The organism is Burkholderia sp. NLJ2, assembly GCF_049487195.1.
Classification (GTDB): domain Bacteria; phylum Pseudomonadota; class Gammaproteobacteria; order Burkholderiales; family Burkholderiaceae; genus Burkholderia; species Burkholderia pyrrocinia.
The window spans coordinates 229,938-686,683 of the sequence record NZ_CP137810.1 but is presented as its reverse complement, the minus strand read 5'-3'; the positions used below and the strand labels follow the sequence as shown (position 1 = coordinate 686,683).

The following is a 456,746-nucleotide window of genomic DNA, read 5'->3' as shown; positions in this document are numbered from 1 at the left end:
CAGAACTGTTCGTACAGCACGCCCATCACCGCGATCGCGGCCGGGCTGTCGAGCGAATAGTGGATGTTCTTGCCTTCGCGGCGCGTGCGGACCAGCGCGTTATCCCGCAACACGCCGAGTTGCTGCGACAGCGTCGGCTGGCGGATGTCCAGCCTGCTCTCGAGATCGCTCACGCAGCGCTCGCCCTGCGACAGTTCGCAGAGCAGCAGCAGCCGGTCGGGGTTCGACAGCACCTTGAGGAGCGCGCAGGCCGATTCGGCGGCTGCGCGCATCTGGCCGGGCTCGGGCAGCCCGGCGGGAAGATCGTCGTTCATCGCGGCAGGACAACACAATTAAAGAATCAATATTATATCAATTTATATAGTATTGATTCACGCTGCCGCAAAACCGATAGTCTTGCGCGTTCCTGCGCTCAGGCTTGCTCGCCCGCGATCCCGTCGGCACTCGACGCACGCGACGCATCGGCGCGAACCACGCCGAGCGCCAGCACTGCAATCCCCGCGATCACGCACGGCGCCGCGACGACGGCAAACGCGGTCGACAGCGGCACGCCCATCGCCAGCATCGCGCCACCCGCCATCGACCCGACCACCGACCCGCCGCGGCCGATCCCGTTCGCCCAGCTCACGCCCGTGGTCCGGCACTCGGTTGGATAGAAGGCAGCCGACAGCGCGAATCGCGCGGCCGTGGCCGCGACGATCGAGTGCCTGCGCGCCTGTGCGGCGCCTCAGGTCGGCGGATGGGAAAAGGTAAACGTGGAGTGAATGGCGCGGCCCGGTGTCGACCGGGCCGCTTCACCGCGACGCGTCACGCGCCGTCGCAGGATGCCGTGCCGTCCAGCATCAGCGTGCCGACCCGCGCGGGTACGAGCGGCGTGCGCGGCACGGGTGGCGTCCAGCCGAACAGCGCCTGCGCGGCCGCGCCGCATACGCGGCCCTGGCACGCGCCCATCCCGCAGCGCGACTGCAGCTTCGCGGCCGTCCAGCCCGGCTCGCGTGCGACCGCATCGAAACGCACATCCTCGCAGCGGCACAGCAGCGTATCGGGCCGCGCAAGGCGGCGGATCGGCTCGCGGATCGCGAAACGCTCGCGTACCGCATCTGCAAACGCCTGCCAGTGCGCGCGCCGCGCGACGAGCGCAGCCAACGGCGCCGTCTGCCCGGTCGCCGCATAACCGGCGATTTCGCCTTCGACCATCGCCAGCTCGCTGCCGCCGACGCCCGTGCACTCGCCGGCCGCGAAGTACCCGTCGCGGCTCGTACGCTGGTGCGCATCGACCGCCACCGCGCCGTTCCCGATCCGGCAGCCGAGATGGCTCGGCAGCACGGTGTTCGGCACGAGGCCGAAACCGCACGCGAGCCGGTCGCAGTCGACGTCGAACTCGCGATCGCCTTGGCGGATCCGCACGCGTTCGAGCCGCTTGTCGCCGAACGCCTCGACGACGTGCGCATCGGGCCGATAAGCGGCCGTGACGAGCTTCGCGGCCTGCGCGAGCTTCGACGGCCAGCGCCACAGCCCTGCGCCGAAGCCGGCCACGTCGCCCCATGCGGCCTGTTCGAGCACGTGCGACACGCGCGCGCCGGCCTGACGGGCCGTCGCCGCGCTCGCCAGCAGCAGCGGCCCGCTGCCCGCGATCACCGTGCGCTGCCCGCGCACGTCGAGGCCGTACTTGATCAGCGCCTGCAAGCCGCCCGCCCCCGTGACGCCCGTCAGCGTCCAGCCCGGAAACGGCAGCAGCAGCTCGCGTGCGCCGCAGCAGAGAATCAGCGTCCGGAAATCGAGCAGCAGCCCGCGTTCGTCGTCCTCGAGCAGCAGCGTGCCCGGCTGCGTTTCGGCGACGATGCGCGTCGCTGCAAGGTGCGTGACGTTCGGCTGCCGCAGCACGGCGAGGCGTTCGGCGGCAGCCGAAACCGGCGTGGCCGCTGCGCTTTGCCGCCAGATCTGCCCGCCCGCGCGCGGGTTGTCGTCGACGATCGCAACCGTCGCACCGCTTTGCGCGGCGGCCCGCGCGGCCGACAACCCGGCCGGGCCGGCGCCGACGATCGCGACGTCGACGCTCAGTCGTTCCTGTTTCATCTGGTGCGCTCCACCTGCATCCCGTCGCGGCACAACGTCTGGCAAGCCAGCCGACGCCGGCCGTCGATCGTCATCCGGCACTCCTGGCAAATGCCCATTCCGCAAAACGGCGCGCGCGCCGCACCCGTGCACGACACGCGCGTCGTGTCGTCGCCGCTCGCCGCGACGGCGGCCGCGACGGTCGCGCCGTCGGCCACCGTCAGCGCGCGGCCGTCCAGATGAATGATCATGTCAGCCTCCGCCGGGCCGCCCCAAGGAGGCTGACGGCCCCCTCGGGGGGCGCCTTGCATGGGACCGGCGTAAGCGCTGAAGCGCCAACGCCGGTCGACAGCGAACGAAGTGAGCGTGGGGGTCGTTTCATGTCAGCGCTCCGGCTACGGGGGACGCGGTCAGGAAGCGTCCCGGCAAATACGGTTCGATATCGATGGGTGGCCGTTCGCCGGCCATCTGCGCGGCGACGAGCCTCGCGCTGCCCGGCGCGGTCGTCACGCCGAGCCCTTCGTGCCCGACCGCGAGCCACACGCCCGGCCGCGCCGGGTGCTCGCCGAGCAGCGGCAGGCCGTCGGGGCTCGCGGAACGGAACCCTGTCCATGAACGGATCCCGTTCAGGTCGGCCAGATCCGGCAGGTAGCCGACCGCGCGACGCAGCATCCGCGCGAGCACCAGCGGCTCGACGCGCGCGTCCTCGGTATCGAACTGGCGCGACGAGCCGATCAGCAACTGGCCGGTCGGCCGCGGCTGCACGTTGAACGCGACCGACGTGCCGTCGCTCGCATGCGCACTCGCCGCATAACCAAGCTCGACGAGCTGGTGCGACACCTGGCCCGGATAGCGGTCGGTAATCAGCAGGTGGCCCTTTTTCGGGCGCAGCGGCAGCTCGGGCAGCAGCGTGCGCGCCGCGACGCCGTTCGCGACGACCACGCGTTCCGCACGCAATGTGTCGCCGCTCGCGAGCGTCACGCTCGGGCCGTCGACCGCAACGGCCCGATCGCTGCGCAACGTGATGCGCGGAGCGCGCTGCAGCAGCCAGTTCGCGGTGACGGGCGCATAGAGGATCGCGTCGCCGGGAATCTTCAGCGCGCCGCCGAGCCCTGCGCGCAGCATCGGCTCCAGTTGCGCGAGCGTCGCCGCGTCGATCAGCTCGCCGGCCACGCCGTGCGCGGCAAGCGTCGCCTGCTTCGCGCGCGCGAGATCCATTTCGTGCGCATCGGCCGCGAGCCACAGCGTGCCGCAGTTGCGGTATGCGCAGCCTTCCGGCATCTCGCCGCTCAACGCGCGCCACAGTTCGATCGAGTAATGGCTCAGCGCGAGTTCGGCCGCGTTGTCGTCCATCGCGACGAGGTGGCCCATCCCCGCGCCGGTTGCACCGCCGCTCGCGTCGTCGACGACGAGCACGCGCAGCCCGCGCTGCGCGAGTTCGTGCGCGCACGCCGCGCCGACGATGCCGGCGCCGATCACGACGACGTCGCTACTTGCGTCGCTCACGGCGCGATGCCCCAGCCGAACGGATCGTCTTCCTCGATCAGCAGCGTCGCTTCCGCGCTCAGGTGCGCGCTGCCGCGGATCGTCGGCACGATGCCGCCGTCGGCCTGCTCGTAGCTCGCGTGGAACACGCTGCCGATCACGCTCGCCTGCCGCCACACGGCGCCCGGCGCGAGCTTGCCGTCGGCCGCGAGGCACGCGAGCTTCGCGCTCGTGCCGGTGCCGCACGGCGAACGGTCGTATGCCAGGCCCGGGCACAGCACGAAGCTGCGGCTGTCGTGCTCGGGATCGTCGGCGAACAGCTCGATATGGTCGATCTCGCCGCCGTTCGCGCCGGCGATGCCCGCGCGTTCGAGCCCTTCGCGCACAGCCGACGCATACGCGGTGAGCACCGCGACGTTGTCGCCGGCGACGCGCTGCCCGTGGTCGCTGATCAGGAAGAACCAGTTGCCGCCCCACGCGATGTCGCCCTTCACGGGGCCGTAACCCGGCACGTCGACCGCGACGCCCGTCGCGTGGCGATACGCGGGCACGTTGCGCACGCTGACCGACAGGTCGTCGTGCAGCGTCGCCTCGACAGTGCCGACGGGCGTTTCGATCAGATGAATGCCGGGCCGGATGCGCCCCATGTGATGCAGCGTGCGCACGACACCGATCGTGCCGTGCCCGCACATCCCGAGATAGCCGCTATTGTTGAAGAAGATCACGCCGGCCGCCGCGTCGGGCGACACGGGTTCGCACAGCAGCGCGCCGACCAGCACGTCGCTGCCCCGCGGCTCGAGGATGCACGCGGTGCGGTAACGGTCGTGCTCGCGCGCGAGCACGTCGCGGCGCTCGGCCATCGTGCCGCTGCCAAGCGACGGGAATCCGGACACGACGAGCCGAGTGGGTTCGCCGCCCGTGTGCGAATCGATGATCTGGATGCGCTTCATCATGAGCCGTCCGAAGTGGGGAAAGGAGCATAGCTTCCTCTGTCGCGCGTCCGTCCGCTTGTGGCTTTTCGATGAGGACGACGACGAAATCGGCATAGTGCGAGGCGCCCTTCGCGCCCCTGCCGGCCGCTGTGCCGATTTCGTCATTTTGCTCCGCGATACGACTCAAGCGTGATGGGCATTTGCGCGGCGATACTGGTTGCCACACCGACACACCTGTCGGCCGACCGATACGAACGTAGGAGATTTCAGTGAGCCGCAAAGCCATTCAGTGGACCGGGGTTTTCCCGGCCGTCAGCACCCAGTTCAAGCCGGACTTTTCCCTCGACATCGACGCCACGCACCGCGTGGTGAAGAACCTGGTGAACGACGGCGTGTCGGGCCTCGTGGTCTGCGGCACGGTCGGCGAAAACACGTCGCTGTCGACGAGCGAGAAGCTGCAGGTGATCGAGGCTGCACGCGACGCGGCCGGCGGCAAGATTCCGGTGATCGCCGGCATCGCCGAATTCACGACCGAATTCGCACGCAACACGGTGCGCGAAGCGCAGCGCGTCGGCGTCGACGGCGTGATGGTCATGCCCGCGCTGGTCTACTCGGCGAAGCCGCATGAAACCGCCGCGCACTTCCGCGCGGTCGCGACGAGCACCGACCTGCCGGTGATGGTCTACAACAACCCGCCGATCTACAAGAACGACGTGACGCCCGACGTGCTGATCGCGCTGCAGGACTGCGAGAACATCGTCTGCTTCAAGGATTCGTCGGGCGACACGCGCCGCTTCATCGACCTGCGCAATGCCGTCGGCGATCGCTTCGTGCTGTTCGCGGGCCTCGACGACGTCGTGGTCGAAAGCATCGCGGTCGGTGCCGAAGGCTGGGTGTCGGGCATGTCGAACGCGTTCCCGAAGGAAGGCGAGACGCTGTTCCGCCTCGCGAAGCAAAAGCGCTTCGACGAAGCGCTCGCGCTGTACCGCTGGTTCATGCCGCTGCTGCACCTCGACGCACGCCCCGACCTCGTGCAGTGCATCAAGCTGTGCGAAGAGCTGGTCGGCCGCGGCAGCGCGATCACGCGCCCGCCGCGCCTCGCGCTGCAGGGCGACACGCTCGCGGAAGTGAAGGCAATCGTCGCGAAGGCGCTCGAAACGCGCCCGGCGCTGCCCGACGTCGGTCTCTGATCGACTCCCCCTGCGGCGGCGCGCAGGCTTCCCCCTGCGCGCCGCCGTCTCCGGTCCGGCGTGGCCCGCGGGCCCGTTCGCCTAGGCGCCAACCCGCGCCGCGCGTGACCGGGCCGCGGCCCGCCCCGGTCGTTCGAACCGGGCGACGCCGGCCGGCAGGCGTGCGCCGCTGCTCCGTCGGAGCGCGGCGCACTCACGCCTGCACCGCCATTCCCCCAGGAGACAAGCCCATGCCAGGCCAAGGCAACGCTCACCCGTCTGTCCCGCTTTCCCGTACCGCGCACCCCGACGCGGGTCACGGCAAGTTCAAGAAACAGTTGTCGCTGACCGATCTCACGTTCATCGGTCTCGGCGCCATTTTCGGTTCGGGGTGGCTGTTCGCCGCGAGTCACGTGTCGACGATCGCCGGCCCGGCCGGCATCTTCTCGTGGCTGCTCGGCGGCTTCGCGGTGCTGCTGCTCGGCATCGTCTACTGCGAACTCGGCGCCGCGCTGCCGCGCGCGGGCGGCGTGGTCCGCTACCCGGTGTTCTCGCACGGCCCGCTGCTCGGCTACCTGATGGGCTTCATCACGCTGATCGCCTTTTCGAGCCTGATCGCGATCGAAGTCGTCGCCGCGCGCCAATATGCAGCCGCGTGGTTTCCGGGCCTGACGGTCGAAGGGTCGAGCGACCCGACGACGATCGGCTGGCTCGTGCAGGCCGCGCTGCTCTGCTTCTTCTTTTACCTGAACTATTCGAGCGTGAAGACGTTCGCGAAGGCGAACAACATCATCAGCATCTTCAAGTTCATCGTGCCGCTCGCGGTGATCGGCGTGCTGTTCACGTTCTTCAAGCCCGCGAACCTGACCGTGCACGGCTTCGCGCCGTTCGGGATGCCGGGCATCGAGATGGCCGTGTCCGCGGGCGGCATCATCTTCGCGTATCTCGGGCTCACGCCGATCGTGTCGGTCGCGAGCGAGGTGCGCAATCCGCAGCGCACGATCCCGATCGCGCTGATCCTGTCGATCCTGCTGTCGACGCTGATCTACGTGCTGCTGCAGCTCGCGTTCATCGGCAGCATCCCGACCGCGATGCTCGCCGGCGGCTGGCACGACATCAGCAAGGCGTTCACGCTGCCGTACCGCGACATCGCGCTCGCGCTCGGCGTCGGCTGGCTCGCGGTGATGGTCGTCGCCGACGCGATGATCTCGCCGAGCGGCTGCGGCAACATCTACATGAACGCGACGCCGCGCGTGGTCTACGGCTGGGCGAAGACGGGCACCTTCTTCAAGGTGTTCACGCGCGTCGACGAAGCGTCGGGCATCCCGCGCGCGGGCCTGTGGCTCACGTTCGGCCTCGCGATCTTCTGGACGATGCCGTTCCCGTCGTGGGAAGCGCTGATCAACATCGTGTCGGCCGCGCTGGTGCTGAGCTACGCGGTCGCACCGGTATCGGTCGCCGCGCTGCGCCGCACCGCGCCCGACCTGCCGCGGCCGTTCCGCGCGAGCGCATTCGGCATCACCGGCCCCGCTTCGTTCGTGATCGCCGCGCTGATCGTCTACTGGTCGGGCTGGAGCACGGTGTCCTGGCTGCTCGGCCTGCAGATCGTGATGTTCGTCATCTATCTCGCGTGCCGCCGCTGGGTGCCGACCGCGCACCTGAGCCTCGCCGAACAGGTGCGCTCGTCCGCGTGGCTGATCGCGTTTTATGCCGCGATGATCGTGCTGTCGTATCTCGGCGGTTTCGGCGGCACGGGCCAGCTCGCGCATCCGTACGACACGGTCGTCGTCGCGGCCGTCGCGCTCGTCATCTACTACTGGGGCGCGAATACCGGCGTCCGCTCCGACAAGCTGCAGCTCGACGACGACGAGGACTGACGCACCCACTCCCTTTCCCACCGTCACTCCGGCCGGGCGCACCACGCCCGGCCCCTGTTTTTTCCGAGGAAAACCATGCAACTCACAGGTCAGCTCCTGATCGGCCAGTCCGCCGTCGCCGGACAGAACGGCACCCTCCACGCGATCGCCGCCGCGACCGGCGAGCCACTCGAACCTGCTTTCGGCGGCGCGAGCCTGCACGACCTGGAGACGGCCTGCGCGCTCGCCGACGCCGCGTTCGACACGTATCGCGAAACGACGCTCGACGCGCGCGCCGCCTTCCTCGACGCGATCGGCCGGCACATCATGGCGCTCGGCGACGACCTGATCGAGCGCTGCGTCGCCGAGACGGGCCTGCCGCGCGCGCGCGTCGAGGGCGAACGCGGCCGCACGGTCGGCCAGCTCGCGCTGTTCGCATCGCTGGTGCGCGACGGCGGCTTTCTCGATGCGCGGATCGATCCGGCGCGCCCCGAGCGCACGCCGCTGCCGCGCGTCGACCTGCGCCTGCGCAACGTCGCGGTCGGGCCCGTCGCCGTGTTCGGCGCGTCGAATTTCCCGCTCGCGTTCTCGGTCGCCGGCGGCGATACGGCGTCGGCACTCGCGGCCGGCTGCCCGGTGATCGTCAAGGCGCATTCCGCGCACCCGGGCACGTCGGAACTGGTCGGCCGCGCGATCCAGCAGGCCGCGCGCGAATGCGGGATGCCGGCCGGCGTATTCTCGCTGCTGTTCGACGCGTCGCGCGAGATCGGCCAGGCGCTCGTCGCCGATCCGCGCATCAAGGCCGTCGGCTTCACCGGCTCGCGCCGCGGCGGCGTCGCGCTGATGCATATCGCGGCCGCGCGCCCCGAGCCGATTCCCGTCTATGCGGAAATGAGCTCGATCAATCCCGTGCTGCTGTTTCCCGCCGCGCTCGATGCGCGCCACGACACCATCGCACCGCAGTTCGTCGCATCGCTCACGCTCGGCGCCGGCCAGTTCTGCACGAACCCGGGCCTCGTGCTCGCGGTCGACGGCCCGGCACTGCGCGCGTTCGAAGCCGCTGCGGCCGATGCCGTGCGCGCGGCGGCCGCGCAGACGATGCTGACGCCGCACATCCACGCGAGCTATGCGGAAGGCGTCGCGGCGCTGCGCGGGCATGATGCGGTCGAATTGCTCGCGGAAGGCGTCGAGGGCAGTCGCTACCAGGCACGCGCGGCGCTGTTCGCGACGTCGGCCGACGCGTTCATCGCGCGCCCCGAACTGCGCGAAGAAGTGTTCGGCCCCGCTTCGCTGATCGTGCGTTGCCCGGACGCCGACACGCTGCATCGCGTACTGAAGTCGCTCGAAGGCCAGTTGACGATCGCCGCGCATCTCGCCGACGGCGACGCGTCGCTGTTCGCCGCGCTGCGCCCGACGCTCGAGCGCAAGGCCGGCCGCATTCTCGTCAACGGTTTCGGCACGGGTGTCGAGGTCGGCCATGCGATGGTGCACGGCGGCCCGTTCCCGGCGACGTCCGACACGCGCACGACGTCCGTCGGCGCACGCGCGATCGAGCGCTTCCTGCGCCCCGTGTCGTACCAGGACCTGCCGGACGCGCTGTTGCCGGAAGCGATCCGCAACGGCAATCCGTTGAACGTGCCGCAGCGCATCGACGGCGTGCCCGCGCCGCGGGAGGTGAACCATGTCTGAGCACACCGCCGAAGTCGTCCTGTCGCTCGATGAAGTTCATGCGCTCGCGCTGCGCGTGCTGACGCACCACGGAATGTCCGACGCGCATGCGCGGGCCATCGCCAACGTAATCACGCAGGGTCAGCGCGACGAATGCCATTCGCATGGCGTGTACCGGCTGCTCGTCTGCGTGCGTTCGCTGCGCAAGGGCAAGGTCGATCCGCAAGCGGTGCCGACGCTGCGCCGGCTGTCGTCGTCGATCGTCGCGGTCGACGCGCATCGCGGCTTCTCGCTGCTGAGCTTCGAAACCGGGCTGCCCGTGCTCGTCGAGATGGCGAAGGAGCACGGGATCGCCGCGATGGCGATCAACCATTGCTACCACTTCTCCGCGCTGTGGCCCGAGGTCGAGGCGATCGCGGCCGAGGGGCTGGTCGGCATCGCGATGAACCCGAGCCATAGCTGGGTCGCGCCGGAAGGCGGCCGCGAGCCCGTGTTCGGCACGAACCCGATCGCGTTCGCGTGGCCGCGCCCGGGCGGCGAGCCGTTCGTGTTCGATTTCGCGACGAGCGCGATCGCGCGCGGCGACATCGAGCTGCACGCAAAACAAGGCAAGGCGATTCCGCCGCACTGGGCGATCGACGCCGACGGCCAGCCGACCACCGACCCGAAGGCCGCGCTGCAGGGCGCGATGCGCACGTTCGGCGGCCACAAGGGCTCGGCGCTCGCGGCGATGGTCGAATTGCTCGGCGGCGCGCTGATCGGCGACATGACGAGCCGGGAATCGATGGACTTCGACGAAGGCGTCGGCGCGACGCCGTGCCACGGCGAGCTTGTGATCGCGTTCGATCCGAAGGTGTTCCTCGGCGACGATCTCGACGCGGGGCTCGCGCGCGGCGAGCGGATGTTCGGGGCGATCGTCGCGCAGGGTGCGCGGCTGCCGTCGCAACGGCGCTTCGACGCCCGCGCGCGCAGCATCGCGAACGGCGTGCGGATCCCGAAGGCGCTTTACGACGAGATCCTGACGCTGCTCGACTGACGCCGGAACGCGGTGGCGGCGCGCATGCATCGTCGATAAAGCGCCATCCGGCCGCCTCCCTGACCCGCCGCGCGGGCGTCCCGCAACCGCCCGCGCGTTCCGCGCCGCGCACACCGCACGCGCCGGCCGCCGGCCCCGCGGGCGCCACGCCCGCGGCGGCTGTGGGATAATCGCCCGGTTTGCCCAGGGCGCAGCTCAAGAGGTTGTTCGCACGGGCGCGAGAGAGGCCTTTATTCCCGTGCCTCCACCCTTTTCCGCGATATTTCTTCAGCAACCACAATGCCCACTTACCGTTCCAAAACCTCCACCGCCGGCCGCAACATGGCAGGTGCGCGCTCGCTGTGGCGCGCCACCGGCATGAAAGACGACGATTTCTCGAAGCCGATCATCGCGGTCGTCAACTCGTTCACCCAGTTCGTGCCGGGGCACGTGCACCTGAAGGATCTCGGCCAGCTCGTCGCGCGCGAGATCGAGGCTGCCGGCGGCGTCGCGAAGGAATTCAACACGATCGCGGTCGACGACGGCATTGCGATGGGCCACGACGGCATGCTCTATTCGCTGCCGAGCCGCGACATCATCGCCGACTCGGTCGAGTACATGGTGAACGCGCACTGCGCGGACGCGATGGTGTGCATCTCGAACTGCGACAAGATCACGCCGGGGATGCTGATGGCCGCAATGCGCCTCAACATTCCGGTGATCTTCGTGTCGGGCGGCCCGATGGAAGCCGGCAAGACGCGCCTCGCGAACCCGGTCACCAAGACCGTCGAACTGAAGAAGCTCGACCTCGTCGACGCGATGGTGATCGCGGTCGACCCGTCGTATTCCGACGCCGAAGTCGCCGAAGTCGAACGCTCGGCCTGCCCGACCTGCGGCTCGTGCTCGGGCATGTTCACCGCGAACTCGATGAACTGCCTGACCGAAGCGCTCGGCCTGTCGCTGCCGGGCAACGGCACGGTAGTCGCGACGCACGCCGATCGCGAGCAACTGTTCAAGCGCGCCGGCCGCCGCATCGTCGAACTGACCCGCCAGCACTACGAGCAGGACGACGAACGCGTGCTGCCGCGCTCGGTCGGCTTCAAGGCGTTCGAGAATGCAATGACGCTCGACATCGCGATGGGCGGTTCGACCAACACGATCCTGCACCTGCTGGCGATCGCGCAGGAAGCCGGCATCGACTTCACGATGAAGGACATCGACCGCCTGTCGCGCGTCGTGCCGCAGTTGTGCAAGGTCGCGCCGAACACGAACAAGTACCACATCGAGGACGTGCACCGCGCCGGCGGCATCATGGCGATCCTCGGCGAGCTCGAGCGCGCCGGCAAGCTGCACACCAACGTGCCGACCGTGCACGCACCGACGCTGAAGGACGCGCTCGACCAGTGGGACATCGTCCGCACGCAGGACGACGCAGTCCGCACGTTCTACCTCGCCGGCCCGGCCGGCATCCCGACGCAGGTCGCGTTCAACCAGGACACGCGCTGGCCGAGCCTCGACCTCGACCGCGCCGAAGGCTGCATCCGCTCGTACGAGCATGCGTTCTCGAAGGAAGGCGGCCTCGCCGTGCTGACGGGCAACATCGCGCTCGACGGCTGCGTGGTGAAGACGGCCGGCGTCGACGAGAGCATCCTCGTGTTCGAAGGCTCGGCTCACGTGACCGAATCGCAGGATGAAGCGGTCGAGAACATCCTGAACGACAAGGTCAAGGCCGGCGACGTGGTGATCGTGCGCTACGAAGGCCCGAAGGGCGGCCCCGGCATGCAGGAAATGCTCTACCCGACCAGCTACATCAAGTCGAAGGGGCTCGGCAAGGCATGCGCGCTGCTGACCGACGGCCGCTTCTCGGGCGGCACGTCGGGCCTGTCGATCGGTCACTGCTCGCCGGAAGCGGCAGCGGGCGGCGCGATCGGCCTCGTGCGCGACGGCGACAAGATCCGCATCGACATCCCGAACCGCACGATCGACGTGCTGGTATCGGACGAGGAACTGGCGCGCCGCCGCGAAGAGCAGAACGCGAAGGGCTGGAAGCCCGCGCAGCCGCGCCCACGCAAGGTGTCCGCGGCGCTGAAGGCCTACGCGAAGCTGGTCATGTCGGCCGACAAGGGTGCGGTGCGCGACCTGTCGCTGCTCGACGACTGACGAGTCGGCCTACCGGCGACGGTCGGCCGGCGACGGGTACCGGCAACGGGCATCCCATCCGGTCGGGCTGCGGGCCATACAACCGCCCGCTCGCCCGATCCAGAAGCCGCTCTCCGGAGCGGCTTTTTTTCGTCCGGCGCCCGGAGAACCCGCCGCGCTGGCGGCGTCAGTGACGGAATTCGTCGGATCCGACGCCTCCGCTACCACCACCGCCACCGTGGCTACCGCCGCCGTTTCCGCCGCCTTGCGGCCGCGCGTAACCGCCGCCGCCGCCACCGCCACCACCACCTCCCTGATGCATCGGCGGCGGCATCGCACGGACTTCACCGCCCGGTGCGGGTGATGGATGCATGACGGCCGGCGGCGGGCTTGCCGGACGGGCATTGCCCGCCGCGCCCGGCATCGGCGCAGGTGCCGGCGGCGGCGGCGTGCGGTTCGCTCCGTTCCAGCCGCCACGCGTAGCCGACGGCCGCGCGTCATGCGGCCCAGGTGACGGGCCGCCCGGCGCGGCCTGGATCGGCCCGCCCGGCTGCGGACGGCCCCGTCCCGGCGGGAACCCGCCGGGGCCGAGCCGCGGTTCCGCGCGATGCTCCCAGCGATCGCGGTCGTGGAACCACGGGCGGTGCCGGTAATAACGATCCCAGTACGCGCCAATTGCGAATCCGGTCACCGGGACTCCGATGATCGCGCCGTATTCGAGCACCGGCACGTAGCTACCCTGGTACGGATACGCGAGCAACTGCGCATCGATCCAGCCGCGCACGCCCGGCAGCGCGACGTCGCACCACGAGTAGTCGCTCAGGCAGCCGAATACGTCCAGCGCCGTGTCGGGCGGGAGCTCCGCGACCACCGGATAATCAGGCGCCGGCCCGGCGAACAACTCGGCCGGCGAGTTCGTGTAAGCGCTGCTCTGCGCATCGGCGACGCCCGGCGCGGCCGCAAGGCCAAGCAGGACGACGCACAGACTTCGGACAATCGTGTTGCTCATGATGCTCTCCCGCGCGGCCCCGCCGCGCGTCGGTCAATGCCGATGGCCGCCGCCCCTGTGGCCGCCGCCCCAATGCCCACCACCCCACGGACGATGCCAGTACCCGCCGCGCCCGCCCCAGTATCCGCCGCCCCAACGGCCCCAGAAGCCGATCGTGACGGGCGGCCCGTACCAGCCCGGGTAGTACGCGGGGTAGTAGTACGGATACGGCGGCGGCACATAGGCCGGCACGACATACACTGGCGCCGGCGTGCCGACGTCGGCCGACGTGTCCGGCGCGGTGGGCGCCGGCGAAAGCGCCGGACCGGGCGCGGCCGGTGCAACCGGAATCTCGCGCTGCGTCACCGTGGCGGGCACCGGTGCGTAATAAGGCGCATAGCCGTACGGGCTCGTGTAGTAGCAGCCGCCGAGCGTCAGCGCGGACAGCGCGATGACGGCGGGTCTCGCGGCGGGAATCGGGTTCATCTCGTGCTCCGGCAAAATCCGCGCGCCGCCGCCGGGCGCGCGCCTGACTCTAGCTTACGTCCCCTGCAGATTTCAGCGGGTATGATCGGTTACTTTTTGTTTCCTGCGCCGGCGGTGGTGCGGGTATGCTGCGTGCTGGCCCGTCTGCCGCGCCCGCGTTGAAGTTGGCGCAAATGCCCTCAACTTGAACGATGTCAGGCTGACCGGCGCGGACGAGCGTTCGCGGACACCCGGCGGCCGGAAACCGGCGGACCTCGGTCCGCCCCCGACAGGAGCGCGGCTCACGCCGCCATCGACATGACTACGCCACGCCCCACTCCCCGGGCGGACACGCCGCTCGATCCGATCATCCAGTTGCTGGCGCTCGCCGGCGAACAGGGTTATCTGACGCACGCCGACCTCGTCGACGCGCTGCCGCCCGAAAGCGACAGCCCCGACGCGCTCGACGTCGTGCGCGCCGCGCTCGCCGACATCGGCATCGCCGTGCTCGACGAGCCGGCCGCACCTGCGCCGTTCGCCGGCCCGGCGCCTGTCGATGTCGATCGCGACACGCTCGACGAAGGCCGGGCCGTGCTCGGCGACCTCGCACGCGGCACGAGCGCGTCGACCGATCCGCTCGCGCTCTACATGCGGCGCATGCAGGCGGTGCCGCTGCTCACGCGCGAAGGTGAAATCGTACTCGCCCGCGAAATCGAGACGGGCCGCCACCAGGTGCTGCACGCGCTCGCCGGCTGTCCGGCGGCGGTCGACGCGCTGCTTGCGCGTCACCGTGCAACAGGTGCCGCCAGCGTAACCGGATCGCCCGATGACGACGACGGCGGCACGCCCGTGCCCGCCAGCGACGACGCGCTGCAGGCAGCCGCGTCGGCGCTGCGCGGCGCATTGCATGCGCATGGCTGCCGTTCGGACGAATACCGCGACGCGCGCAACCGCATGGCTGCCCTGCTCGGTTCGATCGCGTGGGTCGCGCCGGCCGTCGATGACGCAAGCCGCGTCGTGCGCGCGCTCGCGGCAGCGCCGCACGACGCCGCCGCGGGCGAAGCCCGCTGCTTCGACGCAGTCGCCCGGCGTGCCCTCGCGGCAGCGCTGACCGACGGCCAGCAGAAGGTGCACGACGCGACGCGCGCGATGCTCGAGGCGAACCTGCGGCTCGTGCTGTCGATCGCGCGCAAGTACATGAACCGCGGCATCGACCTGCCCGACCTCGTGCAGGACGGCTGTCTCGGCCTGATGCGCGCGATCGAGAAATTCGAATACCGGCGCGGGTTCAAGTTCTCGACCTATGCGACCTGGTGGATTCGCCAGGCGGTCGCGCGCGCGGTCGCGGATCGCTCGCGCACGATCCGCGTGCCCGTGCACGTCGGCGACCAGTACCAGCGTGTACAGCGGCATGCGCTGCGCTTTCGCCAGCGCACGGGCCGCCATGCGACGCCTGCCGAGCTCGCGGCCGAAACCGGGTTCGACGAGGACAAGCTGCGTGCGGTGCTCGCGCTGCCCTCCGAGCCCGTCTCGCTCGACACGCCGCTGCCCGACGCGGACACCGGCCTCGTGGACCTGATCGAGGATCGTGCGTCGGCCAGCCCGTTCGAGCAACTGGCCGACACGCGCATGCGCGAATGCGTGACGTCGCTGCTGCAGTCGGTCACGCCGGCCGAGGCCGACGTGCTGCGCCGGCGGTTCGGCCTCGGCGGCACCGAGCCCGATACCTACGACGCGATCGCGCAGGACGCGGGCATGTCGCGCGAACGCGTGCGGCAGATCGAGAAGCGCGCGCTCGCCGCGCTGCGCACGGCCGCCGAGGCCGAGAACGCGCAGTCGTTTCTCGACGCGTAATCGCGTCACGCGACGCACGGTCGTGCCGGCATGCGGCATGACCGTGCGCTTCGCGCCTGTGTTACGTTTGCGATTTGATGTGCGTCAAGTTTTGCACGTCGTGCGTCGCGACAATGGTGAAAAGCCGACCGGCGCATCGCTCGCCGCGTCCATTCCGTTTGTGCTTCCCCGGGTCCCTCGCCATGCAGTCGACCGCCAGCCAAACGTACGAGGAAAACCGGCACATCGCGGCACGCCTGCGCGAGGCCGCGCAGTGGCTTGCCGACCAAGGCGCGAATCCGTACCGCGTCGCTGCGTACCGCGCGTCGGCCGATACGGTCGATGCACTCGACCGCAACCTCCGCCCGGTGTTCGAGGCCGGCGGCGTCGATGCGCTGGGCGCGCTGCCCGGCATCGGCACGGGCGTCGCGCAGGCGATCGCCGAGTTGCTGGTGACGGGGCGCTGGCGCCAGCTCGACCGGCTGCGCGGCGATGCCGAACGGACATCCGCATTCGAGGCCGTGCCGGGTATCGGCCACGCGCTCGCGCTGCGCATTCACGACACGCTGCACATCGACACGCTCGAGGAGCTCGAACGCGCGGCCCGCAACGGCCAGCTCGAAACGATCGCGGGCGTCGGCCCGCGGCGCGCGGTCGGCATCCGCACCGCGCTCGACGACGTGCTGAGCCGCCGCCGGCGCTGGCAGGGTCACGTGGAAAACGCCGGCCCCGGCACGGAGCCGCCCGTCGAGCTGCTGCTCTACATCGATCGCCAGTACCGCAACAAGGCCGCCGCCGGCATGCTGCCGATGCTCACGCACCGACGCATGAACGCGGACGACTACGTGCCGCCGCCCGTGATGCACATGACGAAAGGCGGTTGGCATTTCACGGCGCTGTGCCTGCACGCCGCCGCGCGCACGCCGGAATCCGGTCACACGATGGACTGGGTTTCGCTCTATTTCTACGACGCGGTGCAGTGCGAACACCAGCGCACCGTCTTCACCGAAACGTTCGGCTCGCTTGTCGGCAAGCGCATCGTGCGCGGGCGCGAGATGGAATGCCGCGTGTATTACGCGGGATGAGTCACGCGCCGGATGCTTCGCTGACGTCGAATGCCGTAAAGCGCAGGCCGACGACTTACGCGCGTTCCGCCTTCGTGCGGCGCGCCGGATGACGATGCGCGGCGATGCGCAGCAGCTTCTGGAACGACGGGCATTCGAGATGGTTCGGCGCCGGACACACGGCCGCATGCCGCAGCGCATCGCGCACGGCGCCGAGACGGCGAATCGTGCGGTCGAGTTCGTCGGCCTTGCCGTCGAGCTTCGCGCGATCGATCGCGGGCCGGCCGTCCGCGCCGACCATCGCGAGGATGTCGTCGAGCGAAAAACCTGCCTCGCGGCCGAGCGCAATCAACGCCAGGCGCTCCAGCACCGATTCGTCGTATTGCCGCCGCAGCCCGTGCCGGCCGGTCGGGACGATCAGCCCCTTTTCCTCGTAGTAGCGCAGCGTCGACGCGGGCAATCCCGTGCGCCGCGCGACGTCCGCAATGTCCAGACGGCTCATGCTTGACCTCAAGTGAACTTGAAGTTGCAAGATAGTCGCCCGACTCCGTAAAGACAAGCCTGGGCCGACATGAAACCGCTGAAACCGACTCGTATTCCGCTGCGTCGCGCAGCCGTCGCCGTTCGCCGCGGAGGTGCGCGATGAGCCCGCCCGACGTCCTGCTCAACCTGCTGCCGATCGGCGCAGGCGCCACGCTCGTGATGGATCTGTGGACGCTGTTCCGGCAGCGTGCGTTCGGCATTCCGTCGCTCGACTATGCACTGGTCGGCCGCTGGGTCGGCCACATGATGCGCGGCCGGTTCCGGCATGCGTCGATCGTCGCCGCGCCGCCCGTGCCGGGAGAGCGCACGCTCGGCTGGATCGCGCATTACGCGATCGGCATCGCGTTCGCGGTGCTGCCCGTCGCAATCGCGGGCACGGACTGGATCGGCACGCCAACGCCGCTCCCCGCGCTCGTGGCCGGTCTCGTCAGCGTGGTCGCACCGTTCTTCGTGATGCAGCCTGCGTTCGGCTTCGGCATCGCGGCGTCGCGCACGCCGCATCCGGGCGTCGCACGCCGGCGCAGTCTCGTCACGCATCTGTCGTACGGCGTGGGGCTCTATCTGGCGGCGTTCACGCTCGCGGCGCTGGCCCGTTGAGCCTGCGGTTTTACGGGAGCCATGCCGGGTGGATCCGGGTCCGGCTCCGCCGGCCGTCGCCGAAACCGGCGATGCGTCGTGCCCGTGCCATGTCTCCCGGCGTTCCCGTTGTTTTCGCTCCCGCCATCCGGCGCGCCCGGATGGCGACACGCATCACTCGCCGCCGCAGTCGATCAGGTTGTGGCGCACGCGCCCGAGCAGCCGCACCAGCGTATCGCGCTCGTCGGGCGTGAAGCCGCGCAGCCCGTCGTCGGCGACGGTATCGCCGACTTCGAGCATCTGCGGAAAGATCTCGCGCGACTTGTCGGTCAGCCGGATCACGAACGCGCGGCGGTCGTCGTCGTTCGCGATGCGTTCGATCCAGCCATAACTTTCCATCCGGTCGAGCAGCCGCGTGAGCGAGATCGGCGTGATCTCGAGCCATTCGGCGAGCCGCGCCTGGTTCATCTCGCCCTTCCAAGTCAGGTACGCGAGCACGCGGCTTTGCGCGCGCGTCAGCCCGATGCGCTTCGCGCGCCGGTCGAACAGGCGTCCTTGAAGGCGGGCTACGTCTGAAATCAGGTAGCCGATCCGGTTCTCGTAGGTCTTGTCCATCCGGCGATTATAGGGTCAAGCCGTCACCGGCCCTCGGCTCGAGACCTGGCGATAAGCAGATATATAATAAGCGTGCTTATCATTCGAGCCATGCCGGATCGCCGCCCACGGCGACCGCCCCACGGAGACACCGCTTGAACCCCGCCGCCGACGCCCCCGCCTCGCCCGCCCTGAACCGGCCGATGCTGACCCTGTCGATCATGCTCGCCACGCTGATCCAGACCCTCGACAGCACGATCGCGAACGTCGCGCTGCCGCACATGCAGGGCACCCTGTCCGCGTCGCAGGACGAGATCACGTGGGTGCTGACCTCCTATATCGTCGCCGCGGCGATCGCGACGCCGCTCACCGGCTGGCTGTCCGACCGGCTGAGCGTCAAGCGGCTGCTGATCGTGTCGATCGCGGGCTTCACGGTCGCCTCGGCGCTGTGCGGGCTGTCCGAAACGCTCGTGCAGATCGTCGGCGCGCGGCTGCTGCAGGGCGTGTTCGGCGCTTCGCTGGTGCCGCTGTCGCAGTCGATCCTGCTCGACATCAACCCGCGCGAGAAACAGGGCCAGGCGATGGCGATCTGGGGGATGGGCGTGATGGTCGGCCCGATTCTCGGCCCGACGCTCGGCGGCTGGCTCACCGACAGCTACAACTGGCGCTGGGTGTTCTTCATCAACGTGCCGATCGGCGCGTTCGCGCTGGCCGGCGTGATGACCTTCCTGCCCGCGCGCGCACCGCGCCCGCACGTGAAATTCGACGCGTTCGGCTTCGCGACGCTGGCGCTCGCGATCGGCGCGTTCCAGGCGATGCTCGACCGCGGCGAACAGCTCGACTGGTTCGGCTCATACGAAATCCGCATCGAGGCGCTCGTCGCGGCGCTCGGCTTCGCGTTCTTCCTCGTGCATACGGCGACCGTCGGCAACGCGTCGTTCTTCAAGTCTGAACTGCTGCGCGACCCGAACTTCGCAACCGGCACGCTGTTCATCTTCGTCGTCGGCGCGGTGCTGTACGCAACGCGCGCGCTGCTGCCGCCGATGCTGCAGAACCTGATGGGCTACCCGGTCGCGACGACGGGCCTCGTCACCGCGCCGAGCGGCGCGGGCACGATGATCGCGATGCTGTTTGCCGGGAGGCTGCTGAAATACATGGATGCGCGGCTGCTGCTGCTCGCGGGGCTGTCGATTTCCGCGCTCGCGCTGTGGCAGATGATGCAGTACACGGTCGTGCTGTCCGAATCGGACATCGTGTGGCCGGGCGTCATCCAGGGCTTCGGGCTGGGGCTCGTGTTCGTGCCGCTGAGCGCGCTGTCGTTCTCGACGCTGCCGCCCGCACTGCGCGCGGACGGCACGGCCACCTACAGCCTGATGCGCAACATCGGCAGCAGTATCGGCATCTCGATCGTGCAGACGCTGATGACGCGCAACACGCAGGTCGCGCATGCCGACCTCGCGACCCACATCACGCCGTTCAATCCGGCCGTGCAAGCAATGGCCGGCAGCCAGCTCGACTTCGCACTGCTCGACCGCACGATCAACCAGCAGGCGACGATGATCGCGTACCTGAACGACTTCAAGCTGATGTTCGTCGCGACGCTGCTGATGATTCCGCTGTTGCTGCTGATCCGCCCGCCGCAGAAAACAGCGAGCGTCGATGTCGCGCACGCGGCGATGGATTGACGATCGCGGCAGGCGCACGCGCGGCGCGCGCCCGCTTCGCGCCGCGCCTCGTCAGATCTTCATCGTCCCGGTCCGCACGTAGCGCTCGTGCCACGACAGCGCTTCGGCGAGCAGATGCGGCGTGTGCTTGCCGAAGCTGTCGCGCGACGCACGCTCGAAGTAGTCCTCGAGCATCGGCCGGTAATCCGGGTGCGCGCAGGTCGCGATGACCTTGCGCGCGCGCTGCTTCGGCGACAGGCCGCGCAAGTCCGCGAGGCCCTGCTCGGTGACGACCACCGCGACGTCGTGCTCGGTATGGTCGACGTGGCTCGCCATCGGCACGATCCGCGAGATCGCGCCGCCCTTCGCGGTACTCGCCGACATGAAGCACGACAGGTAGCCGTTGCGCGCGAAGTCGCCCGAGCCGCCGATGCCGTTCTGGATCTTCGTGCCCATCACATGCGTCGAGTTCACGTTGCCGTAGAGGTCGGCCTCGATCATCCCGTTCATCGCGATGCAGCCGAGGCGGCGCACGAGTTCCGGATGGTTGCTGATCTCCTGCGGGCGCAGCACGATCTTCTCGCGGAACGTCGCGATCTCGTCGGCAAAGCGCTGCACGGCGGCCGGGCTCAGCGACAGCGCGGTGGCCGACGCGAAGCTCAGCGTGCCGTCGTCGAGCAGGTCGAGCATGGCGTCCTGGATCACTTCGGTGTACGCGGTCAGGTTCGAGAAGCCGGCCGAGCTGAGTTCCGCGAGCACTGCGTTCGTGATGTTGCCGACGCCCGACTGCAGCGGCAGCAGGTTGTCAGGCAGGCGGCCGCGCTTCACTTCGTGGCGCAGGAAGTCGATCAGTTGCAGCGCGATCTGCTTCGACGTTTCGTCCGGTGCGGAGAACGCATTGCTGCGATCGGGCGCGTCGGTCTCGACGATCGCGACGATCTTGTCGGCCGGACAGCGCAGGTACGGCTCGCCGATCCGGTCGTCGCTTTTCGTCAGCGGAATCGGCTTGCGATGCGGCGGCAGCGCGGTGCCGTAATAGATGTCGTGCATCCCGTCGAGGCCGAGCGGCTGGCGCGCGTTCACTTCGAGGATCACGTGCTTCGCGCGTTCGAGCCACGTCTTGTTGTTGCCGATCGACGCGGACGGAATCAGCAGCCCGTCCTCGCGGATGCCCGCGACTTCGACGATCGCGACGTCGAGATCGCCGTACAGCCCGAACCATGCGTATTGCGCGACGTGGCTCAGGTGGACGTCCTGGTAGTCGACTTCGCCGCTGTTGATCTTGTCGCGCAGCGTCGGGTCGGACTGGTACGGCAGCCGCATCGAGATGCCGTTGGTGCGGGCGAGCGCGCCGTCGAGTTCCGGCGCGGTCGACGCGCCCGTCAGCACGTTGATCCGGAAGTCCTCGCCGCGCGCGTGTGCCGCGTCGATGTGGGCGGCAAGCGCGGCCGGCACGGCCTTCGGATAGCCGGAACCGGTGAAGCCGCTCATGGCGACGGTCATGCCGGGACGGATCAGCGCGGCGGCTTCGTCGGCGGTGCGGACGAGCGAACGCAGGGCGGGAGCGAGGATGCGTGATGAAGACATGGCTGGTTTCTGACGCTTTGGTCTGTCGTTGACGTCGCGGGGGGTGTCTCCGGAGCGACATGAAGCCCTTGGGGCCGCGCGGGGCGGCCGGCACCACAGGCACGGTCGGAGTATCGCAGAGGCGATCGCCGCGAAATGTCCGCTGGATGCAAAAGATCCTTGCCGGATTTGCCGGGTATCGAACGACCGTTCTGTGACAGGCGCTCCGCATGAACAGGATGCGCATGAAAGGTGTGCGAAAGCGTCGGGACGAATGACCGGTCGCCGATCGCCAACCTTTGCGACTCAATCGGCGGATTTCCATTGCAATTTGCCGCCCGTCGATCGGCAATTGTCGATCCGTATGCGGCGCGGCCGATTGTCGCCCGATGCACCTGTTCCGGGCCTGACGCATGTCAAGGTTGCATGCGCCGCGCGCCGTCCGCCGGCAGGTACGAAAAGCACCGCCGCGCCGGCCTTCGAGGCCCGTCCGTCCTTGACAGCCGCGCGATGCGAACCACACTGGAATACGGGCCCGGCCGCCGCGTTTGCGCGCCCTTTCGCACGCCCGGTTTTCGACCGGCCGCGCCCCGCAAGACGCGGTAACACTCCTGTATGTCAGGACATTGATCGAATAAAAAGCAACAAATTACAATTCCGTATATATTTCGCCGATGGACCAAAGAAAAACCGCCACACGCTCCGAGCCCCCCCTGCCACGCACCTGGGATGCGCGGCTCGCGCGCTCGCTTGTCCGACCGCTTGTCGATACGCCGGTCACCCCGAATCACCTCACTACGCTTCGTCTGCTGATTGGCCTCGCCGGCGCCTGGTGCCTCGCGCACGGCGGCTTCGGCTGGAGCAACGCGGGCGCGTTCCTGATCGTGCTGTCGAACTTCGTCGACCACACCGACGGCGAACTCGCGCGCATCAGCGGCAAGTCCAGCAAGATCGGTCACTTTTACGACCTCGCGGCCGATGCGCTCGTGACGATCGCGCTGTTCGTCAGCATGGGCCTCGGCATCGTCGCCCAGGGCGGCCAGATGGCCGCGTCGCCGGTGCTGCTCGGCGCGCTGGCCGGCGCGGCCGTCGCGCTGATCTTCTTCCTGCGCATGCGGATCGAATCGATCGCCGGCAAGGCCGGCACCAAGCAGGCATTCGCCGGCGGCTTCGAGACCGAAGACGTGCTGTACCTGCTGCCGATCGTGACGCTCGTCGACGGCGTCGAGCCGTTCCTGCTCGCGGCGTCGATCGGCGCCCCGCTGTTCGCCGCGTGGGTCGTGATCGACTGGTGGCGCATCGTCCGGCGCGGCAACCTCCCGCAAGAAAACGCCGTGCCGCCCCAGGTCTTCTTGTCCCCCTCGGGGGGCCTGGCGCGCAGCGACAGGTCCGGAGGCGCTCAAAACCCAACCGAAATCCAGGCTTCCAAATGACTCCGAGCACGCGCGACGACTCCGTGCTGAGCCCGGCACGCCCCGCGCCTGCGCGCGCGGCCGCGTCCGCCCCCGATCGCACGGTGGCCGACTGCGTCGGCCATCTCGACCTCGACCGCCTGCGCAGCGACTACACGCGCCAGGGGTCGTTCCTGTACCTCGACGCCTTCCTGCCGGCCGACGCGCACGCGAAGCTCGCGGCCGCCGCCCGCGCGATGCGGGCCGGCCTGAACCGCAATTACCTGCCCGGCCACAAGCAGGGCGGCAGCGTGAGCCGCCATACGATCGACGAACAGGCGCCGTACATCGCCGAGCTGTATCGGTCGAAGGCATTGATCGGCTTTCTCGAGAAGGTCACGGGCGACAAGCTGATGCTGTCGCCGGACGACGATCCGCACGCGTATGCGCTGTATTACTACACGAAGCCCGGCGACCACATCGGCTGGCACTACGACACGTCGTACTACGACGGCCGCCGCTACACGCTGCTGATCGGCGTGATCGACGAATCGTCGTGCCGGCTCGACTACGAGCTGCACACGCGCAACCCGGACGTGCCCGACGAACCGGGCTCCGTGCAGATCGCCGACGGCGGCATCGTGCTGTTCGACGGCGACAAGCTGCGCCACCGCATCACGCCGCTCGGCCAGAACGAGATGCGCGTGTCGCTGACTTTCGAATACGTGACGAACCCCGGCATGCGGCCGTGGAAGCGCTTCATCTCGAACATGAAGGACGCGATCGCGTATTTCGGTTTCCGCCAGGTGTTTAAGCAACTGGCCACGCGACGCACGACCGGATCATGACACGCGCCGGCCTGATCCTGCTGTCCCTCGGGACGGCACTCTTCATCGCACTCCTGGCATGGCAGGGCGTCGGCGCGGTCGCGTCCACGTTCCTCGCGGCCGGCTGGGGCCTCGCGCTCGTCGCGGCGTTCCACGTCGTGCCGCTCGTGATCGACGCGATCGCGATCTCCGTGATGTTCCGCCGCGGCCAGCCGGGCGCCGAACTCGGCAACGCGCTGCGCGCGCGCTGGGTCGGCGAATCGGTCAACAGCCTGCTGCCCGCCGGGCAGATCGGCGGCCCCGTGCTGATGGTGCGCCACCTCGCGCAGCGCGGCACGCGAATGGCCGACGCGGCCGCCGCCGTGACCGTCAGCACGACGATGCAGGCGCTCGCGCAGATGGCGTTCGCGCTGATCGGCATCGCCGCGTTCAGCCTGTATGCCACGCACGAGTCGGTCGCGCACCTGCGTACGCCCGCGCTGATCGCCACCGGCGTGCTCGGCGCGCTCGCCGCGCTGTTCTACGTGGCGCAGCGGCGCGGGTTGTTCGGCCGCGGCCTGCGCCTCGCGTCGAAGCTGCTCGGCCCGCGCGACTGGTCGTCGCTCGCGACCCGCGCCGACGCGATCGACGACGCGGTCGGTGCGCTGTACCGCGATCGTGCGAAGGTCGCGAAGACTTTCGCATTGAGCCTCGTCGGCTGGATCGTCGGCACCGCGGAAGTGTGGCTCGCGCTGCACTTCCTCGGGCACCCGGTGAGCTGGCTCGACGCGCTGCTGCTCGAAAGCGTCGGCCAGGCGATCCGCGGCGCGGCCTTCGCGATCCCGGGCTCGCTCGGCGCGCAGGAAGGCGGTTACCTGCTGCTCGCGCCGCTGGTCGGCCTGCCGCCCGACGCGGCGCTCGCGCTGTCGCTCGCGAAGCGCGCGCGCGAACTCGCGCTCGGCCTGCCCGGCCTGCTCTATCTGCATTTCAGTGAAAGAAACTGGCAGCGGCGCCGTGCGCCGCAGCCGCTCGCCGACTGATCGTTCAGATCCGCCGGCTTTTTGGTTGGAGAACCCATGCGAGCCATCATTCTTGCGGCAGGCCTCGGCTTGCGCCTGCAACAACCGCCCGAGGCGCAGTTCCCGAAGTGCTTGCTGCGCTTCGACGACGTTTCGCTGCTCGAGCGCCATCTGCGCGTGCTCGACGCCGCGGGCATCGACGAGATCGTGCTCGGGCTCGGCTTCCAGGCCGGGAAGGTCGAGCAGGAATTGAAGCGCCTCGGCCGCCAGGCCGAGATCGTGCTGAACGAGCGCTACGACCTCGGCAGCGTGCTGACCGTGCATACCGTCGCCGATGCGATGACGCGCGGCGGCGACGTGCTGCTGATGGACGCCGACGTGCTGTATGACGAGAACATCCTGCACGCGCTGGTGGCCGATCCGGACAAGTCGGTCGATCGCCTCCTGATCGATCGCGACTTCGAGGCCGGCGACGAGCCCGTCAAGCTGTGCGTGAAGAACGGCGTGCCGGTCGAGCTGCGCAAGCAGCTCGCGGTCGACCTCGACTACGACACGATCGGCGAATCGGTCGGCTTCTTCCGCTTCACCGAAGGCACCGCGCGCCGCCTCGCGACGATCGTCGCGGGCTACGTCGACAGCGGCCGCGCGAACATGCCGCACGAAGAAGCCGTGCGCGACCTGCTGCTCGAAGGCGGCCATTCGTTCGACGTCGCCGACGTCACCGGCTCGCCGTGGATCGAGATCGACTTCCCGAACGACGTCGCACGCGCGACGCAAGAAATCCTCCCCCTGATTCAACGTACTACCGCCGGAGCCGCACGATGAACGCACGCGAACCCAATTTCACCGAATCGCGCAGCGCGCGCCTGCGCCGCATGCTCGTCAGCAGCGACCTCGAATTCCTGATGGAAGCGCACAACGGCCTGTCCGCGCGGATCGTCCGCGAGGCCGGTTTCAAGGGGATCTGGGCATCGGGCCTCGCGATCTCCGCACAATTCGGCGTGCGCGACAACAACGAGGCCAGCTGGACGCAGGTCGTCGACGTGCTCGAATTCATGGCCGACGCGAGCGACCTGCCGATCCTGCTCGACGGCGACACCGGCTACGGCAACTTCAACAACGTGCGCCGCCTCGTGAAGAAGCTCGAACAGCGCGGCATCGCCGGCGTCTGCATCGAGGACAAGCAGTTCCCGAAAACGAACAGCTTCATCGACGGCGAGCGCCAGCCGCTCGCCGAGATCGACGAGTTCTGCGGCAAGATCAAGGCCGGCAAGGATTCGCAGACCGATCCCGACTTCTCGATCGTCGCGCGCGTCGAGGCGCTGATCGCGGGCTGGGGGATGGACGAGGCGCTGCGCCGCGCGAACGCGTATGCGGAAGCCGGCGCCGACGCGATCCTGATCCACAGCAAGCTGTCGCGCCCGGACGAGATCCTGCAGTTCGCGCGCGAATGGAGCGGCAAGGCGCCGCTCGTGATCGTGCCGACCAAGTACTACAGCACGCCGACCGACGTGTTCCGCCAGGCCGGCATCAGCACCGTGATCTGGGCGAACCACCTGATCCGCGCATCGGCGTCGGCGATGCAGGCCGTCGCGCGCGAGATCCACGAGAACGAAACGCTGATCAACGTCGAAGACCGCGTCGCATCGGTCAACGAGATCTTCCGCCTGCAGGACGCCGACGAATACTCGGCGGCCGAGCGCATCTACCTGTCGTCGTCGTCGCGCGCGTCGAACGCGGCGGTCGTGCTCGCCGCGAGCCGCGGCAAGGGCCTCGAAGCCGTCACCGAAGACAAGCCCAAGGTCATGCTGCCGGTCGCCGGCAAGCCGCTGCTGCGCTGGCTCGTCGACGGCTTCAAGAAGCAAGGCGTGAACGACATCACCGTGGTCGGCGGCTATCGCGCCGATGCGATCGACACGTCGGGCATCAAGCTCGTCGTCAACGAGCGCCATGCGCAGACCGGCGAACTCGCGTCGCTCGCGTGCGCGGCGGAACGCCTGACCGGCGACACCGTGATCTCGTACGGCGACCTGCTGTTCCGCAGCTACATCCTGCGCGACCTCGCGGAGAGCGAGGCCGAATTCAGCGTCGTCGTCGATTCGTCGCTGACGCAGCCGACCAACCAGAGCGTGCGCGACTTCGCACTCTGCTCAGCTGCGGACGATCGCGGCCTGTTCGGCCAGAAGACGTATCTGCAACGTGTATCGAGCGACGTCGCCGCCGGCACGCCGCACGGCCGCTGGATCGGCCTTCTGAACGTGCGCGGCGCCGGCGTCGACCGCCTGAAGGCGATGCTCGCGACGCTGCAGGCGCGCGACGATTTCGACACGCTCGACATCCCGTCGCTGCTCAACGAACTGATCGCCGCCGGCGAGAAGATCGAGGTGCAGTACGTGCACGGCCACTGGCGCGGCGTCAACGATCTCGAAGACTTCCGCCGCGCGGGCGACTTCGCGCACGGCCAGACGCCGCTGTCCGAACCGGGTGCCGGCAACGGGGGCGCGCAATGATCGAAGCGGCCCAGTTCGTCGAGGCTGCGCGCGAACGCGGCTTCGACTGGTACGCGGGCGTGCCCTGCTCGTACCTGACGCCGTTCATCAACTACGTGCTGCAGGACCCGACGCTGCACTACGTGTCGGCCGCGAACGAAGGCGACGCGGTCGCGCTGATCGCGGGCGCGACGCTCGGCGGCAAGCGCGGGATCGCGATGATGCAGAACTCGGGGCTCGGCAACGCGGTGAGCCCGCTGACGTCGCTGACCTGGACGTTCCGCCTGCCGCAACTGCTGATCGTCACGTGGCGCGGCCAGCCCGGCGTCGCCGACGAGCCGCAGCACGCGCTGATGGGCCCGATCACGCCCGCGATGCTCGACACGATGGAGATCCCGTGGGAGACGTTCCCGACCGACCCCGAACAGGTCGGCCCGGCGCTCGACCGCGCGATCGCGCACATGGACGCGACGGGCCGCCCCTACGCGCTCGTGATGCAGAAAGGCAGCGTCGCGCCGTATGAACTGAAGGCGAACCCGGCGGCGCAGCCGCGCGCGCATGTCGCCGCGCAAGCGTCGTCGCGCGCCGCGTCGGCCGATGCATGGCCGACCCGTCACGACGCGCTGCAGCGCGTGATCGCTCACACGCCGGTCGACTCGACCGTCGTGCTCGCGTCGACCGGCTTCTGCGGCCGCGAACTCTATGCAATCGACGATCGCCCGAACCAGTTGTACATGGTCGGCTCGATGGGCTGCGTGACGCCGCTCGCGCTCGGCCTCGCGCTCGCGCGCCCCGACCTGCGCGTGGTGGCCGTCGACGGCGACGGCGCCGCGCTGATGCGCATGGGCGTGTTCGCGACGCTCGGCACCTACGGCCCGGCCAACCTCACGCACGTGCTGCTCGACAACGGCGCGCACGAATCGACGGGCGGCCAGGCAACCGTGTCGCAGCATGTGTCGTTCGCGGGCGTCGCGGCTGCGTGCGGCTATGCGTCGGCGGTCGAAGGCGACACGCTCGACGTGCTCGATGCGACGCTGGCTGCGTCAGGTGACGGGGTTCAGTTCGTGCGCGTTGCGATCCGCACGGGCGTGCCCGACGGCCTGCCCCGCCCGACCGTCACGCCGGTCGAGGTCAAGACCCGTCTGATGCGGCACATCGGCGCCGCGCAGACCGAAGCCCACGCTGAAGGAGCCCTTTGATGCTGCTGCTGAATCCCGGCCCGGTCACGCTCACCGAACGCGTGCGCCGCAGCCTGCTGCAACCCGACCTGTGCCATCGCGAAAGCGAATTCTTCGATCTGCAGGACGAAGCGCGCGCGCGCCTCGTCGCCGCATACGAACTCGATCCGGCCGAATGGGCCGCCGTGCTGATGACGGGCTCGGGCACCGCCGCCGTCGAGAGCATGATCGCGGCGCTCGTGCCGCAGGACGGCAAGCTGCTCGTGATCGAGAACGGCGTGTACGGCGAGCGGATCGCGCAGATCGCGACGCAGTACGGGATCGCGCACGACGTGCTGAAGCACGAATGGATGCAGGCGCCCGACCTCGCGCAGATCGCCGCGCGCCTCGACGCTGGCGGCTATTCGCACGTCGCGGTGATTCATCACGAAACGACGACGGGCCGCCTGAACGACCTCAATGCGATCGCCGAAGTCTGCCGTTCGCGTGGCGTGAAGCTGCTCGTCGACGGCGTCAGCAGCTTCGGCGCGGAAGCGATCGACTTCGCCGGCGGCGACATCGACGCGGTTGCCGCGACCGCGAACAAGTGCCTGCACGGCGTGCCGGGCGCGGCATTCGTGATCGTGCGCCGCAGCGCGCTCGCGAAGGCCGCGAGCCGCACGTACTACCTCGACCTCGGCCGTCTCGCGAAGCTGCAGGACCAGCGCAACACGCCGTTCACGCCGTCGGTGCACGCGTACTACGCGCTCGTCGAGGCGCTGCGCGAATTCGACGAAGCCGGCGGCTGGCGTGCGCGCCATGCGCATTACAAGGCGCTCGCCGACCAGGCGCAGGCCGGCCTCGCCGCGCGCGGGATGCCGCTGGTGCTGCCGGAAGGCGCGTCGTCGGTCGTGCTGCGCGCGTACCGGCTGCCGCAGGGCGTCACGTACGAGACGCTGCACGACGGCCTGAAGGCACGCGGCTTCGTGATCTACGCGGGGCAAGGCGGGTTGTCGAAGGAACTGTTCCGGATCTCGACGATGGGCGCGATCGAAGCGGCTGACGTCGACCGGTTGCTGGATGGGTTTACCGAGTTGACGCGGTAAGCGGTTGCCCTTTCTCGTCGACCCAAGGCCCGCAAGGGCCTTTTTTGTTTTTCGCGGATTTCGGTGGGCGTCGCTTGTCGACCCAAGTCGGCCTGTCGAATATCTACAAACCGGCCGTTCGTTCGTCGTGGCGTGCAACAGGCTACCGCCCCGTCGCGAGAACGAACCGAAGCGAGAAAGGGCAAACTCCTACGCCAATCGCAGATCCCACAACGCATCGAGTACATGTTGCGTCGAACGCTCGACGTGCCCCGCACGATGCGCGACGCCGAGCCGACGCCACAACGCCGGGCGCAGCGGACGCATGACAATGCGCGTGTCGGGTAATGGCGTAGTGGCCTCATGAGGCAACAGCGTCGCGCCATAACCTGCCGCTACCAGACTCTTGATCGCATCGTTGTAATTGAGCTGAATGCGTGGCGCGGGATGGTGACCTCCGGTCGCAAACCACTCCGCAGTCAGGCGCGAGAGACGCGTGGTCGCATCATTGAGAATGAGTGGTTGAGCGGCGAGCCATTCAGGCGTAATGCGAGCCGGACACCGCCAATGCGCCGGCACGAAGGCCATCACGGGGTCGCGCCGCCACGGCTTTATCACGAGTCCGGCCACCGGAGGCTGAGGCAGTGCGACCAGCCCGATATCCAGCGTCCCGTCCGCCAATCGGGTTAACGTTTCATGCGAGGTGAGTACCGCGATCTGAATATCGATAGCGGGATGGTGCTGACGCAGCACTTCAAGCGCTTGCGGCAAAAGATGCGCAATCGCGCCGGTCGACGCTCCGAGCCGAACACGCCCGACAAGCCCTTGAACCTGGCGGTGAACATCGTCTAACGCCTGTTCCGCGTCGGCCAACAGTCGACGTGCGCGCTCGACCAACAACTCGCCCGTTGCCGACGGTCGAACATGCCCGCGCTTGCGCGACAGGAGCGGAGCCCCGATGCGCTCTTCCAGTTCAGCGATATGGAGGCTGACCGTTGGCGGCGCCAGATGCAACGCACGCGCCGCGTCGGCGAATGAGCCACGGTCGGCAATCGCGACCAGGGTGCGCAAGCGGTCCAGGCTGATCTCTCGCATGTCGGCGTCCCGATTCAGAAAAACTGAATGTCCAGGTTATGAAATTCAACTTTCGCTATTCTAGCGGTGCGCGGAAGATAACAGGCTCGTTCCACTTGTTACCAGTCACCGGAGTACCGCGCGCATGAGCTCTCCCCTTGTTTTCATCGACGGCGACCAAGGCACCACCGGGTTGCAAATTCACGAACGGCTTCGCGGCCGGACCGATCTGAAACTGGTCACGCTTCCCGCGGCGGAACGCAAGGATTCCAGGCGTCGCGCCGAAGCCATCAACGCCTGCGACATCGCCATCCTCTGCCTGCCCGATGACGCCGCGCGCGAGGCGGTGGGCGCCATTGTCAACCCTGCCGTCAGGGTAATCGACGCAAGTTCCGCCCATCGCACCCAGCCGGACTGGACATACGGCTTTCCGGAAATGACTCCGGGACAGGCCGAGCGCATTGCGTCCGCGCGTCGGGTCACCAATCCAGGTTGCTATCCGACCGGTGCAATTGGCCTGCTGCGTCCCCTGCTGCACGCCGGGCTCATTCCAGGGAACCACCCGATCAGCATTTACGCGGTGTCTGGTTACTCCGGACGCGGGCGTGCCGGGGTGGAAGAACACGAGGGGCCGGGTGCTGTCAACGCACCGTCGTACCAGGTGTATGGTCTGGAGCTCGCGCACAAGCACACGCCGGAGATCCAGCAGCACGCCGGACTCGCGCGGCGTCCGATCTTCGTCCCTGCGTATGGTGCGTTCCGCCAGGGCATCGTGCTGACGGTGCCCCTGGATGTGCAGCTGCTGGCACCCGACGTAGATGGCGCCACGTTACACGCGTGCCTCGCACGCCACTATGCCGGGGCGGCCCACGTACAAGTGTTGCCGCTGCACGAATCGTGCGTTTTGAAGCAGCTGGATCCGCAGGTGCTGAACGGTACCGACGATATGCGCTTGAGCGTGTTTCCCAACATGGAACACGGGCACGTTCTCCTATCCGCGGTTTTCGATAATCTTGGCAAAGGCGCCGCCGGCGCTGCGGTTCAGAACCTGAACCTGATGCTCGCGCAGTAATGGTGGCCGATGGCTTGCCCTGATGTTCGGCTGCGCCTGTATGCCAACGCTTGTTGGCAATCTGGTCGTCGCAGTCGAGTGACTTAAACTGGCCGGACACCGACGCTCTGCCCCGCGTTCCCGGGAAATTTGCGAAGAACCCGTTTTCCCATCGAGACCATGAAAATCCGTCGCTTCGTTCCTTTTCTGGCGCTCGCCGCCGCTCCCGCCGTGCACGCCGCCGACAGCCAGCCTTGCGGCGACGATACCGTCACGGCCGTCGCCCGCTGGGCCGGCATCGCAAGCGCACGCATTGCCACGCGCGACGCGGACCGGCTCGTCATCGCGTCGGCGTGCAAGGTCATGCCGAACGCGCCGGGCACGACGATCGCGGCCGTCGCGTTCGATTCGCTGCCAAAGAGCAAGAATCCGAACGAGAGCAACAAGCTGCAGATCGTCGCGCTCGTCGAAGGCGGCAAGGTCGTTGCGGCCGATCGTGCGGTGGTGCAGGAAGATGCGGCGACGGAGATCGGCGAGAACAGCTATCGCATCGACACCGCGCCATATCGGCTGTCGCCCGACGTGCGTGCATTCGGCGTCGTGTTCACGAGCAGCGCGCGCGGGCCGAGTTGCCCCGATGCTTACGCCGAGAACGAAATGACGCTGTGGGTTCGCGAAGGGAATCGCATCCGTCCCGTGTTCGGTACCAACCTGGACGGCTGGGTCGGCGTCGAGGGCGAGGCCTGTGGCCCCGGCGTCGGCGACGCGAGCAGCGAGTCGGCGCACATGACGATCGCGGTCGAGAACACCTCGAGCCACGGCTTCGCAGACCTGTCGATCACGGCCCGCATCACCAAGACGCAGCGTAAGAACGGCGACTATTCGGACAGCGGCAAGCGAACCTCCCGCACCGTCGTCCACTACGACGGCAAGTCGTACGGGATCGATATGTTCCGGAACTTCTGGTATTCGCCTGGGGCAATGAAGCGCTTCAAGTAACGCAGTGGCGGGCCGGGCCGAGCCCGCCTACTCCACCACCTTCGGCCCGATCGCATCGGTCGGCGCCGGCATCCGCAGTGAGTCGTCGCGCACGCGTCGCGCCTCGCGCGCCGTATAGCGATCCTTCAGCCGCAGGAACGGCTGCTCGACGAGGAAATAACTGGCGGTCGCGGCCAGCAGCGCCCACACGATGCCGAGCGGAAACGCATGCGCGATCGGCAGATCCGGGTTCGCGAACGGCTGCTGCCACAGATAAAGGCTGAACGAGATCGTGCCGATGAACACGACCGGCCGCGCGCGCAGCCAGCGCGCGCACCAGAACTCGCCGCGGAAATTCAGCACGACGATCACGATCGCGATCAGCGCGGCTTCGAGCGTCACGCCGTACGTCGCGTTCCAGAAGCCGCCGAGCCGATGTTCGGCGAGCGGCATGCCGAACAGCACGATGAAGACGATCGCCGTCACGATCCGAGTCTCGCCGCGCCACGAGCGGATCCACGCTTCGAGCCGTTCGCGGTTGAGCGCCGCATAGCAGCCGATCAGGATCGGATCGACGCCTGTATGGAGCATCATCCCGAGCTGCCCGCGCAGCGCCGGTGCAACAAAATACGTGACGGCGCGCACCAGCGGCACGATCAGGATCAACGCGGCCAGCCAGCGCGTGCCGCCGCGGCGGGTGCCGTACACGAACAGCAGCGGCCAGAACCAATAGAACTGCTCCTCGAGCGCGAGCGACCAGAAGTGGCCGAGATACCACGCGCCGTCCGGATGCAGCGCGTTGTCGGCGGTCAGCCCGAACCACGCCGAGTAATTCCACAGGTGCAGCGCGGCATACAGCCACTGCCGGCGATCGACGTCGAACCAACCGGCAAAGGCCACGATCGCGACTGCCGCGAGATAGACATAGCAGGCCGGCCAGATCCGCAACGCGCGCCGCACGTAGAACGACGTCAGCGCGATGCCGCCCGTGCGCACGAACTCGGCGCGCAGCACGTTGGTGATCAGGAAACCGCTGAGGACGAAGAAGATCAGCACGCCGAGCCGGCCGTCGGCGATCAGCCGCAACGGCGCGTACCAGCCCGTGTAGCCGCCGGGCAACACGTGCTCGGCGTGTCCGATAACAACCATCGACACCGCGACGGCGCGCAACCCGGTCAACTGCGTGACGCGATGGTTCATCGGCTGGTTCCCGTTGGCACGGTAAAGAAGCAGGAGATTGGCAGGCGCCCCGGTCGGCACGCCGATATGCCGCCGGGATTTTGTATGAAAAATATCGGAATGAAATTACGTCAAAAATCCGGGGCGGACACCGGCGACGGCGCACGCCCTGGCGAGCCGACGTCCGCGGCGGCGAATTGGCATAATGACAAGCCTTGTCCGGCGGCGGCCGGTCCGATGCCCACGCAACGAATTTTTGCGGCGCCGCACTACCCGCAGTACCGTGCCCCGCCCGCACACCGGCCCACTCGTCCGCCTCCTGTCACCCCTCACCCGGAGCCTGCCTGTGTACCCACCGATCGAACCCTACGCCCACGGCCACCTCGACACCGGCGACGGCCATCGCATCTACTGGGAGCGCTGCGGCAACCCGGCCGGCAAGCCCGCCGTGTTCCTGCACGGCGGCCCCGGCGCGGGCTGCAGCCCCGACCATCGCCGCCTGTTCGACCCGGAGCGCTACGACATCCTGCTGTTCGACCAGCGCGGCTGCGGGCGCTCGACGCCGCATGCGAGCCTCGAGAACAACACGACGTGGCATCTGGTCGCCGACATCGAACGCCTGCGCGAAATGGTCGGCGCCGAGCAATGGCTCGTATTCGGCGGCTCGTGGGGTAGCGCGCTGTCGCTCGCGTATGCGGAAACGCACCCCGAACGCGTGAGCGCGCTGATCGTGCGCGGCATCTTCACGATGCGTCGCGCGGAATTGCTGTGGTACTACCAGGAAGGCGCGTCGTGGCTGTTCCCCGACCTGTGGGAAGCGTTCCTTGCACCGATTCCGGAGGCCGAGCGCGACGACCTGATGGCCGCCTACCATCGCCGGCTGACGGGCGACGACGAAGCCGCGAAGCTCGAAGCCGCGCGCGCATGGAGCATCTGGGAAGGCCGCACGATCACGCTGCTGCCCGATCCGGCGCTCGCCGCGCACTTCGCAGACGGCCACTACGCACTCGCGTTCGCGCGGATCGAAAACCACTACTTCGTCAACAATGGCTTCGTCGAAGAAGGCCAGTTGCTGCGCGACGCGCATCGCCTCGCCGGCATTCCGGGCGTGATCGTGCAAGGCCGCTACGACGTCGCGACGCCCGCGCGCACCGCATGGGACCTGTCGAAGGCGTGGCCGGACGCGACGTTCGAGATCGTGCCCGGCGCCGGGCACGCATACAACGAGCCGGGGATCCTGCAAGCGCTGCTCGCGGCAACGGACCGGTTCGCCGCGTAATCGACGCAACGCAACGCGGCGCGTGCGGCCATGCCTGCCGGCATGCGCCGCGCCGCCCGATCACAGTGCGGTTTCGACGATCGTCCTGCCGCTGATCGCCCGCTCGACGAGCTGTTCGTCGCCGACCTTGCGGATCGCGTCGTCGAGCAGCCCTTCCGGTTCTTCGGTCGCCACCTTCAGCAGGCCCGTCAGGCCGCGCGCGTCGAGCACCACCAGCGTTTCCATCGAATCCGCACGGCTCACGAGCACGCGCCGCAACGCCGGCCCCGCGCCGAAGCTCGCGCAGAGCGCAATCGTCTCGCTGCCGAGCGTGTAGTCGAAGTGCTTGATCATGATCTGTCGCCGTTGCAAGGGAATGGCGAGGCGCGACGGCGCGGCGCCGTGACGTCGACGCACCCGCGCGTGCCGCCGGCGCCGGATCGGGCCTCGATCCGTTCGCCTGCACGACCATGCTAGGCGTGCAGTATTAACGAAGACTTAAAGCGGCTCCAGGCATCATGCAGTTTCTCGTTGCCACCGGATAAGCATGATGGCTGCCCGAACTGGGCGACTCCTCGCGCTATCGAAATTCACCACGAAAAGCCCTGTATCCCGTAGTTGGTGTCGTGTCGACGGCCCCACCACGGTAGATAGGCGTTGTTTTCGCCGCGTGCACGGAACCAATCCGTGTCCGGATCTATCCGAGTGAGCTTCGACGGCGGCGTCACCACGACGGCGACAGGATGACGCGGGTCGGTCGTACCGGCAACGAGTGCGTTTCCTCCGAAGTGGTTGATACGACCGATTGCCAACGCGACGTCGGTTAGCGCACTGCCCGTGCCCATGTCGCCGAGCAATGCTGCCGTGTTGAATGCCTGCTTACCATGGTCGTATTCCGGCAGGGTTTCGGTCAGGGTCTGCGACAGCGCAACAAGGCGCGTGGACGCAACATCGCTGCCGTTGCCCGCATCGTGGACGATGTACTTGATGTCCGGAACGGCTATGCCGGCGTTGCGCGCAGCCTGATCGATGGTTGCCTTCCAGGCTTGCACGGTACGCGTCGTGCCGACTTTCGGCGAAAAAGCCTCCGTATCGCCAGTCGCAGCGTTGCCGATCCATGCGAGCGGCTCACGCTCCGTGTTGAAGGTCGGACCGGCGAGGAACAGCACGACGAGGTTCTCGTTGATTTGCGCGTCCGTCGGCGGGAAGTTCGGCGCATCCCAGTTCATCACCCACACGCTCTTGTCGGGGTTCGCCTGCAAGTAGTCGAGTGCCTTGTTCAGCGACGTAAATCCGGCGTTCGCGTCACCCTGGGTGATCTGCACGTCGGGAAGTTCGCTGCGGCGCCAGAGTGTCTTCGGGAACGGCTCGCCAAATCTGTAGAAACTCTTCATGCGCTTGCGCAACCAGTCGTGCGCGTCCTGTGGCTCGAGTCGATTCGGAATCGCAAGTTCGATACGCTGGCCGGCAACCTCGCGCCAATCCTTCGAATTTTCGGGCGCCGCCGTATAGAAGTATTTCGCGTTTGTTCCATAACGCGTGTTCATCAGCAAGAGAAACTTATCGACATACTTGGCATAGAAGCCGTTGAAAGTTTCTGTTCCACGATTGCCATATACCAAAGCCCCGATTGACCGAAGCGACGAGTATTTCTCCGCGTTCGTTCGCACCATGTCATCGTTCTTGTTCGGTTTAACAAGTCCTTGCGTCCACAACAATTGCCACTCCGTCGGGTAGTCCCGACGCTGCAACGGATTCAACCAGATCAGACCGACTACCTGTGCCACGAATGGCTTTGGGGATTCGTCCGCCGGTGAAGTGGCAATAGCCGCTGATTCCGGGTTCAGCGCGGCTTGAGTGGGGCGCACCAATGCAGTAGTCGACAAGAGCACCATCAGAGCCATCAGGCCGGGAGCAATCACGAGTCGCTTCATCCAATCTCCTGTTTCGAGTAATGACGGGAGGGGGTGATCCAGATGTTCCATCAGGGCGAGCATCATCAGGGTCGAGACAATCCACGCCACGACTGCCAACGCGATGCGTCGTGGCCACGTAGCAATCACTGCCTTCATACGACGCCTCCGACGCTCAGATAGAATTGCCCTTCGCGTTCGTCGACGATCTTGCCCGGCATGTTGCCCTCGCTACCATCCGCGTGTACCCATTCGTGTATCGCCAGGTCGGCGATACGTCCGGATGCAAAATAGTCAGCGTACTTTTTGTTCGGGTGGTCTCGTCCAAGCCCTTCGCCCATTCTCCAATCCGCCTCGATCCGCAAGCCAACCATCTGAATGGGTGTGAGATAACACGGACCGATGGCCACGTCATACGCAAGCGCCTTTTCTGCGTGCTCCGGGTTGGTCATCGTCGTCGAATGGTTCGTCGGGCTATTGGTCATACCGCGATCGAGCAAGTCGGTAATTTTCCTGTCGCGCCATTCCTTGTAGCCTTCGGGCGCCACGCTATTGGCGTTCTCGCCGATTGCGCGGCCGGCTTCATCGAGCCATGCGGCATTCCGCTCGCGGCGTGCCTCCATGCGCATCACGGCCCGATCCTCGTAACGCTGTCCGGCCTCGGTCATCGCGGTTCCCTGGGCATTGCCGTCCTTGTTCTTCGCCTTGTACCGGTCGTACGGATCGTCCGCCTGTTTGTCCGCGTCGGTCTTGCCTGCATCTCGCCACGCAGCGGGCGGATCGTTGTCTTCGTTGAAATCGCTGACCGCGTCGCCGTCCCGCGTCTCGATCGGATTGCCGAAGCGCAACGCCTTCGGCGTGAACGGCTCGTCCAGCGCCGGGGCATCGGCGGCCACCGCCCAATCCTCCGGCGGATCTGCATTCACGCGAAACATGTCCAATGTCGAACTCACCCGGGTCAACACAAACATGACCGGTGATGTCACCAATGTGACCATCATTCCCAGCACGCTTTCGTTGCCATTGAGTGCACCGATCAGATTGAATCGGGCGGACGGCGAAGGCGGATACCAGAAGCCCGGTTTTGTCTCTCGCTTGCGATGTCGCCAGTCGTCTTGCCAATACCGATACGATTTCTGAACGCCAACCGGGAAGCCTGACGCAAATACGCGTTGCGTCAGGATGCCGGACGCGCCGATGTCGGTCAGCTCGTCTTTGCTGATGCCCCGCCAGCCAATGCCCTGAACCGTCAACGCTGAAATGACCTGGTCATGCGGGCAGCAATACACCGTGACGCGCCCGGACGTCGATGCATTCAGGCCGAATCGCTCACGATCCGCCTGCGCCGCGTAGGATCGCCAACTGGTCGGAGACACTCGGCTGTTTGCCATGTCTTCGTCGACCTTGTCGGGCGGCGGCTCGCAGGCGGCGCGCGCACCGACGATCGACAGAAATTTGCCGAAGGTCTGCACACGCGCCGCATATGTCTGGCGCCCCCGGTTTCCCTTCGCGTCCTTCATCCCGCGCTGCGACCAAGTATCCATGAACGTATCGGATTTTTTCGGGCCGCTCCCGTTCGCGAGGCTGTATGGCGCATTTGCCAGCACGTAGGCGTCCGCCACGCAGCGCCCCTTGCGTCCCCACGGATCCTCCACGTCCGGCAGCGCATCGCCGAAGAACGCCGCCATGAGGCCGACGATGTTGCCTTGACTGTGGCACACGACGGTGATCGGCACGTCGGCCTGCATTCGACGGATCGATTCGATCAGTTTCGCGAGTCGCAATGCAGCGAGCGCGCCATAAGCGCGCGGCGGCGCGCGATATAGCGGTCGATTGATCGGGTTGATGCCCTGCACGGTCGTCCATCCGAACGCGCGGTCGTCGAGACCGGCTTGCCAAAGATCGGGCAGGCTCGAGCAGCCGTTGACGAACGGGCCGCCGCCCCAATAGTCTTTCTCGTTCAAGAAAATCTTGTCGCCGTACTCTTTGAGTTCCTCGATGGTTGCCTTATAGCCCCAGCGAAAGTGGATGACAGGCGAAAACGACGGATCGGGCTTGACGTAATTGTCCGGCAGCAGATCCGGATTCAGAAACCCATCCGGCGTCACGCTTTCGGTGTACGTAGCCGGCAACATCTGCCCCGCGTCGATACCGAGATACATCATCTGATCGTTCAAGCGCCCGAGCCGGCGATTCAAGCCATCGCACAGGCCCTGTTCAGCCGCGTCGAACCACTCCCCCTCCGAATTCACGCCGTGCACGAAGATAACGACACCCGGCAATGGCAGTTGCTTCACGCAGATCAATCGTGTGTCCGCGGCGAACATCGTTACCCCTTCAACGCGACCGACGACGATCTCCGGCGGTTCGCCCGATGACGCGGGGCCACCTGACGCGGCTGCATTGACTGACGACACGCCGAATTCGTCTGTCGTCGATTCAAGACCGGGGTAAGGCTGAGTCATCCTGGCTCCTGCGCGTGGTTGGGCATCCTTCGCCAATCCATGCCGCCAGCCATTCAAACGGGCCGGGACACGAACGGGCATCCGGATCATCGAAAATCAGCCCACCAGCGCGCAAGCGCTGTTTCTTGCTCTGGAGAAAAATCGAACCCGTCTGATCAAATCACGTGAAAAATGCGTCTGTCTGCCGCTATGTCTCACGGTCAAGTACGAAACCGCACACGTGCCATGAATGGCCGAACGGCAACTTCATGCCGCCCGTCATGGGCGTGCATTTCTACGATCATGTGGAAGTGAACAGACGAGAGACAGGGTCGGCCGGCACGGGCGTGCCGCCAACCGAGAGAAGACGGGAGCACTACAAACGCGCAGGATCAACGCATCATCGAAGGGCGAATACGTGCCGCCACTCGTCATCAAGCCGCATCGAGCGGCTCGACCGTCACGCCGACCTTCAGCTCCTGATCCGCGCCGCCGCCGCGAATCACGCCGCGCAGCGGCGTCACGTCCGCGTAGTCGCGGCCGATCGACAGCATCACGTAGTCATCGCCCGGCGCGCGGTCGTTGGTCGGATCGAGCTGCAGCCAGCCGTTGTCCTCTGGCCAAGCCGGGTCGTACACCTCGACCCACGCATGCGATGCGTCGGCGCCGATCAGCCGCGGCTGTCCGGGCGGCGGCTGCGTGAGCAGATAACCGCTCACGTAACGCGCGGCCAGCCCGAGCGAGCGCAGCGCGCCGATCATCACGTGCGCGAAATCCTGGCAGACACCCTTGCGCAACCGCAGCGCATCGAGTGCCGACGTCGTGATGTCGGTGCTGTTCGGCGTGTACGCAAAATCGGCGTGCACGCGCCGCATCAGGTCCCAGGCGGCCTGCACGAGCGGCCGTTGCGGCGTGAAGCTCGCGGCCGCATACGCGGCGAGTTCGGGATCGCACGCGACGTGCGGCGAAGCAAACACGAATTCGCTCGCCGCGTCGTAAGGCTGCCCCGCGCGGAACCGCAAGCGGTCGCGCACGGCTTCCCATGCGGTCGCCTGTTTTCCGTCGGGATGCGCGATCGCGGGCGGCGGCTCGCCGCGCGCACCGCGCGAGCACACGGGCGGCGTCACGCGCACCGTGCTGCGGCTGCGCACGAGCAGCGCGTCGTGCGGCTGGTTCAGCGCGAACGATGCGCGCGCGTTGCCGAACGCGTCGATCTCCGTGCAGATCGATTCCGGCGCGGGCTCGATGTCGAGCGCAAACGACAGCACCTGCTGGCGCGGCGTCGCGAGCGGTTGCAGGCGCGCCTGGTGCTGTGCCGATTCGACGCGTGCCGCGTAACGGTATTCGGTGTCGTGCGTGACGCGCAGCAATCGGCCGGGCGCAACGGAAGACGGCGCGGACGGTGCCGGTGCCGCTGCCTGTCGTCCGTTGCCGGAACCGGACGGCGTTTTCGCCGTGCCTTTCGTCGTCACCATAGCGTCCTGCCCGCCTCGCGCACGTGGCTGAAATAGCGTTCGCCGATCCGGTTCGACAACACCCAGACCGCCTTCACCGTCGCGTCGAGCGCGGCGAGCAGCGTGTCGTGCCGGCCGCCGTCGGCGGTTTCGCACAGCTCGTGCAGCGACCACGCCGGCACGTCCGGGATCGTCTCGGCCAGCTCGGACAGTGCATAACCTTCGCTGCGCTCGACCTTCGCCAGCCGGCCGCGCAGCGCCTGCACGACCCAGCCGAGCGAGCGCGGGTTGTCGGTATCGAGCACGACGAGCGACAGCAGCGGCGCGACGTCGAAGCCGCGCTGGAACCGCGAGCGGAACGTGATCGTGCTGTCGAACAGCTCCAGCACGAGCTCGAAGCCGTCCTGCCGGTACACGGCGCCTTCGTCGAACGCGAACTTCAGCACGCTGCACAGGAAGTCCAGCCGGTCGATCTGCCGGCCGATCGACAGCAGCCGCCAGCCGTCGTCGCGCGTCATGTGGTCGGTCTGCGCGCCCGTGATCGCGCCAAGCAGCAGGCCGAGGCGCTCCAGCAGTTGCAGCGCCTCGTTGCCGATCTGTTCATCGGCTTCCGGATGGTCGGCGCTGTCCGCGAACAGTTGTGTCGCGTCGTCGATCAGCCGCCACTGCTCGCTCGACAGCCGTTCGCGGATCGCGGCGGCAGCGCCGCGCATCCCGAACAGGCACGACGCGATGCCCGACGTGCGGTCCGCGCCGCGCGTCAGCGACGTCGCGAGCGCGTGCTGGAACGCGCGCGGCGCATCGACGGCGTTCGGCGTATCGGCCGCGATCAGGCCCGTGTCGCGGCACAGCGTGTCGATCAGCTCCAGATGCGCGGGGCTGTCGACGTCGTCCTCGCCGCGCAGCCGTTCGAGCGCGGCGCGCGCCAGGCGCATCAGGTTGGTCGCGCGTTCGGTGTAGCGGCCGAGCCAGAACAGGTTCTCGGCCGCGCGGCTCGCGATCGCGCGCGGCCGCTCGACGAGGTCGTCGGGGCCGAGGTGCGTCTGCAGCAGCGTCGTCGAATCGACGATGCCCTCGGTCATCACCCATGTATCGACGGTGCTGCCGCCGTGCGGCATCGGCGCGTTGAACAGCGTGTCGCGCGTGCCGACCCGCGACAGCCCGCCGGGCAGGAGCCGCCAGCGCTGCGCGCCGTCGGCGAGCGCGAACACGCGCAGCAGCAGCGGTTTCGGCACAATGCGCGCGCCGCCGTTGCCTTCGGGCGTGCCGTGCCCCGGCCAGGTCGGCGCCTGCGACAGCGGCAGATCGGCCTGCACCGTGTAGTGTTCGGGCTGCGCGAGTATCCGCGCGCGCCAGCCGGCAAGCTGCGCCTGCGTGAGCCGCGCGCCGATCACCGGGTCGAACGGGCCGCCCGCCTGCACCTCGGCCGGATACGACGCCTTCACGATGCCGCGCGCGAGTTGCGGCAACGCGTCGTCGCACGCGGCGGCCTCGCCGCACCACCACGAATGCACGGCCGGCAGCGTCAGCGTTTCGCCGAGCAAGCCTTCCGCGAGACGCGGCATGAAGCCGAGCATGGCCGGCGATTCGAGGAAGCCCGAGCCCGGCGCATTCGCGAGCAGCACGTTGCCCGCGCGCACGGCCTGCAGCAGCCCCGGCACGCCGAGCATCGAATCGGGCCGCAGTTCGAGCGGATCGAGCCATGCATCGTCGACGCGCCGCAGGATGCCGTGCACCGGTTCGAGCCCGCGCAGCGTCTTCAGGAACACGTGGTTGTCGCGCGCGGTCAGGTCGCCGCCCTCGACGAGCGTGAGGCCGAGGTAGCGCGCGAGATACGCATGCTCGAAATACGTCGCGCTGTGCGGCCCCGGCGTCAGCAGCACGATCCGCGAATTCTTGCGGGCCGGGCTGAGCGCCTGCATGCTCTGCAGCAGCGCGCGGTATGCGGATGCGAGCCGCTGCACGCGCAGCCCGCGAAACCCGCGCGGAAAGAGCCGCGACACGATCAGCCGGTTTTCGAGCAGGTAGCCGAGCCCGGCCGCGCCCTGCGTGTGCTGCGCGACGATCCGCCACTGCCCGTCCGGGCCGCGCGCGAGATCGAACGCGACGACGTGCAGCCACGTGTCGCCCGGCACGCGCGCGCCGCGCATCGCGCGCAGGTAGCCGGGATGCCCGGTGACGAGCGCGGGCGGCAGCAGCCCGCGCTGCAGAATCGTCTGCGGCCCGTACAGGTCGGCCATCGTCGCGTTGAGCAGCCGCACGCGCTGCAGCACGCCGCGTTCGATCGCGACCCAATCCTCCGGCGTGACGATCAACGGCAGCAGGTCGAGCGACCACGGGCCGGCCGCGCCGTCGCCGGCGCGCTGCTCGTGCAACTGGTAGAACAGGCCGTTCTCGCGCATGCGCCGGTGCAGCGCGTCGGCGCGGCGATCGAGGTCGGCCACGCCGTCGCTGCCGATCGATGTGAAGAAACTGCGCCATGCGGGCGCGAGCGCGGGCGCGTTCAGGCCGGCCGCGCTGCCGCGCAGTTCGTCGTAACGACCGGCAGCCGCCGGCGCCGCGAGCGCGGCGGCCAGTTCGGCGGCGTCCGGCTGCGCGCCGGTATCGAATAGCGTGGGCATCGCGTCGGGATCGGCGAGATGGTCGGAGTGAATGGGCTGCACAGTGTCGTTTCGTCGTCAGGGCGCGGGCGCGCATGCACGCCGCCGCACGGGCGGCAGGCCGCGGCGCGCGGCCGCAATCTGCCCGCATCCTAGCATTCCGGCGGGGCCGCCAGCGGCCGGCGCGCCAGGAGGTCGCGAACCGCGCATCGTCGTCCGCCCCTTCATCGGCCCGTCACGGCCGCCGCAGGTCGAGCGTGAACGGGAATTCGCGGCTCGGCGCGGCAGCCGACACGTCCATCCGCCCCGGCGTATGCCCCATCTCGACGAAGCGCGCGAGCCGGCGGCTCTCGGCCTCGTACGCATTGACGGGGAACGTCGCGTAGTTGCGCCCGCCCGGATGCGCGACGTGATAGCGGCAGCCGCCGAGCGAGCGCTGCAGCCACGTATCGACGATGTCGAACGTGAGCGGCGCATGCACGCCGATGGTCGGATGCAGCGCCGACGGCGGCGACCACGCCTTGTAGCGCACGCCCGCGACGTATTCGCCGACGGTGCCGGTCGGCTGCAGCGGCAGCGCACGGCCGTTGACCGTCACGACGTGCCGGTTGTCGTTGAGCCCCGTCACGCGCACTTCGAGCCGTTCGACCGACGAATCGACGTAGCGCACCGTGCCGCCGGGCGCGCCCTCCTCGCCCATCACGTGCCACGGCTCCAGCGCGCCGCGCAGCGACAGCTGCATCCCGTTCACCGCGATCTGGCCGAACAGCGGGAAACGGAATTCGAAGTGCGGCGCGAACCACGCCGGATCGAACGCGAAACCGGCGTCGCGCAGTTCGGCCAGCACGTCGTCGAAATCCATCTGAAGAAATGCGGGCAGCATGAAGCGGTCGTGCAGCGCGGTGCCCCAGCGCGTGAGCGGCGTCGTGTACGGCGCGGCCCAGAAGCGCGCGACCAGCGCGCGCAGCAGCAATTGCTGCACGATGCTCATCCGCGCATGCGGCGGCATCTCGAACGCGCGCAGTTCGAGCAGGCCGAGCCGGCCGGTCGACGAATCGGGCGAATACAGCTTGTCGATGCAGAATTCGCTGCGGTGCGTGTTGCCCGTCACGTCGATCAGCAGGTTGCGCAGCACGCGGTCGACGAGCCACGGCGGCATGTCCTGCCCGTAGAGCAGCTTGTTGCGCTGGATCTCGGCGAACGCGATGTCGAGTTCGTAGAGCTGATCGTTGCGCGCCTCGTCGACGCGCGGCGCCTGGCTCGTCGGCCCGATGAACAGCCCGGAGAACAGGTACGACAGCGACGGATGGTTGTGCCAGTACGCGATCAGGCTCGCGAGCAGGTCGGGGCGGCGCAGGAACGGGCTGTCGGCCGGCGTCGCGCCGCCGAGCACGAAGTGGTTGCCGCCGCCCGTGCCGACGTGGTGGCCGTCGACCATGAACTTCTCGCTGCACAGCCGCGACTGCCACGCGGCGTCGTACAGGAATTCGGTGTGATCGACGAGCGCGTCGAAGCTCGCGGCCGGATGGATGTTCACCTCGATCACGCCGGGATCGGGCGTCACCTGCAGCATCTTCAGCCGCGCATCGCGCGGCGGCGGGTAGCCTTCGAGCACGAGCTTCACGCCGAGCGCGTGCGCGGTCAGCTCGATCGCGCCGAGCAGTTCGAGATAGTCCTCGAGCGCGGCGAGCGGCGGCATGAACAGGTACAGGATGCCGTTGCGCACTTCGACGCACAGCGCGGTGCGCGTGATCCACGCGGCCGATTCAAAGCGCTCGGGCCGGCGCTGCGGATCGTGCGCGGCGGGCCGCCCGTCCGCGGCCGTGCCGTCGTTGCGCCACTGCATCACAGTCTGCGCGGATGCTTCGCGATGCACGCCGGACAGGTAGCGCGGCGCGTCGGCCGGCCCCGCATGGCGCGCACGGATGGCGGCGGCTTCCGGCAGCGCGTCGCGCGGCGCGAACGGATCGCGCTCGACCAGGTACGGATGGTCGGCGCGGGCAGCCCACGGCAGCGAATCGAGCGGGAGCCGATAGCCCATCGGCGAATCGCCGGGCACGAGGTACATCCGCTCGTCGCGGAAGAACCACGGGCCCGTCTGCCAGCGCGGGCCGTCGAGGCCCGGCGCGTCATCTGTACGCTGGACCGGCAGCACGTAGCCGACCACGCTGTCGAGCTGCTGCTCGAACACCTTGCGCAGCCGCGCGCGTTCGAGCTCGTCGTCGAGGCGCGAGTCGAACGGGTCGACGTTGACCGGCAGCCGGCGTTCGCGCCACAGGTAGTACCACACGTCCTCGTAGCCGGGCAGGATGAAGTCGCCGGTCAGGTTCAGCCGCGCGGCCAGCGCGTCGATGAAGCGCTTCGCGTCATCGGTCGTATAGGCGGACGGCTCGCGCTCGTCGGCGAACAGCGACGGATCGTGCCACACGGGCTGACCGTCCGCGCGCCAGAAGATCGACAGCGCCCAGCGCGGCAGCTGCTCGCCCGGATACCACTTGCCCTGCCCGAAATGCAGGAAGCCGCCGTCGCCGTATTCGGCGCGCAGCCGCTGCACGAGCTCGGTCGCATAGCCGCGCTTGGTCGGGCCGAGCGCATCGGTGTTCCATTCGGCGCCGTCGCGATCGTCGATCGACACGAAAGTCGGCTCGCCGCCCTGCGTGAGCCGCACGTCGCCGGCCGCCAGCGCGCCGTCGACCTGCGTGCCGAGCGTGCGCACGGCATCCCATTGCGATTCCGTATACGGCTTCGTCACGCGCGGCGATTCGTACACGCGCGTTACCGCCATCTCGTGTTCGAACGACACCTCGCACTCGTCGATCAGCCCTTCGACCGGCGCGGCGCTGGTCGGCTGCGGCGTGCACGCGAGCGGAATATGCCCTTCGCCGGCGAGCAGGCCCGACGTCGGATCGAAGCCGATCCAGCCGGCACCGGGCAGGTAGACCTCGCACCACGCATGCAGGTCGGTGAAGTCGACCGACGTGCCGCTCGGGCCGTCGAGCGACTTCACGTCGGGTGTGAGCTGGATCAGGTAGCCCGACACGAAGCGCGCGGCGATGCCGAGATGGCGGCAAAGCTGCACGAGCAGCCACGCGCTGTCGCGGCACGAGCCGGATGCGAGCTCCAGCGTCTGTACGGGCGTCTGCACGCCCGGCTCCATCCGCACCAGATAGCCGATGTCGCGCTGCAGCTGCTGGTTCAGCGCGACGAGGAAATTCACGGTGCCGGCCGGCGTGCGGTCGACGCCGTCGACATACGCGCGGAACAGCGGCGACGCACTCGTTTGCGGATCGCATGCGAGATACGGCGCAAGCTCGGTCTTCAGTGCGTCGTCATAGCTGAACGGGTATTGGTCCGCGCTCGCTTCCAGGAAGAAGTCGAACGGGTTGTACACCGACATCTCGGCGACGAGATCGATCGTGACCTCGAAGTACTCCGTGCGCTCCGGAAACACGAGCCGCGCGAGATAGTTCGAGAACGGGTCCTGCTGCCAGTTGATGAAGTGCTGCGCGGGTTCGACCGTCATCGAATACGCGAGGATCGGCGTCCGGCAGTGCGGCGCGGGCCGCAGCCGCACGACCTGCGGGCCGAGGTTGACGAGCCGGTCGTAGCGATAGCGGGTGGTGTGATGCAGCGCGACGTGAATGGACATGGGAGCTCGATTCGGGTTGAGCCGGCCGCACGCGCCGCGTCGCCCTCGACGCGGCGGCCCGGCATGGCGGATTCGGCGAAAGCGCGCGTCGGGTCAGACGAGTTCGGGTGTCGGCACGACGCTGATCTCGACGCCGACGGCCGTCGCGCCGAGCCCCGTCACCGGTTGCGCGTCGCGATAGTCGAGGCCGACCGCGATACGCACGTAGCGCTCGTCCGGGCAGCGGTTCATGAACGGATCGAACCCGACCCAGCCGAGCCCTTCGACATAGGCCTCGGCCCACGCATGGCCGGCCGGCTGCTGCATCAGTGCGGCGGCTTGCGGCTGCGCGCCGAGCGCCGCCTGCGACTGTCCCTGAGACTGCGACTGCGATTGCGACTGTGAGGCACGCGACACGCCGAGCGCCTGCTGCATGCCCTCGCCGCTCTGCAACGCGACCGCTTCCTCTTCTTCTTCGTCGCCCGCGTTCTGCTTCGCATCGGCGATGCGCTGCATCGCGCTGTCGGCGAGCACGTAGCCCGAGATATAGCGCGCGGGAATCTTCAGCACACGCGCGGCCGCGATGAACGCGTGCGCATGGTCGCGGCTCGTGCCCTCGCCGCTTTGCAGCGCGGTTTCCGCATCGACGGGCGCGTCGGCGGCCAGGTTCGGCGCGTACGCGATGCGGCCGTGCACTTCCGTCATCAGCCAGTGCAATGCGTCGAGGCCGCGCGGCTCGATCGGCAGCGCTTCGCTGAGCGCGCGCACGGTGTCGCCGGCCTTCGTGAGCGCGGTCTCGCGCTCGAAGATCCACGGCGGCGCATAACCCTCGGGATTGCCGATAACGCCCGCGCGGTCCTGCGTCTCGACGACGCCGGCCGCGACGACGACGATCTCGGCCTTCGTGCCGCGGTCGTGACGCACGAGGTCGATCCGGTTACCGAACCCGTCGGCGTACGACAACGTCGGCTCGACGCCGTCGATCGTGACCTGCCACGCGCGCACCGTCTGCCCGGGCCCGGACTGCGGGCGCAGCCGCAGCCGTTGCAGCGCGTGGGTGGCTTGATCGTCGAACTGATAACGCGAGATGTGTCGGATGGCGAGTCGCATGGCAAGTTCTCAGTCGAAGTTGTAGGCCTGGGCGATTTCGAGCCCGAGGCTGTTGTTGCGGCCGATGAAGTCGGTCAGGAATTCGTGCAGGCCGCTCTTGAAGATCCGCTCGACCGAGGTATCGGACAGCATCTGCAGAATCTTCGTGGCCGTGTCGTGACACGGGTGTGTCACGCCGTAATCCTTCGCGAGCAGGTTCAGGCTCGACACGACGCGCCCGTAGCAATAACGCAGCGAACGCGGCATGCGACCGTTCAGGATCAGGTAGTCGGCGATGTTCATCGGCTTGTACTGCACGTCGTACACCCAGCGGTACGAACGGTGCGCGGCCACGCAGCGCAGGATCGTCTCCCACTGGTAGTTGTCGAGGATCGTGCCGACGTGCGACACCGACGGCAGCAGCAGGTGGTATTTCACGTCGATGATCCGCGCGGTGTTGTCCGCGCGCTCGATGTACGCGCCGATCTGCGCGAAATCGAAGATCTCGTTGCGCAGCATGGTGCTGTAGAAGCTGCCGAGGATCAGCGCGGTTTCGCGCTTCACCTCGTCGAGCACGGCCGGCAGCTCGCTCTCCGGCACCGGCTCCGCAAGCGCGCGGCGCAGCGCGAGCCACGCACCGTTCACGCTCTCCCACGCCTCGCGCGTCAATGCCGTGCGCACCATCCGCGCGTTCGAGCGCGCGGCCTCGATGCACGCCAGCACGCTCGACGGGTTGTCGCGGTCGCGCAGCAGGTAGTCGGTCACGGTATCGGCCGCATACGCGTCGTATTTCTGCCGGTAGCCTTCGTCGGCGCCCGAGCTGACGAGCACCGACGACCATTCGGCCGGCGCGTCGGCCGTGCGCGTGAGCGCCATCCGCAGCCCGGCATCGACGATGCGCGCGATGTTCTCCGCGCGCTCGATATAGCGGTACATCCAGTAGAGACCGCTTGCAGTTCGTCCCAGAAGCATCTCGTGTCCACTCCGTCTTCGTTCGGTTCGCGCGCCGGCTCCGGCGCGCGCGGTCGTGCCCGGCTCAGTCGGCCAGCACCCACGTGTCCTTGGTGCCGCCGCCCTGGCTCGAGTTGACGACGAGCGAGCCCTCCTTCAGCGCGACGCGCGTGAGCCCGCCCGGCGTGATGCGGATCCGGTCCGACACCAGCACGAACGGCCGCAGGTCGACGTGGCGCGGCGCGAGGCCGGCTTCGGTCAGGATCGGCGTCGTGGACAACGCCAGCGTGGGTTGCGCGATGTAGTTCGCGGGCCGCGCACGCAGCTTCGCGGAGAACGCCTCGATCTCGGCCTTCGACGCGCACGGCCCGACGAGCATCCCGTAGCCGCCCGAGCCGTGCACTTCCTTCACGACCAGTTCGTCCAGATGCTCGAGCACGTATTTCAGGCTGTCGGCCTCGCCGCAGCGCCAGGTCGGCACGTTCTCCAGCAGCGCCTTGCGGCCCGTGTAGAACTCGACGATCTCCGGCATGTACGAATAGATGGCCTTGTCGTCGGCGATGCCCGTGCCGGGTGCGTTCGTGATCGTGATGTTGCCCGCGCGGTACACGTCCATGATCCCCGCGACGCCGAGCACCGAATCGGGGCGAAACGTGAGCGGATCGAGGAATGCGTCGTCGACGCGCCGGTACAGCACGTCGATCGGCTGGAAGCCTTCGGTCGTGCGCATCGCGACGCGGCCGTCGATCACCTGCAGGTCGCTGCCCTCGACGAGGTGCACGCCCATCTGGTCGGCAAGGAACGAATGTTCGTAGTAAGCGGAATTGTGGATGCCGGGCGTCAGCACGGCGATGGTCGGGTTGTCCGCGTTGCCGCCCGGCGGGCACACGGCCGCGAGCGACTGGCGCAGCATCTGCGGATAGGTCTCGACCGGGCGCACCTTCACCTGCTGGAACAGCTCGGGGAAGAGCTGCATCATCGTCTCGCGGTTTTCCAGCATGTACGACACGCCGGACGGCGTGCGCGCGTTGTCCTCCAGCACGTAGAACTCGTTCTCGCCGGTGCGCACGATGTCGACGCCGATGATGTGCGTGTAAACGTTGCCGGGCGGCCGGAAATCGATCATCTCCGGAATGAACGCTTCGTTGTGCGCGATCAGGTGCTTCGGCACGATGCCCGCGCGCACGATCTCCTGGCGGTGATAGATGTCGTCGAGGAACGCGTTGAGCGCCATCACGCGCTGCTCGATGCCGAGCGACAGCCGGCTCCATTCCGAACCCGAGATGATGCGCGGGACGATATCGAACGGAATCAGCCGCTCGGCGGCCTCCGCGTCGCCGTAGACGGCGAACGTGATGCCCGTCTTGCGGAACACGCCCTCCGCGTCGTGGGCTTTCTGGGCGAGGCTCGCGGGATTCTGCGTGTCGAGCCATTGCTTCAGGCGCGCGTAAGGCGCCCTTACCATGTCGCCGGATTGCAGCATTTCATCGAATGGCTTCATCGATCTTTTCTCCATCGATCGTTTTCCCCGGCATTGCGCATGCCGGACCGGCGTAACGACTACTCTGCAAGGACCGTGCCTTGCAATATCCCCCTTTTTGCGCCGCGCCGGGCATGCCCGCGCGGCATGCCGCACCAATACGGTGCGGCGCGCGACGCCGACGGCGGCATCGATGCGCCGCGATCGCGCACGACCGATGCTGCGCCGCGTCTGACGAACATAGTTCTCCCGCGTGTCACGAATGCGCAATCTGCACTGCACAAAAAACGGCCCGCCTGACGCGCCGGACCGCCGGAGCGGAGGGAGGAAAAGGCGGGCCGGCACGCACACCGCGCGTGCCGGACCCTGGGGAAGTACCGTCTGCGGCGCCCCGGCAGTTCGACGCGATGAACTAACCGGTTAGCCGGGTCCGGCACCTCAACGCTATGTAGCCGTAATCCCGCCGACAATGCCCATGCATATTTCGACTGACACCCATCGAAAAAAAACATCGGGACGACCGACGCGAGGCGCGGTACGCTACAAAATTGTTGCAGCGAAGCGGCGCCACCGCCCTTCCGGCGCCCGACTATAAAAGCGAAGATCGAAATGGAAGCAAAGTGGCTGGAAGATTTCCTGAGCCTTGCGGATACCAAGAGCTTTTCCCGCGCCGCGCGTAACCGGCACCTGACGCAGTCGGCATTCAGCAGACGAATCGCCGCGCTCGAAACCTGGATGGACGCGAAGCTGGTCGACCGGAGCATCAACCCGATCACGCTGACGCCGGCCGGCCAGATGTTCCGCGGCCTTGCCGCGGACATCCTGCGCAGCATGTATGCGGCGCGCAATCTCGTGAACGGCTACGACCAGTTCGCGGCCAGCGATCAGGTCGTGCGTTTCGCCGTCGCGCATACGCTCGTCTTTACGCTGTTCCCCGAATGGCTCAAGCAGCTCAACGGCGAGGTCGGCCACGTGACCGCGCGCGTCAACGCGGTGAACGTGCCGGAAGGCGTGCAGCAGCTCGTCGAAGGCGAATGCGACCTGCTGCTCGGCTATCACCATCCGCAGTTGCCGATCGTGCTCGACCCGAACCACTTCCCGTTCGTCAACCTCGGCGTCGAGCGGATCCTGCCGGTGTCGACGCCCGACGCGCGCGGCAAGCCCGTATTCCAGCTGCCGGGCACGCCCGATGCCCCACTGCCGCTGCTCGCGTATTCGTCGGGCGCGTTTCTCGGGAACATCGTCGAGATGCTGCTGCTGAATGCGACCGAGCCGTATGCGGTGCACCGGTGCTTCGAGACGCATATGTCCGAGGCACTGAAGGGCATGGTCGTGGCCGGGCACGGGATCGGCTGGCTGCCGGAAAGCTGCGTCGCGAAAGAGCTTGCGGAAGGCACGCTCGTGTGCGCCGGTTCCGGAGACTGGGTCACCGAACTCGAAATCCGCCTGTATCGATCGGCACGCAAGCGCGGGCTCGCGGCCGAGCAGTTGTGGACCTACATCATGAACCGGCCGCGCACCGCGGTCGAAGGCGCGCTCGGCACCGAGCCGTCGGCCGCACCGGCCATGCGCATCGCGCGGCGAAGCGCGGGCGGCAGCCACTGACAGTCGCGCTCGCGTCGTGTTCGTCCACGGCGCGGGTGCGGGTGCGGGTGCCACGCGATCCCGGGCAAGCAGGCGTCCGCAGGCGTCCGCGTCGCACGGCTTCGGATCGAACTCGCCCCCGCCTCGATATCAAGCTGCGCCCCGCCGTCGGCAGGTGAAATCACCGCAACCACGCCCGTAATCGACATCAAGGGAAAAAGCAAACGTTTGCTTTTCAAAATCGTATTCCCACTGCCGCTACGCAATACCCAGATAATCCGTCTTATTTTCCGGCCAGAAATACCCCGTTACAGAACAAATTAAAAGTTTCGATTTACTTGTAACAATCAAAAATATCAGGGCACCGCACCCTCATTTTAAATCACACGACCTGTATCCTTACCTTCATTGATTCGAATCGAACACAGGCGCAATAATTCCTTTTATCAGTCGTTATTTTTCGGCACAAATGTCGATACCTCCGACGAAATTGAATGCGCGCACGATCATCGCTACCGACACCTATAATCATATTTGGCAATATCGACTTTCTTCAGCAGCAAGCCGGCCTGACAAATCCGGCGATATCCTATTTAAATAGGATATTTCACCCTTGTCCCATTTCGACCACACGCGGTTGTTGGCTCAAAATCCGTCGTGTATTAATAGCGTGTCGCAAAAAGAACGCCGGAAAATTTGACTCGGAATAAATGCGTCGCCATGGATTCCGAACCGGAGGTTGCAATGTCTTCCTCGTTTCGACAGCATGCTCGCCCTTTCCTGAGCGTTGTCATTTCTACGCTCTGCCTCCATGCCATGGCCCAGGCCCCCGCATCCGGTCCGGGCGCAGGCCGCTACGTGATTTCGTATATCTGCGGCGACTCGCGGATCGACGGGACGGCACCGCTTCCCCCCGACGGCCGTCCGTACAACCTGGGCGTGTCGTTTGCTTCCGCCCAGACAGGGCAACCGCTGGCCAACGTGCAGGTGCGCCTGCGGCGACATGGCCGCGTGCTCGTCGAATTCAATGCAACGGGGTCGCGCTGCCTGTTCAGCGTGCCCGATGCGAGCTACCGGGTTGAAGGGACCTATCAGGGAGCCACGCAGTTCGCGATTGTCGAAACGGGCGTGCTCACCACGCAGTTGCGATGGTGAGCACCGCCTGAACCCGCCCCGATTGCGTCATTCACCGCAGCGTATCGAATCGAGGAGCTTCGAATGACTCGTGCAGAACGAACGGACGACTCGCCAGCCCGCCCGCCGACACCCTCCTGGGGGCCTGGCAAGAACGCCGCGCTCAGCTTCGTCGCGTTCGCCACGATCTTCGGCCTCTTCGCGTATACCGAGCGGGACACGGTGATCGGCCATGCCAGCGTGACGCACGATATCTCCGGCGTGATCACGACCGCCGTCGGGAAGTACCGCAACGCGATCATGGCCGCGACGTCCCGCGCAACGGGCGCGTCCGGCGCGTCCGGCGCGTCCGGCGTGTCAGGCGTGTCAGGCGTGTCAGGCGTGTCAGGCGTGTCAGGCGCGTCCGGAACATCGGCCGCCCCCTGGCCGGCGCCGATGATCGCACAGGCCGTACCGCCGGTGCCGGTTCCGGTGCCGCCCGAGCCGTCCGCGTCGGCAGCGCACGAGGCGCCGACGGCGCCATCCGTCACGCTCGCGGCCGAACCTGCAGCCGCGCCACGGACAGCGCACCGCACTACCGCGAAACACCGGCAACCGTCGCACGCGCCGCCCGTGACACTCGCGGCCAATACGCATACGGGGTCGGGCCACGATCGTGTCGCTACGCGGTCCGTCGCTGCGCATCGCGCATCGCGAACCGAGACGCTGGCGGGCACGAGGAAGCGCATGGATCTCGCGCCGAAGCCGCACTCGTACGGCAACGATCCGGCGCACATGCAGACGGCCAGCGTCACGCACGCGGAACTGGAAGGCGCCCGCGCGCTGGCAAAGGCGCGCTGGTGCGCACGAATCGACGAATGGAACTGTGTGGAGCAAAACGCGAGCCGGGCGCTCGCGATCGACCCGAAGAACAGCGAATCGCGCGCGTTGCTCGGGCAAGCGGTCCGCAATCGCCTGTGAGCCGGTTCCGCGCGGCCGGGCCCCGCTGCCCGGCCGCGCGACGAGCGGCGGCGGCCAGCGTCGGGTGTGCAACCGATGCGATCGTTTCATAGTGAGGACACACCGTGGACAACAATCGGAAACAACACTGCACCACCGTCGCTCCGTCCAACCGGCGGATCCTCCTGCATGCGCCGCTGGTGTTGCTGCTCGTCGCGTCCGGCCCCTGCTTCTCCGCCAACGGCGATACGGAATCGGGCGGTGCCGGTGAAATCGCCGGGACCCGCAATGCACCGGATCCGAAGCCGCCGGACGTGCCGATACGGGGTTCGCTGGCGCCGGACGCGCAACCGCCGACTGCGCCGACGCTGATCGCGCAGGCGTCGAGCGCCCCGATGCCGAATGCCGCGGCTCCCGCTGCCCAAACGCAGAGCCCGCCGCCGGGTACACCGACGCCCGCTGCCCAAACGCAGAGCCCGCAGATGCCGGGGGCGCAGGCGCCCGGTGCCCAAACGCCAGGCGCCCCGATGCCCAATGCCGCGGCACCCGCCGCTCAAACGCAGAGCCCGCAGATGCCGGGCAAACCGACGCCGGATGCGCAGGCGCCCGGTACCCAGCCGCCAGGCGCCCAGATACCCGACGCGGAAACGCCGAACGCGCAGATGCCCGACCTCCGTACCGCCGATCCGGCCACCGTCCGTAACGACGTGTTCGGGCTCGCATCGAGCGGCGGCGCGGTCAAGGCGCTGGAGGAAGCGAAGGCGCGCCCCGACGTCTTTTCCGCGGTCGATCTCGCGCAGCTCGAGGAACTGTCGATTCGCCAGCAGGTGCGCGGCGGACGCGACAAGTCGCGCTCGATGACGAGCGCCGACCGCTTCGACGGGCTCGACAACGCATTGCGCGCGGCGGACGACCTCGACAAGCGGATGCCGATCACGCCCGAGTATTCGCAGGTCAGGACGGCGCTCGCTGGCGACCGGACGGTCGCCTACGCGGCGCGCGGCGACATGAAGAAGGCCGTCGCGACGTTCGAGACGATTCCGCCTGACGCGGAGATCTCGATCGACGCGCTGGCCGCCGTCGGCGACGCATACCTGTACCTGAGCGAACCGGGCAAGGCCAACGCCGTCTACCAGCGCGCGCTGAAGCAGGCGACCGCATCGACGACGGACCGTGCGACGCGCGGCTTCCAGTACGGCCCGCGCACGCGCCCGATCGAGTTGCGCGAGGGCCTGTTCTGGTCGTACGTCGACCAGGGACGCGCGGCCGACGCGAAGCAGGCGCTCGACGACATGGGCAAATCGCTGCCGCCGGCCGACCAGGTGCGGACGTGGGGGCCGGAAAGCGACGACTACCTGCGCTACTACCGGCTGCAGGCGCAATACCTGATCTACACGGGCCGGGTGGAGGAAGGGATCGCCGCGCTGGAAAAACTCGAGAAGGAAGTGCCGTTCAATGCGGAAGTCCGCGCCGCGCACGCCGACGCCGTATCGGGCCAGTCGCATCCGCGCCAGGCGATCGCGATGTATCGCGCGTCGCTGACCGACCACCCGGACAGCGTGGAAATGCTCGCCGGGCTCGGCCGCGCATCGCTGACGGCCGACGACTACGCGACCGCGAAGAGCGTCGACCAGACCGTCGACAACACGTTCCCGGACAGCGGCGCGGTGCGCGCGTTCAAGCGCGATTACAACGCATACCGCAGCCCCGTGTTCACGACCGACCTGAGCTTCGAGCACGGCAACAGCGCACTGGCCGACAACAGCTTCTCGTCGGACAGCTATGTGTATTCGCAACCGTTCAGCGACAACTGGCGCGTGTTTTCCCACACGTTCTTCGGCCATGCGCAAACCGACGCCGGCAGCGTCAGCCGCACGCGCACGGGTGTCGGCGGCGACTACCGGCACGGGCCGCTCACGATCCAGGGCGAAGTCACGCGCTCGTTCGGCAGCGACGGGCGAACCGGCGGCCGCGGCTCGATCACGTACAACCTCAACGATTACTGGACGGTCAGCGGCGCGCTCGACTCCAACGACAACACGCTGCCGTGGAAGGCGTATCTCGCGCACGTCTGGGGCCGCTCCGCGAACGTCGAGGTCGTGTATCGCCAGAACGACCGCCGCGAAGTCAAGCTGAGCTACGGCGTGAGCCGCTACAGCGATTCGAACCTGCACCAGGAAATTTCCGCGACCGGCACGCAACGCGTGTACACGTCCGCGAACCAGCTCGTCAACGTGTCGCTGAATCTCGGCACCGACAGCAACACGCGGCAGAACGCGCCCTACTTCAGCCCGGGCCGCGACTATGCGGCCGCGGCGACCGTCATGCACCAGTTGACGCTGTGGAAGAAGGGCGACATGTCGCTGCAGCAGCGCCTGTCGGCGTCCGGCGGCGTGTACAACGAGCGCGGTTTCGGCACCAGTCCGCTGTGGAGCGCCCGCCTCGCGCATGCGTGGACGTTCAAGCACGACATCACGCTGACCTACGGCGTCGAGGTCAGCAGCCATGCGTACGACGGCCAGCGCGAGCGTTCCGAAACCGGCTTCCTGTCGCTCAACCTGCCGTTTTAGAAAGGAGCTCGAACAATGCAATCCAGACGGACCTTCATGTGCGGATGCCTCGGCTCGTTTGCGGCCTGTTCGTTGTTCCCCGGCGTGACGAACGCGCGGATGATCGACCTGCTGCCGCCGTCCGATCCGGTCGACGGCAAGACGTTCCGCGTGATCTGCCTGCACGACGTGCGCGACAACCTGCTGTCGTCGTTCGCCACGTCGAAGATGGTCGATCCGTTCGCGGTCGATACCGGCACGCTGACGGCCATCTTCTCGTGGCTGCAGACCAACAACTACCACACCGTCACGGTCAGGCAGATCGAGGCGTCGCGGCACGGCGGCAAGCCGCTGCCGCCGCGCGCGGTGCTGCTCACGTTCGACGACGGCTACCGCAGCCACTACACGAAAGTCCTGCCGCTGCTCGAACGCTTCAAGTATCCGGCCGTGATGGGCATCGTCACCGCGTGGATCGACGCGCCGCCGGATGCGCCGATCAGGATCAGCGACAGGATCGAGATGCCGCGCGACTACTTCATGTCGTGGGACGAGGTGCAGAAGGTCGGCCGGTCGGATCTCGTCGAGCTCGCGTGCCACACGCACAACCTCCATCACGGCGCGGTCGCGAATCCGCAGGGCAACGAGTTGCCGGCCACCACGTCGCACCTGTACCTCCAGAACGAGAAGCGCTATGAAACCGACGCGGAGTTCGAAGCCCGCGTGCACAACGACCTGCAGACATGCGTGCGGCAGATTCGCGAACGCACCGGCGTCGTCGCACGCTCGATGGTGTGGCCGTACGGCGCGGAAAACCAGCCCGTACGCAAGATCTCGACGTCGCTCGGCATGGACATCCAGTTCAGCCTCGACGCCGGCCCGAATACGCCGGACGTGCCGCTCGACCGGCTGCGGCGGATCCTGATGATGTACGACGTCGACATCGGCGGGTTCGAGCGGTCGATGCGCGAGCCGGCGACCAACCGCGGCGACGTCGATGTCCCCGAGCGCGTCGTGCAGGTCGATCTCGACCAGGTCTACGATCCCGATCCGGCGCGGCAGGAAACGAATCTCGGCAAGCTCGTCGAGCGCATCTACCGGATGCAGCCGAAATCGGTATACCTGCAGGCGTTCGCCGATCCGAAGGGCACGGGCGTCGCGGAATCGCTGTACTTCCCGAACCGGCACCTGCCGATGCGCGCCGACCTGTTCTCGCGCGCCGCGTGGCAGCTCAACACGCGCTCGAACGTTCAGGTCTACGCATGGATGCCGGTGCTCGCGTTCCGCCCGCCGCCCGACAAGCATCGCGGGCTCGAGGCCGTCAGCGCATATGGCGGCGCGCCCGCGCGCGAAAACGGCTCGCGCCTGTACCGCCTGAGCCCGTTCGATCCGCAGGCGCGGCTGATGATCCAGCAGATCTACGAGGATCTCGGCAAGTACGCGTCGTTCGGCGGCATCCTGTTCAGCGACGACGCCGTGCTCGACGATTACGAGGATGCCGGCCGGCACGCGCTGAGCACGTATTCGCAGTGGGGGCTGCCGGCCGACATCGGCAAGATTCGCGCGACGCCTGACCTGATGAGCCGCTGGACGCGGCAGAAGACGCGCTACCTGATCGACCTGACGCGCCAGCTCGAACAGATCGTGCTCGCGAACCAGAACGCGGGCGACGTGCTGACCTCGCGCAACATCTTCGCGCTGCCGGTGCTGAAGCCCGAGTCCGAAGCGTGGTACGCGCAGAATTACGACGACTTCCTCGCCACCTACGACTTTGTCGCGCTGATGGCGATGCCGTACATGGAACAGGCGCCGGACCCCGAGCGCTGGATGGACCGGCTCGTCGACGCCGTGCGCGCGAAACAGCGCGGCCTCGCGCGCACCGTGTTCGAACTGCAGTCGTACGACTGGCGCGCGCGCAAGGACATCGGCGGCAACGCGCTGCTCGCGCAGATGCGGCGGCTGCGCAGCAAGGGCGCGGTGAACTTCGGCTACTACCCGGACAACTTCCTGAACAACCAGCCGGATCTCGACACGATGCGCGACGTGATGTCGCTGAAGTCGCGTCTCGATCCGACGTCGATCAATGCGTTGATGCACGGACAGCAATCGCAGGGGACGAAGACACCATGACGAACCACGGCATCATCCAGCGCTTGCAGGATTTCGTCTTCTACTACCCGTTCTTCATGTCGTATCTGTGGATGATCGGTGGCGTCGTGCATTACTTCCTGCTGGAGGAAGGTCGCGAGCTGTCGACGCGGACGATCGCGTCGAGCGGCATCCCGAAGATCTCGATCGTCGTGCCCTGCTTCAACGAAGCCGCGAACGCGCGCAGCGTGATCAGCCACCTGAACGCGATGCAGTACCCGAACTACGACATCATCGCGGTCAACGACGGCAGCCAGGATCGCACCGGCGAGATCCTCAACGAGCTGGCCGTGGAGATTCCTCGGCTGCTCGTGATCCATCACGCGCGCAACGAAGGCAAGGCGGTCGGGCTCACGACCGCGGCGGCCGTATCGAACGCGGAATACCTGCTGTGCATCGACGGCGATTCGCTGCTCGCGCACGACGCGATCAGCTGGATGCTCGAGCACTTCCTGACCGACCCGGGCGTCGGCGCCGTGACCGGCAACCCGCGCATCCGCACGCGCACGTCGCTGCTCGGCCGCATGCAGGTGGGCGAATTCTCGTCGATCGTCGGACTGATCAAGCGCACGCAGCAGGTGTACGGCCGCATCTTCACGGTGTCGGGCGTCATCACGATGTTCCGCAAGACCGCGCTCGCCGACGTCGGCTACTGGAGCTCGGACATGCTGACCGAGGACATCGACATCAGTTGGAAACTGCAGTGCCGCGACTGGCGCGTCGTGTACGAGCCGCACGCGCTGAGCTGGATCCTGATGCCCGAAACGGTGAAGGGGCTGTACCGGCAGCGGCTGCGCTGGGCGAAAGGCGGCATCCAGGTGCTGATGAAGTATGCGGGCACGCTCGCACGGCCGACGCAGATGATGATGTGGCCGCTGTTCATCGAATACCTGATCGGCATCGCGTGGGCCTACTCGATGTCGTTCATCCTGCTGCTCGCGCTCGTCGACGTCTTCCATCCTTTGCCGCAGAGCTGGCATGTATCGGTCGTGCCGCACTGGCACGGCATGCTGCTGGTCGCAACCTGCATCCTGCAACTGATCATCGGCAGCATGATCGATCGTCGTTACGACGAAAAACTGCTGATGTACTTCCTGGACACCGTCTGGTATCCCGTGGCCTTCTGGCTGATCAGCATGATCACCACCGTCGTCGCCCTGCCCGCCATCCTGTTGCGGGGCCGCGGCAAGCGGGCCATATGGGTCAGCCCCGACCGAGGCATTCAACATGAAGAACGCACCGATTATTGACCTTTCCCTGCGCACGCCGCGCGAAATGATCGCCGAGCGCGGCCGCATCGTCGGGCTCGTGCTGGTCGTCTGGTTCCGCCTCGTGCGGCCTGCGCTGGTGGGTGCCGTGTGGGCATCGATCTGCATCTACACGTACCGCTACCTGCTGCCGTTCAACCAGGCCGAGATGCCGATCGAGCAGATGGTGTTCTACGCGACCTGCATCGCGATCATCGCGGGCACGACGGTCACGTGGCTGATCGCGGGGCGCGTCGTGCATCCGCTCGCGTACCGGCTGCGCGTGTCGAAGATGCTGCGGCGCTCGGCCAGCGCGAAGGTGCGCTCGGTGCCGGCGCCCGTGCTGACCGGCGCGCGACGGCGCGGCGCGCGGCGCACGACGCGCATTCTCGTCGCGTCGCACGACGCGAACGGATCGATTTCCGGCATCGAATGGATTGCCCATGCGGGGCCTCAGCCCCGCGAGTAGATCAATGCAGACGCGCCGCCGCGCACGGGACGGCTTCCGTGCGGTGCGGTGCGGCGCCGCTCCTGACGCCGCGCTGCCGCACATCGCCGGCAAGCCGACAACTTCTAGTGAACGAGGTGAATCATGTGCGGAATCGTCGGAGCAAGCGGCCTGAACAATCAGGTGCCGCAACTGGTCAATGCACTGAGCCGGCTCGAGTATCGCGGCTACGATTCGTGCGGCATCGCCGTGCAGGACGGCGGACGCCTGCTCAGCGAACGCACGCTGCGGCGCGTGACGGACCTGCAGGATCGTGTGCTGACGCTCGGTCTCGAAGCGCGGACCTGCATCGCGCATACACGCTGGGCGACGCACGGCGCGCCGTCGGAAATGAACGCGCATCCGATCATGTCGGGCGACACGATCGCGGTCGTGCACAACGGCATCATCGAGAACCACGACGCGCTGCGCGCCGAGCTGCGCCAGCACGGCTACGCGTTTCGCGGCGAAACCGACACCGAGGTGATCGCACACCTGATCCACAGCCTCTATCGCGACGACCTGTTCGACGCCGTCATGCGTGCCGTCAAGCGGCTGCACGGCGCGTACGCGATCGCGGTGCTGAGCGCGCGCGAGCCGCAGCGCCTCGTCGCCGCGCGCGCCGGCTCGCCGCTCGTGATCGGCATCGGCGCCGAACAGAACTACCTCGCGTCGGACTGCGCGGCGCTCGGCGACCTGACCGACCGTTTCGTCTACCTGGAGGACGGCGACGTCGCGCTGATCACGCCGGAACGCATCGCCGTGGTCGACTCGGGCGGGCACGAGGCGCAGCGCCCGCTGTGCCAGGTGAAGGCGCGCGACGACGACGCCGCGCTCGGCCCGTACCAGCACTTCATGCAGAAGGAGATCTTCGAGCAGCCGAAGGCGATCGCCAGCACGCTCGACGGCATCGACACGATCTCGCCGGCGCTGTTCGACGCGAGCGAAAGCACGCGTGCGCTGCTGTCGAGGGTGAGGAGCGTGCTGCTGCTCGGCTGCGGTACCAGCTACTACGCGGGCCTGACCGCGAAGTACTGGCTCGAAAGCATCGCGGGCGTGCCGGCGCAGGTCGAGATCGCCAGCGAATACCGCTACCGCGACACCGTGGCGGATCCGCGCACGCTCGTCGTCGGCATCTCGCAGTCGGGCGAGACGGCCGACACGATCGGCGCGATCGAGCGTGCGCGCGAGATGGGCCAGGAACTGTCGATGGCGATCTGCAACGTCGCGACCAGCACGATCGCGCGCAACGCGCCGCTGCGGTTCCTGACGCGGGCCGGCATCGAGCTCGGCGTCGCGTCGACCAAGGCATTCACGACGCAGCTCGTCGCGCTGTTCGTGCTGACGCTGACGCTCGCGCAGTTGCGTGGCCGGCTCGACGCCGCACAGGTCGCGATGCACCTGAAGCAGCTGCATGCGCTGCCCGAGCGCATCGGCCACGCGCTCGCGCTGGAAACGCAGATCATGGGCTGGGCCGCGAAGTTCGCGCGCACCGAGAACGCGCTGTTCCTCGGGCGCGGCATCCATTTCCCGATCGCGATGGAAGGCGCGCTGAAGCTCAAGGAGGTGTCGTACATCCACGCGGAAGGCTATCCGGCCGGCGAGCTGAAGCACGGGCCGCTCGCGCTCGTTACGAGTGCGATGCCGGTCGTCACGATCGCGCCGGACGACCGCCTGTTCCAGAAGCTGAAGTCCAACATGGCCGAGGTGCGCGCGCGCGGCGGGCGGCTCTACGTGCTCGCCGGCAACCAGCTCGAGATCGACGCCGACCGCGATACGCACCTGATCCGCGTGCGCGAATCGGGCGACCTGCTGTCGCCGATCGTCAACGTGATCCCGCTGCAGTTGCTCGCGTATCACGTCGGCTGCGCACGCGGCGCCGACGTCGACAAGCCGCGCAACCTCGCGAAATCGGTGACCGTCGAATGACGGAGCGAAGGCGCCTGGCGCGGCCCGTGGCACGGCGCGTCGCGGCTGCCCTCTGTGGCGCGTGTTGCATCGTCGCGGCGCCGCCGTCGGCCCGCGCCGTCGAACCGGCTGTGCATACGGTCGCCGTTCGGGCTTCGGCAGCGCCGCAGGACACCGGCGACCCGCGGCGCTTCATGCACGGCATCGGCGTGGCCGACGCGGGCAACGGCAAACGCTGGGTCTTCTTCAGCAGCTCCGGCATCGTGCCGCGCGGCGCGATGCGCAACGGCAACTGGCCGCACGACGTGTACGTCGGCGAATGGCAACCCGGCAAGCCGCACCTGCTGCACGTCCGACCGTTCATCAGCCGCCCCGAGGCGCAGGAGCCCGTGTCGATCGCGCAGAACGCGCGCGGCGATATCTTCGTCACGTTCGAGGACGGCTGGAACGCGCCGCAGGAAGTCAGCCAGCGCTACGGCGTCTACCGCCGCGACCTGAAGCCCATCAAGCCCTACCCGAACGACGTCGAGTCGGGCGGCCACTCGGGGCATGTCGCGACGGTCGGCGAACGCTTCGTCGTGTTCTATTCCGCCGACTGGATCGACGGCGGCGGCGTCGACAACCTCGGCACCGGCAACGGCGTCTACCTGAAAACCTACGACGCGGCCGGGCGCGTGCTGAACCACGTCGCGGTCGCGCCGCACCGCCGCGAGTGGTGGCCCGTGATCGCAGGCTCGCCGCGCAACGCGCTGCTCGTCTGGCAGAAATTCATCGAAGGCAGTACGGACGCAACGCTCGAATACGCGATGTTCGATCCGGTCACGGCGAAACTGGATACGCTCGGGGCGCTGAACGACGCGATCCGGTACTACGTGTACGCGTCGGCCTACGTGCCGGCGATCGACCGCTTCATCGTCGTCACGACGACCGCAAGCGATCGCGGCGTCGCGATGCTGATCGCCCCGGACGGCCGCCGCACGGCGACGCTCGACTGCCTGCCGGCGTCGGTGCGCGAATCCGGCATCGGCGTTTCCGGCACGCATGCGTATGTGCCGACCCACGACGGGCGGCTGCTGACGCTGGCGCTTGCGTCGGCGGACATTTCGGTGAGCGGCGTGCAGCGTTCGCCGATTCCGTGGGGCACGACGGGCATTGCCGGTTTCCCGGCGCAAGGCGCGGCGATGCATTTCGTGTCGCTGACGCCGGCGGGTACGCGCGAAGCCGATTTCGACCCGCAGCGGGACGCGCCGCTGCCGAAGAACGAAATGCCGTGTACGAGTCGTTGACGACGGTCCGGTAACGGGGATGTCGTGAACGCCGGCAGTCCGCGTGTTCGACACGCGGCCCTTCGTTTTCTCCCTGCCCGAACCGCGCTACGACAGCGCCACACCAATCTGGCGGCCTGGTAGCCTGACACGCTGTCGCGCGCCTGTCCTATCGTGCCCGCCCCACCTTCCCCGCGCCGAAGTCGCCAGCGCCGCGCGTACCGGATAGACTGTCGCCCGATTCCTTCCATCGGCCGCGGCTTGCGTCCTGCCGCCGCAACGCCCTTTCCCGGAGAACGAATGCTGAAGCGCCAGTGGTTTTCGCTTGTGCTGCTGACGGTTTGCCTGATCGGACAACGCGCGTCGGCCCAGTCCACGCTCGAACTCGAGACCGACGGCACGGCCCGCGCCCTCACGCGGCAGACGCTGCTCGCGCGCCCCGATGCGACGGAGATCCACGTGCCGCGCGACATCGCATACGGCCGGCCGATGACGTTCCGCGCCGTGCCGTTCGCCGCGCTGCTCGGCGACACGCCGCTGCCGGCCGACGGCGTGCTCGAAACGCGCGCGGCGGACGGCTTCGCCGCGCAACTGCCGCTGGATCTCGTGCGCCGCCGCGCGCCGGCCGGCGCCGTCGCGTGGCTCGCGATCGAGGATTCGGCCCATCCGTGGCCGAAGCTGCCCGGCAAGCAGGTCAGCGCCGGGCCGTTCTATCTCGTGTGGCTCGGGCCGGATGCGTCGTCGGTGCGCGGCGAGCAGTGGCCGTACCAGATCGTGCGCGTCACGATCGAGTCGTCGCCGGTCGCGCGCTGGCCGTCGCTCGCCGTCGATCCCGCGCTGCCCGAAAACGATCCGGCCCGCGCGGGCCAGCAGCTGTTCGTCACGCAATGCCTCGCGTGCCACCGCGTCGACGGCGCGGGCAGCAGCCATGCCGGCCCCGACCTGAACGCACCGATGAATCCGGTCGACTACTTCCAGCCCGCCGCGCTGCGCCGCTACATCCGCAACCCGGCGTCGGTACGCGACTGGCCGGGCCGGAGCATGCCGGCGTTTCCGCCCGATCAGTTGAGCGACCGGGAACTCGACCAGATCGTCGCGTATCTCGCGTATATGGCGCGGCGCAAGGCGGGCAAGTCACGCGCGGACGCACAATAAGAGGAACGCAGATGACGTCAGGCGACCCGCTGTTCACCATCGCATCGATCGAAGCCGCGCAGACGCACGCGCTCCGGGCGACGATCCTGCTGAACGGCGATCTGAATGCATGCGAACTGCCCGGCGACCATGCACCGACGACGCTGCACGTCGGCGTACGCGATCGAACCGGCATCGTTGCCGTCGCGTCGCTGTGCGAAGAACCGCGCGACGACGACCCTGCGCTGCCGGCATGGCGGCTTCGCGGGATGGCCGTCCACCCTGCCGTGCGCGAGATGGGTTTCGGACGGGTGCTGGTGCAGGTGTGCGTGCGGCACGCGGAGGAACGCGGTGCCGCGCTCGTGTGGTGTACCGCACGCGAAGCGGCGTACCGGTTCTATGAAAAGCTCGGTTTTGCGGCCGATGGTGCGCCCGTGACGATGCCGGGGCGCACCGATACCGCGTTCCATGTGATGCGGCGATACATCGATCGGCACGCGCCGTCTGCGTGAAGCGAACCGCGCATTTGCGTCGTCAGCAGAGAATCGATGCGGCCCGGCGAACACCTGCCCGCCGGGCCGCCTTCGTCAGGCTCAGGCTTCCTGCGCGCTCTGCAGCACCGCCCGCAACAACACGTCGGCACCGGCCGCCGCCCATTCCGGCGTAATCGCCTCGGCCTCGTTGTGGCTCAGCCCGTCGACGCACGGCACGAAGATCATTCCCGTCGGCGCGACACGCGCGACATAACATGCGTCATGGCCCGCACCGGACACGATATCCATGTGCGACAGCCCGAGCGCCCGGGCCGCGTCACGCACGGCGTCGATGCAGCGCGGCGCGAACGGGATCGGCGGGTACTTGAAGATCTGCTCGATCTGCGCGCCGAGGCCGGACGCTTCCGCCACACGCGCGAGTTCCACACGCAGCGCCGCGTCCAGTTCGTCGAGCACCGCATCGTCGGGGTGACGGAATTCGACCGTGAAGAAGCAGCCGCCCGGCACCGTGTTGCGCGAATTCGGCCGCGCGTCGATCATCCCGACCGTCGCGCGCGCGTACGGCGCGTAACGACGGCCGAGCACGTCGATGAACGAGATCATCCGCGCGGTGCCGACCAGCGCATCGCGACGGAATTCCATCGGCGTCGTGCCCGCATGCGCATCGACACCGGTGAGCGTCACCTCGTACCAGCGCTGCCCCTGTCCGGCCGTCACGACGCCGATCGTCTTGCCGGCCCGTTCGAGAATCGCGCCCTGTTCGATATGCAGTTCGTACGCCGCGTGCACCGGATAACCGCCGACGGGCTCCGCACCTGCGTAGCCGATCCGCGCCAGTTCCTCGCCGATCGTCCTGCCCGCGCTATCTGTGCGCGACAGCCCGTATTCGAGCGTATAAACGCCCGAGAACACGCCGGCCGAGATCATCGCCGGCGCGAAACGCGAACCTTCCTCGTTGGTCCAGATCACCACGTCGATCGGGCGTTCGGTCTCGATGCCCGCGTCGTTCAGCGCGCGCACGACCTCGAGCCCGCCGAGCACGCCGTAGATGCCATCGTAGCGGCCGCCCGTCGGCTGCGAATCGGCATGCGAGCCCGTCAGCACCGGCGCGGCGGCGGGATTGCGGCCCGCGCGGCGCGCGAACACGTTGCCCATCCGGTCCACGCGCACCGTGCAACCGGCGTCGCGCGCCCACAGCACGAACAGGTCGCGCGACTCGCGATCGAGATCGGTCAGCGCGAGACGGCAGACGCCCCCCTTCGGCGTCGCGCCGATCTGCGCCATCCGGTCGAGCGACGCCCACAGGCGGTCGCTGTCGACGCGCGGCGCACTCACGTTGTCGTCACGCATCGCCGTTCTCCGGCGCGCTCTGCAGTGCGTAGCGGAAATCGCAGCGCTTGCCGCCCTGCATGATCGTGCTGGTGCGCGTAAGCGCGATGCCCGGTGCATAACCCTGGATGAAATAGCTGTCGCGCGCGCAGCTCAGCAGGTGGCCGATCTCGCCAAGCCCCATCGCGTGATACATCTCCGCATAGCTGCAGCGATGCACGTCGTAGTCGTAGTGCGCGTCATCCGCGCGTCGCACCTCGACGTCGAGCGCATCGTCCTTCTCCCACAGCACCTGCAGCGCGATGAACGACTTCACGCTCGTGCCGTCCGGCTCCTGCGCGGCGAACGTGCGGCCCGCGTCGACGGCCGCGCCGCGCACGGCTTCCGCGATCACGGCCTGCGCGCGCTCGGCGCCGAACTCGCGCTTCATGATCTCGTAGATCGGCTTGATGATTTCCGCTTCGATGCGGCGCCGCGCGAGGATCCCGAGGCGCGAGTCCTCGGGTGCGGCGGCGGATGTCCGGGTGGGTTCGGTCATGGGGATCGTCCGTGTCGTTTATTGGGTCGCGGTGCGCGTGCCGCCGAGCACGTCGACGACGGTCCACTTGCCGCCGCGCACCTGGTAGATCGTGAAGGCCGGGGCCTTCAGGTTGCCTTCGCCGTCGAACGCGATCCGCCCCGTCACGCCGGGCCGGTCGATCGCGCGGACCGCCGCGACCAGCTTCGCCGGCTGCGTCGTGCCGGCCTTCTGCGCGGCCGCGATCAGCGTGGCCGCCGCGTCGTACGCGAACGGCGCGTGCAGTTCGATCGGTGCGCGGAAACGCGCCTGGTATTGCGTGTCGAACGCCTTGCCGCCCGGCATCCGCTCGAGCGGCAGGCCCGGTTCGAGCGCCGTGACGCCGTCGCCGTCCTTGCCCGCGAGCGACAGGAAGGTCTGGCTCACGAAGCCGCCCGCGCCGAGCAGCGGCGCGTTCACGCCGAGCTGGCGCATCCGGCGCGCGATCGGCGCGGCCTGCGCATCGAGGCCGCCGAAGAACACGAGATCCGCGCGCTTGCCCTTGATCGCGGTCAGCACGCCGCTGAAGTCGGTCGTCTTGTCGTTCACGTACTGGCGATCGACGATCGCGCCGCCGTTCGCCTGCACGCCCTTGACGAACTGGTCGGCCAGCCCCGCACCGAACGACGTGCGATCGTCGATCACCGCGATGCGCTTCGCCTTCAGCGTCTTCACCGCATACGCGCCGGTGAAGTTGCCGCCCGCATCGTCGTGACCCATGATGCGGAACGCCGTTGCGTAGCCCTGCTGCGTGTATTGATGGCCGGTGGACGCCGGTGCGATCTGCGGAATGCCCGCATCGCGGTAGACGCGCGACGCCGGCACGCTGCAGCCCGTGTTCCAGTGACCGACGACGCCGATCACGTGCTGGTCGACGAGCTGCTGCGCGACCGCGACGGCCGTGCGCGGATCGGACTGGTCGTCGGCCGCGACGAGCTTGTAGACGACCGGCTTGCCGCCGATGGTCGGATGCTTGGCATTCGCGTCGTCGATCGCGAGTTGCGCGCCGTTCTGCAGGTCCTTGCCGATACGCGCGGACGGGCCGGTGAGCGGCGCGGCGAGGCCGATCAGGATCGGCTGCGGCGCGGACTGCGCGAACGCGGGAACGGAGGCGACCAGGGCGGCCGCCGAGAAAACGAGGCTGGCGTGAAGGAAAGGGATTTTCATGTGCGGGGATCGGTGAATCGGATCAAAACATGAAAAATATTAAATATTCCGCATCCGCACCCCAAATACTCAATTGTTGGATGCTTATTCCGTTCTCGACACATTAACCCAACACACTGTAAACACAAGATATTTTTATGTTGTCGCTTACCCCGACTTTTCGATAAAATTCGATACATGAAAAATATCGAACAATTGCCGCACGATCCGCCGTTGCGCGCGGTGCGTGCGTTCGAAGCGTTTGCGCGTCTCGGGTCGGTCACCGCGGCGGCGGGCGAGCTCGACATCACGCCGTCGGCGGTCAGCCATCAGCTGCAACTGCTCGAAGCGTTCATCCAGACGCCGCTGACGGTGCGCGAGGGCCGGCTGCTCGCGCTCACCGACGAAGGACGCGACTACTACCGCTCGATCAGCGCCGCGTTCTCGGTGCTGCGCAGCGCGACGCGCTTCGTGCGCGACCGGTCGTCGCTGCGGCAGATCACCGTCAGCCTGATCCCGCTGCTCGGCATCGGCTGGTTCATTCCGCGGTTGCATGCGTTCCTGGCCGACAACACGGATGTCGACGTGACCGTGCTGTACGCGCATCACCGCAACTACCGAAGCGATGCGTCGGACCTGTCGATCCGCTTCGGCACCGGCGACTGGCCCGGCTACCGCTGCGAGCGGCTGCTGCCGGGCGCGATGGTGCCGATGTGCAGCCCGTCGTTCCTGAAGCGCCACGGGCCGTTCCGCACGCCGGCCGATCTCGCGCATGCGCCGCTCGTGCACGACGAGGATCGCAGCACGTGGGTCAACTGGCTGCAGGGCGCCGGCGTGCGGCATGTGTCGCACGCGGTGGGGCCGATGTTCGAAGATGGCCAGTTGACGCTGAGCGCGGCACGCGCGGATCTCGGCGCCGCGCTGCTGCGCGCGCCGCTGGTCGAGCGCGAACTGGCGAACGTCGAGCTCGTGAAGCTGTTCGATCACGCGCTCGACGACGGGCGCGATTACTACCTGTGCACGCGCGAGGACGCGGACATGCCGGACGGGGCACGGCGGCTGGCGGAATGGTTGAGGAAGATGGCGGGGATATGAGCGGAGCACGCCGCCGCTGCGCCGCCGGTCGGCTGATCCGGAACGCAACACGCGTATCGGGCTTGCCGCGACCTTGCACTGGCGCGGCCGGATCGTCATGATGGGCGTTTCACGTGACGGAAGTCGAAATGCGCAGAATTCCGGTCGATCTGTCGGATGACCAGCTTGCCGCGTTAGCCACCATCGCGGCGATCAAGGACAGCTCCCGAGCCGAGATCATTCGCGACGCAATCGATGCCTATATCGCGCAGCACGCAAGGACATATGCCGACGACGTGTTTGGTCTATGGAAGGGCCGTCCGGTCGTCAGTCAAGAGAGCTTGCGAACCGAGTGGTAAAGCAGCGCGCCGACAGTCAGATCGGCGATCTGCGGGCCCGGACTCGATCCGCCATCGCACGGTGTCGTTTGATGCCTTCCCGCCCGCATCGTCGCGGCAAACGAGCCCTTCACCCCGAAGGACACATTCCCTCACGTTCTCACCGAACGGGCGCCCGACTCGCGACCGCCCGCCCGCACGCAGTGCGTCAAACGTCCCTCCCCGCCCACCCCGCCCAATCAAGGGCCGGAAGCAGATAGAAATTCCCGATGCCCTGGATTGAAACAAGCAATTTCCCTAAATCAGGGTGAACCCGGATACTGGCAACACTCCACTCACCACTGACGCAAAGGAAACCACCAGATGCCGATCATCAACACCCAAATCAAGCCGTTCAAGGCAACCGCATACCACAACGGCGATTTCGTGTCCGTGTCGGAAGAGAACCTCAAGGGCAAGTGGTCCGTCGTCGTGTTCTACCCGGCCGACTTCACGTTCGTCTGCCCGACCGAGCTGGGCGACCTCGCCGACCGTTACGCGGAATTCCAGAAGCTGGGTGTCGAAATCTACGGCGTGTCGACCGACACGCACTTCACGCACAAGGCATGGCACGACACGTCGGACACGATCGGCAAGATCAAGTACCCGATGATCGGCGACCCGACGCTCACGCTGTCGCGCAACTTCGACGTGCTGATCGAGGAAGAAGGGATGGCACTGCGCGGCACGTTCGTGATCAACCCGGAAGGCGAGATCAAGCTGTGCGAAATCCACGACAACGGCATCGGCCGCGACGCAGGCGAACTGCTGCGCAAGGTGCAGGCTGCGCAATACATCGCGGCGCACCCGGGTGAAGTGTGCCCGGCCAAGTGGACGCCGGGTGCGGAAACGCTGACCCCGTCGCTCGACCTGATCGGCAAGATCTGACGATCGCTCCGCGCGCCTCGCACGAGGCGCGCGACGTCTGGCCGCCGCCGCTCGCGGCCAGCCCCTGCTCCGGCACGACGTGCCCGACCATAATCATTAATACGGAATCCGAAACGCCATGCTCGACGCCAATCTCAAGAACCAACTGAAAGCGTACCTCGAAAAGATCACGCGCCCGATCGAACTCGTCGCCTCGCTCGACGACAGCGCGAAATCGCAGGAACTGCTGGCGCTGCTGAACGAGATTGCGTCGCTGACGGATCGCGTGACCGTGACCGAACGCCGCGACGACGCCGAGCGCAAGCCGTCGTTCTCGATCGGCGAGCCCGGCAAGCCGGCCGGCATCCGCTTCGCCGGCATTCCGATGGGCCATGAATTCACGTCGCTCGTGCTCGCGCTGCTGCAGACGGGCGGCCACCCGATCAAGCTCGACGACGACGTGATCGAACAGATCCGCGCGCTCGACGGCGACTACGCATTCGAAACGTATTTCTCGCTGTCGTGCCAGAACTGCCCGGAAGTCGTGCAGGCGCTGAACGTGATGTCGCTGATCAACCCGCGCATCCGCCACGTCGCGATCGACGGCGCGCTGTTCCAGAATGAAGTCGAGTCGCGCCAGATCATGGCCGTGCCGACGATGTTCCTGAACGGCGCATCGTTCGGCCAGGGCCGCAGCAGCGTGAAGGAAATCCTCGCGAAGCTCGATACGGGTGCGAGCGCCCGTGCCGCGAAGTCGCTCGAGAACAAGCCGGTGTTCGATACGCTGATCGTCGGCGGCGGCCCGGCAGGCGCGGCCGCGGCAATCTACTCGGCGCGCAAGGGCATCGCGACGGGCGTTGTCGCCGAGCGTTTCGGCGGCCAGGTGCTCGACACGATGGCGATCGAGAACTTCGTGTCGGTGCAGGAAACCGAAGGGCCGAAGTTCGCGACCGCGCTCGAGCAGCACGTGAAGCAGTACGACGTCGACATCATGGACGTGCAGCGCGCCGACGCGCTGATCCCGGGCGACGTGCACCAGATCCGCCTCGCGAACGGCGCGGTGCTGAAGGCGAAGACGATCATCCTCGCAACCGGCGCGCGCTGGCGTGAAATCAACGTGCCGGGCGAGCGCGAATACCGCAATCGCGGTGTCGCGTACTGCCCGCATTGCGACGGCCCGCTGTTCAAGGGCAAGCGCGTCGCGGTGGTCGGCGGCGGCAACTCGGGCGTCGAGGCCGCGATCGACCTCGCCGGCATCGTGAAGGCAGTCACGCTGATCGAATACGGCGCGCAACTGCGTGCGGACGAAGTGCTGCAGCGCAAGCTGCGCAGCCTGCCGAACGTGACGATCGTCACGCAGGCGCAGACGATCGAGCTGACCGGCGACGGCAGCAAGCTGAACGGGCTCGTCTACAAGGACCTGCGCTCGGGCGAAACTCAGCGCATCGATCTCGAAGGCGTGTTCGTGCAGATCGGCCTCGTGCCGAACACCGAATGGCTGAAAGGCACGGTCGAACTGTCGAAGCACGGCGAGATCGTCGTCGATGCGCGCGGCGCGACGTCGGTGCCCGGCGTGTTCGCGGCTGGCGACGTGACGACGGTGCCGTTCAAGCAGATCGTGATCGCGGTGGGTGAAGGCGCGAAGGCATCGCTCGGCGCGTTCGACCACCTGATCCGGCAGGACGTGACGCCGGCAGCAGCGGTTCAGCCGCAGGCCGAAGAAGCGGTCGCCGCGTAACGCACAACAGTTTGTCTCTCTTGGCCCCGCATGCCTTGGTCGGCGTGCGGGGTCCTTTTTTTGTGTCGACGCTTGGAGGCGCAGAAAAATAGCGAATTGTCCTTAACTGACGAGTCGCATCCCGGCAACCTTGGCCGCTTTCGCGTCAAACGTCATCGTGTATTGGCATTGCGCCTCATGGCACGTCCGTTCGATCAGACAATCGGAGAAATCCGCGGACGAGCCGGAATACACGCGCAATGCCTTCCAGACCGTTTCCGCGGCTTCGACGACCAGTTCCTTTGTCCGCAATAGCGCCTCGATCACCTGCGAGATCTCGTCGCGGTCCGAACCGTAGGCCCGCGCAAGCACCCAAACAACCTCGACCAACGCAACCTGCGTGATATAGCCGGGGTGCTCGGCAGTCAGCGATTCGACCAGCCGGGTCGCCTTCTTCGATTACGCCTGGTCATCCTGCACGAGATAGCTCACAAGCACATTCGTGTCGAGACCGATCGTCGCACCGGCGCTACCGCTCCGCGATCGCGGCATTCATGTCCTCGATCGACACGGGTCTTGCCGGCTTGCGAATGATGCCTTTGAGAGCGGTAATCGAACTCGTGGCGTGAACGACTTCGTACCGCCCGGTCTGTGCGTTGAGAATGAACTCGATTCGATCCCCGGTCGCAAGACCCAGGCGGGTTCTCACGTCCACGGGTATGGTGACCCGCCTCTTCGATGTCACGGTTGCCGATGCAATTGCGCCTCCGATTCAGATTTCCTTACGTTAAGGCAAGGAATCGGAGGCCGCAAGAACGCGTGCCTCCGCCGGACAGATCGAACCACCCGCGACTGCCCTGCAACGGGCGCATCAGTCAAATGCCGGATACCCGATCATCTGCGCGCAAAATTCACGCTCGAATCGCGCGGCTTACTTGGTGGCAGACGGATCGCCATTCGCCGAAGGCGACGCCTTGAAACTGCTCGACTGCCTGACCAGTTGCTCGGTCATCGCGGCGGCAACCGGATTCGCGCCGGACGACGAACCACCCTGCCGAGTCGAACCGGAACCCGCCGGCATCGATGACATCGGCGGCGGCGGCAACGACGGATCGAGCTTCGCCGACTCCCTCACGAGCGCGGCCGTCTCCGCCGTTTCGGATTTCGTTGCTGAAGGTGCTGCGGCTGCATGGCGTTCGAGGCCGTCGCGCTTGCGCGGTGCGCGTTGCGTGACCTGCGATGGCGCGGCCGGCTGTGCAGGCTGTGCAGGCTGTGCCGGTTGTGCAGCCGGCGGGGTCGAATCCTGCGCATCGACCGTCACGACGTTGACCTTCGGCGGCGGTGCGCTCGGCTTCGTCACCGGCTGTGCTTTCTCGCTGACAACCGGAACGGCGGGGACAGATGCAGGTGCGGCGCTGACGCGCGGGGGTGCTGCCGGCGCCGGTGCCGGTGTGGGTGGCGGCGGAACAGCTGCCTGTTTCTGCGCCGGTACGGATGGTGGCGGCGGAACAGCCACCTGTTTCTGCGCCGTATCGGCGTGGGCTGCCGTCGCGGCAGCCGGTACCGGCGGCGCGATAGCGCCCTGCACCGCGTGATCGTTGTTCACGGGCGCCGTGGCAACCGGCGCGGACGAATCGCCAATGCCGGCGTCTTCGATCGCACGATGGTCCGCGCGCAGGAGCATTACGTATGCAGTGCCGGCTGCGGCTACCAGGAGCCCTCCGGCGATCATCAAGGTCTTGCGGGTACTCGTCATGCTTGTTCACCGATCATGTCGACGTGAACAAGCCATCATACGCGGCGATCGGCCGTTGATCCCGCATGAATACATTTGGTTGCATTGATGCCGGCGGCGCGATCGTCAGACGTATCGCGCCGCCGTTCCGGCACGATCAATGCACGGCGCTTACTCCGGAAACGGCAGATCGGTTTGCCCGTCCGCGCGCATGCCGAACGTGTTCAGCGTCATCGCGACGAGCGCGTAATAGCCGAGCAGCGCAACGAGATTCACGACGGTTTCGTGGCCGAAGCGCGCTTGTGCACGCGCGAACGTTGCATCGCTGACGCGCCGCGTGTCGTACAGCTCGCTCGCGAACGCATGGATCAACGCATCGTCGTCCGACTCGAATGCAGGTTCGGCGCCGCGCCGGATCGCGTCGGCGGTCGCGGCCGGTACACCCGCGTCGAGCGCGATCGGATGGTGGATGTGCCACTCGGCCTGCGAGCGCCAGCGCGCGGCCGTCACGAGAATCGCGAGCTCCGACAGCCGCAGCGGCAGGCCCGTGCGATAGCGGCAGAACGCGCCGAGCTTCTGCGCGTGCTGAGCAAGCTCGGGGCTTGCGATCCAGCCGAGAAACGGGCCGTTCAAATTGCCGCGCGGGCCGCTGAGAATATCGGCCAGCACGGCCTTCTGGGCGTCGGTGGCCGATGCGGGATCGAACGGTGGCAGTCTGTCTGTCATGGTGATTCCCATAAGGGTTCGGTGCATCGATGCCGTCACGCGCCGGCCGCGGCGAGCGCCGCGCCGATCGCGCCCGACAGCCGCTCGACGATCGTATCGATCTGCTGCGCGGTGCAAACGAAAGGCGGTGCGATCAGGATGTGATCGCCGTGGACACCATCGATCGTCCCGCCCATCGGATACACCATCAGGCCGCGCTGCATCGCTTCGCGCTTGACTGCCGCGTGCAGCTTCAGCGCGGGATCGAACGTCGCCTTGCTGTCGCGATCGCGCACGAGCTCGACGCCGACGAACAGCCCGCGGCCGCGCACGTCGCCGATATGCGGATGCGCGCCGTAGTGCTCGCGCAACGACGCGCGCAACTGCTCGCCGCGCGCCTTCACGTTGTCGAGCAGCTTCTCTTCGGCGATCACGCGCTGCACTTCGAGCGCGGCTGCGCATGCGGTCGCGTGGCCGAGGTACGTATGGCCGTGCTGGAAGAAGCCCGACCCGTCGACGATCGTCCTGTAGATGCGGTCGCTGACGAGCGTCGCGCCGATCGGCTGGTAGCCCGCGCCGAGCCCTTTCGCGATCGTCAGCAGGTCGGGCGCGACGCCGTCTTCATCGCACGCGTACAGGTAGCCCGTGCGCCCCATCCCCGACATGATCTCGTCGAGAATCAGCAGTACACCGTACTTGTCGCACACCGAGCGAATCTTCTTCAGGTACGTGCGCACCGGCGGCACCGCGCCGGCCGTCGCGCCCACCACCGTTTCCGCGACGAACGCCGCGACGTTTTCCGCACCGAGTTCGACGATCTTCCGTTCGAGCTCGTCCGCCAGGCGCTGCGCATACGCTTCGTCGGTTTCTCCCGCCTGCTGGTCGCGATACGCATAACACGGGCTCACGTGATGCGCTTCGATCAGCAGCGGCAGGAACGGCTCGCGCCGCCAAGCGTTGCCGCCGATCGCGAGCGCGCCGAGCGTGTTGCCGTGATAGCTCTGGCGCCGTGCGATGAAATGGCGGCGCTGCGGCTCGCCCTTCTCGACGAAATACTGGCGCGCGAGCTTCAGCGCGGCCTCGATCGCCTCGGAGCCGCCCGACACGAAATACACGTGTTCGAGGCCGGCCGGCGCGGCTGCGACGAGCCGGTCGGCCAGTTCCTCGGCCACGTCGGTCGTGAAGAACGACGTATGCGCGTACGGCAGTTGCTGCGCCTGCCGCTTGATCGCGTCGATCACGCGCTGGTTGCTGTGGCCGAGACACGAGACGGCCGCGCCGCCGCATGCGTCGAGATAGCGTTTGCCGGTCGAGTCGATGATCTCGATGCCGTCGCCTGCGACGGCGACGGGCAAGGTGGTGCGCGGAGCGCGATGGAAAACGGTCGTCATGCGTTGCCTCATGGATCAGGACGCGTCGTGCGCGTGCCCGGACGGCACGATGCGCGTCGCGAAGCGCTGCGTGCCGTGCTGGTGAATGGTGAAATCGATCGACGCCGCGCCGATCGCGAACACCGCGGTTGCGAGCGTGTTCTCGTCGTCGGGGTCGGCCGGGTCGTCGCGGTAGATCGGCAGCCCTTCCGGCGCGCGATCGCCGAGCACGCGCAGCAGCGCGGCTTCGTCGATCGCGTCGATGCCCGGCGTCAGCGCGTCGACGCGTCGCTGGCGATCGGCCGACGATTGCGTGACGATCTGCGCTTCTGCTTCGCAGCCGGGATGCACGAGATGGTTCGCATGGCCCGCGAGCCGCGCGACGTCGATCGCCGAACAGCGCGCGGCGCTCGCTTCGATGCTCAGCAGCCGTGCATCGCCGGTCGCGCCGAGCGTGTGATGAAAGCCGCTCGCGCGTGCATGCAGGCGCAGCACGTCGGCTGCCGCGTCGAGCGACGTCGCGTCGAGCACGGCGCGCGCGAGGATCATTCGCGGCACGCCCGGTGCCGGCGTGCGGATCCGCAGGTTGTTGATCGCCTGCGCGATGCCCGCGCGGTTCACGGCAAACGTATGGCCCGGCAGCGAACCGGGGTAGTAGAAACTGACGAAGCCCGGCTTGCCCTCCGGCTGCACGTCGACGAGCAGGCAGCGCTCGCGCAGGAACGGATCGCCGTCCTCGTTGTGCGCGATCCAGCGCGTGCCGTCCGCGCCGCGCGCGGCGAGCGTCGTGCAGCCGTCCGGCGCGTTGTGGATCAGTTCGCCGCGGCAATTCCACAAAAAGATGTCCTCGGCCGGCCAGCCGATGCCCGCCGCGATCCCGTCCAGTTCCGCGACGAGATCGGGGTACGCGGCCAGCGCCGCCTGCCGAAGCGCATCGACGAACGGATGGCCGCGCCAGCGGCGCACGGCCTGCCACGCGCTGCTCTGCTGCATGTACGCATCGAACACGGGACGGGCGAGCTCGCCGAGGCGCACGCCGATGTCGAACGGCGCGCCGGCGATGACGGGAGAAAGGGAAAGCGGCATGTCAAATGATTCGGTTTCGTTCAGGACACGTGTTTCAAGAATTCCTTCAGGCGCGGCGTCGGCGGCCGGTCGATCAAGTCGACCGGATGACCGTCCTCGGCGATGCCACCCTGATCCATGAACAGCAGGCGCGTGCCGACCCGCTTCGCGAAGCCGATCTCGTGCGTGACGACGATCATCGTCATCCCTTCGTTAGCCAGATCCTGCATCACTTTCAGCACTTCGTGGCGCAATTCCGGATCGAGCGCCGACGTCGGCTCGTCGAACAGCATCAGCCGCGGCCGGATCGCGAGCGCGCGCGCGATCGCGACACGCTGCTGCTGGCCGCCCGACAGCTCGGACGGGTAATGATTCGCGCGCGATTCGAGGCCGACCTTGTCGAGCAGCGCCATCGCCTGGTCGCGTGCTTCGGCGCGCGATGCACCGCGCACCTGGGTCGGCCCGAACATCACGTTCTCGAGCGCGGTCATTTGCGGAAACAGGTTGAACTGCTGGAACACCATGCCGGCTTCGAGCCGAATGTTGCGGATCGTCGTCGCATTGCCGCGCACGCTCTGGCCGTCGACGAGCAGTTCGCCGCCGGTGATTTTCTCGAGCGCATTGATACAGCGCAGCATCGTCGATTTGCCCGACCCCGACGGGCCGATCACGACGACCACCTCGCCCGCGTCGATCTTCAGGTCGATGTGCTTCAGCACCGGCACGTGGCCGAAGCTCTTCGACACGTTCTGGAATTCGATCATGCTCATAGGATCCTCATCCGCTTTTCAACGAGCCGCAGCGTCAGCGTCATTGCGCCGGTCAGCAACAGGTAGATGACAGCCACCGCGCTCCAGATCTCGACCGCCTGGAAATTGCCCGCGATGATTTCCTGCCCCTTGCGCGTCAGTTCGCCGACCCCGATCACGATGAACAGCGACGTGTCCTTCAGGCTCACGATGCACTGGTTGCCGAGCGGCGGAATCAGCCGCCGGAACGCCAGCGGCCCGACCACCTTCAGCAGCACGCGCGGCATCGACAAGCCCATCGCGAGCCCCGCTTCCGTCAGCCCCTTCGGGATCGACAGCAGCGCGCCGCGCACCACTTCCGCGAGATACGCGCCGGAATTCACCGTGATCGCAATGATCGCGGCCGTCAGGCCGTCGATGCGGATGTGCGCGAGCAACGGCAGCGCGAAATACAGGAACATCACCTGCACGACGATCGGCGTGCCGCGAATCAGTTCAATGTAGACCTGTGCGAGCACGTTCATCGCCTTCGGTCCGTATGCGCGGAACATGCCCGCGACCATCCCGACGATGAAACCGCCCACCAGCCCGAAAAATGCGATGAACACCGTCAACCGGACCCCGTCCATCAGGTCCGGCAACGCCGCCCAGATCGCCGACCAATCGAAATTCACTTGTCGCTCCCCATTCGATTCAAGACCGGCGCGGCCGCATGGCCGCGCGCTGTTGCGGCGTCACGCTCACATCTTCGGCGGCTCGGCGCCGAACCACTTCTTGTAGATCTGCGCGTAGCGGCCGTCGGCCTTGATCTTCACGAGCGACGCGTTGACCTGCGGCACGAGCGGGCTGCCCTTCGGGAAACCGATCCCGTACTTGTCGCCGCTGACCGGCTGGCCCGCGACCTTCACCTTGCCCTTGCCTTCGTTGTTCACGAAGAACAGCACGTTCGGCGTGTCGTGCATCGCCGCGTCGACGCGGCCGGCTTCAAGCGCGAGGTAGGCCTGGTCGATGTTCGGGAACTGGCGGATCTCCTTCGGCTTCAGGTGCGCCTTGATCCAGTCGATCGTCGCGGTGCCCGTCTTCGCGGCGATCACCTTGCCGTTCAGGTCGTCGATCGACTTGACCGTCGTGTTGCCGGTCTGCACCATCGCCGCGAGGCCGCTGTCGTAGTACGGCGCGGAGAAGTCGATCGCCTTCTTGCGCTCCTCCTTGATCGTCATCCCCGACAGCGCGACGTCGATGTTCTGCGTCTGCAGCGCCGGGATCAGGCCCGCGAAATCCATCGGCTGGATCGTGTATTTCCAGCCCTGGTCCTTCGCGATCTCCGCCCACAGGTCGAGATCGAAGCCGACGTACTTGTCGCCCTGCTTGAACTCGAACGGCATGAACGACGTATCGGTGCCGACGACGAGCGTCTTGGTATCCGCGTGTGCGAGGCTTGCGCCGAGCGCGGCAACGACCACGACGGCTTTCAGGAAGGAACGGCGACTCATGGTTTCTCTCCGCATGATTGAGCGATGTAGCCGGCCAGCCGGCCGGCGGAAACGACGACATCAAGCAGCACCGCAACATGCGATGTCGAATTAGACATTAGTGCAACATGTGTTGTCAATCGCGATACTACGACAACAAAAAAGTCCGCAAGGGGGAATTTCATCGAGACAAACCCGAGCCGCGCGGGCCGGATAGATCGGAGGAAACGGGCTGGGGGAGATGGCCGGGCGGCATGCGCGGGCCGGAGCGCGCCGCGCTGGCTGGCTGGCGGCTGGCGGCTGGCGGAAGGCGGAAGGCGGAAAGGCGGAAAGGCGGAAGCTTGAAGGGAGGATCGCGGCGGCTGGCGCGGGCCGGCACGACGAATGTCCCGTGCAACGCGTGCGGCAGGATGACGATGGCGCCATCGCCGCCACCCACGCATCGGTTTGCGCGGACGGCCGGCGATTCAACCAGGCGCCGTGTCGGGATGGCCGTGCGCGCCAGGCCGGCAACCGCCGACGCGGTTCAACGAACGTTGCGGGATTCGCGCGTCAATGCCGTCCGGCGACGCGCCGATGCAGCATCGGTCACGCCGCCACCCCGCTCGCCTGATGCGACACGAGCCGCGCATACGCGCCCTGCCGCGCCAGCAGTTCCGCATGGCGCCCGGCCTCGATGACGCTGCCCTGCTCGATCACGAGGATCAGGTCGGCATTGCGCACGGTCGACAGCCGGTGCGCAATGATGATCGACGTCCGTTGCGTCATCAGGTCTTCGAGCGCCGCACGGATCTGCTGCTCGCTGATCGTGTCCAGGTGGGACGTCGCCTCGTCGAGGATCAGCACCGGCGCATCCTTCAGGAACGCGCGTGCGATCGCGACGCGCTGGCGCTGGCCGCCCGACAGCTGCACGCCGCGCTCGCCGACGCGCGTCGCGAGCCCGTCCGGCAGCCGCGCGACGAATTCGCCGAGCGCCGCATGATCGATCGCACGCTGCACGTCCGCGTCGGACGCGTCGCTCGCGGCGAGCCGGATGTTCGCTTCGAGCGTGTCGTTGAACAGGTAGGTATCCTGCGCAACGAGCGCGATGTGCTGCCGCAGATCGTCGAGCCGAAGATCGCGCAAGTCGACGCCACCGAGCGTCACGCGGCCCTGCTGCGGATCCCAGAAGCGCAGCAGCAGGCTCGCGACCGTCGACTTGCCGGCGCCCGACGCGCCGACCAGCGCGACCGTGCTGCCGGGCGGCACCTCGAAGCTCACGCGGTCGATCGCGGGCACACCGCGCCCCGGATACGTGAAGCGTGTTTCCTCGAACCGCACCGCCGGGTTGCCGGGCATCGGCTGCGTGCCGTCCGTCACGGTCACGGGCTCCTTCTCGAGCGCGCGCAACCGGCGCGTCGACGCGATCGTGTCGGCAAGCTGGCGCGCGACCTGGCCGATCTCGGCAACCGGCATGAACGCGGCCACCGCGACCAGCACCAGCAGCGGCAACGACTCGCGCGGAAACCAGCCGCGCGCACACAGCAGCACACCGAGCGCCGCAACGGCCAGCCCGCCGAGCCCGCTCGCGATTTCCAGCGCGGCGCTTTGCGTCGACAGATCGTCGAGCAGCTTCGCGCGCTGCTTCCGGTACGCATCGACTTCGGCCACGAACGCTTCGCGCCGACGCGCGATCGCCTGGAACGCGGTCAGCTCCGCGAGCCCCTGGATCGTCTCGGTCAGGTGCGCGCCGAGCTGGCCGAGCGCTTCGCGCGCGCCAGTGCCGAGCCGGTCGACGTCGCGGCGGGCCAGCACGGGCGCCAGCCCGGCCCACAGCAGGAACGGCAGCAGCACGAGCGCGAGCGGCCACGCGACCGACGCGAGCAGCACCAGCACGCCGGCCGGCACGAGCACCGCGACGAACGCGGGCGCCAGCGTGTGCGCATAGAAATACTCGACCGTCTCCACGTCCTGCGTCGCGAGCGACACGAGATCGCCGGAGCGGCGGCGCAGCAGCCCGGCCGGCGCGAGGCGCTCGAGCGTCGCGAACAGCGCGATGCGCATTTCCGCGAGCAGCCGGTACGCCATGTCGTGCGCGAGCCACGATTCGAGCCAGTGCAGCACGGCCGCCACCGGCGCGATCACGAGCAGCGCCGCGACGAGCGCCGTGCTCGCGTGACCGGCCGACACGGCGCCCACCACCAGCGCGCCGATCACGCCGACGCCGATGAACGCGAGCACGCGGCCGATCCCGAACAGCACGGTCAGCGCGACCTTGCCCTTCCACGGCCGCACGAAGCGCAGCAGCGTCCGCAACGTTTCCGGCCAGCCGATCGTCGCCGCGTCGTCGTTCAGCGGCCTGACCTGCGGGCCCGACGACGCGCGTGCGGTGGCCCCGGCCGTCGTCGCCGCGCCGACCGATTCCGCGACCGCTTCCAGTTGCGGCCCCATCAGCCGGCGATACGGGCCGTCGCGCGCGATCAGCGCCGCGTGCGTCCCTTCGTCGACCACCTGCCCCTGGTCGAGCACGAGGATGCGGTCGGCACCGATCACGCTGGACAACCGGTGCGCGAGCACGAGTGTCGTCCGCCCGCGCGTGAGCCGGTCGAGCGCCTGCTGGATCAACGCTTCGTTCTCCGCGTCGACCGACGAAAGCGCTTCGTCGAGCAGCAGGATCGGCGCATCGCGCAGCAGCGCGCGGGCAATCGCGATGCGCTGGCGCTGGCCGCCCGACAGCATGAGCCCGCGTTCGCCGATGTGCGTCGCGTAACCGTCGGGCAGCGCCGAGATGAAATCGTGCGCGTTGGCGGCGCGCGCGGCCGCGATCATGTCCGCGTCGCTCGCGTCGGGGCGGCCGAGCCGCAGGTTGTCGGCGACGCTGCCGTCGAACAGCGTCGCATCCTGCGCGACGACCGCGATCATCTCGCGCACCTGGCCGGCGTCGAGCGCGCGCACGTCGTGGCCGCCGATGCGGATCGCGCCGCCCTGCGCGTCGTGCTGGCGCAGCAGCAGGCGCACGATGGTCGACTTGCCCGCGCCGCTCGGGCCGACGATCGCCACCGTCTCGCCTTCGCGAACCGAGAAGCTCAGCGCCGCGTGCGCATCCGCACGACGCCCCGGATACGCAAAGCTGACGCCGTCGAACGCGATCTCCGGCCGCAGGCTCGTCACGCGCGGCGCGGCGGCGGCCGGCGCGTGGCTGCCCGCGTCGAGCAGCGCGTGGATCGCATTCGCCGCCGACTGGCCGATCATCCCCTGGTGCAGCACCGCGCGCAGGTCGCGCAGCGGCCGGAAGATCTCGCTGCCGGCCATCAGCACGATCAGCAGCGCCTCGAGGCTCATGTCGCCGTGCCGCACGCGCCACGCGCCGACCGCGATCGCCGCGGCCGCGCCGAGGCCGGTGCCGAGATCGGTGAAGAGCCGCGTCAGCAGGCCGAGCGCGAGCACCCAGAACGTGCTGTCCGACAGCGCGCGCGCCTTCGCGGCCAGCTTCGCGCCGAACGCGGTGCTCTGCCCGAACGCCTTCAGCGTCGGCAGGCCCTGCACCGCGTCGAGAAACTCCTCGCCGAATGCCTTGAAGGCGGCCGAGCGGGCGAGCGCCGCGCGCCGGTCGGCACGATGCACGAGCTGCGGCAGCGCGAGCGTGACGAGTGCAGCAACCAGCAGGATCGCGGCCGTCGGCACGTCCCACCACGCGAGCACCGCGAAGATCATCACCGGTGCGCACGCGGCGATCACGAGTTGCGGCAGGTAGACGCCGAAGAAGGTCTGCAGTTGCCCGACGCCGTCGACGACGGCCAGCATCACGCCGCCGGTGCGTTCGCCGCTGAACCATGCGGGGCCGAGCGCCGCGATCCGGTCGAACAGCCGCGCGCGCAACGTGGCCTGCACGCAGCCCGCCGTATGCTGCGCGAGCACCGTGCGACGATGGTCGAGCCACGCGCGCAGCAGCACGCAGGCCGCCGTTGCAACGACGGCTTCGGCGATGCTGCGCACGGGCGCGCCGGAAAAGACCAGCGCCAGCACGCGGCCGAGGAACACGAAACGGAGGATGCCGACACCCATCGCGAGCAGCCCGAGCGCGACGGCCGCGGCCACCCGCCCGCGTAGTCCCGCCATCATTGCCCATAGTCGTCGGTCGAAATACATGAAGCCCTCCAGTCGGTGTTTTGGTGCGGTTTTTCTTGACCGGATCGAGGCTACCCGCGCGGCCCGCGCGCGGCAAAAGATGATTTCTCAACGGGTGTTGAGTCAACTACAATACCCCGCATGTCGCACCTTCCTCCCCTTAGCGCACTGCGTGCTTTCGAGGCGGCTGTCCGCCTCGGCGGGTTCGCGCGCGCGGCGGCCGAGCTGAACGTATCGACGAGCGCGGTCAGCCATCAGATTCGCGCGCTCGAGGAATCGCTCGGCGCGCGGCTGCTCGAACGCAGCACGGGGCTCGGCGGCATCGGCCTCACGCCGCCAGGCGCGCGCCTGCTGCCGGCCGTCAGCGACGCGCTGTCGCGCCTGACCGACGCCTGCGCCGAGATTCGCGGCACCGCGCAACGGCTCACCGTTTCCGCCAACGCGCCGTTTTCGTCAATGTGGCTCGCGCGCCGTCTCGCGGAATTCTCGTCGCTTCATCCCGAAACGCCCGTGCATGCCGTCGTGCTCGAAGACGAACCCGATTTCGCGCGCAGCGGCATCGACCTGGCGATCGTGCACGTGCCTGCGCACCGGCTGCGGGCCGACGACGACGTGCTGATGCGGGAAACGGTGTTCCCGGTGTGCAGCCCCGAATTGCATCCGTATGCGTCCGTGAACGTGTGCCGCTCGCGGCTGCTGCAGGAGATGCACGAAAACAGCCCCGAGATCGACTGGCGCAACTGGGCATCGGAGTTCGGCTTGCCGGACGATTTCGAAACGAAGATCGTCCGTTACAGCAGTTTCAGCCAGGTGATCGGCGCGGCGGTGGGCGGTGCGGGCATCGCGCTCGGACGCGTGCCGCTCATCGAGCCCGAACTGCGCAGCGGGCGGCTCGTGCCGCTGAGGCCGAGCCTCGAGCGCGACGCGTCGTGGCGCTTCGTGCTGCGCCGCCATCCGTCGACGCGGCACCGGCTGCTCGATCCGTTGATCGCGTTCCTGCGCCGCGAAGCGGATGCGCCGCCGTTCGTTGCCAAGATCGTTGCGCCCGCATCCAACGACAGTCACGCGCGGGGCGCGGGCGGCGCGTAGGGCCGGTTCCCGCCAATCACGGGCTTGCGCTGGCCCCACGAATGATTTTTCCAAACAGGGGAACCTGCGTTGCCGGCCCGTTACGGCGCGGCAAAGAACAGCGCGACGACGCACACCATCCCGGCGAACCACACGAGCGAACGCAGCGACGCCCAGTTCAGCAGGTACATCAGCATATAGACGACGCGGGTCGCGACGAAACCCATCGCGAGCTGGTCGACGTGGTGCGCATTCGCGCCGTTGTGCCACGCGACGACCAATGCGGCCGTGAACAGCGCAAGCGCTTCCCACGCGTTCTGGTGCGCGGCCTGCGCCCGTGCGCGCCAGCCTTCGAGTTTCGCCAGGTACTCGCGCGGCGTACGGTTGTCGTAGCCCTTGCGGGCCTTGGCCAGGAACGTCAGCGGGAACGGCAACAGCGCCACGATGAACAGACACAGCTGGGACGTCGTCATCAAAGTCTCCTCCTTTATGATTACATTATTCAATGACAAGATCGCCGAGAGCTTAGCATTGCGCGGCGCTATCGCGCACCGGTTTTCTAGACGGGAGACTCGGCTGCACGTGCCGCCGACGGCCGCGGCGAGCACGGGTCCGCCACCAAAAATTCCACCAAATCATCGACAAATACGTTAATTAAAACTGGTCGAACACCAATAAGATAGCGCTCGACACTGGCTTGGCGCGTTACCGCGCCAGCCTGCCGATCCGGGCGCGCCGCCGCGCGCCGAACGACATCCGACCCGAGCCATCACCATGCCCCGTCCCATCGTCGCCCATATCCGCCCCGACGCCGTCCGCCACAACCTCGACTTCATCCGTCGCACCGCCGCGTTATCGCGCGTGTGGGCCGTGATCAAGGCCAACGCATACGGCCACGGCATCGAGCGGATCTACCCGGGCCTCGCGGCCGCCGACGGCATCGCGCTGCTCGACCTCGACGAAGCCGTGCGCGTGCGCGAACTCGGCTGGGACAAGCCCGTGCTGCTGCTCGAAGGGATCTTCGAGCCGGCCGACGTCGAGCTGGCCGATCGCCACCGGCTGACCGTGGCCGTGCACTGCGACGAGCAGCTCGACCTGCTGATTGCCGCGAAGCCGCAACAGCCGATCGACATCCAGCTCAAGATGAATTCCGGGATGAACCGGCTCGGCTACCGGCCCGCCGCGTTCCGCGCCGCATGGGAACGCGCGGCGAGCGCACCGTCGATCGGCAAGATCACGCTGATGATGCATTTCGCGAACGCGGACGAAGGCGAGGTCGACTGGCAACTCGATCAGTTCGACGCGACCACGGCCGGGATTCCGGGCGAACGCTCGGTATCGAATTCGGCGGCGGTGCTGTGGCATCCGCGCGCGCACCGCGACTGGGTGCGGCCCGGCACGATCCTGTACGGCGCGTCGCCGACCGGTGCGTCGCGGCATATCGCCGACACGCCGCTGATGGCCGCGATGACGCTGACGAGCAGGATCATCGGCGTGCAGACGCTGTCGCCGGACGAAACCGTCGGCTACGGCCGCCGCTTCACGGCCGACCGGCCGATGCGGATCGGCGTCGTCGCGTGCGGCTACGCGGACGGCTATCCGCGCCACGCGCCGACCGGCACGCCGATCGCGGTGGACGGCGTGATGACCCGCGTCGTCGGCCGTGTGTCGATGGACATGCTGACCGTCGACCTGACGCCGTGCCCGAACGCCGGCATCGGGTCGAGCGTCGAGCTGTGGGGCGACCAGGTGAAGGTGGACGACGTCGCGGAAGCCAGCGGCACGATCGGCTACGAGCTGATGTGCGCACTCGCGCGCCGCGTGCCGGTCGTGATCGTGCCGCCGGGCGCGTCGACCGCACAGCCGGAGCCGGCGCTGCGGACCGGGAGCTACGGGCGCTGACCGACGTCGATGCTGCGGCGCGCCACCGCGCCGCCGCGCATGCCGCTTCACTTGCGGGCCGCCCTCGGCCGCCAGGCTTCAGCTGTCCAACTTCGTGGGGTCAGTTCACCGCGGGCGGCCCGTTTGCGTTCTGGCGGACAGGAAACCCGAGTTGACGAAAACGCGTTGGCTGCGGCCCTTCCGCCCCACTCAACGCTACCATCCGGCGTGTATTACGAACGCCACGTCGGCTTCCGCTTCTCGAGGAACGCGTCGATCCCTTCGCCCGCATCCTCTTCCATCATGTTGCGCGCCATCACGTCGCCCGCATACGCATAGGCTTCGTCGAGCGGCAACTCGCGCTGGCGGTAGAACATCTGCTTGCCGTAGCGCACCGCGGCCGGGCTCTTCGCGACGATCTCCGCGACCTTGCGCGCGACGGCCGCATCGAGCGCGTCCTCGGGCACGGCCTCGTTGACGAGCCCCCACGCGGCGGCTGTCGCCGCATCGACGAAGCGCCCGGATACCAGCATGTCGAACGCGCGCTTCGCCGTGACGTTGCGGCTCAGCGCGACGGCCGGCGTCGAACAGAACAGCCCGACGTTGATGCCCGATACCGCGAAACGCGCGGTATCCGCCGCGATCGCGAGATCGCACGCGGCGACGAGCTGGCAGCCCGCCGCGGTCGCGATGCCGTGCACGCGCGCGATCACCGGCACCGGCAACGCGCGCATCGCGAGCATCACGCGGCTGCACTGCGCGAACAGCGTGCGGTAGTAGTCGAGTTCCGGCTTGCCGCGCATCTGCCGCAGGTCGTGGCCCGCGCAGAACGCCTTGCCTTGCGCGGCCAGCACGACACAGCGCACGTGCGGATCGGCCGCCAGCGTTTCGAACGCGTCGTGCAGGCTCGCGAGCATTGCTTCGGACAACGCGTTGAACTGCTGCGGCCGGTTCAGCCGCAGCGTGACGACGCCGTCGCGCACCTCGCGCAACAGGATCGGCTCGGCAGTCTCTTGATCGGGTTCCATGATGTTCCGCTCGACGGGGTTCGGCAGGATTCGGTACGGCACGAACGGGCAGCGACGGCGCACGCCCGTTCGCGGCGTACCGATGAAATGGTCCTCCACATTCCGTGCGGCGTCCAGTCGCGCGGCGTCGGCGCTCAAGCGCGCGTGCGCCCGCTGCGCCACGCGCGCACGCCCGACCCAAGGTGCCCGATGCCGCCCAGGAAAAAGACGGCGCCCATGACGCCAAAGGTCACCACACCGCCCCAGATCGCGCCGAACGTATTCATCCGCGCGGTCATCGCGGGCGCCTCCGGCGCGTAGCGCACCTCGACCGTTGCGCCGTCCTGCACGCTGACGTCGCCGCCCTGCGGGTATTCGACCTGCTCGCCCGCGAGCGTCGTGAACGCGATCTCCGGATGATGCGGGCCCGCGTTCAGCCTGACGACGCGGCCCGGCACGACGACCGACGTCCGCAGGAACTCGTGCGTCGATTGCGCATACATGACGACGCCGATCAGCAGGCACGCGCCTGCCACGGTGAACACCACGCCCTTCGCGATCAGCGTCTGTGTGCGCTGCGCGGCCGCGCGGGCCGATTCGGGCGCCATCTCGCCAGCCCTACGGGCGTGACTGATAGAACGACACGTCGATCTTCGACGGCGTCTTGCAGCGGTACATCACGCCGCGCCCCGTTTCGTCGGTCACACCTTCGTACGGGCCGTTGCAGCCCGTGACCTTGTAAGCCGCGAACGGGATGCGCTGGCCGTCCGTCGGCCGTACCAGCACCGGAATACGCCCGGTCGGGCCGGCGCCGATCATGCGGACGAGCACCATGCGCGCCGCGTCGATCGGTGCGGCGGAGCGCACATACGCGGTGCGCCCCTTCTCGTCGGTCGTGCCTTCGACTTCGAGTTCCTTACTGTTCTGGGCCGCGCTCGTGTAAAGCGCAAATGCATAGCGCGTATTCGGCAGCGGCTGTTTCGTCGCGGGATCGTGGAGTACGAAATAGCAACCGTTGGCCCCTTTCCCGGCCGAGACCTGCCCGTCGGCTTGCGTGCGATTGCACGTGTATGACGAACCGCTGTCGGCGGCGGCCTGCTGCGCAGCCTGCGGCCCGGTGCTTGCGCATCCGCCCGTCAGCGCGGCCACCAGCGCCACGCACGCGCCGCGCGCAAGCGCTGCCCGATCGATTCTGATTTTCATTGGATTTTCCGTTCCTGATTGTTATGGATGCCGGGCGTGATGCGCATGACGCGCAGGCACGCCGCCCTCGGCATCCGGCAGGATACGGACATCGCGGTGCGCTGTAAATTGCGCACGCCATTTGCCGCTATCAGGCACTACCCGCCGCTCGCGACACGCGCGACCGTCTCCGCAGCCGGATGTCCGCGGCGTCGTGCCGTGGCGGCCGCACAACCCGAGGCGCAGCGTCGAACGCGGAACCGGAATCGGGCCCTCGCCAGCTCGAAGCGCGTCAGCCCGCGAGCTTCTTCAGCGCATCGAGCACCGCGTCGCCCTTGAACGGCTTCACGATCCAGCCCTTCACGCCGGCCGCCTTGCCGCGCTCCTTCATCGCCGGGCTGCTTTCGGTCGTCAGCATCACGACGTTGACCGCCGTGTTCGCCAGTTCGCCGCGGATCTTCTCGACCATCGTCAGGCCGTCCATGTTCGGCATGTTCACGTCGCTGATCACGAGGCGCACGCCGGGCGTCGCCTTGAGCTTCGCGAGCCCGTCCTTGCCGTCGACGGCCGTCGCGACGTCGAGCCCGTGATTGCGCAGGAAGCCCGCGACCTCGTCGCGCACCGTACCCGAATCGTCGACCACCAGAATCTTTGCCATGTCGTATTCCCCTTCCTTTATTTCGGACTTCAAATTTCAAAACAGTTCGAGTTCACCCGATTCGACCATCGGCCCCACGTCCTGCACCGATTCGCGGAAATCCTCCGGCGACCAGCTCAGGCTGAACACGAAACGCTGATCGAGACGGACGGAGCGCCCCGATTCGGGGTCGGTCATCCGGTACTTGAAACAGAGCTGCGGACAGTCGCCGCCGAACGAGATGAATTTCTGCTTGTGATTGACGACGAGCGGCACCTGCACCGGATGGCGCGCCAGCGCTTCGGCGTCGCCGAGATAGCGGTTCTTGAACGCACCCCATACGAGGTTGGTCAGCTCGCCGAGCACGCTGTTCACGTCGCGGAAATCCGGCGCGCGGCCGTCGTCGCGCGTGCCGCCGAGCATGTCGAGCAGCGGCTGCTCGCTCGTCTGCAGCAGCATGTAGCCGCGGCACCACGCGCTTTCGAGCGCAATCAGGCTGAACACTTCGCCGAAGATGATCTGGTCGCGAACGATGCACGGCGTGTCGTGCTCGATCGTCATGCCCGGAAACAGGCTGTCGATCCGCGCCTCGGTAATCTCCGAGATGCCGCGCACGAGCGCGTTCGGGTAGTCGCGGCCGAACAGGTATTCGTCGATCGCGCGCTTGAGCGGCGTCATGTCGTCCGCGACGTAGGCCGCGCATGCCACCCGCGCAAGCGCGTCGGGCAGCCCGTCGCGCGACGCCAGCGATTCGCGGCGCAGGATGATCGGCAGCTCGGGCCGCAGCGCATCGATCTGCGTCGCGATGATCGCGCTCTCGACCGGCGAGCCGCCGTAATCCTCGGCGAGCAGGATCGCGCCGAGATCGATGTTCGAGCGCAGCACCTTCAGCAGCCGGCTGCGCCGCACGGTCAGGCCGACCAGGTTGTGCTCGTCGCAGAAACGCTTGATCGCATCCGCGTGCGCGCGGCTGTCGTCGAGCACGAGCACCTTGCTGACGGGTTGGTCTTCGGTCATCTCAAGGGTTCCTGATGGTCGGTCAAAACAGTTCGAGTTCGCCGCCGGTGTCCACCATGGCCGTTTCCGGCACATGGAAATCGACCGGCGCATTCGCGCACACGCACAGCGTCGCGCCGACCCGCACGTCGCCGTCGAGCGTCAGGTCGTAGGCGGCCACGTGATCGGGTGCGAGCGCGGGCAGCCAGTCGATGCTCGCGCCGCTCAGCAGGCTAGGCGTCGACATCCCGAGATCCGGAAACGGCGCGGTCAGCGCCTGGTTGATCGCGCCGCAGCACAGGTTCGCGACTTCCATGAACGCTTCGGGCAGCGGCCGCTGGCCGCTCGCGCCCGTCGTCGCACCGGCGAAATGGCGGCGCGTCGCATCGTCGTCGCTGAAGCGCAGCGCGAGCAGCAGGCGGAAATGCAGCGCCGAGATCGTCAGCACCGCGACATGCTCGAGCACCTTCGGTTTCGATCGCGAGGTCGCACGAGCAGGATCGAGCGCATCGCCGGCCGACGGCCGGATGTCGCACGCGCCGCCGGACGCGAGCCGCGTGCGCGCCGCATCGAAAAAAATCCGCTCGAAGCCGGCTTTCGCCTGCGCGCTGATCACGCCGCCTCTCCTTCGATCCGCGCGTGCAGTTGCCCGGCGAGCGTCTCGACGGTCGCGAGCGCGGCCGTGATCATCTTGCCGCCGGCCTGGATGTCCTGGAACGTCGCGGCCGTCACGAGATCGTTGCGGTTCAGGCTGTCGCGATAACTGTTCGACAGTTGCTGCGAGCGCGCGGCCAGCCCGCGCACCTCGCTCGCGACGATCGAGAAGCCGCGCCCGGCCGTGCCCGCACGTGCCGCCTCGATCGACGCGTTCAGCGACACGATCGACACATGCGCGACGATCGCCGACAGTTCCTGGTTCTTCGAGCGCATGTCCTGGTTCTGCGTGGTCAGCGAGATCATCTGCTCGTGCCAGCGCTCGAACGTGCCGGCGAGCCCGCGCAGGCGCGCGGCTTCGTCGGCGATCTTCATCGCATGCTGCGCGAGTGCGGCGCGGTCGGCCGACAGCGCTTGCAGCGCGTCGCGCTGCGTGCCGGCCGCGGACGCCTCGCGCGCCAGCGCTTCCCCGAGCTGCGCGTCGCGTTGCGCCCATGCGTCGGCGGCTTCGGCATGTGCCGACGCCGCTTCTGTCGCCCTCGCGTCGGCCGCGTCGAGCGCGCTGCGCAACGCATGCGCGTCGCGTTCCATCGCCGCGACGAGCCGCTTGCGCGTCACGCGAAACACGACCGCCGCCGCCACCGCGACGCCGAAGCCGCCCGCCAGCGCGGCGGCAATCTGGATCATCCATGCGTGCACGATCACGCCATCACTCCGCTGCGCCGACGTCCGCGATGCGCGCGCGCTCGTGCGCGGCACCGTGACCGGCACCGTCCGCAGCGAAACGCGCCGGCAGCGACACGATCGTCTCGAACGCACGATACGGCGCACCGACGCGATCGTCGGTGAAGCGCAGCGCGATGTCGCCGCCGTCGCGCTTCAGGAAGTTGCGCACTGCGTCCATGCCGACGCCGCGCCCCGACACTTCGGTTACCGCATGCGCGGTCGAGAAACCCGGCCGGAAGATCAGCTCGGCCACATCTTCGTCGGTCAGCGCCGCTGCGTTGTCGGCATCGATCCAGCCGCGCTCGCGCGCGATGCCGCGAATCCGGTCGAGCGCGAGGCCGCGGCCGTCGTCGCTCAGCACGAACCACAGCTCGCCGCCGCCCACGCCGACCGCGATGTCGATCGTGCCGGACGCCGCCTTGCCGGCCGCGCGCCGCTCTTCGGACGACTCGATCCCGTGGTCGATCGAATTGCGCAGAAGGTGCATGAACACGTTCTTCAGCGTCGCGCCGATCTCGCTGCGCACGCGATGGCCGTGGCTGTCGATATGCACGACGGGCGCCGGCTTGCCGAGTTCGGCCGCGAGCGACGGCAGCGACTCGATCACGCCGCCGAGCGCATCGCCGATGCCCTGCGTGCCGAGCTGGCTCAGCATGCGGCGCACGGCATCGCGTGCCGCGTGCCAGTCGGACGCGTTCGCCGGATCGGCGCCGTCGAGCACGCGCAGGCTCTCGCTGATGTGCGCGCGCTCGACCATCAGGTAGTCCGCGCCACCCTGCGCCGGTTCGCCGCTGCGGCCGAGCGTGACCGCGTTGATCGTCGCGTAGCGGTCGACGGCCTCGCGCACGCGCGCCAGGTCGTCCATCAGCGCATCGCGGTTCCACTCGGGGCCGCCGTCCGCGCGGCGCAGCGATTCGTACGCCTGTTCCGCTTCGTGGACGATGTTCGTCAGGTGCTGCAGGCTGTACGTGCGCGCATTGCCCTTGATCGTGTGCATGTTGCGGAACAGCGCCGCGACGATCGAGTGATCGACGCGCTCGTGCTGGCGGATCATCCGCTCGTTCTCGCTGAGGAAGCCCTTCGCGCTGTGCACGAAGTCGTGGAACTTGTCCTGGCTGATCGACAGGATCTCGCCGATCATTTCGAGGCGGCGCTGCTGCTCGCCGGCCTGCGCGGTCAGCTCGCGAATCTCCGTCACGTCGCGCACGCACAGCATCAGGCGCACGACCGTATCGGTCTCGTCGGTAATCGCCGACCAGCTCAGGTCGAGCCATTTCTCGCGGCCGTCCGGCATCCGCTTCGCGACTTCGTTGACGAGCAGGTGCGCGTTGAATTCGAAGTTCATGCTGTCTTCGCCGAGGCACGCGTGCACGGCCGCATCGACCTGCGAACGCGCGTCGGCGCCGATCGCCGAATCGTCGAACACGAGCGCCATCAGGTCGCGGCCGGCGATGTCGTTCGTCTCGAAGATGGTTTCGAGGTACGCCGAATACTCCGCATGCACGACGCCGCCTTCGACGACGGTCAGGATCCCCTGCTGCATGTTCTGCAGCATCGCCTGGATGTCGGCCGTCTTCTGCTTGAGCTGCGCGGCGTTCTCCTGGATCTTCTCGATCATCCCGTTGAACGCGACGATCGAATGACCGATCTCGTCCATCCGGCCCACCGGCACGCGGCGCGTGAAATCCTGGCTCGTCGCGATCTCGCTCATCATCGTCTGCATCCCGATCAGCGGACGCGTGATCTGGCGATACAGCACGAAGCCGAGCGCGGTCAGCAGCACGATCACCGTGCCGGCAACGCCCGCGATCGCGGTTGCCGTCGTCGCGAGCATCCCGTTCAGTGCGCTGATCGCGTCGTCCTTCTGGCGGTTTTTCTCGACGCGCAGCGTGTCGACGATGCTTTCGAGCTCGTCGCGATACTGCGCGACGTTCGCGAACAGGTAGGCCTGTGCCATCTCGGGCTTGCCTTCGGCCTTCATCTTCACGGTGTCGTCGATCGCCGCGAAATAGTTCGCTGCGCTGTCCTTCGCCTGCGTGACGAGGCCCTCCTGCGCGCGGCCGACCGCCGATTGCGCCTGCCCGTCGAGTGCGGCGCGCAGCGCGGCCTGCTTCGCCTTCAGCTCGTCGCGCGCCTGCGCGGCGGTATTCGCGTCCGGCGCGTAGACGAGCGTCATCGTCGCGATCTGGATGTTCTTCACATCGGCGACGAGATCCGCCGACGCGAGTGCGCTCGGCACGATTCCCTGGGTGACCTGGCGCACCTCGGACGCACTCTTGCGCGTCTGGTACACGGCATAGATGCCGATCGCGGACAGCGCGAAGAACGTCAGGACGACTAGCAGCGTAATGCGATGACGGATGGTCATGAGTCCAGCTCCCCGCAGCGATCCGGATTCGATCGCCCATTGGTCTATTGAAAGAATATGAGCGGCAAATTATCGGGGATGGTGCATGACTGTCCGATGACCGTTAATCAATCGATCATTGAGGAAATCGGAATGATTAATTGCAGCGGGAAAAGGCTAAAGTTTTGCGCGGATTTGCCGTTAACCTCTGGCACCCGCGTGCCCGTGTGGCTGCAGGATTTGTCGAATCGGCGGAATGGTGGATATTCATTGTTTTATTCATGCTCCGCCGGCTCGATAATATCGATTATCGGTAAAACGTTTGCGCACTATCGCGCGAGTCGCTTCGTTTCCGCCTTTTAATACTGAAAAAATACCGGATGCAATGCACGGGCCCGCGTCGTCGTTCACGGATCGAGCGCACCGCCCGACCAGCCGGCCGACGGCCGCGAACCCGTCAGCTTCAATGCGACATCGCCCTGCGCGACCAGCCGCTCGCGGTTGCGCGTGACGATGCGCCCGGCCTGCGGCGCAACCAGCACATGCTCGCTGCCGGGCACGCCCGGGTGCGCGACGATCCGCGCAACGCGCTCGCCGGCCTCGACCGTCGCACCGAGTTCGCGTTCGTAGACGAGCACGCCCGACACGGGCGCGATCACCGTCTCCATGTGTGCGATCGGTACGGCTTCGCCGTGCCAGTCCGGCAAGCCGGGTGATTCCGCGATGACGCCGCGGCCGCGCAGGAACGTGAGTACGCCGTCGGCGTCGCGCTCGGCGAACGCGTCCGACACGTCGGACTGCCCGCGCAGCTCGACGGTCGCGACGAGCCGGTCGCGCAGTCCGCCGTCGCGCGTCCAGTGCGCGGCGACGGCACCTTCGAACGCGCCGTCGTCGTCCTCGTCCCACAGGATCGCGATATCGGCGCCGAGCGCTGCGGCGAGGTCGCGTCCGGCCGGCCACAGGTTGCGATGCAGGTATATGTACGGCAGCGCCTCGGAATCGGTATGGAGGTCGAGCACGATATCGGCGTCGCACGCGGCGGCAAGCAGCGTGCGCTGCCACGCGGCGAACGTCGTCGCAGGCCGGCGCGTCGCCGCGGACTCGTGGAAATGCCGATTGAAATTGCGGTGCGTCGCTTCGTGGAAACGACCCAGCAGCCGCCCCTGCCGGAACTGCGCGAGCCCGAGCGGGTTGGCCTGCGGCACGACCGTCACCGTGCCGCGCAGCACGCCGCGATCGTGCGCCGCGCAAAGTTGCGGCAGCAGCCGGTGCAGCACGAGCATGCCCGCGATCTCGTCCGCATGCACGCCAGCCTGCACGTGCACACGCGGCCCGTCGCCGGCCGACAGCCGCCACGCGCGGATCGCGAGCGGCTGCCCATGGTCGCCCGGCACCTGCCAGGTCAGCGTTTCGATCATCGTCTGCTCTCCTTCAGGACCGGTGCGTCATTCACGACGATTCACGACGACGAACGCGAACCGGCGCCGAGGCTTGCGACGAACGCGGCAATGCGCTCGCACGCGTCGGTCAGCCGCGCATCGTCGACGACGAAGCCGAAGCGCACGAAGCCCGACGCGGTGTCGCCGAACGCGCTTGCGTCGAGCAGCGCGACCTGCTCCGCGCGGAACAGCCCCCACGTGAACGCATGCGCGTCCAGCCCGGTGCCGCGCACGTCGACCATCATGAACATGCCGGCCTCCGGCAGCAGGCAGCGCAGCCCCGGCACGTCGCGCAGGCGCGCGTACGCGAGATCGCGGCGGCGCCGGTAGAGTTCGCGCATGTCCGCGACGATCGCGGCCCGGTTGTCGAGCGCGGTGACGGCCGCCTGCTGGATGAAGCCCGGCAGCCCGTACAGCATGCACAGCGCGAGCCGCTCCGCATGCTCGATCAGCTCGGTCGGACCGATCGCCCAGCCGACCCGCCAGCCCGGCATCGCATGCGATTTCGACAGGCTGCCGAGCGTCACCGTGCGCTCGGCCATCCCCGGCAGCGACGCGATGCTGACCATGTCGCGCTCGAACGTCAGCGCCGCATACACCTCGTCGGACACGACCCACAGATCGCGCTCGCATGCGAGCCGTGCGATCCGTTCGAGATCCGCGCGCGGCATCACGACGCCGGTCGGGTTGCATGGCGTGGCAAAGAAGATCGCTTTCGTGCGCGGCGTCACCGCCGCTTCGAGCGCGTCGAAGTCGAGATGGAAACCGCGCGATGCATCGACCGGCACCGGCACGAGCGTCGCACCCGACGCGCGCACGCTCGCCTCGTAGGTGAGGTACATCGGCTCCGGCACGAGCACCTCGTCGCCCGCCTCGCACAGGCACATCGCCATCGCGAACAGCGCATTCTGCGCACCGGCCGTCACGATCACGTGCTCCGGGCCGACCGCCTGCCCCGATGCTTTCGCGTGCTCGCGCGCGATCGCCGCGCGCAGTTCGGCACGGCCGCGCACTTCGCTGTAGTGCGTGTCGCCGCCGCGCAGCGCGGCGACCGCGCGCTCGACGATCACGTCGGGCGTCGCGAAATCGGGATCGCCGACGCTCAGGATGATCGCCGGCTCGCCGGCCGCGACCGCCTGCTGCGCCGCGTAGTGAATGTCCCATGCGCTCGTGCGCTTGCCTTGCAGGCGATCGACCAGCTTCGAATAGTTCATGCGTCCTCCAGCGCGCGGCGCCCGCCCGGCTGCCGCGCCGTCAGTAGTGTCATTCAGCGCGGCATGCGCACCGGCACACGCCGCTCGAGCCGGCCGAACGCGCGCTCGATCACGAACGCGAGCGCGACATAAATTACCGCGATCGCCAGCAGCGGCTCGTAAGTCCGCAGCGTCTGCGCGCGGATGTAGTTCGCGGCGCCGAGCACGTCCATCACCGCGACCGTCGATGCGAGCGCGGTCGATTTCAGCAGCATCACGGTCTCGCCGGCCAGCGTCGGCAGCAGGATCTGGATCGCGCGCGGCAGCCATACTCGGCGCGCGATCATCGACGGGCGCATCCCCATCGCACGCGCGGCCTCGATCTCGCCCTTCGGCACGCCGCGCAGGCCCGCGCGCAGTACCTCGCCGACATACGCGCCGACGCTGATCACGAGCGCGAACGCGACATACCAGAAGCCGTCGCGCAAGAACGGCCACAGCACGCTGTCGCGCAGCGCGGGCCAGCCCGCGAACAGCGAGCCGACGCCATAGTAGATCAGGTAGATCTGCACGAGCAGCGGCGTGCCGCGTATCACCTCGGTGAAACCCTTGCTGACACGCGCGACGAGCGGGTTCGGCGACAGGCGCGCGAATGCGACGGCGATCGCGAGCCCGAAGCCGAACACGGCCGAGATGACGAGCAGCTTGACGGTGGTCAGCACGCCGAGCAGCAGCAGCGATCCGTAGGAAGACAGTACGCTCAGATCCATGACGTTGATCCGGTTCGATGGGAAAGCATGCGGGAAAGCGCGGCGTGGTTTACGATGCCGGCATCCAGCGGCCGAAGCGGCGCTCGATTTCGCGGAACAGCACACCCGACAGCGACGTGATCGCGAAATACACGGCCGCCACCATCAGGTAGTAGTGCATGTATTCGCGGGTCGAGCCGGCCGCCTGCTTCGCGGTGTAGAGCAGCTCGCTGTAGCCGACCACGCTGATCAGCGCGCTGTCCTTCACGAGGATCAGCCACAGGTTCGCGAAGCCTGCCAGCGCGTACGGCGCCATCGCCGGCAGCGTCACGCGCCGGAACACGAGCGTCGGCGGCGCACCGAACGCACGGCCGGCCTCTATCTGCCCGTAAGGGATCGCGAGGATCGCGCCGCGGATGATCTCCGCCGCGTACGCGCCCTGCACGATGCCGAGCACGATCACCGCCGCCGCGAAACCGTTGACCGCGACCGGCCCGACACCGATCGCCGTCATCAGCAGGTTGATCGCGTCGGTGCCCGCGTAATAGAGCAGCAGGATCAGCAGCAGTTCGGGCACCGCGCGGCACAGCGTCGTGTAGCCCTGTGCGATCCGTTCGAGCGTGCGCACGCCGGACAGCTTCGCGGCCGCTCCCAGCAAGCCGAGCACGATGCCGACGACGAACGCGCCGAGAGAAATCTCGAGCGTCACGCCCGCACCCTGCAGCAGCGCGACGCCCCAGCCGTCCGGGTCCATGCCCAGGTAGCTCACCCATCCCCAACCGTCCATGCCGCCTCCTCGTCCGTGCGTGCGCCGGTGTGTCCGTATGCCGGTAGCGGCGCGATCAGTGCGGCCAGAGGTCGATCGGGAAATACTTCTTCGCGATCTGCGCGTACTTGCCCGACGCATGCAGCTGTTCGAGCGCCTGGTCCATCTGCTGCTTCAGCGGCGCATCGGCCTTGCGCATCCCCGCGCCGACGCCGTAGCCGAAGATCGCCGGATCCATCTTCACGCTGCCGGGGCCCTTCAGCTCGAACGTCGAACCGTCCTTCGACTTCAGAAAATCGAGGATGCCGAGCTGGTCGAGATACATCGTGTCGATCCGGCCCGCGACGAGATCCGCGTTGCAGTCGTCCTGCGTGTTGTACAGGCGCACCGTCGCGCTCTTGCCGTACGCCGTCTTGATGAACTCGGCATTCGCAGTCGAACCCTGCACGCCGATCACCTTGCCCTTCAGCCCGTCGGGCGTCAGCGTGAGCTTCGCGTTCTTCGCGCCGACAAAGGTGCCCGGCGTCTCGTAGTACGGCCGCGAGAACGCGATCACCTTCTGGCGGTCCGGCGTGATCGACATCGAGTTGAAGATCACGTCGATCTTGTCGCTGAGCAGCGCCGGGATGATGCCGTCCCACGCGACTTCCTTGATCTCGCATTTCGCCTTCATCTGGTCGCACAACGCACGGATCAGGTCGGCCTCGAAGCCGCTCCACTGCCCGGTCGGACTCTTCATCAGGAACGGCGGATACGGTTCGGCGGCGACACCGAAGCGCAGCACGCCTGACGACGCATGCGCGGAACCGAGCGGCGCGAGCGCCGCGACGACGACACTGAACAGGCACAGCAGACTGCGGACGACACGTTTCATGGTCGGACTCCTTGCAGGAAAGATACGGATCGGGCGGGCCGGCCCGCATGCTCGCGGGCGGCTCCCGTGATTCAGTGGTGCTGCCGGTGCGCGTTGACGAACTGGCGGCAGCGTTCGCTCTGCGGCGCGTCGAAGATTTCCGCCGGCGTGCCGCTCTCCTCGACGCGCCCCTGGTGCAGGAACAGCACCTTGCTCGACACGTCGCGTGCGAACGCCATCTCGTGCGTGACGAGAATCATCGTGCGGCCTTCGCACGCGAGATCGCGGATCACCTTCAGCACTTCGCCGACGCGCTCGGGGTCGAGCGCGGAGGTCGGCTCGTCGAACAGCATGACTTTCGGCCGCATCGCCAGCGCGCGCGCGATCGCGACGCGCTGCTGCTGGCCGCCCGACAGGAAGGCCGGATAGACGTTGCGCTTGTCGGCCAGGCCGACGCGTTCCAGCAACTGCTCGGCGCGCGCGATCGCTTCGGCGCGCGGCTCGCGCAGCACGTGCACGGGCATCTCGATCACGTTCTCGAGCACCGTGCGGTGCGCCCACAGGTTGAAGCTCTGGAACACCATGCCGAGCCGCGTGCGGATCCGCTCGACCTGACGCGCATCGGTCGGCACCGTGCGCCCCTTGCGGTCGACTTTCAGCCCGATCTCCTCGCCGTCGACGACGATGCGCCCCCGGGTCGGCGTCTCGAGCAGGTTGATGCAGCGTAGCAGCGTGCTCTTGCCCGATCCGCTCGCACCGATCAGCGAGATCACCTCGCCTTCGCGTGCGCTCAGCGACACGCCCTTCAACACTTCCAGGTCGCCGAACCGCTTGTGCAGATCTTCCACCTGCACGCGTTCCTCGACGTCCGTTTTCACGCTCTCCACCCGCGCCAACATGCTGTCTCCTGTGTCGAATTCTCACGCCCGTCCCGCGCGGGATCGCGGCGTCTTGTTGAATGGCCGACCAACCTCATGCGGAGTCGAGTATAGGCGCTGTTGAACAGTGGTTCAACAGTTTTAAAATAATCCGGAGCAAGGGTTTTCGCGGGTTTCGCGTCGCTTTCAGCGTCGTAATTGAACAAGCGTCCGGCACTCCCCTATAATCGGTGCCATGACGAATCCGTAAGGTCACCACGTGAAAAAGACTCCTGGCACGGCACCGGTTCAGACGCGCAGCCGCGGCATCCGAGAAACACCCGCGGTGCGTCAGCAATCGATCATCGACGCGACGATGCGCTGCATTGCGCGCTACAGCTATTCCGAGACCACGATCGACCGCATCTGCGCGGAAGCGAAGGTATCGCGCGGGCTAATCAACCATCACTTCCAGTCGAAAGACGAACTGATGGCGCAAACCTACAAGCGGCTCGCGACCGACCTGCTCGACGTATCGCGCGCGGCGGCCGCGAACGCGACGGGCCCCGAGGAAAAACTCGATGCGATCATCAAGGTCTGTTTCGCCGCGCCGGTGTTCGCACCGAAGAACGTGAAGGTGTGGCTCGGCTTCTGGAGCGTCGCGCACAGCGATCCGGTGATCCGCAAGGCGCACAAGGAGCTGTACAGCGGCTACCGGCAGGCGCTGAAGAAGCTGTTCGACCAGATCGCGGAAGTGCGCGGCGGCACCGTCGACAGCGATCTCGCCGCGCTGACGCTGACGGCCGTGATCGACGGCTTCTGGCTGGAGCTGGCGCGCGACCCGACGTCGTTCACCGCGGAAGACGCGCTGACGAGCTGCCTGCGCGTCGTCGATACGTTCCTCCCGCCGCCGAAGACAACCCGCAAGCGGGCGTAACGCGCAACACGCGCACGCGCCGCCTCGGGCAACCGGCGCAAACGACGGCCTCGCTGTGCGAGGCCGTCTGTGCTTTCAGGCCGTGCGGATCTCGATCAGGTACGGCGCGTCGTGCGCGGCCGCTTCGCTCAGCGCACCGGCCAGCGATGTGCCCTCCTCGACTCGCTGCGCCCCCCATCCGTACGCACGCGCGATCGCAACGAAATCCGGCGTGTGCAGATCCACGCCGACCGGCGCGACGCCGACGTCGACCATCGCGCGCTTGATCTCCCCGTACCCGCCGTTGTTCAGCAGCACGACGATCACACGCGCGCGATGCTGCACCGCGGTGCCGAGCTCCGCGAGCGTGTACTGGAGCCCGCCGTCGCCGGCCACGCAGACGACCGGCCGCGACGCGTCGCCGAGGCTCGCGCCCACGGCAGCCGGCAGCCCGTAGCCGAGCGAGCCGAAGCCCACCGATGCGTTGAACCAGCTGCGCGGGCGCGGCGCCGCGAAACCGACGTTGCCGGCATAGACGATGCGCGTCGAATCGCCGACGATCGCCGCATCGGGCAACGCGTCGCGCACGCTGTCGAGCAGCGCGAGGTCGCGCCGCATCTCGTCGTTCAGTTCCTGCCGCGCGGCCGCGCGGCACGTCGCCGCGCGTTCGATTCCGTCGCCGTCCGCGCGCGCGTGCGCATCGGCCGACCAGCCGCGCCGGAGTGCGCGAACGGTTTCGCCGACGTCGCCGAGCAGCGGCAGCGCGGGCACCGCGTTGCGGCACAGCTGCTGCGGGTCGATGTCGATCCGCACGAGCGGCGCGGGCATCGCGAAACTGCGCGTCGCGTACAGATCGTAGTCGGTCGGCCCCAGCTCGGTGCCGAGCGCAATGATCAGGTCGCTGTCGCGCATCAGCGCGCGCACCGCGTCGCTCGACGCCGACCACGCAATGCCGAGCGGATGCGCGGGCGGCAGCACGCCGCGCCCGTTGATCGTCATCACGACCGGTGCGTCGAGCGTTTCCGCGAGCCAGCGTACGTCGTCGGCCGCGTCGAGCGCGCCGCCGCCCGCGAGGATCAGCGGCGCGCGCGCGGCGGCAGCCTTCGCGCGGAATGCATCGATGCCCCGCGCCGATGCGGGCCCAGGCGCGATGCGCGGCGCCTCGGCCGGCACGGGCGGCAATGCATCGGCAGGCGCCGCGAGCACGTCGAGCGGAATCTGGATGTGCACGGGGCGCGGGCGGCCGCCCGAAAACACCGCGAATGCACGCGCGATCGCCTGCGGCAGCGCATCGGCGCGCGGCACCGTGTAGCTGAACGCGGCGACGTTCTCGGCCAACGCATGCTGGTCCGGCAATTCGTGCAGATGGCCGTTGCCCGAGCCGATGTCGCCGGACGCATTGACGCTCGAAATGACCAGCATCGGAATCGAATCCGCATAGGCCTGCGCCATCGACGTCGCGATGTTCGTCATGCCGGGCCCGGTGATGACGAAACACACGCCGGGCTTGCCGGTCGCACGCGCATAACCGTCGGCCATGAAGCCGAGACCCTGCTCGTGGCGCGCGCTCACGTGACGCAGCGCGCTGCCGGCCAGACCGCGGTACAGCTCGATCGTGTGCACGCCGGGAATGCCAAACACCGTGTCGACGCCATACGCAGCGAGCAGGTCGACGAGGTACATGCCTACTGTTTTCATGAGGTTTCCGTTATTCAGGACAGGTTTCAGGATCGTAAGTCCGCCGATGCCGTCAGTGCGCGAGCCCCGGCAGCAGTTCGCGGATGCCTTGCGCGAGCATCTGGAACGCGATCGCGGTCAGCACGATCCCGGACAGCCGCTCGACCAGCGTCCGGCCGATCTCGCCGAGCCGGCGGCACCACGACGCCGAGCACGCATACGTGAGCCCGATCACGCCGGCATGCAGCACGCACGCGGCGCTCAATGCGAGCAGATCGGCCGGTGCATGAAAGCGCGTCGCGGTCGTGATCACGAGCGACATTACCGCGCTGCCGATCGACAGCGGAAAGATCAGCGGCACCGCGATGTAGTTGCGCCAGTGCGCATACTCGAGCCGCGTGTCGCTGCCGCTGCGCTCGTCGTTCGCGGTCCCGCGCATCATCGGGATCGACCACAGGCACAGCACGAGGCCGCCGGTCAGCGTCAGCGCGCCAAGCGTCAGGCCGAGCATGCGCAGCAGGAACTGCCCGCCCCATACCGCGCCGACCATCAACGTCGCGATCCACGCGAACAGCCGGAACGCGATCTGCCGCTGCGCCGCGTCCGGGAAATGCCCGGTGACTGCCGCATACATCGGGATCGCGACGGGCGGACAGAACAGCGTCAGCAGGCCCGTCAGGAACAGCAGCACGTCGCTCGACGTCAGGGTCATCGTTCGCGCTCGGATGCGGTCGGGTGAAGGAGAAGCGCAATGGCATTGCGGCCGGGGGCGCCGTCAGCCGAGTTCGGCGCGGAGTTCGGGGACCGTCGAAAACAGGTCGCCGACGAGGCCGTAGTCGGCCACGCTGAAGATCGGTGCTTCCGGATCCTTGTTGATCGCGACGATCACCTTCGAATCCTTCATGCCGGCCAGATGCTGGATCGCACCCGAGATGCCGACTGCGATGTAAAGCTGCGGCGCAACGATCTTGCCGGTCTGGCCGACCTGATAGTCGTTCGGCACGTAGCCTGCGTCGACTGCCGCGCGCGAGGCGCCGAGCGCAGCCGACAGCTTGTCGGCCAGCGGCTCCAGCACCTTCGCGTAGTTCTCGCCGCTGCCCAGACCGCGGCCGCCCGACACGATGATGCTCGCGCTCGTGAGTTCCGGACGGTCCAGCTTCGTCACTTCACGGCTCACGAACTGCGACTTGCCTGCGTCGGCTGCCGCTTCGATCTTCTCGACCGCTGCACTGCCGCCAACGGCCGCCACCGGATCGAAACCCGTCGCACGCACCGTGATGACCTTGATCGGGTCGCTCGACTGCACCGTCGCGATCGCGTTGCCCGCGTAGATCGGGCGCTCGAACGTGTCGGCCGAATCGACCGCCGTAATGTCCGAGATCTGCGCGACGTCCAGCTTCGCGGCGATGCGCGGCGCGATGTTCTTGCCGTAGGCCGTCGCCGGCGCGAGGATGTGCGAGTAGTCCTTCGCGATGTTCAGCGCGGTCGCTTCGACGTTTTCCGCGAGGCCCGCTTCGAGCTGCGGCGCGTCGGCCAGCAGCACCTTCGAAACACCTGCGATCTTCGCTGCTGCGTCTGCAGCCGCTTGCGCGTTGTGGCCCGCGACCAGCACGTGAACGTCGCCGCCGATCTTCGCAGCCGCCGCCACCGTGTTCAGCGTCGCGGCCTTGATCGACGCGTTGTCGTGTTCTGCAATCACCAGAATCGTCATTTCTTTCCGCTCCCTCTTACAGCACCTTGGCTTCGGTCTTCAGCTTCTCGACCAGCGTCTTCACGTCCGGCACCTTCACGCCGGCTGCGCGCTTCGGCGGCTCGACCACCTTCAGCGTCTTCAGACGCGGCGCGACGTCCACGCCCAGGTCTTCCGGCTTCACGGTTTCCAGCGGCTTCTTCTTCGCCTTCATGATGTTCGGCAGCGTCACGTAGCGCGGCTCGTTCAGGCGCAGGTCGGTCGTGATCACCGCCGGCAGCGTCAGCGACAGCGTTTCCGCGCCACCGTCGACTTCACGTGCGACCGTCGCCTTGCCGTCGGCGACCGTCACCTTCGACGCGAACGTCGCCTGCGGCAGGCCGGCCAGCGCGGCCAGCATCTGGCCCGTCTGGTTCGAATCGTCGTCGATCGCCTGCTTGCCGAGGATCACCAGCTGCGGCTGTTCCTTGTCGACCAGCGCCTTCAGGATCTTCGCGACGGCCAGCGGCTCGACGCTGTCGGTCGACTCGACGAGGATCGCGCGATCCGCACCGATCGCCAGCGCCGTGCGCAGCGTTTCCTGCGCCTGCGTGACGCCTACCGACACCGCAATCACTTCGGTCGCGACGCCGGCTTCCCTCAGGCGCACGGCTTCTTCAACGGCGATTTCGTCGAACGGGTTCATCGACATCTTCACGTTTGCGATGTCGACGCCCGTGTTGTCCGACTTCACGCGGACCTTCACGTTGTAATCGACCACCCGCTTCACTGCCACCAGTACCTTGATGCTCATTCATTCCCCCGTCATTGAATCGTTCAGTCCTGTGCGGCTTCCTGCGGCGCGCGTTCGCGCGGCCGCATGTCGCCATCGAAATCGTCGAGCGTCGGGAACGCCATCGGCGCGAGCCCGTCGAGCTGCGTCAGGTACGCGTCGTACCGGTCGAGCACGGCCGCGCGCTCGGCATCGCCGATATACGGCACGTGATAACCGACGAACGACGGCAGCACGTCGAAGCCCGCATAACCGAGCGTGCCGCGCAGCACGTGGCGCAGCATCAGGTCCATCTCGCCGTGCACGCCGTCCGCGCCGAACATATAGTCGCGGCCGCCGCACGTATAGGCGAGCAGCGCACGCTTGCCGCGCATCCCGCCGCGATCGTAGAAACGCACGCCGCCGTACACCTTGCCCGACACGAGCACGCGGTCGATCCAGCCCTTCATGATCGCCGGCATCGAGCACCAGAACAGCGGGAAGCTCAGGATCAGCAGATCGCAGGCGACCAGTTTGTCGAGTTCGGCGGCGATGTCGGGCGCGATCGCATGCGCGGCGACGTTTTCGCGCTGCTCCAGCGCATAGACGAGATAGTCCGGGTTCTTCCGCACGCCGAAATCGGCCGCGCTCGCGACCGGGTTCCACTGCATCGCGTACAGGTCGGACACCGTCACGGTATGCCCCTGCGCTTCGAGCGTGCTCACCGCGCGATGCAGCATCGACGTCGTGAACGACTGCGGTTCGGGATGGGCGTGAACGATCAGGACTTTCATGGTGCTGTTTTTCTCCGCAACGTAACGTTGATTCGGTTGATATCAGACGGACCCGGCCGCACGCTTGCGCAGCAGCGACAGGCCGATCGCGACACAGGTAGCCGCCAGCAGCAGCGTGGAGACCGACGCGATCGCCGGATCGACGTTCTCGCGCATCCCGTCCCACATGCGGCGCGGCAGCGTGTAGACGCCCCGGCTCGAAATGAACAGCGTGACGATCAGTTCGTCCCACGACAGGATGAACGCGAACACGGCCGCCGACAGCACGCCGGGCCGGATCGACGGCAGGATCACGTAGCGCAGCGTCTGCGACAGGTTGGCCCCGAGGCTGCGCGACGCCTGCTCGATCCGCAGGCCGACCGTCGCGAGCGACGCGGATACCGCGACGACCACGTAAGGCACCGACAGCACGACATGCGACAGGATCACCGCCGGATAGCTGTCGAGCATCCCGAGCTCGCCCCACAGCCGGTAGAACGCGAGCGCCGACACGATCGGCGGCACGATCAGCGGAAACAGGATCACGCCGCGCACGAGCTCGCCGCGCCGCGATGCGACCTTCCACAAGCCGATCGCACACAAGGTGCCGAGCGTCACCGAGAGCGCCGACGAAACGAGCGCGATCAGCCCGCTCTGCAGGAAGCTCGATACCCAGCCGTCGTCGTCGAGCAGCACGCGGTAGTGCCGCAGCGACAGCGCGCCGTCCGGCATCGACAAGTAGTCGATCGGCGTCAGCGACACGGGTACCGACACGAGCAGCGGCAGCATCAGGAACAGGATCGCGGCCCATGCGATGCCGATCACCAGCGCGCGGCCGGCCGTCAGTCTGGTCTTCATCTTCGATTCCTCCGATCGGATTCAGCGTGCGCCGAACAGTTCGCGCAGGTCGACGAAACGCGCGAGCAGCGCGAGCGCCGCCAGGATCGACGCCAGCAGCAACGACGCGAGCGCCGCCCCGCTGCCCCAGTTCACGAGCTGCAGGATCTGCGTGCTGATGTATTCAGCGATCATCACCGTGCGGCCGCCGCCGAGAATCACCGGCGTCACGTAGAAGCCGAGCGAGAAGATGAACACGAGGATCGCCGCGCCGACGATGCCCGGCCGCGTCTGCGGGAAATACACCTTGCGGAACGTGACGAGCGCGCCCGCGCCGAGCCCCTGCGACGCGCGCACCAGCTGCGGGTCGATGCCCTTCATGTTCGCGTACAGCGGCAGCACCGCGTACGGGATCATGAAGTGGATCATCCCGATCACGACGCCGATCTCGTTGCGCATCAGCGGCAGCGGCGCGTCGATCAGCCCGATGCGCATCAGCAGCGTGTTGACGAGCCCCTGCTCGCCGAGCAGGAACAGCCACGAGAACGCGCGCACCAGCACCGACGCCCAGAACGGCACGAGCAGCCCGAACATCAGCGCCATCCGCTGGCGCGGCCCGACGTGCGCCATCGCATATGCGATCGCATAGCCGAGCGCGACGGAGCACACGGTCGTGACCGCACACACGCGCAGCGTCGTCCACAGCACGCGGTGCACGCCGCGGTTGTCCAGCAGCCGCGCGTAGTTGTGCAGGCCGGGTTCGGGCACCGCAAAGCCGAGCCACAGCACGCGCACGAGCGGATACACGTACAGCACGATCAGCACCGCGAGCAGCGGCACGACCAGCAGCCAGTAGCGGTCGGCTTTCGCGCGGCCGAGCGGGGCGGCGCCCGCGACAGGGGGAGACAGGGTATTCATCGCGTCACGCTCACGAGGCGGCGGCTCAGGACGACATCAGGTCGGTGTACTGCGCGAGCGTCGCTTCGTAATGCTGCGCCCACCACTCGGGATTCACCTTGCACTGTTTGGCCCAGTTCTCCGGCGTGCCGGGATTGTCCGCACGCAGCGCCTGCGGTACGGCGGCCGTCGCGGCCGGCGTCACCGGCCCGTTGCCGAGCAGCGACAGCAGGCGCACCTGCGGCTCGACGCCCTGCACGAACTTGATGAACTGCCAGACCGCGTCGCCCGACGGATTGTTCTTCGGCACGCCCCACACGTCGCACGACGCGAGCCCTTGCTCCCACGTATAGCGGAACCGCCCGCTGCTCTCGCGCTGCAGCACGTTCGCGCGCGTATGCCAGATGCACGCCATGCTGACTTCGCCGTTGCGCAGCAGTTGCAGGCTGTCCGCGCCGGAATCCCACAGCAGCACGTTCGAGCGCAGCGCCTTGAGCTTCTTCATCGCGCGCGGCACGTCGATCGGGTAGACCTTGTCCTTGTCGACGCCGTCGGCCATCAACGCGGCCTCGAGCGCGCCGCCCATCCACTTCCACAACCCGCGCTTGCCCGGAAACTTGCCGACGTTCCAGAAATCGGCCCAGTTCTTCGGCGGATTCGCGCCGAACTTGCGCGCGTCGTAGACGAGCACATAGCTCAGCAGGTACGACGGCACACCGAAATCCGATGCGAGCCCCGGCAACGCGTTACGGCCGACGACCGAATAATCGATCGGCCGCAGGAACCCCTGCTTGCCGAGCTTGATCGCCGCGAAGCCGTCGAGATCCATCACGTCCCAGATCACGTTCCGGTTCTCGACCATCGCCTTGATCTTGCCGTCCTCCGGCGACGAGTCGTAGCCCATCCGGATCCCGCTCGCCTTCGTGAACGGGTCCATGTAGGCGGAGCGAAACGCGGAACGCGCCTCGCCGCCCCACGCGCTGAGCACGATTTCCTTCGGGTTCGCGGCCAGCGCATCCTTCACGCCCGTCGCCAGCAGCGTCGGTGCGAGGCCGGCAGCCGCGCACAACCGCAGGAAGTCGCGGCGGCGCTGCGATGGCGCGGTTTGAAGCTCGCGTGCTTGGTCGAGCAGGTCCTGCAGATAGCGGTTCGTCATGGTGTCTCCTCCAGGCTGGGCAGCGCCCGCACGCATCTCGTCGTTTCCGGGCACCGTTGAATCGGCCGGCGACGACGGCGCTCGCCGCGTCGCGCGGGATGCATCGTTCGTCGCGTCAGTCCGACGCGATCCGGCAAGTGGCGTCGCGCTCCCACTGCACGAACACGTCCATGCCGGTGCGCGGCGACGCGAGTCCGCGCCATGCGGGCACATCGGCAGTCACGCAGCCGAGCACCGCGGTCTCGATCTCGAAACGGTACGACGAACCGAAATAGCTCCAGTGGCGAATCCGGCCGGCCACTTCGTTGTGTGCGCCGCCGCACGATGCCGCCGAGACGGCGACCTTCTCCGGCCGCAGCGCGAACAGCAGCGCGTCGTCCGGCCGCGCGCCGCAGGCTGGCGCGACGAAATGCGCATCGCCGACGCGATAGTGCGTCGCCGCGGCATCGCCGCCGAGCGCGACACCTTCGATGAAGTTGCTCTTGCCGAGGAAATCGGCGACGAAGCGGTTGGTCGGCTGTTCGTACAGCCCGTCCGGCGTACCGATCTGTTCGAGCCGGCCGTCGCGCATGATCGCGATGCGGTCCGACATCGACAGCGCCTCCTCCTGGTCGTGCGTGACGAACAGGAACGTCGCGCCGAGCCGTTCGTGCAGCGCCTTCAGTTCGACCTGCACCTCGCCGCGCAGCTTGCGGTCGAGCGCGCCGAGCGGCTCGTCGAGCAGCACGAGATCGGGATCGAACACCAGTGCGCGCGCGATCGCGACGCGCTGCTGCTGGCCGCCCGACAACTGGCGCGGCAAACGATCCGCGAGATGGCCGAGCCGCACGAGATCGAGTGCGGCCTTCACGCGCTTCACCGCGTCGGGCCCCTTCTGCTTGCGCACCATCAGCGGATACGCGACGTTCTGCTCGACCGTCATGTGCGGAAACAGCGCATAACCCTGGAACACCATCCCGAAGTTGCGCTTCTCGGGCGGCAACGCGACGATGCTGCGGCCGCCGACACGCAGGTCGCCGGTAGTCGGATGCTCGAAACCCGCGACGATCGTCAGCAACGTCGTCTTGCCGGAGCCCGACGGCCCGAGGATCGTCAGGAATTCGCCGCGCGGAATGTCGATCGTCGTTTCCCGCAGCGCATGCACATTGCCGTAGCGTTTCGACACGCGGTCGATCTGCAGACCCGCGCCGCACGCCGTACGCCCCGCCGGTTCCGCGCGAACCGCGTGCGCACCGGGCCCACCCTGCTCCACACCTGCCGTCGTCTCCATCACCGCGCTCATCGCGTGTCTCCTGGCCAACTCACATTTGGGTTGAACGTTCATTTAACAGAACTTATACTATGCCGAAATGCGGTTCGCAAGTAGCGGCGTCCCTTGCCGGCTCTGACACAACACGACACCCAACACCAAGGAGACAGTGGCAACATGAGCAACGAGGACATCCGAATCGAACGGCACGACGGCGTCGTGACGCTTCGCCTGAACCGCCCGGCGAAGCGCAATTCGCTCGCGCGGCCGCATCTCGACTTTCTTCGCGACACGCTCGACGCACTCGCGAACGACCCGGCCGTCCGCTGCCTCGTGCTGACCGGCACGGGCAGTGCGTTCTGTGCGGGCGCGGACGTCGACGAGTGGGCCGAGGCCGAGCGCAACGGCGAACTCGACACCTACGGCTGGAGCGAGCGCGCGCACCGCTTCGTCGAGGCGCTGGCGGCGTTTCCGCGCCCCACCGTCGCGGCGCTGAACGGCTCGACGGTCGGCGCGGGCACCGACATCGGCTTCGCGTGCGACTTCCGCATCGCCAGCACGGCCGCGACACTACGCTGCGGTTATACGGGCATGGGCTACAGCCCCGACATGGGCGGCAGCTGGTTCCTGCCGCGTCTCGCGCGGCCCGACGTCGTGCGCCGCTTCATCTTCCTGAATGAACGCTGGAACGCGCAGGACGCGCTCGCGGCCGGCTTCGTGTCCGAAGTCGTCGATGCCGACGCGTTCGCACAACACGTCGCCGCCTTCGCCGCGCGTCTCGCACAAGGGCCGAGCGTCGCGTTCGGCCATGCGAAGGCGCTGCTCGCGCAGTCGCTCACACACACCCTCGCCGAGCAATTGCGCGGCGAGTTGGCGGCCTGCGTCGCTTGCGGCCACAGCGAGGACGGCCAGGAAGCGCTTCGCGCGTCGGTCGAGGGGCGCGCACCTCATTTTGTCGGGAGATGATTCATGGATTTTTCGCTGACTCAAGAGCAGGAAATGCTGGTGTCGTCGCTGCGTCAGTTCGTCGAGAAGGAACTGCAGCCCCATGAATTCGCGGTTGACCGTGCGGACGACGTGCCGCCCGAACTCGCCGATTCGATCCGCCGCAAGGCGCTCGAACTGGGTTTCTACGCGTTCAACATGCCCGAAAGCGCCGGCGGCCCGGGCCTCGACTACGTGACGCAGGCGCTCGTCGAGCGCGAGCTCGGCCGCACGAGCTGGGCGCTGCACGTGTTCGTCGCGCGGCCGAGCAAGATCCTGATGGCGTGCAAGGGCGACCAGATCGAGCGCTATTTGAAGCCGGCCGTGCGCGGCGAGCGCGTGGATTGCTTCGCGCTGACCGAGCCGGGCGCCGGTTCCGACGCGATGGGCATCCGCACGCGCGCGGTGCGCGACGGCGACGACTACGTGATCAACGGCAGCAAGCACTTCATCAGCCATGCGGATACGGCCGATTTCGTGATCCTGTTCGCCGTCACCGGCGAGGAGGAAGTGCGCGGCCAGAAACGCAAGCGCGTGACCTGCTTCCTGATCGACAAGGACACGCCGGGCATGACCGTGCGGCGCGGCCCGCACTGCACGAGCCTGCGCGGCTATCACCAGTCGGAAATCTTCCTGTCCGACTGCCGCGTCAGCACCGCGCAGATCCTCGGAGAAGAACATCGCGGCTTCGATCTCGCGAACGACTGGCTCACCGCCGGCCGTGTGATGGTCGCGGCAAACAACATCGGCCGTGCGCAGCGCGCGTTCGAGATGGCCGCCGAATGGGCGGCGACACGCCACCAGTTCGGCAAGCGCATCGGCGAATTCCAGGGCACATCGTTCAAGCTCGCCGACATGCAGACCGAGATCCGCGCGGCGGAACTCGTCACGCTCTACACCGCGCAGAAGCTCGACCTGGGCACGATGACCGATGGCGATGCCGCGCTCGCGAAGCTGCTGGCGACCGAAACGCTCGGCCGCGTGACCGATCATGCGGTGCAGATCTACGGCGGCATGGGGCTGATGGACGAACTGCCGATCGAGCGCTTCTGGCGCGATGCGCGCATCGAGCGCATCTGGGAAGGCACGTCCGAGATCCAGCGGCACATCCTGTCCAAGGAAATCCTCCGACGCTACAGCTGACGCGAACCGTCGCGCCGGCCCGTCCGGCGCGACTTCCGAAAGGACTTTTCATGACCTCCTCTCCCGCAGTCAGGGATCGCCGCGCCACTGCCGCGGCCAACCTGCGCCGGCTGCTCGAGCCGGCCAGCATCGCGTTCGTCGGCGGACGCGGCATCGCGGGCGCCGTGCAGCGCTGCCGCGACTACGGCTATGCCGGCGATATCCGGCTCGTCAACCCGAATCATGCCGAGATCGACGGCGTGCGCTGCCACGCGAGCGTCGCCGACCTGCCCGCCGCGCCCGACGCCGTGTTCGTCGCGGTGCCCGCGCGGCAGGCGATCGACGTCGTGCGCGCGCTCGCCGAACGCGGCGCGGGCGGCGCGATCGTCTACGCATCGGGCTTCTCCGAGACCGGCACCGACGGCGCCGCGCTGCAGCAGGCGCTCGTCGACGCGGCCGGCGACCTGGCCGTGCTCGGGCCGAACTGCTACGGGCTGATCAACGGCCTGAACGGCAGCGCGCTGTGGCCCGTCGCGCACGGCGCGCCGCGCGTCGAATCGGGTGTCGCCGTGATCACGCAGAGCGGCAACCTCGCGTACAACCTGTCGATGAGCGCCCGCTCGGTGCCGTTCGCGTACCTCGCGAGCGTCGGCAACCAGGCCTCGGTCGACATCGCGCGCCTCGTCGACGCGTTCGTCGACGATCCGCGTATCCGCGCGATCGGCGTGCATCTCGAAGGCCTGAAGGACGTGCGCGCGTTCAGCGAGGCCGCCGCACGCGCGCTCGCGCGCGGCGTGCCGATCGTCGCGCTGAAGAGCGGCACGTCGACGCTCGGCGCGCAGCTCGCGATGAGCCACACGAGTTCGCTCGCGGGCTCGGACGCGCTGTACGACGCGCTGTTCCGGCGGCTCGGCGTGATCCGCGTGAAGGATCCGGTCGGCCTCGTCGAGACACTCAAGCTGCTCGCGATCGCCGGCGTGCCCGAACGCCGCACGCTGGCCGCGCTCGCGACGTCCGGCGGCGACGCGGGGCTCGTCGCCGACCTCGGCGAAGCGCGCGGCATCGCGTTCCCGCCGGTGGGCGACGCGGGCCGCAACGCACTCGGCAACGTGCTGCCGGCCTACGCGACGATCGCGAACCCGCTCGACTTCACGACGACGCCGTGGGGCGACCCCGACAAGATGCGCGCATGCTGCGACGCGCTGCTGGCCGATCGCCCGGGCGCGGCCGCGATGATCCTCGACTATCCGCAGGAAGCGACCGGCGAGCGGCCGCTGTGCGACATCGCGGCCGGCGCGTTCGCGGCGTCCGCACGCGAGCACGGCGTGGTCGGCGCGGTCATCTCGGTGTTTCCCGACCTGACGCCGCCCGATCACGCGGCGCGCATGGCCGCGGCCGGCATCGCGCCGCTGCAGGGCCTCGCCGACGGGATCGACGCGATCGGCGCGGCCATGACCTACGGCGACACGCGCCGCCGCATCCTCGATGCCGATGCGCTGAACGCGCTGCCCGTCTTGCGGGCCGGCCAGCGCGACGACGGTGCCGCCACGCTGCACGACGAATGGGCAAGCAAGCGGATGCTGGCCGCGCACGGGCTCGACGTGCCGCCCGCCGAATGCGTCGCGCCCGCCGATGCGCCGGCCGCCGCCGTGCGGCTCGGCTTTCCGGTCTGCGTGAAAGTCGTCAGCGATCGCCTGCCGCACAAGACCGAGGCCGGTGCGGTCGCACTGAAGCTCGCGTCGCCCGAGGCCGTCGCCGCCGCGGTCGAGCGGATGACCGCGCAAGTCGCGCGTCATGCGCCCGACGTGCGCGTCGAGCGCATCCTCGTCGAGAAGATGGCCGACGCGCCGCTGCTCGAACTGATCGTCGGCGTGAAGCGCGAGCCGAACTTCGGTCTCGCGCTGGTGCTCGGCGCCGGCGGCGTGCTGGTCGAGCTGATTCGCGACACCGCGACGCTGCTGCTGCCGGTCCGCGAAAGCGACGTGCGCGACGCGCTGCTCGGGCTGAAGCTCGGGCCGCTGCTGACCGGCTATCGCGGGCGGCCGAAGGCCGATCTCGACGCGATCGTCGCGAACGTAATGGCGATCGCGCGCTTCGCGCAAGCGCATGCGGACACGCTCGTCGAGCTGGACGTCAATCCGTTGCTGGCGATGGAACACGGCGCGGTGGCTGTCGATGCGCTGGTGAGGCTTGACACCTGACGTCGTGCATGAAGCGCACCGGCCCGCTCGCGCGATGCGTGAGCGGGCCGGATGCCGCTGCGCGGCGCAACGCTCAGATCACCTTGCCGGGATTGAGCAGCCCAAGGGGATCAAACGCCAGTTTGAGCCGGCGCATCGCCGCGATCTCGGCCTCGCTGCGCGAACAGCCGAGCCAGTCGCACTTGTAGCGCCCGATCCCGTGTTCGGCCGACACCGATCCGCCCGCGTCGCGCACCAGCGGATACAGCACCGCGTCGACGTCGTGCGCGCTTTCGCCCGGCGCATACGGCGCCGACACGCACACGTGCAGGTTGCTGTCGCCGAGATGACCGAAAAAGAACACGTGCGCGCCGGGCCAGCGCATCTTCAGCGCGCGATCGCACGCGTCGATGAACGCCGCCTTCTCGCACAGCGGAATCCCCACGTCGAAATTCACCAGGCCGGGCAAAGCGTCGATCGCGAGCCCTTCCCGCAGCGTCCAGAACGCCTGCGCGTCCGCCTCGCTCTGCGCGAGCGCCGCGTCGTCAATCAACCCGCGTTCGAGCCAGTCGGCCAGCACGGCTTCGAACCGCTCGGCGGTCCGCGCGGCATCCCCGCTCGCGCATTCGACCAGCACCTTGACACCGCCGTCCGCCGGCAACGGCGCGCGCATGCCCGGCGTATGTTCCGCGACGTAACCGTAGAACGCCGGCCACATCGTCTCGAAACTCAGCAAGTCCGCGCACGACGCCCGCGCGTCGCGCAGCAGCGCGAGCGCCGCGGCCGTGTCACGCACCGCGCATAGCGCGGTCGACGGCGCGGCGAGCTTCTGATGCAATCGCAGCACCACGCGCGTGACGATGCCGAGCGTGCCTTCGCTGCCGACGAAGAGCTGTCGCAGGTCGTATCCCGCGTTGTTCTTCAGCATCTTGTTCAGCGAGCTCAGCACGGTGCCGTCGGCCAGCACGACTTCCAGGCCGAGCACCTGCTCGCGCGTCGTGCCGTAGCGGATCACGCGGTTGCCGCCCGCGTTGGTCGCGACATTCCCGCCGATCTGGCAGGACCCGCGCGCACCGAGATCGATGCCGAGCGCGAACCCCGCTTCGTCCACCGCTTGCTGCAGGTCCTGCAGCGTCGTGCCGGCCCAGGCTGTGACGGTGGCCGCGTCCGCATCGATCTCGACGATACCTTTCAACCGTTCGACCGACAGCACGACGTCGCTCGCGCGTGGCGCCGCGCCGGCCGCGAGCCCCGTCATGCCGCCCTGCGGCACGACTGCCTGCCGGTAAGCGGAGCAGATCGCGAGCGCCCGGCTCACGTCGTCGACGCCGCGCGGGCGCAGCAGCGCGCGCGGCCGCACGCCCGGCGCCTCGCCGTAGTTCGTGAAATGGCGCTCGCCGATCGCGTCGTCCACGCTCACGCAATCGGCACCCAGCGCGTCGCGCAGCGCGGCGACGACATTGTCTTTCGAGAAGGAATCGGACATGGTCGACGGGGCCGGCCATGCCCGGCCCGGGAACGAGAAAGGATCAGAAGTTGTGCCGCATGCCGATGCGCGCGGCGGCCTGCGTGCGGCTCGTCGACGGCGCGAAGCTGTAGCCGATCACCGCGCCGACGCCGTTCGACGCGCGCATCCAGTCGACGGCCGCATACACGTCGGTGCGTTTCGACAGCGCGTAATGCGTCCCCAACGCCACCTCGTGCCAGTGATGGCCCTCGAACGTCGTGTACTGGTAGCCCGCGACGAGCGACAGCGGCGCGGTCGCCTGGTACACGCCGCCCGCCTCGTACACGCGCATCGTCGACGATTGCCCGTAGCCCTTGAACGTCGTGTTGCTGAAGTCCGCGCTGAGCGTCAGCTTGCCGAACACGTACGACGCGCCGATCCCGAAGATCGACTGCGAATCGACCGCAAACGGGGTCGAGTCGTGCAGGTCGGTGACGGCGCCCGTCGCCGGATCGATCGTCGCGACCGTCTGCCCGAGCATCGACGTCACGCCGATCTGCGCATACGGATCGAGTGCCGCGAGCCCGCGCGGCGCATTGAGCCGCGTATAGTTGCCGCCCGCCGAGAAATCGCCGTGCGTATAGGTCGCGCCGACGCTCCATGCGCTGCCGTCGTGGAAGCTGCCCGCGTCGTTGCTGAACGAATACATGCCGCCGACCACGAGCCCGTGGAAGCTGTTGCTGACGAACTTCACCGCATTCTGCAGCCGGTCGCCGCTCTGGCGGTCGAAATCGCCGAGGTGCACGCCATAGCCGCTGCCGAACGCGCTGACGTTGAACGCAGCCGTGAAGTCGAATGCAAAATCGTACTGGTTGCCGAACGTCAGCGTGCCCCAGTCGTTGCCGAGCCCCACGTAGGCCTGGCGCCCGAACATCGCGCCGCCCTGATTCAGCTTGCCCGTGCCGAGCCGGAAGCCGTTCTCGAGCTTGAACACGGCCTTGTTGCCGCCACCGAGATCCTCGCTGCCGGTCAGGCCGACGCGGTTGCCGTACGACACGCCGTCGTCGAACAGGGTCGCATGCGCGCCGCCCGCATTGTTCACATAGGTGATGCCGCCGTCGATGATCCCGTACAGCGAGACGCTGCTCTGCGCGTGCGCATAGCCGTGGACCATTACCGACATCATGCCGGCCAGCAGGAAGCGTTTCTTCATTTCCGGTGTCTCCAGTTTCCGCGCGACGCGGATCGATTGTCGTTGTTCGTGAAAGACCGCCCGCCTGCTTCGTTTCGGCATCGCGGCGCTGGCGAGTATAGGTTTTGCTGAATGAATGTTCAACCGATTGAGGTGTCGGCCAGCACCGGTGTTTACACGCATCGGCGATATCTTTATTGAAAAAACGTTCAACCCGTCATAACATCGTCCGGCAGCCCCGCGGACGACGTGCGGGCCCGTTCCGAACCTCGGAGTGCACTGGATGACGACCCATCTCAACCCCGCCGCCGAGCTTCGCCTGCGCTCGGCCTACGAAGGACAGAAGTCTCGCCCGTACGACCCCGGCGTGCCGATTGCGACACCGCTCGAACTGCACCGCTGCGCGGTGCAGCCCGAGTGGGTCGATTACAACGGCCACATGAGCGAGTCGTGCTACCTGCTCGTGTTCGGCGACAGCAGCGACGCGTTCTTCCGCTACTTCGGCATCGACGACGACTATCGCGGAGCCGGCCGCTCGATCTATTCGGCGGAGACGCACATCCGCCACCTGGGCGAAGCGATGCTCGGCGATCCGCTCAGGCTCACGCTGCGGCTGCTCGATGTCGACGACCGGCGCCTGCATGTGTTCCATTCGATGCATCACGCGACGACCGGCGCGCAACTCGCAACCGGCGAACAGTTGCTGACTCACGTCGACATGCACATGAAGCGCTCGACGCCGTTCCCCGATGCGATCCGCCGCCATCTCGACGCGATTCATGCCGAACATGCGCGCGCGCCGCGCGAGCCTCATGCGGGCCGCGCGATCGCAATCCGCCGCCCCGCCCCTGCTTCACGCTGAACCAAGATGGAGCCTTCCATGCAGACGAACGATGCCTGGCGCACGCGCGCCGGCCAACTCGACATCGAATCCCGCGCTTTCGTGGACGGTGCGTTCCGCGACGCGCACGACGGCGCGACCTTCACGAGCACGAGCCCGATCGACGGCCGCGTGCTCGCACAGGTCGCGCATTGCCGGCAGGCCGACGCCGACCTCGCGGTTGCGGCCGCGCGGCGTGCGTTCGAGCATGGTGCATGGCGCGATGCGACGCCGCGCGAACGCAAGCGCGTGCTGCTGCGCTGGGCCGCGCTGATCCGCGAGCATGCGGACGATCTCGCGCTGCTCGAAACGCTCGACACCGGCAAGCCGATCGGCGATACGACCACGGTCGACATCCCGTCCACCGCGTACTGCGCCGAGTGGTTCGCCGAAGCGATCGACAAGACGGGCGGCGAAGTCGTGCCGGCCGATGCGCATCTCGTCGGGCTCGTCACGCGCGAGCCGATCGGTGTGGTCGCGGCGGTCGTGCCATGGAATTTCCCCGCGATGATCGCGATGTGGAAGTGCGCGCCCGCGCTCGCAGCCGGCAACAGCGTCGTGCTGAAGCCGTCGGAAAAATCGCCGCTGAGTGCGCTGCGGCTCGCCGCGCTCGCGGCGCAGGCCGGGCTGCCAGCCGGCGTGCTCAACGTGCTGCCGGGTTTCGGCGACGCGGGCGAGGCGCTCGCGCGCCATCCGGAGGTGGACTGCATCGCGTTTACGGGCTCGACCGCGGTCGGCCACAAGGTCGCTCGTTGCGCGGCCGATTCGAACCTGAAGCGGGTGTGGCTCGAACTCGGCGGCAAGTCGCCGCAGATCGTGCTGCCCGACTGCCCCGACCTCGACCGTGCGGCGCGCACCGTCGCGCATGCGGTGTTCTACAACACCGGGCAGATGTGCACGGCCGGCTCGCGCCTGCTGGTCCACCGGGCGATCCGCGACGCGCTGGTCGCGCGCGTGCTCGAGATCGCGCCCGAATACGCACCGGGCGACCCGCTATCGCCCGACACGCGGATGGGCAGCCTGATCGACGCGGCGCAGGTCGAGCGCGTGCTCGGCTATGTCGAGACCGGCCGCGACGAGGCGACGCTGCTGGCGGGCGGCAAGCGCGCGCGCACCGCGAGCGGCGGCCAGTACGTTGAGCCGACCGTGTTCGATTGCCCGCGCGCCGACGCGCGAATTGTGCGCGAGGAGATCTTCGGGCCCGTGCTCGCGGTCACCCCATTCGACGATCTCGATACGGCCGTCGCGCTCGCGAACGACACACGCTACGGACTGGCGGCATCGGTGTGGACGGCAAACCTGACGGCCGCGCACGAAACCGCGCGCCGACTGCGCGCCGGCACGGTATGGGTGAACGGCTACGAGGAAACCGACGACATGAACTTCCCGTTCGGCGGCTTCAAGGAGTCGGGCAACGGACGCGACAACTCGTTGCACGCGCTGGAGAAATACACGGAACTGAAGTCGACGATCATCCGGCTGCGGTAATGCGAAACGGGCGGCGCTCGCAGGCCGGATCGCGAGCGCTTGGCGAGCCGGATACGGCGAGCAGGATTCCGTTCCGGTCGCCGCATGACCGCAATGCGGTCAGCCTTCACGCGGCACAGCGAGCCAGTCTTCGACTTGCAGCCCGGGGACGCGCTCGAATTCCCGGACGTTATGCGTGACAAGCACCAGTTGCCGGGCGCGCGCCTGCCCTGCGATCAAGGCGTCATAAGGGCCGATCGGCGTACCGGCCGCGATTAGATGGGCCCGAATCTCGCCGGCATGCTGCGCATCCTCGACATCGAGCGATACGACCTCGAACTGAAGCGCCTCGACACGCGCCACGTTCGCAGCCACTCGCTGGCTTTTGTAGGCACCGTAATAGAGTTCATGCGCGACGATCGCGGGTATCCCGAAATCGGCCGGCTGGTGCGGTCGCAGACGGGACAGCATCGCCGGCCCGCCTTTGAGAATGGCGATCACCGCGTGGGTATCCAGCAGGAACTTCATTCAAATACGTCCAGACCCGACCGCTCCCGAGTGGATGGCTGCGTGGTCGCGGCAGCCTCGAAATCGGCGTCGACCGGCCCGATCAGCGGCGTCAGCCATGCCCAGTCTTGCGGCACCGGCTCGAGAACGATGGACGACCCGTGGCGACGAATCCGGACCTCGGTCGTCTCGAAGCGGAAATCCTTCGGCAGCCGGACGGCCTGCGATCCGCCATGCTTGAAGATTTTGGCACGATCCATCTTCACGCCCTCACGTATCTACAAAATGTATCTACTTTATCAACTGCGCGTGAGGACGACGAGTCGTCCGATTGGCCTGTCGTCAGCGGATATTTCGGCCTGTGGCAGGCGCTAAGCGTCGCGATATCGGCAATCTGTCCCCGACACGTACCGCGACCGAATTCATTCCTCCCAGGAAATAATCAATCGCCATCCGGCGATTCACCTCCCCGGCCGCACGATCTAGACTGTCGCATCGTTCCCCTTTCCGGACCCACGCGATGACCGACGTCCTGCCGCTGACCACCGATCCCGATTCGGGCCTCCCGTACCGGCTGCGCCCGGCCGCCAGCCGTCCCGTCGCCCGCCTGTTGCTGCTGCATGGCGTCGGCGGCAACGAAACCAACCTGCTGAACGTGGCCGAAATGATCGATCCGCGCATCGAGATCGCGTTCGTGCGCGGCCCGCTCACGTTCGGGCCCAATCAGCACGCGTGGTTTCCGGTGCGTTTCGGCCCGAACGGCCCCGAAATCGATGCGGCCCGCGCTGACGCCAGCCGCCTCCAGTTGATCGCGCTGCTGCGCGCCTTCCGCGCGCAGGACGGCGCGGGCCCCGCGTTGCCCGCCGTGATCGCCGGCTTCAGCCAGGGCGGCATCATGAGCGCGGGCGTCGGCCTCACGTCGCCGGCCGACGTTACCGCATTCGCCGTGCTGTGCGGGCGCATCCTGCCGGAAATCGATCCGCTGATCGCGCCACGCGATGCGCTTCGCCCGTTGCACGCGCTGATCGTGCACGGCCGCTTCGACGACAAGCTGCCCGTCGCGTGGGCCGACACCGCCGATGCAAAACTCACGGCGCTCGGCGTCGCGCACGACACGCGGCTGTACGCGGCCGGGCACGAACTGACTCCGGAGATGGCCGCCGATTTCGGCAAATGGGTCAGCGAACGTGCCGGGTTGAACTGACCTCGACCGGAAGCCGGCCCGCGAACGGACCGGCGCCCCCGGCGGGTACCGTCACGCGTTCTGCGCAGGATCTGCGACGCCACGCGCGGGCGTGCGCGTCGCAATCGCCCGCTCACGCTCGGCACCGCGCTTCGCCAGCTTCCAGCCGATCACCAACGCGAGCACGACAAGCGGAATCGTCGCGACGGTCCACGTACCGCCCGGGTAATCGAACGCCATCAGCACCAGCACGCCGGCGAGGAATGCGAGCGTGAGCCACGACGTGAACGGCGCGCCGGGCATCCGGAACGACACGGCCTTCAGTTCGCCGCGATTGACCGCGCGGCGGAACAGGATCTGGCACATCACGATGAAGCCCCACGTCGTGATGATCCCGAGCGATGCCATGTTCAGCACGATCTCGAACGCCTGGGCCGGCACGATGTAGTTCAGCGGCACGCCGATCGCATTGATCGCGACCGTGATCAGGATCCCGCCGTACGGCACGCCGCGCGCATTCATCCGCGACACGAAGCGCGGCGCCGACCCGCCCATCGCCATCGAGCGCAACACGCGCCCGGTCGAATAGAGGCCCGAGTTCAGGCTCGACAGCGCGGCGGTCAGCACCACGACGTTCATCACCGTCCCGACATACGGCACGCCGAGCTTGCTGAAGAACGTCACGAACGGGCTTTCGTGCGAGCTGTACGCGGTCCACGGCAGCAGCATCGTCAACAGCACGACCGAGCCGACGTAGAACAGCGCGATGCGCCACATCACGCTGTTGATGGCCTTCGGCAGCACCTTGCGCGCGTCGGCAGTCTCGCCCGCCGCGACGCCGACGAGCTCGATGCTCGCATACGCGAACACGACGCCCTGCACGATCAGCACGGCCGGCAGGATGCCGTGCGGAAAGATGCCGCCGTGGTCCGCGACGATATGCAGCCCCGGCATCTGGCCGGCGACCGGATGGCCGCTCGCGAGGAACACGGCGCCGACCGCGAGGAACACCGCGAGCGTGCCGACCTTGACGAGCGAGAACCAGAACTCCATCTCGCCGAACACCTTCACGCCGATCATGTTCATCACCGACACGATCCCGAGCGCGCCGAGCGCGAACACCCACTGCGGCACGTCCGTGAACACGGCCCAGTACTTCATGTAGATCGCGACCGCGGTAATGTCGACGATGCCGGTCGTCGCCCAGTTCAGGTAGTACATCCAGCCCGCGACGAACGACGCGCGCTCGCCCATGAACTCGCGCGCATACGACACGAAGCTGCCGCTGGTCGGCCGGTGCATCACGAGCTCGCCGAGTGCGCGCATGATCAGGAACGCGAATACGCCGCACACGAGATACACGAGCGCCAGTGCGGGCCCCGCGCTTTGCAGGCGGCCGCCCGCGCCGAGAAAGAGGCCGGTGCCGATCGCACCGCCCATCGCGATCATCTGCACGTGCCGCGGCTTCAACTGCTTCGCATAACCGGCTTCGTGCGACGCGAACATCGCGTCGGGATCGGCATGACGGGAATCCGCGCCGCCGGCCTGATCGGCCGGGCGCTCGCTGGTGTGTTTCATCGTTAGTCTCCGTTTATTGATGTGTCGCGCCCCTCTCCAGGGCGCGTTTGAACGGTCGCGCGCAGGCCGCCGGCGGCAGGCGCCGGCGCCGCGCGACCGGTGTCAAAGCGCGCGCGGCCGGATCAGCGCTTCGGGCTGCAGCGCCTCGTCCAGTTGCACGTCGGTCATCAGCTCGCGCTCCAGCACGACCTCGCGGATCGATTTGCCGGTCGCGTGCGCTTCGGCGGCCACGGCGGTCGCGCGCTTGTAGCCGATGTACGGGTTCAGCGCGGTCGCAAGTGCAACGGAGCGCTCCATCGTTTCGCGCAGCCGCTCGGGATTCGCGGTGATCCCGCTCACGCAGCGCTCCGCGAGCGTCGTGCAGGCGGCCGTCAGGTGGCTGAAGCTGCGGAACAGCGCGCTGGCGATCACCGGCTCGAACGCGTTGAGCTGAAGCTGTCCGGCCTCGGCAGCGAAAGTCACCGTCAGGTCGTTGCCGAACACCTCGAACGCGACCTGGTTGACGACTTCCGGGATCACCGGATTGACCTTGCCGGGCATGATCGACGAGCCGGCCTGCACGGGCGGCAGGTTGATCTCGCCGAACCCCGCGCGCGGGCCGCTAGACAGCAGCCGCAGGTCGTTGCAGATCTTCGACAGCTTCACGGCGATCCGCTTGAGCACGCCCGAGACCTGCACGAACGCGCCGCAATCCTGCGTCGCCTCGATCAGGTTCGGCGCGGTGCTCAGGTCGAGCCCGGTGATGCGCCGCAACGCCGCCAGCGCCTTCTCGGCGTACTGCGGATGCGCGGTGATCCCCGTGCCGATCGCGGTCGCGCCGAGATTGATCTCGCGGATCAGCCAGCCGGCTTCCTGCAGCCGCGCGATGTCTTCGGTCAGCATCACCGCGTACGTCGAGAATTCCTGGCCGAGCGTCATCGGCACGGCGTCCTGCAACTGCGTGCGGCCGAGCTTCAGCAGGCCCGCGAACGCGTCGGCTTTCTCCGCGAACGCATCGCGCAGCCGCCCCATCGCTTCGAGCAGGTGCTCGACCGCGAAACACGTCGCGACCCGGATCGCGGTCGGATAGACGTCGTTGGTGCTCTGCGCGAGATTGACGTGCTCGTTCGGATGCAGGTATTCGTACTGCCCGCGCGCGTACCCCATGATTTCGAGCGCGCGGTTGCAGATCACCTCGTTCGCGTTCATGTTGGTCGACGTGCCGGCCCCGCCCTGGATGACGTCGACGACGAACTGGTCGTGCAGGCGCCCTTCGCGGATCTCGACGCACGCGGCGGCGATCGCGTCGCGATACGGCTGCGGCAGCAGGCCGAGCTCGCAGTTGGCGTCGGCCGCGGCTTCCTTCACGGCCGCGAGCGCCATCACGAGGTAAGGCAGCGACGCAATGGTGCGGCCCGAAATGTCGAAATTCTCTTTCGCGCGCAGCGTATGAACGCCGTAGTAGGCCGCATCCGGAATACTTCGTTTACCTAAAAGATCCGCTTCGACGCGGAAGCCGTTTTCTGCCATCGTGCCCTCCTGAATGTCTCGTGCCGCTTGTCGTGTGCCGCTTCCCGACGCGACGGGTTCGCATTCTATGCCTTTGCAAAAACAAGCTCGCCTCTGTATTATCGAAAGCGGTTTTGCGTGGGACGCAACAGCGAGAATCGAATGAAAAAAGGCGTGAGAGAGACAGGCATCGATCACCTCGGCGCGATGCGCGCGTTCGTGAGAGTGGTCGAAACGGGGAGTTTTTCGGCGGTTGCAAAGGAGATGCACGTGTCGACGTCGACCGTCGCACGCAAGGTGACGGCGATCGAGGACGCGCTCGGCGTCGCGCTGCTGCACCGTTCGACGCACAGCGTGACGCTGACCGAGGCCGGCCACATCTATCTGGAGCGCGCGGTCACGCTGATCTCCGATCTGGACGACACGCTGCGCGTCGTCGCCGAGCTGAATGCGCAGCCGAGCGGCCCGCTGAAGCTCACCGCGCCGGTCGCGTTCGGCCGCCGCCATCTCGCGCCGCTGGTCGCGCCGTTTCTCGCGCGCTACCCGACGATCCAGCTCGACGTGCGGCTCACCGACAACCACAACGACCTCGTGGCCGGCGGCTTCGATCTCGACATACACGAAGGCGAGAACTACCTGGACAACCTGGTCGTCCACCGGCTGTCGCGCAACGACAGCATCCTGTGCGCGACGCCCGGTTATCTCGATCGCTGCGGGCGCCCGTCGACACCGGACGACCTGAAGCACCACAACTGCCTGCGCTACGTGCACCCGGAAGGCGATCCGCGCTGGATTCTCGCGAACGGCGACGCGCAGCACAGCGTATTGCCGGCCGGCAATCTCGTCACCGACCATTCGGAGCTGCTGCTCGAAGCGACCTGCGCGGGGCTCGGCATCGCGGAATTCGAGATCTGGCTGGTGCGCGACCTGCTCGCGAACGGCCAGCTCGAGGCCGTGCTGCCGCGCTACCGGCTGCAGAACCGGCTGACGGGCGAATTCATCTACATCGCGTATCTGGCGAACCGGCGCAGCTCGGCGAAGCTGCGCGTGCTGAAGGACTTTCTCGCGGAACATCTCGCGCAGATCGGCGAGCTGTCGGACGTCGAACTGGCGAAGATTCGCGGCGCTCGCGGGTAGCGCGGGCGTTCGTGTTCGCGTTCATGTCGATCGGCCGGCGGGCGCCGATGCGCGCGGCCGTCCCGGTTCAAGGGCCGGCGGCATCGGCGCGGTTACGGCCTTCAGGCCGGCTGCAGTTCGAACGGGAACGTGGCGTGCCCGATCACGACGCCCTGCGTGTTGAGCATCCGCGGCCGGTGGAAGCCGGCCAGTTGCGCGCGCTGCACGAACGTACCGATCTGCAGCCGATCGAGAATCTCGCTGACGACCATGTAGAGCACGTCGAGGTTGCCGTCCTCGATCTTCACCGAGATGCCGAGCGCACCGTCGGCGCCGAGTCGCCGCGTGTTTTCCGAGGCACGCACGCCGAGCCCGTAGCACGCATCGGCGCCCAGCTTGCCGACCACCTGCCCGTCGAACGCGTTCATCAGCACCGTGCAATAACGCCCGTCGCCGGCGACCAGTTCCGGATGCGCCGTCATCGCACGATGAATGCGCGCCAGCGCGCGAACGCGATCGCTGATCTCGCCGCCCGCTTCCACCGTGTCCGCGCCGTCGGCCAGCGACGCGTAGAGGCGCGCCAGCCGATCCAGCGAAAACGCCGGCGTCGGCAGGTTGCACCCGTCGATCGCCCAGTCGACTTCGTCGTCGCGCAAGCCGCACGCATCGGCCACGACATGCTTCACGCGCACCTGCATCGGGTGGTCGGGCAGATGGTAATCGGCCATCGCGGCGCCGATCGCCTGTGCGCCGGCCAGCATCCCGACATGCTTGCCCGAACAATTGCTGCACACGCCGGTCGGCGTGTAGTCGCGCTTGATCCACGACCGGTACACCGCATCGGACAACGGCGGATGGCCGCCGCAACGCAAATCCGATTCGTGCGCGGCGACCTTGGCGAGCATCGCCCGCGTGCGGTCGATGTGGCGGTCCTCGCTGCTGTGCGACGCGCACATCAGCGCGATGTCCGCGTCGTCGAAGCCGAACCGCTCGGGCGCGCCCGTCTCGATCACCGACAGCGCCTGGGCCGGCTTGGCCGCCGAGCGCGCCAGCGTCATCCGGAACGGATCGCCGAACCGGGCCAGCAACCGGCCGCTTGCATCCACCACCGCCACATGGGCAACGTGCCTGTTCTCGATCGCATTGCCGCGGTACGTGACGACCGCTGCGCGTTGGGTGTCCATCGTGTCCTGTCTCCTTGCTCGGGGCCTGGTTGCCGGGGCCCGTCCAACCGGTACGGAAGTGTATCGAGTCGCCGCCGCCGCGCGCCGGCCGGGCAATGGAAAGCGGTGTTGCATACGACGCAAAGGCAGCCGCGCGGCCCACAAAAGTCGGACCGAATCAGCACAAGAAGCATTTGATTTTTTTGCGAGATTGTCGCCAATTCGCGCAATTACGTTCGAAAACGCAAAAAAATCAGCCGCATTTACATCGATGTTTTCCGATGTGGTGGCCTTGCAGCCGAGCCCCGAATCGTTCACGTCGCCGAACGGCGTCGGTTCGAGTCGATAACCCGGCACCTCACGCCCGTTCACGCGAGGTGGTAGCGCAGCCAGAAGGTTTCGCGGCATGCGTTGTCGAACGTCAGCCGCGACGGGCTGACCGGCTGCGCATCGGGATGGCGGAGCACGTCGTAATCGATCCAGCATTCGGCGCACAGCAGATCGGACGGCGCGCGATCCTGCTCGACCGAGCGGCGCACGATCGCGCCGTTGTCGAAGCGGTATTCGGTTTCGTCGCGCGTGACCTCGACATCGTCGTCGGTCCAGCGGTCGTGCGACGTCGCGTGCGACACGATCGACACGGGGCCGGCGAGCCCGTGGATCGCGGCGACGTAGAAAATGAGCTTGTCCATGAAGAGGCGGCGAACTGGCGGATGGCCGCTTCGCGCGATGGTTGCTGCGCGAAACGGCCCGAGCGGCGAGTATAGCCGCGCGCCGATGACCTTGCCGCCGGCAGGGTTTCGCGCGCTCGCTCGCGCGCTACGCTTCCAGCGCGAGCAACGCGAACGTCGCGAGCCAGTGCTCGCCCATGTAATCGCCGGCCACGTGCGCAAGCGCGCTCGCGAGATGCCGGTCGGCCGCGTCGAGCAGCTTCGCGCGCCGCGCATCGCCTTCCGGCAGCGCGCCGGCGAGCGCACGCTGACACCACGCGCGGCTCAGGTTCAGCCCGTCGAGGTGCGCGATCTTGCCGTCGCTGCGGTCGCTGACCGTCACGGGCTCGAACAGCGTCGCCGGCTCACCGCGCGCGAGATCGGGCAAAAAGCGCGCAAACCAGCCGTCGAATTCGGCCGCCGGCAGCACGCGCCGCATCAGCTCGGCCTCCATCAGCGCAGGCGACAGGAATTCGTCGCCCGACGGCTCCCACGCCTGGCACGCGACGTCGTTCAGGTGCCAGCGCTTCGCGGTATCGACGATCAGCGCCGCGAGCCCGTCGCGCTGCGTGTCGCGCGCGAAGTCGAGCGTAAGAGCCAGCGCGAACGCGGTGTTGAAGTGCGTGCCGACGCGCAGCGGATAGGTCGCCTTCGGCAGGAAGGTCTCGAAGCGCGCCACGAACAGGTCGGTGAGCGGCGCCAGCGTCTTCGCCCAGCGCGCGGCCTGCGGCAGCGCGCCCTTCAGCGCGAGCCGTTCGAGTTGCGCGGACAGCGCCAGCAGCCACGCCCAGCCGTACGGCCGTTCGAAGCCGCTGTTGTGCGGCAGCGCGAGGTACGCGCGCTCGCCGGCGACGTTCGCGTCGGTGAAGTGCGCGTCGACGATCGCGACGATGCGCTCGGCTTCCGGCAGCGCCGGATAGCGTTCGAGCACGCGCAGCACGAGCCAGTAGCCGTGCACGCACGAGTGCCAGTCGTAGCTGCCGTAGAAGATCGGATGCAGCGCGCGCGGCCCCTGCACGTCGCGCGGGCCTTCGAGCGAATGCGTGAGCTTGTTCGGATATTCGCGGGTCAGGTGCGCGAGCGCGAGCGACGCGAATTTCGACGCGAGTTCGGGTGTGAGTCGGTCGGTCATGAGGATCTCGTCCATCGAGTCAGAAGCGGAAGGCGAACGCAACCATCAGCAGCGTGTTCACGGCCAGCAGCAGCACGGCCGTCGGCCATTGCGCCTTGATTACGCCGTTCTTGTCCTTCAGTTCGAGCAGCGCCGCCGGCACGATATTGAAGTTCGCGGCCATCGGCGTCATCAACGTACCGCAGAAGCCGCTCAGCATCCCGATCGCGCCGACGATCGCCGGGTTGCCGTGGAACTGGTGGACGATCAGCGGCAGACCGATGCCGGCCGTCATCACCGGAAATGCGGCGAAGCCGTTGCCCATGATCATCGTGAACAGCGCCATGCCGACCGTATAGGCCGCGACGACCGCGAACGGCGAATCGATCGGCACCCAGTCCTTCACGAGCCCCGACACCACGCCGCCGACGCCGGCGACCGCGAACAGCGCGCCGAGCGCCGCGAGCATCTGCGGCAGGATCGCGGCCCAGCCGACCGCGTCCATCGTGTGGCGCGCTTCCTTCAGCGCATGCACGGGCGAATCGCGCAGCATCGCGAGCGCGACGACGAACGCGACGATCGTGCCGAGCACGAGCGAGATCAGCGTCACGCTCTTCGGATCGACGAACGGCACGCGCTTCAGCGCGAACGTGCCGATCAGCGTGACCGCCGGAATCAGCAGCGCGGGCAGGAACAGCCGGTTGCCGAAGCGTTGCGCGAGCGACTCGCGCCGTGTTGCCGCCGCGTCTCCTGCTTCGTCGGACTTGCCGCGGCCGAGCTTGCCCGAGCCGGCGATCACCGCGAGCGCGATCGCGAGGCAGCCCGTCACGAAATGCGGCAGCAGCGCGCCGAACAGGAACGTGACCGCGTAGACCGCCCAGAACGCGAAATTGACGACGCGGCGCGGGTTCGTGCGGTCCGTCAGGTTGAAGCACGCGAACGCGGCGAACATCAGCCCCGCGAGCGTATACAGCGATTCGAGGCGGATCATCGCGCACCCTCCTGTGCCAGCAGGCCGAATCCACGCGCGAGCCGGCGATCGAGCAGCGCGAGGCGCGTGCAGTGGATCAGCAGCGCGGCGATCGCGGTCGGGATCGCCCACACCGACAGGTGCAGCGGCTCGATGGCGATCCCGTTCTGTTCGAGAAAGCCCTTGATCAGCAGGATCGACTGGATCGCGATGAAGATGTCCTCGCCGAAAAACACGGCGACGTTGTCGGCGCCCGACGCATGCGCGCGGATCTGCTGGCGGACCGACTCGGGCAGCTCGCCATATCGGTTGACGGCGGCGGCTTCGGCCATCGGCGCGATCAGCGGCCGCACCATCTGCGCATGGCCGCCGAGCGACGTGAGGCCGAGCGCGGCCGTCGCCTGGCGCAGCACGAAGTACAGCATCAGCACGCGGCCCGTGGTCGCCGCCTGCACGCGCGAGATCATCCGCTTCGCCTGCTCCTTGAGCCCGTTGCGTTCGAGCAGCGCGATCACCGGCAGCGTCAGCCAGATGAGCCCCATGTAGCGGTTTTCGGTGAACGCCTTGCCGAACGCGCTGACGATGTCGACGAGATTCAGCCCGCCCGCGAGCCCCGTTGCGAGCCCCGCGATCGTGACCACCAGCAGCGCATTGAAGCGCAGCGCGAAACCGATCACGACGATCGGCACCCCAATCAGCACCAGCATTGCTCCTCCTTGTGTTGGACGCGCGGCGCCTTCGCGGCGCGCCGCCTGCCCGGTTTGGACCGGGTTCGGACGGCAAAATCTAACACGAGACTTTATCGATAAAAAGTCGACGATTTACCGATTCGGGTAAACGTTGAAGCATGCGGATACCGTGCACGGGACGTGTGTCAGCGGTGTTTCGTCGGACGAATCGATCGCCGGTCGGCCGGCGCGGGCGCGCGCTCGGCGACGCGCGCTTCCCTGCATTCGCACCGGCCGGCGGCCGCCGGCACGGGCCGCCGCGCGTGGCGGAGCCCCGGTGCGCCGACTACACTGGAAAGCATCTGCAACGTACGGGAGAGCCGCCATGATTGACGTATTCCAGACCATCGGCAGCCGCGCGTTCTCCGCTCATCTGGCGAAGGACGGGATGGTGACGCTGATGGAACAGCGCCATGAAGTCGACCGCGTGACGCTCGCGACCGCCTATGCCGCGCTCGTCGAGGAAGCCGAGCAGGAAGCCGACCTGCTCGACGCGACGGTCGAAGGAATGATGCGCGCGCTGATCCAGGGGTACGCGCGCAGCCATTGACGGCGCGGCCGCGCATGCGGTGCGCGGCCGGTTGCCCGTCCGGGTGCCGCTACGCGGCCGGCGTGCCGGCGCCCGCGCCGAACCACCGGCCCGCGCGCAGTTGCCCGTAGTCGGCCTGCGTGAAGATCCTCAACAGGTTAGCCACGGCGCCGTTGCTGTCGCGGTCGAGTTGCGTCAGGAACGCTTCGACGTCGTCGCGGCCCGCAAACAGGATCGTGCTGAAGTAGCGTTCGCGCTCGGCGTCGGACAGGTTCGTCGCGCGCAACTGGTACGGATGGTGAAGCGCCGCGAACAGGAAGTAGTAGCGCTCTGGGTCGTCGCGCAGCACCCGTACCGCGTCGGGCTCGACCGGAAACTCGCGGTAGAACGATGCGTGCCCGCTCTCGATGTCGATCTGGTACAGCAACCGGCCGTCGCGTTCGATCACGACCGGCGCGTGCGGGTCGCGGCTGACGAGCGTGGTGTCGGGCGCGGTCATCCGAATCTCCTCGTCCTTTTTGTCGAAGCCGGCACGGTAACATGCGTGCTTCGGCGGCCTGCCGTGGCGAGCTCACATGGCCGTGGCATCCACGCGTGCGCCGGCCCGGTTCCGTTACCGGCCGGAAACGCCGCATCGTCATAGAGGAAACGCACTGAAACGGCGCAATGCGCAAATTTTTCGATTGCCGCCGCCCGCGCCGCATGACAGCATTCGGGGCGTCGCCAACCAAAAAGAATGCCGTGCCGTCCGGCCGCCGATGCCGTCCGGCGGCGCCGAACAGGCAGCCCCTTCCATGAACCCGGCCTACCTCCAACACTACGAACCGACCGGAGAATTCCGCTTGTGAACATCGGCATCGTCAACGACCTCCCGCTTGCCGTCGAGGCGATGCGCCGCGCGATCGCGCGTCGGCCCGAGCACCGCGTGCTGTGGGTCGCGACCGACGGCGCGCAAGCCGTCGAACTGTGCGCCGCGCAGCCGCCCGACGTCGTGCTGATGGACCTGATCATGCCGAAATTCGACGGAATCGAAGCGACGCGGCGGATCACGCGATCCGAACGACCGTGCGCGATCCTGATCGTGACAAGCTGTATCGGCGCGAACGCGTGGCGCGTGTACGAGGCAATGGGCGCCGGCGCGCTCGACGCGGTCGACACGCCGCGGCTCGGCGACGGCGCGGCCGGCGACACGACCAGGTTGCTGCTCGCGAAGATCGACCAGATCGGCCGCCTGCTCGATGCGCCGGGCGGCTCGCGCGTCGCCGACACGGCCCCCCGCGGCAGCGGCGGCCCGTTGATTGCGATCGGCGCATCGGCCGGCGGCCCCGGCGCGCTCGCGTCCGTCCTCGGCGGCCTGCCGGCCGATTTCAACGCGCCGATCGTGATCGTGCAGCACGTCGACCGCGCGTTCGCCGAAGGCATGGCGCAATGGCTCGACGGCCAGACGCCGCTCGCCGTGCGCGTCGCGCGCGAAGGCGACCGCCCGCAGCCGGGCGTCGCACTGCTCGCCGCGACCGACGATCACCTGCGCATCACCCGCGCCGGCACGCTCGAATACACGCGCGAGCCGGCCGCCACGCCGTATCGGCCGTCGGTCGACGTGTTCTTCAACAGCCTGACCGAGCACTGGCCCGGCCGCGCGATCGGCGTGCTGCTCACGGGGATGGGACGCGACGGCGCGATCGGCCTGAAGGCGCTGCGGATGAAGGGCTGCCATACGATCGCGCAGGACGAGGCGACGAGCGCCGTGTACGGCATGCCGAAAGCGGCCGCAACGCTCGGCGCGGCGCGCGCGATCCTGCCGCTCGGACGCATCGCGGGCGAGCTGGCGGCACTCGCGCGGATCTGATCCCGACGATGAACACGCGCAACACCCATGCCTGCCCTTGCAACGACCCGCATCGATCATGACTAGCGACCTGACCCGCCCGCCGGGCGGCCCGTACACGCCGCCCGCCGATGTGCCGGCAATGGTGCTGCTGGTCGACGACCAGACGATCGTCGCGGAAGCCGTACGGCGCGCGCTCGTCGACGAGGAAGGCATCGACTTCCACTACTGCCCGCGCTCGGACGACGCGATGGCCACCGCGATCGAAACGCGGCCGACCGTGATCCTGCAGGACCTCGTGATGCCCGGCACCGACGGGCTGAGCCTCGTGAAGGCGTACCGCTCGAATCCGGCGACGCGCGACGTGCCGATCATCGTGCTGTCGACGCAGGAAGAGCCCGTGATCAAGAGCGCCGCGTTCGCGACCGGCGCGAACGACTACCTCGTGAAGCTGCCCGACCGCATCGAGCTCGTCGCGCGCATTCGCTATCACTCGCGCTCGTACATGAACCTGCTGCAGCGCGACGAGGCCTATCGCGCGCTGCGGCAATCGCAGCAGCAACTGCTCGAGGCCAATCTCGAACTGCGGCGCCTCACGCACTCGGACGGGCTGACCGGGCTGTCGAACCGCCGTTATCTCGACGAATACCTGGCCGCCGAATGGCGGCGCGGCACGCGCGAACGCAGCGAGCTGTCGCTGCTGATGATCGACGTCGACAATTTCAAGCTGTACAACGACACGTACGGGCACGTGTCCGGCGACAGCGTGCTCAAGCAGATCGCGTCGACCATCGAGCGCTGTCTCGGGCAGTCCGGCGATCTCGCCGCGCGCTTCGGCGGCGAGGAATTCGCGGTCGTGATGCCGGCCTCGTCGCCGGGCGCCGCACGGCTGCTCGGCGAGAAGATCCGTCTCGCGGTCGAGGCGCTCCGGCTGCGGCACGCGCATTCGTCGACGGGCAATACCGTGACGATCAGCATCGGCGGCGCGAGCATCGTGCCGGCGCCCGGCCTGCCGACGACCGTGCTGATCGAGGCGGCCGACCGCGCGCTCTATCGCGCGAAGCACGAAGGCAAGAACCGCGTCGAGATCGATGCGACGCCGCCGCCAGGCGCCGCAGGGTTCGGCGCGCCGCGCGACGACTAGCGCCGGTTCCCGCCGATAACGGGCCCTGGCCCGCGCGCCGCGCTCACGCGGCGCCGAGCCGGCGCGCGTAGTCGTTCGGGTCGAGCGGCCGGCTGAACAGGTAGCCCTGCTGCATGTCGCAGCCGATCTGCTGCAGGAACCGCGATTGCGCCTGCGTCTCGACGCCTTCGGCCGTGACCTTCATCCCGAGCGAATGCGCCATCGCGACGACGGCCTGCGTGATCGCGACCGAGTCGTGATGATCGGGCACGCCCGACACGAACGAACGGTCGACCTTCAGGTTGTGCAGCGGAAAGCGCTTCAGGTACGCGAGCGACGAATAGCCGGTGCCGAAATCGTCGACCGAGATCCGCACGTTCATGTCCGTGAGCGCTTCGAGCATCGGCAGCACGGTGTCCGTGTCGTTCATCAGCAGTCCTTCGGTAATCTCGAGTTCGAGCGCGGACGGGTCGAGCCGCGTTTGCGCGAGACAGCGGGCGACCGATTCGACGAGCCCTTCGTGGAACTGCCGCGGCGACAGGTTGACGGCCACCATCAGGTCGGGCGCGATCGTGCGGCGCCATTCGGCCGCCTGGCGGCATGCGGTTTCGAGCACCCACTGGCCGATCGCGACGATCAGCCCCGTATCTTCGGCAATCGGAATGAATTCCGACGGCGACATCGGCCCGAGTTCGGGGCTCGTCCAGCGCAGCAGCGCCTCGGCACCGACCGTGCGGCCGCTGCGCGCATCGACGACGGGCTGGTACGCGAGCCGCAGCATGTCCGACGCGAGCGCGCGCCGCAGCGACTGCTCGACCGCGAAGCGACGCTGCAGCCGCAGATTGAGCTGCGCGGTAAAGAACGTGAAGTGATTGCGGCCGCGCTGCTTCGCGTCGTACATCGCCGAATCGGCATTGCGCATCAGCGTGACCGCGTCGTCGCCGTCGCGCGGCGCGACGCTGATGCCGATCGACACGCCGAGCCAGTACTCGTTGTTCGCGACCGCGAACGGCTTCGCGATCGCATCGATCACCTCGCGCGCGAGCACCGCGAGACGGTCGGGATCGTCACAGTCGTCGACGAGGATCACGAACTCGTCGCCGCCGACGCGCGTGAGCGCATGCCGGCTGCCTACGCAGCCCGCGAGCCGCGACGCGACGCTGCGCAGCAGCGCGTCGCCGGCGTCGTGGCCGGCCGTGTCGTTGACCTTCTTGAAGCCGACGAGATCGATGAACAGGATCGCGACGCGCGCGGGCCCGGCCGCCGCATCCTGCCTGCCGAACAGCTCGCGCATCCGGTCGGCGAGCCAGCGGCGGTTATAGAGGCCCGTCAGCGCATCGCGTGTCGCCAGGTAGCGCAACTGCTGCTGCGCTTCGCGCACCGGGCCGATGTCGTTGAACGACACGAGCACCGAGTCGGCCTGCGTCTCGCCCGGCCTCACGATCGGCACTGCGTTGCCGCGCACCCAGATGATGTCGCCGTCCGCCAGGCCGAAGCCGACCGTGTAACCGAGCATCGGCGTGGCCGTCTCGAGCGCGAGCCGGCTCGGCCAGTCGTCCGGCGCGATCGGCGTGCCGTCCTCGCGCAGCTTGCGCAGGATCACCGTCGACAGCCGGCGGCCGACGAGGTCGCCCTTCACGCGCATCATCCGGTCCGCGCTCGGGTTGCTCGCGACCACGACGCCGTCGCGCGACACGACGAGAATCCCTTCGTTCAGGCTGTTGACGACGAGCCGGTGATGTTCCTCGCTGCGCGCGAGCTGCCGCACCATCCGGTCCTGGTGAACCGCGAGGCCGACGCTGTTGCCGATATCGCGCAACAGGGCGGTTTCCTCGTCGCTCGGCCGGCGCGGCGTGCGGTGATAGACGGCGAACGCGCCGAGCACGGCGCCTGCCTCGTCGAGGAACGGCACCGACCAGCACGCGCGCAGGCCCAGCGGCAACGCGACAGAACGGTAGTCGGCCCACAGCGGATCGGTTTCGATGTCCTCGACGGCAATCATCCGGCGCTCGTACATCGCCGTGCCGCACGAGCCCGCGGCGGGCCCGATCGACGCGCCGTCGATCGCGGCGCTGTACTGCGCGGGCAACGACGGCGCCGCGCCGACACGCACGTGCACGCCGTCCGTATCGAGCAGCAGGATCGTGCACGATGCGCCGTCGCCGAGCAAAGTCTCGGCGCGCCGGCAGACTTCGATCAACAGCTCCGGCAGCGGTGTGTTGCGCGTGATCAGCCTCAGCACGCTCTGCTCGGACGCGAGCACTTCCGCCGCGAGCCCGAGGCTGTAACGAGAACTTTGCGGTTCGGTATTCAAGTTGAATCCTGCCGTCTGTCCGATCGGGTCTGATGCGCCCGATTCGTTTTCGATCCTTCGTGCCGTTTTCGCCCCGGGTTTACGCTGATACCCGATGCGCCCCGTTTTCGCGCCGAGCCAAGGCGCGCCGAAATGTATTTAACACCAATCCGTGACAACCCGCGAATCCGCATGCATCAGGGCTTACGCGCGGTTGCCGTGCCGCTCTCGTGCGCCGGTCAGCTTGCCGAAAGACTTGCGCGCCGCGCGACGGCCTCGGGCACCGCCATGCGCGCTGTCGAAACCGGTTCGTCGGCGTGTGGCGGCGCCCTGCTTTGCGCCCGCTTCAATCCCGCTTCAACCGTCCGCGCCACGGCCCTCGGTGCATCGATCGCGGCCGCGACCGACACGCTGCGACGCGCCGAACGCGGCGCGCCGCCCGTCAATCCTTGCGGATGTGTTCGGCCAGGAAGTCGATCAGCAGGCGCACGCGCGGCAGCAGCCCGCGCCGCGACGGAAACACCGCGTGCACCACACCGCCCTTCGGCGCCCATCCGGGCAACACGTCGACCAGCGTGCCGTTGCGCAGGTCGCCCTCGACGACCATGCACGGCAACTGCACGATGCCGACGCCGTGAATCGCCGCGTCGCGCAGCGCGTGCATGTCGTCGGTGATGAAGCGCGGATGGTGGCGCAACTGCGCGTGCTCGCCGTTCGGTCCGACCAGTTGCCACACGTGATGCCGCGCCGGCCCCCAGTCGAGGCTCGGCGCGCCGGCCAGCTCGGCCGGGTCCGACAGCGCAGCGCGCCCGTCCAGCCATTGCGGCGCGGCCACCAGCCGCTGCGGGCTGTCGGCGAGGATGCGCATCACGAGATCGCTGTCCTCCAGCGGCGGGAAGCGCACGCGCAGCGCAAGGTCGAACCCTTCGCTCAGCAGGTCGACGCGGCGGTTCGTCGCCTCGAGATGCACGTGCACCTGCGGATGAATGGCCATGAAGCGCGCGACCAGTTCGCTCACGCGATATTCGAGCAGCGCGGTCGGGCAGCTCACGCGGACGATGCCGCGCGGCTCCGCGTGCCGGCGCTCGATCACCTCGCGCGCGGCGTCGGCTTCGACCAGCACGGCGTGACAGCGCTCGTAGAATTCGCGCCCGATGTCCGTGACCGTGAAATGACGTGTCGTGCGCTGCAGCAGCCGCACGTCGTACTTCGCCTCCAGCGCCGCGATACGCCGGCTCAGCGTCGATTTCGGGACATCCAGCGCGCGCCCGGCCTGCGTGAACCCGCCATGCTCGACCACCTTCACGAAATAGTAGAGGTCGTTCAGGTCATCCATGATTGTTCCACTCATAGAACACTGACGGCATTTTAAGGGACTGGAACGCCGGTTGTTGCGCGAATAGCATTGTTTTTCGACGTGGATCGATGTTGTCGCGGTGGCCGGGATCGTTTCATCCGGCTCCGCCGGCAGCCCGCCCGATTCACCGAGCGTGGCACTCCCCCCTCACTTCCTGCACTGTCTCTGGAGGCAACCATGGCAAGCGAACCGATTCGCGACCCCGCGAACGACCACCTGCTCACCCCGCAGAATGCGGCGTTCATCGTCATCGATTACCAGCCGGTCCAGGTGAACTCCATCGCATCGATGGATCGCCAACTGCTGATCAACAACATCGTCGGCGCGTCGAAGGCGGCCGTCGCGTACGGCCTGCCGATCGTCCATTCGACCGTCAACGTGAAGACAGGCCTGAACAAGCCGCCGATCCCGCCACTGCGCGCGGCGCTCGAAGGCTATCCGACCTACGACCGCACGAGCATCAACTCGTGGGAAGACGTCGAATTCCGCAAGGCCGTCGAGGCGACCGGCCGCAAGAAACTGATCATGACCGCGCTGTGGACCGAAGCGTGCCTGACGTTCCCGGCCCTCGACGCGCTGAAGGCCGGCTACGAGGTGTACGTGGTCGTCGATGCCGTCGGCGGCACGTCGGTCGCCGCGCACGAGGCGGCGCTGCGCCGCATCGAGCAGGCCGGCGGGCAGATGATCAGCGTCGCGCAACTGTTCTGCGAACTGCAGCGCGACTGGGCGCGCAGCGCCACCGTGCCGGCGTTCATCAACCTGTTCATCGAAACCGGCGGCACGGCCGGCATCCAGTTCTCGTACGACAGGAGCTGACCGGGGCCCGGCGCGCGCGACCGCGGGATTTCCCTCCGGCGGCGCGCGCCCACGCTGTCTTTGTATCCGTTCCAGCGGCACCCGGACAACATCGCGGCCCCGCCAAGCCGCGTTTTCGTATCCGTGATTCAATGTCGATCGAACCGGCGTCGCGCATTCCGGCGGCACGGCGACGTGTGTCCTCATCGAACGACCTTCACTGGATCACCATGACGAACCCCACCGAAATCAAGGCGCTCGTTTTCGATGTCTTCGGAACGATCGTCGACTGGAGAAGCGGCGTCGCACGCGGTGCCGCCACCTTCCTGGATCGCCACGCGCCGGCGCTCGATCCGGTCGAGTTCGCCGATGCGTGGCGGGCCGAATATTCGCCGTCGATGGAGCAAATCCGCAGCGGGCGCCGCCGCTACGTGCGGCTCGACGTGCTGCATCGCGAGAACCTCGTCCGCACGCTCGACCGCTACGGGATCGTCGACGTGCCCGACGCGGACATCGATGCGCTCAACCTCGCGTGGCACAGCCTCGACCCGTGGCCCGACGCCGTCGCCGCGCTGCACCGGCTGAAGCAACGCTTCATCATCGCGCCGCTGTCGAACGGCAACATCCGGCTGATGGTCGACGTCGCCAAGCGCGCAGGGCTGCCGTGGGACGCGATTCTCGGCGCGGAAGTCGTCCGCGCGTACAAACCTTCGCCGCAGGTGTACAGCGACACGGTCGAGATTCTCGGCGTCGCGCCGGCCGAGCTGTGCCTGGTCGCGGCGCACAACGGCGATCTCGCCGCCGCACGCCGGCTCGGGCTGTCGACCGCATTCGTGCTGCGGCCGACCGAACACGGGCCCGGCCAGACGACCGACCTGCAAGCAGAAGACGCGTGGGACTTCGACGTCAGGGACCTGAACGAACTCGCTGATCGGCTCGACTGCCCGGCTTGAGCGCCGCATCGGCCGATGATTGCGCGAACCACGCAATCGGGCCGGCCGCAAGCCGTATGCACGCGTCACACGGTTGCACAACGGCCGGTGCCGGCGGCACGGACGCACGGGCGCACGGGCCACTGGTAGACTCTGCGTCCATCGTCATTCCGTTTCGCCTGCCCGCATGTCATCTCCCCTACATCTGGTCGAAGGCAAACTGACCGCGTTGCGCTTTCTCGAACGCCCGGATCAAGACAGTTCCGAAGCCCACCTGTTGCAGCCAGTCGACCCGGAAGCCAGGAAGCGCTCGCTCGGCTACTGGTTCACGCACAACGTGGTGCCGATCATGGCCGCGCTGACCGGCAACGGCGCCGCGGCCAATGCGCTGGTTTTTCAGCAAGGCAACGAAGACAGCATCCTTGCCAAACTGAACGCCGACGCCGACAAGGTCGAGCATCCGGCAACGTGGTCGTATGCGAATATCCGCGACAGCAAGACCTTCGCATCGCAGAACGCCTACGTGACCGTCGGCAAGAACGGCAGGATTCTCCTGGCCAAACTCCCGGTGGAAATCGAAATCGGCGGGAAAACGTATCGTGGATTTCTGGGCGGGCAATGCTTCGAGGTCGGCGATGAAGTCGTCGCCGTCATCGATCGACAGGGTCGCCTGTTTGCGCTGTCGTCTCCCGACAGGCGCTATCTGGTCATGGATTACGCCTGCGGAGAGACCGGGCTGGCCGGCATGACGCACAGCCTCTGGCTGGCGTGGAAATGGTTGTTCATCGGCATGAACTGTCTGCTGATCCCGATGATGCTCCTGGTGCTCTGGACCGGGGACGGCGGGTTTTCCGACCTCGAACTCGATCTGGCCATGCTGCTGGGCGGGCCACTGATGGTGGGTACGCTGCTGGCGCTGATCATCGGCGTGCGGCTCTCGTGGTCCGACTGGCTGCCGGCGTGGCGCACGTCGAGCATCCTGAATGCGCTCGGCCGCCCGGATCTGTGCACGCGCGATTTCAGCGTCGCGCGCGAGGAAGCCGAACGCACGGGGCAAATGCGCGACACCGATATCGGGCGAATCTATTACGCGTAGGCGCTAGGCCCCGGGCGCCCGTTCCGTCGCGGCGGAACGCCCCTTCGCCGCAATCGCGAGGCGCCGCCAGTTGCGCGCCGCATACCGGTGGGCCTGCTGCAATGCGAGCCATAAGCCGATCTGCCTGACCGGCTTGAAGATTCCGCGCGCGCTGAACACGGTGCGCCGCTCGACACGCGTCCTGCCCCCTTCGATCGGCGCAAGCGTGAATTCGTCTTCGAGCAGCTCGACCCAAGCCCGGCACCAGACCGTCGACGACACCATCCGGTAACGCAGCCGGCGATTCTCGTCGAGCACGAGTATCCGCTGGTCGATCGTGCCGCGATCGGTCGTGCATTGCCGCGTATTACCGACGGCCGGCGTGCCTTCGAGCACGCGGCAACTGACCGGCTTCGGCACGCCGAGGCGAAACAGCAGCGGCCGCGTATCGTCCATCCGCGCATGGAGGAAATGCGGCCATACATGCTCGGGCCGGCAATCGAACGTCCATTGCGAATGAATTTCCACGACACTCTCCTGGCGGCTGCCGGTGCGGACATGACGCGATGATAGCCCTCGCGCCCGCCTTGTGCCGCGCGAGCACCGCTGCCGCGATCGCCGCGCGAATCGCCGCCGCTTCAGTCACCGGCTAACCAGCCTCGCCGACGAATTTCAACGTCCCCGACTCCCCCATCAGCAATTCCCGGTTCGCATCCGCCGCCGCGCGCAGGTAATCCCACAGCGCGGTCACGCGCCGCAGCTTGCGCAGATCCTCGCGGCAGGTCAGCCAGAAGCACCGCGTGACGACCACGTCGTCCGGCAGCACGGGCACCAGCGCCGGCTGCGTGGCCGCCATGAAGCACGGCAGGATCGCGAGCCCGCCGCCCTGCAGCGCCGCGAAATATTGCGCGATCACGCTCGTCGTGCGCAGCCCGGCCGTCGCGCCCGGCACCGCGCGGTCCAGGTACAGCAGTTCGTTGCTGAACGCGAGATCGTCGACATAACTGATGAACGCGTGCCGCGCGAGATCGTCCGTGCACGCGATCGGCGCGTGGTTCGCGAGATAGTCGCGCGTCGCGTAGAGCCGCAACTGGTAGTCGCACAGCTTCGTGAACACGTAAGGCCCGCGCTCCGGCCGCTCGAGCGTGATCGCCAGATCGGCCTCGCGCTTCGGCAGGTTGACGAAATGCGGGACCGGCAGCAGGTCGACCGTCACATGCGGATGCGCGGCGCGAAACTGCGCGAGCTGCGGCGCCAGGAAAAAGCAGCCGAACCCTTCGGTCGACCCGATCCGCACGTGGCCCGACAGCGCCTCGCCGGTGTTCGCGACCTGGTCGCATGCGGACTGCACGGTCGTCTCCATCGCGTCGGCATACGCGACGAGCCGCTGCCCTTCGGCCGTCAGCGTGAAGCCGCCGGAGCGCGACTTGTCGAACAGCAGCGTGCCCATCGCGGCCTCGAGCGCGCGAACGCGCCGCGCGACGGTCGTGTAGTCGACCCCGAGCCGCTTCGCGGCGCCGCTCGCGCGCTGCGTGCGCGCGACTTCGAGGAAGAAACGCAGGTCGTCCCAGTTCAGGTTGCCGGAAACCGGCTCGGTGGCATGTCGCATCGGCGAGGAAAAAGGGCTGGAGTCTCCGGGCCGGCCGTCGATATGCATAAATGCACATCCAACCGGTTTCTTTATCGGTACATGATGAATCTGCGCATAACTATACTCGACCGTGACCTGCGGACCACGAGCCGCGGCACCCACCACGGAGACACCATGCGGACGCGATCCACCCTCGATGAGCATGCGACAGTCGCGACGCCGGCACCCGCCCGCACCGCGAAGCACTACCTGTTGGCCGGCTGGGCCAGCATGGCCGGCACCACGATCGAGTGGTACGACTTCTTCCTCTACGGCACGGCCGCCGCGCTCGTGTTCAACCGCATCTTCTTCCCGTCGCTGGACCCCGTCGTCGGCACGCTCGCCGCATTCGGCACGTTCGCGGTCGGCTTCATCGGGCGGCCGATGGGCGGCATCGTGTTCGGCCACTTCGGCGATCGGATCGGCCGCAAGTCGATGCTGATGATCACGCTGCTGCTGATGGGCGTGCCGAGCATGATCATCGGGCTGATCCCGTCGTACGACAGCATCGGCTACTGGGGCGCCGCGCTGCTGATCGCGATGCGCTTCCTGCAGGGGATGGCCGTCGGCGGCGAATGGGGCGGCGCGGTGCTGATGGCCGTCGAACACGCGCCGAAGGGCCGCAAGGGGCTGTTCGGCAGCCTGCCGCAAACGGGCGTCGGGCTCGGCCTGATCCTGTCGTCGCTCGCGATGGCCGCGGTGGCCGCGCTGCCGGAAGCCGACATGCTGTCGTGGGGCTGGCGCGTGCCGTTCCTCGCGAGCATCGCGCTCGTCGGCCTCGGCTGGTTCATCCGCGCGAAGGTGCCCGAGTCGCCCGACTTCGAGAAGATGCAGCGCCAGGGCAAGGCCGAGAAGTCGCCGGTGACGGCCGCGCTGCGCCGCCATCCGCGCGAGGTGCTGACGATCGTCGGCGCGCGCGCCGCCGAGAACACGTGGTTCTACATGGTCGTCACGTTCGCGCTCGCTTACGCGACCCAGCAGCTCCATCTGCCGAAGGCCGGGATGCTGCACGCGATCACGGCCGGCGCCGCGCTGTCGCTCGTCACGATGCCGCTGTGCGGCCACCTGAGCGACAAGATCGGCCAGCGCCGGATGTTCGCGATCGGCCTCGTGCTGATGTGCGCGTTCGCCGCGCCGTTCTTCATGATGCTCGGCACGCAGCAGACGTCGTATGCGTGGTGGGCGATCGTGCTCGGCCTCGGCGTCGTGTTCCCGATCCTCTATGCGCCGGAAGCGCTGCTGTTCGCGCAGCAGTTCCCGGCGGAAATCCGCTACAGCGGCATCTCGCTGTCCGTGCAGCTGGCCGGCGTGATCGGCGGCGGCTTCGCGCCGATGATCGCGACGTCGCTGCTCAAGGTCGGCGGCGGCCAGCCGCACTACGTGATCGCGTACCTCGTCGGCTTCGGCGTGTTCGCGCTCGGGTGTACTGCACTGATGCGGCCGCCGCGCGCCTGAGCGCGCCAGCCGGTAGCCGACCGGATCCAGTTCGTCCTGCTTGTCCGCCGTGCCTGCACGTGCGGCGGATACGGGCGGCCTTTTTCATCGCAACACCGCTTCCATCCCGGAGAGTTCCATGAACGCCGCAGTTCCCCAGACCACCCTCGCCCTGCCCACCGCCAAGCTGCTGATCGACGGCGCATTCGTCGAATCGCAAAGCACCGAATGGGGCGACATCGTCAACCCCGCGACGCAGGAAACGATCGGCCGCGTGCCGTATGCGACGCTCGACGAGGTCGACGCCGCGATCGCGTCCGCGCAGCGCGCATTCCAGACGTGGAAAACGACGCCGATCGGCGCGCGGCTGCGCATCATGCTGAAGTTCCAGGATCTCGTGCGCCGCAATCTCGAGCGGATCGCGCACACGCTGACGGCCGAGCAAGGCAAGACGCTGCCCGACGCGCAGGGCGATATCTTCCGCGGCCTCGAAGTGGTCGAGCACGCGTGCTCGATCGGCACGCTGCAGCAGGGCGAATTCGCGGAGAACGTCGCGGGCGGCGTCGATACCTACACGCTGCGCCAGCCGATCGGCGTGTGCGCCGGCATCACGCCGTTCAACTTCCCCGGGATGATTCCGCTGTGGATGTTCCCGATGGCGATCGTCTGCGGCAACACGTTCGTGCTGAAGCCGTCGGAACAGGATCCGCTGTCGACGATGCAGCTCGTCGAACTCGCGATCGAGGCCGGCGTGCCGCCCGGCGTGCTGAACGTCGTGCACGGCGGCAAGACGGCGGTCGACCGCCTGTGCACGCATCCTGACATCAAGGCGATCTCGTTCGTCGGCTCGACGCGCGTCGGCACGCACGTGTACAACCTCGGCAGCCAGCACGGCAAGCGCGTGCAGTCGATGATGGGCGCGAAGAACCACGCGGTCGTGTTGCCCGATGCGCATCGCGAGCAGTCGATCAACGCGCTTGTCGGCGCGGGCTTCGGTGCGGCCGGCCAGCGTTGCATGGCGACGTCGGTCGTCGTGCTCGTCGGCCAGGCGCGCGACTGGCTGCCCGAACTCGTCGAGAAGGCGAAGGCGCTGAAGATCAACGCGGGCCACGAGCCGGGCACGGATGTCGGGCCGGTCGTGTCGAAGGCCGCGCATGCGCGCATCACCGCGCTGATCGACGAAGGCGTGAAGGCCGGCGCGAAGCTCGAACTCGACGGCCGCAACGTGAAGGTGCCCGGCTACGAGCACGGCAACTTCGTCGGCCCGACGATCTTCTCGGGCGTGACGACCGACATGTCGATCTACACGGAAGAAATCTTCGGGCCGGTGGTCGTCGTGCTCGAAGCCGACACGCTCGACGAAGCGATCGCGCTCGTCAACCGCAACCCGATGGGCAACGGCGTCGGGCTGTTCACGCAGAGCGGCGCGGCCGCACGCAAGTTCCAGAGCGAGATCGACATCGGCCAGGTCGGCATCAACATCCCGATTCCGGTGCCGGTGCCCTACTTCAGCTTCACGGGCTCGCGCGGCTCGAAGCTCGGCGATCTCGGCCCGTACGGCAAGCAGGTCGTGCAGTTCTACACGCAGACGAAGACGGTCACCGCGCGCTGGTTCGACGACGACGCGACGGCCGGCGGCGTGAACACGACGATCGCGTTGCGCTAATCGAGGGGCTCGCACATGGAAATCGCATTCATCGGGCTCGGCAACATGGGCGGCCCCATGGCCGCCAACCTGCTCAAGGCCGGCCACGCGCTGACGGTGTTCGACCTCGACGCGAACGCAGTCGACGCCGCGGTACGCGCAGGCGCGACGGCGGCCGGCTCGCCGCGCGACGCGGCCGCGCGCGGCACGATCGTGATCACGATGCTGCCGGCCGCGCAGCACGTGCGCGCCGTCTACCTCGGCGACGACGGCGTGCTGGCCGGCGCGCGCGCCGGCGCAACGCTGATCGACTGCAGCACGATCGACCCCGGCACCGTGCGCGCGGTGGCCGAAGCGGCCGCACAGCGCGACTTCCCGCTCGCCGACGCGCCCGTGTCGGGCGGCACCGGCGGCGCGCAGGCCGGCACGCTGACCTTCATGGTCGGCGCGGATGCCGAGCTGTTCGAGCGCATCCGCCCCGTGCTGCTCGACATGGGCAAGAACGTGGTGCATTGCGGCGGCACCGGCACCGGGCAGATCGCGAAGATCTGCAACAACCTGCTGCTCGGGATCTCGATGATGGGCGTGTCGGAAGCGATGGCGCTCGGCGCCGCGCTCGGCATCGAGCCAGCCGTGCTGGCCGGCATCATCAACACGTCGACCGGCCGCTGCTGGAGCGCGGACACCTACAACCCGTATCCGGGCGTGAGCGACACGGCGCCGGCCGCGCGCGGTTATGCGGGCGGCTTCGCGGCGAACCTGATGCTGAAGGATCTCGGGCTCGCGACCGAAGCCGCACGAAGCGCGCATCAGCCGGTGTGGATGGGCGCACTCGCGCAACAGCTTTATCAGTCGATGAGCCAGCAGGGGCTCGGCACGCTCGATTTCTCCGCGTGCGTGAAGCTGTACGAGGCGCAGCCGGCATAACCTGCGCAGCCGACGCCGGACGTGCGCCGACCCGCGATGCGCTTGCGCGTATCGCGGGTCGGATTGCATGCGGGGGAGGAAAACGCAGGTGCCGCTTCAGGCGCCGGCGACGCAACGCCGCCGGTCGTTCACCCGCGCGGGTTCGACGCCGTCTCGAAGGTCGGGTGGCACTCGAATGCGAGTTCGGAGCGTGCGTCGACGCGGCGGCCGCCGGTCAGCGATTCCTGCTTCAGGCTCGCGCGCATCCCGCGCTGCGTGCAGTAGTTGGTGGCTTCGTCGACGGCCTTCGCATGGGCATCGGCCCACGTCGTCGCCACGCCGACCGTGCGCGTCGTCACGGTGAATACGTTCGGGCTCGACGTCGCGGTCACGTCGGAAGCGGTCGAACACGCGGCGAGCAAGCATGCGGCAGCCGCGACGGTCAACCATCGCAGGGTTCGAAAAGAAACTGGAATGAACATGAGGGGCAAGCGCACGCCGTTCGACGTGTATTGAGCAACATAGGCGACAGTATGCCTGCTCGATCGCCGGAGATCATGCCCCTTTCAGTGAACACATTGTTTCGAATGGTTAAACGATCGCAAGCGCAGGCAAGATTTACAGCCCGGCGCCGCGCCCGCTTTCACCCCGTAGGTAGTTTTTTCCCGGCCGGTGCGCCGTTTCGGGCGCTCACGCCCGCAAGCCGGTCGAGGCGTGCGCTTCCTGCGTTGATTCGTCGTCCGCCGCGCAGGTACATCGCTTGCACCATCCACGCGCCCGCCTCCCCGGCGGACAGCATTCTTCCCGCAACCGGCGCTGCGCCCCGCGCGATCCAGCGCGCGGCGGTCCCGCATCGCCAGCAGGCTCCCTGAACGAGAGGACAACATGAAATCAATACGAACACTGATGGCCTTGTGCTCCGTCATTTCCGTGCTCGCGGCATGCGGCGGCGGCAACGACGTCGGCACCGAACTCGGCATCTCGAAGCCGCAGGCGCGCTTCATCAACGCGGTGCCGGCCGGGCCGAATCTCGACTACTACCTGAACGCGAAAATCGACCAGGCCGGCGTCGCGTACAAGGGCGTGACGCGCTATCACGACATCGATTCGGGCACGCAGAACGCGAGCTACGACGTGTCGGGCACGACGGCGACCGTCGCCGCGCAATCGTTCAGCGCGGCAAACGGCCATCACTACACGACGATCGCGCTGCCGAGCACGTCGTCGCCGATCTCCGTGATCGACGATCCGTACAACAAGGGGCTGCTGTCGGACAAGGCGCGCGTGCGCAGCTTCAACGCGTCGCCGAACGCGCAGAACGTCGACGTCTATGTCGTTCCGCCCGGCACCGACATCACGGCGCAAAGCCCGACGCTGGCGGGCGCGGCCTACCAGAACGCGGTGCCGGCATCGACGCAGGATTCGATCTACCTGAACGGCGGCAGCTATCAGGTGATCGTCACGATGGCCGGCAGCAAAACGCCGATCCTCAAGACCGCGCCGGTCACCATCAACAACAACGCCGACTGGCTGCTCGTGACGATTCCGTCGGGCGGGATCGGCGACGTGACGCCGAACGATATTCACGTGCTCGTCGCGCAGGGCAACGACGCCGATACGTCGGCACAGGAACTGGGCCCGCAGTAAGCGCTCCGACGGTCGCGGCGGCCGGTGCGGCAGTGCCGGCCGCCGGGGACCTCGAGCCTCGGCTTCAGTCGACCCGCTCGAGGCGAATCACATGCTCGACGCGCGTACCGTCGCCATGCTCGATATCGACATCGCCGACATGGCGCACGCGCCAGCCCGGCAGCGTCGCGATCTGCGGCAGGTTACCGGACGGTCGGCTCTCGATCCCGCCGAGCCCTTCGTCGGGCGTGTCGACGGCGTCGTCGAGCGACGCGTTCGAATAGATCACGTTGTCGTGCCACTCCGATGCGCCCGTGGCGGCTTCCATGCCCTTGCCGTCGACGTCGACCGTGTTGTCGGTCATCGCCATGTTCGCGTTGTCGAGCGTGACGATCCGGCCGGCGGCCCGGCGCACCGGATCGCCGCTGTCGACCGCGTGCACGCCGACGTCGATCGGCGGCAGGCCGGTCGGCATTTTCGCCGCGATCGCCTCCGGCGTCAGCGGGCGCCGCGCCACCCGGGCGGCGTGGGGTGCCGCGTCGGGCATGTCGCCGGCCGCCGGCGTCTTTCCCGGGTTCTCCTCGATCTGTTCCCGCTGCTTTTGCGGGTCAGGGTTCGATTCCGCGTTCTGCATCGCACCTCCTGTCCGGCCGGCATGCGCTGACTCAAGCCGACGCCGCCGGTCCTGGAATCGCTACAACGGTTCTTGCAAATCTTTCATGAGCACGACCGCGCGCACGCGCGCCACCCGGCGCACGTGCGAAGCCCGCACGGCACTCGACCAGCGAACGGCGCACCCGCGCCGTCCGCCCGACCGGTCAGCCGCCCGGCGCGGAAGCAGGCGCGGAGGCCGCGCCCGGCATGGCCGCGCCGCTTCCGGCCGAGCCGCTGCCCGGCATGCCCGACGGTGCGGTGGACGGTGCGGCCGACATGCCGCTCGCTGCGCCCGAATCGCCGCTGTCGCTCTTCTTCTGGCAGCCTGCGCCTGCCGCCAAGCCCGCAATCAGGATGCCGGCGAAGACAGCTCGCGATATATGACGAAATGAATATCGCTGCATGACACCTCCGCTGATGTCGAAAGGAATGGAGCCCATCGGCGCGCAATTCGCGTGCCGAGCCCGGCCACCGCCGCCGATCGCGTTCCATTCATTTTTCAAATGCCGCCCAGCCGAATATTTAATTTCCCATCACCGGGCCGGCCACCCATACTCGCGAACAAATCCGAGACATAACGTCCACGGCGGCCGGGCCCGCGCTGCGTGCACACGCTGCCGGTTTCGCGCCCCGCACATGGAAGGAGACAACGGCGTGCAACTGGAAGCCACTCACCGCCCGGGCCTCGTGCTCGGCGCGGACGACGCATCGCATCGAACCGACCCGGCCACGCGCGACCCCGCGCTGAGCCCGCGGCTGCACAACCCCGACCTCGCGCCGACCAAGGCCGAGGGCCGGACCTGGGGCCGCTACAGCATCTTTGCGCTGTGGACCAACGACGTGCACAACATCGCGAACTACTCGTTCGCGATCGGGCTGTTCGCGCTCGGCCTGTCGGGCTGGCAGATGCTCGCGTCGCTCGCGATCGGCGCGGTGCTCGTGTACTGCTTCATGAACCTCACCGGCTACATGGGCCAGAAGACCGGCGTGCCGTTCCCGGTGATCAGCCGGATGAGCTTCGGCATCTACGGCGCGCTGCTGCCCGCGATGATCCGCGCGGTGATCGCGATCGCATGGTTCGGCATCCAGACCTATCTCGCGTCCGTCGTGCTGCGCGTGCTGCTCACCGCGATCTGGCCGGGCCTCGCCGCATTCGATCAGAACGCGATCTTCGGGCTGTCGACGCTCGGCTGGATCACGTTCGTCGCGATCTGGCTCGTGCAGATCGGCATCCTCACGTACGGGATGGAAATGGTCCGCAAGTACGAGGGGCTCGCCGGCCCGGTGATCCTCGTCACGACGCTGTCGCTCGCCGCATGGATGTTCAGCCGCACGGGCGGCCATCTCGCGATGTCGATCGGCAAGCCGATGACCGGCCTGAAGATGTGGACGGAGGTCTTCGCGGGCGGTTCGCTGTGGCTCGCGATCTACGGCACGCTGGTGCTCAACTTCTGCGATTTCGCCCGCTCGTCGCCGAGCGCGAAGACGGTGCGGGTCGGCAACTTCTGGGGCCTGCCGGTGAACATCCTGGTGTTCGCGACGGTCAGCTTCGTGCTCGCCGGCGCGCAGTTCAAGCTGAACGGCCACATCATCCACAGCCCGACGGAAATCATCGCGACGGTGCCGAACAAGCTGTTCCTCGTGCTCGGTTGCCTCGCATTCCTGATCGTGACGGTCGCCGTGAACATCATGGCGAACTTCGTCGCGCCGGCCTTCGTGCTGACGAGCCTCGCGCCGCACCGCCTGTCGTTCCGCCGCGCGGGCCTGATCAGCGCGACGATCGCCGTGCTGATCCTGCCGTGGAACCTGTACAACAGCCCGATCGTGATCGTCTATTTCCTGTCCGGCCTCGGCGCGCTGCTCGGCCCGCTGTACGGGATCATCACGGTCGACTACTGGCTCGTGCGCAAGCAGCGCGTGAACGTGCCCGATCTCTATACCGAAGCGCCGACCGGTGCCTATTTCTACACGCGCGGCGTGAACCGCAAGGCACTCGCGGCGCTCGTGCCGTCCGCGCTGATCTCGATCACGCTCGCCGTCGTGCCGGCCTTCAGCGCGATGACGCCGTTCTCCTGGCTGCTCGGCGCGGCCATCGCGGGCAGCGTGTACTGGCTGCTGGCCGATCGCAAACGGCAATACGACGAGCGCTCGGGCGAACCCATCGCGGTCGCCTGCGCGCAACACTGAACACACGCATAGGAGTCACGATGAGGATCCTGGTAGTCAACGTCAACACGACCGAGTCGATCACCGACGCGATCGCCGCGCAGGCGCAGGCCGCCGCGTCGCCCGGCACCGAGATCGTCGGGCTGACGCCGCGCTTCGGCGCGGAGTCGGTCGAAGGCAACTTCGAGAGCTATCTCGCGGCGATCGCCGTGATGGATCGCGTGTTGAGCTACGACGAGCCGTACGACGCGGTGATCCAGGCCGGCTACGGCGAACATGGCCGCGAAGGCCTGCAGGAACTGCTGACGGTGCCGGTCGTCGACATCACCGAAGCGGCCGCGAGCATCGCGATGCTGCTCGGCCATCGCTACTCGGTCGTCACGACGCTCGACCGCACGGTGCCGCTGATCGAGGATCGCCTGAAGCTCGCCGGGCTCGACGCACGCTGCGCGTCGGTGCGCGCGAGCGGCCTCGCGGTGCTCGAACTCGAAGAGAACCCGGCCCGCGCGATCGAGTCGATCGTCGGCCAGGCGCAGCGCGCGGTGAAGGACGATCACGCGGAAGTGATCTGCCTCGGCTGCGGCGGGATGGCCGGCCTCGACCGGCAGATCGAGGAATGCACGGGCGTGCCGGTGGTCGACGGCGTGTCGGCCGCGGTCGCGCTCGCCGAGTCGCTGGTGCGCCTGAAGCTGAAGACGTCGAAGGTTCGCACGTACGCGCCGCCGCGTCCGAAGCGGATCGTCGGCTGGCCGGGAACCTTCGCAAAATGACGGGCCGCCGTCCGGCTGGCGCGTCGCGCTCGGGCATTGCGTCGCCGGGAGGCGTATCGGCATGCGGGATCCACTAGACCCGAACGCCCTGCCCCGCAACGCGTCCGTTACGACGGACGTGCTCGACGTGCTGGATGCGCGGCTGATGCGCATCCTGCTCGTGCTGCTGACCGAGCGCACCGTGTCGCGTGCGGCCGTGCGGCTGAACATGTCGCAGCCGGCGACGAGCGCCGCGCTCAAGCGGCTGCGCACGCTGCTCGGCGATCCGCTGCTGGTGCGCAGCCGCTACGGGATGGTGCCGACCGAATTCGGCGCGCGGCTGATCGAACCGCTGCGCAACGCGCTGCGCGTGATCGACTTCATCCGCATCCAGCAGCCGACGTTCGACGCGCGCACGTCGGTGCGCACCTACCGGATCGGCTGCCCCGACTACCTGAACGTGCTGTTCGTGCCGAAGCTCGTCGCGCTGTTCCGCGAACGTGCGCCGAACGCTCAGCTCGTGTTCCATCCGCTCGGCGACGGTTTCGATGACGAGCGCGCACTCGCCGACGGCGAGCTCGACGTCGTGATCGACAATCGCCCTGCCCGTTCGTCGCGGTTCCGGCAGGACGACCTGTTCGACGACCGCGTCGTGTGCCTGATGCGCGCGACGCATTCGCTCGCACGGCGCGGCGCGATGACAGCCGCCGATTTCGCGGCAGCGCCGCAGCTGTGTCCGACGCCGTCGTGGCTCGAAGCGTCCGGCGCGATCGACCGGCAGCTCGATCGTGTCGGGCTGCTGCGGCGAATCGTCGTGACGCTGCCGCACTTCGAACTCGCCGCGCATGCGCTCGTGCGCTCCGACATGATCCTGACCACCACGTACCGGCTCGCACGGCACTACGCGAAACTGCTGCCGCTCGCCGCCGTCGTGCTGCCGGTCGAACCGCCCGACATCGTGTACCGGATGACGTGGAACGAATCGGGGTCGTGCGTCGACGGCGTGCGCTGGCTGCGCGGGCTGATCGCCGAAGCGACGCGCGGCTGGCTCGATGCCGAGGCCGCGCTGCCGGCGGTTGCGGCGGTTGCGGCGGTTGCGGACGCAACCGTATCGGCAACGCCCGCGTCCGAACCGCTGCGCCCGCCGCGAGCACGCAAGGCAACGCACTGCCGCGCTTCGCGCCGTCCGCTTGTCGCGCGCGCCGCGCGTCGTCTGCGCCCCACGACGAAGTCGCACTGAACCGCCAGCGAACCGCCGCGAACGCACGTCGTGTCGTGTCGCCGCACGCGCATCGCACCAGTTGTCATCGCATCGATCGCTCCGGCACTCCGCGTAGCCTGCTCATGGCCGACACATCGGCTATCCAGCGCGATACGCAAGCCCGATCGGGCCTTTCCTCTGCCGTCCTCTGCACGTCACCGACCGCATGTCAGACTGATCCTATTTACCCGTGCCGGTCCGCCCTTGCACAACGGCGACGCTTCGTCATGCACTTCTCCAACAACAAACCCTGCCACCGGCAGCACACCGAGGAATCCCCGATGAAACACCCGCTGATTGCCATCACGCTCCCGATCGCATTGCTTGCCAGCTCCGCCGCAATGGCCGACACGCAGGATTGCGCCACGCGCATCCGCGCGCTGCAGACACAAATCGACTACGCGAAGCTGCACGGCAATACGCAACAGGCAATGCACCGTATGCGATCCACGACCGACGTCCTTCAGAGTAAATTGGTGGAGCGCCTTGAGGTCGGTGACCCGGTTTCTTGGTAGGCTTCATTTCGGCGGTTCTCCTATCTGCGAGCGTGGTCTTGGAATCCGATTTTCTCGGATTCCTGCGGGAACCGCCGCCTCCAACCTTCAACTATTTTGGGACTTCGCCCAATGTCAGACGACGAATCGATACACGCGTATCCAGGGGAAGAATCCATTTTCAATTGCACGTGCTGTGGTCACGAGACGAGGAGAATCACGGGCGAACTACATCAAGACAATTCAGTTGTTGGTGTCTACTTCGTCCAATGGGCGATCGGAAGGCCGGACCATCCACCGACCATTGACCTTGTGTTAGGCGACTGGGGGGAAAGCGCCGGGCCTGCCGACCGCGTCTTGGTTTCATTGATCTATATGCCGCGCAAGAGAGGCGGTGCTGTCTCCATCGTGAACGCCGCGGAACGCGGTGTTGATATTTCCACCTTATTTGAATTCGCGCTTGCCCGAGAGCAGGTCATCGGTACGCCGCTGGCCCCGTTGGTGTTTCAGATTATCGATGCGCTCTGGATCACCGAGCCACGAATCGCAGAGGTCAAAGCACTAGACAACGTCGTGTAGATCAACCTCCTGGTGCTTCATCAACAACCAGACGCCGTTCCCATCCCAGGCGAGGATCTTGACTCGATCGCGACGTCGAGAAGGCGCAGCGCAAGCTGCGCGACGCGACCCGATCTGCGCGCCGCGCGCGGCATCAGCCGTGGCGCGCGATCATCATGCATGCCCCGGACGCCCCGCTACGCGTCGCGCATCGGTTGCGCAAGCAACTTGTATGAAACGACGGACGCAACGAGCGCAAGCACGCCGCTCACCATGAGCGCATCGGCGAACCCACTCGCGAACGCGACGGGTGCCGCCTTTGCGAGCATGCCGGCGGCCGACGGCGGCACGCGGTCGAGCGCCTGCGCCAGATCGCCGGCCAGCAGGCTCGACATGAACGGCGCGTCGGCGAACGCGCGCAGGCCTGACGCGGCCGACAGCAAACTGTCGAGCCGCGCATGCGTGCTCGCCGCCAGCACCGCGCCGAGCACGCCGACGGCCGTCACGATCGCCGAGAAGCGCGTCGTCGTGCTGATGCCCGACGCCATGCCCGTGCGATCCGGCGGCACGCACGCCATGATCGCCTTCTGCGTATCGCCGTTCATGATCCCGGCACCGCAGCCCGTCACGAACATGCCGATCGCGACGAGCCGGTAGTCGCCGCTGGCCGTCAGCGCCGCGGTCGCGAGATTGCCCGCGCCGATCAGCGCGAGCCCGCCCGCCAGCACGCCGCCGGACGACACGCGCGCGGCGAGCGACGCGCCGAGCGACGGCCCGGCGATCATCGCGAACGCGAACGGCAGCATCCCGAGCCCCGCGTCGATCGCCGACATCCCGAATGCGTTCTGCAGGTACAGCGGCAGGAACGTCATCATCACCTGTGCGCACGCCGCATAGCCGAACATCGCGAGCACGGCGCCGACGAAACGCGGCTGGCGGAACAGCGCGAGATCGATCATCGGCCGTGCCTGCCAGCGCTCGGCGCCGATGAACGCGGCAAACAGCGCGACGGCCAGCGCGAGGCGGCCGAGCGTCGCGGCCGACAGCCAGCCGTGCGACGGCGCGCCGATCAGCGCCGCGATCGCGCAGGCGAGCGCCGCGCCGAACAGCAGGCTGCCGGCCGCGTCCACGCGTTTCGCGTGCGGATCGCGCGATTCGTCGATCGCCACGCGCGCGCCAATCGCCAGCAGCGCGCAGACGGGCAGGTTCAGCAGGAACACCCAGCGCCAGCCGATCCATTGCGTGATCGCGCCGCCGACGAGCGGCGCGATTGACGTCGCGATCCCCATGCACATTCCCCAGATCGCCCATGCGCGCGCCCGTTCGCGCCCGTCCGGAAAGCGGTTTGCGATCACGGCAAGCGCGGCCGTCAGCAGCAGCGCGGCGCCGCCGCCCTTCACCGCGCGTGCGGCGATCAACCAGCCGGCCGACGGCGCGACGCCGCAGCCGAGCGACGCGACGAAAAAGAGCGCGAGCCCGGCACCGAGCATCCGCTTGCGGCCGAAGCGGTCGGCGAGCCCGCCGGCCGGCAGCAGGCACGCGGCGAACGCGGTCATGTACGCGCTGACGACCCATTCGATATCGGCGAAGCTCGCATGAAAACTGCGCGCGATGCTCGGCAGCGACACGGCCACGACGTTGGTGTCGAGCACGATCAGCGAACAGGTCGCCGACGCGACGGCGAGCGTCGCGGCGGCCGGCATGCGGGCGCCCGCATGCGGGGCGGCGGCCGCGCCCGCGCGCGACGCCGGTGAGGACTGGGACATCGGCAACTCCGGAACAGGATGAACGAGCCGTATGCTAGGCTTGTCCGGTATTGCGTGTCATTGACACTCCGATGCTGTTTTATTGACGAAAATTGCAATCATGGACCGGCTCGAATTCCGTCACGTGCGTGCGTTCCTGAGCGTCGCGCAGCACCTGCATTTCGCCCGCGCGGCCGATGCGCTCGACATGGCGCCGCCCGCGCTCACGCGGCAGATCCAGGAAGCCGAACGCGTGCTCGGCGTGCGGCTCTTTCACCGGTCGCGCCGCGCGGTCACGCTGAGCGCGGCCGGCGAGGCCTATCTCGCCGAGGCCAGTGCCGCGTTCGAGCACCTGCAGCGCGGCCGCGAACTCGCCGCGCTGGCCGAGCGCGGCGAACTGGGCCGGATCGAGATCGGCTACGTATCGTCCGCCGTCTATTCGGGCACGCTGCAGCGCACGGTCGGCGCGTTCCGCGCCGCGCACCCGCGCATCGAACTGAACCTGCGCGAAGTGCCGATGGACGACGTCGCGAAGCAGCTCGACGCGGGCCGGCTCGATCTCGCGTACGTGCGCCCGCCGCTGCCGCTGCCCGGCGGCCTGCGGATCGTCACGCTGCAGCGCGACGTGTTCGTCGCGGCCGTGCCGGCCGATTCGCGCTACGCGTCGATGGCGGCCGTGCGCGCGGCCGACCTCGCCGACGCGCGCTTCGCGGTGCCCGAACAGGAGCTCGGCACGCTCGAAGTCGCGCGCCGCGGCCGCTTCGCGCCGGTGATCGCCGCGCGGCCTGGCGGCTTGCTCGCGGTGCTCGCGTGCGTGTCCGTGAACGGCTGGGTCGCCGTGATTCCCGATGCGCTGGCCGGTTGCGTGTCGTTGCCGGGCGTCGTGTACCGGCCGATCGCCGGCAAGCCGATCATGTCGGAACTCGCGCTCGCACACCGGCGGTTCGAAAAGGCGCCGGCGGTGCGGGCGTTCCTGCGCACGGTTTCGCCGGCCGCATAAGCCGCCCACGCGCGCCCGGCCGTCGCCGCGCGAATATGCATTTCACGATTCGATGTTTGTCGGCCGGAAACCGATTCCGTAACCTGCCCGGCAGCCGCGCCGCTCGCGCGCGGATCACCGAGGACACGCATCCGATGAACCCCTCTTCCGCCACAGCACGCCGCCGCGTGCTGCAGCGTCTTGCCGCCCTCGCCGCCGCGCCGCTCGCCGGCGGCATCGCACTGCCCGCCGATGCGGCCGACGCCGACCTGTCGGGCGTCACGCTCGTGCTCGGCGACCAGGCCGGCGGCCTGCGCGCACTGGCCGAAGCCGCGCACGTGCTCGACGGCACGCCATACCGGTTCCGCTGGGCCAACTTCCAGGGTGCCGCGCCGCTGTTCGAGGCACAGCGCGCGGGCGCGATCGATCTCGCACCGGCCGGCGACCTGCCCGTGCTGACGGCCGCGCTCGGCGATCCGTCGTTGCGGATCGTCGCGACCCGCGTCGGCTCGCCGACGTCGCTCGGCATCGTCGTGCAGCCCGACTCGCCGGTCCGCACCGTTGCCGACCTGAAAGGGCAAACCGTCGTCGTGTCGTCCGCGCGCGGCAGCATTTCCCAATACCAGCTGTACGGTGCGCTGCGCGAGCACGGCCTGGCACCGCGCGACGTCGACGTGCGTTTCGTGCTGCCCGTCGATGCGTTCGCCGCGTTCGAGGCCCGGCGGATCGCCATCTGGGCGACGTTCGACCCGTACTACGGTCATGCGGTCCGACGCGGCGCGCGCATCGTGCGCGACGGCAGCGGCATCAATTCGGGGCTCGCGTTCCTCACGTCGCCGGTCGACACGCTCGACGACCGCGCGAAACGCGCGGCGCTCGCGGACGTGCTCGCCCGGCTCACCCGCGCGGGCCAATGGGCGCTCGCGCACCCGGCCGACTATGCGAACGTCTATGCGTCGCTGACGCGCCTGCCGCCCGACGCCGCTGCGGACATCGCTCGCCGGGCTGCGCTTGCGCAACGCAGCCTCAGCAGCGCCGACATCGACGTGCTGCAACGCGTCGCCGATCGCGCGGCGGCCGATGCAATCCTGCCGCGGCGCGTCGACGTCGCGTCGATCGCGATCCGGAATCTGTCCGCGGGATAGAGACGGCGTGCGCGGGCGGCACCGCAACGCGACGGACTACGCTCAGCGCGGCTTCGACATGTCGAGATCCGGCACGTCGTCGCCGAAGGTCGAAGCGACGAGCGTACGCATCGCGGCGATCAGCAGCGTCGGCCCCGACTGATTGAACGTGCAGCGCTCGCCGGCGGCCGGCACCGCACGGTGCAGCACGGCCCGCCACGCGCCGCGCCCGCCGTCGCGCTCGAACGCGGCGAACGGCAGGCGCTCGACGATCGGGCCGCCGTCTACCCACGACGACGACGGCTCGAACGACACGCTCGCGCCGCCCGCCTCGCGGATCGCCCGGCATGCGCCGTCGGCGACGCACGGCGCGCCGAGACCTTCGGCCATCGCCACCCAGTAGTCCAGCGCTGCGCCGGTCAGGTCCTGAACTTGCATCGCGCCCTCCGTCGACATCGAAAACCTCGCCCTGGCGCCTGCGCGCCCGCCGTCGACGAACCACGTCCCGACGGTGAAACAGGCGGCCGCGCGCCCCGCGCATCGGTATTACGAATCGTCGATTTCTGCATACAATGATCGTAACGCCTGTCGTCCGGCCTGCGGTGGACGACAACCGGATCAATACGGTGCAGCGCAGGCCGGATCTCTCGGGGGACGCATGCCCACGCACGCCAGAAAGCCGCTGGTCTCGCTCGTCGTGCCGTTTCACGACGAAGACGAAACGATCGACGCGTTCTTTGCCGAAACGCTGCCCGTCCTCGAGTCGGTCGACACGGTCCGCTTCGAGATCGTCTGCATCAACGACGGCAGCCGCGATCGCACGCTCGACCGGCTGCGTGCGGTCATGGCCGGCGACCCGCGCGTGCGCGTCGTCGATCTCACGCGCCGCTTCGGCAAGGAGGCCGCGCTCACCGCCGGCCTCGACGAAGCGGCCGGCGCCGCGGCGATCCTGATCGACGCCGACCTGCAGGACCCGCCCGCGTTGATCCCCGCCATGGTCGAGCGCTGGCTCGCGGGCGCCGAGGTCGTTGCCGCGAAGCGCACCGACCGCAGGTGCGATCCGTTGATGCAGCGCGTGGCCGCCGCGCTCTACTACCGCGTGCACAACCGGCTCTCCGAAGTCGAGATGCCGGAGAACGTCGGCGATTTCCGGCTGATGGACCGTCAGGTCGTCGACACGCTGCGCGCGCTGCCCGAGCGGCGACGTTTCATGAAAGGCCTGTTCGCGTGGGTCGGCTTTCGCATCGAGATCATCGAGTACACGCGCGCGCCGCGCAGCGGCGGCCGGTCGAAGTTCTCCGGATGGAAGCGCTGGAACTTCGCGCTCGAAGGCATCACGAGCTTCAGCACGGTGCCGCTGCGCGTGTGGACCTATGTCGGCCTCACGTTCGCGATGCTCGCGCTCGTATACGGCGCGTTCATCGTCGTGCACACGCTGCTGCTGGGCAACCCGGTGCATGGCTACGCGTCGCTGATTTCCGTCGTGCTGTTCATCGGCGGCATCCAGCTGATCGGCATCGGCGTGATCGGCGAATACCTCGGCCGCATCTATCACGAATCGAAGCAGCGCCCGGTCTATCTGGTGCGATCGCGCTACCGCGCCGAGCGGGATGCCGCCGCGCTTCCGGCGTCGAAGCTGCTGCAGTTCCCGCTCAAGCGCACGCACGCGGCCCGTCGCCGGCCGGCCACGCCCGCGGCCGCCGGCCACGGCGCCAGGAAAATCTCCGTCAAGTAACCGGCACGCGGCGCATGGACATTCCCCGGCAATCGATGCGCTCGGCGGAGCGCCCCGTCCGCGCGTGGCTGACGCCCCGGCGCGTCGTCACGTACAGCGCGTTCGTGCTCGTGTTCCACGCGCTGTTCCTGGCGATCTGGGCGTACGTCATCCGTTACACGCCTGGCACCACCATCGCGAGCCCGGGTGCGGACTACTCGGTGTTCTGGTCGGCGTCGTACGTGATGCTGCACGGCGCGCCATGGCAGGCGTACGATTTGCCGACCTTCTCGCGGCTGGCCGCCGCGTTGTTCCCGTATTTCCGCAGCGAAGGCCTCGTCGCGTGGCTGTACCCGCCCACCTACCTGCTGCTCGTGACGCCGTTCGCGCTACTGCCCTTTGCGATCGGTTATCCGCTGTTCGTCGCGTTCGGCATCGTCGTGTTCGGGTTCGCCGCGTGGCGCGTCTCGGGCCTCGGCGCGACGCCCGGCGTGCGGCGCGTCGGCGCGTTCGCGCTGGTCGCCGCCCCGTGCGTGTTCGTCACCGCGATGCTCGGGCAGAACGCGTTCCTGACTGCTTCGTGCGCGGCGCTGGCCGTCTACTGGGCCGACCGCCGGCCGATCTGGGCCGGCCTCTGCATCGGCCTGCTGTCGGTCAAGCCGCAGATGGCGCTGCTGTTCCCGTTCGTGCTGGTCGCCGCGCGCGCGTGGCGCACGATCGCGTGGGCCGCGCTCGCCACCGCCGCGTTCGGCGCGTTGAGCGTGCTGGTGTGCGGCGTCGAATCGCTGCGCCTGTTCGCCGCCAGCGCGGGGCTCGCGCGGGCGCTCATTCTCGAGCATGGCGTGATGTTCTGGTTCGCGTCGCCGACGCCGTTCGCGTCGTTCCGCCTCGCCGGCCTGCCGCTCGGCGCCGCGTATGCCGCGCACGCCTGCGTCGCGGCGATCGCGATCGCCGCCGCGTGCATCGTGTGGGCGCGCACGCGCGACACCCGCGTGCGCGTGGCGGTGCTGGCGGTCGCAACGCTCGCGGCGAATCCGTACGTGTGGCACTACGAACTCGCGTGGCTCGGCGTCGCGATCGCCTGCATGCTGGCGATCGGCTGGCGCGATGGCTGGCTGCGCGGCGAGCAGGCCACGATCGCGCTTATGTGGGCACTGCCGCTCTACGAATACCTGAACCCGTGGCTGCTGCTGCCGCAGATCGGCCCGGCCGTGACGCTCGCCGCCCTCCTCGTGCTGCTGCGCCGCGCGCGGTCCGGCGCTCACAACGCGAGCCGCGGCGGCACGTACACGCCGTAGTACGGCCCGACGCCGGTCGCGACGCCGGTCATCTTCACGCCGGCGACGAAGTGGCCCTGGATGTACTTGTACGTGCCGCCGAGCGACACGTCGATGTGGAACGCCGCGAACGCGACGATCGGCACGTAGGTGCTGCTCGACGTTTGCGTGACGACCGGCAGCACCACCGTCGTGCCGGCCGGCACCGACGTGTACAGCGTCGCCTTCACGCCGGTCGCGAGGTAGATGCTGTCGCCGATATTGAGCGTCGTCGGGTTGCCGGTCACCATCAGCCCGCCCATCGTCGTCGTGTCGGTCGCCGTCGACAGGAACGACGTCCACTGCCCGCCCATGCACAGCGAGCCATAGGTCTGGCCGTTCGTGATCGAGAACTCGTACGGCAAGCCCGTCAGCGGATTGATCAGCGGCTGGTTGGTCACGGCGTTCCAGTACTGGTTGTACACGCACTGATCGATCGCGACCGGGAACAGTCCGCCGGCCGCGACCCCGCCCGGCGCGGCCAGCACCGCCACCGCGGTCGCGCTGCCGGACGCGCCGGGAATCCCCAGCAGCCCGCCGAGCAGCAGCGGAATCGAGCCGCCGTTCACGCCCGGCGCACGCGACACGGTAACCTGCACGGCCGGCACGTCGTACGCGCCGGGCGTGATGGTCGTCGCCTGCATGGATGCGGGGCTGCGCGTCACGTTCCAGTAGCCGGCGGTCACCGTGCCGGTCGACAACGCGGCGCCGGCCGCCGAGTTCTGCGCGATCACGCCGTTCGCCGCCGGCGCGGCCTGCGACCAGTTCAGCGCGCCGCCGCTCGGCGACATCATCGCGTCGGCCCCCGCGAGCGCGGCCGCGTCGGCGGCGTTCTGCAACTGGTTGCGCACCGTGGCCACCCATGCGATGTCGATCGCCAGCGCGCCGAACGACAGCAGCGGAATCAGGAACAGCAGGAAGAACAGCGCGACCGAGCCGCGCTGCCGCGCGGGGCCGAGCGCTCGCGTGTCGCCCGCGTCATTCATAAAGCATCACCGACGTGGCCGAGACCGTCACCGGGCCGGTCAGCGCGCTGAACGCGGAACCGAGCACCATCCCCGAATACGTGTAGGTCACCGTCACCGTCAGCGCGGTGCCCGCCGTCGTGCCGTTCGCCTGGGTCACGGTCACGGCCGGCGTCGTCGCGGTGCCGCCGGTGATCAGGCTGTTCTGCATATAGGTCTGCGCGACGCTGGCGATCTGCGTCGTGGTCAGCATCGGCACGCGCAGCACGACCCCGGCGCGCGCGGCCTCGCGGCTCGCGTTCGTGATGACGGCCTTGTCGCACAGGATCAGGCTCGTGTCGATGATGCCGATCAGCACCATCAGCAGGAACGGCAGCATCAGCACGAACTCGAGGGACACGACGCCGCGCGCGCGGCGGGCGCCCGTCGCCCCGCGTGTCATTTTGCGGCCCCCGCTCCCGGCGGCGCGACGCCCGACTCCAGCGCCGCGCCCGACAGCGGCGGCGCGCCGCCTGCTGCCCCGCGCGACGCGAGCCGCGCGCGCACCGCCTGGTAGAAGCGCAGGTTGTCGGCCACCGCCGACGCAGGCAGATCCGCGGACAGCAGCTTCTTCGCCGAATCGGTGTTGCCGAGCACGCCATACGCGAACGCGAGGTTCTGGCGCGCCTGCCACGGCGCATCGGGCAGCCCCGCGACGTCGAGCAGCACGTTCACGCCCTCGCGCGGCCGGTTGCTCAGCACGAGCGACAGCCCGAGGTCGATGCGCAGCCCCTGCGCGTCCGGGTGCGCGCGCAGCGCGTCGCGATACACGGCCTGCGCATCCGCATGGCGCCCCTGCAGGTCGAGCACGGTGCCGAGCCCTTCCGCCGCGAGCGGATGGTTCGGCTGCGCGGCCAGCAGGTCGCGATAGCGCTGCGCGGCCTCGTCGAGCCGGCGCTGCCGCAACGCGACGCGCGCGAGCCCGAGCCGCGGGCCGAGCTCCGCGGGCGACTGCCGCTGCGCTTCCTCATAAAGGATCCGCGCGCGCTCCAGGTTGCCGGTGCGATAGTTGACGTCGCCGAGCCCCAGCTGCGCTGCGAGCGAATCGGGATGCGCGGCGAGCACCTTCTCGTACAGCGTCGACGCGAGATCGACGTTGCCGCCGGCAAGCGCGCTGTCCGCGATGCGCAGTTCGGCCTGCGGGTCGTCGCTCTTGTGCGACAGCACCGGCCGCGTCTGGACGCCCTGCGCGCCGCAGCCGGCCAGCACCGGCAGCACGGCCGCGAGCGCGAGCGCGCGTACGACGGATCGTGTCATTTGAACACCTCGAGGAGACGGATCGCCGCCGGGCCCGCCGCGATCAGGCAGACCGTCGGCAGGATGAACAGCATCATCGGCAGCGTGATCTTCGGCGCGAGCTTCGCGGCCTTTTCCTCGAGCGCGACGATCTGCTCGGTGCGCTCGGTGCGCGACAGGGTTCGCAGCGCCTGCGTGATCGGCGTGCCGAACCGCTGCGACTGCGTGAGCGTCGTCGCGAGCGAGCGCGCCGACGCGAAATCGACGCGCATCGCGAAATGCGTGAGCGTCGCGGACACGTTGCCGCTCAGCGTAAGTTCGTCCGCGCACACCGTCAGCTCGTCGGCGAGCGGCGGGCAGATGCGCGCCAGTTCGTGCGCGACGCGCCGGATGCCCGAAGCGAGACTGTTGCCGGCCATCGTGCAGATCACGAGCAGGTCGAGCGCGTCCGGAAAGCACGCGGCGATGATCCGCCGCCGCCGCCGGATCATCACGCCGAGCACATACTCGGGCACGATCACGCCGATCACGAACGCGGCGACCATCGCCAGCGCACGGATCACGAAGTATTCGCCGAAGCGCGGAATGAACGGGCTGAACACGATCGCGACGCCCGCGAACAGCACGCCGCAGCTCAGCTTGATGCCGATCATCGACGACACCGCGCGGCGCTCGCGAAAGCCGGCACGCGTCAATTGCAGGCCGAGCTTCACGCGCTGCATCGGGTCGAGCACCGGCAGCCGTTCGCCGAGCTGCGCGAGCCGCCGCGTCAGGCCCTGGCGGACCTCGTCCGGCTGCAGCCGCCCCGCCGATAGCGACGGCGCACGCTGCCCGGCCGCCTGCTGCACGCGCTCGGCGATGCGCCGGCGCGTGCTGCCGCCGGGCGTGGCGAGCGCCACGCCGACGCAGGCGAGCAACAGCAGCAGTTCGAGGCCGCGGGCGGCCAGTATCGACATCGTCATCGCGCGGTATCCAGTCTCGAGATCTTGCGGATCGTCAGCAGCCCGACCGTCAGCAGCCCGGCGGCGATCGTCAGCATCATGTTGCCGGCGGGTGTCGTGAACAGCAGCATCACGTAGGCGCGGTTCACGAGGAACAGCGCGCCGATCATCACGAACGGCACCGCCGAAATGATCTTCGTCGTGATCCGCCCTTCGGCGGTCAGCGCGCGGGTCTTCAGGCGGATGTCGCGGCGCGAGCGGATGATGCTCGACAGTTCGTCGAGCGTCTCGCCGAGGCTGCCGCCGGTTTCGCGCTGCAGCAGCAGGTAGACGGTGAAGAACGAGAAGTCCGCGATCATCAGCCGGTCCGCCGCCTGGGTCAGCACATCCTTGAGATCTGCGCCCACCCGCAGGCTGTCGCCCATCGTGCGGAACGTCGAGCGCACCGGCTCGGCCGCGCCGTCGCCGACCGTGCTGATCGCCTGCGTAACCGGAATACCTGCGCGCACGGCCCGCACGATCAGGTCGATCGCGTCCGGGAACGCTTCGAGAAAACGGATCCGGAAGCGCTCGACCAGCGAGCGGTAGCTGGCGCGCATCGCGAGCAGCGGCACCCCGACGCAGATCAGCGGACGCAGCACGCCCGGCGGCCCGATCAGCTTCACCGCGACGAGCGCCGCGATCGCGCCGGCGATCGTGCTGGCGACGACGATCCGCATGCCGCCCTTGCCGCCCACCGCGTGCACGCGCGTCACGTAGCGCTGCAGCCACGTTCGCACACGGCTTTGCCGGCGTTCGAGGTTGAACAGCGCGACGCCGGCCCCGTCGGCCGCGCCCGCGTCGCGGCCTGCGCGCAACGGCGACAGGCGCCGCAACCGCTCGCGAATGCGCTGCGCCGGCGTGTGGCGCGCGCGATCGAGCGCCGACGACAGCGCGAGCCCGATCCCGAGGATCACGACGAACGCGCCCGCCGCGAACAGGTCGGCGGCCTTCATTGCCGGAACACCTCGGTGAGCGCGTCCTCGACGCCGTAATACGCGGCGCGCGCCGCGAACGCCGGCCGCAGCGACGACGCGTCGAACACGCCCTTGACCGCGTCGCGCGTCGTGTCGCCTTCCTGGCGGAACGAGAACAGGTCCTGCGTGATGACCACCTCGCCTTCCATCCCGACGATCTCGGTGATGCGCGTGACGCGCCGCACGCCGTCGCGCATCCGCTCGACCTGCACGAACAGGTGAACGGCGCTCGCGATCTGGCGCCGGATCGACAGCAGTTGCAGGTTCGCGTTCGCCATCATGACCATGCTTTCGAGCCGGCTGATCGCGTCGCGCGGCGAGTTCGCATGGATCGTCGTCATCGAGCCGTCGTGGCCGGTGTTCATCGCCTGCAGCACGTCGAACGCCTCCGGGCCGCGAATCTCGCCGAGGATGATGCGGTCGGGGCGCATCCGCAGCGCGTTGCGCACGAGGTCGCGCTGCGAGATGCCGCCGAGCCCCTCGGTATTCTCCGGCCGCGTCTCGAGGCTGACGACGTGCGGCTGCAGCAGTTGCAGCTCGGCCGCGTCCTCGATCGTCACGATCCGTTCGTGCTGCTCGATGTGCTGCGACAGCGCGTTGAGCAGCGTCGTCTTGCCCGAGCCGGTGCCGCCGGAGATCACGATGTTCAGCCGGCACGAACACGCCACCTTCAGCACCTGCAGCATCGGATGCGAGATGTTGCCCTGATGCGCCATCCGCGCGAGCGTGATGTCGCGCTTCGCGAACTTGCGGATCGAGATCGACGGGCCGCGCATCGCGATCGGCGGCAGCACGACGTTCACGCGGCTGCCGTCGGCGAGACGCGCGTCGACCATCGGGCTGCTCTCGTCGACGCGCCGGCCCACCGCCGCCGCGATCCGCTGCGCGACGCTCGTCACGTGCGCGTCGTCGCGAAACTTCAGCGACGTGAGTTCGAGCCGGCCCGCGCGCTCGACGTAGACCTGGTCAGGCCCGTTGACGAGGATGTCGGTGACGGTATCGTCGGCGAGCAGCGGCTCGATCGGCCCGACGCCGAACATGTCGTTCAGGATCGCGTCGACGATCAGCACCTGCTCGCCGGCCGTGATCTTCAGGCGCTCGCGCTCGACCGTGTGCGCCGCCACCTGCTCGATGCCCGCGCGCACTTCGTCGCGGGTCTTCATCAGCGCCGCCGACATGTTCATCGACGCGAACACCGCGGTGCGGATCGCGTCGAACTTGCCGGAGCGGATCAGCGCCTCATGGGTGTCGGCGGCCGCGGGCGCGCGGGTCGGCGGCGGCGCGGGCGCAGCCGCCGGGGTCGGCGCGTGCGGCGCCGCGGGCGAGGTGGCCGGCGCCGGGTCCGGCGGCGGCCGGTTGCGGTTACCGAACGTCACGGTCCTTTCCTCCACTTGACGAAGCGCGCATACCACGGTTCGGCGACGGCCATCGGTTCGCCGGTGATGCCGTTCGCGAGCGCCCGGATCCCGTCCAGGAAGCCGCGGCGCTTCGCGCCTTCGATCGGCTCGCCGAGGTTTTCGGCGACCGCGAGCGTCTGCGGCTCGTGCGGCAGCTCGCGCAGCGTCGCGCCGCTGAACGCGTCCGCGAAATCGGCCGGCTCGACGCGGCCCGCGACCGGCGCGAGCGGATTGTTCAGCACCATCGACAACAGCCGCTCGCCCGGCAGCTCCTGCATGAAGCGTCCGAGCCGCGCGGATTCGTACGCCGCGTGCACCGAGCGGTCGGCGACGACGTAGACGAGATCGGACGTTTCGAGCGCATCCTCGAACAGCTTGCCGGCGCCGCTGCCGACGTCGAACAGCACGTAGTGGAAGCGGTCCTTCAGCATGTCGACCAGCCGCGCGACCGCCCCGTCGCTCAGCGGCAGGTCGGCGCCGTACGCGAGCTCGGCCGACAGCACGTGCAGGCGGTCGCCCTGCGTGACGAACATGCGGTCGAACAGCGCGTCGTCGGGACGCTGCTCCATGTTCAGCAACTCGACCAGCCCGTTGTTGCTGGACAGCCCGAGCATCGAGTTCGCGCCGCCGCCATGCAGGTTCAGGTCGACGTACGCGACACGGCGGCGCTTCTCGCCCGCCAGGCATCGCGCGAGACTCACCGCGATGGTCGTCGTGCCGACGCCGCCGCGTGCGCCGACGAAGCTGACGATCTTGCCGGTGCGCACCTGCACGACCGATTCCGTCGCCGTCAGCGCGCGCCGCATCAATTCGACGGTCAGCGGCTTGACGATGTAGTCCTGCACGCCGATGCCGAGCAGGTTGCGAAACAGCCCGACGTCGTTCTGCGTGCCGATCGCGACGACCCGCACCGACGGATCGCACACGTCGGCGAGCCGCATCAGGTCCGACACCGGCAGCACTGAATCCGACACGTCGATGACCAGCTGGCGCGGCGAACGCTCGTGCTGCTGCAGCAGCCGGATCGCGTCGTCGCAGGTGCCGATCTGCAGGTGCGCGCGCGCGATCGACAAATCGTGCGCGACGCGCCGGATCACGTCCTCGCTGCCGGGATCGGACACGACCGCGACGAGATCCGTCGCGCCGGCGGACGCGGCGCGCTTGGCATTCTGGCGGTCGAGGACGTTCATGGGCGGCATCGCGATGGCATCCGGAATCGGTTCAATGGCCGGGCGAGCCGGTCGTCGTCAGCGTCTTGCCGGGCGTCGGCAACTTCACGCGATCCTCGACGTAGCGGCGCACCGCGCCGGCCGCGACTTCCGCGTCGGCGCCGCCGTACGGCACGGGCGCGACGAGATCCTGCGGCCGCGCGAGCATGGTCGCGAGGTTCGTGTAGGTCGCGCAGCCGAACGGCACGCCCGGCCGCCCGAAGCCCGCGTCGACGAGATGCGACGGCTGCATCAGCTTCGCGCAGTCGGGCGGCACCGCCTGCACGCCGTCGAAGCCGATCGACCGCGCGTCGGGCAGGTTCAGCGGCGGCTGCGCCGACATGCAGCCCGCCAGCGCCAGCGGCAGCAGGGCCAGGACGGTGGTTCGAACTCGCATGGGCGATCCTCCGGTTCAGTACACGAAGCCCGCGGCGCCGACGAGGCGCGGCGTGTCGCCCGACAGCAGGTCGAGCCCGAGGTTGCGCTGCACCGCGAACTCCAGATCGCTGCTCGGCCGCGCGACGGTGTCGATCGCCTGCTCGAGCTGGCCGGGCCCGGCCGGCTGCACGATGTACGGCGTGACGATCACGACCACCTCGGTCTTGTTGTCCTGGAAGTTCTTCGACGAAAACAGCCGGCCGATGATCGGCAGCCGGCCGAGCCCCGGGATCTGCGACACGGTGTCGGCCGTCTGGCTCTGCAGCAGCCCGCCGATCGCGAAGCTCTGCCCGCTCGACAGCTCGACCGTCGTCTCGACGCGCCGCACGGTGAGCGCCGGCACCTTGATGCTGCCCGTCGTCACGCTGTTGCTCGAATCGACCTCACTGACCTCCGGCCGCACCTTGAGGCTGATGCGGTTGTCGGCGAGCACGGTCGGCGTGAAGTCGAGCGACACGCCGAACGGCTTGTACTCGACCGTGATCGCACCCGTGTTGCCACTCTGCGCAACGGGGATCGGAATCTCGCCGCCCGCGAGGAAGCTCGCCGTCTCGCCGGACATCGCGGTCAGGTTCGGCTCCGCGAGCATCGTGATCAGCCCTTCCTGATCGAGCGCATCGAGCACGACGTCGATCGACCAGCGCCCCGCGCGAAACCCGCCGAGCACCGAGAATGCGCCGGTCGGCGACAGGTTGAACAGGCCGTTCGTCGGGTCGAACAGCGTGCGCCCGTTGAACAGCCCGCCGACGAAGTTGCCGGCGCCGCCGAGCGCGCTCCAGTTGATGCCGAGCTGCTGCGTGACGTTGCGGCTCACCTCGGTCACCCGCACGCGCAGGTTCACCTGGATCGGGCGCGACAGCGTGAGCCGGTTGACGATGCTTTCCTTGTCGTGCAGGTACGGCGCGAGCGACTGCATCACGGCGTCCGCATCGGCCGCGCCCGGCACCTTGCCCGACACCATCAGCGAGCCCGGTGCGCCTGACACCGACAGCTTCAGCTGCGGAAAGCGGCTGTCGAGCACCGCCTGCAGCGATGCCGTGTCGACCTGCACGATCACCGTCCTGCGCAGGATCGGCCGATGGTTCGCGCCGAGCGCGATCAGCGTGGTCGTGCCGGCCTTCTTGCCGAATACGAACACGGTGCGCGGCGACGGCACCTGGATGTCGGCGATGGTCGGATCCGCGACGAACATCGCGACCGCGGGCTCGGGCAGCGACAGCATCTCGCCCTTGCCGGTCGCGATCGACAGCGCCGCGCCGGCGTCCGGCGCGCGCGCGCCCTGCGCGAACGCGACGCCGGGCGCGGCGAGGCTGGCCAGGCACCAGAGAGCGATCCAACGAACCATGCGCACCATGCGTGTTCCCGTCATCCCGTCAAATGCCGGCCGGCGGCCGGCCCGATCCGTCAACCCGTCATTGCGGCGCGGCCACCCTCGGCAGTTGCGCTGTCGCATCCGTCGCGACATTGCCGCCGCCCGGCAGCGCCGCCAGCCCCGGCAAGCCGGACGGCAGCGGCGGCAGGCCCGGCGTGCCGGCGCCGCCGCCGCGCGACCCGTCGTCGATCGATGAACCGCGATAGATCACGACCGTGTTGCCCTGTCCCGTCGGCCGCGCGCCGCCGGCTTCCGGCCCGGCGGACGGCGCACGCGCGGCCTCGCGGGCCGCGCGCGACACGTCGCCCGCCCACACCGGCTGCGTATCCGGCTCCGGCTCGTCGCCGCCCGCCGGTTGCCGCCGGTCGCTGGTCGCGAAGCTGCGCAGCACGAGCGACAGCGAGCCGAGGCGCGTCGCGACCAGCACGACCTGCGCGGTGCGCGGCGCGACCTCGAGCGTGACCGTGCGCGCGCGCGCCGTCGCGTCCGGCGCGCTCGCCGGCGTCTTCGCGCGCTGGAATTCCGAGCCGACCGCGAGCACGCGCGCGCGCCGCACGACCGTCTCCGCTTCGAAGGTGCCCGGCGACGTCGCCGAGCCGCCGATCTGCTGCGTGAGCACCACGTCGACGAAGTCGCCCGGCTGGATCAGCCCCGCGTTGCCCGACACGTCGTCGACCGGCACCGAGATCGCGCGCATGCCGGGCTGCAGCGCGGCCGCGAGAAAATCCGGCGCGCCGCCCGGAATCACGTTGTCCGTGCGGATCGGCGTGCCGGCGCCGACGCGGTTGCGCAGCAGTGCGCCCTTCAGATCGGCGCCCGGCTGCGACTCGACGAACGCGCCCGGCGGCACCTGTGCGCGCGGCATGCGCTTCCACGCGAGATCGTTGTCGCGCAGCAGCAGCCCTTCCGGCAGATCGGCGGCCGCGACGCGCACGCGCGCCTGGTCCGCTTCGCCGGGGGCCGACGGTGTCGACGCGGCGACGTACAGTTCGCGCAGGATGAACGCGCCGATGCCGGCAGCGACGATCAGCACGGCCATTCTCAGAGGTTTGGGCATGGCGGCGTGCGTCCCCCGGCTAGGTAAGCGAAACCGCGTGCGGAAACGGCGCCCAGACGGCCAGCGCACCGCCGAGCGCGAGCGCGACGCCGTACGGCACGCCGCGCGCGGCGACCGCGCGGGCGGGCGCGGTGCGCCGCTGCCACGCGACGGCCGCGAGCGCAGCGAGGCCGCACAGGGCGCCGCCCGCGCCGACGATCGTCAACACCGGGAACGCCAGCGCCGGGCCGGCCCACAGGAATACCGCCGCCGCCAGCTTGACGTCGCCACCGCCGATCCAGCCCGCGTGGCGCAAGCCGCCGAACAGCAGCAGCATCGCCGCGGCAGTCGCGACGTGGCCGGCCAGCGGCGCGAGCCCTTCGCGCGCGAGCGCCGCCGCGACGAAATACAGCATCGCGAACGCCAGCACCGCGCGATTGGACAGGCGCCGGTCGCGCAGGTCCTGCGCCGCGAGCGACGCCAGCACGACCGTGGCCACCGACTGCACGAGAGTGAGCATGGGAGAGCCGTCCGTCGGCGCACCCCCGGCTGGATACGTTCTACCGCTGCGGATCCGTGTGTTCGTCGGCGGCGCGCGCGTTCAGGGAATCAGATCAGGCTCGTCACCTTCGTGATCAGCGCCGTGAACACGCTCGGCAAGCCACCGGAAGTGCTGCTGAGAATCACGCCGACCGCCGCCAGCGCGACCACGACGATGCCGGCCAGCACCGCATATTCGAGCGAACTGACGCCACGTTCATCACGCAGCAGGGACTTGACGTATTGCAGCATGGCAACCTCCGTGTGACGGGGTCGATGATCGACCGTTGAACGTAAAGACGCTACATGGTCCGGCGGTTGCCCGGGGCGTTCGCCCATTCGCGACTCACGCGAACGACCCTGGCATCAGGCCGTTCGCCTCCCCGAAGTCCGCTCGATCACTGCGGCGCGCGGCATGCAACGACGGCATCGATCGTTGCATTCGCGCACCTGCTTGTGCGGCCGTGCCGACATGACGCCGACCGCGCTGATTCGTCTAGGGTATAGACAATTTTTCGGACGATTTCAAATTATTTAGCGTCGGAATGTATTTATGGATGGCACCCTGAAACGATGCAATTCATACGCGTCGTCTTCCGAAATTCTTTCTCGCGACATTCCGTATGGTTCAGATGCAGACGTAAGTATGTTAACTGTCGCGATACGTCATTTCCCGGCGGGCGGATAACCCGTTTCCATTCGATTTTTCGGTATGTCGGATGCGGCCGTGCGCACCGTTTCGCGCGGCCAGCCAGGAAAAGATGACCGTTCGGGATCGGTTTCAATCAACCGCCCGATACTCGTCCATACTCAATTCACCGTCTGAATTCGCCCGCCGATCGACATGCGAATCCGCGATTTCGCCATTTCAGGGATTTCCCGATCGTAGCTTGCCGATCAGGCAATCTACGTGAATCGACATGATCGGAATCCTGAACGATTCCCCGATACATGCGAATCCGCTTTCCGTCCGCGCAACACGGCGCGCCCGGCCCGGCAACCCGCCAAGCGGCGATAAGCATAGTTCAAATCGTTGCTTGTCCCACGCCGGAAGCGTCCACCAGAATGGCGTGACGCCTCGCTGCCCGACTTCATTTTCTCCCGACCCGACGCACCATGACCGATCGATTTCCGTTTCCGCTGCGCCTGCTGCGATCGCTGCTGGCAGCCACGCTGATGACGCTGGCGGCCACCGCCGCGCACGCCGACAAGCCCGCCACCATCCGCATCGGCGTCGCCCAGCAAGGCGCCGGCGATCCGCCGACCTTCGGCGGATCGAGCGCCGCCACTGCGCAGTTGCAGCAACTGGTCGAAAAGGAGTTCGCGGCCGACGGCATCAAGGTGCAGTGGCTGTTCTTCAAGGGCGCGGGGCCGGCCGTCAACGAGGCGATCGCCAACAAGGCGCTCGACTTCGCGTACCAGGGCGACCTGCCGGCCGTGCTCGCACGCTCGAACGGGATCAAGACACGCCTGCTGCTCGCCGCGAGCGTGCGCTCGGGCGTGAAGATCGCGGTCCCGCCCGACTCCGGCATCCGTTCGATCACGGACCTGAAAGACCGCCGCGTGTCGATCTTCCGCGGCACGAACCTGCAACTCGTCGCCGACAACGCGCTCGCGAAGAACGGCCTCAGCGAACGCGACCTGCGCGTGATCAATCTCGATGCCGCAAGCTCGCTCGCCGCGCTCGCGTCGAAAGGCATCGACGCGTCGGTGAGCGACTACGCGCTATACAAGCTGCGCGACGCGGGTCTCGCGAAGATCATCTACGAATCGCAGAACGATGGCCCGCAGTACACGCGCCAGACCCACCTGCTCGTGCTCGACGATTTCGAGCGCGCGCATCCGGACATCGTGCAGCGCGTCGTCAACGCGATCGTAAAGGGCGCGCAATGGTCGTCCGACGAAGCGAACCGCGATGCGCTGTTCAAGCTGTGGGCGAAAAGCGGCGTGCCGTATTCGTCGTGGCAGGCCGATTATGCGAACCAGCGCCTGAAGGACCGCCTGTCGCCGCTGATCGATCCGTTCCTCGTCGCGCGCTACAAGGCCGTCGCGCAGGATGCGCTGAAGCTGAAGCTGATCCGCCAGCCGGTCGACGTCGACGGCTGGTTCGAGCCGAAGTATCTCGACAATGCCCTGCGCACGCTGAAGCTCGACAACTACTGGCCACGCTACGACGCAGCCGGCAAGCCCCTCTCCTGACCCGGACCGGCCCCGATGAGCGACACCGCGATCCCGATTCCGTCGTCCGAGCCGCATGTGCTCGCCGCGCAGCCGCGCCGCGCGACGAGCGCGAAGCGGCTGGCGTGGCAGCTCGCGCCGTGGGTACTGCCCGCGCTGCTGTTCGCGCTGTGGACCGTCGGCAGTGCGCGCGGCTGGATCGCTCCGCAAATCCTGCCGCCGCCCGAACGCGTGTACGACGCGCTCGCCGAGCTGGCGACGAGCGGTGATCTCGCGCGCCACACGCTGATCAGCCTGCAGCGCGTGCTGGTCGGCTTCGCGGCCGGCTCGCTGCTCGGTTTCGCGATCGGTGTCGCGCTCGGTGTGTCGCGCACGCTGGAAGCCTACGTGCTGCCGAGCTTCAACGCGCTCGTGCAGATCCCGGTGCTCGGCTGGCTGCCGTTCCTGCTGCTGCTCGTCGGCGTCGGCGAACCGCTCAAGACCCTGCTGATCGCGCATGCCGCGCTCGTCCCCGTCACGATGAGCACGCTGCAAGGGTTTCGCCAGACGCCGCCCGCGCTCGACGAAGTCGCGCGCGGGTTCGGCTACACGCGCCGGCAACGCATCGTCCACGTCGTGCTGCCGGCCGCGATCCCGACGCTCGCGACCGGCGTGCGGCTCGCGTTCACCAAGTCGTGGCTCGCGCTCGTCGTCGTCGAGCTCGTCGCGTCTTCCGAAGGGCTCGGCTACCTGATCGTGTACGGGCGGCAACTGTTCCAGCTCGATCTCGTGATGGCGGCCGTGGTCGTGGTCGGCGCGGTCGGCCTGCTGATCAACCGGCTGCTCGACGCACTCGAAGCACGCCTGCGCCGCGGCGTGCCGTCCGCGTTCCGCGGCTGAACCAGCCTGCCCGCGCAACCGAAGGAGATCACCCGATGCCGCACTCCGTCACGCCGACGCTCGCGCTGGACGCCACGCCATCGCCCGTCGCAGCCGCCCGCCGCCTGCATGCGCCCGACTGGCGCGGCGTCGTGCTGCCGCTCGTCGCGTTCGCGCTCTGGTGGGCGATCGCCTCCGCGCACCTCGTGAACAGCGGGCTGCTCGTCGGCCCGGCCGATGTCCTGCGTACCGCGTGGTCGCAAGTCACGAGCGGCGCACTCGGCCGCGCGCTGTCCGCGTCGCTCGCGCGCGAAGCCTGCGGTTTCGCCATCGGCGCGACGGGCGGTCTGCTGCTCGGCACCGCGCTCGGGCTGTCGCGCATCGCCGCGCGCATGGTCGGCCCGAGCTTCGACACGTTCAAGCAGATCTCGCTGTTCGCGTGGATTCCGCTGATTTCCGTGTGGTTCGGCCTCGGCGACGTCGCCAAGGTCGTGTTCCTGTCGCTCGCCGCGCTGCTGCCCGTCGCCGCACATACGTGCGACGGCATTCACGCGGTGCCGCGCGCGTATGTCGACGTCGCCCGCGCGCTGCGCTACTCGCGGCTCCAGCTCGTCCGCTACGTGATCCTGCCGGCCGCACTGCCGTCGATCTTCACCGGGCTGTATCTCGGCCTGATCTATTCGTGGCTCGCGACGCTCGGCGCCGAATACCTGCTCGTCGCCGGCAGCGGGATCGGCAACACGCTGATCGACGGCAGCGAGCAGTTCCGGATGGATCTCGTGCTGTTCGGGATCATCGTCGTCGGCGTGACCGGCTGGGCGCTGAACGCGATCGCGCGCGCGATCGAACGCAAGGTGCTGGCCCGGCGCGGCGACCTGCCGCGGTGATCGCCCTCTCCTTTCCTGTCGCGTCCTTACTCGCTCCGCCATGACGACCCTCGCTTCCGACTCGCTCGACATCCTCCACGTAAGCAAGCACTACGCGCAACGCGGCGCGTCGCTCGCCGTGCTCGACGACGTGTCGCTGCACGTGCGTGCCGGCGAATTCGTCACGATCGTCGGCGCAAGCGGCTGCGGCAAGTCGACGCTGCTGCGGCTGATCGCGGGGCTCGACACCGACTACTCGGGCGAGATCCGCGCCGGCGACGAACGCGTGCGCGACACGTCGCTGCAACGCGGGATCGTGTTCCAGGATCACCGGCTGTTCCCGTGGCTCACCGTCGAACAGAACATCGGCGCCGCGCTGCGCAACGCACCGCTCGACGCGGCCGCGAAACGGCGCGCGGTCGCGGACCACATCGCGCTCGTCGGGCTGAACGGCTTCGAGCACGCGTTTCCGAACCAGTTGTCGGGCGGGATGGCGCAGCGCGTCGCGATCGCGCGCGGCCTCGTGAACCGGCCGCGCATGCTGCTGCTCGACGAGCCGTTCGGCGCGCTCGATGCGCAGACGCGCGCGCGGATGCAGAACGAACTGCTGCGCATCTGGCAACAGGAACGCATCACGACGATCCTCGTCACACACGACGTCGACGAAGCCGTCTATCTCGGCGATCGCGTCGTCACGATGGCGCCGCGTCCGGGCCGCATCGAACGGATCGTCGACGTCGCGCTGCCGCGGCCGCGCCGGCGCGATTCGGCGGAATTCACGCGGTTGCGCGACACGGTGCTCGCCGATTTCGACGATCACGAACCGCCGCACGACGATGGCTCGGGCGGCAAGCGCATCGACACGCCGAGCACGCACCGGATCGGCGAATGGCGGCTTGCGTGGTAGGCACGTGTCGCGACCGCATTGCTCAGCAAAACGACACATATCGATCATCGCAGCGCGCACGCTAAGGTTGTGACGATTCATCGGTTCCGGTTCCGCGCGGTCCCTGCTTGAATGGAGACTCGACCGACCCGACTCCAGGAGATTCCCGATGTCCGACGTCCAGCACGCCGCTCACCCGTCTTCGCATGCTTCGCACCCCGCGCCGCGCACGGCCGCCGCTCCGCTCCAGCTTCGCCAGGTGGCCGGCCGGATCGGCGCCGAGATCGCCGGCGTCCGGCTGTCGGCCACGCTCGACGACGCGACGTTCGATGCGATCCAGGCCGCGCTGCTGCGCCACAAGGTGCTGTTCTTCCGTGGCCAGCACCAACTCGACGACACCGCGCAGGAAGCGTTCGCGCGCCGCTTCGGCGACACGGTCGCGCACCCGACCGTGCCGTCCGTCGACGGCAGCGCGCATCTGCTCGAACTCGATTCCGCGCACGGCGCCCGTGCGAATTCGTGGCACACCGACGTCACGTTCGTCGATGCATACCCGAAGATCTCGATCCTGCGCGCGGTCGTGATCCCGCCGTTCGGCGGCGATACGGTGTGGGCCAACACGGCCGCTGCGTACACGCATCTTCCCGACCCGCTGCGCGCGCTCGCCGACACGCTGTGGGCGATCCATACGAACGCATACGACTACGCGTCGACGCACGTGCACGCCGACGACACGCAACTGAAGCGCTACCGCGAAGTGTTCACGTCGACCGTCTACGAAACCGAGCACCCGGTCGTGCGCGTGCATCCGGAAACCGGCGAACGCACGCTCGTGCTCGGGCACTTCGTGCAGCGGCTCAAGGGGCTGTCGGCGCAGGATTCCGCGCACCTGCTGCAGGTCTTCCACGAGCACGTGACGCGTCTCGAGAACACCGTGCGCTGGAACTGGGAGGAAGGCGACGTCGCGATCTGGGACAACCGCGCGACGCAGCACTACGCGATCAACGACTACGGCGATGCGCGCCGCGTCGTTCGACGCGCGACGGTTCACGGTGATGTACCGGTCGGGATCGACGGCCGCCAGAGCGTCGTGCTGAAGGGGCCGGGCGCGACGCTGCAATAACGTCCGCGTACCGCGGCGGCGGCACCGTTCCGTGCGCGCCGCCGCACGTTCCCAGCCATTCGCCACCCACTGGACACTCGAGCATGAACCTCCCTCCGCCGCACCGACGCTTGCACACGCAACGATGTCGGCCATCCGCCCCGTTCACTTCCGCCAGGAGCGTCGCATGAGCGCCCTACCCGAACCGGCCGCCCAGCCGGTCGACGTGATCCCGCTGTCGGCCCATATCGGCGCGGAAATCCGCGGCGTCGACCTCACGCAACCGTTGACCACGCCGCAGATCGCGGCCATCCGCACCGCGCTGCTGAAATGGCGCGTCATCTTCTTCCGCGAACAATTCCTCACGCACGACCAGCACGTCGCGTTCTCCGCGCAGTTCGGCGAGCCGACGGTCGGCCACCCGGTGTTCGGGCACGTCGACGGTCATCCGGCCGTCTATTCGATCGCGAAGCACCGCAAGGCGACGCGCTTCGAAGGCGAACCGGTGCGCCGGCCGTGGACGGGCTGGCACACCGACGTGACGGCCGCCGTGAACCCGCCGTGGGCATCGATCCTGCGCGGCGTGACGATCCCGCCGTACGGCGGCGACACGCACTGGACCAACCTGGTACGCGCGTATGAAACGCTGTCCGCGCCGCTGCGCGGTTTCGTCGACGGCTTGCGCGGCATCCACCGCTTCACGCCGCCGGCCGGTGCGCGCGCCACCGGCGCGTTCGACGACGCGGTCGAGCGCCGCCCGCTCGTGACCGAGCATCCGCTCGTGCGCGTGCATCCGGAGACCGGCGAACGCGCGCTGTACGTGAGCCCGAGCTTCCTGAAATCGATCGTCGGGCTGACGCCGCGCGAGAGCCAGGCGTTGCTCGAACTGCTGTGGGAACATGTGACGCGGCCGGAATTCACGATCCGCTTCAAATGGGAACCGCGCAGCATCGCGTTCTGGGACAACCGCGCGACCGCGCATCTCGCGCCCGTCGACATCTTCGATCTCGACTTCGACCGCCAGCTCTACCGTACGACGCTCACCGGCGACGTGCCGGTCGGCCCCGACGGCCGGCCCTCGGTCGCGCTCGAAGGCACGCCGGTCGAAACGGCAGCGGCCGTCGCGCTCAACTGACCGCAACCGGCGCCGGCGCACGCGAGCGCGCCGGCCCTTCCTCTGTCAATCCAGCCACACGCCGTCGAACCGGTGCCCGCCGAGCGGCGAGAACGTCAGCCCGTGTACGCGCTTGGACACCGGCAGCGACACGATCGACGTCGCAATCGGCGTGAACGGCACCTGATCCTTGAACACCACCTGCGCCTGTTCGTACAGCGCCGTGCGCTTCGCGACGTCCGCATTCGAGCGCGCCGCGCTCACCAGCTTTTCGAAATCCTGGTTGCACCACTTCGCGAGGTTGCTGCCGTGCACCGCGTCGCAGCCGAGCAGCGTGCCGAGCCAGTTGTCGGGATCGCCGTTGTCGCCGGACCAGCCGTACAGGATCGCGTCGTGCTGCCCGTCGTGCTTCGCGCGGCGGTTATATTCGCCCCATTCGTAGCTGACGATCTTCGCGCGCACGCCGATCTTTGCCCAGTCCTGCTGAATCAGTTGCGCCATCAACTGCGCATTCGGGTTGTACGGCCGCTGAACGGGCATCGCCCACAGCGTCAGGTCGAAGCCGTTCGGGAAACCGGCCTGCGCAAGCAGCGCCTTCGCGGCGGCCGGATCGCGCGGCGCATCCTTCAGGCGCGGGTTGTACGACCATTGCGCAGGCGGCATCGGGTTCGCCGCGATCTTCGCGTCGCCGTTGAAGACGGTCTTCACGATCGCCGTCTTGTCGATCGCGATGTCGAGCGCGCGCCGCACGTCGACGCGATCGAGCGGCGCATGCTGCGTGTTGTATGCGACGAAACCGACGTTGAAGCCCATCCCCGAGAACAGCGCCAGCTTCGGGTCGCGCCGCACCGTGTCGAGATCGGCCGGCCGCGGGAACACCGACACCTGGCACTCGCCGGCCACGAGCTTCTGCAGGCGCGCGGCCGGATCGGGCGTGATCGCGAACACGAGGCGCGCGAGCTTCACGTCGTCCGGTTTCCAGTAGTCGGGGTTTGCTTCGTAGCGGATCAGCGCATCCTTCTGGTACGTACGCAGCAGGAACGGCCCGGTGCCGACCGGGAACTGGTTGATGTCGGCCTCGCGATGGCGCGCCGCGAGCTGCGACGCATATTCGGCCGACAGGACCGACGCGAACGCCATCGCGAGGTTGCGCACGAACACGACGTCGGGTGTCTTCAGCACGAAGCGCACCGTGTAGTCGTCGACCTTCTCGATCCGCTCGACGTTGCGGTCGAAGCCGAGATCGCTGAAGTACGGGAAGCTGACCGGGTAGGCCTTGCGGAACGGATCGTCAGGATCGAGCATGCGGCGGAACGTGAACACGACATCGTCGGCCTGGAACGGCCGCGTCGGCTTGAACCACGCGGTCGTCTGGAATTTCACGCCGCGCCGCAGGTGGAACGTGATCGTGCGCTGGTCGGGCGACACGTCCCAGCTCGTCGCGAGCGACGGTTCGAGATCGAGCGTGCCGCGCTTGAACTGCACGAGCCCGTTGTAGATCGTGTACGTGCTCGCGTCGAAATCGGTGCTCGTCGTGTGCTGGCCCGGATCGAAACCGGCCGGGCTGCCTTCGGTGCAGTACACGAGCGTTTTGCCGGCCGGCGCGGCGAGCGCCTGCGTGGCCGCGCCGGCGAGCAGCAGCGACGCGGCCATGCAACGAAGTGCCGCAACGGCATGCGGTGCGCGACGCATGTGACGCGCGGCTGACGAAACGAAAGAATTCTTCATGGTGGCGGAGAGAAGGAAGGGCTGTCATGCAAATGACGACGGCCGATCTTCGCGCGCCTCCCGCCGATCGCTTACCAATTAATTCGGCGTTGCTTATCGCCGCAGGTGCATCCCGCTGCCCGTGCATGAATATGTCCACGCTAGCGCCGGGAGATCGCCCGCAAGACCCTTCGCGCCACATCGCAGCGTGCCGCCGCCTTCCGGCCCCCTGCAGACTCTCCGGAATTGGCGCATCGTATCGGCTGGCAAACGCCGGCCAAGGGCGCGCCGGGATCCGCCCGACGCCGCCGCGCCGCCGGTTCCTGGAGGACCCACGATGTCGATCAACTCCGATACGCCCTCTCGTCCCGTCAAATCGCCGGGCCCCGATCATCCGATCACGATCGAACCGCATCCGTCGCGCGTGGTGGTCAAGGTGGCCGGCAAAGTCGTCGTCGATACGCGTCGCGCGCTGGCGTTGCGCGAAGCCAGCTACCCGGCCGTACTCTACGTCCCGCGTGAAGACGCCGAAATGTCGCTGCTGCAGCGCACGGACCATTCGACCTACTGCCCGTACAAGGGTGACTGCGCGTATTACTCGATCCCGGCCGGCGGCGAACGCGCGACCAATGCCGTGTGGACGTACGAGCATCCGTATCCGGCCGTCGAAGCGATTCGCGGGCACCTCGCGTTCTATCCGGACCGCGTCGACTCGATCGAGGAAAGCGCCACCGGCACCGATTGAGCGCCGCTGATTTGCATATGCGCATTCATTGGTTGGCCGCCGGCACGTGCGGCCGTATCGTCCTGAATCCGGCGCGGGCCGGCCCGGTGCGAGCATCGCCCGCATCGGGCCCCGTCCTGCGCCGGCCGCGCCGCCTTGGCGCGCGACCCGTGAACCCGCACGCAGGACACCCGATGAGCGACACACCGCACGCAGACGTTGAAACGCCCCCGGCGAACCCGCGCCGCCGCCAATGGCTGCACGGCGCGGCCGCCGGGCTTGCCGGGCTCGCGCTCGGGCCGCTCGCGACCCTGCCCGCACTGGCCCAGGGCAATGGCACGCGGCTGCGCATCGGGTTCCAGAAATACGGCAACTTCGTCGTGCTGAAGGCACACGGCACGCTCGAGAAGCGCCTGGCGAGCCAGGGCGTCGCGGTGCAATGGCTCGAATTCCCGGCCGGCCCGCAACTGCTCGAAGGGTTGAACGCCGGCGCGATCGACGTCGGCACGGTCGGCGAAACGCCGCCGATCTTCGCGCAGGCGGCCGGCGTCGATTTCGTCTATATCGGCAACGAGCCGCCCGCGCCGCAGGGCGAAGCGATCGTCGTGCTGCCCGATTCGCCGATTCGCAACGTCGCGCAGTTGCGCGGCAAGAAGGTCGCATTCAACAAGGGCTCGAACGTCCACTACCTGCTCGTGAAGGCGCTCGAACGCGCGGGCCTCGCGTATGCGGACATCCAGCCGATCTACCTGACGCCCGCCGACGCGCGCGCCGCGTTCGTGCAGCGCAGCGTCGATGCGTGGGTGATCTGGGATCCGTATCTGGCGGCCGCCGAGCGGCAACTCGGCGCGCGCGTGATCGCGAACGGCGACGGGCTCGTGCGCAACACGCAGTACTACCTCGCCGCGCGCAAGTACGCGGCCGCTTATCCGCAGGTGCTGCGCGCGCTGCTCGACGAAGTCGACGCGGTCGATCGCTGGGCGCGCGACCACACGCCCGACGTCGCCGCGCAACTGTCGCCGCTCGTCGGCCTCGACGCGCCGACGCTCGAAGTCGCGCTCAAGCGCGCCGGCTACGGCGTGCAGCCTGTCACCGACGCGACGGTCGCGTATCAGCAGAACATCGCCGACACGTTCAGCACGCTGAAGCTGATTCCCGGCAAGCTGACGGTCGCCAGCGCGCGCTGATGCGCCGCCGAAACGCGATGCGACACGTTACGACGCAGGCGTCGCGCCGATGCGCCGCCATTCGTCGTAGTCGGTGACGAGGCCGGCTTCGTCGATCGCGATGTCGGCCGCATAGGTGCCGCTCTCGTAGCGATATACGAGCGGCCCCGTACGCGTATAGCGCTGCTCGCCGCGCACGATGGCGAAATCCGGAAAGCGTAGCCAGGCGGTATGGATCGTCGCCGAATCGCCGACGGCCAGCGCCAGCCGCCGGATCGGCAGCGTATTGGTCGACGGGCTGAAACCGAGGTCGATGTCGGTCGCGCCCGCGAGCATCGGCGCGTCGACGCCGTCGATCGTCCAGCGCTCTGCGTCGCATGCGATGTCCAGTTGTTGCGGCGGCAACGCGCCGATCCAGCGTGTCACGCGCGCCGAGCGCGTGCGCCAGTCGGCGCCGCAGGCGATCGCATAGTCGATGCGAAACGGCGTGCCGTCGATCGCGCCCGATACCGAACCCGACAGATCGATTCGCGTGCGCGTCTCCGCGAGCCGGCACCATTCGGCCGCCTGCCACGTCTGCACGATCTGCCATGCGACGCATCGCGTGCGCACCGCTTCATCCTGTTGCGTCATGTCGCCGTCTCCTGTCGGTCGTGCGAAGGCCGATTTTCGCTCATCGCGCCGATGAACACACGCGGCTTCGGCGGTCGGCACGTTCGCCGGCACCCATCGGTTTTTGACCGATAGTCAGTATCGGATCAACCCGCACCGCCGGGCCGGCGACGCTTTGGTACCATCCGTCGAGCGGAACACGCTCCGGCACGCACCGTCGTTCGTCGACGACACTGGGCATCGGCCGGGAATCGGACAAGCAGACAACAGGCGCAACTACATGGATTTGTTGGCGACGATGCGCATCTACGTCAGGGTCGTGGAGCGCGGCACGATGTCCGGCGCGGCGCGGGATCTCGACATGGGCCAGCCGGCCGTCAGCGAGCGCATCGAACGACTCGAAAAACATCTCGGCACGCGGCTGCTGCTGCGCAGTGCGCGCACCCTGACCTGCACGGAAGAAGGCCGCATCTTCTACGAGCACAGCAAGGCGCTGCTCGACGCGGCCGAAGTGGCGGTCGCATCGGTATCGAAGACGGAACACGCGCTCGACGGCACGATCCGGCTCGCGGCGCCGCAATGCTTCGGCGAGGTCGTGATGCCGCGCGTGCTGATGCAGGTCCGCACCGCGTATCCGGAATTGCACATCGACCTGGTGCTGAACGACGACATCGTCGATCCGGTCACCGAAGGCGTCGACATTTCGATCCGGGTCGGCCAACTCGGCAACGGCGGGTTCGTCGCGCACGCGCTCGGCGAGGTCGGCCGCGTGCTCGTCGCCGCGCCGTCGTATCTCGACCGGCACGGCCCGCTCGACACGCAGGCCGATCTCGCGGCCCATCCGTTCATTCGCGTGAAAGGTGTCTTCGCCAACGAGCAGTTGCCGCTGCAACGAGACGGCGGCGCAGTCCAGCACGCGCGGATCCGGACGGTCATGACCACGAGCCACTGGCGCCCGATGTTCGACACGATCGTGGCCGGCGGCGGCATCGGCGTGGTGCAGCACCCGGCCTGCGCCGACGCGCTCGCGCGCGGCGAACTCGTCCGGCTCCTGCCGCAGTACGCGATCCCCGATTTCGCGCTCAATGCGCTCGTGCACGCGCAGCGGCCGCTGCCGCCGCGCGTGCGGGCCGTCGTCGATCTGCTGAAGCAGGAAATCCCGCCGCTGCTGACGAAGCGCCACCGGTGACGACGACAGCCACCGGCAGTCACCGATGGCCGCCCGCTGTCACGCCTGCAGCGACTTCCCCGGCTCCTTCACGTGCGCGTCGACTTCCATCTGGTAGAAGCGCGCGCTGACGAAGCCGAACAGTGTCCAGCCCAGGAACACGCACAGGCCGCCGAGCATCAGCGCCTGCTCGCCCGAGCTGTACAGCGCATAGAAGCTGTACGCGGTGGCCACCATCGCGATCGCGTTCGTCAGCAGTGCCTTGGCCGGCGGCACCTTCGCGACCTTCTGGATCGTGATCAGCGCGGCCATCGACATCACGTACGGCACGAGGTTCGTGACGACCGCGAGATCGACGATCTTCTGGAACTGGCTGCTCAGTTCCGGGCTGATCGTCATCAGCGCCAGCGCGACCTGCGCGACGAGCAGGAGCACCATGCCGACGATCGGCGTGCCCGTGCGAGTCGCACGTGCGAACACCGGCAGGAAGTAGCCGACGTCCGCCGAGCTCTTGAACACCTGCGCAACCGTGAACTGCCAGCCGAGCAGCGAGCCGATGCACGCGATCACCATCAGCGCGGTGACGATCGTACCGACCGTCGGCGTGAACATCGTCGCGAACGCGATGCCGAACGGCGCGTTCGATTGCGCGAGGATCGCGTTGGGCACGATCCCCGCGATCACGTTGGTCGACACGATGTAGAAGATCGCCGACGCGACCGTGCCGCCGAGCACGGCGATCGGCACGTTGCGCTCCGGATTCTCCACCGCGTCCGAGTTCGCGCATGCCGATTCGAGCCCGAGGAACGCCCACAGCGTCACCGCGATCGAGCTGCCGACGGCAGGCCCGAACGGCAGGTTGTGCGGATTCCACGCGGCGCCCCAGGTCGCGCCGCTGAACCAGAACCAGCCGATCAACGACACGATGACGACCGGAATGATCACGCCCCACACGGTGACCGCGCCGATCCGGCCGGTGATGCGCGAGCCGCCGAAGTTCGCGATCGTCGTGAGCACGAGCAGGAAGATGGTCCACAGGCACGTTTGCAACGGCGACAGCGTCGCGTCGAACAACACGGTGCCGTAGCCGACCGCCGTGACGCCGATCGCGACGTTGGCGATCACGAGCGACAGCCCGTACGTGTAGTTCGCCATGTAGTTGCCGGCCTTGCCGAACGCGTATTCCGCGTAGCCGCCCATCCCGCCCGGCTTGCGGCTCAACATCCCGCAGCGCGCGAACGCATAGGCCAGCGCGAGCGAGCCGCCGGCCGTGACGATCCACGACAGCAGCGAGATCGTGCCGACCTGCGCGAGCTTCGACGGCAGCAGGATGATGCCGGAGCCCATCATGTTGACCGCCGTGAGGATGGTGAGCTGCCAGACATTCATCCGGTTCTTCGCCGCGGCCGCCGGGGCCGCGGCGGATAGGTGCGCTGCGTTTTCCATGATGTCGATCCTTCGATGTGAGGCCGCCGCGCGGCCGGTCGCTCGTTCGTCCGGCCGCCCGCTCAGGCCGCCAGGCAGTACACGCGGTACGTGCCGTCCTCGACTTCCACGCCGTGCGTGTCGTGCGCGAAGCCCGGAAAGCGCCGGTCGTACGCTTCGAGCGCCTTCAGGTAACCGAGCACCGGGCCGCCTGCCGGCCCCGCGTTCTCGCCCGGCATCAGCAGCGGAATGCCCGGCGGATACGGCACGACACCGGTGGCGACCGTGCGCCCGGCGAGCTCGTCGAGCGTGACCTGCTCGACGCGGCCTTGCACGAGATGCTCGTATGCGCGCACCGGGCTCATCTCCGGCTTCGGCAGGATCGAGAATGCCTCCGACATCAGCCGCGTCGTGCCGAGCTGCTCCATCGCCGCGAACATCGTGTCGGCCAGGTCCTTCAGCCCCATGCCCGCATAGCGCGCGCCATGCGCCTTCGCGAGCGACGGAATCGCCATGTCGAGCGGCAGGTTCGCGTCGTAGTCGCGCTTGAAGTCGCACAGCGCGCTGACGAGCGAGCCCCACTTGCCCTTCGTGATGCCGATCGAGAACAGGAACAGGATCGTGAAGTCGGTCGTCTTCTCGACGACGATCCCGCGCGCATCGAGATAGGCCGTGACGACGCTCGCCGGGATGCCGACCGGCATCAGGCCGCCGGCCGGTGCGACGCCCGGCGTGACGATCGACACCTTGATCGGATCGAGCATGCAGTAGCCGTCCTCGATATTGCCGAAGCCGTGCCATTGCGCGCCGGGTTTCAGCATCCAGCACCACGGGTCGGTGGCGAGCAGGTCCGGCGGCGCCTCGTGGAACGGCAGCGACCGGCCCGTGCGCGTGTCGAGCACCGTATCGGGCTGCCAGCATTCGACGAACCAGTCGCCCTTCGCCGCGTACTCGGCATTCATCCGCGCGATCATCTGCCGGAACGCGACGGCCTCCTCGATCGACTCGCGCGTCAGCGCTTCGCCGCCGGGGCCGTCCATCATCGCGGCCGCGACGTCGTTCGACGCGATGATCGCGTAGTTCGGCGACGTCGACGCGTGCATCATGAACGTTTCGTTAAACTGACCATGCGGAATCGGGCTGCGGCCGTCGCGCACGTGGATGTACGACGCCTGCGACAGCGCGGTCAGCAGCTTGTGCGTCGACTGCGTCGCGAACACCGTGGGGCGGTCCGCATGATGGTCGCGCGGGTCGCCGTGCATCGCATGGCGGTCGCGGTAGATCGGATTGAAGCGCGCGTAGCCATACCACGCTTCGTCGAAGTGCAGCCGGTCGACGCTCGCACCGAGCAGTTCCTCGACGCGCGTGACGTTGTAGCAGAGGCCGTCGTAAGTCGAGTTCGTGACGATCGCGTGCTTCGGCTGGCGATCGGCCAGCCCGGCCGCGAGCGGGTTCGATGCGATCGCCTCACGGATCGCCGCCTGCGTGAGGCGCTCGGACGCGATCGGCCCGATGATCCCGTAGCGGTTGCGCGTCGGCACGAGGTAGGTCGGGATCGCACCCGACATCGTCATCGCGTGCTCGGCCGACTTGTGGCAGTTGCGGTCGCACAGCGCGATCTGGTCGCGGCTCACGCTCGCCATCAGAATGATGCGGTTCGACGTCGACGAGCCGTTCGTCACGTGATACGTGCGATGCGCGCCGAACACGCGCGCCGCGTAGCGCTCGCTTTCGCCGATCGGGCCCGAGTGGTCGAGCAGCGAGCCGAGTTCGCCGACCGAGATCGACAGGTCGGAGCGGAACAGCGATTCGCCGAAGTATTCGAAGAACGCGCGGCCGACCGGCGACTTCAGGAAGCCCGTGCCGCCCGTGTGGCCGGGCGTATGCCACGAGTATTCGTAAACACGCGAGAACTTCGCGAGCGCACCGAACATCGGCGGCAGCACGGTCGAGCGATAGCGTTCGATCGCCGCGTGGATGCGCCCGCCGATAAAGTCGGCCGTATCCTCGAGCAGCCAGACGAAATCGTCGACCTGCCCCATGACCGCGGACGGCACCGTCGACGCGACGCTGCGGTCGGCCAGCAGGAAGATCGGCACGTTGGCATTGCGCTGCCGGATCGCGTCGACCACGGCCTCGGACGGCCCGTGGCCGTCCACGCCGAGATCCCAGTCGAGCAGCACGCACTGGATCGACGGATCGGAACGGATCAGCACGATCGCATCGTCGGCGGAGGTTGCCGTGAGCACGTCGATGTCGCGTTGCGCGAGCTCCGCGCTCAGTGTGCGGACCGCGCGCCCGGTTGCCGTTTCCTGCGTGATTTCGTCGTCGACCAGCAGCGCACGCATGCCGAGACGACGAATGCCACCGACGGGTGTACTCATGATGTTGCCCTCGCTGTTCCGTTGCTTCGTTGGTGTTGTACGTCTCACGAGCACGCGGACAGCAGGCCACGGTCGGCGACATGAGACGCTCGCAATTCCGGTTTGATTCGCCATCCAATTCGGAGCCGACTATGCCATAGTTGCCTTTCGATGAAAAGCCGACGAATCAGTAAAACCGTCGATCCCTTTTCAAATCGGATTTCATAATTGGATCATTTTTATGTGCGCTGCAGCATATCAATTTGAGATAATTTGATCATCCTCATGCCGCAATGTCATTGTCATTTCCGGTCGATTGAATTCGCCGGATTTTGTTGCTAGGATCGGCTGCGCCGCGCATTGACCGGCGGCGGCTGCCCCCGCCGCGTAAGGCTGCCTGGCGCGGTGCGCATTCGGCATTCAGCATTCGCGGGAGCATTTCAATCGGCTGCGGCGCGTGTCGGATTACCCGACGGCACGAATGCAGCGCCCGCTTCCGCACATTTTCGGGAGAATTCGCGTGAGCCTGTTGAAAATCGCAGTCGAGCCGGCGCTGATTGGCGCCTTCCTCACCACGCACGAACAGGTCGACGTATTCCAGACCGATTTCACGAATATCGCGGCAATCGTCGTCGGAATCGATTCGGCACAAAAGGTTCTGAAAGCCGTCGAAAGAACCGGCTTCGCGATTCCGTTCTTCGTCGCGGTCGAACCCGACCAGGAAGTGCCGCCGTCGGTCCTGCCGAACGCGAGCGGCGTGATCCAGCTCGGGCACGGCGGCCGCCACTATTACGGCCGGCAGATTTCGTCCGCCGCCGATATCTACAGCGAGAACCTGCTGCCGCCGTTCTTCAAGGTCATGCGCGACTACGTGCAGCGCGGCTACGTCGAGTTCGACTGCCCTGGCCACCAGGGCGGCCAGTTCTTCTCGAGTCATCCGCTCGGCCGGATGTTCTTCGACTTCTTCGGCGAAACGCTGTTTCGCTCCGACCTCTGCAACGCGGACGTCCGGCTCGGCGACCTGCTGATCCACGAAGGCCCCGCGCTCGAAGCGCAGCGCAACGCCGCGCGGATCTACAACGCGGACAAGACCTGGTTCGTGCTGAACGGCACGTCGACGTCGAACAAGGTCGTCACGAGCGCGCTGCTCGCGCCCGACGATCTCGTGCTGTTCGACCGCAACAACCATAAATCGGTGCACCTCGGCGCGCTCGTGCTGTCCGGCGCGCGACCGGTCTACCTCGAGACCGCGCGCAACGCGTGGGGCCTCATCGGCGGTGTCGACAACGCGGCGCTCGATGAAGCGCGCATTCGCGACGCGATCCGCGACGTCGCCCCCGAGCGCGCCGACCGGCCGCGCCCGTTCCGGCTCGCGGTGATCCAGCTCGGCACCTATGACGGCACGATCTACAACGCGCGGGAAATCGTCGACCGGATCGGGCATCTGTGCGACTACATCCTGTTCGATTCGGCGTGGGTCGGCTACGAGCAGTTCATCCCGATGATGCAGGACTGCTCGCCGCTGATGCTGACGCTCGGCCCCGACGACCCCGGCATCCTCGTCACGCAGTCGGTACACAAGCAGCAGGCCGGCTTCTCGCAGACGTCGCAGATCCACAAGAAAGACAGCCACATCGAAGGCCAGAAGCGCTTCTGCGATCACCGGCGCTTCAACAACGCGTACATGATCCATGCGTCGACGAGCCCGTTCTACCCGATGTTCGCAGCGCTCGACGTCAATGCGCAGATGCACGCGGGGCCGGCCGGCAAGCGCCTGTGGCGCGACTGCGTCGCGCACGGCGTCGAAGCACGCAAGCTGCTGCTGAAGACCTGCCGCCAGATCCGCCCGTTCGTTCCGCAGCATGTCGACGGCCGCCCGTGGGCCGACTACCCGACCGAGCAGATCGTCGACGACCTGCGCTTCTTCCGCTTCCATCCGGCCGACACGTGGCACGGCTTCGAAGGTTATGCGGACAACCAGTACTTCGTCGATCCGTGCAAGCTGTTGCTGACGACGCCCGGCATCGATCGCGACACGCACGAGTACGCGCCGTTCGGCGCGCCGGCGCCGATCCTCGCGCGCTACCTGCGCGAGCACGGCGTCGTGCCCGAGAAAGCCGACCTGTACACGATCCTGTTCCTGCTCACGCCGTCGGAAAGCTTCGGCAAGCTGCAGCATCTGGTCGCGCACCTCGCGCAGTTCGAACGCCATCTCGACCAGGACACGCCGCTGCGCGAAGCGATCCCGTCGTTGTGCGAAGCATATCCGGAGCTGTACGGCAACATGCGCCTGCGGCAGTTGTGCCAGCGTATGCACGACTTCTACCGCAGCCACGACATGAAGCATTTGCAGAAGCAGATGTTCCGCCGCGCGCAGTTCCCGAAGCAGGCGATGCTGCCACAGGCCGCGAATGCCGAATTGATCCGCAACAACGTCGAGCTCGTCACGCTCGACCGCATCGAAGGCCGGGTCGCGACCGAAGGCGCGCTGCCCTATCCGCCCGGCATCTTCTGCGTGGTGCCCGGCGAAACGTGGGGCGGCCCGGCGCTCGACTACTTCCGCGCGCTCGAAGCCGGGATCAACGCACTGCCGGGTTTCGAACCGGAAATCCAGGGCGTCTACCTGCAGACGAAGCCGGACGGCACGAAGCAGGCATCGGCGTACGTGGTGGTCGAGCACGCGCGCGCGGCGCTGGCCTGAGCGCGTCGGTGGCCGGCCCGCGCGGCACCCGCGCACGGGCCGGGCCCTGCGGTCGCGTCCTGCATTCCGCGACAACCGAAGCGTCGCGTCGAACCCATCCGTCGATTCGATCCGATGCGGCCCCGCCCCTGCCCCGCGCCGTCGCGTCGTGCGTAAAGGACGGGGTTGCGTTGGAGATTCGCGTATCTCTGCTGGCCGGCGTCGCCGAAAACATCTGTGTCGGCATCCTGCCGGCCAGCTCACCGCGATTCACGCCCGCCGCGTCACCACGCCTGCCGATAGATCGCCAGCGCGTCGGCCTCCGTCACCTCGCGCGGATTGTTCACGAGCAGGCGCGTCTGCAGCATCGCGTCCGACGCCATCCTCGGCAGGTCGCCCTCGCCGATGCCGACTTCGCGCAGCGTGCGCGGGATGCCCGTCGCGACGATCAGCCGGTCGATCTCCGCGATCAGCGCATGCGTCCTCGCTTCGTCGCTGCCCGTCGCCGACGGCGCGACGATCGCCGCGAGTTCCGCATACCGCGGCGCGGCGGCCGGCGCGTTGAAGCGCAGCACGTGCGGCAGCACGAGCGCATTCGACAGCCCGTGCGGCACGTGGAAGATCCCGCCGACCGGATAGGCCAGCGCATGCACGGCCGCAACCGGCGCGTTCGCGAATGCCTGCCCGGCGAACATCGCGCCGACCAGCATCGCCTCGCGCGCGTGCCGGTCGTGGCCGTCGTCGCAGGCCGCGAGCAGGTTGCGCGACAGCAGCGTCAGCGCGTGCACGGCCAGCATGTCGGACACCGGATTCTTCAGCCGTGCGGACGTATAGGCTTCGATCGCATGCACCATTGCGTCGATGCCCGTCGCGGCGGTCGCCGCGCGCGGCAGGCCGAGCGTCAGCTCGGCGTCGAGGATCGCGACGTCCGCGAACAGGTGCGGCGACACGACGCCCATCTTGCGCGCCTCGCCGACCGTGACGATCGACACGGCCGTCACCTCGGAGCCCGTGCCGGCCGTCGTCGGCATCTGTACGAGCGGCAACCTTGGGCTCGCGACCTTGTCGACGCCGTACATGTCGGCCAGCGCCTGGTGCCCCGGCGCGAGCACCGCGATCAGCTTCGCGACGTCCATCGACGAACCGCCGCCCAGGCCAAGCACGATCTCGGCATCGGCCGCGACGGCCCGTTCGGTCGCTTCGAGCACCACGTGCTCGGGCGGATCGGCGATCACGTCGTCGATCACGGTGACCTGCCAGCCGTGCGCGGCGAGGCTCTCCAGCGCGGGCGCGAGCACGCCGCTGCGATGCAGGAACGCATCGGTGACGACGCACAGCCGCACGAGCGCCGGAAAGCGTTCGCGCAACAACGCGCCGAGCCGGCGCGCGGCGCCGAATTCGACGATCTGCGTCGGAACGGTACGGAATTGAAACGGGTTCATCGGGTGCCTCCCGGTGGCGTCGCCGTGCCGGTGTCGGGCTGCACCATGTAGCGCGACACGTCGCGGCGATCGAGCAGCGGAAAGATCGCCCCGATCCCGATGCGCTGGAAATGCGGCGTTTCCCGATGCACGTCGAGGCCGTCCGCGTGGCTGTAACGTTCGAGGATCACGATGTGGTCGGGGTCCGTCGCCGACCGGAAATACGCGTAGTCGAGATTCTTCGGCTCGGTGCGCGTCGCGGGCGCGAGTTCCGCGAGCAGCTCGATCACGCGGTCGCCGTTGCCGGGCTTCGCGTAGAAATGCGCGATGACCTGCAGGTAAGGTTCGTTCATGCGGTGCTCCGTGTTTGGCAAGTGCCCGTCACGACGGGGACGCACGCAATGTACTGGGCCCCGGACGGATTCGAACGCGATGCCGCGATACCGGTATCGCAGGCGCGTCGTCGCATTGTATTGAATCGGCGCTACGTTCGCAGTGCCCCGTAGTGCCGCCTGGCGCCGCGGCCGGACTGCGAACGACATGTCGAATCCCGCAGCGCACTCACGGCGAACCGTTTCGTCACCGGCCGCCCGCTCCGCCCGCCGATACACCGGCGACTACCACGGCACCGTCCGCCCCAGATAGTCGAGATATTCGAGCCCGGGCCGCGCCCGCTTCGCGATCAGCACGTCGACCAGGCTCGGCACGCTCTCGTCGATGGTCAGGCGCGCATCGGGGCCGCCGAGCTCCGTGCGAACCCAGCCGGGCGCCATCAGCGCCATCGCACGCCGCGTATCGGCCTGCCGAGCCGCGAAGCTGCGCATGAACTGGTTCAGCGCGGCCTTGCTGCCGCGATAGACCTCGCGCATCCCGCTGACGTTGTTCGCGACGCTGCCCTGCCCCGACGACATCGCACCGATCAGGCCGTCCTGGGTCACGAGATCCTGCAGCGCCTCGATCACGCGCATCGGCGCAAGCGCATTCGTGATCATCACGCGCACGAACTCGTCGGTCGTCACTTCGCCGATCGTTTCGTTCGGGTCGTTCGTCGTCCCTGCATTCACGAACAGCATGTCGAAGCGCCTGCCCGACAAGCGCTCGTGCAGCGCGGCCAGTTGCGCCGGCTCGCAGATATCGAGCGTCTCGATCCCGAGCCGGCCGTCGAACCGCTCAGCGAGATCGTGCAGCTTCGTGCGCCCCGCCCCTTCACGCACGGTGCCCGTTACGTTCCAGCCCTTGTTCAGGAATTGCTCCGCCATGGCAAGGCCGAGGCCGCGCGACGCGGCGACGAGCAGGAGCGTGGGTGCGTTCGGGGTCGATACAGTCGATTGCATGGTTTCTGCCTTTGCCGAGTTTCATGATGCGCCCACTATAGGCACGCACCGGACCATGCACCAGACGCACCGGATGCAATCGATAGTTGCATCGAACGCCATATCAGACCGCGCAGTGGCGTATCCTGTCCGCATGGAAGACATCGACCTGAATCTCGTTACCGCACTCGACACGCTGCTGTCGGAAGGCAGCGTGACGGGCGCCGCACGCCGGCTTGGCCTGAGCACGTCCGCCATGAGCCGCACGCTCACGCGGTTGCGGCTTTCCACCGGCGATCAATTGCTCGTGCGCGCCGGGCGCAAGCTCGTGCCCACGCCGCACGCGGCCGCATTGCGCGACCGCGTGCATGCGATCGCGAACGACGCGCGCGCCGTGCTGCGGCCGTCTACGGCCGACGTGGACATGGCGACGCTCGCATCGACGTTCACCATTCGCGCGTCAGCGTCGTTCATGGAAATGCTGTCCGGCCCGGTGGTCGCCGCGATCGGCGAAGTCGCGCCGCACGTGCGCATCCGCTTCGTGCCCAAGCCCGACCGCGATCCGCAAGCGCTGCGCGACGGCACCGTCGATCTGGAAATCGGCAAGCGCGGCGACGACGCGCCCGAGCTGCACACACGCATGCTCGGTCACGACTGGTACGTCGCGGTGGCGCGCGCAGGACATCCGCTGTTCGCGTCGGCCAGGATCACGCTCGCGCGCTACGCGGCCTGCCGTCACGTGATCGCATCGCAGCTCGGCGATTTCAGCGGACCGGCCGGCGACTCGGCCGACCGGTCCGGTCCGGGCCAGACCGTGCACGTCGTCGTCCCCGGCTACCCCGATGCAATGCGCGTCGCGGCCAGCACCGACCTGATCGCGCTGGTGCCGCGCTCGAGCCTCGGCAACGCGTTTTCGCCGGGGCTCGCAGAAGCCCTCGGGCTGCGCAGCTTCGAGATCCCGGCCCGCCTGCCCGCGATCCTCGTCTCCGCGCTGTGGCATCCGCGCATGCACGGCGACCCCGTCCACCGCCGCCTGCGCGACGCGGTCATTGCGGTCTGCCAGCGCGCGTATCCGGATTCCCGCGCGCCACGCACCCCGGCGCGCCGCACGGCCGGCTGACGCCGCGCGCGTACCCGAAGCCGGCCCGCACAACGCGCACGGCTCAGACCAGCCGGCCGCCGCCGTCGATGTGCAGGATTTCGGCGTTCATGAAGCCGTTGCCCAGCAGGAACGCGATCGCATCCCCGACTTCGTCGGCGCGACCGACACGGCCGCCCGGCAGCGCCGATGCGGCTCCCGCGAGGATCGCAGCGCGCGCTTCCGGGCCGAACGCGTCGTACAGCGGCGTCTCGACGAAACCGGGCGCGACGACGTTGACGCGAATCGGCTTCAGCTCCAGCGCGAGCGATTGCGCCAGCGCTTCGACGCCACGCACGGCGGCAGCAATGACGGACGTGCCTTGCGCGGACGGACGATCCGACAGTTGCCCGCCGGTCAGCACGATCGAGCCGGTCGCAGGCATCAACGGCAACGCGGCCCGGATCGCGTAGACCGGCCCGGCAATGCGCTCCTGTATCGCCGCGAGCAGATGATCGGGATCGGTGTCGCTCAGCTTGCCGGCGATGAACCGGCCGGACGTGACGACCAGGTGATCGACGCGCGTCATCGCGTCGAATACGGCCTGCACCGCGTGCCGGTCCGCGATATCGGCCACCGCGATGCGCGCGCCGCCGATCACGTGCGCGGCCGCCTCGAGCTTCGCGCGGGTCCGGCCGACCAGCGTGACGGTGGCGCCCTTCGCCTTCGCAGCCGCCGCGGCCGCGAGGCCGATTCCGGAGCTCCCGCCGAATATCACGACGTGCGCGCCGTCCAGTGTCGAAGATTGCAGTGCCTCGTTCATGTCGATTCCTCATCAGGGATTGAAGGTTTGCGAACGTTAGGTCATTCTCTATTGCGCCGGAACGTGGGAGACTTGCATAGGGTTCATTCCATAAGAGAATAATATGGATTCGCTGCGATCCATGCGCGTGTTTGTCCGCGCCATCGAGCTGGGCAATTTTTCGGCGGTCGCTCGCGAGGAAGGCACCGGCCAGCCGACGATCAGCAAGATCGTCGCCGCGTTCGAACAGGAACTGGGCGTTCGCCTGCTCGAACGCTCGACGACGAGCCTCGCGCCGACCGACGAAGGCCGGCGATTCTACGACCGCTGCAAGCGCGTGCTCGACGAATACGAAAGCGCGGTGGCCGACGTGCGCGGGCAAACGCTGCGGCCGGTCGGCAAGCTGGTCGTCAACGCGCCGCTGGGGCTGGGCGAGTTGAGGCTGAACGCGCTCGTGCTCGAATTCCTCGCCGCGTGGCCGGAGATCGACGTCGAACTTCATTTGACCGATCGCGTGATCGATCTGGTCGAGGAAGGCGTCGACGTCGCCATTCGCCTGGGCCACATGCTGCCGCCGGATGTCGTCGCACGAAACATCGCGTCGTCGCCGCGCCTGCTGGTGGCCGCGCCGGCCTATCTGTCGCAGGCGCCGAGGGTCCGCCGGCCGGAAGACCTGGCGAAGCACGAGTATGTCGGATACGCGCGCGCGGACATCATCGGCAGCGGACTGGAATTTGTGCGGGGCGACGAGAAAATCGCCGTTCCGGTGCACGGCCGGTATCGCGTGAACAGCTCGATCGCGCTGCGGGAATGCTTCCTGGCCGGGAACGCGGTGGGCAGCGCGCCGGCGTGGCTCGTTCAGGACCTGATCGACACCGGCCAGCTCGTCCGGCTGCTGCCGAAGTGGGACATGATTCCGCCGCATGCGCTGCACCTCGTGTATGCGTCGCGCCGGTATCTGCCGCTCAGAACCCGCACGTTCCTGCAGTTCATGGCGCAGCGGATTCCCGAATTGCCCGGATTCAGCGCGACGACGATGAAAGCCGCAGCCGCATCGCGGCAAACCCGCTGACCGACTGCCGCCACGGTCACGGCCGGCCGGGCGCCGATCCGTCACCGTTTCCCCGCCCCGTCGCGTCATCGCTATTGCAGCGCGCCGTGGCGGCGCCGGCGGGCCCTTCGGCTAAAATGCCGCACTTTCCACCTTGTCCGGCCCGCTCGCCATGCAACCCGCCTCCCACGCCCAACCCGCCTCCCACGGCGCCGACGCCGCAGAATCGTCTCGCGACCTCGTCTACGGCCCGAACGACCGGCCGGCGCCGATGGTCGCCTTCGTCGCCGCGCTGCAGCACCTGCTGGCGATCATCGTGCCGATCGTCACGCCAGGCCTGCTGATCTGCCAGGCGCTCGGCGTGTCCAGCCGCGATACGACCCTGATCGTGTCGATGTCGCTGGTGATTTCCGGCATCGCCACCTTCGTCCAGTGCAAGCGCTTCGGCCCGCTGGGCGCGGGCCTGCTGATCGTCCAGGGCACCAGCTTCAACTTCGTCGGCCCGCTGATCGCGGGCGGCAGCCTGATGGTCAAGCAGGGCACGCCGGTCGAGACCGTGATGGCCGCGATCTTCGGCGTCGTGATGGCCGGTTCGTTCGTCGAGATGAGCGTGTCGCGCATCCTGCCGTTCGTGAAGCGCCTGATCACGCCGCTCGTCACCGGCATCGTCGTGCTGCTGATCGGCCTCACGCTGATCAAGGTCGGCCTCATCAGCATGGGCGGCGGCTTTGGCGCGATGGCCAAGGGTACGTTCGCGAGCGCGGAGAACCTGACGTTGTCGGGCCTCGTGCTCGGCACGATCATCCTGCTGAACCGCGTGCCCATCGTCTGGGTGCGCAGCACCGCGCTCGTCATCGCGCTCGTGATCGGCTACCTCGCGGCCGCGTTCCTCGGCCGCCTCGACTTCACCGGCATGCACCAGGCCGCGCTGTTCCAGGTTCCGACGCCGCTGCACTTCGGCATCGGCTTCTCGTGGTCGCTGTTCGTGCCGATGCTGATCATCTACCTCGTGACGTCGCTCGAAGCGATCGGCGACGTCACCGCCACCAGCAAGATCTCGAACGAGCCGGTCGAAGGGCCGGTGTGGATGCAACGAATCAAGGGCGGCGTGCTCGTCAACGGCGCGAACTCGCTGCTGGCCGGCGTGTTCAATACGTTCCCGAGCTCGGTGTTCGCGCAGAACAACGGCGTGATCCAGATCACCGGCGTCGCGAGCCGCCATGTCGGCATCTGGATCGCGGGCATGCTCGTGGTGCTCGGCCTGTTCCCGGTCGTCGCCGGCGTGCTGCAGGCCGTGCCGGAGCCGGTGCTCGGCGGTGCGGCGATGGTGATGTTCGGCGCGGTGGCCGCATCGGGCATCAACATCCTCGCGGGCGTCCAGCTCGATCGCCGCGCGCTGCTGATCATCGCGGTGTCGCTGGCGCTCGGCCTCGGCGTGTCGCAGGTGCCGGACATTCTGAACAGCCTGCCGCACGCGCTGAAGAACGTGCTGGAATCGGGCGTCGCAACGGGCGGCATCTGCGCGCTCGTGATGAACTGGTTCCTGCCGGAAAAGAAGTAAGGATGGGCACGCGGCAACCGCGCGGTGCGTCAGGCACCGCGCGGTTGCCATGAACACCGGTTCGACCCGACCGCGCCTGACAGCCTCGTACCAGCGGCAATCCGCATCGCCCGAAATAAGATGCGCACCCGACGAACGACGCGCGTATGATGAACTCATCCGAGCATTCGCGACCCGTTCGACTGCTCGCCCTCCATCCCCTCTCTTGCTGCATCGCGCTCACTTTCGCGCGCAGCGTTACGCCTTTCGCCCCACCCGGTCGCGCCACACATTGGCGATACTGGCCGGACGCGTTCGTCCTGCGCTTCGTCGCAACCGAACGTTCAGCAGCTCGTCATGAGCGTGCATCTCTATCGCGGCTTCGACTATCGCCCGCTCATTTGCCCCATGTGACGGCGCAGAACGACCGCCCGCATGACGACGGCGCCGGCTTCGACACAATGGTCGGGATTTTGCCGGCGGGGCACGGACGACAACATCGCTCGACATTGGCCCGTGCGGCGGCTTTCGCGCGAAATCGAACGCTCTCGCCGCGCAGCAAACCAAGAATTGAACCATAACCGGGAGTCGATAAAAATGAGCTGGTACTGCGATGTGGAGCGCGAACTGGCTCATATCAGGGGAGCGATCGGACTGCTCGAGCAGTCGCACGACGCCTTTACCAACCGATCGCTGGTGAGCGATCCGGCGTATTGGCGAGTCAAGCTCGACACACTCCGGACACGATGTGAGCGCAATAAGGTACTCGAATACCAAATCAATGAACTGTTCGCTCGCCTCGATCGAATCCGGGATCCGAACATTCACCAATAAGAATCTGCCACGCACGTCCGGGAATTCGATTGCGCATCGATCCGGGACCCAACACGTGTTGAATGCCGAATTGCAAGCTGCAGCATCGGCTCGACGAACGCGGCATCCGCGGCACCGGCCGTCGCGCGAGTCGCTTTGAACCGGCCTCACTCGCGAGTCGGTCCGTCATCCTTAACGTTTTTCTGGCATGTACGCATACCGGGAAGCAGCCAACCCGGGACCCTGCCGGACTTCGGAGCAACATCATGATTGATGCCAACCCAAACAGCACCTTTCGGCACCTTCCACTGACACCCGAACAGGATGCGGAAATCCGCCACTACATCAAGAAAAAGGAACACCGGGGCGAACCATGGGATACCCCGGAACTGGCGACGATGCTCAGAGACATGCTCGATCCCCCTCCCAACGACGACGACGAGCCTGACGCCGACATTGAGGAAACGAAGCTGGCCTGCGAGTGTGCATTGGCCTCGATCGACGATGCCATGGAACCTGTTTCCGCGAGTGAGGAACGAAACGCGGCAATGGAAGCCGAGGAGATGAAGCACCCCAGGGGGTAGCGCGCCTACAGGCCCGACACGCGAGCCTGCGAATTTCGTGGAAGTCCGGTCGTGCGTTCAGTTGCGTAACGGCGGCAACGGCCGCGATCGCGCCGGCGTTCGATCGCAAATATCCACGGCACGATCGTCCACAACGCATCGCCACATCGCGACTCACACCTCGTTCGACAGGCTGATGCGATCGCTGATTGCTTCCGATCCGATCGCAGGCATTGCACCTGCGTCGAGTGCGTTTCGCCATCCTGACCGAATCCCCTTTCGAGCAAATCGCGGCAGCGCACGCCCTGTGCAGACGACCGCTCGGAAGAAGTTCAGTGCGCCCATAGCTGGCCACGCCGCTCGATCGAGGCCACAACGATATTCAGCACATGGCGGACGACGTCCTCATCCGTCATACCCGCATCGAGGTACTGCCGGACCTTCATGATCTGTGGCTGATGGGAACCGTCGCCATTGTCCATCACGAAAATCCTGGCCGTTCCGGCATCGGTCATCAGCGCTACCTGAATGGTCTTGCCGCAAGCGATCGTCTGCATGCTTAGGGTAGTCATCGCCGTGTCCGGTCTGGTTATTGGGGCCTTAAGTATGCGCCCCGAGAGCCGGACGAATCCGCCTGTAAACGCTCCTTTTCCAGCCGATTCGTCGGCAATTCGCAGGTTGCGAGCAGCTTTGACTTATCGACCGGTGCAATTGCGGCGCCGGTCGCACAAGTTTGTTTTGCATCCGTTCCCGACGGTTCCAGGTGCTCGCATACGTCACCCTGGACATAACCGGCTTCCATACGCGAGCGGTTCCGGCCAATGCCGCCTTGGCACCGTGATAAGCGCTGGCTAGAATCACGCCAGTGTCCACGCCCCCGAGCCCATGAGTTCCCTACAATCGACCGAAGTAGTCATCAAAGAACGGGCGACGATCGTCTGCTACCGCGACGGCCAGGTGTTGCTCGTCGCGCGCGCGTCGTCGCGCTGGGCCCTTCCCGGCGGCACGATCAAGCGCGCGGAAACGCCGCTCGAAGCCGCGCATCGCGAGTTGTGCGAAGAAACCGGCCTGGTCGGCCAGCATCTCGTTTACTCGATGCAATTCACCGGGCTCGCGAAGGCACATCACGTGTTCTTCGCGGAAGTCGGCCCGGACCAGACGCCGCAAGCGAACAACGAGATCGAGCATTGCAGGTGGTTTCCCATCGACGGCGTCGGCGAATTGCGCGCGAGCATCCCGACGAAGCGAATCGTCGAACTCGTCCACAACCACGAAATCCGCAAGTCGTAGCCCGCACGAAATCCCGTGCCGCTCGTGCACATCGACGACGAGCGCACGCCCGAGCCGGCGACGGCTCGAGTCGTTGTTCGTGGATCGGCGACGCGCGACCGCTCAGTGCGCGCGCCTTCTTCGTAACTCGTGCGCGGAATAGACGACGAGGAAGATGCCCAGCATCGCGGCACCGGACGCCATGAAGTCGTTTGCGGTTCCCGAGCCGTGCAGGGACGTCGGGAAGATGCCGAGACTCAGTCCTGCGGCAGCGAGAAGCAATCCTGCAGCCACACCCCAGACCGGTCCGGCGGTCTTTTCGATTTTATTTTTCATGCAGCACCCGTCTACAGTGATTACCTGATCGGTATCGGCAATTAACGCCGCGTCTACCCCCAGTGGCTCCACTATAGCCCGGAAAAAATTCGCAAACGTTCAGTGCTTTTCCCGATCAAGTTTGCCCGGTCACGGCCGGTGTGCTGCGTCGGTCCGCACGGTCATTGTCCCGAGAAAGGGCGCGCGCCGCCGGCACCGATCAACTCAACAGCCGCTCGACCTCCCGGATGAGCGTGCGGCGCCGTTGCGCATCCTGCTCGTAAGCGCGCGCAGCAGCCTCGATGTCCGCGCCGCAGTGCGGACACTCGCATTCGTGCCGGTGAACGTAGCCGTTGCAGGCACGACACAGACCGAGCGTGGGCGGAATTCTTCCGACGTCCGGCGCACGCTTGCCCTTGTGTTTCCACGCGAGTTCGACGGTCTGCCCCGACCGGGAAATGCTCGACACGGGCGCGCCGTCCGCAATGCGTTCGGTGACGAGATCGAAGCGCCCCACCGCGAACGACGCCGGCGCCGCATCCTCGATCTTCTCGATGCGCTCGCGCAAACCCTGTTTCTTCAGTTCGAGCACGCGATAGTGGCAGTAAGGGTTGTTGCCCGGCTTGCCGAGCAGCGAATGCGATGTCCACGTGCAGCCGCCGCGGCACACGTCGGCGTAGTAGCACGTGCGACAGAATCCCCACAGGTCGTCCACGGAGCGCAGTCGGCCGAAATGAATCGCGTCGCTGGTCCGCCATATCTGTTCGAGCGACAAATCGCGGACATTGCCGCCCGCGAAGCCGACCGTCGCCAGCGACGGGCAACCCTTCACGGTGCCGTCCGCTTCGAGCGCAATGACGGTCTGCCCCGCCGCGCATCCGGTCCAGTGCACCCGCTCGTCCCCGAAACCGCGCCAAAGATGCTCGTACGGACCGAAGTAGCCGATATTGTTGCCGACGTTCATCAGCAGGCCGCGATCGAGACCCCGCTTGTAGAGATCGGCAAGCAGCGGCATCAGCTCCTCGAGCTGGTACGGCTGGAGCAGCAATTCGTCGTGATCGACCGCGTTGCCCATCGCGACCGTCAGCTGAATCTGCCAATGCGTGACCCCGATCTCGATGATCGTGTCCATCAGCGCCGGAAGATCGCGCATCGTCGCCGAGCCGATCTGCGTATTCACGCTGATCGAAAGACCGTGCGCGCGGGCGCGCTTGAGCGTATCCACGGCCCGGTCGAACGAACCCGGGACGTTGCGCACCTTGTCGTGCAGCGGCGCCAGGCCGTCCAGCGACACGCCCAGACCGTTCAGGCCCGCTTCGACGGCTTGAGCAAGCCGCGCCGGCGTCAGGTTGCGGCCCCCCGTCTGGACCGCGCAGTACATCCCGTGCGAACGGATTGCCTTGATGAGCTGCGTCCAGTCCTTGCGCAGGTAGGCCTCTCCGCCGATCATCGACACTTCGCGCGTGCCGAGCCTGGCCAGCGACTCGATTACCTCGAGGCACTCGTCCGTCGACAGTTCGTTGGTCCGCCGCCGGCCTGCGCGGGATCCGCAATGCAGGCACTTCAGATCGCAAGCCAGCGTGATCTCCCATACGACATGAACCGGGATGAAACGCTTGTAGTCCTCATCGCCCAGGAATCGAACCGGGCGTACTTGGGTCTCGTCCATGCCGATGTCCTTCCAGTGTCGTTTCGCCCGCGTCGGCTGCATGTCGATCGGGCTTTCCGCGGCCGTTGCTGCCCGCTGCCCGCAACGCGTGCCGCGGACGGCGGCACGCGTTCCCTGCGCCGCACATGCTCAGCGTCGCGCTTCCAGGCGCGCGATCTCGGCATTCAGGCCGGCGAGCGCTTCCTCGATGCGGCCGGCGTCAGCCAGCTGCTGTTCGGCCACGCGTGCCAGCGCCTTCATACGACCGAGGTCGCCCGATTGCCGCGCCTGCTGCAAGCCGACACCGTACAGTGGCGTCACAGGCTGTTGTCGTGGCTCGAGCGGCTGCAGCGCGCCGGTCGCGGTCATGATCGCGTGTTCGACTTCGTGCCAGCGTTCCCCGTCGAAGAACCGGTAACTGGCGACACCCGACTTCCAGTCCGCCTCGACGATGCCCTGGAGGTGGAACGTTTCGGCCAGGCTGCTGGTCGGCCCCGACGGATTGCCTTGCAGGCTGAGGACGAGTTGCGATTTGGCGCCGGGCGCCAGCACCATCTGGTTGTATTGGCCCCATACCTGCGCACGAAATTCGAGCGGCGGCCAGGTCGACTGAGTGATGCGGGCAACGCCGCTGACCTTCTTGGCCGGCGGATTGACGAGCAGCGCCAGCGTGAGGACAGGTGCGCCGATTGCGGGCGTGGCGACGCGGAAATTTACGGGAAAAAGAGCGGCGGACATTACGTAGCTCCTGTAGCGAATAGTGATCGACAAGACCCGGCCGGGCTCAATGCCCGGCTTCCAGACGGGCGATTTCCGCCTTCAGCGCAGCCAGCGCCGCTGCGATTTCGTCGCGGCTTTGCAACTGATGATTCGCGGCAGCGGCAACCGTCTTCATGTGCGCGAGATCGCCGGAGGCCGTCGCCTGTTGAATGGGCGCCCCGTACAAGGGTCGCGGCCCTCCGTACGGCTCCAGGATCACCGGGCCCGGCTCGAGCGGCACGAATTCCCGATCGATCTTTGCCGGTACGTTCTCGATTGCGTGCCAGCTGCCGTTGTCGAAGTAGCTGTAGGAAGCCACGCCGCTTTGCCAGTCGTTTTCCAGCACGAGATGGAGCCGGAACGTCACGATGGAATTCGCGGTCGGCCCGCCGTCATTGCCCTGCAGCGTCACCAGAATTCGCGTGTTGACGGGCGGCATCAGCGCCATGTACGTGTAGTTGCCCCAGACGTCGGCATGAAACTCGACGGGCGGGTTCACTGCCTGCGTGACGGTCGCGGTGCCGACCACACTGCGCTCGGGCGTGTCGACGAGCAACGCGAGCCTGAGCGTCGGAGCGCCCGGCAACCCCGTGCCGATGAGGTAGCCGGCCGGGAAAAGCCCTGTACGTGTGTTCTCGGACATCTGGTCCTCCTGGGTGGTGAACGAAACGGTGCTGCGCGCGACGACCGGTCAGGCCCGTTCGCGCTTCACGATTTCCTGCTTGAGCTTGCCGACCGCAGCGGCAAGGTCCCCGTGCTGCTTCAGGACCTCTTCGGCCTGGCTCAGCAAAGCCTTCATTTTTGTCAGATCCCCTTCCGATATGGCCTGGTGGATCGCTACGCCGTAAGGCGGAATGACATGCCCGGTTTCCCTGTTCATACCGTTCTCGCTGAAAAGATGGTCGCCCCGATTCGCGGAGTCTCCGCGAGCACCAGACAAAGCAACGCACGTGCCAGTTGCCGCACGTCCGGCATGCGCCCGCAGGATCCACTTCGGCTCGCCGATCAACGGACGATTTCGTCCGGTCGATTGCTGCGCGATGGACGAATGCGTCCATGTGCGGCTGCGTGGTTCGGCTTCCCGGATGCAATGACAGTCAAGACCGGGGACTCGACGGAAAACGGTATGGATGGACCGCCGCTGGCGCGGCGGCAAGAGAAGGTCGATCGGCGAAGGAGGAATGCACGACGCCAGGGCCAGGGGACCCAACCCGTCGTGCTGCGCATTCAGGACACTCGCGTCGACGCAATCGCTACAGCAGCCCGGGCGCCTGGATCAGGCCCGGCAGCGCAGCCGCAGGCACGTGCAACGGTCGCTCGAGCGCTTCGACGGCCGGCGTCGTCCGCGCGAACTGTTGCAGCAGATCCGCGAGATACGTCGTCGCGGCAAGCCGCGCGGGTACCGAGCCGAGCGCCTGCGCTGTCGAGATCGCGATGCGCAGCCCTTGCTCGGCCGCGCCGGTGTCGCCGAGCATCCATTGCGCACGTGCCTTGACGATGAGCAACTCGCCGAGATAAGCACGCTCCTGTCTGCGGATCACTTCGTCGATCGCCTCGGAAACGAGCGCTTCGCATTGCCGCGCACGCCCTGTGCTCAACAGGATCTCGCCGTGCTTCCAGGTCTTGATCGAATAGAACAGCGCGCCGCCATGCTTCGCGATGTCGTTGTCATAGCCGTCAAGCAGCATCGCCTCGGCTTCGCCGTGCTTGCCGACCGCGCTCAGATAACAGGCTCTGAATATTCGGGCCGCCCCGCTACAACAAGCCGGACCGCCGGCTGACGATGCAGCGTCGAGCGCGGTCGTCAGACCGCCGAGCCGCTCGGTGTCGTTGAACAGCATCGCCAGCCACGCAGCGCCTTGCAGATCGACCGTGCGACCGGGCGAACGCGGATGTTCCTCCTCCGTTCGCGCGATCAAACCGTCCATCGCACGGCGCGCGTCGTCGACCGCCCCGGTCTGGTATGCGGCGAGCCCCTCGAACGTCAATGCGAGTCCCGCGACATCGACGCCCTGGACCCCGAGCCGGCGGTCGGCGCCACCCATGCTGCACAGTCCGCCGCGAGACAGCGATGCCAGCGCTTCCTCGCTGTCGCCGAGCCAGAACAGCGTAGTGGCCAGCGCGACGTGGGCCTCGTCGAGCGCGGCCCGATCCCCCATCGCGTGCGCTCGCTGAAGGAGCTCCTGAGCCGTGGCGCGCGCCTTGCTGAGCTGAAGCGTCACCAGTTGCGTCGTCCAGATGCCGAATTGAACCGCCGCGAGTTCACGCGCGTCGCATACGCCGTCGCCGATCGACAAAGCTGCGTTGTAACAGGCCAATGCCTCGGGAAACTGCCAGCCATGGACGCTGCGCAGGCTGACGGCAAGCAGGCGATACGCGCCGAGCTGCAGTCGGCGGTTGTCTTCGGTCGTACTGGCCTTTTGCAGCAGATCGAGGCAGCGACGCAGCAGCGCAACGGCTTCGCGAAACCGGGCGGTGCTGACCAGCGCTTCCGCGCGCTCCAGACACTGCCTCGCTTCCCCGTGTTGCGCTTCGCGTGCCTTGAGCCGGCGTTCGATGACCTTGCGGCCGACACCGAGCAACGCGGCCGCGGCGCTCTTGTTATGCGACGTCCTCTCCAGCGCGCGATCGATCAACAGATGTTCGGCTGCGGCCAGCTTGTCGTCGCCGTCGAGCTCCAGCAGGCGATCCGCGAGATGGGCGCGCTCGGCGTCGTCGTGCGCCTCCGTCGCCAGAAACGGCGCCAGAGTCTCGGCGTCGATCCGCGCATGTGGCGCAAACACGCTCAGCTGACTGACGAGGTTGCGCAACTGGCGAACATTGCCTGGCCACGGCTGTTCGCACAGCCGCTTGGTTGCCGCCGGCGTGAACGCGATCGTGCGCGCTTGCTGGGCCGCAAAATGGGCTGCAAGGAGCGGGATGTCCTCACTTCGCTGCGCGAGCCCCGGCACGTTGAGGATGAATACCGCGAGCCGGTAGAACAGGTCTTCGCGGAACTGGCCGGCGCGCGCTTCTTCCAGCAGGTTTCGATGCGTCGCCGCAACGACGCGCCCGTCGAACCGCTGGCTGACAGATGCCCCAATCGGCCGGAACGTGCGCGTTTCGAGCACGCGGAGCAATTTGGGCTGCAGCGCCAGGGGGAGCTCGCCGATCTCGTCGAGAAAGAGCGTGCCCGACCCTACCTGCTCGAACAGGCCGCGGTGGTGTTCGACGGCGCCGGTGAAGGCGCCTCGCGCATGACCGAAGAACTCCGCTTCGATCAGGTCGTAGGGGATGGCGCCGCAATTCACGTCGATGAACGGCATGTCGCGACGCGGCCCGTTTGCGTGAAGACGCCGCGCGACCAGTTCCTTTCCGGAACCGGTCGGCCCGACGATGAGCAGCGTGTGCTCGGTTGGCGCGACGCGGTCGATCATCCCGACCAGTTGGCGAAACGCGGACGACACGCCGATCAGCGCCTGCGACTCAGGTGCGCCCGTGTCGCGTGCGCACACGCCAGGGCCGGAGGCGGCCCTGCTCCGTATCGGATTCATCACGCGTTACGCGGAAATCGCGATGCACGCCAGTGCAGGACGACGTCGGCCCGCCGAACAGCGGTGCCGGCGCGCGCCGTCGCTTCAGGATCGGGCAGCCTGCCCGCACTGCGGATTTCTGTCCCCGGTTTTGGCATGCTCTTTCCTATTCGGTCGAATTCGAGAGCGATTTTTTTCAATCTTCTTTCGACAAAGCACGACGGCTGCGCTTGTCGAATCAACCTGCAGCACGTTTCTCGTTTCTGATTCCCGATTTCAAAATCGTCACGACTGGATGTTGGCTGAGGTTTAAAAGAGTGTAGCGTGAATTCGTAAGACAAGGATTAAAATAAATGGGGCTGGAATATTATTAAAAACGGACGCATGGCCCGGGTAATAATTATCGTGATTGTTGACGATGTGCCGCAGTCTGCATCGCATGGTTGATCAGGGGACAAATCTCCGGTGCTGACGATACAAGCTGCCGGGTGCGTTCGTCCGGGGTTCGAGTCGGCCCACGCATTGGAGCAGAGATCGATCGCTACCGAATCAGCAGGATGTCGAATCACGACGCCCGACCATCGAAACGATTTGGTATGACGAATATGTATCGTGGTTATATGAACGCCGATACAGATTCTTGTGTGACGAAATAATTAAAATATCCCTACAATCAAATAATGTTGGTTATGAAATATTTTAAACTCACCCAATACCACGCCTCCATTCACCTATAAATAAAATTTCAATAACCTCGTGCTGTACGAATTTCTCTGGCACGCGCTGCAATCAGCACTGCTTCATCAAAATAACACTCGAAACACTTATGTCAATTTTTCTCCAGCGCCAATTGATGCAAACGGGTATTTCGCCGTCGATGAGTTCGCCGCGCAGACATCATGGTGCTCGCCAACCTGGATGCTTTGAATCGCGCCTGTCGCGACACACGACTGCGCAATGAAAGCCGACCTGCCAGCTGCCATGAAATTTGCCCGACACACCGGCGAATCTGGCGCTATCATCCAATTCACTTGGGAAACGTAGTCATACACACCAATGAAGCTCGATGCGATCGACAAACGCATTCTGCGTGCGTTGCAACAGAATTCGAACCAGACGAATGCGGAACTCGCGCAGCAGGCGGGGCTCTCCGCCACGCCTTGCTTGCGCCGCGTCCACCTCCTCGAGGAGCACGGAGTCATCAACGGATACGTCGCGCTGCTCGATCCTGCGGCGATCGAACTGAAGTTTTCGACTTTTGTGCGAATTACACTGGATCGCCAGGACAAAACCACGGTGGAGCGCTTCGCGCGTGAAATAGAAAAAGCGCCGGAAGTGCTCGAGTGCCATTTGATGGCGGGCAGCTACGACTACCTCCTGCGCGTCATCGCGAAGGACCTCGACGATTACCAGCGCTTCCAGATGGAGACGCTCACGAAAATCGACGGTGTGCGGAACGTCCAAACCGAGATTCCGCTCAGGCAAATCAAGCATACGACGAGCCTGCCGATTTGGTGACAATCAGGAACCCATCGACGCACATAAGACAATCAGACTGTTTCGAGTCGATAGCCGACCGTATAGACGGATTTCAGCGAAATGCCGTTCTCGGCACGGAGTGCGAGTTTGCTCCTGATTCGATAGACATGGGCATCCAGCGACCGTGAGTATCTGCCCTCGTTCTTTCCCCAAAGAATTTTAAAAATATGATCGCGCGGGACTGCCCGCCCAAGATTCTTGAACAGAATGGCAGCGAGTCCGAATTCCTTGTCGGTCAACGGAATCTCGGCGCCCTTCAAGGAAACAGTTTTTATTTTCTCGTCGAGCATATAATTCCCGACCTCAATCAGGCCGGGCATTTCGCGACCGTGCCTGGCTCGGCGCGTGTTCGATCTCACCCGCGCCAGCAGGACCGCCGGACCGATCGGCTCGAGGATGTAGTCGTCGGCCCCGGCGTTCAATGCCCCGGCGACACATTGCTCGAATGTCCGGTTGGTCAGGAACAAAACCGGCAGGTTGTCGCCGATGTTGCGGCGAATCCACTTGAGAACGTCCATCCCCGACATCAGTGGAGCCACCCAGTCGAGAATAACCAGGTCGAATATCGATTTTTCGAGCTTCCGGACCGCAGATGCACCGTCCCGGCGAACTTCGACGTGATATCCGTGCTGGCGCAATGTCAGGTCGACAAAATCCGACATCGCGGCGTCGTCTTCGAGTAGCAGTATCTTCATTGGAATCAATCAATTTCAATGGCATCCGCACGCACCCCGACGGGTGCGCACTTCGAGAATCCAGATAAGTCTCGATTACATGCTTGCCGTTAATCACGCTCACGATCGCCCGCGCGCTATTCCGCGGCGCGAATAAGATTATTCGTCCGCAATAAAGCGAAAATGGGCGTGAATCAATTAAGCGATTCGAGAGCCCGCTTGATTTAAATCAGCCTCGTGTAATTTCAACTGGCCGATCGGTAGCGAGATTATTCCTCTTACCCGGTAGAAATTGGATGCAAATATGGTCAACCCATGCACCCTGGTTGGAGTCAGTCGCCAACAAACCCCGAATCGGTAGTGAAATGCTCCAACACGCCTCGGTAGCGGCCGACGGAGGCACTTTCGTGCGATTGGCGGAGTTTTAATCAGACGAATAGATGCGGCGCCAGCCGGCCGCTGTTGGCCGGTTGGGCCTGTGCAGGCACCTTGTCGCAGGGAAGCTTGCCGTGGTGCGCATACCGTTGTCGGGCGACCCATGGGCGCTGGATGCTCGGGATCGCATTGGATCAAATTTCATCCATATGCCCCTGCAATAGCCAAATCGTCCAAAGTTCACAATAGTTGTAGTGAAATACGCATCCAATCTCTACAGGAAGGTCGCGATAATCCACTGGTCCACCCGCCTGCAACATGCAGCCCGCAGCGCGGTCCTCGTCAGGCCATCTTCTCCAGGAGATATCCCATGTTGCACCTGTCATGGTTGCCGTTCATCGCCACCTCCCTTCTGATCATTCTTACCCCCGGCCAGGACATGGTTCTGGTGATGTCGCGGACACTATCGAGCGGAACCCGCGCGGGCATCGTTACCGCAGCAGGCGTCAGCGTCGGACTGATCGTGCACACGATGCTCGCGACGCTCGGCGTGGGCGCCCTTCTTCAGGCATCCGCATGGCTGTATACGTTGCTGAAGCTGGCCGGTGCGCTGTACCTGCTGTACCTCGGCGTGATGCTTCTGCGCTCGTCGGGCGAGCTGACGTTGTCGGGTAGTAAAGGCGCGCCGGCATCGGCGCTGCGTACCTTCATGCAAGGCGCGCTGTCCAACGTATCGAATCCCAAGATCGTGCTGTTCTACCTTGCCTTTCTGCCGCAATTTGTCCCTGCTGATTCGACGCGGCCGATGCTGTCTCTTTTCATACTGGGCGTGACGTTCGCCGGCCTGACGTTCCTGGTCAAGGGGCCGGTCGCACTGTTCGCCGGTCTGCTGTCGGCCTCGATCCGACGCAATCCGCGCATCCTCACCCGCATACATCGGACAAGCGGCGTCGTCCTGCTGGCGCTGGGCGTCAAGCTCGCATTCGAGCGCCAATGAGTTCAGGTCGTTACTCCGTGCGTTTGCCGGTGTACGACCGGTTCGAAATGCGCCGCAGTGCGCGCGATCGCGTTTCTCATGCGCTCGCCGATACGAGCCGCTCGCCCTCCACCGGGAAGACGTGCGGCGGCACCCACGCGCGAATCAAACAATGAGCGCCGGCGCGGGACGAGGCTGCAGCGCCCACCGAATCGGACGCTCGCCTATCGATCAATCTTCTCGCGCAAGTCGTAGCAAGATGTCGGCGAGGGCTCGAATTTTCGGTTGTTCCGCACGTTGGGGCGGATAGACGAGGAAGTACGAAAGGTCGTCCGGGACCACATCCTCAAACGGTGTCACCAGAGATCCGGCACGAAGTCGGTCTCTTGCCATTCGTGGGTCGCCGATTGCAACTCCGTGTCCTTCCATCGATGCCGTGAGCGTCAATTCGAGGGTATCGAATACCAGTCCACGTCCTGCATCGATTTGGCGTGCCCCAACGTGATCGAGCCAGCATCTCCACTCTGCGTGGCTGGGCCCGGGATGGAGCAAATCGACATGCGCAAGGTCGGCAACGGTTCGCAGTGATGTCGCCAATGCGGGCGCGCACATCGGCGTAAGCATCTCGGAAAACAGCGGTACCGCTTCCATACCGGTCCACTGTCCCGTGCCTCGCACAACGATGGCATCGACGTCGGACGTCGTGAAATCCGGCGTATCGTCCGCGGATGTCGAAATACGAAGCTCCGTCCCGCTCATGGCGCGATGAATGTCCGGCAGCCGCGGGAGCAACCAGCGAATGGCGAACGTGGACGGCAACTTCAACGTGAGCACCGAGGTCGCCCGTGCATGGGAATCCGCGTGCTGAACCAATTGCGTGAGCACGTTGATCGCGACCGTCAGCAGTGCATTTCCTTCAGCCGTCAACGTCAGACCCGATACATGGCGCACAAACAGTGCGCATCGATAATGCGTTTCCAACTGCTGTATCTGGCGGCTCACTGCGCCTTGCGTCCTGCATAGATGATCCGCAGCCTTGCTGACGCTGCCGAGCTGCGCCGCAGCAACGAATGACTGAATCGCTGCCAACGGCGGGAGGGGCCGCGTCAAGTCAGCCAGCGGATATGCATGCGCCGCATACCCGGATTGCAAATTTTTCGATTGTTCGGTCATCGGTGCGTCGCTATCGTGCGTCTACCGGATGCCCCGTTCTTACGCATGAACGGGGTTGTCAACGAACGATCGGAGGATAATTTTGGGCTCAACGTCGAAATCACTATATACGGAACAGGTTCGCGCGTACCTTCGGGAACTGGAGCGAGGCGATGTCGGTGCCATCTGCGCGCTGTTTACGCCGGACGCGCAGATTTTCTCGCCATTTCTCGGCTGGATGCACCCAGAGCCCTTCTTTTCGAAGGTTGCTGCCGCATCGGGAGAGAGCAAGATTACACCGATCGATATCTGCGTCAGCACAAGTGGAGCTCGACGTGCGACAGGTTACTTCATCTACGACTGGGCCCTGAAAGACGGTTCGGTGGCGCGCTTCGAGTGCGTCGACGTGTTCGAGTTCGATATCGCGGGTCTCATCGAACGGATGATCATCGTCTACGACACCCATCCGATTCGCAGTACGGTCGGCGACAAGTACTCTTAACTGATTCGATGTCGCTCGATACCGAAGGCCGGCGTTTGCGAAGGGCTGCTCTGCCGACGAGCGATGTCGATCAAGGTCGCGCCATTCCGGTCACCGACGTGGCATCGTGGATCAATGCAAACCTTGCTTCGGGCCGCAGCGAGTCATCGCAAGTCTGACCGACCATCCAGGCAAACGGCATCGACGGCAGTTTCCCCGAACAGCTTCAGTACCCACGGCGGAAAGGCGCTCTTCGGAACGCGGGCGAGTCTTCGGCGCGGAAAGGGCTTCCCTTCTTGCTCATATCGCGACTCTTTCAGGAATTCCAATCAACGCTTGTGGACGGCTGAATCGAGCACGAAGCTGGTCGTCATATTCTGCACGCCCGCTTTGCTCGGCCTCGGCGACTCCAGCCCCGTGCTCGTTGCCGACAGAATTTCGACGCTGATCCGATAACGCGCGCGACTCGCCCCAACCCGTTGCCAAACGCCTCCTCGAAAATCAGCCACGGCACTAGCCACAGGCTTCGAACCCGGCGTGCTGCCCAACACGGATAGATCCGAGCAACGCGGAACAAGCGCACACCCCTACGCTGTGGACGGATGCGATGCACCGAACAGTTGAATCACGACGCCGCGCAGCCACCGGTTGCCGGCCTCATGGTGATAGCGCGCATGCCAATGCTGCCGTACCGCGAAGCCTTCGACCGGGATCGGGCACGCATGAACCGCCAGATCGCTCGCCTGAGCCAGTGTCTGGCCGATATGACGGGGTAGCGTCGTGATCAGGTCGGTCGTCTGGACGATCGCACCCAGACCCAGAAAACCCGGCAACTCCAGCACCACGTCTCGCTCGATGCGTGCCTGCCGCAGCGCCTGTTCGAGGAGTTGCGCCCCGGTTCCCGCGGTAATGGCGACATGTCCTTCGGAACGATACTGCTTCGCCCCGAGGCGACCGCGAATCCTCGGGTGATGCCGGTTGGCCAGGCATACCCAGTCCTGGTCGTACAGCTTCTGCTGATAAATGCCACCGCCTAGCCACGGTACATAGCCGATCGCGAGATCGGCTTCGCCTGATTCGAGCGCGCGCTCCGTATTGCCGTCGATCCGTGCGGCCTCCAGCCGGACGCCGGGCGCCTGCGCGCGGACGTGGGCCAGCAGCCGCGGAAGCAGCGTGATGTGGCTCGCGTCGGTCATGCAGATGCGAAACCGTCGCTGGGCCGTCGCAGGATCGAACGCGATCTCCCACGCAGTGAAGCGCCGCATAGATTCGAGAATCTCCCGGCATGGCCCGATCAGCGCGTCGGCTTGCGGTGTCGGCGCCATGCCGCCGGGTGTCCGGATGAAGAGCGGATCGTGCAGATGTTCCCGCAAGTGCCCGAGCCAGATGCTGACCGTCGGCTGGCTCTGGCCCAGTTGCTCGGCAACGCGCGTGACGCTGCGCACGTCGTACAGGAGATCGAAAAGCTGAAGCAGCTTCAGGTCGGGCAGGTCGGCTGGCATCGCGGCGTTATTGTCCATGGCAATGACGCCATTGTATCCATTGCATTGTCGGCATGAGCGGCGACTCCTATCGTGGTGCCATACGTCAGCTTTGCATGGGACCAGAGTAAGGCGCCAAAGCGCCAACTCTGATCGACAAAGGAGAAGCCATTGAAAATAGCGATTCTGGGGGCTGGTGCGCTGGGCTGCGCGATCGGCGCCACCCTTACCCAAGGCGGCCACGAGACCTGGCTGATCGACCGCTCGCCCGCGCACGTCGATGCGATGCGCGGTGACGGCCTGCGCGTCGACGACGCCGGCGGCACCCGCCACGTACGCGTTCACGCGACGACTCGGGTTGCCGATGTCGGCGTGGCCGACCTGGTGGTGGTGCTGGTCAAGTCGTTCCAGACCGATGCGGCCATCCGCGGCGCCCAATCGCTGGTGGGGCCGGATACCGCCGTGCTGTCGCTGCAGAACGGCCTCGGACACGAGGACATCCTGATCGACGTCGTCGGCCACGAGCGTGTCCTCGCGGGCAAGACCTACGTCGGCGGCGTGCTGCGCGGCGCGGGTCACATCGAATCCGGCGTGATCGGCAAAACCACCTATATCGGCGAACTCGACGGCCGCGTCACACCGCGCGTGCAGGCGATCGCCGCCGCATTCAATGCCGCCGGCCTCGCCACGACGATCAGCGACAACATCGTCGGCACGATGTGGGACAAGCTGCTGGTGAATGTCGCGACGGGCGCGCTGACGGGGCTGACCGGCCTCACCTACGGGCAGCTTTACGACGAGGCGCTGCTGAAGGCGACGTCGCTCGCGGCCGTGGCCGAGGCGATCGCGGCGGCGCAGGCAGCCGGCGTGAAGCTGTCGATGACCGATCCCGAACAGGCCTGGACGCTCGCCGCCGAGGGGCTGCCCGCGTCCTTCAAGACGTCGATGCTGCAAAGCCTGGAGAAGGGCTCGATCACCGAGATCGACTTCATCAACGGTTCGGTCGTGCGCTGCGGGCAGCGCTACGGCGTGCCGACCCCGGTGAATGCCACGCTCGTCGCCTGCATCAAGGGGCTCGAGCGCGCGATGGCCGATCGCCAGCGCGAGGAGGCTGCAGCATGAGTGCCCCGAAAGCCTATCTGGAACACGTAGCGATCTGGGTGAAGGACATCCGCTGGCACATCCGCTTCTTCGAGGACGTGCTCGGCATGACCCTGCGCGAAGTGGACGGCACGCTCGACGCACCGCGGCAGTACTGGACGCTCGGCGGCCTGCAGTTCATCCACGCGCCGGAACACGATGGCCCGGAAGGCCGGCTCGCCCATCTCGGCGTGATGTGCGAGGACCTGGAGGCCGCACTGGCCGCGGCACAACGATTCGGCGTGACGGAGATGCCGCAGGGGCGCAACTGGCTTCGCCTGCCCGACGGGCTCGCCGTCGAACTGATCCAGGCGAGGCCGGCTTCCTGCGTCGCGCAGGCGCTGGCGATCAACCCGCGCGCGGAGGCGTGACCATGACGATCGTCGAAAAATACTGGGACGACGCCCGCGAGGGTGACACGTGCACGAGCCCGAGCTACATCGTGACCAAGGAGCGCATTCTCGCGTACGCCGACCTCACCGGCGACCATACGCCCGTCCACGTGGACGAGGAATACGCAAACGCGAGCCATTTCGGCTGCCTCGTCGCGCACGGGCTGTTTGGCCTGTCCATCGCCGACGGCCTGAAGACGCAGAGCGACTATCGCTTTCTGCCGGGCATGTCGCTCGGCTGGAGCTGGGATTTCCTGCTGCCGATCAAGGTCGGCGACGTGCTGCACGTGAAGTTCCGCGTCGGCTCGATGCGGGCCAGCAAGAGTCGCCCGGATTGGGGCATCGTCGTGCTGCCGTCGGAGCTGATCAATCAGGACGGTCAGGTCGTTCAACGCGGCGAGCATCGCCTGATGGTGCCGCGCCGCCCGGAGGCACTGTAATGCAGGCTCGCCCACTCGAAGGCATTCGCGTCATCGACTACAGCCACTTCCTTGCCGGGCCGTATGTCGGGCGCTGTCTGGCGGCGCTCGGCGCCGAAGTCATCAAGGTCGAGCGCCCCGGGTCAGGCGACGCCGGACGCCAGCACGCGACCGTGCTCGACGACCAGCAAAGCGGCTATTTCCTGCAGCTCAACATGGGCAAGCGCGGCGTGAGCGTCAACATGAAGGACGCGCGCGGCAAGGCGTTCATGCAGCGGCTGTGCGACTCCGCCGACGTGTTCATCGAGAACTATCGGCCGGGCGCACTGGACAAGCTCGGGCTCGGCTATGCCGAATTGTCGGCGCGCAATCCGGGCCTCGTCTACTGTTCGATTTCTGCGTACGGGCATACCGGTCCCGATGCGCATCGCGCAGGCTTCGGGCTGATCGCGGAAGCCAAGAGCGGAATCATGCAGATGGTGGGCACGCCGGGCGAGCGGCCGCCGCTGCTGCGCATCTCGCTCGGCGACATGTACACCGGCATTCATGCGGTCGCGGCCATCAACGCCGCGCTGCTGGGGCGCGTGAAGAGCGGCCGCGGGCAACACATCGACATGGCGCTGTACGACACGCTGGTATCGATGCACGAATATGCGGTGCAGTGCTACACGCTGCAGGGCGTGCTGCCCGAGCAGACCGGGCACGACATGCCGACCTCGACGCTCTACGGCGTATTCCGCGCCGCGGACGGCGATCTCGTGATCGCCGCGCAAGTCGACGACGCGTGGAAACGCTTCGCCGATCTGATCGCGACGCACGGCGGCCCGGCGGACTTCGGCGCCGACACACGGTTTCACGACAGCACCGGCCGCAACGCGCACCGCTCGGAGATTCTGTCGGTGGTCGAGCCGTGGGTGGCCGCACGTTCCGTCGCGTCGGTGCTCGAACTGCTGGACGGCATCGACGTTCCGTGCGCGAAAGTGCAGCGCATCGACGAGGTATTGAACGATCCGCAGATCCAGGCAAGAGGCATGGTCGTCGAGCAACAGCATCCGCGCTACGGAACGCTGCGCCTGCCCAACCTGCCGTTCCGGTTTTCCGATTGCGATACGACGATTCGCGACGTCGCGCCCGATCTCGGGCAGCACAACGCGGAAGTCGCGCGCTCCCTCGGGTTCGATCCGGCCGAAATCGACGCGATGCAGGCCGACGGCGTCCTCTATTCAAAAGCGAGCCAATGATGACCGACCAATACGCGGTGATCGGCAATCCGATCGGACACACGAAGTCCCCGTTGATTCACGGCCTCTTCGCGCAGGAGTCGCGGCAGGACCTCCGCTATACGGCGATCGAGGGGCCCGTCGAGCCGGCAGGCGCTTTCGCAGCCGCGGTTCGTGCGTTTTTCGAGGGTGGCGGCAAAGGCATCAACGTCACTGCGCCGTTCAAGCTCGACGCGTTCGCGATGTCGGACGAACGCAGCGAGCGTGCGCAGCTCGCGGGCGCGGCCAACGCGCTCAAGTTCGACCGTGGCCGCATCCTGGCAGACAACTTCGACGGCATCGGCCTGGTTCGCGATATCGAGGCGAACCTCAATCTGCCGATGGCCGGCAAGCGTGTCCTGGTGCTCGGTGCGGGCGGCGCGGCACGCGGCGCGCTTTTGCCGTTCCTCGAAGCCGGACCGGCTGAACTGGTCATCGCGAATCGCGACGTCGACAAGGTGCGCGCATTGGTCGCGCAGGTTGCCGAACGCGGTCCGCTCGTTGCCAGCGGCTATGCTGACCTCGCACGGATGGGGCGTTTCGACCTGGTCGTCAATGCGACGTCGGCCAGCCTGACCGGCGACCTGCCGCCGGTCCCGCCGAGCGTGTTCAGTCCGGCCGGCACGGCCTACGAACTTGCATACGGCAAGCGTCTGACGCCGTTCCTCCGGCTCGCGAAAAACGCAGGCGTGCACGGAATTGCGGATGGCGTCGGCATGCTCGTCGAGCAGGCGGCCGAAGCATTCGCGTGGTGGCGCGGCGTACGCCCCGAGACCAGTTCGGTGATCGATCGGCTGGCCGTGCCGTTTGACTGAACCCGCAATGGAAACTCCCATGAAGAAGATCCTGATGCTGCACGGCATCAATCACAACATGTTCGGCAAGCGCGACCCGGCACAGTACGGGACGATCACGCTCGCGCAGATCGATGCACGGCTGCACGGGCTGGCGGAGGAACTGGGTGTACAGGTGGACTCGTTCCAGACAAACAGCGAAGGCGCGATGTGCGAGCGCATTCATCGCGCCTTCGAGGAACGCCAGGATGCGGTGCTGATCAACGCGGGCGCATGGACGCATTACAGCTACGGCATTCGCGATGCCCTTGCCATCCTCACGTGCCCGATCGTCGAACTGCACATGTCCAACATTCATGCACGCGAGCCGTTCCGGCATCACTCCGTCCTGGCCGAGATCGTCAGCGGGCAGATTTGCGGCTTCGGTGTTCAAAGCTATCTGCTGGCGCTGAGGGCCGCGGTCTCGGCGCTCGGCGAGGAATAGGCCGATTCCCGCATCGGCTGCCGATGCGGGACCGACGCACATGCGCAACCGCTGCCGGGTGCACGGCGTTGCGCACTCGGTTGTTCGCCGTGCGTCGTATCGATGGGCCTCGGTCAGGTCACACAACGGAGTCGATACATCGGGCAGTGACGGCTCCCCGCACCACCTGCGTTGCCCGGCACACATATCAATATCTGGAGACGACGATGACCATGACCTTGCGAGACGGGCCCCGGGGCAGGCACCAATCGAGAAAAGCCGCCGTCAGCGGCTGGATCGGCTCGGTGCTCGAATACTACGATTTCTTCATCTACGCCACGGCATCGGCGCTGATCTTCCCGCAGATATTCTTTCCGCACGGCAGCCCCACGACAGCCATCATCGCGTCGCTGGCCACTTACGGTGTCGGCTATGTGTCCCGCCCGATCGGCGCGTTCGTGCTGGGCCATCTCGGCGACACGCGCGGACGGAAAACCGTCCTGCTTTTCTGCATGTTTCTGATGGGAATCTCGACCGTCGGAGTCGGCCTCCTGCCGACCTATCAGCAAGCCGGGCTGATCGCGCCTGCATTGCTGGTGACGCTTCGCCTGCTTCAAGGTTTCGCGGTGGCCGGCGAGATTACCGGCGCGAGCTCGATGATCCTGGAGCACGCGCCGTTCGGTCGACGCGGATACTTCGTCAGCTTCACGCTACAGGGCGTGCAGGCCGGGCAAGTGCTGGCCGCCGCCGTGTTCCTGCCGCTCGCCTACTACATGCCGTCCGCGCAATTCGATAGGTGGGGCTGGCGCATTCCGTTCCTGCTGAGTGCGCTGGTCATCGTTGCGGGCTTGATCATTCGCCGCAAGGTCGACGAGTCGCCGGCCTTCGACGAAGCGGTACGCAACCGGTCGCAAGCCGGCTCGCCCGTGGCCGACGCTTTCAGGCATCACTTTCCCGACATGGTGCGCGTTGCCTGCATGTCGATGATGAACGTGATTCCGGTCGTCGCCACGATCTTCGGCGCAGCCTATGCAGTCCAGCCGGCATATGGAATCGGATTCCAGAAAGATATCTATCTCTGGATCACGGTGGTGGGCAATATCGTTGCGATGATCGTGATTCCGTTCGTCGGCAACCTGTCCGACAAGGTCGGACGCCGGCCGCCGATCATCGTCGGCTCGCTGGCCGCCGGGCTGCTCGCGTTCGCCTACCTGTATGCGATCAGCATCCGCAACGTGCCGCTCGCATTCGCGATGTCGATGCTCATGTGGGGTGTCGTGTATCAGGGCTACAACGCGGTATTTCCCGCCTTTTACCCGGAACTCTTCCCGACCCGCACCCGCGTCTCGGCGATGGCCATCGCGCAGAACCTCGGTACCGCGGCCACGGCGATGCTGCCCGCTCTGTTCACGGCAGTCGCGCCGCCCGGAGCACATCACGTCTGGCTGATCGTCGGTGCGATCGCGTTCGGCATCACCGTGATTGCGTCGCTCGCAGCCTTGAGCGCACGCGAGACCCATCGTGTCCATATGAACGACCTGGGACGAGCGAACGCTCAACCGGTCGACCAGGCAGAATACGACCGGCTGCGCGTCGCGGCGACGTCGCGCAATCGCATCGTGCGCGAACACGTGCCAGGATCCGTCGGCAGCTAGCCAGCGCTCGCCGGGGCGTCGTGTTCGGCGCCCCTTCCGCCAATCATTGCCAGCTTGCTGCTGCGCCCTCACTGACTGAGCCAACTTGCGTGACCGATGCCTGATACCGTGCCGAAAACCGTCATGCCCGACACCACGCGCCCTGCTCGCCTGAACTTCGCGCTCATGTTGCCGCTTCTGCTGGCGGCCCAGCCGGTGGCGACCGACAGTTACCTGCCGGCGCTGCCTGAAATCGCCGCAACGCTGGGGTCCGCCAGCGTCAGCCTCACGGTTTTCGCATTGATATTCGGTATCGGGCAATTGCCGATGGGCAGTCTTTCCGACCGATACGGCCGCCGCCCCGTGTTGCTGAGCGGCCTTGCGCTCTATGCGCTGGCAGCGCTCGCGGCTGCGCTCGCTTCGACCGCGGCGATGCTGGTGGCCGCGCGCGCGATGCAGGGCTTTGCCATGGCCGCGATACTGGTATGCGCGCGCGCGACGGTGCGCGACCGGCATTCGGCGGCCGACGGCCCGTACGTGATGGCGCGCGGTTTCATGGGAATGGGGATGATGGCGTTCCTCGCGCCGATTCTCGGTGCGTATGTCACGCAGCAGGCCGGATGGCGATGGGTGCTCGCGGGGATGAGCCTGTATGCGTTCGGACTGCTCGTCATGTGCTGGTACGGCTTCGAGGAAAGCTTCGCCAGAATCGCTTCGAGCCGAAGCTCGATCCGGGACGTGCGCGAGATATTCGGCAATGCCACGTTCAGGGTATGGGCGTTGCTGGCCGCGTCGACGTACACCGGCATGTTCTGCTTTCTATTGCTGTCTCCCGCAATCTACATCCGGCATCTCGGCCTGTCGCCCCAGCGATATGGCTGGATACCGGCGAGCGGTACGTTCGTCTATGTCCTGAGTACGTATGGCTGCCGCCTGTTGTTGCGACGTCAGAGCATGCTGCGAACGGTGCGACAAGGTGCAACGTTGAGCCTCTCCGGCGCGGTGATTCAGGCGGTGGGCTGCGCGTTGTTTCCCGGGAGCATCTGGCCGCTGCTCGCGGGGCATGGCGTGTATTGCCTCGGCCACGGGATCCATCAGCCATGCGGGCAGGCGGGGGCAGTCAGCAGCCTGCCTCATCTTGCGGGTCGCGCGGTATCCTGGTCCGGCTTCATCATGATGTTCTTCGCTTTCAGCGTGGGACAGACGGCAGCGGCTTTCACCGATCCGCGCTATCAACTGGGCGCGTGGCCAATGGTGGTGCCGATGCTCGTGGTGGGCGTGACACTGGTAACGATTGCGTTTGCGTGGCTGCCCAAAATCAACCACGCGACTGCGTGACACGTGGCGGCATTCTGTCGCCGGTCAGACGCTGAGTCTCGCGTCGATATTATCGGAACCCAGCCAGGCCGGACGGTGGCGGGAAGTTGTTAGCGATGTGTGGCATGAGGCCGGCGCCGTCAGCGTAGTGACCAGGGGCTACTTCCTTTGCGACCCGCAAGGCACTGAGCTGTGAAACTGTCGGCCTGCCATGTTGCGCTCCTTCTTACCCACAAAGCCCACACTGCTACCCATACTTGGTGCGGAAATTTTGCGGGACGGCCACGGAAGCGGCAAGCATATCGTTACCCATGAATCGCTTTGAACTCAGCGCGCTACAGGACGTCTGCGGAAGAAATCGGAATGCCCGCGAACCCTTGAATGGCGGAAGGCAGCCGGAGTCGAACCGACCCGGGAGTGTCTGACACCCCCAACCGGGTTTGAAGCCCGGCCGTACCACCGGATACGAATGCCTTCCGTGGGAAAACAACCAAAAGAACAACGAGCGCCTACGCCTGAATACCCACCCAACCGCTGTCAGGCCGCAGGAAGTGAAGATCGCGGTGGAAGCGAGTATACCCAACCCGATCGAAGAACTCGAGAATCTGGATCGCGCGCTTGCGGCCGAGCCCCGTCGCGTCGCGAAACGTCGCGGCATCGAGCCCGCCGCCGCGCGAAGGCGCGAGATGCGCGACCAGTTCCGCCAGCTCGCGGACGACATCCGCGTGATAGAACAGGTCGCGCACGACCTGGTGCACGTCGCCGCGCCGTGCAAGCTTGCGCAGCAGCGTACGCACCGCGTCCTCGGCCGCGCCTGTGTCGCGGGCCAGGTCGCGCACCCACGGCGGATCGAAGCGCCCCGCATGAATCAGCGGCAGCAGTTGCTGCGCCAGCGCTTCCTCGCGCGCATCGAGGCTCACCGAATGCGACGGCAGATGCAGCCACGGCCCGCTTCGCGCGACTTCGCCGCCGGACACCAGCGCATCGACGAGCGCACGCCACAACGCATCGCCGGCGAGCGGCGCCGCCATCCGCCGCAGGCGCGCGGCGTCCAGCCCCTGCTCGTCCGGCATGCGCTCGTGATACGCATGCAGCGTATCGATCGCGCGCGTCTGCAGCGCGCGCCAGTGCGCATGCGAAATCACCGCACCGTCGTTCGACGCGGCATCGCGCTGCCCGATCGCCAGCGCGTCGTCGGGCAACGCGAGTGCGTCCGGCGCGAAACCGGTGAGATGCGTGAGCATCGCGCGCGGGATGCCGAGCGGCGCCTGCGCGAGCAGCGCATCGAGGCGCCCCGCGTCGAGCCACGCGGCGAGCGCATCGAGCCACGCACGGCGCGCGGGCGTGCGGCGCTTGCGCGCCGGCCCGAACGGATCGAGCACGCGACCGCCGCCGACAGTACGCGTCGCCTGCGGATTGCGGACGATGAACCGGTCGCCCGGCAGCGCAAACACCGGTTCGTCGAATACCAGTTGCACGCGCATCCGTTGGCCGGCCGCGAGCGTATCGCCGTCGAGCAGCGCGACATGCGTAACGCGATGCAGCGTGCCGAGATGCACGTGCAGCGGCGCCCAGTGCGTCAGCGTCAACCCGGCGTCCGCGAGCAGCGTCAACTCGACGTCCACGCGCGGCGACGTCGCAGCAAGCCGTGCATCGGCGACGGTATCGCCGCGCTCGACGTCGGCCTTGTCGACGCCGGCCAGGTTCAGTGCGCAACGCTCGCCCGCGCGGCCGGCCTCGACCGGCCGGTTCTGCGCATGGATGCTGCGCACACGCGCCGCGCCGCCCGTGCGCACGATCGCGAGCGTGTCGCCCGTCGCGACGCGGCCCGCGAACGCGGTGCCGGTCACGACGGTCCCCTGCCCCGCAAGCGTGAACACGCGATCGACCGCGAGCCGGAACAGGCCATCGTCGCGGCGCGCGCGCCACGCGATCGCCGCGTCGGCCAGGTGACGCTTCAACGCGGCGACGCCCGCGTCATCCACAGCCGTCGCACGGGTTTCGAAGATCGGCGCACCGGCCAGCGTCGAGTCGTGCAGCCATGCGGCGATCTCGTCGCGCACCTGCGCGACGCGCGCGGCGTCGACACGATCGCACTTCGTCAGTGCGACCGCGCCATGCGTGACGCCGAGCAGTTGCAGGATCGCGAGATGCTCGCGCGTCTGCGGCATCACGCCATCGTCGGCGGCGATCACGAGCAGCGCGAAGTCGATCCCGCACGCGCCGGCCGCCATCGTGTGAATCAGCTTCTCGTGGCCCGGCACGTCGATCAGGCCGAGCACGTCGCCGTTCTCGAGCGGCGTATACGCGTAGCCGAGCTCGATCGAGATGCCGCGCGCCTTCTCTTCCTTCAAGCGATCGGTATCGACGCCCGTCAGCGCGCGCGCAAGCGTCGTCTTGCCGTGGTCGATGTGCCCCGCGGTACCGACGATCATGCAGCGGGCCCCGCGGATGGCACGCATTGCGCGACGAATGCCGCTTCGTCGGCGGCTTCGAGGCAGCGCAAGTCGAGCCGCAGTGCGTTATCGGCGATGCGGCCGATCACCGGGCGCGGCCATTCGCGCAGCCGTTTCTCGAGCTGCGCAAGCGCGCGGCCGCCGCGTTTGCCGTCCGGCGTGCGCACGACGAGCCCGGCGCTCGGCAATTGGTCGACCGGCAGCGCGCCGCTGCCGATCTGGCTGAACATCGGTTCGACCGTCACGTCGAAACCGCTGCCGAGCGCAGCTTGCAGCACCGGGCGCACGCGTTCGGCGGCCTCGGCGATCTCACGCTGCGGACGCGTCAGCAGGCGCAGTGTCGTGAGTCGCTCCCGCAGGAATTCGGGTGCCTGATAGAGCCGCAGCACGGGTTCGAGCGCCGCGAGCGTCAGCTTGCCGACGCGCAGCGCGCGCTTGAGCGGATGTTTCTTGATCTTCGCGATCAGCGCGCGATCGCCGACGATCAGGCCGGCCTGCGGCCCGCCGAGCAGCTTGTCGCCGCTGAATGTGACAACGTTTGCGCCGGCGGCGACGGTTTCCTGCACGGTCGTCTCGTGCGGCAGCCCCCATAACGACAGGTCGGCGAGCGTGCCGCTGCCGAGATCGACGGCGACTGGCAGCCCGTGCTCGCGCGCGAGCGGTGCGAGTTCGGCGAGCGTCGCCTCCTTCGTGAAGCCGCTGATCGCGTAGTTGCTGCAGTGCACCTTCATCAACAGCGCGGTGCGCGGGCCGATCGCGTCCGCGTAGTCGCGCAGATGGGTACGGTTGGTCGTGCCGACCTCGCGCAACCTGGCGCCGGCGCGACTCATGATGTCGGGAATGCGGAATGCGCCGCCGATCTCGACCAGTTCGCCGCGCGACACGACAACTTCGCGCTTCGACGCGAGCGCCGACAGCGTCAGCAGCACAGCCGCCGCATTGTTGTTGACGACGGTCGCCGCTTCCGCGCCCGTCAGTTCGCACAGCAGATCGTCGATCAGGTCGTCGCGATCGCCGCGGCGGCCCGTGGCGAGATCGAATTCGAGATTGACGGGCTGCGTGAGCGCGTCGACCACCGCGCGCACCGCGTCGTCGGGCAACAACGCGCGCCCGAGGTTCGTATGCAGCACGGTGCCGGTCAGGTTGAACACCGCGCGTACGGTGCCCGCGCTCTGCGCGGCCAGCGTGCGCGCGACGGCCACGGCGATGCGCGGCTCGTCGAGCGGCTCGGCCGCCGCCGGATCGTGCTGCGCGGCGGTACGCCAGCGTTCGAGTTCGGCGCGCACGGCGTTCAGCACGCGCGTACGGCCATAGTCGGCAAGCAGCGGTTGCAGCGGTGCCGACGACAGCACCCGCTCGACCGACGGCACGCGCGCCAGCACCGCATTCAGTTCATTCACACCCGGTTCGGTCACGTAGTAGTGGCTCCAGTCTCATGCTTCGCAGTCGGCCGAGGCCAATGCTCGCGCACCGCCCCCGGCTCCGTGCCTTCAATCCGCTTCGCGCGAGACATCCGGCCACAGCAGCGGGTTCGGCGAACTGCGCTGGTACCCGGCCTCGTTCATCAGCAGATCGAGCGTGAGACTCGCGAGATCGTCCGCCAGCGGCTCGAACTCGTAGTCCTTCTCCTGATAGCCGATCTTGCGATAGGTCTTGCACTCGTCACACGATTCGGCCTTGACGGCTTCGCTGCCGCCCTCGATCCCGTGGTACGCGATACCCTTCGTCGAATCGCAGTGCGAACACTTCGTGCGCACCATGTGCCACTCGGTCGTGCACAGCCCGCACTGCAGGAAACGGTAGCCCTGGAACTGGCCGCCGACCCGCACGACGCTCGCGACCGGTTGCGTGCCGCACACGGGGCACAGCCCCGGCTGGTCGAGATACGGGACGTCGGCCGGCGTCACGCGGCTGGCGAAATCCGTCCACACGACCTGCAGCGCGGCCATCAGGAACGGCGCGGTGGCCGGATCGACCTCGGCGAAGCGCAGCGCGAGGATCGCGTCGGCCTGCGCGTCGAGTTCGGCGGGCGCCGTCAGGCGCAGCCGGTCGAGCAACTTCGCCAGCGACGGATTGACGAGCCCGGCGCCTTCGACGCGGTCGAGCAGCTCGTGCAGCACGGCGCGCCAGCGCGGATCGCGCTCGCCGTCGAGCGCCGGCACGAGCGGCATCGAATGCTGCTGCGCGCGTGCGATCGCCTCCTGCGACGGCAGCGGCAGCTCCAGCGTCTGCAGCGTCGCGTGCTGCGCGTCGGCGACGGTGGCCATCAGCCGCAGGTAGCCGCTGATCGGGTTCAGGTCGGCAAGCTTGCGCAGCCGCGCGGCGCGCGCCGAGAACGCGGTGGCGCGCTCCGGCAGGCGAAAGCGCGGAATGGCCGAATGATCGAGTGCCGAGATCTCGGTCGGTTCGAGAATGCGTTGTGTCACAAATATGTCTTCCAAATGAACAAGCGCCGACGGATCGGCGCTTCACAGGCAGTTCCGACGGCTGACGGGGCGGCCCGCCGCGATCGGCGAACTACCCCGCTCCGGTGCGTTATTTCACGCTTTCACGGAACCACTTCGGGTGATGCTTGCGGGCCCAGCCCAGCGTGACGGTGCCACGCACCATCGCGCCGATCGAGCCCTTCACCCACAACGCCGCGTAAATGTGCACGATGATGCTCGCGATCAGCACGAAGGCCGCCACGGCATGCACGACAGCGGCCGCGCGGATCACCCCGATCGGGAAGTAGAACGAGAAGTAGCGCCGCCAGATCACGACCCCCGACAGCAGGAGCAACAGCAGGCACGCCACCAACGTAAAGAATAGCAGCTTCTGCCCGGCGTTATAGCGGCCGACGGGCGGCAGCTTGTCTTCCTGGTTGGTCAGCACGTCGCCGATCTGCTTCAGCCACTGCCGGTCGTCCGCATCGAGCGCGTTGTGGTGCCAGAAGCGCACGACCAGGATCGCGAACGACACGAACATCACGAGGCCGACGAACGGATGCAGGATCCGCGTCCACTGGCCGCCGCCGAACAGCGCGGTCAGCCAGAACATCGACGGATGAAACAGCGCGAGCCCGGACAGCGCGAGCAGCACGAACGTGATCGCGGTGATCCAGTGGTTCGTGCGCTCGTTCGCCGAGTAGCGGACGATCAGGTTGGGGTCGTCGTGCTTCATTTCGCGTCCTCCTTGATGCGTCGCGCCTCGTCGCGCGCGGCCGATTCCTCGTCGTCGCTCACCTCGTTCGGACCGACCCGGACGTAGTGGAAGAACCCGGCAAGCGCCGTCAGCGCGATGCCGGCGACCGCGAGCGGCTTCGCGATGCCCTTCCACAGCTTCACCATCGGGCTGATCGACGGGTTGTCGGGCAGCCCGTGGTACAGCGACGGTTTATCGGCATGGTGCAGCACGTACATCACGTGCGTGCCGCCGACGCCCTGCGGGTCGTACAGCCCCGCATGCTCGAAGCCCCGCTCCTTCAGGTCCTCGATCCGCTCGGCCGCGTGCTGCTTCATGTCCTCCTTGGTGCCGAACACGATCGCGCCCGTCGGGCAGGTCTTCACGCAGGCCGGTTCCTGGCCGACCGCGACGCGGTCGGAACAGAGCGTGCACTTGTACGCGCGATGATCCTTCTTCGAGATCCGCGGAACGTTGAACGGGCAGCCGGTCACGCAATAGCCGCAACCGATGCAGTTCTCCTCGTGGAAATCGACGATCCCGTTGTTGTACTGCACGATCGCGCCCGGCGACGGACACGCCTTCAGGCAGCCCGGATCCTCGCAGTGCATGCAGCCGTCCTTGCGGATCAGCCATTCGAGGTCGCCGGCCGGGTTCTCGTATTCGGAGAACCGCATCACCGTCCACGAGTGCTCGGTCAGGTCGGCCGGGTTGTCGTATACGCCGACGTTGGTGCCGACTTCGTCGCGCAGGTCGTTCCACTCCATGCACGCCGTCTGGCATGCCTTGCAGCCGATGCACTTCGATACGTCGATCAGCTTCGCGACGCTCCCGGTCACCGGTTCGCGCACCGTGGACGGTGGCGTCGTGGTGGCCGAGACGCGCTTGATATCCAGCGATTGCAATGCCATCTCTTTCCCCTTACGCCTTTTCGACCTTCACCAGGAACGACTTGAATTCCGGTGTGTACGAGTTGCCGTCACCCACGGACGGAGTCAGGGTATTGGCGAGATAGCCGGGCTTCGTCAGACCCTTGAAGCCCCAATGCAACGGGATGCCGACCGTCTGGACCTTCTTGCCGTCGACCGTCAGCGGCTTGATCCGCTTCGTGACGAGCGCGACCGCGATGATGTAGCCGCGCTTGGACGACACCTTCACGCGCTCGCCATGCGCGACGCCGACTTCCTTCGCGAGGTCTTCGCCGATCTCGACGAATTGCTCGGGCTGGATGATCGAGTTCAGCCGCGCATGCTTGGTCCAGTAGTGGAAGTGCTCGGTCAGGCGGTAAGTCGTCGCGGCGTGCGGGAACTCCGGCGCCTTGCCGAACGACGCGCGGTCGTCCGGGAACACGCGGGCGGCCGGGTTGTTCAGCGCCTGCGGGTTGTTCGGGTGCAGCGGGTTCGTGCCGATCGGAGTCTCGAACGGCTCGTAGTGCTCGGGGAACGGACCTTCGTTCATCCCCGCCCGCGCGAAGAAGCGCGCGACGCCTTCCGGGTTCATGATGAACGGCCCCATCCCGTTCTCGGGCGGTTCGTCTGCCTTGAAGTCCGGGATATCGGGGCCCGCCCACGCCTTGCCGTTCCAGCCGATCAGCTTGCGGGTCGAGTCGAACGGCTTGCCGTTCACGTCGCACGATGCGCGGTTGTACAGGATCCGCCGGTTCGCCGGCCACGCCCACGCCCAGTTCAGCGTCTGGCCGATGCCGGTCGGATCCGAGTTGTCGCGCCGCCCCATCTGGTTGCCGGCCTGCGTCCAGGCGCCGCAGAAGATCCAGCAGCCGCTCGCGGTCGTGCCGTCGTCCTTCAATTGCGCGAACGCGGCGAGCTGCTCGCCCTTCTTCACGAGCGTCTTGGTCGGGTCCTTCGGATCGGGCAGATCGGCGAGCGCCTTTCCGTTGAACTCCATCGCGAGCTCTTCGGGGGTCGGGCTTTCCGGGTTCGCGTACGACCAGGTGAGGTTCACGATCGGGTCCGGATACTTGCCGCTGTCCGTCTGGTACATCTTGCGCATGCGCAGGAACAACCCGGACATGATCTCGAGATCGCTCTTCGCGTCGCCCGGCGGCTCCGCGCCCTTCCAGTGCCATTGCAGCACGCGGCTCGAACTCACGAGCGAGCCGTTTTCCTCCGCAAAACACGTGGTCGGCAGACGGAACACCTCGGTCTGGATCTTCGACGCATCGACGTCGTTGTAGTCGCCGTGATGCTTCCAGAACTCGGACGTCTCGGTCGCGAGCGGATCCATGATGACGAGCCACTTCAGCTTCGCGAGCCCCGCAGCCGTCTTCACCTTCGACGGCGCCGCCGCGAGCGGGTTGAAGCCCTGGCAGATGTAGCCGTTCATCTTGCCGGCATTCATCAGCTCGATCGCCTGCAGCAGGTCGTACTGCTTGTCCAGCTTCGGCAGGTAGTCGTAGCCCCAGTTGTTCTCGGCGGTGGCCGCATCGCCCCACCACGACTTCATGAAGCTGACGTGGAACGCCTTGTAGTTCTTCCAGTAGCTCAACTGGTTCGGCCGCAGCGGCAGTTGCGTGCGCTTCTTGATGTAGCCGTCGAAATCCTGCTCGGCCTGCATCGGCAGCGTCATGTAGCCCGGCAGCAGGTTCGACATCAGCCCGAGGTCGGTCAACCCCTGGATGTTCGAGTGGCCGCGCAGCGCGTTCATCCCGCCGCCGGCGATGCCGATGTTGCCGAGCAGCAGCTGCACCATCGCGCCGGTGCGGATCATCTGCGCGCCGATCGAGTGGTGGGTCCAGCCGAGCGCGTACAGGATCGTGCCGGCGCGGCCGGGCACGGCCGTGGTCGCGAGCATCTCGCACACCTTCAGGAACTTCTCCTTCGGCGTGCCGCAGGTCTGCTCGACCATGTCCGGCGTATAGCGCGCGTAGTGCTGCTTCAGCATGTTGTACACGCAGCGCGGATGCTGCAGCGTCGGGTCGACCTTCGCGAAACCGTCGTCGCCGCGCTCGTAGTCCCAGCTCGATTTGTCCGGGTACGCGTGCTTCTCCGCGTCATAGCCGGAATAGATGCCGTCGTTGAACGCGAAATCCTCGCGCACGATGAACGTGAAGTCCGTGTAGTTCTTCACATACTCATGCTGGATCTTGTCGTTCGTCAGCAGATAGTTGATGACGCCGCCCAGGAAGACGATGTCGGTGCCGGTGCGAATCGGCGCGTAGTAGTCGGCCACCGAGGCCGTACGCGTAAAGCGCGGGTCGACGACGATCAGCCGCGCCTTGCGGTGCGCCTTCGCCTCCGTTACCCACTTGAAACCGCACGGATGGGCCTCGGCTGCATTGCCGCCCATCACGAGAATCACGTCCGCGTTCTTGATGTCGACCCAATGGTTCGTCATCGCTCCACGGCCAAACGTCGGGGCAAGACCTGCCACCGTCGGGCCATGTCAGACACGCGCCTGATTGTCGAATACGAGCATCCCCAGACTGCGGACAGCCTTGTGCGTCAGGTAGCCGACCTCGTTGCTGCCCGCCGATGCGGCCAGCATGCCGGTCGTGAGCCAGCGGTTGACCTTCGCGCCGTCTTCCGCCGTCTCGACGAAGTTCGCGTCGCGGTCGGCCTTCATCAGCTTCGCGATGCGGTCGAGCGCGTCATTCCACGAGATGGGTTCCCACTTGTCCGAGCCGGGCGCCCGGTATTCGGGGTGCGTCAGGCGGTTCGGGCTGTGGATGAAGTCGATCAGGCTCGCGCCCTTCGGGCACAGCGTGCCGCGATTGACGGGATGGTCGGGATCGCCCTCGATGTGGATGATGCTCGGCTTCGCATTCTTCGCGCCGTCTCCGAGGCTGTACATGAGGATGCCGCAACCCACTGAACAGTAAGGACAGGTGTTGCGCGTTTCGACTGTGCGCGCCAGCTTGTACTGTCGGACTTCGGCAAGCGCTTCGGATGGAGAAAAGCCCATCAGGGCAAGACTCGATCCGGCAAGCGACGTGGCCGTCACCTTCAGGAACTGGCGCCGGGACATTTGTAGCATGGCGGTCTCGGCGTTATTGTGGGGGTGAGGAAACTGTAAGGAATTATAGACAGTCCACGCAACTATGTTCGAATCTTCGGATCAATGCTGAATTGTCCGATTACCAACGGTGACCGCCGCACGGCATCTCGACCGATACTTCATGAAACGACAGATCACCACCGAGGCGACCCGCCTCGCCCAACGACAGGCCAACTGGGCCCTCACCGCATTCAAGCGCTTCTCGTCCGACCGCTGCTCCGCGATGGCCGCGGGCATCGCGTTTTTCTCCGCGTTCTCGCTTGCGCCGACGCTCGTGATGGTGATCGCGGTGGCCGGCTGGTTCTATGGCGACGACGCCGCGCGCGGCCAGGTGTTCGAACAGGCGCACCAGTTGATCGGCAACGACGCGGCGGCCAGCATCCAGTCGATCGTGCAGAACGCACACCGCGCTGGCGAGCGCGGCGGCCTCGCGACGCTGATCTCGTTCGCCGCGCTCGCGATCGGCGCGTCGGCCACGTTCGCGTCGCTCAGCGCCGCGCTCAGCGTGATCTGGCCGGCTACCGAAAACCGCTGGTCGAGCATGCTCGGGCTCGTGCGCGTGCGGCTGATCTCGTTCGGGCTCGTGCTCGGCGTCGCGTTCCTGCTGATCGTGTCGCTCGTGCTCGACACCGCGATCACGTTCGTCGGCACCTGGCTGCTCGGCAATTCGCCGTATGTCGTCGTCACGAACCTCGTGCAGTTTTTCGTCGGCATCGCGGTGCTCGCGGCCGCATTCGCCGCGTTGATGAAGTTCCTGCCCGATGCGCGTGTCGCGTGGCGCGACGCCGCGGTCGGCGGCATCGTGTCCGCGATCCTGTTCTCCGGCGGCAAGAAACTGTTCGCGCTGTACCTCGCGCATGCGGGCACGGCCAGTGCGTTCGGCGCGGCCGGATCGTTCGCGGTCCTGCTGATGTGGCTGTACTTCTCTGCGATCGTGCTGCTGCTCGGCGCGGAATTCGCGGCGGCCCGCGGCAACGCGCATCGGCCCGCCGGCACCGCGCCGGCCGTCCCCGCTCAAACCGATCGCATGCGCGGCGACTGATTCGCCCGCCTCCTCCACAAAGCGGCTGCGCACCGCCATCGCGCGCGCCGCGAAGTTGCCTCCCCCACGCCCGCCGGACTCCCGTCAACCACGCAGCCCGCCGCGCATTTGCGCGGCGTCGATGCGTTCTTGGCACATCGTCGCGCTCGAAGCCGCAACGGCAAACGTTTGCAAGCGCTCATTTCGCTGCTCCAACCGGCCGAAACGGGGCGTCTGCCGCGATGCGCACCAAACATTGAAACAATCGCACCGCAGCAACTGTCAACTATTTCAAAAATAGGAACGGTCGTTGATGTGCTTGATATATATAGACTTTTTGACGCTGTTACCTTTTCGAGACACTTTATTTTTTAAGCTTTCTTGCGTCTATGGCACTGAGCTATTCTCCAATCCGCAACAAATAACGATGAATCACTTGCGTGGAGAAACTCAACGATGAAGAAACTCGCTCTCTCGACCCTCTCGCTCGCCCTGCTGGGCGCCGCTGGCGCTGCCCAGGCTCAGTCGAGCGTGACGCTGTACGGCGTGATCGATACGTCGATCGCATTTGTCCATGGCAACAGCGGTCAGGCCATCAACTCGTGGCAAATGCTGTCGGGTAACCTGCAAGGTCCGCGCTGGGGCTTGAAGGGTACGGAAGATCTGGGTGGCGGCCTGAAGGCAATCTTCCAGTTGGAAAACGGTTTTGACGTCGGCACGGGCAAGCTCAACCAAGGTGGCCGCATGTTCGGCCGTCAGTCGTATGTCGGTTTGGACCACGCCCAGTACGGTACGCTGACGTTGGGTCGCCAGTACGACCCGACGGTCGACATGGTTCAGGCCGTGACGGGTGACAACTATTTCGGCAGCATCATGGCCACGCCGGGCGACGTCGACAACAACGACAACAGCATCCGCGTCAACAACGCGATCAAGTATGTGTCGCCGGTCTTCGCAGGCTTCCAGGTCGAAGGCATGTATGCGCTGGGCGGCGTTGCCGGCCATCCGGGCCAAGGCCAGACGTGGAGTGCAGCGGCAGCCTACAACAATGGCCCGATCGGCGTCGCAGCAGGCTTCCTGCGCGTGCAGAACGGCAACAATCGCACGATCGCCACGGACGGCACGGGCGGCTGGACGAGCCCGACGGCTACCGGCCTCGACGTCTCGAACAACCCGATCGTCGGCGCATACGCAACGGCGAAGGCGATCAATATCGCGCAAGTTGCCGGCCAGTACGCAATCGGCCCGGTGACGTTCGGCCTCGGCTACAGCAACTCGCAGTACAAGGCGGACGGCCTGTCGGCATTCACGACCACCGAGAAGTTCAACACCGGCCGCGCATTCGTGAACTACCAGGCAACGCCGGCGCTGCTGCTGGGCCTCGGCTACGCATACACGAAGGCGAGCGGCGATACGGACGCGAAGTACCACCAGGTTTCGCTGGGCGCGGACTACTCGCTGTCGAAGCGCACGGACGTCTACCTGATCGGCGGCTACCAGCACGCCAGCGGCACGCAACGCGTCAACGGCACGACGACGCAAACCGCACAAGCCTCGATCGGCTCGTACGGCTACGGCGGCACGAAGTCGCAAGAACTGGTCGCTCTCGGCCTGCGCCACAAGTTCTAAAAACGATGTATCCGGCGTGCATGGCGTCTCCGACGCCTTGCCGCCGAACTGGAAAGCCAGCCCCGGTTTCGGCCTTGGCTGGCTTTTTTTTCGTCCGTCTCCCGCGCGCCCGCAGCGCCTGCACGGGCCGGCGTACGAAGCCGGTGCCAACGCACGTCGGCGCACCCGCAGCGGCGCCTGGCGGCTGCAAAGCGTCGCAAACGCCGCTTCCGGATCTCCGGGCAGGTCGCCATCTTTCCCCCAGGCGACTACCATCCGCACTGTCGGCGCCGCTCACCCGGCGCGACGCCCATTCCCCCCGCGTGTCGATTTCGGCGGCCGTCGTCCTTCGTATCGATGGCGGCGCGCGGTTTACACCCCGGCCAATACGGACAGGAGATTCGCCATGACGATTCAGAAGATCACGCCTTTTCTCTGGTACTCGACGGAAGCCGAAGAAGCAGCGGCCTTCTATGCAGGCATCTTTCCGGATTCGCGCGTCGTGCGCGTCACGTCGGTGTCCGGCACCGACGGTACGCGGATGGTCGAGTTCGAACTGTTCGGGCAGCCGTTCATCGCGATGAGCCACCCGCGCACGGAGACGTTCAATCACGCGATCTCGCTGCTGGTCAGTTGCGCCGACCAGGCGGAACTCGACCGCTACTGGAGCGCCCTGCTCGACAACGGCGGCACGGCCGACGGCTGCGGCTGGCTCAGAGACCGCTACGGCGTATCGTGGCAGATCGTGCCGGAAGCGCTCATCCCGATGATGGCCGATCGCGACGCGGTCAAGGCGGCACGCGTGGCCGCAGCGATGATGCAGATGACCAAGTTCGACGACGCCGCGCTGAAGGCTGCCTATGCGGGCACGGCGGGTTGACGAAGCACGTCGCGCTGCGGATGCGTGACGGCACGCCGGTCAAGCGCGTCGCGAGTCGCCGGCGAGCGCCCGGATCGGCCGCTTGCGCGTGCGGTGGCTGCGAAAACGCTCATGATCCGCGGTGTGCCGGCCTGCAAGTCGATCGCGCGCACCGAGGCATCCGCCGCTATGCCGACAGCATCGATTCGACGGTCCGCCGCGCGTAGCCGATGAACGCGGCGAGGGGTTCGCCCGAGAGGATCGCCGCGCCCGCTTCGCCACCGAGATAGGCGGCGCGCGCGGCCGCCACAACGGGCCGGTACGCATCCGGCAGGCGCTCCAGCACCCACGCCGCGGCGACGTCCTTGGGCACGATCCTGCCGGTTTCCGCGCTGTACCAGATGCGCGCGAGCGCGAGCACCACGTTGCACTCGTCGCCGTGCCAGTCCGGTTCGGCATTCCACTGCGCAACGGTAGCGAGAAGCGCGGCGACGAAGTCGCGCTCGGGCACCGGCTCGAACAACTCGGTCGCAGGCGCCCCGACCAGCACGACGCTGTGCTGCCGCGCCTTCGTCAACAGGATCGCCAGATCGTGATCGGCGAGCGCCGGTTCGACGATGCCGGCTTCGAGGTCGCGGCGCAGCCACTCGCCGAACTGCAGTTCGCGCCGCGCCGGATGACGCCACGGCACCACGTCGCCGTGCGCGACGACGTGACCTCCAGCGGGCGCATGCCACCTGCGCAACCGGGCGGCGCCGACGCAGCGAGCAGGTCGAGCATCAGCGCGCGCCGCGTCGTTTCGTCGGGCCGTGTCGCCACCGTCACCAGCAGGTCGATGTCGCTGCGCGGTTTCAAGCCGCCGTCGAGCGACGAGCCGAACAGGTGGATTGCATCCAGCGTCGCACCGAGATGCCGCTCGATCGCGGCACGCGCGGCGGCAACCTGTCCGGCGATCTCGGGCGGGACGAATTCAGTCACGATGCGTGGGCCTCACGATGCGCACTCGTCGGGTGCAATGTGCGCAATGTCCGCAATGTCCGCAACGGGCGCAACGGGCGCAGCGGAAGCGACGAGCGCGACGGGCGGCGACGGAACAACGGCCCGCGCGAATGAGGATTCGCCGTTCGGCATTGCGCATGCGCGGCACGCCATTCGCCGCGCGTCACGCGTCACGCGTCACGCGTCACGCGTCACGCATCGAACCGCACATCGCCGCCGCTTCGCGCATTCGCTGCCGCACGATTTGCGCAGCGCAATAAAAATCCCCGCACGCTTTCGCGTACGGGGATCGCAGGACATCGCAACGGCTGCCGACATGCATCGGCAGCCGTTGCGCGGCATTACGCTGCCGCGTCCTTCAGCTTCTTCAGCGCACGTGCCTTCACGCGCACGCTGGCCGGCTTCGCCGGGAACCAACGCTCTTCGCCCGTGAACGGATCCTTGCCGAAGCGCTTCTTCTTCGCCGGCACGACTTGTGCCGTGATCTTCAGCAGACCCGGCAGCGTGAACTCGCCTGCGCCCTTCTTGTGGACCGAGCCCAGCACGACGTTCTCGAGTGCGGTGAGCACTGCCTTGACCGCCTTCACTTCCACGGCCGCGCGCTCAGCGATGTGCGTTGCGAGCGATGCCTTCGTGAACTTGTCCTTCAGCGGCGTCGGAGCAGCGGGCGCCTTCGCGACGGCGGCCTTCTTGGCCACTACTTTCTTCGCGGGCGCTACTTTCTTAGCAGCCACTTTCTTGGCCGGTGCGGCGGCAGCCTTCTTGGCCACCTTTTTTGCGGAAGTCGCCATGTTTCTCCTACCAGGTGTGGTCGTTCGTTGGATACACGAAGCGTGCAATGCGCGCGCTTCAACGCCGGATTCTACAAGCGCCTTGACGCTTCGTGCAGTACTTTTATGCGTTTTCGCGGGGTTTCCCGCAGGTTTTGTTGCGCGCGACCGACTTCAACGACGCTCGAGCGTCGAAAAACGCCTTCACGTATGCGCCCGAACGTGAATTACGTTCGATATTTGCGCACCTATACTGGGCTCGCTCAATGCCCGGATGCCTCCATGCGCGAATCCAGATATATCAAAGGACTCGACGGCCTGCGAGCCATCGCCGTCATCCTCGTTTTCCTGTCCCACAAAGGCCACGTGCTTGCCGTCGACGTGGGCAAGCTTGGCGTGTGGACGTTTTTCCTCATCAGCGGATTCCTGATCGTCGGCGAACTGCATCGCAACCGCCAGGCGCTCGAGTGCGCCACCATGACGCGCCGCCACGCGCTCGCGCTGTTCCTCGCGAAGCGCGCGCTGCGGATCTTCCCCGTGTACTACCTGCTGCTCGCCGCGCTCGCGATCGCGCACGCGCTCTTCTACCAGCGCGGCGTCAACCTCGGGCTCGCGTGGCACGCGGTATTCCTGTCGAATTACTGGATCGGCGTCGTCAAGGACGGCTGGCCGGGCTCCACGTCGCACTTCTGGAGCCTCGCGGTTGAACAGCAGTTCTATCTGATCGCGCCGCTCGCGCTGCTCGCGGTGCCCGCCGCGCGGCACGTCGCGCTCGGCGTCGCGGCCGTCGCGCTGTGCGCGCTCGCGCATCTCGCGCTCTACCTGTCCGACGCGTCGCCGGTGCTGATCTACGCGTTTTCCCCGTGGAATTTCGCGCTGATCGCGCTCGGCGGCGTCGGCGCGATCGCGCTTGCCGATCACGGCCCGGCCGCCATGCGCCGCATTCCGCCCGGCTGGCTCGGTGCGGCAGGCGTCGTGTTTTTCCTCGCACTGCCCGCGTGCACGGCGCTGCCCGACGCGGTCGCGGGGCTCGCGGATCTCGGCCTGTCCGCGTCGCTCGGCGCGCTGATGCTGTGGATCGTCAGCGAACCCGAGCATCCCGTCGTGGCGCTGCTCGACTGGGCGCCGCTCGCCTATCTCGGCACGATCAGCTACGGCTTCTACCTGTTCCACAACCTGATTCCGACGCGCTTCGGCGTGATGCCCACGCTCGTCGCGCACGTGCCGATGCCGGAAATCGTCCGCGAAGCGCTGCCCGAGATGCTGCAATTCGCGCTCGCCGTGCTGCTCGCGCACCTGTCCTGGCGCTATCTCGAAAAAAGGCTGCTCGACTTCAAGAAGCCGATCGCCGCGATGCTGGCCCGGCACTTCGACGCGCGGCCGAGCACGTCGGCGCGTTGAGCGCCACGCGGAAGCGGAAGCGGAAGCGGAAGCGGAAGCGGAAGCGGAAGCGGAAGCGGAAGCGGAAGCGGAAGCGGAAGCGGAAGCGGAAGCGGAAGCGGAAGCGGAAGCGGAAGCGGAAGCGGAAGCGGAAGCGGAAGCGGAAGCGGAAGCGGAAGCGGAAGCGGAAGCGGAAGCGGAAGCGGAAGCGGAAGCGGAAGCGGAAGCGGAAGCGGAAGCGGAATATACCGAACTGGAAATGCGCGGGAAAGCCTCGATACAGGCAGCGTCGAAAAACTGACGCGCCGCGGCGCTGCTTCATTGCCCCACCCCGGCGAAACCGGTGCCCGCGCGAACCTCGACATGCACCGTGCAACGACACCGCCGGAGCGTTCACCCGGGCGAGCACTTCGGCACCGGGTTCAAGCATGACGCCGGACCGCGCGGGGGCGCTTCGCTCCATACACGACACGCGGAACAACACGACAAACCGGCCGCACGCACCACGATCGCGCACCGGCACATGCAAAAAAGCCCCGGCGCCTGAGCGGCCGGGGCCAACGGAACAACCACCACCTGAAACAACGGAGCGCGCGGCTGCTTACGCGACAGCAGCCAGCGCGGGCAAGCAGGTACGCAGGTACGCCTCGAATTCGCGGCTCACTTCCGGATGCTGGAGCGCGAGCTCGACGGTCGCCTTGAGATAGCCGATCTTGCTGCCGCAGTCGAAACGCGTGCCGTAGTAGCGGTACGCGAGCACCTGCTCGTTCGCGAGCAGCGTCTGGACCGCGTCGGTCAGTTGCAGTTCGCCGCCTGCGCCCGGCTTGAGCTTGCGCAGGTGATCGAAGATCGTCGGCATGAACACATAACGGCCGACCACGCCGAGATTCGACGGCGCATCCTCGGGCGCGGGCTTCTCGATGATGCCCGACAGCTTGATGATGTCCTCTTCCCATTCGCGGCCTTCGACGACGCCGTACGAGCGGCTGTCCTCGCGCGGGATCGTCTCGACCCCGATCACCGAGCTGTGATAATGGTCGAACACGTCGACGAGCTGCTTGAGCACCGGCTGCTCGCCGTGCAGCAGGTCGTCGGCGAGAATCACCGCGAACGGCTCGCCGTGCACGAGCTTTTCCGCGCACAGCACCGCATGGCCGAGGCCGAGCGCTTCCGGCTGGCGCACGTAGAAGCAGTTGACGTTGCTCGGCTTGATGCCGCGCACGAGTTCGAGCAGCTTTTCCTTGCCGCGCGCCTCGAGTTCGGCCTCGATCTCGTACGACTTGTCGAAGTGATCCTCGATCGCGCGCTTGCTGCGCCCGGTGACGAAGATCATCTCGGTGATACCGGCGTTGATCGCTTCCTCGACCGCGTACTGAATCAGCGGCTTGTCGACGACGGGCAACATTTCCTTCGGGCTCGCCTTCGTTGCCGGGAGGAACCGCGTGCCGAGACCGGCAACGGGGAACACGGCCTTGGTGACTTTCAACATGTTCGCATCCTGATTGCGTTGACTGCGCCGCGTCGACCTGCGACCCGGCGCGATTGTGTTCCGAACGGCATATCGAGAATCGACGGCACTGCCAATTCCGCTCCGCTCATTTTCGATATGGACTGATTGCCCAATGATTCCGAAAAAAATATAATCCTTTCAACCCGGTCGATATTGCCGGACCGCGTGCCGAAGCAGAAACAAATTACCGATTTTCCGGATACAAATTCTTACGATTCGAATTCCTCGATATAGGGCACGCCGCCCCGTTCGAGGCCCGGGCGAATCGGCTCGTTCTTCAGCGCCTCGCGGTACGCCGACAGCACGGCCATGACCAGCAGTACTGCCGCGCTCGCGATCCAATGCATGTCCATCTTGCCGCTCCTTGCATCAATCAACTGGAGCTTCAAACTATCAGAAAAAAATCGGCAAATAATTGACGCGCCCGCGGAACCGCTTTCAGAACGCCGATAAAACCATCATGCGGGATTCCGTTATTTCCGGGCGAGATTTTTTTATTCATTGATCGAATTCTTGCGCATTACGATGAGACTTCCCGTTCATCCGTCTTCCCCTCCATCCGTCGCAAGGAATCGAATCGCATGCAAGCTTTTAGCGGATCGTCTCTGACCGCGCCGCCCGTCGCCGATCACAAGGAACACGTCATCGACGCGATGCGCGGCTTCGCGGCGCTGCTCGTCGCCTATTTCCACTGCCGCCAGGTCGTGTGGGTCGGCATGCAGACCTTCCATCACGCTTACGGTCGCGCACTCGACCCGAGCGTGATCGTCGGCTACCTGACCTTCCCGTTCGCGTGGGGGTCCGCCGGCGTACCGATCTTCTTCGTGATCAGCGGCTACTGCATCCACCGCAACGCGGCGCTCAAGCTCGCGGCCGATCCCACGTACCGGCTCGACGCGCCCAACTTCTGGGCACGCCGGTTCGCGCGCATCTACCCGGTGCTGCTCGCCGCGCTGCTGTTCACGCTCGCGCTCGACGCGGTCAGCCTGCAGATCGAGCCGGTCAGCCACAAGATCCGCGACGTCGGCATCACGGCATTCCTCGTGAACCTGTTCTCGCTGCAGGGCGTCGCCGGCTATACGTACGGGTCGAACGGCGCGCTGTGGACGCTGTCGCTCGAAGTGCAGTTCTACGCGATCTATCCGCTGCTGTTCGCGCTGCGCCGGCGCATCGGCATGCCGGCCGTCGTGGCCGCGGTCGCGCTCGTCAACGTCGCGTCGGCATGGCTGCTCGAACGGCACGACCTGCAGTTCTTCACGTCGTACTGGCTGTCCTGGACGATCGGCGCATGGATCGCCGACGTGCGCGCGCAGCAGGCGCGCGGCGCGGCCGGCGTGCCGTCGCGCGCGTGGTACGTCGCGGCCGCCGTGCTGCTGGCCGGCGGCTGCGGCGCGTTCCATTTCGGCCAGTACGGTGCATTTCAGCTTTGGTCGGCCGGCTTCGCGTGCTTCCTGTACCGCGCGCTCGCGCGCCCGCCGCGCCCGACGCCGCCGCTGCGCATGCTCGGCTGGTTCGGCGACTTCAGCTACTCGCTGTACCTGATCCACCTGCCGCTGTTCGTCTGCCTCGGCTCGGTGCTGTTCCACTCCGAACTGCAACTGTCGATCTGGCCGTCGATGGCGTTCATGGCCGCCGCGATCCCGGTCGCGTACCTGTTCTACCGGATGTTCGAACGGCCGGCGATGATGTGGTCGGCCAGCTTCAAGCCGTCGCGCCCCGCCCGCGTCGTTGCGCCGGCGCCCGAACGGGCTGTCTGATCCGGCCGGACCGGTTCCGGAGCCCCCGCGCGGCGTTTCGCTGCGCGGGGGCTTTTTCATGGTGGGCACGGTTTCATGGCCGGTCGGGCGGGTATGCAACCAACCCTGCATGCCGGCGCGCGTGACGGCCGCCTGTCCGGTTGCAATGCGCCTGCCCTGGGGCACCCCTTATCGGATTCGTCCCGGCGCCGCCTGACCGCCTTGCAGCGCCGTCAGCAGCACGATCCCGATCGAAGCGGCAACCGGTCGATCCCGCGCGCGACACGGCACGCAACTGCCCACCCGCCACTCGCCCGACCCAACCATGCCCGCTGAAAAACGAAGCCCCCACGCAGCGCAACGCCGCATGAGGGCTCGTTTCCCGCCGGCTGGCGCCGTCGGCTACGATGTCTTCTTCGCTTTCGCGGCCTTCGCCGTATCCGCGAGGATCTTCTCGACCCGCTCCACGTAGGTCTCGGTGCCGAACCGGCGCACCGCCGTCGCGCGCCCGCTCGCGACGAGCCGCTCGCGCAGCGCGCCGTCGCGCTTCAGCGTATCCAGCGCGTCGGCCAGCGCGGTCGCATCGCCCGGCTCGCAGAGCAGCCCGTTGTCGCCGTCCTCGATGATCTCGACGACGCCGCCCGCGCGGGCCGCGACGACCGGCCGGCGCGCGAGCATCCCTTCGACGATCACGCGCCCGAACGGCTCCGGCGTGATCGACGTGTGCGCAACGACGTCGACCGCCGTCATGCACGCGGCCACGTCGCGCTGGAACCCGAGGAAATGCACGCGCTCGTCCATCCCGTGCCGCACGACGGTTTCGTGCAGCTGCGCCGCGTATTCGTCCTCGCCGAACAGCGGCGCGCCGACCAGCACCACGTGCATGTCCGGATGCCGCGCGGCGGCCTCCAGCAGCACGTGCTGCCCCTTCCAGCGCGCGAGACGGCTGAACGAGCCGACGAGCCACGCATCCTGCGGCAGCCCGAGGCGCGCGCGCAGCGCAGCCTGGCTGACGCCTTCCAGCGCATCGAACGGCTCGGCCGAAATGCCGTTGAACACGACGTCGACGTGCTGCGGCGTGAAGCCCGTCAGCGTGCGGAACGCCTGCGCGGACGCGTCGGAGTTTGCGATCACGCGCGTGACGCCCAGCCGCGCGCAGTACTTGATCGCCAGCAACTGCTTGCCGCCGAAATGGTCAGTGCTGACGATGTCGCGCAGATGCCAGACCACCGGCTTGCGCGCGAGCCGCCCGGCCAGCGCGGCGACCACCATCGCGCGCTGCGTGTTCGCGTAGATCACCTCGGCGCGTCGCGCGCGCCGTGCGACGTCGCGCACGAGCCGCACGAGCTGTTTCAATGCGCCGACCGACACGCCGCCCTGCTTGCGCACGCCCGCGAGCTCGCCCTGGTCGACCACGTCGACGCGTGCGCCGATCTCGTCGAGCGCCGCGCGGAACGGGCCGTCGTCGAACAGCAGCACGTCTGCGTTCGCGCGCATGTGCTTCATGATCTCGAGCAGCGACAGCTCGGCGCCGCCGAGCACGCCGCTCTGGTCGAGCACGAGCGTCGCCGGGCCGCGCGCGGCCGGCATCGGCGCGACGGCCGTGCCGCGCTGCGCGGTCGAGCCGGGCAGCGTGGCCTCGACATAGTCGAGAAAGCGCCGCCGGAACGTGTCGGCGGAAAACCGCTCCGCGTTCGCGCGGCATGCGTTCGGCGTGAAGCGCTGCGGCGCACGCTCGAAATCGTCGACGGCCGCGACGATCGCGTGCGGCGTCTGCTCGTCGAAGAACAGCCCGGTCGGGTTCGCGTTCGATTGCGGGTCGAGCACGGTTTCGAGCGCACCGCCCTTGCCGTACGCGATCACCGGCGTGCCGCAGGCCTGCGCCTCGACGACCGAGATCCCGAAATCCTCCTCGGCCGCGAACACGAACGCCTTCGCGCGCCGCATCCGGTCGTGCAGCACCGCGAACGGCTGGTAGCCCATGATCTCGACGTTCGGGCCGGCCTTCGCGCGGATCTTCTGCATCTCGGGGCCGTCGCCGATCACGACCAACTTGCGCTCGGGCGTCTTCGAGAACGCCTCGACGATCAGGTCGATCTTCTTGTACGGCACCATCCGCGACGCGGTCAGGTAGAAATCGTCCTTGACCGCGTTCAGCGAGAAACCGTCGACGTCGACCGGCGGGAAGATCACCGCCGCATCGCGGTGATAAACCTTCTTGATGCGCCGCGCGATGAACGCGGAGTTCGCGACGAAACCGTCCACCGCGTTCGCCGTGCGCGTGTCCCAGTTGCGGATGTAGTGCAGGATCATCCGCGCGAGCAGCGATTTCGGCCCGTGCGTGAGGTTCGACTGCTCCAGGTACTGGTGCTGCAGGTCCCACGCATAGCGGATCGGCGAATGCACGTAGCTGATGTGCACCTGGTCCGGTCCCGTCAGCACGCCCTTCGCGACCGCGTGGCTGCTCGAGATCACCAGGTCGTACTCGGACACGTCGAGCTGCTCGATCGCGAGCGGCATCAGCGGCAGGTAGCTGCGGTACTTGGTGCGCGCGAACGGCAGCTTCTGGATGAACGACGTCGTCACCGGCTTGCCGCGCACGAACGCGCGGTCGTCGAGGAAATCGACGAGGCTGAACAGGTCCGCGTCGGGAAAGCACGCGACGATGTGTTCGAGCACGCGTTCGGCGCCCGCATAGGTGACGAGCCAGTCGTGGACGATCGCCACGCGCAGCGCGCGCGCCGGCTGGCGCGCGCTGGCCCGCTCGGCCGGCATGGACCGGCGCAGCGCGGCGGCATCGCCCGCTTCGGCCACGGCCGCATCGGCGGTGGCGAGATTCAAAACGGCGTGTTCCGCCAGATCGCGATTCATATCGTTTTCCTCGCATTGAGACGGACAAACAGGTCGCGCACGAGCGCGCGCAACCCCGGCGTCATCGTGAGCGACCACGCGACGTTCAGCACCAGCACGATCGCGCACATGCCGATCGATTCGCCGAGCCCCGGCCACGCCTGCGCGAGAAACAGGCTCGCGAGCAGGAAGGTCAGGTGCGCCAGCATGTCGAGCACGATCGCGCGCATCCGGATCGCCGACAGGTACAGCAGCACGCCGTAGTCGACGAACGCACGCGCCGCGACGACCACCGCCGCGCCGATCAGCCCGAAGTGGTGAATGCCGAACCACAGGCCGCCGACGAAGAACGGCATCTGGACGAGCCCGGCGAATGCCGCGCGGGACGGGTTGACCTGCGACTGGATCAGGATGCGCGTCACGCTCGCCTGGCCGACGAGCCACACGCTGATCACCAGCACGCGGCCGACCGGCGCCGAGTGCGCGGCGAGATCGGCGCCGACCCACAGCGTGAGGAACGGCGCGAGCGCGAAGATCGCGACGATGCCGACCGGCGTGAACACGCCGTTCAGGAATTCGAGCGACTGGCGCGCGAGCGTGTCCGCGCGGTCGCGGCCGACCGCCGACAGGCGCGGGAACAGCGTGCGCACGAGCGCGTTCGGCAGCATGTTCAGGCGCGTGACGAGGTTCTGCGGCACCGTGTAGTAGGTGACGAACTTCGCGCCCATGCCGGCGCCGAGCATCACGCGATCGAGCGTGTCCGCGATCATGCTCGTCGTGCTCGCGATCAGCATCCAGCCGCCGAAGTTGAACAGCCCTTTCGCGGTGCCCCATTGCGGCGGATCGATGCGCCGGATCCCGAGCACCTTGATGCTCGCGTGGCCGAGCATCACCGCCGCGATCAGGCGCGCGACGACGGCCGCGGCGAGCACGGTCTGCAGGTTCGGCGCGATCCACCATGCGGCGCCGAGCGGCAGCAACTGGAACAGGAACGTGCCGATCGTCTGGTTGGTGTTGAACACGCCGAACCGTTCGGCGCCGTTGATCGCGCCGGCGAATACCCACGACACGTTCGCCAGCGGAATCGCGAGCGCGAGCCACGGCAGCGCGAGATACACCTCGTGCTGCATCGCGGCCGTCACCTTCGTGAAATACGCGGTGTAGACGAACGCGCCGAAATAGATCAGCAGCCCGCCCACGATGCCGGTGCCGAGATTCAGCCAGAACGCGCTCCAGAACACGCGCGCGCTTTCGTCGTCGTTGCCGCTCGCAAGCGCCTTCGAAATGTGGTTCTGCGCGGCCATGCTCATCCCGAGATCGAGGATCCCGAAATAGCCGATCAGCGTCCATACGAGGCTGACGACGCCGTAGCGCTCGACGCCGAGCGCGTGGATATACGCGGGCACCGTCACCAGCGACACGAAGGTCGGCAGGATCAGCCCGATGAAATTGATCGAAACGTTCTTGAGTATGCCTTTGTCCATGCTTCTGCCTTGTGTGACGCCGACGTCGTCGTTAACGGCGCGCCGCCCGTCACGGTTTCCAGCGATACATCAGCACCTTGCCGCGCGCGTCTTCCTCGACGAACACGAGGTACTCGCCGTTCTCGCGCCGGAACGCGCTGATGCCGAACGGCACGTCGACCCAGCCGGATGCCTTGCCGACCTCGGCGCCCGGGCTCATCACGCCCACTTCCTTGCCGGTGTCCTTGTCGTACACGTGAATCTTGCCGACCGGCTCCACCCCGAAGAGGTAGCGGCCCTCGGCCGTGATCCCGATCAGGTCGAAGATCGGCTTCGCGTCGAGCTGCCACGGCAGCGCGACCTGGTAGCGCACGACCGGCGAGCCCGTCGACCACTTGTCGAAGCGGATCAACACACGGCCCACTTCCTTGTTGATGCCCGGCTGCGGCGGCGCGTCGGCCGTATAGCCGGTCACGTACAGCGTGTCCGTCTGCGCGTCGTAGATCGAGCGGCGCAGTTGCGTGAACGGCTGCGGCATCGGGTAGGTCGTGACCTTGTCGTACGAGTAGATCGGGTTGCCGGCCTTGTCGACGCCGCCATACCCGAACCGGTGGATGCCGCGCACGTCGCTCGTGCGCCAGATGTCGCCCTTCGTGTCGACCCACCAGCCCCAGCCGCCCGCCTTTGCCTTGCCGGTCGTGTTGATCTCGAACTCGTCGGCGTCGAGCCGGCCGTTGCCGTTCGCATCGCGCCACAGCCAGTCGCCGCCGGGCGGCTTGTTCGGCACCTTGTCGACCGGCCGCGCACGGCCCGCGATCAGGCCCGACGGAATCGCGACCTCGCCGTCGCGCTTCGCATCGAAGCGGTAGATCTTCAGGTGATCGGCGTACATGTCGGTCAGGTACAGGAACGTGCGGCCGTCGACGCGACGCGCGATCGGCATGCCCGGCCACTGGTCCGTGTGGAACACGGGGTCGTCCGGATACTTGAAGCGGTTCGACAGGAAGCCGACGTATTTCCAGTCCTGGCCCGGCGGCTTCGACAGGTCGAGCTCGAAGCGCTTGTTGCCCGTGTACACGCTGTTCGGCCGCGCCGGGTCGAGCCACGCGCCGTCGACGAACAGCAGCCCCTGCACCTGCCAGCGCGGCTTGCCGTCCGGCGTATAGCTTTCGAGCACCGCGCCGAGTCCCGCGCCGATCGTGTCGTGGCGCGGCCCGATGCCGTTCATCGCCACATACACATTGCCCGCGCGGTCGACGCCGACACCCGTCAGCCCGTTGAAGCGCTGCGGCCCCGGCCGCCCCGGCACCGGGCCGGCGAAGATGCCGCCGCGCTCGCCGAGCGTGCCGGCCTGCGCATAACCCTTGCCGCCTTTCGAGAAGATCAGGATCTGCTGGCGCGGCCCGTTGTCCGCGACGAGCACGCGCCCTTTCGCGTCGACCGCCACGTCCACCGCGTCGGTGCCTTCCGGCAGCGCGGGCGCGTCATCGAGCTTGCGGCCGTCCGCGCGCACGTGCACGAGGTGTGCGGGGCCGTTGAGCGTGTCCGTGAGCAGCCACAGCGTGCCGTCGCCCGCGAGCGCGATGCGGCCCGGCTCGTGCGCGCTCCACGTGCCCTTCTGCTGCATCGTTTCCGCGTCGTACACGCCCACCGCGTCGTGCGACGGATTCGTCGCGAACAGCGTCTTGTCGTCGGCCGCGAGGCCGCCCACTTCCGCCTTCACCTCGCCCACTTCCGAGCGCGCGGGGGCCGGCACCTCGTTCATCATCATGAAGCTCGCGGCCATGCGCGCGCGGCCGGCATCGGCGCGTCCGCCCGGCGCGACCTGCGGCGCCGCGCGAAACGGCGCGGGCTGCTTCATGTCGCCGATCGTGCGCCGCGAGATGCCGAACCACTGCTTGCCCTTGTCCGGCCAGATGCCGGGCGACTGCAGGTGGCCGCGCTCGTTGCCGACGCCGATCGCGACATACGCGTACTTGCTGTTCACGGCGATCGCGTTGCCGCCGAGATTGCCCCAGCCGTGCGTGCCGCCGGCGAAGCCGAGCATCTTCCCGTCCTGGTAGACGCTCGCCTCGGCGCCGCTTTCGTCCCACGGTGCATTCGTATACACCTTGCCTTCAGGCGTCACCGCAATCGCGCGGATGTCGATCTGCGTCCAGCTGCCGTCGCCATAGCCGGACGTGTTGCCGATCCACGACGTCGTCGCGGGCAACACCGTTTCGGCCGGCGCGGCGCTCGTCAGCAGCGTCGCGCATACCGTCATGCCTACCAGAATCAGACGTCGCAATGCGCTTCTCCAGACTCGATGCAAAAGCGACCGCCGCCGCCGCGGACTGCACCGGCGCGCCCTGTCGCTAAATAGGTTTCAAACGTCGCGATGCAGGTTACAAGCAAAAATAATCACAAGAAATTTGGAAATATTTGGGGATGTTTCCGCCTGAAATATCGAACCGGAACAGGCGCGAAATAGCGCCTGAAAACGGCAATAACGACCGCCTTTCATGCGCCGCCCTGTAGAAAATGCCGCTCTGTGCTGCCTGTCGCGGCTGCCCGGGCGCCAACCTTTCATTTCGCGACCGGAATAATCGGCATTTAAATGTTTGTCGCCAGATAAATGGCGCGCGTTTTTTTTGCCGATTTCTTTTCCCTAGAATCGGTTTCGATTCGATATTCCATTTAAAGGCATGCATTACGCTCACGCATCGGATGTGCGACACGCCGCGGCCCCCGCCGCGCGTCGCGAAGGAGCGGCGCGATGACGGGCATCTCGCGATCCGCCGACCTGACCCCGCCGCAACACGGCCGCATCGTGCAGCTCGACGGCCTGCGCGCGATCGCGGTCGGCGCCGTGTTCCTGCAGCACGCGCTGAAGGCGCCGCTCTGGATGGGTGTCGACCTGTTCTTCGTGCTGAGCGGCCTGCTGATCACCGGCATCCTGCTCGAGCGCAAGGCGCGCGGGCAGTCGTACTTCAGCCACTTCTACGCGCGCCGCGTGCGCCGCATCCTGCCGCCGTACGTGCTGCTGCTGGTGGTGTCGACGCTTCTGTTCGGCGCGAGCTGGCTGCCGCACTGGCCGTGGTTCGCGTTCTTCTCGACCAATATCGGGCTGTCGCTCGGCAGCATCGGGCATGACAGCCTGAACGTGCTGTGGTCGCTCGCGGTCGAGGAGCAGTTCTATATCTTCTGGCCGTTCGTCGTGCTGTGGTGCTCGGAGCGCGCGCTGCTGTGGGTCGCCGCCGCGCTGATCGTCGCAGCGCCGGTGCTGCGCGCGATCGCGACGCCGTGGTTCGACTCGTTCTGGCCGATCTACTACCTGACGCCGTTCCGGATGGACCTGCTCGCCGCAGGCGCGCTGCTCGCGATCGTGCTGCGCCGCGACCGGCGCGCGCTGGAACCGTTCTACCCGCTCGCGATCGTCGGCGCACTCGTGTCGCTCGCGATCCTCGGCTGGCTGCACCTGTCGTTCCCGCGCTTTCGCGCTGCGAACACGCCGCTGTCGAATGCGGCGCTCTACAGCATCTCGTTGCTGTTGTGCACGTCGATCGTCGTGATCGCGCTGCGCGGCCGCGGCATCGTGCAACGCGTGCTGACGAACCCGATGCTCGTCTACGTGGGCACCGTCAGCTACACCGTGTACCTGATCCACCTGAGCGTGCTGTATGCGCTCTGGCCGCTGCACCTGAACCGCTTCGCCACGGCCGCGCTCGCGCTGGCGATCACGCTCGCCTACGCGACCCTGAGCTGGTACGGCTTCGAACGGCGCCTGACGCGCGGCCCCGCACACCGCGCGCTGCCGGCTGCCGCCGGGACGACCGCCTGATTTTCTCTATTCATCGTTTCGACTAGGACAACGCCATGAGCCAAACTCGCAAGAAAGCCATCATCACGGGGATCACGGGGCAGGATGGCGCCTACCTGACCAAGCTGCTGCTGGACAAGGGCTACGACGTCACGGGTACTTACCGCCGCACCAGCTCGGTCAACCTCTGGCGCATCGCCGAGCTCGGCGTCAACACGCACCCGAACCTCACGCTCGTGGAGCACGACCTGACGGACGCCGGCTCGAGCATGCGGCTGCTGGAACGCACGCAGCCCGACGAGCTGTACAACCTGGCCGCGCAGAGCTTCGTCGGCGTGTCGTTCGAGCAGCCGTCCACGACCGCCGACGTCACGGGCCTCGGCCCGCTGCACTTGCTCGAGGCGATCCGCGTCGTGAGCCGGAAGACACGCTTCTACCAGGCGTCGACATCCGAGATGTTCGGCAAGGTGCAATCGATTCCGCAGACGGAAGTGACCTCGTTCTATCCGCGCAGCCCGTACGGCGTCGCGAAGCTGTTCGCGCACTGGATGACCGTGAACTACCGCGAGTCGTACGGCCTGTTCGGCAGTAGCGGCATCCTGTTCAACCACGAGTCGCCGCTGCGCGGCCGCGAGTTCGTCACGCGCAAGATCACCGACACCGTCGCGAAGATCAAGCTCGGCAAGGCGACCCGCCTCGAGCTCGGCAACCTCGACGCGAAACGCGACTGGGGCTTCGCGCTCGAATACGTCGAAGGGATGTGGCGGATGCTGCAGGCCGACGAGCCCGACACCTACGTGCTCGCGACCAACCGCACCGAGACCGTGCGCGACTTCGTGCGGATGGCGTTCGCGGCCGCCGGCTACCAGATCGAGTGGACCGGCAAGGGCGAACAGGAACGCGGCCTCGACGCGTCGACCGGCAACGTGCTCGTCGAAGTGAATCCCAAGTTCTACCGCCCCGCGGAAGTCGACCTGTTGATCGGCTGCGCGGACAAGGCCAAAAGCAAGCTCGGATGGGCACCGGAGACGACGCTCGAGCAGCTTTGCCAGATGATGGTCGAGGCGGATCTGACGCGGAACCAACACCATGACACATTCTGATATCGAGCAAGCACCGCGCCGTGCGTTCGTCACGGGCCTGACGGGTTTCACCGGCCGCTACATGGCGCAACACCTCGAAGCGGCCGGCTACGAAGTCTGGGGCACGGTAGCGCCCGGCTCGCCGCCGCCCGACGACCCGGTGTTCGCGAGCTGCACGCTCGTGCCCGTCGACCTGCTCGATGTGGATTCGATACGCGCGGCCGTAGCCGATGCGCGACCCGATGCGGTCGTGCATCTCGCCGCGCGCGCGCATGTCGCGCAGGACGAACCGTCGCAAACCTACGCGGTCAACGTCGTCGGCACGCGCAACCTGCTGGCCGCGCTCGCGGGTCTCGACCGCCGCCCGTCGGCCGTGCTGCTCGCGAGCAGCGCGAACATCTACGGCAACTCGACCGCTGGCGTGCTCGACGAAAACGTCCCGCCCGACCCCGCGAACGACTACGCGATCAGCAAGCTCGCGATGGAATATGCGGCAAAGCTGTGGGCCGACCGGCTGCCGATCGTGATCGCGCGGCCCTTCAACTACACGGGTGTTGGCCAGAGCGACGCCTATCTGCTACCGAAGCTCGTCGCGCACTACGCGCGCAACGAACCGCGGATCTCGCTCGGCAATCTCGACGTGCGCCGCGATTTCTCCGACGTGCGCGACGTGACGGCCGCCTATCTGAAGTTGATCGAAACCGCGCCGGCCGGCGAGATACTCAACGTCTGCTCGGAGCGCGCGTATTCGCTGAAGGAAGTGCTGGCGATACTGTCCCGCATCGCCGGCTACGTGATCGACGTGACGATCGATCCGCGTTTCGTGCGGCACAACGAGGTGAAGAGCCTGAGCGGGTCGCGCGACAAGCTGCGACGCGCGGTGGGCGAACTGCCCGTCACGCCGCTCGACGAAACGCTGCGGTGGATGGTGAACGCGGTGCGTGACGACGTGCCGTCGCCCGCATGCGTGCCGACCGGATCGCGCACGCGCGAAGGCGTGCGCCGCAACCACGTCGCCGATGACGACAGGTCGCCCGCACAGACGCGCCCTGTCGCATCGCTATGACGGCTCCCGCCGTCTCGCTCAGCCGTCGAGACCGCGGGCGAGATCCGCGCGAATATCGCTCGCGTGCTCAAGGCCGACCGCGAGGCGGATCAGCCCTTCGGTGATCCCCGCCGCCGCGCGCGCTTCCGGCGTGATGCGGCCGTGCGTCGTGGTCGCCGGATGCGTGATCGTCGTGCGCGTGTCGCCGAGGTTGCCGGTGATCGAGATCAGCTTCGTGCTGTCGATCACGCGCCATGCGTTCGCGCGCTGCTGCTCGGGCGTGTCGCCCTTCAGCTCGAACGACAGGATCGCGCCGCCCGCCTTCTGCTGACGCTTCGCGAGTTCGTGCTGCGGGTGCGACTCGAGGCCCGGATGAAACACGCGTGCCACCGCCGGATGCGAATCGAGCCAGCGCGCGATTTCCAGCGCGTTCGCCGATTGCTTCTCGACGCGCAGCGACAGCGTCTCCATCCCCTTCAGCAGCACCCATGCGTTGAAGGCCGACAGCGTCGGGCCCGCGCTGCGCACGAACGGGAACACCTTGCCCATGATGAATTCCTTCGAGCCGACCAGCGCGCCGCCGAGCACGCGGCCCTGCCCGTCGAGGAATTTCGTCGCCGAGTGCATCACGACGTCCGCGCCGAGCTTCAGCGGCTGCTGCAGCACCGGGCTGCAGAAACAGTTGTCGACGACGAACAGCGCGTTCGCGGCCTTCGCGATCTTGCCGATCGCTTCGATATCGGCGAGTTCGGTCAGCGGGTTCGACGGCGTCTCGAGGAAGAACATCTTCGTTTCGGGTCGTACGGCTTCCTGCCATGCGTTCAGGTCGGTCGGATCGACGAAGGTCGTCGTGATCCCGAACTTGCTGAAGATCTGCGCGAACATCCCGAGCGTCGAGCCGAACAGGCTGCGCGAGCTGACGAGGTGATCGCCCGCCTGCAGCGCGGACATCACGACCGACATGATCGCGGCCATTCCCGACGCGGTGGCGATGCACGCCTCGCCGCCCTCGAGCGCCGCGAGACGCTCCTGGAACATGGTGACGGTCGGGTTCGTGAAGCGCGAATAGGTGAAGTAGTCTTCCGAATTCGCAAAGCGCTCGGCCGCGTCGGCCGCGCTCTGGAAGCAGAAGCTCGACGTGAGGAACAGCGCTTCCGAATGCTCGTTGAAGTCGCTGCGCAGCGTGCCCGCGCGCACGGCAAGCGTGTCGAAGTTGAGGGAGTCGTCCATGTTCCGTTTTCCGTATTCGATGGCCGCGCATGTCGCGCAGGCCAAGTCAAAACCAGGCCAAAACAAAAAGCCCGCTATGCATCGGCATCAGCGGGCTTCGGGGTACGACAGCGATCGACTCGGGCCGACTGCCGCCGGCCTTCGCTTTAGCTGTTTTGGGAAGTCGCCCCGCGTCCGCAAGCTGATATCAAATCGACGCAAGGCCACATCCTATCACGCTTCGTCAAAAGCGTACGCCGGTGTCACTCGACCGACAACTGCAGGTTCATCTGCGAGCGCTCGGTCTCGCCGGCCGTATCGCGATCGGCCTGCGACGCCGGCGTGAGGCGCGCGCGCTCGATCGTATCGAGATACTCGGGCGTCACGTCGCCGGTGATGTAGTTGCCGTCGAAGCACGACGCCTCGAAGCGTTCGAGCTTCGGGTTGATGTCGCGCACCGCGCGGCGCAGGTCGTCGACGTCCTGGTAGATCAGGTGGTCGGCGCCGATGATCTTCGCGACTTCGTCGTCGGTGCGGCCGTGCGCGACGAGCTCGCCGCGCGTCGGCATGTCGATGCCGTACACGTTCGGGAACTTCACGGGCGGCGCCGCCGACGCGAAGATCACCGACTTCGCGCCCGCATCGCGCGCCATCTGCACGATTTCATGCGAGGTCGTGCCGCGCACGATCGAATCGTCGACGATCAGCACGTTCTTGTCCTTGAACTCGATGCTCATCGCGTTGAGCTTCTGGCGCACCGACTTCTTGCGCACGGCCTGCCCCGGCATGATGAACGTACGGCCGACATAGCGGTTCTTGAAGAAGCCTTCGCGATACTCGACGCCGAGCTTCGCGGCAACCTGCATCGCGGCCGGGCGCGACGAATCGGGAATCGGCATCACGACGTCGATCGGCACGTTCGGCAGCTCGCGCTTGATCTTCTCGGCGAGATAGTCGCCCATGCGAAGGCGAACGTTGTAGACGGGCACGCCGTCGAGGCACGAATCCGGACGCGCGAGGTACACGTATTCGAACATGCACGGATTCAGCGTCGGCTGCTCCGCGCATTGCTGGCTGTGGAAATTGCCGGCCGGATCGATGAAGACCGCCTCGCCCGGCTTCACGTCGCGCACGAATTCGAAACCGATGCCTTCGACCGCGACCGACTCCGACGCGACCATCCACTCGGTGCCGTGCTCGGTTTCGAGCTTGCCGATGCAGAGCGGGCGGATGCCGAACGGATCGCGGAACGCGAGCAGGCCGTAGCCGGCGATCAGCGACACGATTGCATACGAGCCCTGCAGGCGGCGATGGACGCCCGAAACCGCCTTGAACACCGAGGCCGGATCGAGCTCGAGGCCCGTCGTCGACAGTTGCAGCTCGTGCGCGAACACGTTGAGCAGCACTTCGCTGTCGGAATTGGTGTTGATGTGCCGGCGGTCGATCCGGAACATCTCGTCCTTCAGTTGCTGCCAGTTCGTCAGGTTGCCGTTGTGCGCGAGGATGATCCCGAACGGCGCGTTCACGTAGAACGGCTGCGCCTCGGCTTCGCTCGTCGCCGAACCGGCCGTCGGGTAGCGCACCTGGCCGATGCCGTAGGTGCCGGGCAGGCTGCGCATGTTGCGCGTGCGGAACACGTCGCGCACCATGCCGTTCGCCTTGTACATGTGGAAATTGCTGCCGTCCGCCGTCGCGATGCCCGCTGCGTCCTGACCGCGATGCTGCAGCAGCAGCAAGCTGTCATAGATCAGCTGGTTGACCGGGGATTGGGAGATAACGCCTACGATGCCGCACATGGCATGTCCTTCAGAATGACAAAATCGGTTACGTCCTGCCCGGCCGCGTCGTCACACGCGTACGTACTGGGCCATGCCGTCGGGCAGGAGCTGCTTCAGCTCGTGCACGCCCTGTTCGGCGAAAGGACGCAATAGCGCATTGCGCCAGAAATCCTGTTTGGGCAGTTCGGTCAGCCCGGCCGCCGCGACCAGCAGCACCACCAGCACGCAGCCGCGGACGAGCCCGAACATCATGCCCAGCGAGCGATCGACACCGCCCAGGCCGCTCGCCTGCGCGATCCGCGACAGCAGCGCGTTCGCCACACCGGCGACCAGCACGACGCCGATCACGACCAACGCGAAGGCGATCACCCACTGCGTCAGCGCGCCGCCCGGCCAGTTCGCCGGGATATACGGCACGACCAGCCCGACGTAGCGGCCCGCGATCACGATCGCCGCAATCCAGCCGATCAGCCCGAAAATCTCGGACACGAAGCCGCGCCACGCACCGCGCAGCGCCGACAACACGATCACCGCCAATACAGCGTAGTCGAAAGCCGTCAGCATCGTGCGTTATTGCGTCAGACCGGCTTCGCGCACCTTCGCGATCGCGGCGGAAGCCGCCGCGCGATCCGCGAACGGGCCCGCACGCAGCAGTGTAGCCGTGCTGCCGTCCGCCTGCTTGCGATGCTCGACATATGCGGGCACACCCGCAGATTTCAACTTGGTGGCCCACGAACGGGCCGTCGCGTCTTCCTTGAACGAACCGAGCTGCACCGCGAAGCGCGCACCGGCCGGCGATGACGGCGACGACGCGTCGCCGCTGTCCGGGCTCGCGGCGTCGGCATTCGCGACGGTCGCCGGAACCGGCTTCGGCGCCGCCGGTTTCGCCGCGGGGGCGGCCGGCTTCGGTGCGGGCTTCGGCGGCGTCACGCTCGCCGTGGTCGTCGTATCGGGCTTCTCGGCCGGCTTGGCGGCATCCTTCGGCGTAGGCGCCGGGGCCGCCGCAACGGCGGTGTCGGATGCCGGCGGCTCGTCGTGTGCGACACCTGCCTGCACGTCGGACGCATCGTCGTCACGCGGCGCGACCGCCTGGTGCGCGGGCCGGTTCGGGATGTCGATCGCGATGTCGTCCGTCACCGGCTTCGGGTGCGAATCGAGCACCATCGGCAGCACGATCACGGCGGCCACGACGAGCGCGATCGCGCCGACGAGGCGACGGCGCGCGCGTTGCTTTTCTGGAAGGGTCGGATCGAGGAGCAGCGCGTCCGATTCCGGACGCTCGGTGCGGCGCGGGCGCCGCTCGACGCGTTCAGTGCGCTCCGTGCGCACGTTCCGGGAGGTCCCGGTGCGACCGCCGCGCCGCGTGGGCGCGTCGTCGTCTTTTTTGCCGAACGAGAAAATTCCCATGAATGGCTGAGTCCGAAACTGCCCGTCAGTCAGTGTTGCTGCGATTTACGGTAGGCCAGCACGCCGGCAACCGTATGGAAACTGCCGAAAACCACGATTCTATCATTCTCGGATGCTCTTTTTAGTGCATCGCGAAACGCTTCGGCGGGCGACGCGTAACGCGTCACGCTCGAATCGGGCCCCTCCTCCACGCCAGCCTTGCGCAGCGCGGCTTCGAGCTGCTCCGCGGAGGCCGCGCGCGGCAGCGGCAGATCGGTCACGCACCAGTGGTCGATCTCGCCTTTGAGGTGCTTCAGCACGCCGTCGATGTCCTTGTCGTGCATCGCGCCAAACACCGCGTACGTGTACGGGAAGAAGCCCATGTTGCCGAGATTCTGCTCGAGCACGGCCGCCGCATGCGGGTTATGCGCGACGTCGAGCACGATCGCCGGCTTGCCGGGCAGCACCTGGAAACGCCCTGGCAGCTCGACGTTCGCGAGCCCGAGCCGGATGTCCTGCGCGGACACCGGCAGCACCGGGCGCAGCGCCTCGAGCGCGGCGAGCGCGGCCGATGCATTGATCAGCTGATTCGCGCCGCGCAGCGCCGGATACGCAAGCGCCGGATAGCGCTTCTCGCGGCCGAGGTAGCTCCACTGCTGGCGCTCCGCACCCGCCTGCGCCTCGTAGCGGAAATCGCGGCCGACGAGCCACAGGTCGGCACCGATCGCTTCGGCATGGTCGATCAACGTTTGCGGCGCGGCCGGATCGCCGCAGATCGCCGGCTTGCCCGCGCGGAAGATCCCGGCCTTCTCGAACGCGATCTTCTCGCGCGTGTCGCCGAGGTATTCGGTGTGGTCGATGTCGATGCTCGTGACGATCGCGCAATCGGTATCGATGATGTTGACCGCGTCGAGCCGGCCGCCGAGACCGACTTCGAGGATCACCGCATCGAGCCCGCGCGACGCGAACAGATGCAGGATCGCGAGCGTCGTGAATTCGAAGTACGTGAGCGACACGGGTTCGGGCAGCGACGTGCGCGCGGCTTCGACGGCCTCGAAGTGCGGCAGCAGTTCGTCATCGGTGACGTTCTGCCCGTTCACGCGCGCGCGCTCGTTGAATTCGAGCAGGTGCGGCGACGTGTGGCAGCCGACCTTGTAGCCCGCGCGCACGAGGATCGTCTCGAGGAACGCGCAGGTCGAGCCCTTGCCGTTCGTGCCGCCGACGGTGATGACGGGGCACGCGAATTCGAGCTGCAGCGCCGCCTTGACCTGCCCAATGCGGGTCAGGCCCATGTCGATGCCGACCGGGTGCGCGCGTTCGAGATGCGAAAGCCACGCGTCGAGAGTGGGAAAAGTGCTCATCGGATCAAATCTGGATCGGTACCGCCACTACGCCAAAAAACGAAGCGCGCCGCCTGACGCTGAAGCCAGGCGACGCGCAGAGTTCACAACCTCGCGCCGGTCAGGCCAGCGCGTCGGCCGGCTGTCGCTGCAGCAGCGCGAGCAGTTGCGCGATCTCGTCGCGCATCTTGCGGCGGTCGACGATCATGTCGATCGCGCCCGTCGTCAGCAGGAATTCGGCGCGCTGGAAACCTTCCGGCAGCTTCTCGCGGACCGTCTGCTCGATCACGCGCGGGCCGGCGAAGCCGATCAGCGCCTTCGGCTCGGCGATCACGACGTCGCCGAGGAACGCGAAGCTCGCCGACACGCCGCCCATCGTCGGGTCGGTCAGCACCGAGATGAACGGCAGCTTCGCTTCGGCCAGCTTGGTCAGCATCGCGGTGGTTTTGGCCATCTGCATCAGCGACAGCAGGCTTTCCTGCATCCGTGCGCCACCCGACGCCGTGAAGCAGATGAACGGCACGTGCTGTTCCAGCGCGTTCTGCGCGCCGCGCGCAAAGCGCTCGCCGACGACCGAGCCCATCGAGCCGCCCATGAACGAGAACTCGAAGCAGGCCGCGACGACGGGCAGCGTGTGGATCGCACCGCCCATCACGACCATCGCGTCGGTCTCGCCCGTCTCGTCCATCGCTTCCTTCAGACGATCGGGGTACTTGCGGCTGTCCTTGAACTTCAGCGAGTCGACCGGCACGATTTCCTGGCCGATTTCATAGCGGCCTTCCGGATCGAGCAGCCCGTCGAGACGCTCGCGCGCGCCGATGCGCATGTGGTGATCGCACTTCGGGCACACGTGCAGGTTCGCGTCCACGTCGTTGCGGTACAGCACGGCCTCGCAGGACGGGCACTTGACCCACAGGCCTTCCGGAATGCCCTTGCGGCTTTTCGGGTCGGTCTGCTTGATCTTCGGCGGCAACAGTTTGTCGAGCCAGCTCATCGTATGGTTTCCTGTTCCGTGGCGGGCCGGGCCGCGTGGCCCGTTCCCGCCTTCCTATGTTGGTGTTATCGCGCCGTCTTGCCCGCGCCGTCCAGCGCGGCACGCAGCTCGGCGATGAACGCCTTCAGCGCGGCGGCGGCGCCTTCCGGCGCGGCGCTTTCGAGCAGTTGCACGAGGCGGCTGCCGATCACGACGGCGTCGGACACTTCGGCCACCGCGCGCGCCGTTTCGGCGTCGCGGATACCGAAGCCGACGCCCACCGGAACCGGCACGCGCGACTTGATGGCCGGGATTTTACCCGCAATGCTCGAAACATCCAGATTTCCCGCGCCGGTCACGCCCTTGAGCGACACGTAATACACGTAGCCGCTCGCGATCTTGCCGACGTCGGCGATGCGTTCGTCGGTCGACGTGGGCGCGAGCAGGAAGATCGGATCGATCTGCGCGGCACGCATCTTTTCGGCGAATACACCCGCCTCTTCCGGCGGATAGTCGACGACGAGCACGCCGTCGACGCCGGCTGCCTGCGCTTCGGCCGCGAACGCGTCGACCCCCATCCGCTCAATTGGGTTCGCATAGCCCATCAGCACGACGGGAGTTTTGGGGTCGGTTTCGCGGAAGCGCTTCACGTCGGCGAGCACGCTCTTCAGCGTGACGCCGCGCGCGAGCGCGCGTTCCGACGAGCGCTGGATCACGGGGCCGTCGGCCATCGGGTCCGAGAACGGCACGCCGAGCTCGATCACGTCCGCGCCGCCTTCGGCGAGCGCGTGCATGAATTCGACGGTCTTTGCGGGATCGGGGTCGCCGGCCGTGATGAACGGGATCAGGCCCTTTCGGCCTTGTTCGGCGAGTGCGGCAAAGGTCTGCTGGATACGGGACATGGCAATTTTCCTGTGTCGATCGGAGTTAGCGCTTCAGCGCTTACTCCGATCCCATGCCGCAGTTGGCCAGAGTTGGCGCTTCAGCGCTTACTCTGGCCCCGCGGCGGTCGATCCGGAGTTGGCGCTTCAGCGCTTGCTCCGGTTCCATACAAAGCAAGAGTTCGGCGATACGGCGGCGCGATTCACGCGCATGCCGGCGCGGCGAGCGCGTTCACGCGCTCGTGCGCGATCGCACAATAACTTTCGTTGATCTCGTAGCCGACGAAGTCGCGCCCCTGCCGTGCGCAGGCCACCGCGGTCGTGCCGCTGCCCATGAACGGATCGAGCACGCGGCCGCCCGGCGGGCAGCTTGCGAGCACCATCCGCTCGATGATTTCCAGCGGCTTCTGGGTCGGATGATCGACGCGCTCTGCGTGCTGCCGGTGCAGGCGCGAGACCGACCAGACGTCCTTCGGGTTGTAGCCCATCTCCAGCCACTTGCTGCCTTCGAACAGCTTGCGCGAGCGGGCCTTCTTCGTGTCGGCGTCGTACGGGATGCGGACCGGATCGAGATCGAAGTAATACGCCTTGGAAACCGCGAAAAAGCCGATGTTGTCGTGCACCGACGTGAAACGGCGCGTCGTGCCGCCCATGCTCGGCACGCGTCGGTCCCAGATGATCTCGTTGACCATCGTGAGCTGCGTCTTCAGAAAACTGAAGATTTCCGGCGCGTACTGCCATGTGCAGAAGATGTACATCGACCCGCTCGGCTTGAGCTTCGGAATCGCCAGTTCGAGCCACTCGCGCGTCCACGCGAGAAACACGTCGCCCGACAGCTTGTCCGAGTCGTTGCCGTAGTCCTTGCCGAGCCCGTACGGCGGATCGGCGACGATCAGGTCGATCGACGCATCCGGCAGGTACGCGGCATCGGTCAGGAAATCGCGGTTATGCAGTTCGATACCGGACGGCAGCGCGCGCGGCACGACGGCGGCAGGCTGAACCGCCTCCGCCTCGCTCGCGGCACCGCCGCCCGGCTCTTCGATCAGGTCACGCATCGGTCGGGGTCAGAGCTCGATGCCCGATCGCTCGGCCACCGTGTGCATGTCCTTGTCGCCGCGGCCCGACAGGTTGACGAGCAGGATCTTGTCCTTCGGCAACGTCGGCGCGAGTTTCACGCCATATGCGATCGCGTGGCTCGACTCGAGTGCGGGAATGATCCCCTCGATCCGGCAGCAGTCGTGAAACGCCTTCAGCGCTTCCTCGTCGGTGATCGGGACATACTGCGCGCGGCCGCTGTCCTTCAGCCATGCGTGCTCGGGGCCGACGCCCGGATAGTCGAGGCCCGCCGACACCGAATGCGTCTCGATGATCTGGCCGTTGTCGTCCTGCAGCAGGTAGGTGCGGTTGCCGTGCAGCACGCCCGGGCTGCCGGCGATCAGCGACGCCGCGTGATGGCCCGTATCGAGGCCGTCGCCGGCCGCTTCGACGCCGATCAACTGCACGGATTGGTCGTCGATGTACGGATAGAAGATGCCCATCGCGTTCGAGCCGCCGCCGACGCAGGCGATCACCGCGTCCGGCTGCCGGCCGGTCATCTCCGGCATCTGCACCTTGCACTCGTCGCCGATCACGCGCTGGAAGTCGCGCACCATCATCGGGTAAGGATGCGGGCCCGCGACCGTGCCGATGATGTAGAACGTGCTTTCGATGTTGGTGACCCAGTCGCGCATCGCTTCGTTCAGCGCATCCTTCAGCGTGCGCGAACCCGACTCGACCGGCACGACCGTCGCGCCGAGCAGCTTCATCCGGTAGACGTTGGCGGCCTGCCGGCGCACGTCCTCGGAACCCATGTAGACGACGCACTCCATCCCGAAGCGCGCGCAGATCGTCGCGGTCGCGACGCCGTGCTGGCCGGCGCCGGTTTCGGCGATCACGCGCTTCTTGCCCATGCGCTTCGCGAGCAGCGCCTGGCCGATCACGTTGTTGATCTTGTGTGCGCCCGTGTGGTTCAGGTCCTCGCGCTTCAGGTAGATCTGCGCGCCGCCGAGCGTCTCGCTCCAGCGTTGTGCGTGGTAGATCGGCGACGGACGGCCGACGAAATGCTTCAGCTCGCGCTCGAATTCGGCGACGAAGTCGGGATCGTTCTGGAATTTTTCATACGCCGCGCGCAGTTCGTCCAGCGCGTGAATCAGCGTCTCGGCGACAAACACGCCGCCGTACGGGCCGAAGTGGCCGCGAGCATCAGGAAGGTTGTACATGGTGTCTCTCTCGATCGGTCGATGCGCCCCGCTTGTCAGGCCGCACCGGCTTGCATCACCCGGCGTCCGCTTCGCGCACCGCGCGTACGAACGCCGCCATCCGGGCGTGATCCTTCACGCCCTTCGCGCCCTCCACTTCGATGCCACTCGAGACATCGACAGCAAACGGGCGCAACTGGCGGATCGCATCACCGACGTTTTGCGCGCTCAAGCCACCACTCAAAACGGCCCGATGCGCGAGCTCTGCGGGAATAAGAGACCAATCGAAGACCTTGCCGCTACCGCCGTAATCCGGCACCAGGGTGTCGAACAGGAGGCCGCGCGCTTTCGAATAATGAAGTGTCGATTCTACCAAATCGGACGGCTGCGTCGAGGGGCCGACGCGCACCGCGCGCAACCACGGCAGGCGTGCCGCGCGGCCGAGCGCGTCGCATTGCTCGGGCGTCTCGTCACCATGAAGCTGCAGCAGCGTGAGCGGCACATCGCGCACGACGGCTTCGATCTCGGCTTCGGTCGCATTCACGAACAGCCCGACCACCGACACGAACGGCGGCGCCAGGCGCGCAAGTTCGGCCGCCTGCGCGATCGTCACCGCGCGCGGGCTCTTCGGGTAGAACACGAGGCCGATCGCATCGGCGCCGAGCGCCGCCGCGTGCAGCACGTCCTCGGGACGCGACAGCCCGCACAGCTTGATGCGCGTGCGCGGCGGCAGGCCGGCCGCGGTGGAAGTCGAAGGAGACACGGCGTGATCCGTCATGATAGTGGGTCCAGATCGGCCCAGACGCTGCTCCACGGCACGCTGCCGAGCTGCGCGGGCGGGACGGCGAATTCCGCCGGGTAGCCGACGTGGGCGAGGTACAGCCCGTCGGCCATGAACGTGGGCGCCGCGAGGTTGCGGTCGCGCCCGGCCAGCACGTCGGCGACCCAGTCGGCCGGATAGCGGCCGCGCCCGACCGCGACGAGGCAGCCCATCAGGTTGCGCACCATGTGATGCAGGAACGCGTTGGCGCGGAAGCGGAAATGGATGAAATGGCCTGCGCGCCGCACATCGATCTGGTACAGGTGTTTGACCGGTGTCTTCGACTGGCATTCCGACGACCGGAACGACGAGAAGTCGTGCTCGCCGATCAGGTGCCCGGCGGCGGCACGCATCGCGTCGTCGTCGAGCGGCGTATGGATCCAGCCCGCGCGCCCGGCCAGCATCGGCGAACGCACGGGATGCACGTACAGCGTGTAGTAGTAGGTGCGCTCGAACGCCGAGAAACGCGCGTGGAACGTCTCCGGCATCTGCTTCGCCCATTGCACCGACACGGTCGACGGCAGGAATGCATTGGTGCCGCGCACCCACGAGAATTCCTCGCGATCGAGGTCCGTATCGAAGTGCACGACTTGCCCGAGCCCGTGCACACCGGTGTCGGTCCGACCGGCCACCGTCGTGTGCAACGGCACCCGCGCGAACTCGGCCAGCGCATGCTGGAGGGCGTCCTGCACGGTCTTGCCGTGCGGCTGCGCCTGCCAGCCGCAGAACGCCGCACCGTCGTACTGAACGCCCAGCGCGATCCGCATCACGCCTCGTCCGCCAGTTTCGCGAGCAGTGCGCGCGCATCGTCGCGCGTCGCGGCGTCGTTCGCGTCGACCACTTCCTGCAGCAGCGTCCGTGCGCCGGACAGGTCGCCCAGTTCGATATACTCGGCCGCGAGGTCGAGCTTGTTGCGTGCAATGCGTGCGAGCTCGTCCGGTGTCAGCGCAGGCAGCGCGGCGCCCGGCGTGGACGGCAGGTCGAGATCAAAATCGAGCTTCAGCGCGCCGAACTGCGCGCCACCAAGCGGCGGCAGCGACGACAGCGCCGGGCTGCCCGCGTGGCCGGCCGGCGGCGTCGCGTCCGGATCCCAGTCGAATTCGTCGTCCTGGTCGGCAGGATGCTCCGGGGCCGGATCGATCGCGCCAATCGACGGGCGCGGCGCGGATTGACCGTTAGTTGCGATTTCATCGGTATCGGACTGCCCTGCCTCGGCAGCCGACTCATCCGCCGCCAGCGACGACTCGTCCTGCGTGCGCGGCGGCAGCGGCATGTCGAGGCTGTTGAGCGCGCTGATCGCGTTCTGCATCAGCGCCGCGTGCTGCGATTCAGTCGCCGATGGCGCGGCGGTTGGCTCGACCGGCGTGTCGGCAGTAGCCAGTTCTAACGGTTCCGCAGCGTGCGGAGCAGGAGCCGGGGTCGGAGCCGCGTCGCTCGCCGGCGGTACTGCGGCGTGGGTGGGCGGGACTTCAGGCTGGCCGTCATGCGGCATCGTCACTTCGTGTACCGACGACGCATCCGCTTCGGGCGGCTCGATCGTCTCCGCCGCTGCGGCAGTCGCCGCGGCCAGGTTCATGTCGGCGGCCGCGTCGCGGGCAACCGGCATCTCGGGCCGGATCTGCAATTCGCGTTCGACGGACTGCGCCGCTTCAGCTTCGGCAGCCACGGCACCGCCCGCTGCGGGGGCTGCAGCCATCGTGCCCGCATCGTCCGTTTGCCGGCCCTTCCGGCGCCTGCGCCACGCGAACCCTGCCGCGAGGACAATCGCGGCCGCGCCCGCTGCTGCGGCCGGGCGCCAGTCCATCTGATCCGCAGAACGCGCAGGCGCCGTCACGGGTGCGGCAGGCTGCGCGGGCGCCGATGCCGGCTGCGCAGCGCTGGCGGCCACACCGGACGACGCTTCGGCTGCCGGCGACGCGGCAGACGGCGCGCCTGCATCGTTCGCGGCCGGACGCGGTGCGGCAGGCGCCTGAGTCGGCGCAGGCGCGACGTCGTTCGTCGTGGCCGGCTTGCCGATACCGTGCTTCTGCAACTCCATCAGCACGCGGTTCTTCAATGCCAGCAGTTGCTGCAGACTCGACGGCCGCGGCTGCGATGCACCCGTGGCGGGTGCCGCACCGGCCGGCTCGTTCGCGCCCGAAACCTGACTGCCCGGCGCAGGCTGGACAGCGGCCTCGCTCGCGGACGACGGCACCGACTGGATCGCGCCGCTCCACACATGCGGGCCGCTGGCGCCGGCAGCAGGCGCCGCCGGTTGCATGTTTTCGACAGCCGACGCGCCGTGCGCAGCCGAAGCGCCTGCCGAAGCCGACGCCCCCGCCGCCGTCGCGACGCTCGCCCCGCTCACCGGAGCCGCATGTACAGCCGGCGCCACCGGTGCGGATTGCACGGCCGACCCCGGATGCGGCGCGGACGCACCGGGCTGTGCGACAGCCGCTCCACCCGATGCAGCGGCGGGCGCTGAGGCAGCCGTCGCCCCCGACGCACCGGATGCGCCAGACGCACCGGCCGGCGCGAGCGCCGCACCCGTTGCGTCGAGCGCGGGCACGGTCAGCGTCGCGCCGACTTTCAGGCGGCTCGCATCGCGCTTCATGAACGCCTGCGGATTGGCATCGAACAGCGCGCGGCCGGCGCGCGCGAGCACGCCGGGATCGTGCGATTGCGTGGCCGCTTTCGCGATGTCGTTCAGCGACTGGCCCGGCTGGACCGTCACGGTAAGCGGCGCGGCGCCGCCGGCAGCAGATGCCGGCAGTTCGCCGGTGCCGGCCGCCCAGGCCGAAGCGGCTGCGCCGAGCGCCAGGATCGCCAGCGCGCCACGCACGGCGCGCGACAGACGGGACTGACGCGGAAACAAGGAAATTCGGGACATCGTTGGCTCTATCGCCGCGCGCGGGCGCGGCTCGGATTCGCGGTTGGAAGCGTCAATAAAGTTGCCGCAGAAATGCAAAAGCGTCGCGCGGAACGCGACGCTTTCGGCGGGTCTGTGCGTCGTAACCGCGTAGTTTACTTCACGTGATCGCGTTCGGGCCGAATTCGTCGCCGGCGGGGGCAACCGGCTGCCCTCGCGCGGCGGCACGCCCGGCGATCGCATCAAGCTGCGCACGGGTCCGCACACTGCAGCCGGCGCACCGGATTGATCGAACGGATAGGTATCAATGGATGAAAAACGTTGCGACAACATCGCATCCGGAACGAATGACAAGGCTTGACGCTGCGTCGCTTCCTCTCCTCGCACCCAAGAATTGCAGGATCGGCCGCGCCAGCGGTTCGGCGCTTTGCATTTCCGCCGGGCGGTTCGCGCATCCGGAGGCCCGGCGCCGAACCACAACCGGGGAATCGGGTGCATCCGCTCAACAATTCGCGTCGCCTGCCGTTAATGGATTAACAGCCGCCATTCCAAATAAATCTCGCCGGCCTGCCAATTCCATTCAAATGAATTTCAATTCAACGATAAGAAGGCAATTCCCACCTCTTATCGTCAAATTGAACATTATTCCCGCCAAATCCCCGCCCCACAAGGCTCTCCAGCCTGACAGCACGATCAACTACTCATACAAAAACAGTCATTTCGACAGCAATTCAATTTCATTACACAAAATTACACAGATCGAACAATTGCGGTCGCTACGATCGCCATCTAACAGGAATCGGCGCAATTCGACCATCGCGTTCGCGCATGCCGGAAAGGCAGGGGCGCGATCGGCCGGGCTGACGCCGTGAAGTGCCAGAGGGTCAGCGCGCAGTTGCAAGACTGCATTCACTCACCAGCTCGTTACGGGGATCGAACATGGGCTATCAGCAGGGTTTGAGCGGGTTGGCCGGCGCGTCGAGCAATCTCGACGTGATCGGCAACAACATCGCGAACGCAAACACGACCGGCTTCAAGCAGGGCCGCGCGAACTTCTCCGACATGTATGCGAATTCGGTCGCGACATCGGTCAACACGCAGATCGGCATCGGCACGCAGCTCGCGTCGGTGCAACAGCAATTCGGCCAGGGGACGATCAATACGACCCACTCGTCGCTGGACATCGCGATCAACGGCAACGGCTTCTTCCAGATGTCGAGCAACGGCGCGACGACGTACTCGCGCGACGGCACGTTCCACCGCGACAAGGCCGGCGCCATCGTCGACTCGCAAGGCCGCAACCTGATGGGCTATGCGGCAGGCGCGGGCGGCGTGATCAACACCGCGCAGACCGTGCCGCTGCAGGCGCCGACCAACAACATCGCGCCGCAGGCGACGAGCAAGATCACCGGCCAGTTCAACCTGAGCTCGCAGGACAAGGTGCCGACCAAGACACCGTTCAACGCGAGCGACAACACGACGTACAACTACAATTCGTCGATCCAGGTCTACGACACGCTCGGCGGCTCGCAGCAGGTCACGATGTATTTCGCGAAAAGCGCGGCCGGCACCTGGCAGGCCTACGCGGGCGTGCAGGGCCAGACGCCGACGAATCTCGGCACCGTCACGTTCGATGCGTCGGGCCGGATCAGCTCGACGACGTCGGCCGCCACCGGCCAGCCGACGCCGAGCCTCGGTCAGTTCGCGTTCTCGATCCCCAACACGACAGGCGGCGCCACCCCGCAGAACCTGGCGCTCGACCTGAGCGGCACGACGCAATACGGCGGCAAGGACGGCGTGAACAACCTCGCGCAGGACGGCTTCGCGAGCGGCACGCTGACGACGTTTTCGATCGGCACCGACGGCAAGCTGACCGGCAACTACTCGAACGGCCAGAGCGCGGTGCTCGGCCTGATCGCGCTCGCGAACTTCAACAACCCGAACGGGCTCGTGAACATCGGCGGCAACCAGTATGCGGAGACCTCTGCGTCGGGCGTGCCGCAGATCTCCGCGCCGGGCAGCACGAACCACGGCACGCTGCAGGGTAGCGCGCTGGAAAACTCGAACGTCAACCTGACGACCGAGCTCGTGAGCCTGATTACCGCGCAGCGCAATTACCAGGCCAACGCGCAGACGATCAAGACCCAGCAGGCGGTCGACCAGACGCTGATGAACCTGCGCTGATCCGCGCATGAAAAACGCGCCGCGCCAGCCTTGACATCGTCAAGGCCGACGCGGCGCGTCATCTTGTGCAGCCCGGCCCGGAGACCGGGCAGGCAGCGCGCTTACTTGTCGAGCAGGATGCGCAGCATGCGGCGCAGCGGCTCGGCCGCGCCCCACAGCAGCTGGTCGCCGACCGTGAATGCCGACAGGTATTCGCCGCCCATCGCGAGCTTGCGCAGGCGGCCGACCGGCACCGTCAGCGTGCCCGTGACATTCGCCGGCGACAGGTCGCGCATCGACGCTTCACGCTCGTTCGGCACGACCTTCACCCAATCGTTCGCCGATGCGAGGATGCCGTTGATCTCGTCGAGCGGCACGTCCTTGTTCAGCTTGATCGTCAGTGCCTGCGAATGGCAGCGCATCGCGCCGATCCGCACGCACAGGCCGTCGACCGGGATCGAGCCCGGCTCGCCCATCGCCGGCTTGCCGAGGATCTTGTTGGTTTCCGCGCCGCCCTTCCACTCTTCCTTCGACATCCCGTTGCCGAGATCCTTGTCGATCCACGGAATCAGGGAGCCCGCGAGCGGCACGCCGAAGTTGCTGGTCGGCATCGCATCGCTGTTCATCGCGGCCAGCACGCGGCGGTCGATGTCGAGGATGGCCGACGCCGGATCGGCGAGCTGCTCCTTCACCGCGCCGTTCAGCGTGCCCATCTGCGACAGCAGTTCGCGCATGTTCTGCGCGCCCGCGCCCGATGCAGCCTGGTAGGTCATCGCCGTCATCCAGTCGACGAGGTTCTCGCGGAACAGGCCGCCGAGCGCCATCAGCATCAGGCTGACCGTGCAGTTGCCGCCGATGAAGTTCTTCGTGCCCTTGACGAGCGCGTCCTTGATCACGTCGAGGTTGACCGGATCGAGGATGATGACCGCGTCGTCCTTCATCCGCAGCGACGACGCCGCGTCGATCCAGTAGCCGTTCCAGCCGGCCGCGCGCAGCTTCGGGAACACGTCGTTCGTGTAATCGCCGCCCTGGCACGTGATGATCACGTCGCACTTCTTCAGCTCGTCGACGCTGGTCGCGTCCTTGAGCGTAGTCTCGTTTTTCGCGAACGACGGCGCTTTGCCGCCCGTGTTGCTGGTGCTGAAAAACACCGGTTCGATCAGGTCGAAATCGCCCTCTTCCTGCATGCGCTGCATCAGGACGCTGCCGACCATGCCGCGCCAACCTACGAGACCTACGTTCATGACTAACCCTTTGATGGAGCTTCCCCGCCATTTCCGTCCCCGCTGTGACCGCGCGGGGAAAAAGGCGGGCACGACGGACGATCAGCGTTTAATGATCGTTTTCGTGGTAATGGTTTTCGTGATGACGATGGCGCGCGCACCCGCACGGGCAATGTTGCCGTGGAGTTTCAAGACCGGGGAGATCAGGGAAATCAGCGCCATCGTTCGAGTCTACACAAACCTATCCGGCCGCACAACGGCCAACCCGGCGCGAACGCGCCGTTTTTACCGGCCGCGTTCGCACCCTTTACTGTCTGCTTACAGCGCCGCGACCACCGCATCGCCCATCGCCGCCGTGCCGACCTGCTGGCAGCCCGGCGTCGCGATGTCGCCCGTGCGGTAACCCTGTTCGAGCACCGTTTTCACCGCGCGCTCGATGCGATCGGCCTGCTCTGCGCGATTCAGCGAGTAGCGCAGCAGCATCGCGGCCGACAGGATCGTCGCGAGCGGATTCGCGATGCCCTTGCCCGCGATGTCCGGCGCCGAACCGTGCGACGGTTCGTACAGGCCCTTGTTGTTCTTGTCGAGCGACGCCGACGGCAGCATGCCGATCGAGCCCGTCAGCATCGATGCTTCATCCGACAGGATGTCGCCGAACATGTTGCCCGTAACGATCACGTCGAACTGCTTCGGCGCCTTCGCGAGCTGCATCGCCGCGTTGTCGACGTACATGTGCGACAGCTCGACGTCCGCGTATTCCTTCGACACGTCGATCATGATGTCGCGCCAGAACTGCGACGTTTCGAGCACGTTCGACTTGTCGACCGACAGCAGCTTCTTCGCGCGCTTGCGTGCCGCCTGGAACGCGACGTGCGCGATGCGGCGCACTTCCGGTTCCGAATAGCGCATCGTGTCGAAGCCTTCGCGCTCGCCGGCGAACGGGCCGTCCGGTGCGGCGCGCACGCCGCGCGGCTGGCCGAAGTAGATGTCGCCGTTCAGTTCGCGCACGATCAGGATGTCGAGGCCCGCGACGAGCTCGGGCTTGAGCGGCGACGCATCGACGAGCTGCGGATAGCAGATCGCCGGGCGGAAGTTCGCGAACAGCTCCAGATGCTTGCGCAGGCCGAGGATCGCCTGCTCGGGGCGCAGCGCGCGCTCGAGCGAATCGTATTTCCAGTCGCCGACCGCGCCGAACAGGATCGCGTCGGCTTCCTTCGCGAGCTTCAGCGTCGCGTCGGGCAGCGGATGGCCGCTGGCCTCGTAGCCTGCGCCGCCGACCGGCGCCTGTTCGAGTTCGAACTTCTCGTCGAGTGCGTTCAGCACCTTCACCGCTTCGGTGACGATTTCCGGACCGATGCCGTCGCCGGGCAACACTGCAATCTTCATGCGTTATTCCTGACTGGGTAGGTAATGGAGGCAGGCCGGCGAACGCGCGGCAAGCGCGCCCGCCTCGAAGGCGATATCAGCCGACCAGCTTGGTATTGAGCCACGGCTGCTTCACGAGCCGCTCGGCTTCGAACTGGCGGATCTTGTCCGCATGGCGCAGCGTGAGGCCGATGTCGTCGAAGCCGTTCAGCAGGCAGTACTTGCGGAACGCGGCGATCTCGAACGGATACTCGCGGCCGTCGCCCGTGCGCACGACCTGCGCGTCGAGGTCGATTGTCAGCTGGTAGCCGTTGAACGCGTACGTGTCGTTGAACACGTGATCGACCTGCTGCTCGGTCAGCACGATCGGCAGCAGACCGTTCTTGTAGCAGTTGTTGAAGAAGATGTCCGCGAAGCTCGGCGCGATGATCGCGCGGAAGCCGTACTGCTGCAGCGCCCACGGGGCGTGCTCGCGCGAGCTGCCGCAGCCGAAGTTCTTGCGCGCGACCAGCACCGATGCGCCCTGGTAGCGCGGCTGGTTCAGCACGAAGTCGGGATTCAGCGGACGCTTCGAGTTGTCCTGACCCGGCTCGCCGTGATCGAGGTAACGCCACTCGTCGAACGCGTTCGGACCGAAGCCCGTGCGCTTGATCGACTTCAGGAACTGTTTCGGGATGATCGCGTCGGTGTCGACGTTCTCGCGATCGAGCGGCGCCACGACGCCGGTATGTACTGTGAATTTTTCCATGATCCGTCTATCCGGTTGGAGGGCCGGCCTTCAGCCGGCGCACATCGACAAATTCTCGGCGGGAAACGTCACTCCGCGGCGCGCTTCAGCGCGTTGCCGGCGGCGTTGACGTCCTGCCCGAAGCCCTGGACGGTATTGCAGCCCGCAAGGCCGAAGCCCAGCCCCGCGAGCGCCAGCGCGGCAACCAGCCGCGTAATGACCTTCGATGCCGTCACGCGTTACCCCAGCTTGCGAATGTCGACGAAGTGACCTTCGATCGCCGCCGCCGCCGCCATCGCGGGGCTCACGAGATGCGTGCGACCGCCCGCGCCCTGCCGGCCTTCGAAGTTGCGGTTCGACGTCGACGCGCAGCGCTCGCCCGGATCGAGCCGGTCGGCGTTCATCGCGAGGCACATCGAACAGCCCGGCTCGCGCCATTCGAAGCCCGCATCCGTGAACACCTTGTCGAGCCCTTCGCGTTCGGCCTGCGCCTTCACGAGGCCCGAGCCCGGCACGACCATCGCGAGCCGAACGTTCGACGCGATGCGACGGTTCAGCTTCTTCACGACATACGCGGCCGCGCGGATATCCTCGATCCGCGCGTTCGTGCACGAGCCGATGAAGATCTTGTCGACCTTGATCGATTCGATCGGCGTGTTCGGCTCGAGCGCCATGTAGGCCAGCGCGCGCTCCATCGCGTCGCGCTTGACCGGATCCTTCTCGCGCTCGGGATCGGGCACGCGACCGTCGATCGACGTGACCATTTCCGGCGACGTGCCCCACGTGACCTGCGGAACGATCTCGGCCGCGTTCAGCTCGACGACGCGATCGAACTGCGCGCCTTCGTCCGACTTGAACTGGCGCCAGTATTCGACGGCCTGGTCCCATTCGGCGCCGGTCGGCACGAACGGACGGCCCAACAGGTAATCGATCGTCGTATCGTCCACCGCGACCATGCCCGCGCGCGCGCCGGCCTCGATCGCCATGTTGCAGACTGTCATGCGGCCTTCCATCGTCAGCGCGCGGATCGTCGAGCCGCCGAATTCGATCGCATAACCCGTGCCGCCTGCGGTGCCGATCTTGCCGATGATCGCGAGCACGATGTCCTTCGCGGTACAGCCGCGCGGCAGTGCGCCCTCGACCTTCACGAGCATGTTCTTGCTCTTTTTCTGCAGGAGCGTTTGCGTCGCGAGCACGTGCTCGACTTCCGACGTGCCGATGCCGTGCGCGAGTGCGCCGAACGCGCCGTGCGTCGACGTATGCGAATCGCCGCACACGATCGTCATGCCCGGCAGCGTCGCGCCCTGCTCCGGCCCGATGATGTGGACGATGCCCTGGCGCACGTCGTTCATCTTGAACTGCGTGATGCCGAACGCATCGCAGTTCGAGTCGAGCGTGTCGACCTGCAGCTTCGAGACGGGATCGGCGATGCCGTGGCTGCGATCCGTCGTCGGCACGTTGTGGTCCGACACGGCCAGGTTCGCGCTGATGCGCCAAACCGGACGGTGTGCGATCTTCAGCCCTTCGAACGCCTGCGGGCTCGTGACTTCATGCAGCAGCTGACGGTCGATGTACAGCAAGGTCGTGCCGTCATCCTCGGTGTGGACCACGTGGGTATTCCACAGTTTGTCGTAGAGAGTCTGTGCCATGGGTATGCGGGGTCGTTGTGACTACAAGCCTTACGGATGCGGTCGATTATGCCACGCAGAACGCGTCGCGGCGCAGGCTGGACGCGAAAAAACCCATTAAAAACAGTGGTTTGGCTGGTAGCCCCAATACCTGTATCGGCATTACCCGGCAAAATGGGGCGCGCCGGGTCCGGATGACCGCGATCGCGGATCGCGTCGCCCGGACCAGGCGCGACGAGCCGGAACCCCGCGGCCTCAGCCGTTCGGATATTCGCGGTTGATCAGAGCGAGCCGCAGCATCGCGAGCTGCATGCCGGCGTTGCTCATCAGGTAGAGATCGCGGCGCCGCATCGCGGGCGGCTGCGCGGACGTGTCGTAGGCGACCGGCAGCGCCAGCCCGGCCGGCACTGCCGCCTGCATCCCCGCCGCATTCGACACGCGCACGGCGATCGACGCCTGATCCGCATGCGTGACGATCGCGACCTTGCCGAGCGCCGCGGCCGAGCCGGCCTGCTTGACGATCGCGGCGGCGACGCCGTCGGGCGTCGGTATCGGGCTGCCGGCGCTCATGGCCGGCGTCGCGATCGTCGTCACGCCGGCCGTCAGCCCGTATTTCGACGCGAGCACGCTCGCGACTTCCTGCTGCGCGTAGACCGGCACGGCGACCTTCTGCCGGAGCGCGAACACGGCGTCGGCAATCGCCTCGTTCACCGGGCCCGGCACCGGCGCGGCACCGGACGCCGCGGCGCGGCTGCCGAAGCTGAACGCTGCGATCGTATTGATGCCGGCCGCCTCGACGGTGGGCGGCGCCCACGAGAAAAACGTGTCGAACAGGTAACCCGTCTCATCGGCGGCGGTCGCGCGATCGTTCAGTTCGTTCGTCAGCTTGCCGAGCATCTGGCGCTTGAGCTCGGCATCGGACACCGGCGCGTCGCTCGCGAACACGGGCGCGGCGGCCGCACATGATGCGGCGAGTACGGAAGTGGAAGCCAGGAAATGGCGGCGGGTCTTCATGGTCATGAGAATCGAGTGGAGAGCGGAAGGCGTCAGCCCTTCGGGAACGCCTGCATCGTCGCGGTCATCGCACGCGAAAGCATCTGCGCATACATGTCGTGCACGAGGTAGAGGCTGCGGTTGCGCGTCCACGGTTGGCCCGATTGCGGGTCGTACAGGGTCGGGAGCGGCACCTCGGCAACCGCTGCCGCCTTCATGCCCGCCTGCTGCGAGGTCTGGATGCAGCGCTTCGCGTGATCGCGATGGCCGACCACCGCGACAGTGCCCATCGCGGCCGCGCCGCCCGCGCGCGACACGGCCACGGCCGCGACGCCTGCCGTGCTCAGGTACACGATCGAGCCGTTGCTCGCGATCACCGGTTCGATCGACGACAGCACGTCGGCGCCCATTCCGTATTTCGATACGAGAAAGCGCGCGATTTCCCACTGCGCGTAGACCTTGACGGGCTTCAACTGACGGATGCGGTAGACCGCGTCCGCGAGCGCTTCGTTGACCGGCCCCGGATCGGGCAGCGCGGACTGGTTGCCGCCCGTGCTCGACGTGTTGCCGCTCGCCGCGTTCGGGCGGTTGCCGAAGCTGTATGCGACGATCGCACCGATCTGCGCGGCGGGGACCGTCGGCAGATCCCAGGTAAAGCCGATATCGGTCATCGCCGGCACGATCGCATTGACCGTCGCCGCATCGCCGAGCTGCGCGTTCAGCTTCGCGGACATCTGCGCGGCAAGTGCGCTATCGGCGATGGGCGCAGACGTGACGTCGTCGCCGCCGCATGCGCTCAGCAGCGGCGCCGCTGCAACGGCGGGTGCGGCAGCAAGAAATTTTCTGCGTGAAGAAGCCGACAGATTCAGATTCATAAGAATGACGAAACAATGCGAATAACGCCGGCGGCAGGTCGAGGCGTTGCAGATCGCGGGGTCTTGGGAAATGGCAATCGGGCGAGTCGCGCGGTTCAGCGGCGGTCCGCGGAGTCGACGCGTGGATCGGATCGCTGCATTTTGTCGATCGACGATGCAGGATCGTAGTGGGCGTTTATTAAATTGCGGTGAACCTGTCGCTCGAATGCAGGCGATCGTCACGCCGTTTCACCGATGGACGAATGCGTTTCATCCGTGGCGTGCGAACGCAGCCGCCGTTTCACCGGTGGCGAGCATGCGATTCGCGGGCATCGTCGCGTACCGCACGATCATCTCCGGATTTCGCGTTACGATGGCGCAACGCACGTTCCCACGACCGGATCCGGAGCACACCACGATGAAGCTCGGCCTGAACGAATCGCTTGCTCGCCTCGACGAAGAAGGCACGCTGTTCACGACGCTGTTTCAGCACGGCACACTCGACGTCGAGCTGTACCGGCCGCACATCGAGGACACGCAGAAGCCGCATACGCGCGACGAGGTCTACGTGATCGCCACCGGCACGTCGCGCTTCATCGTCGACGGACGCGCATGCGACGTCGCGGCCGGCGACGCGCTGTTCGTCCCTGCGCATGCGGTACATCGCTTCGTCGATTTCTCCAGCGACTTCTCGACATGGGTGTTCTTCTACGGCCCCGAAGGCGGCGAGCGCCGTGCGTGACGCGCACTGCACTTTTCTTGCGATTGCCTAGACTGTCTATTCGCGGCGGACGGCGCACGGCCGCTCGGTTATCACGATAGCTCGAGCATCCGGTTCAACTGGATGGGGGGGAACAGCATGCGATATGAACTCTATTACTGGCCGGAGATCCAGGGCCGCGGAGAATTCGTGCGGCTCGCGCTCGAGGCGGCCGAGGCCGACTATGTGGACGTCGCACGCGAATCGGGGCGCGGGATGGGCGTGCCGGCGATGATGCGCATGATGGACAGCACGAAAGCGGAATGCCTGCCGTTCGCGCCGCCGTTCCTGAAGGCCGGCGACGTCGTCATCGGGCAGACCGCGAACATCCTGCTGTTCCTCGGCGCGCGGCTCGGGCTCGCGCCCGGGGACGAGGCCGGGCGGCTGTGGGTGCATCAGTTGCAGTTGACCGTCGCCGATTTCGTCACGGAGATCCACGACACGCACCATCCGATCGCAAGCGGCCTGTACTACGAGGACCAGCAAGCGGAAGCGGCCGAGCGCGCAGCCGATTTCCTCGAGAATCGGCTGCCGAAATTCCTCGGCTATTTCGATCGCGTGCTCGAACAGAATCCGCACAAGGGCGGCTATATCGCCGGCACCGTGCTCAGCTATGCGGATCTGTCGATGTTCCAACTGATCGAAGGGCTGCGCTACGCGTTCCCGAAGGCGATGAAGCGCGCGGAGCGGAAAGTCGCGGGGCTCGTCGGCCTGCACGACCGCGTGGCGCAGCATCCTCCCGTCGCACGTTATCTCGCGTCCGAACGCCGCATTCCGTTCAACGACATGGGGATCTTCCGGCACTATCCGGAGCTCGACAAGTAACGGCTGCCGACACCCGTGCGTCGTCGCGCGTGGCGGCACCGTTCCCGCTCACGCAGCGACCGGCGTCTCGTAAAGGTGTCGCCGCACGATCAGGCCATCCGCCTCGCGCCGGAACACGGCCGTCGAGCGCCGCACCGTGCGCCGCCCTTCTCCGTCGGTCTGCGTCTCGCGATAGCCGATCGCCGCGCCGTTCGACCGCACCGCCAATCCGCGCAATTCGTCGATGCCGGTCATCAGCCCCGGGCGCGCGCCGTGGCCGCGCGAGAACAGCGCGTCGATCCGGCACGCGCACTACGCGCCGCGCGATCGCTCGCGCGGGTCCGCCACCGCGTCGACGGCGTCGACCGAGCGCGTCAGCCACGGCCCGATGTCCATCTCCTCATAGCGCACGAGCCGGCTCTTGCGCGCGCGGCGATACGCCCACCAGATCGCGACGAACAGCGGAATCCACACATAGATCGACAGCACTTCCATCCAGTCGATGCGGGCCGCGAAGAATGCCTGGTAATCCTGCCCGAGCGAGATCACGATGCAGATCGCGATCGCGAACAGCGGCCCGAACGGAAACCATTTCGCGCGATACGGCAACTGATCGAGCCGGTAGCCCTGCTTCAGGAAGCCCTTGCGGAACCGGTAATGGCAGACCGCGATGCCGAGCCACGCGATGAAGCCCGTGATGCCAACCGTATTCAGCAGCCACAGATAGATGCTCTGATTGTTGGTCAGCGACGTGAGGAAACACAGCCCGCCGACGGCCATCGTCGCGTACAGCGCGTTGCGCGGCACGCCGCCCGGCGACAGCGTCGCGAACATCGCCGGCGCGCGCCCTTCCGATGCGAGGTTGTAGAGCATCCGCGTCGCCGCGTAAGTGCCGGAATTGCCGGCCGACAGCACGGCCGTCAGGATCACGAGGTTCATCGCGCCGGCCGCGAGCGGAAAGCCCGCATGGCTGAACACCAGCGTGAACGGGCTCACGCCGACGTCGGTCACATCGCTCTTCAGCAGGTTCGGATCCGTGTACGGCACCAGCAGGCCGATCACGAAGATCGCGAGCACATAGAACAGCATGATCCGCCAGAAGATCTGCTTCACCGCGCGCGGGATCGTCTTGCGCGGATTCTCCGATTCGCCGGCCGTGATCCCGACCAGTTCCGTGCCGAGAAACGAGAAGCCCGCGATCAGCGCGACGCTCATCATCGCGTGCACGCCGCCGACGAACGGCGCGTCGCCCGTCGTGAAGTTGCGCCAGCCGACCGGATGCCCGCTGCCGGTATGCCCGCTGCCGGTATGCCCGGTGCCCAGCACGCCGGCCGCGATCAGCAGCCCGGCCGCGATGAACGCGATCACGGTGACGACCTTGATCAGCGAGAACCAGTATTCCGATTCGCCGAAGCCGCGCACCGACAGCGTATTCAGCAGGAAGATCAGCACGAGGAAGGCCGCGCCCCACCACACGCCCGGCACGGACGGAAACCAGTAGCGCATCACGATCTGCGCGGCGACCAGCTCGATCGCGATCGTCACGGCCCAGCTATACCAGTAGGTCCAGCCGAGCGCGACGCCGAAGCCTTCGTCGACGTACTTCTCGCCGTAGATCGCGAACGAGCCCGACACGGGCATCAGCGCCGCCATCTCGCCGAGCCCCGTGACGACGAAGTAGACCATGATCCCGATCGCGAGATACGCGGCGATTGCACCGCCCGGCCCCGCTTGCGCGACCGACGCGCCCGACGCGACGAACAGCCCCGTGCCGATCGAGCCGCCGATCGCGATCATCGCGATGTGGCGGCCCTGCAGACGGCGCTTCAGCGTCGTCCCGGACGGCGCGGCCGTCTGCGCTGCCGCTTGCAAAGCATCCATAGTGTTCACCTTGATTTTGTTCGGAATGCAAATCGATTGGCCCGGTCATTCGCATCGAAACCGGACCTTTCGCGGTCGCGTCAAACGATGCTGCGCTTGATCGCCTGCAGTTCGGCCGTCGTCACGATCTTTTCGATCCGGAACCGCGGGCTTTCCAGCCACACGTTCGCGATTCGCCGGTACTCGTCGAGATCCTCGCACGCGAGCCGCACGAGAAAATCGAACGTGCCGCTGACGAGCCAGCAATCGAGCACGGCCGGATTCGCCCGCATTTCGTCCTCGAACGGCGCCTGCGAACGCCCGTGATCGGCCAGCACGATCTGCGCGATCACGACGATCGGCTTGGTCGCGCGCGGCGCCTTGATCACCGCGCGGTAGCCTTCGATCACGCCGAGCGCCTCGAGCCGTTCCACGCGCGCCTGGCAGGGCCGCGGCGTGAGGTTCACGAGCTCCGACAGCTTCCGGTAGGAAATCCGCCCGTCGGTGCGCAGGATGTCGAGGATCCGGAGATCGATCTTGTCGAGCTGCATCTTCTTGTCGGTCATCCGCGTTCGCTCCGGTCGGGTCGTGGCTGGTGCGCGGAACGTCTCCTTTGCCGCGCGGGGGCCACATTATCCGGCCGAAGCGGCCGCGCGCCAATCGGCTAGAACCGCAGCGACAGGCAGGTCAGGCCGCCATCCATCTTGCGGAACTCGCTCGTGTCGATCACGTGCAGCGGCAACCCGAGCGACGCGATCGCGTCGTGTACGCGCGGATAACCGGCCGGCGTGATCAGCGTGCCGTTCACGCGCAGCGTGTTGCCCGCGTATTCGTCGGCTGCCGAAATAGCGATCCGGCGATAGTCGGCGAACGCCGGGTGCGCGGCCAGCGCTTCGGTCACGAGCAGCGTGTCGTCGCCGAGCGCATTGACGACCGACTTCAGGTGCAGGCCGGCGCCGACCGGGACCGCGACGACCGAATAACCGTAGCGGGCCACGAGCGATTCGAACGCGGCAATGCCTTCGGCGTCGGTGCGCCCCGTCAGGCCGATGTAGAAGCGCTTGCCGACCAGCATCACGTCGCCGCCGTCGAGACGGCCGTCCTGCATCGGCAGCAGGTCGCGATGCGCGGCGAGCGCGGCTTCGATATGCGCCGTCTCGCCGCGCCGCGCGGGCGCGCCGGGGCGCGTGATCACCGCGAATTCCGGCGTCACGACGGCCACGTCCTCGACGAAATGCGAATCGGGGAATGCGTCCAGCGGCGGCAGCTCGGTCAGCTCGACGCCGAGCGTGCGCAGCGCGTCGCAATACGCGTGGAACTGCGTGAGCGTCTTGTCGTAGTCGGGTGCGCCGAGTTCGGCGGTGGTCAGGCCCGCGCCACAGGACGGCGCGGGACGGCGAACGATCGCTTGCGTGAATTGCATCGACTCCTCCTTGGTCATCGCCACACCCGTGCGGCGCACGGGGCAGCGGCGTTGTGTCCGGACCATTATCGGAAGCCAAATTGCGCAATTCGCGTCGATTTCGGCTGCGCCGACAGCCGATTGCGTCGAATTGTGCGCAGCACGCAGCGGATTCGGCAGACGGCCGTTCGCCGTGTCGCGGACGGCCGCGTTCGTATGCGGCGCGCCCGTTACGCGCCGGGCCCGAACCCCATCTGCGAGCGGCCGAGCGCCGTAAGATCGCCGTCCCCGCCACGCCCGTCGAATTCGACCTCGAAATGATCGGCCGGGAAATCGGGCGGGCTCTCGCCGTGCACGAACGCAGGCAACTGGCGCCGCAGGTACGCGTCGTTCTTCGCGCAGCCGGGCGCGGCCGCGATGTACATCACGTTGCTGTCGCCGCGGCCGCGATGCGCATCCTCGACCGCATGCACGACGTCGCCGTGCCAGAACACCGCGTCGCCCGGCTCCATGTGCGGAATCGGCACCAGCCCATCGAGCAGCAGCGCGTGCCATTCGGGCCGGATCGACAGCGCACGGCCGGGACGCGCGCCGCACAGGTCGTCGTCGGCGACATCGTCCTGCAACGCGCGCAGCACCACATAGGCCATCGCATTCGCGACCGGGATCAGTTGCAGCGTGCCGTCGCCGGGCCCCTGCGGCGTCAGCGCGGTCCAGCCCTGGAACGTGCGGAACATCGAACACACGGCCGGCGACGGAATTTCCTCGACATCGGGACGGAACGCGGCGTCGAACGGGTCGTAATCGCGCCAGCGACCGGCCAGCACGTGGCGATAGACCTGGCGGAAGTTCGCACCGAGCCAGCGTTCGACGGAGCCGCCGTCGACATGCGGAGACAGCCCGAGCGACGTCGAGCCCGGCGGCCGGCGGCGAATCCGGTCCGCATAGGCGGGCACCTGGTCGGGATCGAAATGCGTGTGCGCGCCGTCCGTATGCCGCCACAGGCGGTTCAGGAACACGCGCGCCTGCGTGAGCGCCGGCGACTGCCGCGCGGCCACCTGCGGCTTCGACCAGTAGACGCCGTAGATCTGCGGCTTGCCCGACGCGAGGTTGCCGAAATAGCGATCCTCGGCGCGCGCATGCAGCCGGTCGGTGAAACGGTTCGAATCCAGATACGCGCCGATCTCGTCGTTCCAGTCGCGTGCCTGCTGCGCATCGAACACGCCGCGAATCACGACCGCGCCATGCGTGCGGATCGCGGCAATCGCGTGCGGATCGACGGTGCCGCCCTCGATATCCGCGAACGGCACCACCGGAATCACGTCGCGGCCATGCGCATGCGCGCGGCGGATCGCGTCGACCTGCCGCGCGATGTCGCCTTCCAGCTCGCGAAACGAGGCCGCGTAACCGGGCAGGTCGGCGCGCAACGCCTGTTTCGCCGCTCGAATTGCGGCCGGCAGATCGTCAATTGTCAGTTGCATCGTGGTCTCCTCGCTGAAGCGTGTCGTGATGTGCTGTCAGCGTACGGCCGGCGCACGGCCACCATCACCGCTATCCGGCCAACTATCGATACAATTCTGACAACTGCGCATTACTCGGGACGATGGCAGACCACGCAGAGCTTGTTGCCGTCCGGGTCGCGGAAATAGGCGCCGTAGTAGTCGGGGTGGTAATGCGGCCTCAGGCCCGGCGGCCCTTCGCAGGTGCCGCCATGCCGCAGCGCGAGCGCGTGGCAGCGGTCGACGTGCGCGCGTGTCGGCGCGTTGAACGCGATCGTATGGCCATTGCCCGGTTCGGGTGCGCGGCCGTCGAGCGGCTGGCCGAAGAAGAACAGCGGCCGGTCGGCGTCGGCCGGCATCCAGCCCGACCAGCCGTCCGGCTCGCGGAACTTCAGGCGCAACCCGAGTTCCGCGAACAGCGGCGCATAGAAATCGTAGGCGCGCGTCGTATCGCTGACGCCCACGCAAACATGTGAAAACATGGCAACGCTCCGTGGTGACGATCGCTCACGATCATGCCACGGCGCGCAGCCCGCCCCACCCGGAGGCCGCGATGAAACCGCAGTACGAACACGTGACGTTCGCTCCCGGCTGTTCGATCCGCGTGTACCACCGCCGGCTCGCGCGCATCCCGTTCGAATGGCACCGCCATCCCGAATACGAGCTGACGCTCACGCTCAACAGCCGCGGCCAGCGCTTCATCGGCGATCACGTCGCACGCTATGGGGACGACGACCTGGTGCTCGTGCCGCCCAACCTGCCGCACACCTGGTCGTCGAACGCGCGCATCGATCGCGACGCGCCCGAGGTCGCGCTCGTCGTCTGGTTCGACGGCGACTGGGCGCGGCGGCTCGCCGACTGCTGCTCCGAATATGCACCGCTGCGCTCGCTGCTGCGGCGCGCGGCGCCGGGCCTGCGCTTCGACGCCGACACGGCCCGCGCGATGCGCGCACGGCTGCCGCAGTTGCTCGACCCTGCTCCGCGCGTACGACTCGCAGCCGCGCTCGACACGCTCGCCGATCTCGCGGAAGCCGGTGGCGAGCCGCTCGCCACCGCGCACGCGTACGACCGGCCCGACGGCACGACACCGCGCGCCGACGCGGCCGCGCCCGAAGCCGAGCGCCTCGATCGCGTGCTCGACGCGATCGACCGGCACTTCCACGAACCGCTGCGCATCGATGCCCTCGCGGCTGCCGCGCATATGTCCGAGCGCACGCTGCAGCGCCTGTTCGTCCGGCATCTCGGCGAAAGCGTCGGCCGCTATGTGCAGCGGCTGCGGCTCGCGCACGCGTGCCGTCATCTCGTCGGCACCGACTGGCCAATCGCGACGGTCGCCGCGCGCTGCGGCATTCCGAATGCCGCGAACTTCAACCGCCAGTTCCTCGCCGCGCGCGGGATGACGCCGGGCGCGTACCGGCAGTTCTTCCTGCAGCACGGCCACGCCCCCGACGAAGAAGCACCGGCGCTCGACACCCGGCCGCCGTCGCTGGAGCGCCGCACAAATCCGGCGCGCAAATGAAAACACCCCGACGGGATGACCCGTCGGGGTGTCGTGGCGTAGCGATTGCCCGACGCGAACGGCCTGCCGGCCGTCGCGCCGCACACGACTTAACGTGCGTCGATCGGCTTCGCTTCGCGCGGCGTATCGCCGATGAACAGCTGGCGCGGACGGCCGATCTTCTGTTCGGGATCGCCAATCATTTCGTTCCACTGTGCGATCCAGCCGACCGTACGTGCCATCGCGAAGATACACGTGAACATCGACGTCGGAATGCCCAGCGCGCGCTGGACGATGCCCGAGTAGAAGTCGACGTTCGGGTACAGCTTGCGCGACACGAAGTATTCGTCTTCCAGCGCGATCTTCTCGAGCTGCATCGCGAGCTTGAACAGCGGGTCGTCGTGCAGGCCCAGTTCGTTCAGCACTTCGTAGCACGTCTCGCGCATCAGCTTCGCACGCGGGTCGTAGTTCTTGTACACACGGTGGCCGAAGCCCATCAGCTTCACGCCCGAATTCTTGTCCTTCACCTGCTTGATGAATTCGGGGATGTTGTCCGGCGAACCGATCTGCTCGAGCATGTTCAGCGCGGCTTCGTTCGCACCACCGTGCGCCGGGCCCCACAGACAGGCGATACCGGCCGCGATACATGCGAACGGGTTCGCGCCCGACGAGCCGGCCAGGCGGACCGTCGACGTCGATGCGTTCTGCTCGTGGTCGGCGTGCAGGATCAGGATGCGGTCGAGTGCGCGGACGAGCACGTCGTTGACCTCGTACTCTTCGCACGGGTTCGAGAACATCATGTGCATGAAGTTCGCGCTGTACGACAGCGAGTTCTTCGGATACACGAACGGCTGGCCGATGCTGTACTTGTACGCCATCGCGACGAGCGTCGGCAGCTTCGCGATCATGCGGATCGCCGACACTTCACGGTGACGCGGATCGTTGATGTCGAGCGAGTCGTGGTAGAACGCGGACAGCGCGCCGACCGCGGCGACCAGGATCGCCATCGGGTGCGCGTCGCGGCGGAAGCCACGGAAGAAGAAGTGCATCTGCTCGTGCACCATCGTGTGCTTCGTGACGGTGTCGACGAATTCCTTCTTCTGCGCTGCGTTCGGCAGCTCGCCCTTCAGCAGCAGGTAGCAGCTTTCGAGGAAGTCCGCGTTTTGCGCGAGGTTGTCGATCGGGTAGCCGCGATACAGCAGCTCGCCCTTGTCGCCGTCGATGTACGTGATCGCCGAATTACAAGCTGCCGTTGACATGAAGCCCGGGTCGTACGTGAACTTGCCGGTCTGGCCGTACAGCTTGCGGATGTCGATCACGTCCGGGCCCATCGTGCCCTTGTAGATCGGCAGTTCGACGCTCGGCGAGTTGTCGCTGAACGATAGCGTGGCTTTAACATCAGACGGAGTCATGGCACATCCTCAATCGAAATAAAGAAACGGGATTCGATAACGGGCGTAACGCGTTACACGTTGCGCAGCATCTCCAACAGCCGGTGAATATCCGGGCTGTCTAGGTCGCCTTCTGGTTCCTTGCGCGCGAGGAGCAAGTCCATCAGGTCGTTGTCGCTCAGATCGAGCAGGCGCGACAACGCGCCTACGTCTGCATCGGTGAGGTCATGCTCGTATCTGCCGAAGAAACGCTCGAAGATGATGTCGTTTTCCAGCAGACCCCGCCGCGCGCGCCAGCGAAGGCGCGCGCGGCGGTGCGGGTCGGATTGATGCGAATCGTCGCTCATTGCAACCTTAAACCGCGCGGCGAACCATCAGTTCCTTGATCTTGCCGATCGCCTTCGTCGGGTTCAGGCCCTTCGGGCAGACGTCGACGCAGTTCATGATCGTGTGGCAACGGAACAGACGGTACGGATCTTCCAGATTGTCGAGACGCTCGCCGGTGGCCGTGTCGCGGCTGTCCGCGATGAAGCGGTAAGCCTGCAGCAGGCCGGCCGGGCCGACGAACTTGTCCGGGTTCCACCAGAAGCTCGGGCACGACGTCGAGCAGCTCGCGCACAGAATGCACTCGTACACGCCGTCGAGCTCGTCGCGCTCTTCCGGCGACTGGAGGCGTTCCTTCTCCGGCGGCGGCGCGTCGTTGATCAGGTACGGCTTGATCGAGTGATACTGGTTGAAGAAGTGCGTCATGTCGACGATCAGGTCGCGCACGACGGGCAGGCCCGGCAGCGGACGCAGCACGATCTTCTGCGGCAGGTCGTTCAGGTTCGTCAGGCACGCGAGACCGTTCTTGCCGTTGATGTTCATCGCGTCCGAACCGCACACGCCTTCGCGGCACGAACGGCGGAACGACAGCGTTTCGTCGAGTGCCTTCAGCTTGACCAGTGCGTCGAGCAGCATGCGCTCGTGCTGGATGTCGAGCTCATACGTCTGCATGCGCGGCGCTGCGTCCTTGTCCGGATCGTAGCGGTAGACTTCAAAAATGCGTTTTGCCATTTCGGATTCCTTTGACTCGGCTTAGAACGTGCGCGGCTTCGGCGGCACGGATTCGACCGTCAGCGGCTTCATTTGAACCGGCTTGTAGTCGAGGCGATCGCCTTCGCTGTACCACAGCGTGTGGCGCAGCCAGTTTTCGTCGTCGCGGTGTTCGTAGTCGCTGTGTGCATGCGCGCCACGGCTTTCCTTGCGCGCTTCCGCCGACACCATCGTCGCGCGGGCGACTTCGATGAGGTTCTCCAGCTCGAGCGCTTCGACGCGCGCGGTGTTGAACACCTTCGACTTGTCCTTCATGTGGATGTTTTCCACGCGTGCCGCCAGGCCGGCCATCTGATCGACGCCTTCCTTCAGCAGCGCCGACGTGCGGAACACGCCTGCGTGCTTCTGCATCGTCGCGCGGATGTCGTTCGCGACGTCCTGCGTGTATTCGCCCGACGACGACTTGTCGAGCTTGTTCAGGCGCGCCAGCGAGTACTCGCCTGCATCGGCCGGCAGCGGCTTGTGTTCCTTCTGGCTCTTCACGTGCTCGACGATGTGGTTGCCGGCCGCGCGGCCGAACACCACGAGGTCCAGCAGCGAGTTCGTGCCGAGGCGGTTCGCGCCGTGCACGGACACGCACGAGCACTCGCCCACTGCGTAGAAGCCGTTGACCGGTTCCTTGTGATCGCGCGACGTGCCGACGACCTGACCGTGGATGTTGGTCGGGATGCCGCCCATCTGGTAGTGGATCGTCGGGACGACCGGGATCGGTTCCTTGATCGCATCGACGTTCGCGAACTTCAGCGCGATTTCGCGGATCGACGGCAGACGCTTCATGATCGTCTCGGCGCCGATGTGCGACAGGTCGAGCAGCACGTGATCCTTGTTCGGACCGACGCCGCGACCTTCCTTGATTTCCTGGTCCATCGAGCGGGACACGAAGTCACGCGGCGCCAGATCCTTCAGCGTCGGTGCGTAGCGCTCCATGAAGCGCTCGCCGTTCGCGTTGCGCAGGATACCGCCTTCGCCGCGCACGCCTTCGGTGATCAGCACGCCCGCGCCGGCCACGCCGGTCGGGTGGAACTGCCAGAATTCCATGTCCTGCAGCGCGATGCCCGAACGCGCGGCCATGCCGAGGCCGTCGCCGGTGTTGATGAACGCGTTGGTCGATGCCGCGAAGATCCGGCCTGCGCCGCCCGTCGCGAACAGCGTCGTCTTGCCTTCCATGATGTAGACGTCGCCCGTCTCCATCTCGAGGGCCGTCACGCCGAGCACGTCGCCGTCCGCGTCGCGGATCAGGTCGAGCGCCATCCATTCGACGAAGAACTGCGTCTTCGCCTCGACGTTCTGCTGGTACAGCGTGTGCAGCAGCGCGTGACCGGTACGGTCGGCGGCCGCGCACGCGCGCTGGACCGGCTTCTCGCCGTAGTTCGCGGTGTGGCCGCCGAACGGGCGCTGGTAGATCGTGCCGTCCGCGTTGCGGTCGAACGGCATGCCGAAATGCTCGAGTTCGTACACGACGTTCGGCGCTTCACGGCACATGAATTCGATCGCGTCCTGGTCGCCGAGCCAGTCGGAGCCCTTGATCGTGTCGTAGAAGTGGAAGTGCCAGTTGTCTTCGCTCATGTTGCCGAGCGACGCGCCGATGCCGCCCTGCGCGGCCACCGTGTGCGAACGCGTCGGGAACACCTTCGACAGCACGCCGACCGACAGGCCCGCGCGCGACAGTTGCAGCGCAGCACGCAAGCCGGAGCCGCCCGCGCCGACGATCACGACGTCGAACTTGCGACGCGGGAGGGAAGTTTTGATTGCAGCCATTCTTTACACTCTCCAGAGAATCTGCGCGGCGTAGCCCGCACATGCGAGCAGCCAGACGATGGTCAGCGATTGCAGCAGCAGGCGCACACCGACGGGCTTCACGTAGTCCATCCAGATGTCGCGCACGCCGACCCACGCGTGGTAGAAGAGGGAAAGCAGCATCACGAAGGTCGCGAGCTTCATCCATTGCGCGGAGAAGATCGACGCCCAGCCTTCGTACGAGAAGTCGTGCGCGCCGAAGAACAGGACGAGCAGGATGACCGTGTAGACCGCCATGATCGTGGCGGTGATACGCTGCGCGAGCCAGTCGCGCAGGCCGTAGTGCGCGCCGACGACGAGGCGCTTCGAGCCGATTCGGTTATTGGCTGCCATTTTCTTAGAATGCTCCGAACAGTTTGAGTGCCATGGCGATCGTCAGCGCGATCGAGACGACAAAGACGACGACTGCCGTCCGCTTGCCGCTTTCCTTCGTGACGGCGTCGTGGTTGACGTCCATCAGCAGGTGGCGAATGCCGGCGCAGAAATGGTGGAAGAAGGCCCAGGACAACGCGAGGACGATCAGCTTGACGACGATGTTGGAGAGGAAGGCCTTGAAGACTTCGAAGCTGAGCTCGGACGTCAGGCTCTGGTCGAAGAGGAACAGCAGGAAAGGCAGGAACAAGAACAGCAGCGCGCCGCTGACTCGATGGAGGATCGACAAAGTCGCTGCCAGCGGCATGCGATATTTCATCGTGATATCGCTGAATCCGATGTTCCGGTATTCCGGTCTCGGTTTTCTTACTGCATCAGTCATGCTAGACCCCTACTATGTTGTCACACTAATCCGCGATTTTAGCGCCTTTTTATATCGCGCTGCAGCGAAAGTCTGCTCTGGATAGTTGCGCGAACACGAACAAAGGCGGCCCGAAACGTGCTTCGCGAGCGTGGGAAACGCGAAGGCACTCGGCCTGAACCGAACCGTCGTCAGCTCAAGTCATTCTGATAGTAGTACCCGGTTGTGACATACCAGCCGCGACGCACTTCCACCGGCCGGTCTCCATAGGTATAGGACACGCGCTCGACCGACAGCAACGGAAAACCCGCCGGCACGTGCAGCAGGTCGGCCACCGCCGGCTCCGCCGCAACCGCGCGGATCTTCTCCGTCGCGCGGATCATCCGCGTGCCGAACTCCGTCTCGAACATCGCGTAGAGCGGCCCCTTGTACTCGCTCAGCCGCTCGAACGTGAGCCCGCGAAACATCGCGCCCGGCAGCCAGATCTCGTCGAGCACCGTCGCTTCGTTCTCGAACTCCAGCAGGCGGCGCACCTGCACGACGGGATCGGCCGGCTTCAGGTCGAGCTGCCGCGCGATCTCGGCCGGCGCACGCAGGCGCCGGCATTCGAGCAGGCGGCTCACGTGCGGATGCTCGGCACCGTCGTCGGCGAGCAGGCGCAGGAAGCGGAACTGCGCGCGATCCTCGTTGTGCGTTGCAACAAAAGTACCCTTGCCCTGCCGCCGGACCACAAGGTTTTCGGCGGCCAGTTCGTCGATCGCCTTGCGAACGGTGCCCTGGCTGACCTTGTAACGGGCCGCGAGCTCCACTTCGCTCGGGATGATCTCGCCCGGCTTCCATTCGCCGGTTTCGAGACTTTGCGTGATCAATGACTTAATCTGCTGGTATAACGGGCTGAACGTCGGCGACGGAGACGCCGCAGGCGAAGGTGCGGGATCGCTCGCGCCCGGCTGCCCTGGGCCGCCTGCGCCGGTCTGATTCGCGGTATTCGCCTGGTTCGATGTCATGGCGCGCATTTCATCACAAACCGCACTTTTTCGTCCACTCAATTTCCGCAAAACATCTGTCTTATATAAGACATATGATACCGTTTGACATTGCGCGTGACGGCTCCTACACTCCCGGTCGAGCAAGGGTTCGCGGGTGCCAAAGCGCGTCCCCGGCTACGTGCCACGGCCGTCTCCAGGTTCACCGCGTCTGCCATCGCGAGTCCTCCGCCCTGCTTCAATGCAACGTTACGCACAACGCGCATAGAATGGCGTTTTCGCTAGCGTCCAACGCTTCACCCGTCCTGGAGATTTTCAATGGCTAAGCCCGCAAAGCGCGTTGCCGTCACCGGCGCCGCAGGTCAAATCGCTTACTCCCTGCTGTTCCGCATCGCGAACGGCGACCTGCTCGGCAAGGACCAGCCGGTCATCCTGCAACTGCTCGACCTCCCGCAAGCCCAAGCCGCCGTCAAAGGCGTCGTGATGGAACTCGACGATTGCGCGTTCCCGCTGCTCGCGGGCGTCGTGATCACCGACGATCCGAAGGTTGCATTCAAGGATGCAGACGTCGCGCTGCTGGTCGGTGCACGTCCGCGCTCGAAGGGCATGGAGCGCAAGGACCTGCTGTCGGCGAACGCCGAGATCTTCACGGTTCAGGGCGCTGCGCTGAACGAAGTCGCGAGCCGCGACGTGAAGGTGCTGGTCGTCGGCAACCCGGCGAACACGAACGCGTACATCGCGATGAAGTCGGCACCGGACCTGCCGAAGAAGAACTTCACGGCCATGCTGCGCCTCGACCACAACCGCGCGCTGTCGCAGCTCGCCGCCAAGTCGGGCAAGCCGGTCGCGTCGATCGAGAAGCTCGCCGTGTGGGGCAACCACTCGCCGACGATGTACCCGGACTTCCGCTTCGCGACCGCCGAAGGCGAATCGATGCTGAAGCTGATCAACGACGACGTGTGGAACCGCGACACGTTCATCCCGACCGTCGGCAAGCGCGGCGCGGCGATCATCGAAGCGCGCGGCCTGTCGTCGGCAGCGTCGGCAGCCAATGCGGCGATCGACCACGTCCGTGACTGGGTGCTCGGCACGAACGGCAAGTGGGTCACGATGGGCATCCCGTCGGACGGCTCGTACGGCATCCCCGAAGACATCATCTACGGCGTGCCGGTCGTTTGCGAAAACGGCGAGTACAAGCGCGTCGAAGGCCTGGAAATCGACGCGTTCTCGCGCGAGAAGATGGACGGCACGCTGAACGAGCTACTCGAAGAGCGCGATGGCGTCGCCCACCTGCTGAAGAACTAAATTCAGCACCGTGGCGGGCAGCCTCCGGGCAGCCCGTCACCGCAGGGCCGGCACGCCGCCGGCCCTGCCGCCCGATCCGATCCGGGCACGTTTTGCCGCCTCGTGCGCACCGCGCACCGGCCCAGAACGCGCCCGAATCCGATTTTCGCCACGTTGACCCGCTTCCCTGACGTAGAAGAGATGGCCGCGCTCACTCCTGCACAAGTGCTGTACGACGGGGCGTCCCCGCCCGCGATCCTGCCATGCTGCGATCACTACGCGGGCAGCGAGAAGCTGATGCGCAAGTCGCTCGCGCTGCAGGCCGAAACGGGCCCCGTGTTCGACATCACGTTCGATTGCGAGGACGGCGCGGCCGTCGGCCAGGAAGCCGCGCACGCGGAACTCGTCGCCGAACTGCTCGGCAGCGCCGAGAACCGCTTCGGGCGCGTCGGCGTCCGGATCCACGACTTTTCCCACCCGCACTGGCGCGACGACGTCCGCATCGTGCTGCGCGCCGCACGCGCACCCGCCTACATCACGCTCCCGAAGATCGCGAACGCCACCGACGCAGCCGAAATGGCCGCGTTCATCGAAGGCGCGCGCCGCGAGCTCGGCATCGCGCAGCCGATCCCGGTCGACGTGCTGGTCGAGACGCACGGCGCGCTCGCGCAGGCGTCCGCCCTCGCCGCGCTGCCGATGGTCGGCACGCTGAGCTTCGGGCTGATGGATTTCGTCTCCGCGCACCACGGCGCGATTCCCGATTCCGCGATGCGCTCGCCCGGCCAGTTCGAACACCCGCTCGTGCGCCGCGCGAAGCTGGAAATCGCCGCGGCCTGCCACGCGCACGGCAAGACGCCGTCGCACAACGTGACGACCGAGGTGCGCGACATGAGCGTCGTCGCCGGCGATGCGCGCCGCGCGCGCGACGAATTCGCGTTCACGCGGATGTGGAGCATCCACCCCGCACAGATCCGCCCGATCGTCGACGCCTTCGCGCCGCGCACCGACGAGGTTGCGCTGGCCGCCGAGATCCTGCTGGCCGCGCAGGCCGCCGATTGGGGTCCGACTCGCCACGGTGATACGCTGCACGATCGCGCGAGCTATCGCTATTACTGGTCGGTGCTGCGCCGTGCGCGGGCCACCGGCCAGCCCGTACCGGCCGAGGCCGCGCCGCTGTTCGGCCCGGCCGCCGCGGGCGACGCGCAGTGAGCGCGCGCCGCCGGCCGATACACGAGTTTCATGCATTCACCGAGGCGCGAACCGGGCAAAGGTTTGCGAAACGACAAAAAACGTAACGGAGCCCGAAAACCTGATGTATGCGCGACCAAATAGGCGAAAATAGCGGCCGCTGCGCGCTTTCGGGGCGCGTGCAGTTTCAAACCGGCCGGCAGCTTCGATTGCCGGCCCTTGTCAACTGATTATCGAAAGGTTCTGACTCCATGAAGAAACTCCTGATCGCTACCGCTATCGGCGCCTTGTCCGCCACGATGCTGGTGTCGGCTCCGAGCGCGTTTGCCCAGGGTACGGCCACCACGACCGCGAAGAAGGCTACGGCCAAGCGCCCGGCGCCGGCCAAGCGCATCATCCCGCGCAGCAAGAAGGCACAGGCACGTGCCGCCGCCAAGGTCGATACGGTACCGGAAGGCGCGGTCAAGTGGGCCTGTAAGGAAGGCCTGTCGTTCGACCTCGCCGGCGACATGAAGCGCGACCAGGTCGTCACGGTTCACTGGGCGAAGAAGAACTACAAGCTGCCGCGTCAGGCCACGACGACGGGCGCCGACACGTTCTACGATCCGGCAGCAGGCTTCAAGCTGGTCGTGATCCCGACCAAGGCGATGCTGTTCTCCGACGCGAACGGCGGCGAGCGCCTCGCGGACGAATGCGTGACGCCGGAAATGGCGCAAGGCACGCCGGCACCGACGCAGTCGAACGAGCTGAAGCCGGCAACGAACTAAGCACGTTCCCACCGGCCCCTCGATGTCCGCCCCGGTCTCCAACGTCCGCCCTGCTCCGGATACGGTACTCGTCGATATCGTCGACTACGTGCTGAACACCGGCATCGACAGCGCGCTCGCGCTGGAGACGGCTCGTCATTGCCTGATCGACACGCTCGGATGCGGACTCGAGGCGCTGTCCTACCCTGCCTGCACCAAGCTGCTCGGCCCCGTCGTGCCCGGCACGATCGTGCCGAACGGCGCAAAGGTGCCCGGCACGTCCTTCCAGCTCGATCCCGTCCAGGCCGCGTTCGGCATCGGCGCGATGATCCGCTGGCTGGACTTCAACGACACCTGGCTCGCCGCCGAATGGGGCCATCCGTCCGACAATCTCGGCGGAATCCTGGCGACGGCCGACTGGCTCTCCCGCACGGCCGTCGCGGCCGGCAGGAAGCCGCTCCTGATGCGCGACGTGCTGGTCGCGATGATCCAGGCCCACGAGATCCAGGGCTGCCTCGCACTCGAGAACTCGTTCAACGCAGTCGGGCTCGACCACGTATTGCTCGTGAAGGTCGCGTCGACGGCCGTCGTCGGCCGGCTGCTCGGGCTCACGCGCGACGAGCTGATCAACGCGGTGTCCAACGCGTTCGTCGACGGCCACGCGCTGCGCACCTACCGCCACGCGCCGAACACCGGCTCGCGCAAGTCGTGGGCGGCCGGCGATGCCACGTCCCGCGCGGTGCGCCTCGCGCTGATCGCGAAAACGGGCGAAATGGGCTACCCGTCGGCGCTCACCGCGAAGACCTGGGGCTTCTACGACGTACTGTTCAACGGGCAGCCGTTCCGCTTCCAGCGCCCGTACGGCACGTACGTGATGGAAAACGTGCTGTTCAAGATCGCGTTCCCCGCCGAATTCCATGCGCAGACGGCCGCCGAGGCCGCGCTGCAGTTGCACGCGCAGCTCGCCGCGGCGGGCCGCACGACCGACGAGATCGGCCGGATCACGATCCGCACACATGCGGCCGCGATCCGCATCATCGACAAGCAGGGCCCGCTCGCCAATCCGGCCGACCGCGACCACTGCATCCAGTACATGGTCGCCGTGCCGCTGCTGTTCGGCCAGCTGACCGCGGCCGACTATGAAGATTCGGCCGCCGCCGATCCACGCATCGACGCGCTGCGCGCGAAAACCGTGTGTGTCGAGGATCCGCAGTTCACGAAGGATTACCACGATCCGGACAAGCGATCGATCGCGAATGCGCTGACGATCGAATTCACGGACGGATCGAAGCTTGCCGAAGTGGTGGTCGAGTATCCGCTCGGCCACAAGCGACGCCGCACGGACGGCATCCCGCTGCTGGTCGAGAAGTTCAGGACCAATCTCGCCCGCCGCTTCCCGGCAAAGCAGCAACAAGCGATTCTCGACGTGTCGCTGGACCAGGCAAAGCTCGAAGCGATGCCGGTCGATGAGTACGTCGACTTGTATGTGATATAGGGGGCTGTTTGCGGATGAAACGTACATGCGAATGCCCCAAATCGGTCGCAGGACAAGAAGTGAGGAGCGCCGTTTGGCCGTGCCAAACAAGTGACGAACGACGCCGTCATGCGGCCGATTTGGGGCATTCCCGTGGAATAAAAATTAAATTTGGGGTTGCCCCGAGAAAGGCCGCTCGCTGCGTCACGCTCCTTGCGAATACGTCCAGTATTCGCTGCGTCGCAGTCCTTGCGAGCGGCCTTTCTCGGGGCAACGCATGCACGTTTCATCCGCAAACAGCCCCCTGGTCATCTACAGGACTCTTTGTTTCCTAGCCTTAAACCCAGGAAAATCACCATGGCCCACAATCTCCACAAGACCCTCAAGGAATTCGACAGCGGTTCCGGCAAAGGCAAGTTCTACTCGCTGCCGCAACTCGGCAAGGAGCTGAAGACGAAGATCGAACGCCTGCCGGTGTCGATCCGTATCGTGCTCGAGTCCGTGCTGCGCAACTACGACGGCAAGAAAATCACCGAAGAGCACATCGCGCAGCTCGCGAACTGGAAGCCGACCGCGAAGCGCGTCGACGAGATTCCGTTCGTGGTGTCGCGGGTCGTGCTGCAGGACTTCACGGGCGTGCCGCTGCTCGCCGACATCGCGGCCATGCGCGGCGTCGCGGAGCGCACGGGCAAGAACCCGAAGAAGATCGAGCCGCTGGTCCCGGTCGATCTCGTCGTCGACCACTCGGTCCAGATCGACTACTTCCGCCAGAAGGACGCGCTCGACCTGAACATGAAGCTGGAATTCCAGCGCAACAACGAGCGCTACCAGTTCATGAAGTGGGGCATGCAGGCCTTCGACACGTTCAAGGTCGTGCCGCCGGGCGTCGGCATCGTCCACCAGGTGAACCTCGAATACCTCGCGCGCGGCGTCCACAAGAAGGCGGACGACGGCGACACCGTGTACTACCCGGATACCCTCGTCGGCACGGACAGCCACACGACGATGATCAACGGCATCGGCGTGGTCGGCTGGGGCGTGGGCGGCATCGAAGCCGAAGCCGGCATGCTCGGCCAGCCGGTGTACTTCCTGACGCCGGACGTCGTCGGCGTCGAGCTGAAGGGCAAGCTGCGCGAAGGCGTGACGGCCACCGACCTCGTGCTGACGATCACCGAAATGCTGCGCAAGGAGAAGGTCGTCGGCAAGTTCGTCGAATTCTTCGGCGAAGGCACGAAGTCGCTGTCGCTGCCGGACCGCGCAACGATCGGCAACATGGCGCCGGAATACGGCGCAACGATGGGCTTCTTCCCGGTCGACGAAAAGACGATCGACTACTTCGAAGGCACCGGCCGCACGAAGGCGGAAATCGCTGCGTTCGAAAGCTACTTCAAGGCGCAGAAGCTGTTCGGCATCCCGAAGGCCGGCGACATCGACTACACGAAGACGGTGACGCTGGATCTCGCGACGGTCGCACCGTCGCTGGCCGGCCCGAAGCGCCCGCAGGACCGCATCGAGATCGGCAACGTCAAGTCGACGTTCACCGACCTGTTCTCGAAGCCGGTCGCGGAGAACGGCTTCGCGAAGAAGGCGGACGACCTGAACACGCAGTACACGACGAGCAACGGCGTCGACGTGAAGAACGGCGACGTGCTGATCGCCGCGATCACGTCGTGCACGAACACGTCGAACCCCAGCGTGCTGCTGGCTGCCGGCCTGCTCGCGAAGAAGGCCGTCGAAGCCGGCCTGACTGTCGCGCCGCACATCAAGACGTCGCTCGCGCCGGGATCGCGCATCGTCACCGAGTACCTGACGAAGACGGGCCTGCTGCCCTACCTCTCGAAGCTCGGCTTCGAAGTCGCGGCCTACGGCTGCACGACCTGTATCGGCAACGCGGGCGACCTGACGCCGGAACTGAACGAAGCGATCACGAAGAACGACATCGTCGCGGCAGCCGTGCTGTCGGGCAACCGTAACTTCGAAGCGCGTATCCACCCGAACATCCGCGCGAACTTCCTCGCGTCGCCGCCGCTCGTCGTCGCGTACGCGATCGCCGGCAACATCACGCGCGACCTGATGACCGAGCCGGTCGGCAAGGGCAAGGGCGGCCGCGACATCTACCTCGGCGACATCTGGCCGACGAGCGATGAAATCCACGCGCTGCTCAAGTTCGCGCTCGATCCGAAGAAGTTCGAGGACAACTACGCGAAGCTGACCAAGAAGGGCGACCTCTGGAGCAAGATCGAGGGCGAATCGGGCCAGGTCTACGACTGGCCGAAGTCGACGTACATCGCGGAGCCGCCGTTCTTCGGCAGCGACTTCTCGATGGAACCGGCCGCCTCGATCCCGACGGTCAAGGGCGCGCGCGCACTGGGCATCTTCGGCGACTCGGTCACGACCGACCACATCAGCCCGGCAGGCTCGATCAAGGAAGACTCGCCGGCAGGCAAGTGGCTGAAGGAAAACGGCGTGCAGAAGGCCGACTTCAACAGCTACGGCTCGCGCCGCGGCAACCATGACGTGATGATGCGCGGCACGTTCGCGAACGTCCGGATCAAGAACCTGATGATCCCGGTGAAGGCAGACGGCACGCGCGTCGAAGGCGGCCTGACGATCCACCAGCCGAGCGGCGAACAGCAGTCGATCTACGACGCGGCGATGGAGTACATCGCCGCCGACACGCCGACCGTCGTGTTCGCGGGCGAAGAGTACGGCACGGGCTCGTCGCGCGACTGGGCCGCGAAGGGCACGCAACTGCTCGGCGTGAAGGCCGTGATCGCACGCAGCTTCGAACGCATCCACCGTTCGAACCTGGTCGGCATGGGCGTGCTGCCGCTGCAGTTCAAGGGCTCGGACAGCGTCCAGTCGCTCGGCATCACCGGCGAAGAGACGTACGACATCGAAGGCCTCGGCGACGATTTCAAGCCGCAGCAGGACGTCACGCTCGTGATCAACCACAAGGACGGCGAAACGCAGCGCGTGCAGGTGCTGCTGCGCATCGATACGCCGATCGAAGTCGACTACTACAAGCACGGCGGTATCCTGCCGTTCGTGCTGCGCTCGCTGCTCGCAGCGTAAGCGCCCTGCTTTTGCAGGTGCCGCAGCCGCCTCGCGGCGGTTGCGGCCGATTTGGATGCCCGACCTCGTGTCGGGCTTTTTTTTGCCTGCGCGCGTGACGCGATGTTGCCGATTGTCGGGCGCGTCACGCCGCCTTGTCGCCGCGCGCCTTCGCGCCCGAGCCCGCTCCTCGTGCGTTCTTCTTCAGGTGGGTGCGGTTGTATTCGATCGCCGCGCGCACGAGGGTCTTCAGCGCCCGCTTGTCGATCCGGTCGCCTTCGAAGAAGTCGATCGCGCGCCGCGCATTGCCGTCGAGGCCGTCATTGAACAGCCCGCCGGGATCGGGCAGATGCGCGCCGTGCATGAAGGTCAGCTTCACCTTGCCCTTGTGCGCATTCGCGACCGCGATCATCCCGTCGCACGACCACACGGGGCTGCCCATCCATTTCCAGTCCTCGACGATGCCGTCGTCGGCCGCGAGGATCGTCTGACGGAGGTCGGCGAACAGCGGGCCGCGCCAGTCGGCGATGCCGGCGATCAGCGCGTCGATGCGCGCCGACGGTTGCAGGTCCGTTGTACTCATGCGCGAGCCTCCGTGCCTTCGTCGGGGCGCGCCAGCACCTGTTCGAGCGATTCGAAGAACCGTATCCAGCCGTGCTGCGCGCCGCGGTATGCCTGCTCCTGATCCGCGCGGAAGCCGACCTGCTCCATGCGCAGGTGCGTGCCGGCCGGCGTCGGCGTCAGCGTCCACGTGACGACGCTTTCGAGGCCGTACGCGGCCCACGTGTAGGACAGCGCCCGCGGCGGCTCGATCGTCAGGACCGTGCAGTCGACCGAGCCCCAGTCCGCGCGGAAGCTGAACGCGCGGCCCGCGACGGGCTCGAAGTCGCTCTTCATCAGCCACGCCTCGATCAGGTGCGGTTGCGTGAGCGCGCGCCAGATCTTCTCCGGCGGATGGGGCAGTTCCCGTTCGACGACGACGGAGCGCGTTTCGGTAGTGGCTTGGTTCATTGATCCATCCTATTCAGCAGATCTTCGAGGGCGTCGAACCGGTTCTGCCAGAAGCCTGCCATCTGGCTCGTCCAGTCGATCAGCGGGGCCAGCGCCTGCGGCTGTGCGCTGTAGTGCGTCTGCCGGCCTTCGTGACGGTCATTCACGAGCCCGGCCTGCTTCAGTACGCCGAGATGCTTCGACACGGCCGGCTGCGAGACGCCCGCATGGGCCGTCAGCGCGGCAACCGTCAGCTCGCCCTCCTCGCACAGCCGCTCGAAAAGCGCGCGGCGCGTCGGATCGGCAAGCGTCCTGAAAAGCATGTCGTGAGCGTTCTGCATGTCCAAATTCATAACCCGTTGGTTATGGATTGAAGCATATCTGCTGAACGGCAAGAGTCAAGAAGGAATTTCGCGGATGCCGATGCGCGCCGCTGCCGCATGCGACGCGCTTCGCGTCGGGCGCAATCGCGCCGGAAGCGGGCAAACCGAAGGCTTCGCATGTCACCGGATCACGTCTGCTTCGCCCGTCCGGATTCGAGAGTTTGCTCTAATTCACGGCGGCGGCCTCGCGGCCGAAAGCCGCCTGCAAGACTGGGCCTCGCGCTGTTCCACAGTTCGGGAAACGTTTGCGATCGGCCGGCCCTGTTTTTGTGCATGCGCGAGGCGGCTCGGCCCGCATCGCATCGTTTGACCACATAGTGCGACTCGGACTGCATCCACGCCCGGTCGCGAAGCACGCATGCGCATGCCGGTCCGCGACGTCATCGCGCACGTTCCGGCGCGGCGACGAACGACTCGTGCGCGCGAACGTCGCGCGTCGTCGTGCCGTCGTGTCGCGAACCGGTTCCCTCGTCGGCGACCGCCGCTCGCCGCGTTCACCGCGCATCACGCGAGATTCCGCACGCCGATGTCAGAACTGACAGCTATGGAAACTGGCAGCTACCTGAACGGCACCGACACCCTACGCTCGTCACCGCTCGCGGCCCCACAAGGGCTGAGGGCTCCAGCAACGTCGTCTCTCCTAAAAAGGACTCCCGATGAAAAGGAATGCCCGGTTTGCCCTGCCCCTTCCTTCGCCCCGCCACCTTGCGTGCGCATGGCCGCTCGTGCTCGCCGCCGGCGCAGCGCACGCGACGACGGACTGGGTCGATACCCACACGAAGGCCTTTCTGACCGGCCCGCAGTTGATGGCGCGCAGCGCGGCGCCGTCGCTCGAACTCGCGGCCGGCGAGACAACGGACGTCGTCGTCAGCCTGAAGCTGCGCAACGCCGCGCAGCTCAAGCAACTGGCGCGCGACGTGAACCGGCCCGGCAGCGCGCATTACCGCCAGTACCTGACGCACGAGCAGTTCCTCGCCAGCTATGCGCCGACCGACGCGCAGGTGAAGTCGATCGTCGACTATCTGCGCAAGAGCGGCTTCGTGAACATCGAGGTCGCGCCGAACCGGCTGCTGGTGTCCGCGCGCGGCACGGCCGGCACCGTGAAGACCGCGTTCAACACGTCGCTCGTGCACTTCGAGTACGCGGGCCGCTCGGGCTTCGCGAACGCATCGACCGCACAGGTGCCGAGCGCGCTCGGCAACGTCGTCGGTTCGGTGCTCGGACTGCAGAGCGTCGCGCGTGCACATCCGATGCTGCGCGTCGGCAACGTGGCGAAGCCGCAGGCGCTCGCGGCCGGCACGGCGACGGGCCACTATCCGAAGGAATTCCCGGGCCTCTACAACGCGACCGGCGTGCCGACCGCGGCCGGCGTGACCGTCGGCATCATCACGATCGGCGGCGTGTCGCAGACGCTGCAGGACCTGAAGCAGTTCACGTCGAGCAACGGTTACGGCACAGTCTCGACGCAGACCGTCAAGACCAACGGCACGAGCGGCAGCTACAGCGACGACCAGGACGGCCAGGGCGAATGGGATCTCGACAGCCAGTCGATCGTCGGCTCGGCCGGCGGCCAGGTCGGCAAGCTCGTGTTCTACATGGCCGACCTCAACGCCTCGGGCAACACGGGCCTCACGCAGGCGTTCAACCGCGCGGTGTCGGACAACACCGCGAAGGTGATCAACGTGTCGCTCGGCTGGTGCGAAACCGACGCGAACGCGGACGGCACGATCGACGCCGAAGAGCAGATCTTCACGACGGCCGCCGCGCAAGGCCAGACGTTCTCGGTGTCGTCGGGCGACGAAGGCGTGTACGAGTGCAACAACCGCGGCTATCCGGACGGCTCGAACTACACAGTGTCGTGGCCGGCTTCGTCGCCGCACGTGCTCGCGATCGGCGGCACGACGCTCTACACGACATCGTCGGGCGCCTTCTCGAACGAAACGGTGTGGAACGAAGGCCTCGACGGCAACGGCAAGCTGTGGGCGACAGGCGGCGGCGTCAGCACGATCCTGCCGGCGCCGTCGTGGCAGTCGGGCAGCAACCGCCAGTTGCCGGACGTATCGTTCGACGCCGCGCAAAGCACGGGCGCGTACATCTACAACTACGGCCAGTTGCAGCAGATCGGCGGCACGAGTCTCGCCGCGCCGATCTTCACGGGCTTCTGGGCGCGCCTGCTCGCGGCGAACGGCACCGGCCTCGGTTTCCCGGCCGGCAACCTGTATAGCGCGATTCCGTCGAACCCGTCGCTCGTGCGTTATGACGTCGTGTCCGGGAACAACGGCTATCAGGGGTATGGCTACACCGCCGGCACCGGCTGGGATCTGACGACCGGCTTCGGCAGCCTCAACATCGCGAACCTCAACAAGTTGATCAAGTCGGGCGGGTTCTGAGCGATATGTGAAAGCCGGCGCGCGGCAGTCGTTTGCCGCGCGCCGGCTTTGTTGCGTTCAGGTCGCGCGGTATTCGCGCATCACCCTATTCCGTTGCCGGCTCCTTCACACGCTCCGGCGCGGCCGGCACACCGTTCCGATGCGACGGCGCAAACAGCCGCAACCCGCTCGCGACGCTCGCGGCCCCGGCGAAACCCGCACCGAGCATCAACGCGAGCGTCGGCCCGTGGCGCCCCGCGATCCCGAACGACAGCGCGACGAGCGCCGCACCGGTCGCCTGCCCGATCAGCCGCGCGGTCGCGATGATTCCGCTCGCGCCGCCGCTGCGCTCGGGCGGCGCGCTCGACATCAGCGCCTTCAGGTTCGGCGACTGGAAGAAGCCGAAACCCGCGCCGCACAGCATCATTCGCCAGCCGATGTCGAATACGCTCGGCGCCGCCGGCAGCGCGGCGAGCGACACCATGCCCGCGCTCAGCAACGCAAGCCCGATCGCGCCGAGCAGGCCGGGCGCGTATCGATCCGAGAGCCGGCCCGCGATCGGCGCGGCAAGCGCGACGATCGCCGACCACGGCGTCATCAGGAACCCCGTCTCGACCGCGTTGCGATGCAGGACAGTTTCGAAATAGAACGGCAGCGACACGAACGCGAGCCCCTGCGCGGCGAATGCACACACGGCGGTCAGCGCGGACAGCGTGAATACGGGCCGGCGAAACAGGTCGACCGGCAGCATCGGCGCCGGGTGCCCGGCCTGGCGGCGGATCAGCAGCCAGCCGAACATCAGCGCGACCGCCGCTGCCGCGAGCACGATACGCAGCGGCCCGCGCTGTGCGAATTCGCCGAGCGCGAAGATCAGCGAGGCGAACGTGATCACGTTGAACAGCGCGGCGACCGGATCGAACGCATGCTTGCCGCGCGCCGTCTGCGGCAGCGATGGAATCGCCACTGCAAGCGCGAACACGCCGAGCGGCACGTTCACCGCGAACAGCCACGGCCATGCGGCAACCGACAGGATCAGCGACGCGATCGTCGGCCCCACCGCGAACGACACGCCGACGACGAGCGCGTTGAAGCCGACGCCGCGCCCGAGCCGGTGCGCGGGAAACAGGCCGCGGATCAGCGCGACGTTGACGCTCATGATCGCGCTCGCGCCGAAGCCCTGCACGATCCGTGCGGCCGTCAGCATCGGCAGCGTCGATGCGAGCGAACAACCGAGCGATGCGAGCGTGAACACCGCGAGCCCGGCGATATACACGCGCTTGTGGCCGACGATATCGCCGAGCGACGCGAACGGCAGCAGCGTCGCGACCATCGCGAGCTGGTACGCATTGATGATCCACACGGACGCGGCCGGCGACGCATGCAGGTCGGCGGCGATCGCCGGCAGCGCGGTGTTCGCGATCGCGGTGTCGAGCGTCGCGAGCGCGACGGCCAGCAGCACGGCGGACATCGCGCGCCAGTTGACGGCCGGCTCGCGGGTGCCGGCGGAGGATGCGAATTCGGACAAGATGAGGCTCGGCTGACGGGCGACGCGCGGCGTCGCGGATTGAGCGGCGCGGCGGCGTGCGTTCCGGACGGCAAGACCGGCGCGCGCGCTGCCGCGATCCGTATTGTTGCAGAGCCGCATCGAACGTGCAGGCGGCCGCGTCGTCAGTCAGCGAAACGAAAGCTTCGTGCGATGCCGTGCCATGCGCGCGGCATCGTTGAGCGCACAACGATCGACGCTCCGGCGAGCGCCGGGCGGCCTTCCGGGCTCGTGCCCGTTTTCGTCGCGCCGGCGCTGGCGGCAGACCCGGTCGCGTCTGCCGGCGGCACCTCGCATCGGAATCGCACCGATGCGCCGATGCTCGGCGTGCGTGCGCCGCCGTCGCGCCAGATCAGATCAGATCAGGTCACCGCGCGCCGCGCATTGCGTCCGCGCAGCCATTCGAGCGCGAGCAGCAGGCTCGTCGAGAAAATGATCAGGATCGTCGCGAGCGCGGCGATCGTCGGGCTGATGTTCTCGCGAATGCCGGTGAACATCTGGCGCGGCAGCGTCGTCTGGTCCGCACCCGCGAGAAACAGCGTGACGACCACTTCATCGAACGACGTCGCGAACGCAAACAGCGCGCCCGACATCACGCCCGGCGCGATCACCGGCAGCGTCACGCGGAAAAAGGTCGACACGGGATTCGCGCCGAGCGACAGGCTCGCGCGCACGAGGTTCTGGTTGAAACCCTGCAGCGTCGCGGCGACCGTCGTCACGACGAACGGCACGCCGAGCGCCGCATGCGCGGCGATCAGCCCCGTATAGGTATTCGCGAGCCCGAGCGGCGCGAAGAACAGGTACATGCCGACGCCGACCACGACGACCGGCACGATCATCGGCGACAGCAGCACGGCCATCAGCAGCCCCTTGCCGCGAAAGTCGGCCTTCGTGAGACCGATCGCGGCGAGCGTGCCGAGCACGGTCGCGACGACGGTGGCCGACGGCGCGACGATGAAGCTGTTCTTCGCGGCCATCCGCCACTCGTCCGACGCGATCAGGTTCTCGTACCAGCGCATCGAGAAACCCGGGATCGGATAGACGAGGAACGTGCTCGACGAAAACGACAGCGGCACGATCGCGAGCACCGGCAGGATCAGGTACAGCAGCGTCAGCACGACGAGCACGCGCAATGCGACGTACCACGCGCGCTCGACGAACGACATGTGCGGCGCGAACAGCGGCCTGGCGAGTTTCATGGTCGGATTCCCTTTCCCGTTTCCTGGTGCGCGGCGCTCAACCGAGGCTCACGTTGGTGCGCGTGAAGCGCCCATATACCGCGTACAGCACAAGCGTCGCCGCGAGCAGCAGCCCGCCGAGCGCACACGCCATGCCCCAGTTGATCGTCACGTTCGTGAAGTACGCGACGTAGTAGCTGACCATCTGGTCGTTCGGCCCGCCGAGCAACGCGGGCGTGATGTAGTAGCCGATCGCGAGGATGAATACGAGCAGCGCACCCGCGCCGACGCCCGGATAGGTCTGCGGCACGTACACGCGCCAGAACGCGGCGAACGGATGGCTGCCGAGCGACACGGCCGCGCGCTGGTAGGTCGGCGGGATCGACTTCATCACGCTGTACAGCGGCAGGATCATGAACGGCAGCAGGATGTGCGTCATCGAGATGTACACGCCGATGCGATTGAACAGCAGCGTCAGCGGATGCGAGATCAGCCCGCTGCCGATCAGCGCCGTGTTGATGAGCCCTTCGCTCTGCAGCAGCACGATCCACGCGGCGACGCGCACGAGCACCGACGTCCAGAACGGAATCAGCACGAGGATCATCACGAGGTTCGCGCGCCGCTCCGACAGCGTCGAGATCCAGTACGCGAGCGGGTAGCCGAGCAGCAGCGCGAACAGCGTGACGGCGATGCCGATCACGAACGTGCGGCCGAAGATCGCGACATAGATCGACTGGTCGGGATCGGCTTGCACGATGTGACCGAACCCGTCCTGTTTGTGGTCGAGCGCGGCGAGCAGGTAGAACGGCGACACCTGGCTGCCGTTCTTCGCGATCGACTGCCAGTACGCGACGTCGCCCCAGCGCGAGTCGAGCTCGATGAATTTCGCGCGCGTCTGCGCGGGCGTGAGCGTCGCGGCGGCAGCATCGTTGTCGCCCTTCAGCGGCATCGCGCGCGCCGTCTTCGCGACGAGCGAGCGATAACCGGGAATCTCGGTGTTCAGGCGCCGCGCGAGCGCGCCCATCGCCTCGCTGTCGGCCACCTTCGTCATGTCGGCCGCGAGCGCGACGTACGCGGCGTCGGCCGGCGGCGTCTTGCGGTCCCAGCCGGACAGCGCGGCGACCGTGTTCGGCAACGCGGTCGCGATCTCGGGGTTCTGCACCGCACGCGTGAGCAGCGTGCCGATCGGAACGACGAAGATCAGCAGCAGGAAAATCGCGAGCGGCGCGACCAGCATCAGCGCCATCGTGCGCTTGCGGGCCTCGGCGGCCTTCAGCTCGCGCTTGAGCGCGGCTGTCGACGGCGAGGAAGGCGCGATCGTCATCGTATTCAACGGTTCTCTCCGGCCGGGCACGCTCCGGCGGAATGCCGCGCGACGCGAACGACGCGCCGCGCGGCAGGTTGCATCAGGATGCCTGAACGGTTACTTCGTCGCCCACGCGGCGAAGCGCTGCTCGAGCTCGTCGCTGTGGTCGGTCCAGAAGCCGATGTCCTCCAGCACCGCGTTCTTGCCGTTGGCCGGCGAGTTCGGCAGGTTCGCGAGCGTCTTCGCGTCGAGCGACTTGATCGCGGCAATGTTCGCGGGACCGTACGCGATGTGCTGCGCATACGCCTGCTGCGGCTTCGGCGTCAGCGAATACGCGATGTACTGCTCGGCCAGCGCCTTGTTCGGCGAGCCCTTCGGAATCGCCCAGTAGTCGAGGTCGTAGATGCTGCCGTTCCACACGACCTTCAGGTTCTTGCCTTCCTTCTGCGCGGCGTCGATGCGGCCGTTGTACGCGGTCGACATCACGACGTCGCCGGCGACGAGGAACTGCGGCGGCTGCGCGCCCGCTTCCCACCACTGGATGTACGGCTTCAGCTCGTCGAGCTTCTTGAACGCGCGGTCCTGGCCGGCCTTCGTGCCGAGCACCTTGTACACGTCCTTCGTCGCGACGCCGTCGGCCATCAGCGCGAATTCGAGGTTGTAGCGCGCGCCCTTGCGCATCCCGCGCTTGCCGGGGAATTTCTTCACGTTCCAGAAATCGGCCCAGCCGGTCGGTGCCGACTTCAGCTTGTCCGCGTTGTACGACAGCGCCGTCGACCACACGAAGAAACCGACGCCGCACACTTGCGGCGATTCCGGAATCAGGTCGGACTTCTTCCCGATCTTCGACCAGTCGAGCTTCTCGTACAGCCCTTCGTCGCAACCGCGGTTCAGGTCGCCCGACTCGACTTCAACCACGTCCCAGTTGACGTGCTTCGCCTCGACCATCGCCTTCACTTTCGCCTGCTCGCCGTTGTATTCGACGGCGGTGACCTTGTTGCCCGTCGCCTTCTCGAACGGCTGGTTGAACGCGGCCTTCTGCGCGTCGCCGTTCGCGCCGCCGAAGTTGACGACCGTGAGTTCGGCGGCCGTTGCCGATGCGCCGACGACGGCGAGCGCCAGTGCCAGCGCGGTGCGGCGCGCGGTAAAGCTTGCTCGTTTCATGATGGTTCCTCTCCTCTCGTGGTGGAAGTGGGCAGTTGTTGTTGACGACGTGCTGCGGTAAATCGGGGAAACCCTGCTCACGCGAACACGCGCAGGTGTTCGGGTGCAAATGCGAGCGAGACCGGCGCGCCGGGCGAGAACGCGTCGAGCGCGCCGGTGCCGAGCGGCACCTTCACGAAGCATTCGTCCTGGCCCGGCAGCGCGCAGCGCATGCGCACGTGATCGCCGAAATAGATGAGGCTGCGTGCCTCGCCGGTCAGCCGGTTCGCGGCTGCGCCGTTCGCGTGCCCGTTCGCGCCGTGCGCGGCAAGGCTCATGCGTTCGGGGCGAATGCACGCGACGGCCGACGCGCCCTCGGCGGCTTCGCCGATATGGCGGCCGACCAGTTGCGTGCCGTCGTCGAGCCGGAACTCGCAGAATTCGCCGTCGACGCGCGCGATGGTGCCGCGCAGCCGGTTGCTGTCGCCGATGAAGTTCGCGACGAATTCGTTGCACGGCGATTCGTACAGGCGGTCGACGGTGTCGAGTTGCTGCACGATGCCCTTGTCGAACACGGCGACACGATCGGACATCGTCAGCGCCTCGCCCTGGTCGTGCGTCACGTACACGAAGGTCACGCCGAGCTTTTCGTGCAGCGCCTTCAGTTCGTACTGCATGTGTTCGCGCAGTTGCTTGTCGAGCGCGCCGAGCGGCTCGTCCATCAGCACGAGCTTCGGCTCGAACACGAGCGCACGCGCCAGCGCGATGCGCTGCTGCTGGCCGCCCGACAACTGCGCCGGATAACGTTTCGCGAAGCGCTCCATCTGCACCATCTTCAGCGCATGCGCGACGCGCTCCGCGCGCTCGGCGGCCGGCAGCTTGCGCACGGTCAGCGGATACCCGACGTTCTGCTCGACCGTCAGGTGCGGAAACAGCGCGTAGTTCTGGAACACCATGCCGATGTTGCGCTTGTGCGGCGGCACGTTGTTCAGGAGTTCGCCGTCGAGCCGGATCTCGCCGCCGGTCGGAAACTCGAAACCGGCGAGCATCATCAGGCAGGTCGTCTTGCCCGAACCCGACGGCCCGAGCAGCGTCAGGAATTCCCCGCGGTGGATATCGAGGTCGAGCGATTTGACGACCAGCGTTTCGCCGTCATAAGTCTTCCGCACACCGCGAAAACTGACGATCACATCATCGGACTTCATCGTGGCTGTCCCCTTGCTGCGCGACAATTGTTTTCAAGATGCGAGCCACTATACGGCGCCCACGGTTCTACAATAGGGAACCATTTCAATATTACTAGTAGGACCACTTTGGATACCGTGATCCTTGCCGACTGGCTCTCCGCCCGCCTCGACCGCGGCTCGACCGAGCCGATGTACCGGCAGTTGCTGCAGCAGATGCAGCAGGCGATCCTGACCGGGGAATTGGGGCCAGGGACGAAACTGCCCAGCTCCCGGACGCTCGCGGCGGACCTGTCGATCGCGCGCAATACCGTGCTGCACGTATACGACCAGTTGACGGCCGAAGGCTACGTGCTGACGACGACCGGCAGCGGCACCTACGTGGCCGACACGCGGCCGGACGCCGCCGCGATTCACGCACCGGGCGCCGCGCCGCCGCCGTTCGACGCCGGTACGCTGCCGCTGCCGGACGCGCAGGGCAGCCTGTCGATGCGCGGCCGGCAACTGATCGAGCACGCGGGCGTGTCGCGGCGCCAGTGGGGCGCGTTCATGCCGGGCGTGCCGGACGTGTCGGAGTTTCCGAGCCGCACGTGGAGCCGCCTGCAGGCGCGGTTATGGAAGGAGGCCAACCCCGAGCTGCTGACCTATGCGCCGGGCGGCGGCTACCGGCCATTGCGGCGCGCGCTCGCCGATTACCTGCGCGTCGCGCGCTCGGTCAAATGCTCGCCGGACCAGGTGATCATCACGACCGGCATTCATCAGTCGATCGATCTCGCGGTGCGGCTGCTGTCCGACATCGGCGATCGCGCATGGGTCGAGGAACCGTGCTACTGGGGCGTGCGCAGCGTATTGCAGGCGGCCGGCCTCACGCTCGCGCCGGTGCCGGTCGACCAGGAAGGGCTCGCGCCGCGTGCGAGCGACATGCAGCATCCGCCGCGGCTCGTGCTCGTCACGCCGTCGCATCAGTACCCGCTCGGGATGGTGATGAGCCTCGCGCGCCGCCGGATGCTGCTCGAATACGCGCGCCAGCACCGCTGCTGGATCATCGAGGACGACTACGACAGCGAATTCCGCTACGGCAGCCGGCCGCTCGCGTCGCTGCAGGGGCTCGACGACGGCGGCCGCGTGATTTACGTCGGCAGCCTCGGCAAGATGCTGTTCCCGGGCCTGCGGATGGGCTACATGGTCGTGCCCGAGCATCTGGTCGATACCTTCCGTACCGGGCTGTCGGAGCTGTACCGCGAAGGCCAGTTGATGCAGCAGGCCGTGCTCGCCGAATTCATCATGGACGGCCACCTGACCTCGCACGTGAGGCGGATGCGCACGCTGTACGGCGAGCGCCGGCAACTGATGATCGACGCGATCCGCGCGCGCTTCGGCGACGCGCTGCCCGTGATGGGCGACGAGGCCGGCCTGCACCTGGTGCTCGGACTGCCCGACACGTGCGACGATCGCGCGGTCACGCAGAGCGCGTTCGACGCGGGCGTGATCGTGCGCCCGCTCACCAGCTACTACAGCAACCGCGACACCGCGCAGCGCGGCCTGCTGCTCGGCTATGCGTGCGTCCCGCACGAAAGCATCGGGCCCGCGTTCGACACGCTCGCGAATACCATCGAGCAGCATCTGCCGCGGCACATCACGCGCGCGGCATAGGGGCGGTCACACGCGGCGCCGCCCGCGTTACTGCACGCTGCCCGCCCCGCGATCGAGCGACGCCGCGCGCACGGCTTCGCCGGGTTTCGTGAACACGCGCTGCCGCAATGCGGCGATCTGCGCGTCGCGGCCCTGCGGCGACAGGCCGGCCGATTCGATCTGCGCGCGCTGCGCCGCATAGTCTGCGTAGCGGCTCTGCCACGCTGCGTCGTCCTGCTGCATCTGCGCGACGCGCGCGGCGGCCTCGGGCCCGAGCGTCTGCGTCAGTTGCGCGCGCATCGCATCGGGCGTCGCCCCACTCTTTTGCAGTTGCGCGATCTGGTCGATCGCGGCCCGCTGCCGGTCGACCCGCTGCTGCGCCGCGCGTTCGTCGGCCGGCATCTGCTGCTCCAGCGCCGCGAGTCGTTCGGCCTTCTGCGCATCGGTCAGCGTGCGATCCTGCGCGATCTTCAGCCGCGCGAGATCGTAGCGCTGCCGCCACTGCTCCGCGCCGAAAAACGGCTGGCTCCAGTCGCCGAGCGTGCGATACGCGATCGATGCGCGCTGGTCGAGCGCGAGCTGCAGCGCGCCCAGGTCGGACTTGTCGACCGCGCCGGCATCGCGCAGTTTCGCGAGCGCGTCGAGATACGCACGATAGCGATGCCACACGTCGAGCGCCTCGGCCTGCGCCGCCGTACCGTCGAGCTGCGCGGCAATCTCGCGCACGACGAGTGCATCGAGCGCGGCCGCGCTGAGGTCGCTCTGCGCGGTCAGGCAGTAGTCGAAGAAATCGCGCACCGCGCGCACCTTCGCGAGATGGCCGCCCGCATCGAGCGGCAGCCGCGGCGCACTGGAGCCGGCCAGCGACGACGGCAGGCCCGCACTCGCCGGCACGGCGGCCTGCGGCGGTGCCGCAGCCACGCCGCCCACCGCCGCCGCATCGGGCGATTCGCCGGCGCTACCCGTACCGCGATGCCATCCCGCCCCGCTCCACATCGCGATGCCTGCGATCGCCGCCAGCCCCACGACACCGTAGACCGCGGCGCGCCGCGCCAGCGGCGCGCGCCCTTCACGTGCCGCCATCGATTACACGCCCGCCAGCTTCAGACGGTTCGCATGCGTGCGGATCACCGCGACCGGATCTTCCGCGAACGCGCCACGCACGCCGAGCAACTGGTTGATCTCGTCGATATGGTTCCACTTGTAGCGCGTGCTCAGCACCTGGCCGTACAGCGCGCTGCACTTCGACACGAGCCCGTCGTTCTGGCCCGAGCCGCGGTTGATCATCACCGTGCCCGTGCCGAACAGCGCGAGCGTCGACGGGTCCAGCACGTTCGCCGGATCGACGAGCGGAATGGTGCTCGTGTCCGTCGCGCCCGTGACACCGAACACGGAGAGCGTCGGCTGGATCGCCGTGCCGGCCCACGAATACAGCAGATGCGTGTTGCCGCCGACGGTTTCCGTCGGCGCACCGGTCTGGCAACTGCCCGGCGCGCCAAGGCCCGCGCTCGGATAGTTCTGGTTGTACGTGGCGGCCTGGGCGGTCGTCAGCGTCTTCAGCGACGCGAGTGCGTCCTGGTTCGTGTTGTGGCTGCTGCTCGTCAGGATTCCGAACACATTGACGAACGCCGCGATCACCGATGACGAAAGCCCGGTCGGATCGTATGCGAGCACGCCCTGCACGAAGTCGGCGAACTCGGAACCGCGATGCGGCGTGCCGATCGTCGTCACCGACGCGACGAGATCGGGCGCGACGGCCGCGACGTAACGCGACGTGAGCCCGCCCTGGCTGTGGCCGACGAGATTGACCTTGGTCGCGCCCGTCGCGGCAAGCACCGTCTTCACGTACGCGAGCAACTGTTCACCGCGCCCGTTCGGCCCGTCGTCGCTCTGGAAGCCCGACAGGTTCGCGACGTAGACGGTCGCGCCATGCTGCTGCAGGTCTTCCTGGATGCCGTACCAGTACTCGAGCACGCCTGCGTACTTGTCGGTACCCGTGAGCCCGTGCACGAGGATGACCGGATAACGCGTCGTCGCGTAGTCGTCGGCGGGCACGGTCGCCGCCATTGCCGCGTGCGTCGTCGCAAGCGTCATCACCGCGGTCGTCCCCGCGAACGGCGCGACGCTCATCGCGCATGCCACTGCCCCTGCCACCACCCTGGAACGCATCGATCTGGCCATGCATGTTCTCCTGATTATTGTGCTGCCGGTGCGAATGAAATCGAATCGACGCACGCAGCGCCCTCGCGTACGCCGTGACCGTCGAATGCCGGAGTGAAACACGAGTGGCCAACGTTTGCGCCCCGACTAGACACGGTTCTCTAATCGGTTGACGCGCCCCGCCCGTTCGGGCGGGGCCGCGTCCATGCGCGCGCATGCTGCAACGCACACGCGCAACGCACTACAGCTTCGCGCTCACGCGTACCCATGCGGTACGGCCCGGTTCCATCACCGGTGCGTTCGCCGGATAGCCGAAGCCCGCGTTGCCGGCGAGGTTCAGATGCTCGACGTAGGCCTTGTTCAGCACGTTGTCGACGCCGACCGACACCTGCACGGTCTTGCTGACGTTGTATTGCGTATGCAGCGACAGCACGCCGAATCCGGCGCTCGGGCCGAAGTCCTTGCCGACCACGTTGCCCTCATTCAGTGCGTAACGATGCTGCGGCGCAACGATCCGCCACAGGCCGCCGGCCGACCACGCACCGCGCGTGTATTCGAGCCCGATGCGCGCCTCGAGCGGCGGCATCTGCGGCAGCGGATCGCCGCTCGCCACGTTGCGCCCCCACGCATACGCGAGCGACGTCTCGACGCGCAGCGGCGCAACCGGCCACCACGACACGCCCGCTTCGCCACCCATGATCTGTGCGTTGACGTTGGTCGCCTGCGTGGTCGGGCCCATCATGCCGGCCGCGTAGTTGAACAGGATGAAGTCCTGCACATAGCCTGCGTAGGCCGACACCCACGCATCGAACCGGTCGCTCTTGTATTGCGCGCCGATGTCGAGCTGCGTGGTCTTCTCCGGCTGTACCGCCGAGAACGCGTTGACCGAACCGGCCGGCCCGCGCTTCGCCGAGAACAACTCCCAGTAGTCGGGATAGCGCTCCGCATGACCGATCCCCGCGTACCACGTGACGGGCAGCGACGCGAGATCGCGCTCGTAGCGCACGAAGCCGCTCGGCAGCACGCGTGCGCGCTCGTCGTCGAAGGTCGGGTTCGGCTTGCTCATCATCATCCCGCTCGTCGTCGCGCGCTTGTCGCGTGCGCTCGCGTAGTCGACGCGCGCGCCGCCGATCACGCGCGACACGTCGCTCGCGTACCACGTCAGCTCGCCGAACGCGCCCGCGTTCCACATCGTCGCCTGCGCATCCCACGGCTGGTCGCCGTAGTTCTGCCGCCCCATCGCCGAGCGCGAATCGAGCCGGTTCGATTGCGCGTCGACACCGGTCACGAGCTTGAAGTCGTCGCCGAACCGGAACGTCGCGGCCGCGCGTGCGCCGAACGTGCGGCGCCGCACCTCCGCCGCCATCCGCATCGGCATGCTGCTGGTCGGGTCCGGCTGCCGCAACGTATAGTTGTCCATCACGTGGTCGGCTTCGTTGTAATACACGCGTGCCTCGATCCGGTCGAGCACGTCGCCGAGATGCCGCTTGTCGAACGACAGGCCGAACGTCTCGCGGCGGAAATGCGCGCCGTCCATCGCGCGGCCCGCATACTTCGCGTAGCCGTCGCCCGTACCGGCCGTCAATTCGACCCGCGTGTGGTCGTCGGGCGTCCAGCCGAGCGCCGCATCGGCGTTCCACTTGTCCCATTGCGACGGCACGGTGTTGCCGTTGCCGTCCTTGTAGTCCTGCGAATGCGCGTGGTTCGCGGTCACGCGGCCGTAGACGTCCGGCGTGCCGGCCGTCACGTCGATGTTCTGGTCATTGCGGCCGAACGAGCCGCCGACGAGGCTGCCCTCGAAACGCATGCCCGGCTTGTCGAAACGCGGCGTCACGCGCTCGAACAGCACGGTACCGGCCGACGCGCCCGGGCCGTACAGCACGGTCTGCGGCCCCTTCACGACGGTGACCTTGTCATAGCTTTCCGGCGCGATATACGACGTTGGCGCATCCATCCGGTTCGGGCAGGCGCCGAGCGTCGGCATCCCGTTCGCCAGGATGTTCAGCCGCGAACCGAACATCCCCCGCAGCACCGGATCGCCGTTCGTGCCGCCGCTGCGAATCGATGTGAAGCCGGGAATCGTCTTCAGGTAGTCCGCGCCGTCGCTGGCAGGCAGCGGCTGGCGCGGCGCCTTCGGATCCGTGACGACGACGAGCGGCGTCGTCAGCGGCGACGCAACGACCTCGACGGGCGGCAGCAGCATGGCCGCGTCGTCCGCAGGCATGCCGGCCGCGCGAGTCGTTTCGGCTGCGGCAGCAGTCGCGGCCAGCGCGCCGACGGCGAGCGCGGGAACGGTAAGTTTCAACATGCGCGGCACGCGCCGCGCACCGGCATTGCGTGATGCCCGCGGCGCACGCAACTGGAAAATGGTCATGATCGAAAGCCCGAGTGACGCCCTCCACGCGGCCTCGACGGGCCGCACGGATATCGGCGGTAGATAAAACGGAAGAAAGCGCGTCAGGCGCGCTCGGGCGGTGCGCGTGGATACGCGCGCGGATAGCGGTCGGCGCGCGCCGCGACGGCAGGCGGCGCGGCGGCGGAAACGGAAGCGACGGAAACGGAAGCGAACGATGCAGCGGCAGGCGTGTCGATCGCGGGGCTGTGCGCGAAGAAGCCGCAGTAGCCGCACGCATCGAGATGCAACGCGTGATCGTGCATGCGGCCCGCATCGGGCGACCGATGCGCGCCATGCTCTGCACTGCAGACGATTGCGTCAGGCGTCGCCGCCTGCGCGATGCGCCACTGCGACACCAGCGGCGCCGCGATCGCGAACCAGATCGCGAGCACGCCAAGCCAGGCGGTCAGGTGACGATGTCGGTGCAGCATGCGCGGCGGCGAGTAAGCGGAACGAAAAAACAGCCGAGATGTTACAGAATGTTCGCTGCGATGACCAGCCGGGGATGACGGTAAACGGACCGGGGGCGCATGGTTGTCAACACAACCATGCGCCCCCACTTGCTGCGTGCGTCCGACGTGCGACGTGCAACGCTCAGGGCGCCATGCGGCGCAACACCTCGTCGCGCCGGATGAAATGGTGATACAGCGCGGCCAGCGCATGCAGGCCGATCACGAAGTAGAACGCGTTGCCGATCAGCTCGTGCGCTTCCTTGATCGTCGGCCGCAGCGCCTTGTCCGGGCCGAACAGCGTGAACGACACGCCGAGCCAGTCGAGCGACACCGGCTTGCCGCCCAGGTTGATCATCATGATGCCGAGCAGCGGCTGCGCGATGATGAACACGTAGAGCGCGACATGCGAGAGCGTCGAGAGCCAGCGAAGCAGCGCGGCCTGCGGAATGGCTTCCGGCACGCGGCTGACGACCCGCCACAGCACGCGCAGCACCGACAGCACGAGCACGAACGTGCCCGCGGTGAGGTGCACGTTCATCCAGAACACCCGGCTGTCGCTGCCTTTCGGCCCGCGGATCTCGATGGCCAGGTAGGCCAGCGCCACCAGCAGGAAGATGGCCCAGTGGAAGAAGATCGCGGGCGAACTGTAGCGCGTCTGTTTCGCGAGGATGTTTTTCATGCGTCGTCTCGTGTTGTATTCGGGGAGGGGCGGATGCCGCAACCCGCCTGCGCCCGGCAGAGTTGCCACGATTGTAGCCGCGTGGGCGTCCGGGTTTGCGCGACGCGGTCAAATATCCGACGAATCGTCGACGCACGCCGCACGGGGCTGCCATATGGAAAATCCGCATCGCGCACGGGAACGGCTGTGGCACGATGAAGCTTTGGTGTCGACGTTGCGCGCGCATCATGAGCAAGGCGTTCTTCGTTGCGGCCTATCGGCTGACCGCCGCGTTGCTCGCGGTGTCCACGACGTTGCACGGCATCGCCGGCTACTGGGGCATGCCCGCGGTCCATCTCGGCAACTACCTCAGCTACTTCACGCAACTGAGCAGCCTCTATGCGGCCGCGATATTGGCCGTGGGGCTCTGGCGCATCGCGCGCCCCGGCTCGGCCCGCTACGAATCGATGCGCGGCGCGGCCGTGCTGTACGTGCTGATCACCGCGATCGTCTACGAACTGCTGCTCGCGCACCCCGATGCGCTGCGCCACATCACGCCGGCGTTCAACAACTGGGTGCTGCACCGGATCGTGCCGCTCGTCATGCTGTGCGACTGGCTGTACGTGGAGCCGCGCTCGCCGATCGCGCGGCGCAGCGCGTTCGCGTGGCTCGGTTTTCCGGTCGTCTACCTCGGCTATACGCTCGTGCGCGGCGCGCTGCAGAACTGGTATCCCTACCCGTTCGTCGATCCGCGGCCGCACGGCTACCTGCCGGTCGCGATCCAGTGCTCGCTGATCGCGCTCGGTGCGGCGGCACTCGCACTGGGCATCCGCTGGCTCGGCAATCGCGCGAGACAGTCCGGTACCGCGACGCTAAAGGAAGGATGAACGCGGAAGAAGGCGGGAGCGTGTGCGCCGCCCGGCGCACACGTGGCGATGCGGCTCTTCAGCCGCCGCTGCGCGGCAGGAAGTTCATCGGATCGACGACCTTGCCGTTCTGGCGAACTTCGAACTCGAACGTCGAACGGCCGCTCGCGTCGGTACCCATCTCGGCGACCGGCTGGCCCTGGCGCACCGCATCGCCCTCGTTGACGAGCAGCTTGCCGTTGTGACCGTAGGCCGTGATGAGCCCGTTGTCGTGCTTCAGGATCACGAGCGGGCCGTACGCCTTGACGCCGGATCCGGCGTAGACCACCCGCCCGCTCGCCGCGGCCCGCACCGAATGGTCGGGCCCGGATGCGGCGATCACGATGCCGCGTGTCTTGCCGGCCGCAAACTGCGTCGCGACGACACCCGTGGCCGGCCACGCGAGCGAGCCCGGCTGTGCGGCCGCCGAGGGCGGCTGCCCGAACGACGTCGCGGCAACCGGCGGCGCGACGCGCAGCACCTGGCCGGGAAACACGGCGTCGGTGGGCGCCATGTGATTCCAGCTCGCCACGTCCTGCACGCGTTGCCCGTAGGCGTTCGCGATGCCCGCGAGTGTGTCGCCCGGGTTCACGCGGTAATAACCGGCGATCACGCCCGGCGTCGCGGCCGACGTCGACGCCGACGAACGCGCCGGCTGCCAGTTGTCGGTCCACGGCGTCAGCGTACAGCCCGACAGCGCGACGGCTGCAGCGACGAGCGCCGCCTGCGGCAGCCAGCGCGCCAGCGAATCGTGGATGGGAATAGTTTCTCTCAAGGGTCCTCCCGGATTTGCGTCGTTGCGCCGCCCACCGCCCTCCGGCGCGCGACGCACGATGTCCGGCCGGACGGCCGGACCAACCAGTATCCGACCGCTCTCGCGGCCGTCAGTTTCCACAGCGGAACGTCGGCGCGAACGGGCTCACCGGCCCCTTTTTCGCGTCGCTCCGACCGGCAAAGATACCATTTGTCGCGGTCAGGACCGCGACAGTTGCAGGTTCCGGCAACAATCTTGCGGCCCCGCCCCTGCGTGCCGACGGCCCACGGGCCGCGCCGCGCACCCCATCCGGCGGGCCTGCCGCCGGTCTTCCGCCTGCCTCGCCGCCGCCGTCTGCCGTCTCGGCTCCGTCACATTCTCCCCTTCGATCGCCGCCTATACTCGGTGATGCGCAGCGCGATCCAACGACAACGAGGAGCATGACAATGAACAATGCGACGTTTCTTTCGGTGCAGCTCAACGCGGACGATTTCGGCGGTTCCAGCGGTCTGGTCGAATTGCTCAACCGGCACCTGCTGTTCGCGACCGACGTCGCGGAAGCGGCCGATGCGCTCGTCCAGCTGGCGAGCGTCGCGCACCTGACGGGCGCCACGCGCCACAGCGTCGAGCTGCCGGTCCTCGCGATCGAGCGGCTGCGCGAGGCGCTCGACACGCTGAGCGGCTACGACGAAACGTGGCTGCAGGTACTGGAGCCGGCCGAAGCGCTGTTCCGGGATATCGGACGCGGCCGGCGCCCGCTGCACTGACTGCCGGCGCAGCACGCGCCACCAATGAAAACAGCCTGTCGTTCCGCAAAGCGGAACCGGCGCCGCAGGCGCCACAAATGAAAACAGCCTGTCGTTCCGCAAAGCGGAACGACAGGCTGTTTGTACTACATGGGGTCAGGTCAGGCCGCCGAGGCGGCCGCGCCATTAACGACCCTTGTAGACCGGTGCGCCGTCAGCGATACGCTTGACTTGCCAGCCGGTCTTTGCCGCGGCCGGTGCGCCGGATTCCTGCGCGGCGGCCGGTTGCGCGCCATAGCCGGTCGTGTCGGCGGCGGCGACGTTCTGTTGCGGGTTCACACGGGCTTCAGCAGCCAGGATGCCTTCCGGGTAGTTCGTCCGGTCGCTGCCCAGCTTGTAGCCGGCCTGTTGCAGTTGGACCAGTTCGGCCTTCACCTGCGAACGGGTGACGGGCGCGTTCTGTTGGGCGAACGAGACGGCGGGAACGGCGAGGACAGCAGCTGCAGCGAACGTTGCGATCAGCGATTTCATGATTACCTCCGGGATTTTTTTGCTCCGCCGCACACACCATGTCTGCAGCGATGGAACAGAGTTTAGTCCCGACGTCCCCTAGGGAAAACCATGAAAGAGCGAAAACACTGTTTCCCCGGAGCCAACAATGTCGGCATCCGGGATAGAAAAACCCTATTCAGAGTATAGATTTTCGCAACAATGCCGCCCCGCGGGCCGGTTACGACCAGTTCGCGTGGAAGCTGCCCGGCTTGTCGGTACGCTCGAACGTGTGCGCGCCGAAGAAGTCGCGCTGCGCCTGCACGAGGTTCGCCGGCAGCCGCTCGGAACGGTAGCTGTCGAAGTACGCGACCGCCGACGCGAACGCCGGCACCGGCACGCCGGCCTTCACCGCGGCGACCACGACGTCGCGCAACGATGCCTGGTAGTTCGCGGCGATGTCCTTGAAGTACGGATCGAGCAGCAGGTTCGCGAGCGCCGGATCCTTCGCATACGCGTCCGTGATCTTCTGCAGGAAGCGCGCGCGGATGATGCAGCCGGCACGGAAGATCTTCGCGATCGTCCCGAGATCGAGGTTCCAGCCGTACTCTCCGGACGCCGTGCGCAGTTGCGCGAAGCCCTGCGCGTACGAGATCACCTTGCTCAGGTACAGCGCGCGGCGCACCGCTTCGACGAACGCGGCGCGATCGCCGTCGAACGGCGCGGCGGCCGGGCCCGACAGGATCTTGCTGGCCGCGACGCGCTCGGTCTTCAGCGACGACAGCACGCGCGCGAACACCGATTCGGTGATGAGCGGCAGCGGCACGCCGAGATCCAGCGCGTTCTGGCTCGTCCACTTGCCGGTGCCCTTCTGCGCGGCGCGATCGAGGATCACGTCGACGAGGTGCTTGCCGGTCTCTTCGTCCTTCTTGCCGAAGATCTTCGACGTGATCTCGATCAGGTAGCTGTCGAGCTCGCCCTGGTTCCACTCGGTGTACACCGCGCCGAGTTCGTCGTTGGTCAGGCCCGCGACGTTCTTCAGCACCGAGTAGCTTTCGGCGATCAGCTGCATGTCGCCGTATTCGATGCCGTTGTGGACCATCTTCACGTAGTGGCCGGCGCCGTCCGGGCCCATGTACGCGACGCACGGCTCGTCGTCCGACGGTGCCTTCGCGGCGATCTGCTTGAGGATCGGCTCGACGAGATCGTACGCGTCGCGCTGGCCGCCGGGCATGATCGACGGGCCGCGCAGCGCGCCCTCTTCGCCGCCCGACACGCCGGTGCCGATGAAATGCAGGCCCGATTGCGCGAGTTCCTGGTTGCGGCGGATCGTGTCGGTAAAGTGCGTATTGCCGCCGTCGATCAGCACGTCGCCCTTCTCGAGCAGCGGCTTGAGCGACGCGATCGTCGCATCGGTCGCCTCGCCGGCCTTCACCATCATCAGGATCCGGCGCGGCGTTTCGAGCGACGCGACGAATTCCTCGAGCGTGGAGGTCGGCACCAGATTGCGGCCGGGGAATTCGGCGATCAGTTCGTCGGTTTTCTCGCGGCTGCGGTTGTACACCGACACCGCGTAACCGCGGCTCTCGATATTGAGTGCGAGATTGCGGCCCATCACCGCGAGTCCGATCACACCGATTGCTTGTTTGCCCATTAGTCAATTCTCCGGAAAAAACAGGGCGCGACCCGACCCGGGCCGCGCGCACAGGCGAAAGGATAGTGGAAACCCGGCGGCGATGCGCGCTTGCGTGTCATTGCTCCGCGTGCGGAAGCCGCCGGAACACGACGCTCAGGTTGTTCGCCGGCATGTCGACGACCTCGATGCAGTCGAGCCCGCGATCGAGGCCGAGCGCGACGACAGTCTCGAGATCACGCACGCCCCACGACGGGTCGCGGCTTCGCAACTGCAGGTCGAATGCTTCGTTCGACGGCGCCGTATGCCGGCCTTCGCGACGATACGGGCCGTACAGGAACAGCACGCCGCCCGGCCGCAGCAGGCGCGACGCGCCCGCGAACAACGCGTCGGTGCACGCCCACGGCGAGATGTGAATCATGTTGATGCAGACGATCGCGTCGAGCGCGTCGACCGGCCACGATGCGTCGCGCACGTCGAACGCGAGCGGCCCGGCGACGTTCGCGAGGCCCGCATGCGCGATCCACGCGGCGATCGAGCGCCGCGCGTGCGCGTCGGGATCGCTCGGCTGCCAGCGCAGGCCCGGCAGCGCCTGCGCGAAATGGACGACGTGCTGCCCCGTGCCGCTCGCGATTTCGAGCACGCTGCCGGTCGCCGGCAGCACGCGACGCAAGACGTCGAGGATCGGCCCGCGATTGCGTTCGGCCGCCGGCGCCGACAGCCGCGCGGACGGATCGGGTGCAGGTGTCGGGCCGGTCACGATGCGTGCTCCGTTGCGTTGCCCGCGAGGCCCAGCCGCGCGGTGAGTGCGTCGAGCGCGGGTGCGCACTGCGCTTCGACCTTCAGCGTCAGCATCGGATCGGCGCGCGTATGGCCGAGATTGAGCGCGGCCACCGGCTTGTGCTGCGCCTGCGCCCATACGCAGAATCGATAACCGGAATACACCATCAGCGACGACCCGACGACGAGCAGCGCATCGGCCGCCTCGAGCGCCTGCGCGGCCAGCGCCACGCGCTCGCGCGGCACGTTCTCGCCGAAGAACACGACCGCCGGCTTCAGCAGGCCGCCGCATGCGGGGCACGCCGGGATCCGGAACGTGTCGAGCGCGGCCCATTCGAGGTGTGCGTCGCCGTCCGCGGCCGGCTCGGCCTGCGCGCCCAGCAGTTCGGGATTGTCGGCTTCGAGCGCGGCCTGGATCGTCGCGCGCGCATGATGCGCGCCGCATTCGAGGCACGTCACGCCGTTGATCCCGCCGTGCAATTCGATCACGTCGTCGCTGCCCGCGCGCTGGTGCAGGCCGTCGACGTTCTGCGTGACGAGGCGCTCGATCCGGCCCGCGCCGCCGAGCCGCGCCAGCGCGATGTGCGACCGGTTCGGCTGCGCGCGGCCGACGACGGGCCAGCCGATCATGCTGCGCGCCCAGTAGCGTCGCCGCGCGGCATCGGAGCCGAGGAATTCGTGGAGCTGGATCGGCGGCGAGCGCATCCATTGGCCGTTGCGGTCGCGATAGCCGGGAATGCCGGAATCGGTGCTGATGCCCGCGCCGGTCAGCACGAGCAGGCGCGGATGCCGCTCGACGAACGTATGCAGCGCGTCGAGCGCGGCCGGCTCGACAGTGGCAGATGAGGGGTCGTGCAAGGCTTTATCGTTCATGTTGGCGACACGTGATCGGGCGCGCCGGCAAGCCGTGCGACCGCACGAGCGGCCCGCGCGCCAGCACATGATACAGAACGCCGCGCGATCCGGCCGGCGGCCTGCACGGCAAACCGGCGCGCAAAAAAAGACGCCCATCAGCCACTCGGCGATGGGCGCTTCAACAATTGATCCATCGGGGTAGTGGATCAACTGACAGCACAATATTGCGACGTCCGCCGCGCTGCGGCCGGCAAACGCTTCCCCTGGACTACGCGTGTTCCGCAATGCCGCGCGCATCGTTGCGCGGCCGGCTTTCCGGTGCGATCCGGTTCTTCGGGCCCGTCACGCCGAAGCCATGCGCGGCGCGCGAACGGAGCCGCCGCGCGACGACTCGCGTTGCGCTACGGAATGACAATCCGGGATCCAGGCCGGAGCCATCCGCATGCATTCACGGTTCATCCCCGACGGCCGACCGGCACCGGTCGGCCTCGTGCGTCACGCATGCACGTCGTCGTTCAGAACGAACCCGATTGCTCGGATGGAACAGAAAGCCGCGCGCTCACGTCGCCGCAATCAACGGCGAAGCGAATACCCGGGCAGGTCGGCGATTCATGTTTGCAACATGACACGTTGCGATTCGGTCTGTTTTCATTCTCTTGTCCCCGTCTTTGATATGTCCGACCCACTGAAGCGATCGGCGGGCCGACTGCGCCGGCGACTGCACTCACGGCACGTACAGATATGCAAGGAGCGCACCATGCTTCATTCCGCAAGGCCCCGCGGGCCGACACAAGGCCGTCGACGGGGATCGCGCACCGGCAAAAAGCGCGAATGTTTCGGAACTGAAACACGGAACATGACTCGTCCGGGGGCAGCCCGGGCGGGCATCGGGGGCGGTGCATCTGCGCTGCCGCCAATCGACTTACAATCGCCCGACGGTGGCGGCGCCCACATGACCGGACGCGTGCGCCTGGCCTTGCACGCTTCGCGCGGCCCCTCGCCGCATCACCGGAGATCCATACCCGGCGCATGCCTGACGCAAAAGACTGGCTGGATATCGACTACCGCACGCTGTTCTACAGCACCGGCAGCGACAACCGCGCCGCAACGCGTGGCGTCCCGCCTCGGCCTCACGCTGCGCGGCATGACGCTGCGAATCGCGTAGCGCCGTGTTCGGCGCAGGCCGCCCCGCTCCCGCCCGGCGCAAACACGTTAGCATTCGGACACGGAACGCCCCGTTAGCACGAACCGGCGAGCGTTCGCTTTGCACCGCCCCCAGGGATTCGACATGACCACGCCCGCCCTCGCCTGCGCCGACGTCGCACACCGCGTCTTTTCGGCCGGACGGTTGTCGATCGGCCTCACGCTGCCGCTGCTTCGCGGCGGCAATATCGTCGCCGACTTCAACGAACAGCTCGAACTCGCGGCGCTTGCCGATACGCTCGGCTTTCGCGCGCTGTGGATTCGCGACGTGCCGCTGAACAGTGCCGACTATCCCGACCCGGTGGGCCACCTCGATCCGTGGGTGCTGCTCGGTGCCCTGGTGTCACGCACGCGCGAGATCGCGCTCGCCAGCGGCGCGATCGTGCTGCCGCTGCGTCATCCGCTGCATATCGCGAAAGGTGCGCTGTCGGTTGCAACGCTGTCGGGTGGACGCTTCATCCTCGGGCTCGGCTCCGGCGACCGGCCGCCTGAATACGCGGCGTTCGGCGTCGACGCGGAAACGCGGCGCGATCGCTACCGCAATCACTGGGAAATCGTCGCGGCCGCGCTCGGCGTGCCGTCGCGCGTGCTGCCCGACGAAGCGCCGCCCGACGCACCCGAATTCACGTTGCTGCCGCGCGGCGGCGACGCGGTGCCGATGCTCGCGGTCGGCTCGGGCGGACAAAGCGTCGACTGGATCGCGCGGCACGCGATCGGCTGGATGACGTATCACCGCGATCCGGACACGCAGCGCGCCCGCTATTCGATGTGGCGCGCGGCGGTCGACCGGCTCGCATCGCCGGGCTTTCGCGCGTTCGGCGTGTCGATGCGGCTCGACCTCGCCACGCATCCCGATGCACCCGCCACCGCGCTGTCGCTCGGTTATGCCACCGGGCGCCGTGCATTGATCGACATCCTGCAGGACATGCGCGCGGCAGGCACGCATCACGTCACGCTGAATCCGGGATCCGACCGGCCCGTGCGCGAGGTCATCGAAGAACTCGCCGAGCATGTGCTGCCGGTTTTTCACGACGAGCACGCGTGATTCTTCAGGAATACGAAGCCATCAAATGCGACGTGCGTGTTGCGATGATTGTCCTTTGTTCGTGATCGGGCGAACGCTCGTATAACGACGCGCCATTCGCGTTCAACAACCGTTCCCGGTTCACATCTGCACACCGGGTCGCCAACAGGTGTGCATTACAGGGCGCTTACGATTCGACAAGAAGGACGTGTCCACATATCGGATCGTTACAGTCTTGTGTCGGGCACTTGCCCGTCCGCCCCCTGCCGACAAGATCGCGATGCGACGCAAATGCCGCCCGCAAACGCCCGCGCTGCCTCGCGTATGCCCGATTCGAATGTTCGTCGATGGAACTATTCGGTTTCGATCGCAATCATGTTAACTTCCGTCCATCGTTCTGCCCGGCGGGCCGCGCGCCGATGCGCGCCCGCATGCCTACTCATGCGACAACTTCTCCTCGGCTGGCTGCTCGCCGCCGTCGTCTCGGCTGCGCACGCGGCCGCTCCCGCACCGGCCGCCGCGTCGGCCGCCTCCGGCACCGCGCCCGCGCTGACGCCGCAGCAGGCCCAGCAGGCACTCACCGTGCTCGAAAACCCGCGCCAGCGCGCCCAGGTCGAAACGACGCTGCGCGCGATCGCGGCCGTCGGCGCATTGAGCGCACCCGCGGTCGCGGCAAGCGAAGCGGACGCGGCAAGCGGCGCGTCGGCCGCCGCCGCGCCGACCGCGCTGACGTCGAACGGGCTCGCGTCGATGCTCGTCCGGCAAGGGTCGCGCTGGACCACCGAAATCGGCAGCGCGCTGAAGGAATCGCTGCGCTCGCTGCTCGATGTCGGCTCGGTCGGAAGCTGGTGGCATGACAGGCTGGTGCGCGCCGACGAGCGCGCGGATCTCACGCACGCAGTCTGGATCATCATCGCCGTGCTCGTGCCCGCGTTCCTGTTCGAATGGTTCGCGAAACGGCTGCTGCGGCGTGCGCTGGCCGCGCTGGCGGTACGGCGCGCCGACTCGTCGCGCGGCACCGCTCCCGACGACGACAACGCGCCGCCACCGGAATCGTCAGACCGGCCCGACGCCCCTGACACTGCCGACGCATACGACGCCATACCCGCGTCATCGCAAGGCCGCGGCCACGCGCGGCGTCACACCACACTGTTGCACCGGATGCCGCGCGCGCTCGTCAGCCTCGCGCTGCGCGCGGTGCCGCTGCTCGTGTTCGTCGGTGTCGCAAGCCTGACGATGTCGATGATCGGCGATGCAGGCACGCCGATCGAATCCGCGCTCGAATCGCTGATCGACATCTACGTGATCTGCCGGCTGGCCACGATCGTCAGCCGGCTGTCGTTCCAGCCCGATGCAAGGCAATTGCGGCTGCTGCATATCAGCGACGCATGGGCCGACTTCGCGCAACGCTCGATCGCGCGGATCGTGATCGTGGTCGGCGTCAGCACGGCCGCGATCGAGATCGCCGCGAACTTCGGGCTCAGCGAGGCCGGTCACATCGCGCTGCTGAAAGCCGTCGCGCTCGTCGGGCACGTGATGATCTCGGCGCTGATCCTGCAGTGCCGCCGGCCGGTCGCCGCGCGGATCCGCGCAGCCGGCGCGGACCATCCGGCCTTCGCGGTGGTCGGCAACGCGCTCGCGGACGCATGGGCGCCCGTGGCGGTATTCATCGTGATGGCACTGTGGTTCGTGTGGGCGCTCGACGTCCATCACGGCTACCGTGTGCTGATCACGCTCGGCGGCCGTTCGATCGCCGCGATGATCGGCATGCGGATCGTGTCGATCATCGTGTTCGGCGCGCTCGCGCGGCTGTTCCAGCGCCGCGACGAAGACCGCACGCTGGTCCACCTGCACGCGTATCGCTACTACCCGCTGCTGCGCCAGATCGTATCGGTTGCGATCGGCATCGTGACGGTCGCGCTGCTGCTGCAGATCTGGGGCGTGCCGATCTTCCGCGCGTTCGAAACCGGCACGATCGGCCACCGGCTCGCGTCGGCGCTGCTGACGATCGCGATCGCGGCCATCGTCGCGCTCGTCGTATGGGAAGCCGCGAACATCGCGATCGAACGCCGTCTGCAGCGATGGACCCGCGAAGGCAATCTCGTGCGCGCGGCGCGGCTGCGCACGCTGCTGCCGATGCTGCGCTCGCTGCTGTTCGTGATGATCGCGCTGGTCGTCGTGCTGACGGGCCTCAGCGAACTCGGCGTGAACGTCGGCCCGCTGCTGGCCGGCGCCAGCATCTTCGGCGTCGCGCTCGGCTTCGGCTCGCAGAAGCTCGTGCAGGATTTCATCACCGGGATTTTCCTGCTGATGGAAAACGCGATGCAGGTCGGCGACTGGGTCACGCTCGCCGGCGTGTCGGGCACGGTCGAATACCTGTCGATTCGTACCGTGCGATTGCGCGCGGGCGACGGGTCGTTGTACACGATCCCGTTCAGCTCGGTGACGACCGTCAACAACACGAATCGCGGGCTCGGCAACGCGGCCGTCAAGGTCAGCATCGCTTATGGCGAGGACATCGACCGCGCGATCGCGACGCTGAAGGAAATCGGCGCCGCATTGCGCGACGATCCGAAGTACCACGACGGCATCCTGTCGGACTTCAGCTACTGGGGCATCGACCAGGTCGACGGCGCGGCGCTCGCGCTGGCCGGGCAGATGCAGTGCACCGACTCGACGCGCTGGAGCGTGCAGCGTGAATTCAACCGGCGGATCGCGGAAACGTTCCGCGAACGCGGCATCCGGATCGCCAATCCGCAACGCAGCCTCGTCGCGTATGCGGATGGATCTCGGCCGGCAGGCAACGGCGAAGGCGAAAGCAACGGCGACGGCAGCAGCAACACCCACAACGGCAACGCCACCGAAACGGCGGCCCGGCCGCCGGCGCCCGGCGAACCGGAGCGCAAGCCGGGCTGACCGGCCAGGGCAAACGGCGCGCCGCGCTCAACGCGCGGTGGGCTTCCTCGCACGCCGTGTGCTTGCCGCCGCGGGCGTTGACGTACCCGGCTTCGCCGTGCGCTTCGCCGCGGCACGCTGCCCCCGCTTCGCACCGGCTTCAGGCGCGGCGGCACTCGCGTCGCGCTGCGCATGCCATTGCTCGAGCAGCACGCGCGTCTGGTCGGCGATCGTCTCGATCAGCAGCGCCGCGCGCTCGCCCTCGAACGCTTCCCATTCGAGCAGTTGAAGCGCCGAACGCTGCGCGATGTGAAACACCGTGATCTGCCCGAACAGGCTCAGCGCGCGCAAGCGCGTGACGGGATCGTCGGCCGGCCGCCCGGAGATGCGGCCGATCAGCTCGGCGCTCACGTCGTTGAGCGGCTTGCGCATGCGCTTCATCAGGATTTCGCTCGCGCTCGCCGGCTCCTGGCCGCCCTGCTCGCGTGCGAAGAACATCCGCTGGTTCATCGTCTTCGGCGCCGTGAACATCCGGTCCGACAGCGCGCGCAGCAGCCCGACGAACGCGTCGATCAGCACGTCGACGTCCGCGTCCGCATCGAGCATCGCCCATGCATGGCCGACCGACGGCGCGAACACCTCCCAGCCATGCTCGGCGATCGTCTCCACGCACGCGCGATAAACGCCTTCCTTGTTCTCGAAGTAGTACTGGAGCGCCGGCGCGTTCACGCCGGCCATCGCGGCGATCTCGCGCGTCGATGCCCCAGCGAACCCGCGTTCGCCGAACAGTTCGATCGCCGCCTCGATGATCCGCTGGCGCGTTTCGTCGCCGCGCGCGTAGCCGCCCGCCGACGTGCGGCGCAGCTTCTTCGCTTCGTTCATGCCTTCCTCGTCATTCGATCGACCGACATTCTACTTGACACAATTTTAGCAACTGGAATAATTCTTCCACCTGGAATAAATTGGATGCCAGCATGTCGACGCTGCAAGACCCGCCACAGAAAGTCAATCGTCAGGAAACCGGAACAACGCCGCGTAACGGAAAGGTCGGATCGAAGCGGCGCATCCTGCTCGTCGCCGCCGTGCTCGCGACCCTCGGCGCCGCCGTCTGGCTCGGCCGCTGGTGGACGGTCGGCCGCTTCATCGAAAGCACCAACGACGCGTACCTGCAGGCGGACAGCATGACGGCCGCGCCGAAGGTGGCCGGCTACGTGACCGACGTCTATGTGCGCGACAACCAGGCCGTGAAGGCCGGCGATCCGCTCGTGCGGCTCGACGTCCGCCAGTACCAGGTCGCGCTCGCGCAATCGCTGGCCACCGTCGACGCGCGCCGTGCCGATATCGCGCGCGCCGAAGCCGACATCAGCCAGCAGCACGCGAATCTCGAACAGGCCGATGCACAGGCGAAGGTGTCGCAAATCAACGCGCGGCACGCGAGCGACGAATACGCGCGTTATGCGCCGCTCGCGGCGACCGGCGCCGAAACGCACGAACGCGTCGCCGACCTGAAGAGCACGCGCGATCAGGCGGCCGCGACGCTCGCCGCGAACAATGCGTCGATCGCCGCCGCACGCACGCAGATCGTGTCGTTCACCGCGCAGCTCCAGCAGGCGCGCGCGCAGCTCGAGGCCGCGCAGGCCAGCGCCGCGCAGGCGCAGCTCGACCTCGACAACACGATCGTGCGCAGCACGCTCGACGGCCGCGTCGGCGATCGCACGGCGCGCGTCGGTCAATATGTGCAGCCCGGCACGCGCCTGCTGACCGTGGTTCCCGTCAATTCGATCTACCTCGTCGCAAATTTCAAGGAAACGCAGATCCGCCAGATGCGCATCGGCCAGCCCGTCGAACTGCATGTCGACGCACTGCCGGACGGCGCGCTGTCCGGCGTCGTCGACAGCTTCGCGCCCGGCACCGGCGCGCAGTTCGCGCTGCTGCCGCCCGAGAACGCGACCGGCAACTTCACGAAGATCGTCCAGCGCGTGCCGGTGCGTATCCGCCTCGCCACGGACGCCCGCGCGCAGCACATGCTGCTGCCGGGGCTGTCGGTGACGGTCGACGTCGATACGCGCTCGGCCCGCGACGAGCAGCGCCATGGCTGACACGCCCGCGACGACACCCGCGCCGCCGCACGAAGGCCGCGCTAGCGTGACCGACTGGATCGCGGTCGCGGCCGGCGCGCTCGGCGCGCTGATGGCGACGCTCGACATCTCGATCACGAACTCCGCGCTGCCGCAGATCCAGGGCGAAATCGGCGCCACCGGCACCGAAGGCACGTGGATCTCGACCGGCTACCTGATGTCGGAGATCGTGATGATCCCGCTCGCCGCGTGGCTCACGCGCGTGTTCGGGCTGCGCAATTTCCTGCTGACGAATTCCGCGCTCTTCATCGCGTTCTCGATGATGTGCGGCTGGTCGCATTCGCTGCCGATGATGATCGCCGGCCGGATCGGCCAGGGCTTCACCGGCGGCGCGCTGATCCCGACCGCGCAGACCATCATCCGCACACGGCTGCCGCTGTCGCAGCTACCGGTCGGGATGACGCTGTTCGGCCTGATCGTGCTGCTCGGGCCGCTGTTCGGCCCGGTGCTCGGCGGCTGGCTCGCGGAGAACGTGAACTGGAGCTGGTGCTTTTTCCTGAACCTGCCCGTGTGCCTGCTGCTGATGGCGCTGCTGGTGTTCGGGCTGCCGTCGGATCGTCCGCAATGGGGCGCGTTCTTCAACGCGGACTGGCTCGGGATCGCCGGCCTCGCGATCGGGCTGAGCTCGCTCACCGTCGTGCTCGAGGAAGGTCAGCGCGAGCGCTGGTTCGAATCGCAGACGATCGTCACGCTGAGCGTCGTGTCGTTCGTCGGGATGATCCTGATCGCGCTGTCGCAGCGCTTCGCGAAGCGGCCGATCATGCGGCTGTCGCTGATGCGCAACCCGCGCTACGCGAGCGTGATCGTGATCGTGTCCGCGGTCGGCGCCGGGCTGTACGGCGTGTCCTACCTGCTGCCGCAGTTCCTCGCGATCGTCGCCGGCTACAACGCGGAACAGGCCGGCGCGATCATGCTGCTGTCGGGGTTGCCGGCCTTTCTCGTGATGCCGATCCTGCCGCGCCTGCTCGGCAAGGTCGATTTCCGCATCCTCGTGATCTCGGGGCTGCTGCTGTTCTGCCTGAGCTGCATGCTCGACATCAGCCTGACCGCGCAGAGCGTCGGCCACGACTTCGTGTGGTCGCAACTGATCCGCGGCGTCGCGCAGATGCTCGCGATGATGCCGCTCAACCAGGCGTCGATGGCGGCCGTCGCGCGCGAAGACTCGGGCGACGCGGCCGGGCTCTACAACATGGCGCGCAATCTCGGCGGCTCGATCGGGCTCGCGATCATCGGCACCGTGATCGACCGGCGCACGACCTTCCATACGGCCGCGCTCCGCGAATCGGTCACCGCGAACTCGCCGATCGGGCAGGACAGGTTGTCGGCCTACGCGGCCAACTGGTTCGCACACACCGGCGATCTCGCGTATTCGAACCTGCGTGCGCTCGGACAGCTTGCGCAGCAGATCCAGATCCAGGCGGTCGTGATGACCTATTCCGAAACCTTTTATCTGCTGGGCCTCGCGCTGCTCGCGTGCGTGCCGCTCGCGCTGCTGCTGAGAACGCCGCGCGGGCCGCAGCCGATGTCGTCCGGCCATTGAACCGTCTTCCGCAATGAAACCCTTCTCCCTGCCCCGCCGCCCTGCGCTCACGCTGTGCGCGGCCGCGTGCCTGCTCGCCGGCTGCACGGTCGGCCCCGACTACCATGGCGCGCCCGCCGCGCCGGATGCGCCGACCTTCGTGCGCGCGCCGGCATCCGGCGTCGACACCGCCGCGCCCGCACCGAGCGCGTGGTGGCACGCGCTGAACGATCGCCAGCTCGACGAGCTGATCACCGCGGCGCTCGTATACAACCCCGATCTGCACGCCGCACAGGCGCGCTTGCGCGCTGCGCGCGCGCAGCTCTCGCAACAGCGCGCGGCCCAGTTGCCGAAATCGTCGGCCACCGTCGCGGCCATCCGCATGCGCGAACCGGACGTCAGCGCGCTCGGCTCATTACTGCCGTCGAACGGCTCGAACCAGTCGGGTGGTACGTCGCCGTCGCTGGGCGGCTCGGGGCCGCTGCAACTCTATTCGGCAGGCTTCGACGCGACCTGGGAAATCGACCTGTTCGGCGGCACGCGCCGTGCGGTCGAAGCCGCGTCCGCGCAGGCCGAGGCCGTCGACGCCGATCTCTCGGACACCCAGGTGTCGATCGCCGCCGAAGTCGCGACCGCCTACGTCGACCTGCGCGACCAGCAGCAGCGGCTGGCGCTGTCGCAGCGCACGGCCGAACTGCAACAGACGATGCTCGAACTGACGCAGCAGCGCCGCGCACGCGGCATCGCGGCCGACGTGGACATCGAACGCCTGACGACGCAGGTCGAGAGCACGCGTGCGTCGCTGATCCCGCTCGACGCGCAGGTGACGGAGTCGCTCGACCGGCTCGCGATCCTGACGGGCCGCGCGCCGGGTGCGCTCGACGCCGCGCTGTCGACACCGGACGCTCCGCTGCCGACGCTGCCCGGCAGCGTCGCAATCGGCGATCCGGCCGCCTTGCTGAAGCAGCGCCCCGACATTCGCGCGGCCGAGCGCCGGCTCGCGTCGAGCCAGGCGCAGATCGGCGAGCATGTCGCCGACTATTTCCCGAAGGTGACGCTGCTCGGCGATCTCGGCTTCAGCGCGACGGACCCCGGCCATCTGTTCCGCAAGCAGAACTTCACGTGGATCGGCGCGCCGTATCTGCAATGGAACATTCTCGACTTCGGCCGCACACGCGGCGCGGTGCGCGCGGCCGAAGCATCGCGCGACGAAGCGGAAGCGAACTATCAGAAGGCGGTGCTCGGCGCGCTGCAGGACGCAAATTCGGCACTGCAGCGCTACGGGCACCAGCGCGAGCACGTCGTTGCGCTCACCAAGGTCCAAACGTCGGCCGTGCATTCCCGATCGCTGATGGACGAGCGCTATCGCGCGGGCGTCGCATCGATGATCGATCTGCTCGACACGCAACGCGAAGCGCTGTCCGCGCAGCAGAACGTGATCGCCGGGCAAGCCGAACTGATCAAGGATTATGTGTCGCTGCAGAAGAGCCTCGGGCTCGGATGGCAGGCAGGCGCGGGTTGACGGTGCCCGCGCAATACATGCACGACTGCGGCATCATTCGCAACGCAACGACTCATTGCGCGCGCAACAATATGTTCTCTCCTCCCGCATCGACCGGGCCCGCCCCGCACCGACGCCGCGGCTATCGAAAACATATCCAATATCAATTAGCCATTCGTCTGACGATCTCTTCTAATTCAGTCGGCTTCCCCACCACCGATCGGATTCAAGGAGTTCCATCGTCATGTCCTCATCCTCCCATCGCGTGCTGCGGCACGCAGTCGCCGCGATCTGCGTTGCACTCTCCGCTTCTCCCCATGCCGCCGAACTCACCCGCGACAGCGGCGCGCCCGTCGGCGACAACCAGAATTCGCAGACGGCCGGCCCTGCCGGCCCCGTGCTCCTGCAGGACTCCGCGCTCATCGAGAAACTGCAGCGCTTCGATCGCGAGCGCATTCCCGAACGTGTCGTGCATGCGCGCGGCACCGGCGCATTCGGCGAGTTCGTGCCGACCGCAGACATCTCGGACCTGACGAAAGCGAAGGTCTTCACGCCGGGCACCCGCACGCCGGTGTTCGTGCGGTTCTCCACCGTGATGGGCTCGCGCGGCTCGCCCGAACAGGCGCGCGATCCGCGCGGCTTCGCGGTGAAGTTCTATACGCAGCAGGGCAACTGGGACATGGTCGGCATCAACTGGCCCGTGTTCTTCATTCGCGACGGCATCAAGTTCCCCGACTTCGTGCACGCGAACAAGCCGAGCGCCGTAACCGGCGTGCAGGACCCGAACCTCGCATTCGACTTCTTCGCGAACACGCCCGAAGCGACGCACATGCTGACGATGCTGTACACGAATGCCGGCATGCCCGATTCGTATCGCCGCATGGACGGCTTCGCGGTGCATGCATTCAAGTTCGTCAATGCGCACGGCGACGTGCACTACGTGAAGTTCCACTGGAAAAGCCAGCAAGGCGTGCACGGCCTGCGTCCGCAGGACATTGCCGCGTCGATCGGGCGCGACTGGAACATGATGACGAACGACCTGTACGGCGCGCTGAAGCAAGGCGACTACCCGAAGTGGGATCTGTACGTGCAGGTGCTCACGCCGAAGGACTTGAACCGTTTCGACTTCGATGCACTGGACGACACGAAGGTCTGGACCGGTGTCCCCGAACGCAAGATCGGCACGATGACGCTGAATCGCGTGCCCGACAACTACTTCCAGTCGACCGAGGAATCGGCGTTCGCGCCGTCGCGGCTCGTGCCGGGCATCGAACCGTCCGAAGACCGGATGCTGCAGGATCGCCTGTTCGCGTATGCCGACACGCAGCTGTACCGGCTCGGCTCGAACTACATGGACCTGCCGATCAACCGGCCCGTCGTGCCGGTGGTCAACAACAACCAGGACGGCAAGATGAATGCCGGCGACCGCAAGGGCGAGGTGAACTACGAGCCGTCGACGCTGCACGAGCTCGCGCCGGATCCGCAGTACAAGTCCGTCCGCACGGCGCTCGCCGGAACGACGCAACAGGAAGCGATCCGCAAGAAGCTGCTGTTCCGTCAGGCGGGCGAGTACTACCGCGGCCTGTCGCAGCAGGACAAGGATGACCTGATCACCGCGCTGTCCGGCGATCTCGGCAAGGTGACGAACGCGCGCAACCAGTACGCGATGCTGTCGTACTTCTACAAGGCCGACGCCGACTACGGTACGCGTCTCGCGCAAGCCGTCCACGCGAACGTTCAGCAGGTGCAGTCGCTCGCGGCGAAGCTGAACGAGAACTGATCCCGCGACTCCGGTCGCCGTCGACGTGCGGGGTTGCGCCGCGCACGTCGGCCTTATCTCCACATCAGGACATCCCCATGCGATCAGAACGCCTGACACGCACGATCCGCGCGACCGCAACGGCCCTGGCGCTGGCCGCGATCGCCGGCTGCGCGCACCTTCCCGACCAACCGGCGTATTCCAGGGCCGATCCCGCCGCGCTGCGCCGCTATGACGGCGACTGGTTCGACGCCGCCCGCGTCGGACGCGTCGATATCCTGCGTGGATTGCACGATGCCGGCTATCCGCTCGACGCCACCAACGGCCGCGGCTATACGGCCGTGATACTCGCGTCCTACGACGGCCAGCCCGCCGCGCTCGACTACCTGCTGTCGGCCGGCGCCAATGCATGCGCCGGCGATCGCCACGGCAACACGGCGCTGATGGGCGCCCTCTTCAAGAACGAACCCGACATCGCGCGGCGCCTGATCGATACGCGTTGCCCGATCGACCAGACGAACGGCGCCGGCGAAACCGCGCTGGGGTTCGCGACGCTGTTCAATCGCTTCGAGCTGATTCCGCTGCTCGTTGCGCATGGCGCGAATCCGAACCATGTCGATCGGCGCGGCCAGTCGCTGCTGCGGCTCGCGCTGACGCACGACAACACGGAAGCCGCGGATGCGTTGCGACATGCCGGCGCAGAACAGTAGCGCGGCTACGATCGAACCTCCCGTACCGCGCGAACAATGGCGCGCCATTCGCTGCCGGGATCCGCTTCGATATCGCGCGCCGCCAGAGCCAGATCCTGATAGCGATCGGCCACGCCCAGACGACCGCAATCGATGAAGCCGGAGTAGCGGCCGCCGTCGACCATGAAATTGGGCAGGCACGCGTCGCCGCGCGTGACCACCCTGTCTTCGGTTAACGGCCGGCGCGCCTGAAGCCTCGCGAACAGGTCACCCAACGGCACACCCGTACTCGAGTCGTCGAGGTTGTCTTCGTCGACGAGCCCCGCGTTCATCCGCGCGCGGGCACTTCATTGCCGAGCTTGTCGTTGTCGATCACATCGAGCTCGATCCTCGTTGACGGGGCCTGCACACGCAATGTTGGCGGCACCGCGCGAAACAGCCGGGAACAATACAGCGCCGCGCCCACTCATCGGAGCATGGCAAGGCCTGCCGACATCTTCTTTTCCGCGCCTTTCTCCCGCTCCATCGAATCTCCATCTTTCCGCATCAAAGACGCCAACTATTCGACGCAAACTCCACCCCGTCAAAGCAGGCAGTGGGCTGCCTGCGCTTCCTGGAGTCGCTATGAAGAATCAGAAACGATGCTGCTACGGCGCCGTATGCGCGCTGGTGGCGGCGATGCTGGCGGGTTGCGGGCCCGCCGGGCAGCAGGCCGCCGCACCGGCCACCCCGGTTGCGGCGATGACCCTGGCAGCCTCGCGCCTCGACGTGACCGAAGACCTGCCGGGCCGCGTCGCGGCCGTGCGGACCGCCGAGATCCGGCCGCAGGTCAGCGGCATCGTGCAACGGCGGCTGTTCGAGCAAGGCAGCGAAGTGCGCGCGGGCCAGCCGCTGTTCCAGATCAATCCGGCGCCGTTCAAGGCGGACATGGATACGGCCGCGGCGTCGCTGCAGCGCGCGCAGGCCGCGCTCGAGCGCGCGAAGGTGCAGACGGCGCGCTTCAAGCCGCTCGTCGAAGCCGATGCGATCAGCCGCCAGGTGTACGACGACGCCGTGTCGCAGCGCGACCAGGCGGCCGCCGACGTGGCCCAGGCCCGCGCGACGCTCGCGCGCCGCCAGCTCGACCTGAAATTCGCGACGGTGGAAGCCCCGATCGCCGGCCGCATCGACCAGGCGCTCGTGACCGAAGGGGCGCTGGTCGCCAGCACCGACAGCCAGCCGATGGCGCGCATCCAGCAGATCGATCAGGTCTACGTGGACGTGCGCCAGCCGGCCGCGTCGCTCGAATCGCTGCGCGGCGCGCTCGCGTCGCAGCCGGGCGCAACGGGCAACGGCCTGCCGGTCGACGTGCTGCGCGGAGACGATACGCGCTACGACGTGAAGGGCCGCATGCTGTTCTCGGGCGTCAACGTCGACCCGGGCACCGGCGACGTGCTGGTGCGCGTGCTGGTCGACAACCCGAAGCGCCAGCTGCTGCCGGGCATGTACGTGCGCGCCCGCATTCCGCGCGCCCACTATGCGAACGCGCTGACGGTGCCGCAGCAGGCAGTCGTGCGCGCTGGCGGCAAACCGCAGGTCTGGGTGCTCGACGCGAAGGGCACCGCGCATCTGAAGGCCGTCGAAGTCGGCGAGCTGACGAACCGCAGCTATCGCATCAAGTCGGGCCTGCAGGCCGGGCAGAAGATCGTCGTCGAAGGCATGGAACGCCTGATCGACGGCGCACCGACCGCCGCGACCGACTGGAAGTCGCCTGACGCGGCCACCACCGCGTCCGCGCACTGAGTCACAGGGAGCCTTCAGTCATGGCTGAATTCTTTATCCGCCGCCCGGTCTTTGCGTGGGTGATCGCCCTCTTCATCATCCTGATGGGGCTGATCGCGATCCCGCAACTGCCGATCGCGCGCTATCCGTCGGTCGCGCCGCCGACCGTCACGATTACCGCAAGCTACCCCGGCTCCACGCCGCAGACGATGAACGACGGCGTGCTGAGCCTCATCGAACGCGAACTGTCCGGCGTCAAGAACCTGCTTTACTTCGAATCGTCGGCCGACACGTCCGGCAGCGCGCAGATCACGGTGACGTTCAAGCCCGGCACCGATCCGGCGATGGCGCAGGTCGACGTGCAGAACAAGCTCAAGACCGTCGAGCCGCGTCTGCCGTCGGTCGTGCGCCAGAACGGCGTGATCGTGGAATCCGCGTCGTCGGGCTTCCTGATGCTCGTTGGCCTGCGTTCCGACAACGGCCGCTTCGACGAAGGCGCGCTCAGCGATTACATGTCGCGCAGCGTGGCCGAGGAACTGCGCCGGATCGACGGCGTGGGCCGCGTGCAGCTGTTCGGCTCCGAACGCGCGATGCGCGTCTGGGTAAATCCGCAGAAGCTGATCAACTACGGCCTGTCGATGAGCGACCTGACGACCGCGATCGGTCAGCAGAACGTACAGATCGCGCCGGGCAGCCTCGGCGCGTCGCCCGCGCTGCCGGGCCAGCGCGTGAGCGTGCCGCTCACCGTCCAGGGCCAGCTCACGACGCCGGAAGAGTTCGCGGCCGTCGTGCTGCGCGCGAACGCGGACGGCTCCAGGGTCGTGCTCGGCGACGTCGCCCGCGTCGAGCTCGGCTCGCAGGGTTACGGCTTCGTGAACCGCGAGAACGGCAAGCCGGCCACCCTCGCCGGCGTGCTGCTCTCGCCGGGCGCGAATGCGGTGAAGACCGCCGATGCCGTGCGTACGCGGATGGCCGAGCTGAGCAAGGCGATGCCGTCGGGCATGACCTACTCGATTCCGTTCGATACGTCGCCGTTCGTGAAGATCTCGATCGAGAAAGTGCTGAACACGCTGATCGAGGCGATGGTGCTCGTGTTCCTCGTGATGTACCTGTTCCTGCAAAACGTGCGCTACACGCTGATTCCGGCCATCGTCGCGCCGGTCGCGATGCTCGGCACGTTCACGATCATGGCGATGACAGGCTTCTCGATCAACGTGCTGACGATGTTCGGCATGGTGCTCGCAATCGGCATCATCGTCGACGACGCGATCGTCGTCGTCGAGAACGTCGAGCGCCTGATGGCGGAGGAAGGCCTGTCGCCGAAGGACGCGACGTCGAAGGCGATGAAGGAAATCACGGGCGCCATCGTCGGCATCACGCTCGTCCTGACCGCCGTGTTCATCCCGATGGCCATGTCGAGCGGCTCGGTCGGCGTGATCTACAAGCAGTTCACGCTGTCGATGGCCGTGTCGATCCTGTTCTCGGCGCTGCTCGCGCTGACGCTCACGCCGGCCCTGTGCGCGACGATGCTCAAGCCGGTCGAACCGGGCCATCACGAGAAGCGCGGCTTCTTCGGCTGGTTCAACCGCCGCTTCGACCGCCTGACGAAATGGTACGAGACGCGTGTCGGCCGCCTGGTCGGCCGCACGGGTCGCGTGATGCTGCTGTTTGTCGCGATCGCGGGCGCGCTGGTGTTCGGCTTCAGGAACCTGCCGTCGTCGTTCCTGCCCGACGAGGACCAGGGCTACTTCATGACCAGCTTCCTGCTGCCTGCGGACGCAACCACCGAGCGCACGCATGACGTGGTCAGGAAGCTGGAGAAGCATCTTGCTTCGCGCGCGGCGATCCAGTCGAACATTTCCGTGATGGGCTACGGCTTCTCCGGCCAGGGCTCGAACGCCGCGCTGAGCTGGGCGGTGCTCAAGGACTGGAAGAACCGCGGCGGCTCGTCGACGCTCGAGGAAAGCATGCTCGCCCAGCGGGCGATGGCCGGCGTGACCGAAGGCGCGGTGATGAGCCTGCTGCCGCCGGCGATCGACGAAATGGGCAACAGCTCGGGCTTCACGATGCGCCTCGAAGACCGCGCCAACCAGGGCGAGGCCGCGCTCAAGGCGGCTGAAGCGAAGCTGCTCGGACTGGCCGCGCAAAGCAGGATCGTGACGGGCGTGTATCCGGACAGCCTGCCGGCCGGCACGAGCGTGCGCCTGGAGATCGACCGTGCGAAGGCGCAAGCGCTCGGCGTGTCGTTCACGACGCTCAGCGACACGCTGTCGACCGCGATGGGCTCGACCTACGTGAACGACTTTCCGAACGCGGGCCGCATGCAGCAGGTGATCATCCAGGCCGATGCGCCCGCGCGCATGCAGATCGACAACGTGATGAAGCTCTATGTGCGCAACGCGGCCGGCGGTATGGTCCCGCTGTCCGAAATGGTCCGCCCGGTCTGGACCGAGACGCCGCTGCAGATGGTGCGCTTCCAGGGCTACCCGTCCGCGCGTATTTCGGGCGGCGCCGCACCCGGCCAGTCGAGCGGCGCGGCCATGGCCGAGATGGAGCGTCTCGCCGCGCAATTGCCGCCCGGCTTCGCGGTCGAATGGACCGGGCAGTCGCTGCAGGAACGCCAGTCGGCGTCGGAGGCGCCGATGCTGATGGTGCTGTCGATGATCGTCGTGTTCCTGGTGCTGGCCGCGCTGTACGAGAGCTGGTCGATTCCGCTGTCGGTGATGCTGGTGGTGCCGCTCGGCCTGATCGGTGCGATCGGCGCGGTGCTGCTGCGCGGATTGCCGAACGACGTGTTCTTCAAGGTCGGGATGATCACCGTGATCGGCCTGTCCGCCAAGAACGCAATCCTGATCGTCGAATTCGCGAAGCAGTTGCGCGAGGAAGGCAAGGGGTTGATCGAAGCAGCCGTGCAAGCGTCGAAGCTGCGCCTGCGCCCGATCCTGATGACCTCGCTCGCGTTCGGCCTCGGCGTCGTACCGCTGATGATCGCGACCGGCGCAAGCGCCGAGACGCAGCACGCGATCGGTACCGGTGTGTTCGGCGGCATGGTGACCGCCACCGTGCTGGCCGTTTTCTTCGTCCCTGTTTTCTTTGTGTTCGTGATGAGTATCCAGGAGCGCGTCTCCGCGTGGCGGGCCTCCCGCCGGAAACCTGCCGCTGCACACCACGAACAAGAAGGTTGATGCCATGCGATTGCTTGTTCTCCCCCTCGTCCTTGCCCTGTCGGCATGCTCGCTGGCGCCGACGCTGGTCAAGCCTGACATGCCGGTGCCGACGGCCTACACGGCTGCCGCTGCCGCCGACCGGCAAGCCAATGCGGCCGATCTCGGCTGGCGCACGATGTTCGGCGACCGCCGCCTGCAGCGCCTGATCGAGATCGCACTCGACAACAATCGCGACCTGCGCCTCGCGGCGCTGAATGTCGACGCCGCCGAAGCGCAGTACGGCATCCAGCGCTCGGCGCGCCTGCCGTCCATCGGCGCGGGCGCGAACTTCACGCGCCAGCGCACGGCGGCCGACCCGCAGTCGAACCCGCCAGTGTTCGAAACGACGCAGAACCAGTACGGCGTGAACGTCGGCATCAGCGCGTTCGAGATCGACCTGTTCGGCCGCGTGAAGTCGCAGTCGGATGCGGCATTCGCACGCTACGTCGCAACCGATCACGGCCGCCGCGCGGTGCAGATTTCGCTCGTCGGCGCGGTGGCGGACGCGTATTTCGCGGAACGCCTCGCGCAGGAGCAGCGTCGCTTGTCCGAACGCACGCTCGGCGACTGGCAACAGTCGCTCGATCTCGCGCGCCGCCTCAAGGAAGCGCATCAGGCGAGCGGTGTCGACATCGCGCAGGCCGAAGGCCAGGTCGCGAGCGCCACCGCCGATCTGGAGGCGCGCACGCGCGCCGTCGAGCAGGCGCGCAACGCGCTGCGCCTGCTGCTCGGCACCGAGCCGCCGAAGGATCTGCCCGACGCGCTGCCGCTGCAGCAGCAGCCGGTGATGACGCAACTGCCGGCCGGGCTGCCGTCCGAGCTGCTGTTCCGCCGCCCGGACATCCAGCAGGCCGAACAGAACCTCGTCGCCGCGAATGCGGACATCGGCGCCGCCCGCGCCGCGTTCTTCCCGCGCCTGTCGCTGACGTCGTCGATCGGCTTCCTCAGCCCGGCGATGGGCAGCCTGTTCGCCGGCGGCCAGAACGTGTGGAGCTTCGCGCCGCAGGTCACGGTGCCGATCTTCCAGGGCGGCCGGCTGCGCTCCGAGCTGCGCCTCGCGGAAGTGCGCAAGTCCAGCGCGGTGGCCGAATACGAACGCGCGATCCAGACCGCGTTCCGCGAAGTGGCCGATGGTCTCGCCGGGCGCGAAACCTTCGGCCGCCAGATCGAAGCGCAGACGCGCGTGGTCAGCTCGGCCGAACGCCGCACCGACCTGTCGAACCTGCGTTATCGCGCGGGCGTCGAGGGTCGGCTCGAGTTGCTGGATTCGCAGCGGCAGCTCTATTCGGCACGGCAGGCGCTGCTCGACCTGCGTCGCAGCGAGCTCGGCAATGCCGTCGCGCTGTACAAGGCGCTCGGCGGCGGCCTGACGGAACAGGACGTCGCGCCTTCGACGAGCGTGGTGCAGAACTGAACGACGGGCGCTGCGCCCTCCGCGGCAGCACGCGGAATGGCGCAGCGCGATTCAGCCCGGCAACGGGCTGCTCCGATGGTTCGACATCGCACGGCAAACCCAATGACGAACTCCCTGATACTGATTGCAGAAGACGAACCCGAGATCTCCGACATCCTCGACGCGTACCTGAAGCACGACGGTTTTCGCACCTGCCGCGTCGCGGACGGGCAAGCGGTGCTCGACGTTCAATCGCACCTGAAGCCCGACCTGATCCTGCTCGACGTGAAGATGCCGCAAAAGAACGGCTGGGACGTGCTCGCCGAGCTTCGGCGGCGCTGCGATACGCCGGTCGTCGTCATTACCGCGCTCGACCGCGACCTCGACCGGCTGCAGGCACTGCATGGCGGCGCGGACGACTACGTCGTCAAGCCGTTCAACCCGGCCGAGGTCGTCGCGCGGCTTCGCGCGATCCTGCGCCGCGCGGGCCCGCCGCCGACCGCGCGTATGCTTCGCGTCGGCGATCTGGAGATCGACACCGAAAGCTATCTGGTGCGCGTGCGGACGGAATCGGCCGAGGTGCCGATTGCGCTGACGCTGACCGAATTCCGGCTGCTCGCGCACATGGCGAGATCGCCGAGCCGCGTCTTCACGCGAAGCGAACTGCTCGATGCGTGCATGGCCGATGTGAGTGCACTGGAGCGCACGGTCGACAGCCACGTCAGCAGGCTGCGCAGGAAGCTCGAACAGGCCGGCGCGCCGGGCATGCCCGAAGTGATGCGCGGTGTCGGCTACCGGCTGCGGGGCGCGCAGTGACCGTGCCGTCGAAGCCGAGCCGGCAGATCGGGCTGGCGCTCGGCTTGCTCGCGATCGCCGTCGTGCTGATTGCCTGCACCGTTGCCTTCTTCATTTGCGCATGGCGCGAGCCGGTTGCGTTGCAGCACGACGCAACGGCCGGCGCGACGATCCGCAACGCGTCCACTTTCCTGTTGTTCGCGACGGCGCTGTTCGCCTGCCTGCTCGCAGCCGTGTTCGACCTGCTCACGCTGATTCGCCGCACGCTCGCGTCGCTCGACTCGGCGGCGGACAGCGCCGGCCGCGTCGTGACCGGCGATTTTTCCGCGCCCGCAGTCTCCCGCGACGGCTGCCTGACCGACATGTCACGATTCATTGAGGACTTCAATGCGATGACCATTCATCTGAAACACTTGACTTCGTTCGATGCGGCAACCGCGGCCGCCGGCAGTGGCAACGCAATGCGCGCACCACTCGCGGAACTCGAGACCCGGCTCGAAGAGATCCGGGGGCTCGCCACCGAAGCGGACGCATCGTCGCGCGAAGCCCTGCTTCACTGTGTGGACGGGCTGTTCCGGTTTGTCGACGACCTTCGGGTTGCCGAGCAACCGGAAGCGCCGCCCATTCGAGCACTTCCTCGATAACGGTCGGCCCATTACATGACAAATCGGAAAGGATCGGCGAATCTCATTCAGCATTACCTGCGAAAGCGATTTTGAAAATTACAAAATACTGCCGATCTTTTCAAAAACATTTCGCTTTATTCGATTTAATTTTGTTTCATATAATCAAAAAAAGTTTGACACTCCGCTTTCGTTCTTGATACCGTCAGCTTCAAGCAATCGGACGAATTGTTCACCACGCAATCGATTCCGCATCACGTTTTTTTCGCTTCCGTCGCACCGAAGTGCTCGCCGCCGACCGTGTCGTTCGCGCACCGGCGCATGCAACATCCCGATGCAACTCATTGGACGGCTGCCATCCGGCAGCGGGCCGAAGGATCGAATCAAATGAGCAGGACAACGAAGCTGTTGCTCTAGCAATCCCGCCCGCGCCATGTCCGCGCGGCTGCCCCGCATCGCGGCGCAGCCCTTCCACTACCGCATTTTCCGTATTTCGCCCCCGGAGAGAAACCACCTTTCCGGATCGGGTGAAAGGCCCTGTCGCGTCCGCGCCAACCGCACGAGCGCGACAGAAAGCGGCGGTGCACGACCCGCACCGCTGTCGACCGTTGTTGTTCGTGCCGTTCGATGTTCAACCGGAGGGGTAATTCAAATGAATCAGGTTGCAGACAAGAAACAAAAGCACATTCGCATCGTCAAGCTCGCATTCGCCGCCGCCGCGGCCGCTTCGTTCGGCATGGCGACCGCCCACGCCGCGCCGGCGGCCGGCTGGACGGAAACGCGCACCAAGGGGTTCCTGCCGCTCGTGCAGCAGAGCGAAGCCGGCGCGGCCGGTGCACCTGCCGCGAGCACGGCTGCCGCCGCGGCCGCGGCCATCGAACTGGCGCCCGGCGAATCGGTGGACATCGTGCTCGGGCTGAACCTGCGCAACGAGGCGCAACTCGACCAGACCCTGCGCGACCTGCATACGCCCGGCTCGCCGCACTACCGGCAGTTCCTCACGCCGGCGCAGTTCGCCGCGCAATATGCGCCGACCGACCAGCAGGTCGCGTCCGTCGTCGCGCACCTGCGCAAGGAAGGTTTCGTGAACATCGTGGTCGCGCCGAACCGCCTGCTGGTGTCCGCGTCCGGCACCGCGGCGACCATCAAGTCCGCGTTCCGCACGACGCTCAAGCGCTTCACGCGCAACGGCCGCAGCGTCTATGCGAATACCGACGCCGCGCAAGTGCCGAACGCGATCGGCGGCATCGTGGGTGCCGTGCTCGGCCTGCAGAACGTCGAGCTGATGCATACCGGCGCGGTCGGCAAGCCGCAAGGCAACACCAGCAACCTGACGATCCCGGCCGGCGCGTCGGCGGTGCCGCACAACCCGACCGAATTCTCGTCGATCTACGGCGGCGACGGCACGCCGACGGCCTCGCAAACCACGGTCGGCATCATCTCCGAAGGCGACCTGTCGCAGACGGTGAGCGACCTCAATACGTTCGCCGCGAACAACGGCCTGGGCACGATCAGCAGCAGCATCGTGCAGACCGGCCCGGCCGGCAGTTCGTACACCGATACGTCCGGCACCGTCGAGTGGAACCTCGACAGCCAGTCGATCGTCGGCGCCGCCGGCGGCAGCGTTAAGCAGGTCGTGTTCTACGCGGCGCCGTCGATGACGCTCACGGCGATCACGGCCGCGTACAACAAGGTGGTGACGGACAACGTCGCGAAAGTGATCAACGTGTCGCTCGGCGTGTGCGAATCGTCCGCAAACAGCACCGGCTCGCAAGCGACCGACGACACCATCTTCAAGCAGGCGGTCGCGCAGGGGCAGACCTTCTCCGTCTCCGCGGGCGACCACGGCGCGTACGAATGCGCGAGCGGCACGCCGTCGCGCTCGACCTACACGGTGAGCGAACCGGCGACGTCGCCGTACGTGATCGCGGTGGGCGGCACGACGCTGTTCACCAACACGTCGACCAACGCGTACAACAGCGAGATCGTCTGGAACGATCCGAGCTGGCAGCCGGGCACCGTGTGGTCGACGGGCGGCGGATACAGCAAGTACGAGGCCGCGCCGTCGTGGCAATCGTCGAGCCTCACCGGGTCGACCAAGCGCGCGCTGCCCGACGTCGGCTTCGACGCCGACCTGCGCACCGGCGCGATTCTGGTGGTGAACGGCCAGACGTCCGACACGCTGTGGGGCTCGGGCTACCTGAACAACGAAGGCGGCACGAGCCTCGCCGCACCGATCTTCACGGGCATCTGGGCGCGGCTGCAGTCGGCGAACAACAATGCGCTCGGGTTCCCCGCGTCGAGCATCTACAAGTACTTCCCGTCCAACGCGGCACTGCTGCACGACGTCACGTCCGGCAACAACGGCAGCGGCACCTACGGCTACAAGGCGAAGGCCGGCTGGGACGCAACGACGGGCTTCGGCAGCGTGAACATCTCGAAGCTGAACGCGTTCATCCAGAGCACGTCGGATTTCGCGCGCTGATGGATCAATGACCGACGCGGTTACAGGGCGCGCCGTTCGTGCGCCCGGAATCGCATGCAACTGCGTAAAGAACCCGCGAAGGCCTCGACGCCCTCGCGGGTTTTCTGCATTCCGCGTACGGCGCGACGATGCGACCGCGCCGCATCCAGACCCCGCGGAGTCGCATCCGCCGCACGAGTCGCTCGAACACCGCACGGCCTGCAAGGCCGCAGGTACCGGTATCGCGCGCGCGGCCGTATTCGTCGAAACCTTCAGGTCTTGCCGCCGAACTCAATCGGCCCAGTTCCGGACGTAGTCCGGCACGGGCACGCCGCCGTTTCCGTCGGCATGAACCGGCGTACCGCGCGTCGTCTTCAGCGGCAGGATCCCCGCCCATACGGCGAGCGCGAGATCTTCCTCCTTGTCTGAAGGCAGCGAATCGCTGACTTTCACGGCCGCCTCCGCAAGAGACATCCGCAGCACGCTGGTTGCGTTGATTTCCTTCGAATTACCCGGTCGGGCTTCATGTTTTCGGCCCGCGGCGATCTTGTCCATGAAGGCATCCATCGCTGCGAGTTTTGCCGCGCTGCCATCCACCACGTCGAACTGCCCGTAGATCACCGCCGATCGATAATTCATCGAATGACTGAAGGCCGACTTGGCCAGCACGAGCCCATCCAGCAGCGTAATCGCCACGGACGCCTGCGCACCCGCAGACAACGCCTTGATCATCCGGCTCCCGTTGGACCCGTGAATATAGAGATCATCGTCCCTTCTCCAGTGCGCAGTCGGGATGCAGTGCGTGTCCCGTCCGTCGCCGAACGCGATGTGACAGACGTACGCATCGTCCACGATGCGGTGGAGCATCGTGCGATCGCGATTCGCCAGTTCGGGCAGGCGGCGAATGGTGGTACGGGATGTGGGAGCGCTCAGGGTCTGGTCGTTCATGTTTCGTTTTCCTGTTCGCGCGCCGCCTGGCGCGCATCGATCGGCCCGCGTTTTCGCAAGACGCGGATATCCGGTCGAATATATCTATGCACTACGAAATGAATCAAATCGGAATCGAACGATATCGATGCGTGAGCAGCCGATCGATCGACTCATCGACAGCCGCTCGCCAAATCGATCAAAATACGCGATTGCAACGATCGTCCGACGTACCGGCAATCCGCTGCGAATCGCCCGGCACGGGCCTGCGCCACGAGAACGTGAACAATACGATGTGCGTTGATTCTTAAAAAGAACCAGCCCAAGGAAAATTTCTGGAACCAGCCTATGGATCTCGCGCTGCTCATCTCGTCGCTTTCCAGACAGGACGGCACGACAAGGCACAGCCAGCAGGAAGCCCTGTACCGGAGCCTGCGCAACATGCTGCTGGACGGGCAGATTCCGCCCCGCACGCGGCTCGTGTCGACGCGCGTGCTCGCGGCAGAGCTGGGGATTGCGCGCAACTCCGCGGTCTATGCGTACGAGCGTCTTGCCGAGGAGGGCTTCGTGGCGGCCACGCGCAACGGCACGATCACGCTGTGGGACGGATGCGGCCGATCGAGCGCCGGTAATGACGACAGCCCGGCCCCGGTTCACCTGTCCGAGCGCGTGCACGGCCTGGAGAACGCCCATCCCGAACCCGAGCGCATGCTGCCGTTCGTCCCCGGTCTCCCGTCGCTCGACGAATTCCCCGTCGCCCAGTGGCGCCGTTGCATCGAGCGCGCGTGGAAAGCCGTCAAACCCGCCCAGCTCGCGTATGGCCCGGTCGAAGGGCTGCCCGAATTGCGGCGCGCCGTGGCCGCCTACATCCGCGTCTCGCGAGGCGTGCGCTGCGAGACCGGCCAGGTATTCATCACCGACGGCACGCAGAGCAGCCTCGAGCTGTGTGCGCGCATGCTTGCGAATCCCGGCGAATTCGGCTGGCTCGAGAACCCCTGCTATAACGGCGCCCGGACGGCATTCCGCTCGACCGGCCTGAATATCGTGCCGATCGAGGTCGACCACGAAGGCATGGCGCCGACCGACGAACAGTGGCGCAACAAGCCGCCCCGGCTGATCTATACGACGCCGTCGCACCAATACCCGCTCGGCGCGCTGATGAGCCCGCGGCGACGGGCGGCGCTCGTCGAGCACGCACGTGCATGCGGTGCGTGGATCATCGAGGACGACTACGACAGCGAATTCCGCCATGGCGGCCAGCCGCTCCCGGCGATCCAGGGCCTGGACGCCGACGCGCCGGTCTGCTATCTCGGCACGTTCAGCAAGACGATGTTTCCCGCCCTCCGGCTCGGCTTCATGGTGGTACCGCCGGTCCTGGTCGACCGCTTCACCCGAACGCTGCGCGAACTCGTCCATCGCGGCCATTCGGCCGATCAACTGGCGATGGCCGAATTCATCGACACCGGCCTCTTTGCGCGGCACCTGCGCCGCATGAGGACGCTGTACGCCGAGCGGCGCAGCAGCCTCGAAGCGGCCCTCGCCCGCCACCTCGGCACCGCGTTGAGCGTTCGGGAGAGCCCGGGCGGCATGCATCTGTCGGCGGATCTCGCGCTGCCGCTGCACGACACCGAAGTCGCGCGCGCCGCGTCCGCGCACGGCCTGCTGCTTCAGCCGCTGAGCAGCTACGCCGTCGGCGACGGCCGCCGGTACAACGGCTTCGTGCTCGGATATTCCGGCTTGAGCGACGCGACGGTCGCGACAGCGACGATGCAGTTCGCGGACGTCATCGAAAAACTCAGCCGCTCGCGGAGCTGAGCGCCGCACGCCGCATCGTCGCTCACAGTTGCGATTCGATTGGAAACAGCCCAAGAAACCAGACTTCCATCCGGCGCGCAACCGAAACTTCCGGTTCGTGGTCGAGCTCGGTGACCGTCCCGTCCGAATCCGTCTGAACCCACTTGAGCTGCCCTTTCCCCGCCGGATCGGTCCTCGGCTCGACACGCCACGCGATCCGATCGAGTCGGGATTCCAGATCGTTTGCAACCTGCGCCGCAATCGCCGGACTCTCGCAGTAAACGCCGATCTCCGTATTGAGGTTCAGCGAGCGCGGATCGAGGTTCATCGACCCGATGAAAATGCTCTTGTGGTCGAACACATAGGTCTTCGCATGCAGCGACGCACGCGACGATCCGATGATGACCTGCTTCGAAATGCTCTTGTCGCCCGACGGCCGCCGTTCGTAAAGCCGCACGCCGGCCGCCACGAGATCGCTTCGGTCGCGACGGTAGCCCGCATGCACGGCCGCCACGTCGGTCGACGCGAGCGAATTGGTCAGCACGGTCACGCGCACGCCGCGCGCCGAGAGCGCGCGCAGCCGCTCGACGACGGCCTTGCCCGGCACGAAGTACGGCGACACGATCAGCAGGTCATGTTCGGGCTGCAATGCGAGCGCGCGCAACTGCGGCATCAGGTGCCCGTCGCTGTCCTTCGGCGAATGCGCGATCTTCGACGGATCGTCGTACAGCACCGTCGCGCGCCCCCACGACAATTCCGTGCCCTGCCCATGAACGATCCGGTCGAGCCGTTGCCTCGCTTCGAGCACGTACGGATTGTCCTCCATCGCCCTCAGGTAGTCGCGCAACCGTTCGCGCTCGCGGCCCAGCCCGCCCGGCGCCGCTTCGTGCCCCACCAGTGCGTCGATCGAATACGCATACGGGGAATTCCAGAACGTATCGAATTCCGTCGAGATGTCCTTCACGACCGGACCGTGGACGACGACATCGAGATCGCCGAACTCCAGCATCGACGAGGCGCCGAAGTATTCGTCGCCGATATTGCGGCCGCCGACGATCGCCGCCTGGTTGTCCGCGATCATCGCCTTGTTGTGCATGCGCCGGTTGACGCGCGAGAACTCGAACACCGTGCCGATCTTCTTGAACGTGCGCGTGGCAACCGGATTGAACAGCCGGATCTCGATGTTCGGATGCGAGCTGATCTCGAGCAGCTTGCGGTCGTCGGCGTTCGTGCCGAGATCGTCGAGCAGCGCGCGGACACGCACGCCGCGATCGGCCGCGCGAATGATCGCGTCGGCCAGTTCATGCCCAGTCAGGTCGTCGTGCCAGATGTAGTACTGAAGATCCAGCGAGCGGTCCGCACGGTCGGCAAGCAGCACGCGCGCATCCAGCGCATCGACCGGATCGGTCAGCAGATGAAACGCGTCCTGCCCCGGATGCATGCCGGCCTGCTGGCGAAACGCAACGCCCAGCCGCGTGTTTTCCGTGTCGGCGAACGCATGCGTCGGCGCGCGGTCGGCCTGCGGCGGCAGGCTCGCGCACGCGACGAGCGCCAGCAACGAAAGAATCGCACCCCACGAACGCAGCATGATCATGATGGCCGCCCCCACTCCCGGGCGAAGGTTGTTTGTTCTTGCCGCACGGTGGTCCGCCCGGGGCTTGCCGGTTATCGGCCGCGCTACAGCATACTTCGATTGCCCGCGGCGCGGCGCCGTCGCCGTATTTTACCGATCAGCACGCACGACCACGCAGAGAAGCCTCCGCGACGCATGCAACCGTCGCAGGCTTTCGGACATGACGGACGCTCGATAAATAAAATTTCGCAACCGGGCCTTCCGCCCGACAATATTCGCCTTCCTGAAACGTCATCACGGGTATGGAACCGCCGCCCACCCCGAGCCAGCTGACCGAGCAGGACCGTGACATCGCCGACGCCGTCGCCCGCGAGCGCCCGAGGCTGCGCAATTTCATCCGACGCCGCGTCATCAATCCGGACGAAGCCGAAGACATCCTCCAGGACGTATTCGAGGAACTGGTCGAGACCTGGCGACTGCCGGCCCCCGTCGAGCAGGTCGGTGCGTGGCTGTTCCGCGTCGCGCGAAACCGGATCGTCGACCGCTTCCGCAAGAAAAAGGAAGTGCCGCTGCCCGAAGCGCTCGATACGGACGACGGCGAAGGCGCGTACCGCCTGGATCTTGCGCTGCCCTCGCCCGATTCCGGACCCGACGCCGCTTATGCTCGCACGACGCTGCTCGACACACTGCGCGCCGCACTCGACGAGCTGCCCGAGAACCAGCGTGAGGTGTTCATCGCGCACGAACTGGACGGGGTCAGCTTCAAGGAGATGGCGACCGCTACCGGGGTCAGCGTCAACACGCTGCTGGCGCGCAAGCGTTACGCCGTGCTGCATCTGCGCAAGCGGCTGCAATCGTCTTATGACGACCTCGAGATTTGAACCGAAGGAGAACTGAAATGTCGTTTCGCTGGAAACTATTGAGCAAAGCGTTGCTGCTCGTGCTGATCATCGCGCTGCTGGGCTGGATCGTCATGAGTCTGTGGAACTGGATCCTGCCCGCACTCGTTGTCGGCGCGCATACGATCGACTATCCGCGCGCGATCGGTCTGCTGGTGCTTTGCCGGATCCTGTTCGGCGGATTCCGTGGACATGGCGGTTGGCACAAGCGCAAACAATGGGAGCAGTGGCAACACTGGCAACGGATGACGCCACAGGAGCGCGAGCAGCTTCGCAACGCACCCACGTCTGCGTCACGCCCGAACGAGGGGACCGGTGTATGAACCCGCGCGCAACTGCCGCCTGCAAACAGCCGCCCGGCGCCATCGTGCCGTCCGTCGACTTCGCCCGTTGCGAAGGCAAGGCGGATTGCACGGTCATCTGCCCCGAGAACGTATTCGACATCCGTCGCATCGAGGCTGCCGATTACCAGAAACTCCGGCCATTGCAGCGATTCAAGCTGCGCGTGCATGGCATGAAGGTGGCCTACGCGCCGCGCGCGGATGCTTGCCGTGCTTGCGGTCTGTGCGTGTCGGCGTGCCCCGAGCACGCCATCACGCTCGTCAAGTCGCGCTAGACAGCCGTTCCATATGGAGTCCCGTCAATGACCATGCTGAGCCCGCACGAACTGGCGACGCTGATGCTGATCCACAGCGTGCCCGACCAGATCGACATGACCCGTATCGAGCTCGATACCCTGCTGGATTGCGAACTCATCTCGCTGGAGCCGCTCGCCGGAGAGCGCCGGCGACCGATGCTGACACCCGCCGGCGCGCATCTGCTGGAAGCCGCTGCGCGGCTGGACGGCAAGCGGCTGATATAACGCCCCAGGCAATAAAAAAACCCGCGACGCCTTGCGGCTATCGCGGGTTTCGTGACTTCCTCGGATAACCCTGGAAGCGAATCTGGTGGGCCCGGCGGGGTTCGAACCCGCGACCAATCGATTATGAGTCGACTGCTCTAACCGCTGAGCTACAAGCCCTGATGAGATACGAAGCGTGCTACACGCAGCCCCGGCAAAGAAGCCGGGTCGGCATTGTAACAACAAAGGGGACAAACGCCACCGGCATCACACGGATGCCGGTGGCGTTCGCAGGAGAGACGCTGGAAATCAGTTCCCTTCGAGGAACGACTTCAGCTTGTCGGAACGGCTCGGGTGACGCAGCTTGCGCAGCGCCTTGGCCTCGATCTGACGGATCCGCTCGCGCGTGACGTCGAACTGCTTGCCGACTTCCTCGAGCGTGTGGTCCGTGCTCATCTCGATACCGAAACGCATCCGCAGCACCTTCGCCTCGCGCGGCGTCAGCGAATCGAGCACGTCCTTCACGACGTCGCGCATGCTGGCATGCAGCGCGGCATCCGCCGGCGCGACCGTGTTGTTGTCCTCGATGAAGTCGCCGAGATGGGAATCGTCGTCGTCACCGATCGGCGTTTCCATCGAGATCGGCTCCTTCGCGATCTTCATGATCTTGCGGATCTTGTCTTCCGGCATTTCCATCTTCTCGGCGAGCGTTGCCGGATCCGGCTCGAGACCGGTTTCCTGCAGGATCTGCCGCGAGATGCGGTTCATCTTGTTGATCGTCTCGATCATGTGAACCGGAATACGGATCGTGCGCGCCTGGTCGGCGATCGAGCGTGTGATGGCCTGACGGATCCACCACGTCGCATAGGTCGAGAACTTGTAGCCGCGACGGTATTCGAACTTGTCCACCGCCTTCATCAGGCCGATGTTGCCTTCCTGGATCAGGTCGAGGAACTGCAGGCCGCGGTTCGTGTACTTCTTCGCGATCGAGATCACGAGACGCAGGTTCGCCTCGGTCATTTCTCGCTTCGCCTGGCGTGCCTTCAGTTCGCCGGCCGCCATCTGGCGGTTGGTTTCCTTCAGGTCCTTCAGCGGCAGCACGACGCGCGCCTGCAGGTCGAGCAGGCGCTGCTGCTGTTCGCGGATCGCCGGAACGTTACGTGACAGCACCGCGCTGTACGAATGGCCTTCGGCCATGATCTTCTCGGACCAGTCGAGGTCGGTTTCGCTGCCCGGGAAGCGCGCGATGAATTCCGAACGCGGCATGCCGCACTTGTCGACGACGATGTGCAGGATCTGACGTTCGACCTGACGCACTTCGTCCACCTGCGCACGCAGCGTGTCGCACAGGCGTTCGACGGTACGCGCGGTGAAGCGGATCGTCATCAGTTCGGTCTGGATCGTTTCCTGCGCCTTCAGGTAGGCCTTCGACTTGTAGCCTTCCTTTTCGAACGCGCGGCGCATCTTGTCGAACCACTCGCTGATTTGCGAGAACTTGTCGAGCGAGGCACGCTTGAGGGCTTCGAGCTGGGCGGCGTTGGCCGATGCCTGTGCGGCACCGTCATCTTCCTCCTCTTCCTCTTCTTCCTCTTCCTCCTCGGCTTCCTCGTCCTCGTTCTCGATGGCTTCCGCTTCCTTCGCGGAGAAGCCATCCGTATCGGCAGAGTCCGAAGCATTCGGATCGAGCAGGCCGTCGACGAGCTCATCGACGCGGATCTCTTCGTTCGCGACGCGCTCAGCCATCGCGAGGATGTCGGCGATCGTCGTCGGGCACGCGGAAATCGCCATCACCATGTGGCGCAGGCCGTCCTCGATCCGCTTCGCGATCTCGATTTCGCCTTCGCGCGTGAGCAGCTCGACCGTGCCCATTTCGCGCATGTACATCCGGACCGGATCGGTCGTGCGGCCGAATTCCGAATCGACGGTGGACAGCGCGACTTCCGCTTCCTCTTCGACTTCATCGTCCGACGACGCGGCCGGCGCGTTGTCGTTCAGGAGCAGCGTTTCCGCGTCCGGCGCCTGCTCGTAGACCGCCACGCCCATGTCGTTGAACGTGCCGATGATGCCTTCGAGGGCTTCGGTCTCGGTGAAGTTGTCCGGCAGGTGGTCGTTGATTTCGGCGTACGTAAGGAAGCCGCGCTCCTTGCCGAGCTTGATCAGCGCGCGCAGCTTCACGCGGCGCTCTTCGAGCTCCTCGGCCGTGCCCGGCGTGCTCGTCGCGAACGCTTCCTTCAGCAGCGCCTTTTCCTTGGCGCGACGATCGCGCACCTTGGATTTGCCCGGTGCAGCCGCGGCCGCGGCTGCGGGCTGCTCGTCGCTCTGATTTGCGTCGTCTTCGACGGATACTTCGTTCAGCTTTTTGGTCATGGAGTTCGCCGTACCGGCTATATCGACTCGCGGCTGCTGGACGACAGCCGGTTGAACCGTGGGTGCATGAGTAGTACGTACTGCCGTTTCGTCCGCGGCGGCAGTCGTGTCCCTTGCGCTTTTCGCACTTGCCCGCTTCGCCGCCGGCTTGGCCGGCCCGGAGTCGGGTCTGGCGGCAGCCCGTGTTCTGGCTGCCGGTGCCGGCGCAGCCTGAGCGGTGCCGGCCGCGGTTTTCTTTCCCGCAGGGGCTGACGATGCTGAAGACGTTGTCCTGGTGGAAGAAGCAGACTTGGCCGCTGTGACCTTCTTGGTCGGCTCCGTCGAGCCCTTGCCTGTTGCTTTCTTTCCGCCTGTCGTCTTTGCCATCGCGATTCTCGCCTCTGCTTGGAAAACAAACCGCTGGAAACCTTATATTATAGCACGCTGGGGAGCCCTCTCTAAGCGCCCCGGCCGCCTACAGCCCGAGCCGACGCTTCATGTCGGTTCGCTGCTGGTTCAATTCCGTCAATTCAGCCAGCTCCTCGGGTGTGAAGGTGGATTGCCGCGCCAGCCGATCGAGCCGGTCGCAGCAAGCGTCGTAGCGCATCTTGAGCACCGCTGCCTGCAGCTCCTCCCCCGCGATCCGTTCCTGTTCACGCTGCCGCTCGGGCACCGTCTCGTCCTCCGGATTCTGTAACAGCAAATCGCGGACGTTTTCATCATAGTCCAGAATTTCGCGGAAGATTTCCTCGTAAGTCGCCCCGTTCGAGGACGTCCGCAGGACATCCGACAGCAGCCGGAACTCCGCGCCGTCGCCCAGCGCACGCGCATGGTCGACGACTTCGGCGAACAGTTCGCCGATGCGCGGCAACGCACGCAGCGTCGCAATTTGTTCATCGTCGAGCTGCGACGCGATACGCGGATGCATCACCAGCGTGCGCAATGCGCGCTTTTCGCTGTCCGTCACGCGGCGCCGCTCGCTGCGCGCGGGCGCCTGGCGCGGCGGCGCCGCGATCCGCGTATCGACGTCGGACAGCCCCGCGACCTCTTCGAACGGGATGTCGAGGCGGTCCGCGAACATGTGCATGATCTGCGCGCGCAATGCGTTCGCGGGCAGTGCCTGCAACAACGGCTTCGCATCGAACAGCGCCTTCGCGCGGCCCTCCGGCTGATCGAGCGCCTTGCCGGCAATTGCTTCGTTCAGCAGAAATTGCGACAGCGGCATCGCGCGCTCGACCTGCTCGGAGAACGCGTCCGCGCCGAACTCGCGCACATAGCTGTCCGGATCGTGCTCGGCCGGCAGAAAAAGGAACCGGATCGTGCGGTTGTCCGCCGCATGCGGCAGGCATGCCTCGAGCGCGCGCCGGGCCGCACGCCGCCCGGCCGAATCGCCGTCGAAACTGAAAATAACCGTGTCGGTCTGACGCAGCAGCTTCTGCACGTGGATCGGCGTGCACGCGGTGCCGAGCGTCGCGACCGCATTCGGAAAACCGAGCTGCGCGAGCGCGACGACGTCCATGTAGCCTTCGACGACCAGCACGTACTTGCGCTCGCGAATCGCGAGCCGCGCCTCGAACAGCCCGTACAGCTCGCTGCCCTTGTTGAACAGCGGCGTTTCGGGCGAGTTCAGGTACTTCGGCTCGCCGCTGCCGAGCACGCGGCCGCCGAAGCCGATCACCTGCCCCTTCACGTTGCGAATCGGGAACATGATCCGCTCGCGGAACCGGTCGTAGCGGCGCGCGACGCCCTGCGCATCGGTTTTCTCGCTGACGATCACGAGCCCGGACTCGACAAGCGACTCGTCGCGATAGTCCGGGAACGCGGTTTCGAGGTTCTGCCAGCCGTCCGGCGCGTAACCGAGCCCAAAACGCGCGGCGATCTCGCCGGTCAGGCCCCGGTTCTTCAGGTACTGGATCGCGACGGTCGCGCCGCGCAACTGCTTGCGGTAGTAATCGCACGCGGCGGTCATCGCATCGGACAGCGCGGTCGCGACGGATTTCGACACGGGCGCCGGATAATCACCGCCCCCGCCCCCGCCACCGCCGCCGCCGCCGCGCATCGACGGTTCGTGCGGCACGGTCAGCCCCACGGACTGCGCGAGCTCCTGCACGGCTTCCGGGAACGTGAGCCCCGCATGCTCCATCAGGAAGCCGATCGCCGTGCCGTGCGCGCCGCAGCCGAAGCAGTGATAGAACTGCTTGGTCGGGCTGACGGTAAACGACGGGCTCTTCTCGTTATGGAACGGGCACAGCCCCATGAAGTTGGCGCCGCCCTTCTTGAGCTGCACGTACCGACCCACCACGTCGACGATATCGACGCGGTTCAGCAAGTCCTGCAGGAACGAATGCGGAATCACCGTGGGATCGAGCAAAAAAAGACAATACGACGCCCGGCGCACGCAACGCCGCGCGCACCGGGAACGGGTTTACTTCGTGAGCGCGGCCTTGACCTGCGCGGAAACGGCCGTCATGTCGGCGCGGCCGGCGAGCTTGCCCTTCAGCACGCCCATCACCTTGCCCATGTCCTGCGGGCCGGCTGCGCCGGTTTGCGCGACCGCCGCCTGGACTTCGGCCGCCACTTCGGCGTCCGACAGTTGCGCGGGCATATAGCCGCCCAGCACGGTCAGCTCGGCCTGCTCCTTCGCGACGAGGTCGTCGCGGCCGGCGGCCTGGAACTGGCTGATCGAATCCTTGCGCTGCTTGATCATCTTGTCGATCACGGCCGTGATGCCCGCGTCGTCGAGCGTGACCCGATCATCGACCTCGCGCTGCTTGATCGCGGCCATCAGCAGGCGAATCGTCGCCAGGCGCTCGCTGTCCTTCGCGCGCATCGCGGCCTTCATGTCTTCGCTGATCTGCTCTTTCAAACTCATCTTTCACCCGGGATGGAAACGTGAATCCGACGCCCGCGAACAGGCGTCAACACAAAAACCCGCTTGGGACAGTGTCTCAAGCGGGTTGCTCGAATCCGGCATCGGCGACTCGCCGCCTGATCGGCTGCGCGATCATACCCGATCGCACGGAGTCGCCGGTGCGCCGCTCAGCGAACCGCGCGGCGCCCAATCGTTCAGTACAGCTTCTTCGGCAGCGTCTGGCTGCGGATACGCTTGTAATGACGCTTCACCGCAGCCGCCTTCTTGCGCTTGCGCTCCGCGGTCGGCTTCTCGTAAAACTCGCGCGCACGAAGTTCGGTCAACAGACCGTTCTTCTCGATCGTGCGCTTGAAGCGACGCATTGCAACTTCGAACGGCTCGTTCTCTTTAACGCGAATGATCGTCATGATCCGACACGAATAAAGGTTTGCAGGGAAAGGCTACCGAGTATAGCAGAGCGATTGCCCAAAGGCACGGGGACTGGTCCCGCTAAACCGGGCTTGCCTAGGGCCTGTTCACCCTAATGACGGGCTTGCGCTGGCCGCCAGAAGGGCCGAGCGCAAGGATTGCGACGAAGTGAATACCGACGTATTCGCGAGGAGCATGACGCGGCGATCGGCCCTTCTGGCGGCCAGCCCCACGAACGATTTTTTCAAACAGGGGAACGTGCGTTATTAGGGTGAACAGGCCCTGGCCCGTCAGGCGCCGCGCGCATACTCCGCCGCGGCCTGCCCGGCCGCCGTGCCGGACGCCCACGCCCACTGGAAGTTGTAGCCGCCGAGCCAGCCCGTCACGTCCACCGCCTCGCCGACGAAGAACAGCCCCGGCACGCGCGCGCTCATCATCGTCGCCGACGACAGCTCCCGCGTATCGACCCCGCCTTTCGTCACCTCGGCCTTCTTGTAGCCCTCGGTGCCGTTCGGCGTCAGCGTCCAGCCGGCGAGCGCGTCGCCGATCTGGCGCAGCGTCTTGTCGGGCAGGTCCGCGAGCCGCGCGTCGGCCGCGACGCGATGCGTGTCGAGCCATGCGTGCGCGAGGCGCGACGGCACCCAGTCCGCGAGCAGCGAACCGATCTGGCGCTTCGACGCGCGTTTCGCGTCGAGCAGGTCGGCCACCGTGTCGCGCTGCGGCAGCAGGTCGACGCGAATCGGGTCGCCGGGCTGCCAGTAGCTCGAGATCTGCAGGATGCCGGGCCCCGACAGGCCGCGATGGGTCAGCAGCAGGTCCTCGACGAATTCGCCGCCGCGCTTCTTGTCGCCGGTCGACACGCGCACTTCGAGCGACACGCCGGACAACGCCGCGAACGGCTCCCAGTCGTGCGGCGCGAACGTGAGCGGCACGAGCGCGGGCCGCGTATCGATGAGCTTGTGGCCGAACTGCTTCGCGAGCCGGTAGCCGAAGTCGGTCGCGCCGATCTTCGGGATCGACAGGCCGCCGGTCGCCACGATCAGTGCACGCGCACCGATCGACCCGGCCTGCTGCGTGTCGAGCGTGAAGCCGTCGGCCGGCGCGTGGCGCACCGCGTCGACGACGACGGGCCGGCGCCACGCGATGCCGCCCGCGTCGCACTCGTGCTTCAGCACGTCGATGACCGCGTCGCTGCCGTGGTCGCAAAAAAGCTGACCCTTGTGCTTTTCGTGCCAGGTCACATGATGGCGCTTGAGCAGCCCGAGGAAGTCGCGCGGCGTATAGCGCGCCAGCGCCGAGCGCGCGAAATGCGGATTCGCCGACAGGTAGTTGTCGGGGCCTGCATACAGGTTCGTGAAGTTGCAGCGGCCGCCGCCCGAGATGCGGATTTTCTCGGCGAGCCGCGGCGCGTGATCGATCAGCACGACGCGGCGGCCGAGCTGCCCGGCGACCGCGGCGCTCATCATCCCGGCGGCGCCCGCGCCGATCACGGCGATGTCATAAGTTTCCATGGCGCGGATTGTACCTGCCCGGCATCGGGCCCGTGCCGCCGGCAGCGGCGGCCGGCCCTCGCCTGCTATACTTTCCGGTTACGTTGACCTTCATGCGGCGCGTCCGATACGGCGCGCCCCGCCCTTACCCATGCTCGTTCTCGGCATCGAAAGCTCCTGCGACGAAACCGGCCTCGCGCTCTACGACACGCAGCGCGGCCTGCTCGCGCACGCGCTCCATTCGCAGATCGCGATGCACCGCGACTACGGCGGCGTCGTGCCCGAGCTCGCGTCGCGCGACCACATCCGCCGCGCACTGCCGCTGCTCGAGGAAGTGATGGCGCAAAGCGGCACGCATCGCGACGACATCGACGCGATCGCGTTCACGCAAGGCCCCGGCCTCGCCGGCGCGCTGCTGGTCGGCGCGAGCATCGCGAATGCCCTCGCGCTCGCATGGAACAAGCCGACCGTCGGCATCCATCATCTCGAAGGCCACCTGTTGTCGCCGCTGCTCGTCGCCGAGCCGCCGCCGTTCCCGTTCGTCGCGCTGCTGGTTTCCGGCGGCCACACGCAACTGATGCGCGTGACCGACGTCGGCGTGTACGAGACGCTCGGCGAAACGCTCGACGACGCGGCCGGCGAAGCGTTCGACAAGACGGCGAAGCTGATCGGCCTCGGTTACCCGGGCGGCCCGGAAGTATCCAAGCTCGCCGAAACGGGCACGCCGGGCGCAGTCGTGCTGCCGCGTCCGATGCTGCATTCGGGCGACCTCGACTTCAGCTTCAGCGGCCTGAAGACGGCCGTGCTCACGCAGATGAAGAAGTTCGAAGCGGCGAAACTGGCGGGCGAAGCGCTCGAACGCGCGAAAGCCGACCTCGCGCGCGGTTTCGTCGACGCGGCCGTCGACGTGCTCGTCGCGAAGTCGCTCGCCGCGCTGAAGAAGACGAAGCTCAAGCGCCTCGTGGTCGCGGGCGGCGTCGGCGCGAACCGCCAGTTGCGCGAGGCACTGTCGGCCGCCGCGGCCAAGCGCGGCTTCGACGTGCATTACCCCGATCTTGCTCTGTGCACCGACAACGGCGCGATGATCGCGCTCGCGGGCGCGCTGCGGCTCGGCCGCTGGCCCGAGCAGGCGAACGCCGACTACGCGTTCACGGTGAAGCCGCGCTGGGATCTCGCGTCGCTCGCCCGCTGAGCCGCGCAACGCAACGCCGCACGCACCGGCAGACGTAAAAAAGGCCGCTCAAACGAGCGGCCTTTTTCGTCGGCGCGACAAAACGACGCAGCGTTATGCAGCCTGCCGCTTGTCGCGCTCGATCAGTGCATACGCGCTGTGATTGTGGATCGATTCGAAGTTCTCGGCTTCGAGCACGTACGCGACCACGCGTTCGTCCGCATCGAGACGTTGCGCGACGTCGCGCACGAGATCCTCGACGAACTTCGGGTTCTCGTATGCACGCTCGGTGACGAACTTCTCGTCCGGACGCTTCAGCAGGCCCCACAGCTCGCACGACGCCTCTTCCTCCGCGATGCGAATCAGCGCCTCGACCGGCAGGTCGCCCGCAAGCTCGGCATCGATCGTCACGTGCGAGCGCTGGTTGTGCGCGCCGTACTGCGAGATCCTCTTCGAGCACGGGCACAGGCTCGTCACCGGCACGAGCACCTTCAGGAACAGGCGCGTGTCACCGTTGCGGCTTTCGCCCGCGAGCGTCACTTCATAGTCGAGCAGGCTCTGCACGCCGGACACCGGCGCCGTCTTGTTCACGAAGTACGGGAACGTGACTTCGATGCGGCCGGCCTCGGCTTCGAGCTTCTCGAGCATCGACGCGAGCATCGTGCGGAAACGCTCGACCGTCAGCGGCGCGCGGTTCTCTTCGAGCAGCGCGACGAAGCGCGACATGTGCGTGCCCTTCTGGTCGGCCGGCAGGCGGACGTCGAGGTTCCAGACACCGACGCTCGGCTGCACGTCGCCGCTTTCGGTACGCACCGTCAACGGATGCCGGACCGCCTTCACGCCCACGCGCTGAATCGGAATCTGACGGGTATCCACCGTGCTCTGCACGTCGGGCATCACGAAGGCGGGATTCATCTGGTTCATCTTGTTCAATCCTTGTAAGCCGCGCGTTCGACGACGCGCACGCCGCGTCATGCGGCAGCCGGAAAAGCAACATGGGCCCGCAGGCCCATGTTTTCCGCATCAATGAAGACCGGTTGCGCCAGTCGCACCGGCACCGCCCGTAGGCGGCGCCAGCTTATGCGACGCGCTTCGCCTGACCGGCGACGTCGGCCGCCGGGTTCAGGAAGCGTTCGCGAATCGATTTCGCGATGCCCGCGCCGTCGAGGCCGCATTGCGACAACAGCTTTGCGTGGTCGCCGTGATCGACGAACTGGTCAGGGAGGCCCAATTGTAGTACGGGTCGGATAACCCCACTCTCCATCAGGGCTTCCACGCAGGCCGAGCCCGCGCCGCCCATCACGCAGCCTTCCTCGATCGTGACGAGGTAGTCGTGCGTCTCGGCGAGTTCGCGCACGAGCGCGGCATCGACCGGCTTCACGAAACGCATGTTCGCGACGGTTGCGTCGAGCTCCTCGGCCGCGGCGAGCGACGGAGCGACCATCGTGCCGAACGCGAGGATCGCGACACGCTTGCCTTCCGGCTGCGCCGTGTGGCGACGCACTTCACCCTTGCCGAGCGGGATCTCGGTAAATTCCTTCACCGTCGGCACGCCCGTGCCCGCGCCGCGCGGATAGCGCACCGCGGTCGGGTTCGGCTGCTGCAGCGCCGTGTGCAGCATCTGGCGGCATTCGTTTTCGTCGGATGCCGTCATGACCGTCATGTTCGGGATGCAGCGCATGAACGCCAGATCGTACGCACCCGCGTGCGTCGCGCCGTCCGCGCCGACGAGGCCCGCGCGGTCGATCGCGAACACGACCGGCAGGTTCTGCAGCGCGACGTCGTGGATCAGTTGATCGTAGGCACGCTGCAGGAACGTCGAGTAGATCGCGACGACCGGCTTGAGCCCTTCGGTCGCGAGGCCGCCCGCGAACGTCACCGCGTGCTGCTCGGCGATGCCGACGTCGTAGTAGCGATCCTTGAAGCGCTTCTCGAACTCGACCATGCCCGAGCCTTCGCGCATCGCGGGCGTGATGCCGACGACGCGCGTATCGCGCTCGGCTTCATCGCACAGCCATTCGCCGAACACCTGCGTGTACGTCTTCTTCGCGGGCGTCGTCGACGGCTTGATGCCTTCGGCCGGATTGAACTTGCCGGGGCCGTGATAGAGCACGGGATCGGCTTCGGCGAGCTTGTAGCCCTGGCCTTTCTTCGTCACCACGTGCAGGAACTGCGGGCCGCGCAGTTCGCGGATGTTCTGCAGCGTCGGGATCAGCGAATCGAGATCGTGACCGTCGATCGGGCCGATGTAGTTGAAGCCGAACTCTTCGAACAGCGTGGCCGGCACGACCATGCCCTTCGCGTGCTCCTCGAGCTTGCGCGCGAGTTCGAGCACCGGCGGCGCAACGCTCAGCACGCGCTCGACGCCCGCGCGCGCAGCCGCGTAGAAGCGGCCCGACATCAGGCGTGCGAGATGGCGATTCAGCGCGCCGACCGGCGGCGAGATCGACATGTCGTTGTCGTTCAGGATCACGAGCAGCTTCGCATCTTCCGACACGCCCGCGTTGTTCATCGCCTCGAACGCCATGCCGGCCGTCATCGCGCCGTCGCCGATCACGGCGATCGAGAAGCGGTCGTCACCGTTCAGCTGGCTGCCGATCGCCATGCCGAGCGCGGCCGAGATCGACGTGCTCGAGTGCGCGGTGCCGAACGTGTCGTATTCGGATTCGCTGCGGCGCGGGAAGCCCGAGATGCCGTCGTACTGGCGCAGCGAATCCATCTGGTCGCGGCGGCCCGTCAGGATCTTGTGCGGGTAGGTCTGGTGGCCCACGTCCCAGACGATGCGATCGTTCGGCGTGTTGAACACGTAGTGCAACGCGATCGTCAGCTCGACCGTCCCGAGGTTGGACGACAAATGGCCGCCCGTCTTCGACACGCTGTCGAGCACGAACGCGCGCAGTTCATCCGCGAGCGGTTGCAGTTGGCGACGATCGAGGCGGCGCAAATCCGCCGGGTCGTCGATGGTTTTCAGCAAGTCGTACATCGTCGTTCCATTGTAGGAAATCAAACGCGCCCGCATTCTTTTGCACGCACCGTAGCGTGTGCGCGGCGGCGGGCTTTCGCGTCAGCTGACCCGGTTCACTACCAGGTCGGCAAGTTCGGCGAGACGCTGTGCGCGTGCGCCGAACGGTTTCAACGCATCATGCGCTTCGGCGCGCAGTTGCGCTGCGAGCTCGCGCGACGCCTCGAGGCCGAGAATCGAAACGTAGGTCGGCTTGTCGTTCGCCGCGTCCTTGCCGGCCGTCTTGCCGAGCGTCGCCGAATCGGTCGTGACGTCGAGAATATCGTCGACGACCTGGAAGGCCAGACCCACGGCCCCCGCGTAGACATCGAGCGCGGCCATCGTTTCCGCAGACGGCGTCTCGCCGGCCAGTGCGCCCATCCGCACGGCCGCGCGCAGCAGTGCGCCCGTCTTCATCCGGTGCATCGTCTCGAGTTGCTCGCGCGTCAGCTTGAGGCCGACGCTCGCCAGGTCGATCGCCTGCCCGCCGGCCATGCCGACCGAGCCGCTCGCGAGCGCAAGCTCGCGCACGAGCGCCGCCTGCTGCACCGGCGTCAGCGCGGTGGCGTCGGTCAGTGCGACGAACGCCTGCGACTGCAGCGCATCGCCGACCAGCAGCGCCGTCGGTTCGTCGTACTGCACGTGCACGGTCGGCTTGCCGCGGCGCAGCGCGTCGTCGTCCATGCACGGCATGTCGTCGTGCACGAGCGAGTAGACGTGGATCATCTCCAGCGCCGCCGCCGCCGCATTGCGCGCCGCTTCCGTCGCGCCGGTCAGCTCGCCTGCTGCATGGCACAGCAGCGGGCGAACGCGTTTGCCGCCGCCGAGGACCGCGTAGCGCATCGCCTCGTGGAGTTGCGCGGGCATCGCGGTTTCAGCGGGCAGATAGTGACCGAGTGCGTGCTCGACACGGTCAAGCACGGACCGCATCCATTGTTCGAATGTCATAGATCGTCGTCTTCGCCGTCCGTGGCGGCCGTTCCGGACGAAAGCGGCTTCAGCGTCGCGCCGTCGAGCACGCGAACCTGCTGCTCCACTTTCTCGAGCTGCTGTTGGCAAAACGCAACGAGGGTCGCACCGCGGCGGTACGCCGCCAGTGAATCCTCGAGGCTCAACGCGCCGCCTTCCATCCGGGCAACCAGCGTCTCGAGTTCCGCGAGCGCCATCTCATAATTGTCCGGCAACGGTTCTGTGCCGTTACCGGGCGGCGTGGCGCCTGGGGATGCGGTTTTCGCCATGGACAAGGGTGTCAAATTTCAAAACAAGTCGGACATTCTACGGCAAAAGAGAATTCTCCGATCTGCCGACTTGGGCAGCCTGGCACATATTCCGGCCCCATCTCCGACACACAGTGTGCGCCTCCCGATTGTCTCCGGACAAAAAATTGACACAAATCAGGCACTTATTCCTAGCCTTGCGAGGCGATCCGGGTATAATTCTCCGTTTCCCTAAATCGATTTTTCGATGGTTGGGTTGTTCACTGCTTTCACGCTAACACCGGGAGTGGGAATGTCCAATCTGAGCGATGCGCTTCAGTTGAAGTCGGCTCACAGCCAGCTTCCAGTCACTGCATATTTCGATGAGGCGCTACTCGAGCGCGAGATCGAAACCCTCTTCAAGAAAGGACCTCGTTACGTCGGGCACGAGTTGATGGTGCCCGAGGCGGGGGATTATTTTGCGCTGCCGTCCGAGAAGGAAGGCCGCGTGCTGGTCCGCAACCAGACGAACCAGATCGAACTGCTGTCGAACGTCTGCCGCCACCGGCAGGCGATCATGCTCAACGGGCGCGGCCACACGCAGAACATCGTGTGCCCGCTGCACCGCTGGACGTACGACCTGGAAGGCGAGCTGCTCGGCGCGCCGCACTTCCCCGAGAAGCCGTGCCTGAACCTCGGCAAGAGCCCGCTGCAGAACTGGCAGGGGCTGCTGTTCGAGGCCGAAGGCCGGAATGTCGCGCGCGATCTCGCCCATCTCGGCACGAAGCATCATTTCGACTTCTCCGAGTACCACTTCGATCACGTCGAAGTGCACGAGTGCGATTACAACTGGAAGACGTTCATCGAGGTCTACCTCGAGGATTATCACGTCGTCCCGTTTCACCCGGGCCTCGGCAGCTTCGTGTCGTGCGACGACCTGACGTGGGAGTTCGGCGACTGGTACAGCGTGCAGACGGTCGGCGTGCACAACGCACTCGCGAAGCCGGGCAGCGCGACTTACCAGAAATGGCACGAGCAGGTGCTGAAGTTCCGCAACGGCGTGCCGCCGGAGTTCGGCGCGATCTGGATGGTCTACTACCCGGGCCTGATGATCGAGTGGTATCCGCACGTGCTCGTCGTGTCGTGGCTGATCCCGCGCGGCCCGCAGAAGACAACCAACATCGTCGAGTTCTATTACCCCGAGGAAATCGCGCTGTTCGAACGCGAATTCGTCGAGGCCGAGCGCGCCGCCTATATGGAAACGGCCGTCGAGGACGACGAGATCGCGATGCGGATGGACGCAGGCCGCCATGCGCTGATGGCACGCGGCGAGTCGCAGGTCGGCCCATACCAGAGCCCGATGGAAGACGGCATGCAGCACTTCCACGAGTTCCTGCGCCGCCACCTCGGCGATATCTGATGGTCGGTGCGGCGCTTTGACGCCGCATGGCATCCAGCAGACGAAAAGACGGGCTTCGGCCCGTCTTTTTTTGTTTAGACTTGGAGTGTCAGGCCATTCGCACTTCAGGGAGCTGTTATGCCACACACTCATTACACCACGCTCATCTCCGCCGCCAACCTCGCCGAGCGCCTGGCCGCGGCGCCCGGCAGCGTCGTGCTGTTCGACTGCCGCTTCGATCTCGCCGATCCGGGCGCGGGCGAAGCCGCATTTGCGGCCGGCCACATCCCCGGCGCGCAGCATCTTCATCTCGACCGCGACCTGTCGGGCCGCAAGACGGGCACCAACGGCCGCCATCCGCTGCCGACCCGCGACGCGCTCGCCACGCTGCTCGCCAGCCGCGGACTCAAGCAAGGCCAGCAGGTCGTCGCATACGACGCGCAAGGCGGCGCCTACGCGGCACGTCTGTGGTGGCTGCTGCGCTGGCTCGGCCACGATTCGGTCGCCGTGCTCGACGGCGGCCTGCAAGCGTGGGAAGCAGCCGGCCAGCCGCTGACGGCCGACGTACCGCAACCGGCCGCCGGCGATTTCCGCGCGGCAGCACCACTCGAATCGACGGTCGACGCGGCAGCCGTGCTCGCGAACGTGACGTCGCGCACGCGCGTCGTGATCGATGCGCGCGCACCGGACCGCTATCGCGGCGAAAACGAAACGATCGATCCTGTGGGCGGCCACATCCCCGGCGCGCGCAACCGGTTCTTCAAGGACAACCTGAACGCCGACGGCCGCTTCAAGACCGGCCATGAATTGCGCGAGACGTTTTCCGCGCTGCTGGCGGGCACCGAACCGAATCTCGTGATCCTGCAATGCGGCTCCGGCGTCACCGCCTGCCACAACGCGCTTGCGCTGGAGATCGCGGGGCTGCACGGCGCATCGCTGTATCCGGGCTCGTGGAGCGAATGGAGCGCCGATCCGTCGCGGCCGATCGCGACCGGCCCGAACCCGTAATCCGGCGCGCGTCGCGCCGGCGAAGCGAAGCGGCGGCCATTCGGCCGCCGCGTTCCGTTTACATCACGCCGTATTTGTGGAACCACGCGATCGCGCGCTTCCAGCCGTCTTCGGCATCACCCTTTACATAGCTCGGCCGGTAGTCGGCGAAGAACGCGTGGCCGGCATCCGGATACACGACGATCTCCGATTCGCGCGCGAGCTTCGAATCGCTCGCCTGGATCGCCTTGCGCATGTCCGCAAGCGAGGCCTGCGTGATATTCGTATCCTTCTCGCCGTACAGCCCGAGCACGGGCACCTTCAACTGCGATGCATGATCGACCGGATTGAACGGCGTCATCTCGTCGGTCTTGCCTTCGACGAACCCATACCACGCAACGGCCGCACGCACGTGCGGATTGTGCTCGGCATACAGCCACGCCTGGCGGCCGCCCCAGCAGAACCCCGTCACGCCGAGACGCGTCAGGTCGCCGCCGTTCTTGCCGGCCCATGCGACCGTCGCGTCGAGATCCTCGGTGACCTGCCGGTCCGGCACCTTGCTGACGACGTTGTCGACGAGCGCCTGGATCGTCGGATACTTCGACACGCTGCCCTGCCGCGCGAACAGGTCGGGCGCGATCGCGAGGTAGCCGAGCTTCGCGAAGCGGCGGCACACATCGGCGATATGCGCGTGCACGGCGAAGATCTCGTGAATCACGATGATGACCGGCAGGTTCGTCTTGCCGGCCGGCTGCGCGCGATAGGCCGGCACGCTCGCGTCGCCGGAGCGGATCTCGACCGTGTCGACGTCCAGCCCGGCGCTGTCGGTCGTGACCGTCTGCGCCGACACGGGCAGCACGGCCGCCGCGAAGGTGCCGCCCAGCGCGGCCTGCATGAACTTGCGACGCGAGAACGGGACGTGGGGAACCAGGCTGTCGACTTCGGGTTTCAACATGAATGCGCTCCTCGATTGGGCGCCGCCGTCACGAGCGTGGATGCGGCATGACGGGACATCGCACCGGCGCACGGCGCGGATGTCGCGGCGGTTGGCACTCCGCCGCAAACGGAAACCCGGACACGATGCCCAATAATCCGTTGTCGCGTCAACTGTCAGATGTGTAAGACTCAATTACGAAGCATCGATCCGACCGCCCCGGCCACGGTATCGATGCGTGCCGTCGCCCCGCCAGATCATGCCGTGGCGTGCATGGGTCGATCGCCGTTGCGCGACTGGAAGCTTGCGGATTGAACAGGAAAACGCGCGAACGATCTCACTCGGCCAAAGCCTGCACGACCGTCCGGCTGCCCGAAAAAACAACGGGCGGAGAACACGCACGACGTGCGCACGCCCCGCCCGCTTCCCGCACGAACGCGCGGTCAGTGCAGCTTGACGCGCGGCAGCGTCGTGCGCCGCAGCCAGTGCGCGAACGTGTCGAGCATCATCCGCGGATAGCCGTGCAGCGCCGCGATGTGCAGCCGGTACAGCGACATGTACATGAAGCGCGCGAACAGCCCTTCGATCAGCATGTTGCCGCCGATCAGCCCGCCCATCAGGTTGCCGACCGCGCTGAAATGGCCGAGCGACACGAGCGAACCGAAATCGCGATACGTGAACTCGGGCAGCGGACGCCCGTCGAGCCGGCAGCCGATCGCCTTCAGCAGAAAGCTCGCCTGCTGGTGCGCGGCCTGCGCGCGCGGCGGCACGTTGCGTTCGTTGCCGGGCCACGCGCACGCCGCGCAATCGCCGAGCGCGAACACGTTGTCGTCGGTGAAGGTCTGCAGCGTGCGGCGCACGTCGAGCTGGCCGAGCTTGTTGACCTGGAGACCGTCGAGATGCGAGAGCACGGACGGCGCCTTGATGCCGGCCGCCCAGACCGTCAGGTCCGCGCGCACCGCCTTGCCGCTCGCGGTATGCACGAGCCCCTGCGCAACCTCGGTCACGCGCTCGCCGAGCATCAGCCGTACGCCGAGCTTTTCGAGCAGCTCGGCCGTCGCCGACGACACGCGCTCCTGCAACGCCGGCAGAATCCGCGGCCCCGATTCGATCAGCACGATGCCGACGTCGTGTCGCGGGTCGAGCTTGTGCAGCCCGTACACGGACAACACCTGCGCCGTGTTGCGCAGTTCTGCTGACAACTCGACGCCCGTCGCGCCGCCGCCGACGATCACGACCTGGATACGCGGTTCGGCCGCATCGCCCGGCGCGGTCGGCGCCGGCGCCTGGTGCTCGGCGCGCATGCACGCGGCGATCAGCCGCTTGCGGAAGCGCTCGGCCTCGCCGACGGTATCGAGCGCGATCGCGTTTTCCGGCGCGCCCTGCACGCCGAAGAAGTGGGTCGTGCTGCCGATCGCGATCACGAGCGTGTCGTATTCCAGCTCGCGCGCCGGCAGCAGTTCCTCGCCGTCGCTGTCGTTGACGGGCGACAGCGTGACGCGCTTCGTCGCGCGGTCGAGCCCGGTCAGTTCGCCCTGCTGAAACTCGAAGCCGTGCCAGCGCGCCTGCGCCGCGTATTCGAGCTCCTGCGTGAACGGGTCCATGCTGCCGGCCGCGACCTCGTGCAGCAGCGGTTTCCAGATGTGGGTCGGATTGCGGTCGACGAGCGTGACAAGCGCACGCGCGGGACGATTGCCGCGCGCGCCGTAACGGTCGCCGAGCCGCGTCGCCAGTTCCAGGCCGCCCGCGCCTCCGCCTACGATGATGATCCGATGCATCCGATTCCCCCCTTTGCGATTCGAAACTGCTGCCGCCAGGCGAAGCAAACGCGATGCACTCGCGCCGCCGGTGGATTAACCGGTTCGGACATCATCGATGTGCAGTTCGAAGCACTTCGATGCGTCCCGTCCCGGAACGCGGGGCGCGCCGCCCCGCGTCAATGACATGACTGACATGCATTGTCCGGGAGCTTGCGCGTTGACCACAAGCAAACCATCTCGATATTCAGCATCCCTGCAACAATATGCCGCAGGAATCGGGAACCGCGCAGCGGTGCGTCAGTGTGCCTCTTCCCAGTTCGCGCCGGCGCCTACTTCGGCGACGAGCGGCACCTTCAGCTTCGCGACGCCGCACATCATTTCCGGCAGTTTCTCGCGCACGAGCGACAGTTCGTCGTCGGGCACCTCGAGCACCAGTTCATCGTGCACCTGCATGATCATCCGCGACGCAAGCTTGTCGCGCGTGAGCCAGTCGTCCACCGCGATCATCGACAGCTTGATCAGGTCGGCCGCCGTACCCTGCATCGGCGCATTGATGGCCGCGCGCTCGGCCGCCTGGCGGCGCGGGCCGTTGCCGCCGTTGATCTCCGGCAGCCACAGGCGGCGACCGAAAACGGTTTCGACGTAGCCCTTCTCCTTCGCGATCGCGCGCGTCTCTTCCATGTACTGCGCGACGCCCGGATAGCGGGCGAAATAACGGTCGATATAGAGCTTCGCCGCGTCGCGCGTGATGCCGAGGTTCGACGCGAGCCCGAACGCGCTCATCCCGTAGATGAGCCCGAAGTTGATCACCTTCGCGATCCGGCGCTGGTCGGAATGGACTTCCAGCGGCGTCACGCCGAACACCTCGGCGGCCGTCGCGCGGTGGATGTCCTCGCCCTGCGAAAACGCGCGCAGCAGCGACGCGTCGCCCGAGATGTGCGCCATGATCCGCAGTTCGATCTGCGAATAGTCGGCCGACACGATCCGGTGGCCCGGCGATGCGATGAACGCCTCGCGGATCCGGCGGCCTTCGGCCGTGCGCACCGGAATGTTCTGAAGATTAGGATCGTTCGATGCGAGACGGCCCGTCACCGCGACGGCCTGCGCATAGTTCGTATGCACGCGGCCCGTTGCGGGGTTCACCATGCGCGGCAGCTTGTCGGTATAGGTCGACTTCAGCTTCGACAGCCCGCGATGCTCGAGCAGCACCTTCGGCAGCGGGTAATCCTCCGCCAGCTTCTGCAGCACTTCTTCGTCGGTCGACGGCGCGCCGCTCGGCGTCTTCTTCACGATCGGCAACTGCAGCTTCTCGAAGAAGATCTGCCCGATCTGCTTCGGCGAGCCGAGATTGAATTCGCCGCCCGCCAGTTCGTACGCCTGCGCTTCGAGCTCGATCAGACGCGTCGCGATTTCGGTGCTCTGCGCCTGCAGGAGCGCGTCGTCGATCAGCACGCCCGTGCGTTCCATCTTGCGCAGCACGAGCGACACCGGCATCTCGATCTCGCGATACACGCGCTCGAGGCCCGGTTCGCGCGCGACCTGCGGATACAGCGCGTGATGAAGCTGCAGCGTGATGTCGGCATCCTCGGCCGCGTATTCGGCGGCCTGCGTGAGCGCCACTTCGTCGAAACCGATCTGCTTCGCGCCCTTGCCGGCCACGTCTTCATACTTGATCGTCTTGACGCCCAGATGACGCAGCGCGAGGCTGTCCATGTCGTGCGTGCGGTGCGATTCGACCACGTACGATTCGAGCAGCGTGTCGTGCTCGATGCCGTTCAGCGCGATGTCGTAGTTCGCGAGCACCTGCGCGTCGTACTTCAGGTGCTGGCCGACCTTCTTGCGATCGGCCGATTCGAGCCACGGCTTCAGGCGCGCGAGCACGTCGTCGAGCGGAAGCTGCTCGGGCATGTCGGGACCGCGGTGCGCGACCGGCAGGTACGCGGCCTTGCCCGGTTCGACCGAGAACGACAGGCCGACGAGCCGCGCGAGCATCGGGTCGAGCGCGGTCGTCTCGGTGTCGAACGCGGTCAGCGCGGCCGCGTCGATCGTCGCGAACCACGCATCGAATTGCTCCCAGGTCTGGATCGTGTCGTATTCGCGAACGATGTCGGCCGCCACCACCGGTGCCGGCTCGCCTTCCGGCGCATCGGCGCCGCCGCCTTCCGCCGGCGCGCTGTCGACTTCGCGCAGCCACGTCTTGAAGCCGTAGCGCGCGAAGATGTCGCGCATCAGGTCGCGCGCTTCGCCGTCGCTCTTCAGCGACGCTTCGATCGATTCGAGATGCGGCGCGAGATCGCAGGCCGTGTCGACCGTCACGAGCGTGCGGCCGAGCGGCAGGAAGTCGAGCGCGCGGCGCAGATTGTCGCCGACCACGCCCTTGATGTCGCCCGCGTGCGCGATGACGCCGTCGAGGCTGTCGTATTGCGACAGCCATTTCACGGCCGTCTTCGGCCCGCACTTCTCGACGCCCGGCACGTTGTCGACGGTGTCGCCGATCAATGCCAGGTAGTCGATGATCCGCTCGGGCGGCACGCCGAACTTCGCGATCACGCCGTCGCGGTCGAGCGTCTCGTTGGTCATCGTGTTGACGAGCGTGATGCGGTCGGTCACGAGCTGCGCGAGATCCTTGTCGCCCGTCGACACGATCACGTTCATCCCGTGCCGTTCGGCTTCGCGCGCGAGCGTGCCGATCACGTCGTCGGCCTCGACGCCTTCGACCATCAGCAACGGCCAGCCGAGCGCGCGCACGGCGCCGTGGATCGGTTCGACCTGCAATGCGAGGTCGGGCGGCATCGACGGACGGTTTGCCTTATAGTCGGCATAAAGGTCGTCACGGAACGTCTTGCCCTTTGCATCGAACACGCAAGCGCTATACTCTGCACTGACTTCCTTGCGCATACGGCGCAGCATGTTGATGATTCCGTAGAGCGCTCCGGTCGGCTCCCCGCCAGGGCCACGCAAATCAGGCATCGCATGGTAAGCCCGATACAGATAGCTCGAACCGTCAACCAATAGCAGGGTCTTACCTTCCAGATTTCGTTCTTCAGGCATTATGAACAAGAGAAAAGTGATTCCGAGTCTGCGTTCGCTCGCAGATCAAGAACGCGCGACGGCCAAGAAGGCCCGCGCATCGTGGCAGATGTTCACGATTATGGCAGAGTTTATCGAGGCGACCGAGTACCTGTCGGAGATCCGCCCGGCTGTCAGCATCTACGGTTCTGCCCGCCTCAAACCCGATACGCCGCACTATAAGCTGGCCGCGCAGATCGCACGCAAGCTGTCCGACGCCGGCTTCGCCGTGATCTCCGGCGGCGGCCCCGGCATCATGGAAGCCGCGAACAAGGGCGCGCACGCCGGCAAGGCGCCGTCGGTCGGCCTGAACATCGAGCTGCCGCACGAGCAGGCCGGCAACCACTACCAGGACATCTCGCTGCGCTTCCGCCACTTCTTCACGCGCAAGGTCACGTTCGTGAAGAATTCGGATGCGGTGATCGTGATGCCGGGCGGTTTCGGCACGCTCGACGAGCTGTCCGAAGTGCTCACGCTGATCCAGACGAAAAAATCGCGCCTCGTACCGATCATCCTAGTCGGCAGCACGTTCTGGCAGGGCTTGCTGCAATGGTTCCGCGACCAGCTCATTCCGATGGGCCTGATCAATCCGGAAGACATGGATCTGATGCAGGTGATCGACGATCCGGACCACGTGCTCGACGCAGTGCTCGCGTTCTACGAGGACAGCGGCGAGGAAGAAGGCTCGGACGAAGAAGGACATCCGCCGCGGCCCGAAGAAGACCGGATGTTCTACCTGTAATCGCTCCATGGCGATAGCCGGCCCGACGGCCGGCGTACTGCTTTCCGTGCGGCAGGCATGGCGATCGCGCCGCCTGCCGCACGCTACTTTGTAACGCGCTGTTAATCCCGCTTCACGGCCGCGCGCCGCCGAATGTCAAATTCGCGCGGCCGACGCTGCGTCGTGCGACATCACGGTCCCGGCCCTGCCGCCCGTCATTGTCAAATCGCGCCGCGCGGCATGCGCGTTCCGCTCGTACCGGCTTCCAACTCGCCGTAATAAACGCCCCTCGCCTTTTCCGACGCGTCGCAGCACACTGCATTCCGTCGGCGCAGGCGATCCCCCCTGCGGAACGATTCGCGGTTCGGAGTCGCTCCCGTTGCGTCGCGCCGATCTCCTCACAACGACATCACGGAAAAGAACATGAAGCGCTCATCGATCGCTCTCGCTTTCGCCGGCCTCGGCCTCTCGCTGTCCGGCCTCGCTCACGCCGTCAACGTCGACGTCAATATCGGCACGCCCGCGCCGGTCGTCGTCGCGCCCGCGCCCGTCCTGGTCGCTCCGGCGCCCGCGGTCATCGTCGGCTGGCATGGCGAGCGCTACTGGGACGGCCGCCGTTACTGGGAACGCCGCGAGTGGGAAGATCACGAGCGCCATCACGGCCATGACGATCGCCGCGGCTACCACTGCCCGCCGGGACACGCGAAGAAGGGTGAGTGCTGAACGCATGACCGCCGGGCCGTCCTGCTCCGGCGCTGACGCGGAAAGACAAAGGCCTCACGCGAACAAGCGTTCGCGTGAGGCCTTTGTCATTGGAGGCGCCATCGCGCCGGGCAGTTACTGAAACGCCACTTCCGCAAAGCTCCTCAGCTTCCGGCTATGCAGCTTGTCGAGCCCGTTCGTGCGCAGGATCTCCATCGCCTTCACGCCGATCTGCAGGTGCTGGTCGACCTGCCCGCGATAAAACGTGTCGGCCATGCCCGGCAGTTTCAGCTCGCCGTGCAGCGGCTTGTCCGACACGCACAGCAGCGTGCCGTACGGCACGCGGAAGCGGAAGCCGTTCGCGGCGATCGTCGCGCTTTCCATGTCGAGCGCGATCGCGCGACTCTGCGACAGCCGCTGCACGGGCTCGCGATGGTCGCGCAACTCCCAGTTGCGGTTGTCGACGCTCGCGACCGTGCCGGTGCGCATCACGCGCTTCAGTTCGACGCCTTCGAGCCGCGTGACGTCGGCCACCGCGCGCTCGAGCGCGAGCTGCACTTCGGCGAGCGCCGGAATCGGCACCCACAGCGGCAGGTCGGCGTCGAGCACGTGATCCTCGCGCACGTAACCGTGCGCCAGCACGTAATCGCCGAGGCGCTGCGTGTTGCGCAGCCCCGCGCAGTGACCGAGCATCACCCATGCGTGCGGACGCAGCACCGCGATGTGGTCGGTGATCGTCTTCGCGTTCGACGGGCCGACGCCGATGTTGACCATCGTGATCCCGCTGCCGTCCGCGCGCTTCAGGTGATACGCGGGCATCTGCGGCAGGCGCGGCGGCGCAGCGCCCTCGGCCGGCTCGCTGCCGAGGTTCGCGTTGTACGTGACGACATCGCCCGGCTCGACGAACGAGCTGTACTGGCTGCGATACGCGCGCACCTCGGGATCGGTGCTTTCCGTCATCATCGTGCGGCCGAGCTTCACGAACTCGTCGATGTAGAACTGGTAGTTCGTATAGAGCACGTAGTTCTGGAAATGCGTGGGCGACGTCGCCGTGTAGTGACGCAGCCGGTGCAGCGAGAAGTCGACGCGCGCGGCCGTGAACAGCGCAAGCGGATGCGGCTCGCCCGGCGCCGGCTCGAACGTGCCGTTGACGATGCGGTCGTCGAGATACGACAGGTCGGGCGTGTCGAAGATGTCGCGCATCGCGAGCAGGCGGTCACGGTCGAGCTCACCCTCGAGATGGATGCCTTCCGGAAACGCGAAATGGATCGGAATCGGCTGCGACGACACGCCGATCTCGATCTTGACATGGTGGTTCTTCGACAGCAGGCGCAGTTGCTCGCGATAGTAGTTCGCGAAAAGATCGGGGCGCGTGACCGTCGTCTCGAACACGCCGGGGCCGGCGACGAAACCGTACGAGCGGCGCGAATCGACGTGCGTGTTGACGTCGGTGCGAATCCGCACGAACGGGTAGCACGCGCGCACGTGCTCGGTAATCGGTTCGTGGCGGCGATAGCGCGCGAATGCGTCGCGCAGGAAGCCCGTATTCGTGTCGTAGATGGCGGACAGCCGCGCGACGGCGGCGATCGAATCGTCGAAAGCCTCGACCGACGGGCTCTCGGGCGTCAGCACACGGTGCCGGCGGCTCAAATCGTTCTTCATTTGTATCACCTCGTCTGATCCGACGACATTACCACGGAACCCGGTCACGCTCATGGCCGCCCGTACGCACGCCAGGGCCGGATACCGCGCAGTATTTGCTAAAATCGGTGGGTTCACTGGAGACTCATCATGAAGCCGCTCATTCTCGTCGCCGCTGCCGCCGCGTTTGCCGCCGCCAGCGTCGCTTACGCCGCCGGCACCACGCCTGACGCCGACGCGCAGGCCCGGGCCGAGGCCAACGAAGCCGCCGGCCTGCCCGATCTCCGCAAAATCAACCGGCCGGGCGCCGAAGTCACGTCGAAAGTCGACTTCGCCGACATTCGCCGCACGCCGAGCTTCCATGAAAAGAGCAAGAACGGCACCGAGGTCACCGAGTACCGCGACCGCGGCAAGCCGGTCGAGATCGACGTGAAGTCGAACTTCGGCACGCGCTACCAGATGAGCTCGACGCCCGACACGTCGCCGAAGCCGCACGACGCGGGCGTCCCGATCACGCGCCTGCCGTCGCTGAACCTGCGCTACTGATTCCGTCGCGCCGCGTCGATCGCGGCGCGCCGCCCCCCTTCACCTGCTGTCGCGACGCACGCCGCCCGCGTGCCGACACCCTCACCTGACGCATCCCGCATGGCCGTTTTCACTGCTGTTTCCGACTCCGATCTCGCGCAATGGATGCGCCACTACGAACTGGGCGACGTGCTTGCGTTCCGCGGCATTCCGTCCGGTATCGAAAACAGCAATTTCTTCCTGACGACGACGCGCGGCGAATACGTCCTCACGATCTTCGAAAAGCTGACGGCGCAACAGTTGCCGTTCTACCTCGACCTGATGCGCCACCTGGCCGGCCACGGCGTGCCGGTGCCGGATCCGATCCCGCGCGACGACGGCGCGCTGTTCGGCGAGCTGCACGGCAAGCCGGCCGCGATCGTCACGAAGCTCGACGGCGCGGCCGAACTCGCGCCGGGGGTCGAACACTGCATCGAGGTCGGGCAAATGCTCGCGCGCCTGCACCTCGCAGGGCGCGATTACCCGCGCAACCAGCCGAACCTGCGCAGCCTGCCGTGGTGGCAGGAGAACGTGCCGGCAATCGTGCCGTTCATCGCGGACGCGCAACGCACGCTGCTCGAAGGCGAACTCGCGCACCAGGCGGCCTTCTTCGCGTCGGCCGACTACGCGGCGCTGCCGGCCGGGCCATGCCATTGCGACCTGTTCCGCGACAACGTGCTGTTCGCGCACGCGGCGCCGGGCACCGGCCACGACGTGCGGCTCGGCGGCTTCTTCGACTTCTATTTCGCGGGCTGCGACAAGTGGCTGTTCGACGTCGCGGTGACCGTCAACGACTGGTGCGTCGACCTCGCGACCGGCGTGCTCGACGTCGCGCGCGCCGATGCGCTGTTGCGCGCGTACCAGACCGTGCGGCCGTTCACGGCCGAGGAACGCCGCCACTGGAGCGACATGCTGCGCGCGGGCGCGTACCGCTTCTGGGTGTCGCGCCTGTACGACTTCTACCTGCCGCGCGCGGCCGAGATGCTCAAGCCGCACGACCCCGGCCATTTCGAACGCATCCTGCGCGAGCGTATCGCGCATACGCCCGCGCTTCCCGAGATCCAAACCGCATGCAACTGATCGAAGTGCCCGCGAAAACGGGCTATGTCTGGTTCCGTCAAGGCGTCTGGCTGTTCCGCCGGAACCCGCTCGCGTTCATCACGCTGTTCTTCACGTACCTGCTGGCGATCACGCTGGTGTCGATGGTGCCCGTGATCGGCTCGGCGCTGCCGCTGGTGCTCATTCCCGGCATCGCGGTCGGCTTCATGGCCGCGTGCCGCGACACGGTGGCCGGCAAGCCGGTGATGCCGACGATCCTGATCGACGGCTTCCGCTCGTACGGCACCGTCGCGACCCAGCGGCTGCTCGTGCTCGGCGTGATCTACGTCGCGTCGATGGTGCTCGTGTTCGCCGCTTCGTCGTTCGTGGACGGCGGTGCGCTGTTCCACGTGATGATGGGCGCCGCCGACGAAGCGAGCGCGACGCCGGAAACGCTCGCCGCGCAAGGTACGTTCGGCGCGCTGATGTTCGCGACGCTGCTGTATCTGCCGATTGCGATGCTGTTCTGGTTCGCGCCGGTGCTGGTTGCATGGCATGACGTCCCGCCCGCGAAGGCGCTGTTCTTCAGCGTCGTGAGCTGCTGGCGCAATCGCGGCGCGTTCGTCGTGTACGGCGTGCTGTGGTTCGGCGTCGCGATCGGCACGTCGCTCGCGCTGTCGCTGCTGCTGCAGGCGCTCGGCGCCGGCGCCTATGCGCTGACGATCATGATGCCGGTGACGATCATCATCGTCACGATGCTGTACTGCTCGTTCTACGCGACCTATCGTGGCTGCTTCGGCGTCCAGGAGCCGGGCGCGCCGACGACCACCACGTCGGGCCGCTGAAGCCCGCCGCGGCCGGCGCGCGTCGCCGGCCGTCACGCTGTTCCCCGCGCCGGGCTGCGACCCGGCGCTCCCCCCTGTCTCGCACCGCTCCGCGCATCCTCCGCTCGCTGCCCCTAGCCGGGCGCCCCTGGCCGGGCGCCCCTGGCCGGGCGCCCCTGGCCGGGCGCCCCTGTTCAACCGAATCTTTTGCGCGCAAAATAATTTGCGTACAAATTGTTCGCGCGTCCGCCGCGCCTCCCGAATCATGGACCGCCTACCCCCGCTGCCCCAGACGCTCGACGAGCAACTGTGCTTCGCGCTCTACTCGACTTCGCACGCGATGACGAAGGCGTACAAGCCGCTGCTCGACAAGCTGTCGCTGACCTATCCCCAATATCTCGCGATGCTCGTGCTGTGGGAGCGCGACGACATCGCGGTGAAGGACATCGCCGCGCGGCTCGACCTCGACCCGGCCACGGTCACACCACTGCTCAAGCGGCTGGAAGCGCTCGGCTACGTCGAGCGCGTGCGCAGTGCGGCCGACGAACGCGTCGTGAACGTGCGCGTGACGCCGGAAGGCCGGGCGCTGAAGGATCGCGCACGCTCGGTGCCCGCCGATCTTTTCTGTGCGATGCAACAAACGCCCGAGTTCCTGATCAGGCTGCGCGCCGATCTCCAGCAGTTGCGCGACGCGCTGTCGGCCGCCAACGAACGCTGACGAACCGAGCGTCGGCCATCCGACCCGGCACGGCCGGGTTTTTCTTCAAAATTTCATTTGCACACTAATGATTTGTGTTCTATATTTTATTCGTGGCCGGCGACACTCCATTCGACCGGGCCGCTTTTCTCCCCTTTTCCCGACAGGAGCTGCACGATGAACATTCTGTACAAGACCAGCGCCACGAGCACGGGCGGCCGCGACGGCCGCGCGGTATCCGCAGACAACAAGCTGGAAGTGAAGCTGGCCGCGCCGCGCGAACTCGGCGGCACGGGCGCGGAAGGCACGAATCCGGAGCAGTTGTTTGCCGCAGGTTACTCGGCCTGCTTCCTGAGCGCGATGAAATTCGTCGCCGGCCAGAACAAGCAGGCGCTGCCGGCCGATACGCAGGTCACGGCGGAAGTGGGCATCGGCCCGAACGACGCAGGCGGCTTCGGGCTCGACATCGAGCTGCGCGTGTCGCTGCCGGGGCTCGACAAGGCAGACGCGCAGGCGCTGGTCGACAAGGCGCACCACGTGTGCCCGTATTCGAACGCAACGCGCAACAACGTGCCGGTGCGCCTGACGGTCGTCTGACGCGACGCAGCGCGACGAATGCAAAAAGGGCGCGTGCGGCTTCTTGCCGCACGCGCCCTTTTGCGTGACTCGCCGGAACGGCGGGCCGGCTGGCCCGCCTGCGCTGCTTAGCGCGCGCCGAACGAATACGGGCGGTTCATCGACGCTTCGCGATCGATCTTGCGCATACGGAATTCGAGATCGTAGATGTCGGTTGCTTCGGACAGGTACGCCTCGGCGCGCTCTTTACGGGCCGTTTCAGCGTTCTTGGTCAGCATCAGGAAGAGGTGGCTCAGCAGGTACATGGTCGATCTCGCAATCCAAAGGTTCTTTGACTAGGGTTTTCCCGAATTATAGGGAAAACCCTAGTCTTTGGCCAGCGTCGATCAACCGATGCGTCGTTCGGTCGCCACAGTGCGACGTTGTGCTTCGAAAAAGGCCCAGATCATCGCGCTCGCGTCGGGCCCGACGGCCGCATGAAACGGCACGGCTTCGTCGCCGCCTGCCCACGCGTGATCGAGCCCTTTCACATGACAGAGCCGCACGACCGGTTCGCCATCGCGGCAGACATCGGTGATCTGTACGCCCGCGCCGCGCGACTCGACGCGTTCGCCGCCGCGCAGCGCGCCGCGACTGTCGGCAAGCCCGTTCAGCCGCATGAACTGCACCGTCAACTGGTCGGCATTCTTCGGCGCGACGACGTGGTCGCCGTCGCCCTGGACGATCAGCGCGGGCATGCCCGGATACGCAGCGGCGTCGACCAGCGCATCGACGGCCGCGGCCGGGTTCTGCCGCACGCCGCGCCGCATCACGTCCATCGCGGTGATGCCGGAATTCGCCTCGCCGAGCGCGGGGCCCGAGTGCAGCGCCACCGCCGCGAAGCGGTCGGGATGGTGCAGTGCAAGAAGCGACGCGAGGCCCGCACCGGCCGACAGCCCCGCGACATAAACGCGCGACGCATCGAAACCGTGTTCGTCGACGACCGTGTCGACCAGCGACGCAACCGCATTCGCCTCGCCGCGGCCCGCGCGGTCGGTGTCTTCATACCAGTGCCAGCAGCCATGCGCGTGCGCGCGCAGCGACTGTTCCGGATACAGCACCGCGAAACCGTGCTTGTCGGCCAGCAGGTTCATCCGCGTGCCCTGCACGAATTCGTCGACGGACTGCTGGCAGCCGTGCAGCATCACGACGAGCGGCATCGCGCCGCGCCGGCGGCCAGGCGGCACGTAAAGACCGTACGCGAGATTCTGGACGAGGCGCCCGAGCGCGGGCGCCATCGGGTGTTCACCGCGCGTCCACTCGCCCGCCGCCCACGCAGCTGCGCGCGGACGCACGCGCGATTCGCGCGGCGGGGACAGATCGGATACGGCAGGAGACGCGGCGGCCTCGAGTGCGTCGCGGGTGATGCGCTGCGCATCGCGCGCCGCGCGCTTGGCGGCCGGAGAAAGCATGCGTTTCATGCCGCCCAGCCACACTTTGGTCAGACTTTTGGTCATCGATCGGGCTCGCTGTCAGGAAAAATAGGGGCGCCATGAGGGCGCCGCAACAGATGCATCGTTCGACTTTGTGCAATGCACCATAACATTGTTTCTGGGATTTTTCCTGCGCGCGGATAGTTCCCGGCGGCGCAAAAAACGGGGCTCGTGCGCACGCGGCGCTATACTGGAGTTTCGCCGCTTGTATCCGTTGTAGTCGTTCCTCCCGGCTCGCGCGTTGAATTAAGCATCCTCCCCGCCTTCGTTCGTCCCCTTCCCGATGTTCGACCTGTCATCTCACCTGTGGATCATGATCACCGCGTTCGGCGGCGCCGGCCTGACCTTGCCGCTCGCGATCACGATCGCCGTCTGGCTCACGCTCGGCTACTCGTGGCAGCGTGCGACCGCGTGGCTCGGCGTGCTCGCCGCCGCGATCGGCGTGGTCGCGCTCACGAAGATCGCGTTCCTCGGCTGGGGCATCGGCATCCGCGCGTGGGATTTCACGGGCTTCAGCGGCCACGCGATGCTGTCGACGTCGGTCTATCCGGTCGCGATCTTCCTGATGCTGATCCGCACGCGCACGCCGGTGCGGATCGCCGGCATCGCGCTCGGGCTCGCAGCCGGCGTCGCGGTCGGCGTGTCGCGCGTCGCGCTCGACGCGCATTCGCCGTCCGAATCGATCACCGGCTGCATCGTCGGCGCGATCGCCGCGCTTGCGTTCATCGCCGGCTCGTGGCGCGCGGTGCCGCACCGCTGGTCGGTGCCCGCGGTCATCGCGAGCCTTGCGATCGTCACCGTGGCACTGCACGGCATCACGGTGCCGTCGCATCGCTGGGTCACCAAGGTTGCGCTGGAGCTGTCGGGCCACGAGCGCCCGTTCGTCCGCGCGCGCTGGAAGGCCAACCCGAACTACCACCCCGCGTCGCAGCCGTCGTCGCTGCAGCGCACCGAATCGTCGACGCACACGCTGCACGCGTGACGGGCCGCCCGGCCGTCACGCCCGCCATTCTTCAGACCTGACCATTTCATGCGCACCGTCGCATGAGCGGTATGCCGAGCGTTATAACCCGCCCTATATTACGATTACGGTTTCCACCCATTACAACGAATCCACCATGCGCTCAACCGTCCGTCCGCTTCGCCGCACCCTGCTCCGCCTGCTGCCGATCGCCACGCTTGCCGCGGCCGGTGTCGCGTTCAGCGCGCCCGCTTCCGCCGCCGACGAACTGGTCGTGTCGGCGGCCGCCAGCCTGACGAACGCGTTCAAGGCCGTCGGCGATGCGTACGAGAAGCAGCATCCGGACACCAAGGTGCTGTTCAACTTCGGCGCGTCGGACGTGCTGATGCAGCAGATCGCCAAGGGCGCGCCGGCCGACGTGTTCGCATCGGCCGACCAGAAGGCAATGGATCGCGCGGCCGATGAAAAGGTGATCGTGCCCGGCACGCGCCGCGATTTCGCGGCGAACTCGCTCGTGCTGATCGTGCCGGCGGACAGCCACGCGGCCGCGCCGACGTCGCTGAACGACCTGACCGCGCCCGGCGTGAAGCGCATCGCGTACGGCGACCCGGCATCGGTGCCGGTCGGCCGCTACACCGAAGGCGCGCTGCGCGCGGCCGGCGTGTGGGATGCCGTCAGCGCGAAGGGCGTGCTGGCCGCCAACGTGCGCCAGAGCCTCGACTACGTCGCGCGCGGCGAGGTCGACGCGGGCTTCGTGTTCGGCACCGACGCCGCGATCATGCCCGGCCGCGTGAAGGTCGCACTGACGGTGCCGACCAAGACGGCCATCACCTATCCGATCGCCGTGGTCAAGGACAGCCGCCACGCCGCGCAGGCGCAGTCGTTCATCGACTTCGTCTCGTCGCCGCAGGGCCAGGCCGTGCTGTCGACGTTCGGCTTCAAGCCCGCGGGCAAGTGAGCGTATCGCGATGCAAGACGCCTGGGTACCGCTGCTGCTGTCGCTGAAGGTCGCCGGCTGGGCGACCGCGCTCGACATCGTGCTCGGCGTCGCGGCCGCGTTCGTGCTCGCGCGCTGGCGCTCGCCGCTGCGCGACGTCGTCGATTCGCTGCTGACGCTGCCGCTCGTGCTGCCGCCGACAGTGCTCGGCTATTACCTGCTCGTACTGCTCGGCCGGCGCGGCGTGTTCGGCGCGTGGCTCGACAAGCTCGGCATCGAGCTCGTCTTCACGTGGCAAGGCGCGGTGATCGCGTCGATGATCGTCGCGTTTCCGCTGATCCTGAAGTCGGCGCGTGCTGCGTTCGAAGGCGTCGATCCGCATCTCGAACGCGCTGCGCGCACGCTCGGGCTCGGCGAAGCCGCGGTGTTCTTCCGCGTGACGCTGCCGCTCGCCACGCGCGGGATCCTCGCGGGCGCGCTGCTCGCGTTCGCCCGCGCGCTCGGCGAATTCGGCGCGACACTGATGATCGCGGGCAACCTGCCCGGCCGCACGCAGACGCTGTCGGTCGCGATCTACGCGGCCGTGCAGGCCGGCGACGACAGCACGGCCAACTTTCTCGTGCTGGTGACGTCGATCACCTGCGTGCTCGTGCTGCTCTCGGCCGGCTGGCTCGTGCCGGCGCGCGCCTCGCGGAGCCAGCTGACATGAAGCGCCTGCCTCGTCCGTACAGGCTGTCTTGCTCCACAGCCGGATTGTTTCGGCGGAGGCCCGCATGAGCCTCGTCGTCGACATCCGCAAGACCTACGAGAACGCCGAGCGCCGCTTCACGCTCGACGTGTCGTTCACGGCAGCGACGCAGCGCGTCGTGCTGTTCGGGCCGTCCGGTGCGGGCAAGAGCATGACGCTGCAGGCGATCGCCGGCCTGCTGTCGCCCGACGCAGGCACGATCGCGCTGAACGGCGAAACGCTGTTCGACGCCGCGCGCCGCATCGACGTGCCGACCCGTGAACGCCGTGTCGCGTACCTGTTCCAGGACTACGCGCTGTTTCCGCATCTGAACGTGCGCCAGAACATTGCGTTCGGGCTCACGTCCGGGCTGCGCAACCCGCGCGCAAAGACGGTGCCGCCCGAAGTCGCGTACTGGCTGCGGGCGTTCGACCTCGAAGCGCTCGCGGGGCAGTATCCGTCGCAACTGTCGGGCGGGCAGAAGCAGCGTGTCGCGCTCGCGCGCGCCCTGGTTGCGCAACCGCGGATCCTGCTGCTCGACGAACCGTTCGCGGCGCTCGACGGCGCAATGCGTCAGCGCATGCGCCACGAGCTCGCCGAACTGCAGGCACGGCTCGACATCCCGATGGTGCTGATCTCGCACGACCCCGACGACGTCGCCGCGTTCGGCGACCAGGTCGTGCAATTGAGCGAAGGACGCGTGCAGGCGACCCCGCCGCACGCCGAGTGGCCGACGCGCGTCACGTGAGCGCGCGAGGCCGAGGCCGTGGCGCTGGCAGCCACGTTGAAGCCTGAGAGAAGCCGCACGTCGCGGCGTATGCTGAAAACGGAAACGAAGCCGGTGCCATGCAGACGACGTCCGGCGCCGGCTTCGCCCCGTCCGTCACACGATCGCCGCAGCGCGCCCGCGCGCTGCCCTGCCGTCGACGTCAGCCCGTCACCGCGAGAATCACGCTCGATGCCTTGAACAGCGCGATCGCCCGCCGGCCGGCGTCGAGCTGCAGCGCATCGACGCTTTCGTTGGTGACGACGGCCGTCAGCGTCCCGCCGCCGTCGAGCGCCAGCGTCACTTCGCTGTTCACCGCGCCCGCCGTGACGGATTCGACGCTGCCGCGCAGCCGGTTCCGCGCGGACACCTTCAGCTCGGGCCCGCCATCGTCGACCGCCAGCACGACCCACGACGCCTTCACCAGCGCGCACGCGTCCGCACCTTCCTGCAGGCCGAGCGCATCGGCGCTTTCGTGCGTCAGCACGGCGACGACCGGCTGCCCGCCGGGCAGCGCGAGCGTCACCTCGTCGTTGACGGTGCCGCGCACGATCGACGCGACCTTGCCGAACAACTGGTTGCGCGCGCTGGTCTTCATCCCGATCCGGCCGATCAGCGCCCAGTCGACGTCGAACCCGGCAACGGCCGCGCTCGCGGCCTCGATGAAGCGGCGATGCTCGCGCTCGATCGTGCGGAACGCGGCGATCAGCGACGTCGCGCGCGACGTCAGCGTCGTGCCGCCGCCCCCCTTGCCGCCCGTCGACCGCGCGACGAGCGGTTCGCCGGCGAGATTGTTCATCGTGTCGACCGCATCCCATGCAGCCTTGTAGCTGAGGCCGACGGCCTTCGCCGCACGCGTGATCGAACCGGTGTCGCCGATCGCCGCAAGCAGCGCGATGCGCGTGGCGCCGCCGAGCGTCTGCTCGCCCGCGCGCAGCCACAGCTCGCCGCCCAGTTCGAGCGGTTCGGAGGACGGGGACGAATGCGGTGCGTCGGTCATCGGTATGGGTGCGGGAAACGGGCGGGCATTATAGTCAGCGCGCGCCGCTCAGCGCGGCTTGCCGTCGAGCTTCGGCGGACGCAGGCTGGCCAGCAGCGTCTCGGCATCGCGCGCCGCACGCTGTTCGAGCGCCGCGCCGTAGCCGCGCACGAAACCGAGCTGGTACGGCGGCGCCGCCAGTTGCTCGAGATGTTGCAGCGCGACCATCGTGTCGTTCGATTCGCCGAGCACGCTCTGCACGCGCGCGAGCGTCTTGATCGTCTCGTTGCGCGTGCGGCGCGACGCCAGCGACGCGAAGAATTCGAGCGCATAGCGCAGCCGCTTCGCGTCGATCCGCACCTGGTGGCGCGCAGCCGTATCGAGCGACGTGAGCGACGGCGATGCGTACAGATGGCCGAACAGCCGCCGCACACGCTTCGTCGCGTGACGCCGCAGCGACGGTGCGTCGCCGCCTTCGGCAGGCGGCAGCGCAAGCGCGCTCAGCCATTCGAGCCAGCCGAGCGTCAGCCGTGCGTAGCGGGCCGAATGCAGTGCCTGCCGCAGCTCGACGCGCGCGGCCATGGACTGCGCACGCGCGGCGTCGAGCGTGCCGTTCCAGTCCGCACCGCCACCGTCGGCCGCGATCAGCGCGGGCAGGCTTTCGGTCGAGAACACGTCCCAGTCGCGCACCGTGCCGAGCAGCGCGACGAGCCAGCGCAGGTCGACACCGAGCGTATCCCGCCATTGACGGTCGGCAAAGAGCGGAAAGAAGCGCATCAGCGTGCGCAGGCGCCGCAGCGCGACGCGCATCTGGTGCACGAATTCGGGATCGTCGCGCTCGAGCACGCCGCCCTCGTTGCCGAGCCATTGCGCCGTGATGTCGCCGGACAGCGCGAACAGCGCGGCGCGCTGCGTGCGGATGCCGGTCAGGTCGACGAGCTGCGCCTTGACCGGCCCGGCGGCAGCCGGCTCGCCCGCACAGATGCGGTCGATCACGCTGGTCAGTTGCACGAATGCCGGCCACGCGCCGCTCAGTTCGCGCGCCGCGGCAAACAGCGCGTGCAGCGCGGCTGTGCGTGCGGCCAAGGTTTCCCAGTCGGGCGCGGCGAGACGCAGCTCGACGTAGCGGCGCGGCGGCTCGCCGCCGCCGTACAAAATGACGTCGTCGAGCGTCATCTCGACCACGACGCCGCTGTCGTCGGCCCACCGCCCGCGCCGCCGTTCGCTGACGAGCCGCAGCGCCGACGATTCCGGCGACGCACCGGCGGCCGGCTGCTCCTTGGATTCCGGCGCGACGCCATCGACTTCACCCGTCGGCGCGTCGGCATCGGCCGCGACGGCCGTCGCGGGTACGGGTAGCGGCATCGCGACGACGATGCCCTCATGCTCCGCGTCGAACAGTTCGCGCTGCGTGACGCCGGGCGCGAACGCTTTCGTGCGGGACGCGACGACGCGCCTGCCATGCGCATTCGACTCGACCCAGGTCCACCAGCTTGCGCCGGGGCTCGGTTCGGCCTCCTCGACCTGGCACGGCTCGATCGTCACGCGCTCCTGGCCTCGCCTCATCCGGACCTGCGGGCAGATCCGCCACGCACGCACGAGTTCGGCGCCGAAATCGCGCTGCGCGCCGCGGGCGCGACTCGCAGCCTTGACCGGCCAACCTTCCAGCGACAGCGACAACACGACTTCCAGCACACGCGACATGGAGGCTCCCGCACATGAAGAATCGCCGGCGCATCGTCCGCGCCGGCGTCGCCCGTGAAGCAACTTCCATAGTACACGCCCCCAAAGCGGGCTGGCGACGATCCGGCCCCGTCGCGCTGTCGCACATCAAACGGCGTATTGCGCGATGCCGTTGCCGAACGACCAGTCCTCCTTCAGCACCTCGACAAGACTGATGAATACGTCCTGTTGGCGCACGCCGGGCTGCTGCGCGAGGTTCTCCGCGATCGTCCGGTACAGCGCCCGCTTCTGCTCGAGCGTGCGCGTGTTGTTCGCGGTGATCTGGATCATCACGAGATCGTCGCTGCGTTCGATGTCGAGGTAATGGCGGCCGAACACGAAGTTCTCGGCCGCATGCTCGGTGACGACCATGAAGATGTCGTCGTCGGGCACGTTGAACGTGTGCATCAGCGCGCGATGCACGCCGTCGACGAGCGCCGCGCGGTATGCGGCCGGTTTGCCGTCGCGCACTGCGATACGGGTGAATGGCATGGTCCTGCTCCTGTCGGTGACATTGAAGAACGGAAACGCAGCGTCAGGTTAGGCCTGTCGATCTATAATGAACAGTCATCAATGAATATTTCATTCATTTTAATTTGAAATGAAAGTACTCGACCTCGATGCCGTACGCGCGTTCGTGCTGGTCGCCGATCTCGCCAGCTTCACGCGCGCCGCCGATGCGCTCGGCACCACGCAATCCGCCGTCAGCCTGAAGCTGAAGCGGCTGGAGGCACACCTCGGCAAACCGCTGCTCGCGCGCACGCCGCGCGTCGTGAAGCTCGCCGCCGACGGCGAGAACTTCCTGCCGGCCGCCCGGGCGCTGCTCGACGCGCACGACCACGCGCTCGGCGCGATCTCGGCCGGCACGCACCGCCTGTCGCTCGGCGTCAGCGAGCACGTCGCGGTGCCCGACCTGCCGGCCGTGCTCACGAGCCTGCATCGGCAGGATCCGGGGCTGTCGCTGGAAATGCATCTCGGGATGTCGGCGGGCCTGCTCGCGCAATACGACGAACGCCGGCTCGACGCGGCGATCGTGCGGCACGAGCCCGGCGAAGACCCGCCGCGCGACGACGGCACGCTGCTGTTTGCCGAACCGCTGGCCTGGCTCGCCGCGCCGGACTGGGCACCGCGCGCGGGCGAGCCGCTGCCGCTCGCGGTGCTGGCCGGCCCGTGCGGCGTGCGGGCCGCCGCGCTGCGCGCGCTCGACCATGCGGGGCGGCCGTGGCGCGAGCGCTTCACGGGCGGCGGCGTCGCGGCGGTCACGGCCGCCGCCGCCGCGGGGCTCGCCGTCTGTCCGCTCGCGCGGCGTGTCGCGCCGCGCACACTGGTCGACGTCGGCGCGAAATTCGGGCTGCCGCCGCTGCCGCAGTCGCAGGTCGTGCTGTATTCGCGCGTGCGTGACGCACGTGCGGCCGCCGCGCTGCGCAGGTTTGCCGACAGCCTTGCAATCTCGGCGTAAACTATCGGGTTTAGCCGCCCGTAATCTCCAGAAGAATTCAAATGAAACCCGAAGCCCGCAAGCACCTCCGCGCCAACCTGCTGATGCTCGCCGCCGCCGCGATCTGGGGCTCGGCGTTCGTCGCGCAGCGACTGAGCCTCGACGTGATCGGGCCGTTCCTGTTCACGGGGCTGCGCTTCCTGCTCGGCGCGCTCGTGCTGGTTCCGCTGCTGATGCTGAACACGGCGTCGCGCGCGCAACTCGCGGCGATCCGCCGCGAACCGGCGCTGCTGCTGCCGGGCCTCGCGCTCGGCGGGCTGCTCGCGGTGTCGATCTCGCTGCAGCAATTCGGCCTGCAGTACACGCGGGTCGCGAACGCGGGCTTCATCAGCTCGCTGTACGTCGTGATCGTGCCGCTGATGGGCGTGTTCGCGCGCCACCGGATCGGCGCGGGCACGTGGTTCGGCGCGCTGCTCGCGGCGATCGGCCTGTATTTCCTCAGCATCGACGAGCATTTCTCGGTGCTCTACGGCGACTGGTTCCAGCTCGCGGGCGCCGTCATCATCGCCGCGCACGTGATGGCCGTCGGCCATCTCGCGAAACGCCACGATCCGCTCGTGCTCGCGTTCCTGCAGTTCGTCGTCTGCGGCGTGGCGTGCCTCGCGGTCGGTCTCGCCGTCGAGCCGGTCAGCGTCGCGATGCTGCGCGGCGCGCTGCCGACGCTGCTGTACGGCGGGCTGCTGTCGGTCGGTGTCGGCTATACGCTGCAGGTCGTCGCGCAACGCGACGCGGCGCCCGCGCACGCGGCCGTGATCTTCAGCATGGAAGGCGTGTTCGCGGCGATCGCCGGCTGGGCCGCGCTCGGCGAAACGCTGACGCTGCGCGCGCTCGTCGGCTGCGCACTGATGCTGGCCGGCCTGCTCGCGTGCCAGTTGCTGCCGAACGGCGACGCGCGGAAAAAGGACGAGGACGCGCTGCCGGCGTGACACGCACCGTCCCTATAATGGCGGTTCGCGTGACAACCACGCCAACCGCTTCCGACAGGCCTGCTCCGTGACGTCCACTTCCGTCGATCCCGCCGCCGACCTGCTGCGCGAACGCGCAGCGCACTACGCTACCCAGGCGGCGCTGTTCCTGCGCGACCAGGCACTCTCCACCGCGTCGCACGACCTGCGCAGCCCGCTGAATGCGATGCATAGCTGGGCGTACGTGCTCGAGCGCCAGCTCGCCAATGCCGATCCGAACCTGCAGCGCGCGCTCGCGGGCATCCGCACGGGCATCGACCAGCAGGTGACGCTGATCGACGACGTGCTCGATGCGCCGCGCGCGGAAACGCGCACGCTCGCGATCGCGCCACGGCCGTTCGCGCTGCGCGCGCTGCTCGACGACACGATCGCGCTCGTCCGTTTCGCGCTCGCCGACGCACGGGAGGTCGCGCTCGACGCGACGCTGCCGGACGGCGAGCCGTCGCTGTCGGCCGACCGCGAACGCATCGCGCAGGCGCTCTGGACCCTGCTGACGGCGGCCGTCGAGGCCAGCGCCGCCGGCAGCCGCGTGACGTTCGCTTGCACGCGCGACGGTGCTCAGTTCGTCGCGCGCGCCTCCTGCACCGTCAGCGCCGACGCGCTCGCCGATCCCGCGCAACTGCATACGTTCGAATCGTTCGCGCGGCGCGAGATGCTGCGCGAGCGCGACGCGAAGCGGATCGCCTGGGCGCTCGCGCTGTGCCAGCGCGTTGCGCTCGCGCACGGCGGCACGTTCTCGCATACCGCGTTCGCCGACGGCGCGACCGCCGCCATCACGTTCGCCGTTCCGTGCGAGGCGCCGGTGTAAGCAATCGGCCGCCCGAGACATTACAAATTCATTTCAGGCTCTATACTGATGGGCCTGTCATAACCGGAGCGATTCTTTGTTACAGATCTTCGCGCTCATCGGCGCGTTGTTCCTGGTGGCCCTGAACGGGTTCTTCGTTGCGGCCGAATTCGGCCTCGTCAAACTGCGCGCGACGCGCGTCAAGACCCTTGCCCGCAAGCACGGCCTGCGCGGGCGCATCCTCGGCGTCGTGCACGGCCGGCTCGACGCGTATCTTTCCGCGTGCCAGCTCGGCATCACGCTCGCGTCGCTCGGCCTCGGCTGGGTCGGGGAACCTGCCTTCGCGGAACTGATTGGCCCGCTGCTCGACCTGATCGGCGTGCAGTCCGAACGCGTCGTGCACCTGATCTCGCTGGTGTTCGCGTTCTCGCTGATCTCATTCCTGCACATCGTCGTCGGCGAGCTTGCGCCGAAATCGATGGCGATCCGCCAGTCCGAAAAGGTCGGCCTGTGGGTCGCGCTGCCGCTCTATGCGTTCTATTGGGCGATGTATCCGGCGATCTGGGTGCTCAACAACAGCGCCAACGCGGTGCTGCGGCTCGCGGGGCTGTCGGCCGACCATGGCGGCGACGCGCACTACTCGACCGACGAGCTGAAGCTGATCCTGCGCAGCCGCCGCAGCACGGCCGGCAATGCGGCACAGCCGGCGCGCGGCACGTACAGCAACGACGAGTGGAACACGCTCGCGCATTCGCTCGATTTTTCGTCGATGACCGTGTCGGACCTGATGCGGCCGGCCCATGAAATGATCGGCCTGCGGCGCGACCTGCCGCTGCCCGACAACATGGAGATCGTCGCGCGGCACCGCTTCAGCCGCTATCCGCTGTTCGAGGACGCGTCGCGCGAACAGGTGAGCGGGCTGATCCACCTGAAGGACCTGCTGCTCGCGCGTCACGCCGGTGCCGCGCTGGAAGACCTGTCCGACTACGTGCGCCCGGTGCAGTACGTGAGGCCCGACACCCCGGCGCTCGACCTGTTCCGCCGCTTCCGCAAGGGCGCGCCGCACTTCGCGCTGGTCGGCAACAAGGGCGAGAAGCCGATCGGCTTCCTGACGCTCGACAACCTGCTCGGCGCGCTGGTCGGCCAGATTCACGACGAGTTCCGCCAGGGCGATGCCGACTGGAGCCGCCTCGACGACGGCACGCTGATGGGCAAGGGCAGCCTGCCCGTCGTGTCGCTCGAGCAGGCGCTCGGCATCGACATCGACGAAGGCCGCGCGGAATCGGTCGGCGGCCTCGTGATCCAGGCGCTCAGCGACCTGCCGACCGAAGGGCAGCGCGTGTCGTTCGACCGCTTCGACGTCGTCGTGAAGAAGATGAACGGGCCGCGCATCGTGCTGGTGCGCGTCTATCCGAAGATCGCGAAGGAGGCCGACGAATGACGGCCTCGCGTTGTCGTCGCCGCACGCGATGAACGCGACGCTGCCGCGCTGCTGCGTGATCACGCCGGAACCGGCGTCCGCGTCGGCGGCCGATTGCGATGCGTTCCTCGACCGGCTGTCGGCCGTGCTCGCGCGCGGCGAGACGCTCGTGCAACTGCGCGTGAAATCGCTCGATGCGGCCGCGTTCGCGCGGCTCGCCGCCGCGGCGCTCGCGCGCTGCGATGCCGCCGGCACGCACCTGATGCTGAACGGCCCGATCGATGCCGCCGGCGTGATGCGGCTCGACGGCGCCGGCTGGCATCTCGACGGCACCGCGTTGCGCGCCGCCGCGCAGCGGCCGTTGCCGGCCGGACGACGGGTGTCCGCCGCCTGCCACACGCTGGACGACCTGCTGCTGGCCGCGCGCGCCGGCGCGGATTTCGTCACGCTGTCGCCCGTGTTGCCGACGCTCAGCCATCCCGGCGCGCCGACGCTCGGCTGGACGCAGTTCGACGCGCTGGCCGCCCAGGCCGCGATGCCCGTCTACGCGCTCGGCGGAATGACGCGCGCGCATCTCGACGACGCGCGCCGTCACGGCGCGTACGGCATCGCGGGCATTCGCGGGTTCTGGTAACTCGGGGCGGTCCGGCAGTGCAGCCGGGCGCGGAAGCACCCGGCCGTTCGGAAAGTCACGCTTTCACGCGCTCAGGCGTTCTTCACGCGTTCAGGTTCGGTCGCGCTCCACGCCACGAGCCGTCGTCGATACGACGCACGTCGTGTGTGAGCGCGTACCGGTTGACGTCGCCCGTCAGCCACGCGACGAGCGAATACGGCGGCAATTCCCCTTCATCGACCCGGTCGCGCGCGCGCGCCGGCGTCTCGAACACGACCTGCCCTCTCGGCGCATCGAACGGCACCGCATCGGGCGACAGGTTCAACGCGATCGTCAGCGTCTCGTCGTCGGCAAGGCGCCATGACGCGAGCAGCGCGTCGGCATCGCCGTCGCCGTTCGCCTTCAGCGCATGCGCGTCCTGCGGCCGGCAATCGGACAAGCGCGGCGCGATCAGCTTCGCGCGCACCGCGAGCGCCGACTGCACGAAATGCGCACGATCGGCGTCGCGCGCGGTTTCGTCGAAGATCAGCGGGATCTGCGGCGTGAGCAGCGACAGCGCGAGCCCGGCCAGGCCGGCCTCGTGCCCGCTGTCACCCTGGCCGCAGTCGCGCCACGCGCCATCGGACAACACCAGCGACGTCAACGACAGCCCGGTTTCGGCGGCCATGCCTTCTCCCGACGCGGCCGGCTGGAACGCCGCGCCGGCCGCGGTCAGCGCGCGCGCGAGCGTGTGGATCGACTGGTGCGTGGAAATACCTTCGTGGGCCGACGTGTCGCGCCCCGTCAGCCGGTGCAGCGCGCGTTCGCCGCAACCGTTCCATTGCGCATCGAAATGGGTATCGGCGAGATGCGCCGGATGCCGCTCGCTGCCGAGCACGAGATGGATGTACCGGTCGGACGGCACGGCCGCGCGCACGCGGTCCGCGATCTCGCGCAGCCACGATACGCCGATCCGGTCGGCTTCGCGCAGGCGCAGCCCGTCGCAACGGTATTCGTCGATCCAGTACAGCGCGTTGTCGCAGAAGAAATCGCAGACTTCCGGATGATCGAGCGCCAGCGGCGGCACCTGCAGCGGATCGTCGCGCGTATGGAAGAACGGCGCCGCGTAGTGACGCAGCGCCTCGGTACCGCTGCCGAAGCGCGCGTAGTCGAGTTCCAGCAGCACCGCGAGACCGTAGCCGTGCGCGTCGTCGATCAGCGCCTTCAGCGCGTCGGGGCCGCCTTCGGCCGCAAGCGGCGCGAACGGCAGGCTGTCGTGCGGCGATGCGAGCAGTTCCAGCGCAGTCACGCCGAGGCGCGCGAGTTGCGGCAAGCGGCGGCGCACGCCTTCGAAGCCGCCAACGGCATGCGGGCGAATCGCGTAGAGCGCGATGTCTTGCCACGGGCGCCCGCGCCAGAACGTGTTGCGCCACGTGAATGCGCGCGGATCGACGACCTCGCTCGGGCCGTTGAGCCCTTCGGGTTGCGAACGCGACGCGGGATCGGGAATCGACACGGCATCGTCGAGGCGATAGCGGTAACGCTCGCCTGCGCCGCAATCGGCGAAGACTTCGAACCAGTTCGGGCCGGCGGCCGTCATCGGGACGAGCGTCGGGCCGAAGCCGGTATCGAGTTCGAGCTGGACCTGCGTGCTGCCCGGCGCCCACACGCGAAAATGCGTGCGCGGTGTCGTGCACAACGCGCCACAGGGCTGCGCGCCAAACGGCAAACAATGAATGTAGTGCTGCGCGTACGGATCGTGCGGACAATCGGACATCATGCGCTCCTCGTGCGTGCCGAGCGGCATGGCCGCGCCAGTGGTGCGGCGCATCGGGGCCCGGCATGCGACGGCCAGGCGGGGGGAGAGGAACGAGTATGCGCCGGATTCGCCACCGCGATGCATCGTGGTCAGACATTTTTAAATGCGAATCGACCCCCGGAAAATCGGCAGCCCGACGCTTGCCGAGTCGGGTAGTCGGCATACCGGAATGACCGCTCGCCTTGTTGCGTCGACCACGCGCGCTTACGCTCTGCGCGATGCTCGCGGACACGTCGTCCGCGCCCAACCAGAGGAACCCGCCATGTCGCTTCCCGCCAGCGCCGCGAAATTCGATCCGGCACGCGCACACGAATACGCCGAGCAATCGCGCATCGCGCTCGCCGGCTACGATGCCTGCCACGAACTCACCGCGTGCATGCTCGCGTCGGCGATCGGCGTGCCCGATGCGCGGATACTCGTCGCGGGCGCGGGCGGCACGGGGCAGGAAATCTGCGTGACGGCCGCGCTCGAACCGGGCTGGCAGTTCACGGCCGTCGACCCGTCCGCGCCGATGCTCGCGCTCGCGCGCACGAACGTCGAAGCCGCGGGCTTCGGCGCGCGCACGACGTTCGTCGAGGACAACGTCGATGCGCTGCCCGACGCGCCCGCGTTCGATGGCGCGACGCTGATCGGCGTGCTGCATCATGTCCCGGGCGACGATGCAAAGGCGGCGCTGCTGCATGCGATTGCACGGCGCCTGAAGCCCGGCGCGCCGCTCGTGCTCGCCGGCAATCATCGCCGCTACGCGGACCACCCTCGCCTGCTCGACGCGTGGCAGCAACGCTGGCGCATGAATGGCGCGACGCCCGACGCCGTACGCGCGCAACTCGCGAAGATCCTGCAAGGCGCCGATCCGCCCGCATCCGAGGAAGCCGTGTTCGGCCTGCTGCGCGATGCGGGCTTCGATATGCCGCTGCGCTTTTTCGCAAGCCTGTTCTGGGGCGCATGGATCGCGGTGCGGCGCGCATAACGGCTCGAAGCGGCTCGAAACGGCGGGCGATGCGATTCGCGTACACGCCGCACGCGCTAGTGTAGTGTTCGGTGCTAAGCGGTGCTTATGTGCCAGCGGATTCGTGCTCGTGGCAAGGCGCAAACCGCAGCGATGCCCAGTGGCATCGCGAGGATTTGCAACGCAGCCACGGGCGCGAAGGCGTAGCACATAAGTGCCGATTAGCGCCGAACACTGCACTAGGTATGATGTCGTTCCCGCCCCCCTGCCGGCCTCGACATGCTCACCGTCCACCACCTGAACAACTCGCGCTCGCAGCGCGTGCTCTGGCTGCTCGAAGAACTGGATGTGCCATACGAGATCGTGCGCTACGAGCGCGATCCGAAAACGATGCTCGCGCCGCCCGCGCTGCGCGCGATCCATCCGCTCGGCAAGTCGCCCGTCGTCACCGACGACGGCCGCACGTTCGCCGAATCGGGCGCGATCATCGAATACCTGGTCGAGCGCTACGGCAACGGGCGCCTCGCGCCGCCGCCCGGCACGCCCGAGCGGCACGACTACACGTACTGGCTGCACTATGCGGAAGGGTCGGCGATGCCGCCGCTGCTGCTCAAGCTCGTCGCGCTGCGGATCGCGCATGCGCCGATGCCGTTCTTCGCACGGCCGATCGCGCGCAAGATCGCCGACACGCTGCAGTCGGGCTTCGTCGATCCGCAGATCGCGTTGCACCTCGGCCATATCGACGGCGCGCTGAATCGCACGGGGTGGTTCGTCGGCGACGGCTTCAGCGCGGCCGACATCCAGATGAGCTTTCCGCTCGAAGCCGCGACCGCGCGCGGCGGCGGGAGCCAGTACCCCGCGATCGCGCGCTTTCTCGACACGATCCACGCGCGGCCCGCATACCGGCGGGCGCTGGAACGCGGTGGCCCGTACGACCTGCTCAAGTAACCGGCGTCAACTCAGCAACCCCGCCGCGACGTTGATCGACAGCCCGAGCACGGCCATGTTGAAGTAGAACGACAGGATCGACTGCGCGAGCACCGAGCGCCGCGCGGAACGGTTCGCCAGCGACACGTCGGCGGTCTGCGACGCGACTGCGAGCGTGAACGCGAAATACAGGAAATCCCAGTAATCGGGTTCGGGGTGCTGGTCCGGAAAGCGGAGCGCGCGGTCGCTGCTCGGCGAGCCGTAGTAGAGCCGCGCGTAGTGCAGCGTGAAGATCGTCGGGATCAGGAACCACGCGCCGAACAGCGTCGCGCCTGTTACCGCGTAATGGCCGAGCCCCGCGCGAAACCCGACGCCCTTGGCCGTCGCCAGCTCGATCGCGATCGCGGCCACGCTCGCGACCGTCGCGAGGCAGACGACCGTCAGCACGGTGGTGGCGTTTTCGTCCTCGCGGATCGCGATTTCGCGCACCTTGTGATGGTGCGCGGTGACCATGCGCACCCACATCAGCGCGAGATACAGCCAGATCGCGCAATCCCAGCCGATCAGCGCACGCACGGTCGGACGCAACGGGAACGGCAGCAGCACCGCGCACAGCAAGCCCGCGACGAACGCCGCGACCATGCGCGGCCGGTTGCGTAATACCTGCGGATAAAACGTCATCGTGAAATTCCGAAAGCGGATGGAAAGGGTTCGAGCGGCGCGCGGGGCGGCCCGCTGCGCCGCGCCGGCGGGTAACGCGCCCCGATTATCGCCATTCCATCGTGACGTGGCGATGGGCGCGAGCGCCTAAGATACTGGGATGACTGCCACCGCCCCCCTCTGCCGCCACCCCGCGAACACGGCCGGCCGCGACTTCGTCGTCGGCGACCTGCACGGCTGCGTGGACGTGCTGCGCGCGCTGCTGTACGACATCCGCTTCGATCCGGCCCGCGACCGCCTGTTCTCGGTCGGCGATCTCGTCGACCGCGGCCCGGCATCCGAAGCCACACTCGACCTGCTCGACCGCCCGTGGTGCCACGTCGTGCGCGGCAATCACGAGGAAGTGCTGAGCCTCGTGTCGCGCGGCAAGCTGTCGCCCGACGCGTGGCGCGGGATCGGCGGCGACTGGGGCGCCGACCTGCCGCCGGAACGGCTGCGCGCGCATGCGGCACGCGTCGACGCGCTGCCGCTGGTGCGCGTGATCGGCGACGGCCCCGAGCGCTTCAACGTGCTGCATGCGGAATTCTTCGGCTCGGACGCCGACCTCGACACCGGCAGCTACTCGCACGACGTTCGCGAGCGGTTGATCTGGGGCCGCGATCTCGTGCAGGGGCTCGCCGATCCGGCGCGGCAGGCCGGACTGTCGCTGACCTGCACCGGGCACACGCCCGTGCGCGCACCGCAGCGGATCGGCGCGCAGTGGTTCATCGACACCGGCGCGTTCGCGCAGTCCGGGCGGCTCACGCTCGCCGAGCCGCGCACCGGCCGCACATGGTCGATGACGCAGGCCGAGGCGCGCGAACGCCACGCGGGCGACTGGCCGCTGCCCTGATCCCCTCGCGCCCTCGCACCCGCATCGACCCGCGAGCGAGCGTTAGGACCTGTTCCCGCTAATAACGGGCTTGCGCTGGCCACGAGAAGGGCCGAGCGCCAGGATTGCGACGAAGCGAATACTCGACGTATTCGCAAGGAGCATGACGCAGCGATCGGCCCTTCTGGTGGCCAGCCCCACGAATGATTTTTTCCAAACAGGGGAACGTGCCTTGCCGGCCGCATTGCGGCGTCGCGCGTCGCTTGTTTGGCTCGGCCAAACGGCGCTCCTTGCTTCTTGCACTACAGCCGGCAAGGCACGTTCGCAAGCCCGTTATTAGCGGGAACAGGCCCTAACCGACCTGGTTGAGTTCGAACACCGCGTCGACGGTCGAGCCGTTCCAGTTGTATTCGAGGTAGGCCGCATGATGGCAGTCGCGCAGCAGCGCGGTGCGAAACGCCGCCAGACACTCGCCGCGCGGGTCGCGCACCGACGGATAGACGATCCCCGCGCCGCCCGCGTTGCGCACCGCGCGGCCGAGCGCCTGCCCCGCGCTGTAATCGAGCGGATGCAGCAACGCGGGATCGCGCTGCGGCCACGTGCGCACGTCGACCACGTCGCCCTGCGCGAACACCGTGTAGAGCCGCATCTGCTGGCGCATCGGCGGCTCCTTCGTCGCAGCCAGGAACAGCGCGCCGTGATAGCGCGTTTCGGCGATCGCCGTGTCGCGCGAGCGGGCGCAGTAGAACACGCCGTAGCTGCCGTCGGAAAAGCGGCTGCCCTGCGGATTCAGGTGCGTGAACGCGGCCATGATCGGCCCCCAGCCCAGCCCGTAGCGGCGCTCGGCGGGCGGCACGAGGTCGAGCGTGCCGACTTCGTTGCGGATGCGGTCGTTGGTCAGCGATTCGAGCGCGTACAGCGCGTCGAAATCGTCCGCCGACGCGACGCGATCGAACAGGTTGATGGCCGGAAAACGGGTGGGAATCACGCGATAGGCAGGTGCCCAGTCGACGGCGGTCGTGGGCCATTGTTTTGCTTCGATCGTCATCGTCACGCCCAGCCACCTCGCATCGCGTCGAGATATTGCCGGACGGCGACCAGATCGCCGACATTGCCGGCCAGCATCCGGTCGAGTGCGCGCTTGCCGCCGAACGGCGCCGCGTCGTTGGGCCGCTTGACCCATGCGTCGGCCGAGGCCGGCTGCGGCAGCAGGATCTGCAGCGCCTTGTAGATGCCGAGCAGCAGCGATAGCCGCTCGAGCGTATCGCGCGGCAGCCGCGCCGATTCCGGCGCAGCCTTCCACTTGAAGAACGTCGAACGGCCGGGCGACCCGAGCAGCACGATCTGCTCGTCGATCGTCAGTTCCCAGTCGCGCGCGATGTTGAAAAACGCACGCAGGCCAGCCGCCGACATTTGCGCGAACGAGGCCTGCGGCGGGGCGGAATGCGATTCGTAGGCAGGCTGTGACATGATCGTTAGTCTCTAAATGAATTCACTAACAAGACTAGTCCATTTTCGTATTTTTGCAAGGGTCGACACCCGACGATCGGCCAGCGGTGGCCGCCCCGCGCATCCGACAAAACGATATTTTTTGTCCATTCTGGACTCTTATTTTATTTTCTGCGTTAATGGCCATGCGGACACCGCGCGCAGACGCGGTTCGTGTCCGTGGAACCGTGTCGCACAGAACCGGAAGCACCCCGCCAAGGAACACACCATGAAGAGACTGATTGCCGCTGTTTCGATCGCCCTGCTCGCGGTATCCGCAGGCCCCGCCGTCGCGAAGGACTGGACCACGATCCGCTTCGGCACCGATGCCAGCTACGCGCCGTTCGAGTCGAAGGCGCCCGACGGCAAGCTCGTCGGTTTCGACATCGACCTCGGCAACGAGATCTGCGCGCGCCTGAAGGCGAAGTGCGTGTGGCTCGAGAACGATTTCGACGGGATGATTCCGGCGCTGAAGGCGAAGAAGTTCGACGCGGTGCTGTCGTCGATGTCGATCACGCCGCAGCGCGCGGAGCAGATCGGCTTCACGACGAAGATCTACAACCAGCCGACGCGGCTCGTCGTGAAGAAGGGCTCGCCGCTGCTGCCGACGGCCGAATCGCTGAAGGGCAAGTCGATCGGCGTCGAGCAGGGCACGACGCAGGAAACGTACGCGAAGGCGTACTGGGGCAAGCAAGGCGCGAACGTCGTGTCGTACCAGAACCAGGACGGCGTGTACGCGGACCTGACCTCGGGCCGCCTCGACGCGGCGCTCCAGGATGAAGTGCAGGCCGCGATCGGGTTCCTGAAATCGCCGCGCGGCGCGAACTACCAGTTCGTCGGGCCCGAGCTCGTCGACGAGAAGATGCTCGGCATCGGCGCCGGCATCGGGCTGCGCAAGGAAGACACCGACCTGAAGGCGAAGATCGACCGCGCGATCGTCGACATGGTCAAGGACGGCACCTACAAGCGGCTCGCGTCGAAGTACTTCGACTTCGACATCTACGGCGGCTGAAACGGCGTCGCGCGCGTACGGGCACCACTCCCGCCACTCCCGTCGCGCGCGTCCGACCCCCCCTCCCCTCACCACCGGGCGGCAACGGCATTGCGCCGTTCGCCGCCGCATCGAATTCATCCTCCGTCGCGCGCGCTGCGCAACGCGTCAAACCTGATACGGATTGCAGATCAATTGCAATGGTTCGCGCGACCGATGAGCAACGCGACCGGATAGCGTGCGAATTCAGTAGGCGAAGATCGGGCGTCGCGATATCGGCGCCCGTGCGCACATGCCCTTTCGAATCGGGTCAGCATGCAGGAAAGTCCCGACCCGGCGCGGATGACCGGCAACCAGCCGGATCCGCCTCGCACCGGGCGCGGAGAGATGGCCTGTCGATGCATGCCGGCCGGCTGCGAGAACGACGTTCGACCGGCGATGCCCCGTATCACTGCGATCGCGGCCGGCCTGCCGCGGTGTGTGGTGATCGATCATTTTTCTACCCCCGATTTCAGTCTGATGCTTGTTCCGGCAGCCGGACGATGCCGGTGCCCCGACGATCAGGCGACGACGCTCCGTGCTCGCCGGAGCGCGGCTGCTGCGCCGCGCTCCGCCGCCGCATCCCCGCGGACTGCGTCCTGGCCGGTACTGACAGGGTTCGCTGCGGAACCGGCCGGACCTCGCGTCGTCGACTTTCGTACACCTTCATTCGCAAGGAGCGGGCCAGCTTCGCGCGCGCCCATCCGCACAAGGGGTTGGGCGCGCGGGAGGGCAGCCGGAACGGGTGCGGAAGGCCGGAAGTTACGAAACTGAAACATGCGGCGCGCGGCACGCGCCGGCCGCGTGGCGACCCAACCTTGCGGGATAAGGCTGAACAATGGGGCACGGAATTCTTACCGACCGGTGCCGTTCCGATCGGCCCGAATCGCCGCAGAAATTCACCCGGTTGCCGACGCGAAATGTTTCATGCGCTTTACATGCCGTCGGCGGCATCGGGGCCGCTGGTCGTGCGCGGGCCGGACCGGCGATGGCGGGGCCGGCCGGTCCCGCTGCCGATCGCACGGCTATACTGCGAAGCCGAAACGCGCCACGCATTGCGCGTGACCTTCACCGGCGAACGCCGCGCCGCGCGACAACGCTTCACGCGACACCTCACCGCCCGCAGACCGCCCGTCGATGATCCGCACCCTCAATGCCGCCGAGCGCGCCAGACTGATCCGCTTCGGCGTGTCGGGCCTCTGCTCCACCGCGCTGCATGCGCTGATCGCGGCCGCGATGTTCGCGCTGTTCGATGCGACGCCCGTGATCGCGAACGCGGCCGCGTTCGTCTGCTCGACCGCGTTCTCGTATCTCGCCAATACGCTGTGGAGTTTTTCGTCGCCCGTGACGTGGGGCAACTTCGCACGCTTTCTCGCGGTCGCAACAGCCGGCCTCGTCGTCACGATGCTGCTCGCGCACGGCACCGGGATGCTCGGGCTCGCGCGCGCATGGAGCGTCGTCGCGGTCGTGCTGTGCGTGCCGCCCGTCACGTTCGTGCTGCACCGGCTCTGGACGTATCGCTGAACCCTGACACCGAACCGGTTCAAGCACCTTGCGTGCCGCTCAGCCGACGCGCTGATGCCCCGCGTCGCCGGACGGCGCGCCGTCGTTTCCGCCGTTGTCGCCGTTCCCGCCGCTGTTGTCGTGATCGTTCAGCCCGTGCTCGATCATCATCCGGTAGAGCGTCACGCGCGAAATGCCGAGTTCGGCGGCGGCCTTGTTGATCCGGTGATCGTTGCGCAGCAGCGCATTCTCGATCGCGGTGCGTTCGGCGAGCGCCCTCGCCTGTTCGAGCGTCACGGGTTCGGTTTCGCCCGGCGTCTCGAGCCCGAGATCGTGCGGTGTCAGCAGCCGGCTCTCGGCCATCACGATCGCGCGCCGCACGCGGTTGATCAGCTCGCGCACATTGCCGGGCCATTCGTAGCGCCGCATCGCATCGAGCGCGGCCGACGTGAAACCGCTGATCTTGCGGCCGCTGTCCGCCTTGAACTTCTGCAGCACGTAGTGCGCGAGGATGTCGATGTCCTTGCCGCGCGCGCGCAGCGGCGGCTCGTGGATGCGCAGCACGCACAGGCGGTGATAGAGATCCGCGCGGAAGCGCCCGGCCTCGACCGCGCCGTCGAGATCCACGTGCGTCGCCGAGATGATCCGCACATCGACCGCGATCGATTCCTGTCCGCCGAGCCGCTCGATCTTCCCTTCCTGCAGGAAACGCAGCAGGCTCGCCTGGCTTTCGACCGGCATGTCGCCGATCTCGTCGAGAAACAGCGTGCCGCCGTTCGCCGATTCGATCCGGCCCGCGCGCCGCTGGTTCGCGCCGGTGAACGCGCCGCGCTCATAGCCGAACAGTTCCGACTGCAGCAGGTGATGCGGAATCGCACCGCAGTTGATCGCGACGAACGGCCCCTTGCCGCGGACGGAACGCTCGTGAATCGCGAGCGCCGTCAGTTCCTTGCCGGTGCCCGACTCGCCGGAGATGAACACGCTGGCGTCGGTCTTCGCGACCTTGCGGATCGTGCTGAACAACTGCTGCATCGCCTCGCAGTTGCCGATCATCCCGTGTTCGCCGATCGACGCCGCATAGGCTGCGCCGTCGACGCGGTCGAGCGCGGCCATCCCGCGCGCATGACCGAGCACATGCGAAATCCATTCGTAGGGCAGCGGCAGCGTCACGTAATCGAAACAGTAGCTGCGGATCAGTTCGCGCACGGCGGGACCGATCGTGATGCCGGCCTGCGCAATCGAAATCCAGCCGATCGCCGGCTGGCTCAGGCACGCCTTCAGTGCCGGATAGTCGCGTGACGTGAACCCCGTGAAATCGACCAGCCCGGCGGCGACGTTTACGCCGGATGTCATGTTCTGCGCGGCGCCGGCTGTTTTCGCGACCGCGATCTCCCAGCCGAGCCCGCGCAGTTGCGCAAGCAACGGCTCGTCGGGCGCACGCATGATCACGAACAGCTTGCGGCCGGCCTCGGGAGCGGTGACGGATACTTGCGTCATCTCGGGCGCCGCATGCCCGTCTGCGTCGGGTGACCTTGCAACCATCGTTGTTCCCCGCTTGGCGTTGGTATCGCGCGCCGGCTCGACGACTCGCCGCCGCGAACGACGGACCATGATTGAACCGACATATTGGCCGCATTTCGGTACGAATAAAATCCCCCCGTGCATGAATCGTGCGTGAGGTGGACATCGTCATGAACGGTATATCGATGCGGCGGGCCTGCGGCTAGATGGGTGTTATCCCTGTAGCGTGCGCGGCGCGAACCCGGAACGGGCGGGCGCGCAGCGCGCAAAGCCGCGCCGGTGCTGGCGCGCGGCGTTCGCGTGCGATGCGGCGCACGCGGGATCGGCTATCCGGGATATGCACGCGAGGTCGGTCGACCGGACCGCCGGACGCCCGCGCAACCCGCTCCGATCGACTTCCGTCAATCGTCAGAGGAGGCCGGCTGATGCAGGAACGCAACATGCGCGGCCCGACGCCGCCCATGGGGGAGCGGCCGATTGTGTCAGCGGCCTGACGCGACCGGCGCCAGCGCGTTCGCGCGGCCGCGGCCGCGGCCGGCCGGGGTGCCGCCGTGGTCGCCGTAGGTGTCGACGAGCGCGTCGACCCGCGCGAGATGGTAATGGTTGTCGTGGTCCCACGGATGGAAGCCCGGCCGGAAAAAGCTCAGCCATTCGCCGACGATGCGCGGGAACAGCCCGCGGCGCGGCCCGTACAGGAACGCGATCATCCGCAGCATCCCGCGCATGTGATGTCCGGCGCCGCGATCGCGCCACAGCAGCGTCGCGTGCATCAGGAACACGGTCGGCCAGAACGTCAGCGTCGTCAGCAGATACACGCCGATGCGGATCAGGTAACGGCGCAGCCCCGGCTTCATCGCGGCATTCCACACGTCGAACGACACGGCCTTGTGCTCGGTTTCCTCCAGCGCATGCCATATCCACATCTGCCGGTAGCCTTCGACCGAGCCTTCGAGGCGCGTCGGGTCGCGCAGCAGCCAGTCGGCGAGCATCGCCGTATAGTGTTCCGCCGCGACCGTATGCGCGAGCTGCACGGAATGCGGCAGCGTGCGCTTCATGTAGCCGAGCACCGCCCACACGCGCTTGTCGAGCTTGCGTGCGGGCAAACGGTTCGCCTGCATCAGCTCGTTGTATTCGATGTGCTCGCGCGTATGCATCGCCTCCTGGCCGATGAAGCCGAGCACCTGCTGCTTCAGCACGGGATCGTCGATCCGGTCGCGGTAATTGCGCACCGCATCCATGAAAAAGCGCTCGCCGGCCGGAAACAGCAGCGACAGCGCGTTGAAGAAATGGGTCACGTGCGACCCGAGGCCATGCCAGTCCTTCGCGCGTTCGACCGGCAGGTCGAAGCGCAGGTCGCGGCGCACCGGCATGATCCCGGCTGCGGTGGCGGAAGCGGCTGACTTCATGTTCATCGTTCTCCTGTTCCGGAGCGGCCCGGCGCGTCGTCCGACGCGGCCGGCGCAGGCCCGGGCGGCGCATTGCGCACCGCCAAAATCTTGACATCGACAGATGTAAAAATAGGCCGCCCGCGCCGGCGCGTGCAAGCCGCGCGGTAGATGCGCGCTTCCAAACAGGGCACGGTCGGAAAGGCGGAATAAACGATGTTCGAACAGCGCCTGGACGGGCCTCGATTCGAACGCGCTCGTCGACCTGCGAGCCAGGCGAGGCAGTCGGCGCTGCGACTCTCCAGCGGCCCGAAAGCCCCATGCGACGGGCGTTCCGAGGAATCCATCGGCCGCGTGCGGAATGCGGAATACTGCCCAGGTAGCACCGATTCATACGCGCGGCGCACGCGCGCGGTGCAACCCCGGTCGCGCGGCCCGTGAAAAATTCAAACGCGCGTTCCATTCAAGTTTTCGGCAGTCGGCGGCGCGGCGTCCCGCAGCCGTCCGCGACACGCGTGCCGGCGGGCGAAAGCCACGTGCGGCGACCCGCTGCGCGCTCGCCTACAATAGCGGTTTTACGTAACCTCTTTCAGGAGAAGTCATGTCTGTCATCACGACCGAATCGGGCCTCAAATACGAAGACCTGACCGAAGGCACCGGCGCGGAAGCGCAAGCCGGCAAGACCGTCAGCGTCCACTACACGGGCTGGCTGACCGACGGTCAGAAATTCGATTCGAGCAAGGACCGCAACGACCCGTTCGCGTTCGTGCTCGGCGGCGGCATGGTCATCAAGGGCTGGGACGAAGGCGTGCAGGGCATGAAGGTCGGCGGCGTGCGTCGCCTGACGATCCCGCCGCAACTCGGCTACGGCCCGCGCGGCGCAGGCGGCGTGATTCCGCCGAACGCGACGCTCGTGTTCGAAGTCGAACTGCTCGACGTCTGACGACGCAACCGGCCGTTTCCTTCCGATGGAACGCATCGCCTCCCCCGCCATTGCGCTGCGCCGCTACGACACGTGCGAAGCGTCGGACGTGCACGACTTCCACCAGGTCGTGCTCGGCGTCGATGGCGCGATGGTGATGGCCGTGGACGGGATCGGCCGGCGCATCGACCGGCACGCGGCCTGGCTGATTCCGGCCGGCGCGCGCCACGATTACGCGGGCCTCGGCGACAATCGCCAGCTCGTGATCGACCTGCCCGCGGCATCGCTCGCGGTGCCGCAGCGGCTGTTCGACCGCGCGCGGGCCGTGTCGATCGATCCGGCCCTGACGTCGCTCGTCGCGCAGGTCGCGGCGACCGCCGCGCAGCTCGATGCACCGGCGGGCGACACGCGGCAGGCAGCCGCGCACCGTTTCCAGTGGCAGGCCGCCGCGCGCCTGTGCGGCGCGCTGCTCGACGAAACCGGCATCGACGCGCCCGCGTCGGGCCTCGACTTCGCGCGCATCGACCGCTGGCTGCGCGCACGACTCGCCGAGCCGCTGCGCATCGCCGATCTCGCCGCGCACTGCGGCTACGGGATGCGCCGGTTTCATCGGAGGTATCCGGAATTTCGTGTGTGAGGCGGGTTAAAACTCAGATTCCGATACTAAAGCGCTCTGGGTAAAGCAGCGCGAACTGGGTCATCGCGCTCTTCCAATCGTGCCGGGAGCCGGTCCACTTGGCAACGACGTTGCGCAGCGCCAGCCAGATCAGCTTCAGCGCGGCCTCGTCCGACGGGAAGTGGCCGCGCGCCTTGATGATCTTGCGAAGCTGCATGTGCAGCGACTCAATGGCGTTCGTGGTGTAAATGATCTTCCGGATGTCCGGCGCGAACGCGTAGAAGGGAATCACCTGCTCCCAGGCTCGCCGCCAGAGCGCGGCAATTGGCGGGTATTTCGTGCCCCACGGTCCAGCGTCGAACGCGTCCAGCGCCACGGCGGCCGCCTCGGCCGTCGGTGCCCGGTAGATCTCCTTGAGCGCGGCGGCAGCCGACTTGCGATCTTTCCAGCTCGCGAAGTCCAGCGAGTTGCGGATCAGATGCACGATGCAGGTCTGAACCGTCGTTTCCGGGAACACGGTGTTAATCGCTTCCGGGAAGCCCTTCAGGCCGTCGACCACGGCGATCAGGATGTCCTGCACGCCACGCAGTTTCAGGTCGTTGACGACCCGCAGCCAGAACTTGGCGCCCTCGGTCTGCTCGATCCAGAGGCCGAGCACATCACGTGTGCCGTCGCGGCGCACGCCGAGCGCCAAGTAGATCGCCTTGTTGCGGACCACGCCTTCGTCGCGAATCTTGACGCGCAAGGCGTCAAAGAACACGACCGGATACATCGGCTCGAGCGGCCGCTGCTGCCATTCACGCACTTCGTCGATCACCGCGTCGGTCACTGTACTGATGAAGTCCGGCGATACCTCGATGCCGTACATCTCCAGCAGGAACCCCTGAATCTCCCGCACGCTCATGCCGCGCGCGTACATCGCGATGATCTTGTCGTCGAAGCCGGTAAAACGTCGCTCGCCCTTGGCAATGAGCACCGGATCGAACGTTCCTTCGCGGTCACGCGGAATCTCGACGTCGAGCAGGTCGTCGTCGGTCGTGATGCGCTTGCGACTGGTGCCGTTGCGGTGGTTCGTGCTGTCCGACGGCTTGGCCTCGCCCTTCTCGTAGCCGAGATGGTGGGTCAGTTCGCCGCCCAGCGCCCGCTCGAAGATCGCCTTCTTGAGCGCGGCAAGCTGCTCGTTGATCGTCGCCCGGTCCAGCGTTCCGGGCACCAGTTGCTTGATCAGTTCCGGGTCCAGGTTCAAGCCCTTGCCCGGTTCGATCGTCACTTCTTCCTTGCGTTTGCGTGGCATAAAAGTGGCTCCTTGGTCGCCAGTTTATGCCTCGCACACAAAGTTTCGGATAGGCTCCGAATGGGTTTCGAAATTCAATCATCATCGCTCGCTTGAGCCCTTTGGCTACCTTCCCCCAGCCGAATCCAAGGAATATATCGCCTCCCCCTGAGCGAGCCAGCCATCCCGGCCCGACTCAAACCAAACGGCCTCCGCGAAACCCAGGACGGCCCATTGCGATCCTGATGTGCGTGCCCTGGTACGTGACCTATGGGCCGAGTCTTCGAAACCTGAAAGAGATGATCGCTGTCCGCCATGCCCGATCGGCTATTCGTCGCCGCATGGCCACCTCGCCCGAGACAATCCGAGTGCCAACGGAAACGCCAGCCCCCGTCGTGACATCCAATTCGACGAGCGGCCACGAACCGCGTCCAGGCGGCGCCCCTTCGCCGTCCGTCAAAGCTCGGAGGAAATCAGATGAAAGCGATCAGGAATACCGTCTTATGCGGCGCGCTTCTCGCCGCCGGCTTGCCGGTGCATGCGCAGCAAACCGGCCCGACCGATCCGCAGATCGCGGCAATCGTCGTGACAGCCAATCAGGTCGACATCGACGCAGGGAAGCTGGCTGAATCGAAAACGCAAAACAAGGAGGTCAAGGCGTTCGCCGCACGCATGGTGCAAGACCACACCGGGGTCAACAAGGCGGCGGTCGACCTCGTGACCAAGCTGGGCGTGAAGCCCGAGGAAAATCCGACCAGCATGGATCTCAAGCACGGTGGCGACACCAATCTGCAGAACCTCGGCAAGCTCGACGGCGCCCGCTTCGACCGTGCGTACGTCGATCACGAGGTGACCTATCATGAAGCGGTGCTCGATGCGATCAACCATACGCTGATTCCATCAGCCAAAAACAGCGAGCTGAAGGCACTGCTGGTCAAGGTCGAGCCGGCGTTCGTCGCGCATCTCGAACATGCACGGCATCTGCAGTCGACGCTGGGGAAAGGCAGTGGCGCGGGGCAATGACGACCGCACGGCGCCGACCCGCGTGGCATCGTGGCGGCGCCGTTTCGGTGCCCGATGCGCGCGCGCCGCCTGGGTGTGCGCGCTGGCTGCTTCGTCCGGCGTGTTCGCCGAGTCGCACGTGGTCGTTGTCGAGCAGATGCGCTTCACGCCGGCCGAACTGACCGTACGCCACGGCGACGAGGTGGTCTGGATCAATCGGGATCTGTTTCCGCACACGGCGAGCGCGGACGCGCACGCGTTCGACTCGGGCAGCATCGCGCCGCAGGCGTCGTGGCATTACGTCGCGCGCGAGCGCGGGCGGTTTCCGTACTCGTGCACGTTCCACCCGACGATGCACGGCATGTTGATCGTTCGATGACGCAAACCGGGAGCATGCGATGACGACCGCTTTCGACACTCACGCGGCGGCCCCGGTCGACGACGAGCGCGACGTCGTGCGCCGCATCGTCGCCGGCGAGCAGGCGGCGTTCGAACTGCTGATGCGCCGCCACAACCGGCGTCTGTACCGGCTCGCGCGCGCGGTCCTACGCGACGACGCGGAAGCCGAAGACGCGCTGCAGGCCGCGTATCTGTCCGCCTATCGGTCGATCGCGCATTTTCGCGGCGACTCGGCGCTCACGACCTGGCTGTCACGGCTGGTGCTCAACGAGTGCTTTGGTCGCATTCGGCGCGCGAGGCGGCGGGCAGACGCGCTGCCGATCATCGATGCGGACGATTCATTCAATGAGGCGGACATGATCGACTTCTCGTCCGATTCCCCCGAGCGGTCGGCGTCGCGCGCCGAGCTGCGAGATTTGCTGGAGCGCCGGATCGACGCGTTGCCGCCGGCGTTCCGGATCGTATTCGTGATGCACTCGGTGGAAGAAATGACCGTCGAGGAAACCGCGCAGTGCCTTGCCCTGCCAGAGGCGACGGTGCGCAGCCGGCATCATCGCGCGCGGCGGATGCTGCGCGAGTTGCTGGTGCTCGATATCGATCTGGCCGAGCGCGACGCGTTCGATTTTTGCGGTACACAGTGCGATCGGGTCGTCGCGCATGTGCTGTCCAAGTTGCTGGAAGATGACGAAGCGGGCGCCAAGCGGGACACCTGAGCGCTCACGGCCGTTGCCGGATGGCAACGCTCGCTGGAATTCGCGAATCTGATGGGGCCCGGTACGGGAACGCCCGAACGCGGGTCGCGGCGCCCATCTCGCGCTCGCATGCCGGCAGGCGATGCATGGCTCGAGGCGCCGGCCAACGCAGGTGCCGGTATCTGTCGTTTCAAGCTCGCGCGCAATTTCCGGCCCCCAGCGCGCTCCCTCCTCAATATCAATTCCGGACACCCGGACCGGCCCCCTGCCGAATCGATTACTTGCCGGCACCGGTGGAGGGGACACAAGTCAGCACAAGAAATCCCCCGTCATTTGTGGCAGCCCTGACTACCGCTCGATGGTATTCGCCCGGTCCGCAAGACCACTCGGCGACAAAATCGGCTCTGCAAGCATTTGGGGGACGAAAGCCCTCCGGCAAGGAAACGGGGTAACGGCAAGTATCGATCGAATTACAGCGTAGAGCCAGGAGACGCGTCGCATTGCCACGATTCGCGCCGCAATTCGCACCATAGGTGCCGGATTCGATTCGGATCGGCTGAGCCAACACGCCGACACCTGGTCCGAACAGGCCAGCAAGCGAAAGGAGCGTGCATATTGCTCGGACCATGGCCGCCTCCAACATCGGAATCGCAGAAGCCACTTGCATACGGGGTGCTGGATCGGCGCTCGCCCACTACTCACGAGATTCGTACAGGAGGCGCTGCGCCGCCCTTACGGGTCAAGTTTAGGATATGGTCCGATTCGTTGACGATCGAGATTGGGCTTATCGAACGGTCCTTTTTCGGAGCGAAGCAGCCGCTCGAGTGACGCGGCGATTGCCAGCGCAAATGGCAACGCGTGGCCGATCGCGGCAGTTGACCGCGGCGTGGCGCTCGCATGGTCCGTGCTGAAGGAATCACATACGAGTTTATGTTTCCAGCGTGCAAGCACGCTGACGCTGGAGTGGTTGACGACGTTTACGGGGCGATCGATTTTTTGAAACGCAAAAGTCAAGCGCGACGCATTCAGTGCGAGGGCGGCACGCGCCAGCACACTAAACGGAGACTTCGTCCTTCGGCAGCAATCGACCCGTTCGCATCCTTCGCGCTCGCGCTCAATCTGTCGGGAAAGGTGGTGGAAGCGGCCGTTTGCCCCAAGCAATCAATCGTTCCAGCCCGGCAACCTCCCTGGAAGCCGCTCGGAATCTCATTGCCACACCCGATAAATGCGCCCCGTCTGCGGTCCCTCCACGCTCCGCACGTAGGCCATTGCGACACGCTTCGCCGGCACTGACTCGAAGCCAGGAAAGAACGGCCCGAAGACGGCCTTCGACTCCGTCAACATGGTCGGACTTACGGCGTTAATGCGGACATCGCGAGGCAACTCAATCGCCGCCGCCCGCACGAAGCCTTCGATCGAGGCGTTGACTGCGGTCGCGTTGGCTCCTTGACGAATGGGCTCTTCGGCGACGATACCCGTGGTCAGCGTGATCGAGCCGCCGTCGCGCAGCATATGCTGCCCAAGCAGCGCGACCCGTACCTGGCCAAGCAGCTTGTCCTGCAAGCCGATGTTGAAATCCGCTGGCCGCATCGTCGCAAGAGGCCCGAAGAACAAGCTGCCGGTCGTCGAAACGATAGCGTCCACCGAGCCGACCGCCTTGAACATCTCCTCCACGCTGTCGTCGCGCGTAATGTCGACGCGGTATTCGCCGTGCTCGCGACTCGCGCGAACCACCTCGTGCCGTTCGGCCAACGCTGCAACAACCGCACTGCCAACGGCACCGCTCCCACCAATGACCAGGATCTTCATTCCAGCTCCTTTGAAAAATAGGATGGAAGGATTATTTTGCGAATCCTGAATACGATAAATGGGCGTATCGTTTGCACATTCGAAATCAAAAGTTAGCAATATGGATAAATTGCGTGCAATGGAAGTTTTTGTGGCCACGGTCGACGCGGGCAGTTTTGCCGCGGCAGCCACGGCACTCAATCTTTCGGCCGTGATGGTCGGTAAGCACATCCACGCTCTCGAAACGCAGTTGGGTGCAAGGCTGTTGGAACGCACCACACGGCGGCATCGGCTCACCGAAATTGGCGCGGCCTACGTCGAGCGATGTCGCGACGTGCTGGCTAGCGTGCAAACCGCCGACGGCATTGCCGACGCCTTGCGCGCAGTGCCGCAAGGCATACTCAGGGTCACGGCTCCCGTGTCTTTTGGTGCTCATCGGCTCACACCAGTGATCGGCGACTACCTCGCGGCGCACCCGCAAGTGAAAGTCGACCTGAGCCTGAACGATCGCGTGGTCGATCTCGCAGAAGAAGGCTTTGACTGCGGTGTGCGAATGAGCCGCACGCTCGACGACAGATTGATCGCACGTCCACTTGCCGTGTCTCGCATGCTCGCCGTGGCCAGTCCCGGTTGGGTCGCGCGCCACGGCATGCCGGCACATCCATCGGAACTCGAGGGGTATCCCCTGCTCAATTTTGCCGTTTGGGGGCCGAGCCACGTGTGGCGCTTTACGTGTGGAGACGATGTCGTGGATGTGCCCGTGCGCGGGCAATTCATCACCAACAATGGCCAGGCACTGCTGAGTGCAGCCATAGCGGGCATGGGCGTGATCATGCAGGCGGACGCACTGCTGGCACCGGCTGTCTCAGCAGGTCACGTGGTACCGCTGTTGCCCGATTGGGTGCTTCCCACGCGTCCGGTGCACATCGTCCGATTGCCCGAAGCAAGGCCCAGCGCCAAGCTGCGCAGCTTTCTCGACTTCGTCGTGACGCGACTAGGTTAGAAGCTGTCCACGCTCCGATAGACAATCCTCTCTAGCGCCTGCATGGTCTCGTACGCGGAATTGCGATCCAGTAGCGCGCTATGTGATGAATGAATCGCCTATGGGCATGGCGCATCTCCATGGCATAGCCGGAGCCCGAAGGATTCCGGGCGTTCGACGTCGCATACCGGGCGTCACCTGATGGCCGATCCCGACCGTTGACGGCGGCGTGGCGCTCACATGGTCCGCGCTGATGGAATCACATGTGAGTTTATATTTCCAGGGTACAGGCACGCTGGCGCTGGAGTGGTTGACGACTTGTACGGGGCGGTCGATTTTCTGAGGCGGCAAAGCAGGACGCTTCAGATGCCGCTCGGGCTGTGACGCGATGGGTCGGCGAGCCCGGTCAACGCATGGCGGATCGATCAGGCAGTCGGGACTCGCGCGACGGCGACCGCTGCTATGCTGACGCACGCATTCGTCGCCGTCTGCAACGACAGCCGGCGGGAATGCGCCGATACCTAGAAAAGCAGCGGTAAAACCAACAACGATCGAGGGCCGTCAGTCATGAATCAGCAAAACACATCGGAACACGCATCGGCCGTCGTGCCGTCGCAAACCGCGCTGCTCGTCATGCATTACCAGACCGACATCCTCGGTCTCTTTCCGTCGGTCGCCCCCGAATTGCTCGCCAATACGCGCCGGCTCTGCGACGCGGCGCGAGCGGGCGGCGTCGGCATCTGGTTCGCGAACCTCCGGTTCAGCCCCGGTTATCCGGAAGTCAGCCCGCGCAACAAGAACGGGCAAGGCATCAAGCAGCTCGGCCTGTTCGTCGACGACGGCACGTGCGCGGAGCTGGGCCGGCAGCCCGACGAACCGCTGATCGCCGCGCACCGCGCGAGCGTGTTCTTCGGCACCGATCTGCAGGCACGGCTGGTCGCGCAGGGTGTCGATTCGCTGATCATGGTCGGCATCGCGTCGACCGGCGTGATGCTGTCGTCGATCGCCCATGCGAGCGACGCGGACTTCCACCTTTATACGGTCAAGGATTGCTGCTACGACCCGGACCCGGTTGTCCACGAGCATCTGTTCTCCACCGCGTTCGAATCGCGCACGACGGTGCTGTCGCTCGCGGATGCGCTGCGGCTGCTCGGGTAACCGACCCGGTTGTTCGTCGCGTGGAGGGCTCTGCTGACGGTAACGGCACTGACCACCGGCCAGCATCGCGCGTTGCGGATGTCACATGGCGCGGCGCCATGGCATGCACTACCCGACACGGTCGACGACCACGAACACCAGTCCGACGCGCTGGAACCAGCCCAGCTGATGTGGTCTAGCATCCCGCCGAAGCCGTGACGGGCGACGACGTGCGCGATGTCGCGCACGCCGGCCCTCTTCCCTCTTACTTCGCGATATACACGCCCGACGTCGGGCACGTGCCCTGCGTATTGCCATCCGTCACGAGCGATGCGGCGCTCGGGAACTGCGTGGTCGCATTCGTCTTCACCGCGATCCACGCTTCGGTGAAATAGCTGACGCCATTCGTCTTCGTGCACTTCAGCGACACCGCGCTGCGCGTATTGCTGCCGAACGCGCCTTCAAATGCGGACAGCAACTGGTTGCGCGTGACCGTCTTGCCCGCGTTCGCCTGCAGGTATGCGTTGAACGACGTGTTGCCGAGCCGGCTGATCATGCCTGACGCCTGGTTCCAGTACGCATCGGGCGATGCCGAATTCGAGCAGGTGCCGTGCTTGAACCACTCGTGCTTGTCGAGGCACGACGCGACGCCCGGCATGTACGTCGACAGCGTGTTGCGGGTCGCGCTGCTGATCGGGTAGGCATCCATGCTGCACCACTGGTGCGCGTTGTCGAGATCGACGTCGTTCTGCGGCACGCCGCAGTAGAACGGCTGGTTGCCGTCGTACCGGTTCGGCCACAGGCCATGCAGCGACAGGCTCGTCGCCGCATACGAACCGGCGAGGTTCGTGCATTCGGGTGTGTCGTGCGACGCGCAGAAGCCGGGCTCCCACGAGGCTGCAAGCAACAGGTAGTCGTAGCTGGTCTGCGCGGTGGCGTGCAGTGAAGCGGAAGCGACGGCGAGTGCGGCAACGGCGCGGGCGAGCGTCTTGAGCATGGCGTTTCCTCGGAAAAGGCTTGCGGTCGCGGGATGCGCCGCAAGATTGTCGAATGTCTGCCCGCGATTGTTGCTTCCGCAACGTGGCACGAATGTGAAGGTGGACGAATTATGTGCGGTGGCATGGCCACGCACCGTCGCGCCGCGCGGAACCGTCGCGAAACGCGGGCACGGGCACGGGCACGGGCACGGGCGCGGCCGCTTGTGCCGCGTCCCGCCCGATACCGTGCACGGCCGATGCGTGCCGCCTTCCCGGCGGCACGCCGTCGCTCATGATCCGGCGCCGAGCTGCGTGCATGCGCGCACAACCGATTCGGGGCCTTCGAGCACGAGGATTTGCCACACGCCGATGCTGACGCGCCGGCGCGCCGCCGTCGACGCATCCGCCAGCAACGCCTCGACGCGCGGCGCGGCGGCCGGCGCCTGCTGCTTCAGCGCCGCGTGATGCCGCGCGCGCGACGCCGGCTCGGCTTCGTACACGTCGCACAGGTGCACCATGCCGGCGAGGCCGGCCACGTCGTCGTCCTTGTCGATCGCGCCCGGCTCGACCGGCGCGAGCCCGTTGCGCTCGGCCGCCGGCAGCTTGCTGCGCGCGCCTTCGTCGATCGAAGCGGCGGACGCCGGCGGCAGCCCGCCGATCGCCGCGACGATCCGGCTGCCCGCGGCGATCATGTCGCCCTGGCACTCGATCTTCTCGGCGGCCGCGACGTTCGAGCAGAACGACACCGAGGTCCGGTACACGTCGTTGCTCATGCGTGGCACTTCGTCTTCGGCCGCATGCGCGAGGCCTGCGCTTGCCAGCGCCAGCGCAGCGGGAATCAGGATTCGGAATGCTCTCGTCTTGTTCATTGTTGTTCGTCTGTGGGGTGTTATGGCGGGCAACTTCGCCGGGCCGCGCGGTGGCGGCCCCTGCGGCGCCGGGCCCTCGTCCGGCGCCACGCGATCACTTCATCGACGCAGCCTCCGATCCGCCGGGCGACAACGCCGCGTTGTCCTGCTCGCGCCACGCGCGGCGCGACGCCATGATCGCCTTCACCGTCGAGCGCGCGACCTTCCACCACGCGAACGGCCGCGGGTCGGCGAGCATGCTGAGTGCGCGCGCATAGTCGAGCGTGAGGCCGGGCGTCCACGCCATCGTCACCGCGCGCTTGCGGATCTGCGCGGCGACCCACAGCTCGGGCGTGAGCAGCAACCGGACGAACGCGCCCCACCCGGCCCGCGTGCCCTTCAGCCGCCACACCGCGCCGTCGAGCGCGGCTTCGAGTGCGTTCGACACGGTGCTCGAGCAGTTGCGGTGCGTGAGGTTGTACGTCACGTTCTGCCGATATGCCGACCAGAACGCGTCGAGCTTCGCCGGATCGTAGTTGCGGATGCGCACGCGCACGGTCGACGGGCACCACGCCGTCGACTCGGTCGCGTAGTCGGGCTGGAACAGGCCCGGCACGTCGTTTTCTCGCGTGGCGCGCAGGATGCGCGTGAATTCGTCCGGAGAACGATCGATTTCGACGCCCGGATACAGGCTGATATAGATGCCTTCCGGCGACTCCAGCGCCGCGTGCCCGGTCGAGATCACGCCGTTGACGTCCACCGCCGCGATATAGCGGTCGATCACCGGATAGCGCTGCGCTTCGGCCTTCGACGTACCGGTCGGCGTCCACACGTGCACGGTGAGCGCGTGCTCGCCGTCGGCCGGCGGGCCGTCCCATTCGGACTGCGCGAAATGCGGCTGGTCGAGCGTGTCGTCGAGGTCGGGCGCGAGCGCCGGCGCGGGCGACGTCGCGAACGCGGGATTGCGCGTCAGCCGCCGCACGCGCGCGGCGAGGCTCAGCATGTGCATCCCGCCGAATATCAGCAGCAGGCCGAGGCAGTACGGCACGGTGCCCACGTAGTGCGTCGGGTACGGCTGGAAGAAGAAGATCGCCAGCAGGATTTCGACGACACCCCACGCGAACGCGACGTTCCAGCGGCGGTAGCGCACCATCCATGCGGACGTGCATTGCAGCAGGCCGTCGACGAGGAACAGCGTGCCGAAGATCATCGACAGCAGGAAATGGCCGTGGTGATGGCCGGCAAACACGAGCCCCGCGGCCACCACGACCACGATGCCCTTCACGTAGCGCAGGATGCGCTGCCCGCCGACACCGCTGCCGGCCACCGCGAGCGTCGCGAGCCCCTCGATCAGGAACAGCCACGCAAACAGCTCGATCGGGAAATGCAGCGCGCCGTCGAGCGCATCGACGAAGATGACGACGCCCGCGACGACCCACAGCCAGCCGAGCACGGTCAGCCCGCGCCAGCGCGTTCGCAGGTATTCGATGCCCAGCAGCAGCAAGATCAGTCGTACCATCGCGCTCTCGTGTCATTTTTGGGAAACGCGCGGCCTCGCGTTTCCTGTCTTGTCGGCCGTGCGTTGTGCGACACGCCGGTCGGAAGGCGGCAATCGTTGCCGGCGCGTCATGCCGTCGACATGACCGATAGCGGCCGGCGCGCGCCGCTCTGGGCGAATAATAAGATATGGCGGAGTCGGGTGAAAGCCTGCCGAAAACGTTTTCGGCGGGCCCGGGCGTCCCGGCGCACCGCCAGACACGGTGCGATCGACAACGCTGCCATGGCAGGTTTCCCGTTCGACAACGCGCGGCGGATGGGCCAGAATCCTGCTTCCGAGGGCGAAAGCCACTGAACCGCACCAGACGGGACAACAAGAATGAGCATATCGATCACGCGCCGGCGCCTGCTGGCCGCCGGCTTGGCCGCGAGCAGCGTCGCGCTGTCGGGCTGTTTCACGCCGAAGCTGTACAAGGACGACGCATACAGCGAATACGTATCCGGATTCATGATTTCCGAGGACGGCAAGAAACTGGTCGTCCTCGGCATGCGCTACCACTACATCTTTGATTTGCCGGCCCAATTGCGGCCGGTACTGCTGTCCGGCTACCGGAAATCGCTGCACACGACGTTTGCTGGCTTTCATGCGAGCGGCGGCAGCGTCACCGGCCACTACCGGATCGTATTGCCGAAGGACGCGTCGGACGACGATCGACAGGCGGCCACCGCCGACGGATTCGTCGCCGAACCAGCCGGTCTCGTGCTCGAAGGCGACATCGACGGCAAACGCTACTCGACGGAAGGCTTCGCCGCGAAGGACAAAGGAGTCGCGCAGCCGTTCAACAAGCAGTACTCGGTGTACATCAAGGAATCGCCATCCGTCGTCGGCATGGGCCTGCGAATTCTCGCCACGCCGATCACCGTTGCCGCCGACGGCGTGCTCGTGCTGGGCGGCATCGTGCTCTTGCCGTTCGCGGCCATCGCGATCGAGGCAAACGGCGGCCTTCGGATCATGTAACGGCGCGCGCGACGCCCCTGCAGCGCGGGTGACAGCAGCCCGCGACACGCGAGCGCACACAACGACCGCAACCGGAGCATCGCCATGACCGCCTCACCGCTTCACACGCCAGCGCTCGGCCCGCAGCTCAAACGCTGGCGCGCGCTGCACCGCGTGAAGCAGAGCCACGCGGCAGAACTGTTCGGCGTCGCGCAATCGACGATCTCCCGCTGGGAAGCCGGCATCCAGCAGATGTCGCCCGACGAGCGCGCGACGGCCGAGCGACTGCTCGCCGCGCGCCTCGATTCCGCGGGCGACCACGCGCTCGCGCGGCTCATCGCGGGCAGCGCGGGCCGCATGCATCTCGTGTGCGACCTCACGCACCGCCTGCTCGCCAGTTCGCCAGCGCGTGCGGCCGAGTTCTCGCAGCCACTGCCGCAGCTGCTCGGCACGTCGCTGTGGCGTTATGCGACACCGGAGATCGTCCGCATGGAAGCCTTGCTCGACACGCTCGGCTGGCACGATCGCGCGGGGCCGCCGAGCGTCGAATTCGACACCGGCGCGAATGCATCGCGCGTCGTGCCGATCCGCGGCAGCAAGTGTCGTTGGACGCGGATGACGCTGTCGGACGGTTCGGCTGCGCGACTCGTCGAAACCCTTTAGCGCACCGCGCATATTTCATGCGTGGACGAACCGCGCGCGGCCGCCTTACGCTTGGCGGCTCAACGCAAGGACTCCGACCATGAACCCCGACACGATTCACGCGCGCCTCGATTTCCTGCGCGAAGCCGAACGCCTGAAGGATGTGCTGCGCAGCGGCCACACGTCGGCCGGGCGTGCGGAAAGCACGGCCGAGCATAGCTGGCGGCTGTGCCTGATGGCGCTCGTGTTCGCCGACGCGCTGCCCGGCATCGATACGCTGAAGCTGCTGAAACTGTGTGTCGTCCACGATCTCGGCGAAGCGCTGCACGGCGACATCCCCGCGATCGAACAGGCCGCGCACCCGGACAAAAGCGCGCACGAGCGCAACGACCTGCTGACGCTGACGGCGTCGCTCGATCGCACGCTGCGCGACGAAATCGTCGCGCTGTGGGATGAATACGAGGCGGCTGCATCGCCGGAAGCACGCGCGGCGAAGGCGCTCGACAAGCTGGAAACGATCCTGCAGCACAACCAGGGCAGCAATCCGCCCGATTTCGACTACGCGTTCAATCTCGGCTACGGCCGGCGCTATACCGACGCCGCACCGCTGTTCAGTGCGATCCGCGACATCGTCGACGCCGATACGCAACGCAGGATCGACGCGGGCGGGCACGCCGCGTAAGCACGCGGTGTCGGGTGCGCGGCACCGCGTGCCCGACGAGGAACGCGACCGGCCGATGATGGCAATCGCCGCCGCGCAGCGCTGACACGGGCCGCATCACGCGTGCGCACCTTCGCCCGCCGCTTTCACAGATCGCAACAATGACGCCGCCCGGCCTCCGCGCCGGCACGGTGCTCGCACAATTCAGCACAATTTCCACACGATTTGGCGTGAAATCCTCGCTTACCATGAGCACCTGATTCGATTCGGCACGCCCGCGCGATGCGTCCGCGGATACCGTCGCAGGCAACACGCCCGGCATGCGATGCCGACCGGATCGTCCCGCCCGGCCGCACGCATCGCCGGCGCCCGCCTCATCCTCGCCGCATTCTCATGACTCAGAAGACCCATCGCCGCCGGCGCATCGTGCTCGCTACCCTTGCCGTCGTCGCGATCGCCGCCGGCGTCGCGCTGAAGGCCTGCGCGCCCGACAAGCATCCGCAGTACCTGTCCGCGCCCGTCACGCGCGGCGATCTCGAGAACGCGGTGCTCGCGACCGGCGCGCTGCAGGCGTTCAAGCAGGTCGACGTCGGCGCGCAGGTATCGGGGCAATTGAAAACGCTGAAGGTCAAGCTCGGCGACAAGGTCGCGAAGGGCCAGTGGCTCGCCGAGATCGATCCCGTGATCTCCGAAAACGCGCTGCGCCAGGCGCGCGCCAGCGAAGAAAGCCTGCGCGCGCAGCACCAGTCGACCGCCGCGCAACTGACGCAGGCCGAACTCGCGTTCCGGCGCCAGCAGGCGATGCTGCCCGACGATGCGACGTCGCGCGAGTCGTTCGAGGCCGCGCGCGCCACGCTCGACGTGCAGCGCGCGACGCTCGCGTCGCTCGCCGCGCAGATCCGCTCGGCCCGCATCCAGATCGAGACTGCACAGGCCAACCTCGGCTACACGCGCATCGTCGCGCCGATCGACGGCGAGGTCGTCGCGATCGTCACGCAGGAAGGCCAGACCGTGATCGCACAGCAGCAGGCGCCGGTGATCCTGAAGCTCGCGGATCTCGACAAGATGACCGTGAAGGCGCAGGTGTCGGAAGCCGACGTGATCCGCGTGAGCGCCGGCCAGACCGCGTATTTCACGATCCTCGGCGAGCCGGACAAGCGCCACTACGGCACGCTGCGCGCAATCGAGCCGGCGCCGCAGAACTTCGCCGACGCGCAGAGCGCGCTCGGCGGCGGCGCGGGCAGCGGCACGAAACCGAACTCGGCGGTGTTCTACAACGCGTTGTTCGAGGTGCCGAATCCCGAGCACCGGCTGCGCATCGCGATGACCGCGCAGGTCAACATCGTGCTCGGCAACGCGCGCAACGCGCTCAGCATTCCGGCCGCCGCGCTCGGCGAGAAGCGCAAGGACGGCACCTATGCGGTCCGCGTGCTGCGCGCCGACGGCAGCACGGAAACGCGCACCATCCGCATCGGCATCAACAACAATGTGCGCGTCGAAGTGCTGGCCGGCCTGAAGGACGGCGAGCGCGTCGTGATCGGCGAAGCCGCCGCGGACGAGCACGCGCCGCTGGCGGACGTGGTGTGACGATGAGCCAGCCCCTGCTGAAACTGTCGAGCGTCACGCGGCGCTTTCCGGCCGGCGACAAGGAGGTCGTCGTCCTGAACAACGTCAACCTGTCGATCGACGCGGGCGAGATCGTCGCGATCGTCGGCGCGTCGGGTTCCGGCAAATCGACGCTGATGAACATCCTCGGCTGCCTCGATCATCCGAGCGAAGGCACCTACACGGTCGGCGGACGCGACACGCACATGCTCGACAGCGACGAGCTCGCGCAGTTGCGCCGCGAGCACTTCGGCTTCGTGTTCCAGCGCTATCACCTGCTGCCGCACGTCGACGCGGTCGCGAACCTCGAAATGCCCGCGATCTATGCCGGCACCCCGCGCGCGGAGCGGCACGAACGCGCACGCGAGCTGCTCGCGCGCCTCGGGCTCGCGGATCGCGCGCACCACCGGCCCGGGCAACTGTCCGGCGGCCAGCAGCAGCGCGTGAGCATTGCGCGCGCGCTGATGAACGGCGGCCAGGTGATCCTCGCCGACGAACCGACCGGCGCGCTCGACACGAAAAGCGGCCAGGACGTGATCCGCATCCTGCACGAGCTGAACGCGCTCGGCCATACGATCGTCATCGTCACGCACGACAAGGACGTCGCGCGCCATGCGCGGCGCATCATCGAGATCAGCGACGGCGAGATCGTCGCCGACCGGCGGAATCGCCACTATGCGGAAGCGCAGGCGGAAGCCTTCGTCGACGCGGCCGAAGCGGCAGCCGGCGAGCCGTCCGCGCACGATCGGCACGATACGCCGCCGCCCGCCGACGCCGATACCGGCACGCGCGCACGGCGCTTCGCGGCAGGCTCCGGCCGCTTCGCCGAGGCCTGCCGGATGGCGTGGATCGCGCTCGTGTCGCACCGGCTGCGCACGCTGTTGACGATGCTCGGCATCATCATCGGCATCACGTCGGTCGTGTCGATCGTCGCGATCGGCGAAGGCGCGAAGCGCTACATGCTCGACGAGATCGGCAGCATCGGCACGAACACGATCAACGTCTATCCGGGCACCGACTGGGGCGACAGCCGCGCGGACGCGATCCAGACGCTGGTGCCCGCCGATGTCGCCGCGCTCGCCGAGCAGCCTTACGTCGACAGCGCGACGCCCGAAACGTCGCGCACGCTGCTGCTGCGTTACCGCAACATCGACGTCAATGCGCTCGTGAGCGGCGTCGGCGACCGCTTCTTCCAGGCGCGCGGGATGCGCTTCGCGCTGGGCGTCGCGTTCGACGAGGACGCGGTGCGCCGTCAGGCGCAGGTAGCGGTGATCGACCAGAACACGCGCCGCAAGCTGTTCGGCGCGACGCGCAATCCGGTCGGCGACGTGATTCTCGTCGACAACGTACCGTGCGTCGTGATCGGCGTCACGGCCGACAAGAAGAGCGCGTTCGGCAGCGTGAAGAGCCTGAACGTGTGGGTGCCGTACACGACCGCGAGCGGGCGCCTGTTCGGCCAGCGCCATCTCGACAGCATCACCGTGCGCGTGCGCGACGGGCAGCCGAGCGCCGCCGCCGAGAAAAGCCTCGAAAAGCTGATGATCCAGCGCCACGGCCGCAAGGACTTCTTCACGTACAACATGGACAGCGTGGTCAAGACCGTCGAGAAGACCGGCCAGTCGCTGACGCTGCTGCTGTCGCTGATCGCGGTGATCTCGCTCGTCGTCGGCGGGATCGGCGTGATGAACATCATGCTCGTGTCGGTTACCGAGCGCACGCGCGAAATCGGCATCCGGATGGCGGTCGGCGCGCGCCAGTCCGACATCCTGCAGCAGTTCCTCGTCGAGGCCGTGCTCGTCTGCCTGCTCGGCGGCACGATCGGCATCGCGCTGTCGTTCGGGCTCGGCGCGGTGTTCTCGATGTTCGTCGCGCAATGGAAGATGGTGTTCTCCGCCGGCGCGATCGTGACGGCGTTCGTCTGCTCGACGCTCACCGGTGTGATATTCGGGTTCATGCCCGCGCGTAATGCGTCGCGGCTCGATCCGATCGATGCGCTCGCGCGCGACTGACGAAAGACCTGCCATGACGCATTCCTCTTCGCTTCACCGCCTCGGCGCATTCGCATGCGCGGCCGCGCTGCTGGCCGGCTGCGCGGGCGCACGCCACGAACCGCTGCCGGCCGTCGCAATGCCCGCGAACTGGGCCGCGCCGGTCACGGCCGACGCGCCTGCCACGACGCGCGACTGGTGGCGCAGCTTCGGCGATCCACAACTCGACCGCTTGATCGACGACGCGCTGCGTGCCAACAACGACCTCGCGATCGCGGCGATCCGCGTGTACCGCGCGCAACTGCAGGCCGGGCTCGTCGACACGAACCTGACGCCCACCGTGTCGCTCGGCGCGAACGGCGCCGTGTCGCGCACGCTCGATACGCACCGGATGAGCCGGTCGAGCGGCGTCACCGGTTCGCTCAGCTATGAAATCGACCTGTGGGGCCGGCTGGCCGCGCTGCGCGATGCCGCGCACTGGGAAGCCGACGCAACGGCCGCCGATCTCGAAGCCGCGCGGTTGTCGCTGATCGGCACGACCGCGTCGCTGTACTGGCAGATCGGTTATCTGAACCGTCAGATCGCGCTCGGCGACGCGAACATCGCGTATGCGGTGCGCACGCTCGCGGTCGTCCGGTCGCGGCACGCGGCCGGCGCCGTGTCGGGGCTCGATCTCGCGCAGGCCGAACAGAGCCTGTCCGCGCAACGCGCCGCGCAGACGCAACTGATCCAGCAGCGCACCGAGAACCGCCACGCGCTCGCGCTCCTGTTCGACCGGCCGCCGCAGCAACGCGCGGCCGAACCGTCGGCGCTGCCCGACGCGCCGCCGCCGGAAGTAGCGGCCGGCCTGCCGGCCAGCCTGCTCGGCCGGCGCCCCGACCTGCGCGCGGCGGAATTCCGGCTGCGCGAGTCGCTCGCGCAGGTCGACGCGACGCGCACGAGCTTCTACCCGACCTTCACGCTGACCGGCAGCGCCGGCACGACGAGCACGAGCCTCGAACGCGTGCTGACGAATCCGGTCGGCACGCTCGGGCTCGGCCTCGCGCTGCCGTTCATCCAGTGGAACACGATGCAACTGCAGATCAAGGTGTCGAAGTCGCAGTACGAGGAAGCGGTGGTCGGGTTCCGCCAGCGGCTCTACACCGCGCTCGCGGAAGTCGAGAATGCGCTGTCGGCGCGCGTGCAGCTCGAGCGCGAGGCCGAACAGCGCGCGCTGTCGCTGGCCCAGGCACAGCGCGCCGAGCAGCTTGCCGCCGCGCGATTCGCGGCCGGCGCGACCGCCGTGCAGCCGTGGCTCGACCAGCAACAGCGGCTGCGCGACGCGCAAAGCGCCGACGAGCTGACGCGCCTGAACCGGCTCAACAACCAGATGACGCTGTATCGCGCGCTCGGCGGCGGGATGTCCTGACCGGCGGCGACCCGGCGCATCGGGCGAGCCGCGTCATTCGGGTACGGCCGCCCCGCGCCGCGCCGGCGCGAACGCCACCGCGCTCGCGGTCGCGAGCACGGCCACGCCCGCCGCGCCGTACACCATCACCCAGCCGAACCCGTGCACGAGCGCCGCGTGCAGCGCCGCGCCGGTCGGGTCGGCCTGCGCAAGTGCCGGTGCGATCTGCTGCAGCCCGTCGGTGCGGCCCGACGCGATCTCCTGCGCGAGCCGGCGCAGCGCCGCATCGCCGATCGCGCCCGCGACGCCGCCCTTCAGGCTCGCGACGATCCCCGCGACCAGCACGAAGCCCATCGCCGCGATGTTCAGCGCGAGCGAGATCATCCGCGCGCTCATGTCGATGCCCGATGCCATCCCGGCCCGCGCGCTCGGCACCGCGCCCGTCGTCGTGTTGGTGACCGGCGTGTTCGTGAGCCCGAGCCCGATGCCGGCGATCACGCAGCCGGGCAGCATCGTGAGCCAGCTCGCGTGCTCGGCCGCGCTGCCGAGCCGCATCAGCGCGAAGCCGGCCGCGATCGTGAACAGGCCGCCCGGGATCACGACGCCCGGCCCGTAGCGCAGCGCGATCCGCTCGCCGAACGGCGGCGCGACCAGCGTCGGCAGCGTGTACGCGAGCAGCGCGAGGCCGGCCGTCACGCTGTCGTAGCCAAGCGCGACCTGGAACCAGATCGGCAGGTAGATCATGAACGGCCAGAAGCTGAAGTTCATGCCCATCGAGCCGAAGATCGCGCCGGTGACCGCACGGATCCGGAACACCGAGAAGTCGAACATCGGCCACGCGCTGGCGCGTTCCGCGACGAAGAAGCCCGCGAGCGCCAGCACGGTCGCGCCGAGCACGCCGAGGCCGGCCGCGCTCGTCAGCCCTAACTCCGCGCTCTGCGTGATGTAGAACGCGAGGCCGAGCACCGCGAGCGACAGCGTGACAATGCCCGCGACGTCGAGCGTGCCCGCATGCGGATCGCGCGACTCCTGCACCGCGCCGCCGATCAGCGCGAGCGCGACGGCCGCGAGCGGCGCATGAACGAGGAACACCCACGGCCAGCTCGCCAGCGCGACGATCGCGCCGCCGACGATCGGCCCGAAGCCGAGCCCGATCCCGAACACGATCCCCCAGATCCCGAACGCGCGGCCGCGCTCGCGGCCCTCGCGGAACTGGTGCGACAGCACGGCGATCTGGCAGATCAGCATCGCGCCGCCGCTGGCGCCCTGCAGCAGCCGGCCCGCGACGAGCACCGGCACGTTCGACGCGAGCCCGCACAGCAGCGACGTCGCGCCGAACAGCACGGTGCCGATCACGTACACGCGCTTGCGGCCGAACCGGTCGGCGAGCGTGCCGGCCGCCATCAGCACCGTCGTACACGCGATCGTGTACGCGTTCATGATCCACTGCATGCCGTTGAAATCGCCATGCAGCACGTGTTCGAGCGTCGGCAGGATCACCGGCACGCTCGAGATTTCGAGGCCGAACATCAGCGACGTGAGACAGACGGCCGCGAGCGCGACCGCATTCCTGCGGGAGTCGGATAGCGTCATGCGTATTGCGCCGCGGCCCGGCAACAGGCCGCGCGCCTCCAGGTGAGAGGGGTTCGCCGCGCGCGGCCGGCGACGCACGCTGAACGGGAATCGGTACTATAGTGAGAATTTCAATCCCCATTGACGCACACATTTCCACGAACTGGGGAACCACAGGACCCAATCAACCCAACTTGCGATGACCGACAGACTCGACGGCGTAACGACCTTCGTCCAGGTGGTGGAATCGGGCAGCTTCGCGCTCGCCGCGGAGCGGCTCGACATGACGCGCTCGGCCGTCGGCAAGGCGATCGCGCGGCTCGAGAAGCGGCTCGGCGCACGGCTATTGCAGCGCACGACGCGCAGCCAGAGCCTGACCGACGACGGCCAGGCGTACTACGATCGTTGCGTGCGTGCGCTCGCGGAACTGGAAGCAGCCGAAGCCGATCTCGACTGCGGCCGCAACGAGGCGCGCGGCAAGCTGCGGCTGAGCGTGCCGCTCGCGTTCGGGCACCACTGCGTGACGCCGATCGTGCTCGACCTCGCGCGCACCTATCCGCATCTGCGGATCGACGTGTCGATCACCGACCGTTTCGTCGATCTCGTCGAGGAAGGCATCGATCTCGCGGTGCGGATCGGCACGCTCGCGGACAGCACGAGCCTCGCGGTGCGGCGGCTCGGCACGCAATACGGCAGCCTCGGCGCGGCGCCGTCGTATCTCGCGCGCTACGGGATGCCGAAGTCGCTCGACGACCTGAAGCATCACCGGACGATCGCGTATTCACGCTCGGGCGTGCCGCAGCCGTGGGACCTGCGCGCGCCGGACGGCTCGACGGTGCGCGTCGACATGCAGCACCAGTTGAGTTTCGACGACGTGCAGGCGATCGCGGCGGCCGGCGCGTCAGGGTTCGGGATCGCATGGCTGCCGAGCTGGCTGCTCGATGACTACGTGAAACGCGGCGAGATGGCGGTCGTGCTCGACCGCTGCTTCGTCTGCGAAGGCGACATTCACGCGATCTGGCCGAAGACGCGTTACCTGCCGCGCAAGACGCGCTGCGTGATCGACGCGCTCGCGCAGGCGGTGCCGCCGATGATCGAGCGTCCGGACTGATTGCCAGGCGCCGTACCGAACATGGCAGCGGCCTTCAAATATCGTTGGCTCGTTGAACGCACGCATGCCTGGCTGCATCACTTCCGTCGTCTCCGCATTCGTTTCGAGCGCCGCGCCGACATTCATGGCGCGTTTCTCAAACTCGATTGCCGCCTGATCTGCGGGAATACCATTCGGTGTACAGAGTAGTATTTATGAAACCGTCTCTTAGCGTAGCCATTCACCCACCCGGACGCGATTCGACGCGATCCATCGCGCGACACCCTTCTGCGGATCGGATTCACCGTCGGCACGGATATCGTTCATCAGCGAGCCGAGTGTCTGGTCGTCCATCTTCCATGCACCGAGCCAGCGCGCGACATCCGGATGCGTATGAGTGAAACCGGCCTTCGCGATCGTATAGATCGCATCGGGTTGACCGAACACCTGCTTCGGGTCTTTCAGGTAGTGCATCGGATACTTCGCCCACACCCAGTGCGGATTCCACAGCGTGACGATGATCGGCTGGCGACGCTTTTCCGCGCGTTCCAGCGCGAGCAACATCGCAGCCTCTGATGACGGCAGCACGGTTGCGTCAAGCGCATACGCGACGCGCGCCTCGCCCGTCAGTTTCATCAAGCCACTGCCAGGTTCGATGCCGAAAATCGTCGGCTTGCCGTCGTGGCTGAACTGTGCGGCATGTGCATTCAACTGGTCGATGCTGTCAATCGCGACGTAATCGGGCACCACGAGGCCGAGCTGTGCGCGGGGAAACCACGGGCCGATCTTCTCGACGCGCGATTTGATCGCGTCGTACGGCGGGCCGTCCGCGGACGGCAGCCAGACTTCGAACGTCAGATCGAGCTTGCCCTGCGCGACGCCGTTGTAGATGATGGCCTTGTCGCCGGGCTGCAGCGTGACGTCGTAGCCTTTTTCCGCGAGCAGCGCCTTCCACAGATTCGCGACCGCGATATTCTCGGCCCAGTTGTTCACTCCGATCACAACCGCTCCATTGCCAGCGGCGTGTGCCAACGCCGAAACCGATAGCGCGAAGAGAAGCATGAACCGCCCGAGTACCGGGCGGCGCATGGCGACAATGAACAAGCGGGCAAGCAACGAAGGGATCATGGGAAAGGCTCCTGTTGGATGGCGAAGGAACTTGGGCACGGCATGACGAGGCCGATGGAACCGGGCGTGCGCGATCGCGCGGACACCGGCATCCGTGGCAACGGTCATCCGTTCGCTCACCGATATATTTATTGCGCCAATTTCGTTTTGACAGCGAGGAATTCCGATAGGGACCATCGGAGAGGCCGAACGATCGCGTCGTTGCGTTTGGCCCGGTTCACCCGAGGCTACCGGATGTGATGCGCGATCATTCAGTCGGGCGACAGCGCGCTCGCCGCGCGGCGGCGTTCCTCGACCATCGTCTCGATCAGCAGGGCCAGATCGTCGGCGGCAGGATCGCGATTGCCAGGTGCGCGGAGCAGCTCGAGATCCGCGGTCGGCAGCGCCGGCAAGCCGTCTTCCATGGCCAGCACGCGCCAATTCGCGGGCAGCGTGCAGCGGTCGATGATCGTCACCGCCGCACCGTGATTGACGGCGACCTTGATGCCGGTCGGGCTCTGGCTCGTGTAGACCACGTGATACGGCCGCCCGAGCGCCGCTAGGGCCGCGAGTCCGCGCTGACGGTAGCAGCAGGTTTCCGGAAACAGCGCGAGCGGCACGGACGCGCCACTCGGTAACACGAAATCGCGATGCGCGGCCCACACCACGTCCTCGCGGCCGAGATGACGACCGCCGCTTTGCGTGTTGTGCCTGACGACCAGCGCCAGGTCGAGTTCGCCCGCCTGCAGGCGCTCGATCAGCTCCAGCGACATTCTGCAATCGATATGCGGGCGCGCATCCGGCCGCAGCCGATAGAACTTCTCGAGCAGATCAGGCAACCAGAGTTCCGCGTAATCCTCAGGCAAGCCGAAGCGGATTACGCCATGACTGCCCATGCGTTTGAGTGCGGCTATCGCTTCGTTCTGCACCTGAATGATGCGGCGCGCATGAATCAGGAAGTTTTCGCCGTCTCGCGACAACGCCAGACGGCGGCTGTCGCGCAGGAACAGGTGCGTTCCCAGCCGCTCTTCGAGCGTACGAATGCGAAGGCTGATCGTCGATTGCGTCCGGTGCATCTGCCTGGCGGCGGCGGTCACCCCACCGCTGTCGACCACCGTGATGAACGCGCGCACCAGTTCCCCGTCGAGCGAGCTGAGTTGAGACCAATCGGGATCCCTGATGGTAGTCATCGAAATTACTCGCTATGCAATGGAATTTGTCGCCCAAATCATGGGCGCATCGATAGGCCGATTGTTGTCGAAAACAATTCAGGCCACAAACCCCCCCACCCCTCGCAAATGGAGTCAACCGTGCAAGCAAGCCTGCCTCTCGCCGACGCAGAATGTACCGATCTGAGTGATATCGTCGATGCCGACCGCTATCCGTTGCATGAACCCGAGCACCCCCGAATGCGCGACCTGGTCGCAACCTGCCGGACCCAGCTCGCCGGCAGCGGCAGCGCGGTGCTGCGCGGCTTCCTGCGCCCCGCCGCACTGGAACAGGCGCGCGTCGAAGGGCTCGGCTTCGCGAAAAAAACCTATTTCTCGAGCCGCAAGGTCAACGCGTATTTCACCGCCGACGATCCATCGTTGCCCGAAGCGGACCCGCGCCGTGTCTTCATGGATCGCACGAGCGGATTTGTCACCCGCGATGTGATCCCGGCCGACGCAATCGTTCACAGGATTTACGTGGCGCGTGCGATGAAGCAATTCGTCGCCGCCTGTCTCGGCGAAGCGCAGATCTGGGAATACGCGGACCCGTACGCCGGGCTGGTTCAGAACGTCATGCCGCCCGGCACCGAACAGCCGTGGCACTACGACACCAACGAATTCATCGTTTCGATGATGACGCAGCAACCCACGGCAGGCGGCGATTTCGAGTACTGCCCGAACATCCGGTCGCCCGAGGGCGAAAACTACGGTGCGGTCGGCGCCGTGGTGCGCGGCGAGACGCGCGCGCCGATTAGCGTGATTACGCTGCAGCCCGGCGATCTGCAACTGTTCAAGGGCCGCTTCTCGCTGCACCGCGTGACCCAGGTACGCGGCGACATCGACCGTCACACCACGATCTTCGCCTATTCGAAAAAGCCCGGCGTGATCGGCCGCCTCGAACGAACCCGCCAGTTGTACGGCCGCGTATCCGAAATGCACCTGGAAGCCGAACAGACGCTGGTCCGCGCGGACGATCTGGTCGACTGACGATGTGAGTTCCCGATGGGTCAATCCATCACTATATTTCGTTCTACTGATACACATAACATTCACCCTACCATCATGACGATGCTTCGACCGACTCACCGCCCGGAAGATTGCGAGCCAACCGCCGACGAAATCGCCCAGATCCAGCGCGACCGGCTTGCTGCGGTTCGCCGCGAACTGAAGAAACGCGACCTGACCGCCGCGATCCTGTTCGACCCCACCCACATGCGATATGCAACCGGCTCGCGCAACATGCAGGTGTATTCGATGCGTAATCCCGCACGCTATCTATTCGTGCCGGCCGAGGGAAAGGTGGTGCTGTTCGAATACGCGGGATGCGAATTCCTGGCCGACGGACTCGATACGGTAGATGAAGTCCGGCCCGCCACCGCGATCTCGTACTACTTTTGTGACGACATGCTGCGTCAGATCACCGAGCGGTGGGCGGACGAAATTGACGATCTGGTTCGCGCGTGCGGTGGCGGCAAGCGGATCGCGATCGAAAGTGCGACATCGGCGGCCGCATTTGCGTTGCAAGCGCGCGGCTACGAGATTTCGGACGCCCAGGAACCGCTCGAACGCGCTCGTGCAATCAAGGTGAAGAACGAGATCAAGATGATCCGTGCGTCACTGCGCTCGGCGGAAGCGGGTGTGCACAAGCTCGAGGCCGCCCTCGTGCCCGGCATCAGCGAGAACGAGCTATGGTCGTACCTGCATCAGCATGTGATTGAGACCGACGGCGACTACGTCGAGACCCGCCTGATAAGCTCGGGCCCGCGCACGAATCCATGGTTCCAGGAAAGCAGCCCACGCAAGATCCAGGCGGGAGAACTGGTCGGGCTCGATACCGATGTGGTGGGCCGCTTCGGCTACTACGCGGATTTCTCGCGCACTTTTCTATGCGGCGACGGCCCAGCGTCCACCGCGCAAAAGACGCTATACCGCCTCGCCTATGACCAGATCCACACGAACATGGAGAACGTAAAGGCCGGCACCACGTTCCAGGAATTCATCGCGAAGGCGTGGCAGATCCCGCAGCCGTACCGCGCACGCCGCTATTTCGCGTTGGCCCACGGCGTCGGGATGACAGGCGAATACCCGTACATCTGCCATCGCGAGGACAACGATGCAAAGGGCTATGACGGCGTGATCGAACCCGGCATGACGCTGTGCATCGAGAGCTACATCGGCCATGAGGAGGGTGGCGAGGGCGTGAAGCTCGAGGAACAGGTGTACGTGCGCGACGACGGCCAGATCGAGCTGCTGTCCGACTACCCGTTCGAGCGCCGTCTGCTCGCCTGAACGCCGCGCACGACCGATCCGGTTCGCATCAAAAGACCGACGGCAGAGTCCGGCGACGCCAATGTGGCCCCCATCCCCACACTACGAGCTTGCGATGAACGCCATCACATTCCACGGCGCGCGCGAGTGCAGTCCGGTCTTGAGCGCGAACACGATTAGCGAGGCGCGATTCGAAACAGCCAGGCGGCTTGGGTTCTTCTCGCGCCGCGGCTTGCACGGGGCCTTTTTGAAACCGTCTCTTAGCGCGATGAGATGCGTTGAAGCCGACGCGCCGCCGCACGGCGCGTCGGGGCGTCACGCGGCGCCGAGATCGGCGAGCGGATGCGCGAACAGCTTCCACGGCGACGTCAGGAAATGCCGCACGCGTTCGGCGCGCAGCTCGACGAGCGACGCAGGCGCCCAGCGCGGCTTGCGATCCTTGTCGACGAGATGCGCGCGCACGCCTTCGCAGAAGTCACCCTCCTCGATTGCGCGCGCAACGATACCGAGCTCCATCCGGAACGATTCGGCCAGCGTCATCTGCCGGCCGCGCAGCAGCGCTTCGCGCGTCACGTGCAGCATCGTCGGCGAATGGCCGGCGAGCGCATCGAGCGTCGCCTGCAGCCATTGACGGTGCTCGCGCGTCAGCTCGTCGCGCGCAAGCTCCTGCGTCAGCGTCGCGACGATCCGCTCGACGGTCGAACGCTTGTCGAAGTGACGGACGATCCACGGCATCTGGCTGTCGAGCGCCGCATGCGGCACGACGTTGCACGGCGGCTCGAATACCTTGCGCAGCGCCGGCAACACGTCGCCGTCCCACTTGACGCTTTCGATGCGCGTCTCGAATGTGTCGAGCCACGCGGACGGCACGCACAGGTCCGCGAGCTTCGCGGTCAGCGCATCGGCACCCGACAGCATCGCGCCGGTCAGCCCCACATACAGTTCGAGCTCAGCCGGCATGCGCGACAGGAAATGCGTCGCGCCGACGTCGGGCACGAGACCGATGCGCGTTTCCGGCATCGCGATCCTGCTGCGCTCGGTCGCCACGCGCAGCGCCGCGCCTTGCGCGAGGCCCATGCCGCCGCCCATCGTCACGCCGTCCATCAGCGCGACCACCGGCTTCGGGAACGTGTGAATCGCGTAGTCGAGCCGGTATTCGTCGACGAAAAACGGCAGCCAGGTTTCGCGCTGCGCCACCATCCGGTACAGCGCGCGCACGTCGCCGCCCGCGCAGAAGCCCTTCTCGCCCGCGCCGCGCAGCACGACCGCGACGATCTGGTCGTCGTGACGGCAGCGCTCGAAGCGTGCGGCCAGTTCGCCGATCATCGCGTACGACAGCGCGTTGAGCGCGGCCGGACGGTTCAGCGTGATCAGCGCCACGCGGTTCACCACGCGGAACAGCACCTCGGGCGCGGCTTCCGCGAACGCGTCGTGATTCGTCACCGGCGTGCTCATCGTTGCGGCTCTCCGTCGGTATGCCACTGCGGTGCGCGCTTGCCGAGAAACGCGGCCACGCCTTCGCGCGGATCGTTCGTATCGAACAGGTCGACGAAGCGCTCGCGCTCGACCGCGAGCGCCGCACTGCGCGGCACGCCGCGGCGCGCGAGACCGATCAGCTCCTTGCTGTATGCAACCGCGTGCGGGCTTTGCCGCGCGACGTTGCGCGCCAGCGCCAGCGCCGCGTCGCGTGCTGCGCCGCTCTCGACCACGTCTTCGACCAGGCCGATCCTGAGCGCCGTCGCCGCGTCGACACGCGCACCGGTCAGGATGATCTTCTTCGCCCAGCCTTCGCCGACGAGCCAGGGCAGCGTCTGCGTGCCGAGCCCGCACGGCAGCAGGCCGACCGACGGCTCGGGCAGCGCCATCTGCGCATGCGTCTCGGCGATCCGCAAGTCGCACGCGAGCGCGCATTCGAGGCCGCCGCCCATCGCATAACCGTTGATCGCCGCGATCGTCACGACGCGCGCATCGTGCAGTGCCTCGAACGCCGCGCCGAAACGCGACGCCATCGCGCGCGCGACTGCGCGGTCGCCGTCGGCGAACGTGTTGAGGTCGGCGCCCGCGCTGAAGAATTTCGGGCCGTCGCCCGTGATCACCAGCGCGCGCACGCGCGGGTTCGCATTCAGTTCGGCGACGGTTTCCTGCAGTTGCTGCAGCCCGTCGGCGGTAAAGGCGTTCGCGGGCGGACGCTTGAGCGTCGCGCACGCGATCGCGCCGTCGTCGACGAAGTCCAGTTCGATCATTGCGCGTCCTTCTTCGGTGCGGGTTGGTACAGGCGGATCACCGCCGAGAAATCGAGTTGCCCGTCGCCGCGGCTGCTCATCGTCTGGTACAGCTGCTGCGCGAGCGCGCCGAGATAGACCGGCTGGCGCGCCTGCTTCGCCGCGTCGTTCGCGAGGCCGAGATCCTTCAGCATCAGGTCGGTGCCGAAGCCGCCCGAATAGCCGCGCGACGACGGCGCGGTGTCGATCACGCCCGGGTACGGGTTGTAGGTGTCCGAGCTCCAGCAGCGGCCCGTCGACGTGTTGACGATGCCGGCCAGCACCTTCGGGTCGATGCCGAGCGCGACGCCGAGCGACATCGCCTCCGACACGGCCGCCATCGAGATGCCGAGCACGAGGTTGTTGCAGACCTTCGCGACCTGCCCCATACCCGTCGCGCCGCAATGGACGATGTTCCTGCCCATACCGGAAAGAATGAGCTTCACGCGCTCGAAATCGGCATCGCTGCCGCCGACCATGAAGGTCAGCGTGCCGGCCGCCGCGCCGCCGGTGCCGCCCGATACCGGCGCATCGACGAACGCGCCGCCGTGCTCGCGCACCAGCGCGCCGAATGCCTGCGCGCTCGCCGGGTCGATCGTGCTCGAATCGATCACGGTCGCGCCCGCGTCGAGGCCGGCCAGCACGCCGTTCTCGCCGGACAGCACCGAACGCACGTGCGGCGCGGCCGGCAGCATCGTGATCACGAACGTCGCGCCCGACGCGGCGTCGCGCGGCGACGCGGCAACCTGCGCGCCGGCGTCCTGCAGCGCGCGCAATGCATCGGCGCTCAGGTCGAACGCATGCACTTCATGGCCGGCCTTCAACAGGTTCAGCGCCATCGGCGCACCCATGTGGCCCAGGCCGATAAATCCGATTTTCATGTTCGTGTCCTCCGCCGCTCAATGCAGCCGGATCGTCGTATTCACCGGGCCGGCCGTCGTGTCGTCGTCGAACCAGCGCGCGGTGACCGTCTTCGTCTGCGTGTAGAACTGCACGACCTGCTTGCCGTACGGGCCGAGATCGCCGAGCTTCGACCCGCGCGAACCGGTGAAGCTGAAGAACGGCACCGGTACCGGAATCGGGATGTTGATGCCGACCTGGCCGATGTCGATCTCGCTCTGGAACTTGCGCGCGGCCGCGCCGCTTTGCGTGAACAGGCCCACGCCGTTGCCGAACGGGTTCGCGTTGACGAGCGCGATCGCGTCGTCGAGCGAATCGGCTTCGAGCACGACGAGCACCGGGCCGAAGATTTCGTGCGTGTAGATCGACATGTCGGTCTTCACGCCCGAGAAGATCGTCGGGCCGATGAAGTTGCCGCGTTCGTAGCCGGCCACCGTCACGTCGCGGCCGTCGAGCTCGAGCTTTGCGCCTTCGCTCACGCCCGCTTCGATCAGCGACAGGATGCGTTCCTTCGCCGTCTTCGACACGACCGGGCCGACGTCGGTGCCGGCTTCCGCGCCCGCATTCACCTTCAACAGCTTCGCCTTTGCGACGAGATCGGGCAGCCAGTCGCGCGCTTCGCCAACCAGCACCGCGACCGACGTCGCCATGCAGCGCTGCCCCGCCGCGCCGAAGCCGGCGCCGACGAGCGCATTGATCGTCTGCTCGCGGTTCGCATCGGGCAACACGACCGCGTGGTTCTTCGCGCCCATCATCGACTGCACGCGCTTGCCGTGCGCGCTGCCGAGGTTGTACACGTGCGTGCCGACCACCGTCGAGCCGACGAACGAGATCGCCTTCACGAGCGGATGCGTGCAGATCGCATCGACGACTTCCTTGCCGCCGTGCACGACGTTCAGTACCCCTTTCGGTACGCCGGCCTCGATCGCGAGCTGGACGAGCTCCATTGTCGACATCGGGTCCTGCTCGGACGGCTTCAGCACGAACGTGTTGCCGCAGACGATCGCCATCGGGAACATCCACAGCGGAATCATCGCGGGGAAGTTGAACGGCGTGATGCCCGCGCACACGCCGAGCGGCTGGCGCAGCGTGTAGGTATCGACGCCGCCCGCGACGTTCTCCGCGAACTCGCCGAGCTGCAGCGAACCGATCGAGCACGCGTGCTCGACCACTTCGAGGCCGCGGAAGATGTCGCCTTCGGCATCGGGAATCGTCTTGCCCTGCTCGGCCGTCAGCGTCTTCGCGATGCGCTGCTGGTTCGTGCGCACGAGATCCTGGAACTTCAGCATGATGCGCATGCGCGCGGCAATCGGCGTGTTCTTCCACATCGCATACGCGGCGTGCGCGGCCTGCACGGCCGCGTCGACTTCGGCGACGGTCGCGAACGGCACGCGCGCGAGCACCTGCTGTGTCGCCGGGTTGACGATGTCGCGCCACTCTTTCGTGGCGGACTCGACGAAAGCGCCGTCGATCAGCAGCTTGACCGTCGGCACGTCTTGCCCCGTTTGGGGCGTCGGATTCGCGTTCATCGATCCTTTCTCCTTGCAGAGGGCCGCGAAGCGCAATATCGCCGCGCGGCCGGTTCAATCCGGCTGCGGGCGGCGGCCGCGGAATGCGGCGCGCGCGGCCCGCGGTCGGTCATTTCAATTCGGCGGCGAAATCTTCTTCCCAGTATTCGCCGGGCATCCGCGCGGTTGCGTCGTCGCCGCGCTCGATTTCGCGACGACGCAGCTCGACGCGGCGGATCTTCCCCGAGATCGTCTTCGGCAACTCCGCGAACTGCAGGCGGCGGATGCGCTTGTACGGCGCGAGCTTCTCGCGCGAGAAGCGGAAGATCTCCAGCGCGAGCGCCGGGCTTTCCTCGTAGCCCTGCCGCAGCGTGATGAACGTCTTCGGCACCGACAGCCTCACCGGGTCGGGGCTCGGCACGACGGCCGCCTCGGCGATCGCCGGATGCTCGATCAGCACGCTTTCGAGTTCGAACGGGCTCAGCCGGTAGTCGGACGACTTGAACACGTCGTCCGCGCGGCCGATGTACACGTAGTAACCGTCATCGCCGCGCATCGCGATGTCCGACGTGCGGTAGTGGCCGTCGCGCATCGCGTAGGCGGTCGCGTCGGGGTTGTTCGCATAGCCGGTCATCAGCCCCACCGGGCGCGCGACGTCCGGGCCGATCGGCAGTGCGACCTCGCCTTCGGTCACAGGCGCGCCGTCCGGATCGAGCAACGCGATCCGGTAGCCGGGCAGCGGCCGGCCCATCGAGCCCGCGACGACCGGCTGGCCCGGCGAGTTGCCGATCAGGCAGGTTGTCTCGGTCTGGCCGTAGCCATCGCGGATCGTGATGCCCCACGCCTTCTTCACGCGCTCGATGATCTCGGGATTCAGCGGCTCGCCCGCGCCGACGATTTCGCGCAGCTTCACGTCGAACGACGCGAGCGGCTGCTGCACGAGCATCCGCCATACCGTCGGCGGCGCGCACAGCGTCGTCACCTGGTATTTGACGAGCGCATCGAGCACGACCTTCGGCTCGAAGCGCGCGTAGTTGAACGCGAACACGCACGCCTGCGCATTCCACGGCGCGAAGAAGCAGCTCCACGCGTGCTTCGCCCAGCCCGGCGAGCTGATGTTCCAGTGGATGTCGCCCGGCTGCAGGCCGACCCAGTACATCGTCGACAGATGGCCGACCGGATAGGTGCGGTGCGTATGCTCGACGAGCTTCGGCTTCGACGTCGTGCCCGACGTGAAGTACAGCAGCATCGGATCGCCCGCATGCGTGACGGCGTCCGGCTCGAACGCGGCGCTCGCCGCGTAGCCGTCGTTCATCGCGAGCCAGCCCGCGCGCGGCGCGCCGGCGACGATCTTCTGCGCGAGGCCGAGGTCGGGCTGTTCGAATTTCGCGGTTTCGTTCTCGTCGACGATCGCGTATTTCGCGCCGCCGATCTGCACGCGATCGCGCACGTCGTCAGCCGACAGTTGCGTGGTGGCGGGCAGCACGATCGCGCCGAGCTTCATCGCGGCGAGCATCGCGTCCCACAGTTCGACACGGTTCGGCAGCATCAGCAGGATGCGATCGCCGCGCACGACGCCGATCGAGCGCAGCCAGTTCGCGATCCGCGACGAACGCTCGGACATCTGCGCGAACGAATACGGATCGCCCGTGCCGGTCGCCGCATCGACGATCCACAGCGCGGGCTGGTCGTTGTCGCGCGCCATCGGGTCGAAGTAGTCGAGCGCCCAGTTGAACGCATCGAGCACCGGCCACTCGAAATCGCGGTATGCGGTTTCGTAGTCGGTGCGATGGCGCAGCAGAAAGTCGCGTGCGTCCAGGAATGCCTGTACCGTCATCGTGTCTTCTCCAGTCTCCATGCATCGCGGTCAACCGGCGCATGCGCTGCAGCACATGCCCGATTCCGTTGTTCGCGGCGCACGGTCACGTCGTTGCGTGCCGCGTTCACCGCGCTGCCCTCGTGCCCTGCGTGATGCTTCCGTTTTGCCGATGCGGCGGCGCGACTCAAAGCTGCCGCGCGATCACCATCCGTTGCACTTCGCTGGTGCCTTCGTAAATCTGCGTGATGCGCGCGTCGCGGTAATGACGCTCGACTTCGTAATCGACCAGGTAGCCGTAGCCGCCGTGGATCTGGATCGCGTCCGAGCACACGTGCTCGGCCATCTCCGACGCGAACAGCTTGGCCTGCGACGCTTCCGACAGGCACGGCAGCCCGGCCGTGCGCAGCTTCGCCGCGTGATGCACGAGCAGGCGCGCGGCGTTGATCTGCGTGGCCATGTCGGCGAGCTTCTGCTGGATCGCCTGATGCTCGGCGATCGGCTTGCCGAACTGCACGCGCTCGCCCGCATAACGGCGCGCCTTGTCGAACGCGGCGCGCGCGATGCCGAGCGCCTGTGCGGCGATGCCGATCCGGCCGCCCTCGAGATTCGACAGCGCGATCTTCAGCCCTTCGCCGCGATTGCCGAGCAGGTTCTCTTCCGGAATCGCGCAGTTCTCGAACGTGATCGCGCACGTATCCGATGCGCGGATGCCCATCTTCTTCTCGGGCTTGCCGACGATGAAGCCCGGCGTGTCGGTCGGCACCAGGAACGCGGAAATGCCGCGCTTGCCGGCTTCCGGGTCGGTCATGGCAAAAACGATCGCGACACCCGCGCGCTTGCCGTTGGTCACGAACTGCTTCGCGCCGTTCAGCACCCATTTTCCGTCGCGCAATTCCGCGCGCGTGCGCAGGTTGTTCGCCTCGGAGCCGGCCTGCGGCTCGGTCAGGCAGAACGCGCCGATCACGCGGCCGCACGCCATGTCGGCCAGCCAGCGCTCTTTCTGCGCGGGCGTGCCGAAGCCGAGGATCGGGCCGCAGCCGACCGAGTTGTGCACGCTCATCAGTGTCGCGCACGCGGCGTCGCCGGCGGCGATTTCCTCCATCGCCAGCGCATACGCGACGTAGTCCGTATACGAGCCGCCCAGCTCCTGCGGCACGATCATCCCGAGCAGGCCGAGTTCGCCGAGCTGCGCGACGATGGCGTCGGGCAACTGCGCATCGTGGTCCCACTGCGCGGCGTTCGGCGCCAGCATCTCGGTGGCAAACGCGCGCGCGGCGTCGCGGATCATCCGCTGGTCTTCGGTATAAAGCTCGTCCATGGTGCTGCTGTCTCCCGCGGCCGCCGGGCGCGACCGTCCTTGCGTTTCGATGCAACAAGTGTAGGCAAGCGCGCGCGACTGTTCGATGCTCGCGTCGCTCATTTACACTGAGCGTTTTTGCCACACCGGCGACACCGATGAAGCAGGAAGACAAGGGAACCGTCGCGATCAGCCTCGTCGCGTACAGCGTCGCGCTCGCGACCCGGCGCGGCGTCGCGGCCGAGCCGCTGCTCGCGCAGGCCGGCATCGCGCCCGCGCTGCTCGGGCAGCCGCGCGCACGCGTGTCCGCGCAACAATATGGTGCGCTGTGGAACGCGATCGCGCGCGCGCTCGACGACGAGTTTTTCGGGCAGGATCGCCACCCGATGCGCAGCGGCAGCTTCATCGCGATGAGCCAGGCCGCGCTGTCCGCGCGCGACGGCCTGCACGCGATGGCGCGCGCGGTGAATTTCATGCACTGCGTGCTCGACGACCTGCACGCGGAGCTCGACGCGAACCCGCAGCGCGTGCGGCTGCGCTTCGTGCACCGCAACAACGGCGCGACGCCCGCGATGTTCACGTACGCGACCTATTTCATCATCGTCTACGGGCTCACCTGCTGGCTGATCGGGCGGCGCATCCCGCTGCTGCACGCGGGCTTCCGCTGCGACACGCCGCCCGCCGACCACGAATACCCGTCGATGTTCTGCGACGACATGCGTTTCAACGAGCCCGATTCGTATGTCGATTTCGATCCCGAATTCGCGACGCTGCCGGTCGTGCAGAACGCGAAGACGCTGAAGACGTTCCTGCGCAACGCGCCGGCCAGCTTCATCGTCAAGTACCGCAACCCGAACGCGCTTGCGCAGCGGGTGCGCGCGGTGCTGCGCGGGATGCCGCCCGCCGCATGGCCGGGCGCGGGCGGGATGGCCGCGCGGCTGCATGTGGCCGAAGCCACGCTGCGCCGCAAGCTGCACCAGGAAGGCCACGCGTACCAGTCGATCAAGGACACGCTGCGGCGCGATCTCGCGTTCGAGGCGCTGGCCGACCCCGCGCGCACGATCGCCGACGTCGCGGCCGCGACCGGCTTCGCGGAACCGAGCGCGTTCTACCGCGCGTTTCGCAAATGGAGCGGGCGCAGTCCGGCCGACTATCGCGACGAAGTGCTCGCGCGGGGCGGCGGCGCGGGCAGGGCCTAATCCGGCCACTGAGGCCACGGCTTCGCGCTTTCCGCCGAAACCGCCTAATCTTTAAGCATCGGGCCAATGCCCTTTCCGCGAGCCAGGCCGCGCGCCGCCCGGACGCCCAGATGCCCTTTCACCGTCACGGGCCGTCGCCGGCGCTTGCCGCGCCCGACGGCCACCCCCATCACCCGCTGTCCGCGCGGGTCGCACGCGCCGCACTGTTCGCGGCGCTGCTCGTCGTGTGCGCGGCCGTCGCCGCAGCGCTGCCCGCCGCTACACCCGCAGCCGCACGCCCGGTCATCGTGATCCCCATCAACGGCGCAATCGGGCCGGCCAGCGCCGACTTCATCGTTCGCTCGCTCGACCGCGCCGCACGTGAGCATGCGCCGCTCGCGATCCTGCAGCTCGACACGCCCGGCGGCCTCGACTCGTCGATGCGGCAGATCATCAAGGCCATCCTCGGCTCGCCGGTGCCGGTCGCCGCATTCGTCGCGCCGGGCGGCGCGCGCGCCGCGAGCGCGGGCACCTACATCGTCTATGCGAGCCACTTCGCGGCGATGGCGCCCGGCACCAATCTCGGTGCTGCGTCGCCCGTGCAGATCGGCGTCGGCGGCGCCACGCCGCCGGGCGGAAACCCCGCCGCGCCACGCGCGCCGCCGGCCGGGACACCGGGTGCATCCGGAACCTCGGGCACAACGCCGGCCGCGCTACCGACCGACACGCAATCGACCGAGATCCGCAAGGCGATGCAGGACGCGTCGGCCTATATCCGCGGCCTCGCCCAATTGCGTGGGCGCAATGCCGAATGGGCCGAGCGCGCGGTGCGCGAAGCCGTCAGCCTGTCGGCGAGCGAGGCGCGCGCGCAGCACGTCGTCGACCTGATCGCGCTGGATCCGGCCGACCTCGCGCGCCAGCTCGACGGCCACAGCGCGACGACCACCGCCGGCACGGTGCGGCTCGCGACCGCGCATGCGCCGCTCGTCGTGGTCGAGCCCGACTGGCGCAGCCGGTTCCTGTCGATCATCGCCGATCCGAACGTTGCGCTGATCCTGCTGACGATCGGCATCTACGGCCTGTTCTTCGAATTCGCGAACCCCGGCTTCGTGCTGCCGGGCCTCGTCGGCACGATCTGCCTGCTGATCGGGCTGTTCGCGATGCAGTTGCTGCCGATCAGCTATGCGGGCCTCGGCCTCGTGCTGCTCGGCCTGGGTTGCCTGGTCGCGGAGGCGTTCCTGCCGACTTTCGGCGTGCTCGGCTTCGGCGGGATCGTGTCGTTCACGATCGGCGCGCTGATGCTGATCGATACCGACGTGCCCGGCTACGGGATTCCGTGGCCCGTGATCGGGAGCCTCGCGCTCGGCGGCGGGCTGCTCGTCGCGGGCGTGTCGAGCGTTGCGCTGCGCGCGCGGCGGCGCCCGGTCGTGACCGGCGCCGAAGCGATGGTCGGCAGCATCGGCGAGGTGCTCGACGACGGCCTGCGCGCCGACCAGCCGCACGGCGCGGCCGGCCCCGCGCCATCGGCCGCGGGCTGGGCGCGCGTGCATGGCGAGCGCTGGCGCGTCGCGAGCAGCGTGCCGCTCGCGGCGGGCTGCCGCGTGCGCGTCACCGGCCGCCAGGGGCTGATGCTCACCGTCGCGCCGTTGTACGACGTGCCGGCGCAGGAACAACAACATCAAGGTGAACCAACATGATCGGCTACACATTCGGCTTCAGCAGCGTCCTGATCGTCTTCGCCGTGGTACTGGTCGCGTCGTCGATCCGCATCTTTCGCGAGTACGAGCGCGGCGTGGTGTTCATGCTCGGCCGCTTCTGGAAAGTGAAGGGGCCGGGGCTCGTGCTGATCATCCCGATCGTCCAGCAGGTCGTGCGGATCGACCTGCGCACCGTCGTGTTCGACGTGCCGCCGCAGGACGTGATCACGCGCGACAACGTGTCGGTGAAGGTGAATGCGGTCGTGTATTTCCGCGTCGTCGATCCGGAGAAGGCCGTGATCCAGGTCGCGCGCTTCTTCGACGCGACGAGCCAGCTCTCGCAGACGACGCTGCGTTCGGTGCTCGGCAAGCACGAGCTCGATGCGCTGCTGGCCGAGCGCGAACAGCTGAACGCCGACATCCAGAAGACGCTCGACGCGCAAACCGATGCGTGGGGGATCAAGGTGTCGACGGTCGAGATCAAGCACGTCGACCTGAACGAAACGATGGTGCGCGCGATCGCGCGGCAAGCCGAGGCCGAGCGCGAACGGCGCGCGAAGGTGATCCATGCGGAAGGCGAACTGCAGGCGTCGGAGAAACTGCTGCAGGCCGCGCAGCGGCTCGCGCTGCAGCCGCAGGCGATGCAGCTGCGCTATCTGCAGACGCTGACGACGATCGCGGCGGACAAGAACTCGACGATCGTGTTTCCGCTGCCGATCGATCTGCTGGGGACGTTGCTGGAGCGGCTGGGGCCTCCACACGCGCGCTGAGACGCGCGTTTCCCGGCCCGCGCGACGCCGCCATCGATCCCGATGGACGCCGGGCCGCGACGGCCCGGCGCCCCGCGCACGTCAAGCCAGCAGCTTGCGCTCGGTCTTGCCGTACTTGATCGACTTCTCGTCCGGGATCATCAGGCCCGTGTGCTCGTCGCGGCCCTGCAGCAGGAAACGCGCGTCCGGCTTGCCGACCTGCTCGGCGGCGAGCTTGCTGTCCGCGCCGATCTCGCCCTTCTTCATCCGGTTGACGATCACGCCGGCCGCGGTGTCCTTGAAGTCGCGCAGCATCCACGCGTCGCCGTCGCTGTCGCCGAACACCAGCAGCGGGCCGTAGCCCTTCTTCGACTCGAGGACGTTGCGGATGCCCACCGTCTTGCCGGGCCCCCAGTTGAAATGCCAGCCGGCCGGATACGTGCTCGTGTACTTGCCGTCCCGCATGTCGAGACGCAGGCCGATCACGTTTTCGGGCGGCACGCCGTAGCCGTAGTTCGGATTGCCGGCGAACACGCGCACGACATCGTCGAGCGACGCGGTGCTCACGTACACGTCGATGCCGTTCGCGCGCAGCGTGTGCATCACCGCGCGGATTTCCTCATGAATGCGGATGCCGTGGAAATGCGTGTCGGCCACCACGCCGGCCTTGCCCGGAAGCGTCTTCGGGCTTTCGTAGCGGACCTTGCGCAGCGCGTCGCCGATGCCGTAGTTGTCCGACGCTTCCGCCATCGCCTGCAGCTCGGCGGTCGTCATGTTCCGGTAGAAGTAGATGATCCACTTGTAGCCGATCTCGAGCGGGTGCGTGTCGCAGATCGCGTCGTACATGAAGTACAGCTTCGCGCGGAAATCCTTGAACTGATCGGTCTCGCGAATCTCGTCGAGGCTCTTGCTGCCGCCGAATCCCTTGTAGTTCGCGTAGAGCCAGCGATAGTCGGATTCGACGTCGGCGGCGAGGTCCTCCATCGTCACGGGCTTGCCGTCGATCGTCGTGTAGTCCTTCATGAAGGCGCCCTTCGGCACGTCCTTCCACATCACGTCGACGAACTCGTCCGGCGTCAGCTTGTACTGCAGATGGTTGATCTGGTACATCAGCAACGCCTCTTCGCAGTCGTTCATGATGCACGTGTTGTCCCAGTCGAACACCGCGTACGGGCGGCGCTTTTCATCGTAGCGCGCGCTCGCGACGCCATGCCGGTCGAGCACTGCCTGCAGGCGCGCGGCGTTGAACGGCGACCAGCGGCCCGGGTCCAGCGCATCCGGCGCGGTCGTGCTCTTCGCGTCGGCCGTGCCGGCCTTGAGCATCAGCGACGTCGCGGCGGTCACCGCGGCAAGGGTGTTCATGAACTGGCGGCGTTGCATGGTCTGTCTCCGTGGAAATGTCGAATCTCGAATCGGCTTCGGTCACTACCCCGTGCGGCGCACCGCGCGCCGGCGGCTCATCGGCGCGGCGAAGCCGGGACAGCTCCGAACCGGGGGCGAATGATGTGACGAAATTATTTCGGCAATTTGACAGCGTCACATCGTGACGCGACAAGGACTTGATCCGGCGCGACATGCCGGGCCGTCGCAAGGCGAGCCGTCACATGGCGACCTCACGCGCGGCCATCCGGGCCGGCGCTGGGCCCGCCCGTGACAACCTCCGGCCGGCGCCCCCGAGCCGCACGCGTGCGCGCCGACGGCATCCGGCCCCGACCTCCGGAAACCTAGAGTCTCCCCTCCATTTCGGCCCTTCATTAGGACAAATCCTCACCCCCGGGGGCTGGCGCGCCACGTCGAACCGGCTATCATCGTTACATCATTCAATGGCACATTAAATGCTGACTGAATAATTCGCGACGGGAACACCGGCGGATGCATTCCGGATCAGCGCCCCGCTTTGCACAGGACCGGAGCGCGCTTTGCGTGGGACCGACGTCAGTGCTGAAGCACCAACACCGGTCGACAAGCGCCGAAGCGCCCACTCTGGCCGACATATGGAGACGCACCATGGCCGACCACCACCCGCTGCCGGAAGTCCACCTCGACGAGCTGCCGCAATTCCGCGCGGTCCAGCAACTTGCCTACCGCTGTGTCGAAACCGTCGGCGCGATGCTCTACCCCGGCATCACCGAAAAGGAAGCCGCGCGCCTGCTGACCGAATGGCTGCAGGACAACGGCGTGCACGACTGGCTGCACAAGCCGTTCGCGTGGTTCGGCGACCGCACCGCGTTCGAGGGTTTCTCGGGCCTCAAGCACATGGGCGGCTTCAATCTCGCGTTCTTCCCGAGCAACCGGCAGCTCGAAACCGACATGCCGGTGATCCTCGACGTCGCGCCCGTGCTCGACGGCATCGTGGCCGACGTCGGCTACGCGCACTGCCTCGGCGAGAACCCGATCCTCGAACAGTTGCAGGACGACCTGATGGACCACCGCGACATGATCGTGCGGCTCGTGAAGGCGCGCCGGCCGATGGCCGAGGTCGCGCAGGAAGTCGACGCGCTGTGCCGCCGCCAGGGCGTCGAGCCGCGCCACAAGGCCTATCCGTTCAAGGTGCTCGCGCATCGTGTCGCGAAGATCCACAAGCTGTCGAAGCCGCGCTTCGTCGCGCGTTTCGGGCTGAACGCGACGCGCAACCTGCTGCTCGACCAGGGCCGCGCGGCGAAGCAGCAAGGCTGGTCGCCGCTGTGGTCGATCGATCGCCGCTCCGAGCATGCGCCCGTGCCGGGCCTGTGGGCCGTCGAGCCGCATCTCGGCTTCGCCGGCGTCGGCGCGAAATTCGAAGAGCTGCTCGTGATCACCGAAGACGACGCGTACTGGCTCGACAACGACCTGCCGCACGTGCGCCGCTGGCAGCGCCGCCAGGCCAAACGTGCGCAGGCCGTCGCGACCGTGCCGGCCGCCGCCTGACGTGCCCGCGCCTTTCTTCCCGAATCCCTGAACGACGGACTCACGATGCAGCCTCTTTCCGACGAAGCGCCGCTGGCCCTGTTCGAATCGGTTCATGGCGAGACGGCGGTCGCCTCCGGTGACCTGACGCTTGCGGTCAAGACCTGGGGCGACCCGGCCCGTTCGCCGGTCGTGCTCGTGCACGGCTATCCCGACGACAGCAGCGTCTGGCAGCACGTCGCGCCGCTGCTTGCGCGCAAGCACTACGTGATCGCGTACGACGTGCGCGGCGCGGGGCTGTCCGGCGTGCCGAAGCGCACAGCCGACTACCATCTCGCGAAGTTGACCGACGATTTCGTCGCGGTGATCGACGCGCTCTGCCCTGGCCGCGCCGTGCACCTGATCGCGCACGACTGGGGCTCGATCCAGGGCTGGGAATTCGTCACCGATCCACGCCTTTCCGGCCGCATCGCGTCGTACACGTCGTGCTCGGGGCCGTGCCTCGACCACGTCGGCTTCTGGCTGCGCGAACGCGTGCTGCGCCCCACGCCCGCGTCGCTGGCCAAGCTCGGCGGCCAGCTCGTGCGGTCGTGGTACGTGTACCTGTTCCACCTGCCGTTCATCCCCGAACTCGGCTGGCGGCTGTGGCTCGGCCGCGCATGGCCGAGCCTGCTGCGCCGCCTCGAAAAGACGCCCGCCGCGCCGCGCGCGACGCAGGCCGACGACGGCGCGCGCGGCGTGCGCCTCTATCGCGCGAACTTCATCCGCTGCCTGTTCGCGCCGCGCGAACGCTACGCGCATGCGCCCGTGCAGACGATCGTGCCGCTCGGCGACAAGTACGTGAGCCCCGCGCTGTCCGAGAACCTGTCGCGCTGGGTGCCGCAGTACTACCGGCGCGAGGTCGCGGCCGGCCACTGGCTGCCGCTCGCCGATCCCGCGCGCTTCGCGGATCTCGCCGGGCAACTGATCGACGCGGTCGAATCGGGCGACGAACCGCCCGCGCTCGCGAACGCGCGCCGCCGCGCGACCAGCGGGCGCTTCAGCGGCAAGGTCGCGGTCGTCACCGGCGCGGGCAGCGGCATCGGCCGCTGCGCGGCCCTCGCGTTCGCACGCGAAGGCGCGACGGTCGTCGCGTGCGACATCGACATCGCGAGCGCCGAGCGCACCGCGCTGCTGATCGGGCTGACCGGTGCGCAGGCGCATGCGAAGCGTGTCGACGTCGGGTCCGCCGACGAGATGGAAGCGCTCGCGGCGTGGGTCGGCAGCGCACTCGGCGGCGCGGACGTCGTGATCAACAACGCGGGCATCGGCATGGCCGGCGGCATCCTCGACACGAGCACACGGCACTGGGAGCGCATCCTGCACGTAAACCTGTGGGGCGTGATCCACGGCTCGCGGCTGTTCGCGCAGCAGATGGCCGCGCGCGGCACCGGCGGCCACATCGTCAACACCGCGTCGGCCGCCGCGTTCGGGCCGTCGCGCGACCTGCCCGCGTATGCGACGACGAAGGCCGCCGTGCTGATGCTCAGCGAATGCATGCGCGCGGAGCTCGCGGAGCAAGGCATCGGCGTGACGGCCGTGTGCCCGGGCTTCGCGGAAACCGGAATCATGGCGTCGACGCAATACGCGGGCGCCAACGCGCAGGACGAAGCGCGGCTGCGCAAGCGCGCGACGAAGCTGTACCAGATGCGCGGCCTGAAACCCGAAACCGTCGCACAGGCGATGGTCGACGGCGTGCTGCGCAACCGCCCCGTCGTCGCGGTCGGCGGCGAAGCGCACGCGATGCGCTTCGTCGGCCGCTTCATGCCGTGGCTCGGCCGGATGATCGCCCGCGTCAGCATGGCATCGCATTGACGGCGCATGACGCCGCACAGGGAGACAGACACAAATGACCGCTACCGCCGACTACCACAAGATCAAGGCCCGGCACGTGAAGTTCGACTTCAGCGACACGCCGATCACCTGGGTGCCGAACGATCCGGGCAGCACCCACATCATCAACACGCTGAACCTGCTGTTCCCGGAAGGCGAGCTGTGGTTCTGCCGCGTGTACAACAAGGCGCTGCCGCTGATCACCGATGCGCGCCTGCGCGACGAGGCCGAAGGCTTCCTGCGGCAGGAAGCCGTGCATTCGCGTTCGCACGGCGGCGTGCTCAAGCACTACTACGACCGGCACGGGATCGACACGAAGCCGTTCACGCAGAAGCTCAACCGGCTGTTCACGCGTGTGCTCGGCGAACAGCCGCTCGGGCTGAAGATCGGCCATACGCGCTTCTGGCTGCGGCAGCAGCTCGCGGTGATCGCGTCGCTCGAGCACTTCTTCGGCTATCTCGGCAACTGGGTGCTCAACGCGCACGGGCTCGACGAAGGCAAGGCCGACCCGACGATGGTCGACCTGCTGCGCTGGCACGGCGCCGAGGAAGTCGAGCACCGCACCGTCGCGTTCGACATCTACCGGCACCTGGGCGGCACCTATCCGGAGCGCTGCGTGCACATGGCGTTCGTGATCCTGCTGCTGCTCTACTACATCACGACCGGTGCGAAATTCATGTACAGGCGCGACCCGGACGCCGGCCGCTACCCGGGCTTCGTGCTCGCGTGGTGGCAGGGTTCGCGGCGCGGGCACCTGCCGTCGTTCTGGAAGGTGATCGGCGCGGCACTGCGTTATTTCAAGCCGAGCTATACGCCGCACCACGAAGGCTCGACCGAACAGGCGCTCGACTACCTCGCGCGCTCGCCGGCCGCGCAGGCGGCCGCGCACGGCGGCAACTGGGGCACGACGAAGGGCGCGTAACCGGGTTTCCGGCGGGCGCGGCAGGCGGCGCCCGCCGAAATGCGTACAATCGCGGCTTCATTTCCCGGAGGTGCCGCGATGGCCATGAAGAAAACCGATCTCGAAAAGAACAAGGCGCTGAAGCTGACGCAAGCGATGAAGCAGTCGGGCGCCGCCCGTTTCGGCAAGGGCGCCGAGGACGCGGCAAAGCTCGACCGCCGTGCGCAGCGCAAGCTCGACCAGGAACAGGGGCTCGTGCCGTTCGCATGCAAGCTCAACGCCGAGCTCGTCGAACAGCTGAAGGCGCGCGCGGCCACGCATCCCGAAGGGATGACGGGCCTGCTGTCCGAACTGCTCGTGAACGGGCTTGCGCAACGCGACGCGTAACTGCCACGCATCTCGAAAATACCGTTGACAGCGCCGCGCCGCCACGACACACTCGTTCGCATGCCTATGCTCAAGCCCGCCGCCATCGCGCATAAAACACCAGTGAACGCCCATGCGGGGCGATCACCGGGGGCGCTTGTGCGTTAGCATCGAGATTCAGTTACGCATGTCACAAGGCCTCGCCGGAAACGGATGAGGCCTTTTTGTTTTGGTGCGCGTCATCCCGCCCGGCTCAACGGATGGAGATGACGATGGACCAAGCAAGCCGGCTGATTGTTTGCCCCGATCGCTGCCGCACCGGCACGATCGCGTTGCCGAGCGTCGCGATGCATTTCACGGTCGCGCCGCGCAAGACGCTGACGTGGTACGCGCAGCGCGACGCCGAGATCCGTGTGCACGATGCGACGCTGTGGATCACGCGGCTGGGCAGCGCCGACGATTACTGGATACGAACCGGCGACGTGCTGCGCGTGCAGCGCGGCGACCGCATCTGGATGAGCACCGACGACGACCGGCCGGCCGTGGCATCGATCACGACCGCATACGCGATGAAACGCGGCACGTGGCTGCAGCGCGCGCTCGCACGGATGCGCGGCGTGCTGCGCGGACGATATCGAAGTCGACCATGACGAAAGCGTCGCTGCGTACTCGGTCCGAGTGCGCAGCGTCATCACGACATGCCGCAAGCACGCGTCGACGCATCCGCCTCACATATCTCGAAAATTATCGTTGACAACGCCGCACCACGAAGACAAACTCGTTCGCATGCCTACGTTCAAGCTCATCGCCATCGCGATTCATTGCCCGGTGAACATTCGAAAGAATGGATCACGGGAGGCGCTTGTGCGTTAGCAATCGAGCAGTACCGCATGTCACACAAGGCCTCGCCGGAAACGGATGAGGCCTTTTTGTTCTGGTGCGCGTCATCCGTCCGGCTCACTGAATGGAGAAGACGATGGACCAGGCAAGCCAGTTGTTTGACCGTCCCGATCGGCGTCGCGCCGGCACGATCGCGTTACCGACTGTCGTGATCCGTTTCGCGGTCGCGCCGCGCACGACGATGACCTGGCGCGCGCCGCAAGATGCGGAGATCCGCGCGCATGGTGCGGCGCTGTGGATCACGCGCCCGCCGAGCGTCGACGATTACTGGGTGCAGCCCGGCGACGTGCTGCGCATCGCACGCGGCGAGCGCATCTGGCTCGGCACCGATGCCGACCGAGCGGCCGAAGCAACGATCACGACCGCCTACGTGCGGCGCGGCCAGCGCTTCAAGCGCACGCTCGCGCAAGTGCAACGTTTGCTCGTCGGGGTATGGAGAAGGAGTGGATGATTGACGCGCGGTCACGCACGCGAGACGCGGAACGGCCGTGACCGAAAACGGACGCACCTGCGGCGCAACGCGCCGCAGGTGCGCTTCGAATGACGCGGCACGCCAGTGCGTGCCGCGAGCGATCGCGCGCCGTGCGCAGCTACCGGATGCAGCAGGTGCATCAGGTGCTGGCGGCGAGACGCGGGCCCGTGCTTCGGGGAGTTGAATCGAGCTCGGGGCGTTGCGATGCCTGCGAGGTCACCCACGGATCGATGCCCTGCTTCTGCACCTCCTCGAGGAATGACACACGTGTGCGCCAGTAATCCGCCTGTAATTTCGCATCGATGACGCGCTGTTCGGCTGCGAACAGTTCCATGCGCGCCGTCACGAGCATCGATGCAGCGGTTTTTTCCGGCGTGGGGGCGTGTCGCATCGCCCAACGGCTGATCCAGTTCAACATGCTGACCTCCGTGATTACGGACGAACCCGCATCGGGCAATCGCAATCGGCCGTGCCTGCCCGAACGCGCAACGACCTTGACCGCCATTCACCGCCTGGCCTGCACGGACTGCGACTCCCCCGCGTCGGCAATTACCGGCCGGCGTGTGCATGCGCGGTGTATCTATCCTAGAAAGACTTGCCGGTTTATGCGATGGGGTCTTGCAATCTTTTACACAGAAACCACAGTCGCCCCCGCATCGCCAAATGATAGTTGCGGACGGAACGGCTTCGGCGCAGGATAGCCCGATATCTGCAACCGCCTGGACTGACGAATGGCCGCTGCACGCCGCTGCGTATCCGCACCGGCCACGCACGCGCGTTCGCGCGCACGCGATGACTGCACCGTGTTCGTGCAGCATGCGGGCGCTCCGTTTCAGTCGAATGTCATCGCGTACCGGCCGCGCGCAATGTGGCCCGCGTGCCGTTGCGCACGCATCGGCTGGCCCCGCCGGTTCGTCACGCTCCCGTTTTTACCCTTTCCGCGCGACCGGGCTGCCAGACCGTTCGCGCGCCGGCAGCCGATCGTGCCCTCCAACTATATCGTCCGAGCTATCCGCGCTATTACAATCCGCCGATAGCCGGGCAATAGTGGCTGGTTACATTAAGCCGGCCGCTGCCTTTACAACAATTCGGCACAACAAGCAACACGACAACCCGACCGGAGAAACGCCCCAATGGAATCCATCAAGCGGTATTTCGGCTTCGCTGAAGCCGGCACCGACTTCCGCACCGAAATACTCGCGGGCGTCACCACGTTCCTGACGATGGCCTACATCATCTTCGTCAACCCCGCGATCCTCGGCGACGCCGGCATGCCGAAGGAATCCGTGTTCGTCGCGACCTGCCTCGTCGCGGCGCTGGCGTCGATCATCATGGGGCTGTACGCGAACTACCCGATCGCGTGCGCGCCCGGCATGGGCCTGAACGCGTATTTCGCATACACCGTCGTCAAGGGGATGGGCTTCACGTGGCAGGCCGCGCTCGGCGCGGTGTTCATCTCCGGCTGCCTGTTCCTGCTCGTCACGCTGTTCCGCGTGCGCGAGGCGATCGTCAACGGTATTCCGAAATCGCTGCGGATCTCGATCACAGCCGGCATCGGCCTGTTCCTCGGAATCATCTCGCTGAAGACCTCGGGCGTGATCGTCGGCAGCCCGGCCACGCTCGTCACGCTCGGCGACCTGCACAAGCCCACGACGATCCTCGCGATCGTCGGCTTCTTCACGATCGTCACGCTCGACCACCTGCGCGTGCGCGGCGCGATCCTGATCGGCATCATCGGCGTCACGGTCCTGTCGTTCTTCTTCGGCGGCAACCAGTTCCACGGCGTGTTCTCCGCGCCGCCGTCGATCGACGCGACGCTGTTCAAGCTCGACATCGGCGCCGCGCTGTCGACCGGCATCATCAACGTGATCCTGGTGTTCTTCCTCGTCGAACTGTTCGACGCGACCGGCACGCTGATGGGCGTCGCGAACCGCGCGGGCCTGCTCGTCGAAGGCAAGATGAATCGCCTGAACAAGGCGCTGCTCGCCGACAGCACGGCGATCGTCGCGGGCTCGGTGCTCGGCACGTCGTCGACCACCGCGTATATCGAGAGCGCATCGGGCGTGCAGGCCGGCGGCCGCACGGGCGTGACGGCGATCACCGTCGCGGTGCTGTTCCTCGCGTGCCTGTTCATCGCGCCGCTCGCCGGCGTCGTGCCGGGCTATGCAACCGCACCCGCGCTGCTGTACGTGTCGTGCCTGATGCTGCGCGAGATGGTCGACGTGCCCTGGGACGATGCGACGGAAGCCGTGCCGGCCGCGCTGACCGCACTGCTGATGCCGTTCACGTACTCGATCGCGAACGGCGTCGCGTTCGGCTTCATCGCGTACGGCGGCCTCAAGCTGCTGACGGGCCAGGCCCGCACGGTCAAGCCGATCGTGTGGATCATCGCGGCCGTGTTCCTGTTCCGCTTCTTCTATCTCGGCAGCGAATGACGGACGCGCTTCGGCGCGATGCTCGATGAGAAACGCCACCTTCGGGTGGCGTTTTTTTCGGGCATGCGCCCGGCGCGAACGACGCCGCATCACACATCCGCCTCCCCGAGCACCCAGCGCGCAAAGGTCTGCAGCGGCCCGTCGCCCAGATCCAGCGCTTCGGGCAGCACGAGACAGAAGCGCTTGACCACGCCCCGACCGTCCGGCCAGGGCGCCGCGAGCAACCCTTGCGCAATCTCGGTGTCGACATACAGCCGCGGCACCAGCGCGACGCCGAGCCCGGCCACGGCCGCCGCGATCAGCATCGAGTAAAGATCGTAGCGCGCGCCGGCAGCCGGATTGCTCACCGGCAACCCCGTCTCCTGCACGTACGCCGACCACGCATCGGGCGTCTGGCGCTTGTGAAGGCGCGGCAGCCGGCCCAGCAACGCGTCCGGATGTCCGCCCGCGAGCAACGACGGGTGGCAGACCGGCACCAGCACCTCCTCGCATAACCGGTACGTATGCATGCCGGCCCAGGCCGGATGCTCGAAGTGAATCGCCGCATCGAATCCGCTGTCGGCCAGCACGAACGGCTCCGCGCGATCCGCGAAATGCACCGTGATGTTCGGGTGCTGCGTCTGGAACCGCTTGAGCCGCGGAATCAGCCAGCGCGTCGCAAACGTCGGCGTCACGGCGATATCGACGCTGCCGCCGTCGCCGGGCTGCCCCATCATGTACTGGCTGTCGCGCTCGAGCCGGTCCAGCACTTCGCGAACCTGCGCCGCGTAGCGCGCGCCGTTCGGCGCAACCCGGACGCGGTTGCCGACACGCTCGAACAGCGCCACGCCGAGAAACGTCTCCAGCCGGCCGATCTGTCGGCTGATCGCCCCTTCCGTCAACGCCAGTTCGTCGGCCGCGCGCGCGAAGCTGCCGTGCCGCGCCGCGGCCTCGAATGCCATCAAGGCGGAATTGCTCGGAATCCTGCGTCGCGTCACGATTGCTCCCGGTCCGACGATCGTCGGTTTCAGCTTGATCAAATATCAACAAACGATGACGAATTGTCGTTTTTCGCCGCTCCATCGGCTGATTATCATGACAAAAACTCAACCAGTCGAGCGGCGATCGATCCCGAAGGCCGCTTGCTCCCCGTGGAGGCGTCATGATCTATGCCGTTGAATGCAGCTTCGCCGACCTGGCCACCGAAGCCGAGTGGAACGACTTCTACAGCCTGATCAAACTGCCGGCGCTGATCTCCGTGTCCGGCTTCCGCACGTCGCAACGCTTTCGCGCCCTCGGTGGCGACGGCCCCGTCTACCTCGCGCTTCACACGATCGACAGCCCCGACGTGCTGACGTCGGCCGAGTATCGCGACAAGGGCGGCGGCAATTTCGCGCGCTGGCAGCCGCATATCGTCGAGTGGCGGCGCAACGTGTACGACAGCGCAGCACCCGCGCCGTCCGTGTCCGGCGATCAGTGGCTGGCCGTTTGCGACCACGCTGCCCCATTCGCGCGATCGGGCATTTCAGCCACCGCGATTCACGCGATCGCGCTGGACCGCCAGCCGGCCGATCGCTGGCTGGCCGTCCTGACGCACGACCAGGCGCGGCTCGCGTCCGGGCCGTCCGACGCCGCGATCCGGCTCTACGCGCCGATGGGCGACCCACTCGTCAGCGCGCCGCCGCCGGCGTCCGCACACTGACAGGAACGCTGCCATGCCCAGCGTCACGATTTTCATCCCCGAGGCAAGCATGCCGTCGAACGCCGCACTCGACGCGCTCTCGGCGACCTGCGCGACCCTCTGCACCGACGTGTTGCGGGCCGCTCCCGGCACGGTCCATGTCGTTCATGTCCCGGTCAGGCATGGTTGCGGACATCCCGTCAGCGCGGAGATCCGCTACCGCCTCGAATCATTTCGCACCACTGAGTTAATGGATCGATTCATGACCGCACTGGATCGCGAGATTCTCCGCCACACCGGATTCGTTGCACGCATCCGCTGCTTCGGCTACGACACGGCTCATCTTCACGCCCGACATTGACCCATGAACGAACCGCTTCCCTGCTTCCCGTGCCGTCGGATCGGCGATTTCACAGTCACCGCGATCAGCGACGGCACGCTGACGGCCGGCCTCGACCTGCTGTCGAACATTGCGCTCGACGACGCGGCCGGCATCATGCGCCGGGCGGGCATCCACGCACCGTCCAGCGTGAACATCAACTGTTATGTGATACGCGGGAACGGCCGCACCGTGCTGGTCGATGCCGGCGCCGGCGGCATCCGGAACTGGGGCGGCCGCCTGATTCCGTCGCTGTCGCAAGCCGGCATCGATGCGCGCGACATCGACACGATCCTGCTGACGCACGCGCATCCCGACCACATCGGCGGCCTGCTCGACACGGGCGGGCAACCGGCCTTTCCGGATGCGGAGGTGGTCATTCACGAACGGGAACGCGCATTCTGGCTGAACGATGAGCAGTACGATCGAGCGAATGAGCGGGCACGCGTCAATTTCCGGATCGCGCGGCACACTTTCGACGCTTATCGGGCCAAGCTGCGGACCATCGAAGCAGGCGGCGTGCTGCCCGGCATCGTCGCCGTGCCGCTGCCGGGGCATACGCCCGGCCACACGGGCTATCGCGTCGAATCGCGTGGCGAGCGCCTGCTGATCTGGGGCGATCTCGTGCATTTCGCGCCGATTCAGGTGGCTCGCCCGGACGTCTCGATCGCGTTCGATCACGATCCGTCGCAGGCGTCGGCGACGCGCGCGGCAACCCTCGCTGAGGCCGCGTCGAACAACCTGCTGATTGCGGGAATGCACCTCGCCGAAACGGGCTTCGCACGCATCGCGCGAACGCACGGCGAAACAGCCGGCGCGTTTGCGATCACCGGAGCGGACTGAGCGAAACGGAACAACGGGCACGCCATCGCGCCGCACGCCGATCGGATCGACCGCGCATCGTCTGGCGCCGGCGTGCAACCGGATCAGCGTGCGTCGATACAACACGGGCGCCGGTATTCGGCGCCCGCTCCCATCGCTGCCCGGTCGTCCGGTTCAGCGCCAGTTCGCCTCGTAGAAACGAACGTAACCGCTGCGTAGCGTCACGCATTGCGCGCGCGTTTCCGACAGCAGGCGGCGCGCGGCCGCTTCGATGCGATCGCGGTGCTGGTCGAATGCGCCGACCATGTCCTCGAAGCGCGGCGATGCCGCGCCGAAGTGGTCTTCCAGCGCCTCGGCGGTGATCTGACATTGGACCCGCTCGCCATTGACCAGCGCGGTGAACCCAAGCATCAGGTCGCGCCCCGAATATTCGGGCTTCTCGTTCGTGAAATGGATCTGCATGGGGGAGCCGCCTCGACCGGTAGAACACGAATGACCGCGTCCGTCGTCCGCTACCGGCCGGACGAAATGTACGCGGGCTCGCCAGCGGAGGCACCGTCCGCGGAGGTATGGCGCGGACAATGCATGCCGGTTGCTTTCCACTTTAGACGGTTTCGCGCAGGAGACAAATTTTCCGGTGTGCGTCGTTCCGACGCGCATTTCGTCAGATCAACGCGGGCATCCGGCACCGTTTCGGAAACGGGTGTCAGTGCGGATCGGTGGGCCAGACGTTGAGCGCGACCGCGGCTGTCGTGACGCCCGCCGCAATCGCGGCCGCCCCGTATAGCACCGCATCGGTCAGATCGAACAGCAAACCGTGGATCGCCACGGCAATGCCGCCCAGCATGATGAAGGTGGCGATGGCTGCCAGCACGACTCTCAGTTCCGTCCGAACCATGATGCGTCTCCCGAACGGATGCATGTCGCGTCGCATGCATGTTGCGATGCGGAACACGGCGCGTGCGTGCTCCATTTCCATCATTGCATGCGGCCATTTAAAAGCAAGGGGATTTTGTTCGCGGTCGCATATCGCACGCCGCGCTTGTATGATGATGCGTACCCGGATGGTCGGCCTTCGTGCCCGATGGTGCGCCGCAAGCGGAACGTGGAGTCCGCGGGTGGTTTCGGCGATAGCGCTTCGGCATGTAACAACGCACAGGATCGACCGATCGAGGAGCATGGGGCCCGAGTGAGCGCTGAAGCGCTGACCGAGGCCGACCGCGAAGCATGGGACTCAGGCAAGCGCTACAGCGCCAACTGCGACCGACCGCGAAGCATGGGGTCCCAGTAAGCGCTAAAGCGCTAACCGGGACCGACAGGAGACAAGTCATGCCGCCCCCCTTCGTGCTGCCCGCCACCGCGGGTCGCACCGACCTGCTCGCGCAGGCACATGCGCGTTCGACCGCGGTCGGCCTGCGCGCGCACGAGCGCCCCGATTTCTCGCCGCTGTCGCGCATCGCGCTGCGCGAACTGCTCGACACGAATCACGCACTGTTCTCGCACGCCCGCCCGGTGATGGAGAACCTCCACGCGCAAATCGCCGATACGCAAAGCCTCGTGCTGCTGACCGACGCCGACGGCGTGATCCTGCACAGCATCGGCGACGCGGACTTCATCGAGAAAGCCAACCGCGTCGCGCTGTGTACGGGCGTCTCGTGGGCCGAAGGCGCGCGCGGCACCAACGCGATCGGCACCGCGCTCGCATCGGGCCAGGCCGTCGCCGTGCACGGCGCCGAACATTTCCTGCGCGCCAACCACATCCTCACCTGCTCGTGCGCGCCAATCTTCGATCCGTTCGGCCGCACGCTCGGCACGCTCGACGTCAGCGGCGACCCGCGCGGCTCCAGCCCGCATACGCTCGCGCTCGTGCGGATGTCCGCGCAACTGATCGAAAACCATCTGTTCGCGAACCAGTGTGCGGAAGCGTTGCGGCTGCGCTTTCACGCGCACGAGGAATGCGTCGACTCGCTGTTCGCCGGGCTCGTCGCATTCGGCCCCGACGGCGGGCTGATCGCCGCGAACCGCAGTGCACAATTCCAGCTCGGCGCGCCGTTCGATGCATTGCAGCATCAGGGCAGCGACGCGCTGTTCGGCATGCGCTTCGGCGAGCTCGCGCAGCAGGCGGCGCGCGCGCCCGGCGCAATGTTCCGCCTCACGCTGTCCACCGGCGTACGCGTGCTCGCGCGCTGCGAATTCGCGGAAGCGCAGCGGGCGACCGTCGCCGTCACGCCGCCCGCACCGGCCGCACGCGTGCGCGCGGCGGACCCCGACGCGATCACGTTCGCGACGCTCGACACCGGCGACGCGCGCATGGCCGCCGTGCTCGAACGCGTCGCGAAGATCCGCGGGCGCGACCTGCCGCTGCTGATCCTCGGCCAGACCGGCACCGGCAAGGAATGGCTCGCCCGCGCGCTGCACCAGGCGTCGCCGCGCGCGGACGGCCCGTTCGTCGCGGTCAACTGCGCGGCGCTGCCCGATTCGCTGATCGAGGCCGAACTGTTCGGCTATGAGGACGGCGCGTTCACCGGCGCGCGCAAGCGCGGCAGCCCCGGCAAGATCGTGCAGGCCGACGGCGGCACGCTGTTTCTCGACGAGATCGGCGACATGCCGCTCGCGCAGCAGGTCAGGCTGATGCGCGTGCTGCAGGAACGCGCGGTAATGCCGCTCGGCGGCGCGCGCGCGGTGACGGTCGACGTGCGCGTGGTCTGCGCGACCCATCGCGACCTGCGCGCGATGATCGCGGAAGGCACGTTCCGCGAAGACCTGTTCTACCGGATCAACGGGCTCGCGGTCACGCTGCCGGCGCTCGCCGCGCGCACTGACCTGCCCGCGCTCGTCGAGCGGATTCTCGCGCGGCTCGCCCATAGCGAGCCGATGCCGCGCCGCATCGCGGCCGACGTGCTCGACGCGTTCACGCGCCACCGCTGGCCCGGCAACCTGCGGCAGATGACCAACGTGCTGCGCACGGCCGGCATGCTCGCCGAAGACGAAACCGAAATCACGCTCGCGCATTTGCCCGACGATTTCTGGCTCGACTGCGACGATGCGCTGGCGGCACCTGCGGCAACGGCCACGGCAGCACCGGCCGACCCGCGCGAAGGAACGACGCTGCAAAGCCACCAGGCCGCGGTGATCGACGCGGTGCTCGCGCGGCACGGCGGCAACGTGTCGGCGGCCGCGCGCGAGCTTGGCCTCGCGCGCAATACCGTGTACCGGTACCTGCGCCGGCATTGACACGCGCGGCCGGCGGGCGTCGGCCGCAAGCGGGTTCGGGTATGCTGGGCGCGTTGCCGCCGCCCCACCGCCCCAAGCCATGACCGATCCGGAACACCCTCCTCTCGTGCGCATCGAGCCGCTCGGCGCGACCTTCGATGCGCCCGACTCGCTGACGGTGCTCGAGGCCGCCGCGTTTGCACGCGTGGCGCTGCCGCGCTCGTGCCGCAACGGCACGTGCCGAAGCTGCCTTTGCCGGATCGTCAGCGGCAGCGTACGCTACACGATCGAATGGCCGGGGCTGAGCCGCGAGGAAAAGGCCGACGGCTATACGCTGCCGTGCGTGGCCGTCGCGACGTCGGACCTCGTGCTCGACGTGCCCGACGCGGTCATGCTCGACTAGACGCGGCGTGCGGTCGCGCGCGCCGTCCTGCAACGGTTGATCCTGCGTGGAGAACGTCATGACCCAGCAAACCGATCGCATCGAAAAGCAGACCCTGCTCGCGGCATCGCCCGACCGCGCCTGGGAAGCCGTCAGCAATTCCGGGGAATTCGGCCACTGGTTCGGCGTCACGTTCGACGGGCCGTTCGCGGCCGACCAGCCGCTGTTCGGCCGCATCACGCCGACGCGCGTCGACGACGACGTCGCCAAGGCACAGGAACCCTATGCGGGCACTGTGTTCGAAATCGTCGTCGATCGCCGCGAAGCATGGGCCCCAAGTAAGCGCTAAAGCGCCAACTTGGGCCGACATCGAGCCGAAGCAACTGTTCTCGTTCCGCTGGCATCCGTTCGCGATCGATCCGAACTTCGATTACACGTCCGAGCCGATGACGCTCGTCACGTTCACGCTCGCCGCACAGGCCGGCGGCACGCTGCTGACGGTCACGGAAACGGGCTTCGACCAGTTGATCGAAGCGCGTCGCGCGAAAGCGCGCGAGATGAACGATCAGGGCTGGGCCGCGCAGATGATGCTGATCACGAAATATCTGGCGAAGCACGCATAACGTGCCGCGATGCCGCACACCCCTGCCGACATGCGGATCGACGTGCGTGGCATAATCCGCACCATCGTCGCCCATTCGCCGCCGCGCATCGCATGCTGAGTCGTCGTCTCCGGAAGATCGGCAGTCTGATCGGGATGCTCGCCATCCTGATGACGGCGCTCGCGCCGACGATCTCGCAGGCACTGACGACGCAAGGCCGCGTCGATGCACTGCTGGCCGGTTACTGTACGGCCGCGCCGGCCACCGGCGACCGCTCCGCCGATTCGTCGCCGAAGAGCCTGCAGGCCCACCTCCAGGCATGCGGCTATTGCAGCCTGCTTGCCCACACACCCGCACTGCCCGCGCCCGAACTGACGTTCGCGGCCAACGTGCGCGTCATCCAGCACCGCGAAGCGACCCGCTTCGACAGCCTGCGCCGCGCGCTGCCGCTCACGGCCGCGCAACCGCGCGCCCCTCCGTTCGCGTCCTGAACCGTCGTCGTCACGCGTGATGCCGTAGCGCATTGCGCGGTCCGCGCACGCCACCGGCGTGCGTGACGTGTCACGTTTCGAAGGACGATCATGTTTCACCGTGTCGCGCGCGGCGTCGTGCCGTGCGTGCGGCTGGCCGCTTCCGGTTCGTACTGTCGCGCCGATCTTCGCTCGCATGCGAACGTCCGGCCGCACACGTTCGCGCCGACCGCAGCCGGCATCGGTGCCGTTGCGATGCCGCTCGCGCATCCGTCCGTCGAATCCGTGTGTCTCCAACCGATTCGCCACTCGCACAACCCGCCATGAAAACCATCCTTTTCGTTCGCGGCGCACTCGCCGCACTCGGCTTCGTCGTCATCCAGGCCGCCCAGGCCCACGCGCTTCCGAAGACGCAGGTACCGGCCGCCAACGCCACGCTCTCGAGCGCACCTCACGCAGTCACGATCGATTTCAGCGAAGCGCTCGAGCCGGCCTTCAGCTCGATCGCCGTCACCGACAGCCACGGGCAGTCGGTCGCCGACGGGAAATCGGCCGTCGACGCCGGCAACCGCAAGCGGATACACGTCGCGCTGGCCACCCTGACGGCCGGCACGTACACGGTCGCGTGGATCGCGGTAGCCAGCGACGGCCACCGCACGAAAGGCCGCTACACGTTCACGCTGAAGTGATGCACGCAATGCGTATCGGCATGCCGCACCGATCGCATTGCCATCGATGCCCCATGCAGCACACCCCATAAGGAGAACAAACGATGAAACGCTCGATTCCGACCAGCCTGCTGTTCGCGCTGCTGGCGCTGCAAGCCCCCGCCACGTTCGCCGCACCGGCCGTGCAGGCCGACAACTGCTGGATCCGCGCGATGCCCGCAACGGTGCCGTCGTCCGGATACTTCACGCTGAAGAACGACGGCGATGCGCCCGCCAGGCTGACAGGCATCGACGCCCCCGCGTACGGGATGGCGATGGTGCATGAAACGCAGACGAACGGCAGCACCGCGAAGATGGTTCACGTCGACGCGGTCGAGGTGCCGGCGCACGGCACCGTGACGTTCAGGCCGAAGAGCTATCACGTGATGCTGGAGCAGCCGCGCCAGCCCGTCGCGCCCGGCGCGAAGGTGCCGTTCCGGCTGCATTTCGCGGACGGCTCGACGGTGTCCGTGACCTGCGACGCGAAGGCGCCGACGTACACCGGCCAGTAAAGTTGCATGCGCAACTACCGATGGAGACGCACATGAAGAACCGCCTGCCGCTGGCCGACCTGATCGTCCGCTACCGGACACCGCTGAATGTCGCCGTGCTGATCGCCTGCGGGTTGTGGGCCGCGTGGATCGCGTGGATGACGCGGCCTGCCGCGATCGATACGCCGCCGTCGATCCCCGCGTACTGCATGCGCGACGCACGCTGACGCGCCGCGCCGGTTCCGGCGGATGCTTGCGCCATTTTGGCGTGGCATCATCGAATCACCCCGACCGCCGGAACCGCCTTTCGGAGCGACGTATGTCCATTCAGACCTGGATGCTGTTTGCCGCAGCCTATCTCGCGACCACGCTGTCGCCGGGGCCCAACGTGCTGCTCGTCATCCGCAACACGGTGCGCTACGGCACGCACGGCACCGCCGCGACGATCGCGGGCAATCTCGTCGCGCAGGGCGTGGTCGTGCTGCTCGTCGCGCTCGGCGTCGGCGCGGTGCTCGCCGCGATGCCGCCGCTGTTCGTCGCGATGAAGGTCGTCGGCGCCGCGTACCTGATGGTTCTGGGTGTCCGGCAACTGCGCGGCGACAGCAAGGCCGCCGCTTCGACCGGTGCAGCGGAAATCGCCGTGCCCGACCGCGGGAAGCTGTTCCGCGAAGCGCTGTTCGTGTCGGGCAGCAATCCGAAGACGATGATTTTCCTGTCGGCGTTCATGCCGCAGTTCATCGTGCACGACCGCCCGCTCGCGCTGCAGTTCGTCGTGATGTACGCGACGATCGCCTGCACCGTCGTGGTCGTTCACAGTGTCTATTCGGCCGGCGTGCGCCGGTTCCATCGCGGTTTCGGCATGAGTCGCGCGGTGCGCGCGCTCAAGCGCGCCAGCGGGCTGCTGTTCGTCGGGCTCGGGATCAAGCTGCTGACTGCGCGGCAGGTTTAACAAGCGTACGCACGCCGGGCAACGGACGGCCCGGCAGGGAGCCTGGCCTGGCCCGTCAGACCTTCCACGCGGCCAGCGCGTCGACGATCCCGTCAAACGACGGCCAGGTGTCGATGTTCTCGCTCACGCAAGCCGCCGCGAGCGCTTCCAGCTCATGCTCCCCGGCCCACGTGTGCGGCGCGCAATGCGCGAGCAATTCGCCGAGCAGGTGGCCGAACGCGCGGACTTCCAGCCGTTCGAGCCGGGCGCCATGCCGTCCGTCGCTCGTGTCGTAGAACGATGCCGCGCCGAAGTCGCCCAGCAGCGCGCCGCCCTCGCCGTCGTGCAGGATGTTGTGCGCATACAGGTCGCCATGCATGATGCCGCGCGCGTGCAGATGGCGTGCCGCCGATGCGATGCCGTGCGCGATCCGCACGGCCTCCGCCGGCTCGAATCGCGCGTCGGCCGCATACACGTCGCGCGTGCAGGTTACGAAGCTCGGCGGCCCGGCGAGGTTCGTGAGCGCAGGATCGACCAGTTCCATCACGAGGCCGTGCGTTCCGTCCGGATGACCGCGCACCTTGCCGATCACCGGAATCACGTTCGGGTGGCGGCCGGCGTGCAGGCACGCGGCCATTTCACAGTCGGGCAGCCCGTCGCTCGTCACCGCGCCCTTGAACAGCTTGACCGCGACCGCGCGTGGCGCATGACCGTCCGCGCGCCATTGCGCACGGTAAATGACGCCCGACGCGCCTTCGCCCAGCTTCTGTTCGCACGAGAGCGATGCCCAGTCGACGTCCGCGACCTCCGGCCCGGCCGACGCCGCGGCTTCCGGCGCGGCGCTGAACGGATTGCCAGAGTACGCGAGCCACGCGAGGCGCGGCAGGCGCAGCAACCAGTCGGGCAGTTCGTCCAGCCGGTTCGCCGACAGGCGCACCAGCTCGAGCGCACGGCACGCGGCCATTTCGGCAGGCAGCGCCCGCAGCCGGTTGCCCGCGAGCATCAGCTTCTGCAATCGCGAGCAGTCGCCGATCTCGGCGGGCAATGCGTCGATTTCGTTGTCAGTGAGAATCAGCCAGCGCAGCGCACGCGGCAGCGATCGACGCGGCACCGTGCGGATCCGGTTCGCCTTGAAGCCGATCATGTCCAGCTGCGGACACGCGCCGAGCACGTCGGGGAACACGGTGAAGCGGTTGCCGGACGCGAACAGGATGCGCAGGCGGTGCAGCCGCGGCAGGTCGTCCGGCAGCGCAGCGAGCGCGTTGCCGGACAGGTCGAGCACTTCGAGCGTGTCGGCGAGATCGAAGATCTCGCGCGGAAACTCGGTCAGCCCACACGCGAGCTTGAGTTGCCGGGCGCCCGTCAGTTGTCCGGCCTGCAGTTGTTCGAGGGTGGTGGTCACTGGGAGAAAGCGGA

410 protein-coding genes, 2 tRNA genes and 9 pseudogenes (1 of these 421 only partly in view) are annotated in these 456,746 nt (G+C 67.0%); 196 read left to right on the top strand and 225 right to left on the bottom strand.

The annotated features are described in order from the left end of the window. A protein-coding gene (locus tag R9B84_RS25480; protein WP_423762790.1) for an ArsR/SmtB family transcription factor crosses the window boundary here: on the bottom strand, positions 1–314 show its 5' portion. The gene continues 37 nt to the left of window position 1, outside the view; 314 of the gene's 351 nt are visible here — the first part of the coding sequence; it begins with the start codon at positions 312–314; the stop codon falls past the left edge of the window. 98 nt (positions 315–412) lie between these two features. Further along, positions 413–673: pseudogene (locus tag R9B84_RS25475) on the bottom strand (aromatic acid/H+ symport family MFS transporter); the annotation flags it as partial. On the opposite strand from R9B84_RS25475, the pseudogene R9B84_RS25470 reads away from it, so the two are divergent. Further along, positions 666–764: pseudogene (locus R9B84_RS25470) on the top strand (LysR family transcriptional regulator); the annotation flags it as partial. The pseudogenes R9B84_RS25475 and R9B84_RS25470 sit on opposite strands and share 8 nt — an antisense overlap. A gap of 43 nt (positions 765–807) precedes the next feature. On the opposite strand, the gene R9B84_RS25465 reads toward R9B84_RS25470, so the two are convergent. From R9B84_RS25465 to R9B84_RS25450, 4 genes are all read right to left on the bottom strand, one after another. Beyond that, positions 808–2,076, bottom strand: a complete 1,269-nt coding sequence (locus R9B84_RS25465) for an FAD-dependent oxidoreductase (protein ID WP_423762789.1) — start codon at positions 2,074–2,076, stop codon at positions 808–810. Beyond that, complete coding sequence (locus R9B84_RS25460; protein WP_012338331.1) at positions 2,073–2,306, bottom strand: 2Fe-2S iron-sulfur cluster-binding protein; 234 nt, start codon at positions 2,304–2,306, stop codon at positions 2,073–2,075. The genes R9B84_RS25465 and R9B84_RS25460 overlap by 4 nt, the downstream gene beginning before the upstream one ends. 127 nt (positions 2,307–2,433) lie before the next feature. After that, positions 2,434–3,561 (bottom strand): NAD(P)/FAD-dependent oxidoreductase, encoded by a 1,128-nt coding sequence (locus R9B84_RS25455; RefSeq protein ID WP_423762788.1) that lies wholly within the window; start codon positions 3,559–3,561, stop codon positions 2,434–2,436. Further along, positions 3,558–4,490: a 4-hydroxyproline epimerase gene (locus R9B84_RS25450; protein WP_423763579.1), complete on the bottom strand. Its 933-nt coding sequence runs from the start codon at positions 4,488–4,490 to the stop codon at positions 3,558–3,560. Before R9B84_RS25450 ends, R9B84_RS25455 begins: the two co-directional genes overlap by 4 nt. 251 nt (positions 4,491–4,741) lie before the next feature. Here R9B84_RS25450 and R9B84_RS25445 point away from each other — a divergent pair, with 251 nt between their 5' ends. From R9B84_RS25445 to ilvD, 5 genes are all read left to right on the top strand, one after another. Next, positions 4,742–5,662 (top strand): dihydrodipicolinate synthase family protein, encoded by a 921-nt coding sequence (locus tag R9B84_RS25445; RefSeq protein WP_011547925.1) that lies wholly within the window; start codon positions 4,742–4,744, stop codon positions 5,660–5,662. A gap of 230 nt (positions 5,663–5,892) precedes the next feature. Beyond that, entirely contained in the window at positions 5,893–7,518 is a 1,626-nt protein-coding gene (locus R9B84_RS25440; protein WP_423762787.1) for an APC family permease, read from the top strand. Positions 7,519–7,593: 75 nt separating this feature from the next. Further along, on the top strand, positions 7,594–9,186 hold the full coding sequence (locus R9B84_RS25435; protein ID WP_423762786.1) for an aldehyde dehydrogenase (NADP(+)): 1,593 nt from the start codon (positions 7,594–7,596) through the stop codon (positions 9,184–9,186). Next, positions 9,179–10,201 (top strand): Ldh family oxidoreductase, encoded by a 1,023-nt coding sequence (locus R9B84_RS25430; protein ID WP_423762785.1) that lies wholly within the window; start codon positions 9,179–9,181, stop codon positions 10,199–10,201. The genes R9B84_RS25435 and R9B84_RS25430 overlap by 8 nt, the downstream gene beginning before the upstream one ends. A 279-nt stretch (positions 10,202–10,480) precedes the next feature. Further along, entirely contained in the window at positions 10,481–12,340 is a 1,860-nt protein-coding gene (gene ilvD / locus R9B84_RS25425; RefSeq protein ID WP_423762784.1) for a dihydroxy-acid dehydratase, read from the top strand. A 166-nt stretch (positions 12,341–12,506) separates the two neighbouring features. On the opposite strand, the gene R9B84_RS25420 is transcribed toward ilvD, so the two are convergent. Both R9B84_RS25420 and R9B84_RS25415 read right to left on the bottom strand, forming a co-directional pair. Continuing rightward, entirely contained in the window at positions 12,507–13,328 is an 822-nt protein-coding gene (locus R9B84_RS25420) for an SH3 domain-containing protein (protein WP_423762783.1), read from the bottom strand. Between the two features lie 33 nt (positions 13,329–13,361). Then, the gene (locus R9B84_RS25415) at positions 13,362–13,793 is read right to left on the bottom strand and encodes a hypothetical protein (RefSeq protein ID WP_423762782.1); all 432 of its coding nucleotides are present in this window, start codon (positions 13,791–13,793) and stop codon (positions 13,362–13,364) included. A 297-nt stretch (positions 13,794–14,090) separates the two neighbouring features. On the opposite strand from R9B84_RS25415, the gene R9B84_RS25410 reads away from it, so the two are divergent. Both R9B84_RS25410 and R9B84_RS25405 read left to right on the top strand, forming a co-directional pair. Further along, positions 14,091–15,626 carry a sigma-70 family RNA polymerase sigma factor gene (locus R9B84_RS25410; RefSeq protein WP_423762781.1) on the top strand — a complete coding sequence of 512 codons (1,536 nt, stop codon included), beginning with the start codon at positions 14,091–14,093 and terminating at the stop codon, positions 15,624–15,626. 182 nt (positions 15,627–15,808) lie between these two features. After that, entirely contained in the window at positions 15,809–16,690 is an 882-nt protein-coding gene (locus R9B84_RS25405; protein WP_423762780.1) for a helix-hairpin-helix domain-containing protein, read from the top strand. A gap of 55 nt (positions 16,691–16,745) precedes the next feature. Here R9B84_RS25405 and R9B84_RS25400 read toward each other — a convergent pair whose 3' ends face one another. Next, positions 16,746–17,171 carry a helix-turn-helix domain-containing protein gene (locus tag R9B84_RS25400; protein WP_423762779.1) on the bottom strand — a complete coding sequence of 142 codons (426 nt, stop codon included), beginning with the start codon at positions 17,169–17,171 and terminating at the stop codon, positions 16,746–16,748. A 140-nt stretch (positions 17,172–17,311) separates the two neighbouring features. Here R9B84_RS25400 and R9B84_RS25395 point away from each other — a divergent pair, with 140 nt between their 5' ends. Beyond that, on the top strand, positions 17,312–17,809 hold the full coding sequence (locus R9B84_RS25395) for a DUF2938 domain-containing protein (protein ID WP_423762778.1): 498 nt from the start codon (positions 17,312–17,314) through the stop codon (positions 17,807–17,809). A gap of 153 nt (positions 17,810–17,962) precedes the next feature. Here the strand turns inward: R9B84_RS25395 and R9B84_RS25390 are convergent, their stop codons facing one another. Then, positions 17,963–18,403 (bottom strand): MarR family transcriptional regulator, encoded by a 441-nt coding sequence (locus R9B84_RS25390; RefSeq protein ID WP_342311777.1) that lies wholly within the window; start codon positions 18,401–18,403, stop codon positions 17,963–17,965. Positions 18,404–18,537: 134 nt separating this feature from the next. Here R9B84_RS25390 and R9B84_RS25385 point away from each other — a divergent pair, with 134 nt between their 5' ends. Next, positions 18,538–20,067, top strand: coding sequence for a DHA2 family efflux MFS transporter permease subunit (locus R9B84_RS25385; protein WP_423762777.1), 1,530 nt, complete (start codon positions 18,538–18,540; stop codon positions 20,065–20,067). A gap of 51 nt (positions 20,068–20,118) precedes the next feature. On the opposite strand, the gene R9B84_RS25380 is transcribed toward R9B84_RS25385, so the two are convergent. Further along, entirely contained in the window at positions 20,119–21,633 is a 1,515-nt protein-coding gene (locus R9B84_RS25380; RefSeq protein ID WP_423762776.1) for an acetyl-CoA hydrolase/transferase family protein, read from the bottom strand. Positions 21,634–22,286: 653 nt separating this feature from the next. Here R9B84_RS25380 and R9B84_RS25375 point away from each other — a divergent pair. Genes R9B84_RS25375 through R9B84_RS25345 form a run of 7 tightly spaced genes read left to right on the top strand, consistent with a single transcriptional unit; the run spans position 22,287 to position 29,580 of the window. Continuing rightward, positions 22,287–23,045 (top strand): CDP-alcohol phosphatidyltransferase family protein, encoded by a 759-nt coding sequence (locus tag R9B84_RS25375; protein WP_423762775.1) that lies wholly within the window; start codon positions 22,287–22,289, stop codon positions 23,043–23,045. Beyond that, complete coding sequence (locus R9B84_RS25370) at positions 23,042–23,851, top strand: HalD/BesD family halogenase (protein WP_423762774.1); 810 nt, start codon at positions 23,042–23,044, stop codon at positions 23,849–23,851. The genes R9B84_RS25375 and R9B84_RS25370 overlap by 4 nt, the downstream gene beginning before the upstream one ends. Next, positions 23,848–24,849, top strand: coding sequence for an HpnL family protein (locus R9B84_RS25365; protein ID WP_423762773.1), 1,002 nt, complete (start codon positions 23,848–23,850; stop codon positions 24,847–24,849). Before R9B84_RS25370 ends, R9B84_RS25365 begins: the two co-directional genes overlap by 4 nt. A 36-nt stretch (positions 24,850–24,885) precedes the next feature. Continuing rightward, a complete protein-coding gene (locus R9B84_RS25360; RefSeq protein WP_423762772.1) occupies positions 24,886–25,653 on the top strand; it encodes an NTP transferase domain-containing protein in 768 nt (255 codons plus the stop codon). Further along, positions 25,650–27,338, top strand: coding sequence for a phosphoenolpyruvate mutase (aepX, locus tag R9B84_RS25355; protein ID WP_423762771.1), 1,689 nt, complete (start codon positions 25,650–25,652; stop codon positions 27,336–27,338). The genes R9B84_RS25360 and aepX overlap by 4 nt, the downstream gene beginning before the upstream one ends. Next, the gene (gene aepY / locus R9B84_RS25350) at positions 27,335–28,516 is read left to right on the top strand and encodes a phosphonopyruvate decarboxylase (protein WP_423762770.1); all 1,182 of its coding nucleotides are present in this window, start codon (positions 27,335–27,337) and stop codon (positions 28,514–28,516) included. The genes aepX and aepY overlap by 4 nt, the downstream gene beginning before the upstream one ends. Continuing rightward, positions 28,516–29,580, top strand: coding sequence for a 2-aminoethylphosphonate aminotransferase (locus tag R9B84_RS25345; protein WP_423762769.1), 1,065 nt, complete (start codon positions 28,516–28,518; stop codon positions 29,578–29,580). Before aepY ends, R9B84_RS25345 begins: the two co-directional genes overlap by 1 nt. 189 nt (positions 29,581–29,769) lie before the next feature. Here the strand turns inward: R9B84_RS25345 and R9B84_RS25340 are convergent, their stop codons facing one another. Continuing rightward, positions 29,770–30,654 carry a LysR family transcriptional regulator gene (locus tag R9B84_RS25340; protein ID WP_423762768.1) on the bottom strand — a complete coding sequence of 295 codons (885 nt, stop codon included), beginning with the start codon at positions 30,652–30,654 and terminating at the stop codon, positions 29,770–29,772. Between the two features lie 124 nt (positions 30,655–30,778). Between R9B84_RS25340 and argC the strand changes: the two genes are divergently transcribed. Together argC and R9B84_RS25330 are read left to right on the top strand one after the other, a co-directional pair. After that, complete coding sequence (gene argC, locus R9B84_RS25335; RefSeq protein ID WP_423762767.1) at positions 30,779–31,705, top strand: N-acetyl-gamma-glutamyl-phosphate reductase; 927 nt, start codon at positions 30,779–30,781, stop codon at positions 31,703–31,705. Positions 31,706–31,864: 159 nt separating this feature from the next. Next, positions 31,865–32,683, top strand: coding sequence for a multidrug ABC transporter ATPase (locus R9B84_RS25330; RefSeq protein ID WP_423762766.1), 819 nt, complete (start codon positions 31,865–31,867; stop codon positions 32,681–32,683). Between the two features lie 27 nt (positions 32,684–32,710). Here the strand turns inward: R9B84_RS25330 and R9B84_RS25325 are convergent, their stop codons facing one another. Further along, positions 32,711–33,862: an acyltransferase family protein gene (locus tag R9B84_RS25325; RefSeq protein ID WP_423762765.1), complete on the bottom strand. Its 1,152-nt coding sequence runs from the start codon at positions 33,860–33,862 to the stop codon at positions 32,711–32,713. A gap of 325 nt (positions 33,863–34,187) precedes the next feature. Between R9B84_RS25325 and pip the strand changes: the two genes are divergently transcribed. Beyond that, positions 34,188–35,120 (top strand): prolyl aminopeptidase, encoded by a 933-nt coding sequence (pip, locus tag R9B84_RS25320; protein ID WP_423762764.1) that lies wholly within the window; start codon positions 34,188–34,190, stop codon positions 35,118–35,120. Positions 35,121–35,180: 60 nt separating this feature from the next. Here the strand turns inward: pip and R9B84_RS25315 are convergent, their stop codons facing one another. The 9 genes from R9B84_RS25315 to R9B84_RS25275 all read right to left on the bottom strand — a co-directional run bounded on the left by R9B84_RS25315 (position 35,181) and on the right by R9B84_RS25275 (position 50,679). Beyond that, on the bottom strand, positions 35,181–35,453 hold the full coding sequence (locus tag R9B84_RS25315; protein WP_423762763.1) for a hypothetical protein: 273 nt from the start codon (positions 35,451–35,453) through the stop codon (positions 35,181–35,183). Positions 35,454–35,689: 236 nt separating this feature from the next. Then, the gene (locus R9B84_RS25310; protein WP_423762762.1) at positions 35,690–37,171 is read right to left on the bottom strand and encodes a virulence factor; all 1,482 of its coding nucleotides are present in this window, start codon (positions 37,169–37,171) and stop codon (positions 35,690–35,692) included. Next, on the bottom strand, positions 37,168–39,339 hold the full coding sequence (locus tag R9B84_RS25305; protein WP_423763578.1) for a T6SS effector phospholipase Tle3 domain-containing protein: 2,172 nt from the start codon (positions 39,337–39,339) through the stop codon (positions 37,168–37,170). Before R9B84_RS25305 ends, R9B84_RS25310 begins: the two co-directional genes overlap by 4 nt. 551 nt (positions 39,340–39,890) lie before the next feature. Then, positions 39,891–40,931: a transglutaminase family protein gene (locus R9B84_RS25300; protein WP_423762761.1), complete on the bottom strand. Its 1,041-nt coding sequence runs from the start codon at positions 40,929–40,931 to the stop codon at positions 39,891–39,893. Then, the gene (locus R9B84_RS25295) at positions 40,925–43,531 is read right to left on the bottom strand and encodes a circularly permuted type 2 ATP-grasp protein (protein ID WP_423763577.1); all 2,607 of its coding nucleotides are present in this window, start codon (positions 43,529–43,531) and stop codon (positions 40,925–40,927) included. Before R9B84_RS25295 ends, R9B84_RS25300 begins: the two co-directional genes overlap by 7 nt. Before the next feature lie 214 nt (positions 43,532–43,745). Continuing rightward, positions 43,746–47,159, bottom strand: coding sequence for a DUF2126 domain-containing protein (locus R9B84_RS25290; protein WP_423762760.1), 3,414 nt, complete (start codon positions 47,157–47,159; stop codon positions 43,746–43,748). 93 nt (positions 47,160–47,252) lie between these two features. Beyond that, a complete protein-coding gene (locus R9B84_RS25285) occupies positions 47,253–48,248 on the bottom strand; it encodes a transglutaminase family protein (protein WP_423762759.1) in 996 nt (331 codons plus the stop codon). A gap of 9 nt (positions 48,249–48,257) precedes the next feature. Then, positions 48,258–49,199 (bottom strand): alpha-E domain-containing protein, encoded by a 942-nt coding sequence (locus tag R9B84_RS25280; protein ID WP_423762758.1) that lies wholly within the window; start codon positions 49,197–49,199, stop codon positions 48,258–48,260. 64 nt (positions 49,200–49,263) lie between these two features. Then, positions 49,264–50,679 carry a circularly permuted type 2 ATP-grasp protein gene (locus R9B84_RS25275; RefSeq protein WP_423762757.1) on the bottom strand — a complete coding sequence of 472 codons (1,416 nt, stop codon included), beginning with the start codon at positions 50,677–50,679 and terminating at the stop codon, positions 49,264–49,266. A 588-nt stretch (positions 50,680–51,267) separates the two neighbouring features. Here R9B84_RS25275 and R9B84_RS25270 point away from each other — a divergent pair. From R9B84_RS25270 to R9B84_RS25220, 11 genes are all read left to right on the top strand, one after another. Then, entirely contained in the window at positions 51,268–52,263 is a 996-nt protein-coding gene (locus tag R9B84_RS25270; RefSeq protein WP_423762756.1) for a LysR substrate-binding domain-containing protein, read from the top strand. Positions 52,264–52,986: 723 nt separating this feature from the next. After that, the gene (locus R9B84_RS25265) at positions 52,987–53,397 is read left to right on the top strand and encodes a hypothetical protein (protein WP_423762755.1); all 411 of its coding nucleotides are present in this window, start codon (positions 52,987–52,989) and stop codon (positions 53,395–53,397) included. Between the two features lie 63 nt (positions 53,398–53,460). Beyond that, the gene (locus tag R9B84_RS25260; protein ID WP_423762754.1) at positions 53,461–54,336 is read left to right on the top strand and encodes a hypothetical protein; all 876 of its coding nucleotides are present in this window, start codon (positions 53,461–53,463) and stop codon (positions 54,334–54,336) included. Between the two features lie 551 nt (positions 54,337–54,887). Continuing rightward, the gene (gene pgaA / locus R9B84_RS25255; RefSeq protein ID WP_423762753.1) at positions 54,888–56,885 is read left to right on the top strand and encodes a poly-beta-1,6 N-acetyl-D-glucosamine export porin PgaA; all 1,998 of its coding nucleotides are present in this window, start codon (positions 54,888–54,890) and stop codon (positions 56,883–56,885) included. A gap of 15 nt (positions 56,886–56,900) precedes the next feature. Further along, on the top strand, positions 56,901–58,991 hold the full coding sequence (pgaB, locus tag R9B84_RS25250; RefSeq protein ID WP_423762752.1) for a poly-beta-1,6-N-acetyl-D-glucosamine N-deacetylase PgaB: 2,091 nt from the start codon (positions 56,901–56,903) through the stop codon (positions 58,989–58,991). Further along, positions 58,988–60,259: a poly-beta-1,6-N-acetyl-D-glucosamine synthase gene (pgaC, locus tag R9B84_RS25245; protein ID WP_423762751.1), complete on the top strand. Its 1,272-nt coding sequence runs from the start codon at positions 58,988–58,990 to the stop codon at positions 60,257–60,259. The genes pgaB and pgaC overlap by 4 nt, the downstream gene beginning before the upstream one ends. Then, positions 60,237–60,725 carry a Biofilm PGA synthesis auxiliary protein PgaD gene (locus R9B84_RS25240; protein WP_423762750.1) on the top strand — a complete coding sequence of 163 codons (489 nt, stop codon included), beginning with the start codon at positions 60,237–60,239 and terminating at the stop codon, positions 60,723–60,725. Before pgaC ends, R9B84_RS25240 begins: the two co-directional genes overlap by 23 nt. 123 nt (positions 60,726–60,848) lie before the next feature. Beyond that, a complete protein-coding gene (gene glmS / locus R9B84_RS25235; RefSeq protein ID WP_423762749.1) occupies positions 60,849–62,672 on the top strand; it encodes a glutamine--fructose-6-phosphate transaminase (isomerizing) in 1,824 nt (607 codons plus the stop codon). Beyond that, positions 62,669–63,937, top strand: coding sequence for a hypothetical protein (locus R9B84_RS25230; RefSeq protein ID WP_423762748.1), 1,269 nt, complete (start codon positions 62,669–62,671; stop codon positions 63,935–63,937). Before glmS ends, R9B84_RS25230 begins: the two co-directional genes overlap by 4 nt. 279 nt (positions 63,938–64,216) lie before the next feature. After that, positions 64,217–65,071, top strand: a complete 855-nt coding sequence (locus tag R9B84_RS25225; RefSeq protein WP_423762747.1) for a c-type cytochrome — start codon at positions 64,217–64,219, stop codon at positions 65,069–65,071. 11 nt (positions 65,072–65,082) lie between these two features. Further along, positions 65,083–65,562 carry a GNAT family N-acetyltransferase gene (locus tag R9B84_RS25220; RefSeq protein ID WP_423762746.1) on the top strand — a complete coding sequence of 160 codons (480 nt, stop codon included), beginning with the start codon at positions 65,083–65,085 and terminating at the stop codon, positions 65,560–65,562. A gap of 81 nt (positions 65,563–65,643) precedes the next feature. Here the strand turns inward: R9B84_RS25220 and R9B84_RS25215 are convergent, their stop codons facing one another. The 3 genes from R9B84_RS25215 to R9B84_RS25205 are packed head-to-tail and all read right to left on the bottom strand — an operon-like array spanning position 65,644 to position 68,596. Beyond that, entirely contained in the window at positions 65,644–66,894 is a 1,251-nt protein-coding gene (locus R9B84_RS25215; protein WP_423762745.1) for a Zn-dependent hydrolase, read from the bottom strand. Then, positions 66,887–67,411: an L-2-amino-thiazoline-4-carboxylic acid hydrolase gene (locus R9B84_RS25210; RefSeq protein ID WP_423762744.1), complete on the bottom strand. Its 525-nt coding sequence runs from the start codon at positions 67,409–67,411 to the stop codon at positions 66,887–66,889. Before R9B84_RS25210 ends, R9B84_RS25215 begins: the two co-directional genes overlap by 8 nt. A gap of 18 nt (positions 67,412–67,429) precedes the next feature. After that, complete coding sequence (locus R9B84_RS25205; RefSeq protein ID WP_423762743.1) at positions 67,430–68,596, bottom strand: branched-chain amino acid ABC transporter substrate-binding protein; 1,167 nt, start codon at positions 68,594–68,596, stop codon at positions 67,430–67,432. A 177-nt stretch (positions 68,597–68,773) separates the two neighbouring features. Here R9B84_RS25205 and R9B84_RS25200 point away from each other — a divergent pair, with 177 nt between their 5' ends. The 4 genes from R9B84_RS25200 to ahpF all read left to right on the top strand — a co-directional run bounded on the left by R9B84_RS25200 (position 68,774) and on the right by ahpF (position 72,631). Beyond that, complete coding sequence (locus R9B84_RS25200; protein ID WP_423762742.1) at positions 68,774–69,670, top strand: LysR substrate-binding domain-containing protein; 897 nt, start codon at positions 68,774–68,776, stop codon at positions 69,668–69,670. A 113-nt stretch (positions 69,671–69,783) separates the two neighbouring features. Beyond that, on the top strand, positions 69,784–70,008 hold the full coding sequence (locus R9B84_RS25195) for a ribbon-helix-helix protein, CopG family (RefSeq protein ID WP_423762741.1): 225 nt from the start codon (positions 69,784–69,786) through the stop codon (positions 70,006–70,008). Between the two features lie 342 nt (positions 70,009–70,350). Then, positions 70,351–70,914, top strand: a complete 564-nt coding sequence (ahpC, locus tag R9B84_RS25190; RefSeq protein WP_152863664.1) for an alkyl hydroperoxide reductase subunit C — start codon at positions 70,351–70,353, stop codon at positions 70,912–70,914. 118 nt (positions 70,915–71,032) lie between these two features. Next, entirely contained in the window at positions 71,033–72,631 is a 1,599-nt protein-coding gene (gene ahpF / locus R9B84_RS25185) for an alkyl hydroperoxide reductase subunit F (protein WP_423762740.1), read from the top strand. 102 nt (positions 72,632–72,733) lie between these two features. Here the strand turns inward: ahpF and R9B84_RS25180 are convergent. From R9B84_RS25180 to R9B84_RS25135, 10 genes and pseudogenes are all read right to left on the bottom strand, one after another. Beyond that, positions 72,734–73,162 (bottom strand): annotated as a pseudogene (locus tag R9B84_RS25180) (PIN domain-containing protein). Further along, entirely contained in the window at positions 73,140–73,370 is a 231-nt protein-coding gene (locus tag R9B84_RS25175; RefSeq protein WP_423763576.1) for an AbrB/MazE/SpoVT family DNA-binding domain-containing protein, read from the bottom strand. The pseudogene R9B84_RS25180 and the gene R9B84_RS25175 overlap by 23 nt, the downstream one beginning before the upstream one ends. Before the next feature lie 171 nt (positions 73,371–73,541). Then, positions 73,542–74,366: an extensin gene (locus tag R9B84_RS25170; RefSeq protein WP_423762739.1), complete on the bottom strand. Its 825-nt coding sequence runs from the start codon at positions 74,364–74,366 to the stop codon at positions 73,542–73,544. A 150-nt stretch (positions 74,367–74,516) separates the two neighbouring features. Beyond that, positions 74,517–75,071 carry a carboxymuconolactone decarboxylase family protein gene (locus tag R9B84_RS25165; protein WP_174381002.1) on the bottom strand — a complete coding sequence of 185 codons (555 nt, stop codon included), beginning with the start codon at positions 75,069–75,071 and terminating at the stop codon, positions 74,517–74,519. A gap of 35 nt (positions 75,072–75,106) precedes the next feature. After that, positions 75,107–76,441, bottom strand: a complete 1,335-nt coding sequence (locus tag R9B84_RS25160; protein WP_423762738.1) for an aspartate aminotransferase family protein — start codon at positions 76,439–76,441, stop codon at positions 75,107–75,109. A gap of 15 nt (positions 76,442–76,456) precedes the next feature. After that, a complete protein-coding gene (locus R9B84_RS25155) occupies positions 76,457–77,506 on the bottom strand; it encodes a C45 family autoproteolytic acyltransferase/hydolase (protein WP_423762737.1) in 1,050 nt (349 codons plus the stop codon). 20 nt (positions 77,507–77,526) lie between these two features. Then, positions 77,527–78,255 (bottom strand): glutamine ABC transporter ATP-binding protein GlnQ, encoded by a 729-nt coding sequence (gene glnQ, locus R9B84_RS25150; protein WP_172902988.1) that lies wholly within the window; start codon positions 78,253–78,255, stop codon positions 77,527–77,529. Next, on the bottom strand, positions 78,252–78,908 hold the full coding sequence (glnP, locus tag R9B84_RS25145) for a glutamine ABC transporter permease GlnP (RefSeq protein ID WP_089427778.1): 657 nt from the start codon (positions 78,906–78,908) through the stop codon (positions 78,252–78,254). Before glnP ends, glnQ begins: the two co-directional genes overlap by 4 nt. Positions 78,909–78,974: 66 nt before the next feature. Continuing rightward, positions 78,975–79,727 carry a glutamine ABC transporter substrate-binding protein GlnH gene (glnH, locus tag R9B84_RS25140; protein WP_423762736.1) on the bottom strand — a complete coding sequence of 251 codons (753 nt, stop codon included), beginning with the start codon at positions 79,725–79,727 and terminating at the stop codon, positions 78,975–78,977. A gap of 567 nt (positions 79,728–80,294) precedes the next feature. Continuing rightward, entirely contained in the window at positions 80,295–83,834 is a 3,540-nt protein-coding gene (locus R9B84_RS25135) for an ATP-binding cassette domain-containing protein (protein WP_423762735.1), read from the bottom strand. Positions 83,835–83,954: 120 nt separating this feature from the next. Here R9B84_RS25135 and R9B84_RS25130 point away from each other — a divergent pair, with 120 nt between their 5' ends. Further along, positions 83,955–84,902, top strand: a complete 948-nt coding sequence (locus R9B84_RS25130; RefSeq protein ID WP_423762734.1) for a LysR family transcriptional regulator — start codon at positions 83,955–83,957, stop codon at positions 84,900–84,902. Positions 84,903–84,982: 80 nt separating this feature from the next. On the opposite strand, the gene R9B84_RS25125 is transcribed toward R9B84_RS25130, so the two are convergent. After that, entirely contained in the window at positions 84,983–85,354 is a 372-nt protein-coding gene (locus R9B84_RS25125) for an MAPEG family protein (protein ID WP_423762733.1), read from the bottom strand. A 301-nt stretch (positions 85,355–85,655) separates the two neighbouring features. Here R9B84_RS25125 and alr point away from each other — a divergent pair, with 301 nt between their 5' ends. Continuing rightward, positions 85,656–86,783, top strand: coding sequence for an alanine racemase (gene alr / locus R9B84_RS25120; RefSeq protein ID WP_423762732.1), 1,128 nt, complete (start codon positions 85,656–85,658; stop codon positions 86,781–86,783). A gap of 212 nt (positions 86,784–86,995) precedes the next feature. Here alr and R9B84_RS25115 read toward each other — a convergent pair whose 3' ends face one another. From R9B84_RS25115 to R9B84_RS25050, 14 genes are all read right to left on the bottom strand, one after another. Further along, positions 86,996–87,790 (bottom strand): enoyl-CoA hydratase, encoded by a 795-nt coding sequence (locus tag R9B84_RS25115; RefSeq protein WP_423762731.1) that lies wholly within the window; start codon positions 87,788–87,790, stop codon positions 86,996–86,998. A 134-nt stretch (positions 87,791–87,924) separates the two neighbouring features. Beyond that, a complete protein-coding gene (locus R9B84_RS25110; protein WP_423762730.1) occupies positions 87,925–88,377 on the bottom strand; it encodes a DUF3592 domain-containing protein in 453 nt (150 codons plus the stop codon). Positions 88,378–88,387: 10 nt separating this feature from the next. Then, entirely contained in the window at positions 88,388–88,972 is a 585-nt protein-coding gene (locus R9B84_RS25105; protein WP_423762729.1) for a hypothetical protein, read from the bottom strand. A 271-nt stretch (positions 88,973–89,243) separates the two neighbouring features. Beyond that, entirely contained in the window at positions 89,244–89,609 is a 366-nt protein-coding gene (locus R9B84_RS25100; RefSeq protein ID WP_006486240.1) for a response regulator, read from the bottom strand. Positions 89,610–89,645: 36 nt separating this feature from the next. Next, positions 89,646–90,605: a chemotaxis protein CheX gene (locus tag R9B84_RS25095; RefSeq protein WP_423762728.1), complete on the bottom strand. Its 960-nt coding sequence runs from the start codon at positions 90,603–90,605 to the stop codon at positions 89,646–89,648. Positions 90,606–90,627: 22 nt separating this feature from the next. Next, complete coding sequence (locus tag R9B84_RS25090; protein ID WP_423762727.1) at positions 90,628–91,200, bottom strand: hypothetical protein; 573 nt, start codon at positions 91,198–91,200, stop codon at positions 90,628–90,630. Then, on the bottom strand, positions 91,197–91,925 hold the full coding sequence (locus tag R9B84_RS25085) for a methyl-accepting chemotaxis protein (RefSeq protein WP_423763575.1): 729 nt from the start codon (positions 91,923–91,925) through the stop codon (positions 91,197–91,199). Before R9B84_RS25085 ends, R9B84_RS25090 begins: the two co-directional genes overlap by 4 nt. 22 nt (positions 91,926–91,947) lie before the next feature. Continuing rightward, on the bottom strand, positions 91,948–94,332 hold the full coding sequence (locus R9B84_RS25080) for an MCP four helix bundle domain-containing protein (RefSeq protein WP_423762726.1): 2,385 nt from the start codon (positions 94,330–94,332) through the stop codon (positions 91,948–91,950). Positions 94,333–94,718: 386 nt separating this feature from the next. Continuing rightward, positions 94,719–95,729 (bottom strand): succinylglutamate desuccinylase, encoded by a 1,011-nt coding sequence (locus R9B84_RS25075; protein ID WP_423762725.1) that lies wholly within the window; start codon positions 95,727–95,729, stop codon positions 94,719–94,721. Positions 95,730–95,770: 41 nt separating this feature from the next. Next, complete coding sequence (locus R9B84_RS25070) at positions 95,771–96,964, bottom strand: pyridoxal phosphate-dependent aminotransferase (RefSeq protein ID WP_423762724.1); 1,194 nt, start codon at positions 96,962–96,964, stop codon at positions 95,771–95,773. Between the two features lie 53 nt (positions 96,965–97,017). Then, entirely contained in the window at positions 97,018–97,713 is a 696-nt protein-coding gene (locus R9B84_RS25065) for an ABC transporter permease (protein ID WP_423762723.1), read from the bottom strand. Positions 97,714–97,762: 49 nt separating this feature from the next. Then, a complete protein-coding gene (locus R9B84_RS25060; RefSeq protein ID WP_423762722.1) occupies positions 97,763–98,479 on the bottom strand; it encodes an ABC transporter permease in 717 nt (238 codons plus the stop codon). 55 nt (positions 98,480–98,534) lie between these two features. Beyond that, the gene (locus R9B84_RS25055) at positions 98,535–99,332 is read right to left on the bottom strand and encodes a transporter substrate-binding domain-containing protein (protein WP_423762721.1); all 798 of its coding nucleotides are present in this window, start codon (positions 99,330–99,332) and stop codon (positions 98,535–98,537) included. A gap of 71 nt (positions 99,333–99,403) precedes the next feature. Next, positions 99,404–100,210 carry an ABC transporter ATP-binding protein gene (locus R9B84_RS25050; RefSeq protein ID WP_423762720.1) on the bottom strand — a complete coding sequence of 269 codons (807 nt, stop codon included), beginning with the start codon at positions 100,208–100,210 and terminating at the stop codon, positions 99,404–99,406. 238 nt (positions 100,211–100,448) lie between these two features. Between R9B84_RS25050 and R9B84_RS25045 the strand changes: the two genes are divergently transcribed. Further along, positions 100,449–101,105 (top strand): TetR family transcriptional regulator C-terminal domain-containing protein, encoded by a 657-nt coding sequence (locus R9B84_RS25045; protein ID WP_423762719.1) that lies wholly within the window; start codon positions 100,449–100,451, stop codon positions 101,103–101,105. Positions 101,106–101,180: 75 nt separating this feature from the next. On the opposite strand, the gene R9B84_RS25040 is transcribed toward R9B84_RS25045, so the two are convergent. The 9 genes from R9B84_RS25040 to R9B84_RS25000 all read right to left on the bottom strand — a co-directional run bounded on the left by R9B84_RS25040 (position 101,181) and on the right by R9B84_RS25000 (position 110,147). Next, complete coding sequence (locus R9B84_RS25040) at positions 101,181–102,782, bottom strand: 5-guanidino-2-oxopentanoate decarboxylase (protein ID WP_423762718.1); 1,602 nt, start codon at positions 102,780–102,782, stop codon at positions 101,181–101,183. Positions 102,783–102,834: 52 nt separating this feature from the next. Beyond that, on the bottom strand, positions 102,835–103,473 hold the full coding sequence (locus tag R9B84_RS25035) for a MarC family protein (protein ID WP_423762717.1): 639 nt from the start codon (positions 103,471–103,473) through the stop codon (positions 102,835–102,837). A gap of 63 nt (positions 103,474–103,536) precedes the next feature. Further along, positions 103,537–104,472: an electron transfer flavoprotein subunit alpha/FixB family protein gene (locus R9B84_RS25030; RefSeq protein ID WP_423762716.1), complete on the bottom strand. Its 936-nt coding sequence runs from the start codon at positions 104,470–104,472 to the stop codon at positions 103,537–103,539. A 16-nt stretch (positions 104,473–104,488) separates the two neighbouring features. Then, positions 104,489–105,238 carry an electron transfer flavoprotein subunit beta/FixA family protein gene (locus R9B84_RS25025; protein WP_423763574.1) on the bottom strand — a complete coding sequence of 250 codons (750 nt, stop codon included), beginning with the start codon at positions 105,236–105,238 and terminating at the stop codon, positions 104,489–104,491. A 29-nt stretch (positions 105,239–105,267) separates the two neighbouring features. Continuing rightward, entirely contained in the window at positions 105,268–105,996 is a 729-nt protein-coding gene (locus R9B84_RS25020) for an NAD(P)H-dependent oxidoreductase (RefSeq protein ID WP_262544267.1), read from the bottom strand. 42 nt (positions 105,997–106,038) lie between these two features. Then, positions 106,039–106,833, bottom strand: a complete 795-nt coding sequence (locus tag R9B84_RS25015; protein WP_423762715.1) for an ABC transporter permease — start codon at positions 106,831–106,833, stop codon at positions 106,039–106,041. A 21-nt stretch (positions 106,834–106,854) separates the two neighbouring features. Then, positions 106,855–107,730 (bottom strand): ABC transporter permease, encoded by an 876-nt coding sequence (locus R9B84_RS25010; RefSeq protein ID WP_423762714.1) that lies wholly within the window; start codon positions 107,728–107,730, stop codon positions 106,855–106,857. A gap of 25 nt (positions 107,731–107,755) precedes the next feature. Next, positions 107,756–108,865, bottom strand: coding sequence for an ABC transporter substrate-binding protein (locus R9B84_RS25005; RefSeq protein ID WP_423762713.1), 1,110 nt, complete (start codon positions 108,863–108,865; stop codon positions 107,756–107,758). A gap of 115 nt (positions 108,866–108,980) precedes the next feature. Beyond that, a complete protein-coding gene (locus R9B84_RS25000; RefSeq protein ID WP_423762712.1) occupies positions 108,981–110,147 on the bottom strand; it encodes an ABC transporter ATP-binding protein in 1,167 nt (388 codons plus the stop codon). 144 nt (positions 110,148–110,291) lie between these two features. On the opposite strand from R9B84_RS25000, the gene R9B84_RS24995 reads away from it, so the two are divergent. The 3 genes from R9B84_RS24995 to R9B84_RS24985 are packed head-to-tail and all read left to right on the top strand — an operon-like array spanning position 110,292 to position 114,421. Then, the gene (locus R9B84_RS24995) at positions 110,292–111,080 is read left to right on the top strand and encodes an enoyl-CoA hydratase/isomerase family protein (RefSeq protein ID WP_423762711.1); all 789 of its coding nucleotides are present in this window, start codon (positions 110,292–110,294) and stop codon (positions 111,078–111,080) included. A 3-nt stretch (positions 111,081–111,083) separates the two neighbouring features. Further along, positions 111,084–112,241, top strand: coding sequence for an acyl-CoA dehydrogenase family protein (locus tag R9B84_RS24990; RefSeq protein WP_423762710.1), 1,158 nt, complete (start codon positions 111,084–111,086; stop codon positions 112,239–112,241). A gap of 50 nt (positions 112,242–112,291) precedes the next feature. Next, positions 112,292–114,421, top strand: a complete 2,130-nt coding sequence (locus R9B84_RS24985; protein WP_423762709.1) for an acetate--CoA ligase family protein — start codon at positions 112,292–112,294, stop codon at positions 114,419–114,421. Between the two features lie 73 nt (positions 114,422–114,494). Here R9B84_RS24985 and R9B84_RS24980 read toward each other — a convergent pair whose 3' ends face one another. After that, a complete protein-coding gene (locus R9B84_RS24980; protein ID WP_423762708.1) occupies positions 114,495–115,886 on the bottom strand; it encodes an FAD-binding oxidoreductase in 1,392 nt (463 codons plus the stop codon). 43 nt (positions 115,887–115,929) lie between these two features. Then, positions 115,930–117,060, bottom strand: coding sequence for a porin (locus R9B84_RS24975; RefSeq protein WP_423762707.1), 1,131 nt, complete (start codon positions 117,058–117,060; stop codon positions 115,930–115,932). A gap of 262 nt (positions 117,061–117,322) precedes the next feature. Between R9B84_RS24975 and R9B84_RS24970 the strand changes: the two genes are divergently transcribed. Continuing rightward, entirely contained in the window at positions 117,323–117,901 is a 579-nt protein-coding gene (locus R9B84_RS24970; RefSeq protein ID WP_423762706.1) for a thioesterase family protein, read from the top strand. A gap of 18 nt (positions 117,902–117,919) precedes the next feature. Continuing rightward, the gene (locus R9B84_RS24965; protein WP_423762705.1) at positions 117,920–119,407 is read left to right on the top strand and encodes an aldehyde dehydrogenase family protein; all 1,488 of its coding nucleotides are present in this window, start codon (positions 117,920–117,922) and stop codon (positions 119,405–119,407) included. Positions 119,408–119,506: 99 nt separating this feature from the next. On the opposite strand, the gene R9B84_RS24960 is transcribed toward R9B84_RS24965, so the two are convergent. Together R9B84_RS24960 and R9B84_RS24955 are read right to left on the bottom strand one after the other, a co-directional pair. Next, a complete protein-coding gene (locus tag R9B84_RS24960; RefSeq protein WP_423762704.1) occupies positions 119,507–119,914 on the bottom strand; it encodes a type II toxin-antitoxin system VapC family toxin in 408 nt (135 codons plus the stop codon). Further along, the gene (locus R9B84_RS24955) at positions 119,911–120,153 is read right to left on the bottom strand and encodes an antitoxin (RefSeq protein WP_423763573.1); all 243 of its coding nucleotides are present in this window, start codon (positions 120,151–120,153) and stop codon (positions 119,911–119,913) included. The genes R9B84_RS24960 and R9B84_RS24955 overlap by 4 nt, the downstream gene beginning before the upstream one ends. A 260-nt stretch (positions 120,154–120,413) precedes the next feature. On the opposite strand from R9B84_RS24955, the gene R9B84_RS24950 reads away from it, so the two are divergent. Then, complete coding sequence (locus tag R9B84_RS24950) at positions 120,414–121,097, top strand: alpha/beta hydrolase (protein ID WP_423762703.1); 684 nt, start codon at positions 120,414–120,416, stop codon at positions 121,095–121,097. 51 nt (positions 121,098–121,148) lie between these two features. Here the strand turns inward: R9B84_RS24950 and R9B84_RS24945 are convergent, their stop codons facing one another. Together R9B84_RS24945 and R9B84_RS24940 are read right to left on the bottom strand one after the other, a co-directional pair. After that, positions 121,149–122,654, bottom strand: coding sequence for an amino acid permease (locus R9B84_RS24945; protein ID WP_423762702.1), 1,506 nt, complete (start codon positions 122,652–122,654; stop codon positions 121,149–121,151). A 102-nt stretch (positions 122,655–122,756) separates the two neighbouring features. After that, positions 122,757–124,163: an aspartate ammonia-lyase gene (locus tag R9B84_RS24940; protein ID WP_423762701.1), complete on the bottom strand. Its 1,407-nt coding sequence runs from the start codon at positions 124,161–124,163 to the stop codon at positions 122,757–122,759. 141 nt (positions 124,164–124,304) lie between these two features. Between R9B84_RS24940 and R9B84_RS24935 the strand changes: the two genes are divergently transcribed. Further along, entirely contained in the window at positions 124,305–125,279 is a 975-nt protein-coding gene (locus R9B84_RS24935; RefSeq protein WP_423762700.1) for a LysR family transcriptional regulator, read from the top strand. A gap of 101 nt (positions 125,280–125,380) precedes the next feature. On the opposite strand, the gene R9B84_RS24930 is transcribed toward R9B84_RS24935, so the two are convergent. The 5 genes from R9B84_RS24930 to R9B84_RS24910 form a co-directional block, all read right to left on the bottom strand. Beyond that, complete coding sequence (locus R9B84_RS24930) at positions 125,381–126,442, bottom strand: asparaginase (RefSeq protein ID WP_423763572.1); 1,062 nt, start codon at positions 126,440–126,442, stop codon at positions 125,381–125,383. Between the two features lie 347 nt (positions 126,443–126,789). Beyond that, a complete protein-coding gene (locus tag R9B84_RS24925; RefSeq protein ID WP_423762699.1) occupies positions 126,790–127,113 on the bottom strand; it encodes a hypothetical protein in 324 nt (107 codons plus the stop codon). Positions 127,114–127,240: 127 nt separating this feature from the next. After that, positions 127,241–128,263, bottom strand: a complete 1,023-nt coding sequence (locus R9B84_RS24920; RefSeq protein ID WP_423762698.1) for a DUF2891 domain-containing protein — start codon at positions 128,261–128,263, stop codon at positions 127,241–127,243. 19 nt (positions 128,264–128,282) lie between these two features. Then, a complete protein-coding gene (locus R9B84_RS24915) occupies positions 128,283–129,233 on the bottom strand; it encodes a DUF979 domain-containing protein (RefSeq protein WP_423762697.1) in 951 nt (316 codons plus the stop codon). Beyond that, entirely contained in the window at positions 129,230–129,919 is a 690-nt protein-coding gene (locus R9B84_RS24910) for a DUF969 domain-containing protein (RefSeq protein WP_423762696.1), read from the bottom strand. Before R9B84_RS24910 ends, R9B84_RS24915 begins: the two co-directional genes overlap by 4 nt. Before the next feature lie 346 nt (positions 129,920–130,265). On the opposite strand from R9B84_RS24910, the gene R9B84_RS24905 reads away from it, so the two are divergent. After that, positions 130,266–130,490 (top strand): hypothetical protein, encoded by a 225-nt coding sequence (locus R9B84_RS24905; protein ID WP_047901264.1) that lies wholly within the window; start codon positions 130,266–130,268, stop codon positions 130,488–130,490. Positions 130,491–130,539: 49 nt separating this feature from the next. Here R9B84_RS24905 and R9B84_RS24900 read toward each other — a convergent pair whose 3' ends face one another. Further along, positions 130,540–130,968 (bottom strand): hypothetical protein, encoded by a 429-nt coding sequence (locus R9B84_RS24900; protein ID WP_423762695.1) that lies wholly within the window; start codon positions 130,966–130,968, stop codon positions 130,540–130,542. Between the two features lie 76 nt (positions 130,969–131,044). Between R9B84_RS24900 and R9B84_RS24895 the strand changes: the two genes are divergently transcribed. Genes R9B84_RS24895 through R9B84_RS24885 form a run of 3 tightly spaced genes read left to right on the top strand, consistent with a single transcriptional unit; the run spans position 131,045 to position 133,441 of the window. Beyond that, positions 131,045–131,317, top strand: coding sequence for a hypothetical protein (locus R9B84_RS24895; RefSeq protein WP_423762694.1), 273 nt, complete (start codon positions 131,045–131,047; stop codon positions 131,315–131,317). Then, positions 131,314–132,318 carry a chemotaxis response regulator protein-glutamate methylesterase gene (locus tag R9B84_RS24890; RefSeq protein WP_423762693.1) on the top strand — a complete coding sequence of 335 codons (1,005 nt, stop codon included), beginning with the start codon at positions 131,314–131,316 and terminating at the stop codon, positions 132,316–132,318. Before R9B84_RS24895 ends, R9B84_RS24890 begins: the two co-directional genes overlap by 4 nt. A gap of 58 nt (positions 132,319–132,376) precedes the next feature. Next, positions 132,377–133,441 (top strand): diguanylate cyclase domain-containing protein, encoded by a 1,065-nt coding sequence (locus tag R9B84_RS24885; protein ID WP_423762692.1) that lies wholly within the window; start codon positions 132,377–132,379, stop codon positions 133,439–133,441. Between the two features lie 43 nt (positions 133,442–133,484). Here the strand turns inward: R9B84_RS24885 and R9B84_RS24880 are convergent, their stop codons facing one another. Both R9B84_RS24880 and R9B84_RS24875 read right to left on the bottom strand, forming a co-directional pair. Then, a complete protein-coding gene (locus tag R9B84_RS24880; RefSeq protein ID WP_423762691.1) occupies positions 133,485–135,734 on the bottom strand; it encodes a putative bifunctional diguanylate cyclase/phosphodiesterase in 2,250 nt (749 codons plus the stop codon). Between the two features lie 421 nt (positions 135,735–136,155). Then, entirely contained in the window at positions 136,156–137,049 is an 894-nt protein-coding gene (locus R9B84_RS24875) for a LysR substrate-binding domain-containing protein (protein WP_423762690.1), read from the bottom strand. A 198-nt stretch (positions 137,050–137,247) separates the two neighbouring features. On the opposite strand from R9B84_RS24875, the gene R9B84_RS24870 reads away from it, so the two are divergent. From R9B84_RS24870 to R9B84_RS24860, 3 genes are all read left to right on the top strand, one after another. Next, on the top strand, positions 137,248–137,886 hold the full coding sequence (locus R9B84_RS24870; protein WP_423762689.1) for a hydrolase: 639 nt from the start codon (positions 137,248–137,250) through the stop codon (positions 137,884–137,886). Between the two features lie 209 nt (positions 137,887–138,095). Then, positions 138,096–138,818: a haloacid dehalogenase type II gene (locus R9B84_RS24865; protein WP_423762688.1), complete on the top strand. Its 723-nt coding sequence runs from the start codon at positions 138,096–138,098 to the stop codon at positions 138,816–138,818. 166 nt (positions 138,819–138,984) lie between these two features. Continuing rightward, a complete protein-coding gene (locus tag R9B84_RS24860; protein WP_423762687.1) occupies positions 138,985–139,893 on the top strand; it encodes a hypothetical protein in 909 nt (302 codons plus the stop codon). A gap of 3 nt (positions 139,894–139,896) precedes the next feature. On the opposite strand, the gene R9B84_RS24855 is transcribed toward R9B84_RS24860, so the two are convergent. Both R9B84_RS24855 and R9B84_RS24850 read right to left on the bottom strand, forming a co-directional pair. Next, positions 139,897–140,400 carry an SRPBCC family protein gene (locus tag R9B84_RS24855; RefSeq protein ID WP_423762686.1) on the bottom strand — a complete coding sequence of 168 codons (504 nt, stop codon included), beginning with the start codon at positions 140,398–140,400 and terminating at the stop codon, positions 139,897–139,899. Between the two features lie 121 nt (positions 140,401–140,521). Next, on the bottom strand, positions 140,522–141,481 hold the full coding sequence (locus R9B84_RS24850; protein ID WP_423762685.1) for a LysR family transcriptional regulator: 960 nt from the start codon (positions 141,479–141,481) through the stop codon (positions 140,522–140,524). A gap of 156 nt (positions 141,482–141,637) precedes the next feature. On the opposite strand from R9B84_RS24850, the gene R9B84_RS24845 reads away from it, so the two are divergent. From R9B84_RS24845 to mmsB (R9B84_RS24835), 3 genes are all read left to right on the top strand, one after another. After that, positions 141,638–142,957: an MFS transporter gene (locus tag R9B84_RS24845; protein ID WP_423762684.1), complete on the top strand. Its 1,320-nt coding sequence runs from the start codon at positions 141,638–141,640 to the stop codon at positions 142,955–142,957. Between the two features lie 118 nt (positions 142,958–143,075). After that, on the top strand, positions 143,076–144,602 hold the full coding sequence (locus tag R9B84_RS24840; protein ID WP_423762683.1) for a CoA-acylating methylmalonate-semialdehyde dehydrogenase: 1,527 nt from the start codon (positions 143,076–143,078) through the stop codon (positions 144,600–144,602). Between the two features lie 15 nt (positions 144,603–144,617). Continuing rightward, positions 144,618–145,508: a 3-hydroxyisobutyrate dehydrogenase gene (mmsB, locus tag R9B84_RS24835; RefSeq protein WP_423762682.1), complete on the top strand. Its 891-nt coding sequence runs from the start codon at positions 144,618–144,620 to the stop codon at positions 145,506–145,508. A gap of 128 nt (positions 145,509–145,636) precedes the next feature. Here the strand turns inward: mmsB (R9B84_RS24835) and R9B84_RS24830 are convergent, their stop codons facing one another. Then, positions 145,637–145,969 carry a hypothetical protein gene (locus R9B84_RS24830; protein ID WP_423762681.1) on the bottom strand — a complete coding sequence of 111 codons (333 nt, stop codon included), beginning with the start codon at positions 145,967–145,969 and terminating at the stop codon, positions 145,637–145,639. Positions 145,970–146,372: 403 nt separating this feature from the next. Between R9B84_RS24830 and R9B84_RS24825 the strand changes: the two genes are divergently transcribed. Then, on the top strand, positions 146,373–147,134 hold the full coding sequence (locus R9B84_RS24825) for a DUF4397 domain-containing protein (RefSeq protein WP_423762680.1): 762 nt from the start codon (positions 146,373–146,375) through the stop codon (positions 147,132–147,134). Between the two features lie 64 nt (positions 147,135–147,198). Here R9B84_RS24825 and R9B84_RS24820 read toward each other — a convergent pair whose 3' ends face one another. After that, complete coding sequence (locus R9B84_RS24820) at positions 147,199–147,747, bottom strand: DUF3005 domain-containing protein (RefSeq protein WP_423762679.1); 549 nt, start codon at positions 147,745–147,747, stop codon at positions 147,199–147,201. Between the two features lie 227 nt (positions 147,748–147,974). On the opposite strand from R9B84_RS24820, the gene R9B84_RS24815 reads away from it, so the two are divergent. The 6 genes from R9B84_RS24815 (at position 147,975) to R9B84_RS24790 (ending at position 153,016) form a co-directional block, all read left to right on the top strand. Beyond that, complete coding sequence (locus R9B84_RS24815; RefSeq protein WP_423762678.1) at positions 147,975–148,151, top strand: hypothetical protein; 177 nt, start codon at positions 147,975–147,977, stop codon at positions 148,149–148,151. A 252-nt stretch (positions 148,152–148,403) separates the two neighbouring features. Next, complete coding sequence (locus R9B84_RS24810) at positions 148,404–149,954, top strand: NCS1 family nucleobase:cation symporter-1 (protein ID WP_423762677.1); 1,551 nt, start codon at positions 148,404–148,406, stop codon at positions 149,952–149,954. Positions 149,955–149,974: 20 nt separating this feature from the next. Beyond that, positions 149,975–150,703: an aspartate/glutamate racemase family protein gene (locus tag R9B84_RS24805; protein WP_042978255.1), complete on the top strand. Its 729-nt coding sequence runs from the start codon at positions 149,975–149,977 to the stop codon at positions 150,701–150,703. A 61-nt stretch (positions 150,704–150,764) separates the two neighbouring features. Next, on the top strand, positions 150,765–151,922 hold the full coding sequence (locus R9B84_RS24800; RefSeq protein ID WP_423762676.1) for a LysR substrate-binding domain-containing protein: 1,158 nt from the start codon (positions 150,765–150,767) through the stop codon (positions 151,920–151,922). Between the two features lie 302 nt (positions 151,923–152,224). Continuing rightward, positions 152,225–152,458 carry a DUF1090 family protein gene (locus R9B84_RS24795; protein ID WP_423762675.1) on the top strand — a complete coding sequence of 78 codons (234 nt, stop codon included), beginning with the start codon at positions 152,225–152,227 and terminating at the stop codon, positions 152,456–152,458. Between the two features lie 111 nt (positions 152,459–152,569). Continuing rightward, positions 152,570–153,016, top strand: a complete 447-nt coding sequence (locus R9B84_RS24790) for a hypothetical protein (protein WP_423762674.1) — start codon at positions 152,570–152,572, stop codon at positions 153,014–153,016. Here the strand turns inward: R9B84_RS24790 and R9B84_RS24785 are convergent. Then, complete coding sequence (locus R9B84_RS24785; RefSeq protein WP_423763571.1) at positions 152,999–153,073, bottom strand: hypothetical protein; 75 nt, start codon at positions 153,071–153,073, stop codon at positions 152,999–153,001. The two genes, R9B84_RS24790 and R9B84_RS24785, sit on opposite strands and share 18 nt — an antisense overlap. A 119-nt stretch (positions 153,074–153,192) precedes the next feature. Next, complete coding sequence (locus R9B84_RS24780; RefSeq protein WP_423762673.1) at positions 153,193–154,761, bottom strand: MFS transporter; 1,569 nt, start codon at positions 154,759–154,761, stop codon at positions 153,193–153,195. Between the two features lie 100 nt (positions 154,762–154,861). Between R9B84_RS24780 and R9B84_RS24775 the strand changes: the two genes are divergently transcribed. Continuing rightward, the gene (locus R9B84_RS24775) at positions 154,862–155,740 is read left to right on the top strand and encodes a LysR substrate-binding domain-containing protein (RefSeq protein WP_423762672.1); all 879 of its coding nucleotides are present in this window, start codon (positions 154,862–154,864) and stop codon (positions 155,738–155,740) included. A 134-nt stretch (positions 155,741–155,874) separates the two neighbouring features. After that, a complete protein-coding gene (locus tag R9B84_RS24770; protein WP_423762671.1) occupies positions 155,875–156,864 on the top strand; it encodes an ABC transporter substrate-binding protein in 990 nt (329 codons plus the stop codon). A 42-nt stretch (positions 156,865–156,906) separates the two neighbouring features. On the opposite strand, the gene R9B84_RS24765 is transcribed toward R9B84_RS24770, so the two are convergent. Beyond that, the gene (locus tag R9B84_RS24765) at positions 156,907–157,281 is read right to left on the bottom strand and encodes a phage protein NinX family protein (protein ID WP_423762670.1); all 375 of its coding nucleotides are present in this window, start codon (positions 157,279–157,281) and stop codon (positions 156,907–156,909) included. 220 nt (positions 157,282–157,501) lie between these two features. On the opposite strand from R9B84_RS24765, the gene R9B84_RS24760 reads away from it, so the two are divergent. Next, positions 157,502–158,578, top strand: a complete 1,077-nt coding sequence (locus R9B84_RS24760) for a glycosyltransferase family 2 protein (RefSeq protein ID WP_423762669.1) — start codon at positions 157,502–157,504, stop codon at positions 158,576–158,578. A gap of 14 nt (positions 158,579–158,592) precedes the next feature. Continuing rightward, entirely contained in the window at positions 158,593–159,855 is a 1,263-nt protein-coding gene (locus R9B84_RS24755; protein ID WP_423762668.1) for a glycosyltransferase family 87 protein, read from the top strand. Here the strand turns inward: R9B84_RS24755 and R9B84_RS24750 are convergent. The 12 genes from R9B84_RS24750 to R9B84_RS24695 all read right to left on the bottom strand — a co-directional run bounded on the left by R9B84_RS24750 (position 159,819) and on the right by R9B84_RS24695 (position 170,313). Further along, a complete protein-coding gene (locus R9B84_RS24750) occupies positions 159,819–160,859 on the bottom strand; it encodes a TadG family pilus assembly protein (protein WP_423762667.1) in 1,041 nt (346 codons plus the stop codon). The genes R9B84_RS24755 and R9B84_RS24750 overlap by 37 nt on opposite strands. Next, positions 160,852–161,280, bottom strand: coding sequence for a TadE/TadG family type IV pilus assembly protein (locus R9B84_RS24745; RefSeq protein ID WP_423762666.1), 429 nt, complete (start codon positions 161,278–161,280; stop codon positions 160,852–160,854). Before R9B84_RS24745 ends, R9B84_RS24750 begins: the two co-directional genes overlap by 8 nt. Continuing rightward, the gene (locus tag R9B84_RS24740; RefSeq protein WP_423762665.1) at positions 161,277–162,134 is read right to left on the bottom strand and encodes a tetratricopeptide repeat protein; all 858 of its coding nucleotides are present in this window, start codon (positions 162,132–162,134) and stop codon (positions 161,277–161,279) included. The genes R9B84_RS24745 and R9B84_RS24740 overlap by 4 nt, the downstream gene beginning before the upstream one ends. Beyond that, positions 162,131–163,075: a type II secretion system F family protein gene (locus R9B84_RS24735; RefSeq protein ID WP_423762664.1), complete on the bottom strand. Its 945-nt coding sequence runs from the start codon at positions 163,073–163,075 to the stop codon at positions 162,131–162,133. The genes R9B84_RS24740 and R9B84_RS24735 overlap by 4 nt, the downstream gene beginning before the upstream one ends. Further along, positions 163,072–164,049 (bottom strand): type II secretion system F family protein, encoded by a 978-nt coding sequence (locus R9B84_RS24730; RefSeq protein ID WP_423762663.1) that lies wholly within the window; start codon positions 164,047–164,049, stop codon positions 163,072–163,074. The genes R9B84_RS24735 and R9B84_RS24730 overlap by 4 nt, the downstream gene beginning before the upstream one ends. After that, positions 164,046–165,446 carry a CpaF family protein gene (locus R9B84_RS24725; protein WP_423762662.1) on the bottom strand — a complete coding sequence of 467 codons (1,401 nt, stop codon included), beginning with the start codon at positions 165,444–165,446 and terminating at the stop codon, positions 164,046–164,048. Before R9B84_RS24725 ends, R9B84_RS24730 begins: the two co-directional genes overlap by 4 nt. Continuing rightward, positions 165,443–166,666: an AAA family ATPase gene (locus R9B84_RS24720; RefSeq protein WP_423762661.1), complete on the bottom strand. Its 1,224-nt coding sequence runs from the start codon at positions 166,664–166,666 to the stop codon at positions 165,443–165,445. The genes R9B84_RS24725 and R9B84_RS24720 overlap by 4 nt, the downstream gene beginning before the upstream one ends. Positions 166,667–166,688: 22 nt before the next feature. Then, positions 166,689–167,072 carry a CpaD family pilus assembly lipoprotein gene (locus R9B84_RS24715; RefSeq protein ID WP_423762660.1) on the bottom strand — a complete coding sequence of 128 codons (384 nt, stop codon included), beginning with the start codon at positions 167,070–167,072 and terminating at the stop codon, positions 166,689–166,691. A gap of 15 nt (positions 167,073–167,087) precedes the next feature. Continuing rightward, entirely contained in the window at positions 167,088–168,467 is a 1,380-nt protein-coding gene (locus tag R9B84_RS24710) for a type II and III secretion system protein family protein (RefSeq protein ID WP_423763570.1), read from the bottom strand. Positions 168,468–168,525: 58 nt separating this feature from the next. Further along, complete coding sequence (gene cpaB / locus R9B84_RS24705; RefSeq protein ID WP_423762659.1) at positions 168,526–169,542, bottom strand: Flp pilus assembly protein CpaB; 1,017 nt, start codon at positions 169,540–169,542, stop codon at positions 168,526–168,528. Positions 169,543–169,561: 19 nt separating this feature from the next. Beyond that, positions 169,562–170,041 (bottom strand): A24 family peptidase, encoded by a 480-nt coding sequence (locus R9B84_RS24700; protein WP_423762658.1) that lies wholly within the window; start codon positions 170,039–170,041, stop codon positions 169,562–169,564. A gap of 89 nt (positions 170,042–170,130) precedes the next feature. Beyond that, positions 170,131–170,313: a Flp family type IVb pilin gene (locus R9B84_RS24695; protein ID WP_034179896.1), complete on the bottom strand. Its 183-nt coding sequence runs from the start codon at positions 170,311–170,313 to the stop codon at positions 170,131–170,133. 864 nt (positions 170,314–171,177) lie between these two features. Between R9B84_RS24695 and R9B84_RS24690 the strand changes: the two genes are divergently transcribed. From R9B84_RS24690 to R9B84_RS24665, 6 genes are all read left to right on the top strand, one after another. After that, positions 171,178–172,260: an ABC transporter substrate-binding protein gene (locus R9B84_RS24690; protein ID WP_423762657.1), complete on the top strand. Its 1,083-nt coding sequence runs from the start codon at positions 171,178–171,180 to the stop codon at positions 172,258–172,260. Positions 172,261–172,275: 15 nt separating this feature from the next. Continuing rightward, entirely contained in the window at positions 172,276–173,118 is an 843-nt protein-coding gene (locus R9B84_RS24685; protein WP_423762656.1) for an ABC transporter permease, read from the top strand. Between the two features lie 35 nt (positions 173,119–173,153). After that, positions 173,154–173,984, top strand: coding sequence for an ABC transporter permease (locus R9B84_RS24680; RefSeq protein WP_423762655.1), 831 nt, complete (start codon positions 173,154–173,156; stop codon positions 173,982–173,984). Positions 173,985–174,024: 40 nt separating this feature from the next. Continuing rightward, entirely contained in the window at positions 174,025–174,870 is an 846-nt protein-coding gene (locus R9B84_RS24675; protein ID WP_423762654.1) for an ABC transporter ATP-binding protein, read from the top strand. A 148-nt stretch (positions 174,871–175,018) separates the two neighbouring features. Then, positions 175,019–175,972, top strand: a complete 954-nt coding sequence (locus tag R9B84_RS24670) for a TauD/TfdA dioxygenase family protein (RefSeq protein WP_423762653.1) — start codon at positions 175,019–175,021, stop codon at positions 175,970–175,972. A 166-nt stretch (positions 175,973–176,138) separates the two neighbouring features. Further along, positions 176,139–177,086 (top strand): TauD/TfdA dioxygenase family protein, encoded by a 948-nt coding sequence (locus R9B84_RS24665; RefSeq protein WP_423762652.1) that lies wholly within the window; start codon positions 176,139–176,141, stop codon positions 177,084–177,086. 45 nt (positions 177,087–177,131) lie between these two features. On the opposite strand, the gene R9B84_RS24660 is transcribed toward R9B84_RS24665, so the two are convergent. Next, positions 177,132–178,793 carry an ABC transporter substrate-binding protein gene (locus tag R9B84_RS24660; RefSeq protein WP_423762651.1) on the bottom strand — a complete coding sequence of 554 codons (1,662 nt, stop codon included), beginning with the start codon at positions 178,791–178,793 and terminating at the stop codon, positions 177,132–177,134. 316 nt (positions 178,794–179,109) lie between these two features. On the opposite strand from R9B84_RS24660, the gene R9B84_RS24655 reads away from it, so the two are divergent. Together R9B84_RS24655 and R9B84_RS24650 are read left to right on the top strand one after the other, a co-directional pair. Next, the gene (locus R9B84_RS24655; RefSeq protein ID WP_423762650.1) at positions 179,110–179,517 is read left to right on the top strand and encodes a DUF427 domain-containing protein; all 408 of its coding nucleotides are present in this window, start codon (positions 179,110–179,112) and stop codon (positions 179,515–179,517) included. 173 nt (positions 179,518–179,690) lie between these two features. Beyond that, complete coding sequence (locus R9B84_RS24650) at positions 179,691–180,683, top strand: sulfonate ABC transporter substrate-binding protein (protein ID WP_423762649.1); 993 nt, start codon at positions 179,691–179,693, stop codon at positions 180,681–180,683. 27 nt (positions 180,684–180,710) lie between these two features. Here the strand turns inward: R9B84_RS24650 and R9B84_RS24645 are convergent, their stop codons facing one another. Next, the gene (locus R9B84_RS24645; RefSeq protein WP_423762648.1) at positions 180,711–181,295 is read right to left on the bottom strand and encodes a putative glycolipid-binding domain-containing protein; all 585 of its coding nucleotides are present in this window, start codon (positions 181,293–181,295) and stop codon (positions 180,711–180,713) included. A gap of 259 nt (positions 181,296–181,554) precedes the next feature. Between R9B84_RS24645 and R9B84_RS24640 the strand changes: the two genes are divergently transcribed. Further along, positions 181,555–182,463, top strand: coding sequence for a LysR family transcriptional regulator (locus R9B84_RS24640; protein WP_423762647.1), 909 nt, complete (start codon positions 181,555–181,557; stop codon positions 182,461–182,463). Positions 182,464–182,502: 39 nt separating this feature from the next. Here the strand turns inward: R9B84_RS24640 and potE are convergent, their stop codons facing one another. Both potE and R9B84_RS24630 read right to left on the bottom strand, forming a co-directional pair. After that, positions 182,503–183,888, bottom strand: a complete 1,386-nt coding sequence (potE, locus tag R9B84_RS24635; RefSeq protein ID WP_423762646.1) for a putrescine-ornithine antiporter — start codon at positions 183,886–183,888, stop codon at positions 182,503–182,505. A 62-nt stretch (positions 183,889–183,950) separates the two neighbouring features. Further along, positions 183,951–186,251: an Orn/Lys/Arg decarboxylase N-terminal domain-containing protein gene (locus R9B84_RS24630; protein WP_423762645.1), complete on the bottom strand. Its 2,301-nt coding sequence runs from the start codon at positions 186,249–186,251 to the stop codon at positions 183,951–183,953. A 499-nt stretch (positions 186,252–186,750) separates the two neighbouring features. Here R9B84_RS24630 and R9B84_RS24625 point away from each other — a divergent pair, with 499 nt between their 5' ends. Beyond that, the gene (locus R9B84_RS24625; protein ID WP_423762644.1) at positions 186,751–188,931 is read left to right on the top strand and encodes an ornithine decarboxylase; all 2,181 of its coding nucleotides are present in this window, start codon (positions 186,751–186,753) and stop codon (positions 188,929–188,931) included. Positions 188,932–189,194: 263 nt separating this feature from the next. Here R9B84_RS24625 and R9B84_RS24620 read toward each other — a convergent pair whose 3' ends face one another. From R9B84_RS24620 to R9B84_RS24610, 3 genes are all read right to left on the bottom strand, one after another. Continuing rightward, positions 189,195–190,352, bottom strand: coding sequence for an iron-containing alcohol dehydrogenase (locus tag R9B84_RS24620; protein ID WP_423762643.1), 1,158 nt, complete (start codon positions 190,350–190,352; stop codon positions 189,195–189,197). Further along, positions 190,349–190,684, bottom strand: a complete 336-nt coding sequence (locus R9B84_RS24615) for a putative quinol monooxygenase (protein WP_423762642.1) — start codon at positions 190,682–190,684, stop codon at positions 190,349–190,351. The genes R9B84_RS24620 and R9B84_RS24615 overlap by 4 nt, the downstream gene beginning before the upstream one ends. 264 nt (positions 190,685–190,948) lie before the next feature. Further along, positions 190,949–191,665, bottom strand: coding sequence for an SDR family oxidoreductase (locus R9B84_RS24610; protein ID WP_423762641.1), 717 nt, complete (start codon positions 191,663–191,665; stop codon positions 190,949–190,951). Between the two features lie 133 nt (positions 191,666–191,798). Between R9B84_RS24610 and R9B84_RS24605 the strand changes: the two genes are divergently transcribed. Continuing rightward, positions 191,799–192,764 (top strand): LysR family transcriptional regulator, encoded by a 966-nt coding sequence (locus R9B84_RS24605; RefSeq protein ID WP_423762640.1) that lies wholly within the window; start codon positions 191,799–191,801, stop codon positions 192,762–192,764. A 43-nt stretch (positions 192,765–192,807) separates the two neighbouring features. On the opposite strand, the gene R9B84_RS24600 is transcribed toward R9B84_RS24605, so the two are convergent. Beyond that, positions 192,808–193,545, bottom strand: coding sequence for an SDR family oxidoreductase (locus tag R9B84_RS24600; protein WP_423762639.1), 738 nt, complete (start codon positions 193,543–193,545; stop codon positions 192,808–192,810). 103 nt (positions 193,546–193,648) lie between these two features. Here R9B84_RS24600 and R9B84_RS24595 point away from each other — a divergent pair, with 103 nt between their 5' ends. The 4 genes from R9B84_RS24595 (at position 193,649) to R9B84_RS24580 (ending at position 197,512) form a co-directional block, all read left to right on the top strand. Next, the gene (locus tag R9B84_RS24595; protein WP_423762638.1) at positions 193,649–194,596 is read left to right on the top strand and encodes a LysR substrate-binding domain-containing protein; all 948 of its coding nucleotides are present in this window, start codon (positions 193,649–193,651) and stop codon (positions 194,594–194,596) included. 151 nt (positions 194,597–194,747) lie between these two features. After that, on the top strand, positions 194,748–196,136 hold the full coding sequence (locus R9B84_RS24590; protein ID WP_423762637.1) for a nucleobase:cation symporter-2 family protein: 1,389 nt from the start codon (positions 194,748–194,750) through the stop codon (positions 196,134–196,136). Between the two features lie 414 nt (positions 196,137–196,550). Continuing rightward, the gene (locus R9B84_RS24585; RefSeq protein ID WP_423762636.1) at positions 196,551–196,949 is read left to right on the top strand and encodes a hypothetical protein; all 399 of its coding nucleotides are present in this window, start codon (positions 196,551–196,553) and stop codon (positions 196,947–196,949) included. Between the two features lie 245 nt (positions 196,950–197,194). Continuing rightward, on the top strand, positions 197,195–197,512 hold the full coding sequence (locus R9B84_RS24580; RefSeq protein WP_423762635.1) for a hypothetical protein: 318 nt from the start codon (positions 197,195–197,197) through the stop codon (positions 197,510–197,512). A 311-nt stretch (positions 197,513–197,823) separates the two neighbouring features. On the opposite strand, the gene R9B84_RS24575 is transcribed toward R9B84_RS24580, so the two are convergent. Beyond that, positions 197,824–198,063, bottom strand: coding sequence for a hypothetical protein (locus tag R9B84_RS24575; protein ID WP_423762634.1), 240 nt, complete (start codon positions 198,061–198,063; stop codon positions 197,824–197,826). A gap of 313 nt (positions 198,064–198,376) precedes the next feature. Here R9B84_RS24575 and R9B84_RS24570 point away from each other — a divergent pair, with 313 nt between their 5' ends. After that, entirely contained in the window at positions 198,377–198,781 is a 405-nt protein-coding gene (locus tag R9B84_RS24570; protein ID WP_423762633.1) for an NUDIX hydrolase, read from the top strand. Positions 198,782–198,883: 102 nt separating this feature from the next. Here R9B84_RS24570 and R9B84_RS24565 read toward each other — a convergent pair whose 3' ends face one another. The 6 genes from R9B84_RS24565 to R9B84_RS24540 all read right to left on the bottom strand — a co-directional run bounded on the left by R9B84_RS24565 (position 198,884) and on the right by R9B84_RS24540 (position 205,015). Continuing rightward, on the bottom strand, positions 198,884–199,096 hold the full coding sequence (locus R9B84_RS24565) for a hypothetical protein (protein WP_423762632.1): 213 nt from the start codon (positions 199,094–199,096) through the stop codon (positions 198,884–198,886). Between the two features lie 199 nt (positions 199,097–199,295). Beyond that, complete coding sequence (locus R9B84_RS24560; RefSeq protein ID WP_423762631.1) at positions 199,296–200,744, bottom strand: GDL motif peptide-associated radical SAM/SPASM maturase; 1,449 nt, start codon at positions 200,742–200,744, stop codon at positions 199,296–199,298. Between the two features lie 129 nt (positions 200,745–200,873). Continuing rightward, positions 200,874–201,461, bottom strand: a complete 588-nt coding sequence (locus R9B84_RS24555) for a DUF1842 domain-containing protein (protein WP_423762630.1) — start codon at positions 201,459–201,461, stop codon at positions 200,874–200,876. Positions 201,462–201,507: 46 nt separating this feature from the next. Beyond that, positions 201,508–202,125, bottom strand: a complete 618-nt coding sequence (locus tag R9B84_RS24550) for a DUF1842 domain-containing protein (protein WP_423762629.1) — start codon at positions 202,123–202,125, stop codon at positions 201,508–201,510. A gap of 48 nt (positions 202,126–202,173) precedes the next feature. Continuing rightward, positions 202,174–202,362 carry a DUF1843 domain-containing protein gene (locus tag R9B84_RS24545; protein ID WP_059749228.1) on the bottom strand — a complete coding sequence of 63 codons (189 nt, stop codon included), beginning with the start codon at positions 202,360–202,362 and terminating at the stop codon, positions 202,174–202,176. 373 nt (positions 202,363–202,735) lie between these two features. After that, positions 202,736–205,015 (bottom strand): sigma 54-interacting transcriptional regulator, encoded by a 2,280-nt coding sequence (locus R9B84_RS24540; protein WP_423763569.1) that lies wholly within the window; start codon positions 205,013–205,015, stop codon positions 202,736–202,738. Between the two features lie 1,035 nt (positions 205,016–206,050). On the opposite strand from R9B84_RS24540, the gene R9B84_RS24535 reads away from it, so the two are divergent. Further along, on the top strand, positions 206,051–206,512 hold the full coding sequence (locus R9B84_RS24535; RefSeq protein ID WP_423762628.1) for an Lrp/AsnC family transcriptional regulator: 462 nt from the start codon (positions 206,051–206,053) through the stop codon (positions 206,510–206,512). Between the two features lie 32 nt (positions 206,513–206,544). Here the strand turns inward: R9B84_RS24535 and R9B84_RS24530 are convergent, their stop codons facing one another. Further along, complete coding sequence (locus tag R9B84_RS24530; protein ID WP_423762627.1) at positions 206,545–207,228, bottom strand: response regulator transcription factor; 684 nt, start codon at positions 207,226–207,228, stop codon at positions 206,545–206,547. A gap of 724 nt (positions 207,229–207,952) precedes the next feature. On the opposite strand from R9B84_RS24530, the gene R9B84_RS24525 reads away from it, so the two are divergent. Further along, positions 207,953–208,579 carry a LysE family translocator gene (locus tag R9B84_RS24525; protein WP_423762626.1) on the top strand — a complete coding sequence of 209 codons (627 nt, stop codon included), beginning with the start codon at positions 207,953–207,955 and terminating at the stop codon, positions 208,577–208,579. 210 nt (positions 208,580–208,789) lie between these two features. Here R9B84_RS24525 and R9B84_RS24520 read toward each other — a convergent pair whose 3' ends face one another. Next, the gene (locus R9B84_RS24520; RefSeq protein WP_423762625.1) at positions 208,790–209,731 is read right to left on the bottom strand and encodes a LysR substrate-binding domain-containing protein; all 942 of its coding nucleotides are present in this window, start codon (positions 209,729–209,731) and stop codon (positions 208,790–208,792) included. Between the two features lie 82 nt (positions 209,732–209,813). Here R9B84_RS24520 and R9B84_RS24515 point away from each other — a divergent pair, with 82 nt between their 5' ends. Then, positions 209,814–210,212, top strand: coding sequence for a nuclear transport factor 2 family protein (locus R9B84_RS24515; protein ID WP_423762624.1), 399 nt, complete (start codon positions 209,814–209,816; stop codon positions 210,210–210,212). A 566-nt stretch (positions 210,213–210,778) separates the two neighbouring features. Here the strand turns inward: R9B84_RS24515 and R9B84_RS24510 are convergent. Continuing rightward, complete coding sequence (locus R9B84_RS24510) at positions 210,779–211,711, bottom strand: LysR family transcriptional regulator (protein ID WP_423762623.1); 933 nt, start codon at positions 211,709–211,711, stop codon at positions 210,779–210,781. Between the two features lie 132 nt (positions 211,712–211,843). Here R9B84_RS24510 and R9B84_RS24505 point away from each other — a divergent pair, with 132 nt between their 5' ends. From R9B84_RS24505 to R9B84_RS24470, 8 genes are all read left to right on the top strand, one after another. Continuing rightward, positions 211,844–212,794 (top strand): ketopantoate reductase family protein, encoded by a 951-nt coding sequence (locus R9B84_RS24505; protein WP_423762622.1) that lies wholly within the window; start codon positions 211,844–211,846, stop codon positions 212,792–212,794. Beyond that, a complete protein-coding gene (locus R9B84_RS24500; protein ID WP_069260455.1) occupies positions 212,791–213,183 on the top strand; it encodes a VOC family protein in 393 nt (130 codons plus the stop codon). Before R9B84_RS24505 ends, R9B84_RS24500 begins: the two co-directional genes overlap by 4 nt. A gap of 2 nt (positions 213,184–213,185) precedes the next feature. Continuing rightward, a complete protein-coding gene (locus R9B84_RS24495; protein ID WP_059606268.1) occupies positions 213,186–213,644 on the top strand; it encodes a MaoC family dehydratase in 459 nt (152 codons plus the stop codon). Continuing rightward, positions 213,644–214,864, top strand: coding sequence for a CaiB/BaiF CoA transferase family protein (locus tag R9B84_RS24490; RefSeq protein ID WP_423762621.1), 1,221 nt, complete (start codon positions 213,644–213,646; stop codon positions 214,862–214,864). The genes R9B84_RS24495 and R9B84_RS24490 overlap by 1 nt, the downstream gene beginning before the upstream one ends. Continuing rightward, a complete protein-coding gene (aroE, locus tag R9B84_RS24485; RefSeq protein WP_423762620.1) occupies positions 214,864–215,697 on the top strand; it encodes a shikimate dehydrogenase in 834 nt (277 codons plus the stop codon). The genes R9B84_RS24490 and aroE overlap by 1 nt, the downstream gene beginning before the upstream one ends. A 19-nt stretch (positions 215,698–215,716) precedes the next feature. Next, entirely contained in the window at positions 215,717–216,160 is a 444-nt protein-coding gene (gene aroQ, locus R9B84_RS24480) for a type II 3-dehydroquinate dehydratase (protein WP_423762619.1), read from the top strand. 206 nt (positions 216,161–216,366) lie between these two features. Further along, the gene (locus R9B84_RS24475) at positions 216,367–217,794 is read left to right on the top strand and encodes an MFS transporter (RefSeq protein ID WP_423762618.1); all 1,428 of its coding nucleotides are present in this window, start codon (positions 216,367–216,369) and stop codon (positions 217,792–217,794) included. Positions 217,795–217,917: 123 nt separating this feature from the next. Beyond that, positions 217,918–219,111: an MFS transporter gene (locus R9B84_RS24470; protein ID WP_423762617.1), complete on the top strand. Its 1,194-nt coding sequence runs from the start codon at positions 217,918–217,920 to the stop codon at positions 219,109–219,111. 361 nt (positions 219,112–219,472) lie between these two features. On the opposite strand, the gene R9B84_RS24465 is transcribed toward R9B84_RS24470, so the two are convergent. The 7 genes from R9B84_RS24465 to fdnG all read right to left on the bottom strand — a co-directional run bounded on the left by R9B84_RS24465 (position 219,473) and on the right by fdnG (position 228,701). Beyond that, a tRNA-Sec gene (locus R9B84_RS24465) sits at positions 219,473–219,568 on the bottom strand. Between the two features lie 31 nt (positions 219,569–219,599). After that, a complete protein-coding gene (gene selB / locus R9B84_RS24460; protein WP_423762616.1) occupies positions 219,600–221,525 on the bottom strand; it encodes a selenocysteine-specific translation elongation factor in 1,926 nt (641 codons plus the stop codon). Next, the gene (selA, locus tag R9B84_RS24455) at positions 221,522–222,961 is read right to left on the bottom strand and encodes an L-seryl-tRNA(Sec) selenium transferase (RefSeq protein ID WP_423762615.1); all 1,440 of its coding nucleotides are present in this window, start codon (positions 222,959–222,961) and stop codon (positions 221,522–221,524) included. The genes selB and selA overlap by 4 nt, the downstream gene beginning before the upstream one ends. A 75-nt stretch (positions 222,962–223,036) precedes the next feature. Beyond that, positions 223,037–223,972, bottom strand: coding sequence for a formate dehydrogenase accessory protein FdhE (fdhE, locus tag R9B84_RS24450; RefSeq protein ID WP_423762614.1), 936 nt, complete (start codon positions 223,970–223,972; stop codon positions 223,037–223,039). Between the two features lie 109 nt (positions 223,973–224,081). Then, complete coding sequence (locus tag R9B84_RS24445; RefSeq protein ID WP_039370262.1) at positions 224,082–224,708, bottom strand: formate dehydrogenase subunit gamma; 627 nt, start codon at positions 224,706–224,708, stop codon at positions 224,082–224,084. Then, positions 224,705–225,619, bottom strand: a complete 915-nt coding sequence (gene fdxH, locus R9B84_RS24440) for a formate dehydrogenase subunit beta (RefSeq protein WP_423762613.1) — start codon at positions 225,617–225,619, stop codon at positions 224,705–224,707. The genes R9B84_RS24445 and fdxH overlap by 4 nt, the downstream gene beginning before the upstream one ends. Positions 225,620–225,629: 10 nt before the next feature. Then, on the bottom strand, positions 225,630–228,701 hold the full coding sequence (gene fdnG / locus R9B84_RS24435) for a formate dehydrogenase-N subunit alpha (protein WP_423762612.1): 3,072 nt from the start codon (positions 228,699–228,701) through the stop codon (positions 225,630–225,632). A 142-nt stretch (positions 228,702–228,843) separates the two neighbouring features. Here fdnG and R9B84_RS24430 point away from each other — a divergent pair, with 142 nt between their 5' ends. The 3 genes from R9B84_RS24430 (at position 228,844) to R9B84_RS24420 (ending at position 232,231) form a co-directional block, all read left to right on the top strand. After that, the gene (locus tag R9B84_RS24430; protein ID WP_423762611.1) at positions 228,844–229,764 is read left to right on the top strand and encodes a YihY/virulence factor BrkB family protein; all 921 of its coding nucleotides are present in this window, start codon (positions 228,844–228,846) and stop codon (positions 229,762–229,764) included. Between the two features lie 435 nt (positions 229,765–230,199). Then, positions 230,200–231,372 (top strand): porin, encoded by a 1,173-nt coding sequence (locus R9B84_RS24425; protein ID WP_423762610.1) that lies wholly within the window; start codon positions 230,200–230,202, stop codon positions 231,370–231,372. 385 nt (positions 231,373–231,757) lie between these two features. Beyond that, on the top strand, positions 231,758–232,231 hold the full coding sequence (locus R9B84_RS24420) for a VOC family protein (RefSeq protein WP_111019926.1): 474 nt from the start codon (positions 231,758–231,760) through the stop codon (positions 232,229–232,231). Positions 232,232–232,397: 166 nt separating this feature from the next. Here R9B84_RS24420 and R9B84_RS24415 read toward each other — a convergent pair. Then, positions 232,398–233,188: pseudogene (locus R9B84_RS24415) on the bottom strand (AadA family aminoglycoside 3''-O-nucleotidyltransferase). A 362-nt stretch (positions 233,189–233,550) separates the two neighbouring features. Further along, entirely contained in the window at positions 233,551–234,000 is a 450-nt protein-coding gene (locus R9B84_RS24410; protein WP_048250463.1) for an HU family DNA-binding protein, read from the bottom strand. A gap of 261 nt (positions 234,001–234,261) precedes the next feature. On the opposite strand from R9B84_RS24410, the gene R9B84_RS24405 reads away from it, so the two are divergent. Next, complete coding sequence (locus R9B84_RS24405) at positions 234,262–235,380, top strand: acyltransferase family protein (protein WP_423762609.1); 1,119 nt, start codon at positions 234,262–234,264, stop codon at positions 235,378–235,380. On the opposite strand, the gene R9B84_RS24400 is transcribed toward R9B84_RS24405, so the two are convergent. The 3 genes from R9B84_RS24400 to R9B84_RS24390 all read right to left on the bottom strand — a co-directional run bounded on the left by R9B84_RS24400 (position 235,313) and on the right by R9B84_RS24390 (position 237,222). Then, positions 235,313–235,822, bottom strand: coding sequence for a hypothetical protein (locus R9B84_RS24400; RefSeq protein WP_423762608.1), 510 nt, complete (start codon positions 235,820–235,822; stop codon positions 235,313–235,315). The genes R9B84_RS24405 and R9B84_RS24400 overlap by 68 nt on opposite strands. Positions 235,823–235,960: 138 nt before the next feature. Then, positions 235,961–236,848, bottom strand: a complete 888-nt coding sequence (gene galU / locus R9B84_RS24395; RefSeq protein ID WP_047901323.1) for a UTP--glucose-1-phosphate uridylyltransferase GalU — start codon at positions 236,846–236,848, stop codon at positions 235,961–235,963. Between the two features lie 230 nt (positions 236,849–237,078). Next, positions 237,079–237,222, bottom strand: coding sequence for a hypothetical protein (locus R9B84_RS24390; RefSeq protein ID WP_006479318.1), 144 nt, complete (start codon positions 237,220–237,222; stop codon positions 237,079–237,081). A gap of 228 nt (positions 237,223–237,450) precedes the next feature. Between R9B84_RS24390 and R9B84_RS24385 the strand changes: the two genes are divergently transcribed. Next, positions 237,451–238,626, top strand: coding sequence for an acyltransferase family protein (locus R9B84_RS24385; protein WP_423762607.1), 1,176 nt, complete (start codon positions 237,451–237,453; stop codon positions 238,624–238,626). A 381-nt stretch (positions 238,627–239,007) separates the two neighbouring features. Here the strand turns inward: R9B84_RS24385 and R9B84_RS24380 are convergent, their stop codons facing one another. Genes R9B84_RS24380 through R9B84_RS24370 form a run of 3 tightly spaced genes read right to left on the bottom strand, consistent with a single transcriptional unit; the run spans position 239,008 to position 245,181 of the window. Beyond that, a complete protein-coding gene (locus R9B84_RS24380; protein WP_423762606.1) occupies positions 239,008–241,476 on the bottom strand; it encodes a glycosyltransferase family 4 protein in 2,469 nt (822 codons plus the stop codon). Beyond that, positions 241,473–242,939 (bottom strand): flippase, encoded by a 1,467-nt coding sequence (locus R9B84_RS24375; RefSeq protein ID WP_423762605.1) that lies wholly within the window; start codon positions 242,937–242,939, stop codon positions 241,473–241,475. The genes R9B84_RS24380 and R9B84_RS24375 overlap by 4 nt, the downstream gene beginning before the upstream one ends. A gap of 49 nt (positions 242,940–242,988) precedes the next feature. Beyond that, positions 242,989–245,181 carry a hypothetical protein gene (locus R9B84_RS24370; RefSeq protein WP_423763568.1) on the bottom strand — a complete coding sequence of 731 codons (2,193 nt, stop codon included), beginning with the start codon at positions 245,179–245,181 and terminating at the stop codon, positions 242,989–242,991. Positions 245,182–245,673: 492 nt separating this feature from the next. Here R9B84_RS24370 and R9B84_RS24365 point away from each other — a divergent pair, with 492 nt between their 5' ends. From R9B84_RS24365 to R9B84_RS24355, 3 genes and pseudogenes are all read left to right on the top strand, one after another. Then, entirely contained in the window at positions 245,674–246,738 is a 1,065-nt protein-coding gene (locus tag R9B84_RS24365; protein WP_423762604.1) for an acyltransferase family protein, read from the top strand. A gap of 35 nt (positions 246,739–246,773) precedes the next feature. Further along, on the top strand, positions 246,774–247,820 hold the full coding sequence (gene gmd, locus R9B84_RS24360; RefSeq protein WP_423762603.1) for a GDP-mannose 4,6-dehydratase: 1,047 nt from the start codon (positions 246,774–246,776) through the stop codon (positions 247,818–247,820). Continuing rightward, positions 247,807–248,748, top strand: a pseudogene (locus R9B84_RS24355) (NAD-dependent epimerase/dehydratase family protein); the annotation flags it as partial. The gene gmd and the pseudogene R9B84_RS24355, both read left to right, overlap by 14 nt. A gap of 135 nt (positions 248,749–248,883) precedes the next feature. Here the strand turns inward: R9B84_RS24355 and R9B84_RS24350 are convergent. The 12 genes from R9B84_RS24350 to R9B84_RS24295 form a co-directional block, all read right to left on the bottom strand. Beyond that, positions 248,884–250,074 (bottom strand): O-succinylhomoserine sulfhydrylase, encoded by a 1,191-nt coding sequence (locus R9B84_RS24350; RefSeq protein WP_423762602.1) that lies wholly within the window; start codon positions 250,072–250,074, stop codon positions 248,884–248,886. A 242-nt stretch (positions 250,075–250,316) separates the two neighbouring features. Further along, entirely contained in the window at positions 250,317–251,849 is a 1,533-nt protein-coding gene (gene purF / locus R9B84_RS24345) for an amidophosphoribosyltransferase (protein WP_423762601.1), read from the bottom strand. Positions 251,850–251,900: 51 nt separating this feature from the next. Continuing rightward, positions 251,901–252,395, bottom strand: coding sequence for a CvpA family protein (locus R9B84_RS24340; RefSeq protein ID WP_006491262.1), 495 nt, complete (start codon positions 252,393–252,395; stop codon positions 251,901–251,903). A 6-nt stretch (positions 252,396–252,401) separates the two neighbouring features. Beyond that, positions 252,402–253,238 (bottom strand): SPOR domain-containing protein, encoded by an 837-nt coding sequence (locus R9B84_RS24335; RefSeq protein WP_423762600.1) that lies wholly within the window; start codon positions 253,236–253,238, stop codon positions 252,402–252,404. A gap of 29 nt (positions 253,239–253,267) precedes the next feature. Beyond that, on the bottom strand, positions 253,268–254,578 hold the full coding sequence (gene folC / locus R9B84_RS24330; RefSeq protein WP_423762599.1) for a bifunctional tetrahydrofolate synthase/dihydrofolate synthase: 1,311 nt from the start codon (positions 254,576–254,578) through the stop codon (positions 253,268–253,270). Between the two features lie 100 nt (positions 254,579–254,678). Beyond that, positions 254,679–255,551 (bottom strand): acetyl-CoA carboxylase, carboxyltransferase subunit beta, encoded by an 873-nt coding sequence (accD, locus tag R9B84_RS24325; protein ID WP_006755101.1) that lies wholly within the window; start codon positions 255,549–255,551, stop codon positions 254,679–254,681. 65 nt (positions 255,552–255,616) lie between these two features. Further along, a complete protein-coding gene (trpA, locus tag R9B84_RS24320) occupies positions 255,617–256,432 on the bottom strand; it encodes a tryptophan synthase subunit alpha (RefSeq protein WP_175967871.1) in 816 nt (271 codons plus the stop codon). Positions 256,433–256,614: 182 nt separating this feature from the next. After that, complete coding sequence (locus R9B84_RS24315; protein ID WP_423762598.1) at positions 256,615–257,466, bottom strand: DNA-methyltransferase; 852 nt, start codon at positions 257,464–257,466, stop codon at positions 256,615–256,617. Between the two features lie 9 nt (positions 257,467–257,475). After that, complete coding sequence (gene trpB, locus R9B84_RS24310) at positions 257,476–258,669, bottom strand: tryptophan synthase subunit beta (protein ID WP_423762597.1); 1,194 nt, start codon at positions 258,667–258,669, stop codon at positions 257,476–257,478. 55 nt (positions 258,670–258,724) lie between these two features. Further along, positions 258,725–259,426 carry a phosphoribosylanthranilate isomerase gene (locus R9B84_RS24305; protein ID WP_423763567.1) on the bottom strand — a complete coding sequence of 234 codons (702 nt, stop codon included), beginning with the start codon at positions 259,424–259,426 and terminating at the stop codon, positions 258,725–258,727. After that, positions 259,423–260,235 carry a tRNA pseudouridine(38-40) synthase TruA gene (truA, locus tag R9B84_RS24300; RefSeq protein ID WP_423762596.1) on the bottom strand — a complete coding sequence of 271 codons (813 nt, stop codon included), beginning with the start codon at positions 260,233–260,235 and terminating at the stop codon, positions 259,423–259,425. The genes R9B84_RS24305 and truA overlap by 4 nt, the downstream gene beginning before the upstream one ends. Then, entirely contained in the window at positions 260,235–262,337 is a 2,103-nt protein-coding gene (locus R9B84_RS24295; protein WP_423762595.1) for a FimV/HubP family polar landmark protein, read from the bottom strand. Before R9B84_RS24295 ends, truA begins: the two co-directional genes overlap by 1 nt. A 290-nt stretch (positions 262,338–262,627) precedes the next feature. On the opposite strand from R9B84_RS24295, the gene R9B84_RS24290 reads away from it, so the two are divergent. Then, positions 262,628–263,188 carry a hypothetical protein gene (locus R9B84_RS24290; protein WP_423762594.1) on the top strand — a complete coding sequence of 187 codons (561 nt, stop codon included), beginning with the start codon at positions 262,628–262,630 and terminating at the stop codon, positions 263,186–263,188. Positions 263,189–263,255: 67 nt separating this feature from the next. Continuing rightward, positions 263,256–264,500, top strand: a complete 1,245-nt coding sequence (flgE, locus tag R9B84_RS24285; RefSeq protein ID WP_423762593.1) for a flagellar hook protein FlgE — start codon at positions 263,256–263,258, stop codon at positions 264,498–264,500. A gap of 101 nt (positions 264,501–264,601) precedes the next feature. On the opposite strand, the gene asd is transcribed toward flgE, so the two are convergent. From asd to R9B84_RS24245, 8 genes are all read right to left on the bottom strand, one after another. Beyond that, complete coding sequence (gene asd, locus R9B84_RS24280) at positions 264,602–265,723, bottom strand: aspartate-semialdehyde dehydrogenase (RefSeq protein WP_047901342.1); 1,122 nt, start codon at positions 265,721–265,723, stop codon at positions 264,602–264,604. An 81-nt stretch (positions 265,724–265,804) separates the two neighbouring features. After that, positions 265,805–265,924: a hypothetical protein gene (locus tag R9B84_RS24275; protein WP_047901343.1), complete on the bottom strand. Its 120-nt coding sequence runs from the start codon at positions 265,922–265,924 to the stop codon at positions 265,805–265,807. 96 nt (positions 265,925–266,020) lie between these two features. After that, positions 266,021–267,088: a 3-isopropylmalate dehydrogenase gene (leuB, locus tag R9B84_RS24270; protein WP_423762592.1), complete on the bottom strand. Its 1,068-nt coding sequence runs from the start codon at positions 267,086–267,088 to the stop codon at positions 266,021–266,023. Between the two features lie 76 nt (positions 267,089–267,164). Beyond that, complete coding sequence (leuD, locus tag R9B84_RS24265) at positions 267,165–267,815, bottom strand: 3-isopropylmalate dehydratase small subunit (protein ID WP_034179996.1); 651 nt, start codon at positions 267,813–267,815, stop codon at positions 267,165–267,167. A gap of 68 nt (positions 267,816–267,883) precedes the next feature. After that, on the bottom strand, positions 267,884–268,030 hold the full coding sequence (locus tag R9B84_RS24260; RefSeq protein ID WP_027791137.1) for an entericidin A/B family lipoprotein: 147 nt from the start codon (positions 268,028–268,030) through the stop codon (positions 267,884–267,886). Positions 268,031–268,033: 3 nt separating this feature from the next. After that, positions 268,034–269,443, bottom strand: a complete 1,410-nt coding sequence (gene leuC, locus R9B84_RS24255) for a 3-isopropylmalate dehydratase large subunit (RefSeq protein ID WP_423762591.1) — start codon at positions 269,441–269,443, stop codon at positions 268,034–268,036. A 234-nt stretch (positions 269,444–269,677) separates the two neighbouring features. After that, positions 269,678–270,436 carry a Tat pathway signal protein gene (locus R9B84_RS24250; protein ID WP_423763566.1) on the bottom strand — a complete coding sequence of 253 codons (759 nt, stop codon included), beginning with the start codon at positions 270,434–270,436 and terminating at the stop codon, positions 269,678–269,680. Positions 270,437–270,468: 32 nt separating this feature from the next. Beyond that, entirely contained in the window at positions 270,469–271,290 is an 822-nt protein-coding gene (locus R9B84_RS24245) for a hypothetical protein (RefSeq protein ID WP_423762590.1), read from the bottom strand. Positions 271,291–271,687: 397 nt separating this feature from the next. Between R9B84_RS24245 and R9B84_RS24240 the strand changes: the two genes are divergently transcribed. Together R9B84_RS24240 and R9B84_RS24235 are read left to right on the top strand one after the other, a co-directional pair. Beyond that, a complete protein-coding gene (locus R9B84_RS24240; protein ID WP_423762589.1) occupies positions 271,688–272,011 on the top strand; it encodes a cupin domain-containing protein in 324 nt (107 codons plus the stop codon). Between the two features lie 117 nt (positions 272,012–272,128). Beyond that, the gene (locus R9B84_RS24235; RefSeq protein ID WP_423762588.1) at positions 272,129–272,854 is read left to right on the top strand and encodes a glutathione S-transferase; all 726 of its coding nucleotides are present in this window, start codon (positions 272,129–272,131) and stop codon (positions 272,852–272,854) included. A 48-nt stretch (positions 272,855–272,902) separates the two neighbouring features. Here R9B84_RS24235 and R9B84_RS24230 read toward each other — a convergent pair whose 3' ends face one another. From R9B84_RS24230 to R9B84_RS24205, 6 genes are all read right to left on the bottom strand, one after another. Continuing rightward, on the bottom strand, positions 272,903–273,088 hold the full coding sequence (locus R9B84_RS24230) for a hypothetical protein (RefSeq protein ID WP_423762587.1): 186 nt from the start codon (positions 273,086–273,088) through the stop codon (positions 272,903–272,905). A gap of 57 nt (positions 273,089–273,145) precedes the next feature. Further along, the gene (locus R9B84_RS24225) at positions 273,146–274,714 is read right to left on the bottom strand and encodes an amino acid permease (protein ID WP_423762586.1); all 1,569 of its coding nucleotides are present in this window, start codon (positions 274,712–274,714) and stop codon (positions 273,146–273,148) included. A gap of 80 nt (positions 274,715–274,794) precedes the next feature. Next, the gene (locus R9B84_RS24220) at positions 274,795–275,259 is read right to left on the bottom strand and encodes an Lrp/AsnC family transcriptional regulator (protein WP_423762585.1); all 465 of its coding nucleotides are present in this window, start codon (positions 275,257–275,259) and stop codon (positions 274,795–274,797) included. Positions 275,260–275,357: 98 nt separating this feature from the next. After that, a complete protein-coding gene (locus tag R9B84_RS24215; RefSeq protein WP_423762584.1) occupies positions 275,358–276,116 on the bottom strand; it encodes a dimethylarginine dimethylaminohydrolase family protein in 759 nt (252 codons plus the stop codon). A 209-nt stretch (positions 276,117–276,325) separates the two neighbouring features. Next, the gene (locus R9B84_RS24210; RefSeq protein WP_423762583.1) at positions 276,326–277,576 is read right to left on the bottom strand and encodes a DUF1479 domain-containing protein; all 1,251 of its coding nucleotides are present in this window, start codon (positions 277,574–277,576) and stop codon (positions 276,326–276,328) included. A gap of 110 nt (positions 277,577–277,686) precedes the next feature. After that, positions 277,687–278,076: a VOC family protein gene (locus tag R9B84_RS24205; protein ID WP_423762582.1), complete on the bottom strand. Its 390-nt coding sequence runs from the start codon at positions 278,074–278,076 to the stop codon at positions 277,687–277,689. Positions 278,077–278,147: 71 nt separating this feature from the next. On the opposite strand from R9B84_RS24205, the gene R9B84_RS24200 reads away from it, so the two are divergent. After that, entirely contained in the window at positions 278,148–279,113 is a 966-nt protein-coding gene (locus R9B84_RS24200; protein ID WP_423762581.1) for a helix-turn-helix domain-containing protein, read from the top strand. 89 nt (positions 279,114–279,202) lie between these two features. Here R9B84_RS24200 and gltA read toward each other — a convergent pair whose 3' ends face one another. The 7 genes from gltA to R9B84_RS24165 form a co-directional block, all read right to left on the bottom strand. Continuing rightward, positions 279,203–280,504: a citrate synthase gene (gene gltA / locus R9B84_RS24195; RefSeq protein WP_423762580.1), complete on the bottom strand. Its 1,302-nt coding sequence runs from the start codon at positions 280,502–280,504 to the stop codon at positions 279,203–279,205. A 53-nt stretch (positions 280,505–280,557) separates the two neighbouring features. Further along, complete coding sequence (locus R9B84_RS24190) at positions 280,558–280,830, bottom strand: succinate dehydrogenase assembly factor 2 (RefSeq protein WP_031400668.1); 273 nt, start codon at positions 280,828–280,830, stop codon at positions 280,558–280,560. Between the two features lie 7 nt (positions 280,831–280,837). Continuing rightward, a complete protein-coding gene (locus tag R9B84_RS24185; RefSeq protein WP_059237255.1) occupies positions 280,838–281,539 on the bottom strand; it encodes a succinate dehydrogenase iron-sulfur subunit in 702 nt (233 codons plus the stop codon). A gap of 21 nt (positions 281,540–281,560) precedes the next feature. After that, on the bottom strand, positions 281,561–283,336 hold the full coding sequence (gene sdhA, locus R9B84_RS24180) for a succinate dehydrogenase flavoprotein subunit (protein WP_423762579.1): 1,776 nt from the start codon (positions 283,334–283,336) through the stop codon (positions 281,561–281,563). A gap of 3 nt (positions 283,337–283,339) precedes the next feature. Beyond that, on the bottom strand, positions 283,340–283,708 hold the full coding sequence (gene sdhD, locus R9B84_RS24175; RefSeq protein ID WP_034180015.1) for a succinate dehydrogenase, hydrophobic membrane anchor protein: 369 nt from the start codon (positions 283,706–283,708) through the stop codon (positions 283,340–283,342). A 4-nt stretch (positions 283,709–283,712) separates the two neighbouring features. Beyond that, the gene (gene sdhC, locus R9B84_RS24170) at positions 283,713–284,129 is read right to left on the bottom strand and encodes a succinate dehydrogenase, cytochrome b556 subunit (protein ID WP_047901353.1); all 417 of its coding nucleotides are present in this window, start codon (positions 284,127–284,129) and stop codon (positions 283,713–283,715) included. A gap of 170 nt (positions 284,130–284,299) precedes the next feature. Next, positions 284,300–285,124 (bottom strand): GntR family transcriptional regulator, encoded by an 825-nt coding sequence (locus tag R9B84_RS24165; protein WP_047901354.1) that lies wholly within the window; start codon positions 285,122–285,124, stop codon positions 284,300–284,302. Between the two features lie 288 nt (positions 285,125–285,412). Here R9B84_RS24165 and R9B84_RS24160 point away from each other — a divergent pair, with 288 nt between their 5' ends. The 5 genes from R9B84_RS24160 to acnA all read left to right on the top strand — a co-directional run bounded on the left by R9B84_RS24160 (position 285,413) and on the right by acnA (position 292,861). Continuing rightward, positions 285,413–286,399: a malate dehydrogenase gene (locus R9B84_RS24160; RefSeq protein WP_096474776.1), complete on the top strand. Its 987-nt coding sequence runs from the start codon at positions 285,413–285,415 to the stop codon at positions 286,397–286,399. 180 nt (positions 286,400–286,579) lie between these two features. Next, a complete protein-coding gene (locus tag R9B84_RS24155) occupies positions 286,580–287,587 on the top strand; it encodes an HpcH/HpaI aldolase/citrate lyase family protein (protein WP_423763565.1) in 1,008 nt (335 codons plus the stop codon). A gap of 230 nt (positions 287,588–287,817) precedes the next feature. Further along, positions 287,818–288,333 carry a hypothetical protein gene (locus R9B84_RS24150; protein WP_047901356.1) on the top strand — a complete coding sequence of 172 codons (516 nt, stop codon included), beginning with the start codon at positions 287,818–287,820 and terminating at the stop codon, positions 288,331–288,333. Positions 288,334–288,355: 22 nt separating this feature from the next. Continuing rightward, positions 288,356–289,807 carry a bifunctional 2-methylcitrate dehydratase/aconitate hydratase gene (locus tag R9B84_RS24145; RefSeq protein WP_423762578.1) on the top strand — a complete coding sequence of 484 codons (1,452 nt, stop codon included), beginning with the start codon at positions 288,356–288,358 and terminating at the stop codon, positions 289,805–289,807. A gap of 336 nt (positions 289,808–290,143) precedes the next feature. Next, positions 290,144–292,861, top strand: a complete 2,718-nt coding sequence (acnA, locus tag R9B84_RS24140; protein WP_423762577.1) for an aconitate hydratase AcnA — start codon at positions 290,144–290,146, stop codon at positions 292,859–292,861. A gap of 124 nt (positions 292,862–292,985) precedes the next feature. Here the strand turns inward: acnA and R9B84_RS24135 are convergent, their stop codons facing one another. The 3 genes from R9B84_RS24135 to R9B84_RS24125 are packed head-to-tail and all read right to left on the bottom strand — an operon-like array spanning position 292,986 to position 294,171. Further along, positions 292,986–293,423: a DUF1801 domain-containing protein gene (locus R9B84_RS24135; protein WP_423762576.1), complete on the bottom strand. Its 438-nt coding sequence runs from the start codon at positions 293,421–293,423 to the stop codon at positions 292,986–292,988. Then, positions 293,420–293,851: an SRPBCC family protein gene (locus tag R9B84_RS24130; protein WP_423762575.1), complete on the bottom strand. Its 432-nt coding sequence runs from the start codon at positions 293,849–293,851 to the stop codon at positions 293,420–293,422. Before R9B84_RS24130 ends, R9B84_RS24135 begins: the two co-directional genes overlap by 4 nt. Continuing rightward, the gene (locus R9B84_RS24125; RefSeq protein WP_423762574.1) at positions 293,848–294,171 is read right to left on the bottom strand and encodes an ArsR/SmtB family transcription factor; all 324 of its coding nucleotides are present in this window, start codon (positions 294,169–294,171) and stop codon (positions 293,848–293,850) included. The genes R9B84_RS24130 and R9B84_RS24125 overlap by 4 nt, the downstream gene beginning before the upstream one ends. Here R9B84_RS24125 and R9B84_RS24120 point away from each other — a divergent pair. Both R9B84_RS24120 and R9B84_RS24115 read left to right on the top strand, forming a co-directional pair. Next, entirely contained in the window at positions 294,170–294,523 is a 354-nt protein-coding gene (locus tag R9B84_RS24120; RefSeq protein WP_423762573.1) for a hypothetical protein, read from the top strand. The genes R9B84_RS24125 and R9B84_RS24120 overlap by 2 nt on opposite strands. A gap of 346 nt (positions 294,524–294,869) precedes the next feature. Beyond that, entirely contained in the window at positions 294,870–296,603 is a 1,734-nt protein-coding gene (locus R9B84_RS24115) for a S53 family peptidase (RefSeq protein WP_423762572.1), read from the top strand. 85 nt (positions 296,604–296,688) lie between these two features. On the opposite strand, the gene R9B84_RS24110 is transcribed toward R9B84_RS24115, so the two are convergent. The 5 genes from R9B84_RS24110 to R9B84_RS24090 form a co-directional block, all read right to left on the bottom strand. Beyond that, complete coding sequence (locus tag R9B84_RS24110; RefSeq protein ID WP_423762571.1) at positions 296,689–298,107, bottom strand: MFS transporter; 1,419 nt, start codon at positions 298,105–298,107, stop codon at positions 296,689–296,691. 380 nt (positions 298,108–298,487) lie between these two features. Beyond that, positions 298,488–299,324: an ABC transporter permease gene (locus tag R9B84_RS24105; RefSeq protein WP_047901362.1), complete on the bottom strand. Its 837-nt coding sequence runs from the start codon at positions 299,322–299,324 to the stop codon at positions 298,488–298,490. Between the two features lie 37 nt (positions 299,325–299,361). Beyond that, positions 299,362–300,627 (bottom strand): ABC transporter permease, encoded by a 1,266-nt coding sequence (locus tag R9B84_RS24100; protein WP_423763564.1) that lies wholly within the window; start codon positions 300,625–300,627, stop codon positions 299,362–299,364. 99 nt (positions 300,628–300,726) lie between these two features. Beyond that, positions 300,727–301,773 (bottom strand): ABC transporter substrate-binding protein, encoded by a 1,047-nt coding sequence (locus R9B84_RS24095; protein ID WP_423762570.1) that lies wholly within the window; start codon positions 301,771–301,773, stop codon positions 300,727–300,729. A 77-nt stretch (positions 301,774–301,850) separates the two neighbouring features. Next, positions 301,851–302,957 carry an ABC transporter ATP-binding protein gene (locus R9B84_RS24090; RefSeq protein WP_423762569.1) on the bottom strand — a complete coding sequence of 369 codons (1,107 nt, stop codon included), beginning with the start codon at positions 302,955–302,957 and terminating at the stop codon, positions 301,851–301,853. 108 nt (positions 302,958–303,065) lie between these two features. Here R9B84_RS24090 and R9B84_RS24085 point away from each other — a divergent pair, with 108 nt between their 5' ends. Then, on the top strand, positions 303,066–304,589 hold the full coding sequence (locus R9B84_RS24085; protein ID WP_423762568.1) for a PLP-dependent aminotransferase family protein: 1,524 nt from the start codon (positions 303,066–303,068) through the stop codon (positions 304,587–304,589). A 27-nt stretch (positions 304,590–304,616) separates the two neighbouring features. On the opposite strand, the gene R9B84_RS24080 is transcribed toward R9B84_RS24085, so the two are convergent. The 5 genes from R9B84_RS24080 to R9B84_RS24060 all read right to left on the bottom strand — a co-directional run bounded on the left by R9B84_RS24080 (position 304,617) and on the right by R9B84_RS24060 (position 310,254). After that, complete coding sequence (locus tag R9B84_RS24080) at positions 304,617–305,651, bottom strand: lipase secretion chaperone (RefSeq protein ID WP_423762567.1); 1,035 nt, start codon at positions 305,649–305,651, stop codon at positions 304,617–304,619. A gap of 3 nt (positions 305,652–305,654) precedes the next feature. Further along, entirely contained in the window at positions 305,655–306,749 is a 1,095-nt protein-coding gene (locus R9B84_RS24075; RefSeq protein ID WP_423762566.1) for an esterase/lipase family protein, read from the bottom strand. Between the two features lie 220 nt (positions 306,750–306,969). Then, a complete protein-coding gene (locus R9B84_RS24070) occupies positions 306,970–309,102 on the bottom strand; it encodes a TonB-dependent copper receptor (RefSeq protein WP_423762565.1) in 2,133 nt (710 codons plus the stop codon). Positions 309,103–309,185: 83 nt separating this feature from the next. After that, positions 309,186–309,554, bottom strand: a complete 369-nt coding sequence (locus R9B84_RS24065; protein WP_423762564.1) for a DUF2946 domain-containing protein — start codon at positions 309,552–309,554, stop codon at positions 309,186–309,188. 163 nt (positions 309,555–309,717) lie between these two features. Beyond that, a complete protein-coding gene (locus R9B84_RS24060; RefSeq protein ID WP_423762563.1) occupies positions 309,718–310,254 on the bottom strand; it encodes a cytochrome b in 537 nt (178 codons plus the stop codon). Positions 310,255–310,481: 227 nt separating this feature from the next. On the opposite strand from R9B84_RS24060, the gene R9B84_RS24055 reads away from it, so the two are divergent. Further along, on the top strand, positions 310,482–311,120 hold the full coding sequence (locus tag R9B84_RS24055; RefSeq protein ID WP_423762562.1) for a Pr6Pr family membrane protein: 639 nt from the start codon (positions 310,482–310,484) through the stop codon (positions 311,118–311,120). Between the two features lie 58 nt (positions 311,121–311,178). On the opposite strand, the gene R9B84_RS24050 is transcribed toward R9B84_RS24055, so the two are convergent. Beyond that, on the bottom strand, positions 311,179–311,913 hold the full coding sequence (locus R9B84_RS24050; protein ID WP_423762561.1) for a peptidoglycan DD-metalloendopeptidase family protein: 735 nt from the start codon (positions 311,911–311,913) through the stop codon (positions 311,179–311,181). A gap of 425 nt (positions 311,914–312,338) precedes the next feature. On the opposite strand from R9B84_RS24050, the gene R9B84_RS24045 reads away from it, so the two are divergent. Next, a complete protein-coding gene (locus tag R9B84_RS24045) occupies positions 312,339–312,659 on the top strand; it encodes a hypothetical protein (RefSeq protein WP_423762560.1) in 321 nt (106 codons plus the stop codon). Positions 312,660–312,824: 165 nt separating this feature from the next. On the opposite strand, the gene R9B84_RS24040 is transcribed toward R9B84_RS24045, so the two are convergent. From R9B84_RS24040 to R9B84_RS24025, 4 genes are all read right to left on the bottom strand, one after another. Beyond that, on the bottom strand, positions 312,825–313,169 hold the full coding sequence (locus tag R9B84_RS24040) for a DUF4148 domain-containing protein (protein ID WP_423762559.1): 345 nt from the start codon (positions 313,167–313,169) through the stop codon (positions 312,825–312,827). 199 nt (positions 313,170–313,368) lie between these two features. Beyond that, complete coding sequence (gndA, locus tag R9B84_RS24035; RefSeq protein WP_423762558.1) at positions 313,369–314,781, bottom strand: NADP-dependent phosphogluconate dehydrogenase; 1,413 nt, start codon at positions 314,779–314,781, stop codon at positions 313,369–313,371. A 97-nt stretch (positions 314,782–314,878) separates the two neighbouring features. Next, a complete protein-coding gene (locus R9B84_RS24030; protein WP_423762557.1) occupies positions 314,879–315,520 on the bottom strand; it encodes a DUF938 domain-containing protein in 642 nt (213 codons plus the stop codon). Continuing rightward, a complete protein-coding gene (locus tag R9B84_RS24025) occupies positions 315,517–316,413 on the bottom strand; it encodes an NAD-dependent protein deacetylase (RefSeq protein ID WP_423762556.1) in 897 nt (298 codons plus the stop codon). Before R9B84_RS24025 ends, R9B84_RS24030 begins: the two co-directional genes overlap by 4 nt. Positions 316,414–317,683: 1,270 nt before the next feature. On the opposite strand from R9B84_RS24025, the gene R9B84_RS24020 reads away from it, so the two are divergent. Together R9B84_RS24020 and R9B84_RS24015 are read left to right on the top strand one after the other, a co-directional pair. Further along, on the top strand, positions 317,684–318,643 hold the full coding sequence (locus R9B84_RS24020; RefSeq protein WP_423762555.1) for an LLM class oxidoreductase: 960 nt from the start codon (positions 317,684–317,686) through the stop codon (positions 318,641–318,643). Between the two features lie 420 nt (positions 318,644–319,063). Continuing rightward, entirely contained in the window at positions 319,064–321,538 is a 2,475-nt protein-coding gene (locus R9B84_RS24015) for a mechanosensitive ion channel domain-containing protein (protein WP_423762554.1), read from the top strand. Positions 321,539–321,565: 27 nt separating this feature from the next. Here R9B84_RS24015 and R9B84_RS24010 read toward each other — a convergent pair whose 3' ends face one another. Beyond that, positions 321,566–322,399, bottom strand: coding sequence for a CerR family C-terminal domain-containing protein (locus tag R9B84_RS24010; protein ID WP_423762553.1), 834 nt, complete (start codon positions 322,397–322,399; stop codon positions 321,566–321,568). Positions 322,400–322,491: 92 nt separating this feature from the next. Here R9B84_RS24010 and R9B84_RS24005 point away from each other — a divergent pair, with 92 nt between their 5' ends. The 5 genes from R9B84_RS24005 (at position 322,492) to R9B84_RS23985 (ending at position 329,144) form a co-directional block, all read left to right on the top strand. Then, positions 322,492–323,616 carry an HlyD family secretion protein gene (locus R9B84_RS24005; RefSeq protein WP_423762552.1) on the top strand — a complete coding sequence of 375 codons (1,125 nt, stop codon included), beginning with the start codon at positions 322,492–322,494 and terminating at the stop codon, positions 323,614–323,616. Beyond that, positions 323,609–325,195, top strand: a complete 1,587-nt coding sequence (locus R9B84_RS24000) for an MDR family MFS transporter (RefSeq protein ID WP_423762551.1) — start codon at positions 323,609–323,611, stop codon at positions 325,193–325,195. The genes R9B84_RS24005 and R9B84_RS24000 overlap by 8 nt, the downstream gene beginning before the upstream one ends. 13 nt (positions 325,196–325,208) lie before the next feature. Beyond that, a complete protein-coding gene (locus tag R9B84_RS23995; protein ID WP_423762550.1) occupies positions 325,209–326,696 on the top strand; it encodes an efflux transporter outer membrane subunit in 1,488 nt (495 codons plus the stop codon). Positions 326,697–326,919: 223 nt separating this feature from the next. Continuing rightward, positions 326,920–328,455, top strand: coding sequence for a catalase (locus R9B84_RS23990; RefSeq protein ID WP_423762549.1), 1,536 nt, complete (start codon positions 326,920–326,922; stop codon positions 328,453–328,455). Between the two features lie 77 nt (positions 328,456–328,532). After that, positions 328,533–329,144: an ankyrin repeat domain-containing protein gene (locus R9B84_RS23985; protein ID WP_423762548.1), complete on the top strand. Its 612-nt coding sequence runs from the start codon at positions 328,533–328,535 to the stop codon at positions 329,142–329,144. A gap of 44 nt (positions 329,145–329,188) precedes the next feature. On the opposite strand, the pseudogene R9B84_RS23980 reads toward R9B84_RS23985, so the two are convergent. After that, a pseudogene (locus R9B84_RS23980) lies at positions 329,189–329,467 on the bottom strand (phosphotransferase); the annotation flags it as partial. A gap of 280 nt (positions 329,468–329,747) precedes the next feature. On the opposite strand from R9B84_RS23980, the gene R9B84_RS23975 reads away from it, so the two are divergent. The 6 genes from R9B84_RS23975 (at position 329,748) to R9B84_RS23950 (ending at position 339,386) form a co-directional block, all read left to right on the top strand. Further along, positions 329,748–330,905 carry an efflux RND transporter periplasmic adaptor subunit gene (locus tag R9B84_RS23975; protein ID WP_423762547.1) on the top strand — a complete coding sequence of 386 codons (1,158 nt, stop codon included), beginning with the start codon at positions 329,748–329,750 and terminating at the stop codon, positions 330,903–330,905. Between the two features lie 20 nt (positions 330,906–330,925). Further along, the gene (locus R9B84_RS23970) at positions 330,926–334,069 is read left to right on the top strand and encodes a multidrug efflux RND transporter permease subunit (RefSeq protein WP_423762546.1); all 3,144 of its coding nucleotides are present in this window, start codon (positions 330,926–330,928) and stop codon (positions 334,067–334,069) included. Positions 334,070–334,073: 4 nt separating this feature from the next. After that, the gene (locus R9B84_RS23965) at positions 334,074–335,504 is read left to right on the top strand and encodes an efflux transporter outer membrane subunit (protein ID WP_423762545.1); all 1,431 of its coding nucleotides are present in this window, start codon (positions 334,074–334,076) and stop codon (positions 335,502–335,504) included. 102 nt (positions 335,505–335,606) lie between these two features. Continuing rightward, positions 335,607–336,299, top strand: a complete 693-nt coding sequence (locus tag R9B84_RS23960) for a response regulator (protein WP_423762544.1) — start codon at positions 335,607–335,609, stop codon at positions 336,297–336,299. 44 nt (positions 336,300–336,343) lie between these two features. Continuing rightward, positions 336,344–336,922: a histidine kinase gene (locus R9B84_RS23955; protein WP_423762543.1), complete on the top strand. Its 579-nt coding sequence runs from the start codon at positions 336,344–336,346 to the stop codon at positions 336,920–336,922. 631 nt (positions 336,923–337,553) lie between these two features. Next, complete coding sequence (locus R9B84_RS23950) at positions 337,554–339,386, top strand: S53 family peptidase (protein ID WP_423762542.1); 1,833 nt, start codon at positions 337,554–337,556, stop codon at positions 339,384–339,386. Positions 339,387–339,656: 270 nt separating this feature from the next. Here the strand turns inward: R9B84_RS23950 and R9B84_RS23945 are convergent, their stop codons facing one another. After that, positions 339,657–340,313 (bottom strand): pyridoxamine 5'-phosphate oxidase family protein, encoded by a 657-nt coding sequence (locus tag R9B84_RS23945; protein WP_423762541.1) that lies wholly within the window; start codon positions 340,311–340,313, stop codon positions 339,657–339,659. 327 nt (positions 340,314–340,640) lie between these two features. Here R9B84_RS23945 and R9B84_RS23940 point away from each other — a divergent pair, with 327 nt between their 5' ends. Next, on the top strand, positions 340,641–342,107 hold the full coding sequence (locus R9B84_RS23940; RefSeq protein ID WP_423762540.1) for a PLP-dependent aminotransferase family protein: 1,467 nt from the start codon (positions 340,641–340,643) through the stop codon (positions 342,105–342,107). A gap of 22 nt (positions 342,108–342,129) precedes the next feature. Here the strand turns inward: R9B84_RS23940 and R9B84_RS23935 are convergent, their stop codons facing one another. Then, entirely contained in the window at positions 342,130–343,680 is a 1,551-nt protein-coding gene (locus R9B84_RS23935) for a phospholipase D family protein (RefSeq protein WP_423762539.1), read from the bottom strand. A 281-nt stretch (positions 343,681–343,961) separates the two neighbouring features. Here R9B84_RS23935 and R9B84_RS23930 point away from each other — a divergent pair, with 281 nt between their 5' ends. The 4 genes from R9B84_RS23930 to R9B84_RS23915 are packed head-to-tail and all read left to right on the top strand — an operon-like array spanning position 343,962 to position 345,420. After that, complete coding sequence (locus R9B84_RS23930; protein WP_423762538.1) at positions 343,962–344,540, top strand: RNA polymerase sigma factor; 579 nt, start codon at positions 343,962–343,964, stop codon at positions 344,538–344,540. A 17-nt stretch (positions 344,541–344,557) separates the two neighbouring features. After that, complete coding sequence (locus R9B84_RS23925) at positions 344,558–344,881, top strand: hypothetical protein (protein ID WP_423762537.1); 324 nt, start codon at positions 344,558–344,560, stop codon at positions 344,879–344,881. After that, positions 344,878–345,174 carry a 4Fe-4S dicluster domain-containing protein gene (locus tag R9B84_RS23920; protein ID WP_423762536.1) on the top strand — a complete coding sequence of 99 codons (297 nt, stop codon included), beginning with the start codon at positions 344,878–344,880 and terminating at the stop codon, positions 345,172–345,174. Before R9B84_RS23925 ends, R9B84_RS23920 begins: the two co-directional genes overlap by 4 nt. A 27-nt stretch (positions 345,175–345,201) precedes the next feature. Continuing rightward, a complete protein-coding gene (locus tag R9B84_RS23915; protein ID WP_262544096.1) occupies positions 345,202–345,420 on the top strand; it encodes a hypothetical protein in 219 nt (72 codons plus the stop codon). Positions 345,421–345,503: 83 nt separating this feature from the next. Here the strand turns inward: R9B84_RS23915 and R9B84_RS23910 are convergent. The 6 genes from R9B84_RS23910 to R9B84_RS23885 all read right to left on the bottom strand — a co-directional run bounded on the left by R9B84_RS23910 (position 345,504) and on the right by R9B84_RS23885 (position 352,536). Beyond that, a tRNA-Ile gene (locus R9B84_RS23910) sits at positions 345,504–345,579 on the bottom strand. A gap of 129 nt (positions 345,580–345,708) precedes the next feature. Next, positions 345,709–348,132 carry an RNA polymerase sigma factor RpoD gene (gene rpoD / locus R9B84_RS23905; RefSeq protein ID WP_423762535.1) on the bottom strand — a complete coding sequence of 808 codons (2,424 nt, stop codon included), beginning with the start codon at positions 348,130–348,132 and terminating at the stop codon, positions 345,709–345,711. Positions 348,133–348,220: 88 nt separating this feature from the next. Further along, positions 348,221–350,101, bottom strand: coding sequence for a DNA primase (gene dnaG, locus R9B84_RS23900; RefSeq protein ID WP_423762534.1), 1,881 nt, complete (start codon positions 350,099–350,101; stop codon positions 348,221–348,223). Positions 350,102–350,170: 69 nt separating this feature from the next. Next, complete coding sequence (locus tag R9B84_RS23895; protein WP_423762533.1) at positions 350,171–350,617, bottom strand: GatB/YqeY domain-containing protein; 447 nt, start codon at positions 350,615–350,617, stop codon at positions 350,171–350,173. Between the two features lie 194 nt (positions 350,618–350,811). After that, positions 350,812–351,024, bottom strand: a complete 213-nt coding sequence (gene rpsU / locus R9B84_RS23890) for a 30S ribosomal protein S21 (RefSeq protein WP_006479415.1) — start codon at positions 351,022–351,024, stop codon at positions 350,812–350,814. 291 nt (positions 351,025–351,315) lie between these two features. Continuing rightward, entirely contained in the window at positions 351,316–352,536 is a 1,221-nt protein-coding gene (locus R9B84_RS23885) for an NAD(P)/FAD-dependent oxidoreductase (RefSeq protein ID WP_423762532.1), read from the bottom strand. Between the two features lie 130 nt (positions 352,537–352,666). On the opposite strand from R9B84_RS23885, the gene tsaD reads away from it, so the two are divergent. Continuing rightward, entirely contained in the window at positions 352,667–353,707 is a 1,041-nt protein-coding gene (gene tsaD, locus R9B84_RS23880) for a tRNA (adenosine(37)-N6)-threonylcarbamoyltransferase complex transferase subunit TsaD (RefSeq protein WP_423762531.1), read from the top strand. A 93-nt stretch (positions 353,708–353,800) separates the two neighbouring features. Here the strand turns inward: tsaD and folE2 are convergent, their stop codons facing one another. The 4 genes from folE2 to R9B84_RS23860 form a co-directional block, all read right to left on the bottom strand. Further along, on the bottom strand, positions 353,801–354,610 hold the full coding sequence (folE2, locus tag R9B84_RS23875; protein ID WP_423762530.1) for a GTP cyclohydrolase FolE2: 810 nt from the start codon (positions 354,608–354,610) through the stop codon (positions 353,801–353,803). A gap of 154 nt (positions 354,611–354,764) precedes the next feature. Continuing rightward, positions 354,765–356,669, bottom strand: coding sequence for a 1-deoxy-D-xylulose-5-phosphate synthase (dxs, locus tag R9B84_RS23870; RefSeq protein ID WP_423762529.1), 1,905 nt, complete (start codon positions 356,667–356,669; stop codon positions 354,765–354,767). An 81-nt stretch (positions 356,670–356,750) separates the two neighbouring features. Beyond that, positions 356,751–357,635: a polyprenyl synthetase family protein gene (locus R9B84_RS23865; RefSeq protein WP_423762528.1), complete on the bottom strand. Its 885-nt coding sequence runs from the start codon at positions 357,633–357,635 to the stop codon at positions 356,751–356,753. Further along, positions 357,632–357,925 carry an exodeoxyribonuclease VII small subunit gene (locus R9B84_RS23860; RefSeq protein ID WP_006479428.1) on the bottom strand — a complete coding sequence of 98 codons (294 nt, stop codon included), beginning with the start codon at positions 357,923–357,925 and terminating at the stop codon, positions 357,632–357,634. The genes R9B84_RS23865 and R9B84_RS23860 overlap by 4 nt, the downstream gene beginning before the upstream one ends. 271 nt (positions 357,926–358,196) lie before the next feature. Between R9B84_RS23860 and R9B84_RS23855 the strand changes: the two genes are divergently transcribed. Beyond that, positions 358,197–359,303 carry an aromatic ring-hydroxylating oxygenase subunit alpha gene (locus R9B84_RS23855; RefSeq protein WP_423762527.1) on the top strand — a complete coding sequence of 369 codons (1,107 nt, stop codon included), beginning with the start codon at positions 358,197–358,199 and terminating at the stop codon, positions 359,301–359,303. 117 nt (positions 359,304–359,420) lie between these two features. Continuing rightward, positions 359,421–360,290: a sulfurtransferase gene (locus tag R9B84_RS23850; RefSeq protein WP_423762526.1), complete on the top strand. Its 870-nt coding sequence runs from the start codon at positions 359,421–359,423 to the stop codon at positions 360,288–360,290. Between the two features lie 58 nt (positions 360,291–360,348). On the opposite strand, the gene R9B84_RS23845 is transcribed toward R9B84_RS23850, so the two are convergent. The 3 genes from R9B84_RS23845 to polA all read right to left on the bottom strand — a co-directional run bounded on the left by R9B84_RS23845 (position 360,349) and on the right by polA (position 366,014). Then, a complete protein-coding gene (locus tag R9B84_RS23845; RefSeq protein WP_423762525.1) occupies positions 360,349–361,224 on the bottom strand; it encodes a dienelactone hydrolase family protein in 876 nt (291 codons plus the stop codon). A gap of 422 nt (positions 361,225–361,646) precedes the next feature. Next, complete coding sequence (locus R9B84_RS23840; protein WP_423762524.1) at positions 361,647–362,981, bottom strand: NAD(P)/FAD-dependent oxidoreductase; 1,335 nt, start codon at positions 362,979–362,981, stop codon at positions 361,647–361,649. A gap of 279 nt (positions 362,982–363,260) precedes the next feature. Continuing rightward, a complete protein-coding gene (gene polA / locus R9B84_RS23835) occupies positions 363,261–366,014 on the bottom strand; it encodes a DNA polymerase I (RefSeq protein ID WP_423762523.1) in 2,754 nt (917 codons plus the stop codon). Position 366,015: 1 nt separating this feature from the next. Between polA and R9B84_RS23830 the strand changes: the two genes are divergently transcribed. Both R9B84_RS23830 and R9B84_RS23825 read left to right on the top strand, forming a co-directional pair. Beyond that, complete coding sequence (locus R9B84_RS23830) at positions 366,016–366,774, top strand: TIGR00730 family Rossman fold protein (RefSeq protein ID WP_423762522.1); 759 nt, start codon at positions 366,016–366,018, stop codon at positions 366,772–366,774. A gap of 402 nt (positions 366,775–367,176) precedes the next feature. Continuing rightward, positions 367,177–367,476: a hypothetical protein gene (locus R9B84_RS23825; protein ID WP_423762521.1), complete on the top strand. Its 300-nt coding sequence runs from the start codon at positions 367,177–367,179 to the stop codon at positions 367,474–367,476. 114 nt (positions 367,477–367,590) lie between these two features. Here R9B84_RS23825 and R9B84_RS23820 read toward each other — a convergent pair whose 3' ends face one another. Next, positions 367,591–369,117 carry an AMP nucleosidase gene (locus R9B84_RS23820; RefSeq protein ID WP_423762520.1) on the bottom strand — a complete coding sequence of 509 codons (1,527 nt, stop codon included), beginning with the start codon at positions 369,115–369,117 and terminating at the stop codon, positions 367,591–367,593. A 129-nt stretch (positions 369,118–369,246) separates the two neighbouring features. On the opposite strand from R9B84_RS23820, the gene R9B84_RS23815 reads away from it, so the two are divergent. The 5 genes from R9B84_RS23815 to R9B84_RS23795 all read left to right on the top strand — a co-directional run bounded on the left by R9B84_RS23815 (position 369,247) and on the right by R9B84_RS23795 (position 372,816). Beyond that, positions 369,247–369,642: a hypothetical protein gene (locus R9B84_RS23815; RefSeq protein ID WP_047901409.1), complete on the top strand. Its 396-nt coding sequence runs from the start codon at positions 369,247–369,249 to the stop codon at positions 369,640–369,642. A gap of 99 nt (positions 369,643–369,741) precedes the next feature. Continuing rightward, positions 369,742–370,740: a homoserine kinase gene (locus R9B84_RS23810; RefSeq protein WP_423762519.1), complete on the top strand. Its 999-nt coding sequence runs from the start codon at positions 369,742–369,744 to the stop codon at positions 370,738–370,740. After that, entirely contained in the window at positions 370,731–371,543 is an 813-nt protein-coding gene (locus R9B84_RS23805) for a BPSS1780 family membrane protein (RefSeq protein ID WP_047901411.1), read from the top strand. The genes R9B84_RS23810 and R9B84_RS23805 overlap by 10 nt, the downstream gene beginning before the upstream one ends. A gap of 244 nt (positions 371,544–371,787) precedes the next feature. Beyond that, positions 371,788–372,240 carry a MarR family winged helix-turn-helix transcriptional regulator gene (locus R9B84_RS23800; RefSeq protein ID WP_423762518.1) on the top strand — a complete coding sequence of 151 codons (453 nt, stop codon included), beginning with the start codon at positions 371,788–371,790 and terminating at the stop codon, positions 372,238–372,240. Positions 372,241–372,396: 156 nt separating this feature from the next. Further along, positions 372,397–372,816: an organic hydroperoxide resistance protein gene (locus R9B84_RS23795; RefSeq protein WP_031399791.1), complete on the top strand. Its 420-nt coding sequence runs from the start codon at positions 372,397–372,399 to the stop codon at positions 372,814–372,816. Between the two features lie 107 nt (positions 372,817–372,923). Here R9B84_RS23795 and R9B84_RS23790 read toward each other — a convergent pair whose 3' ends face one another. Beyond that, a complete protein-coding gene (locus R9B84_RS23790; protein WP_065502568.1) occupies positions 372,924–373,100 on the bottom strand; it encodes a DUF3563 family protein in 177 nt (58 codons plus the stop codon). A gap of 81 nt (positions 373,101–373,181) precedes the next feature. Then, positions 373,182–374,291 (bottom strand): PHB depolymerase family esterase, encoded by a 1,110-nt coding sequence (locus R9B84_RS23785; protein ID WP_423762517.1) that lies wholly within the window; start codon positions 374,289–374,291, stop codon positions 373,182–373,184. Positions 374,292–374,550: 259 nt separating this feature from the next. On the opposite strand from R9B84_RS23785, the gene R9B84_RS23780 reads away from it, so the two are divergent. The 4 genes from R9B84_RS23780 (at position 374,551) to R9B84_RS23765 (ending at position 377,640) form a co-directional block, all read left to right on the top strand. Further along, the gene (locus R9B84_RS23780; RefSeq protein ID WP_423762516.1) at positions 374,551–375,249 is read left to right on the top strand and encodes a phosphatase PAP2 family protein; all 699 of its coding nucleotides are present in this window, start codon (positions 374,551–374,553) and stop codon (positions 375,247–375,249) included. A gap of 136 nt (positions 375,250–375,385) precedes the next feature. After that, positions 375,386–376,186, top strand: a complete 801-nt coding sequence (gene modA, locus R9B84_RS23775; RefSeq protein WP_423762515.1) for a molybdate ABC transporter substrate-binding protein — start codon at positions 375,386–375,388, stop codon at positions 376,184–376,186. A gap of 10 nt (positions 376,187–376,196) precedes the next feature. Beyond that, positions 376,197–376,874, top strand: coding sequence for a molybdate ABC transporter permease subunit (gene modB / locus R9B84_RS23770; RefSeq protein ID WP_047901416.1), 678 nt, complete (start codon positions 376,197–376,199; stop codon positions 376,872–376,874). Between the two features lie 64 nt (positions 376,875–376,938). Then, a complete protein-coding gene (locus tag R9B84_RS23765; RefSeq protein WP_423762514.1) occupies positions 376,939–377,640 on the top strand; it encodes a sulfate/molybdate ABC transporter ATP-binding protein in 702 nt (233 codons plus the stop codon). Between the two features lie 181 nt (positions 377,641–377,821). On the opposite strand, the gene R9B84_RS23760 is transcribed toward R9B84_RS23765, so the two are convergent. From R9B84_RS23760 to R9B84_RS23750, 3 genes are all read right to left on the bottom strand, one after another. After that, positions 377,822–378,658 (bottom strand): TOBE domain-containing protein, encoded by an 837-nt coding sequence (locus R9B84_RS23760; protein WP_423762513.1) that lies wholly within the window; start codon positions 378,656–378,658, stop codon positions 377,822–377,824. Between the two features lie 48 nt (positions 378,659–378,706). Continuing rightward, on the bottom strand, positions 378,707–380,341 hold the full coding sequence (locus R9B84_RS23755) for a CHAD domain-containing protein (RefSeq protein WP_423762512.1): 1,635 nt from the start codon (positions 380,339–380,341) through the stop codon (positions 378,707–378,709). 126 nt (positions 380,342–380,467) lie between these two features. Beyond that, entirely contained in the window at positions 380,468–380,851 is a 384-nt protein-coding gene (locus R9B84_RS23750) for a tautomerase family protein (RefSeq protein WP_423762511.1), read from the bottom strand. 109 nt (positions 380,852–380,960) lie between these two features. On the opposite strand from R9B84_RS23750, the gene R9B84_RS23745 reads away from it, so the two are divergent. The 5 genes from R9B84_RS23745 to R9B84_RS23725 all read left to right on the top strand — a co-directional run bounded on the left by R9B84_RS23745 (position 380,961) and on the right by R9B84_RS23725 (position 385,663). Then, on the top strand, positions 380,961–381,818 hold the full coding sequence (locus tag R9B84_RS23745) for a LysR family transcriptional regulator (RefSeq protein WP_034185176.1): 858 nt from the start codon (positions 380,961–380,963) through the stop codon (positions 381,816–381,818). 41 nt (positions 381,819–381,859) lie between these two features. After that, positions 381,860–382,783, top strand: a complete 924-nt coding sequence (locus R9B84_RS23740; protein ID WP_096474851.1) for a DMT family transporter — start codon at positions 381,860–381,862, stop codon at positions 382,781–382,783. Positions 382,784–382,850: 67 nt separating this feature from the next. Next, positions 382,851–383,630: a sensor histidine kinase gene (locus R9B84_RS23735; protein ID WP_423762510.1), complete on the top strand. Its 780-nt coding sequence runs from the start codon at positions 382,851–382,853 to the stop codon at positions 383,628–383,630. A 76-nt stretch (positions 383,631–383,706) separates the two neighbouring features. Continuing rightward, positions 383,707–385,050: a hemolysin family protein gene (locus tag R9B84_RS23730; RefSeq protein ID WP_423762509.1), complete on the top strand. Its 1,344-nt coding sequence runs from the start codon at positions 383,707–383,709 to the stop codon at positions 385,048–385,050. Positions 385,051–385,078: 28 nt separating this feature from the next. After that, positions 385,079–385,663 (top strand): thiamine phosphate synthase, encoded by a 585-nt coding sequence (locus R9B84_RS23725; RefSeq protein WP_423762508.1) that lies wholly within the window; start codon positions 385,079–385,081, stop codon positions 385,661–385,663. Between the two features lie 82 nt (positions 385,664–385,745). Here the strand turns inward: R9B84_RS23725 and R9B84_RS23720 are convergent, their stop codons facing one another. Then, positions 385,746–387,398 (bottom strand): DUF3459 domain-containing protein, encoded by a 1,653-nt coding sequence (locus tag R9B84_RS23720; protein ID WP_423763563.1) that lies wholly within the window; start codon positions 387,396–387,398, stop codon positions 385,746–385,748. Positions 387,399–387,702: 304 nt separating this feature from the next. On the opposite strand from R9B84_RS23720, the gene R9B84_RS23715 reads away from it, so the two are divergent. Both R9B84_RS23715 and R9B84_RS23710 read left to right on the top strand, forming a co-directional pair. Further along, on the top strand, positions 387,703–388,410 hold the full coding sequence (locus tag R9B84_RS23715; protein WP_423762507.1) for a class I SAM-dependent methyltransferase: 708 nt from the start codon (positions 387,703–387,705) through the stop codon (positions 388,408–388,410). A 258-nt stretch (positions 388,411–388,668) separates the two neighbouring features. After that, positions 388,669–389,337: a glutathione S-transferase gene (locus tag R9B84_RS23710; protein WP_423762506.1), complete on the top strand. Its 669-nt coding sequence runs from the start codon at positions 388,669–388,671 to the stop codon at positions 389,335–389,337. 6 nt (positions 389,338–389,343) lie between these two features. Here R9B84_RS23710 and R9B84_RS23705 read toward each other — a convergent pair whose 3' ends face one another. Continuing rightward, a complete protein-coding gene (locus R9B84_RS23705; RefSeq protein ID WP_069750155.1) occupies positions 389,344–389,997 on the bottom strand; it encodes a DUF1345 domain-containing protein in 654 nt (217 codons plus the stop codon). A 139-nt stretch (positions 389,998–390,136) separates the two neighbouring features. Here R9B84_RS23705 and R9B84_RS23700 point away from each other — a divergent pair, with 139 nt between their 5' ends. Then, on the top strand, positions 390,137–390,868 hold the full coding sequence (locus R9B84_RS23700; protein ID WP_423762505.1) for a metallophosphoesterase: 732 nt from the start codon (positions 390,137–390,139) through the stop codon (positions 390,866–390,868). A gap of 331 nt (positions 390,869–391,199) precedes the next feature. Here R9B84_RS23700 and R9B84_RS23695 read toward each other — a convergent pair whose 3' ends face one another. After that, positions 391,200–391,895, bottom strand: coding sequence for an RES family NAD+ phosphorylase (locus R9B84_RS23695; protein ID WP_423763562.1), 696 nt, complete (start codon positions 391,893–391,895; stop codon positions 391,200–391,202). 2 nt (positions 391,896–391,897) lie between these two features. Then, positions 391,898–392,317 carry an MbcA/ParS/Xre antitoxin family protein gene (locus tag R9B84_RS23690; RefSeq protein ID WP_047901428.1) on the bottom strand — a complete coding sequence of 140 codons (420 nt, stop codon included), beginning with the start codon at positions 392,315–392,317 and terminating at the stop codon, positions 391,898–391,900. 247 nt (positions 392,318–392,564) lie between these two features. Here R9B84_RS23690 and R9B84_RS23685 point away from each other — a divergent pair, with 247 nt between their 5' ends. Together R9B84_RS23685 and R9B84_RS23680 are read left to right on the top strand one after the other, a co-directional pair. Beyond that, positions 392,565–393,347, top strand: coding sequence for an ABC transporter substrate-binding protein (locus R9B84_RS23685; protein ID WP_262544031.1), 783 nt, complete (start codon positions 392,565–392,567; stop codon positions 393,345–393,347). A 1,155-nt stretch (positions 393,348–394,502) separates the two neighbouring features. Next, positions 394,503–394,889, top strand: a complete 387-nt coding sequence (locus tag R9B84_RS23680) for a GtrA family protein (RefSeq protein WP_423762504.1) — start codon at positions 394,503–394,505, stop codon at positions 394,887–394,889. 39 nt (positions 394,890–394,928) lie between these two features. Here the strand turns inward: R9B84_RS23680 and R9B84_RS23675 are convergent, their stop codons facing one another. Both R9B84_RS23675 and R9B84_RS23670 read right to left on the bottom strand, forming a co-directional pair. After that, positions 394,929–396,410: a sigma-54 dependent transcriptional regulator gene (locus tag R9B84_RS23675; RefSeq protein ID WP_047901431.1), complete on the bottom strand. Its 1,482-nt coding sequence runs from the start codon at positions 396,408–396,410 to the stop codon at positions 394,929–394,931. A 461-nt stretch (positions 396,411–396,871) separates the two neighbouring features. Next, on the bottom strand, positions 396,872–397,795 hold the full coding sequence (locus tag R9B84_RS23670) for a metal-dependent hydrolase (RefSeq protein ID WP_423762503.1): 924 nt from the start codon (positions 397,793–397,795) through the stop codon (positions 396,872–396,874). Between the two features lie 580 nt (positions 397,796–398,375). Here R9B84_RS23670 and R9B84_RS23665 point away from each other — a divergent pair. Then, positions 398,376–398,717: an FKBP-type peptidyl-prolyl cis-trans isomerase gene (locus tag R9B84_RS23665; RefSeq protein ID WP_006479474.1), complete on the top strand. Its 342-nt coding sequence runs from the start codon at positions 398,376–398,378 to the stop codon at positions 398,715–398,717. Positions 398,718–398,742: 25 nt separating this feature from the next. Beyond that, positions 398,743–399,315 (top strand): annotated as a pseudogene (locus R9B84_RS23660) (AraC family transcriptional regulator); the annotation flags it as partial. A gap of 31 nt (positions 399,316–399,346) precedes the next feature. On the opposite strand, the gene R9B84_RS23655 reads toward R9B84_RS23660, so the two are convergent. Continuing rightward, positions 399,347–400,606, bottom strand: a complete 1,260-nt coding sequence (locus R9B84_RS23655; RefSeq protein ID WP_027787261.1) for an IS256 family transposase — start codon at positions 400,604–400,606, stop codon at positions 399,347–399,349. A 456-nt stretch (positions 400,607–401,062) separates the two neighbouring features. Here R9B84_RS23655 and R9B84_RS23650 point away from each other — a divergent pair, with 456 nt between their 5' ends. From R9B84_RS23650 to R9B84_RS23640, 3 genes are read left to right on the top strand one after another with little or no spacing between them, the layout of a single operon-like run. Next, a complete protein-coding gene (locus R9B84_RS23650; RefSeq protein ID WP_423762502.1) occupies positions 401,063–401,608 on the top strand; it encodes a DUF4142 domain-containing protein in 546 nt (181 codons plus the stop codon). Beyond that, positions 401,592–401,966 (top strand): cupredoxin domain-containing protein, encoded by a 375-nt coding sequence (locus R9B84_RS23645; protein ID WP_423762501.1) that lies wholly within the window; start codon positions 401,592–401,594, stop codon positions 401,964–401,966. The genes R9B84_RS23650 and R9B84_RS23645 overlap by 17 nt, the downstream gene beginning before the upstream one ends. Before the next feature lie 19 nt (positions 401,967–401,985). After that, positions 401,986–402,699 (top strand): RNA polymerase sigma factor, encoded by a 714-nt coding sequence (locus R9B84_RS23640; RefSeq protein WP_423762500.1) that lies wholly within the window; start codon positions 401,986–401,988, stop codon positions 402,697–402,699. A 1,185-nt stretch (positions 402,700–403,884) separates the two neighbouring features. Here R9B84_RS23640 and R9B84_RS23635 read toward each other — a convergent pair. Beyond that, positions 403,885–404,487 (bottom strand): short chain dehydrogenase, encoded by a 603-nt coding sequence (locus tag R9B84_RS23635; protein ID WP_423762499.1) that lies wholly within the window; start codon positions 404,485–404,487, stop codon positions 403,885–403,887. A 58-nt stretch (positions 404,488–404,545) separates the two neighbouring features. Between R9B84_RS23635 and R9B84_RS23630 the strand changes: the two genes are divergently transcribed. Beyond that, complete coding sequence (locus tag R9B84_RS23630) at positions 404,546–405,469, top strand: LysR family transcriptional regulator (protein ID WP_423762498.1); 924 nt, start codon at positions 404,546–404,548, stop codon at positions 405,467–405,469. A 546-nt stretch (positions 405,470–406,015) separates the two neighbouring features. Beyond that, entirely contained in the window at positions 406,016–406,606 is a 591-nt protein-coding gene (locus tag R9B84_RS23625; RefSeq protein WP_423762497.1) for an isochorismatase family cysteine hydrolase, read from the top strand. Between the two features lie 244 nt (positions 406,607–406,850). Here the strand turns inward: R9B84_RS23625 and R9B84_RS23620 are convergent, their stop codons facing one another. The 3 genes from R9B84_RS23620 to R9B84_RS23610 form a co-directional block, all read right to left on the bottom strand. Beyond that, positions 406,851–407,582: a ribonuclease T2 gene (locus R9B84_RS23620; RefSeq protein ID WP_034180616.1), complete on the bottom strand. Its 732-nt coding sequence runs from the start codon at positions 407,580–407,582 to the stop codon at positions 406,851–406,853. A 270-nt stretch (positions 407,583–407,852) separates the two neighbouring features. Beyond that, complete coding sequence (locus R9B84_RS23615; protein ID WP_423762496.1) at positions 407,853–408,431, bottom strand: hypothetical protein; 579 nt, start codon at positions 408,429–408,431, stop codon at positions 407,853–407,855. A 94-nt stretch (positions 408,432–408,525) separates the two neighbouring features. Continuing rightward, positions 408,526–409,929 (bottom strand): HdeD family acid-resistance protein, encoded by a 1,404-nt coding sequence (locus R9B84_RS23610; protein ID WP_423762495.1) that lies wholly within the window; start codon positions 409,927–409,929, stop codon positions 408,526–408,528. A gap of 357 nt (positions 409,930–410,286) precedes the next feature. Here R9B84_RS23610 and R9B84_RS23605 point away from each other — a divergent pair, with 357 nt between their 5' ends. From R9B84_RS23605 to R9B84_RS23580, 6 genes are all read left to right on the top strand, one after another. Next, positions 410,287–410,925, top strand: coding sequence for a hypothetical protein (locus tag R9B84_RS23605; RefSeq protein WP_423762494.1), 639 nt, complete (start codon positions 410,287–410,289; stop codon positions 410,923–410,925). A gap of 84 nt (positions 410,926–411,009) precedes the next feature. After that, the gene (locus R9B84_RS23600; protein ID WP_423762493.1) at positions 411,010–411,567 is read left to right on the top strand and encodes a helix-turn-helix domain-containing protein; all 558 of its coding nucleotides are present in this window, start codon (positions 411,010–411,012) and stop codon (positions 411,565–411,567) included. Between the two features lie 79 nt (positions 411,568–411,646). After that, positions 411,647–412,228 (top strand): HD domain-containing protein, encoded by a 582-nt coding sequence (locus tag R9B84_RS23595; RefSeq protein ID WP_423762492.1) that lies wholly within the window; start codon positions 411,647–411,649, stop codon positions 412,226–412,228. 372 nt (positions 412,229–412,600) lie between these two features. Continuing rightward, complete coding sequence (locus R9B84_RS23590) at positions 412,601–413,794, top strand: efflux RND transporter periplasmic adaptor subunit (RefSeq protein ID WP_423762491.1); 1,194 nt, start codon at positions 412,601–412,603, stop codon at positions 413,792–413,794. A gap of 2 nt (positions 413,795–413,796) precedes the next feature. Further along, complete coding sequence (locus tag R9B84_RS23585; protein ID WP_423762490.1) at positions 413,797–415,821, top strand: MacB family efflux pump subunit; 2,025 nt, start codon at positions 413,797–413,799, stop codon at positions 415,819–415,821. 13 nt (positions 415,822–415,834) lie between these two features. Beyond that, positions 415,835–417,208: an efflux transporter outer membrane subunit gene (locus tag R9B84_RS23580; protein ID WP_423762489.1), complete on the top strand. Its 1,374-nt coding sequence runs from the start codon at positions 415,835–415,837 to the stop codon at positions 417,206–417,208. A gap of 33 nt (positions 417,209–417,241) precedes the next feature. Here the strand turns inward: R9B84_RS23580 and R9B84_RS23575 are convergent, their stop codons facing one another. After that, complete coding sequence (locus tag R9B84_RS23575) at positions 417,242–418,780, bottom strand: MFS transporter (protein ID WP_423762488.1); 1,539 nt, start codon at positions 418,778–418,780, stop codon at positions 417,242–417,244. 178 nt (positions 418,781–418,958) lie between these two features. Between R9B84_RS23575 and R9B84_RS23570 the strand changes: the two genes are divergently transcribed. Then, positions 418,959–419,870 (top strand): LysR family transcriptional regulator, encoded by a 912-nt coding sequence (locus tag R9B84_RS23570; protein ID WP_423762487.1) that lies wholly within the window; start codon positions 418,959–418,961, stop codon positions 419,868–419,870. Beyond that, a pseudogene (locus R9B84_RS23565) lies at positions 419,807–420,059 on the top strand (transposase); the annotation flags it as partial. The gene R9B84_RS23570 and the pseudogene R9B84_RS23565, both read left to right, overlap by 64 nt. 18 nt (positions 420,060–420,077) lie before the next feature. Here R9B84_RS23565 and R9B84_RS23560 read toward each other — a convergent pair. Both R9B84_RS23560 and R9B84_RS23555 read right to left on the bottom strand, forming a co-directional pair. Beyond that, on the bottom strand, positions 420,078–421,085 hold the full coding sequence (locus R9B84_RS23560; protein ID WP_423762486.1) for a glycine betaine ABC transporter substrate-binding protein: 1,008 nt from the start codon (positions 421,083–421,085) through the stop codon (positions 420,078–420,080). A 143-nt stretch (positions 421,086–421,228) separates the two neighbouring features. Further along, complete coding sequence (locus R9B84_RS23555; protein ID WP_423762485.1) at positions 421,229–422,089, bottom strand: LysR family transcriptional regulator; 861 nt, start codon at positions 422,087–422,089, stop codon at positions 421,229–421,231. Positions 422,090–422,266: 177 nt separating this feature from the next. Here R9B84_RS23555 and R9B84_RS23550 point away from each other — a divergent pair, with 177 nt between their 5' ends. Together R9B84_RS23550 and R9B84_RS23545 are read left to right on the top strand one after the other, a co-directional pair. Continuing rightward, positions 422,267–423,154: a HalD/BesD family halogenase gene (locus R9B84_RS23550; RefSeq protein ID WP_423762484.1), complete on the top strand. Its 888-nt coding sequence runs from the start codon at positions 422,267–422,269 to the stop codon at positions 423,152–423,154. 15 nt (positions 423,155–423,169) lie between these two features. Further along, complete coding sequence (locus R9B84_RS23545) at positions 423,170–424,456, top strand: M24 family metallopeptidase (protein WP_423762483.1); 1,287 nt, start codon at positions 423,170–423,172, stop codon at positions 424,454–424,456. A gap of 294 nt (positions 424,457–424,750) precedes the next feature. On the opposite strand, the gene R9B84_RS23540 is transcribed toward R9B84_RS23545, so the two are convergent. From R9B84_RS23540 to R9B84_RS23515, 6 genes are all read right to left on the bottom strand, one after another. Next, positions 424,751–425,890, bottom strand: a complete 1,140-nt coding sequence (locus R9B84_RS23540; RefSeq protein ID WP_423762482.1) for an enoyl-CoA hydratase/isomerase family protein — start codon at positions 425,888–425,890, stop codon at positions 424,751–424,753. Then, positions 425,887–426,678 (bottom strand): enoyl-CoA hydratase, encoded by a 792-nt coding sequence (locus R9B84_RS23535; RefSeq protein ID WP_423762481.1) that lies wholly within the window; start codon positions 426,676–426,678, stop codon positions 425,887–425,889. Before R9B84_RS23535 ends, R9B84_RS23540 begins: the two co-directional genes overlap by 4 nt. After that, a complete protein-coding gene (gene mmsB, locus R9B84_RS23530) occupies positions 426,675–427,577 on the bottom strand; it encodes a 3-hydroxyisobutyrate dehydrogenase (RefSeq protein WP_423762480.1) in 903 nt (300 codons plus the stop codon). Before mmsB (R9B84_RS23530) ends, R9B84_RS23535 begins: the two co-directional genes overlap by 4 nt. 18 nt (positions 427,578–427,595) lie before the next feature. Next, positions 427,596–429,125, bottom strand: a complete 1,530-nt coding sequence (locus R9B84_RS23525) for a CoA-acylating methylmalonate-semialdehyde dehydrogenase (RefSeq protein WP_423762479.1) — start codon at positions 429,123–429,125, stop codon at positions 427,596–427,598. A gap of 109 nt (positions 429,126–429,234) precedes the next feature. After that, positions 429,235–430,941, bottom strand: coding sequence for an AMP-binding protein (locus R9B84_RS23520; RefSeq protein WP_423762478.1), 1,707 nt, complete (start codon positions 430,939–430,941; stop codon positions 429,235–429,237). Between the two features lie 166 nt (positions 430,942–431,107). Further along, positions 431,108–432,241, bottom strand: a complete 1,134-nt coding sequence (locus R9B84_RS23515) for an acyl-CoA dehydrogenase family protein (RefSeq protein ID WP_423762477.1) — start codon at positions 432,239–432,241, stop codon at positions 431,108–431,110. Positions 432,242–432,378: 137 nt separating this feature from the next. Here R9B84_RS23515 and R9B84_RS23510 point away from each other — a divergent pair, with 137 nt between their 5' ends. From R9B84_RS23510 to R9B84_RS23500, 3 genes are all read left to right on the top strand, one after another. Next, positions 432,379–433,419, top strand: a complete 1,041-nt coding sequence (locus R9B84_RS23510) for an AraC family transcriptional regulator (RefSeq protein WP_423762476.1) — start codon at positions 432,379–432,381, stop codon at positions 433,417–433,419. A 110-nt stretch (positions 433,420–433,529) separates the two neighbouring features. Beyond that, entirely contained in the window at positions 433,530–435,095 is a 1,566-nt protein-coding gene (locus R9B84_RS23505; protein WP_423762475.1) for an NfeD family protein, read from the top strand. Then, the gene (locus R9B84_RS23500; protein WP_423762474.1) at positions 435,092–435,865 is read left to right on the top strand and encodes a slipin family protein; all 774 of its coding nucleotides are present in this window, start codon (positions 435,092–435,094) and stop codon (positions 435,863–435,865) included. Before R9B84_RS23505 ends, R9B84_RS23500 begins: the two co-directional genes overlap by 4 nt. 81 nt (positions 435,866–435,946) lie before the next feature. Here the strand turns inward: R9B84_RS23500 and R9B84_RS23495 are convergent, their stop codons facing one another. Then, positions 435,947–437,224 carry a haloacid dehalogenase-like hydrolase gene (locus tag R9B84_RS23495; protein WP_423762473.1) on the bottom strand — a complete coding sequence of 426 codons (1,278 nt, stop codon included), beginning with the start codon at positions 437,222–437,224 and terminating at the stop codon, positions 435,947–435,949. Between the two features lie 627 nt (positions 437,225–437,851). On the opposite strand from R9B84_RS23495, the gene R9B84_RS23490 reads away from it, so the two are divergent. The 6 genes from R9B84_RS23490 (at position 437,852) to R9B84_RS23465 (ending at position 443,220) form a co-directional block, all read left to right on the top strand. Further along, positions 437,852–438,751, top strand: coding sequence for a M24 family metallopeptidase (locus R9B84_RS23490; RefSeq protein ID WP_423762472.1), 900 nt, complete (start codon positions 437,852–437,854; stop codon positions 438,749–438,751). A 45-nt stretch (positions 438,752–438,796) separates the two neighbouring features. Next, a complete protein-coding gene (locus R9B84_RS23485; RefSeq protein WP_423762471.1) occupies positions 438,797–440,584 on the top strand; it encodes an SDR family oxidoreductase in 1,788 nt (595 codons plus the stop codon). Between the two features lie 34 nt (positions 440,585–440,618). After that, complete coding sequence (locus tag R9B84_RS23480; protein WP_423762470.1) at positions 440,619–441,524, top strand: metal-dependent hydrolase; 906 nt, start codon at positions 440,619–440,621, stop codon at positions 441,522–441,524. Positions 441,525–441,602: 78 nt separating this feature from the next. Further along, entirely contained in the window at positions 441,603–441,890 is a 288-nt protein-coding gene (locus R9B84_RS23475; RefSeq protein WP_047902604.1) for a hypothetical protein, read from the top strand. Positions 441,891–442,141: 251 nt separating this feature from the next. Continuing rightward, positions 442,142–442,519, top strand: a complete 378-nt coding sequence (locus R9B84_RS23470; protein ID WP_423762469.1) for a DUF2917 domain-containing protein — start codon at positions 442,142–442,144, stop codon at positions 442,517–442,519. A gap of 326 nt (positions 442,520–442,845) precedes the next feature. Then, positions 442,846–443,220: a DUF2917 domain-containing protein gene (locus R9B84_RS23465; protein WP_423762468.1), complete on the top strand. Its 375-nt coding sequence runs from the start codon at positions 442,846–442,848 to the stop codon at positions 443,218–443,220. A gap of 160 nt (positions 443,221–443,380) precedes the next feature. Here R9B84_RS23465 and R9B84_RS23460 read toward each other — a convergent pair whose 3' ends face one another. Next, on the bottom strand, positions 443,381–443,659 hold the full coding sequence (locus R9B84_RS23460; RefSeq protein WP_047902603.1) for a hypothetical protein: 279 nt from the start codon (positions 443,657–443,659) through the stop codon (positions 443,381–443,383). Positions 443,660–444,374: 715 nt separating this feature from the next. Here R9B84_RS23460 and R9B84_RS23455 point away from each other — a divergent pair. Then, on the top strand, positions 444,375–445,676 hold the full coding sequence (locus tag R9B84_RS23455) for an NCS2 family permease (RefSeq protein WP_423762467.1): 1,302 nt from the start codon (positions 444,375–444,377) through the stop codon (positions 445,674–445,676). Positions 445,677–445,765: 89 nt separating this feature from the next. Here the strand turns inward: R9B84_RS23455 and R9B84_RS23450 are convergent, their stop codons facing one another. Continuing rightward, positions 445,766–446,617 (bottom strand): LysR substrate-binding domain-containing protein, encoded by an 852-nt coding sequence (locus R9B84_RS23450; RefSeq protein WP_423762466.1) that lies wholly within the window; start codon positions 446,615–446,617, stop codon positions 445,766–445,768. Positions 446,618–446,817: 200 nt separating this feature from the next. Between R9B84_RS23450 and R9B84_RS23445 the strand changes: the two genes are divergently transcribed. From R9B84_RS23445 to R9B84_RS23435, 3 genes are read left to right on the top strand one after another with little or no spacing between them, the layout of a single operon-like run. Continuing rightward, on the top strand, positions 446,818–447,357 hold the full coding sequence (locus R9B84_RS23445) for a sugar ABC transporter (RefSeq protein ID WP_423762465.1): 540 nt from the start codon (positions 446,818–446,820) through the stop codon (positions 447,355–447,357). A 13-nt stretch (positions 447,358–447,370) separates the two neighbouring features. Continuing rightward, on the top strand, positions 447,371–447,697 hold the full coding sequence (locus R9B84_RS23440) for a hypothetical protein (RefSeq protein ID WP_423762464.1): 327 nt from the start codon (positions 447,371–447,373) through the stop codon (positions 447,695–447,697). Between the two features lie 3 nt (positions 447,698–447,700). After that, the gene (locus tag R9B84_RS23435; protein WP_423762463.1) at positions 447,701–448,558 is read left to right on the top strand and encodes an MBL fold metallo-hydrolase; all 858 of its coding nucleotides are present in this window, start codon (positions 447,701–447,703) and stop codon (positions 448,556–448,558) included. A gap of 153 nt (positions 448,559–448,711) precedes the next feature. On the opposite strand, the gene R9B84_RS23430 is transcribed toward R9B84_RS23435, so the two are convergent. Further along, positions 448,712–448,999 carry a DUF1488 domain-containing protein gene (locus R9B84_RS23430; RefSeq protein ID WP_034180648.1) on the bottom strand — a complete coding sequence of 96 codons (288 nt, stop codon included), beginning with the start codon at positions 448,997–448,999 and terminating at the stop codon, positions 448,712–448,714. Positions 449,000–449,243: 244 nt separating this feature from the next. Further along, entirely contained in the window at positions 449,244–449,519 is a 276-nt protein-coding gene (locus R9B84_RS23425) for a DUF2964 family protein (protein WP_423762462.1), read from the bottom strand. 347 nt (positions 449,520–449,866) lie between these two features. On the opposite strand from R9B84_RS23425, the gene R9B84_RS23420 reads away from it, so the two are divergent. From R9B84_RS23420 to R9B84_RS23385, 8 genes and pseudogenes are all read left to right on the top strand, one after another. Next, entirely contained in the window at positions 449,867–451,771 is a 1,905-nt protein-coding gene (locus R9B84_RS23420) for a sigma-54-dependent Fis family transcriptional regulator (protein ID WP_423762461.1), read from the top strand. Positions 451,772–451,850: 79 nt separating this feature from the next. Further along, positions 451,851–452,153 (top strand): 2Fe-2S iron-sulfur cluster-binding protein, encoded by a 303-nt coding sequence (locus tag R9B84_RS23415; protein ID WP_423762460.1) that lies wholly within the window; start codon positions 451,851–451,853, stop codon positions 452,151–452,153. Positions 452,154–452,211: 58 nt separating this feature from the next. After that, positions 452,212–452,755: pseudogene (locus R9B84_RS23410) on the top strand (SRPBCC family protein). Between the two features lie 92 nt (positions 452,756–452,847). Next, a complete protein-coding gene (locus tag R9B84_RS23405) occupies positions 452,848–453,225 on the top strand; it encodes a DUF2946 domain-containing protein (protein WP_047902599.1) in 378 nt (125 codons plus the stop codon). Positions 453,226–453,527: 302 nt separating this feature from the next. Continuing rightward, positions 453,528–453,893 (top strand): copper homeostasis periplasmic binding protein CopC, encoded by a 366-nt coding sequence (gene copC, locus R9B84_RS23400; protein WP_423762459.1) that lies wholly within the window; start codon positions 453,528–453,530, stop codon positions 453,891–453,893. Positions 453,894–453,976: 83 nt separating this feature from the next. Beyond that, positions 453,977–454,423: a copper chaperone PCu(A)C gene (locus tag R9B84_RS23395; protein ID WP_423762458.1), complete on the top strand. Its 447-nt coding sequence runs from the start codon at positions 453,977–453,979 to the stop codon at positions 454,421–454,423. Between the two features lie 32 nt (positions 454,424–454,455). Then, positions 454,456–454,629, top strand: a complete 174-nt coding sequence (locus tag R9B84_RS23390) for a hypothetical protein (RefSeq protein ID WP_165948044.1) — start codon at positions 454,456–454,458, stop codon at positions 454,627–454,629. 92 nt (positions 454,630–454,721) lie between these two features. Next, the gene (locus R9B84_RS23385; RefSeq protein WP_423762457.1) at positions 454,722–455,351 is read left to right on the top strand and encodes a LysE family translocator; all 630 of its coding nucleotides are present in this window, start codon (positions 454,722–454,724) and stop codon (positions 455,349–455,351) included. A gap of 55 nt (positions 455,352–455,406) precedes the next feature. Here R9B84_RS23385 and R9B84_RS23380 read toward each other — a convergent pair whose 3' ends face one another. Then, positions 455,407–456,732: a leucine-rich repeat-containing protein kinase family protein gene (locus tag R9B84_RS23380; RefSeq protein ID WP_423762456.1), complete on the bottom strand. Its 1,326-nt coding sequence runs from the start codon at positions 456,730–456,732 to the stop codon at positions 455,407–455,409. Positions 456,733–456,746: the final 14 nt, after the last annotated feature.

Bases quoted from the DNA above. Each gene is read 5' to 3' on its own strand.
- R9B84_RS25465 (WP_423762789.1), bottom strand. From the start codon at position 2,076: ATGAAACAGGAACGACTGAGCGTCGACGTCGCGATCGTCGGCGCCGGC.
- R9B84_RS25460 (WP_012338331.1), bottom strand. From the start codon at position 2,306: ATGATCATTCATCTGGACGGCCGCGCGCTGACGGTGGCCGACGGCGCG.
- R9B84_RS25450 (WP_423763579.1), bottom strand. From the start codon at position 4,490: ATGAAGCGCATCCAGATCATCGATTCGCACACGGGCGGCGAACCCACT.
- R9B84_RS25440 (WP_423762787.1), top strand. From the start codon at position 5,893: ATGCCAGGCCAAGGCAACGCTCACCCGTCTGTCCCGCTTTCCCGTACC.
- R9B84_RS25435 (WP_423762786.1), top strand. From the start codon at position 7,594: ATGCAACTCACAGGTCAGCTCCTGATCGGCCAGTCCGCCGTCGCCGGA.
- R9B84_RS25430 (WP_423762785.1), top strand. From the start codon at position 9,179: ATGTCTGAGCACACCGCCGAAGTCGTCCTGTCGCTCGATGAAGTTCAT.
- ilvD (WP_423762784.1), top strand. From the start codon at position 10,481: ATGCCCACTTACCGTTCCAAAACCTCCACCGCCGGCCGCAACATGGCA.
- R9B84_RS25420 (WP_423762783.1), bottom strand. From the start codon at position 13,328: ATGAGCAACACGATTGTCCGAAGTCTGTGCGTCGTCCTGCTTGGCCTT.
- R9B84_RS25415 (WP_423762782.1), bottom strand. From the start codon at position 13,793: ATGAACCCGATTCCCGCCGCGAGACCCGCCGTCATCGCGCTGTCCGCG.
- R9B84_RS25410 (WP_423762781.1), top strand. From the start codon at position 14,091: ATGACTACGCCACGCCCCACTCCCCGGGCGGACACGCCGCTCGATCCG.
- R9B84_RS25405 (WP_423762780.1), top strand. From the start codon at position 15,809: ATGCAGTCGACCGCCAGCCAAACGTACGAGGAAAACCGGCACATCGCG.
- R9B84_RS25400 (WP_423762779.1), bottom strand. From the start codon at position 17,171: ATGAGCCGTCTGGACATTGCGGACGTCGCGCGGCGCACGGGATTGCCC.
- R9B84_RS25395 (WP_423762778.1), top strand. From the start codon at position 17,312: ATGAGCCCGCCCGACGTCCTGCTCAACCTGCTGCCGATCGGCGCAGGC.
- R9B84_RS25390 (WP_342311777.1), bottom strand. From the start codon at position 18,403: ATGGACAAGACCTACGAGAACCGGATCGGCTACCTGATTTCAGACGTA.
- R9B84_RS25380 (WP_423762776.1), bottom strand. From the start codon at position 21,633: ATGTCTTCATCACGCATCCTCGCTCCCGCCCTGCGTTCGCTCGTCCGC.
- R9B84_RS25375 (WP_423762775.1), top strand. From the start codon at position 22,287: ATGGACCAAAGAAAAACCGCCACACGCTCCGAGCCCCCCCTGCCACGC.
- R9B84_RS25370 (WP_423762774.1), top strand. From the start codon at position 23,042: ATGACTCCGAGCACGCGCGACGACTCCGTGCTGAGCCCGGCACGCCCC.
- R9B84_RS25365 (WP_423762773.1), top strand. From the start codon at position 23,848: ATGACACGCGCCGGCCTGATCCTGCTGTCCCTCGGGACGGCACTCTTC.
- R9B84_RS25360 (WP_423762772.1), top strand. From the start codon at position 24,886: ATGCGAGCCATCATTCTTGCGGCAGGCCTCGGCTTGCGCCTGCAACAA.
- aepX (WP_423762771.1), top strand. From the start codon at position 25,650: ATGAACGCACGCGAACCCAATTTCACCGAATCGCGCAGCGCGCGCCTG.
- aepY (WP_423762770.1), top strand. From the start codon at position 27,335: ATGATCGAAGCGGCCCAGTTCGTCGAGGCTGCGCGCGAACGCGGCTTC.
- R9B84_RS25345 (WP_423762769.1), top strand. From the start codon at position 28,516: ATGCTGCTGCTGAATCCCGGCCCGGTCACGCTCACCGAACGCGTGCGC.
- R9B84_RS25340 (WP_423762768.1), bottom strand. From the start codon at position 30,654: ATGCGAGAGATCAGCCTGGACCGCTTGCGCACCCTGGTCGCGATTGCC.
- argC (WP_423762767.1), top strand. From the start codon at position 30,779: ATGAGCTCTCCCCTTGTTTTCATCGACGGCGACCAAGGCACCACCGGG.
- R9B84_RS25330 (WP_423762766.1), top strand. From the start codon at position 31,865: ATGAAAATCCGTCGCTTCGTTCCTTTTCTGGCGCTCGCCGCCGCTCCC.
- R9B84_RS25325 (WP_423762765.1), bottom strand. From the start codon at position 33,862: ATGAACCATCGCGTCACGCAGTTGACCGGGTTGCGCGCCGTCGCGGTG.
- R9B84_RS25315 (WP_423762763.1), bottom strand. From the start codon at position 35,453: ATGATCAAGCACTTCGACTACACGCTCGGCAGCGAGACGATTGCGCTC.
- R9B84_RS25310 (WP_423762762.1), bottom strand. From the start codon at position 37,171: ATGAAGGCAGTGATTGCTACGTGGCCACGACGCATCGCGTTGGCAGTC.
- R9B84_RS25305 (WP_423763578.1), bottom strand. From the start codon at position 39,339: ATGTTCGCCGCGGACACACGATTGATCTGCGTGAAGCAACTGCCATTG.
- R9B84_RS25300 (WP_423762761.1), bottom strand. From the start codon at position 40,931: ATGGTGACGACGAAAGGCACGGCGAAAACGCCGTCCGGTTCCGGCAAC.
- R9B84_RS25295 (WP_423763577.1), bottom strand. From the start codon at position 43,531: ATGCCCACGCTATTCGATACCGGCGCGCAGCCGGACGCCGCCGAACTG.
- R9B84_RS25290 (WP_423762760.1), bottom strand. From the start codon at position 47,159: ATGTCCATTCACGTCGCGCTGCATCACACCACCCGCTATCGCTACGAC.
- R9B84_RS25285 (WP_423762759.1), bottom strand. From the start codon at position 48,248: ATGCGACTCGCCATCCGACACATCTCGCGTTATCAGTTCGACGATCAA.
- R9B84_RS25280 (WP_423762758.1), bottom strand. From the start codon at position 49,199: ATGCTTCTGGGACGAACTGCAAGCGGTCTCTACTGGATGTACCGCTAT.
- R9B84_RS25275 (WP_423762757.1), bottom strand. From the start codon at position 50,679: ATGAAGCCATTCGATGAAATGCTGCAATCCGGCGACATGGTAAGGGCG.
- R9B84_RS25270 (WP_423762756.1), top strand. From the start codon at position 51,268: ATGGAAGCAAAGTGGCTGGAAGATTTCCTGAGCCTTGCGGATACCAAG.
- R9B84_RS25265 (WP_423762755.1), top strand. From the start codon at position 52,987: ATGTCTTCCTCGTTTCGACAGCATGCTCGCCCTTTCCTGAGCGTTGTC.
- R9B84_RS25260 (WP_423762754.1), top strand. From the start codon at position 53,461: ATGACTCGTGCAGAACGAACGGACGACTCGCCAGCCCGCCCGCCGACA.
- pgaA (WP_423762753.1), top strand. From the start codon at position 54,888: ATGCCGGGCAAACCGACGCCGGATGCGCAGGCGCCCGGTACCCAGCCG.
- pgaB (WP_423762752.1), top strand. From the start codon at position 56,901: ATGCAATCCAGACGGACCTTCATGTGCGGATGCCTCGGCTCGTTTGCG.
- pgaC (WP_423762751.1), top strand. From the start codon at position 58,988: ATGACGAACCACGGCATCATCCAGCGCTTGCAGGATTTCGTCTTCTAC.
- R9B84_RS25240 (WP_423762750.1), top strand. From the start codon at position 60,237: ATGAAGAACGCACCGATTATTGACCTTTCCCTGCGCACGCCGCGCGAA.
- glmS (WP_423762749.1), top strand. From the start codon at position 60,849: ATGTGCGGAATCGTCGGAGCAAGCGGCCTGAACAATCAGGTGCCGCAA.
- R9B84_RS25230 (WP_423762748.1), top strand. From the start codon at position 62,669: ATGACGGAGCGAAGGCGCCTGGCGCGGCCCGTGGCACGGCGCGTCGCG.
- R9B84_RS25225 (WP_423762747.1), top strand. From the start codon at position 64,217: ATGCTGAAGCGCCAGTGGTTTTCGCTTGTGCTGCTGACGGTTTGCCTG.
- R9B84_RS25220 (WP_423762746.1), top strand. From the start codon at position 65,083: ATGACGTCAGGCGACCCGCTGTTCACCATCGCATCGATCGAAGCCGCG.
- R9B84_RS25215 (WP_423762745.1), bottom strand. From the start codon at position 66,894: ATGCGTGACGACAACGTGAGTGCGCCGCGCGTCGACAGCGACCGCCTG.
- R9B84_RS25210 (WP_423762744.1), bottom strand. From the start codon at position 67,411: ATGACCGAACCCACCCGGACATCCGCCGCCGCACCCGAGGACTCGCGC.
- R9B84_RS25205 (WP_423762743.1), bottom strand. From the start codon at position 68,596: ATGAAAATCCCTTTCCTTCACGCCAGCCTCGTTTTCTCGGCGGCCGCC.
- R9B84_RS25200 (WP_423762742.1), top strand. From the start codon at position 68,774: ATGAAAAATATCGAACAATTGCCGCACGATCCGCCGTTGCGCGCGGTG.
- ahpC (WP_152863664.1), top strand. From the start codon at position 70,351: ATGCCGATCATCAACACCCAAATCAAGCCGTTCAAGGCAACCGCATAC.
- ahpF (WP_423762740.1), top strand. From the start codon at position 71,033: ATGCTCGACGCCAATCTCAAGAACCAACTGAAAGCGTACCTCGAAAAG.
- R9B84_RS25170 (WP_423762739.1), bottom strand. From the start codon at position 74,366: ATGACGAGTACCCGCAAGACCTTGATGATCGCCGGAGGGCTCCTGGTA.
- R9B84_RS25165 (WP_174381002.1), bottom strand. From the start codon at position 75,071: ATGACAGACAGACTGCCACCGTTCGATCCCGCATCGGCCACCGACGCC.
- R9B84_RS25160 (WP_423762738.1), bottom strand. From the start codon at position 76,441: ATGACGACCGTTTTCCATCGCGCTCCGCGCACCACCTTGCCCGTCGCC.
- R9B84_RS25155 (WP_423762737.1), bottom strand. From the start codon at position 77,506: ATGCCGCTTTCCCTTTCTCCCGTCATCGCCGGCGCGCCGTTCGACATC.
- glnQ (WP_172902988.1), bottom strand. From the start codon at position 78,255: ATGAGCATGATCGAATTCCAGAACGTGTCGAAGAGCTTCGGCCACGTG.
- glnH (WP_423762736.1), bottom strand. From the start codon at position 79,727: ATGAGTCGCCGTTCCTTCCTGAAAGCCGTCGTGGTCGTTGCCGCGCTC.
- R9B84_RS25135 (WP_423762735.1), bottom strand. From the start codon at position 83,834: ATGTATTTCGACCGACGACTATGGGCAATGATGGCGGGACTACGCGGG.
- R9B84_RS25130 (WP_423762734.1), top strand. From the start codon at position 83,955: ATGTCGCACCTTCCTCCCCTTAGCGCACTGCGTGCTTTCGAGGCGGCT.
- R9B84_RS25125 (WP_423762733.1), bottom strand. From the start codon at position 85,354: ATGACGACGTCCCAGCTGTGTCTGTTCATCGTGGCGCTGTTGCCGTTC.
- alr (WP_423762732.1), top strand. From the start codon at position 85,656: ATGCCCCGTCCCATCGTCGCCCATATCCGCCCCGACGCCGTCCGCCAC.
- R9B84_RS25115 (WP_423762731.1), bottom strand. From the start codon at position 87,790: ATGGAACCCGATCAAGAGACTGCCGAGCCGATCCTGTTGCGCGAGGTG.
- R9B84_RS25110 (WP_423762730.1), bottom strand. From the start codon at position 88,377: ATGGCGCCCGAATCGGCCCGCGCGGCCGCGCAGCGCACACAGACGCTG.
- R9B84_RS25105 (WP_423762729.1), bottom strand. From the start codon at position 88,972: ATGAAAATCAGAATCGATCGGGCAGCGCTTGCGCGCGGCGCGTGCGTG.
- R9B84_RS25100 (WP_006486240.1), bottom strand. From the start codon at position 89,609: ATGGCAAAGATTCTGGTGGTCGACGATTCGGGTACGGTGCGCGACGAG.
- R9B84_RS25095 (WP_423762728.1), bottom strand. From the start codon at position 90,605: ATGACCGAAGACCAACCCGTCAGCAAGGTGCTCGTGCTCGACGACAGC.
- R9B84_RS25085 (WP_423763575.1), bottom strand. From the start codon at position 91,925: ATGATCCAGATTGCCGCCGCGCTGGCGGGCGGCTTCGGCGTCGCGGTG.
- R9B84_RS25080 (WP_423762726.1), bottom strand. From the start codon at position 94,332: ATGACCATCCGTCATCGCATTACGCTGCTAGTCGTCCTGACGTTCTTC.
- R9B84_RS25075 (WP_423762725.1), bottom strand. From the start codon at position 95,729: ATGATCGAAACGCTGACCTGGCAGGTGCCGGGCGACCATGGGCAGCCG.
- R9B84_RS25070 (WP_423762724.1), bottom strand. From the start codon at position 96,964: ATGAACTATTCGAAGCTGGTCGATCGCCTGCAAGGCAAGCGCACGAGC.
- R9B84_RS25065 (WP_423762723.1), bottom strand. From the start codon at position 97,713: ATGGATCTGAGCGTACTGTCTTCCTACGGATCGCTGCTGCTGCTCGGC.
- R9B84_RS25060 (WP_423762722.1), bottom strand. From the start codon at position 98,479: ATGGACGGTTGGGGATGGGTGAGCTACCTGGGCATGGACCCGGACGGC.
- R9B84_RS25055 (WP_423762721.1), bottom strand. From the start codon at position 99,332: ATGAAACGTGTCGTCCGCAGTCTGCTGTGCCTGTTCAGTGTCGTCGTC.
- R9B84_RS25050 (WP_423762720.1), bottom strand. From the start codon at position 100,210: ATGTTGGCGCGGGTGGAGAGCGTGAAAACGGACGTCGAGGAACGCGTG.
- R9B84_RS25040 (WP_423762718.1), bottom strand. From the start codon at position 102,782: ATGAAAACAGTAGGCATGTACCTCGTCGACCTGCTCGCTGCGTATGGC.
- R9B84_RS25035 (WP_423762717.1), bottom strand. From the start codon at position 103,473: ATGACCCTGACGTCGAGCGACGTGCTGCTGTTCCTGACGGGCCTGCTG.
- R9B84_RS25030 (WP_423762716.1), bottom strand. From the start codon at position 104,472: ATGACGATTCTGGTGATTGCAGAACACGACAACGCGTCGATCAAGGCC.
- R9B84_RS25020 (WP_262544267.1), bottom strand. From the start codon at position 105,996: ATGAAAGTCCTGATCGTTCACGCCCATCCCGAACCGCAGTCGTTCACG.
- R9B84_RS25015 (WP_423762715.1), bottom strand. From the start codon at position 106,833: ATGAAGACCAGACTGACGGCCGGCCGCGCGCTGGTGATCGGCATCGCA.
- R9B84_RS25010 (WP_423762714.1), bottom strand. From the start codon at position 107,730: ATGAATACCCTGTCTCCCCCTGTCGCGGGCGCCGCCCCGCTCGGCCGC.
- R9B84_RS25005 (WP_423762713.1), bottom strand. From the start codon at position 108,865: ATGACGAACCGCTATCTGCAGGACCTGCTCGACCAAGCACGCGAGCTT.
- R9B84_RS25000 (WP_423762712.1), bottom strand. From the start codon at position 110,147: ATGAGCGCGGTGATGGAGACGACGGCAGGTGTGGAGCAGGGTGGGCCC.
- R9B84_RS24995 (WP_423762711.1), top strand. From the start codon at position 110,292: ATGAGCAACGAGGACATCCGAATCGAACGGCACGACGGCGTCGTGACG.
- R9B84_RS24990 (WP_423762710.1), top strand. From the start codon at position 111,084: ATGGATTTTTCGCTGACTCAAGAGCAGGAAATGCTGGTGTCGTCGCTG.
- R9B84_RS24985 (WP_423762709.1), top strand. From the start codon at position 112,292: ATGACCTCCTCTCCCGCAGTCAGGGATCGCCGCGCCACTGCCGCGGCC.
- R9B84_RS24980 (WP_423762708.1), bottom strand. From the start codon at position 115,886: ATGTCCGATTCCTTCTCGAAAGACAATGTCGTCGCCGCGCTGCGCGAC.
- R9B84_RS24975 (WP_423762707.1), bottom strand. From the start codon at position 117,060: ATGAAGAAACGCTTCCTGCTGGCCGGCATGATGTCGGTAATGGTCCAC.
- R9B84_RS24970 (WP_423762706.1), top strand. From the start codon at position 117,323: ATGACGACCCATCTCAACCCCGCCGCCGAGCTTCGCCTGCGCTCGGCC.
- R9B84_RS24965 (WP_423762705.1), top strand. From the start codon at position 117,920: ATGCAGACGAACGATGCCTGGCGCACGCGCGCCGGCCAACTCGACATC.
- R9B84_RS24960 (WP_423762704.1), bottom strand. From the start codon at position 119,914: ATGAAGTTCCTGCTGGATACCCACGCGGTGATCGCCATTCTCAAAGGC.
- R9B84_RS24955 (WP_423763573.1), bottom strand. From the start codon at position 120,153: ATGGATCGTGCCAAAATCTTCAAGCATGGCGGATCGCAGGCCGTCCGG.
- R9B84_RS24950 (WP_423762703.1), top strand. From the start codon at position 120,414: ATGACCGACGTCCTGCCGCTGACCACCGATCCCGATTCGGGCCTCCCG.
- R9B84_RS24945 (WP_423762702.1), bottom strand. From the start codon at position 122,654: ATGAAACACACCAGCGAGCGCCCGGCCGATCAGGCCGGCGGCGCGGAT.
- R9B84_RS24940 (WP_423762701.1), bottom strand. From the start codon at position 124,163: ATGGCAGAAAACGGCTTCCGCGTCGAAGCGGATCTTTTAGGTAAACGA.
- R9B84_RS24935 (WP_423762700.1), top strand. From the start codon at position 124,305: ATGAAAAAAGGCGTGAGAGAGACAGGCATCGATCACCTCGGCGCGATG.
- R9B84_RS24930 (WP_423763572.1), bottom strand. From the start codon at position 126,442: ATGGACACCCAACGCGCAGCGGTCGTCACGTACCGCGGCAATGCGATC.
- R9B84_RS24925 (WP_423762699.1), bottom strand. From the start codon at position 127,113: ATGGACAAGCTCATTTTCTACGTCGCCGCGATCCACGGGCTCGCCGGC.
- R9B84_RS24920 (WP_423762698.1), bottom strand. From the start codon at position 128,263: ATGACCGACCGACTCACACCCGAACTCGCGTCGAAATTCGCGTCGCTC.
- R9B84_RS24915 (WP_423762697.1), bottom strand. From the start codon at position 129,233: ATGATCCGCCTCGAATCGCTGTATACGCTCGCGGGGCTGATGTTCGCC.
- R9B84_RS24910 (WP_423762696.1), bottom strand. From the start codon at position 129,919: ATGCTGGTGCTGATTGGGGTGCCGATCGTCGTGATCGGTTTCGCGCTG.
- R9B84_RS24905 (WP_047901264.1), top strand. From the start codon at position 130,266: ATGATTGACGTATTCCAGACCATCGGCAGCCGCGCGTTCTCCGCTCAT.
- R9B84_RS24900 (WP_423762695.1), bottom strand. From the start codon at position 130,968: ATGACCGCGCCCGACACCACGCTCGTCAGCCGCGACCCGCACGCGCCG.
- R9B84_RS24895 (WP_423762694.1), top strand. From the start codon at position 131,045: ATGGCCGTGGCATCCACGCGTGCGCCGGCCCGGTTCCGTTACCGGCCG.
- R9B84_RS24885 (WP_423762692.1), top strand. From the start codon at position 132,377: ATGACTAGCGACCTGACCCGCCCGCCGGGCGGCCCGTACACGCCGCCC.
- R9B84_RS24875 (WP_423762690.1), bottom strand. From the start codon at position 137,049: ATGGATGACCTGAACGACCTCTACTATTTCGTGAAGGTGGTCGAGCAT.
- R9B84_RS24870 (WP_423762689.1), top strand. From the start codon at position 137,248: ATGGCAAGCGAACCGATTCGCGACCCCGCGAACGACCACCTGCTCACC.
- R9B84_RS24865 (WP_423762688.1), top strand. From the start codon at position 138,096: ATGACGAACCCCACCGAAATCAAGGCGCTCGTTTTCGATGTCTTCGGA.
- R9B84_RS24860 (WP_423762687.1), top strand. From the start codon at position 138,985: ATGTCATCTCCCCTACATCTGGTCGAAGGCAAACTGACCGCGTTGCGC.
- R9B84_RS24850 (WP_423762685.1), bottom strand. From the start codon at position 141,481: ATGCGACATGCCACCGAGCCGGTTTCCGGCAACCTGAACTGGGACGAC.
- R9B84_RS24845 (WP_423762684.1), top strand. From the start codon at position 141,638: ATGCGGACGCGATCCACCCTCGATGAGCATGCGACAGTCGCGACGCCG.
- R9B84_RS24840 (WP_423762683.1), top strand. From the start codon at position 143,076: ATGAACGCCGCAGTTCCCCAGACCACCCTCGCCCTGCCCACCGCCAAG.
- mmsB (WP_423762682.1), top strand. From the start codon at position 144,618: ATGGAAATCGCATTCATCGGGCTCGGCAACATGGGCGGCCCCATGGCC.
- R9B84_RS24830 (WP_423762681.1), bottom strand. From the start codon at position 145,969: ATGTTCATTCCAGTTTCTTTTCGAACCCTGCGATGGTTGACCGTCGCG.
- R9B84_RS24825 (WP_423762680.1), top strand. From the start codon at position 146,373: ATGAAATCAATACGAACACTGATGGCCTTGTGCTCCGTCATTTCCGTG.
- R9B84_RS24820 (WP_423762679.1), bottom strand. From the start codon at position 147,747: ATGCAGAACGCGGAATCGAACCCTGACCCGCAAAAGCAGCGGGAACAG.
- R9B84_RS24815 (WP_423762678.1), top strand. From the start codon at position 147,975: ATGGCCGCGCCGCTTCCGGCCGAGCCGCTGCCCGGCATGCCCGACGGT.
- R9B84_RS24810 (WP_423762677.1), top strand. From the start codon at position 148,404: ATGGAAGGAGACAACGGCGTGCAACTGGAAGCCACTCACCGCCCGGGC.
- R9B84_RS24805 (WP_042978255.1), top strand. From the start codon at position 149,975: ATGAGGATCCTGGTAGTCAACGTCAACACGACCGAGTCGATCACCGAC.
- R9B84_RS24800 (WP_423762676.1), top strand. From the start codon at position 150,765: ATGCGGGATCCACTAGACCCGAACGCCCTGCCCCGCAACGCGTCCGTT.
- R9B84_RS24795 (WP_423762675.1), top strand. From the start codon at position 152,225: ATGAAACACCCGCTGATTGCCATCACGCTCCCGATCGCATTGCTTGCC.
- R9B84_RS24790 (WP_423762674.1), top strand. From the start codon at position 152,570: ATGTCAGACGACGAATCGATACACGCGTATCCAGGGGAAGAATCCATT.
- R9B84_RS24780 (WP_423762673.1), bottom strand. From the start codon at position 154,761: ATGTCCCAGTCCTCACCGGCGTCGCGCGCGGGCGCGGCCGCCGCCCCG.
- R9B84_RS24775 (WP_423762672.1), top strand. From the start codon at position 154,862: ATGGACCGGCTCGAATTCCGTCACGTGCGTGCGTTCCTGAGCGTCGCG.
- R9B84_RS24770 (WP_423762671.1), top strand. From the start codon at position 155,875: ATGAACCCCTCTTCCGCCACAGCACGCCGCCGCGTGCTGCAGCGTCTT.
- R9B84_RS24765 (WP_423762670.1), bottom strand. From the start codon at position 157,281: ATGCAAGTTCAGGACCTGACCGGCGCAGCGCTGGACTACTGGGTGGCG.
- R9B84_RS24760 (WP_423762669.1), top strand. From the start codon at position 157,502: ATGCCCACGCACGCCAGAAAGCCGCTGGTCTCGCTCGTCGTGCCGTTT.
- R9B84_RS24755 (WP_423762668.1), top strand. From the start codon at position 158,593: ATGGACATTCCCCGGCAATCGATGCGCTCGGCGGAGCGCCCCGTCCGC.
- R9B84_RS24750 (WP_423762667.1), bottom strand. From the start codon at position 160,859: ATGAATGACGCGGGCGACACGCGAGCGCTCGGCCCCGCGCGGCAGCGC.
- R9B84_RS24745 (WP_423762666.1), bottom strand. From the start codon at position 161,280: ATGACACGCGGGGCGACGGGCGCCCGCCGCGCGCGCGGCGTCGTGTCC.
- R9B84_RS24740 (WP_423762665.1), bottom strand. From the start codon at position 162,134: ATGACACGATCCGTCGTACGCGCGCTCGCGCTCGCGGCCGTGCTGCCG.
- R9B84_RS24735 (WP_423762664.1), bottom strand. From the start codon at position 163,075: ATGACGATGTCGATACTGGCCGCCCGCGGCCTCGAACTGCTGCTGTTG.
- R9B84_RS24730 (WP_423762663.1), bottom strand. From the start codon at position 164,049: ATGAAGGCCGCCGACCTGTTCGCGGCGGGCGCGTTCGTCGTGATCCTC.
- R9B84_RS24720 (WP_423762661.1), bottom strand. From the start codon at position 166,666: ATGCCGCCCATGAACGTCCTCGACCGCCAGAATGCCAAGCGCGCCGCG.
- R9B84_RS24715 (WP_423762660.1), bottom strand. From the start codon at position 167,072: ATGCGAGTTCGAACCACCGTCCTGGCCCTGCTGCCGCTGGCGCTGGCG.
- R9B84_RS24710 (WP_423763570.1), bottom strand. From the start codon at position 168,467: ATGGTGCGCATGGTTCGTTGGATCGCTCTCTGGTGCCTGGCCAGCCTC.
- cpaB (WP_423762659.1), bottom strand. From the start codon at position 169,542: ATGCCCAAACCTCTGAGAATGGCCGTGCTGATCGTCGCTGCCGGCATC.
- R9B84_RS24700 (WP_423762658.1), bottom strand. From the start codon at position 170,041: ATGCTCACTCTCGTGCAGTCGGTGGCCACGGTCGTGCTGGCGTCGCTC.
- R9B84_RS24695 (WP_034179896.1), bottom strand. From the start codon at position 170,313: ATGCTGCAATACGTCAAGTCCCTGCTGCGTGATGAACGTGGCGTCAGT.
- R9B84_RS24690 (WP_423762657.1), top strand. From the start codon at position 171,178: ATGACCGATCGATTTCCGTTTCCGCTGCGCCTGCTGCGATCGCTGCTG.
- R9B84_RS24685 (WP_423762656.1), top strand. From the start codon at position 172,276: ATGAGCGACACCGCGATCCCGATTCCGTCGTCCGAGCCGCATGTGCTC.
- R9B84_RS24680 (WP_423762655.1), top strand. From the start codon at position 173,154: ATGCCGCACTCCGTCACGCCGACGCTCGCGCTGGACGCCACGCCATCG.
- R9B84_RS24675 (WP_423762654.1), top strand. From the start codon at position 174,025: ATGACGACCCTCGCTTCCGACTCGCTCGACATCCTCCACGTAAGCAAG.
- R9B84_RS24670 (WP_423762653.1), top strand. From the start codon at position 175,019: ATGTCCGACGTCCAGCACGCCGCTCACCCGTCTTCGCATGCTTCGCAC.
- R9B84_RS24665 (WP_423762652.1), top strand. From the start codon at position 176,139: ATGAGCGCCCTACCCGAACCGGCCGCCCAGCCGGTCGACGTGATCCCG.
- R9B84_RS24660 (WP_423762651.1), bottom strand. From the start codon at position 178,793: ATGAAGAATTCTTTCGTTTCGTCAGCCGCGCGTCACATGCGTCGCGCA.
- R9B84_RS24655 (WP_423762650.1), top strand. From the start codon at position 179,110: ATGTCGATCAACTCCGATACGCCCTCTCGTCCCGTCAAATCGCCGGGC.
- R9B84_RS24650 (WP_423762649.1), top strand. From the start codon at position 179,691: ATGAGCGACACACCGCACGCAGACGTTGAAACGCCCCCGGCGAACCCG.
- R9B84_RS24645 (WP_423762648.1), bottom strand. From the start codon at position 181,295: ATGACGCAACAGGATGAAGCGGTGCGCACGCGATGCGTCGCATGGCAG.
- R9B84_RS24640 (WP_423762647.1), top strand. From the start codon at position 181,555: ATGGATTTGTTGGCGACGATGCGCATCTACGTCAGGGTCGTGGAGCGC.
- potE (WP_423762646.1), bottom strand. From the start codon at position 183,888: ATGGAAAACGCAGCGCACCTATCCGCCGCGGCCCCGGCGGCCGCGGCG.
- R9B84_RS24630 (WP_423762645.1), bottom strand. From the start codon at position 186,251: ATGAGTACACCCGTCGGTGGCATTCGTCGTCTCGGCATGCGTGCGCTG.
- R9B84_RS24620 (WP_423762643.1), bottom strand. From the start codon at position 190,352: ATGAACCCGTTTCAATTCCGTACCGTTCCGACGCAGATCGTCGAATTC.
- R9B84_RS24615 (WP_423762642.1), bottom strand. From the start codon at position 190,684: ATGAACGAACCTTACCTGCAGGTCATCGCGCATTTCTACGCGAAGCCC.
- R9B84_RS24610 (WP_423762641.1), bottom strand. From the start codon at position 191,665: ATGCAATCGACTGTATCGACCCCGAACGCACCCACGCTCCTGCTCGTC.
- R9B84_RS24605 (WP_423762640.1), top strand. From the start codon at position 191,799: ATGGAAGACATCGACCTGAATCTCGTTACCGCACTCGACACGCTGCTG.
- R9B84_RS24600 (WP_423762639.1), bottom strand. From the start codon at position 193,545: ATGAACGAGGCACTGCAATCTTCGACACTGGACGGCGCGCACGTCGTG.
- R9B84_RS24595 (WP_423762638.1), top strand. From the start codon at position 193,649: ATGGATTCGCTGCGATCCATGCGCGTGTTTGTCCGCGCCATCGAGCTG.
- R9B84_RS24590 (WP_423762637.1), top strand. From the start codon at position 194,748: ATGCAACCCGCCTCCCACGCCCAACCCGCCTCCCACGGCGCCGACGCC.
- R9B84_RS24585 (WP_423762636.1), top strand. From the start codon at position 196,551: ATGACGACGGCGCCGGCTTCGACACAATGGTCGGGATTTTGCCGGCGG.
- R9B84_RS24580 (WP_423762635.1), top strand. From the start codon at position 197,195: ATGATTGATGCCAACCCAAACAGCACCTTTCGGCACCTTCCACTGACA.
- R9B84_RS24575 (WP_423762634.1), bottom strand. From the start codon at position 198,063: ATGACTACCCTAAGCATGCAGACGATCGCTTGCGGCAAGACCATTCAG.
- R9B84_RS24570 (WP_423762633.1), top strand. From the start codon at position 198,377: ATGAGTTCCCTACAATCGACCGAAGTAGTCATCAAAGAACGGGCGACG.
- R9B84_RS24565 (WP_423762632.1), bottom strand. From the start codon at position 199,096: ATGAAAAATAAAATCGAAAAGACCGCCGGACCGGTCTGGGGTGTGGCT.
- R9B84_RS24560 (WP_423762631.1), bottom strand. From the start codon at position 200,744: ATGGACGAGACCCAAGTACGCCCGGTTCGATTCCTGGGCGATGAGGAC.
- R9B84_RS24555 (WP_423762630.1), bottom strand. From the start codon at position 201,461: ATGTCCGCCGCTCTTTTTCCCGTAAATTTCCGCGTCGCCACGCCCGCA.
- R9B84_RS24550 (WP_423762629.1), bottom strand. From the start codon at position 202,125: ATGTCCGAGAACACACGTACAGGGCTTTTCCCGGCCGGCTACCTCATC.
- R9B84_RS24545 (WP_059749228.1), bottom strand. From the start codon at position 202,362: ATGAACAGGGAAACCGGGCATGTCATTCCGCCTTACGGCGTAGCGATC.
- R9B84_RS24540 (WP_423763569.1), bottom strand. From the start codon at position 205,015: ATGAATCCGATACGGAGCAGGGCCGCCTCCGGCCCTGGCGTGTGCGCA.
- R9B84_RS24535 (WP_423762628.1), top strand. From the start codon at position 206,051: ATGAAGCTCGATGCGATCGACAAACGCATTCTGCGTGCGTTGCAACAG.
- R9B84_RS24530 (WP_423762627.1), bottom strand. From the start codon at position 207,228: ATGAAGATACTGCTACTCGAAGACGACGCCGCGATGTCGGATTTTGTC.
- R9B84_RS24525 (WP_423762626.1), top strand. From the start codon at position 207,953: ATGTTGCACCTGTCATGGTTGCCGTTCATCGCCACCTCCCTTCTGATC.
- R9B84_RS24520 (WP_423762625.1), bottom strand. From the start codon at position 209,731: ATGACCGAACAATCGAAAAATTTGCAATCCGGGTATGCGGCGCATGCA.
- R9B84_RS24510 (WP_423762623.1), bottom strand. From the start codon at position 211,711: ATGGACAATAACGCCGCGATGCCAGCCGACCTGCCCGACCTGAAGCTG.
- R9B84_RS24500 (WP_069260455.1), top strand. From the start codon at position 212,791: ATGAGTGCCCCGAAAGCCTATCTGGAACACGTAGCGATCTGGGTGAAG.
- R9B84_RS24495 (WP_059606268.1), top strand. From the start codon at position 213,186: ATGACGATCGTCGAAAAATACTGGGACGACGCCCGCGAGGGTGACACG.
- R9B84_RS24490 (WP_423762621.1), top strand. From the start codon at position 213,644: ATGCAGGCTCGCCCACTCGAAGGCATTCGCGTCATCGACTACAGCCAC.
- aroE (WP_423762620.1), top strand. From the start codon at position 214,864: ATGACCGACCAATACGCGGTGATCGGCAATCCGATCGGACACACGAAG.
- aroQ (WP_423762619.1), top strand. From the start codon at position 215,717: ATGAAGAAGATCCTGATGCTGCACGGCATCAATCACAACATGTTCGGC.
- R9B84_RS24475 (WP_423762618.1), top strand. From the start codon at position 216,367: ATGACCATGACCTTGCGAGACGGGCCCCGGGGCAGGCACCAATCGAGA.
- R9B84_RS24470 (WP_423762617.1), top strand. From the start codon at position 217,918: ATGCCCGACACCACGCGCCCTGCTCGCCTGAACTTCGCGCTCATGTTG.
- selB (WP_423762616.1), bottom strand. From the start codon at position 221,525: ATGATCGTCGGTACCGCGGGGCACATCGACCACGGCAAGACGACGCTT.
- R9B84_RS24445 (WP_039370262.1), bottom strand. From the start codon at position 224,708: ATGAAGCACGACGACCCCAACCTGATCGTCCGCTACTCGGCGAACGAG.
- fdxH (WP_423762613.1), bottom strand. From the start codon at position 225,619: ATGGCATTGCAATCGCTGGATATCAAGCGCGTCTCGGCCACCACGACG.
- R9B84_RS24430 (WP_423762611.1), top strand. From the start codon at position 228,844: ATGAAACGACAGATCACCACCGAGGCGACCCGCCTCGCCCAACGACAG.
- R9B84_RS24425 (WP_423762610.1), top strand. From the start codon at position 230,200: ATGAAGAAACTCGCTCTCTCGACCCTCTCGCTCGCCCTGCTGGGCGCC.
- R9B84_RS24420 (WP_111019926.1), top strand. From the start codon at position 231,758: ATGACGATTCAGAAGATCACGCCTTTTCTCTGGTACTCGACGGAAGCC.
- R9B84_RS24410 (WP_048250463.1), bottom strand. From the start codon at position 234,000: ATGGCGACTTCCGCAAAAAAGGTGGCCAAGAAGGCTGCCGCCGCACCG.
- R9B84_RS24405 (WP_423762609.1), top strand. From the start codon at position 234,262: ATGCGCGAATCCAGATATATCAAAGGACTCGACGGCCTGCGAGCCATC.
- R9B84_RS24400 (WP_423762608.1), bottom strand. From the start codon at position 235,822: ATGGAGCGAAGCGCCCCCGCGCGGTCCGGCGTCATGCTTGAACCCGGT.
- galU (WP_047901323.1), bottom strand. From the start codon at position 236,848: ATGTTGAAAGTCACCAAGGCCGTGTTCCCCGTTGCCGGTCTCGGCACG.
- R9B84_RS24390 (WP_006479318.1), bottom strand. From the start codon at position 237,222: ATGGACATGCATTGGATCGCGAGCGCGGCAGTACTGCTGGTCATGGCC.
- R9B84_RS24385 (WP_423762607.1), top strand. From the start codon at position 237,451: ATGCAAGCTTTTAGCGGATCGTCTCTGACCGCGCCGCCCGTCGCCGAT.
- R9B84_RS24380 (WP_423762606.1), bottom strand. From the start codon at position 241,476: ATGAATCGCGATCTGGCGGAACACGCCGTTTTGAATCTCGCCACCGCC.
- R9B84_RS24375 (WP_423762605.1), bottom strand. From the start codon at position 242,939: ATGGACAAAGGCATACTCAAGAACGTTTCGATCAATTTCATCGGGCTG.
- R9B84_RS24370 (WP_423763568.1), bottom strand. From the start codon at position 245,181: ATGACGGTATGCGCGACGCTGCTGACGAGCGCCGCGCCGGCCGAAACG.
- R9B84_RS24365 (WP_423762604.1), top strand. From the start codon at position 245,674: ATGACGGGCATCTCGCGATCCGCCGACCTGACCCCGCCGCAACACGGC.
- gmd (WP_423762603.1), top strand. From the start codon at position 246,774: ATGAGCCAAACTCGCAAGAAAGCCATCATCACGGGGATCACGGGGCAG.
- R9B84_RS24350 (WP_423762602.1), bottom strand. From the start codon at position 250,074: ATGGACGACTCCCTCAACTTCGACACGCTTGCCGTGCGCGCGGGCACG.
- purF (WP_423762601.1), bottom strand. From the start codon at position 251,849: ATGTGCGGCATCGTAGGCGTTATCTCCCAATCCCCGGTCAACCAGCTG.
- R9B84_RS24340 (WP_006491262.1), bottom strand. From the start codon at position 252,395: ATGCTGACGGCTTTCGACTACGCTGTATTGGCGGTGATCGTGTTGTCG.
- R9B84_RS24335 (WP_423762600.1), bottom strand. From the start codon at position 253,238: ATGGGAATTTTCTCGTTCGGCAAAAAAGACGACGACGCGCCCACGCGG.
- folC (WP_423762599.1), bottom strand. From the start codon at position 254,578: ATGAGCACTTTTCCCACTCTCGACGCGTGGCTTTCGCATCTCGAACGC.
- accD (WP_006755101.1), bottom strand. From the start codon at position 255,551: ATGAGCTGGCTCGACAAACTGTTGCCGCCGAAGATCAAGCAGACCGAC.
- trpA (WP_175967871.1), bottom strand. From the start codon at position 256,432: ATGTCCCGTATCCAGCAGACCTTTGCCGCACTCGCCGAACAAGGCCGA.
- R9B84_RS24315 (WP_423762598.1), bottom strand. From the start codon at position 257,466: ATGCGTGACCTGATCGAAGAGCCGGGCGGCGGTGCCGCGAGCGAGGCG.
- trpB (WP_423762597.1), bottom strand. From the start codon at position 258,669: ATGTACAACCTTCCTGATGCTCGCGGCCACTTCGGCCCGTACGGCGGC.
- R9B84_RS24305 (WP_423763567.1), bottom strand. From the start codon at position 259,426: ATGACGGATCACGCCGTGTCTCCTTCGACTTCCACCGCGGCCGGCCTG.
- truA (WP_423762596.1), bottom strand. From the start codon at position 260,235: ATGCGGATCGCGCTGGGCGTTCAGTACGACGGTGCGGCGTTCTGCGGC.
- R9B84_RS24295 (WP_423762595.1), bottom strand. From the start codon at position 262,337: ATGTCCCGAATTTCCTTGTTTCCGCGTCAGTCCCGTCTGTCGCGCGCC.
- R9B84_RS24290 (WP_423762594.1), top strand. From the start codon at position 262,628: ATGAAAAACGTTGCGACAACATCGCATCCGGAACGAATGACAAGGCTT.
- flgE (WP_423762593.1), top strand. From the start codon at position 263,256: ATGGGCTATCAGCAGGGTTTGAGCGGGTTGGCCGGCGCGTCGAGCAAT.
- asd (WP_047901342.1), bottom strand. From the start codon at position 265,723: ATGAACGTAGGTCTCGTAGGTTGGCGCGGCATGGTCGGCAGCGTCCTG.
- R9B84_RS24275 (WP_047901343.1), bottom strand. From the start codon at position 265,924: ATGGCGCTGATTTCCCTGATCTCCCCGGTCTTGAAACTCCACGGCAAC.
- leuB (WP_423762592.1), bottom strand. From the start codon at position 267,088: ATGAAGATTGCAGTGTTGCCCGGCGACGGCATCGGTCCGGAAATCGTC.
- leuD (WP_034179996.1), bottom strand. From the start codon at position 267,815: ATGGAAAAATTCACAGTACATACCGGCGTCGTGGCGCCGCTCGATCGC.
- leuC (WP_423762591.1), bottom strand. From the start codon at position 269,443: ATGGCACAGACTCTCTACGACAAACTGTGGAATACCCACGTGGTCCAC.
- R9B84_RS24250 (WP_423763566.1), bottom strand. From the start codon at position 270,436: ATGAAGACCCGCCGCCATTTCCTGGCTTCCACTTCCGTACTCGCCGCA.
- R9B84_RS24245 (WP_423762590.1), bottom strand. From the start codon at position 271,290: ATGAATCTGAATCTGTCGGCTTCTTCACGCAGAAAATTTCTTGCTGCC.
- R9B84_RS24240 (WP_423762589.1), top strand. From the start codon at position 271,688: ATGAAGCTCGGCCTGAACGAATCGCTTGCTCGCCTCGACGAAGAAGGC.
- R9B84_RS24235 (WP_423762588.1), top strand. From the start codon at position 272,129: ATGCGATATGAACTCTATTACTGGCCGGAGATCCAGGGCCGCGGAGAA.
- R9B84_RS24230 (WP_423762587.1), bottom strand. From the start codon at position 273,088: ATGACCGGCATCGACGAATTGCGCGGATTGGCGGTGCGGTCGAACGGC.
- R9B84_RS24225 (WP_423762586.1), bottom strand. From the start codon at position 274,714: ATGGATGCTTTGCAAGCGGCAGCGCAGACGGCCGCGCCGTCCGGGACG.
- R9B84_RS24220 (WP_423762585.1), bottom strand. From the start codon at position 275,259: ATGACCGACAAGAAGATGCAGCTCGACAAGATCGATCTCCGGATCCTC.
- R9B84_RS24215 (WP_423762584.1), bottom strand. From the start codon at position 276,116: ATGCAATTCACGCAAGCGATCGTTCGCCGTCCCGCGCCGTCCTGTGGC.
- R9B84_RS24210 (WP_423762583.1), bottom strand. From the start codon at position 277,576: ATGCAACTGACAATTGACGATCTGCCGGCCGCAATTCGAGCGGCGAAA.
- R9B84_RS24205 (WP_423762582.1), bottom strand. From the start codon at position 278,076: ATGTTTTCACATGTTTGCGTGGGCGTCAGCGATACGACGCGCGCCTAC.
- R9B84_RS24200 (WP_423762581.1), top strand. From the start codon at position 278,148: ATGAAACCGCAGTACGAACACGTGACGTTCGCTCCCGGCTGTTCGATC.
- gltA (WP_423762580.1), bottom strand. From the start codon at position 280,504: ATGACTCCGTCTGATGTTAAAGCCACGCTATCGTTCAGCGACAACTCG.
- R9B84_RS24190 (WP_031400668.1), bottom strand. From the start codon at position 280,830: ATGAGCGACGATTCGCATCAATCCGACCCGCACCGCCGCGCGCGCCTT.
- R9B84_RS24185 (WP_059237255.1), bottom strand. From the start codon at position 281,539: ATGGCAAAACGCATTTTTGAAGTCTACCGCTACGATCCGGACAAGGAC.
- sdhA (WP_423762579.1), bottom strand. From the start codon at position 283,336: ATGGCTGCAATCAAAACTTCCCTCCCGCGTCGCAAGTTCGACGTCGTG.
- sdhD (WP_034180015.1), bottom strand. From the start codon at position 283,708: ATGGCAGCCAATAACCGAATCGGCTCGAAGCGCCTCGTCGTCGGCGCG.
- sdhC (WP_047901353.1), bottom strand. From the start codon at position 284,129: ATGACTGATGCAGTAAGAAAACCGAGACCGGAATACCGGAACATCGGA.
- R9B84_RS24165 (WP_047901354.1), bottom strand. From the start codon at position 285,124: ATGCGCGCCATGACATCGAACCAGGCGAATACCGCGAATCAGACCGGC.
- R9B84_RS24160 (WP_096474776.1), top strand. From the start codon at position 285,413: ATGGCTAAGCCCGCAAAGCGCGTTGCCGTCACCGGCGCCGCAGGTCAA.
- R9B84_RS24155 (WP_423763565.1), top strand. From the start codon at position 286,580: ATGGCCGCGCTCACTCCTGCACAAGTGCTGTACGACGGGGCGTCCCCG.
- R9B84_RS24150 (WP_047901356.1), top strand. From the start codon at position 287,818: ATGAAGAAACTCCTGATCGCTACCGCTATCGGCGCCTTGTCCGCCACG.
- R9B84_RS24145 (WP_423762578.1), top strand. From the start codon at position 288,356: ATGTCCGCCCCGGTCTCCAACGTCCGCCCTGCTCCGGATACGGTACTC.
- acnA (WP_423762577.1), top strand. From the start codon at position 290,144: ATGGCCCACAATCTCCACAAGACCCTCAAGGAATTCGACAGCGGTTCC.
- R9B84_RS24135 (WP_423762576.1), bottom strand. From the start codon at position 293,423: ATGAGTACAACGGACCTGCAACCGTCGGCGCGCATCGACGCGCTGATC.
- R9B84_RS24130 (WP_423762575.1), bottom strand. From the start codon at position 293,851: ATGAACCAAGCCACTACCGAAACGCGCTCCGTCGTCGTCGAACGGGAA.
- R9B84_RS24120 (WP_423762573.1), top strand. From the start codon at position 294,170: ATGTCCAAATTCATAACCCGTTGGTTATGGATTGAAGCATATCTGCTG.
- R9B84_RS24125 (WP_423762574.1), bottom strand. From the start codon at position 294,171: ATGCAGAACGCTCACGACATGCTTTTCAGGACGCTTGCCGATCCGACG.
- R9B84_RS24115 (WP_423762572.1), top strand. From the start codon at position 294,870: ATGAAAAGGAATGCCCGGTTTGCCCTGCCCCTTCCTTCGCCCCGCCAC.
- R9B84_RS24105 (WP_047901362.1), bottom strand. From the start codon at position 299,324: ATGAAACTCGCCAGGCCGCTGTTCGCGCCGCACATGTCGTTCGTCGAG.
- R9B84_RS24100 (WP_423763564.1), bottom strand. From the start codon at position 300,627: ATGACGATCGCGCCTTCCTCGCCGTCGACAGCCGCGCTCAAGCGCGAG.
- R9B84_RS24095 (WP_423762570.1), bottom strand. From the start codon at position 301,773: ATGAAACGAGCAAGCTTTACCGCGCGCCGCACCGCGCTGGCACTGGCG.
- R9B84_RS24090 (WP_423762569.1), bottom strand. From the start codon at position 302,957: ATGAAGTCCGATGATGTGATCGTCAGTTTTCGCGGTGTGCGGAAGACT.
- R9B84_RS24080 (WP_423762567.1), bottom strand. From the start codon at position 305,651: ATGGCGGCACGTGAAGGGCGCGCGCCGCTGGCGCGGCGCGCCGCGGTC.
- R9B84_RS24075 (WP_423762566.1), bottom strand. From the start codon at position 306,749: ATGGCCAGATCGATGCGTTCCAGGGTGGTGGCAGGGGCAGTGGCATGC.
- R9B84_RS24070 (WP_423762565.1), bottom strand. From the start codon at position 309,102: ATGACCATTTTCCAGTTGCGTGCGCCGCGGGCATCACGCAATGCCGGT.
- R9B84_RS24065 (WP_423762564.1), bottom strand. From the start codon at position 309,554: ATGCTGCACCGACATCGTCACCTGACCGCCTGGCTTGGCGTGCTCGCG.
- R9B84_RS24060 (WP_423762563.1), bottom strand. From the start codon at position 310,254: ATGAAAAACATCCTCGCGAAACAGACGCGCTACAGTTCGCCCGCGATC.
- R9B84_RS24055 (WP_423762562.1), top strand. From the start codon at position 310,482: ATGAGCAAGGCGTTCTTCGTTGCGGCCTATCGGCTGACCGCCGCGTTG.
- R9B84_RS24045 (WP_423762560.1), top strand. From the start codon at position 312,339: ATGAACAATGCGACGTTTCTTTCGGTGCAGCTCAACGCGGACGATTTC.
- R9B84_RS24040 (WP_423762559.1), bottom strand. From the start codon at position 313,169: ATGAAATCGCTGATCGCAACGTTCGCTGCAGCTGCTGTCCTCGCCGTT.
- gndA (WP_423762558.1), bottom strand. From the start codon at position 314,781: ATGGGCAAACAAGCAATCGGTGTGATCGGACTCGCGGTGATGGGCCGC.
- R9B84_RS24025 (WP_423762556.1), bottom strand. From the start codon at position 316,413: ATGAACGATAAAGCCTTGCACGACCCCTCATCTGCCACTGTCGAGCCG.
- R9B84_RS24020 (WP_423762555.1), top strand. From the start codon at position 317,684: ATGACCACGCCCGCCCTCGCCTGCGCCGACGTCGCACACCGCGTCTTT.
- R9B84_RS24015 (WP_423762554.1), top strand. From the start codon at position 319,064: ATGCGACAACTTCTCCTCGGCTGGCTGCTCGCCGCCGTCGTCTCGGCT.
- R9B84_RS24010 (WP_423762553.1), bottom strand. From the start codon at position 322,399: ATGAACGAAGCGAAGAAGCTGCGCCGCACGTCGGCGGGCGGCTACGCG.
- R9B84_RS24005 (WP_423762552.1), top strand. From the start codon at position 322,492: ATGTCGACGCTGCAAGACCCGCCACAGAAAGTCAATCGTCAGGAAACC.
- R9B84_RS24000 (WP_423762551.1), top strand. From the start codon at position 323,609: ATGGCTGACACGCCCGCGACGACACCCGCGCCGCCGCACGAAGGCCGC.
- R9B84_RS23995 (WP_423762550.1), top strand. From the start codon at position 325,209: ATGAAACCCTTCTCCCTGCCCCGCCGCCCTGCGCTCACGCTGTGCGCG.
- R9B84_RS23990 (WP_423762549.1), top strand. From the start codon at position 326,920: ATGTCCTCATCCTCCCATCGCGTGCTGCGGCACGCAGTCGCCGCGATC.
- R9B84_RS23985 (WP_423762548.1), top strand. From the start codon at position 328,533: ATGCGATCAGAACGCCTGACACGCACGATCCGCGCGACCGCAACGGCC.
- R9B84_RS23975 (WP_423762547.1), top strand. From the start codon at position 329,748: ATGAAGAATCAGAAACGATGCTGCTACGGCGCCGTATGCGCGCTGGTG.
- R9B84_RS23970 (WP_423762546.1), top strand. From the start codon at position 330,926: ATGGCTGAATTCTTTATCCGCCGCCCGGTCTTTGCGTGGGTGATCGCC.
- R9B84_RS23965 (WP_423762545.1), top strand. From the start codon at position 334,074: ATGCGATTGCTTGTTCTCCCCCTCGTCCTTGCCCTGTCGGCATGCTCG.
- R9B84_RS23960 (WP_423762544.1), top strand. From the start codon at position 335,607: ATGACGAACTCCCTGATACTGATTGCAGAAGACGAACCCGAGATCTCC.
- R9B84_RS23950 (WP_423762542.1), top strand. From the start codon at position 337,554: ATGAATCAGGTTGCAGACAAGAAACAAAAGCACATTCGCATCGTCAAG.
- R9B84_RS23945 (WP_423762541.1), bottom strand. From the start codon at position 340,313: ATGAACGACCAGACCCTGAGCGCTCCCACATCCCGTACCACCATTCGC.
- R9B84_RS23940 (WP_423762540.1), top strand. From the start codon at position 340,641: ATGGATCTCGCGCTGCTCATCTCGTCGCTTTCCAGACAGGACGGCACG.
- R9B84_RS23935 (WP_423762539.1), bottom strand. From the start codon at position 343,680: ATGATCATGCTGCGTTCGTGGGGTGCGATTCTTTCGTTGCTGGCGCTC.
- R9B84_RS23930 (WP_423762538.1), top strand. From the start codon at position 343,962: ATGGAACCGCCGCCCACCCCGAGCCAGCTGACCGAGCAGGACCGTGAC.
- R9B84_RS23925 (WP_423762537.1), top strand. From the start codon at position 344,558: ATGTCGTTTCGCTGGAAACTATTGAGCAAAGCGTTGCTGCTCGTGCTG.
- R9B84_RS23920 (WP_423762536.1), top strand. From the start codon at position 344,878: ATGAACCCGCGCGCAACTGCCGCCTGCAAACAGCCGCCCGGCGCCATC.
- R9B84_RS23915 (WP_262544096.1), top strand. From the start codon at position 345,202: ATGACCATGCTGAGCCCGCACGAACTGGCGACGCTGATGCTGATCCAC.
- rpoD (WP_423762535.1), bottom strand. From the start codon at position 348,132: ATGGCAAAGACGACAGGCGGAAAGAAAGCAACAGGCAAGGGCTCGACG.
- R9B84_RS23895 (WP_423762533.1), bottom strand. From the start codon at position 350,617: ATGAGTTTGAAAGAGCAGATCAGCGAAGACATGAAGGCCGCGATGCGC.
- rpsU (WP_006479415.1), bottom strand. From the start codon at position 351,024: ATGACGATCATTCGCGTTAAAGAGAACGAGCCGTTCGAAGTTGCAATG.
- R9B84_RS23885 (WP_423762532.1), bottom strand. From the start codon at position 352,536: ATGGAAACTTATGACATCGCCGTGATCGGCGCGGGCGCCGCCGGGATG.
- tsaD (WP_423762531.1), top strand. From the start codon at position 352,667: ATGCTCGTTCTCGGCATCGAAAGCTCCTGCGACGAAACCGGCCTCGCG.
- folE2 (WP_423762530.1), bottom strand. From the start codon at position 354,610: ATGAACCAGATGAATCCCGCCTTCGTGATGCCCGACGTGCAGAGCACG.
- dxs (WP_423762529.1), bottom strand. From the start codon at position 356,669: ATGTACGACTTGCTGAAAACCATCGACGACCCGGCGGATTTGCGCCGC.
- R9B84_RS23865 (WP_423762528.1), bottom strand. From the start codon at position 357,635: ATGACATTCGAACAATGGATGCGGTCCGTGCTTGACCGTGTCGAGCAC.
- R9B84_RS23860 (WP_006479428.1), bottom strand. From the start codon at position 357,925: ATGGCGAAAACCGCATCCCCAGGCGCCACGCCGCCCGGTAACGGCACA.
- R9B84_RS23855 (WP_423762527.1), top strand. From the start codon at position 358,197: ATGTCCAATCTGAGCGATGCGCTTCAGTTGAAGTCGGCTCACAGCCAG.
- R9B84_RS23850 (WP_423762526.1), top strand. From the start codon at position 359,421: ATGCCACACACTCATTACACCACGCTCATCTCCGCCGCCAACCTCGCC.
- R9B84_RS23845 (WP_423762525.1), bottom strand. From the start codon at position 361,224: ATGTTGAAACCCGAAGTCGACAGCCTGGTTCCCCACGTCCCGTTCTCG.
- R9B84_RS23840 (WP_423762524.1), bottom strand. From the start codon at position 362,981: ATGCATCGGATCATCATCGTAGGCGGAGGCGCGGGCGGCCTGGAACTG.
- polA (WP_423762523.1), bottom strand. From the start codon at position 366,014: ATGCCTGAAGAACGAAATCTGGAAGGTAAGACCCTGCTATTGGTTGAC.
- R9B84_RS23830 (WP_423762522.1), top strand. From the start codon at position 366,016: ATGAACAAGAGAAAAGTGATTCCGAGTCTGCGTTCGCTCGCAGATCAA.
- R9B84_RS23825 (WP_423762521.1), top strand. From the start codon at position 367,177: ATGAAGCGCTCATCGATCGCTCTCGCTTTCGCCGGCCTCGGCCTCTCG.
- R9B84_RS23820 (WP_423762520.1), bottom strand. From the start codon at position 369,117: ATGAAGAACGATTTGAGCCGCCGGCACCGTGTGCTGACGCCCGAGAGC.
- R9B84_RS23815 (WP_047901409.1), top strand. From the start codon at position 369,247: ATGAAGCCGCTCATTCTCGTCGCCGCTGCCGCCGCGTTTGCCGCCGCC.
- R9B84_RS23810 (WP_423762519.1), top strand. From the start codon at position 369,742: ATGGCCGTTTTCACTGCTGTTTCCGACTCCGATCTCGCGCAATGGATG.
- R9B84_RS23805 (WP_047901411.1), top strand. From the start codon at position 370,731: ATGCAACTGATCGAAGTGCCCGCGAAAACGGGCTATGTCTGGTTCCGT.
- R9B84_RS23800 (WP_423762518.1), top strand. From the start codon at position 371,788: ATGGACCGCCTACCCCCGCTGCCCCAGACGCTCGACGAGCAACTGTGC.
- R9B84_RS23795 (WP_031399791.1), top strand. From the start codon at position 372,397: ATGAACATTCTGTACAAGACCAGCGCCACGAGCACGGGCGGCCGCGAC.
- R9B84_RS23790 (WP_065502568.1), bottom strand. From the start codon at position 373,100: ATGTACCTGCTGAGCCACCTCTTCCTGATGCTGACCAAGAACGCTGAA.
- R9B84_RS23785 (WP_423762517.1), bottom strand. From the start codon at position 374,291: ATGACCAAAAGTCTGACCAAAGTGTGGCTGGGCGGCATGAAACGCATG.
- R9B84_RS23780 (WP_423762516.1), top strand. From the start codon at position 374,551: ATGTTCGACCTGTCATCTCACCTGTGGATCATGATCACCGCGTTCGGC.
- modA (WP_423762515.1), top strand. From the start codon at position 375,386: ATGCGCTCAACCGTCCGTCCGCTTCGCCGCACCCTGCTCCGCCTGCTG.
- modB (WP_047901416.1), top strand. From the start codon at position 376,197: ATGCAAGACGCCTGGGTACCGCTGCTGCTGTCGCTGAAGGTCGCCGGC.
- R9B84_RS23765 (WP_423762514.1), top strand. From the start codon at position 376,939: ATGAGCCTCGTCGTCGACATCCGCAAGACCTACGAGAACGCCGAGCGC.
- R9B84_RS23760 (WP_423762513.1), bottom strand. From the start codon at position 378,658: ATGACCGACGCACCGCATTCGTCCCCGTCCTCCGAACCGCTCGAACTG.
- R9B84_RS23755 (WP_423762512.1), bottom strand. From the start codon at position 380,341: ATGTCGCGTGTGCTGGAAGTCGTGTTGTCGCTGTCGCTGGAAGGTTGG.
- R9B84_RS23750 (WP_423762511.1), bottom strand. From the start codon at position 380,851: ATGCCATTCACCCGTATCGCAGTGCGCGACGGCAAACCGGCCGCATAC.
- R9B84_RS23745 (WP_034185176.1), top strand. From the start codon at position 380,961: ATGAAAGTACTCGACCTCGATGCCGTACGCGCGTTCGTGCTGGTCGCC.
- R9B84_RS23740 (WP_096474851.1), top strand. From the start codon at position 381,860: ATGAAACCCGAAGCCCGCAAGCACCTCCGCGCCAACCTGCTGATGCTC.
- R9B84_RS23725 (WP_423762508.1), top strand. From the start codon at position 385,079: ATGAACGCGACGCTGCCGCGCTGCTGCGTGATCACGCCGGAACCGGCG.
- R9B84_RS23720 (WP_423763563.1), bottom strand. From the start codon at position 387,398: ATGTCCGATTGTCCGCACGATCCGTACGCGCAGCACTACATTCATTGT.
- R9B84_RS23715 (WP_423762507.1), top strand. From the start codon at position 387,703: ATGTCGCTTCCCGCCAGCGCCGCGAAATTCGATCCGGCACGCGCACAC.
- R9B84_RS23710 (WP_423762506.1), top strand. From the start codon at position 388,669: ATGCTCACCGTCCACCACCTGAACAACTCGCGCTCGCAGCGCGTGCTC.
- R9B84_RS23705 (WP_069750155.1), bottom strand. From the start codon at position 389,997: ATGACGTTTTATCCGCAGGTATTACGCAACCGGCCGCGCATGGTCGCG.
- R9B84_RS23700 (WP_423762505.1), top strand. From the start codon at position 390,137: ATGACTGCCACCGCCCCCCTCTGCCGCCACCCCGCGAACACGGCCGGC.
- R9B84_RS23695 (WP_423763562.1), bottom strand. From the start codon at position 391,895: ATGACGATCGAAGCAAAACAATGGCCCACGACCGCCGTCGACTGGGCA.
- R9B84_RS23690 (WP_047901428.1), bottom strand. From the start codon at position 392,317: ATGTCACAGCCTGCCTACGAATCGCATTCCGCCCCGCCGCAGGCCTCG.
- R9B84_RS23685 (WP_262544031.1), top strand. From the start codon at position 392,565: ATGAAGAGACTGATTGCCGCTGTTTCGATCGCCCTGCTCGCGGTATCC.
- R9B84_RS23680 (WP_423762504.1), top strand. From the start codon at position 394,503: ATGATCCGCACCCTCAATGCCGCCGAGCGCGCCAGACTGATCCGCTTC.
- R9B84_RS23675 (WP_047901431.1), bottom strand. From the start codon at position 396,410: ATGGTTGCAAGGTCACCCGACGCAGACGGGCATGCGGCGCCCGAGATG.
- R9B84_RS23670 (WP_423762503.1), bottom strand. From the start codon at position 397,795: ATGAAGTCAGCCGCTTCCGCCACCGCAGCCGGGATCATGCCGGTGCGC.
- R9B84_RS23665 (WP_006479474.1), top strand. From the start codon at position 398,376: ATGTCTGTCATCACGACCGAATCGGGCCTCAAATACGAAGACCTGACC.
- R9B84_RS23655 (WP_027787261.1), bottom strand. From the start codon at position 400,606: ATGCCACGCAAACGCAAGGAAGAAGTGACGATCGAACCGGGCAAGGGC.
- R9B84_RS23650 (WP_423762502.1), top strand. From the start codon at position 401,063: ATGAAAGCGATCAGGAATACCGTCTTATGCGGCGCGCTTCTCGCCGCC.
- R9B84_RS23640 (WP_423762500.1), top strand. From the start codon at position 401,986: ATGACGACCGCTTTCGACACTCACGCGGCGGCCCCGGTCGACGACGAG.
- R9B84_RS23635 (WP_423762499.1), bottom strand. From the start codon at position 404,487: ATGAAGATCCTGGTCATTGGTGGGAGCGGTGCCGTTGGCAGTGCGGTT.
- R9B84_RS23630 (WP_423762498.1), top strand. From the start codon at position 404,546: ATGGGCGTATCGTTTGCACATTCGAAATCAAAAGTTAGCAATATGGAT.
- R9B84_RS23625 (WP_423762497.1), top strand. From the start codon at position 406,016: ATGAATCAGCAAAACACATCGGAACACGCATCGGCCGTCGTGCCGTCG.
- R9B84_RS23620 (WP_034180616.1), bottom strand. From the start codon at position 407,582: ATGCTCAAGACGCTCGCCCGCGCCGTTGCCGCACTCGCCGTCGCTTCC.
- R9B84_RS23615 (WP_423762496.1), bottom strand. From the start codon at position 408,431: ATGAACAAGACGAGAGCATTCCGAATCCTGATTCCCGCTGCGCTGGCG.
- R9B84_RS23610 (WP_423762495.1), bottom strand. From the start codon at position 409,929: ATGGTACGACTGATCTTGCTGCTGCTGGGCATCGAATACCTGCGAACG.
- R9B84_RS23605 (WP_423762494.1), top strand. From the start codon at position 410,287: ATGAGCATATCGATCACGCGCCGGCGCCTGCTGGCCGCCGGCTTGGCC.
- R9B84_RS23600 (WP_423762493.1), top strand. From the start codon at position 411,010: ATGACCGCCTCACCGCTTCACACGCCAGCGCTCGGCCCGCAGCTCAAA.
- R9B84_RS23595 (WP_423762492.1), top strand. From the start codon at position 411,647: ATGAACCCCGACACGATTCACGCGCGCCTCGATTTCCTGCGCGAAGCC.
- R9B84_RS23590 (WP_423762491.1), top strand. From the start codon at position 412,601: ATGACTCAGAAGACCCATCGCCGCCGGCGCATCGTGCTCGCTACCCTT.
- R9B84_RS23585 (WP_423762490.1), top strand. From the start codon at position 413,797: ATGAGCCAGCCCCTGCTGAAACTGTCGAGCGTCACGCGGCGCTTTCCG.
- R9B84_RS23580 (WP_423762489.1), top strand. From the start codon at position 415,835: ATGACGCATTCCTCTTCGCTTCACCGCCTCGGCGCATTCGCATGCGCG.
- R9B84_RS23575 (WP_423762488.1), bottom strand. From the start codon at position 418,780: ATGACGCTATCCGACTCCCGCAGGAATGCGGTCGCGCTCGCGGCCGTC.
- R9B84_RS23570 (WP_423762487.1), top strand. From the start codon at position 418,959: ATGACCGACAGACTCGACGGCGTAACGACCTTCGTCCAGGTGGTGGAA.
- R9B84_RS23560 (WP_423762486.1), bottom strand. From the start codon at position 421,085: ATGACCGTTGCCACGGATGCCGGTGTCCGCGCGATCGCGCACGCCCGG.
- R9B84_RS23545 (WP_423762483.1), top strand. From the start codon at position 423,170: ATGGGTCAATCCATCACTATATTTCGTTCTACTGATACACATAACATT.
- R9B84_RS23540 (WP_423762482.1), bottom strand. From the start codon at position 425,890: ATGAGCACGCCGGTGACGAATCACGACGCGTTCGCGGAAGCCGCGCCC.
- R9B84_RS23535 (WP_423762481.1), bottom strand. From the start codon at position 426,678: ATGATCGAACTGGACTTCGTCGACGACGGCGCGATCGCGTGCGCGACG.
- mmsB (WP_423762480.1), bottom strand. From the start codon at position 427,577: ATGAAAATCGGATTTATCGGCCTGGGCCACATGGGTGCGCCGATGGCG.
- R9B84_RS23525 (WP_423762479.1), bottom strand. From the start codon at position 429,125: ATGAACGCGAATCCGACGCCCCAAACGGGGCAAGACGTGCCGACGGTC.
- R9B84_RS23520 (WP_423762478.1), bottom strand. From the start codon at position 430,941: ATGACGGTACAGGCATTCCTGGACGCACGCGACTTTCTGCTGCGCCAT.
- R9B84_RS23515 (WP_423762477.1), bottom strand. From the start codon at position 432,241: ATGGACGAGCTTTATACCGAAGACCAGCGGATGATCCGCGACGCCGCG.
- R9B84_RS23510 (WP_423762476.1), top strand. From the start codon at position 432,379: ATGAAGCAGGAAGACAAGGGAACCGTCGCGATCAGCCTCGTCGCGTAC.
- R9B84_RS23505 (WP_423762475.1), top strand. From the start codon at position 433,530: ATGCCCTTTCACCGTCACGGGCCGTCGCCGGCGCTTGCCGCGCCCGAC.
- R9B84_RS23500 (WP_423762474.1), top strand. From the start codon at position 435,092: ATGATCGGCTACACATTCGGCTTCAGCAGCGTCCTGATCGTCTTCGCC.
- R9B84_RS23495 (WP_423762473.1), bottom strand. From the start codon at position 437,224: ATGCAACGCCGCCAGTTCATGAACACCCTTGCCGCGGTGACCGCCGCG.
- R9B84_RS23490 (WP_423762472.1), top strand. From the start codon at position 437,852: ATGGCCGACCACCACCCGCTGCCGGAAGTCCACCTCGACGAGCTGCCG.
- R9B84_RS23485 (WP_423762471.1), top strand. From the start codon at position 438,797: ATGCAGCCTCTTTCCGACGAAGCGCCGCTGGCCCTGTTCGAATCGGTT.
- R9B84_RS23480 (WP_423762470.1), top strand. From the start codon at position 440,619: ATGACCGCTACCGCCGACTACCACAAGATCAAGGCCCGGCACGTGAAG.
- R9B84_RS23475 (WP_047902604.1), top strand. From the start codon at position 441,603: ATGGCCATGAAGAAAACCGATCTCGAAAAGAACAAGGCGCTGAAGCTG.
- R9B84_RS23470 (WP_423762469.1), top strand. From the start codon at position 442,142: ATGGACCAAGCAAGCCGGCTGATTGTTTGCCCCGATCGCTGCCGCACC.
- R9B84_RS23465 (WP_423762468.1), top strand. From the start codon at position 442,846: ATGGACCAGGCAAGCCAGTTGTTTGACCGTCCCGATCGGCGTCGCGCC.
- R9B84_RS23460 (WP_047902603.1), bottom strand. From the start codon at position 443,659: ATGTTGAACTGGATCAGCCGTTGGGCGATGCGACACGCCCCCACGCCG.
- R9B84_RS23455 (WP_423762467.1), top strand. From the start codon at position 444,375: ATGGAATCCATCAAGCGGTATTTCGGCTTCGCTGAAGCCGGCACCGAC.
- R9B84_RS23450 (WP_423762466.1), bottom strand. From the start codon at position 446,617: ATGGCATTCGAGGCCGCGGCGCGGCACGGCAGCTTCGCGCGCGCGGCC.
- R9B84_RS23445 (WP_423762465.1), top strand. From the start codon at position 446,818: ATGATCTATGCCGTTGAATGCAGCTTCGCCGACCTGGCCACCGAAGCC.
- R9B84_RS23440 (WP_423762464.1), top strand. From the start codon at position 447,371: ATGCCCAGCGTCACGATTTTCATCCCCGAGGCAAGCATGCCGTCGAAC.
- R9B84_RS23435 (WP_423762463.1), top strand. From the start codon at position 447,701: ATGAACGAACCGCTTCCCTGCTTCCCGTGCCGTCGGATCGGCGATTTC.
- R9B84_RS23430 (WP_034180648.1), bottom strand. From the start codon at position 448,999: ATGCAGATCCATTTCACGAACGAGAAGCCCGAATATTCGGGGCGCGAC.
- R9B84_RS23425 (WP_423762462.1), bottom strand. From the start codon at position 449,519: ATGATGGAAATGGAGCACGCACGCGCCGTGTTCCGCATCGCAACATGC.
- R9B84_RS23420 (WP_423762461.1), top strand. From the start codon at position 449,867: ATGCCGCCCCCCTTCGTGCTGCCCGCCACCGCGGGTCGCACCGACCTG.
- R9B84_RS23415 (WP_423762460.1), top strand. From the start codon at position 451,851: ATGACCGATCCGGAACACCCTCCTCTCGTGCGCATCGAGCCGCTCGGC.
- R9B84_RS23405 (WP_047902599.1), top strand. From the start codon at position 452,848: ATGCTGAGTCGTCGTCTCCGGAAGATCGGCAGTCTGATCGGGATGCTC.
- copC (WP_423762459.1), top strand. From the start codon at position 453,528: ATGAAAACCATCCTTTTCGTTCGCGGCGCACTCGCCGCACTCGGCTTC.
- R9B84_RS23395 (WP_423762458.1), top strand. From the start codon at position 453,977: ATGAAACGCTCGATTCCGACCAGCCTGCTGTTCGCGCTGCTGGCGCTG.
- R9B84_RS23390 (WP_165948044.1), top strand. From the start codon at position 454,456: ATGAAGAACCGCCTGCCGCTGGCCGACCTGATCGTCCGCTACCGGACA.
- R9B84_RS23385 (WP_423762457.1), top strand. From the start codon at position 454,722: ATGTCCATTCAGACCTGGATGCTGTTTGCCGCAGCCTATCTCGCGACC.